At 61.9% G+C, this 447,416-nt stretch carries 449 protein-coding genes, 3 tRNA genes, 5 pseudogenes and 1 riboswitch (1 of these 458 running past the window's edge); of the genes and pseudogenes, 235 read left to right on the top strand and 222 right to left on the bottom strand.

The window, feature by feature from the left end:
- From BJ928_RS07405 to BJ928_RS07385, 5 genes are all read left to right on the top strand, one after another.
- Positions 1 to 1,281, top strand: the 3' portion of a protein-coding gene (locus tag BJ928_RS07405; protein WP_047635011.1) for an adenine deaminase C-terminal domain-containing protein. The gene continues 597 nt to the left of window position 1, outside the view; the window shows 1,281 of its 1,878 coding nt (coding positions 598–1,878); the start codon falls outside the window, past its left edge; the stop codon is at positions 1,279 to 1,281.
- A 222-nt stretch (positions 1,282 to 1,503) separates the two neighbouring features.
- Positions 1,504 to 2,346, top strand: a complete 843-nt coding sequence (locus BJ928_RS07400) for a TIM barrel protein (RefSeq protein WP_052227877.1) — start codon at positions 1,504 to 1,506, stop codon at positions 2,344 to 2,346.
- A 338-nt stretch (positions 2,347 to 2,684) separates the two neighbouring features.
- Complete coding sequence (locus BJ928_RS07395) at positions 2,685 to 3,473, top strand: EAL domain-containing protein (protein WP_047634829.1); 789 nt, start codon at positions 2,685 to 2,687, stop codon at positions 3,471 to 3,473.
- A 112-nt stretch (positions 3,474 to 3,585) separates the two neighbouring features.
- Positions 3,586 to 4,176, top strand: a complete 591-nt coding sequence (locus tag BJ928_RS07390) for a helix-turn-helix domain-containing protein (RefSeq protein WP_183079369.1) — start codon at positions 3,586 to 3,588, stop codon at positions 4,174 to 4,176.
- A gap of 170 nt (positions 4,177 to 4,346) precedes the next feature.
- On the top strand, positions 4,347 to 4,796 hold the full coding sequence (locus tag BJ928_RS07385) for a MucR family transcriptional regulator (protein ID WP_082011959.1): 450 nt from the start codon (positions 4,347 to 4,349) through the stop codon (positions 4,794 to 4,796).
- 205 nt (positions 4,797 to 5,001) lie between these two features.
- On the opposite strand, the gene BJ928_RS07380 is transcribed toward BJ928_RS07385, so the two are convergent.
- The gene (locus BJ928_RS07380; protein ID WP_047634830.1) at positions 5,002 to 6,609 is read right to left on the bottom strand and encodes an inorganic phosphate transporter; all 1,608 of its coding nucleotides are present in this window, start codon (positions 6,607 to 6,609) and stop codon (positions 5,002 to 5,004) included.
- 240 nt (positions 6,610 to 6,849) lie between these two features.
- On the opposite strand from BJ928_RS07380, the gene BJ928_RS39295 reads away from it, so the two are divergent.
- Positions 6,850 to 7,158 (top strand): hypothetical protein, encoded by a 309-nt coding sequence (locus BJ928_RS39295; RefSeq protein WP_047634831.1) that lies wholly within the window; start codon positions 6,850 to 6,852, stop codon positions 7,156 to 7,158.
- Between the two features lie 38 nt (positions 7,159 to 7,196).
- Here BJ928_RS39295 and BJ928_RS07370 read toward each other — a convergent pair whose 3' ends face one another.
- The 3 genes from BJ928_RS07370 to BJ928_RS07360 form a co-directional block, all read right to left on the bottom strand.
- The gene (locus BJ928_RS07370) at positions 7,197 to 7,757 is read right to left on the bottom strand and encodes a hypothetical protein (RefSeq protein ID WP_245432233.1); all 561 of its coding nucleotides are present in this window, start codon (positions 7,755 to 7,757) and stop codon (positions 7,197 to 7,199) included.
- Between the two features lie 100 nt (positions 7,758 to 7,857).
- The gene (locus BJ928_RS07365; protein ID WP_047634833.1) at positions 7,858 to 8,598 is read right to left on the bottom strand and encodes a CbtA family protein; all 741 of its coding nucleotides are present in this window, start codon (positions 8,596 to 8,598) and stop codon (positions 7,858 to 7,860) included.
- Between the two features lie 12 nt (positions 8,599 to 8,610).
- Positions 8,611 to 8,820, bottom strand: coding sequence for a CbtB domain-containing protein (locus tag BJ928_RS07360; protein ID WP_047634835.1), 210 nt, complete (start codon positions 8,818 to 8,820; stop codon positions 8,611 to 8,613).
- A gap of 58 nt (positions 8,821 to 8,878) precedes the next feature.
- Positions 8,879 to 8,951: riboswitch (cobalamin riboswitch) on the bottom strand.
- A gap of 111 nt (positions 8,952 to 9,062) precedes the next feature.
- Between BJ928_RS07360 and BJ928_RS07355 the strand changes: the two genes are divergently transcribed.
- Positions 9,063 to 9,629, top strand: coding sequence for a histidine phosphatase family protein (locus BJ928_RS07355; RefSeq protein WP_047634836.1), 567 nt, complete (start codon positions 9,063 to 9,065; stop codon positions 9,627 to 9,629).
- 98 nt (positions 9,630 to 9,727) lie between these two features.
- On the opposite strand, the gene BJ928_RS07350 is transcribed toward BJ928_RS07355, so the two are convergent.
- The 5 genes from BJ928_RS07350 to cyoA form a co-directional block, all read right to left on the bottom strand.
- Positions 9,728 to 10,492 (bottom strand): SURF1 family protein, encoded by a 765-nt coding sequence (locus tag BJ928_RS07350; RefSeq protein ID WP_120296440.1) that lies wholly within the window; start codon positions 10,490 to 10,492, stop codon positions 9,728 to 9,730.
- A gap of 188 nt (positions 10,493 to 10,680) precedes the next feature.
- A complete protein-coding gene (gene cyoD / locus BJ928_RS07345) occupies positions 10,681 to 11,085 on the bottom strand; it encodes a cytochrome o ubiquinol oxidase subunit IV (RefSeq protein ID WP_047634839.1) in 405 nt (134 codons plus the stop codon).
- Positions 11,082 to 11,711 (bottom strand): cytochrome o ubiquinol oxidase subunit III, encoded by a 630-nt coding sequence (gene cyoC, locus BJ928_RS07340; RefSeq protein ID WP_052227871.1) that lies wholly within the window; start codon positions 11,709 to 11,711, stop codon positions 11,082 to 11,084. Before cyoC ends, cyoD begins: the two co-directional genes overlap by 4 nt.
- A 5-nt stretch (positions 11,712 to 11,716) precedes the next feature.
- Complete coding sequence (cyoB, locus tag BJ928_RS07335) at positions 11,717 to 13,720, bottom strand: cytochrome o ubiquinol oxidase subunit I (RefSeq protein ID WP_047634842.1); 2,004 nt, start codon at positions 13,718 to 13,720, stop codon at positions 11,717 to 11,719.
- A 47-nt stretch (positions 13,721 to 13,767) separates the two neighbouring features.
- A complete protein-coding gene (gene cyoA, locus BJ928_RS07330) occupies positions 13,768 to 14,901 on the bottom strand; it encodes a ubiquinol oxidase subunit II (RefSeq protein ID WP_047634843.1) in 1,134 nt (377 codons plus the stop codon).
- 391 nt (positions 14,902 to 15,292) lie between these two features.
- Between cyoA and BJ928_RS07325 the strand changes: the two genes are divergently transcribed.
- The gene (locus BJ928_RS07325; protein WP_047634844.1) at positions 15,293 to 16,630 is read left to right on the top strand and encodes an MFS transporter; all 1,338 of its coding nucleotides are present in this window, start codon (positions 15,293 to 15,295) and stop codon (positions 16,628 to 16,630) included.
- A gap of 56 nt (positions 16,631 to 16,686) precedes the next feature.
- Here BJ928_RS07325 and BJ928_RS07320 read toward each other — a convergent pair whose 3' ends face one another.
- Positions 16,687 to 17,391 (bottom strand): LrgB family protein, encoded by a 705-nt coding sequence (locus BJ928_RS07320; protein ID WP_047634845.1) that lies wholly within the window; start codon positions 17,389 to 17,391, stop codon positions 16,687 to 16,689.
- Entirely contained in the window at positions 17,378 to 17,785 is a 408-nt protein-coding gene (locus BJ928_RS07315; RefSeq protein ID WP_047634846.1) for a CidA/LrgA family protein, read from the bottom strand. Before BJ928_RS07315 ends, BJ928_RS07320 begins: the two co-directional genes overlap by 14 nt.
- A 100-nt stretch (positions 17,786 to 17,885) precedes the next feature.
- On the opposite strand from BJ928_RS07315, the gene BJ928_RS07310 reads away from it, so the two are divergent.
- The 6 genes from BJ928_RS07310 (at position 17,886) to BJ928_RS07285 (ending at position 25,022) form a co-directional block, all read left to right on the top strand.
- Positions 17,886 to 18,770, top strand: coding sequence for a LysR family transcriptional regulator (locus BJ928_RS07310; protein WP_047634847.1), 885 nt, complete (start codon positions 17,886 to 17,888; stop codon positions 18,768 to 18,770).
- A 119-nt stretch (positions 18,771 to 18,889) separates the two neighbouring features.
- Positions 18,890 to 19,906 carry an iron ABC transporter substrate-binding protein gene (locus BJ928_RS07305; RefSeq protein WP_047635019.1) on the top strand — a complete coding sequence of 339 codons (1,017 nt, stop codon included), beginning with the start codon at positions 18,890 to 18,892 and terminating at the stop codon, positions 19,904 to 19,906.
- Positions 19,907 to 20,117: 211 nt separating this feature from the next.
- Entirely contained in the window at positions 20,118 to 21,671 is a 1,554-nt protein-coding gene (locus tag BJ928_RS07300) for an iron ABC transporter permease (protein WP_245432247.1), read from the top strand.
- Entirely contained in the window at positions 21,668 to 22,723 is a 1,056-nt protein-coding gene (locus BJ928_RS07295; protein ID WP_047634849.1) for an ABC transporter ATP-binding protein, read from the top strand. Before BJ928_RS07300 ends, BJ928_RS07295 begins: the two co-directional genes overlap by 4 nt.
- 80 nt (positions 22,724 to 22,803) lie before the next feature.
- The gene (locus tag BJ928_RS07290; protein WP_047634850.1) at positions 22,804 to 23,973 is read left to right on the top strand and encodes a M20 aminoacylase family protein; all 1,170 of its coding nucleotides are present in this window, start codon (positions 22,804 to 22,806) and stop codon (positions 23,971 to 23,973) included.
- Between the two features lie 56 nt (positions 23,974 to 24,029).
- The gene (locus tag BJ928_RS07285) at positions 24,030 to 25,022 is read left to right on the top strand and encodes an alpha/beta hydrolase (RefSeq protein ID WP_047634852.1); all 993 of its coding nucleotides are present in this window, start codon (positions 24,030 to 24,032) and stop codon (positions 25,020 to 25,022) included.
- 36 nt (positions 25,023 to 25,058) lie between these two features.
- Here BJ928_RS07285 and BJ928_RS07280 read toward each other — a convergent pair whose 3' ends face one another.
- Together BJ928_RS07280 and BJ928_RS07275 are read right to left on the bottom strand one after the other, a co-directional pair.
- Positions 25,059 to 25,991, bottom strand: coding sequence for a nucleoside hydrolase (locus BJ928_RS07280; RefSeq protein ID WP_047634853.1), 933 nt, complete (start codon positions 25,989 to 25,991; stop codon positions 25,059 to 25,061).
- Positions 25,992 to 26,125: 134 nt separating this feature from the next.
- Positions 26,126 to 27,514 (bottom strand): M20/M25/M40 family metallo-hydrolase, encoded by a 1,389-nt coding sequence (locus tag BJ928_RS07275; protein WP_047634854.1) that lies wholly within the window; start codon positions 27,512 to 27,514, stop codon positions 26,126 to 26,128.
- 199 nt (positions 27,515 to 27,713) lie between these two features.
- Between BJ928_RS07275 and BJ928_RS07270 the strand changes: the two genes are divergently transcribed.
- Positions 27,714 to 30,050, top strand: coding sequence for an EAL domain-containing protein (locus BJ928_RS07270; protein WP_047634856.1), 2,337 nt, complete (start codon positions 27,714 to 27,716; stop codon positions 30,048 to 30,050).
- A gap of 103 nt (positions 30,051 to 30,153) precedes the next feature.
- Here the strand turns inward: BJ928_RS07270 and BJ928_RS07265 are convergent, their stop codons facing one another.
- Positions 30,154 to 30,570, bottom strand: a complete 417-nt coding sequence (locus tag BJ928_RS07265; RefSeq protein ID WP_047634858.1) for a MarR family transcriptional regulator — start codon at positions 30,568 to 30,570, stop codon at positions 30,154 to 30,156.
- Positions 30,571 to 31,107: 537 nt separating this feature from the next.
- Here BJ928_RS07265 and polA point away from each other — a divergent pair.
- The gene (polA, locus tag BJ928_RS07260; RefSeq protein ID WP_047634859.1) at positions 31,108 to 34,110 is read left to right on the top strand and encodes a DNA polymerase I; all 3,003 of its coding nucleotides are present in this window, start codon (positions 31,108 to 31,110) and stop codon (positions 34,108 to 34,110) included.
- Between the two features lie 47 nt (positions 34,111 to 34,157).
- The gene (locus BJ928_RS07255; protein WP_047634861.1) at positions 34,158 to 34,412 is read left to right on the top strand and encodes a hypothetical protein; all 255 of its coding nucleotides are present in this window, start codon (positions 34,158 to 34,160) and stop codon (positions 34,410 to 34,412) included.
- Between the two features lie 22 nt (positions 34,413 to 34,434).
- Here the strand turns inward: BJ928_RS07255 and phnN are convergent, their stop codons facing one another.
- The 15 genes from phnN to phnG all read right to left on the bottom strand — a co-directional run bounded on the left by phnN (position 34,435) and on the right by phnG (position 47,426).
- On the bottom strand, positions 34,435 to 35,040 hold the full coding sequence (gene phnN / locus BJ928_RS07250; protein WP_047634863.1) for a phosphonate metabolism protein/1,5-bisphosphokinase (PRPP-forming) PhnN: 606 nt from the start codon (positions 35,038 to 35,040) through the stop codon (positions 34,435 to 34,437).
- Entirely contained in the window at positions 35,037 to 36,176 is a 1,140-nt protein-coding gene (locus BJ928_RS07245; RefSeq protein WP_047634866.1) for an alpha-D-ribose 1-methylphosphonate 5-triphosphate diphosphatase, read from the bottom strand. Before BJ928_RS07245 ends, phnN begins: the two co-directional genes overlap by 4 nt.
- A gap of 15 nt (positions 36,177 to 36,191) precedes the next feature.
- On the bottom strand, positions 36,192 to 36,878 hold the full coding sequence (locus BJ928_RS07240; RefSeq protein ID WP_047634869.1) for a DUF1045 domain-containing protein: 687 nt from the start codon (positions 36,876 to 36,878) through the stop codon (positions 36,192 to 36,194).
- A 189-nt stretch (positions 36,879 to 37,067) separates the two neighbouring features.
- Positions 37,068 to 38,414: a phosphonate ABC transporter, permease protein PhnE gene (gene phnE / locus BJ928_RS07235; protein WP_047634870.1), complete on the bottom strand. Its 1,347-nt coding sequence runs from the start codon at positions 38,412 to 38,414 to the stop codon at positions 37,068 to 37,070.
- A gap of 8 nt (positions 38,415 to 38,422) precedes the next feature.
- Positions 38,423 to 39,403, bottom strand: a complete 981-nt coding sequence (gene phnE, locus BJ928_RS07230) for a phosphonate ABC transporter, permease protein PhnE (protein WP_047634871.1) — start codon at positions 39,401 to 39,403, stop codon at positions 38,423 to 38,425.
- Between the two features lie 66 nt (positions 39,404 to 39,469).
- Positions 39,470 to 40,381, bottom strand: coding sequence for a phosphonate ABC transporter substrate-binding protein (gene phnD, locus BJ928_RS07225; protein WP_047634873.1), 912 nt, complete (start codon positions 40,379 to 40,381; stop codon positions 39,470 to 39,472).
- 92 nt (positions 40,382 to 40,473) lie between these two features.
- A complete protein-coding gene (gene phnC, locus BJ928_RS07220; protein WP_047634876.1) occupies positions 40,474 to 41,328 on the bottom strand; it encodes a phosphonate ABC transporter ATP-binding protein in 855 nt (284 codons plus the stop codon).
- Between the two features lie 222 nt (positions 41,329 to 41,550).
- Positions 41,551 to 42,105: a pyridoxamine 5'-phosphate oxidase family protein gene (locus BJ928_RS07215; RefSeq protein WP_047634877.1), complete on the bottom strand. Its 555-nt coding sequence runs from the start codon at positions 42,103 to 42,105 to the stop codon at positions 41,551 to 41,553.
- 93 nt (positions 42,106 to 42,198) lie between these two features.
- Entirely contained in the window at positions 42,199 to 42,816 is a 618-nt protein-coding gene (locus BJ928_RS07210) for a DapH/DapD/GlmU-related protein (RefSeq protein ID WP_047634878.1), read from the bottom strand.
- Complete coding sequence (gene phnL / locus BJ928_RS07205) at positions 42,813 to 43,520, bottom strand: phosphonate C-P lyase system protein PhnL (protein WP_047634879.1); 708 nt, start codon at positions 43,518 to 43,520, stop codon at positions 42,813 to 42,815. The genes BJ928_RS07210 and phnL overlap by 4 nt, the downstream gene beginning before the upstream one ends.
- Before the next feature lie 9 nt (positions 43,521 to 43,529).
- Positions 43,530 to 44,306, bottom strand: a complete 777-nt coding sequence (gene phnK / locus BJ928_RS07200; protein ID WP_047634880.1) for a phosphonate C-P lyase system protein PhnK — start codon at positions 44,304 to 44,306, stop codon at positions 43,530 to 43,532.
- Positions 44,303 to 45,214, bottom strand: a complete 912-nt coding sequence (locus BJ928_RS07195; protein WP_047634881.1) for an alpha-D-ribose 1-methylphosphonate 5-phosphate C-P-lyase PhnJ — start codon at positions 45,212 to 45,214, stop codon at positions 44,303 to 44,305. Before BJ928_RS07195 ends, phnK begins: the two co-directional genes overlap by 4 nt.
- Positions 45,211 to 46,320 (bottom strand): carbon-phosphorus lyase complex subunit PhnI, encoded by a 1,110-nt coding sequence (locus tag BJ928_RS07190; protein WP_047634882.1) that lies wholly within the window; start codon positions 46,318 to 46,320, stop codon positions 45,211 to 45,213. Before BJ928_RS07190 ends, BJ928_RS07195 begins: the two co-directional genes overlap by 4 nt.
- Before the next feature lie 3 nt (positions 46,321 to 46,323).
- On the bottom strand, positions 46,324 to 46,950 hold the full coding sequence (phnH, locus tag BJ928_RS07185) for a phosphonate C-P lyase system protein PhnH (RefSeq protein ID WP_047634885.1): 627 nt from the start codon (positions 46,948 to 46,950) through the stop codon (positions 46,324 to 46,326).
- Positions 46,950 to 47,426: a phosphonate C-P lyase system protein PhnG gene (gene phnG / locus BJ928_RS07180; RefSeq protein WP_047634888.1), complete on the bottom strand. Its 477-nt coding sequence runs from the start codon at positions 47,424 to 47,426 to the stop codon at positions 46,950 to 46,952. The genes phnH and phnG overlap by 1 nt, the downstream gene beginning before the upstream one ends.
- Positions 47,427 to 47,527: 101 nt before the next feature.
- On the opposite strand from phnG, the gene phnF reads away from it, so the two are divergent.
- Positions 47,528 to 48,262 (top strand): phosphonate metabolism transcriptional regulator PhnF, encoded by a 735-nt coding sequence (phnF, locus tag BJ928_RS07175; RefSeq protein WP_047634889.1) that lies wholly within the window; start codon positions 47,528 to 47,530, stop codon positions 48,260 to 48,262.
- An 89-nt stretch (positions 48,263 to 48,351) separates the two neighbouring features.
- Here the strand turns inward: phnF and BJ928_RS07170 are convergent, their stop codons facing one another.
- The 7 genes from BJ928_RS07170 to BJ928_RS07140 form a co-directional block, all read right to left on the bottom strand.
- Positions 48,352 to 48,987, bottom strand: coding sequence for a 2,3-bisphosphoglycerate-dependent phosphoglycerate mutase (locus BJ928_RS07170; protein ID WP_047634892.1), 636 nt, complete (start codon positions 48,985 to 48,987; stop codon positions 48,352 to 48,354).
- 25 nt (positions 48,988 to 49,012) lie between these two features.
- On the bottom strand, positions 49,013 to 49,837 hold the full coding sequence (gene dapB / locus BJ928_RS07165) for a 4-hydroxy-tetrahydrodipicolinate reductase (protein WP_047634894.1): 825 nt from the start codon (positions 49,835 to 49,837) through the stop codon (positions 49,013 to 49,015).
- A gap of 14 nt (positions 49,838 to 49,851) precedes the next feature.
- Entirely contained in the window at positions 49,852 to 51,645 is a 1,794-nt protein-coding gene (locus BJ928_RS07160; protein ID WP_047634896.1) for an ABC transporter ATP-binding protein, read from the bottom strand.
- A gap of 211 nt (positions 51,646 to 51,856) precedes the next feature.
- On the bottom strand, positions 51,857 to 52,879 hold the full coding sequence (locus BJ928_RS07155) for a glucokinase (protein ID WP_047634897.1): 1,023 nt from the start codon (positions 52,877 to 52,879) through the stop codon (positions 51,857 to 51,859).
- A 34-nt stretch (positions 52,880 to 52,913) separates the two neighbouring features.
- Positions 52,914 to 53,294 (bottom strand): methylglyoxal synthase, encoded by a 381-nt coding sequence (locus BJ928_RS07150; protein WP_047634900.1) that lies wholly within the window; start codon positions 53,292 to 53,294, stop codon positions 52,914 to 52,916.
- Between the two features lie 99 nt (positions 53,295 to 53,393).
- On the bottom strand, positions 53,394 to 54,428 hold the full coding sequence (gene mepA / locus BJ928_RS07145) for a penicillin-insensitive murein endopeptidase (protein WP_047634902.1): 1,035 nt from the start codon (positions 54,426 to 54,428) through the stop codon (positions 53,394 to 53,396).
- Between the two features lie 141 nt (positions 54,429 to 54,569).
- Positions 54,570 to 55,139 (bottom strand): isochorismatase family protein, encoded by a 570-nt coding sequence (locus BJ928_RS07140; protein ID WP_047634904.1) that lies wholly within the window; start codon positions 55,137 to 55,139, stop codon positions 54,570 to 54,572.
- Positions 55,140 to 55,176: 37 nt separating this feature from the next.
- Between BJ928_RS07140 and BJ928_RS07135 the strand changes: the two genes are divergently transcribed.
- The 7 genes from BJ928_RS07135 (at position 55,177) to pncB (ending at position 64,305) form a co-directional block, all read left to right on the top strand.
- The gene (locus BJ928_RS07135) at positions 55,177 to 55,812 is read left to right on the top strand and encodes a TetR/AcrR family transcriptional regulator (RefSeq protein ID WP_183079367.1); all 636 of its coding nucleotides are present in this window, start codon (positions 55,177 to 55,179) and stop codon (positions 55,810 to 55,812) included.
- A 107-nt stretch (positions 55,813 to 55,919) separates the two neighbouring features.
- Positions 55,920 to 57,773, top strand: a complete 1,854-nt coding sequence (locus BJ928_RS07130; RefSeq protein WP_047634909.1) for an extracellular solute-binding protein — start codon at positions 55,920 to 55,922, stop codon at positions 57,771 to 57,773.
- 173 nt (positions 57,774 to 57,946) lie between these two features.
- Complete coding sequence (locus tag BJ928_RS07125; RefSeq protein ID WP_047634911.1) at positions 57,947 to 59,038, top strand: microcin C ABC transporter permease YejB; 1,092 nt, start codon at positions 57,947 to 57,949, stop codon at positions 59,036 to 59,038.
- Positions 59,038 to 60,192, top strand: a complete 1,155-nt coding sequence (locus BJ928_RS07120) for an ABC transporter permease (RefSeq protein WP_047634912.1) — start codon at positions 59,038 to 59,040, stop codon at positions 60,190 to 60,192. The genes BJ928_RS07125 and BJ928_RS07120 overlap by 1 nt, the downstream gene beginning before the upstream one ends.
- Positions 60,189 to 61,826 carry an ABC transporter ATP-binding protein gene (locus tag BJ928_RS07115; protein ID WP_047634913.1) on the top strand — a complete coding sequence of 546 codons (1,638 nt, stop codon included), beginning with the start codon at positions 60,189 to 60,191 and terminating at the stop codon, positions 61,824 to 61,826. The genes BJ928_RS07120 and BJ928_RS07115 overlap by 4 nt, the downstream gene beginning before the upstream one ends.
- Before the next feature lie 10 nt (positions 61,827 to 61,836).
- Positions 61,837 to 62,796, top strand: coding sequence for a glyoxylate/hydroxypyruvate reductase A (locus BJ928_RS07110; RefSeq protein ID WP_047634914.1), 960 nt, complete (start codon positions 61,837 to 61,839; stop codon positions 62,794 to 62,796).
- A gap of 204 nt (positions 62,797 to 63,000) precedes the next feature.
- Positions 63,001 to 64,305 carry a nicotinate phosphoribosyltransferase gene (gene pncB / locus BJ928_RS07105; protein WP_047634915.1) on the top strand — a complete coding sequence of 435 codons (1,305 nt, stop codon included), beginning with the start codon at positions 63,001 to 63,003 and terminating at the stop codon, positions 64,303 to 64,305.
- Between the two features lie 28 nt (positions 64,306 to 64,333).
- Here the strand turns inward: pncB and BJ928_RS07100 are convergent, their stop codons facing one another.
- Positions 64,334 to 65,305, bottom strand: coding sequence for a hypothetical protein (locus tag BJ928_RS07100; protein WP_245432232.1), 972 nt, complete (start codon positions 65,303 to 65,305; stop codon positions 64,334 to 64,336).
- A gap of 158 nt (positions 65,306 to 65,463) precedes the next feature.
- On the opposite strand from BJ928_RS07100, the gene BJ928_RS07095 reads away from it, so the two are divergent.
- Complete coding sequence (locus BJ928_RS07095) at positions 65,464 to 67,629, top strand: mechanosensitive ion channel family protein (RefSeq protein WP_047634916.1); 2,166 nt, start codon at positions 65,464 to 65,466, stop codon at positions 67,627 to 67,629.
- Positions 67,630 to 67,676: 47 nt separating this feature from the next.
- On the opposite strand, the gene BJ928_RS07090 is transcribed toward BJ928_RS07095, so the two are convergent.
- The gene (locus BJ928_RS07090; RefSeq protein ID WP_047634917.1) at positions 67,677 to 68,735 is read right to left on the bottom strand and encodes a LacI family DNA-binding transcriptional regulator; all 1,059 of its coding nucleotides are present in this window, start codon (positions 68,733 to 68,735) and stop codon (positions 67,677 to 67,679) included.
- 152 nt (positions 68,736 to 68,887) lie between these two features.
- On the opposite strand from BJ928_RS07090, the gene BJ928_RS07085 reads away from it, so the two are divergent.
- Complete coding sequence (locus BJ928_RS07085; RefSeq protein WP_047634919.1) at positions 68,888 to 69,178, top strand: hypothetical protein; 291 nt, start codon at positions 68,888 to 68,890, stop codon at positions 69,176 to 69,178.
- Positions 69,179 to 69,195: 17 nt separating this feature from the next.
- Here BJ928_RS07085 and BJ928_RS07080 read toward each other — a convergent pair whose 3' ends face one another.
- The 4 genes from BJ928_RS07080 to BJ928_RS07065 form a co-directional block, all read right to left on the bottom strand.
- Positions 69,196 to 69,924, bottom strand: a complete 729-nt coding sequence (locus BJ928_RS07080; RefSeq protein WP_047634921.1) for an SDR family NAD(P)-dependent oxidoreductase — start codon at positions 69,922 to 69,924, stop codon at positions 69,196 to 69,198.
- A complete protein-coding gene (locus BJ928_RS07075) occupies positions 69,921 to 71,042 on the bottom strand; it encodes an alkene reductase (protein WP_047634923.1) in 1,122 nt (373 codons plus the stop codon). The genes BJ928_RS07080 and BJ928_RS07075 overlap by 4 nt, the downstream gene beginning before the upstream one ends.
- A 135-nt stretch (positions 71,043 to 71,177) precedes the next feature.
- Complete coding sequence (locus BJ928_RS07070) at positions 71,178 to 71,984, bottom strand: alpha/beta hydrolase (RefSeq protein WP_047634924.1); 807 nt, start codon at positions 71,982 to 71,984, stop codon at positions 71,178 to 71,180.
- An 84-nt stretch (positions 71,985 to 72,068) separates the two neighbouring features.
- Positions 72,069 to 72,950 carry a LysR family transcriptional regulator gene (locus BJ928_RS07065; RefSeq protein WP_047634925.1) on the bottom strand — a complete coding sequence of 294 codons (882 nt, stop codon included), beginning with the start codon at positions 72,948 to 72,950 and terminating at the stop codon, positions 72,069 to 72,071.
- A 98-nt stretch (positions 72,951 to 73,048) separates the two neighbouring features.
- Between BJ928_RS07065 and BJ928_RS07060 the strand changes: the two genes are divergently transcribed.
- The 4 genes from BJ928_RS07060 (at position 73,049) to BJ928_RS07045 (ending at position 75,885) form a co-directional block, all read left to right on the top strand.
- Positions 73,049 to 73,798, top strand: a complete 750-nt coding sequence (locus BJ928_RS07060) for a sulfite exporter TauE/SafE family protein (protein ID WP_047634926.1) — start codon at positions 73,049 to 73,051, stop codon at positions 73,796 to 73,798.
- Positions 73,799 to 73,869: 71 nt separating this feature from the next.
- Entirely contained in the window at positions 73,870 to 74,454 is a 585-nt protein-coding gene (locus BJ928_RS07055) for a cysteine hydrolase family protein (protein ID WP_047634927.1), read from the top strand.
- Between the two features lie 103 nt (positions 74,455 to 74,557).
- On the top strand, positions 74,558 to 75,007 hold the full coding sequence (locus BJ928_RS07050) for an Rrf2 family transcriptional regulator (RefSeq protein ID WP_047634928.1): 450 nt from the start codon (positions 74,558 to 74,560) through the stop codon (positions 75,005 to 75,007).
- On the top strand, positions 75,004 to 75,885 hold the full coding sequence (locus BJ928_RS07045; protein WP_047634929.1) for an NAD(P)/FAD-dependent oxidoreductase: 882 nt from the start codon (positions 75,004 to 75,006) through the stop codon (positions 75,883 to 75,885). Before BJ928_RS07050 ends, BJ928_RS07045 begins: the two co-directional genes overlap by 4 nt.
- Before the next feature lie 32 nt (positions 75,886 to 75,917).
- Here BJ928_RS07045 and BJ928_RS07040 read toward each other — a convergent pair whose 3' ends face one another.
- Positions 75,918 to 76,505 carry a TetR/AcrR family transcriptional regulator gene (locus BJ928_RS07040; protein ID WP_082011960.1) on the bottom strand — a complete coding sequence of 196 codons (588 nt, stop codon included), beginning with the start codon at positions 76,503 to 76,505 and terminating at the stop codon, positions 75,918 to 75,920.
- A 57-nt stretch (positions 76,506 to 76,562) separates the two neighbouring features.
- On the opposite strand from BJ928_RS07040, the gene BJ928_RS07035 reads away from it, so the two are divergent.
- Complete coding sequence (locus BJ928_RS07035; RefSeq protein ID WP_047634930.1) at positions 76,563 to 77,321, top strand: SDR family oxidoreductase; 759 nt, start codon at positions 76,563 to 76,565, stop codon at positions 77,319 to 77,321.
- Positions 77,322 to 77,382: 61 nt separating this feature from the next.
- Here BJ928_RS07035 and BJ928_RS07030 read toward each other — a convergent pair whose 3' ends face one another.
- The gene (locus BJ928_RS07030; protein ID WP_047634931.1) at positions 77,383 to 77,835 is read right to left on the bottom strand and encodes a helix-turn-helix domain-containing protein; all 453 of its coding nucleotides are present in this window, start codon (positions 77,833 to 77,835) and stop codon (positions 77,383 to 77,385) included.
- Between the two features lie 109 nt (positions 77,836 to 77,944).
- Between BJ928_RS07030 and BJ928_RS07025 the strand changes: the two genes are divergently transcribed.
- Together BJ928_RS07025 and BJ928_RS07020 are read left to right on the top strand one after the other, a co-directional pair.
- Complete coding sequence (locus BJ928_RS07025) at positions 77,945 to 79,255, top strand: MFS transporter (RefSeq protein ID WP_047634932.1); 1,311 nt, start codon at positions 77,945 to 77,947, stop codon at positions 79,253 to 79,255.
- Between the two features lie 66 nt (positions 79,256 to 79,321).
- Positions 79,322 to 80,227, top strand: coding sequence for an aminoglycoside phosphotransferase family protein (locus BJ928_RS07020; protein WP_052227874.1), 906 nt, complete (start codon positions 79,322 to 79,324; stop codon positions 80,225 to 80,227).
- Here BJ928_RS07020 and BJ928_RS07015 read toward each other — a convergent pair.
- Positions 80,224 to 81,117 (bottom strand): LysR family transcriptional regulator, encoded by an 894-nt coding sequence (locus tag BJ928_RS07015; RefSeq protein ID WP_047634934.1) that lies wholly within the window; start codon positions 81,115 to 81,117, stop codon positions 80,224 to 80,226. The two genes, BJ928_RS07020 and BJ928_RS07015, sit on opposite strands and share 4 nt — an antisense overlap.
- Positions 81,118 to 81,227: 110 nt before the next feature.
- Between BJ928_RS07015 and attM the strand changes: the two genes are divergently transcribed.
- Complete coding sequence (attM, locus tag BJ928_RS07010) at positions 81,228 to 82,019, top strand: N-acyl homoserine lactonase AttM (RefSeq protein WP_183079366.1); 792 nt, start codon at positions 81,228 to 81,230, stop codon at positions 82,017 to 82,019.
- Between the two features lie 15 nt (positions 82,020 to 82,034).
- Here the strand turns inward: attM and BJ928_RS07005 are convergent, their stop codons facing one another.
- From BJ928_RS07005 to BJ928_RS06995, 3 genes are all read right to left on the bottom strand, one after another.
- A complete protein-coding gene (locus BJ928_RS07005; RefSeq protein ID WP_052227875.1) occupies positions 82,035 to 82,976 on the bottom strand; it encodes an NmrA family NAD(P)-binding protein in 942 nt (313 codons plus the stop codon).
- A 249-nt stretch (positions 82,977 to 83,225) separates the two neighbouring features.
- Positions 83,226 to 83,864 carry a class I SAM-dependent methyltransferase gene (locus BJ928_RS07000; protein ID WP_047634936.1) on the bottom strand — a complete coding sequence of 213 codons (639 nt, stop codon included), beginning with the start codon at positions 83,862 to 83,864 and terminating at the stop codon, positions 83,226 to 83,228.
- Positions 83,861 to 84,748 (bottom strand): helix-turn-helix transcriptional regulator, encoded by an 888-nt coding sequence (locus BJ928_RS06995; RefSeq protein WP_052227876.1) that lies wholly within the window; start codon positions 84,746 to 84,748, stop codon positions 83,861 to 83,863. The genes BJ928_RS07000 and BJ928_RS06995 overlap by 4 nt, the downstream gene beginning before the upstream one ends.
- A gap of 93 nt (positions 84,749 to 84,841) precedes the next feature.
- Between BJ928_RS06995 and BJ928_RS06990 the strand changes: the two genes are divergently transcribed.
- A complete protein-coding gene (locus BJ928_RS06990; RefSeq protein WP_047634937.1) occupies positions 84,842 to 85,738 on the top strand; it encodes an SDR family oxidoreductase in 897 nt (298 codons plus the stop codon).
- A gap of 169 nt (positions 85,739 to 85,907) precedes the next feature.
- On the opposite strand, the gene BJ928_RS06985 is transcribed toward BJ928_RS06990, so the two are convergent.
- The gene (locus tag BJ928_RS06985) at positions 85,908 to 86,534 is read right to left on the bottom strand and encodes a TetR/AcrR family transcriptional regulator (RefSeq protein ID WP_047634938.1); all 627 of its coding nucleotides are present in this window, start codon (positions 86,532 to 86,534) and stop codon (positions 85,908 to 85,910) included.
- A 202-nt stretch (positions 86,535 to 86,736) separates the two neighbouring features.
- On the opposite strand from BJ928_RS06985, the gene BJ928_RS06980 reads away from it, so the two are divergent.
- Positions 86,737 to 88,296: an FAD-dependent monooxygenase gene (locus BJ928_RS06980; RefSeq protein ID WP_047635034.1), complete on the top strand. Its 1,560-nt coding sequence runs from the start codon at positions 86,737 to 86,739 to the stop codon at positions 88,294 to 88,296.
- A gap of 332 nt (positions 88,297 to 88,628) precedes the next feature.
- On the opposite strand, the gene BJ928_RS06975 is transcribed toward BJ928_RS06980, so the two are convergent.
- Positions 88,629 to 88,718 (bottom strand) — tRNA-Ser (locus tag BJ928_RS06975).
- A gap of 235 nt (positions 88,719 to 88,953) precedes the next feature.
- Between BJ928_RS06975 and BJ928_RS06970 the strand changes: the two genes are divergently transcribed.
- The 9 genes from BJ928_RS06970 (at position 88,954) to deoA (ending at position 97,604) form a co-directional block, all read left to right on the top strand.
- The gene (locus tag BJ928_RS06970; protein ID WP_047634940.1) at positions 88,954 to 89,271 is read left to right on the top strand and encodes a hypothetical protein; all 318 of its coding nucleotides are present in this window, start codon (positions 88,954 to 88,956) and stop codon (positions 89,269 to 89,271) included.
- Positions 89,272 to 89,643: 372 nt separating this feature from the next.
- Positions 89,644 to 90,639: a BMP family ABC transporter substrate-binding protein gene (locus tag BJ928_RS06965; RefSeq protein WP_047634942.1), complete on the top strand. Its 996-nt coding sequence runs from the start codon at positions 89,644 to 89,646 to the stop codon at positions 90,637 to 90,639.
- Between the two features lie 80 nt (positions 90,640 to 90,719).
- On the top strand, positions 90,720 to 92,231 hold the full coding sequence (locus BJ928_RS06960) for an ABC transporter ATP-binding protein (RefSeq protein ID WP_047634945.1): 1,512 nt from the start codon (positions 90,720 to 90,722) through the stop codon (positions 92,229 to 92,231).
- 7 nt (positions 92,232 to 92,238) lie between these two features.
- On the top strand, positions 92,239 to 93,342 hold the full coding sequence (locus tag BJ928_RS06955) for an ABC transporter permease (RefSeq protein ID WP_047634947.1): 1,104 nt from the start codon (positions 92,239 to 92,241) through the stop codon (positions 93,340 to 93,342).
- 10 nt (positions 93,343 to 93,352) lie between these two features.
- Positions 93,353 to 94,324, top strand: a complete 972-nt coding sequence (locus BJ928_RS06950; protein ID WP_047634949.1) for an ABC transporter permease — start codon at positions 93,353 to 93,355, stop codon at positions 94,322 to 94,324.
- Positions 94,325 to 94,327: 3 nt separating this feature from the next.
- A complete protein-coding gene (locus tag BJ928_RS06945; protein WP_047634951.1) occupies positions 94,328 to 94,720 on the top strand; it encodes a cytidine deaminase in 393 nt (130 codons plus the stop codon).
- Positions 94,717 to 95,523, top strand: a complete 807-nt coding sequence (locus tag BJ928_RS06940) for a purine-nucleoside phosphorylase (protein WP_047634953.1) — start codon at positions 94,717 to 94,719, stop codon at positions 95,521 to 95,523. Before BJ928_RS06945 ends, BJ928_RS06940 begins: the two co-directional genes overlap by 4 nt.
- The gene (gene deoC, locus BJ928_RS06935) at positions 95,520 to 96,293 is read left to right on the top strand and encodes a deoxyribose-phosphate aldolase (RefSeq protein WP_047634955.1); all 774 of its coding nucleotides are present in this window, start codon (positions 95,520 to 95,522) and stop codon (positions 96,291 to 96,293) included. Before BJ928_RS06940 ends, deoC begins: the two co-directional genes overlap by 4 nt.
- A 3-nt stretch (positions 96,294 to 96,296) precedes the next feature.
- Complete coding sequence (deoA, locus tag BJ928_RS06930; RefSeq protein ID WP_047634957.1) at positions 96,297 to 97,604, top strand: thymidine phosphorylase; 1,308 nt, start codon at positions 96,297 to 96,299, stop codon at positions 97,602 to 97,604.
- Positions 97,605 to 97,652: 48 nt separating this feature from the next.
- Here deoA and BJ928_RS06925 read toward each other — a convergent pair whose 3' ends face one another.
- From BJ928_RS06925 to BJ928_RS06895, 7 genes are all read right to left on the bottom strand, one after another.
- Entirely contained in the window at positions 97,653 to 98,177 is a 525-nt protein-coding gene (locus BJ928_RS06925) for a TIGR02281 family clan AA aspartic protease (protein ID WP_047634958.1), read from the bottom strand.
- Between the two features lie 126 nt (positions 98,178 to 98,303).
- A complete protein-coding gene (gene upp, locus BJ928_RS06920) occupies positions 98,304 to 98,933 on the bottom strand; it encodes a uracil phosphoribosyltransferase (RefSeq protein WP_047634960.1) in 630 nt (209 codons plus the stop codon).
- Between the two features lie 121 nt (positions 98,934 to 99,054).
- Positions 99,055 to 100,023 carry an adenosine deaminase gene (locus tag BJ928_RS06915; protein WP_047634962.1) on the bottom strand — a complete coding sequence of 323 codons (969 nt, stop codon included), beginning with the start codon at positions 100,021 to 100,023 and terminating at the stop codon, positions 99,055 to 99,057.
- Entirely contained in the window at positions 100,020 to 101,240 is a 1,221-nt protein-coding gene (locus BJ928_RS06910) for a phosphopentomutase (protein ID WP_047634965.1), read from the bottom strand. Before BJ928_RS06910 ends, BJ928_RS06915 begins: the two co-directional genes overlap by 4 nt.
- A gap of 135 nt (positions 101,241 to 101,375) precedes the next feature.
- The gene (locus BJ928_RS06905) at positions 101,376 to 101,948 is read right to left on the bottom strand and encodes a TadE/TadG family type IV pilus assembly protein (RefSeq protein ID WP_047634967.1); all 573 of its coding nucleotides are present in this window, start codon (positions 101,946 to 101,948) and stop codon (positions 101,376 to 101,378) included.
- 14 nt (positions 101,949 to 101,962) lie between these two features.
- Positions 101,963 to 102,598, bottom strand: coding sequence for a TadE/TadG family type IV pilus assembly protein (locus BJ928_RS06900; protein WP_047634969.1), 636 nt, complete (start codon positions 102,596 to 102,598; stop codon positions 101,963 to 101,965).
- 154 nt (positions 102,599 to 102,752) lie between these two features.
- Positions 102,753 to 103,181: a pilus assembly protein N-terminal domain-containing protein gene (locus BJ928_RS06895; protein ID WP_047634971.1), complete on the bottom strand. Its 429-nt coding sequence runs from the start codon at positions 103,179 to 103,181 to the stop codon at positions 102,753 to 102,755.
- A 404-nt stretch (positions 103,182 to 103,585) separates the two neighbouring features.
- Between BJ928_RS06895 and BJ928_RS06890 the strand changes: the two genes are divergently transcribed.
- Entirely contained in the window at positions 103,586 to 103,768 is a 183-nt protein-coding gene (locus BJ928_RS06890; protein WP_047634973.1) for a Flp family type IVb pilin, read from the top strand.
- Between the two features lie 70 nt (positions 103,769 to 103,838).
- Here the strand turns inward: BJ928_RS06890 and BJ928_RS39290 are convergent, their stop codons facing one another.
- Positions 103,839 to 103,979, bottom strand: coding sequence for a hypothetical protein (locus BJ928_RS39290; RefSeq protein ID WP_245432250.1), 141 nt, complete (start codon positions 103,977 to 103,979; stop codon positions 103,839 to 103,841).
- On the opposite strand from BJ928_RS39290, the gene BJ928_RS06885 reads away from it, so the two are divergent.
- The 9 genes from BJ928_RS06885 to BJ928_RS06845 all read left to right on the top strand — a co-directional run bounded on the left by BJ928_RS06885 (position 103,915) and on the right by BJ928_RS06845 (position 113,340).
- Positions 103,915 to 104,373, top strand: a complete 459-nt coding sequence (locus BJ928_RS06885) for a prepilin peptidase (protein ID WP_245432246.1) — start codon at positions 103,915 to 103,917, stop codon at positions 104,371 to 104,373. The genes BJ928_RS39290 and BJ928_RS06885 overlap by 65 nt on opposite strands.
- Positions 104,374 to 104,537: 164 nt before the next feature.
- Positions 104,538 to 105,353: a Flp pilus assembly protein CpaB gene (cpaB, locus tag BJ928_RS06880; RefSeq protein WP_047635037.1), complete on the top strand. Its 816-nt coding sequence runs from the start codon at positions 104,538 to 104,540 to the stop codon at positions 105,351 to 105,353.
- 14 nt (positions 105,354 to 105,367) lie between these two features.
- Positions 105,368 to 106,900, top strand: a complete 1,533-nt coding sequence (locus BJ928_RS06875; RefSeq protein ID WP_047634975.1) for a type II and III secretion system protein family protein — start codon at positions 105,368 to 105,370, stop codon at positions 106,898 to 106,900.
- A gap of 53 nt (positions 106,901 to 106,953) precedes the next feature.
- Complete coding sequence (locus BJ928_RS06870; protein ID WP_047634977.1) at positions 106,954 to 107,691, top strand: CpaD family pilus assembly protein; 738 nt, start codon at positions 106,954 to 106,956, stop codon at positions 107,689 to 107,691.
- A gap of 31 nt (positions 107,692 to 107,722) precedes the next feature.
- Positions 107,723 to 108,994, top strand: a complete 1,272-nt coding sequence (locus tag BJ928_RS06865) for a CpaE family protein (protein ID WP_047634979.1) — start codon at positions 107,723 to 107,725, stop codon at positions 108,992 to 108,994.
- Positions 108,995 to 109,074: 80 nt separating this feature from the next.
- Positions 109,075 to 110,559: a CpaF family protein gene (locus BJ928_RS06860; protein ID WP_047634980.1), complete on the top strand. Its 1,485-nt coding sequence runs from the start codon at positions 109,075 to 109,077 to the stop codon at positions 110,557 to 110,559.
- A gap of 8 nt (positions 110,560 to 110,567) precedes the next feature.
- Positions 110,568 to 111,575: a type II secretion system F family protein gene (locus BJ928_RS06855; protein ID WP_047634981.1), complete on the top strand. Its 1,008-nt coding sequence runs from the start codon at positions 110,568 to 110,570 to the stop codon at positions 111,573 to 111,575.
- Positions 111,576 to 111,595: 20 nt separating this feature from the next.
- The gene (locus tag BJ928_RS06850; protein WP_047634982.1) at positions 111,596 to 112,573 is read left to right on the top strand and encodes a type II secretion system F family protein; all 978 of its coding nucleotides are present in this window, start codon (positions 111,596 to 111,598) and stop codon (positions 112,571 to 112,573) included.
- 122 nt (positions 112,574 to 112,695) lie between these two features.
- A complete protein-coding gene (locus tag BJ928_RS06845) occupies positions 112,696 to 113,340 on the top strand; it encodes a LysE family transporter (RefSeq protein ID WP_047634984.1) in 645 nt (214 codons plus the stop codon).
- 94 nt (positions 113,341 to 113,434) lie between these two features.
- On the opposite strand, the gene BJ928_RS06840 is transcribed toward BJ928_RS06845, so the two are convergent.
- Positions 113,435 to 114,265: a tetratricopeptide repeat protein gene (locus tag BJ928_RS06840; RefSeq protein ID WP_047634986.1), complete on the bottom strand. Its 831-nt coding sequence runs from the start codon at positions 114,263 to 114,265 to the stop codon at positions 113,435 to 113,437.
- 164 nt (positions 114,266 to 114,429) lie between these two features.
- On the opposite strand from BJ928_RS06840, the gene BJ928_RS06835 reads away from it, so the two are divergent.
- The 4 genes from BJ928_RS06835 to BJ928_RS06820 all read left to right on the top strand — a co-directional run bounded on the left by BJ928_RS06835 (position 114,430) and on the right by BJ928_RS06820 (position 117,655).
- Entirely contained in the window at positions 114,430 to 115,821 is a 1,392-nt protein-coding gene (locus BJ928_RS06835; protein ID WP_047634988.1) for a M17 family metallopeptidase, read from the top strand.
- A gap of 306 nt (positions 115,822 to 116,127) precedes the next feature.
- Positions 116,128 to 116,472, top strand: a complete 345-nt coding sequence (locus BJ928_RS06830) for a MarR family winged helix-turn-helix transcriptional regulator (protein ID WP_047634989.1) — start codon at positions 116,128 to 116,130, stop codon at positions 116,470 to 116,472.
- Between the two features lie 15 nt (positions 116,473 to 116,487).
- Positions 116,488 to 117,342 (top strand): NlpC/P60 family protein, encoded by an 855-nt coding sequence (locus BJ928_RS06825; RefSeq protein WP_047634991.1) that lies wholly within the window; start codon positions 116,488 to 116,490, stop codon positions 117,340 to 117,342.
- A 73-nt stretch (positions 117,343 to 117,415) separates the two neighbouring features.
- The gene (locus BJ928_RS06820) at positions 117,416 to 117,655 is read left to right on the top strand and encodes a hypothetical protein (RefSeq protein ID WP_047634993.1); all 240 of its coding nucleotides are present in this window, start codon (positions 117,416 to 117,418) and stop codon (positions 117,653 to 117,655) included.
- Between the two features lie 36 nt (positions 117,656 to 117,691).
- Here BJ928_RS06820 and BJ928_RS06815 read toward each other — a convergent pair whose 3' ends face one another.
- Positions 117,692 to 118,618, bottom strand: coding sequence for a DMT family transporter (locus BJ928_RS06815; protein WP_047634994.1), 927 nt, complete (start codon positions 118,616 to 118,618; stop codon positions 117,692 to 117,694).
- A 124-nt stretch (positions 118,619 to 118,742) separates the two neighbouring features.
- On the opposite strand from BJ928_RS06815, the gene BJ928_RS06810 reads away from it, so the two are divergent.
- Positions 118,743 to 119,222, top strand: coding sequence for an Lrp/AsnC family transcriptional regulator (locus tag BJ928_RS06810; RefSeq protein ID WP_047634996.1), 480 nt, complete (start codon positions 118,743 to 118,745; stop codon positions 119,220 to 119,222).
- A gap of 12 nt (positions 119,223 to 119,234) precedes the next feature.
- Here BJ928_RS06810 and BJ928_RS06805 read toward each other — a convergent pair whose 3' ends face one another.
- The 12 genes from BJ928_RS06805 to BJ928_RS06750 form a co-directional block, all read right to left on the bottom strand.
- A complete protein-coding gene (locus tag BJ928_RS06805; RefSeq protein WP_047634998.1) occupies positions 119,235 to 120,626 on the bottom strand; it encodes an amidase in 1,392 nt (463 codons plus the stop codon).
- Positions 120,627 to 120,649: 23 nt separating this feature from the next.
- The gene (locus BJ928_RS06800) at positions 120,650 to 121,516 is read right to left on the bottom strand and encodes an ABC transporter permease (RefSeq protein ID WP_047635000.1); all 867 of its coding nucleotides are present in this window, start codon (positions 121,514 to 121,516) and stop codon (positions 120,650 to 120,652) included.
- The gene (locus BJ928_RS06795) at positions 121,513 to 122,466 is read right to left on the bottom strand and encodes an ABC transporter permease (protein ID WP_047635039.1); all 954 of its coding nucleotides are present in this window, start codon (positions 122,464 to 122,466) and stop codon (positions 121,513 to 121,515) included. The genes BJ928_RS06800 and BJ928_RS06795 overlap by 4 nt, the downstream gene beginning before the upstream one ends.
- Before the next feature lie 75 nt (positions 122,467 to 122,541).
- Positions 122,542 to 124,071: an ABC transporter substrate-binding protein gene (locus BJ928_RS06790; protein ID WP_047635002.1), complete on the bottom strand. Its 1,530-nt coding sequence runs from the start codon at positions 124,069 to 124,071 to the stop codon at positions 122,542 to 122,544.
- 156 nt (positions 124,072 to 124,227) lie between these two features.
- On the bottom strand, positions 124,228 to 125,145 hold the full coding sequence (locus BJ928_RS06785; RefSeq protein ID WP_047635004.1) for a LysR family transcriptional regulator: 918 nt from the start codon (positions 125,143 to 125,145) through the stop codon (positions 124,228 to 124,230).
- A 16-nt stretch (positions 125,146 to 125,161) separates the two neighbouring features.
- Entirely contained in the window at positions 125,162 to 126,160 is a 999-nt protein-coding gene (locus BJ928_RS06780) for a P1 family peptidase (protein ID WP_047635041.1), read from the bottom strand.
- 262 nt (positions 126,161 to 126,422) lie between these two features.
- Positions 126,423 to 126,617 carry a hypothetical protein gene (locus tag BJ928_RS06775; protein WP_034489296.1) on the bottom strand — a complete coding sequence of 65 codons (195 nt, stop codon included), beginning with the start codon at positions 126,615 to 126,617 and terminating at the stop codon, positions 126,423 to 126,425.
- A 509-nt stretch (positions 126,618 to 127,126) separates the two neighbouring features.
- Positions 127,127 to 130,054 (bottom strand): aminotransferase, encoded by a 2,928-nt coding sequence (locus tag BJ928_RS06770; protein ID WP_047635045.1) that lies wholly within the window; start codon positions 130,052 to 130,054, stop codon positions 127,127 to 127,129.
- Positions 130,055 to 130,188: 134 nt separating this feature from the next.
- Positions 130,189 to 130,740, bottom strand: a complete 552-nt coding sequence (locus tag BJ928_RS06765; protein WP_047635006.1) for a hypothetical protein — start codon at positions 130,738 to 130,740, stop codon at positions 130,189 to 130,191.
- 103 nt (positions 130,741 to 130,843) lie between these two features.
- Complete coding sequence (purU, locus tag BJ928_RS06760) at positions 130,844 to 131,728, bottom strand: formyltetrahydrofolate deformylase (protein ID WP_120296438.1); 885 nt, start codon at positions 131,726 to 131,728, stop codon at positions 130,844 to 130,846.
- 151 nt (positions 131,729 to 131,879) lie between these two features.
- Positions 131,880 to 133,115: a hypothetical protein gene (locus tag BJ928_RS06755; RefSeq protein WP_047628684.1), complete on the bottom strand. Its 1,236-nt coding sequence runs from the start codon at positions 133,113 to 133,115 to the stop codon at positions 131,880 to 131,882.
- Between the two features lie 89 nt (positions 133,116 to 133,204).
- Positions 133,205 to 134,233 carry a glycoside hydrolase family 5 protein gene (locus BJ928_RS06750; protein WP_245432245.1) on the bottom strand — a complete coding sequence of 343 codons (1,029 nt, stop codon included), beginning with the start codon at positions 134,231 to 134,233 and terminating at the stop codon, positions 133,205 to 133,207.
- Between the two features lie 246 nt (positions 134,234 to 134,479).
- Here BJ928_RS06750 and BJ928_RS06745 point away from each other — a divergent pair, with 246 nt between their 5' ends.
- Positions 134,480 to 136,156 (top strand): GumC family protein, encoded by a 1,677-nt coding sequence (locus BJ928_RS06745; RefSeq protein ID WP_047628683.1) that lies wholly within the window; start codon positions 134,480 to 134,482, stop codon positions 136,154 to 136,156.
- Positions 136,157 to 136,369: 213 nt separating this feature from the next.
- The gene (locus BJ928_RS06740; RefSeq protein ID WP_047628682.1) at positions 136,370 to 138,352 is read left to right on the top strand and encodes a nucleoside-diphosphate sugar epimerase/dehydratase; all 1,983 of its coding nucleotides are present in this window, start codon (positions 136,370 to 136,372) and stop codon (positions 138,350 to 138,352) included.
- Between the two features lie 71 nt (positions 138,353 to 138,423).
- On the opposite strand, the gene BJ928_RS06735 is transcribed toward BJ928_RS06740, so the two are convergent.
- Positions 138,424 to 139,272, bottom strand: coding sequence for a glycosyltransferase family 25 protein (locus BJ928_RS06735; protein ID WP_082011766.1), 849 nt, complete (start codon positions 139,270 to 139,272; stop codon positions 138,424 to 138,426).
- A 257-nt stretch (positions 139,273 to 139,529) separates the two neighbouring features.
- On the opposite strand from BJ928_RS06735, the gene BJ928_RS06730 reads away from it, so the two are divergent.
- The 6 genes from BJ928_RS06730 to ugpC all read left to right on the top strand — a co-directional run bounded on the left by BJ928_RS06730 (position 139,530) and on the right by ugpC (position 145,455).
- On the top strand, positions 139,530 to 139,862 hold the full coding sequence (locus BJ928_RS06730; protein ID WP_047628681.1) for a hypothetical protein: 333 nt from the start codon (positions 139,530 to 139,532) through the stop codon (positions 139,860 to 139,862).
- Between the two features lie 195 nt (positions 139,863 to 140,057).
- Complete coding sequence (locus BJ928_RS06725) at positions 140,058 to 141,215, top strand: Gfo/Idh/MocA family oxidoreductase (protein ID WP_047628680.1); 1,158 nt, start codon at positions 140,058 to 140,060, stop codon at positions 141,213 to 141,215.
- A gap of 13 nt (positions 141,216 to 141,228) precedes the next feature.
- The gene (locus BJ928_RS06720) at positions 141,229 to 142,116 is read left to right on the top strand and encodes a sugar ABC transporter permease (RefSeq protein WP_047628679.1); all 888 of its coding nucleotides are present in this window, start codon (positions 141,229 to 141,231) and stop codon (positions 142,114 to 142,116) included.
- Complete coding sequence (locus tag BJ928_RS06715; RefSeq protein ID WP_047628678.1) at positions 142,113 to 142,970, top strand: carbohydrate ABC transporter permease; 858 nt, start codon at positions 142,113 to 142,115, stop codon at positions 142,968 to 142,970. Before BJ928_RS06720 ends, BJ928_RS06715 begins: the two co-directional genes overlap by 4 nt.
- 37 nt (positions 142,971 to 143,007) lie before the next feature.
- Complete coding sequence (locus tag BJ928_RS06710; protein ID WP_047628677.1) at positions 143,008 to 144,237, top strand: extracellular solute-binding protein; 1,230 nt, start codon at positions 143,008 to 143,010, stop codon at positions 144,235 to 144,237.
- 84 nt (positions 144,238 to 144,321) lie between these two features.
- Positions 144,322 to 145,455 (top strand): sn-glycerol-3-phosphate ABC transporter ATP-binding protein UgpC, encoded by a 1,134-nt coding sequence (gene ugpC, locus BJ928_RS06705; protein WP_047628676.1) that lies wholly within the window; start codon positions 144,322 to 144,324, stop codon positions 145,453 to 145,455.
- 179 nt (positions 145,456 to 145,634) lie between these two features.
- Here the strand turns inward: ugpC and BJ928_RS06700 are convergent, their stop codons facing one another.
- From BJ928_RS06700 to BJ928_RS06690, 3 genes are read right to left on the bottom strand one after another with little or no spacing between them, the layout of a single operon-like run.
- Positions 145,635 to 146,738 (bottom strand): D-TA family PLP-dependent enzyme, encoded by a 1,104-nt coding sequence (locus tag BJ928_RS06700; protein WP_047628675.1) that lies wholly within the window; start codon positions 146,736 to 146,738, stop codon positions 145,635 to 145,637.
- A gap of 1 nt (position 146,739) precedes the next feature.
- Entirely contained in the window at positions 146,740 to 148,215 is a 1,476-nt protein-coding gene (locus BJ928_RS06695) for a M81 family metallopeptidase (RefSeq protein ID WP_047628674.1), read from the bottom strand.
- An 11-nt stretch (positions 148,216 to 148,226) separates the two neighbouring features.
- The gene (locus BJ928_RS06690) at positions 148,227 to 148,712 is read right to left on the bottom strand and encodes a hypothetical protein (RefSeq protein ID WP_047628841.1); all 486 of its coding nucleotides are present in this window, start codon (positions 148,710 to 148,712) and stop codon (positions 148,227 to 148,229) included.
- A gap of 273 nt (positions 148,713 to 148,985) precedes the next feature.
- Here BJ928_RS06690 and BJ928_RS06685 point away from each other — a divergent pair, with 273 nt between their 5' ends.
- The gene (locus BJ928_RS06685) at positions 148,986 to 149,849 is read left to right on the top strand and encodes a MurR/RpiR family transcriptional regulator (protein ID WP_047628673.1); all 864 of its coding nucleotides are present in this window, start codon (positions 148,986 to 148,988) and stop codon (positions 149,847 to 149,849) included.
- 99 nt (positions 149,850 to 149,948) lie between these two features.
- Complete coding sequence (locus BJ928_RS06680) at positions 149,949 to 150,725, top strand: SDR family oxidoreductase (RefSeq protein ID WP_047628672.1); 777 nt, start codon at positions 149,949 to 149,951, stop codon at positions 150,723 to 150,725.
- Between the two features lie 138 nt (positions 150,726 to 150,863).
- Here the strand turns inward: BJ928_RS06680 and BJ928_RS06675 are convergent, their stop codons facing one another.
- Complete coding sequence (locus tag BJ928_RS06675; RefSeq protein ID WP_047628671.1) at positions 150,864 to 151,046, bottom strand: hypothetical protein; 183 nt, start codon at positions 151,044 to 151,046, stop codon at positions 150,864 to 150,866.
- Between the two features lie 389 nt (positions 151,047 to 151,435).
- Between BJ928_RS06675 and BJ928_RS06670 the strand changes: the two genes are divergently transcribed.
- The gene (locus BJ928_RS06670; protein ID WP_047628670.1) at positions 151,436 to 151,702 is read left to right on the top strand and encodes a DUF982 domain-containing protein; all 267 of its coding nucleotides are present in this window, start codon (positions 151,436 to 151,438) and stop codon (positions 151,700 to 151,702) included.
- Between the two features lie 65 nt (positions 151,703 to 151,767).
- Here the strand turns inward: BJ928_RS06670 and BJ928_RS39715 are convergent, their stop codons facing one another.
- The 3 genes from BJ928_RS39715 to BJ928_RS06660 form a co-directional block, all read right to left on the bottom strand.
- Positions 151,768 to 151,896 (bottom strand): hypothetical protein, encoded by a 129-nt coding sequence (locus tag BJ928_RS39715; RefSeq protein ID WP_281024110.1) that lies wholly within the window; start codon positions 151,894 to 151,896, stop codon positions 151,768 to 151,770.
- Between the two features lie 284 nt (positions 151,897 to 152,180).
- A tRNA-Leu gene (locus BJ928_RS06665) sits at positions 152,181 to 152,267 on the bottom strand.
- Between the two features lie 92 nt (positions 152,268 to 152,359).
- Positions 152,360 to 153,790 carry a phosphomannomutase gene (locus BJ928_RS06660; protein WP_047628668.1) on the bottom strand — a complete coding sequence of 477 codons (1,431 nt, stop codon included), beginning with the start codon at positions 153,788 to 153,790 and terminating at the stop codon, positions 152,360 to 152,362.
- A 181-nt stretch (positions 153,791 to 153,971) separates the two neighbouring features.
- Between BJ928_RS06660 and BJ928_RS06655 the strand changes: the two genes are divergently transcribed.
- Entirely contained in the window at positions 153,972 to 154,403 is a 432-nt protein-coding gene (locus tag BJ928_RS06655) for a BA14K family protein (RefSeq protein WP_047628667.1), read from the top strand.
- Positions 154,404 to 154,423: 20 nt separating this feature from the next.
- Here the strand turns inward: BJ928_RS06655 and BJ928_RS06650 are convergent, their stop codons facing one another.
- The gene (locus tag BJ928_RS06650) at positions 154,424 to 154,717 is read right to left on the bottom strand and encodes a SelT/SelW/SelH family protein (RefSeq protein WP_004108029.1); all 294 of its coding nucleotides are present in this window, start codon (positions 154,715 to 154,717) and stop codon (positions 154,424 to 154,426) included.
- Between the two features lie 177 nt (positions 154,718 to 154,894).
- On the opposite strand from BJ928_RS06650, the gene BJ928_RS06645 reads away from it, so the two are divergent.
- Together BJ928_RS06645 and BJ928_RS06640 are read left to right on the top strand one after the other, a co-directional pair.
- The gene (locus tag BJ928_RS06645; RefSeq protein ID WP_047628666.1) at positions 154,895 to 155,629 is read left to right on the top strand and encodes a type 1 glutamine amidotransferase; all 735 of its coding nucleotides are present in this window, start codon (positions 154,895 to 154,897) and stop codon (positions 155,627 to 155,629) included.
- 88 nt (positions 155,630 to 155,717) lie between these two features.
- Positions 155,718 to 156,173, top strand: a complete 456-nt coding sequence (locus tag BJ928_RS06640) for a GFA family protein (protein ID WP_047628665.1) — start codon at positions 155,718 to 155,720, stop codon at positions 156,171 to 156,173.
- 24 nt (positions 156,174 to 156,197) lie between these two features.
- On the opposite strand, the pseudogene BJ928_RS06635 reads toward BJ928_RS06640, so the two are convergent.
- A pseudogene (locus BJ928_RS06635) lies at positions 156,198 to 156,320 on the bottom strand (type II toxin-antitoxin system CcdA family antitoxin); the annotation flags it as partial.
- A gap of 41 nt (positions 156,321 to 156,361) precedes the next feature.
- Positions 156,362 to 158,194, bottom strand: a complete 1,833-nt coding sequence (gene lepA / locus BJ928_RS06630) for a translation elongation factor 4 (protein WP_047628664.1) — start codon at positions 158,192 to 158,194, stop codon at positions 156,362 to 156,364.
- Positions 158,195 to 158,365: 171 nt separating this feature from the next.
- On the opposite strand from lepA, the gene BJ928_RS06625 reads away from it, so the two are divergent.
- Entirely contained in the window at positions 158,366 to 158,938 is a 573-nt protein-coding gene (locus tag BJ928_RS06625; RefSeq protein WP_047628663.1) for a helix-turn-helix transcriptional regulator, read from the top strand.
- A gap of 16 nt (positions 158,939 to 158,954) precedes the next feature.
- Entirely contained in the window at positions 158,955 to 159,476 is a 522-nt protein-coding gene (locus BJ928_RS06620; protein ID WP_047628662.1) for a GNAT family N-acetyltransferase, read from the top strand.
- Between the two features lie 10 nt (positions 159,477 to 159,486).
- Here the strand turns inward: BJ928_RS06620 and BJ928_RS06615 are convergent, their stop codons facing one another.
- Positions 159,487 to 160,092, bottom strand: a complete 606-nt coding sequence (locus tag BJ928_RS06615) for an HAD-IA family hydrolase (RefSeq protein ID WP_047628661.1) — start codon at positions 160,090 to 160,092, stop codon at positions 159,487 to 159,489.
- Between the two features lie 149 nt (positions 160,093 to 160,241).
- On the opposite strand from BJ928_RS06615, the gene BJ928_RS06610 reads away from it, so the two are divergent.
- Complete coding sequence (locus BJ928_RS06610) at positions 160,242 to 161,267, top strand: histone deacetylase family protein (protein WP_047628660.1); 1,026 nt, start codon at positions 160,242 to 160,244, stop codon at positions 161,265 to 161,267.
- 97 nt (positions 161,268 to 161,364) lie between these two features.
- Positions 161,365 to 162,279: an EamA family transporter gene (locus BJ928_RS06605; protein WP_047628659.1), complete on the top strand. Its 915-nt coding sequence runs from the start codon at positions 161,365 to 161,367 to the stop codon at positions 162,277 to 162,279.
- A gap of 79 nt (positions 162,280 to 162,358) precedes the next feature.
- On the opposite strand, the gene BJ928_RS06600 is transcribed toward BJ928_RS06605, so the two are convergent.
- A complete protein-coding gene (locus tag BJ928_RS06600; protein WP_047628657.1) occupies positions 162,359 to 162,943 on the bottom strand; it encodes a TetR/AcrR family transcriptional regulator in 585 nt (194 codons plus the stop codon).
- A gap of 140 nt (positions 162,944 to 163,083) precedes the next feature.
- Here BJ928_RS06600 and BJ928_RS06595 point away from each other — a divergent pair, with 140 nt between their 5' ends.
- On the top strand, positions 163,084 to 163,641 hold the full coding sequence (locus tag BJ928_RS06595) for a DUF308 domain-containing protein (RefSeq protein ID WP_047628655.1): 558 nt from the start codon (positions 163,084 to 163,086) through the stop codon (positions 163,639 to 163,641).
- A 25-nt stretch (positions 163,642 to 163,666) separates the two neighbouring features.
- Here BJ928_RS06595 and BJ928_RS06590 read toward each other — a convergent pair whose 3' ends face one another.
- Positions 163,667 to 164,134, bottom strand: a complete 468-nt coding sequence (locus BJ928_RS06590) for a truncated hemoglobin (RefSeq protein ID WP_047628653.1) — start codon at positions 164,132 to 164,134, stop codon at positions 163,667 to 163,669.
- A 263-nt stretch (positions 164,135 to 164,397) separates the two neighbouring features.
- Here BJ928_RS06590 and mbfA point away from each other — a divergent pair, with 263 nt between their 5' ends.
- Positions 164,398 to 165,381 (top strand): iron exporter MbfA, encoded by a 984-nt coding sequence (gene mbfA, locus BJ928_RS06585; RefSeq protein ID WP_047628651.1) that lies wholly within the window; start codon positions 164,398 to 164,400, stop codon positions 165,379 to 165,381.
- A gap of 78 nt (positions 165,382 to 165,459) precedes the next feature.
- Here mbfA and BJ928_RS06580 read toward each other — a convergent pair whose 3' ends face one another.
- Both BJ928_RS06580 and BJ928_RS06575 read right to left on the bottom strand, forming a co-directional pair.
- Entirely contained in the window at positions 165,460 to 166,059 is a 600-nt protein-coding gene (locus tag BJ928_RS06580) for a transglutaminase-like cysteine peptidase (protein WP_047628649.1), read from the bottom strand.
- A 235-nt stretch (positions 166,060 to 166,294) separates the two neighbouring features.
- Positions 166,295 to 167,107 carry an alpha/beta hydrolase gene (locus tag BJ928_RS06575; protein ID WP_047628648.1) on the bottom strand — a complete coding sequence of 271 codons (813 nt, stop codon included), beginning with the start codon at positions 167,105 to 167,107 and terminating at the stop codon, positions 166,295 to 166,297.
- A gap of 278 nt (positions 167,108 to 167,385) precedes the next feature.
- On the opposite strand from BJ928_RS06575, the gene infC reads away from it, so the two are divergent.
- From infC to pheT, 6 genes are all read left to right on the top strand, one after another.
- Positions 167,386 to 167,922 (top strand): translation initiation factor IF-3, encoded by a 537-nt coding sequence (gene infC, locus BJ928_RS06570; RefSeq protein ID WP_183079379.1) that lies wholly within the window; start codon positions 167,386 to 167,388, stop codon positions 167,920 to 167,922.
- A gap of 35 nt (positions 167,923 to 167,957) precedes the next feature.
- Positions 167,958 to 168,239, top strand: a complete 282-nt coding sequence (locus tag BJ928_RS38750; protein ID WP_047628647.1) for a hypothetical protein — start codon at positions 167,958 to 167,960, stop codon at positions 168,237 to 168,239.
- Between the two features lie 4 nt (positions 168,240 to 168,243).
- On the top strand, positions 168,244 to 168,447 hold the full coding sequence (gene rpmI, locus BJ928_RS06565; protein ID WP_003544621.1) for a 50S ribosomal protein L35: 204 nt from the start codon (positions 168,244 to 168,246) through the stop codon (positions 168,445 to 168,447).
- Positions 168,448 to 168,484: 37 nt separating this feature from the next.
- A complete protein-coding gene (gene rplT / locus BJ928_RS06560) occupies positions 168,485 to 168,889 on the top strand; it encodes a 50S ribosomal protein L20 (RefSeq protein ID WP_004108079.1) in 405 nt (134 codons plus the stop codon).
- Positions 168,890 to 169,217: 328 nt separating this feature from the next.
- Positions 169,218 to 170,300 carry a phenylalanine--tRNA ligase subunit alpha gene (gene pheS / locus BJ928_RS06550; RefSeq protein WP_047628646.1) on the top strand — a complete coding sequence of 361 codons (1,083 nt, stop codon included), beginning with the start codon at positions 169,218 to 169,220 and terminating at the stop codon, positions 170,298 to 170,300.
- A gap of 16 nt (positions 170,301 to 170,316) precedes the next feature.
- A complete protein-coding gene (pheT, locus tag BJ928_RS06545; RefSeq protein WP_047628644.1) occupies positions 170,317 to 172,740 on the top strand; it encodes a phenylalanine--tRNA ligase subunit beta in 2,424 nt (807 codons plus the stop codon).
- Positions 172,741 to 172,990: 250 nt separating this feature from the next.
- Here pheT and BJ928_RS06540 read toward each other — a convergent pair whose 3' ends face one another.
- From BJ928_RS06540 to BJ928_RS06525, 4 genes are all read right to left on the bottom strand, one after another.
- Positions 172,991 to 173,350, bottom strand: a complete 360-nt coding sequence (locus BJ928_RS06540; protein ID WP_047628641.1) for a nuclear transport factor 2 family protein — start codon at positions 173,348 to 173,350, stop codon at positions 172,991 to 172,993.
- A 90-nt stretch (positions 173,351 to 173,440) separates the two neighbouring features.
- Positions 173,441 to 175,528, bottom strand: a complete 2,088-nt coding sequence (gene pbpC / locus BJ928_RS06535) for a penicillin-binding protein 1C (RefSeq protein WP_047628639.1) — start codon at positions 175,526 to 175,528, stop codon at positions 173,441 to 173,443.
- 8 nt (positions 175,529 to 175,536) lie between these two features.
- A complete protein-coding gene (locus BJ928_RS06530; protein ID WP_047628638.1) occupies positions 175,537 to 181,053 on the bottom strand; it encodes an alpha-2-macroglobulin family protein in 5,517 nt (1,838 codons plus the stop codon).
- A gap of 254 nt (positions 181,054 to 181,307) precedes the next feature.
- Positions 181,308 to 182,303, bottom strand: coding sequence for an aldo/keto reductase (locus BJ928_RS06525; RefSeq protein WP_047628636.1), 996 nt, complete (start codon positions 182,301 to 182,303; stop codon positions 181,308 to 181,310).
- Positions 182,304 to 182,433: 130 nt separating this feature from the next.
- Here BJ928_RS06525 and BJ928_RS06520 point away from each other — a divergent pair, with 130 nt between their 5' ends.
- On the top strand, positions 182,434 to 183,327 hold the full coding sequence (locus BJ928_RS06520) for a LysR family transcriptional regulator (RefSeq protein WP_047628634.1): 894 nt from the start codon (positions 182,434 to 182,436) through the stop codon (positions 183,325 to 183,327).
- Between the two features lie 114 nt (positions 183,328 to 183,441).
- Positions 183,442 to 184,056 (top strand): hypothetical protein, encoded by a 615-nt coding sequence (locus BJ928_RS06515; RefSeq protein WP_047628632.1) that lies wholly within the window; start codon positions 183,442 to 183,444, stop codon positions 184,054 to 184,056.
- Here BJ928_RS06515 and BJ928_RS06510 read toward each other — a convergent pair.
- From BJ928_RS06510 to BJ928_RS06495, 4 genes are all read right to left on the bottom strand, one after another.
- The gene (locus BJ928_RS06510) at positions 184,049 to 184,492 is read right to left on the bottom strand and encodes a GNAT family N-acetyltransferase (RefSeq protein WP_047628630.1); all 444 of its coding nucleotides are present in this window, start codon (positions 184,490 to 184,492) and stop codon (positions 184,049 to 184,051) included. The genes BJ928_RS06515 and BJ928_RS06510 overlap by 8 nt on opposite strands.
- Positions 184,493 to 184,520: 28 nt before the next feature.
- Positions 184,521 to 185,471, bottom strand: coding sequence for an aldo/keto reductase (locus BJ928_RS06505; RefSeq protein WP_047628628.1), 951 nt, complete (start codon positions 185,469 to 185,471; stop codon positions 184,521 to 184,523).
- A 107-nt stretch (positions 185,472 to 185,578) separates the two neighbouring features.
- Positions 185,579 to 186,577, bottom strand: a complete 999-nt coding sequence (locus BJ928_RS06500; RefSeq protein ID WP_047628625.1) for a helix-turn-helix domain-containing protein — start codon at positions 186,575 to 186,577, stop codon at positions 185,579 to 185,581.
- Positions 186,574 to 187,143 (bottom strand): isochorismatase family protein, encoded by a 570-nt coding sequence (locus tag BJ928_RS06495; protein WP_047628624.1) that lies wholly within the window; start codon positions 187,141 to 187,143, stop codon positions 186,574 to 186,576. Before BJ928_RS06495 ends, BJ928_RS06500 begins: the two co-directional genes overlap by 4 nt.
- A gap of 314 nt (positions 187,144 to 187,457) precedes the next feature.
- Here BJ928_RS06495 and BJ928_RS06490 point away from each other — a divergent pair, with 314 nt between their 5' ends.
- Entirely contained in the window at positions 187,458 to 188,444 is a 987-nt protein-coding gene (locus tag BJ928_RS06490; protein ID WP_047628622.1) for a Gfo/Idh/MocA family oxidoreductase, read from the top strand.
- A gap of 66 nt (positions 188,445 to 188,510) precedes the next feature.
- Here BJ928_RS06490 and BJ928_RS06485 read toward each other — a convergent pair whose 3' ends face one another.
- Complete coding sequence (locus BJ928_RS06485) at positions 188,511 to 188,897, bottom strand: GtrA family protein (RefSeq protein ID WP_047628620.1); 387 nt, start codon at positions 188,895 to 188,897, stop codon at positions 188,511 to 188,513.
- A complete protein-coding gene (locus BJ928_RS06480; RefSeq protein ID WP_047628618.1) occupies positions 188,894 to 189,907 on the bottom strand; it encodes a glycosyltransferase in 1,014 nt (337 codons plus the stop codon). Before BJ928_RS06480 ends, BJ928_RS06485 begins: the two co-directional genes overlap by 4 nt.
- Positions 189,908 to 190,146: 239 nt before the next feature.
- Here BJ928_RS06480 and BJ928_RS06475 point away from each other — a divergent pair, with 239 nt between their 5' ends.
- On the top strand, positions 190,147 to 191,985 hold the full coding sequence (locus BJ928_RS06475) for a hypothetical protein (protein WP_047628616.1): 1,839 nt from the start codon (positions 190,147 to 190,149) through the stop codon (positions 191,983 to 191,985).
- Positions 191,986 to 192,088: 103 nt separating this feature from the next.
- Here BJ928_RS06475 and BJ928_RS06470 read toward each other — a convergent pair whose 3' ends face one another.
- Positions 192,089 to 192,319, bottom strand: a complete 231-nt coding sequence (locus tag BJ928_RS06470; protein WP_047628614.1) for a hypothetical protein — start codon at positions 192,317 to 192,319, stop codon at positions 192,089 to 192,091.
- Between the two features lie 238 nt (positions 192,320 to 192,557).
- Here BJ928_RS06470 and xseA point away from each other — a divergent pair, with 238 nt between their 5' ends.
- The 3 genes from xseA to BJ928_RS06455 all read left to right on the top strand — a co-directional run bounded on the left by xseA (position 192,558) and on the right by BJ928_RS06455 (position 195,407).
- On the top strand, positions 192,558 to 194,174 hold the full coding sequence (gene xseA, locus BJ928_RS06465; RefSeq protein WP_047628612.1) for an exodeoxyribonuclease VII large subunit: 1,617 nt from the start codon (positions 192,558 to 192,560) through the stop codon (positions 194,172 to 194,174).
- Positions 194,174 to 194,767: an NAD(P)H-dependent oxidoreductase gene (locus tag BJ928_RS06460; protein ID WP_047628611.1), complete on the top strand. Its 594-nt coding sequence runs from the start codon at positions 194,174 to 194,176 to the stop codon at positions 194,765 to 194,767. Before xseA ends, BJ928_RS06460 begins: the two co-directional genes overlap by 1 nt.
- Positions 194,768 to 194,984: 217 nt before the next feature.
- Positions 194,985 to 195,407: a VOC family protein gene (locus BJ928_RS06455; protein WP_047628609.1), complete on the top strand. Its 423-nt coding sequence runs from the start codon at positions 194,985 to 194,987 to the stop codon at positions 195,405 to 195,407.
- 60 nt (positions 195,408 to 195,467) lie between these two features.
- Here the strand turns inward: BJ928_RS06455 and BJ928_RS06450 are convergent, their stop codons facing one another.
- The 3 genes from BJ928_RS06450 to BJ928_RS06440 form a co-directional block, all read right to left on the bottom strand.
- Positions 195,468 to 196,721 (bottom strand): aminopeptidase, encoded by a 1,254-nt coding sequence (locus tag BJ928_RS06450; protein ID WP_047628608.1) that lies wholly within the window; start codon positions 196,719 to 196,721, stop codon positions 195,468 to 195,470.
- A 93-nt stretch (positions 196,722 to 196,814) separates the two neighbouring features.
- The gene (gene ybaK / locus BJ928_RS06445; RefSeq protein ID WP_047628606.1) at positions 196,815 to 197,288 is read right to left on the bottom strand and encodes a Cys-tRNA(Pro) deacylase; all 474 of its coding nucleotides are present in this window, start codon (positions 197,286 to 197,288) and stop codon (positions 196,815 to 196,817) included.
- Positions 197,289 to 197,298: 10 nt separating this feature from the next.
- Complete coding sequence (locus tag BJ928_RS06440) at positions 197,299 to 197,655, bottom strand: ArsC family reductase (RefSeq protein WP_047628840.1); 357 nt, start codon at positions 197,653 to 197,655, stop codon at positions 197,299 to 197,301.
- A gap of 155 nt (positions 197,656 to 197,810) precedes the next feature.
- Between BJ928_RS06440 and BJ928_RS06435 the strand changes: the two genes are divergently transcribed.
- Both BJ928_RS06435 and BJ928_RS38745 read left to right on the top strand, forming a co-directional pair.
- On the top strand, positions 197,811 to 198,329 hold the full coding sequence (locus tag BJ928_RS06435) for a MarR family transcriptional regulator (protein ID WP_047628604.1): 519 nt from the start codon (positions 197,811 to 197,813) through the stop codon (positions 198,327 to 198,329).
- A gap of 128 nt (positions 198,330 to 198,457) precedes the next feature.
- Positions 198,458 to 198,610: a hypothetical protein gene (locus tag BJ928_RS38745; protein WP_156151432.1), complete on the top strand. Its 153-nt coding sequence runs from the start codon at positions 198,458 to 198,460 to the stop codon at positions 198,608 to 198,610.
- A gap of 5 nt (positions 198,611 to 198,615) precedes the next feature.
- Here BJ928_RS38745 and BJ928_RS06425 read toward each other — a convergent pair whose 3' ends face one another.
- The 3 genes from BJ928_RS06425 to BJ928_RS06415 all read right to left on the bottom strand — a co-directional run bounded on the left by BJ928_RS06425 (position 198,616) and on the right by BJ928_RS06415 (position 202,207).
- On the bottom strand, positions 198,616 to 199,677 hold the full coding sequence (locus BJ928_RS06425; RefSeq protein WP_047628602.1) for a succinylglutamate desuccinylase/aspartoacylase family protein: 1,062 nt from the start codon (positions 199,675 to 199,677) through the stop codon (positions 198,616 to 198,618).
- 115 nt (positions 199,678 to 199,792) lie between these two features.
- A complete protein-coding gene (locus tag BJ928_RS06420) occupies positions 199,793 to 200,974 on the bottom strand; it encodes an MFS transporter (RefSeq protein WP_047628839.1) in 1,182 nt (393 codons plus the stop codon).
- A gap of 258 nt (positions 200,975 to 201,232) precedes the next feature.
- A complete protein-coding gene (locus BJ928_RS06415; RefSeq protein WP_047628601.1) occupies positions 201,233 to 202,207 on the bottom strand; it encodes a quinone oxidoreductase in 975 nt (324 codons plus the stop codon).
- Positions 202,208 to 202,298: 91 nt separating this feature from the next.
- Here BJ928_RS06415 and BJ928_RS06410 point away from each other — a divergent pair, with 91 nt between their 5' ends.
- Together BJ928_RS06410 and BJ928_RS06405 are read left to right on the top strand one after the other, a co-directional pair.
- Positions 202,299 to 203,180 carry a LysR family transcriptional regulator gene (locus BJ928_RS06410; RefSeq protein ID WP_047628599.1) on the top strand — a complete coding sequence of 294 codons (882 nt, stop codon included), beginning with the start codon at positions 202,299 to 202,301 and terminating at the stop codon, positions 203,178 to 203,180.
- Positions 203,181 to 203,268: 88 nt separating this feature from the next.
- Positions 203,269 to 204,909: a SulP family inorganic anion transporter gene (locus BJ928_RS06405; protein WP_082011762.1), complete on the top strand. Its 1,641-nt coding sequence runs from the start codon at positions 203,269 to 203,271 to the stop codon at positions 204,907 to 204,909.
- 9 nt (positions 204,910 to 204,918) lie between these two features.
- Here BJ928_RS06405 and BJ928_RS06400 read toward each other — a convergent pair whose 3' ends face one another.
- Positions 204,919 to 205,548 carry a 2'-5' RNA ligase family protein gene (locus BJ928_RS06400; protein WP_047628596.1) on the bottom strand — a complete coding sequence of 210 codons (630 nt, stop codon included), beginning with the start codon at positions 205,546 to 205,548 and terminating at the stop codon, positions 204,919 to 204,921.
- A 210-nt stretch (positions 205,549 to 205,758) separates the two neighbouring features.
- Here BJ928_RS06400 and BJ928_RS38740 point away from each other — a divergent pair, with 210 nt between their 5' ends.
- Together BJ928_RS38740 and BJ928_RS06395 are read left to right on the top strand one after the other, a co-directional pair.
- Positions 205,759 to 205,896 carry a hypothetical protein gene (locus BJ928_RS38740; protein ID WP_156151431.1) on the top strand — a complete coding sequence of 46 codons (138 nt, stop codon included), beginning with the start codon at positions 205,759 to 205,761 and terminating at the stop codon, positions 205,894 to 205,896.
- Positions 205,897 to 206,035: 139 nt separating this feature from the next.
- Positions 206,036 to 206,599 carry a methylated-DNA--[protein]-cysteine S-methyltransferase gene (locus tag BJ928_RS06395; RefSeq protein ID WP_047628837.1) on the top strand — a complete coding sequence of 188 codons (564 nt, stop codon included), beginning with the start codon at positions 206,036 to 206,038 and terminating at the stop codon, positions 206,597 to 206,599.
- 139 nt (positions 206,600 to 206,738) lie between these two features.
- Here the strand turns inward: BJ928_RS06395 and BJ928_RS06390 are convergent, their stop codons facing one another.
- From BJ928_RS06390 to BJ928_RS06380, 3 genes are all read right to left on the bottom strand, one after another.
- A complete protein-coding gene (locus tag BJ928_RS06390; protein WP_047628592.1) occupies positions 206,739 to 207,290 on the bottom strand; it encodes a GNAT family N-acetyltransferase in 552 nt (183 codons plus the stop codon).
- A 17-nt stretch (positions 207,291 to 207,307) separates the two neighbouring features.
- Positions 207,308 to 207,682 (bottom strand): DUF4180 domain-containing protein, encoded by a 375-nt coding sequence (locus tag BJ928_RS06385; protein ID WP_047628590.1) that lies wholly within the window; start codon positions 207,680 to 207,682, stop codon positions 207,308 to 207,310.
- A gap of 93 nt (positions 207,683 to 207,775) precedes the next feature.
- Positions 207,776 to 208,399, bottom strand: coding sequence for a TetR/AcrR family transcriptional regulator (locus BJ928_RS06380; RefSeq protein WP_047628586.1), 624 nt, complete (start codon positions 208,397 to 208,399; stop codon positions 207,776 to 207,778).
- 41 nt (positions 208,400 to 208,440) lie between these two features.
- Here BJ928_RS06380 and BJ928_RS06375 point away from each other — a divergent pair, with 41 nt between their 5' ends.
- The 3 genes from BJ928_RS06375 to BJ928_RS06365 all read left to right on the top strand — a co-directional run bounded on the left by BJ928_RS06375 (position 208,441) and on the right by BJ928_RS06365 (position 210,880).
- On the top strand, positions 208,441 to 208,989 hold the full coding sequence (locus BJ928_RS06375) for a DUF6622 family protein (protein ID WP_348628201.1): 549 nt from the start codon (positions 208,441 to 208,443) through the stop codon (positions 208,987 to 208,989).
- A 229-nt stretch (positions 208,990 to 209,218) separates the two neighbouring features.
- Positions 209,219 to 209,773, top strand: coding sequence for an NAD(P)H-dependent oxidoreductase (locus tag BJ928_RS06370; protein WP_047628584.1), 555 nt, complete (start codon positions 209,219 to 209,221; stop codon positions 209,771 to 209,773).
- A gap of 150 nt (positions 209,774 to 209,923) precedes the next feature.
- The gene (locus BJ928_RS06365) at positions 209,924 to 210,880 is read left to right on the top strand and encodes an alpha/beta hydrolase (protein WP_047628583.1); all 957 of its coding nucleotides are present in this window, start codon (positions 209,924 to 209,926) and stop codon (positions 210,878 to 210,880) included.
- Positions 210,881 to 210,927: 47 nt separating this feature from the next.
- On the opposite strand, the gene mug is transcribed toward BJ928_RS06365, so the two are convergent.
- A complete protein-coding gene (gene mug / locus BJ928_RS06360; protein WP_052227484.1) occupies positions 210,928 to 211,509 on the bottom strand; it encodes a G/U mismatch-specific DNA glycosylase in 582 nt (193 codons plus the stop codon).
- Positions 211,510 to 211,557: 48 nt separating this feature from the next.
- Positions 211,558 to 213,537 (bottom strand): oleate hydratase, encoded by a 1,980-nt coding sequence (locus BJ928_RS06355; protein WP_047628580.1) that lies wholly within the window; start codon positions 213,535 to 213,537, stop codon positions 211,558 to 211,560.
- 537 nt (positions 213,538 to 214,074) lie between these two features.
- On the opposite strand from BJ928_RS06355, the gene BJ928_RS06350 reads away from it, so the two are divergent.
- Positions 214,075 to 214,515 carry a hypothetical protein gene (locus BJ928_RS06350; protein WP_047628577.1) on the top strand — a complete coding sequence of 147 codons (441 nt, stop codon included), beginning with the start codon at positions 214,075 to 214,077 and terminating at the stop codon, positions 214,513 to 214,515.
- A 296-nt stretch (positions 214,516 to 214,811) separates the two neighbouring features.
- Here BJ928_RS06350 and BJ928_RS06345 read toward each other — a convergent pair whose 3' ends face one another.
- Positions 214,812 to 216,029 carry an MFS transporter gene (locus tag BJ928_RS06345; protein WP_047628576.1) on the bottom strand — a complete coding sequence of 406 codons (1,218 nt, stop codon included), beginning with the start codon at positions 216,027 to 216,029 and terminating at the stop codon, positions 214,812 to 214,814.
- Between the two features lie 104 nt (positions 216,030 to 216,133).
- On the opposite strand from BJ928_RS06345, the gene BJ928_RS06340 reads away from it, so the two are divergent.
- Entirely contained in the window at positions 216,134 to 217,627 is a 1,494-nt protein-coding gene (locus BJ928_RS06340) for a PLP-dependent aminotransferase family protein (RefSeq protein ID WP_052227483.1), read from the top strand.
- A 213-nt stretch (positions 217,628 to 217,840) separates the two neighbouring features.
- Here the strand turns inward: BJ928_RS06340 and BJ928_RS38515 are convergent, their stop codons facing one another.
- Together BJ928_RS38515 and BJ928_RS06330 are read right to left on the bottom strand one after the other, a co-directional pair.
- On the bottom strand, positions 217,841 to 218,035 hold the full coding sequence (locus BJ928_RS38515) for a hypothetical protein (RefSeq protein WP_147413891.1): 195 nt from the start codon (positions 218,033 to 218,035) through the stop codon (positions 217,841 to 217,843).
- Between the two features lie 94 nt (positions 218,036 to 218,129).
- Positions 218,130 to 219,044, bottom strand: coding sequence for a restriction endonuclease (locus BJ928_RS06330; RefSeq protein WP_245432231.1), 915 nt, complete (start codon positions 219,042 to 219,044; stop codon positions 218,130 to 218,132).
- A gap of 291 nt (positions 219,045 to 219,335) precedes the next feature.
- On the opposite strand from BJ928_RS06330, the gene qatA reads away from it, so the two are divergent.
- From qatA to BJ928_RS39285, 11 genes and pseudogenes are all read left to right on the top strand, one after another.
- Entirely contained in the window at positions 219,336 to 221,288 is a 1,953-nt protein-coding gene (qatA, locus tag BJ928_RS06325; RefSeq protein WP_019197490.1) for a Qat anti-phage system ATPase QatA, read from the top strand.
- Positions 221,288 to 222,184 (top strand): Qat anti-phage system associated protein QatB, encoded by an 897-nt coding sequence (gene qatB / locus BJ928_RS39800; protein ID WP_040425549.1) that lies wholly within the window; start codon positions 221,288 to 221,290, stop codon positions 222,182 to 222,184. The genes qatA and qatB overlap by 1 nt, the downstream gene beginning before the upstream one ends.
- A complete protein-coding gene (gene qatC / locus BJ928_RS06315) occupies positions 222,181 to 223,551 on the top strand; it encodes a Qat anti-phage system QueC-like protein QatC (RefSeq protein ID WP_019197492.1) in 1,371 nt (456 codons plus the stop codon). Before qatB ends, qatC begins: the two co-directional genes overlap by 4 nt.
- A complete protein-coding gene (qatD, locus tag BJ928_RS06310) occupies positions 223,548 to 224,303 on the top strand; it encodes a Qat anti-phage system TatD family nuclease QatD (protein WP_019197493.1) in 756 nt (251 codons plus the stop codon). The genes qatC and qatD overlap by 4 nt, the downstream gene beginning before the upstream one ends.
- A gap of 76 nt (positions 224,304 to 224,379) precedes the next feature.
- Positions 224,380 to 224,715, top strand: a complete 336-nt coding sequence (locus BJ928_RS06305; RefSeq protein WP_040425550.1) for a helix-turn-helix transcriptional regulator — start codon at positions 224,380 to 224,382, stop codon at positions 224,713 to 224,715.
- Complete coding sequence (locus BJ928_RS06300; RefSeq protein WP_019197495.1) at positions 224,708 to 225,955, top strand: HipA domain-containing protein; 1,248 nt, start codon at positions 224,708 to 224,710, stop codon at positions 225,953 to 225,955. Before BJ928_RS06305 ends, BJ928_RS06300 begins: the two co-directional genes overlap by 8 nt.
- Positions 225,952 to 227,076: a hypothetical protein gene (locus BJ928_RS06295; protein ID WP_019197496.1), complete on the top strand. Its 1,125-nt coding sequence runs from the start codon at positions 225,952 to 225,954 to the stop codon at positions 227,074 to 227,076. Before BJ928_RS06300 ends, BJ928_RS06295 begins: the two co-directional genes overlap by 4 nt.
- Before the next feature lie 70 nt (positions 227,077 to 227,146).
- Entirely contained in the window at positions 227,147 to 229,774 is a 2,628-nt protein-coding gene (locus tag BJ928_RS06290) for an AAA family ATPase (protein WP_244438104.1), read from the top strand.
- Between the two features lie 46 nt (positions 229,775 to 229,820).
- Positions 229,821 to 230,891 (top strand): hypothetical protein, encoded by a 1,071-nt coding sequence (locus tag BJ928_RS06285; RefSeq protein WP_019197498.1) that lies wholly within the window; start codon positions 229,821 to 229,823, stop codon positions 230,889 to 230,891.
- Between the two features lie 129 nt (positions 230,892 to 231,020).
- Positions 231,021 to 231,905 (top strand): hypothetical protein, encoded by an 885-nt coding sequence (locus BJ928_RS06280; protein ID WP_047628571.1) that lies wholly within the window; start codon positions 231,021 to 231,023, stop codon positions 231,903 to 231,905.
- Positions 231,872 to 232,324 (top strand): annotated as a pseudogene (locus BJ928_RS39285) (hypothetical protein); the annotation flags it as partial. The gene BJ928_RS06280 and the pseudogene BJ928_RS39285, both read left to right, overlap by 34 nt.
- A 301-nt stretch (positions 232,325 to 232,625) precedes the next feature.
- On the opposite strand, the gene BJ928_RS06270 reads toward BJ928_RS39285, so the two are convergent.
- The 6 genes from BJ928_RS06270 to merC are packed head-to-tail and all read right to left on the bottom strand — an operon-like array spanning position 232,626 to position 237,572.
- The gene (locus BJ928_RS06270) at positions 232,626 to 233,972 is read right to left on the bottom strand and encodes an NAD(P)/FAD-dependent oxidoreductase (RefSeq protein ID WP_040425551.1); all 1,347 of its coding nucleotides are present in this window, start codon (positions 233,970 to 233,972) and stop codon (positions 232,626 to 232,628) included.
- The gene (locus tag BJ928_RS06265) at positions 233,969 to 234,736 is read right to left on the bottom strand and encodes an alkylmercury lyase family protein (protein WP_244438105.1); all 768 of its coding nucleotides are present in this window, start codon (positions 234,734 to 234,736) and stop codon (positions 233,969 to 233,971) included. The genes BJ928_RS06270 and BJ928_RS06265 overlap by 4 nt, the downstream gene beginning before the upstream one ends.
- 36 nt (positions 234,737 to 234,772) lie before the next feature.
- Positions 234,773 to 236,461, bottom strand: a complete 1,689-nt coding sequence (gene merA, locus BJ928_RS06260) for a mercury(II) reductase (protein ID WP_047628570.1) — start codon at positions 236,459 to 236,461, stop codon at positions 234,773 to 234,775.
- A gap of 9 nt (positions 236,462 to 236,470) precedes the next feature.
- A complete protein-coding gene (gene merP, locus BJ928_RS06255; protein WP_019197505.1) occupies positions 236,471 to 236,749 on the bottom strand; it encodes a mercury resistance system periplasmic binding protein MerP in 279 nt (92 codons plus the stop codon).
- Between the two features lie 12 nt (positions 236,750 to 236,761).
- A complete protein-coding gene (merT, locus tag BJ928_RS06250) occupies positions 236,762 to 237,112 on the bottom strand; it encodes a mercuric ion transporter MerT (protein ID WP_040426108.1) in 351 nt (116 codons plus the stop codon).
- 34 nt (positions 237,113 to 237,146) lie between these two features.
- Complete coding sequence (gene merC / locus BJ928_RS06245) at positions 237,147 to 237,572, bottom strand: organomercurial transporter MerC (RefSeq protein WP_051488491.1); 426 nt, start codon at positions 237,570 to 237,572, stop codon at positions 237,147 to 237,149.
- Positions 237,573 to 237,713: 141 nt separating this feature from the next.
- Here merC and BJ928_RS06240 point away from each other — a divergent pair, with 141 nt between their 5' ends.
- Both BJ928_RS06240 and BJ928_RS06235 read left to right on the top strand, forming a co-directional pair.
- Complete coding sequence (locus BJ928_RS06240) at positions 237,714 to 238,115, top strand: helix-turn-helix domain-containing protein (protein ID WP_019197508.1); 402 nt, start codon at positions 237,714 to 237,716, stop codon at positions 238,113 to 238,115.
- Between the two features lie 144 nt (positions 238,116 to 238,259).
- Complete coding sequence (locus BJ928_RS06235) at positions 238,260 to 239,132, top strand: zincin-like metallopeptidase domain-containing protein (RefSeq protein ID WP_082011760.1); 873 nt, start codon at positions 238,260 to 238,262, stop codon at positions 239,130 to 239,132.
- 59 nt (positions 239,133 to 239,191) lie between these two features.
- Here the strand turns inward: BJ928_RS06235 and BJ928_RS06230 are convergent, their stop codons facing one another.
- From BJ928_RS06230 to BJ928_RS06220, 3 genes are read right to left on the bottom strand one after another with little or no spacing between them, the layout of a single operon-like run.
- Positions 239,192 to 240,196 (bottom strand): site-specific integrase, encoded by a 1,005-nt coding sequence (locus BJ928_RS06230; RefSeq protein WP_024584954.1) that lies wholly within the window; start codon positions 240,194 to 240,196, stop codon positions 239,192 to 239,194.
- Positions 240,193 to 241,557 (bottom strand): tyrosine-type recombinase/integrase, encoded by a 1,365-nt coding sequence (locus BJ928_RS06225; RefSeq protein ID WP_024584953.1) that lies wholly within the window; start codon positions 241,555 to 241,557, stop codon positions 240,193 to 240,195. The genes BJ928_RS06230 and BJ928_RS06225 overlap by 4 nt, the downstream gene beginning before the upstream one ends.
- Complete coding sequence (locus BJ928_RS06220; RefSeq protein ID WP_024584952.1) at positions 241,554 to 242,786, bottom strand: site-specific integrase; 1,233 nt, start codon at positions 242,784 to 242,786, stop codon at positions 241,554 to 241,556. The genes BJ928_RS06225 and BJ928_RS06220 overlap by 4 nt, the downstream gene beginning before the upstream one ends.
- Before the next feature lie 140 nt (positions 242,787 to 242,926).
- On the opposite strand from BJ928_RS06220, the pseudogene BJ928_RS06215 reads away from it, so the two are divergent.
- Both BJ928_RS06215 and BJ928_RS06210 read left to right on the top strand, forming a co-directional pair.
- Positions 242,927 to 243,070: pseudogene (locus BJ928_RS06215) on the top strand (antirestriction protein ArdC); the annotation flags it as partial.
- Entirely contained in the window at positions 243,067 to 243,438 is a 372-nt protein-coding gene (locus tag BJ928_RS06210; protein WP_047628563.1) for a DUF2958 domain-containing protein, read from the top strand. The pseudogene BJ928_RS06215 and the gene BJ928_RS06210, both read left to right, overlap by 4 nt.
- Before the next feature lie 42 nt (positions 243,439 to 243,480).
- Here the strand turns inward: BJ928_RS06210 and BJ928_RS06205 are convergent, their stop codons facing one another.
- Positions 243,481 to 243,780, bottom strand: coding sequence for a hypothetical protein (locus BJ928_RS06205; RefSeq protein ID WP_047628560.1), 300 nt, complete (start codon positions 243,778 to 243,780; stop codon positions 243,481 to 243,483).
- 267 nt (positions 243,781 to 244,047) lie between these two features.
- Between BJ928_RS06205 and BJ928_RS06200 the strand changes: the two genes are divergently transcribed.
- The 4 genes from BJ928_RS06200 to BJ928_RS06185 all read left to right on the top strand — a co-directional run bounded on the left by BJ928_RS06200 (position 244,048) and on the right by BJ928_RS06185 (position 247,129).
- On the top strand, positions 244,048 to 246,174 hold the full coding sequence (locus tag BJ928_RS06200; protein WP_047628558.1) for a ParB/RepB/Spo0J family partition protein: 2,127 nt from the start codon (positions 244,048 to 244,050) through the stop codon (positions 246,172 to 246,174).
- Between the two features lie 60 nt (positions 246,175 to 246,234).
- The gene (locus BJ928_RS06195) at positions 246,235 to 246,453 is read left to right on the top strand and encodes a hypothetical protein (RefSeq protein ID WP_047628555.1); all 219 of its coding nucleotides are present in this window, start codon (positions 246,235 to 246,237) and stop codon (positions 246,451 to 246,453) included.
- Positions 246,454 to 246,521: 68 nt separating this feature from the next.
- Positions 246,522 to 246,932 carry a hypothetical protein gene (locus BJ928_RS06190; protein WP_047628553.1) on the top strand — a complete coding sequence of 137 codons (411 nt, stop codon included), beginning with the start codon at positions 246,522 to 246,524 and terminating at the stop codon, positions 246,930 to 246,932.
- The gene (locus BJ928_RS06185; protein WP_047628550.1) at positions 246,929 to 247,129 is read left to right on the top strand and encodes a DUF6117 family protein; all 201 of its coding nucleotides are present in this window, start codon (positions 246,929 to 246,931) and stop codon (positions 247,127 to 247,129) included. Before BJ928_RS06190 ends, BJ928_RS06185 begins: the two co-directional genes overlap by 4 nt.
- Here BJ928_RS06185 and BJ928_RS06180 read toward each other — a convergent pair.
- Both BJ928_RS06180 and BJ928_RS06175 read right to left on the bottom strand, forming a co-directional pair.
- On the bottom strand, positions 247,126 to 247,569 hold the full coding sequence (locus BJ928_RS06180) for a hypothetical protein (RefSeq protein WP_147413890.1): 444 nt from the start codon (positions 247,567 to 247,569) through the stop codon (positions 247,126 to 247,128). The genes BJ928_RS06185 and BJ928_RS06180 overlap by 4 nt on opposite strands.
- Positions 247,548 to 247,907 carry a hypothetical protein gene (locus BJ928_RS06175; RefSeq protein ID WP_047628547.1) on the bottom strand — a complete coding sequence of 120 codons (360 nt, stop codon included), beginning with the start codon at positions 247,905 to 247,907 and terminating at the stop codon, positions 247,548 to 247,550. Before BJ928_RS06175 ends, BJ928_RS06180 begins: the two co-directional genes overlap by 22 nt.
- A 230-nt stretch (positions 247,908 to 248,137) precedes the next feature.
- Between BJ928_RS06175 and BJ928_RS06170 the strand changes: the two genes are divergently transcribed.
- The 3 genes from BJ928_RS06170 (at position 248,138) to BJ928_RS06160 (ending at position 254,710) form a co-directional block, all read left to right on the top strand.
- Positions 248,138 to 252,454 carry a strawberry notch family protein gene (locus BJ928_RS06170; protein ID WP_047628546.1) on the top strand — a complete coding sequence of 1,439 codons (4,317 nt, stop codon included), beginning with the start codon at positions 248,138 to 248,140 and terminating at the stop codon, positions 252,452 to 252,454.
- Complete coding sequence (locus BJ928_RS06165) at positions 252,454 to 253,491, top strand: toprim domain-containing protein (protein WP_047628545.1); 1,038 nt, start codon at positions 252,454 to 252,456, stop codon at positions 253,489 to 253,491. Before BJ928_RS06170 ends, BJ928_RS06165 begins: the two co-directional genes overlap by 1 nt.
- A gap of 295 nt (positions 253,492 to 253,786) precedes the next feature.
- Entirely contained in the window at positions 253,787 to 254,710 is a 924-nt protein-coding gene (locus BJ928_RS06160; protein ID WP_047628832.1) for a DUF2493 domain-containing protein, read from the top strand.
- 7 nt (positions 254,711 to 254,717) lie between these two features.
- Here BJ928_RS06160 and BJ928_RS06155 read toward each other — a convergent pair whose 3' ends face one another.
- Positions 254,718 to 255,473, bottom strand: coding sequence for a hypothetical protein (locus BJ928_RS06155; protein WP_047628543.1), 756 nt, complete (start codon positions 255,471 to 255,473; stop codon positions 254,718 to 254,720).
- Between the two features lie 294 nt (positions 255,474 to 255,767).
- Between BJ928_RS06155 and BJ928_RS38735 the strand changes: the two genes are divergently transcribed.
- The 29 genes from BJ928_RS38735 (at position 255,768) to BJ928_RS06010 (ending at position 278,214) form a co-directional block, all read left to right on the top strand.
- On the top strand, positions 255,768 to 255,932 hold the full coding sequence (locus tag BJ928_RS38735; RefSeq protein ID WP_183079365.1) for a hypothetical protein: 165 nt from the start codon (positions 255,768 to 255,770) through the stop codon (positions 255,930 to 255,932).
- Between the two features lie 138 nt (positions 255,933 to 256,070).
- Positions 256,071 to 256,511, top strand: a complete 441-nt coding sequence (locus tag BJ928_RS06150) for a hypothetical protein (RefSeq protein WP_047628831.1) — start codon at positions 256,071 to 256,073, stop codon at positions 256,509 to 256,511.
- Positions 256,512 to 257,104: 593 nt separating this feature from the next.
- On the top strand, positions 257,105 to 257,434 hold the full coding sequence (locus BJ928_RS06140; protein ID WP_047628542.1) for a DUF736 domain-containing protein: 330 nt from the start codon (positions 257,105 to 257,107) through the stop codon (positions 257,432 to 257,434).
- Between the two features lie 191 nt (positions 257,435 to 257,625).
- A complete protein-coding gene (locus tag BJ928_RS06135; protein ID WP_047628541.1) occupies positions 257,626 to 257,871 on the top strand; it encodes an XRE family transcriptional regulator in 246 nt (81 codons plus the stop codon).
- A 127-nt stretch (positions 257,872 to 257,998) separates the two neighbouring features.
- Positions 257,999 to 258,265 (top strand): DUF2285 domain-containing protein, encoded by a 267-nt coding sequence (locus BJ928_RS06130; RefSeq protein ID WP_047628538.1) that lies wholly within the window; start codon positions 257,999 to 258,001, stop codon positions 258,263 to 258,265.
- Positions 258,225 to 258,683 (top strand): DUF6499 domain-containing protein, encoded by a 459-nt coding sequence (locus tag BJ928_RS39280; RefSeq protein WP_348628200.1) that lies wholly within the window; start codon positions 258,225 to 258,227, stop codon positions 258,681 to 258,683. The genes BJ928_RS06130 and BJ928_RS39280 overlap by 41 nt, the downstream gene beginning before the upstream one ends.
- The gene (locus BJ928_RS06120; protein ID WP_245432229.1) at positions 258,613 to 259,152 is read left to right on the top strand and encodes a DUF2285 domain-containing protein; all 540 of its coding nucleotides are present in this window, start codon (positions 258,613 to 258,615) and stop codon (positions 259,150 to 259,152) included. The genes BJ928_RS39280 and BJ928_RS06120 overlap by 71 nt, the downstream gene beginning before the upstream one ends.
- Positions 259,153 to 259,291: 139 nt before the next feature.
- Positions 259,292 to 259,573, top strand: coding sequence for a helix-turn-helix domain-containing protein (locus BJ928_RS06115; protein ID WP_047628535.1), 282 nt, complete (start codon positions 259,292 to 259,294; stop codon positions 259,571 to 259,573).
- 20 nt (positions 259,574 to 259,593) lie between these two features.
- Entirely contained in the window at positions 259,594 to 260,670 is a 1,077-nt protein-coding gene (locus BJ928_RS06110; protein WP_082011759.1) for a replication initiator protein A, read from the top strand.
- On the top strand, positions 260,667 to 261,305 hold the full coding sequence (parA, locus tag BJ928_RS06105; RefSeq protein ID WP_047628533.1) for a ParA family partition ATPase: 639 nt from the start codon (positions 260,667 to 260,669) through the stop codon (positions 261,303 to 261,305). Before BJ928_RS06110 ends, parA begins: the two co-directional genes overlap by 4 nt.
- Complete coding sequence (locus BJ928_RS06100) at positions 261,302 to 261,556, top strand: hypothetical protein (protein WP_047628532.1); 255 nt, start codon at positions 261,302 to 261,304, stop codon at positions 261,554 to 261,556. The genes parA and BJ928_RS06100 overlap by 4 nt, the downstream gene beginning before the upstream one ends.
- Complete coding sequence (locus tag BJ928_RS06095) at positions 261,553 to 262,071, top strand: DUF2840 domain-containing protein (RefSeq protein ID WP_047628530.1); 519 nt, start codon at positions 261,553 to 261,555, stop codon at positions 262,069 to 262,071. The genes BJ928_RS06100 and BJ928_RS06095 overlap by 4 nt, the downstream gene beginning before the upstream one ends.
- Entirely contained in the window at positions 262,068 to 262,613 is a 546-nt protein-coding gene (locus BJ928_RS06090) for a S26 family signal peptidase (protein ID WP_047628528.1), read from the top strand. The genes BJ928_RS06095 and BJ928_RS06090 overlap by 4 nt, the downstream gene beginning before the upstream one ends.
- A 47-nt stretch (positions 262,614 to 262,660) precedes the next feature.
- Positions 262,661 to 262,996: a DUF736 domain-containing protein gene (locus BJ928_RS06085; RefSeq protein WP_047628830.1), complete on the top strand. Its 336-nt coding sequence runs from the start codon at positions 262,661 to 262,663 to the stop codon at positions 262,994 to 262,996.
- Positions 262,997 to 263,000: 4 nt separating this feature from the next.
- Positions 263,001 to 263,777: a lytic transglycosylase domain-containing protein gene (locus BJ928_RS06080; protein WP_047628526.1), complete on the top strand. Its 777-nt coding sequence runs from the start codon at positions 263,001 to 263,003 to the stop codon at positions 263,775 to 263,777.
- A gap of 247 nt (positions 263,778 to 264,024) precedes the next feature.
- Positions 264,025 to 265,782 (top strand): DUF3363 domain-containing protein, encoded by a 1,758-nt coding sequence (locus BJ928_RS06075; RefSeq protein ID WP_047628524.1) that lies wholly within the window; start codon positions 264,025 to 264,027, stop codon positions 265,780 to 265,782.
- A 32-nt stretch (positions 265,783 to 265,814) separates the two neighbouring features.
- Complete coding sequence (locus BJ928_RS06070) at positions 265,815 to 267,806, top strand: conjugal transfer protein TraG (RefSeq protein WP_047628523.1); 1,992 nt, start codon at positions 265,815 to 265,817, stop codon at positions 267,804 to 267,806.
- 9 nt (positions 267,807 to 267,815) lie between these two features.
- On the top strand, positions 267,816 to 268,262 hold the full coding sequence (locus tag BJ928_RS06065) for a ribbon-helix-helix protein, CopG family (protein WP_047628521.1): 447 nt from the start codon (positions 267,816 to 267,818) through the stop codon (positions 268,260 to 268,262).
- A 170-nt stretch (positions 268,263 to 268,432) separates the two neighbouring features.
- Positions 268,433 to 269,416 carry a P-type conjugative transfer ATPase TrbB gene (trbB, locus tag BJ928_RS06060; protein WP_047628520.1) on the top strand — a complete coding sequence of 328 codons (984 nt, stop codon included), beginning with the start codon at positions 268,433 to 268,435 and terminating at the stop codon, positions 269,414 to 269,416.
- Positions 269,413 to 269,745 carry a TrbC/VirB2 family protein gene (locus BJ928_RS06055; RefSeq protein ID WP_047628519.1) on the top strand — a complete coding sequence of 111 codons (333 nt, stop codon included), beginning with the start codon at positions 269,413 to 269,415 and terminating at the stop codon, positions 269,743 to 269,745. The genes trbB and BJ928_RS06055 overlap by 4 nt, the downstream gene beginning before the upstream one ends.
- The gene (locus BJ928_RS06050) at positions 269,745 to 270,026 is read left to right on the top strand and encodes a VirB3 family type IV secretion system protein (protein ID WP_047628517.1); all 282 of its coding nucleotides are present in this window, start codon (positions 269,745 to 269,747) and stop codon (positions 270,024 to 270,026) included. The genes BJ928_RS06055 and BJ928_RS06050 overlap by 1 nt, the downstream gene beginning before the upstream one ends.
- A gap of 12 nt (positions 270,027 to 270,038) precedes the next feature.
- Positions 270,039 to 272,507 (top strand): conjugal transfer protein TrbE, encoded by a 2,469-nt coding sequence (trbE, locus tag BJ928_RS06045; RefSeq protein ID WP_047628515.1) that lies wholly within the window; start codon positions 270,039 to 270,041, stop codon positions 272,505 to 272,507.
- Complete coding sequence (gene trbJ, locus BJ928_RS06040) at positions 272,504 to 273,271, top strand: P-type conjugative transfer protein TrbJ (RefSeq protein WP_047628513.1); 768 nt, start codon at positions 272,504 to 272,506, stop codon at positions 273,269 to 273,271. The genes trbE and trbJ overlap by 4 nt, the downstream gene beginning before the upstream one ends.
- 10 nt (positions 273,272 to 273,281) lie before the next feature.
- Positions 273,282 to 273,632, top strand: coding sequence for a putative entry exclusion protein TrbK-alt (gene trbK-alt / locus BJ928_RS06035; protein ID WP_047628512.1), 351 nt, complete (start codon positions 273,282 to 273,284; stop codon positions 273,630 to 273,632).
- A 4-nt stretch (positions 273,633 to 273,636) separates the two neighbouring features.
- Entirely contained in the window at positions 273,637 to 275,007 is a 1,371-nt protein-coding gene (gene trbL, locus BJ928_RS06030) for a P-type conjugative transfer protein TrbL (protein ID WP_047628510.1), read from the top strand.
- On the top strand, positions 275,007 to 275,696 hold the full coding sequence (trbF, locus tag BJ928_RS06025; RefSeq protein ID WP_047628508.1) for a conjugal transfer protein TrbF: 690 nt from the start codon (positions 275,007 to 275,009) through the stop codon (positions 275,694 to 275,696). Before trbL ends, trbF begins: the two co-directional genes overlap by 1 nt.
- Positions 275,693 to 276,742, top strand: coding sequence for a P-type conjugative transfer protein TrbG (gene trbG / locus BJ928_RS06020; protein ID WP_047628507.1), 1,050 nt, complete (start codon positions 275,693 to 275,695; stop codon positions 276,740 to 276,742). The genes trbF and trbG overlap by 4 nt, the downstream gene beginning before the upstream one ends.
- Positions 276,739 to 277,980, top strand: a complete 1,242-nt coding sequence (locus tag BJ928_RS06015) for a TrbI/VirB10 family protein (protein WP_047628505.1) — start codon at positions 276,739 to 276,741, stop codon at positions 277,978 to 277,980. The genes trbG and BJ928_RS06015 overlap by 4 nt, the downstream gene beginning before the upstream one ends.
- A 3-nt stretch (positions 277,981 to 277,983) precedes the next feature.
- Complete coding sequence (locus BJ928_RS06010; protein WP_082011758.1) at positions 277,984 to 278,214, top strand: DUF2274 domain-containing protein; 231 nt, start codon at positions 277,984 to 277,986, stop codon at positions 278,212 to 278,214.
- Here BJ928_RS06010 and BJ928_RS06005 read toward each other — a convergent pair.
- The 15 genes and pseudogenes from BJ928_RS06005 to BJ928_RS05925 all read right to left on the bottom strand — a co-directional run.
- Positions 278,156 to 279,160: a LysR family transcriptional regulator gene (locus tag BJ928_RS06005; RefSeq protein WP_063769429.1), complete on the bottom strand. Its 1,005-nt coding sequence runs from the start codon at positions 279,158 to 279,160 to the stop codon at positions 278,156 to 278,158. The two genes, BJ928_RS06010 and BJ928_RS06005, sit on opposite strands and share 59 nt — an antisense overlap.
- A gap of 617 nt (positions 279,161 to 279,777) precedes the next feature.
- Positions 279,778 to 280,011 carry a heavy metal-associated domain-containing protein gene (locus BJ928_RS05995; protein WP_047628501.1) on the bottom strand — a complete coding sequence of 78 codons (234 nt, stop codon included), beginning with the start codon at positions 280,009 to 280,011 and terminating at the stop codon, positions 279,778 to 279,780.
- An 11-nt stretch (positions 280,012 to 280,022) separates the two neighbouring features.
- Positions 280,023 to 280,712, bottom strand: a complete 690-nt coding sequence (locus BJ928_RS05990; protein ID WP_047628500.1) for a cytochrome c biogenesis protein CcdA — start codon at positions 280,710 to 280,712, stop codon at positions 280,023 to 280,025.
- Positions 280,709 to 281,065 carry a heavy metal-associated domain-containing protein gene (locus BJ928_RS05985; RefSeq protein WP_052227481.1) on the bottom strand — a complete coding sequence of 119 codons (357 nt, stop codon included), beginning with the start codon at positions 281,063 to 281,065 and terminating at the stop codon, positions 280,709 to 280,711. The genes BJ928_RS05990 and BJ928_RS05985 overlap by 4 nt, the downstream gene beginning before the upstream one ends.
- A 132-nt stretch (positions 281,066 to 281,197) precedes the next feature.
- Complete coding sequence (locus BJ928_RS05980; protein WP_245432228.1) at positions 281,198 to 282,430, bottom strand: MFS transporter; 1,233 nt, start codon at positions 282,428 to 282,430, stop codon at positions 281,198 to 281,200.
- A gap of 9 nt (positions 282,431 to 282,439) precedes the next feature.
- Positions 282,440 to 284,896 carry a cation-translocating P-type ATPase gene (locus BJ928_RS05975; RefSeq protein WP_047628496.1) on the bottom strand — a complete coding sequence of 819 codons (2,457 nt, stop codon included), beginning with the start codon at positions 284,894 to 284,896 and terminating at the stop codon, positions 282,440 to 282,442.
- Positions 284,897 to 285,443: 547 nt separating this feature from the next.
- Positions 285,444 to 285,662: a heavy metal-associated domain-containing protein gene (locus tag BJ928_RS38730; RefSeq protein ID WP_047628494.1), complete on the bottom strand. Its 219-nt coding sequence runs from the start codon at positions 285,660 to 285,662 to the stop codon at positions 285,444 to 285,446.
- Entirely contained in the window at positions 285,659 to 286,114 is a 456-nt protein-coding gene (locus tag BJ928_RS05960; protein WP_047628492.1) for a MerR family DNA-binding protein, read from the bottom strand. The genes BJ928_RS38730 and BJ928_RS05960 overlap by 4 nt, the downstream gene beginning before the upstream one ends.
- A gap of 57 nt (positions 286,115 to 286,171) precedes the next feature.
- Complete coding sequence (locus BJ928_RS05955; protein WP_047628491.1) at positions 286,172 to 286,888, bottom strand: ABC transporter ATP-binding protein; 717 nt, start codon at positions 286,886 to 286,888, stop codon at positions 286,172 to 286,174.
- Positions 286,881 to 288,143: an ABC transporter permease gene (locus tag BJ928_RS05950; RefSeq protein ID WP_047628490.1), complete on the bottom strand. Its 1,263-nt coding sequence runs from the start codon at positions 288,141 to 288,143 to the stop codon at positions 286,881 to 286,883. Before BJ928_RS05950 ends, BJ928_RS05955 begins: the two co-directional genes overlap by 8 nt.
- Positions 288,144 to 288,153: 10 nt before the next feature.
- Positions 288,154 to 289,377: an ABC transporter permease gene (locus BJ928_RS05945; RefSeq protein ID WP_047628489.1), complete on the bottom strand. Its 1,224-nt coding sequence runs from the start codon at positions 289,375 to 289,377 to the stop codon at positions 288,154 to 288,156.
- A gap of 316 nt (positions 289,378 to 289,693) precedes the next feature.
- Entirely contained in the window at positions 289,694 to 290,389 is a 696-nt protein-coding gene (locus BJ928_RS05940; RefSeq protein ID WP_047628488.1) for a hypothetical protein, read from the bottom strand.
- Between the two features lie 228 nt (positions 290,390 to 290,617).
- A complete protein-coding gene (locus BJ928_RS05935) occupies positions 290,618 to 291,007 on the bottom strand; it encodes a hypothetical protein (protein ID WP_047628487.1) in 390 nt (129 codons plus the stop codon).
- Positions 291,008 to 291,185: 178 nt separating this feature from the next.
- Entirely contained in the window at positions 291,186 to 292,424 is a 1,239-nt protein-coding gene (locus BJ928_RS05930) for a multidrug effflux MFS transporter (protein WP_082011756.1), read from the bottom strand.
- 387 nt (positions 292,425 to 292,811) lie between these two features.
- A pseudogene (locus tag BJ928_RS05925) lies at positions 292,812 to 292,991 on the bottom strand (ArsC/Spx/MgsR family protein); the annotation flags it as partial.
- Positions 292,992 to 293,293: 302 nt separating this feature from the next.
- Here BJ928_RS05925 and BJ928_RS05920 point away from each other — a divergent pair.
- Positions 293,294 to 293,590, top strand: a complete 297-nt coding sequence (locus BJ928_RS05920) for an AlpA family phage regulatory protein (RefSeq protein WP_082011754.1) — start codon at positions 293,294 to 293,296, stop codon at positions 293,588 to 293,590.
- On the opposite strand, the gene BJ928_RS05915 is transcribed toward BJ928_RS05920, so the two are convergent.
- The 13 genes from BJ928_RS05915 to BJ928_RS05850 form a co-directional block, all read right to left on the bottom strand.
- Complete coding sequence (locus tag BJ928_RS05915; RefSeq protein ID WP_047628485.1) at positions 293,544 to 294,800, bottom strand: site-specific integrase; 1,257 nt, start codon at positions 294,798 to 294,800, stop codon at positions 293,544 to 293,546. The genes BJ928_RS05920 and BJ928_RS05915 overlap by 47 nt on opposite strands.
- A 291-nt stretch (positions 294,801 to 295,091) precedes the next feature.
- Complete coding sequence (gene guaA, locus BJ928_RS05910; protein ID WP_047628484.1) at positions 295,092 to 296,654, bottom strand: glutamine-hydrolyzing GMP synthase; 1,563 nt, start codon at positions 296,652 to 296,654, stop codon at positions 295,092 to 295,094.
- Between the two features lie 104 nt (positions 296,655 to 296,758).
- Positions 296,759 to 297,400, bottom strand: a complete 642-nt coding sequence (locus tag BJ928_RS05905) for a 5'-methylthioadenosine/S-adenosylhomocysteine nucleosidase (protein WP_047628482.1) — start codon at positions 297,398 to 297,400, stop codon at positions 296,759 to 296,761.
- A complete protein-coding gene (locus tag BJ928_RS05900) occupies positions 297,397 to 297,858 on the bottom strand; it encodes a PaaI family thioesterase (protein WP_047628480.1) in 462 nt (153 codons plus the stop codon). Before BJ928_RS05900 ends, BJ928_RS05905 begins: the two co-directional genes overlap by 4 nt.
- Before the next feature lie 124 nt (positions 297,859 to 297,982).
- A complete protein-coding gene (locus BJ928_RS05895; RefSeq protein WP_047628479.1) occupies positions 297,983 to 299,071 on the bottom strand; it encodes a DUF1513 domain-containing protein in 1,089 nt (362 codons plus the stop codon).
- A 5-nt stretch (positions 299,072 to 299,076) separates the two neighbouring features.
- Positions 299,077 to 300,186, bottom strand: coding sequence for an imelysin family protein (locus BJ928_RS05890; protein WP_047628477.1), 1,110 nt, complete (start codon positions 300,184 to 300,186; stop codon positions 299,077 to 299,079).
- Complete coding sequence (locus BJ928_RS05885; protein ID WP_047628475.1) at positions 300,186 to 301,745, bottom strand: di-heme oxidoredictase family protein; 1,560 nt, start codon at positions 301,743 to 301,745, stop codon at positions 300,186 to 300,188. Before BJ928_RS05885 ends, BJ928_RS05890 begins: the two co-directional genes overlap by 1 nt.
- 45 nt (positions 301,746 to 301,790) lie before the next feature.
- Positions 301,791 to 303,080 carry an imelysin family protein gene (locus tag BJ928_RS05880; protein ID WP_047628474.1) on the bottom strand — a complete coding sequence of 430 codons (1,290 nt, stop codon included), beginning with the start codon at positions 303,078 to 303,080 and terminating at the stop codon, positions 301,791 to 301,793.
- A 309-nt stretch (positions 303,081 to 303,389) separates the two neighbouring features.
- Positions 303,390 to 304,679: an RsmB/NOP family class I SAM-dependent RNA methyltransferase gene (locus BJ928_RS05875; RefSeq protein ID WP_047628472.1), complete on the bottom strand. Its 1,290-nt coding sequence runs from the start codon at positions 304,677 to 304,679 to the stop codon at positions 303,390 to 303,392.
- Positions 304,680 to 304,881: 202 nt separating this feature from the next.
- The gene (locus tag BJ928_RS05870; protein WP_047628471.1) at positions 304,882 to 305,250 is read right to left on the bottom strand and encodes a septal ring lytic transglycosylase RlpA family protein; all 369 of its coding nucleotides are present in this window, start codon (positions 305,248 to 305,250) and stop codon (positions 304,882 to 304,884) included.
- Positions 305,251 to 305,647: 397 nt separating this feature from the next.
- Positions 305,648 to 306,520, bottom strand: a complete 873-nt coding sequence (locus tag BJ928_RS05865; RefSeq protein ID WP_047628470.1) for an SDR family oxidoreductase — start codon at positions 306,518 to 306,520, stop codon at positions 305,648 to 305,650.
- Entirely contained in the window at positions 306,520 to 307,677 is a 1,158-nt protein-coding gene (queG, locus tag BJ928_RS05860; protein WP_047628469.1) for a tRNA epoxyqueuosine(34) reductase QueG, read from the bottom strand. Before queG ends, BJ928_RS05865 begins: the two co-directional genes overlap by 1 nt.
- A gap of 114 nt (positions 307,678 to 307,791) precedes the next feature.
- Complete coding sequence (locus BJ928_RS05850) at positions 307,792 to 308,484, bottom strand: glutathione S-transferase family protein (RefSeq protein ID WP_047628468.1); 693 nt, start codon at positions 308,482 to 308,484, stop codon at positions 307,792 to 307,794.
- A 151-nt stretch (positions 308,485 to 308,635) separates the two neighbouring features.
- Here BJ928_RS05850 and BJ928_RS05845 point away from each other — a divergent pair, with 151 nt between their 5' ends.
- Positions 308,636 to 309,433, top strand: coding sequence for an undecaprenyl-diphosphate phosphatase (locus BJ928_RS05845; RefSeq protein WP_047628466.1), 798 nt, complete (start codon positions 308,636 to 308,638; stop codon positions 309,431 to 309,433).
- Positions 309,434 to 309,504: 71 nt separating this feature from the next.
- On the opposite strand, the gene BJ928_RS38725 is transcribed toward BJ928_RS05845, so the two are convergent.
- The 7 genes from BJ928_RS38725 to dnaN all read right to left on the bottom strand — a co-directional run bounded on the left by BJ928_RS38725 (position 309,505) and on the right by dnaN (position 314,596).
- On the bottom strand, positions 309,505 to 309,669 hold the full coding sequence (locus BJ928_RS38725; RefSeq protein ID WP_047628464.1) for a hypothetical protein: 165 nt from the start codon (positions 309,667 to 309,669) through the stop codon (positions 309,505 to 309,507).
- Between the two features lie 288 nt (positions 309,670 to 309,957).
- Complete coding sequence (locus tag BJ928_RS05840) at positions 309,958 to 310,938, bottom strand: complex I NDUFA9 subunit family protein (RefSeq protein WP_047628462.1); 981 nt, start codon at positions 310,936 to 310,938, stop codon at positions 309,958 to 309,960.
- A 111-nt stretch (positions 310,939 to 311,049) separates the two neighbouring features.
- Positions 311,050 to 311,337 (bottom strand): DUF1330 domain-containing protein, encoded by a 288-nt coding sequence (locus tag BJ928_RS05835; RefSeq protein ID WP_047628461.1) that lies wholly within the window; start codon positions 311,335 to 311,337, stop codon positions 311,050 to 311,052.
- Between the two features lie 27 nt (positions 311,338 to 311,364).
- On the bottom strand, positions 311,365 to 312,057 hold the full coding sequence (gene pyrF / locus BJ928_RS05830; protein ID WP_047628459.1) for an orotidine-5'-phosphate decarboxylase: 693 nt from the start codon (positions 312,055 to 312,057) through the stop codon (positions 311,365 to 311,367).
- A gap of 1 nt (position 312,058) precedes the next feature.
- Entirely contained in the window at positions 312,059 to 312,646 is a 588-nt protein-coding gene (locus tag BJ928_RS05825) for a histidine phosphatase family protein (protein ID WP_047628458.1), read from the bottom strand.
- A 20-nt stretch (positions 312,647 to 312,666) separates the two neighbouring features.
- Complete coding sequence (gene pmtA / locus BJ928_RS05820; protein WP_047628456.1) at positions 312,667 to 313,260, bottom strand: phospholipid N-methyltransferase PmtA; 594 nt, start codon at positions 313,258 to 313,260, stop codon at positions 312,667 to 312,669.
- 160 nt (positions 313,261 to 313,420) lie between these two features.
- A complete protein-coding gene (gene dnaN, locus BJ928_RS05815; protein ID WP_348628199.1) occupies positions 313,421 to 314,596 on the bottom strand; it encodes a DNA polymerase III subunit beta in 1,176 nt (391 codons plus the stop codon).
- A gap of 195 nt (positions 314,597 to 314,791) precedes the next feature.
- On the opposite strand from dnaN, the gene rsmI reads away from it, so the two are divergent.
- The 5 genes from rsmI to gshB all read left to right on the top strand — a co-directional run bounded on the left by rsmI (position 314,792) and on the right by gshB (position 318,833).
- On the top strand, positions 314,792 to 315,700 hold the full coding sequence (gene rsmI / locus BJ928_RS05810; RefSeq protein WP_047628454.1) for a 16S rRNA (cytidine(1402)-2'-O)-methyltransferase: 909 nt from the start codon (positions 314,792 to 314,794) through the stop codon (positions 315,698 to 315,700).
- Positions 315,693 to 316,061 (top strand): YraN family protein, encoded by a 369-nt coding sequence (locus BJ928_RS05805; protein WP_047628453.1) that lies wholly within the window; start codon positions 315,693 to 315,695, stop codon positions 316,059 to 316,061. Before rsmI ends, BJ928_RS05805 begins: the two co-directional genes overlap by 8 nt.
- Positions 316,062 to 316,164: 103 nt before the next feature.
- Entirely contained in the window at positions 316,165 to 317,160 is a 996-nt protein-coding gene (locus BJ928_RS05800; RefSeq protein ID WP_047628452.1) for an endonuclease/exonuclease/phosphatase family protein, read from the top strand.
- Between the two features lie 97 nt (positions 317,161 to 317,257).
- Complete coding sequence (locus BJ928_RS05795; RefSeq protein ID WP_047628451.1) at positions 317,258 to 317,761, top strand: cupin domain-containing protein; 504 nt, start codon at positions 317,258 to 317,260, stop codon at positions 317,759 to 317,761.
- Between the two features lie 124 nt (positions 317,762 to 317,885).
- On the top strand, positions 317,886 to 318,833 hold the full coding sequence (gene gshB / locus BJ928_RS05790; RefSeq protein WP_047628449.1) for a glutathione synthase: 948 nt from the start codon (positions 317,886 to 317,888) through the stop codon (positions 318,831 to 318,833).
- Between the two features lie 50 nt (positions 318,834 to 318,883).
- Here gshB and BJ928_RS05785 read toward each other — a convergent pair whose 3' ends face one another.
- The gene (locus BJ928_RS05785; RefSeq protein ID WP_147413889.1) at positions 318,884 to 319,255 is read right to left on the bottom strand and encodes a hypothetical protein; all 372 of its coding nucleotides are present in this window, start codon (positions 319,253 to 319,255) and stop codon (positions 318,884 to 318,886) included.
- Between the two features lie 164 nt (positions 319,256 to 319,419).
- Between BJ928_RS05785 and BJ928_RS05780 the strand changes: the two genes are divergently transcribed.
- On the top strand, positions 319,420 to 320,952 hold the full coding sequence (locus BJ928_RS05780; RefSeq protein ID WP_047628444.1) for a YifB family Mg chelatase-like AAA ATPase: 1,533 nt from the start codon (positions 319,420 to 319,422) through the stop codon (positions 320,950 to 320,952).
- Positions 320,953 to 321,051: 99 nt separating this feature from the next.
- Here the strand turns inward: BJ928_RS05780 and cysK are convergent, their stop codons facing one another.
- Together cysK and BJ928_RS05770 are read right to left on the bottom strand one after the other, a co-directional pair.
- Positions 321,052 to 322,020 (bottom strand): cysteine synthase A, encoded by a 969-nt coding sequence (gene cysK / locus BJ928_RS05775; RefSeq protein WP_047628442.1) that lies wholly within the window; start codon positions 322,018 to 322,020, stop codon positions 321,052 to 321,054.
- A 136-nt stretch (positions 322,021 to 322,156) separates the two neighbouring features.
- Positions 322,157 to 322,774 carry a LysE family translocator gene (locus tag BJ928_RS05770; RefSeq protein ID WP_047628441.1) on the bottom strand — a complete coding sequence of 206 codons (618 nt, stop codon included), beginning with the start codon at positions 322,772 to 322,774 and terminating at the stop codon, positions 322,157 to 322,159.
- Between the two features lie 129 nt (positions 322,775 to 322,903).
- Between BJ928_RS05770 and BJ928_RS05765 the strand changes: the two genes are divergently transcribed.
- Genes BJ928_RS05765 through BJ928_RS05755 form a run of 3 tightly spaced genes read left to right on the top strand, consistent with a single transcriptional unit; the run spans position 322,904 to position 324,754 of the window.
- Positions 322,904 to 323,461, top strand: a complete 558-nt coding sequence (locus BJ928_RS05765; protein WP_047628823.1) for a cysteine hydrolase family protein — start codon at positions 322,904 to 322,906, stop codon at positions 323,459 to 323,461.
- Between the two features lie 25 nt (positions 323,462 to 323,486).
- The gene (locus BJ928_RS05760) at positions 323,487 to 324,119 is read left to right on the top strand and encodes a LysE family translocator (RefSeq protein WP_047628439.1); all 633 of its coding nucleotides are present in this window, start codon (positions 323,487 to 323,489) and stop codon (positions 324,117 to 324,119) included.
- Positions 324,119 to 324,754, top strand: a complete 636-nt coding sequence (locus tag BJ928_RS05755) for a hypothetical protein (protein ID WP_047628437.1) — start codon at positions 324,119 to 324,121, stop codon at positions 324,752 to 324,754. The genes BJ928_RS05760 and BJ928_RS05755 overlap by 1 nt, the downstream gene beginning before the upstream one ends.
- 2 nt (positions 324,755 to 324,756) lie before the next feature.
- Here BJ928_RS05755 and BJ928_RS05750 read toward each other — a convergent pair whose 3' ends face one another.
- Positions 324,757 to 325,059 (bottom strand): NIPSNAP family protein, encoded by a 303-nt coding sequence (locus tag BJ928_RS05750; protein WP_047628436.1) that lies wholly within the window; start codon positions 325,057 to 325,059, stop codon positions 324,757 to 324,759.
- Positions 325,056 to 325,970 (bottom strand): DMT family transporter, encoded by a 915-nt coding sequence (locus BJ928_RS05745; RefSeq protein WP_047628435.1) that lies wholly within the window; start codon positions 325,968 to 325,970, stop codon positions 325,056 to 325,058. The genes BJ928_RS05750 and BJ928_RS05745 overlap by 4 nt, the downstream gene beginning before the upstream one ends.
- Before the next feature lie 108 nt (positions 325,971 to 326,078).
- Between BJ928_RS05745 and BJ928_RS05740 the strand changes: the two genes are divergently transcribed.
- Positions 326,079 to 326,543: an Lrp/AsnC family transcriptional regulator gene (locus BJ928_RS05740; protein WP_047628433.1), complete on the top strand. Its 465-nt coding sequence runs from the start codon at positions 326,079 to 326,081 to the stop codon at positions 326,541 to 326,543.
- Here the strand turns inward: BJ928_RS05740 and BJ928_RS05735 are convergent.
- The gene (locus BJ928_RS05735; protein ID WP_047628431.1) at positions 326,540 to 327,433 is read right to left on the bottom strand and encodes a GNAT family N-acetyltransferase; all 894 of its coding nucleotides are present in this window, start codon (positions 327,431 to 327,433) and stop codon (positions 326,540 to 326,542) included. The two genes, BJ928_RS05740 and BJ928_RS05735, sit on opposite strands and share 4 nt — an antisense overlap.
- Positions 327,433 to 327,903 carry a dUTP diphosphatase gene (gene dut / locus BJ928_RS05730; protein ID WP_047628429.1) on the bottom strand — a complete coding sequence of 157 codons (471 nt, stop codon included), beginning with the start codon at positions 327,901 to 327,903 and terminating at the stop codon, positions 327,433 to 327,435. The genes BJ928_RS05735 and dut overlap by 1 nt, the downstream gene beginning before the upstream one ends.
- Positions 327,904 to 327,994: 91 nt before the next feature.
- Here dut and BJ928_RS05725 point away from each other — a divergent pair, with 91 nt between their 5' ends.
- Complete coding sequence (locus BJ928_RS05725; RefSeq protein ID WP_047628428.1) at positions 327,995 to 329,578, top strand: peptide chain release factor 3; 1,584 nt, start codon at positions 327,995 to 327,997, stop codon at positions 329,576 to 329,578.
- Positions 329,579 to 329,618: 40 nt separating this feature from the next.
- Here BJ928_RS05725 and BJ928_RS05720 read toward each other — a convergent pair whose 3' ends face one another.
- Both BJ928_RS05720 and BJ928_RS05715 read right to left on the bottom strand, forming a co-directional pair.
- Positions 329,619 to 330,446 (bottom strand): helix-turn-helix transcriptional regulator, encoded by an 828-nt coding sequence (locus tag BJ928_RS05720; RefSeq protein WP_047628426.1) that lies wholly within the window; start codon positions 330,444 to 330,446, stop codon positions 329,619 to 329,621.
- Between the two features lie 69 nt (positions 330,447 to 330,515).
- Positions 330,516 to 330,908, bottom strand: a complete 393-nt coding sequence (locus tag BJ928_RS05715) for a nuclear transport factor 2 family protein (RefSeq protein ID WP_047628425.1) — start codon at positions 330,906 to 330,908, stop codon at positions 330,516 to 330,518.
- Positions 330,909 to 331,210: 302 nt separating this feature from the next.
- On the opposite strand from BJ928_RS05715, the gene BJ928_RS05710 reads away from it, so the two are divergent.
- Both BJ928_RS05710 and tsaA read left to right on the top strand, forming a co-directional pair.
- Positions 331,211 to 332,236 (top strand): iron ABC transporter substrate-binding protein, encoded by a 1,026-nt coding sequence (locus BJ928_RS05710; protein ID WP_047628424.1) that lies wholly within the window; start codon positions 331,211 to 331,213, stop codon positions 332,234 to 332,236.
- A gap of 23 nt (positions 332,237 to 332,259) precedes the next feature.
- Complete coding sequence (gene tsaA / locus BJ928_RS05705) at positions 332,260 to 332,790, top strand: tRNA (N6-threonylcarbamoyladenosine(37)-N6)-methyltransferase TrmO (RefSeq protein ID WP_047628421.1); 531 nt, start codon at positions 332,260 to 332,262, stop codon at positions 332,788 to 332,790.
- A gap of 53 nt (positions 332,791 to 332,843) precedes the next feature.
- Here the strand turns inward: tsaA and BJ928_RS05700 are convergent, their stop codons facing one another.
- The 3 genes from BJ928_RS05700 to BJ928_RS05690 form a co-directional block, all read right to left on the bottom strand.
- The gene (locus tag BJ928_RS05700; protein WP_047628419.1) at positions 332,844 to 333,053 is read right to left on the bottom strand and encodes a molybdopterin-binding protein; all 210 of its coding nucleotides are present in this window, start codon (positions 333,051 to 333,053) and stop codon (positions 332,844 to 332,846) included.
- A 64-nt stretch (positions 333,054 to 333,117) separates the two neighbouring features.
- Positions 333,118 to 334,632, bottom strand: coding sequence for a choline-sulfatase (gene betC, locus BJ928_RS05695; RefSeq protein ID WP_047628418.1), 1,515 nt, complete (start codon positions 334,630 to 334,632; stop codon positions 333,118 to 333,120).
- 20 nt (positions 334,633 to 334,652) lie between these two features.
- Positions 334,653 to 335,600, bottom strand: coding sequence for a choline ABC transporter substrate-binding protein (locus tag BJ928_RS05690; protein ID WP_047628417.1), 948 nt, complete (start codon positions 335,598 to 335,600; stop codon positions 334,653 to 334,655).
- A 98-nt stretch (positions 335,601 to 335,698) separates the two neighbouring features.
- Between BJ928_RS05690 and BJ928_RS05685 the strand changes: the two genes are divergently transcribed.
- Positions 335,699 to 336,607, top strand: a complete 909-nt coding sequence (locus BJ928_RS05685) for a LysR family transcriptional regulator (protein WP_047628416.1) — start codon at positions 335,699 to 335,701, stop codon at positions 336,605 to 336,607.
- A 1-nt stretch (position 336,608) separates the two neighbouring features.
- On the opposite strand, the gene otsA is transcribed toward BJ928_RS05685, so the two are convergent.
- Positions 336,609 to 337,985: an alpha,alpha-trehalose-phosphate synthase (UDP-forming) gene (gene otsA, locus BJ928_RS05680; RefSeq protein WP_047628414.1), complete on the bottom strand. Its 1,377-nt coding sequence runs from the start codon at positions 337,983 to 337,985 to the stop codon at positions 336,609 to 336,611.
- A 111-nt stretch (positions 337,986 to 338,096) separates the two neighbouring features.
- Entirely contained in the window at positions 338,097 to 338,891 is a 795-nt protein-coding gene (otsB, locus tag BJ928_RS05675) for a trehalose-phosphatase (protein ID WP_047628413.1), read from the bottom strand.
- A gap of 591 nt (positions 338,892 to 339,482) precedes the next feature.
- On the opposite strand from otsB, the gene BJ928_RS05670 reads away from it, so the two are divergent.
- A complete protein-coding gene (locus BJ928_RS05670) occupies positions 339,483 to 340,298 on the top strand; it encodes a class II glutamine amidotransferase (RefSeq protein WP_047628412.1) in 816 nt (271 codons plus the stop codon).
- Here the strand turns inward: BJ928_RS05670 and coaBC are convergent.
- A complete protein-coding gene (gene coaBC, locus BJ928_RS05665; RefSeq protein ID WP_047628410.1) occupies positions 340,285 to 341,496 on the bottom strand; it encodes a bifunctional phosphopantothenoylcysteine decarboxylase/phosphopantothenate--cysteine ligase CoaBC in 1,212 nt (403 codons plus the stop codon). The two genes, BJ928_RS05670 and coaBC, sit on opposite strands and share 14 nt — an antisense overlap.
- Before the next feature lie 214 nt (positions 341,497 to 341,710).
- Here coaBC and BJ928_RS05660 point away from each other — a divergent pair, with 214 nt between their 5' ends.
- The gene (locus tag BJ928_RS05660; RefSeq protein WP_183079377.1) at positions 341,711 to 342,157 is read left to right on the top strand and encodes an ester cyclase; all 447 of its coding nucleotides are present in this window, start codon (positions 341,711 to 341,713) and stop codon (positions 342,155 to 342,157) included.
- A 152-nt stretch (positions 342,158 to 342,309) separates the two neighbouring features.
- On the opposite strand, the gene BJ928_RS05655 is transcribed toward BJ928_RS05660, so the two are convergent.
- A complete protein-coding gene (locus BJ928_RS05655; RefSeq protein WP_047628406.1) occupies positions 342,310 to 343,074 on the bottom strand; it encodes an SDR family oxidoreductase in 765 nt (254 codons plus the stop codon).
- A gap of 119 nt (positions 343,075 to 343,193) precedes the next feature.
- Here BJ928_RS05655 and BJ928_RS05650 point away from each other — a divergent pair, with 119 nt between their 5' ends.
- Complete coding sequence (locus BJ928_RS05650; RefSeq protein ID WP_047628405.1) at positions 343,194 to 344,096, top strand: LysR family transcriptional regulator; 903 nt, start codon at positions 343,194 to 343,196, stop codon at positions 344,094 to 344,096.
- Here the strand turns inward: BJ928_RS05650 and BJ928_RS05645 are convergent, their stop codons facing one another.
- Positions 344,097 to 344,972 (bottom strand): LysR family transcriptional regulator, encoded by an 876-nt coding sequence (locus BJ928_RS05645; protein WP_047628403.1) that lies wholly within the window; start codon positions 344,970 to 344,972, stop codon positions 344,097 to 344,099.
- Positions 344,973 to 345,070: 98 nt separating this feature from the next.
- Here BJ928_RS05645 and BJ928_RS05640 point away from each other — a divergent pair, with 98 nt between their 5' ends.
- The 5 genes from BJ928_RS05640 (at position 345,071) to BJ928_RS05620 (ending at position 348,063) form a co-directional block, all read left to right on the top strand.
- Positions 345,071 to 346,354 carry an MFS transporter gene (locus BJ928_RS05640; protein WP_047628401.1) on the top strand — a complete coding sequence of 428 codons (1,284 nt, stop codon included), beginning with the start codon at positions 345,071 to 345,073 and terminating at the stop codon, positions 346,352 to 346,354.
- Positions 346,355 to 346,368: 14 nt separating this feature from the next.
- Positions 346,369 to 346,755 (top strand): VOC family protein, encoded by a 387-nt coding sequence (locus tag BJ928_RS05635; protein WP_047628400.1) that lies wholly within the window; start codon positions 346,369 to 346,371, stop codon positions 346,753 to 346,755.
- A gap of 90 nt (positions 346,756 to 346,845) precedes the next feature.
- Entirely contained in the window at positions 346,846 to 347,187 is a 342-nt protein-coding gene (locus BJ928_RS05630; protein ID WP_047628398.1) for a metalloregulator ArsR/SmtB family transcription factor, read from the top strand.
- The gene (locus BJ928_RS05625; RefSeq protein WP_052227479.1) at positions 347,171 to 347,659 is read left to right on the top strand and encodes an SRPBCC domain-containing protein; all 489 of its coding nucleotides are present in this window, start codon (positions 347,171 to 347,173) and stop codon (positions 347,657 to 347,659) included. Before BJ928_RS05630 ends, BJ928_RS05625 begins: the two co-directional genes overlap by 17 nt.
- Complete coding sequence (locus BJ928_RS05620; protein WP_047628394.1) at positions 347,659 to 348,063, top strand: GFA family protein; 405 nt, start codon at positions 347,659 to 347,661, stop codon at positions 348,061 to 348,063. The genes BJ928_RS05625 and BJ928_RS05620 overlap by 1 nt, the downstream gene beginning before the upstream one ends.
- Before the next feature lie 8 nt (positions 348,064 to 348,071).
- On the opposite strand, the gene BJ928_RS05615 is transcribed toward BJ928_RS05620, so the two are convergent.
- From BJ928_RS05615 to ubiE, 9 genes and pseudogenes are all read right to left on the bottom strand, one after another.
- Positions 348,072 to 348,740 carry a parallel beta-helix repeat-containing protein gene (locus BJ928_RS05615; protein ID WP_047628393.1) on the bottom strand — a complete coding sequence of 223 codons (669 nt, stop codon included), beginning with the start codon at positions 348,738 to 348,740 and terminating at the stop codon, positions 348,072 to 348,074.
- Between the two features lie 71 nt (positions 348,741 to 348,811).
- Entirely contained in the window at positions 348,812 to 350,473 is a 1,662-nt protein-coding gene (locus BJ928_RS05610) for a urocanate hydratase (protein ID WP_047628392.1), read from the bottom strand.
- 42 nt (positions 350,474 to 350,515) lie between these two features.
- Positions 350,516 to 350,845 (bottom strand): TfoX/Sxy family protein, encoded by a 330-nt coding sequence (locus BJ928_RS05605; protein WP_047628390.1) that lies wholly within the window; start codon positions 350,843 to 350,845, stop codon positions 350,516 to 350,518.
- Between the two features lie 18 nt (positions 350,846 to 350,863).
- The gene (locus BJ928_RS05600; protein WP_047628388.1) at positions 350,864 to 351,964 is read right to left on the bottom strand and encodes a DUF917 domain-containing protein; all 1,101 of its coding nucleotides are present in this window, start codon (positions 351,962 to 351,964) and stop codon (positions 350,864 to 350,866) included.
- Positions 351,948 to 353,242, bottom strand: a pseudogene (locus tag BJ928_RS05595) (Zn-dependent hydrolase); the annotation flags it as partial. The gene BJ928_RS05600 and the pseudogene BJ928_RS05595, both read right to left, overlap by 17 nt.
- Positions 353,239 to 354,624 carry an amidohydrolase family protein gene (locus tag BJ928_RS05590; RefSeq protein ID WP_047628384.1) on the bottom strand — a complete coding sequence of 462 codons (1,386 nt, stop codon included), beginning with the start codon at positions 354,622 to 354,624 and terminating at the stop codon, positions 353,239 to 353,241. The pseudogene BJ928_RS05595 and the gene BJ928_RS05590, both read right to left, overlap by 4 nt.
- Before the next feature lie 27 nt (positions 354,625 to 354,651).
- The gene (locus BJ928_RS05585) at positions 354,652 to 356,235 is read right to left on the bottom strand and encodes an aromatic amino acid lyase (protein WP_047628382.1); all 1,584 of its coding nucleotides are present in this window, start codon (positions 356,233 to 356,235) and stop codon (positions 354,652 to 354,654) included.
- A 213-nt stretch (positions 356,236 to 356,448) separates the two neighbouring features.
- Positions 356,449 to 358,023, bottom strand: coding sequence for a 2-polyprenylphenol 6-hydroxylase (ubiB, locus tag BJ928_RS05580; protein ID WP_047628378.1), 1,575 nt, complete (start codon positions 358,021 to 358,023; stop codon positions 356,449 to 356,451).
- 125 nt (positions 358,024 to 358,148) lie between these two features.
- Positions 358,149 to 358,925: a bifunctional demethylmenaquinone methyltransferase/2-methoxy-6-polyprenyl-1,4-benzoquinol methylase UbiE gene (ubiE, locus tag BJ928_RS05575; protein ID WP_047628376.1), complete on the bottom strand. Its 777-nt coding sequence runs from the start codon at positions 358,923 to 358,925 to the stop codon at positions 358,149 to 358,151.
- 245 nt (positions 358,926 to 359,170) lie between these two features.
- Between ubiE and mutM the strand changes: the two genes are divergently transcribed.
- The 4 genes from mutM (at position 359,171) to dnaA (ending at position 363,746) form a co-directional block, all read left to right on the top strand.
- Positions 359,171 to 360,061: a bifunctional DNA-formamidopyrimidine glycosylase/DNA-(apurinic or apyrimidinic site) lyase gene (mutM, locus tag BJ928_RS05570; RefSeq protein ID WP_047628374.1), complete on the top strand. Its 891-nt coding sequence runs from the start codon at positions 359,171 to 359,173 to the stop codon at positions 360,059 to 360,061.
- Positions 360,062 to 360,080: 19 nt separating this feature from the next.
- Complete coding sequence (locus tag BJ928_RS05565; RefSeq protein ID WP_047628372.1) at positions 360,081 to 360,854, top strand: enoyl-CoA hydratase; 774 nt, start codon at positions 360,081 to 360,083, stop codon at positions 360,852 to 360,854.
- A gap of 193 nt (positions 360,855 to 361,047) precedes the next feature.
- Complete coding sequence (gene rpsT / locus BJ928_RS05560) at positions 361,048 to 361,323, top strand: 30S ribosomal protein S20 (RefSeq protein WP_004108374.1); 276 nt, start codon at positions 361,048 to 361,050, stop codon at positions 361,321 to 361,323.
- Positions 361,324 to 362,195: 872 nt separating this feature from the next.
- On the top strand, positions 362,196 to 363,746 hold the full coding sequence (gene dnaA / locus BJ928_RS05555) for a chromosomal replication initiator protein DnaA (RefSeq protein ID WP_047628369.1): 1,551 nt from the start codon (positions 362,196 to 362,198) through the stop codon (positions 363,744 to 363,746).
- Positions 363,747 to 363,840: 94 nt separating this feature from the next.
- Here the strand turns inward: dnaA and gcvA are convergent, their stop codons facing one another.
- Positions 363,841 to 364,737, bottom strand: coding sequence for a transcriptional regulator GcvA (gene gcvA / locus BJ928_RS05550; protein WP_183079364.1), 897 nt, complete (start codon positions 364,735 to 364,737; stop codon positions 363,841 to 363,843).
- A 155-nt stretch (positions 364,738 to 364,892) separates the two neighbouring features.
- On the opposite strand from gcvA, the gene BJ928_RS05545 reads away from it, so the two are divergent.
- Entirely contained in the window at positions 364,893 to 365,816 is a 924-nt protein-coding gene (locus BJ928_RS05545; protein WP_047628367.1) for a DMT family transporter, read from the top strand.
- Positions 365,817 to 365,919: 103 nt separating this feature from the next.
- Here the strand turns inward: BJ928_RS05545 and hemW are convergent, their stop codons facing one another.
- From hemW to rph, 4 genes are read right to left on the bottom strand one after another with little or no spacing between them, the layout of a single operon-like run.
- On the bottom strand, positions 365,920 to 367,095 hold the full coding sequence (gene hemW, locus BJ928_RS05540) for a radical SAM family heme chaperone HemW (protein ID WP_047628366.1): 1,176 nt from the start codon (positions 367,093 to 367,095) through the stop codon (positions 365,920 to 365,922).
- Between the two features lie 36 nt (positions 367,096 to 367,131).
- Positions 367,132 to 367,776, bottom strand: coding sequence for an RdgB/HAM1 family non-canonical purine NTP pyrophosphatase (rdgB, locus tag BJ928_RS05535; RefSeq protein WP_047628365.1), 645 nt, complete (start codon positions 367,774 to 367,776; stop codon positions 367,132 to 367,134).
- An 11-nt stretch (positions 367,777 to 367,787) separates the two neighbouring features.
- Entirely contained in the window at positions 367,788 to 368,204 is a 417-nt protein-coding gene (locus BJ928_RS05530) for a VOC family protein (RefSeq protein ID WP_047628363.1), read from the bottom strand.
- Between the two features lie 11 nt (positions 368,205 to 368,215).
- Positions 368,216 to 368,932: a ribonuclease PH gene (gene rph, locus BJ928_RS05525; protein WP_047628361.1), complete on the bottom strand. Its 717-nt coding sequence runs from the start codon at positions 368,930 to 368,932 to the stop codon at positions 368,216 to 368,218.
- Between the two features lie 172 nt (positions 368,933 to 369,104).
- Here rph and hrcA point away from each other — a divergent pair, with 172 nt between their 5' ends.
- Positions 369,105 to 370,193, top strand: a complete 1,089-nt coding sequence (gene hrcA, locus BJ928_RS05520; protein WP_047628359.1) for a heat-inducible transcriptional repressor HrcA — start codon at positions 369,105 to 369,107, stop codon at positions 370,191 to 370,193.
- A gap of 9 nt (positions 370,194 to 370,202) precedes the next feature.
- Here the strand turns inward: hrcA and BJ928_RS05515 are convergent, their stop codons facing one another.
- The gene (locus BJ928_RS05515; protein ID WP_047628358.1) at positions 370,203 to 370,637 is read right to left on the bottom strand and encodes a GFA family protein; all 435 of its coding nucleotides are present in this window, start codon (positions 370,635 to 370,637) and stop codon (positions 370,203 to 370,205) included.
- A gap of 216 nt (positions 370,638 to 370,853) precedes the next feature.
- Between BJ928_RS05515 and grpE the strand changes: the two genes are divergently transcribed.
- Positions 370,854 to 371,495, top strand: a complete 642-nt coding sequence (gene grpE / locus BJ928_RS05510; protein ID WP_047628357.1) for a nucleotide exchange factor GrpE — start codon at positions 370,854 to 370,856, stop codon at positions 371,493 to 371,495.
- Positions 371,496 to 371,679: 184 nt separating this feature from the next.
- On the opposite strand, the gene ptsN is transcribed toward grpE, so the two are convergent.
- The 6 genes from ptsN to lptC form a co-directional block, all read right to left on the bottom strand.
- Complete coding sequence (gene ptsN, locus BJ928_RS05505) at positions 371,680 to 372,144, bottom strand: PTS IIA-like nitrogen regulatory protein PtsN (protein ID WP_047628356.1); 465 nt, start codon at positions 372,142 to 372,144, stop codon at positions 371,680 to 371,682.
- Positions 372,145 to 372,232: 88 nt separating this feature from the next.
- Positions 372,233 to 372,808 (bottom strand): ribosome-associated translation inhibitor RaiA, encoded by a 576-nt coding sequence (raiA, locus tag BJ928_RS05500; RefSeq protein ID WP_047628355.1) that lies wholly within the window; start codon positions 372,806 to 372,808, stop codon positions 372,233 to 372,235.
- 249 nt (positions 372,809 to 373,057) lie between these two features.
- On the bottom strand, positions 373,058 to 374,617 hold the full coding sequence (gene rpoN, locus BJ928_RS05495) for an RNA polymerase factor sigma-54 (RefSeq protein WP_047628353.1): 1,560 nt from the start codon (positions 374,615 to 374,617) through the stop codon (positions 373,058 to 373,060).
- A gap of 195 nt (positions 374,618 to 374,812) precedes the next feature.
- On the bottom strand, positions 374,813 to 375,592 hold the full coding sequence (gene lptB / locus BJ928_RS05485; RefSeq protein WP_120296466.1) for an LPS export ABC transporter ATP-binding protein: 780 nt from the start codon (positions 375,590 to 375,592) through the stop codon (positions 374,813 to 374,815).
- Between the two features lie 46 nt (positions 375,593 to 375,638).
- On the bottom strand, positions 375,639 to 376,295 hold the full coding sequence (locus tag BJ928_RS05480; RefSeq protein WP_047628352.1) for an LptA/OstA family protein: 657 nt from the start codon (positions 376,293 to 376,295) through the stop codon (positions 375,639 to 375,641).
- Positions 376,292 to 376,978, bottom strand: a complete 687-nt coding sequence (gene lptC, locus BJ928_RS05475; RefSeq protein ID WP_047628351.1) for an LPS export ABC transporter periplasmic protein LptC — start codon at positions 376,976 to 376,978, stop codon at positions 376,292 to 376,294. The genes BJ928_RS05480 and lptC overlap by 4 nt, the downstream gene beginning before the upstream one ends.
- 327 nt (positions 376,979 to 377,305) lie before the next feature.
- Here lptC and sppA point away from each other — a divergent pair, with 327 nt between their 5' ends.
- From sppA to BJ928_RS05460, 3 genes are all read left to right on the top strand, one after another.
- Positions 377,306 to 378,262, top strand: a complete 957-nt coding sequence (sppA, locus tag BJ928_RS05470) for a signal peptide peptidase SppA (RefSeq protein ID WP_047628349.1) — start codon at positions 377,306 to 377,308, stop codon at positions 378,260 to 378,262.
- A 26-nt stretch (positions 378,263 to 378,288) separates the two neighbouring features.
- Entirely contained in the window at positions 378,289 to 378,597 is a 309-nt protein-coding gene (locus BJ928_RS05465; RefSeq protein WP_015338608.1) for an integration host factor subunit beta, read from the top strand.
- 167 nt (positions 378,598 to 378,764) lie between these two features.
- A complete protein-coding gene (locus BJ928_RS05460) occupies positions 378,765 to 379,109 on the top strand; it encodes a LapA family protein (RefSeq protein ID WP_047628346.1) in 345 nt (114 codons plus the stop codon).
- Here the strand turns inward: BJ928_RS05460 and BJ928_RS05455 are convergent.
- Complete coding sequence (locus tag BJ928_RS05455; protein ID WP_047628344.1) at positions 379,101 to 379,559, bottom strand: GNAT family N-acetyltransferase; 459 nt, start codon at positions 379,557 to 379,559, stop codon at positions 379,101 to 379,103. The genes BJ928_RS05460 and BJ928_RS05455 overlap by 9 nt on opposite strands.
- A gap of 36 nt (positions 379,560 to 379,595) precedes the next feature.
- Positions 379,596 to 380,048, bottom strand: coding sequence for a carbon monoxide dehydrogenase subunit G (locus BJ928_RS05450; RefSeq protein ID WP_047628342.1), 453 nt, complete (start codon positions 380,046 to 380,048; stop codon positions 379,596 to 379,598).
- A gap of 115 nt (positions 380,049 to 380,163) precedes the next feature.
- Between BJ928_RS05450 and BJ928_RS05445 the strand changes: the two genes are divergently transcribed.
- The 5 genes from BJ928_RS05445 (at position 380,164) to BJ928_RS05425 (ending at position 386,117) form a co-directional block, all read left to right on the top strand.
- A complete protein-coding gene (locus tag BJ928_RS05445; RefSeq protein WP_183079376.1) occupies positions 380,164 to 381,291 on the top strand; it encodes a class I SAM-dependent methyltransferase in 1,128 nt (375 codons plus the stop codon).
- Positions 381,288 to 382,139 (top strand): RNA methyltransferase, encoded by an 852-nt coding sequence (locus BJ928_RS05440; RefSeq protein ID WP_047628340.1) that lies wholly within the window; start codon positions 381,288 to 381,290, stop codon positions 382,137 to 382,139. Before BJ928_RS05445 ends, BJ928_RS05440 begins: the two co-directional genes overlap by 4 nt.
- Before the next feature lie 9 nt (positions 382,140 to 382,148).
- A complete protein-coding gene (gene lspA / locus BJ928_RS05435) occupies positions 382,149 to 382,667 on the top strand; it encodes a signal peptidase II (protein WP_047628339.1) in 519 nt (172 codons plus the stop codon).
- 55 nt (positions 382,668 to 382,722) lie between these two features.
- A complete protein-coding gene (locus tag BJ928_RS05430; protein ID WP_047628338.1) occupies positions 382,723 to 385,008 on the top strand; it encodes a PAS domain-containing hybrid sensor histidine kinase/response regulator in 2,286 nt (761 codons plus the stop codon).
- A 230-nt stretch (positions 385,009 to 385,238) separates the two neighbouring features.
- Entirely contained in the window at positions 385,239 to 386,117 is an 879-nt protein-coding gene (locus tag BJ928_RS05425; protein ID WP_047628337.1) for a GNAT family N-acetyltransferase, read from the top strand.
- 6 nt (positions 386,118 to 386,123) lie between these two features.
- On the opposite strand, the gene BJ928_RS05420 is transcribed toward BJ928_RS05425, so the two are convergent.
- Complete coding sequence (locus BJ928_RS05420; protein ID WP_047628335.1) at positions 386,124 to 387,533, bottom strand: adenylate/guanylate cyclase domain-containing protein; 1,410 nt, start codon at positions 387,531 to 387,533, stop codon at positions 386,124 to 386,126.
- A gap of 71 nt (positions 387,534 to 387,604) precedes the next feature.
- Positions 387,605 to 389,893, bottom strand: coding sequence for an NADP-dependent malic enzyme (locus BJ928_RS05415; protein WP_047628333.1), 2,289 nt, complete (start codon positions 389,891 to 389,893; stop codon positions 387,605 to 387,607).
- A 113-nt stretch (positions 389,894 to 390,006) separates the two neighbouring features.
- On the opposite strand from BJ928_RS05415, the gene mutS reads away from it, so the two are divergent.
- From mutS to trmB, 20 genes are all read left to right on the top strand, one after another.
- On the top strand, positions 390,007 to 392,748 hold the full coding sequence (mutS, locus tag BJ928_RS05410) for a DNA mismatch repair protein MutS (RefSeq protein WP_047628331.1): 2,742 nt from the start codon (positions 390,007 to 390,009) through the stop codon (positions 392,746 to 392,748).
- A gap of 25 nt (positions 392,749 to 392,773) precedes the next feature.
- Positions 392,774 to 393,070 (top strand): hypothetical protein, encoded by a 297-nt coding sequence (locus tag BJ928_RS05405; RefSeq protein ID WP_245432227.1) that lies wholly within the window; start codon positions 392,774 to 392,776, stop codon positions 393,068 to 393,070.
- Positions 393,071 to 393,229: 159 nt separating this feature from the next.
- Positions 393,230 to 396,145, top strand: coding sequence for a [protein-PII] uridylyltransferase (locus tag BJ928_RS05400; RefSeq protein ID WP_047628329.1), 2,916 nt, complete (start codon positions 393,230 to 393,232; stop codon positions 396,143 to 396,145).
- Entirely contained in the window at positions 396,142 to 397,743 is a 1,602-nt protein-coding gene (murJ, locus tag BJ928_RS05395) for a murein biosynthesis integral membrane protein MurJ (RefSeq protein WP_047628327.1), read from the top strand. Before BJ928_RS05400 ends, murJ begins: the two co-directional genes overlap by 4 nt.
- 273 nt (positions 397,744 to 398,016) lie before the next feature.
- A complete protein-coding gene (locus BJ928_RS05390; RefSeq protein WP_047628326.1) occupies positions 398,017 to 398,409 on the top strand; it encodes a VOC family protein in 393 nt (130 codons plus the stop codon).
- 111 nt (positions 398,410 to 398,520) lie between these two features.
- Positions 398,521 to 399,585: a tryptophan--tRNA ligase gene (trpS, locus tag BJ928_RS05385; RefSeq protein ID WP_047628325.1), complete on the top strand. Its 1,065-nt coding sequence runs from the start codon at positions 398,521 to 398,523 to the stop codon at positions 399,583 to 399,585.
- A gap of 74 nt (positions 399,586 to 399,659) precedes the next feature.
- The gene (locus BJ928_RS05380; RefSeq protein ID WP_047628324.1) at positions 399,660 to 400,151 is read left to right on the top strand and encodes a universal stress protein; all 492 of its coding nucleotides are present in this window, start codon (positions 399,660 to 399,662) and stop codon (positions 400,149 to 400,151) included.
- A 117-nt stretch (positions 400,152 to 400,268) separates the two neighbouring features.
- The gene (locus tag BJ928_RS05375; RefSeq protein ID WP_047628820.1) at positions 400,269 to 400,835 is read left to right on the top strand and encodes a NifU family protein; all 567 of its coding nucleotides are present in this window, start codon (positions 400,269 to 400,271) and stop codon (positions 400,833 to 400,835) included.
- Positions 400,836 to 400,859: 24 nt separating this feature from the next.
- Complete coding sequence (gene tsaB, locus BJ928_RS05370; protein WP_047628323.1) at positions 400,860 to 401,516, top strand: tRNA (adenosine(37)-N6)-threonylcarbamoyltransferase complex dimerization subunit type 1 TsaB; 657 nt, start codon at positions 400,860 to 400,862, stop codon at positions 401,514 to 401,516.
- A 2-nt stretch (positions 401,517 to 401,518) separates the two neighbouring features.
- Positions 401,519 to 402,013: an N-acetyltransferase gene (locus BJ928_RS05365; protein WP_047628322.1), complete on the top strand. Its 495-nt coding sequence runs from the start codon at positions 401,519 to 401,521 to the stop codon at positions 402,011 to 402,013.
- A 39-nt stretch (positions 402,014 to 402,052) separates the two neighbouring features.
- Complete coding sequence (locus BJ928_RS05360) at positions 402,053 to 402,481, top strand: Fur family transcriptional regulator (RefSeq protein ID WP_047628321.1); 429 nt, start codon at positions 402,053 to 402,055, stop codon at positions 402,479 to 402,481.
- A 30-nt stretch (positions 402,482 to 402,511) separates the two neighbouring features.
- Complete coding sequence (locus tag BJ928_RS05355) at positions 402,512 to 403,309, top strand: lysophospholipid acyltransferase family protein (RefSeq protein ID WP_047628319.1); 798 nt, start codon at positions 402,512 to 402,514, stop codon at positions 403,307 to 403,309.
- A 61-nt stretch (positions 403,310 to 403,370) separates the two neighbouring features.
- Positions 403,371 to 404,795 carry a tRNA (N6-isopentenyl adenosine(37)-C2)-methylthiotransferase MiaB gene (miaB, locus tag BJ928_RS05350; protein WP_047628317.1) on the top strand — a complete coding sequence of 475 codons (1,425 nt, stop codon included), beginning with the start codon at positions 403,371 to 403,373 and terminating at the stop codon, positions 404,793 to 404,795.
- 18 nt (positions 404,796 to 404,813) lie between these two features.
- Entirely contained in the window at positions 404,814 to 405,866 is a 1,053-nt protein-coding gene (locus BJ928_RS05345; RefSeq protein WP_047628315.1) for a PhoH family protein, read from the top strand.
- 18 nt (positions 405,867 to 405,884) lie between these two features.
- Positions 405,885 to 406,391 carry an rRNA maturation RNase YbeY gene (gene ybeY, locus BJ928_RS05340; RefSeq protein WP_047628313.1) on the top strand — a complete coding sequence of 169 codons (507 nt, stop codon included), beginning with the start codon at positions 405,885 to 405,887 and terminating at the stop codon, positions 406,389 to 406,391.
- A gap of 25 nt (positions 406,392 to 406,416) precedes the next feature.
- Positions 406,417 to 407,589, top strand: coding sequence for a hemolysin family protein (locus BJ928_RS05335; protein ID WP_047628310.1), 1,173 nt, complete (start codon positions 406,417 to 406,419; stop codon positions 407,587 to 407,589).
- A gap of 79 nt (positions 407,590 to 407,668) precedes the next feature.
- Complete coding sequence (lnt, locus tag BJ928_RS05330; RefSeq protein ID WP_047628309.1) at positions 407,669 to 409,270, top strand: apolipoprotein N-acyltransferase; 1,602 nt, start codon at positions 407,669 to 407,671, stop codon at positions 409,268 to 409,270.
- Positions 409,271 to 409,421: 151 nt separating this feature from the next.
- Positions 409,422 to 409,841 (top strand): helix-turn-helix domain-containing protein, encoded by a 420-nt coding sequence (locus BJ928_RS05325; RefSeq protein WP_047628819.1) that lies wholly within the window; start codon positions 409,422 to 409,424, stop codon positions 409,839 to 409,841.
- A gap of 188 nt (positions 409,842 to 410,029) precedes the next feature.
- A complete protein-coding gene (metK, locus tag BJ928_RS05320; RefSeq protein WP_047628308.1) occupies positions 410,030 to 411,283 on the top strand; it encodes a methionine adenosyltransferase in 1,254 nt (417 codons plus the stop codon).
- Entirely contained in the window at positions 411,280 to 411,981 is a 702-nt protein-coding gene (trmB, locus tag BJ928_RS05315; RefSeq protein ID WP_047628307.1) for a tRNA (guanosine(46)-N7)-methyltransferase TrmB, read from the top strand. Before metK ends, trmB begins: the two co-directional genes overlap by 4 nt.
- A gap of 161 nt (positions 411,982 to 412,142) precedes the next feature.
- On the opposite strand, the gene BJ928_RS05310 is transcribed toward trmB, so the two are convergent.
- The gene (locus BJ928_RS05310; RefSeq protein ID WP_047628305.1) at positions 412,143 to 412,400 is read right to left on the bottom strand and encodes a DUF1150 family protein; all 258 of its coding nucleotides are present in this window, start codon (positions 412,398 to 412,400) and stop codon (positions 412,143 to 412,145) included.
- 90 nt (positions 412,401 to 412,490) lie between these two features.
- A complete protein-coding gene (locus BJ928_RS05305) occupies positions 412,491 to 412,922 on the bottom strand; it encodes an Hsp20 family protein (protein WP_047628303.1) in 432 nt (143 codons plus the stop codon).
- Between the two features lie 230 nt (positions 412,923 to 413,152).
- Here BJ928_RS05305 and BJ928_RS05300 point away from each other — a divergent pair, with 230 nt between their 5' ends.
- Positions 413,153 to 414,097 carry a nucleoside hydrolase gene (locus BJ928_RS05300; protein ID WP_047628302.1) on the top strand — a complete coding sequence of 315 codons (945 nt, stop codon included), beginning with the start codon at positions 413,153 to 413,155 and terminating at the stop codon, positions 414,095 to 414,097.
- A gap of 70 nt (positions 414,098 to 414,167) precedes the next feature.
- On the opposite strand, the gene BJ928_RS05295 is transcribed toward BJ928_RS05300, so the two are convergent.
- From BJ928_RS05295 to BJ928_RS05285, 3 genes are all read right to left on the bottom strand, one after another.
- Positions 414,168 to 416,513, bottom strand: coding sequence for a methyl-accepting chemotaxis protein (locus BJ928_RS05295; RefSeq protein ID WP_047628818.1), 2,346 nt, complete (start codon positions 416,511 to 416,513; stop codon positions 414,168 to 414,170).
- A gap of 194 nt (positions 416,514 to 416,707) precedes the next feature.
- Complete coding sequence (locus BJ928_RS05290) at positions 416,708 to 417,607, bottom strand: ribokinase (protein WP_047628301.1); 900 nt, start codon at positions 417,605 to 417,607, stop codon at positions 416,708 to 416,710.
- Between the two features lie 101 nt (positions 417,608 to 417,708).
- Complete coding sequence (locus BJ928_RS05285; protein WP_047628299.1) at positions 417,709 to 418,887, bottom strand: DNA recombination protein RmuC; 1,179 nt, start codon at positions 418,885 to 418,887, stop codon at positions 417,709 to 417,711.
- A 186-nt stretch (positions 418,888 to 419,073) separates the two neighbouring features.
- On the opposite strand from BJ928_RS05285, the gene def reads away from it, so the two are divergent.
- From def to truA, 5 genes are all read left to right on the top strand, one after another.
- Positions 419,074 to 419,589 carry a peptide deformylase gene (gene def, locus BJ928_RS05280; RefSeq protein WP_047628297.1) on the top strand — a complete coding sequence of 172 codons (516 nt, stop codon included), beginning with the start codon at positions 419,074 to 419,076 and terminating at the stop codon, positions 419,587 to 419,589.
- Positions 419,590 to 419,654: 65 nt separating this feature from the next.
- Positions 419,655 to 419,915, top strand: coding sequence for a plasmid stabilization protein (locus BJ928_RS05275; RefSeq protein WP_047628295.1), 261 nt, complete (start codon positions 419,655 to 419,657; stop codon positions 419,913 to 419,915).
- A gap of 15 nt (positions 419,916 to 419,930) precedes the next feature.
- Positions 419,931 to 420,350: a type II toxin-antitoxin system VapC family toxin gene (locus tag BJ928_RS05270; protein ID WP_047628293.1), complete on the top strand. Its 420-nt coding sequence runs from the start codon at positions 419,931 to 419,933 to the stop codon at positions 420,348 to 420,350.
- A 61-nt stretch (positions 420,351 to 420,411) separates the two neighbouring features.
- Positions 420,412 to 421,359 carry a methionyl-tRNA formyltransferase gene (fmt, locus tag BJ928_RS05265; protein ID WP_047628817.1) on the top strand — a complete coding sequence of 316 codons (948 nt, stop codon included), beginning with the start codon at positions 420,412 to 420,414 and terminating at the stop codon, positions 421,357 to 421,359.
- Positions 421,359 to 422,162, top strand: coding sequence for a tRNA pseudouridine(38-40) synthase TruA (gene truA / locus BJ928_RS05260; protein ID WP_047628292.1), 804 nt, complete (start codon positions 421,359 to 421,361; stop codon positions 422,160 to 422,162). Before fmt ends, truA begins: the two co-directional genes overlap by 1 nt.
- A gap of 15 nt (positions 422,163 to 422,177) precedes the next feature.
- Here the strand turns inward: truA and BJ928_RS05255 are convergent, their stop codons facing one another.
- The 3 genes from BJ928_RS05255 to dapD form a co-directional block, all read right to left on the bottom strand.
- The gene (locus BJ928_RS05255; RefSeq protein ID WP_047628291.1) at positions 422,178 to 422,777 is read right to left on the bottom strand and encodes a hypothetical protein; all 600 of its coding nucleotides are present in this window, start codon (positions 422,775 to 422,777) and stop codon (positions 422,178 to 422,180) included.
- Positions 422,764 to 423,957, bottom strand: a complete 1,194-nt coding sequence (dapE, locus tag BJ928_RS05250; RefSeq protein WP_047628289.1) for a succinyl-diaminopimelate desuccinylase — start codon at positions 423,955 to 423,957, stop codon at positions 422,764 to 422,766. The genes BJ928_RS05255 and dapE overlap by 14 nt, the downstream gene beginning before the upstream one ends.
- Positions 423,958 to 424,114: 157 nt before the next feature.
- Positions 424,115 to 424,972 carry a 2,3,4,5-tetrahydropyridine-2,6-dicarboxylate N-succinyltransferase gene (gene dapD / locus BJ928_RS05245; protein ID WP_047628288.1) on the bottom strand — a complete coding sequence of 286 codons (858 nt, stop codon included), beginning with the start codon at positions 424,970 to 424,972 and terminating at the stop codon, positions 424,115 to 424,117.
- Between the two features lie 215 nt (positions 424,973 to 425,187).
- Between dapD and BJ928_RS05240 the strand changes: the two genes are divergently transcribed.
- Entirely contained in the window at positions 425,188 to 426,075 is an 888-nt protein-coding gene (locus BJ928_RS05240) for an LOG family protein (protein ID WP_047628286.1), read from the top strand.
- A 71-nt stretch (positions 426,076 to 426,146) separates the two neighbouring features.
- Here BJ928_RS05240 and BJ928_RS05235 read toward each other — a convergent pair whose 3' ends face one another.
- Positions 426,147 to 426,887 carry an EF-hand domain-containing protein gene (locus BJ928_RS05235; protein ID WP_047628284.1) on the bottom strand — a complete coding sequence of 247 codons (741 nt, stop codon included), beginning with the start codon at positions 426,885 to 426,887 and terminating at the stop codon, positions 426,147 to 426,149.
- A 113-nt stretch (positions 426,888 to 427,000) separates the two neighbouring features.
- A complete protein-coding gene (locus BJ928_RS05230; protein ID WP_047628283.1) occupies positions 427,001 to 427,705 on the bottom strand; it encodes a pyrimidine 5'-nucleotidase in 705 nt (234 codons plus the stop codon).
- 216 nt (positions 427,706 to 427,921) lie between these two features.
- On the opposite strand from BJ928_RS05230, the gene BJ928_RS05225 reads away from it, so the two are divergent.
- Both BJ928_RS05225 and BJ928_RS05220 read left to right on the top strand, forming a co-directional pair.
- Positions 427,922 to 428,692 (top strand): isocitrate lyase/phosphoenolpyruvate mutase family protein, encoded by a 771-nt coding sequence (locus tag BJ928_RS05225; protein WP_047628281.1) that lies wholly within the window; start codon positions 427,922 to 427,924, stop codon positions 428,690 to 428,692.
- A 69-nt stretch (positions 428,693 to 428,761) separates the two neighbouring features.
- On the top strand, positions 428,762 to 429,187 hold the full coding sequence (locus BJ928_RS05220) for a lipocalin-like domain-containing protein (RefSeq protein ID WP_047628278.1): 426 nt from the start codon (positions 428,762 to 428,764) through the stop codon (positions 429,185 to 429,187).
- 184 nt (positions 429,188 to 429,371) lie between these two features.
- Here the strand turns inward: BJ928_RS05220 and argB are convergent, their stop codons facing one another.
- Complete coding sequence (gene argB / locus BJ928_RS05215; RefSeq protein ID WP_047628276.1) at positions 429,372 to 430,259, bottom strand: acetylglutamate kinase; 888 nt, start codon at positions 430,257 to 430,259, stop codon at positions 429,372 to 429,374.
- A gap of 284 nt (positions 430,260 to 430,543) precedes the next feature.
- Between argB and BJ928_RS05210 the strand changes: the two genes are divergently transcribed.
- From BJ928_RS05210 to BJ928_RS05200, 3 genes are all read left to right on the top strand, one after another.
- Positions 430,544 to 431,083, top strand: a complete 540-nt coding sequence (locus BJ928_RS05210; protein WP_047628816.1) for a sigma-70 family RNA polymerase sigma factor — start codon at positions 430,544 to 430,546, stop codon at positions 431,081 to 431,083.
- Positions 431,080 to 431,793 carry an anti-sigma factor gene (locus tag BJ928_RS05205; protein WP_047628275.1) on the top strand — a complete coding sequence of 238 codons (714 nt, stop codon included), beginning with the start codon at positions 431,080 to 431,082 and terminating at the stop codon, positions 431,791 to 431,793. The genes BJ928_RS05210 and BJ928_RS05205 overlap by 4 nt, the downstream gene beginning before the upstream one ends.
- A 109-nt stretch (positions 431,794 to 431,902) precedes the next feature.
- Positions 431,903 to 432,460, top strand: coding sequence for a fasciclin domain-containing protein (locus BJ928_RS05200; protein ID WP_047628274.1), 558 nt, complete (start codon positions 431,903 to 431,905; stop codon positions 432,458 to 432,460).
- A gap of 75 nt (positions 432,461 to 432,535) precedes the next feature.
- Here the strand turns inward: BJ928_RS05200 and yihA are convergent, their stop codons facing one another.
- The gene (yihA, locus tag BJ928_RS05195) at positions 432,536 to 433,195 is read right to left on the bottom strand and encodes a ribosome biogenesis GTP-binding protein YihA/YsxC (protein WP_047628273.1); all 660 of its coding nucleotides are present in this window, start codon (positions 433,193 to 433,195) and stop codon (positions 432,536 to 432,538) included.
- Positions 433,196 to 433,315: 120 nt separating this feature from the next.
- Here yihA and BJ928_RS05190 point away from each other — a divergent pair, with 120 nt between their 5' ends.
- The 3 genes from BJ928_RS05190 (at position 433,316) to BJ928_RS05180 (ending at position 435,622) form a co-directional block, all read left to right on the top strand.
- Positions 433,316 to 433,603: a hypothetical protein gene (locus tag BJ928_RS05190; protein WP_047628271.1), complete on the top strand. Its 288-nt coding sequence runs from the start codon at positions 433,316 to 433,318 to the stop codon at positions 433,601 to 433,603.
- 45 nt (positions 433,604 to 433,648) lie between these two features.
- The gene (locus BJ928_RS05185) at positions 433,649 to 434,545 is read left to right on the top strand and encodes a GyrI-like domain-containing protein (RefSeq protein ID WP_245432226.1); all 897 of its coding nucleotides are present in this window, start codon (positions 433,649 to 433,651) and stop codon (positions 434,543 to 434,545) included.
- 102 nt (positions 434,546 to 434,647) lie between these two features.
- The gene (locus BJ928_RS05180) at positions 434,648 to 435,622 is read left to right on the top strand and encodes an alpha/beta hydrolase (protein WP_047628269.1); all 975 of its coding nucleotides are present in this window, start codon (positions 434,648 to 434,650) and stop codon (positions 435,620 to 435,622) included.
- Between the two features lie 80 nt (positions 435,623 to 435,702).
- On the opposite strand, the gene yidC is transcribed toward BJ928_RS05180, so the two are convergent.
- From yidC to rpmH, 3 genes are read right to left on the bottom strand one after another with little or no spacing between them, the layout of a single operon-like run.
- Positions 435,703 to 437,505: a membrane protein insertase YidC gene (gene yidC, locus BJ928_RS05175; protein ID WP_047628267.1), complete on the bottom strand. Its 1,803-nt coding sequence runs from the start codon at positions 437,503 to 437,505 to the stop codon at positions 435,703 to 435,705.
- Positions 437,505 to 437,906 (bottom strand): ribonuclease P protein component, encoded by a 402-nt coding sequence (rnpA, locus tag BJ928_RS05170; RefSeq protein WP_047628265.1) that lies wholly within the window; start codon positions 437,904 to 437,906, stop codon positions 437,505 to 437,507. Before rnpA ends, yidC begins: the two co-directional genes overlap by 1 nt.
- Before the next feature lie 25 nt (positions 437,907 to 437,931).
- Positions 437,932 to 438,066 (bottom strand): 50S ribosomal protein L34, encoded by a 135-nt coding sequence (gene rpmH, locus BJ928_RS05165; protein WP_041677194.1) that lies wholly within the window; start codon positions 438,064 to 438,066, stop codon positions 437,932 to 437,934.
- A 371-nt stretch (positions 438,067 to 438,437) separates the two neighbouring features.
- On the opposite strand from rpmH, the gene BJ928_RS05160 reads away from it, so the two are divergent.
- The 4 genes from BJ928_RS05160 (at position 438,438) to mgrA (ending at position 443,653) form a co-directional block, all read left to right on the top strand.
- Entirely contained in the window at positions 438,438 to 440,444 is a 2,007-nt protein-coding gene (locus BJ928_RS05160; RefSeq protein ID WP_047628814.1) for a methyl-accepting chemotaxis protein, read from the top strand.
- A 161-nt stretch (positions 440,445 to 440,605) separates the two neighbouring features.
- Positions 440,606 to 442,126, top strand: a complete 1,521-nt coding sequence (locus BJ928_RS05155; RefSeq protein WP_047628261.1) for a HAMP domain-containing sensor histidine kinase — start codon at positions 440,606 to 440,608, stop codon at positions 442,124 to 442,126.
- 125 nt (positions 442,127 to 442,251) lie between these two features.
- Positions 442,252 to 442,328: transfer RNA gene (locus BJ928_RS05150), tRNA-Arg, on the top strand.
- Between the two features lie 299 nt (positions 442,329 to 442,627).
- Positions 442,628 to 443,653, top strand: coding sequence for an L-glyceraldehyde 3-phosphate reductase (gene mgrA / locus BJ928_RS05145; protein ID WP_047628260.1), 1,026 nt, complete (start codon positions 442,628 to 442,630; stop codon positions 443,651 to 443,653).
- Positions 443,654 to 443,709: 56 nt separating this feature from the next.
- On the opposite strand, the gene BJ928_RS05140 is transcribed toward mgrA, so the two are convergent.
- The 3 genes from BJ928_RS05140 to BJ928_RS05130 all read right to left on the bottom strand — a co-directional run bounded on the left by BJ928_RS05140 (position 443,710) and on the right by BJ928_RS05130 (position 446,760).
- Positions 443,710 to 444,630 (bottom strand): LysR family transcriptional regulator, encoded by a 921-nt coding sequence (locus tag BJ928_RS05140; RefSeq protein ID WP_047628258.1) that lies wholly within the window; start codon positions 444,628 to 444,630, stop codon positions 443,710 to 443,712.
- 127 nt (positions 444,631 to 444,757) lie between these two features.
- Complete coding sequence (locus BJ928_RS05135) at positions 444,758 to 446,314, bottom strand: MDR family MFS transporter (RefSeq protein WP_047628257.1); 1,557 nt, start codon at positions 446,312 to 446,314, stop codon at positions 444,758 to 444,760.
- Positions 446,311 to 446,760: a MarR family transcriptional regulator gene (locus BJ928_RS05130; RefSeq protein ID WP_047628256.1), complete on the bottom strand. Its 450-nt coding sequence runs from the start codon at positions 446,758 to 446,760 to the stop codon at positions 446,311 to 446,313. The genes BJ928_RS05135 and BJ928_RS05130 overlap by 4 nt, the downstream gene beginning before the upstream one ends.
- A gap of 147 nt (positions 446,761 to 446,907) precedes the next feature.
- On the opposite strand from BJ928_RS05130, the gene BJ928_RS05125 reads away from it, so the two are divergent.
- Positions 446,908 to 447,381 carry a BA14K family protein gene (locus BJ928_RS05125; protein ID WP_052227478.1) on the top strand — a complete coding sequence of 158 codons (474 nt, stop codon included), beginning with the start codon at positions 446,908 to 446,910 and terminating at the stop codon, positions 447,379 to 447,381.
- Positions 447,382 to 447,416 lie beyond the last annotated feature (35 nt).

Below are 447,416 nucleotides of genomic sequence, written 5' to 3'. Positions count from 1 at the left end.
TCGGTCAGCAATCCCGACAACCCGGCCTATGATCGCCTCTGGGGCATGATCCGGGCCACCTTCGAACAGCGTGGGGTCGTCGAGGGCCACGGTGCGGGCCTGCGCGATCTGCCGTCGATCAATGCCTTTGCCGGCGCTGGTCTCGCTTCCGATCACGAAGGCTGGTTTCTCGATGAAATCTGGGAAAAGCTGACGCATGGCCTGTTCATCGAACTCCGGCCCCATTCCCTGCCTGAGGTCACCAAGGGGCTGATAGAGAAAGGCTTGTCCGACTGGTCGCAGATCGCCTTCGTCACCGACGATCGCAGTGCTAGCGACACGTTGAAGATGGGCGCGACGGATTATAACGTCCGCCTTGCGATCGAGAATGGACTGGCACCGGAAATCGCCATTCAATGCGTGACGATCAATCCCGCCCGCCACATGCGGCTGACGCCTTGGGTCGGCTCGATTGCGCCCGGCCGCTTTGCCGATATCGTGCTGCTGGATGACGTGAAAACGCTGTCGATCGCCAAGGTCTGGGCCGATGGCAAACCGACATCCGAGGGCAAGGCTTTCGTCGGCGTCAGGCCTGAGATCGACTGGCCCGATTGGGCGACGCAGACGGTTCGCATCGATCGGACCGTCACGGCGGAAGATTTTCGCATTGCCGCCCCTTCGGATGTGGCGACGGCAAAGGCGGCGCTGCTGCGTCCGTTCCACTGGGCTGATGATTTCATCACCATGGATTTGCCTGTCAGCGATGGCGCAGTCCAGCGCGACCATGATCGCAACGTCACGAAGTTCGCGATCGTCGATCGCTTCTCCGGCGAGGCCAAGGTCGCGCGCATGTTCTGGCTGGGTACGGGTCCACGCACGCCGGACACCGCCCTTGGCGCCACGCTTGGCCATGACAAGCATAATATCTGGGTCGTCGGCTCCTCTGACGAAGCCATGGCCATGGTCGCCAATGCTTTGAAGGAGCAGCAGGGCGGATGGGTGTTGGTCTCTGGCGGCAAGGTCGTCGCCCGCGTTCACTATGAAGTCGGCGGCCTGATGACGGCGCGTTCGGCCGAACAGCTGGATGCGGAGATGCAGGCGCTCTACAAGGCCGGCGCCGAGATCGACTGGATGTATGAGCCGACCTTCTCGCCGCGCTGGTGGCCGGGCTTTCCCGAACGTCTCTCCTTTGCGACGCTCACCTGCGCGCCCTGGCGCTGGGTGCTGGTCGCTCCCTCCGACAGGGCGCCGGAGGGCTTCGTCAATGTCGCGACCGGGGAGACGCATCCGATCGTTTGGTGAGGGATATTTCTCTTCCTTATTTTGGATATCCATACTTCGAGACGATGAAGACTGGCGAGAGCACCTTGCGAGGCGGCTGTGCAATCGGCCCTTGACGGCCGGAGCCTGCTCCTTAATTATCCGTTTGGTTACTTGTCTCGTGTCGCGAACGTGCGAGGGATGGAGCATGCCCATCCTTACCTGAGCTGATCGACATCGAGAAATCAGGTGGAGGAGGGTTTGGTGACTGCCGTTGAAAACGATGGACAGCGAGTAAAATCGGCATTTTCGACCCTGGGGTGCGCCGAGCTTGAATTGGGCGAAGCCCTCGGATTGGCGGCACATCACGGTCTCGACGCTATCGAAATCCGCGCCCTTGGCGGTACGATCGATCTGGTTGGCTATTTCACCGAAAGGTTCGGCTCTCCCGCGGGCCTGGCCGAAGTGCTGGAAGCCTCTCCCGTAGCCGTCTGCGCTTTCAATACTTCGCTGCGCCTCGTCGGCGCGACGGCGCAGGCGAAGGAAGAATTCCTGCGCTATCTTCCCTGGGCGGAGGCAGCCGGCATTCGCTCCCTCAGGGTTTTCGATGGCGGCGAGACCGGTGATGCGGACGAGCTGGCCGAGGCGCTGTCGACATTGCAATGGTGGCGGGAGACGGCGAAGCGCGAAGGATTTCGCGCCGACATCGTCGTCGAGACACATGATTTCCTTGCGCTGCCGGATGCAATCCCCCGCTTCCTCGAGATGGCGCCCGATTGCGCGATCCTCTGGGATACGCATCATACCTGGCGCAAGGGTGGGCAGAATCCTGTCGAAACCTGGCGGCAGGTTCGTCGCAACACCCGGCATCTCCACGTCAAGGACAGCATTTCAAGCCCGGGGCCAAGGCTGCCCTACAGCTACGTGGTGCCCGGCGCCGGCGAGTTTCCCATGGCCGCGCTGCGTTCGGCGATCGACGCCGATGGCTATGCCGGCATCATGAGTCTGGAATGGGAAAGGTTGTGGCATCAGGATTTGCCACCGCTGGATTTGGCCCTGCAGGCGGCTGGACGAAGTGGCTGGTGGCGGGGAACGGCAGCTGGTTAATAATTGTTGAAGAGCATTAATATTTTGGTTTAGTTGTATGGCAGAACGCAGCATAGAGATTGACTTTTGCCGCGCTCGTTAATTAGTGTATTAGCAATTATTAAATAACTATCCCGTAGGCATAACCGTGCCGGGTTGACTATGGTCTTCGGCGCAATATTTCCAGTTCGATGAAGGGAACCTCAATGATTGAGGTTTGAGGGTGTCTGGAACATGGAAGAGCCGGATTATAGACACCGGAAATCCGATGCTTGGGAGCGCTGCATGCAGCTGATGGCGGCTGCTCCACGCCTTGAGATGTTCATTGATCGCGGTTTGGCGCCCGAAAGGGATGTCCGATGAAAGGTCATGCGAGCCTCGAGGAAGAGGGGCATGGAGCCCTGATCTTGAAGGCGATCGCCGAAGGCGGCCTGAGCTTCGCCGCGCAGTGGATTCATGACGCCGGAAATGTCGGCGAGGTGTTCTATGCCGAAAGTCTGGCGCGCGTAACGGATTCGGACGGTATCGTGCATACGGCCGGCACCTTCGTTTCGCTGCTCGAGCGGCAGGATCGCTGGTTCGATCTCGATCTGCGTATTCTCGATATGGTTCTGTCCGATCTGGCCGGTGATGAAACGCTGGTTCTCGGCTTCAATCTTTCCGCAACCAGCCTGTCGCGCTCGGATCGGTTTGCCGATGTGTTCGGCCGAATTAGCCGTCGTCCGGAGCTTGCTTTACGGCTCATCGTCGAGGTCACCGAAAGCTATCCCGTCGTCGGCGCATCGATCGAACGCATGAAGATGATCCGTGCGCTCGGCTGTCGCATCGCGATTGATGACTTCGGGTCCGGCTTCGCCACGCCGGCATCGCTGCTGCAGGTGCCTGCCGATATCGTCAAGATCGATGCGGCTTTCGTATGGGATAACAGGCGCGGCCGTGACGGACGCGATAGCCTTTCTCATCTCGTCGGCTTTGCCGCCTGCTTTGCGCCCTTCGTCGTTGTCGAGGGGATTGAAACCAGCTCCCAATTCGATGCGGCGCGTGAGGCGGGCGCAACGCATGTGCAGGGCTTTTTGCTGTCGAGGCCGGTTTCCCTGGCGCAGCTTAGGCGCCACAAGCGGAAATCCGTCTTGCGGGGGGTGGGATGAAGATTCCAGCCGCCTCCCCGTCGGGCATGATTGCAATCCTTAATCGCCATGCACGGCGCATATCCGTCGCTGGCTCGCGGAGTCCCGTCATTCCTGCCTTGCAGGTGACGACATGATGAAGCAGCCGGCTTTCACCTCAGCCTATCAGATCTCGGCGGCCCGGGCGGCGGGCGAGCTCAAGACGAAGACATTGCTGCGCGCCTTCGTGAGCCGGCTTCGCACTGTTTTCTCCGATGAGGGTGTGGAGCTGTCTGCCACATTCGTCGGCGGGGCTTACCCGCATGTTCTTGTTTGCGATCAGGCCGACGAGGCGGTTGGCCGCGTCACCATAGATGCCGAGACCGGCCTTTATGTCCTCTGCGAACTCGGCGGTCATGCCGATGACGTCGTCATCGTAACCGCGAGTGACAATCGATTGATCGAGGAGATCGCCCTCCATCTTGGTGACGGCCCTTTGCCGCAGGCCGCGGTCGATGCCGCCGTCTGCAGCCTTGTCGGCCAGACGATGGAGGATGTCGAGCGCAAGCTCATTCTCCAGACGCTGCACCATTGCGATGGCGATCCCACGCATACGGCGTTCATGCTCGGCATGCCGCTTGTCACCCTCTACAACAAGCTGGCGGTCTATTTCTCGGACTCGGCCGGTGAACGGCAGCAGGCTGCCGTGGATATGGGATACGGAGCGAAACGCTACCGGCTATGATTGCGCGCGCATCGTATGCGGGCGCATTGTGCCCCGGTTACCAAGCCGGGATCGCGCTCTTGAAACAGGGCGCAAATCGAAACGGCGCGCTACCCGGCTTTGGGTATTGCGCCTGATGCAATTCGAGCGGGGCGGCGCGCGAGGAACCAAATGAGATCCGGGAAAAGATCATGGATTCTTTTAGCGAGAGAAAAGACCACGTTCCACCGAAGACGCCTTCCTTGTTCGATGGCTGCGTGAAGATCGTTTCGGCCTATGTCAGTCACAATGCCATCCCCGTTCACAGTCTTCCCAGGCTGATTAAGGATATTCACGAGGCGCTGCAAACATTGGATGCGTCCGCTCCGATCGTCGACCGCAGCAATCTGGTGCCGGCGGTGGATCTGAAGAAATCGGTAACGAACGATTACATCGTCTGCCTTGAGGACGGCAAACGCTTCAAGACGCTGAAGCGCCATTTGCGTGTGCATTATGGCATGACGCCAGAGGAATACAGGCAGAAATGGGGGCTCGCTCCGAACTATCCGATGGTGGCGCAGAATTACGCCAATCGTCGTTCGGAACTCGCCAAGATTTCCGGCCTCGGCGCGAACGGCAACAGAAGGGAAGGCGTGCGCTGACGCAATTCGGGCAAAGGCCTGTCCCGCGTTCCTGACCGTTATGGTTTCGGCGTTACGTGGAATTCGCGCGGATAGTCGCGATCGACCCAAGCGCATTGCCGCGCTCGCCGTGGGTCCGCGCCTGCCGGGCAACGCTGCAAACAAAATGGCGCCCTGTTGCGGGCGCCATAGTCTCTCAAGGACTTGAAGCCTTTATCGGAACTGCTCAGAAGACCTGGCGCAGCACGAGGAACAGCACGAAGGCAAGCGCGATCGAGGCTGGCAGCGTCAGGATCCAGGCCATCAGCATGTTGCGCACGGTCGACCATTGCAGGCCGGAACCGTTCGCCGCCATGGTGCCGGCGACGCCGGAGGACAGAACGTGCGTTGTCGAAACCGGCAGGCCGAGATGGTCGGCAGCGCCGATCGTCAGCATGGCGACGACTTCGGCGGCAGCACCCTGGCCATAGGTCAGATGCGTCTTGCCGATCTTTTCGCCGACGGTGACGACGATGCGCTTCCAGCCGACCATCGTGCCGAGGCCGAGCGCCAGCGCGACGGCGACCTTCACCCAGAGCGGGATGAACTTGGTCGCGTGGTCGACGGCGGCGTGATAGTCGGTCACGGCCTTCAGGTCGTCGGCGCTCATCGGCAGAAGCTTCTGCTTGTCGATCAGCTTCAGCGATTCACCGATCAGGTAGATGTCGTTGCGCACGTTGCTGACGAGCCCGTTCGGCAGCTTCTCGACGCTTGGATAGGCGGCGATCTCGGCGCTGGTCGAATGGATATAGGCCTGCAGCGCCGGTGTCGTCGCGTCCGTCCAGGTCTTGGTCTTCACGGCATCGCTGACGGCAGCCTTCGGATCGGCCGGCGCGGCGACGCCCGGCTTCACATATTTGCCGAGCACGGTTTCGACCTGTGCCGAAGCGGCCTTGTAGGCTTCGAGATAATTGACGTCGGGCGTGCGGTTGAGCGCGAAAGCGGTCGGGACAAGACCGATGAGGATGAGCATGATGAGACCCATGCCCTTCTGGCCGTCGTTCGAACCGTGGGCGAAGCTGACACCGGTACAGGTGAAGATCAGCAGGCAGCGAATCCACAGTGGCGGCGGCGCATTTCCCTTCGGCGCCTCATAGAGCGCCTTGTTGCGGATCAAGACCTTGGCGACCAGAAGCAGCACCGCCGCCATGGCAAAGCCGATGATCGGCGACAACAGCAGCGACATGCCGACGCTGCTTGCCTGCGACCAGTCGACACCGCTGGTCGCGGAGCCTGCAGGGGCAAGGAACTGGTTGGCAAGACCGACGCCGATGATGGAGCCGACAAGCGTGTGCGAGCTGGAGGCCGGCAGGCCGAGATACCAGGTACCGAGGTTCCAGATGATGGCTGCGGTCAAAAGGGCGAAGACCATCGCAAGGCCGGAGCCGGAGCCGACCTGCAGGATCAGTTCCACCGGCAGCAGCGCCAGAATGCCGAAGGCGACGGCGCCGGACGAGGTGAGAACGCCGAGGAAGTTGAAGACGCCGGACCACATGACGGCGAATTCCGCCGGCAGCGAGCGCGTGTAGATGACAGTTGCGACAGCATTGGCCGTATCATGGAAGCCATTGACGAATTCGAAGCCGAGCGCGATCAGCAGCGCGAGGCCCAGCAAGATCCACGGAACCGCGGCTGCATCGGCAAGCTCGCTGCCAAGGGCATAGCCGACATAGGCAAGGCCGGCCAGCACGAGGACGCCGAAGATCGGAAGAAACCATTTTGCCGAACTGCCTGCGCCGTGAATCGGATGGTTGGCATTGCCCCCCTCCGCACTGTTTGAAACGAGGTCGACCATCCCAAACTCCTTTATGGCAATTGATATTGCTGGTGTAAGCCTCCTTGATGAAACTCTCGTGACGCGCGAGTAGGTTGCGAAAGCGCGCAAATGCCGGTAATTGGACGCATCTTCCCCACCGGATGTGAACCTCCACCCATCGTAATTTCGCCGCCAAAAGGCCTTTTTCGGTTCAGCCGGCGTTCATGCCGCGGGAGGTTAAATCCCCGCTGTAAGGGACTTGGATAGAGGGCCATCAAAATGAGATCGTCCGTGATTGCCATCGCTGCCTTGTTCGGCAGCCTGGTTGTATCTTCGGCAGAGGCAATGCCTATCCCGAGCGTTGGGACAGCGGCCTCGGCGCCGATTGTGAAAGTCGACTATGCTTGCGGTCGTGGCTGGCATCTGACGCGTTGGGGCGAATGCCGCCCGAATCGCTGGGGTCCGCCGCCGCGGCGCTGGGGCTATGACAGACCGCCACCGCCGCCGCCCTGGGGCTGGCACGGCCATCGCCATCACCGTGACGGTTGGCGCGATGACCGTTGGCGCGATCGCCCACGTTACTGGTGAGATCAAAAACACCGCCGCGTCTCGCGGCGGTGTTTTGCCTATGGGTGGATCTGCGGCCGCAATATGCGTGCGCCGAGCCATAGGCCGGCAAGGATCAGTAGGCCCGCCGATAAAATTGCGGCGAGGCTTTTGGCGTGAAGCGCGATATCGGCAAGTTTCGGCCGGATGAGATCAGCTGTATTGAAGTTTTCGCCGCTGAATTTGCATAGGACCAGAGAGAGGTTGTTGCGCACGAGCACCGCGTCGATATCGGAGACGAGGTCGTCGACCGGCGCCTTTTCTTCCTTCATCGTTCGCATTTGCAGCAGCACCGCTTTCGCCGCCGCAAGATAGGCGTGCGAGCATTCATTGAAAGGGCTTTCTTCGTCGCTAACGCTGCCGGGCATCGTGCCCCAAAGGCAATAGGCACGCTGGATCTCGGTAAAATTCAAGAGACGACGGAAGGTTTCGTCCGTATCCGATGCGCTCTCGGCGAGAGAGATGATCCGCCCGTAATAGGGGGCGATGACGGCCATTTCGCCATGGGTGAGACTGGGGATCGGGATGCCGGCCTGGCTTCCGGAAGAACCGCCGCCATGCGCGGCGACAGAAACGGGCAACCCCGAAATCATGAGACAGAACATTGCTGGCAGCGCGCCGCTTGCCCATGAACGTCTCCCGCGCATGTTGCCATGCGCGGGACGCGAGCTATTTATCATACTAAGCCCGGCGCAGGGCCGCATTGCCGTAGCGTGGCTGCGGCAGCTGGCGCTCCGCCCAGGCTCCGAAGGCGAGACCGAGCGCCGTCCAGAGGATGACATGCATGCCGAGCGAGGTGAGGCGGAAGCGCCAGAGCACGACGGCCGAGAATTGCTCGGGGACTTCGTTGATCGGAGGAAGCAGATATTGGATCAGCGCTATGAAGGCGATGTAGCCGATACCGGCGATGATCGCGCCGTTCCAGGAACCATAGCGCGCCGCCAGCCGGCGACCGAAGCCCACGGCGACGATCATGCCGACGACGGAGGCGAGGATCATGATGAAGAACAGCTCGGTTCGCGCGCCGATCGTGTCGGGGTTGCCGACGGCCGGCGGGTTTGCCGGATATTTGATGTCGGGGACGAGCGAAATCGTCACGAAAGCGGCGATTGCGAGCAGAGCTGCCGTGCCGCGCGCTCCGAGAGGGCTGACGCGACCGTAGACGTAGGAGAAGACCAGCGCGAACAATCCGCCGATCGCCGTCGAAAAGACCATGATACCGGTGAAGAGGCCGATGCCGGCCTGTGTGGCGCGACTGACGATTTCCGGTTCCGGTGTTTCGCCGGCAGCCTGCGCGGCCTTTTCTTCAAAGCCGATGGCCCAATCGACCAGCGGCTCGCCGAAGGTGTGGGCGAAGGCAAAAACGAGAATGCCGGCGAGGGCTCCGACGATCATGCCGCGGAGCAAAAGACGTCCAACCATGTGCCTGATCCCTTAGTGGCAGGGGAAACCGAGAAGATGGCGGCCGTCATGCACGAATTCATGCACATACATGCCGGAGATGAGCGAAGTCGCGCCTTCTTCTGCGCCAACGAAATAGATCGCCAGCAGCATCAGCAGGCCGGCGAAAATGGCCCAGGGGAGGATCTGGCCGAGCGGAATCGGCTGTGGAATCGCTGTCGGGGCGAAAGTCGTGTCGGACATTGTATTTCCCTCTTTAAGAAAAGCGCGTTCCATTTGCGGAAGGGTTCTTGCGGGAAGGGTCTGGCTCTCGAGGGTGAAACTTCCGCCTTCGATTACAGTGGCGCGACCGCACCGGGATTCCACCGGCTTCCACACCCGCAGCTGCAAGTTTATATCTATTTGTAAAGACAGTTGTCAATCAAGCGCCAATGCGATGCAAAATCGCGACAAGAGCGCGTCAGGGGATGGAATTGGGGAGTGTCATGAAAACGCGTTTGAGTTGGATTTGCCATGGGGCGACACAAGCCAATCGGAACGGATGCTTTCCCGATGACGAACCGCTGGAGGCGAAGGCAACACAGCAGGCTCAATCGCTGTCCTTCGGGCTCGGGGCGATCGATCGCGTATGGAGCAGCCCGGCCCTGCGTGCCCGTCAGACGGCCGTGGTGCTTGGCCTCGATGCCATCCCGGATGTCGCCTTGCGCGAATGCGACTATGGCGATTGGCGGGGCCAATCGCTTGCCGAGCTGCATGAAAGGGATGCGGATTCCCTGGCTCTATGGATGACGGATACGTCGGTGGCGCCGCATGGCGGCGAAGCCTTGTCGGCAGTCATGAAGCGTGTCGGCGAATGGATGGGAAACCACATAGAGGATAGTGGCCATATCGTCGTCATTACCCATGCGAGCGTCATTCGCGCCGCCGTTCTGCAGGCCCTTCAGGCGCCGCCTGCTGCATTCTGGTCAGTCGATGTCGAGCCGTTCGGGATTGTCGAAATGACGAGTGACGGTCGGCGCTGGCTGCTTCGCTTCCCGAAGATGACGATCTAGGGCGGTTCCCACACGGCCGCGAAGCAGTTTTGCGACGGCGTGAAGGCGATCAGATAGAGCATTTCTGCGGCTTCCTTGAAGCCGGAAATGCTCGGGGATCAGCGAGCTGTCTTTGCCCGCCGCCGTTCGGAATAGACGAGAAATCCGGCCATGCCGAGTGTCATGATCGCCAGCCCATACCAGGTGATGGCATAGACCAGATGGCTGTTGTGGAACGTGATCTGCGTCAGCCCTCCGACTGGCAATCCGCCCGGGTTCTTCGTATCGTCGGCATCGATGAAATAGGGCGCCACGCTCTGCAGTCCGCGGGTCTCGGCGATGGCGGTCACGTCGCGCGAGTACCAGCGCTCGTCCGCCGGCACGTTCGAGCGCAGTAATGTACCCTTCGGCTCGTTGATCCTGAGCAGGCCGGTAACGGTGGTCTCACCGGCGATCTCACCTTCCGGGCGCGTCGATGGATTGCGCTTTTCGGTCGGCACAAAGCCACGGTTAATGATGACGATCGTGCCGTCCGCGAGCTTCAATGGCGTCAGCACCCAATAGCCTGCACCTAGCGCGGTTGAGGCATAGACCTGCGCTTCCTTGTCATTGAGGAAAGTGCCGCTTGCCTGCACATGCTTGTATTCCGAGTTTTCCGCCGTGATATCGGCCCATTGTACCGGGCCGGGAGCGGGGACAGCGGGAGCGTGTACGCGCGCATCGACCTTGGCGATCAAGTCCAGCTTCCAGTGCCGCCGCTCCACCTGCCAGGTGCCGAGGCCGATGAGGAGGGCGGTCAAGAGCAGGAGCAGCGATACCCAGATGATGAGGGTAAGCGTCGAGCGCGGCTTGGCTTGGGAAGTGGTCGAGGAAATGTCGGTCATGGCGCCAGTCTCCGGGGACGCGCTGCTGCATGATTTCGAAAGGTTTGATCGTCTTCGCTGAAAATCATGCGTGGTCTGAAACATTCGGCTGCGTCTTCTAGCGCTTCAAGAACGCGTCGCGCAGCAGCCGGCGGAGTTTTCGCGCCGGGAAGACGGCGGGCCTTCGCCGGAAGGCCCGCCGCTCAGTGTTATGGCATGTTGCGCATCATCTCGGGCGACATGGGCATCATGTTCGCGTTGAGGTGATGCATGACCCAGAGCGAGCCGGACAGCGCGATGATGACGATGACAATGGTGAAGATCAGCGCCATCATGTTCCAGCCGCCTTCCGAGCGGGTGTTCATGTGCAGGAAGTAGATCATGTGCACAACGATCTGGATCGCGCCGAGGATCATGACGATCGCCCCGGTGACGGCCGGATCGGAGATGACCTTGCCCATGACCAGCCAGAATGGAATGGCGGTCAGGATGACGGAGAGGACAAACCCCGTCATGTAGCTCTTGAAGGTGCCGTGTGCCGCCTCGTGGCCGCCATGGTGATCGTGGCCGTGGGCGTCGCCGGAATGATGCGAATGGTCTGTGTTCGAGCTCATCCGAGAACTCCCATGAGGTAGACGAGAGAAAACACGCCGATCCAGACGACGTCGAGGAAGTGCCAGAACATCGAAAGGCACATCAGGCGACGCTTGTTTTCCGGGATCAGGCCGTGGCGGCTGACCTGCACCATCAGCGTGATCAGCCAGACGATACCGGTGGTGACGTGCAGACCGTGCGTGCCGACCAGCGTGAAGAAGGCCGACAGGAAGGCGCTGCGCTGCGGGCCGGCGCCGTCGAGGATCAGGTGATAGAACTCGTAGAGTTCGAAGAAGATGAAGAGTGCGCCGAAGATGCCCGTGATCGCCAGCCACATCATCGTGCCCGACTGATTGTTCTTCTCCATCGCCAGCATGGCGAAGCCATAGGTGATGGAGGAGAAGAGCAGCATCGCCGTGTTGAGGGCGACGAGCGGCAGCTCGAACAGGTCCGCCGGAGACGGGCCGGCCGCATAATTGTGGCCGAGCACGGCGTAGGTGGCGAAGAGGACTGCGAAGATCAGGCAGTCGCTCATGATGTAGATCCAGAAGCCCAGCATGGTGCTGCCTTCCGGATGATGCTCCTCCTTCAGATAGAAAGCGGGTGTTTCGCCGTCCATGGGAGCTTGTGCAGTGTGGGTCGTCATAGGTCTTACACCTGTCCTGCGAGCTGCTTCGTACGCTCGTTCTCGGTCTTCACGACTTCCTCGGCGGGAATGTGGTAGTCGCGCTTGTAGTTGAAGGTATGGCCGATCGTAACGACGAGCATCGCGACGAAGGTGATGGCGGCGAGCCACCAGATGTACCAGATCATCCCGAATGCGAAGCCGATCGAGAGAACGCCGAGGATGATGCCCGTGCCGGTGTTCTTCGGCATGTGGATCGGGATGAAGCCTTCCGTCGGACGCTTGTAGCCACGGTTCTTCATGTCCCACCACGCGTCATGATCGTAGACGATCGGCGTGAAGGCGAAGTTGTAGGCCGGCGGCGGCGACGAGGTGGACCATTCCAGCGTACGGCCGTTCCAGGGGTCGCCGGTGTGGTCGCGGAGCTCTTCGCGCTTCATGAAGCTGACGGCGAGCTGGATGAGGAAGCAGGCGATGCCGATGGCGATCAGGCCGGCGCCGAAGGCGGCGATGATGAACCAGATCTGCAGCGACGGATCGTCGAACTGGCTGACGCGGCGGGTGACGCCCATCAGGCCGAGGATGTAGAGCGGCATGAAGGCGAACCAGAAGCCGATCTGCCAGAACCAGAAGCTCATCTTGCCCCAGAACGGGTCGAGCTTGAAGCCGAAGGCCTTCGGGAACCAGTAGTTGACGCCCGCGAACATGCCGAAGAGCACGCCGCCGATGATCACGTTATGGAAGTGGGCGATCAGGAACAGCGAGTTGTGCAGCACGAAGTCGGCCGGCGGGATTGCCAGCATGACGCCGGTCATGCCGCCGATGGTGAAGGTCACCATGAAGCCGACGGTCCACAGCATCGGCACTTCGTAGCGGATGCGGCCGTGATACATCGTGAACAGCCAGTTGAAGAGTTTCGCACCCGTCGGGATCGAGATGATCATCGTCGTGATGCCGAAGAAGGAGTTAACGCTGGCGCCCGAGCCCATCGTGAAGAAGTGGTGCAGCCAGACGAGGTAGGAGAGGATCATGATCACGCAGGTGGCGTAAACCATCGAGGCGTAGCCGAAGAGGCGCTTGCCGCAGAAGGTGGCGACGACTTCCGAGAAGACGCCGAAGGCCGGCAGGATCAGGATGTAGACTTCCGGGTGGCCCCAGATCCAGATGAGGTTGACATACATCATCGGATTGCCGCCGAGGTCGTTCGTGAAGAAGTTCGTACCGGCGTAGCGGTCGAGCGTCAGCAGGGCGAGCGTGGCGGTCAGGATCGGGAAGGAGGCGACGATCAGGATGTTGGTGCAGAGCGACGTCCAGGTGAAGACGGGCATCTTCATGAAGGTCATGCCCGGCGCGCGCATCTTGACGATGGTGGCGATCAGGTTGATGCCTGAGAGCGTCGTTCCGATACCCGCGACCTGCAGGCCCCAGATATAGTAGTCGACGCCGACGTCGGGACTGTAAGCGATGCCGGAAAGCGGCGGATAGGCCAGCCAGCCGGTCTTGGCGAACTCGCCGATGAAGAGCGAGATCATGATCACGATCGCGCCAGCCGTCGTCATCCAGAACGAGAAGTTGTTGAGGAACGGAAAGGACACGTCACGCGCGCCGATCTGCAGCGGCACGACAAGGTTCATCAGGCCGGTGACGAAAGGCATCGCCACGAAGAAGATCATGATGACGCCGTGGGCGGTGAAGATCTGGTCGTAGTGATGCGGCGGCAGATAGCCTTCGGAACCGTTGAAGGCGATCGCCTGTTGCAGGCGCATCAGCAGCGCGTCGGAGAAGCCACGCAGCAGCATGATCAGCGCCAGCACGACATACATGATGCCGATCTTCTTGTGGTCGATGCTGGTGAACCATTCCGTCCAGAGGTAGCCCCAGAGGCGGAAGTAGGTCAGCAGGCCGAGAACGGCGATGCCGCCGATGGCGACGCCGATGAAGGTCACGACGAGGATAGGCTCGTGATACGGGATCGACTCAAGCGTCAGCCGGCCGAAGATGAATTTGTAGAGGTCCGGGTTGGAAAACATGGATTGCCTCTGTCCCTTATGAATGTCTTGTTATTGAGCGCACCGGATCAGTGACCCTGGTGCTGCGCCGAACCGGTCGACGAATCGGAAGAAGTGCCATTGCCCATATCCATGCCTTGCATGGAACCCATGCCCGGCATCGAGCTGTCGCCATGCTGCATGGTGTGGGCGCCGCCGTCAGCCTTGACCGGCGTGACGTCGGCTGAGTTGCCGTCGCGGTTGTCGTAGATCAGGCGCTCGCGGTTTTCGTGGCTCTCCTTGCCGGCGCCGCCCTTGGCGTCGATGTGCATCATTTCGCTCATGCACATCTTGCTCGGATCGGCGCACATGTTGAGGATGGCGTTGTAGAGCCCGTCGTCGACGGCATTGAAATATTGCACCGGATTACGTTCGCTCGGCTTGGCAAGCGCCATGTATTCCGGGCGGCCGAGTGCGGTGCCCTGGCTTTTCGCCTTCTGGACCCATTGATCGAAACCGGCCTGATCCAAACCGTGGAACTTGAAGCGCATGTTCGAGAAGCCGGCGCCGCTATAGTTGGCGGACAGGCCCTGGAATTCGCCGGGATGGTTGATGACGGCGTGCAGCTTCGTTTCCATGCCCGGCATGGCGTAGATCTGGCCAGCCAGCGCCGGGATGAAGAAGGAATTCATCACCGAGGAAGCGGTGATCTTGAAATTGATCGGCCGGTCGACCGGGGCGGCCATCTCGTTGACCGTGGCGATGCCGTATTCCGGATAGAAGAACAGCCATTTCCAGTCGAGCGCGACAACTTCCACCGTCAGTGGCTTCACGTCGGCGCTGAGCGGCTTGTCGGCGGCGATGCGGTCGAGCGGGCGGTAAGGATCGAGCTGGTGGGTGCTGATCCAGGTGACCGCACCGAGCGCAATGATGATGGCAAGCGGAGCGGACCAGATGACCAGCTCAAGACGCGTCGAATGATGCCATTCCGGCTCGTATGTCGCTTCTTTGTTCGACTGGCGATATTTCCAGGCGAAATACAGCGTCAGGAAGATCACCGGGATGATGATGATCAGCATCAGCACGACCGAGATGATGATGAGGTCTCGCTGCTGCATGGCGATATCGCCGGAAGGAGCCATGACCACCAAGTTGCAGCCTGATAGCAGCAAAAACAGTGGGATAGCGGATAAACGGCTGAAAATCTTCGATAGTCTTGGCACGTTTCAAGCTCTTTTTGTTTCGACCCTACCGCGACTAAAGGACGGAGGTCATGAACGATATGAGGTGTTTCGTCGCACCGCAGCAAGGGAGGGTGCAATGCGGTATGAAATGCCGTCCCACGTATCGGGAAAACCCTCATAAATCCAGAAGGTTTTCCATAAGCCATTCGCTTTTGCCGCGGTTAATATACCTGGATCGGAACAAATGGCTACGGGTCGCGGTTCCTGCTTTATCCGGAATGCGGCGTCAAAGGTCGTGCTGGCCAGATTTGATTGCTAATTTACGAATTATTTCATGCTCGATACTTGATATGTTCGCACGTTTGATCGACATTTTCATTATGCACGAATTCGTGGAGGAATTCGTGATCGGAGAGGGAGGCTCCCGCGCATGGTCAGCGTTACGCATGAAACACTAAATCCAACGTCTTCAACTCTCGAAAGTGATGCCCGCAGCATGCATGCGGGCGGCTCCGTCGCCGCCGGCAATATCGCCATCGGCGTGATCATTGGTCGCACGTCCGAATTCTTTGATTTCTTCGTCTATGCCATCGCATCGGTGCTGGTCTTCCCGAAGCTGATCTTCCCCTTCGCCGATCCGCTGCATGGCACGTTGTTGTCCTTCCTGGTTTTCTCGCTGGCATTCATCGCCCGCCCCATCGGCTCGTTCATCTTCATGGCGGTCGACCGCCGGTACGGGCGTGGGGTGAAGCTGACGATCGCGCTGTTCCTGCTTGGCGGCTCGACCGCCGCGATGAGCTTCCTGCCCGGCTATTCGGAAGTCGGCGTCTACGCGATCATCCTGCTTGCCATCTTCCGCATCGGTCAGGGCCTTGCGCTCGGCGGCGCCTGGGATGGTCTGGCATCGCTGCTCGCGCTGAACGCTCCCACCAACCATCGCGGCTGGTATGCGATGATCCCGCAGCTCGGTGCCCCTATCGGCTTCATGCTGGCAAGCGCGCTGTTTGCCTATTTCGTCACGAGCCTCACGACGGCTGACTTCCTGGACTGGGGCTGGCGCTATCCCTTCTTCTGCGCCTTTGCCGTCAACGTCGTCGCGCTCTTTGCCCGTCTGCGTCTAGTGGCGACCGAAGAATTCGGCACGCTGCTGGAACGCCACGAGCTCGAACCCGTCAAGATGACGGAACTGCTGCGCGTGCATGGTCGCGACGTCCTGATCGGCGCCTTCGTGCCGCTCGCAAGCTTTGCGACGTTCCACCTGGTTACGGTCTTCCCGCTCGGCTGGGTCACGCTCTATAGCGAGCAGACGCCCGGTTCGTTCCTGCTGGTGGAATTCATCGGCGCGATCTGCGGCATCCTTGCCATCATCTGTTCCGGCATGCTCGCCGACCGGATAGGCCGCCGCAATCAGCTCGCCATCGGCGCCGTGCTGATCGCCTGCTTCGCCTTCGTTGCGCCCTGGCTGCTCGATGGCGGCGCGACCGGCCGCCACATCTATGTGGTTGTCGGCTTCACGCTGCTCGGCCTTTCCTTCGGTCAGGCGGCCGGCGCCAGCGCCTCGCGCTTCAGCCAGAACTATCGCTACAGCGGCTCGGCTCTCGTGTCGGATCTGTCCTGGCTGATCGGTGCCGGCTTCGCGCCCTTCGTGGCGCTAGCCCTCTCCAGCCAGTTCGGCCTCGTCTATACCAGCCTCTATCTGCTGTCGGGCGTCGTCTGCACCCTGGTCGCGATCTTCTTCAGCAAGACGCTGGAAACGCGCGACAACTGAGACGCACCATCGAATTGAAAAGGGCCGCGGCACGAAAGCGCCGCGGCCCTTTTTGTTCAGGCTGCATGCATGAACCAGGCGATCAGCGGCGCCGCCAGGACATTCGTCATCCCCACCAGCACCATGACCAGACCGGCGATCGATCCCTCTTCGCGGCCGATCTCGTGGGCTTTCGCGACGCCGATGCCGTGAGCGCCCATGCCGTAGAGCGCGCCGCGCGCCATGCCGGATTGCAAGGGTAGCAGCCGCAGCAGGATCTGCCCGACAACGGCGCCGAATAGGCCGGTGATGACGACGAAAACGGCGGTGAGATTGGGTGTGCCGCCGATATCGCCCGAAACAACCATCGCGAAGGGCGTGCTGATCGAGCGTGGCATCAGGCTGAGCTGCAGGCTCTCGTCGAGGCCGAGGAGACCGGCAAGGCCCCAGGCGGACACCATCGCCGTCGTGCTGCCGACCGTCACGCCGAACAGCAGGACCGGCCAATAGCGCTTGATGAGGTCACGCTGCTCATAAATCGGCACGGCAAAGGCGACTGTCGCGGGGCCGAGCAGGGCAAGCAGCCAGCGGCTGTCATGCATGTAGTCCTGATAATTGGCGTGCAGCATGAGGGCGATGGCGATCAGGACTGCGGGCACCGCCACCAGCGGCGAGAGCCAGAGCGAAGGCCAACGGCGGTAGAGCGCCTTTGACACGTAGTAGAGGCCGATCGTCGCCATAGGCCAGAACAGGCCGGATGCGAAGGTTTCAACTGTGGGCATGACTGGATGCTCCCTGACGCATCATCAGGCGGAAGCCGATGTCTATCGCTATCGCCGTCACGCCCATGACGATGACGGTCCCGGCAAAAATGACCGCAAGTATCTTCAGCCCGACGATGCCGATGAATTCGCCATGATCGAGCAGCGCCAGCACCGCCGGCACGAAAAACAGCAGCATCTCGGCGAGAAACCATTCCGCGCCGCGCTTCATGCTCGTCAGGCTGACCCTGCCGCTCGCAAACAACGCCAGCACCAGCAGCATACCGGCAATGGCGCCCGGTATCGGCAGATGCGTCAGGCGCACGATGGCCTCGCCCGCCTGCCAGAAGCCGAGCAGCAGGAGGATCTGGGCCAATCGGCACAGTTTGGAATGGTTTTGTAGGTCGACACGCATGGAGAAACTCGAGAAAAATTGGATGGCCTGAAAATAGGCTCTTCCATCTCATGAGAAAAATGAATTGATTTCATAAAATTCAGTCCTGTATGGAATAGAGATGGAACTTCGGACGTTGCGAGCTTTTGTCGAGGTGGTGCGCCAGGGCGGCTTTTCGGAAGCCGCCAAGGTGGTCTTCACCACGCAATCCGCGGTCAGCAAGGCGGTTCGTCAGCTGGAGGACGAGCTCGGTCTGCCGCTGCTCCATCGCATTGGTCATCGCACGACGCTGACGGATGCCGGCGAGGTGGTCTATCGCCGGGCGATCACGATCCTCGCCGGACGCGACGATCTGCTGGCCGAGCTGGCGGAGCTGCGGGGTTTGGCGCGCGGTACTCTGCGTCTCGGCCTGCCGCCGATCGGCAATGACGCTTTGTTCGCACCGGTCTTCGCCGTCTTCCGCAATCGCTATCCCGGTATCGAGATCAGGCTGGTGGAGCAGGGAGCGAAGCGGCTGGAGGAAATGGTGCTCGCCGACGAGGTCGATCTCGGCGCCTCGCTTTTGCCGACGCCCGACGCCTTCGAATGGCAAAGCGTGCGCTGTGAGCCCATGCATGTTCTGTTGCCATCGTCTCATCCTCTCGCGGGGCAAGAGGCGGTGCCGCTCGCGGCGCTCAAGGGCAATTCCTTCCTTCTGTTCGAAACCGGCTTTGCGTTGAACGGCATCATTCTGGATGCCTGTCGCAGCGCCGGCTTCGCTCCTGATATCGCTGCCCGCTCCAGCCAGATCAATTTCATCGTAGAACTGGTTGCCGCAGGCCTCGGGGTTGGCTTCCTGCCACGGCTGATCGCCGAGCAGCGCCAGCGCCCGGGCGTCCGCCATGCGCTTGTCATCGAGCCGGGAATGGAGTGGCATATGGCCTGGATCTGGCGGCGCGGCGGCTATCTGTCGCATGCCGGCCGCGCCTGGCTCGACCTCGCCGCGGAGATCGCGGCGAAATCTTGACTCTATTCTCAAACTTTTGTGATAAGAGCATCAGAGCGCAAACTTGAAAAAAACGCTCAGGAAAAATATAGGCTATCGCATCGCTGCCGGTAGCGGTGGCTTTCAAGCGAGAGGACTTTATGACTTTTTCCTTTTCTCATCTCACCAGTGCGCTGGCGCTGGCCGCAGGCCTCGCCGTTGCTCCGATGATGGCGAACGCCGCCGATTCCGAGGGCATCGTCGTCTACAACGCCCAGCATGAGGCGCTGACGCAGGCATGGGCGGATGGCTTCACCAAGGAAACCGGCATCAAGGTCACCATCCGCAACGGCAGCGACATGCAGTTCGCCAACCAGATCATCCAGGAAGGTGCCGCGTCTCCGGCCGACGTCTATCTGACGGAAAATTCTCCGGGCATGACGCTGGTCGATGCCAACAAGCTCTTCTCGCCGGTCGATGCCGCGACGCTCGCCCAGGTGCCGGAAACCTTCAAGGCCGCCGATGGCAACTGGATCGGCGTTGCCGCCCGCTCCACGGTTTTCGCCTATGACAAGACCAAGCTGAAGGAAGCCGATCTGCCGAAGTCGATGCTCGATCTCGCCGATCCCAAGTGGAAAGGCCGCTGGGGCGCTTCGCCCGCCGGCGCCGACTTCCAGGCGATCGTCAGCGCCTTCCTTGAGCTGAAGGGCGAGGACGCAACCCGCGCCTGGCTGAAGGCGATGAAGGAAAATGCCAGCTTCTACAAGGGCAACAGCGTTGCCATGAAGGCAGTAAACGCCGGCGAGATCGAAGGCGCGCTGATCTATCACTACTACTGGTTCGGCGATCAGGCCAAGACCGGCGAAAACAGCAAGAATGTTTCGCTGCATTACTTCAAGAACCAGGACCCGGGCGCGTTCGTCAGCATCTCCGGCGGTGGCGTTCTGGCCTCCAGCCAGCATCAGAAGGAAGCGCAGGCTTTCCTGAAGTGGATTACCGGCAAGGGTGGCCAGGCCGTTCTGCGTGATGGCGATTCCTATGAATATGCCGTTGGCAACGGCGAAGCTTCCAATTCGAAGCTGGTGCCGATCTCCGAGCTGCAGGCACCGAAGGTCGAGCCTTCGAAGCTGAACAGCAAGAAGGTCACAGACCTGATGACGGAAGCCGGGCTCATCTAAGCCAAAAGCCCGTGCTGCGGCGCGTTTGGAGCGCTTTGGGACGGGCTTGGCACTTGCATCATTGTCCTATGCCCTGCTAGGGGCATAGGGATGGCCTTTAGGCTGATCGAACGGGCAATCGCCGCAAGCGGCGGTTGCCTTCCTATTTCAGGGCGTGAAAGGCAGCTCGGATTTGCTGCAGAAGAACACATATGCCGGCGAGCCTGCCGCCATGCGAATGCCCCCGTTGACGGCTGCTCCCCGCAGCCGCGTCCGCCATGGTTCCGTCGTCGCCCTTGCGTCCATCGTTGCGCTCCTGAGCCTTGTGCCGCTTGGTTTCATAGCCTGGGTCACGATCGATACAGGCTGGGCTGAGGTCATCGCCCTGATCTTCCGCAACCGTGTCGGCGAGCTGCTCGTCAACACGGTCCTGCTCGAAGTCTGCACCATCCCCTTGTGTATCGTGCTTGCGGTCACGATGGCGTGGTTGACGGAGCGGACCGATATCCCCGGCGCCCGCCTCTGGTCGTGGCTGGCAGCTGCGCCGCTGGCCGTGCCCGCCTTCGTGCACAGCTACGCCTGGGTCAGCCTCGTGCCGAGCATGCACGGGCTCTGGAGCGGCGTACTCGTGTCCGTGCTTGCCTATTTTCCCTTCCTCTATCTGCCCGTCGCCGCCGCCCTGCGCCGGCTCGATCCGGCAATCGAGGATGCGGCCGCCTCGCTTGGTCTTGGCCCCTGGCGCGTCTTCTTTCGCGCAATCCTGCCGCAGCTTCGCCTTGCAATCTGCGGCGGCTCGCTGCTGATCGGCCTGCATCTCCTGGCGGAATACGGTCTCTACGTGATGATCCGTTTCGATACCTTCTCGACCGCCATCGTCGACCAGTTCCAGTCGGCCTATAACAGCCCGGCGGCCAACATGCTCGGCGGTGTGCTCGTCTTCTGCTGCCTCCTGCTGCTCGGCATAGAGATTCTGGTGCGCGGCAATGAACGTTACGCCCGTATCGGCTCCGGTGCCGCGCGCCCGACTGATCGCCGCCGCCTCGGCTGGTTCGTCGGTCCCGCGATTGCGCTGCCGGTCGTCACGGCTGTGTTGACGCTCGGTATTCCCTTCGTCACCCTGGCGCGCTGGCTCTATCTCGGCGGCGCGGGCGTCTGGAGGATCGATACGGTCGGCTCCGCCCTGCTGCAGACCATTCTTCTCGCGATTGCCGGCGGCCTCCTCGCCACCATTGCCGCGACCCCCATGGCGTGGCTGTCGGTGCGTGCGCCGGGCCGGCTGCAACGCATTCTCGAGGCCTGCCATTATTATGTCGGCTCGCTGCCGGGCGTCGTTGTCGCTTTGGCCCTGGTGTCGATTACCGTGCGGCTGATCCTGCCGCTCTACCAGACCTTTGTGACGCTGCTGCTTGCCTATGTCCTCCTGTTCCTGCCGCGCGCCATGGTCGGTCTGCGCGCCAGCATCGCCCAGGCGCCGGTCGAGCTCGAACGCGCCGCCATGGCGCTCGGCCGCACGCCGGCACAGGCCGTGCGGCAGATCACCATGCGGCTTGCCGCCCCTGGCTTTGCCGCCAGTGTCGCGCTCGTCGCGCTCGGCATCACCAACGAGCTGACGGCGACGCTGATGCTTTCCCCCATTGGCACGGAAACGCTGGCGACGAAATTCTGGTCTCTGACCAGCGAGATTGACTATGTTTCGGCGGCACCCTACGCCTTCATGATGGTGGTCCTGTCGCTGCCGCTCACCCTTCTCCTTTACGTGCAATCCAAGCGGACGGCCGGACAATGACCTTTCTGGCGATCAAGAACATCAGCAAGCGCTACGGCCCCGTGCATGCGCTCGACAATATCGACCTTACGGTCGCCGCCGGTAGCCGCACGGCCATCGTCGGCCCGTCCGGCTCCGGCAAGACGACGCTGCTGCGCATCATCGCCGGCTTCGAGGTTCCCGATGCGGGCCAGGTGGTGCTGCAGGGCGAGACCCTGGCGGATGGTGAGGCCATCGTGCCGGCGCACCGCCGCGGCATCGGCATCGTCTCGCAGGACGGTGCGCTGTTTCCGCATCTGAGCGTATCGGAGAATATCGGTTTTGGCATGGAGCGCGGCGCGCGCGACCGCGACCAGCGCATCAATGCCCTCATCGACATGGTCGAATTGGACCGCGGCATGCTCGATCGCCGCCCACATCAGCTCTCCGGTGGCCAGCAGCAGCGTGTTGCGCTGGCACGGGCGCTTGGCCGCAAGCCGCGATTGATGCTTCTCGACGAGCCATTTTCCGCCCTCGATACCGGCCTTCGCGAAAACATGCGAAAGGCTGTCGCGCGCGTGCTGCAGATCGCCGGCATCACGGCGGTTCTGGTGACGCACGACCAGACGGAAGCTCTGTCTTTCGCCGATCAGGTTGCCGTTCTGCGCGAGGGCAAGCTCATACAGGCGGGGACGCCGCAAGCCCTCTATCTCAGCCCCAGGGATCGCGAAACTGCGCTCTTCCTCGGCGACGCCATTGTCCTGTCGGCTGATCTCGACAAGGGATCTGCCAAATGCAATCTCGGCCATATTCCGGTCGATGCCGAACGCCGGCAGGGTCGCACCGAGATCATGTTGCGGCCGGAGCAATTGCGCCTGGGCTCTGTCGATGATGCGGGTGCCGCCTGCATCGGCAAGGTGACCGAAATCGAGTTCGGCGGCGCCGTCTGCACGGTGACTGTGGTGCTCTCCAATGCAAACGGCTCGGAGACGTTGAACATCAAGAGCTCCGGCGTCGGCCTGCCCGAGATCGGCAGCATGGTTTCCGTGACCGTCATCGGAAAGGCACATGTCTTCAACAAGCTCGATGCCTGAGCGTCATTTGGGTTGAAGCAGGCACGGCTTTGGGGAAGATAGGGCACGCCATCATCGTGCCCCGAGCCGAAGGAATGCCCATGTCTTTTCCCGATGAGATCGAGCCGGATCTCCCCTTTCTCACGTCGCTTCGCCACAACCTCCATGCCCACCCCGAACTGGGCTTCGAGGAGGAGCGCACCAGCGGCATCGTCGCCACTCTGCTGGAAGAGGCTGGGCTGACGGTGCATCGCGGCCTCGGCAAGACCGGTGTTGTGGGAACGCTGCAGGTCGGCAACGGCACGCGCCGTATCGGCCTTCGCGCCGACATGGATGCGCTCGCCATGCCCGAAAAGGCCAATCGTCCCTATAAATCCACCATCCCCGGCAAGATGCACGCCTGCGGGCATGACGGTCATACCACGATGCTGATTGGCGCCGCCCGCCAGCTCGCCGCCAAGCGCGGCTTTTCCGGCACGGTTCACTTCATCTTCCAGCCGGCAGAGGAAGGTCGTGGCGGTGCGAAGCGCATGGTGGAGGAAGGTCTCTTCGATCTCTTCCCCTGCGATGCCGTTTACGGCCTGCACAATATGCCCGGCCTTGCGATCGACGAGATGGCTGTCGTCGAGGGGCCGCAGCTTGCCTCGTCGGACAGCTGGCGCATCACCTTCCGCGGCACCGGCACGCATGGTGCCAAGCCGCATCTCGGCAAGGACCCGATCACGGCGGCGGCGACCTTCCTGTCTTCGCTGCAGACCATCGTCGGGCGTGTCGTCGATCCGCTGCAGCCGGCCGTCGTCAGCGCCTGCTCGCTGCAGGCGGGCGATCCGAAGGCGCTGAACGTCATTCCCGATACGGTCGAGATCGGCGGCACGGCACGCGCCTATACGCCTGAAGTCCGCAACCAGCTGGAAGAAGAGATCGGGCGCCTGGCGCATGGTACGGCTGCGATGTTCAACATGGCCGTCGACTACCAGTTCGAGCGCCGCATCCCGCCCGTCGTCAACGATGCCGATGCCACGGCGCGGGCGCTGAAGGCTGCGACAGAGGTCTTTGGCAAGAACGTGCTCACCCGCTTTCCGCCGTCGACCGCCGGCGACGATTTCTCATTTTTTGGCCAGAATGCCCCTGGCTGCTATGTCTGGCTCGGCAACGGTCCGGCAGTCGATGGCGCCTTGCACCACAACACCGCCTATGATTTCAACGACGAAGCGATCGCCTCGGGCGTGGCCTTCTGGACGACATTGGTCGAACAGGAATTGGCGGTCTGATCGCATAACAATCAAGACGTCGGCGTCCATTCGCCGGCAAACTACCGAGAGATATCATGGATGATAAGTGCAACGGAGTGAAACTGCCGGAGCGGACGGTGCCGTTTCCGGCTTCGATCAGCGAGGAGGCGCGGGCGGCGCTGCGTCGGGCGGTCGGTGAAGACGGCACCCCCTTGAATGCGCAGCATGTCATGCCTGATGTGAGCGATTTCGATGGCTGGATGAAGCTGAAGGCTTTTGCCGATGTCTATTATCAGGCGGCAGCCGAAAGAATGGCGGCGCAAGCACGCGCCAGCGTGCAGACGGTGCAAATCGACGAGGCCACCGTCCATATCGCGACGCCGGACGGCACCTTCCCGGAAGACTGCGCCTACATCGATCTTCACGGCGGGGCGCTGGTCGTGGGCGGTGGAGCTGCCTGCCGCGCCGGGGCGCAAAACCAGGCCGACCAGCATGGCATCCGCTGCTACGCGATAGACTATCGGATGCCGCCGGAACATCCTTATCCCGCAGCGCTGGACGATTGCATGGCGGTCTATCGCCACGTGCTGACGAAACACAGGCCGGAGAATGTCATTATCGGCGGGCGCTCGGCGGGCGGCAATCTTGCGGCTGCCATGACATTGCGCGCGCGCGATGAAGGCTTGCCGCTGCCGGCGGCACTGGTTCTCTTGTCGCCGGAACTGGATCTCACGGAATCAGGAGACAGCTTTCAGGTCAATCGGCTTGTCGATGTCGTGCTCCCAGGGTCGCTGATGCCGAACAATCTGCTCTATGCGAAGGGAGCGGATCTCGCCCATCCCTATCTATCGCCGCTCTTCGGCGATTTCTCCAAGGGTTTTCCGCCGACATTCCTGCAAAGCGGCACGCGGGATCTGTTCCTCTCCAATGCCGTGCGCATGCATCGCCTGTTGCGCCGCGCGGAAATTCCCGTCGAGCTTCACGTCTTCGAAGCCATGCCGCATGGTGGCTTCATGGGAGCGCCCGAGGATCGCGAGCTAAGCGAGGAAATCAAGCGTTTCGTGAAGCAGAGCTTCGGTCGAGGCTAGCGCGCATGGGAAGCAGGGATCGATGATCTCTGCTTCTCACCCAGCGCCTAGCGCGGCTTCCCGAAGCAATGCGTCGAATATGATCCGGCGTGCTTTCTCCGCGTCGATTTCGGCGGCGAAATGGGCGTTGAACTGCCCATGCGAGGCGCGCGTTTCGACGACGGTGCGCCCGCGCGTATGCTGCCCGTGCAATTCGGCATCGATGCGGGCATGCCGAAGGGTTGCTATCCCCGGCTCGACGAAAATGGCGGCGGCCGTGGGGTCGTAGATTGCCATGGCCGGTCTGCCGCGGCTGATGGCGATGTTGACGTAACCCTCCAGCAGATCTGCGAGCAGCTGCGCCTTTTCGCCTTCCATCTTTCGGAGGCGGGCGACATCGTCGGGCCCGGCCAGCACCTTGCGGCAGATATCGAGATCGACCATGTGAAACGGCAGGCCATGCGCCAGCACGATGGCGAGCGCCTCCGGATCGGCAAAGGCGTTGAACTCCGCCGACGCCGTATGATTGCCCGCGGTGACGCCGCCGCCCATCCATGTCAGCTCGTCGATGCGATCGGCGAGATCCGGTCGTGCCAGCGCCAGCGCAGCGATGTTGGTGAGCGGCCCTAGGGCCAGGATGCGCTTCGGCCCCTTGCCGTCGGAAAGCCAGTCGCAGAGGGCGGCAAAGGCACTGCTTTCCGGCAGTGGGCCGGCAGGCGGCAGGCTTCGGCCTGTCGTTGGAATGCCCGTCTGGCCGAGAATGCTCTGCGCCGTTTCCAGCCTGCAAAGCACGGGCAGCTCACGGCCGGTGTGGATCGGAAATGTCCAGTCGAAGACAGCAGCTGCGCTCGCCGCATTGGCCCGGACATGGGACAGTGGCGCATTGCCGCTGACCAGCGAAACACCGTCGATGGCGAGATGCGAATGCGCGACCACCAGAATGGCGGCGATGTCATCGAAGCCCATGTCGGTATCGATCCAGATTCCCATGTCTCATCTCATCGATCGAAGTGATTTTGTGCGAAGGCGGCGTGACAGCGAGACCCCCGGAAGGAGGAGCGCTTGCCGTCGAGGTGCGATGATTGCGGGACGCGCGCAAGCAAGACGCGCATCCCGTTGCTTGCTTAGCGGGCCAGCGCATCCAAGATGCGGACCCAGGAGCGGATGCCCTTGTGATAGGAGCGCAGCTCGTATTTCTCGTTCGGCGAATGGATGCGGTCGTCGGAGAGGCCGAAGCCGATCAGCAGCGATTCCATGCCAAGCATCCGCTGGAAATCGCCGACGATCGGGATCGAGCCGCCCATGCCAATGACGATGGCAGGCTTCGGCCATTCCTCGGAGAGCGCCGTCTTCGCCTTGGTGAGCGACGGCGAATCGTAGGAAAGCTGGATGGCCGGCGAGCCGCCGTGCTCGTGGAATTCCACCGAGCAATCGGCCGGGATTTTCGATCGCACGTAGGCGCGGAAGCTTTCGCGGATCGCCGGCGGGTTCTGCTGGCCGACGAGACGGAAGGAAACCTTGGCTGAGGCCTTGGCTGCGATCACGGTCTTGAAGCCGGCTCCGGTATAGCCGCCCGTGATGCCGTTCACCTCTGCCGTCGGGCGCGCCCAGGTGAGTTCCATCACCGAACGGCCCTTTTCGCCCGAAGGGATAGACAGGCCGACGTCGCCGAGGAATTTCTCGGCCGTCATGCCGAGCGTTTCCCAGGAAGCCTTGATGTTGGCGGGCGTTTCCTCGACGCCGTCGTAGAAGCCGGCAAGGGTTATGCGTCCCGTCTCGTCATGCAAGCCGGCAAGGATATCGGTCAGAATATGGATCGGGTTGGCGGCGGCGCCGCCGTAGAGGCCTGAATGCAGGTCGCGGTCGGCGGCGGTGATGACGATTTCCTCGCCCACCAGTCCGCGCAGGCCGGCGGAGATCGCCGGCGTATCGCCGTCCCACATGCCGGTGTCGCAGACGAGAGCGAAGTCGGCCTTCAGCTCGGCGGCATTGGTTTCGAGGAAGGGCTTCAGCGACGGGGAACCGGATTCCTCTTCGCCTTCGAACAGGATGGTGATGCGGACCGGAAGCGCGCCCCTGGTTTCCTTGTAGGCGCGCACGGCTTCGACGAAGGTCATCAGCTGACCTTTGTCGTCGGACGTGCCGCGGCCGGTCAGGATCTTGCGGCCATTGCCCAGGTCCTTGATCGCAGGCGCAAAGGGATCGTTTTCCCAGAGTTCGATCGGATCGACCGGCTGTACGTCGTAGTGACCGTAGAAAAGCACATGCGGCGCATCGGCGCTGCCGGCATCGTGATGGGCGACCACCATCGGATGGCCGGGCGTGTCGCGCACGGAAGCCTTGAAGCCCAGCGAGTTCAGGTAGGTGACCAGCCACTCCGCCGCCTTGCGGCATTCCGCCTTGTAGTCCGGGTCTGTCGAGATGGACTTGATGCGCAGCAGTTCGAAGAGGTTGTCGAGGCTGGAAGGCAGGTTCTGATCGGCGCGATCGAGAACGGGCGATAGATCGGTCATATCCGACTCCTTACATGAGATTTGGAGCGACGATAGACCAAAGACTCGCCGGTTTCGAGGCGTTAAAACTGAAAATTTACCGTAGCTTGCGTCTTTCGGTCGTGGCGCGGATTTATATGATTAGTTGCGTATGTAGTTTACAAGTTTTTTAGACTATTAGAAATAACCTCAATCCAGAGGCGTATTCTGGAGACGCATAATGTTTTCAGTGATTGCATGTATTCGTGACGATCATGATTTCAGGCTCATTGTTGTAGCAGCAGTCATCTGCCTCATCGGCAGCTTTGCCACCATGCTTCTCTTTTCGCGTGCGCAGGAATGCCAGTCGCATCAGCGTCGCTACTGGATCGCCGCCGCGGCCTTCGCCAGCGGTGTCGGCATCTGGGCGACGCATTTCATCGCTATGCTCGCCTATGAGAGCAGCCTTCCCATATCCTATGGCGTTTCGCTGACCGTACTTTCCGTGGTCCTTGCCATCATCGGTTCATGGCTTGCCATTGCCGTCGCTTTCGAATGGGATAACCGCATTTCCTTTACGGCAGGTGGCCTATTGATGGCGTTTGGAATAGCCGCCATGCACTTTACCGGCATGCAGGCGATCGAGGCCTCGGCCGAGCTTTCCTTCGACGTCACGCGCGTTGTCGCTTCCGTTGTCATCGGTGCCGGCTTCGCGTCGCTGGCCTTCCTGGCATTTCGCAGCCTTCATGGGTTCAGGCGCATCACGATTGGGGCTCTGCTGCTGCTGCTGGCGATTTGCTCGCTGCATTTCACAGCGATGAGCGGCGTGACGCTGACGCCCGAAGCCGGCATGCCCGGCGGCGGCCTTGCCATCGATCGCAGCATCCTCGCCGGCATCGTCATGGCCGCCGCCATGGGTCTGATCCTCATTGCGCTCGGCGCCATTTTCGTCGACCGCCATCTGACCGACCTTCGCGGTTTTGCCAATGCCTCGCTTGAGGGGCTGCTTATCGTCCGCGACGGTAAGGTGATCGATGCGAACGAGCGGTTCTTCGCAATTTCCGGATGGTCGGCGCAGCAGGTGATCGGTGCGGCACCCGATGTCTTCCTGACGATCGACATGGATGCCCATGCCGAAGCCGTCATCCCGCTGGAGACGACGCTCGCGGGCTACGATGGCAACTCGATCCCCGTCGAAACCGTGCGGCGCTCCATCACCTATCGCGGCCATGAATGCAGCGTGTTCGTTGTGCGCGACTTGACCGAGCGGCGTCAGGCACAGCAGATGATCGAGCATCTCGCGCATCACGACATCTTGACGGACCTGCCCAATCGCTCGCTGTTCGACCAGCGCATGCGCCAGGCGCTGCAGATGGCCGACCGCAGGGGCGGTGAAGTCGCGATCTTCTGTCTGGACCTCGATCGGTTCAAGGCCATCAACGACGTCTTCGGCCATGCGGAAGGCGATCGCATCCTCTGCAAGGTGGCCGGCATCCTGCAGCGTACGATCGAAGACGGTGATACGGTCGCAAGGCTTGGCGGCGACGAATTCGCCATCATTCAGCCCAAGCGCCGGCAACCCGAGGGGGCTACGCGTCTTGCCGAGCGCATTCTTGCGGAATTCGGCATGGAGATGGATACGGCGCGAGATCCGACCGCTGTCGGCGTCAGCATCGGCATTGCCATCTACCCGCGCGACGGCACCAGCGCCGAACAACTCTACGCCAACTCGGACATGGCGCTTTATCGCGCCAAGCATGCGGGCCGGGGCCATGCCTGCTTCTTTGATGCTGAAATGGACAAGGCCGTGCGCATGCGTCGCCAGCTCGAGAATGATCTGCGCCAGGCCATCCTGCGTCGGCAGCTCTTTCTGGAATACCAGCCGATCTATGACGTCGGCAGCGACAGCGTCAGCGGCTATGAGGCCTTGCTGCGCTGGGCCCATCCCGATCGGGGTGTGATCGATCCGGAAACCTTCATTCCGATTGCCGAGGAAAGCGGCTCGATCGTGGCGATCGGCGAGTGGGTGCTGCAGCAGGCATGCCAGGAGGCGGCGCGCTGGAGCGAACCGGCGAACGTCGCCGTCAACCTCTCGCCGCTGCAATTCATGATTCCCACCCTCTACGATCAGATCGAGCGGATCTTGCGCAAGACGGGTCTTGCGCCGCAGCGCCTCGAACTGGAGATCACCGAGGCGGCCCTGATGCGCGAGCGTGCGGCCGTTATCGCGACGCTGCAGCGGCTGCACAATCTCGGCGTCCGCGTGGTCATGGATGATTTCGGAACCGGCTTTTCCTCGCTCAGCAATCTGCGTGCCTTCCCCTTCGACAAGATCAAGGTCGATCGCAGCTTTACCGGCGCCCTTGAACATGACCCGGCGGCACGTTCCATCGTCCGCGCCATCATCGGCCTTGGGCATAGCCTGAACATGCCTGTCGTGACGGAAGGCGTCGAAACCGAGATCCAGCGCCGCATCGTCATCGAGGAAGGCTGCGCCCAGCTTCAGGGGATATTCTTCGGCAAGCCGGATATCAGCCCGAGCCAGCTCCATCCGACCCTGGGCAAGGCGGTCGGTTAGCGCCAGAGTGGTTCAGCCTTTCACTGAATCTCTGAGCCACTTTATCTCTTTGTTTCAAGCAATTCCGGGCGGAAAACTGCTGCTCACTTTTCCTGGAATTGCGCTAGAGCTGCCTGGCGTTATCAAGCACGCGCCGGATATATTCCAGCAGCAACTCGCGCTCGAACTGACGGAAATCCTTGAGAAGATCCATGTCCGCGGCGACGGCGGCCTCGATCGCCTCGGCCTGCATGGCTGTGGCCCGGTCTGTCAGGAAGATCAGCTGCGCCCGCTTGTCTGAGGGATGCGGACGGCGTTCCACCAGCCCGTCCCGTTCCATGCGCGATAGCGTATTGGCCATTGTCGCCTGCTCGATATCGACCCTTTCAAGCAATTGCTTCTGCGTCAGCCCGTCCTCGGACCACAATTCCAGCAGGATCGGGAATTGACCGGGAGAAAAGCCTAATTTCGCCGCGCGTTGCTGTAACGAGCGAGCGAAGGCCTTCGCCATCTGATTGGCAAGGTACGCGGCGGAGTCCATCCGATTAAATCCCATGATTGCAAATATGCCGATAATTCAAAATCAAAACAATCAGCAATTCTTGGGTAGACCTGCTCTGAAATCAGCAACTTCGGCCGATTTTTTCACGTTCATAGGTTGCATTTTTCTGCATGAAAAAGCCGCCATGGCCTGGAGGGGACGCCATGGCGGCTCATGAAAGGGGGACAAAGGCCCGGAGAGGGGATAGGCCTTTGTCCAAGTCTGACATGGCGGGGGACAGGCCGGTTGTCAGACCCTCGGCGTATCAATCGCCGGTGAGTATGATTTGTGGTTCCGAATGTGTTTTTTCAAGGGAATGCGCAGATTAGATTGATTAAAAGTTAGTAACGTTTCGGTGAGAGATTTGGCCTTCTCGTCAAAGCAATTCCAGGAAAAGTGTATTGCGGGTTTCCGTCCGGAATTGCGCAAAACAAAGGAGAGAGCGTTTCCGCGAGTCGAAGAAAAGCGGAGGCGCTCCAGCCTGCAAAGCTGAAGTTTATATGGACGTTGGAAGTGCGCCACGCTATCCATGCTTCCATGAAAAAAGGTGATCATCTCTTCCTCGTCGACGGTTCCGGTTTCATATTCCGGGCCTTTCACGCCCTGCCGCCGCTGACGCGCAAGTCCGACGGATTGCCTGTCGGTGCCGTCTCCGGTTTCTGTAACATGCTGTGGAAGCTTTTGACCTCGGCGCGCGATACCTCGGTCGGGGTGACGCCGACCCACTTTGCCGTCATTTTCGACTACTCCTCGAAGACGTTCCGCAAGGAGATCTTTCCGGATTACAAGGCAAACCGTTCGGCGCCCCCGGAAGAGTTGATCCCGCAATTCGGTCTCATCCGCGAGGCGACCCGCGCCTTCAATCTGCCCTGCATCGAGACCGACGGTTTCGAAGCCGATGATATCATCGCCACCTATGCCCGCCAGGCCGAAGCTGCCGGTTCCGATGTGACGATCATCTCGTCCGACAAGGACCTGATGCAGCTCGTCACGCCTATGGTCCACATGTATGACAGCATGAAGGACAAGCAGATTGGCATTCCCGATGTCGTCGAGAAATGGGGCGTGCCGCCCGAGAAGATGATCGACCTGCAGGCCATGACCGGCGATTCGGTCGACAACGTCCCCGGCATTCCCGGCATCGGCCCGAAGACGGCGGCGCAGCTGTTGGAAGAATTCGGCGATCTCGATACGCTGCTGGCCCGTGCCGGCGAGATCAAGCAGCAGAAGCGCCGCGAAAACATCATCGCCAATGCCGAACTCGCCCGCATTTCCCGCCAGCTGGTGACGCTCAGGACCGATGTGCCGCTGGAACTCGAACTCGATGCCTTGGTGCTTGAACCGCAGAACGGCCCGAAGCTGATCGGCTTCCTGAAGGCGATGGAGTTTACCTCGCTCACGCGCCGCGTTGCCGATGCCTGCGATTGCGATCCGGCGGCGATCGAGCCCGCCGTCGTCAAGGTCGAGTTGGCTGAGACCGCGCATGGCCCGGATCTCGATATCGACGAAAATGCTCAACTCGCCGACGGCGGCGCCGTTTCGGCCGAGGGCGCAGCCGCTTCTGTTCCGCCGGTGAAGCCGCGCGCGGCAGTCGAGGGGCTAACCGAGCCGGATACGCTCGCCAAGGCACGCGCCGCAAGCTTTGCCACCGCGCCGATCGATCATTCGAAATACGTGACCATTCGCGATATTGCTACCCTCGACCAGTGGATCGCCGATGCGCGCGAAACCGGCATCGTCGCCTTCGACACCGAAACGACGTCGCTCGATGTCATGCAGGCGGAAATCGTCGGCTTCTCGCTGGCGATCGCCGATAACCGCAATGATCCCACAGGCGCCTCCATCCGCGCCGCCTATGTCCCGCTTGCCCACAAGACCGGTGTCGGCGACCTCCTCGGCGGCGGCCTAGCCGACAATCAGATTCCGCTGCGTGATGCGCTGTCGAGATTGAAGGATCTGCTGGAGGATGCCTCCATCCTCAAGATCGCGCAGAACCTGAAATACGACTACCTGCTGATGAAGCGCTACAGCATCGAAACCAAGGCCTTCGATGATACGATGCTCCTGTCCTACGTGCTCGACGGCGGCTCCAACGCCACGCACGGCATGGATAGCCTTTCCGAACGCTGGCTCGGCCACAAGCCGATCGCCTACAAGGACGTCGCCGGCAGCGGCAAGTCCAATGTTACCTTCGATCTCGTCGATATCGACCGCGCCACGGCCTACGCCGCCGAGGATGCCGACGTCACGCTGCGTCTCTGGCTTGTGCTGAAACCACGACTTGCAGCAGAAAAACTTTCGGCAGTATACGAGCGGTTGGAGCGGCCTCTGGTGCCGGTGCTCGCCCATATGGAAGAGCGCGGCATCACCATCGACCGGCAGATCCTCTCGCGTCTTTCCGGCGAGCTGGCGCAGGGCGCCGCCGCTCTTGAGGATGAGATTTATACGTTGGCCGGCGAGCGCTTCAACATCGGTTCTCCGAAGCAGCTCGGCGATATCCTCTTCGGCAAGATGGGATTATCAGGTGGCAGCAAAACCAAGACCGGACAGTGGTCGACCTCGGCGCAGGTGCTGGAGGATCTGGCGGCAGCCGGCTTCGAACTGCCGCGCAAGATCGTCGACTGGCGCCAGCTCACCAAGCTGAAATCGACCTATACCGACGCTCTTCCGGGTTATGTCCATCCCGAGACGAAGCGCGTTCACACCTCCTATTCGCTGGCATCGACCACGACGGGACGCTTGTCTTCCTCCGAGCCTAACCTGCAGAATATTCCGGTGCGCACGGCGGAAGGCCGCAAGATCCGCACGGCCTTCATCTCGACGCCGGGCCACAAGCTCGTCTCGGCCGACTACAGCCAGATCGAACTGCGCGTGCTGGCGCATGTCGCCAACATCCCGCAGCTCAAGCAGGCTTTCGAAGACGGCATCGACATTCATGCGATGACGGCCTCCGAAATGTTCGGCGTGCCGGTCGAGGGCATGCCGAGCGAGGTTCGCCGCCGTGCCAAGGCGATCAATTTCGGCATCATCTACGGCATCTCGGCTTTCGGCCTGGCCAATCAGCTCTCGATCGAGCGCTCGGAAGCCGGCGATTACATCAAGAAGTATTTCGAGCGCTTCCCCGGCATCCGCGACTATATGGACAGCACCAAGCAGGCTGCGCGGGACAAGGGATATGTCGAGACGATCTTCGGTCGCCGCATCCATTTCCCGGAAATCCGCTCTTCCAATCCTTCCGTCCGCGCCTTCAACGAACGCGCCTCGATCAATGCGCCGATCCAGGGCTCTGCCGCCGACGTCATCCGCCGCGCCATGATCAAGATGGAGCCGGCGCTGGCCGTGGCCGGACTCGGCGATCGCGTGCGGATGTTGCTGCAGGTGCATGACGAACTGATCTTCGAAGTCGAGGATGCCGATGTCGAACGCACGACGCCGATCATCGTCTCGGTCATGGAAAACGCCGCCATGCCGGCGGTCGATATGGCCGTGCCGCTGAAGGTCGACGCCCGCGCGGCTCACAACTGGGATGAGGCGCACTGAGCGGAAGCGAGCTCGAAACAGACACGCTGGAAACGGGGCCGGAAAACATGGTGGCCATCGCCATGTCGACGCTTGGTCGCATGCCGATCTATGGCGTGCGGCAAGCCCTGCCCGAGGGCGGTAATATCAGCTGGTTTTTCTATTGTGGCGAATATTCCGACGCCACGGATTTTTACCAGCCTGTGCACACGGCGCATTTGCGTGAACTCTTGCCGGCCGTCGTCAAATACCTGCATCTTCCGGTGGGGACACGGTTCATCATAGACGATCAGGGGTATGAGGACGTGTGGCGGGCCGAATGATCTTCGATCGCCGCCACCGGGCTTACTTGCGGACCAGCGTTTCCAGCACCGAAATAATGGCGCGTTCCGCTTCGTCGAGCGTGCCGCTATTGTCGATATCGGCGACGTCGTAGCTGCCCTCAACAGTCAGCGAGCTTCTCTCCAGCCGCTTCAGCACATCCTCGCGGCTCTCGCGTCCGCGCGCCATCAGCCGCTCGGCCAGCACTTCGCGCGTGGCTGTGACGTTGATGACCTTCAGCCGCGGAAATGCCGCTTGGAAGTGATGCAGCGCCGAACGCGAGCCGTTGGCAATCACCAGATGCCCCTGTACAAGCTCATCGAAGACGTCGGCCGGAATGCCGTATTTCAGGCCATGCGCTTCCCAGGAGACGGCAAAGGCGCCGGCCTGTTCCATCGCATCGAAGTCGGCCTCGGAAACGCTTCTGTGGTCCTCGTTGCCGGCATCGCCGTCTCGGGTGATGACGCGGCGGACGAAGTGCACGTCGGGCCGGCCGGCAAAATGCTGCGCGGCCAGGTTCATCAGCGTATCCTTGCCGGCGCCGCTCGGGCCGACGACGACGGCGAGCGTGCCCGCCGTCGCATCCGCCAGACCGAGATTAGCCGGCTCGATATTGGCGTCCGCGCTCATGCGACCCGGCGTCCTTCCCGCCAGACGGAGCGCGTAACGGGTACGCCATGATCGCGGCGAACGCGCACGAGATCGGCGCGCAGGCCTTCCGCGATGCGGCCGCGGTCATTCAGGCTGACCGTCCGTGCCGGCGTCGCCGTCACCATGGCGATCGCCTGCGGCAGCGAAATGCCTTCGACTTCATCGGCGAGGATGAAGGGCGCATGCAGCAGGCTGAGCGGCACGTAGTCGGAAGAAAGCACGTCGAGGACGCCAAGCTCGGCGAGATCGCGGGCAGCAATATTGCCCGAGTGCGACTTGCCGCGCACGATGTTCGGCGCGCCCATCAGCACGCTCATGCCGGCGCCATGCGAAGCCTTGGCGGCATCGACGCTGGTCGGGAATTCCGCCAGACGAACGCCGTAATGGATGGCTTCGTCGACATGGGCGAGCGTCGCGTCGTCATGGCTGGCAACGGTGATGCCGCGCTCGGCGCAGACCTTGGAGATCACATCGCGGTTGGGGGTCGCATACTTGGCCGATTCGTCCTGCCGCTTGGCGACGAACTTGGCAAAGGCCTCATCGCTCAGGCCGCGCTTCTTCTGGTAGTAGAAGATGTATTGATCCATAGTCTGGAACTGGCGCTGGCCCGGTGCGTGGTCCATCAGCGAGACCAGACGAACATAGGGGTCTTTCTCGAAATCCTGGAAATGGTCGAGAACGTTGTCGGAAGAGACTTCGCAGCGCAGGTGGATCAGGTGATCGGCGCGCAGCCGATCTTCGCGCTGCGCCGCCTGGATGGCGTCGGCCATGTCGCGCATCTCGCCCTTTTCAAAGCCGCCGTCTTCGTCCGAGCCCATGCGCAGGCAGTCGAATACGGTCGTGATGCCGGAAGTCACGATCTGGGCATCGTGCGCCTGGATCGCGGCCGTCTTGTTCCAGCGAACGCCCGGACGGGGCGAGTAATGCGCTTCCAGATGGTCGGTGTGCAGTTCGACCAGACCGGGGATCAGAAAGTCGCCTTCCAAATCCTCGCCGATATCGGACTTGCCTTCGGAAATGGCGGCGATACGACCGTCACGGATCAGCACGGAGCCTTCGACGATCTTGTCTTCGAGGACAATGCGGGCGTTGGAAAGGACGGTTTCTTTGGTCATGTCAGGTCTTTCATATTAGGCGCCGGCCAGCGGCAGCCAGGAACGGACGGTAAAGGGAGCGCCGCGCTCTTCTTCGACGAAGATGGCGAGGCCGGAAATATCAAGCGGCTTGCCGGTATGCTCGGCGAAGCGCTCACGCAGGATTTCTTGCAGTTCGGGCTGACGTTCGGTCGGCACGCGCCCGGTGAGCGTCATGTGGAAACGGAACTCGTCGTTGACGTAAGGGTAGCCCCAGCGCAGCAAGTTGGCGCGCTGCGGTTCGGTGAGCCCCTCCGGCTTGCGCCGTGCGATGTCATGGTCGGAAAGCGGCGCGCGAAACGGCTCGAAAGTCTTGACGACGTGCGAGGCGAAATCCTGCAGCGGCTGGTAAACGGTGCCGGGCACGAGTGCGAAGAAGTGGCCGAGCTGGCCAAGCACCAGCTGCGGAATGGTGAAAGCCTTGGTCTGCGAGACGAATTCGGCGGCGACGTCGAGGAGATCGCGTTCGGTCACGGAGGATGCGAGGTCGAAGGGCGCCTTCAGCGTGGCGTGAAAGCCGTAGCGGCGCGGATCGGCCGTCAGCTCGGCATGGCCTTCGGGCAGGGGGGCCATGGCCTTGTCGGAAAAGATCTCGTTGGAAAATGCGTCGCGGCCCAGCCAGAGGGCGGCAAGCGATGTCAAAGGATCGTCTTTGGGCGGGGTGAAATAGAGAGCATAGCGCAAGGCTGCATTCCTTGGAAAAATCGGCTGCGCGGGACACTGTTGGGTGATTTGCGACAAACCGCAAGAGCAGCAAGACAGCAACGACCTGAATCCGGCTAAAGCCGGCTTGGCCACTACGGCCTTGCCGGCCTGCGCTACCGGATTCCCGTGACAGAATGATGATGCGGAACGACTTTTTACCGTTCTTTTTTATTTCACCCGCGTACCCATCAGGCGCGAGCGCAAGGCGTTGGATGCGGCGTCGAACAGGAAGACCACGATGAGGATCAGCAGCACCATATAGGCGACGTTTTCCCAGTTGGCGTTGGTGCGCATTGCTTCCCAAAGCTTGAGGCCGATGCCGCCCGCGCCGACGGCGCCGATGATCGTCGCGCCGCGCACATTCGATTCCCACTGGTAGAGCGTCTGGCTGACGATCACGGGCACGATCTGCGGCATGATGCCATAGCGATGCACCAGAATGGTTGGTGCGCCAGTGGACTTCACGCCTTCGCGCGGCTTGTTGTCGATATTCTCAAGGCCTTCGGAATAAAGTTTGCCGAGCGTGCCGGTCTCCGTGAGGAAGATCGCGCCGCTGCCCGCGAGCGGGCCGGGGCCGAAGGCGCGGGTCAGGAACAGCGCCCAGATCAGCATGTCCACCGAGCGCAGGAAATCGAAGAAGCGCTTGAGGATCTGGTTGACGAGCCGGCTCGGCGTGATGTTGCGAGCCGCCAGGAAGGCCAGTGGGAAGGCGGCGATCGATCCGAGCAGCGTGCCGAGGAAGGCCATGACGATGGTCTGGAACAGCTTGGTCCAGACGTCGCCATGCTGCCATGCACCATTGTTCCAGACGTTGTCGAAGGCGAGCGACAGATTGGATTGCGTGGGGTCGAGCCGCGGCCCTGAGACGATCAGCCCGATCACTTCACTCGCCGGCTTGTCGAAGAAGGGCGAATGCGTGTCGAAGACGAAGTTTGCCCAGCCGAGGAAACGCTTGCGGATCTTCACGCGGTCGGTGGAAATGCTGGCATCGCCGGCAAAGCCGAGATTGACCAGGATATTGTCGTCGTAGACGGTCATCCAGGTCGGGACCGGCTGAGAACCGACGAGCTTCGGCATGTCGCCGCTGATATCGATCGGTATCGTGATGCCGTGCGCCGTGACGATGGCCTGCGTCTTCGTCACCGTTACAGTGCGGCTCGTGCCGCTGACGGAAACGGTCATGCTGCCATCCGGATTGGTCGTGACCCAATCCGGGTTCGGGTTGTCGCCGAGCGGCGAGAAGCGCGGATATTTGATGCTGATCTTGTCGCCGGAGACGCGGAACTCCGGCTGCACGTCATAGCTGATCCATTCGCTGAGATAGATGCCGACGCGCTCCCAATGCGCTTCCGAAATGACTTTCGGCAGGTCGAAGAACCAGACGGCATAGATGCCATAGAGGATGACGCCGATGAACATCATCAGCGCGCCGAAGCGCTGGCGAAAGGACCGGTGAAGGACCTCCGGGTAACGCGCTTCGATTTCCTGCATACGGCCGGCGTCGATGACGGACATGGATAACCTCAATGCTGCAAAAGGAAGGCATGTTCGCCGACGAGACGGCGGCGGAGCCATGCGGAAAACTGGTCGACGGCGATGATCGTCACGAAGAGCAGCAGCACCAGCGCCATGGTCTTGGCGCCGAAGCCGCGCGAGATCGAAAGCTTCAGCTCCTCGCCGATACCGCCGCCGCCGACGGCGCCGATGATGGTGGAGGCGCGGACGTTGATCTCGAGACGCAGCAGTGCGTAGGAGGCGAAATTCGGCATGACCTGCGGCAGGGCGGCGAAACGCACGCGCTCGGTCCAGCTCGCGCCAACGGCGCGCATGCCTTCGTCCGACTTCATGTCGATATTCTCGACGACCTCGTAGAACAGCTTGCCGAGCGCGCCGATCGTGTGCAGGCCGACCGCGATGATGGCGGCGATCGGGCCGATCGACAGGATCGCCGAAAACAGGCCGGCGATGACGATTTCCGGAAAGGCGCGCAGGAATTCCATGATGCGCTTCGTCACCAGTCGGATCGGATTGGAAGGCGACATGTTGCGCGCGGCAAAAAAGGCCATGGGCACTGCGAAGACGAAGCCGATGATGGTCGAAACCAGCGCCACGTTGATCGTGATGATCATCAGCTCGAAATATTCGGGGATGTAGAAATCGCCCCATACATAGACGCGGCCGAGCGGGAAGTTGAATTCTTCGCCGCCGGCGCCATTCGCGCCATTCGGGCTCGGCAGGTCGAAGAGCGCCCGGTAGACGTCGCTCCAGTCCTTGGGGATGAGCCAGCTCAGGAAGTCGAAGAGATGCGGCAGCCGCTCGAAGAAGTGGCCGGCATTGCTTTCGTCGGCGAAACGCACCGAGCTGACGAAGGCGACAAGCAGGATCACGAGGCCGATGCCGGTGTAGAGACGGCGCTTGGCCACCATCTTGCTCCAGGCGTCGCCGATCTCCTTGGCGCTCTGCGGCGCGCTCTGCATGTTCGGGTGCGTATCGGCGATCGTCATGAAATCCTGCCTTTGTGAACAGCAAAAGGGCGGCCGTTGCCGGCCGCCCAGTTATCGGGATGCGGATCAGCCGCCGATGGCAGCCTTACGAACGTCGATAACGGCGTTGTAGAAGTCCGGGGTAACCTTGACATAGCCCTTGAAGTCGCCGCCTTCGACAGCGTTGAAGCACTTGGCGTCAGCCGTCGGGAGCTTCATGAAGAAGTCCGAGAGCTTGGTCTGCCATTCGGTGCCGAGCGCGTTGCGAACGACGAGCGGGCCGTTCGGGATCAGCGGCGAACGCCAGACTTCGACGAGCTTGTTCGGGTCTACGGCGCCCTTGTCGACTTCCTTGCGGAAGGTACCGGAGGTGAAGCCGTCCTTGAAATCGCCAACGCCCGAGGAGTCGTCGACAGCAACGTCGACCTTGCCGTCGTAAGCGGCGAGGAGGTTGTTCTCATGGCCGCCGTTGAACTGGGTCGAGCCGAAGAACTTGTCGTTCGGCATGCCGGTGGTCTTCGGAATCTGCGTCAGCGGAACGAGGTAGCCAGACGTGGAGTCCGGATCGGCGTAGCCGAGCTTCTTGCCCTTGGCGTCCATGATCGTCTTGATGCCGGAGGACTTGAGAGCGAGGCCGATCGAGTAGTAGCCGGTCGAACCGTCGGTCTGCTGCGTGGTCAGGATCGGGGTGACGGCCTTCGGGTCCTTGATGGCGACGGCTGCGTAGCCGGAAGCGCCGAGTTCTGCGAAGTCGAGCGTGCCGCCGAGCAGGCCCTGGATAACGCCGTCATAGTCGGCGGCCGGGAAGAGCGATACCTTCTCGAAGCCGAATTCCTTCTTCAGGTGGTCGGCGAGGCAGGCATAGTTGCGCAGACGGTCGGCTTCGTTTTCGCCGCCGAGAATGCCGACGCGGAATTCCTTGAGGTCTGCAGCGTTAGCAGCAGCGCCGACTGCGAGCGCGACGAGCGCCGTAGCAGCAAAAAGTGCTTTCTTCAACATGGGTTCGTCTCCTGATTAACCGGTGTCCCCGGATGCCTTCGGTCTAGAAGAAATGCGCCCTTGACGCGGGCCTTCGATCCCGGCCGTCCCTCTCAGAGACCGGCCAGCGCCAGCGGTTGCGGGCCGGCAGATTCGGTTGCCGCAGCCTGTGCGGCCGGATCGGCAATGTTGATCGACGTCGACGTCATGCTCTCGTCGATGCCGGCACCGTCCTTGTCGGTGCCATAGATTTCCTTGACGGCGGCGGCCGTCAGATCGGCCGGCTTGCCGTCGAAGACAACCTTGCCGGCTGCCATGCCGACAATGCGTTCGCAATAGTTGCGGGCCGTGTCGAGCGTGTGCAGGTTGGTGATGACGGTGATGCCTTCGCGCTCGTTGATATCCCGCAGCGCGTCCATGACGATCTTGGCGTTCAGCGGATCGAGCGAGGCGATCGGCTCGTCGGCGAGCATCATCTTCGGCTGCTGCATCAGGGCACGGCAGATGGCAACGCGCTGCTGCTGGCCGCCGGAAAGCGTGCCGGCCATCTGCAGGGCCGTCTGCTCGATACCGAGGCGCTCGAGCGCAGCGATCGCCTGGATGCGCTCCTCGCGGGTGAAGACGGACAGTAGGCTCATGACCGTCGAGCGATGATTGAGACGACCGAGCATGACGTTGGTGAGCACGTCGAGGCGTGGAACAAGGTTGAACTGCTGGAAGATCATGGCGCAATCGCGCTGCCAGCTGCGCAACGCGCGACCGGTGAGCTTCGACACTTCGACGCCGGAAAAATGGATCGAGCCGGAGCTCGGGTCGGCCAGGCGATTGATCATGCGCAACAGGGTGGACTTGCCGGCGCCGGAACGGCCGATGACGCCGACCATCTGTCCCTGCGGTATGTCCAAAGTCACGGAATCGACAGCGAGCTTGTTGCCAAACCGGCGCGAGACATTCCTGAGTTCGAACATAGTGCTTCCCTTTCGCGGCTGCCGGGCTGCAAAAACTTCAGCTCTACCGGTGCTAAGAATGGGCGCATGCCCTTGCCTCGAAGGAGTTTCGAGGGGGCTGGCGCCAACCACAAGGCAACCGATTAGTCCCGCTTCATGAAGCTCCAATGTCAGTTTTGTGTAACTGCTGTTACAATCCGGGCCGATTTTGCAAGATTAGCCGGCTGAAGGATTTCCTTGAATTTAGCCGTCAAACATGCCTGTCGGCAGGCCGTCCATGCTGACGCTATTCTTCTCACGCCAGTATTCCTCAATCCCTTCAGGCCCCTTGGCCTTTGCCCATTGATCGAGGCTCGGTCTCTCGCCTTCATAAGAGAAGAGCGGCACGCCGAAACCGCAGGAGGTCTGTACGAGATCGAAGTCCAGCCACACGATCTGCCGCGCCCCGAGCGGCTCTTCGCCCGCATAGTGATCGTGCAGCAATTGCCGATATTTGGACGAGGAACGACGGATGATCCGGCCGCGGCCATAGAGGCGCAGGATCATCGGCGGACCCTCGACGGCGCAGAACATGATGGTCAGGCGGCCGTCAGCCTGCATATGCGCTGCCGTCTCGCTGCCGCTGCCGGTGCGATCGAGATAGATGGCTGTGTTCGGGGAGATGATGCGCAGGCACAGCGTTTCGCGCGGCGAGATATTGACACGGGAATCCGCAGTCGCCGATGCCGTGAAGAAGACGTGCTGCCGCGCGATGAAATCGCGCAGCCGGTCGTCGATGCTGAAAAACTGCTTTGCCATGGAAACTCCTCCCGATCCCGCCCTTGCAAGGATCGTCTGAAAGCTGGATCGCTCGTCAACGCCTTGCAAGCTTGAATTGGGCGGAAACGGTTCTCAGGCGTCGTAGCGATCCAGAAATTCTTCCGCCGAAAGCGCGCGAAAGTCTGCGAGCGCGGTGCGCAGGCGGTCGTGATTCCAATCCCACCATGAGAGCTTGTCCATGCGCGCGCCGACTTCGGGCGTGAAGCGCTCGCGGATGAGCTTGGCCGGCACGCCGCCGACGATCGTATAGGGCGCCACGTTCTTGGAGACGACCGCGCCGGCGCCGATAACGGCACCATTGCCGACCGTAACGCCGGGCAGCACGGTCGCGCCGTGGCCGATCCAGACATCGTGGCCGATCACGACCCGGTTGTCGCGACGCCAGGTGAAGAAATCGGTCTCCATATCGGCATCCGGCCAATAATCGGCGGCGCGATAGGTGAAGTGGTGCAGCGTGGCGCGCCATGTCGGATGGTTGGTGGCATTGATGCGCACCGCGGCGGCGATGTTGACGAACTTGCCGATCGTCGCGCACCAGACCGCACCATCCTGCATGATATAGGAGTAGTCGCCGATTTCGACTTCATCGATGCGGCAGCGGTCGGAGACTTCGGTATAGCGGCCGAGCGTCGAATTGTTGACGCTGGCCGAAGGGCTGATGAAGGGCGTTTCGCCCAGTTTGCGGTTCATGCGGCTGCCTTCCGGGGCGAGAATTGCGAGACGTCGAGAATGCGGCTGCCGACGGCCTCGCGCACCTCTTCGTCATGGAAGATGCCGAGAAGGGCGACGCCTGCCCGCTTCTTTTCTTCGATCATGTCGACGACGACGGCCCGGTTCCTGGCATCGAGCGATGCCGTGGGTTCGTCGAGCAGCAGGATGGCATGGTCGGTGATGAAGCCGCGGGCGATGTTGACGCGCTGCTGTTCGCCGCCCGAGAAGGTGGCTGGCGGCAACTGCCAGAGTTCCTGCGGCAGGTTCAACTGGGCCAGCAATTTGGCTGCGCGGTCGCGAGCATCCGCCAAGGACACGCCACGGGCAAACAGCGGCTCGGCAACGACATCGAGGGCGGCGACGCGCGGCACGGTGCGCAGGAACTGGCTGACGTAGCCCATCGTCTGGCGACGGACGTCGAGCACCGTGCGCGGGTCGGCGGTCGCGAGATCGACGATCCTGCCCTTGTGGGAAACGAGGATCTGACCGCTGTCGACGGCGTAATTGCCGTAGATCATCTTGAGCAGTGAGCTCTTGCCGATGCCCGACGGGCCGCCGAGTACGACGCATTCGCCCGAGGCGACGGAGAAGGAGACGTCGGCGACGACGGGCAGGCGAATGCCGTCGCGCAGATGCATGGTGAAGCTTTTGAAGACTTCGGAAACGACGAGTGGGGTTGCCATGTTTTTTCCTCAGACCTGCAGGATCGAAGAGACCAGCAGTTGCGTATAGGGTTCGCGCGGATCGTCGAGTACGCGATCGGTCAGGCCGTGCTCGATGACGTATCCGTCCTTCATCACCATCATGCGATGCGACAGGAGCCGGGCGACGGCGAGGTCGTGCGTGACGATAATGGCCGACAGGCCGAGATCGTTGACGAGGCCACGAACGAGGTCGAGCAGGCGCGCCTGCACGGAGACGTCGAGACCGCCGGTCGGTTCGTCCATGAAGACGAGGCGGGGGCCGGTCACCAGGTTGCGGGCGATCTGCAGGCGCTGGCGCATGCCGCCGGAGAAGGCGCGCGGCTGGTCGTCGATGCGGTCGGCATCGATCTCGACGCGCTCCAGCCAATCGATGGCCGTGTTGCGGATGTTGCCGTAGTGGCGGTTGCCGATCGCCATCAGCCGCTCGCCGACATTGGCGCCGGCCGAAACCGTCATGCGCAGGCCGTCGGCCGGGTTCTGATGCACGAAGCCCCAGTCGGTGCGCATCAGGAAGCGGCGTTCCGCCTCGTTCATGCGGAACAGGTCGCGATAGGTCTCGTCGCGCATATGGTATTCGACGCTGCCCGTCGTCGGCAGCAGCCGTGTCGAGATGCAGTTGAGGAGCGTCGTCTTGCCGGAACCGGATTCGCCGACGATGGCGAGGACCTCGCCGGGCCAGAGCTCGAAGGACACGTCGCGGCAGCCGATGCGACTACCGTAGAATTTCGAGATGTCCTTGACCTTCAGAAGGGGTGAGTCACTCATTCGGCAGCCTCCTTGCCACCACGCAGTCCATCGGATGCGAGCCCATTTGACGCCAGCATGTGGCCGGCATGGCCATGGGCACGGCGGTCTTCGCAGAAATCAGTGTCGGAGCAGACGAACATGCGGCCGCCCTTGTCGTCGAGGATCACCTCGTCGAGATAGACCTGCTCGGCGCCGCAAAGCGCGCAGGGTTTGTCGAAGCGCTGCACTTCGAAGGGATGGTCCTCGAAATCGAGGCTGACGACTTCGGTGTAAGGCGGCACGGCATAGATGCGCTTTTCACGGCCGGCGCCGAACAGCTGCAGCGCGTCCGAAAGGTGCATTTTCGGATTGTCGAACTTCGGCGTCGGCGAGGGGTCCATCACGTAACGGCCGGCGACCTTCACCGGATAGGCATAGGTCGTGGCAATGCGGCCGTTGCGGGCGATATCCTCGTAGAGCTTCACATGCATGAGGCCATATTCCTCGAGCGCATGCATCTTGCGCGTCTCCGTCTCGCGCGGTTCCAGGAAGCGTAGGGGTTCCGGGATCGGCACCTGGTAGACGAGCACTTGATTGGGGCCAAGCTTGGTTTCCGGAATGCGGTGGCGCGTCTGGATGATCGTCGCCTCTTCCGTGCGGGTGGTGACGGCGACATTGGCGACCTTCTGGAAGAAGGCGCGGATCGAGACGGCATTGGTGGTGTCGTCGGCGCCCTGGTCGATGACCTTCAGCACGTCCTGCGGGCCGATAATCGCGGCCGTCAGCTGCACGCCGCCGGTGCCCCAGCCGTAAGGCATGGGCATTTCGCGGGAGGCGAAAGGCACCTGATAGCCGGGAATGGAGATCGCCTTCAGAATGGCGCGGCGGATCATCCGCTTGGTCTGCTCGTCGAGATAGGCGAAGTTGTAGGTGGCGAGTTCGGTCATTCGGCTGCCTCCGTCATGGGGTCCATGCCGCGCTCGCGAGCGGCCTCGAAATCGCGGCGCATGCGCCGCACCAGGTCGAGTTCGGCCTGGAAGTCGACATAGTGCGGCAGCTTCAGATGTTCGACGAAGCCGGTCGCCTGCACGTTGTCGGAGTGGGAGATGACGAATTCCTCGTCCTGGGCCGGCGCGACAATGTCTTCGCCGAGTTCCTCGGCGCGCAGCGCGCGGTCGACCAGCGACATGGCCATGGCCTTGCGCTCGCTCTGGCCGAAGACCAGTCCGTAGCCGCGGGTAAACTGCGGCGGCGCCTTGGCCGAGCCCATGAACTGGTTGACCATCTGGCACTCGGTCACCTGGATGCGACCGAGCGAGACGGCGAAGCCGAGTTCCGGCACGTCGAATTCCACCTCCACTTCGCCGATACGGATTTCGCCGGTGAAGGGGTGGGTGCGGCCGTAGCCGCGCTGGGTCGAATAGCCAAGTGCGAGGAGGAAGCCTTCGTCGCCACGGGCGAGCGCCTGCAGACGCAGATCGCGGGTCATCGGAAATTCCAGCGGTTCGCGCGTCAGGTCGCCGATCTCATGATCGACGGGCAGCGTGCCGTCGCCCTCGATCAGGCCTTCCTGACCGAGGATTTCCGAAACGCGCATGATGCGGCCGTCCTCGGCGGGACGCTGCATCGGCTCGTCGACGGCCTCGTCGGTGAGCAGGCTCGGGTCGAGCAGACGATGCGTGTAGTCGAAGGTCGGGCCGAGAAGCTGGCCGCCCGGCAGATCCTTGTAGGTTGCGGAGATGCGGCGCTCGATCTTCATCGCCGATGTGTCAAGCGGCTGCGAATAGCCGAAGCGCGGCAGCGTCGTGCGGTAGGCTCTGAGGAGGAAGATCGCTTCGATCATGTCGCCGCGCGCCTGGCGAACGGCAAGGGCCGCCAGGGTGCGATCATAGAGCGAGGCTTCGGCCATGACGCGGTCGACGGCCAGCGCGAGCTGCGCCACGATCTGGTCGATGCCAACAGCCGGCAGCGCGCGGTCGCCGCGACGACGGTCGGCAAGCAGCCGGTGAGCATTGGCGATGGCGGCTTCGCCACCTTTTACAGCAACATACATATGTCACATCTCCGTCGCGATGATCTTGGTGGTGCGCGGCAGGCAGAGGAACTGCCGGCCGGCCGTCAGGATGAGATCGACGCCGCGCGGAAAGAGGGCGCGATTGTCGTTCCAGATGCGCAAGAGCGCATCCGGCAGGCCGATCGGGGCGATCATGGTCACATCCTTGATGCCGGGGCCGGAGAGCGCCAGTTCCTTGCCGCCTTCCAGACTTTCGATTTCCAGAATGATCGTCGTCGACCGGTCCGGATATTCCTGCGTGCCGACGCCGAACTGGCTGAAGGAGGAAAGCGCCATACCGGCTTCGACAAAGGCGAAATGCGCTTCCAGTCGTTCGGAAATGACGGGAGCGCCGGTATGGAAGGCCAGCCATTCCGGCAGGCTCGATCTGGCCAGGCCGTTGGAGAGCCAGACCGGCGTGTCATGGTCGCAAAGGGTGAGGCCGATGGCGCCTGCGGCGATGCCGAGCGGTTCCGGCGGCGCGATGTCGATGGAAACGGTCTGCTTGATGCCCGGCTGTGCCATGGCGTCCATCGTCATCTTGAAGACGCTCTGCGCGTCGAAAACCGGATCGGTGAAACCGCCGGTCAGGGCCTCGTTGCCGAAGGTCGGGGTGCTGGAAAGGCTCATCAGTCTTCTCCGCGAACCATGGTGAAGAAATCGACGCGGGTCGCAGCGGTCTCTTCGGCGCGCTTGCGATCATAGTCTGCGATGCGTTGGGTGACCGGCTGCAGAACAGCCTTTTCGACGAAATCCCTTGTGGCGGGTTGCTGCCAGAGGGCGTCGAAGATCGCCGAAAGACGGGCCTTTTCCCGATCGGTGCCAAGCGCGTGTGCGTGGCCGATGGTGTTCGACGCCAGCCGGATGGTAGCGCGCGTCACCGTGACTTCACCGAGGTTGAAGGGGGAGCCGCCGCCGCCGATGCGGCCACGCACCATGACGAGCCCGGTTTCCGGTCCTCGCACCGGCTGCACCACCGGTTTGCTCGGCAATGCTTCCCATGCCGCCTCTAGCTCGTCGCGTTCTGTCTGCGCCAGAAGATCGGCGACGCGCTTGCGCTCCCGACGCTCCTGTGCGGCCGCTTCCTGCCTTTGTGCTGAATTCATCGCGTCTTTCCTCAAATGTCTATTGATATAGACAACCATACAAGATAGTCTTATATCTATTAGTGAGTCGTGACAAGCGTGTGACAGGGCGGGTGGGCGTAATGGCAGGGCAGAAGATACAGAGACAGACGGGCGTGGCGCTCTGGCGGCAGATCGCCGACCGGATTCGCACCTCGATCAACCACGGGGATTTCGACGAAACCGGCATGGTGCCGCCGGAAACGGCGCTGGCGCTGCAGTTCGGGGTCAACCGGCACACGATCAGAAGCGCGCTTGCGGCGCTGGCGCAGGAAGGCATCGTTCGTGCCGTGCAGGGACGCGGCACCTTGATCGAGCGCAAGGAGCGGTTGAGCTTTCCGATTTCGAGGCGTACGCGATTTTCGCAAGGGATCGGCGATCAGGTGCGCGAGACGCGCAGCATATTGCTTGCATCAGGCGAGGAGGCGGCCAGCAGCGAATTGGCCAGGCAGCTCAAGATCAAGACCGGCGCGCCGCTGGTCAGGCTTGAAACGCTCGGCCACGCGGATCAGCGCCCGGTATCGCGCGCCACGAGCTGGTTTCCGGCCGAGCGTTTCGGCGATATCGCCGAGATCTATCGGGCAATGGGGTCGATCACGAAGGCGTTCAAGGAACTTGGCGTGCCGGATTATGTCCGCGTCGTCACCGAGATCACCGCGACGCATGCCGACGAAGGCGATCTCACCGACCTGCAGCTATCCCCGGGTGCCATCGTTCTGGTCGCCCAGGCGCTGAACGCCGATCTCGACAATGTCCCGGTGCAATATTCGATTTCGCGCTTCGCCGCCGACAGGGTGCGCTTCACCGTCGAGAATTGATGTCTCAAAGCCATCTTTAGAGAGATAGTCCCCTCTCCCCGCAAGCAGGGAGAGGGCTAGGGGCTTTGCAGCCCCCAAATGCTTGGCACTCAATGCGCGCCGGACATGTCGCCGAGGACTTCCTTCGAGGCGACCGTGGAATCAGCCTTGAGCTTGTAGACCATCGGCACGCCGGTTGCGAGGTTGAGCTCGAGGATCTGGGCCTTGCTCAGGCGATCGAGAACCATGACGAGCGAGCGCAGCGAATTGCCGTGAGCGGCGACCAGCACATTCTGGCCGGCGAGAACGCGCGGCAGGATTTCCGTCAGGTAATAGGGCCAGACGCGGGCGCCGGTGTCGCGCAGGCTTTCGCCGCCGGGCGGCGGAACGTCGTAGGAGCGGCGCCAGATATGAACCTGCTCTTCGCCCCACTTGGCGCGGGCGTCGTCCTTGTTGAGGCCGGAGAGATCGCCATAGTCGCGCTCGTTCAGCGCCTGATCCTTGATAGTTTCGAGGCCTTGCTGACCGATTTCATCAAGGATGATGTCAAGCGTGTGCTGGGCGCGCGTCAGCGCCGAGGTGAAGGCGATGTCGTACTTGATGCCATAATCGGCCAGAGCCTTACCGCCGGTCTTGGCCTCTTCGATGCCAAGCTCGGTCAGGTCGGGGTCCTTCCAGCCGGTAAAGAGATTCTTCAAATTCCAGTCGCTCTGCCCGTGGCGAACGAGAACGAGAGTACCGCTCATAAAATTTCTCCTTGATAGGATCAGGTCAACGTGTGGAGAGCCCGAGAACATCGAGCATAGAATAAAAGCCGGGTTTCTTGTCGCGCGCCCAGAGCGCTGCCTGCAGCGCGCCGCGCGCAAACAGCGAGCGGTCGCCGGCATTGTGCGATAGCGTCAGCCGCTCGCTGTCGCTGGCGAAAATGACCGAGTGATCGCCGACCACGCCGCCGCCGCGCAGGGTCGCAAAGCCGATCGTGCCCGCAGGGCGTGGGCCGGTATGGCCGTCACGCACGCGCACGGAGTTGTCGTTGAGGTCGATGCCTCTGCCCTTCGCCGCCGCCTGACCAAGCAGGAGCGCCGTGCCCGAGGGCGCATCGACCTTATGGCGGTGATGCATTTCCAGCACTTCGATGTCCCAGTCGTTCGAAGGCAGCGCGCGCGCCGCCTGTTCGACAAGTACGCTCAGGAGGTTGATGCCGAGGCCCATATTGCCCGATTTGACGATGCGGGCATGGCGAGCGGCGGCCTTGAACTTGGCTTCATCCTCATCCGAGCAGCCGGTCGTGCCGATGATGTGGACGATGCGCGCCTGCGCCGCGAGGCCGGCAAACGTGACGCTGGTTTCCGGTTTGGTGAAATCGATGACGCCTTCGGCATGGAGGAAAGCGGCAAGGGGATCGTCAGTAAAGGGAACGCCGATCGGCCCCAGTCCGGCGATCTCGCCGGCATCCTTGCCGACAAAGGCGGAGCCGGGACGCGCGACGGCTGCATGCAGGGTTACGCCGTCGGTTGCGTGGATGAGGCGGATGAGAGCCTGTCCCATGCGGCCCGCCGCGCCAACCACCACCAGCTTCATCGCATCGTCGCTCATGTCGTCTCTATCGTCTATTTGCGGGAACTGCTTGATATGGCCGGTAGCTGCAGGTTGTTGAGCCGAGCGTAGAGGCCATTGTCGGCCGTCGCAAGCGTCTCGTGGTTGCCCTCTTCGACAACCCGGCCGTTCTGCATGACCACGATCTTTTCGGCGCGGACAACCGTCGACAGGCGGTGCGCGATGACGACGACCGTGCGGCCGCTCATCGCCTCTTCCAGCGCCTTCTGCACGGCCGCTTCGGATTCCGTATCGAGCGCCGAGGTCGCTTCGTCCAGAAGCAGGATCGGCGCATTGCGCACCAGAGCGCGGGCAATCGACAGGCGCTGCCGCTGGCCGCCGGAAAGCGTCACGCCGTTTTCGCCGACGGGCGTGTCGTAGCCCATCGGCTGAGCGACAATGAAATCATGCGCATAGGCAAGCCGCGCGGCTTCCTCGATCTCCGCATCGGTCGCTTCCGGGCGGCCGTAACGGATGTTGTCGCGGATCGTGCCTTCGAAAAGATAGGGCTGCTGCGAGACGTAGGCGAGCTGAAGGCGCAGCGACTGCTTCGTCACGTGGGCGATGTCCTGCCCGTCGATGAAGATGCTGCCGGCCTTCGGATCGTAGAAGCGCGGGATGAGATTGATGACCGTGGACTTGCCGGCGCCGGAAGGGCCGACAAGCGCCGTCGTCTGACCGCCTTCAGCGGTGAAGTTGACGCCGGAGAGGACGGCTTCGTCGCCATAGGCGAAGTGAACATCGCGGAACTCGATGCGAGCCTCAGTCACCTTGAGCGGCTTGGCATCCGGCAGGTCGCGCTGGCGCGGCTCCATGTCGAGCAGCTCGTAGATCATCCGCGCATTGACGACCGCACGCTCCAGCTGCACCTGCAGCTTGGCGAGGCGCCGCGCCGGATCGTAGGCGAGGAGCAACGAGGTCGCGAAGGAGAAGAATACCCCCGGCGAGACATTGTCGTAGATCGAGCGATAGGCGGCATAGGCAAAGAGGCTGGCGATCGCGAAGCCGGCGACGGTTTCGATGAGGGGGCCGTTGCGCTCCGAAAGGCGGGCGATGCGGTTCTGGCGGTGCTCGGCCGCAGTGATCAACTTGTTGATCTTGCGCTCGAGCTCCTCCTCCATGGTGAAGGCCTTGACGATGGAAACGCCCTGAATGGTCTCCTGCATCGCGCCCAGCACATGGCTGTTCAGGACGACGGCATCGCGCGTGGCGGAACGCAGCCGCTTGGAAATGTAGCGCAGCGCAAAGAAGAGCGGCGGCGCGATGATGACGAATGCGATGCTGAGCACCGGGTCCTGGAAGACCATGACGCAGAGCAGGGCGATAAAGGTCAGAAGGTCGCGTGCTGTCGAGGTAATCGTCAGGTTCATGACATCGCGGATGCCGGAGACATTCTGGCTGATCCGGGCGGCGAGCTGCGCGGAGCGGGCCTCGTTGAAGAAGCCGACCGACAGTGTCATCAGATGCGAATAGAGCCGGCGCTGGTAGCGGGCGATGATGTTGTTGCCGATCTTCGACAGGATGACCGACTGGAAATATCCAGCAAAGCCGCGCACCACGAAAACGAGGAAGATGCTGAAGCAGATTTTCCAGGCATCGACGATATCGCGCGCGATGAAGGCGCTATCGATGACTGCTTTGACGATATAGCCGATGTAGGCAGTCGAAAGCGCAACGAGGATCAGGCAGGTAATAGCGACGGCATAGCCGCGGATGTGGTCGCGGCCGTTCTCGGCGATAATACGCTTCAGCATGCCGGTAATGGCTTCGCTGTCGACGCTTTTGCTTTTCGGGTCAGGCAATTTCAATAATCGGCTTCCTGTCTTGAACCAAGCGAGCCGCATATGGCACGTGCTTGCGCGGCTCTATTAAAGAGTTAGCACGGCTTTGGCTAGACATGGCTTGCCGCGCTGGTTAAGGCCGATCACGGAGCCGGCCTCACTATAGAGGAAGGCGCTTCCTTCAAAAAGGGATAGCGCACCGGCTATTTCGGCGCGCCATCGGTGGTTTGCGAGGCGGTCAACGCCGCCAGCGGCGGCCCTCGGTCGCAAGGCCGAAGCTGGTCGGTTTGCGGGCATAGGTCGCAAGTCCGGAAAGAGCCGCCAGTGGATTGACGACCACATGGGTCGGGATCGTCTTCATCATTTCCGTGTGCGGCGCCTTGTCCTCGAAAGCCGCGCGGAATTCCGGCTTCTGCAGCGCCGGCAGGATCTTTTGCGGGATGCCGCCCGAGAGATAGACGCCGCCGCGCGCCATGAAGATCATGGCGATGTCGCCTGCGACGCGGCCGAGATAGGTGACGAACAGCGTCAGCGTCTCCTCCGCCTGCTTGTTGGTGCCGGCCAGCGCGTGATTGGTGATATCGGCCGGTTCCTTCAGGCTCGGCTCGAGGCCATCGGCGGCGCAGATGGCGTGATAGATGTTCTGAAGGCCGCGGCCGCAGATCACCTGCTCGGCGGAGATGCGGCCCTCGATCGGCTCCAAATGCGGCCAGATCTGCAGGTCGCGTTCCGTGCGCGGTCCGATATCTATATGGCCGCCTTCGCCCGGCACGGGCACCCATTGATGCTGCGTATGGACGAGGCCTGCGACGCCAAGGCCCGTGCCCGGTCCGAGCACGGCGCGCGAGGCGGTCACGTTGCCGGATGTCGAGCCGATGGTCTCGCGATGCTCGTCGGAAACCTCGGCGATCGCCAGCGCCTGCGCCTCGAAATCGTTGATGACGAGCACGTCCTCGATGCCGAGATTGGCGATCATCGTCTTCGGGCGGATCACCCAGTCGCAGTTGGTCAGCGGGATCTCGTCGCCTTGTACAGGACCTGCCATCGCAAGGATTGCGGCGCGCGGCTGCACCTTGCTCTTCTCCAGGGTCTGCTTGATCGCGTCGTCGATGGTGGCGAAATTCGCCGTCTGGACGACCGGAAAATGCTCCTGTTCGGAGTCAGCATCGGCAAGAATGGAGAAACGCGCATTGGTGCCGCCGATATCGCCGATCAGAATGGGGAAAGGCAGGGGGGCATCGCTGTGATTGAGCTCGGGCATGGCCAGGTCCGTGGTCTGCCGCCGGCAAGGCGGATTAATGGTTCAGTGTTTTGATCAGCCGCTCGGCGGTGGATTCGTTGAGCGCCATCGGAATGTCGTAGAGAACGGCAAGCCGCGTCAATGCCTTCACGTCGACATCGTGCGGCAAGGGCGTGAGGGGATCGATGAAGAAGATCAGCATGTCGATCTCGCCGGTGGCGATGAGCGCGCCGATCTGCTGGTCGCCGCCGAGCGGGCCGCTTTTCATGCGCGTGACCTTGAGATCGGGAGCGACATCAAGCACGCGGCCGCCCGTCGTGCCTGTGGCAACGATATGCCAGCCGGTCAGAGCCGCCGCGTTGCGCCGCGCAAATTCCGCCATCGCGTCCTTTTTCTGATCGTGCGCGATCAGCGCGATGCATTTGCTGCCGGCCATGAAATCCTTGCTCCACCCGATGCTTTCAATCGATTTATCCGCCTTCTATACCAAGGGGGCGCGATTTGAAAGACTAACCCGGCAATGAAGGCTGATGCCTCACTGCTGCGGGATTTGACCGGGCGGCGTGTTGCCGGAAAGCGGAGCATTGTCCGGTTCGGCTGAACCGCTGGCGTCCTTGGTGGCTTGGGCGGCGGCACGCGCGGAAGCGGCCGGGGGAGCGGCCAAAACGGCCTGACAGGCTTTGGGCAAATCGGCAACCATGACCTCGCGCGGCTTGACCGGCGGCTTGGTGCTGGGCTTCGGCTTCGTCCAGGGTTCGGGAGTGAACCACCAGGCCAGCGTCTTGTCGCAGCCATCGCCGGCGGCGACCGGCGCCTGACCCGTGCAGCCTGCCGAACCGGGCGGGCAGCGCAGGCGAATGTGGAAATGCGAGTCGTGCCCGTATTCCGGGCGCAGCTTGCCGAGATTGCTGCGGTCGCCCGTCCATGTCTCGCACATCTTCTTCTTGATCGCCGGATTGACGAAAATGCGCTCGACCTCCGGATAGCTCGCTGCACGCATCAGCAGGCGGGCATGCGCCGGCGTCCAGACCTTGTCGTTGATCGTCAGAAACTTGTCCTTGGCGAGCATGGTGATGAAGGGCAGGGCTTCGCGCTCCTCGACCGTCATCTTGCGCCGTGGCATCGGCGTCAGCCAGATGTCGGCATCGAGGCCGATCTGATGCGAGGCATGGCCGTTGACCATCGGGCCGCCGCGCGGCTGCGAGATGTCGCCGACGAGCAGGCCCGGCCAGCCGTCATTTTTCGCCGCATCGCGCGACAGGCGCTCCAAGAGGCCGATCGTCTCCGGTCGGCCCCAGCGGCGATTGCGCGACAGGCGCATGGCCTGCCAGGTCGGGCCGTCAGCCGGAAGCGCGACCGCGCCGGCAAGGCAGCCCTTGGCATAGAAGCCGATCGATTGCGGCGGTCCCTGCGACGGCAGCGTCACGGCGCCGAAAACTGCCTTGGCGCTTCCCGGCGAAGGTGTGGTGTGCTGCGCCAGCACATCGCCGGCGAGAAGACCCGTTCCGATCATTGTCGCGAGGGAAAATTTGCCGATCGTTCGAAAGGCGCGAGCCAGAAGTGAAACCATGCATATCCTTGAAAGGCGGTCGGCATCAGCCGGGGTGATTTGCGGCGAGACTATCCCGAAAAGGGATGGAAGTTAATCCGCGGCAATCACAGGTGGCCGACGCCGCCCCTTCTCTTTGGTATGAACGGCGCTGCTCGCGGATCAGTTGGCCAGGATTTCCGCTGTCTTGCGGATGCGCGACAGCCGCGGCAGTACCTTCGTGCAGGCAAAATCCTGCATCTCCTGTGAGAAGGTTGCTGTCGCATCTTCGGCGACGATGACGGCATAATTTGCCGCGTAGCCGTCGCGCACGGTCGATTCCACGCCGAAATTGGTGGCGACGCCGGTCAGGATCAGCGTCTTGATGCCGCGGCGGCGAAGCTGCAGATCGAGTTCCGTGCCGTAGAAGGCGCTCCATTGGCGCTTGATGATGGCGACATCAGGTGTCAGCGCCGCCATCTCTGGGGGAGCTTCGAGCGCGGCCGCCGGCAAACCTCCTGGGGGAAGCGTGAAGCTTTCGTCGGTCGGCTGATTGACAGCATCGGCATAGTCTGCGGAAAATCCGACCGTCACGAAAACGGTCGTTCCGCCATCGGCTTTCAGCTTGTTTGCGATGGCGACCGTATTGGCGATGACCTGCTGGGCGGAGTAGGGCGCGAGCTGGCGACCAAGGACGAGGCCTTGCAGATCGATGGAAACGAGAGCGGTGGTCTTGGGATCGTAAAGTGGCATCTGGGGGCTCCAAAGGAAACATGAGGGCGTCCTCACAATGGAAAATATGAGGATGGACTCACAAAAATCAAGTGAAGAATTGAAGACGCGCACGCCGAAGCGGCAGCGCGGCCATGAGCGCGTCGTCATCCTGCTGGATGCTGCGGCAAAGGTCTTCGCGCGCAAGGGCTATGACGCCGCGACCATGACGGAGATTGCCGCCGAGGCAAATTCCTCCATCGGTTCGCTCTATCAGTTCTTCCCGACCAAGCCCCTGCTGGCGGAGGCATTGCATATCGAACGCTTGGAACGGCTGAAGGCGGGACTTCATCGTATGGCGGAACAAAGCGCGGGCCTTTCCGCAGCCGAAAGCGGCGAGGCGATCTTCGATGCCCTTGGCGCCTTCATAGAGGAGTATCCGGAATTTGCGGTGCTGGCCGGGCGCCGCGATATTCCCAAGGAGCGCAAGGCACGCTCGCGTGCGGAATTGAAGGAGCTGATCGCCGCCGTCTTGCGGCGCGCGCAACCTTCGATCTCGGATGATATCTCGCTGATGTCGGGCATTGTGCTCGAACTGCTGCGTATCGTCGTCGCCGTCGCCAACGAGCCCGATGCCGCCGAGGACCGGCGCGTTGCCGGCGAATTGCGGCTGATGCTGCGCAAGCGTCTTGAGGAGGCCGGTGCAATAGGCTGATCTCGAAGACGCCCTTTCGCCTCGTTGCGAAGAGATGAGTTGTGGCGTCCTGTTTTTTGCCCTCATTTGCCTTATGCTGATTCTCGAAAAATCACAGGAGAGCATGAATGGCATTGTCGCGGTTGAAAGCAGGCTTGGTCGTTTCCCTTTTTTGCCTGCTGGCAATGCCCTTATCCTCGCAAGCCCAAGAGCCGCAATTCCGCATCGGCACGGCCATTCTCGGCGATCTCAAATACCAGCCGGGCTTCAAGCATTTCGATTATGTCAATCCCAACGCGCCGAAGGGTGGCGAGGTCAAGCTGTCGAGCAACGGCACCTTCGACACGCTCAACCCTTTATTGTACAAGGGCAATCCTGTCGCGGGCATAAGCGCGCTGGGTGCGGGCTTGGTCTTCGATAGCCTGCTTAAGTCGGCTGACGACGAAATCTCCTCTTCCTATGGATTGCTGGCCGAAGGCGTTTCCTATCCGGATGATATTTCGAGCGCTACTTTCCGCTTGCGGCCCGAGGCCAAATGGGCCGACGGGCAGCCTGTCACACCCGAGGATGTCGTCTTCAGTTTCGACAAGGCGAAGGAACTCAATCCGCTCTTTACCAGCTATTATAGCCATGTGGCGCGCGCCGAGAAAACCGGCGATCGGGACGTGACTTTTTATTTCGACGAGAAGAATAATCGCGAGCTGCCGACGATTCTCGGCCAGTTCCCGATCGTGCCGAAGCATTGGTGGGAAGGCACGGGACCGGATGGCAAGCCGCGCGACATCTCGCGCACTACGCTGGAGCCTGTCATGGGCTCCGGGCCTTACAAGATCGTCTCGGTCTCGCCCGGTTCCACCATTCGCTATGAATTGCGCGACGACTATTGGGGCAAGGACCTGCCCGTCAATGTCGGCAAGAACAATTTCAAGACGATCTCCTACACCTACTTCGCCGACAATGATGTGGAGTTCGAAGCTTTTCGCGGCGGCACCATCGACTTTTGGCAGGACAATGTCGCCAGCCGCTGGGTCACGGGTTATGATTTTCCCGCCGCTAAGGATGGCCGCATCAAGCGCGAAGAAGTGCCCAATCCGCTGCGCGCGGCCGGCGTGATGCAGGCGTTGGTGCCCAACATGCGGCGCGATCAATTCAAGGATGAGCGCGTTCGCGAGGCGCTGAACTATGCCTTCGATTTCGAGGAACTCAATCGAACCATCGCATTCAACCAGTATAGCCGAATCAACAGCTTCTTCTTCGGCACCCAGCTTGCTTCTTCCGGTCTGCCCCAGGGAGATGAGCTGAACATCCTCAATGAGATCAAGGACAAGGTTCCAGCCGATGTCTTCACGACACCCTACACCAATCCTGTGGGCGGCGAGCCTCAGAAGGCGCGCGACAACCTCCGCAAGGCGCTCGATCTCTTCAAGCAGGCCGGCTATGTTCTGAAGGGCAACCAGATGGTGAATGCCCAGACGGGCAAGCCCTTTTCCATCGAGATTCTGCTCGGCAGCCCCTTCGTGGAGAAGTGGGTGCTGCCCTACGCGCAGAATCTGAAGAAGATCGGCATCAACGCCAGCGTGCGCACGGTCGATTCCTCGCAATATATCAATCGCGTCCGCAGCTTCGATTATGACATGATCTGGACCGTCTGGGCTCAATCATTGAACCCCGGTAACGAGCAGATCGACTTCTGGGGCACCGCCTCCGTCAATCGTCAGGGCTCACGCAACTATGCCGGCATTTCCGATCCCGGCATCGACGCTCTCATCAACAAGGTGATCTTCGCCAAGGATGTTGCCGAGAAGGACGCGATCGCAAGGGCGCTCGATCGCGTCCTCCTCGCGCACCACTACGTGGTTCCGCTCTTTTACACCACGAGCTTCCACATAGCCTATTGGGACAAGTTCGAGCATCTGCCAGAACTGCCCTATTATTCCATCGGCTTCCCCGATGTCTGGTGGTCGAAAAGTGCGGGAAAGTGAGCCTCTCTTGCAATGGGAGGCCGGCTGCCTCCAAATGCTTCAAGGCTGATTCGGATAGTTTCACGCTGACAGTGACTGCGCCGGCCTACCTCCGGCGGAAGGGAATATGATTTGATAGACGGACGGATTGAGGCGAGGCGGACTATACCCCTCTTCGGGGGAGCGGCGGACTGATGGGCGCCTATATTCTGCGACGCCTCCTGCTTATGATCCCGACCATTGTCGGCATCATGGCGATCTCCTTCACCATCGTGCAGTTCGCGCCGGGCGGCCCGGTCGAGCAGGTCATCGCGCAGCTGACCGGGCAGGGCGACAACGCCACCGGACGCCTGTCCGGCGGCACCGACATGCTGGCCCAGCAATCCTATGACGACAGCAGCTCGAAATATCGCGGCGCGCAGGGGCTCGATCCCGAGCTGATCGCCAAGCTCGACAAGCAGTTCGGCTTCGACAAGCCGCCGCTCGAGCGCTTCGGCCAGATGATGTGGAACTATATCCGCTTCGATTTCGGCGAGAGTTTCTTCCGCAATACCACCGTCATCGATCTGATCGCCCAGAAGCTGCCGGTATCGATCTCGCTCGGCATCTGGATTTTGATCTTTTCCTACGCCATTTCCATCCCGCTCGGCATCCGCAAGGCGGTCAAGGACGGATCGACCTTCGATGTCTGGACATCGGGCATCATCATCATTGGCTATGCCGTCCCGAGCTTCCTCTTCGGCATCATGCTGATCGTGCTCTTTGCCGGCGGCTCCTTCTTCGACTGGTTCCCGCTGCGCGGCCTCGTCTCGGATAATTTCGCCGACCTGAACTGGTGGCAGAAGATCCTCGATTACCTCTGGCATCTGGTGCTGCCGCTGATTTCGCTGTCGCTGGCAGCCTTCGCCACCACGACGCTGCTCACCAAGAATTCCTTCATCGAAGAGATCAAGAAGCAATATGTCATCACCGCCCGCGCCAAGGGTCTTTCCGAACGGCGCGTGCTCTATGGACATGTCTTCCGCAACGCCATGCTCATCGTCATCGCCGGCTTTCCCGGCGCCTTCATCTCCGCATTCTTCACCGGCTCGCTGTTGATCGAGAATATCTTCTCGCTCGATGGCCTGGGCCGCTTGAGCTATCTCTCGGTGGTCCAGCGCGACTACCCCGTGGTGTTCGCGACGCTGTTCATCTTCTCGCTGCTCGGCCTCGTGGTCAGCCTCGTCTCCGACCTGATCTACACCTGGATCGATCCGCGCATCGACTTCGAGCGGAGGGACGTGTGATGGATGCAGCCAATCAACAGACACTCCCGACGACGGTGAAGCCGCCACGCAAGGGCCTATTCTCGCCGACCAATGTGCGCCGCTGGGAGAATTTCAAGGCGAATCGCCGCGGCTACTGGTCGCTCTGGATCTTCCTGGTCCTGTTCATCCTCACGCTCGGCGCCGAATTCATCGTCAACGACCGGCCGATCCTCGTCTCCTACAAGGGCGAGATCCTGACGCCGGTCTTCGTCGATTATCCGGAAGAGAAATTCGGCGGCTTCCTGGCGCAGACCGATTATCGCGCCCAGGATATCCAAGACGAAATCAACGCCCATGGCTGGATGATCTGGCCGCCGATCCACTATTCCTATCAGACGGCCAATTCCAACCTTCCTCAAGGAAAGTCGGCGCCGACCCCGCCATTCTGGATGATGAGCAAGGAGCAGCGCTGCTCGGGCTATGCGGGTGGCGTTGCCGACCCGAACTGCAACTGGAGCAATTTCAATTGGCTCGGCACCGACGATCAGGCGCGCGATGTGCTGGCTCGCTTGATCTATGGCTTCCGCATATCGGTGCTGTTCGGCCTGGTACTCACCATCTGCTCGGCCGTTGTCGGCGTTTGCGCCGGCGCGGTGCAGGGCTATTTCGGCGGATGGACCGATCTTTTGATGCAGCGTTTCATCGAAATCTGGTCGTCCATGCCGGTGCTCTATATCCTGCTGATCATCGCTTCGGTGCTGCCGCCCGGCTTCTTCATCCTGCTCGGTATATTGCTCCTGTTTTCCTGGGTGGGTCTCGTCGGCGTCGTGCGCGCCGAGTTCCTGCGGGCGCGCAATTTCGAATATGTGCGTGCCGCCCGCGCGCTCGGCGTCAACAACCGCACCATCATGTATCGCCACCTGCTGCCGAACGCGATGGTTGCGACGCTGACCTTCGTTCCCTTCATCCTGTCGGGCTCGATCACCACCCTGACCTCGCTCGATTTCCTTGGCTTCGGCATGCCGCCTGGCTCGCCGTCGCTCGGCGAAATGATCGCCCAGGGCAAATCCAACCTGCAGGCTCCCTGGCTGGGGCTTTCGGCCTTCTTCACCATGTCGATCATGCTGTCGCTGCTGATTTTCATCGGCGAGGCCGTGCGCGACGCCTTCGATCCGAGGAAGACGTTCCGATGAGCGAAAACTCCACCCCGCTTCTGTCCGTCCGCAATCTGTCGGTCGCCTTCCATCAAGGCGGGCAGACCTCGATTGCCGTCGACGGCGTTTCCTTCGATATAAGAAAGGGTGAGGTCGTGGCACTGGTCGGCGAATCCGGCTCGGGCAAATCGGTCTCGGCCAATTCGATCCTGAAGCTCTTGCCTTATCCTGCGGCGAGCCACCCTTCCGGCGAGATCCTGTTCAAGGGCAAGGACCTCTTGAAGGCATCGGATAACGAGCTGCGCACTGTGCGCGGCAACGATATTACGATGATTTTCCAGGAGCCGATGACCTCGCTCAATCCGCTCCATTCGATCGAGAGGCAGATCACCGAGATCCTTGCCCTGCATCAGGGCATGGTGGGCGAGGCCGCCCGCAACCGAACGCTGGAACTCTTGAATCAGGTCGGCATCCGCGAGCCGGAGAAGCGCCTCAAGGCCTATCCGCATGAACTGTCTGGCGGCCAGCGCCAGCGCGTGATGATCGCCATGGCGCTTGCCAACCGTCCGGAGTTGCTGATCGCCGACGAGCCGACGACCGCGCTCGACGTCACAGTGCAGGCGCAGATCCTCGAACTGCTGCGCGATCTCAAGGGCACGCACGGCATGTCGATGCTGTTCATCACCCACGATCTTGGCATCGTCCGCAAGTTCGCCGACCGCGTCTGCGTCATGACCAAGGGCCGCATCGTCGAGACCGGCACGGTGGAGGACGTCTTCACAAGGCCGCAGCATGACTATACCCGCCATCTGCTGGCGGCGGAGCCGCGCGGCGAGCCGCCGGTGAGCGATGCGAACAAGCCCGTCGTCATGGAAGGCAGCGACATCCGCGTCTGGTTCCCGATCAAGGCCGGCTTCATGCGCAAGGTCGTCGATCACGTGAAGGCGGTCGACGGCATCGATCTGAAGCTGAGAGCCGGTCAGACGCTGGGCGTCGTCGGCGAATCCGGCTCGGGCAAGACGACGCTCGGCCTTGCGCTCGCACGCCTCATTTCCTCGCGGGGCCGCATCGCCTTCGTCGGCAAGGATATAGCCGGCTATTCGTTCCGCGAGATGCGGCCGCTGCGTAACCAGCTGCAGGTGGTCTTCCAGGACCCTTACGGGTCGCTCAGCCCGCGCATGTCGGTCGGCGAAATCATCGCCGAAGGGCTCAAGGTGCACGAGCGGTCGCTTTCGGCCGACGAGCGTGACAAGCGCGTCTGCTGGGCGCTGGAGGAGGTCGGTCTTGACCCGATCACCCGCTGGCGCTTCCCGCATGAATTCTCCGGCGGCCAGCGCCAGCGTGTGGCGATTGCCCGAGCCATGGTGCTGAAGCCGCGTTTCGTCATGCTGGACGAGCCGACCTCGGCGCTCGACATGAGCGTGCAGGCGCAGGTGGTGGATTTGCTGCGTGATCTTCAGAAGAAGCACGACCTTGCATATCTCTTCATCAGCCACGATCTGAAGGTGGTGAAGGCGCTCGCAAATGAGCTGATCGTCATGCGCTTCGGCAAGGTCGTCGAGCAAGGCGCTTCGGCTGATATCTTTCGCGCGCCGAAAGAGGATTATACCAAGGCGCTTCTCGCCGCCGCCTTCAACATCGAGGCGGTGCCGACCGCCGCCATCCAGCAATAGAGACATCGCCATGCCGGCCAAGAGCCCCGTTCTCGTCGACCTCAAGTTCAGCCCCGAGACCGTCGCCAAGGCGCTCGAAACCGCCTTTGCCGATCGCGGCAGCATCAATCTGGTCGACCCCGCCAACAAGGGCGCGGATCTGAGGCATGTCGATTATGCGCTGTTGTGGAAGCCGGATGCCGATCTTTTCGATCGGGCACCCAATCTCAAGGTGATCTTCTCGGGCGGCGCCGGCGTCGATTCCATGTTGTCGATCGCCGGCCTGCCCGATATTCCGATGGTCCGTTTCGTCGATCGCAGCTTGACGACGCGCATGAGCGAATGGGTCGTCATGCAGTGCCTGATGCATCTGCGCGACGTGCAGGGGCATTTCAGGAACCAGCGCCAGCATGTCTGGGTGCCGCAACATGGCCCGGAGGCGGCGGATGTTACCGTCGGCATCATGGGCCTCGGCGTTCTCGGCTGCGATGCCGCCGCCAAATTGAAGATCATGGGCTTCAACGTTATCGGCTGGTCCCGCAGCAGGAAGGAGATCGATGGTATCGAAACCTTTGACGCAGGTGGGTTCGATGAATTCCTGGCGCGCACCGATATTCTTGTCGGCCTGCTGCCGCTGACACAGGAGACGACGGGCATCTACAACGCCTCGCTGTTTTCAAAGCTCCGTCGTCACGGCGCTCTTGGAAAGCCGGTCTTCATCAATGCCGGCCGTGGCAAGAGCCAGGTACAGGCCGATATCGCCTCGGCTATTCGTACCGGCATTCTCGGCGGCGCTTCGCTCGATGTCTTTGCCGTCGAACCGCTTTCGGCCGACGATCCCCTTTGGACCCTAGAAAATGTCATCATCACGCCGCACGATTCCGCCGTGTCGGACGAAAAGTCGCTGATGCGCCACGTCGAGGAACAGATTGCCCGCTTCGAACGCGGCGAACCGCTGCAGCATCTGGTAGATCGCGGCCGGGGTTATTAAGTCTGTATCAGATGGCAGTGATCGAGGCCCTTCGTCTCGATTGTTGCAAGCAAAACGCAACCCATTTGCCCTGGTATCAATTTTCTTTCAGCGACTGGACTTTCGCTCAACATTTTTTGATAACAGGGCGCTATATACCCATGCCGGCACGCCCGCCGGCAAAGAGCATGACGTCCGCAGGGCAGGAGACGGGGCAGGAACGACATGACCAAGACGGATATTGCCACCCGCGTCTATAACCATACCTGGAAGCTCGATCCGATCATCCGCAGTCTGATCGACACGGATTTCTATAAGCTTCTGATGCTGCAGATGATCTGGAAGCTCTATCCGGATGTCGACGCCACTTTCTCGCTCATCAATCGCACCAAGAGCGTTCGCCTCGCCGAAGTCATCGACGAGAAGGAGTTGCGCGAGCAGCTCGATCATGCCCGCACGCTTCGCCTCTCCAAGAAGGAGATGATCTGGCTGGCGGGTAACAGTTTCTACGGCCGCGCCCAGATCTTCGAGCCGGAATTCCTCGCTTGGCTCTCCAATTTCCAGCTGCCGGAATACGAGCTTTCGAAGCGCGACGGCCAGTATATTCTCGACTTCCACGGCTCGTGGAAGGAAACGACGATGTGGGAAATCCCCGCGCTCGCCATCATCAACGAGCTTCGCTCGCGCTCGGCTCTAAGGGCGCTCGGCCCCTTCACGCTCGACGTGCTCTATGCCCGCGCCAAGGCCAAGATGTGGGAAAAGGTCGAGCGGCTGCGCGAGCTGCCGGGCCTGCGCATTTCCGATTTTGGCACCCGCCGCCGCCACAGTTTCCTCTGGCAGCGCTGGTGCGTCGAGGCGCTGAAGGAAGGTGTGCCTCATGCCTTCACCGGCACGAGCAATGTTCTGCTCGCTATGGACTCCGATCTCGAAGCCGTCGGCACCAATGCGCATGAGCTGCCGATGGTCGCCGCCGCCCTTGCCCGCAACGACGAAGAGCTTGGCAAGGCGCCCTACAAGGTCCTGCGCGACTGGAACCGTCTCTATGGCGGCAACCTGCTCGTCGTGCTGCCGGATGCCTTCGGCACGGCTTCCTTCTTGCGCAACGCGCCGGAATGGGTGGCCGACTGGACCGGCTTCCGCCCCGACAGCGCCCCGCCCATCGAAGGCGGCGAGAAGATCATCGAGTGGTGGAAGAAGATGGGCCGCGATCCCCGCCAGAAGCTGCTGATCTTCTCTGACGGCCTCGATGTCGATGCCATCATCGACACTTACAGGCATTTCGATGGTCGCGTGCGCATGAGCTTCGGCTGGGGCACTAACCTGACCAACGACTTCGCCGGCTGCGCTCCGACCGAACTCAAGGGCCTCAACCCGATTTCGATCGTCTGCAAGGTCATCGAGGCCAATGGCCGCCCAGCCGTCAAGCTCTCCGACAATCCGCAGAAGGCGACCGGCGAGCCCGCCGAAGTCGAGCGCTATCTGAAATTCTTTGGCGCGGAAGACCGCGTCGATCAGGAAGTGTTCGTCTGACGCTATTGTAGGCAGGTCGCTTTGGCAGCTAGTGGCGGATCGCCGCTTCCATCCGGGCGACACGCCGAAACAGTGTCCACCGGCCGTTTTCCCAGCGATATTGATCCGGCGAAATAACGTAGGGCACGTCGCTCAAATCGGCGCTGATCAGCTCCAGAAGCTGCAGGCCCTCAATGTCGTTCTCATGGGTGAAAAACACCTTGTCGCGTGACAGGAATGCGGCGATCGGCGCTGCGCCGCCGGATTGCTCCTGCACCTGTGCCCAGAAGTTCGGCAGGAAGGCGACGCTGGATTCGAACTGGCCGTCCACCTCGACATATTGGAACCGGCTGCGCCTGGCGATCTGAACGCCGGTCTTGGCGAAAAATTTCTGCAGATTGGCCTGCGCCATTTCCGCAAGCTCCCTGGCGTCGATGCCCCAATCGTCGAGTGCCGTGGACATGACGTAGCTGACGGTAGACTCGCCATTGACGACAAAGAGCTTGATCAGGTTTTCGGCCTCATCGAGATAGACGAATTGCGGCGGATCGGGCTCGTCCTTGACGGCTTGCACCATCTGCTGCCGGGCCACCTCGACGAAATCGCGCGCTTTCAGGACAGGCAGAACCTGCGTGAGCTCGCTGTTGTCTGCCATGGTTTCCGTCATGTTGAGATAGTTGAGCAGCGCTTGCGCACGCGCAGGCCCGCGCTTTTCACGCAGTGCCAGCAGCGCGTTGCTGAGGAACTTCGTCATCGTGTCGCCGTTGCGGCTGTGCAGCGTCAGGCTGCCGGCGGCGGGATCGTAATCGACGCGGATCAGGTCGCCGAAGAACGGCAGCCGCTCCTGCAAATAGGCGGCAAAGGCTGCTTCGTCATGTAAGGCTTCGTCGGGAATGTTGAGATCGAGTGTCTTGCTCGCTGCCGCATCTTCGGACTCTGCCACGGGGAAGGTCTGGCCGCGCTGCATCTCCGCGCGCTTGCCTTTGCCGAAGAGCCTTTTCAGGAAATTGAACACGCGCATCCCCGAGTACTGAACGGTATTGCTTGAGAACCTAGCGCGGCTGGCGTTGCGGGGCAATGCCGGCATGGTGGGGATTAAGTGCCTGCTTGCCCGTATGAAAAACGCGTATAGTCTGCAGGAACGGGCCAGATGGTCCGATTGCGAGAAGGGCAGCGCATATGAGGAATGTCGGGGGCGGCAGGCGTACGATCATGGGCCTGCTTTTATGTCTGTTTGCACTGGCTGCACCTGCCGCGGTGCTTGCGCAGAATGCCGCCGCGACGCAACCGGTGGCTCCACCGCCAGACAAGGTTCGCGAGCTGATCCAGCTGATGAACGAACCCGACGTCAGGCAATGGCTCAGCGCGCAGCTCAACACCCAGCCCACTTCCGCCGCCAATCCGGTCGCAGCCAACGGCGACCAGATGTCGGTTCTGTCAGGCATGCTTGGCCACACGCGGCATCATCTGGAACTGGTCTCCGGCGCGGCGATGACGCTGCCCTATGAGGTCATGACGGCATCCGAAAGACTTGAGGGCGAGGGTAGGTCGGTCGGTCTCGTACAGATCATCGTCCAGATCGTGATCCTCTTTTTCCTGGGGCTGGTGGCGGAGCTCGCCGTTGCGCGCTTCATCAACGCCAGGCACATGCAGCGCGCCGAAAGGGCAGCAGGCACGGAGACCGCGCTGCAGGCGGCGCGGTTCCAGTTTCTGGGCGGTGTGGTGCCTGCGATCATCCACGGCCTGGTGACGCTCGTTCCGCTTCTTGCTTTCGATTGGCCGCCCGCCATCGAAAGCTTTGCCATCGCCTGCGTCATCGCGCTGGTGGCCATCAGGCTGGCGATCTCCATCGGCAAGCTGGTGATGGAACTGATCGCAATGCGTCGCGCCAACGATGTCCTCGACGAAGATGGCGGCACTGCCCGCATTGCCGAACGGCGGCGGATGGCGAGCTACTGGTATCGGCGATGCACCTTGTTTGCCATTTATTTCGCCTGCGGTTGGGCGATCATACAGGCTGTCACATCGCTGGACTTTTCCGCAGGCGCGCGGGACCTGATCGGTTATACGCTCGGCATCGGCCTGTTTCTGATCGCCGTATCCGCGGTCTGGTCGCGTCCGCTCGCGCCGGAAAAACGCGGAGCAAAGACCGCGTCCTGGTTGCTGACGATTTTCTTCGTAGCCCTCTGGTGCCTCTGGGTCGCTGGCTTCGATGGCCTGCTCTGGCTCGGCATTTATGCGATATTGCTGCCGCGCGTTCTCTCGGTCTCGACGCAGGCAATCGAAGCACTGCATGATGCTGCGGACGGCATTTTCGGCGCCGGCAAGATCGCGGCCGTGCTTCTCGATCGCGGCTTACGAGCGTTGATCATTACCTTCGCGGCCCTGTGGCTCGGCCACATGTTGGGTGTCGAGGCGCATGCGATGATGAGCGGCAGCGAATCGGTCATCGGCCGCATCGCCCGCGGTATTTTGGGCGGCATCGTCATCCTCCTTGTCGCCGATCTCGTCTGGCAACTGGCAAAAACCTATATCGACGGCAAGGTGATGCAATCACTTCCCGCCGTCGGCGAATCGGATGAGATGCGGGCGAGCCGCGCCCGGTTGCAGACGCTGCTGCCGATCTTCCGCAATATCCTTGCCGTCGTCATCGGCATCATCGCGATCATGATGGTGCTGTCGGGCCTCGGCGTTCAGATAGGGCCGTTGATCGCGGGCGCCGGCGTCGTCGGCGTCGCGGTCGGCTTCGGTGCGCAGACCATCGTCAAGGATGTCATCAGCGGCGTCTTCTACCTTTGGGACGATGCCTTTCGCATCGGCGAGTATATCGAAAGCGGCCACTACAAGGGCGTGGTGGAATCCTTCAGCCTGCGCTCGGTGAAGCTACGCCACCAGCGCGGCCCACTGGCGACGATCCCTTTCGGTTCGCTCGGCGCGGTCAACAACATGAATCGCGACTGGGCGATCGACAAGATCATCGTCAAGGTCACTTACGATACCGATCTCGTGAAGCTGAAGCGCATCGTCAAAGATATCGGTCAGCGCCTGCTCGAAGACGAGGACCTGAAGCCGAGCATCATTCAGACGCTGAAGATGAAAGGTGTTGAACAGTTCGGCGATTTCGCGATCGAGATCAGGTTGGCGGTCACCGCCAAGCCCAACGAGCTCTCGGTCATCCGACGCAGCGCGCTGGCCTTGATCAAGCAGTCCTTCGATGAGAACGGCATCCAGTTCGCCTTTCCGACGGTGCAGGTGGCAAGCGACAAGGATGCCGCCGCTGCCGCTGCGCGCCAGCTCGTCGAAATGCGGGCGGCAAACCTGGAGGGCGGGCAGCAAGCTGTTTGACGTGAGTGAGCAGGGTGGCGGCAAAGCGCGGCTTCGCCTGTCGCGGGTTAGCTTTTCGGCGCCGCCGTACTGCCGCGCACGACCAGCGTGACGCCGATCATCTTGCGTTCGGCCGGCACGGCATCATGAAGAACGGCCTGCACCGCGCACCGCGCGATCTCGGCAAAGGGCTGCGCCATCGTCGTCAGTCCCGGCTCCACCATGCCGCCTTCCGGCACGCCATCGAAGCCGATGACGGAGATGTCTTGCGGCACCGAAAGGCCCCGCGCCCGCAGCCAGTTGATCGTCAGCAAGGCGATATTGTCCGACATGGCGAGGATCGCGGTCGGTGGTTCTAGCGCAGAAAACAGGTAGTCGAGCCCGGCTTCGACGCTCGGCTTGTCGTTGATCGTCTCATAGATCGGTACGTCTTCGCGCCGAATCCCGAAGGCCTCCAGCGCCTGCCAGTAGCCGAGCGCGCGATCGCGCGAGGTGGAATAGATCGCCCGGTCGATGTCGCTGATGCCGACCGGCCCGAGATGGTCATCGGAGAGTTCGGTCGCAAGCACGGCAAAATGTCGATGGCCCAATTCCGCCAGATGCCGGGCCGCGACCGCGGCGCCTCCGAGATTGTCGACACTGATCGAAGGGATCGACGCATCCTCGTCGTTCAACGCAAGCGCAATGAAAGGCAGTTGCCGCTCGCGCGTGAGATGAACCAGCTTTTCGCCGCCTTCGACGCAGAGCAGGATGAAGCCATCCACCAGCGCGCTCTTGATATTCCAGTCCAGTTTTTGCCGGTCCTTGGCCGAAACCAACGCCAGGCCGGTGCCGCTCGCGTCGCAGACCTGGGAAATGGCCGCCAGCAGCGCCCTTGCCCAGGGATCGTCGAAGAAATAGGCGAGCGGCTCGACTGCGGCGACGCCGATGGCATTGACCTTTCCGGCCCGCAACAGGCGCCCCGTCAGGCTCGGCCCCGCATAGCCGAGCCGCTTCGCCGTCTCCAGCACATGCGCGCGCACCTCATCGCGCACCACGTCTGGCCGGCTGAAGACGTTGGAAGCAGTTCCCTGCGATACGCCCGCCGCCTTGGCGACATCCGCGAGCCTGATCGTGCCCTTGGCCAATGAATCCTCCGTATGCTTCCGGCGGATACTAGCAATGAAGTTGTATCGGTTCAATTCTTCTTGACACTTGGCGTTCGGAGCGTACGATTGAACCGATTCAAGAAAACAATCCGAACTGAATTTGAATCGATTCAAAATGGAAAAACCAGGCAATGCTGACCAATCATTTCTTCAAGGATCTCTATGATGAACGATGGGGCGATCCCCATAATCCGAATGCCGTCGATCCGCCATTGCCCGAACATGAGGACAACGCTGGAGGACGGAGCGTGCTGGGCTGGCTGGCCGGGCTCTTCCCACGCCGAAAGCGCCCGTCGGCCTGGTCCTTCACGATACCGTGCGAGACATCGGACACCGAAAGCGAAATCCGCTTGAGGCGCCGCGACGGGTTCGAAGACCCGAAGTTCTTCGCTCTCGCCAAGGCGCTGTCGCGAAATTGCTAAAGCAACGCTGCTATGCCTCAGAAATTTTCCTTATAGGGCCGGAGATCGAGCTCCTGCGTCCAGGCCGAAGGATGCTGGCGATGAATATGCCAGTAGCTCTCGGCGATAGCGTCGATATTCAGTAACCCATCAGTATCGACATCCGGTCGGCGCGAACGCAGCCGCTCACCGTCGATGCCGCCATCGATAATGGTATGGGCGACATGCAGGCCGAGCGGACCGAACTCGCGCGCCATGCTCTGGCTGATCATCCGAAGGCCGGCCTTGGCGGCGGCGAATTGCGCAAACCCCGCCTTGCCGCGCAGGCTGGCGGACGCCCCGGTGAAGATCACGGTGCCGCGGCCGAGCGGCGCCAGATGACGTGCCGCCTCGCGGCCGACGAGGAAGCCGCCGAAGCAGCAGACGCGCCAGAATTCCTCGAACTGCGCCGCGGTGACAGCACGAAAGCCGATCTGGCGATTGATGCCGGCATTGAAGACGATGAGATCGGGCGGGGCGATATCCTCCCGATCGGTAAAGGCATGCTCGAACAGCCGGATGACCGCAGCTTCGTCGGTCGCATCGGTTTCGATAGCCTCGGCGCTGCCGCCAGACGCCTGGATGGCAGCAGCTACCTGGTCGATTTTCGCGGCCGTCCGGCCGGCAATGACGACATGATAGCCCTTGTCCGCGAGAAGTCGGCAGAGCGCCGCCCCCAGACCCTGTTCGGCACCCACTCCGACGATGATGGCGCTTGGCGTGCTCATTCGGCGGCCTCCCTGGCATCAAGCGACGGATAGTCGGTGTAGCCTTCGGCGCCGCCGCCATAGAAGGTCGGGCGATGATAGGGATTGAGAGGCGCGCGCCGGCGAATGCGCTCCGGCAGATCGGAGTTGGCGATGAACAACCGGCCGAAGGCAATGGCGTCGGCATGGCCGGCGGCAAGTGTCGCCTCGGCTGTATCGGGCCGGAAATTGCCGGCGGCGATCAGCGTGCCGGACCAGGCGGGCCGGAAGAGTTCCGCGGCTGAAGGCACGTTCTTGTGGTCGACTTCGGCCTGGCCGGCGCCGCTGGCACGCGGCTCGATCAGATGCAGATAGGCGAGGTGCAGTCGGTCCAGCTCGCGAATGACATGACCATAGAGGCGCAAGGGATCGTCCTCGCCGCTGTCATTGGCGATGCCGAAGGGCGAGAGGCGGACGCCGACGCGATCCGAACCCCAGACCTCGGAAACCGCCTCGACCACTTCCAGCAGCAACCGCGTGCGGTTGTCGATCGAGCCGCCATATTGGTCGGTGCGCTGGTTGGTGCGCGCCTGCAGGAACTGCTCAATCAGATAGCCGTTGGCGCCGTGGATTTCGACGCCGTCAAAACCGGCCTGCTTGGCGTTGGCGGCGGCCTGGGCATAGATATCGATCAAAAGCGGCATCAGGTCGATGTCGATCGCCTGCGGCGTCTCGAAGGGCACGCGTTCGAAGGAGGCGGTAAAGGCATCACCCTTGGCGGCGATGGCGGAAGGGGCAATCGGCGGCGCGCCGCCGGGCTGGTGCGAGGAGTGCGAAATGCGGCCGACATGCCAGAGCTGCAGGAAGATCCTGCCGCCCTTGCAATGAACAGCTTCGGTTACCGCTTTCCAGCCGGCGATCTGTTCGGCGGTGTGAATGCCAGGCGTTGCCGGCATGCCCTGTCCGGCGCGGGAAATCTGCGAGCCTTCGGAAATGATGAGCCCGCCCTCGCTGGCGCGCTGGGCGTAATATTCGGCATTCAGCGCGGAAGGCACGTTGCCCGGCTGGCTTGCGCGCATGCGGGTCAAAGGCGCCATGACGATGCGATGCGCAAGCTCGTAGGGGCCGACGGAAAGCGGCGAAAACAAAGTGGCTGTCATAAAATTCTCCTGCCTGGAGCCAAAGTGCTCCCCGGGGCGGAAGGGCCTGTCAGCGGCGATTCGGTCTCGGGAGTTCGAATAAGATGATGGTCATCATTTATTCCAACAATCGGACGTGCGCAACCGAATCTCGTATCAGGCCGGAATGGTTGCGAGAAAGCCAAGCAAGGCGGCGTTGAACTGCGCCGGACGCTGCAGCGGCGCGAAATGGCTGACGCCGGGCAGCAAGATCAGCTTTGCGCCGGGAATGTGCCGCGCGAGATAATCCGCATGTTCGCGCTTGATGAATTCGTCATGCTCACTTTGGACAATCGCGACCGGCACGTTGATCTCGCCGAGATCGGCAACGGTGTAGTTCGGCTCCGTCCGCTGCATCAGGCCGACAGCCTCGACGAAGGCATCGAACTGGTCCGGCGTGGCCGAAAGGGCCGCATAATCCTTCGTATGACGGGAGAAGCAGCGCTCGATGATCGGCGTCGCCACGAACTCCTTCGTGCCGCTCGGGTCCATGTTGCAGGCAAAGAAGAAGACGCCGGAAACGCGCTCCGGATGGGTTTTTCCAAGCACCATGCCGATGCAGGCGCCGTCGCTCCATCCGGCTATGGCGGCCTTGTCGATCTTCAGCCTGTCCATGACGGCGAGAACGTCCGAGGCCATAAGCTCGTAGGTATAGGGCCGCTCGTCCCGCGTGCTGCGCCCATGGCCGCGGCTGTCGATGACGATGACCTGATGGCCGGCATCGATCAGGGGGGTGATCTGATAGCCCCAATTTCCGCTGTTTCCGAGCCCGCCATGCAGGAGGATCACCGGAGCGCCGTTGCCATAGGAGGCATACCAGATGCGGGCACCATCATGATCGACATGGCCCTCCACTTCGGTATGTGGCAGGGGCGCGGCCCCTTCGGCTTCAAAGCGATGAAGTTCGTCGTCGTGAAATTCCATACCTACCTCCCATTGCGCCGCCTCCGCCCGACAGCCATCTTCCAAGACTAGTCGATCCAAATTCGCGTTTTCAACAGGCAGTGGTCATTTCGTTGCCAGATGCTCGAAAAGATCGCGCGCCGGGGTCGGCAGCTCTTCAAGGGAACGCGAGCAGACCGAAAGCCGGCGCGTGGCCCAGCTGTCTGTCAGGCGCAGGGCCGCGATTTTCGCGGACCGGCTGCAACGACGCGCCGCCGTCTCCGGCACGATGCCGAGACCTATGCCCTGGCCGGCCATATCGCAGATGCTCTCGAATGTCCGCATCCGCACCCGCATCTTCAGCCGTACGCCGAGCCGGGAGGCTTGCGCATCGATATGATCTTGCAACGCGCCGCCGGCTAGTCCGATAAAATGCTCATGCAGGATATGAGTGAAGGCGATCTGCCTTGCTGCTGCAAGCGCGTGATCGCGAGGCATCACCACCACCAGACGATCAATCGCGAAGGGCCGCAATATCAGGCCCGACGTGTCGACGGCGTCCGATAGGATGCCGATCTCGGCCAGTCCGGACGAAACCGCGCGCGCAATCTCGATGCTCTGGCGTTCCTTGAGATCGATATCGGTTCGCGGATGTTTTCCCATCCACTCGGCAAGGCGCGGCGGCAGATATTCGGCAATCGCGGCGGTATTGGCGAGAAGCCGGATCGTCGCCCTGAGGCCGCTTGCATGTTCGCCAAGTTCGCCACGCATCTGTGTCAGCTGCCGCTGGATCAGCCGGGCATGATGCGCCAGTGCCTCGCCAGCGGGCGTCGGGCTCACGCCGCGCCGGCCGCGTTCCAGAAGCTGCACGCCGCCATTCGTCTCCATGTCGCGCAACCGTTCGCTGGCGGCCGGCAGCGAAAGCCCGACATCGGCGGCTCCATGGGTGATGCTGCCGGCATCGACGACGGCAAGGAAAAGACGAAGGTCTGTCAGGTCGAAGCGCATAAGGTGGAGATTAACGCATATCCAGCCTTCGGTATAGCCGAAGGCTCTCTTCGTATGATCCGCATTGTGCCCGACCTCCGATTTGCTAGGAGAAGGGCATGATGGATCATTCTATATGGCTTGTCGCGGCGATCTCCGCGACCTTTTTCGTCGCCGGCATGGTCAAGGGCGTGACCGGCATGGGCCTGCCGACCGTGGCGATGGGCGTCCTGGGTGCCCTGATCTCTCCGCTCACGGCTGCCAGCCTGCTGATCGTCCCCTCCTTCGTGACGAATGTCTGGCAGCTGCTGGCCGGTCCCCGCTTTGGCGCGCTTGCCCGCCGCTTCCTTCTGCTGGCGCTTGCCGTGATCGTTGGAACTTTCGCCGGCTCATATTTTCTTGCCGCCGGCGACACGTTGGTGACGACGGCAGCGCTGGGTGCTGCGCTCGTCGTCTATGCGGGCCACGCTCTGCTCGCCCGCCAGCTTCGTGTGCCGGCAAGGTTGGAGCCGCTGCTGTCGCCGATCATCGGCCTGATGACCGGCGTGCTCACCGGTGCCACAGGCGTCTTCGTCGTGCCGGCGGTGCCATACCTGCAGGCGCTCGGACTGGAGAAGGAAGAGTTGATCCAGGCGCTCGGCCTCTCCTTCACCATCTCCACCGTGGCGCTTGCCGGAGCGCTCGCCTGGCAGGGTGCCTTTCGCATCGACAATCTCGCGCTGTCGGTTCTCGCGATCGTCCCGGCGCTTGCCGGCATGTGGGCAGGGCAGATCGTCCGCAATCGCGTCAGCCCGGCCACCTTCCGCCGCTGGTTCCTGATCTGCCTGTTGGTGCTCGGCGCCGAGATGATCATCAAAGCCGCATTCTGAGGTAGTTCAATGTTTCCCGGGGCATCCCCATATGCTTCAGGATTTGTTTCAAGGTGGGGCGAGATTGATCGATGGAAAAAGAGCAGCAGAAGCTATCCGATCGCCATCCGCAGGCCGATGCACTGCTCGTTGTCGACATGCAGAATGCCTTCGTGGATGGCCCGGATGCGGTTCCTGGTCATACTATGTTGACGTCGATGGTCGAGGCCCTGCTAGACAAGGCGCGATCGGCCTGGGCGCCGGTGATTTTCCTGCAGAACGACGGTCCGGCCGGCGCGCCGGATGAGCCGCTTCAGCCGGGATGGAAGCTTCATTTCCCGCCTCTGTCCGGTGAAGTGATCATCAGGAAGACGGAGGATGACGGCTTCGACGGCACCGATCTCGATGCTGTCTTGGCGGCGTTCGGCATCCATGAACTGGTCATCTGCGGCGTGCTTTCCGAGATGTGCGTTGCGGCGACGACGCGCGGAGCGCTTGAGCGTGGCTATGGCGTGCTGCTGCCGCATGATGCGCACGCCACCTATGATGTTCCGGCCGGGCCGGGCTCGCAGGGTGTGCCGGCGGCGATGGCGGCAAGAGCAGCCGAATGGTCGCTCGGCGACGAAATCAGGATTTGCGCTTCGGCCCGCGAGGTTCACTTCAGAAAGCGCCCCTAGCCGACGCCGTGCCTGTCCTGCCTCATGGCTCGATTTCCGTGTGGCGGCACATTCATCCGGTCGGCTCTTGAATGTTGTGTCGAATCGTAATAATTGAAGTTACATGAAAAGAGACAGCCGACTTTCCTCCGTCCTTCATGCGTTGCTCCATATGGCTGAGCAGGATGGGCCGCTGACTTCCGAAGTCCTGGCGCAATGCATGCGCACCAATCCCGTCGTCGTGCGCCGCACCATGGGGCTTTTGCGCGAGGTCGGGATCGTGCATTCCGCCAAGGGACATACCGGCGGCTGGACGATCGCGGCCGATCTCAAAACCGTCACGCTGCACCAGCTACACGAAGCGCTCGGCGAGCCTGCCGTCTTCGCCATCGGCAATCGCAACGAGACGCCGGAGTGCCTCGTCGAGCAATCGGTCAACTCCGTGCTCGACGAGGCCTTTGCGGAAGCCGAAGCGTTGCTGCTCAAGCGCTTCGAAAATGTCACGCTTGCCGATCTCGCCGCGGAATTCGCGCGGCGTCATGCGCATTGGCGCTCAGAAAGGACCCTGTCATGACCCATGACGTCATCGTCATCGGGGGCAGCTACGCCGGAATGGCAGCCGCCCTCCAGCTTCTCCGTGCCCGCCGCAAGGTGCTGGTCGTCGATGCCGGCAAGCGCCGCAATCGTTTCGCCGATGCCTCCCACGGTTTTCTGGGCCAGGATGGCGTCAATCCCGGCGAGATCGCCCGCAGGGCGAAAGAGCAGCTTGCGGCCTATCCGACGCTGACCTGGATCGAGGAGACTGCCGAGCAGGCCGAGGGCCGAAAGGATGCCTTTGTCGTTACTGCGGCCGACGGTGTTCGCCACGACGGCCGGCGCCTTCTCTTCGCGACCGGCGTTTCCGATACCTTGCCCGAGATCGAGGGTCTTGGCGAACGCTGGGGCAAAAACATCTTCCATTGCCCTTATTGCCATGGCTATGAGCTTGATCAGGGCCGTATCGGCTGTATCGCTACCGGGCCGATGTCGCTGCATCAGGCGCAACTGCTGCCGGAATGGGGAGAGGTGACGCTGTTCCTCAATGGCGCCTTCGCCCCGGATGCGGAACAGCGCGCGGATCTCGCCGCACGCGGCGTGACGATTGAGGAAACACTGGTCGCCAGATTGGAAGGGGAGGCCGACGTGCGCCTTGCCGACGGGCGGTTGCTGCAATTTGCCGGGCTTTTCACCGCAACACGCGTGTCGCCCTCAAGCCGGATTGCCGAGCAGCTCGGCTGCGCAATCGAAGAAACGCTGTTCGGCACGCAGATCCAGACCGATGCCATGAAGGAAACTACAGTGCCCGGCGCTTTTGCCTGTGGCGATGCTGCCCGCATTCCGCATTCGGTGTCGCTGGCCGTCGGTGACGGCGCCTGGGCCGGCGCACAGTTGCATCGGTCGCTGGTCTTTTGACGAGATGACTGCCGCGACAGACCCCGCCGCCTTCATGGCGTCAGGCAGGCTTGGATGGCGTCGCCGAGCCTTTCTATGATGACATCCTGTCCCGCGGCTTCGATGCTCGGTGAACCGAGCCCGGCGCGCAGCACCGCAAAGCCCATCACGTAGGCCGTGGCGAGCGCAGCCCGCGCCTCGGCGGCAGGTCCGTCCATCCGCTGCGACAATGGCCTGATGAAGGTCGTATGCAGCGCGACCGAGAGGATCGGTGCTGCCGTCGGGCTGCCGACGGAGCGCAGCAGGAAGGTGAATTCGTCGAAATCGTCGGGATCGCAACGCGCGATCGGCCCCATCAGATGATGCGCCACGCGTCTGCCCATGCCGTCGATCGACCCGTCAAACGGTGGCTCCAATCGGAATGCCTCGTCCGCGATCATCGTGAACAGCGCTTCCTTTGAGCCAAACAGCCGCGGCACCATTGCCGGATCGACACCCGCCAAAGCCGCAATCTCGCGAACCCCCACCGCATCGTATCCGGCTCGAGTGAAAGCCGCTCGCGCCGCTAAGAGAATGCGGGCACGGCTTTCCGCTGCCGTAAGACGCGGCGCTCGTTTTTCATTATCAACACTCGTTGACATCTGTGTGCTTTGCCTCTATCTGAATTGTCAACAAGTGTTGATAACAGAGGTCGAGCGATGACTCCAGACACATCTGCGCATCTTTCCAAGAAGATCATTCTTGTCACCGGCGGCAGCAGCGGCATAGGCCGAGCCACGGCATTGCGGCTGGCGCAAGCCGGCGCGCATGTCATCGCATCCGGCCGGGACGAAGGCCGGTTGGCGGCGTTGGCGCGTGAACTCGGCGGTCGCGGCGAGTGCCTGCATGGCGATGTCGCGGAGCCCGCCGAAATTGCCCGTCTCATGAGCGAAGTCACATCGCGCCACGGCTTGCTGGACGGGCTTGTGGTCAATGCCGGTCTCTCCAACGCGCCCGCCATCGATGATCTCGATATTGCTCGTTACGACCGGTTGATGGATGTGAATGTCAAAGGTGCCGTCTTTACCCTCGTTCACGCACTGCCGCTTCTGGCGGAGGGCGCGTCGGTGGTTTTCGTCGGTTCGGTCGCCGGACGCAAGGGCCAGCCCGGCGACGCCCTCTATGCGGGAAGCAAGGGCTTCATCCGCGCCTTTGCCCGCAATCTCGGAACGTCGCCCGACCTAATGGCGCGGCGCATCCGCGTCAATGTCGTCTCGCCCGGTCCGATCGAAACGCCGCTGACGGAGGCGGCCGTCGCCGTTCCCGAAATTCGCAGCTATGTGGAGAATATGATCCCGATGGGCCATTGGGGGCAGGCGGACGAAGTGGCTGAAGCGATCGCCTTCCTGCTGTCGTCGGCCGCGAGCTTCACGACCGGAGCCGAACTGACCGTCGATGGCGGCATGGCGCACGTGTGAGGCCGCGCATCGGGTGGTTTGATAAACAGATGCGGTAGTCGCGGACGCGGGGCGTCCTTGCTTACTTCTCCTCGGGTACTTTCAAGATCAGCGCCTCGTCCGGACCGATGAGGCGCCCGTCCTGCGCACGGACCTCAAGCTGCACCGGCTGTCCCGTGGCGCGATCCACCAGCAGCGAATGCTCTTCCGCCGGCGCAAAGAGATGGCGCTCGCCGAATTGACGCAACGCCACCATGACCGGGAAGAGATCCTTTCCCACCGCCGTCAGGCGGTATTCCATGCGCGCGCCGCCGTCGCTTGTCGGAACGAGCTCCAGAATGCCGCTGGAGACAAGCGTCCGCAGGCGCTCGGTCAAAATGTTCTTGGCAATGCCAAGGCTTTTCTGAAATTCGCCGAAGCGCGTCAGCCCGTCGAAGGCGTCGCGCACGATCAGGAGCGACCACCAGTCGCCGATGACGTCGAGCGACCGCGCGCTCGGGCAATAGTCGCCCTTCAGACTTTTCCGCGCGACCATGCGCTCAGCCTTTCCGGTCTTTTGTCTGCAAGAATGGTTGCATTATTAAACCAATAATGTTACTCGATCGATGGTTTCATTATTAAACCGAAGAATCGGGAGTTTTGCAATGACGATCGATCAGGACGCGCCGCCCGCTGGCAGCGCGAAGGATGCCGCGCGTGTTTATTCCAAGCAAGAAAGTTCGCTCACGGGTGCCGGATACGCGGGAGAAGCCGGTTCTCTGCTCACGCCCGCCACGATTTTTCTGTTTGCTGCCGCAAGCGGCCTCGCGGTGGCGAATGCCTATTTCGCCCATCCGCTTCTCGATGTCATGGCCGATGATCTGAGACTGTCGCGCACGGTTGCCGGATTGATCGTCGGCGTGACGCAGCTCGGCTACGGGCTCGGCCTCATCCTGCTGGTGCCGCTCGGCGATCTGGTCGATCGGCGCAAGCTCATCGTCGCGCAATCGCTGCTGAGCGTCGCGGCGCTCGTCTCTGTCGGCTTTTCCTCTAGCGCGGCTATGCTGCTTACCTCCATGGCTGCCGTCGGATTCCTCGCTGTGGTCACGCAGGCGCTCGTTGCCTACGCGGCGAGCCTCGCGCACCCCGCCGAGCGCGGCCATATCGTCGGCATGGTCACGAGCGGCATCGTCCTCGGCATTCTGCTGGCGCGCAGTGTCGCGGGTACGTTGACCGATCTCTCCGGCTGGCGGACTGTCTACATCGTCTCCGCCGTGCTGACGCTGGTGATCGCGCTTCTCCTCTGGCGGGCGCTGCCGCGACAGGAAAAGCCGAAGGGTGGGCTTTCCTATTTTGGTCTCATCCGCTCGCTCGGCACCCTGCTTGTCGAAGAACCGGTTCTGCGTATACGCGCGATCATCGCCATGCTGATCTTCGCCAATATCACCACGCTGCTTGCGCCGCTCGTGCTGCCGCTGACGGCGCCGCCTTATTCCATGTCCCATACCGAAGTCGGCCTCTTCGGCCTTGCTGGTGCCGCAGGGGCGCTTGGCGCCATCAGGGCGGGACGGTGGGCCGATCGCGGCCACGGCCAGCGCACCACAGGTATTGCGCTTGCACTGATGCTTGTTGCCTGGCTGCCGATCTCGATGCTGGATCAGTCGATCCTCTGGCTCATCCTCGGCGTCCTCGTCATCGATTTCGGGCTGCAGGCGACGCACGTCACCAATCAGGGGATGATCTATCGTGTGAGGCCCGACGCACAGAACAGGCTGACCGCCGCCTACATGGTCTTCTACTCGATCGGCAGCGCTGTGGGATCATCGACCTCGACGATCATCTATGCCCATGCGGGCTGGACGGGCGTCTGTATCTCCGGTACCGCCATAAGCCTGCTGACGCTTCTCTTCTGGGCGCTGACCTTGCGGGCAACGCCCGATGTGGCGACGCGACGCGTCGATCGGGTCGACAACTAGCTCTTCAGCGCTGAAACTGGCCTTCCGTAGGGAACATGCTGTATTTCGACATAGGTGAGGAAGGGAATGAAGCCGCCACAACTGTCCAAAGCCATTGTCGACGTCGTCGAGCGCGATCTGGGCGCCATTTCGCAATGGAGCGCCGTGTCGCAAGGCGAGGAATCGCAGGCTTTCGGCATCCATATCGGTGGCGAAAGCCTTATTCTCCGCATCAATCGCGTGGCTGACGGATTTCGGAAGGATGCCTTCTGCGCCAGGCGGTTTGCTTCATCCGCCCTGCCCATCCCGGAAGTCCTATCGATCGGTGTTGCGGATCAACGGGCCTATTGTGTCTCGCGCCGGGCTTCCGGATTGACCCTGCAGGATCTTTCGGTCGCGGCTTTGCCTGCCGTGGTCGCACCCGTCGCCAGGCTCTTGCGGGTCATGGCCGAATCGCCGCTTGCCGGGACGCAGGGATTTGGCTGCTTTGACGATCGAGGCACCGGCAAACATGCAAGCTGGCGCGACTTTCTGGCCATGATCGCGGACCGCAGGCAGTACGACTGGGATAGCGTGGATACTGTCATCGGTGCGGGATGGTCGGATCGCTATCTCGATCGCCTGATGAGCCTGGTGCTGCAATGCCCCGAGATCCGCGGGCTCGTGCATGGCGATTTCGGGTCGAACAATGTGCTTGTCGACGGAGCTGTCATCACCGGCGTCATCGATTGGAGCGAGGCGCTGTTCGGTGATCCGCTTTTCGATGTCGCAAACATCTTCTTCTGGCGTCCGTGGCTTGCTTGCATGGAGGCGCAGGCCCGCTATTTCGAAGAGTATGAACCGGAGGCCATGGGCGATCCGCTGGTATTATCCTGCTACCAGCTTCGCATCGGTCTTCAGCAGGTTTACGAAGCTGCCCAAGGCGGAAGCAGACAAGAGCTCCTCTGGGCGATGGCAAGATGCGAAACCCTGCTTGCCCGCCTCCCAGTCTAGGATAGAACGGCCGGCAACTGCTCTTCCAGCAGCGCGAGCACTGCCCGAATCCGGGGAGGAAGCGGCCTTATCGCCGGATAGAGCGCGTGCAGGTCGAATCCCGGCACGGTAAATTCCGGCAGCAGCCGGATCAGCCTGCCCCTGGCCAGATCTTCGGCGCACACCGGCGCCTGCAAGACGCCGATGCCGGCGCCGTCGAGCAACAGGCTGTGCAATGGCCGCCAGTGGCTGGTGCTGAGGACGATATCGGTGGCGGCAAGTTCGCTCTGCCCATCCGAGCCGATCAATGCAAGCCGTCCGCCGTTGAAGAGGCCGGAGACACGCAGGAAGGGATGGCCGGCAAGCTCATCGGGCATCGTCGGTGTCTCGTGCTCATCGAGATAGGCTGGCGAAGCTACAAGCACCCGACCGACATGGCCGAGCTTGCGGGCAATGAAGCTTCCCTCGCCAAGATCGCCGAGGCGCAGCGAGAGATCGACGCCCTCAGTTACAGGATCGACGATCCTGTCGTTGAGGATCAGCTCGATCTTCAGCAGCGGATAATGCTTGCGCATCCGGAGTATGATCGCCGGCAGGATGACCTCGCCGATGCCGTGCGGCGCTGCGATCCTGAGCGTGCCGCGCAAGGACTGGTCGCCATTGACAACGCTGAGCGCGTCGTCGGCGCTTTCCAGCACCTGTTTGCTGCGCTCATAGAAGGCGGCGCCTGCGTCGGTGACGGAAAGCCTGCGGGTGTTTCTCAGCAGCAGCCGTGTACCCAGATATTGCTCCAGCCGATCAATCCGCTCGCTGACGGCAGGCTGGCCCATGCTGAGATCGCGGGCGGCAGCCGACATGCTGCCCCTTTCCACCACCCTCACATAGACGCGCATCGCTACCAGCAGATCCATGTGCGCCAATATATCGGCTCAACCGATAAATGTAAGTGGATGATGCCGTCTGGTGGGATAGCACTCGATAACAGAAAACGGCGCTCGAACGTCAACCACAGGTCGGGCTCATGAGCGATATCAGGCTTTACATGTTTCAATCGGGCTCGCAGCGCTGCAAGGCCCACGACATCAGGATGAACCAGGGAAATGGCGCTGATTGTGAAATCCCGGTGCCGTGGTTTTTGCTCACGCATCCAAAGGGCAACGTCGTCATCGATGGCGGGCTTGCGGTGGAGGGGCTTTCCGATCCGCGTGGCTACTGGGGCGATGCCGTCGACAGCTACCAGCCTGTGATGACGGAGGGGCAGGGATGCGTCGCCCAACTGGCGAGACACGGCATATCCCGTGAGGACATCCGCTTCGTCGTGCTGTCCCATCTGCATTCCGACCACAGCGGCGCCATCGGACGGTTCCCGAATGCGACCCATATCGTCCAGCGTCGCGAATACGAATATGCCTTCGCCCCGGACTGGTTCGCCGCCGGCGCCTATGTCCGCCGTGATTTCGACCGTCCCGGCTTGAAATGGCACTTCCTCGAAGGCGATGCCACCAATGGCTACGATCTCTATGGCGACGGAGTGCTGCGGATGGTCTTCACACCGGGCCACAGTGTCGGCCATCAGTCCTTCCTCGTGCAACTGCCGAACGCGGGCACAATATTGCTTGCTATCGATGCCGCCTATACGCTTGATCACTGGAACGAAAAGGCGCTCCCCGGCTTCATGGCGTCCGCCGTCGACACGGTGCGATCCGTCGGCAAGCTGCGTGTGCTTGCCGAGCAGACCGATGCCATGGTGGTCACGGGGCATGACCCCGAGGCATGGTCTCGGTTCAGGCATGCCCCGGCCTACTATGATTGAGGCATGCGCCGCCGGTCAGCCCAGGTCGGCTGAAGGCGTCTGATCCGTGCCGAAGAACTGCGCCCGATGCTGTCGAACCCATTCTTCGATTCCGGTCGGCTGGAAATCCTCAAGGCCGGCTTGCGGTCTGAAGGGCGCTGCCAGGATCGCATCCGCCTCTTCCGGATGCGATGCGAAGAAGCGAAATTTCGAGGCAACGCGGCGTCCCGTTCCCGCTCCCATCGCGGCATCGACATCCCGCTCGAATTCATCGAGCGGCTGGGCATGATAAGCGACATGTCGCCCAAGTCCGGCGCCGATCCGGGATGCGAGTTCGTTTCCATCAACGCCCTCCGATCCGGCGATGCGATGGTCGCCTGAGGTGATTCCGCGTTCCAGGAGGGTGACGGCGGCGCGCGCGCAATCATCGACCGAGGTCCAGGCGATGCGTTGCGATTGGGCAATCGGCGGCGCGAAAGTTCCTTGTTCGACAATGTCCGCCCGTGCCGATGGCTTTAGGAGATTTTCGAGATACATGGTGGGCCGAACAACGGTGAAGGGCAGGCCAGACGCGCGGACCACAGCCTCGATCATGGCATTGGCGACGAAGCTCGGTTCCTCGCAAGGCGCCGGGCGGCTGGCGCTGGCGAGCTTCAGAACGACGGATTTGAGGCCGCAGGCGAGCGAGGCCGATATGGCATTGTCGGCCTGGATGCGCATATCGTCCCGAGACCCGATCGGGATCTGCAGCACCGCATGCGCGATGCCGGCGCTGGCGGCGCGAAGCGAGGCGAGGTCGCGCAGATCCCCCTCGGCGAGCTCGGCGCCGAGGGCGGAAAGCGCCGTCGCGCGCCTTCGGTCGCGAACGAGCGCCCTGACCTTGAGCCCCCGTTGAAGCGCGGCACGAACCACGGCGCTGCCTTGCACGCCGGCGGCGAGATAAACGAGGATGGGTTGGGATTGATCGACAGTGGACATGGCAAAACTCCTTCACACTTGGTCCGTCGAGGGAGCATCGTCGAATGGCTACCCAGCAGACCCGAAACGCGCACGAGGCGCAGGGACTGTCGGGGTATCCGCGCAAGCGCGAAACAGAGCTTCTCCATTTGGGAAGAAGGGCCTGGGCCTACCGAGACCAAGCCAGCCATTTTCGACGGATAATATTCTGGAGCGACTTGTTGACGGCGTCAATCGAAAGATGAGCTGTATGCCGGCATCGCGATGTCGTCACCTCTTGCGGGCCACGATATAGGGTCGATTGTCGTCGCCTTTGCTGGCGTGGTTTTCGGTGGCGAGGATGTCGAAGCCCGCGGCGGATATCTGCTCGGCCAGTTCCGATACCCGAAAGACACCGGCATGGGGCGCCTTGCCGATCGCGCGCATCGCCGGCAGCAGGGCCAGCCGGATGAGCGGTTTCATCTCGCCGACGCAAGGGGTCTTGGAGATGAACAGGCCGCCGGTTGGAAGCAGGTGATGGACGTGGCGAAGCGTGCCGGGGAGATCGCGGATCAGATGCAGATAGTTGAATCCGAGAACGGCGTTGAACCGCGCGGGATCGGTCGCAATCGCTTCGGCGGTCGCGACCCGGAAGGAAAGGCTCGGGATCGGTTCGGCGCCATATCGCTCCCTGGCGATTGCGATCATCTCCGCCGAGACGTCGGTCGCGAGATAATCGTGAACCTTGCCGGCAAGCCGGAGCGCCGTCGTCCCGGTTCCACAGCCCAATTCCAGCACCCTGTCGCCTGCGTTCAGGAGCGCGAGCGTGCGGCCGAGCGTGCGCTCGTATCCCGCCTGATCCGCGATCGCGCCCTTGGCGTATTTGCGTGCGGCCCGGTCCCAGAAACGGGTGTCGCTTGATATGGTCATGAAGGCTTCTCTTTGCCGATCGGCGCCTTGTCGGAAGCGACTTGATGGGGGGCGTTCGGCGGCAGCAGCGATCTGATCCGCTCGGCATCGTCGGGCGTTGCCGGGTTATAGACGATCATGCTGAGATCCGTCCGGCCATCGACCGAAAAGGCCGAATATTCGAAGGCAAGCGGGCCGAGGGTGGGATGGCGGATGTGCTTGATGGCTTCCGTATGGGCGCCGGGAACGTCGTTTTCCCGCCACATGGCCCTGAATTCCGGACTGATGCGGCAAAGCTCCGCCACGAAAGGCTCGATCTCGCTTGATGCGCCTGCGCGGGCCGCATCGACGCGGAATGCGCCCAGGGCGAAACGCGCGACGCTTTCCCAGTCATATTGCATGGCGCGAGCGCGCGGATCGAGAAAGATATAGCGCAGGATGTTGCGCTCCTCCGGCGGGAGCGATCGGTAGTCGATCAGCATCACGGGTGCGGCCCGGTTCCACGCGATGACGTCCCAGGTGGCGGTCCGAATGATGGCAGGGCTCGGCTCCAGGGCATCGAGCACGCGCTGCAAGCGCGGCGTCACGCCGTCATTCTTGCGGTAACGCGCTTCCGGTGGCCGGCCGAGGCCGAGCAGGAAGAGATGTTCGCGCTCCACTTCCGTCAGCATCAGCGCGCGGGCGATCCTGTCGAGCACATCGGCCGAAGGCGCGCCGCCGCGTCCCTGTTCCAGCCATGTGTACCATGTCGGGCTGATATTGGCGCGCTGCGCCACTTCCTCGCGCCGTAGCCCCGGCGTGCGCCGCCGCTCGCCGGCAAAGCCAAGCGCGGACGGATCGAGCTTCGCCCGGCGGTCTCGCAGATAGGCCCCGAGCACATTTTCAGTTTCGATGAGATCGGTCATCCTGTTAGTGTCTTTACTATGATAAGGTCACTACTTTACCAGAATAAACGATGAGCACAGATTTGTCTCCGACGAAATAAGGAGACAGTGCATATGCGTATATTCGTTACCGGTGCGACCGGAAATATCGGCTCGCATGTCGTCAGGGAGTTGATCGGAGCCGGCCATCAGGTGCTTGGTCTTTCCCGCTCGAAGGAAAAGGCGGTGGCGCTTGCCGCTGCTGGCGCCGAAGTCCTGCACGGCACGATCGAGGATATGGAAATCCTGAAAAGCGGCGCCTCGCAGTCCGACGGCGTCATTCACCTTGCCTTCAACCACGACTTCTCAAGATTCGTCCAGAATTGCGAGGACGATCGCCGCGTGATCGCAACGCTTGCTTCCGCTCTTGCCGGCTCGTCACGTCCGCTGGTCATCACGTCCGGCACGCCGATCGCCAATACCATCCCCGGCGAGCCTGCCCGTGAAGACAATCCGATCGTCGGCTCCGACAAGCATCCGCGGGCGGCCACCGAGGAGGCGGGAATCTTGGCGAGCGAGATCGGCGTCAACGTCTCCGTCGTACGGTTGCCGCAGGTGCACGATCCCGTCAGCCAGGGGCTCATCACGCCGTTGATCGAGATATTCAGGCAGAAGGGTGTTTGCGCCTATATCGAAGACGGGCGCAACCGCTGGCCGGCGGCGCATTTTACCGATGTCGCGCGCCTCTATCGCCTCGTCGTCGAGCGCGCCGAGCCGAACGCGAAGTATCATGCAGTTGCCGAAGAGGGCGTGACGATGCGCGATATTGCCGAAGTTCTCGGCCGCCGTCTGAAGCTGCCGGTCAAATCCGTCGGCCAGGGAGAGGTCCAGGAATATTTTGGCTGGCTCTCCATGTTCGCCACGCTGGACATGTTGGCTTCGAGCGCCAAGACGCGCCAGAAGCTTGGCTGGGAACCCACAGGCCCGAAGCTGCTCGACGATCTCGCCGAGCTACAGGTCTCCGCAGCGTGAGACGTCCTCCATCTTTCTGATCCACCCGTGGATTGGAATCCGATCGCCTATCGCCCGGCCGGCTTCATCGGCCGGGCGTTTGTCATCTGCAGGCGATCTTCCGTGCGGAATGCGTCAGGAAACAAAAGGATAGAGCGGTTTCTCGATTCGAAGAAAAGCGGAACTGCTCTTAGATGTAGCTCGTTCCGGCCAAGGCAGCATCGACGCCGCTAAAGCCGCGCTCCATGACGCTCAATAATATGGCTTCGGGCTTTCCCCTCTCGCGAAAGGCGCGCAAAGCTGCGCCATAGGCGGCCACCAGCACGGCCATCAGCATTGCGCCTGCAAGATGCGCATCGGCGTCGGAGCGCGGCCGGCCTGCCGCATCGGACAGCATTCTCGAGAGATCATCGGCAAGCGTCACCTGCAGCCCGCGCGCATGCGCCGTGAGCGTCGGGCTCTCCGTTACCATGCGCCAGAACTGGATGGGCCGCTCCGTGATCCTGAACAGGGGATGCTGCGTTTCCACCAGCCCGCGCATCAGCGTCTGGAATATGCGGACCGGCGGCTGCCCGCCGCGGTCGGCAAGCGCGTTGCGGACGAGCTCCCGTATTTCGTCTTCGCGATCGAAGACCAGATCTTCCTTGCGGCGGAAATAGTTAAAGACAGTCTTTCTGGCGACTTCAGCCTCGTCGGCGATATCGGCGACGGAGACCTTGTCGAAGCCGTGTTCGACGAACAGGCGCGTTGCGACGTCGGAGATCGCCTGACGCGTCATCTCCTTCTTGCGGTCTCTGAGTTTGATTCGATTTGACATGCATATATTTATACCATAAGTAAATTTATACTGAGTGTAAAAATCGTGATCCGATGATGAAATCGGTGAAATTTGCACAGGTCAGAAGGGCTTGGTCCTGTGATCGAACCGTTGCCGTTCGAACAGGGCGGCCATGTCCAATGATTTGCACCGGCTGAGGATGATCGAGGCCGGCGTGTCGCGCACCTTGGGTGACGCTTGCTTGAGGAATTATGTCTTGATCTATGATGTCGTGATCGCCGGCGGCGGACCCGTCGGCTTGTTTCTTGCCTGCGAATTGCGTCTTGCGGATCTCTCCGTCTTGGTGCTGGAGCAGGCGCCGGACCCGCGCTCGCCCTTGAAGCGCCTTCCGTTCGGCATGCGCGGCCTTTCGGCGCCGACTCTCGAAGCCTTCTATCGCCGCGGCCTGTTGAGCGATGTCGCCGCGCCCAAGCCCGCAAAGGATGCCTCGGATGGCGGCACGTCGCCTGCCGCCCACTGGATGCATCAGTCGCGCCGCCCGGGCGGCCATTTCGCCGGCATCCAGTTCTTTTCCGATAAGATCGACGCTGCGAAATGGCCCTATCGCCTGCCGAGCCCGGCCGGCACGAGCTTGATGGTCGAGATGGAAAATCTCGAAACTATCCTTGCCGCCCGCGCGGAGACCTTGGGCGCCGAAATCAGGCGCGGCCTCGGTGTCGAGGGCTTCGACCAGTCGGATGAAGGCGTCATTATCCGCGCCGGAGCCGAGACCTTCCGCGGGCGCTGGCTCGTCGGCTGCGATGGCGGCCGCAGCACCGTTCGCAAGGCCGGTGGCTTCGAGTTCGTCGGCACAGCCCCCGAATTCACCGGCTATTCCGCCGAAATCGAGATGGCGGAACCGGACCGGTTTGATCCCGGTCGCCATTACACCGCGACGGGCATGTACACGTTTTCGCCGCCGGGAACGATCTCGATGGTCGACTTCGATGGCGGCGCCTTCCACCGGGCTCAGCCGATCACTCTCGAGCACGTGCAGGCTGTGCTCCGCCGCATCTCCGGCACTGATGTCACCGTGACGGCGCTTAAACTTGTCACCACATGGACGGATCGTGCCTACCAGGCGACCACCTATCGCAGGGGGAGAGTGTTGCTTGCGGGCGATGCCGCGCACATCCATTCCCCCTTGGGCGGCCAAGGTCTCAACCTTGGTCTGGGCGACGCGATGAATCTCGGATGGAAGCTTGCCGCGACCATCCGGGGCGATGCGCCGGACGGCTTGCTCGACACCTATTCGAGCGAGCGGCACCCTGTCGGCGCGCAAGTGCTCGACTGGTCGCGTGCGCAGGTCGCGCTCATGCGGCCAAGCCCTAGCTCGCGTGCGCTCGAAGCCGTCATCCGCGACCTTATAGATACGCGCGACGGCGCGACCTATTTCGCCGAACGCGTCTGGGGCGTTTCGCTCCGCTACGATCTTGGCGGTACCAACCCGCTGGTGGGCCGCAGTGCCCCTGATTTCGAACTGGCCGACGGGACGAAGCTTGGCGACCACCTCGGAAGGGGCAGAGGTCTGTTGCTGGATTTCGATGGCAGCGCACCGCTTGGAGCGCTTGCGGACCGCTGGAGTGACCGGATCGCTTACGTCGCGAGCGACGCCAAGGATCGGCTGGGCGTCAGCGCCCTGCTCGTGCGGCCCGACGGGTTCGTTGCCTGGGCCGGTGAAGATGGGCTCGATATTGACGAAGCTGAACAGGCCGCGTCGCAATGGTTTGGTGAGCCTGGCAAGGAGCGCGCATCTGCCTGATAAGAGGCGTGCCGCGTTGCCTGCGCCAGGGAATGGTGTGGAGTGGTGGGTGAGCATGAAGCCTGCGTGCAAGGCATGAGGCAGTGGCAAGAGGCCGATACCCAAAGGCCTCAACCTCGCGCAGATGGTTCGAGGTGGCTCGTGGAAGAGATATCGTGACGTCGCTTCGCATAGCGTCTCGAGTACCTCTGCCTCGCAATCTCCGATCAGATCTGTTTGCTGTTGCAGGCGCGATGCAAGATGAGAAGTTCGCGCCGGTCGCAATGAACACTGCAGCGCTTGAACAAACGAAGTTCGAATAAGACGGAAAATCAGTGGTTTGATAAAAAGAATGGCGGACAAGGTGGGATTCGAACCCACGGTACGCTTTCACGCACACACGCGTTCCAGGCGTGCGCCTTAAACCACTCGGCCACCTGTCCTTCTTTGGCGTTTCGCACCCGTTAGGGACGCAAATCGTCGGAACGGCGCGATATATACCGATGAATTCTGAGCAATCAACCCGAATCTGACAGATTTTTGACTTATCGGCGGAAAACTCCGAATCTCCACCCCATTGCGCTTGTTTCGCGCACAACTTATCTAAGAAGGCAGATGGGGCGGCGTAAGACCGGTCGGCCCGTAAAGGCCGGGCGTAATGAGTATCCGGAGGAGTTCATGCGTTTCCTGTTGCGTTTTGCGAGCCTTGTCGCGCTGGTGGTGGCAGTTATCGCCGGCACGATCGATTCCATTCAGTCCGTTGCCGCCTCGGCGGTTGTCATGACCCCGATGGGCGATGCCTGGAACGATGTCAGCCCGTCGTCGCTGGCGAGCCTTCGCTCTGCGGTCGCCTATTATGTCCATCCGCGCTTTTACGACACGGCGATGCAATGGCTGCTGTTTCAGCCCGCTTTCGCCGTCTTCCTGGTGCTCTCGCTGCTTCTGTGGATGGTGGGATACAAGCGCCAGCCCGCGGCGGGTCGTTTCAGCGCCTGACGGGTCCGATGGGTGCCTCTCGGGCCTGTGCCACTCTGGGATTTCGATGTCTTTCGACGGCCTCTGGCCGGTGGCTTGTTGCAGGGCCGCGACGGGTGGTGCTAGCGGTTGTAGCGGGCTGACGGGCGGCCTTTCTGGCCAATAAAATTGCAGTTTTGGGCCGAAATTGTTTAAAAAAAGGGTCACTTGGGCGGGTTTTCACCAATTCCCACAAATCTTTACCAACTGAAAAATTTCTCGTGAATTTTTCATGCAGCCATGCAAGGATGCGCGCCAGCTTGGCCTCGGGGGAGGTCGGCAGTTCCGCAGACATGTCCGATCAACGGGCTTGCGGGAGGACCCAACAAGATAGAAACAACAGGGCTGCACCACATGAAAAAATCCCTTTTGACCCTTTTCGCCTTGGCTGCCATGTCGGCAACGGCGCTTGCGGCCGACATCAAGCCGGCAATCGTTTACGGAACCGGCGGCAAGTTCGACAAGTCCTTCAACGAAGCCGCCTATAACGGCGCCGAAAAGTTCAAGAAGGAAACCGGTATCGCCTACCGCGATTTTGAGCCGACGGGCGACACCCAGGGCGAACAGGCGCTGCGCAACTTCGCCAGCAAGGGCTTCAATCCGGTTATCGCCGTCTCTTTCGCCTGGACCTCCGCCCTTCAGAAGGTTGCTGCCGAATACCCGAAGACCGAATTCGTCCTGATCGACGACAGCCTCGATCTGCCGAACGTTCGCTCCGTCAAGTTCAAGGAAAATGAAGGTTCCTACCTCGCCGGCGTCATGGCTGCCATTGCGTCGAAGACCGGCAAGGTCGGTTTCGTCGGGGGCATGGACATTCCGCTGATCCGCAAGTTCGAATGCGGCTACGAACTCGGCGCCCGCGCCACCAACCCGAAGATCGAAGTCTTCCAGAACATGACCGGGACGACCGGTGCTGCCTGGAACGACCCGGTTCGCGGCGGCGAGCTCACCAAGAACCAGATAGACCAGGGCGCCGACGTTGTCTACGCAGCTGCGGGCGCGACCGGCCTCGGCGTGCTGCAGACGGCTGCCGACAACAAGAAGCTGTCGATCGGCGTGGACTCCAACCAGAACTACCTGCATCCGGGTTCGGTTCTGACCTCCGTCGTTAAGCGCGTCGACCTCGCGGTCTACAACGCCTTCAGCGATGCCAAGAACGGCAAGTTCACGCCCGGCATCCAGAACCTCGGCCTGAAGGAAGATGGCGTCACCGTTGCCATCGATGACAACAACAAGCCGCTCGTCACCCCGGAAATGCAGGCTGCCGTCGACAAGGCGCGGGCCGATATCATCGCTGGCACCATCAAGGTCCACGACTATCTGACCGACAACGCCTGCCCGAAGAACTGATATGAAACAAGGGCGTATGACGAAGCAAAAACGTCATACGCCCTTTTCTTATCCGGAATCCGGTTTCTGGAGCCCCTATTGTGAGCCAATCACCTGCCATCGAGCTCGTGGGCATCGACAAAAAGTTCGGTGCTGTCCACGCCAATAAAGATATCAACCTGACCGTCGCCAAAGGTTCGATCCACGGGGTCATCGGCGAAAACGGTGCCGGGAAATCGACTCTGATGTCGATCCTCTACGGCTTCTATCAGGCTGACAGCGGCGAGATCCGCATCAACGGCAATCCGATCGCCATCCGAGACAGCCAGACGGCTATCGCCGCCGGCATCGGCATGGTGCACCAGCATTTCATGCTGGTAGACAATTTTACTGTCCTCGAAAACGTCATGCTGGGCGCCGAAGGCGGCGCGCTGCTTGCCAAGGGCGTCGCCGCCACGCGCGCCGAGCTTGGCCGGCTGGAGAAGGATTACGGCCTGGAGGTCGATCCGGACGCGCTGATCGAAGAGCTGCCCGTCGGCCAGCAGCAGCGGGTCGAGATCCTGAAGGCGATGTATCGCGGCGCCGAGATCCTCATCCTCGATGAGCCCACGGGCGTTCTGACGCCCGCCGAGGCCGACAATCTCTTCCGCATCCTTCGCGTGCTGCGCGATCAGGGCAAGACGATCATCCTCATCACCCATAAGCTGCGCGAGATCATGGCGATCACCGATACGGTGTCGGTCATGCGCCGCGGCGAGATGGTCGCGACCCGCAAGACCGCCGAGACCACCGTCGAGGAACTGGCCGAACTGATGGTCGGCCGCCGGGTGTTGCTTCGCGTCGAAAAGGGCGCCCCCAATCCGGGCGATGTCCTCTTGTCGGTGCGCAACCTCACCGTCAAGGACGGCCGTGGCGTCACCATGGTCGACAATGTTTCTTTCGACGTCCGTGCCGGCGAGATCGTCGGCATTGCCGGCGTTGCAGGCAACGGCCAGTCCGAGTTGCTGGAAGCCATCGCCGGCATCCGTAAGCCGGCATCAGGCGAAATCCTGCTGTACGGCAAGCCGATCGGCAATGCGGACCCCGCAGCGCTTCGCGAGCTCGGCCTTGCCCATATCCCGGAAGATCGCCATCACATGGGCCTCGTCCTCAAGTTCGAGGAATATGAGAATTCCATGCTCGGCTATCACCGCGATCGCAAGTACGGACGTGGTGGAATGCTCGATCTCGATGCCATGCGCAAGGATGCCATCGAGAAGATCGAGAAATACGATATCCGCCCGCCGAACGCGCGGCTGAAGACGGCCAACTTCTCCGGCGGCAACCAGCAGAAGATCGTCGTTGCCCGCGAGATCGAGCGCGATCCGAAGGCACTGCTGATCGGTCAGCCGACGCGCGGCGTCGACATCGGCGCCATCGAGTTCATCCATCGCCGCATCATCGAGATGCGCGACGCCGGCAAGGCCATCCTGCTGGTCTCGGTGGAGCTGGATGAGATCCGTGCGCTTTCGGACCGTATCCTTGTCATGTTCGCCGGCCACATCGTCGGTGAAAAGTCGGCTGAGGCCGGTGAACAAACACTCGGCCTGATGATGGCCGGCATTGCCGCGTGAGGCCTCGATGAGTACCGCTTCCGTTCCGCTCCCCAATTGGATCACCTACGGCCTGATCCCGCTTCTCAACCTGATCGTCGCTTTTCTGATATCGGGCCTCGTCGTCTGGTTCATCGGCGAGAGCCCGCTCGATGCGCTCGTCCTGCTGTTGCAGGGAGCGCTTGGTAGCGGCGAAGGCATCGGCTTTACGCTCTATTATGCGACGAGCTTCATCTTCACCGGCCTGTCGGTCGCGGTCGCCATCCATGCCGGCCTGTTCAACATCGGCTCGGAAGGCCAGGCCTATGTCGGCGGCCTCGGCTGTGCCCTCGTGGCGTTGACGCTCGACCACTATGTGCCCTGGTATGTGACGATGCCGTTTGCCGTCATCGGCGCGGCGATCTTCGGGGCGCTCTGGGCCTTCATTCCCGCATGGCTACAGGCAAAGCGCGGCAGCCACGTCGTCATCACGACAATCATGTTCAACTTCATCGCATCGGCAATGATGAACTTCCTGCTGGTGCACATCTTGATTGTTCCGGGCAAGATGGCGCCGGAAACCCGCACCTTCCTCGAGGGCGGTCAGCTGCCCAAGCTCGGCTGGCTGATGGATATGTTCGGCTCGACCATCGGTGCCGCACCGCTCAACGTGTCCTTCCTGATCGCGCTGGTCATGTGCTTCCTCGTCTGGGTGCTCGTCTGGCGCACGAAGCTCGGCTATGAAATGCGCACGCTCGGCCTCAGCCCGACGGCTGCGGTCTATGCCGGTATTCCCTATGCCCGCACGGTCATCATCGCCATGCTGATTTCGGGCGGCCTTGCCGGCATGATGTCGCTCAATCCCGTCATGGGATCGTCCGCGCGCCTGCAGGTGGAGTTCGTGCTCGGCGCCGGCTTTGTCGGCATCGCCGTATCGCTGATGGGCCGCAATCATCCGGTGGGCATCATCCTGGCGGCGATCCTGTTCGGCATCCTCTATCAGGGCGGCGATGCGCTGTCCTTCGACATGCCGAACATCACGCGCGACATGATCGTGGTGATCCAGGGTCTCGTCATCCTGTTTGCCGGTGCGCTCGAATACATGTTCCGCCCTGCGCTCGTGCGCATCTACCAGCAATTCGCCAGGACGTGAGGATCGGACGATGGACTATTATGATCTTCTCATCAGCATCCTCGGCTCGACCATTCGTCTGTCGATTCCGCTGATCTTCACGGCGCTTGCCGGCCTGTTTTCCGAGCGCGCCGGCATCTTTGACATCGGTCTGGAAGGCAAGATGCTGGCGTCTGCCTTCGCTGCAGCCTGCGTCGCCGCCATCAGCGGCTCGCCCTGGGCCGGCCTTGGCGCCGGCATCACCGTCTCGGTCGTCGTCGGCCTGCTGCACGGTTTTGCCTCGATTACCAATCGCGGCAACCAGATCGTCTCCGGCGTCGCGATCAACTTCCTGATGGCCGGCTTGACCATCGTTCTCGGTCAGGCCTGGTTCGGGCAGGGTGGCCGCACGCCGACTTTGCCCAGCACGGCGCGCTTCTCCGGCATCACCCTGCCCGGCGTCGATGCTGTTCGCGATGTTCCGTTCATCGGGCCGCTCTATGCCAACGTCATATCAGGCAACAATATCCTGACCTATCTGGCTTTTCTCGCGGTGCCGATCTCCTGGTGGATTCTCTATCGCACCCGTTTCGGCTTGCGGTTGCGCGCCGTCGGTGAAAATCCCGGCGCCGTCGACACCGCCGGCATCTCGGTCGAGTGGCTGCGCTATCGGTCGCTGATCGTTGCCGGCATTCTCTGCGGCTTCTCCGGCACCTATCTCGCCATCGCCCAGTCGGCCGCCTTCATCAACAACATGTCGGCTGGCAAGGGCTATATCGCGCTTGCCGCACTGATCTTTGCCAAGTGGAAGCCGGTGCCGGTCATGTTCACCTGCCTGCTCTTCGGCTTCCTCGATGCCTTTGCCAATTTCATGCAGGGCAAGACGATTCCGGGCATGGGCGAAGTGCCGGTACAGATTTTCCAGGCGCTGCCCTATATTCTGACCTGCATTCTGCTCGCAGGATTTATCGGCGTCGCCAAGCCCCCGAAGGCCGGTGGCGTGCCCTATACCAAGGAGCGCTAAACCATGTCGCATGATCTGTTCGAGGCCGCTCGCGGAGCGATGGCTTTTGCCCATGCTCCCTATTCGAAATTCCCCGTAGGCGCCGCGATCCGCGCCGAGGATGGCAAGATCTATACCGGCGCCAACATCGAGAACCTGTCCTTCCCTCAGGGCTGGTGCGCCGAACCAACGGCGATCGGCCAGATGATCATGGGCGGCGCCAAGAAGATCGTCGAGATCGCCGTCATCGCCGAGAAGCTGCCGCTCTGCCCGCCCTGCGGCGGCTGCCGGCAGAAGATCGCCGAATTTGCAGATAAGGAAACGCGGATCTATCTTTGCGATGAAACCGGCGTGAAGAAGACCATGACCATGGACGAGATGCTGCCCTTCAGCTTCGAAACGGAGGTGCTCGGATGAGTGCGGCCGTCGATATCCTCGCCGAGAAGCTTGGCGATCTGAAGCCGCGCTATGGCGTCATCCTCGGCTCCGGTCTCGGTTCGCTCGTCGATCAGGTCAGCAATGCGCTGCGCATTCCCTACGCCGATCTGCCCGGCTTTCCGGTCAGCGCCGTGTCAGGCCATGCCGGCACCCTGGTTGCGGGCAAGCTCGGCGACGTCCCGGTCATCATGCTCTCCGGCCGGGTGCATTATTACGAAAAGGGTGACGCCAATGCCATGCGTGCGCCGATCGAGACTCTGAAGGCGCTTGGCGTCGATACGCTGATCCTGACCAATTCGGCCGGATCGCTGCGCGAGGAAATGCCGCCGGGCTCGGTGATGCAGATCACCGATCACATCAACTATTCCGGCATGAACCCGTTGATCGGCGAGGAAAGCGACAAGCGGTTCGTCGGCATGACCAGCGCTTACGACACCGATCTGATCATGCGTATGCGCAAGGCGGCCGAAAAGGCCGAGATCAAGCTGTCACACGGCGTCTATATGTGGTTTTCCGGACCGAGCTTCGAAACGCCGGCGGAGATCCGCATGGCGCGCATCCTGGGCGCCGATGCCGTCGGCATGTCGACGGTCCCGGAAGTCATCCTGGCGCGTCTTTTTGGGCTGAGGGTTGCCGCTGCGTCCGTCATCACTAACTATGGTGCTGGCATGACCGGCGGCGAGCTCTCGCATGACGAGACGAAAGACATGGCTCCGGTTGGGGGCGCACGCCTCGCCGCCATCTTGAAAGAAATGATCGCTGACGAAGGAGATCCACAATGACGGGCCATTCCCTCAGAGAAACGGCGGCCGTTGCGCTTTCCCTTCTCGATCTGACCAATCTCAAGGATGACTGCACGCCGGCACAGATCGAGGCGCTGTGCGCCCGTGCGCAATCGCCCTACGGCAATACCGCCGCCATCTGCATCTGGCCGCGCTTCGTCGCCCAGGCGCGCGGCATTCTCGGAACGGATCATGCCGTGAAGATCGCGACCGTGGTGAACTTCCCCGGTGGCGACATGGAGGTGGCAGACGTCGCCGCCGAGGCGCGGGAAGCGATTGCCGATGGTGCCGACGAGATCGATCTGGTCATTCCCTATCGTGCCTTCCTGGCCGGCAACGAGCAGGCGGTGACTGATATGGTCGCGGCCGTGCGCGCCGAATGCAAGGGGCCTGTTCTCCTGAAGACCATCCTCGAAACCGGGGAGATCAAGGATACAGCGCTGATCCGGCGGGCCTCGGAACTGGCGATCGAGGCCGGCTCCGATTTCATCAAGACGTCCACCGGCAAGGTCGCCGTCAATGCGACGCTGGAAGCTGCCGACATTATGCTGCGGGCAATTCGTGCCAGCGGCCGCAAGGTCGGCTTCAAGCCTGCCGGCGGGATCGGCTCGGTTTCCGATGCGGCGCTTTATCTAAGCCTCGCCGAAACCATCATGGCGCCTGACTGGGCCATGCCCTCGACCTTCCGCTTCGGCGCGTCGAGCCTGCTCGACGATATCCTGAACGTCCTGGCCGGCGGCGATTCCAAGACGGCGTCTTCGGGCTATTGATCCATGATCCCGCAGGAAATCATCCGGCAGAAGCGTAACGGCGGCACCCTTTCTGCCGCCGATATCGATGCGTTCATCGGTGCATTGGGGCGTGGCGAACTGGCCGAAAGCCAGATCGGCGCTTTTGCCATGGCCGTGTGGTTTCGCGGCATGACGCGCGAGGAGACGGTGGCCTTGACGCTTGCCATGGCTCGCTCGGGCGATGCGCTCTCCTGGAATGGTATCGGCAGGCCTATCGCCGACAAGCACTCGACGGGTGGCGTCGGCGACAACGTCTCGCTGATGCTGGCACCTATTGCGGCAGCCTGCGGCCTTGCCGTACCGATGATCTCGGGCCGTGGCCTCGGCCATACCGGCGGCACGCTCGACAAGCTGGAATCCATTCCCGGCTACGGGATCACGCCGGACGCCGTCCGCTTCCGCAAGGTGGTCGACGAGGTCGGCTGCGCCATCATTGGCCAGACCGGCGCGCTGGCGCCCGCCGACGGCAAGCTCTACGCCGTGCGCGATGTCACCGCGACCGTCGATTCCGCACCCCTGATTACCGCCTCCATCCTGTCGAAGAAACTGGCCGCTGGGCTTGAAACGCTGGTGCTCGACGTCAAGATCGGCAGTGGCGCCTTCATGACGTCTCAAGAGGAAGCCGAGACGCTGGCGCGCTCGCTGGTGGAGGTAGCCAACGGCGGCGGGGTCAAGACCTCGGCACTCATCACCGATATGAACCAACCGCTCGCCGATGCGGCCGGCAATGTTGTCGAACTTCAAAATTGCCTGGATTTTCTGAAAGGCAACAAGGCGGGGACCCGGCTTGAGACGGTTGTCTTGGCCTTTGCCGCCGAAATGCTGGTTCAGGCCGGAATTGCTGCGAACGCTGCCGACGCCGAGGGCAGTGCTCGTGCGGCTGTTACCTCCGGCAAGGCAGCCGAAATCTTCGGCCGCATGGTCCATGGTCTTGGCGGCCCGGCGGATCTGCTTGAACATCCCGACCGCTACCTGGCGAGCGCGCCGGTGCTGAAACCGGTTCTCGCCGCCGTCGACGGATGGCTTGGCGCCTGCGATGCGCGCGGGATCGGCATGAGCGTGATCGATCTCGGCGGCGGCCGCCGCCGTCCGCAGGACAAGATCGATCATCGCGTCGGCTTCAGCAATATCCTGCCGCTCGGTACGCGGGTCAGCAAGGGTGACCGTATCGCCACCGTTCACGCGGCGGACGAGGCAAGCGCAGAAAGAGCCGCGGCTGATTTGTCGGCTAATTATCGCCTGGTCGAGACCCCTCCAGCTTTGTCGCCCGTTATCATCAGCAGGATCTGACGGATGTAGCTGTATGGGCGCAAGCCGCCCGATATGAGTCCGACTAGCTCACTGTTTCAGGAGCAATGTGCCGTTCTGAACTCCATAGGAGTTCAGCTTCTTCATGAAGCTCATGCCGATCAGCGTCGTACTGAGGGCGCTGTCCTTTGCCACCACGGCGTCGATATCACGAACCCGGATCGTGCCGATCTCCAGGCGGTCCAGCTTGACGAGTGCGACCTTGGACGCACCATTCGCGGTCTGGACCGTGTAGCGATAGTCGAGATCGACGCTGCTGAAACCGAGGCCGCGCGCCGTGCTTTCGTTCATCGCGACATAGGTGGCGCCGGTATCGATCAATGCGTGCACGGACCGGCCGTTGATGCTGAAATCACCCTCATAGTGGCCGCCCGCATTGGCGCGCAGCTGAACGCTGCCATAGGAAACGGGAACCTCGGCCTTCGGCGGTGCAAGCGCAACCGTTTCGACCGGCACCGGCTTTTCGGCGCGGTCCTGGTAGCTGTTCACGAGCATCGGCACCTGGGTCGCCGCAGCGGCGATAATACCGGCAAAGACAAGAACGCGAACGAGCATCGGCAAGGCCCCTCCTGCGGGCCATGCCATCTATAGACCAGCTTTACTGAAGGGACGCTAAAGCAATCAATAAAAAGCCCGGCAGTTGAGTAACTGCCGGGCTCGTAAAGAATATAGCGCCTGATTTTACTTGGTGCCGTACATGCGGTCGCCGGCATCGCCGAGGCCGGGCACGATATAGCCGAGTTCGTTCAGGTGGCTGTCGATCGCCGCGGTGAAGACCGGCACGTCTGGATGCGCCTTGCGGAAATTGGCAAGGCCTTCCGGAGCCGCCAGCAGGCACAGGAAGCGGATATTGTGTGCGCCGCGTTCCTTCAGCTTGTCGATGGCGGCAATCGAGGAGTTGCCGGTCGCCAGCATCGGGTCGACGACGATGATCAGGCGCTCGGAAATATCCTCGGGCGCCTTGAAGTAATATTCCACCGGCTGCAGCGTTTCATGGTCGCGATAGACGCCGATATGCGAGACGCGGGCCGACGGCACGAGGTCCAGCATGCCTTCGAGCAGGCCGTTGCCGGCGCGCAGGATCGAGGCGAAGACCAGCTTCTTGCCCTCGAGAATCGGCGCATCCATCGGCTGCAACGGCGTCTCGATGGTCTGGATCGTCAGTTCCAGGTCGCGCGTGACTTCGTAGCAGAGCAGCGTCGAAATCTCGCGCAGCAACCGGCGGAAGCTTCCCGTCGACGTGTCCTTCTTGCGCATGATTGTGAGCTTGTGCTGCACAAGCGGGTGATCGATGACAGTGACGCCGTCCATGGTTTCAGCCTTCCAGTAATTCCGTGATATGAGATGGTTCTTCCACGGAAATCGCCTCTGGTGCAAGAAAATAGGCCGCTTTTCGAGATTTCATCCCCAATCTGCGGCCCGAACCGAGCTTTTAGAGCTTTGTGAGTAGTGCCGCCCGTGTCGCTTCGTCCACGAACGCCGCCTCGATCGCCGTGCGCGTCATCGCGTTGATCTCGTCGTCGCTAAAGCCGAAGGCTGTCGAGGCCAGTTCGTACTCGCGCTTCAGCGAGGTGTGGAAGAACGGCGGATCGTCGGAATTGATCGTCACTTTCACGCCGGCCTCGCGCAGCTTGCGCAGCGGATGCGACTGGAAATCCGGGAAAACCTTGAGCGCGATGTTGGAGCCGGGGCAGACCTCCAGTACCGTGCCGAGATCGGCAAGGCGCTTGACGAGATCCATATCCTCGATGGCGCGCACGCCGTGGCCGATACGATCAGGGCGCACCAGTTCGACGGCATCGGCGACGGAAAAGGCGCCGCAGACCTCGCCGGCATGGATGGTGATGCCAAGACCGGCCTCGCGGGCGATGTCGAAGGCGCGGGCGTAGTCGGCGACGCGGCCCATGCGCTCTTCGCCGGCCATGTTGAAGCCTGTGATCAGCGGATTGTCGCTCTTGGCGGCATATTCCGCTGCCTTCACCACGCGGTCCGGACCGAAATGGCGCTCGCCCGTCACGATGAGCCTGGCCTCAATGCCGGTCTTCGCCTTTGCGGCACGAATGCCAGCCGAAACACCGGCCACATAAGCGTCAGCGCCGAGGCCGATGCGGTCGCCATGGTCGGGAGAAACGATGAGCTCGCTATAGATCGTGCCGATGCCGGCAAGCTCTTCCAGATAGGTTTCCGTCAGCAGCGCATAGTCTTCCTCGGTGCGGTAGACCTCGGAAACCTTGTCATAGCAGACTAGGAATTCAGCGAAATCTTTCCAGAGATAGGTGCCGTCCTTCAGGAAGGCGCTGGTGTCGACGCCATATTTTGCAGCCTGTGCCAGCGTCAGCGCCGGCGGTGCCGCGCCTTCCAGATGGCAGTGCAGCTCCACTTTCTTCAAATGCGATGTCAAAGGAAACTCCTCCCGTGCGGTCCCGCCGCAATTCCCAAATGTTTGGCGACGGTCTCGCCGATATCGGCATAGGTCTGCCGGACGCTGATGGAACGGGAACGAATGCCCGGTCCGTAAGCCATGACGGGCACGCGCTCGCGCGTATGGTCGGTGCCGCGCCAGGTCGGGTCGCAACCGTGATCCGCGGTCAGAATGACGAGATCACCGGCCTTCAGTTTCTTGTGCACCTCGGGAAGCCGCGCATCGAAGGCTTCGAGCGCTGCTGCATAGCCCGGCACGTCGCGGCGATGACCATAGAGCATGTCGAAATCGACGAAATTGGTGAACACCAGATCGCCATCCTCGGCTTCGTCCATGACCTTCAGCGTCGCATCCATCAGCGCCATGTTGCCATTGGCCTTGATGACCCTGGAAACACCCTGATGCGCGAAGATATCGCCGATCTTGCCGACCGCGTGCACCGTGCGTTCGGCCTTGACGAGACGATCGAGCAATGTCGGCTCCGGCGGCAGTACGGAGAAATCACGGCGATTGCCGGTTCGCTCGAAGGTCGCCACCGTCTCGCCGAGGAAGGGGCGGGCGATGACGCGACCGATATTGTAGGGGTCGAGCAGGGTGCGCACGATCTTGCAGAGGCCGATCAACCGGTCGAGGCCGAAATGCTGTTCGTGCGCCGCGATCTGGAAGACGGAGTCGGACGAGGTGTAGCAGATCGGCTTGCCGCTGCGGATGTGTTCTTCCCCGAGCCTGGCGATGATGTCGGTGCCGGATGCGTGGCAGTTGCCGAGAATGCCGGGCAGATCGGCCGCCTCGCAGATGGCCTTCACCAGCTCCGGCGGGAAGGCGTCACCCTCGGCCGGAAAGTAACCCCAGTCGAACATAACGGGTGTCCCGGCGATCTCCCAATGACCCGACGGCGTGTCCTTGCCGCGGGAGACTTCATTGGCGCAACCGTAGAGACCATAGAGCTTTTCCGGCAAGGGCATGCCAGCGGGATAACTGCCCGTTGCCGCCTTGGCGATCTCCAGCAGGCCGAGGCCGGACATGATCGGCAATGTCAGTGGCCCCTGGCGCAAGCCCTCACGATCGGCAGCGCCGGCGGCACAGAACTCGGCGATATGGCCGAGCGTGTCGGCGCCTTCATCTCCATAGGTTGCCGCATCCGGGCCGCCGCCGACACCGAAAGAATCCAGAACGAAGAGAAAGGCGCGCGCCATAGATCACCCGATAAGAATGCCGTCACCCGGGGAGGTCTTCCGGGTCATTGGACGTCACCCATATAACGGAGGCATCGACTTGGCAATTTTCCGTTTTGGGATGGCTCTTCGGGTACTGTTTCGAAGATGGGGCTGTTAGCAGTCGCTGCAGCTGATCGAATTGCCCACGCGCTGTCTGTAGTAATATTGCCGGCTGATGGTGATCTGGTTGGTGCCGCTCGGCAGGAAATTGGCGCCGAAACTGAGGAGCTGATAGGGAAGGGCAAGCTCGCTGCGGACGAGGAATGTGCTCGCCTGATTCATGTTGGCCGGTACCGTCACCGTCGAGCCAGCCGTATATGGCCTGGTCCCGTCCTGCGCCCAGGACCAGGCGACCGTTGCCTTGCCTGTCGTGTCGATGGCAATGCCGGTAATCTTCAGCGTCAGGCCGGTCGTGCCGTAGGGCGCGAAGATCGCGCCGGCGACGGAGGGCATGGTCGCAAGCACGGACTTGGTGATCGTCGATTGCTGCGAGACGATGTCCGCAATCGAACCGGCAGAACGGCTGGCTCGCTTCGAGGCGTTGAGGCCGACGGTAAGCTCGAAAGCACCAAGATAGAGCATTACCAACACGGGAAAGAGGATGGCGAACTCGATCGCGCCGACACCGCGTTCATCGCGGGCGAAACGCCTCAGGATGCCGAAGGGCGCGTTTTCCTTTCCAGTCATTCTCGCCGGGCCGTTCACGGATAATTCTCGTTCTGGAAGGCGGCTGTGGCGACGATGAGATAGACTGACGCCGAGCCGTCGGTTGGACGCACATTGGTAAGATATGGTCGCAACAGATCCGTTATGATCTGCCAGCGATAGTAGGCGCGCACCATGTTCAGCGACTTGGCGCCACCGGGCGTAAAGGCAAAGCCTGTCGTGTTGAGATCGGAGTAGGGATCAGTTGACGACTTGCGCGGGATCGTCGTCGGCATGGACGCAAAGCTCGAATAGCTCTCCACATCGAGGTAGAGATTTGCCGGTGTCTGTACTTCCGTCGAAGAGCAGGTAATGAGCACCGCGATCTCATTGCAGAATGCCTGCCGGAATTGCTGCGGTGTCGTGTAGGAGGTCTTATTCGGATCGCTGGTGATCTGCCCGGTTCTGATCTGGCGCGCCAGGGTATCGACGGCGTTGGAGACGACCTGTTCCGCGGTGAAGGCGACGAACGTCTCGATGATGGCGAAGACGATCAGAAAATAGGGGATGGCAAGCAGGGCAAATTCGATCGCTGCCGTCCCATCCCGAGATCGCACGAATGCGCGCAGGCTGCCGCGGGCATTTCGCCGAGTGGCGCTCGTATTGGCGGGAAGGGCGTTATCTGGCGTCATGAACGGTCCGCGGCGATTTACACGCGGACGACACTAGAATTGCTTCCTTGATAATCCGTTTCTCTTCTCTATTCATATTTAGAGGAAGTACGGATTATGCATTATTACTCAAATCTTCGGAAGTACTTTAGAATATTTGCGTTATCGAATATTATTATTGTCCGATAGCCGGGGTCGGTGTCGTCGCCGTGTTGTTCTGCTGGGCATGCTGTTCGCAATTGGGCGTGCATGACAGCACCGCCCGGTCCGTCTGGCGGAAAACGCGAACTGTGTTGCCTTCATCGATCGACACGAGGATCTGCTCGTCGACAATGGCATTGCCATCGGCATCGAGCAGAATGATGTTCGTCGTACCGAAACTCCGGCCGGTCAGCACGATGGTTTTCGGATCGGCCACCGTTGCATCGGCGACCTGGGCATTACCGACGATCACCTTGCTGACGGGGCGATCAAGCTTCAATACGCGCGCGTGATCCATATAGACGCGGAGCATGCTTTCTCCGGCAGCGTTAGAAAGCTGCGGCGTCATGCAGGCCATGGCAAGAATGCCGGCAAGGAATGCTGTTCTGCCGCCGATTGGCATGGCTTGGCCTCTTGGAAAACTAGGGCGAAAAGAAATTTCTGATAGAATGAGAAAGAATGGTGAATGAACGATTAAGGGTGCGTTCCGCCGTGCAATTATGGCGCAGATGTTCCACGTATGGGCTTCGTCGCCACCTTCTCGCATAGTTCATGTATTGTTTCGAGACGAGCCGTATATCTCGCTAATATTCTTACATCTAATAATTTCTATTTGTCTGAAGGTTTTCTTTAAAAATGAAAGGAACAACATATGTATCACATTAACTATTCTATTTTCGCTATGGTATTTACTGTGCATTAACCTAGTTCTTTAAAGCGATGGAAACGGCGGGAAGCTACCGTGCAACTCATCCGATCAACGGCAACAGTTGACGGACGTGCTGTCAACAAAGTGGAGTCAAAAACATGTCCAAGCTTTTTTCGCGCTTCCTGAAGGATGAGTCGGGCGCAACGGCAATCGAATACGGTCTGATCGCCGCTCTGATCTCGGTTGCCATCATCACCGGCGCAACCACCCTGGGCACCTCGCTCAGCACTACCTTCAACAACATCTCGAACAAGATGACCAACGCACAGGCCAAGTACTAATCATACTTGGTGCGGTCGCCGTAATCTAATGCATAAGAAAGCCGCCCAAATATTGGGCGGCTTTGGATTTTCATTTAGCGTGGGCCGATGAAATGTTAGAAGCCGCAACGTTGTTGATCTTTCCGCTATGTCTTTCGATTGCGGCCATTTCCGATTTGATGACCATGACGATACCGAACAGGGTATCGCTCGCGTTGGCGGTGTCGTTCATGGCGCTGGCGCCTTTCTCAGGGCTGCCATTGTCCGCGCTTGGCATGCATCTGGCCGGAGCCACCATTGTATTTTGCGCCTGTTTCTTGTTCTTCGCGCTCAATGTCATGGGTGGCGGCGATGCGAAGCTTTTGGCGGCGGCCGCATTGTGGTTCGGCTTTGATTCCTCGCTGGTGGAATTCCTCGTCTATGTCGCATTTATCGGCGGCATCCTGACGTTCCTGATTGTTATGCTTCGCTCGCAAGCGACAAGCATCATGGCAATCGGTCTTCCATTGCCAAATTCGTTATTGGTTGCGAAAAAAATCCCTTACGGCATTGCAATCGCCATCGGCGGCGTCATGGCCTTTCCCTCCTCGCCGCTCCTGATAGCGGCGACGGGCAGCATGTCCTGAGCTGCGAGCCGGCGAGTAAAAATCGAACTCACACATATAAAATTTCTAATATACGTCAAGTAATCATGGTTAAGTAACAATAAATGTAACTTACCATTAACCATAATTACACCAATTGCCGGTCATTCTGCAGGGCGAAGAATCCTGTTCGCCAAGGAATGATCATGAAACCCGCTCGCATAATGATACTCGCAGTGGCAGCCATCGCGGCCGGGATGGCCGGTCTGCTCGCGATGCGTCTTGCGGGGTCGCGCAATATTGTTCCCCAGCAGATTGCAGCGGTGGTGGAGAAGGAGGCGACGGTCAATGTCCTCGTTGCCGGTGCGAATCTGCCCGTTGGCTCGCGTTTGGGCGCACAATCAATTCATTGGATGCCCTGGCCGGAAAGCGGCATCGTAAATGGCTTCATCACCGAGCGCCAGCGGCCCGATGCGCTGAAAGATCTGAACGGCGCGGTTGTTCGCCTGCCGATATTCGAGGGTGAGCCGATCCGTGAGGAAAAGGTCGCCGATTCCAACAGCCGTATCCTGTCTTCATTGCTGCCGGCCGGTAAGCGCGCCGTCGCCACAGAGATTTCCGTCGCCACCGGCGCCGGCGGCTTCATCCTTCCGAATGACCGTGTTGACGTCATCATGGTGCGCAAGGGATCGCAGCAGCAGCTCGTCACCGAAACCGTACTCAGCAACGTTCGTGTCCTGGCCGTCGATCAGCAGATCGAGGAAAAGCAGGATGGAAGCAAGGCTGCGGTCGGCGCAACTGCGACGCTGGAGCTGACGCCGGACCAGACCAAGGTCCTGGCCGTCGCGCACCAGATGGCCGATCGCCTGACGCTGGCCCTGCGCTCCGTTGCCGACGCGCAGCAGCCCGACACGACGGCCGCCGATTATCTGCTCGCTGGCGACAATGGCGGCGGCATGATCCAAGTCATCAAGTCGGGAGCGATCGTGACCGACGGCCCGAGCGGGCCGAAACCGCAGTGAGAAGGGGCGAGACCATGTTCAAGACAAGCAAGAAAGCCAGCCTTCCTCTCGCAGCCGTTCTTTCCTTTTCGGTTGCCTTTGCAGGTTTGCCCCTGGCCGATATTCCCGCCCTGCTGCGCACGCCATCGGCCTTCGCCGGCGGCTCCGACAGTATCGTCACCATAGCCGGCCTTGGCACGAAGCGCACCCTGAAGCTCGGGCTCAACAAGGCACTTGTCGTCGATCTCCCGGCCGACGCACACGATATCCTCGTTTCCGATCCCAAGATGGCGGATGCGGTGACGCGAACCTCGCGTCGCATCTACCTTTTCGGCAAGACGGTCGGTCAGACCAACATCTTCATTTTCGGCGCCGATGGCAAGGAGATCGTCAGCCTTGATCTGCAGATCGAGCGCGACATTGCCGGCCTGCAGGACAATATCAAGCGCTTCATTCCGGACTCCGACATCAGCGTCGAGATCATCTCCGACAACATCGTCCTCACCGGCATGGTGCGCACACCGCAGGATTCGATCCGCGCCCAGCAGCTCGCCCAGGCCTTCCTGAAAGGCGGCGAAGCGACGACGCGAAACCAGACTGCCTCCGGCAGCGGCGACAACAACGCAGTCGCCATTTTCGCCGAAGGGCGACAGACGTCGCAGATTGTCAATATGCTGCAGATCGAAGGCGAAGATCAGGTAACGCTCAAGGTGACTGTCGCCGAAATCAAGCGCAGCGTCCTGAAGCAGATCGGTTTCGATAACCTGGTCAGCAACTCCTCGGGCCTGGGCGTGGCGCAACTCGGTAACATCGGCAATAGCGGAACGACGAACTTCCTCGGAGTAAATGGAGACCCGACGAATGCCACCGGCGCCGGCGGCATCTCCACGCTCTTCAAATATGCTCTCGGCAAATACAATATCAGTACTTACCTGAACGCTCTCGAACAGGCCGGCGCCGTGCGCACCCTGGCAGAGCCGACACTGACGGCGATTTCGGGACAGGCCGCGACCTTCAATTCCGGCGGTCAGACGCTCTATTCTACGACTGACAAGGACGGCAATACGACGATCACGCCCTATACCTACGGTATAACGCTGGCTTTCACGCCTGTCGTTCTTGCCGGCGGGCGCATCAGCCTGCATGTGCAGACACAGGTTTCCGAACCCGTCGCATCATCGGCAACCCCGACTTACAATCAGCGCGCTGCCAATACTTCCGTCGAGCTGCCATCAGGCGGATCGATCGCTCTTGCCGGCCTGCTGAGCGACAGCGTGCAGCAGACGACCTCCGGAACGCCGGGCGCATCGAAGATACCCATCCTGGGTGCCCTGTTCCGTCAGAAGAGCTTCGAGCGGGATGAGAGCGAGCTTGTGATCATTGCAACGCCCTACCTCGTGCGGCCAGTCGCGCGCGAGAAGCTTGCTCGTCCTGACGATAATTTTTCGCCGCCGAACGATGCCGGCGTCTTCTTCATGAACCGTGTCAACAAGATCTACGGCCGCAAGGATGGTCCGCCGGTCGCCGACGCCGATTTCCATGGCACAGTCGGCTTCATCTACAAGTGAGGAGCGGGATCGTGACAGCAGCCTTTTCAACGAGCTTAGCGAGAGATCAAAAGATGGTCAGCCCCAAAAGCAATGCGCCTCGCAGCGTCCGGCCACGCTTCTCGAAACCGATGCTGATCGCTCCGGTCCTGGCTCTGATATCGGCTGTCAGCGGCTGCGCCGGCTCCCCGGACGGCATGGCGACGAGCGCCATCAGGGACGATTACCGTCAGCGCCATCCCATCGTGCTCACAGAAAAGGAGCACAGCGTCGACATCCCCGTCGCTGTCAGCGATCGGCACCTGACGACAGGCATGCGCGACATGGTTCGCGGTTTCGTGCAGGATTATCGTGCCCATGCAAGCGGCACGGTGGAAATCCTGTCGCCGCGGCAATCGGAAAATGCGCTGGCCGCATCGGCACTCAACTCGCAGATCCGTCGGGAACTGGTGACGAGCGGCATTCCGTCGGGGCGGATCGTCAACACCTATTATGCGGCGAACGGCCCCGGCGATGCGGCGCCGATCCGCCTGCGCTTCTCGGCAACGACGGCAGCCACCAACGCCTGCGGCCAATGGCCGGACGACCTCGCCGATAACGCCTTCGACAATCAGAACTATTACAATTTCGGCTGCGCCACCCAGCAAAATCTGGCAGCGCAGGTCGCCAATCCGACCGATCTGATCTCGCCGCGCGCGATGACGCCGATCGATGCCGATCAGCGTAGCAAGGTCATCAACGATTATCGTACGGGTGCGACCCCCACCAGCACGGCTTCGGTCGGCGGCTTCGGTGGCGGAAGCGGAAATTGAATGCAATGGGCCGGCGCAACGGGATGAAATCATGAACGCCATCGAATACGACATCGGCTCCACTGCCGCGGAAGCGGAGGAGGCCCCGCGCTCGGGCAATCTCGACAATCTGCGGCCGCTGCCGCGCATATCCATACACGCCTTCTGCGAAAGCGAGCAGTTGCAGCAGGTGATGGACCAGTGCGCCAATGATCGACGCATGTCCAAGGTCAGCCTCCGGATTACCAGCGGTAGCGTTGCAGCCGCGGCGAACATGTTCGCTTCGACGCCGACCCCGAATCTCATCATCCTGGAGACCCGCGCCAATCCCCGCAGCCTGCTGGCGGAACTCGAGCCACTCGCCGCCGTCTGCGATCCGAGCACCAAGGTCATCGTCGTCGGCTATCACAACGATATCGGCCTCTACCGGGAGCTCATCCGCAACGGCATCTCCGAATATATCGTGCAGCCGACCGACATGCTCGACCTGATGACGGCGATGGCGTCGATCTTCATCGATCCCGATGCCGAACCGCTTGGCCGCAGCATTGCTTTCATCGGCGCCAAGGGCGGTGTAGGCGCGTCCACTATTGCCCATAATTGCGCCTTTGGAATTTCCAGCCTCTTTTCGACCGAAACCATCCTTGCCGATCTCGATCTGCCCTACGGCACCGCCAATATCGATTTCGATCAGGACCCCGCCCAGGGGATTGCGGAGGCCGTCTATGCGCCGGAACGCCTGGACGAAGTCTTCCTGGACCGATTGCTGACCAAATGCTCCCAGCATCTGTCACTGCTTGCGGCACCCTCGATGCTGGATCGCGCCTATGACTTCGAAGGGCAGGCTTTCCTGCCGGTGCTTGACGTTATGCAGCGCAGCGCGCCGGTGGCGGTCCTCGACGTGCCGCATGTCTGGACGGAGTGGACGCGCTCGGTGCTCGGCGCCGTCGATGAGGTCGTCATCTGCGCGGCACCCGATCTCGCCAATCTGCGCAATGCCAAGAACCTGATCGATGCGTTGCGCAGGCTGCGGCCCAACGACAAGGCGCCGCACCTCATTCTCAATCAGGTCGGCATGCCGAAACGCCCGGAGATCAACCCTTCGGAGTTCTGTGCCCCGCTGGAGACCGACCCGATCGCCATCATTCCCTTTGACATCAACCTGTTCGGCAATGCAGCCAACAGCGGACAAATGATTTCCGAGACCGATCCGAAGTCGCCGATCGCGGAGACCTTCTCGCAGATATCGCACATCGTCACCGGGCGTGTTGCTTTGAAGAAGGCAAGAAAGGGCGGTTTGCTTGGCCTTTTGAAGCGAAAGTAAGTGTTTGATTTCGCGCGGGCTTCCGAAAGTTGGATCTTTCGCGAAGGTCGTGCGGCAGCAGTAGAATTGGAAACAAAGACATGTTTGGCAAGCGCGGAAGTGAAGGTCCTGCAAAGAGCGGCGGCGTAACGCCTCCGCCGGCACAGGTGCGTGCGCCCGCCGCTGCGAGTGGGCCAACGGCGCCGGCCGTGCTGATCGAGCCGTCGCGCGATACCGCGCAGCCGCGTCAGCAGGTAGTCCCGCCGTCGATGCAGACGCCCAGCCGGCGTCGGACCGCGCGCACCGAAGAATATTACGACACCAAGTCGCAAGTGTTCTCCGCGCTCATCGACACGATCGACCTGTCGCAACTTTCCAAGCTCGGCAACGAGGCCGCACGTGAGGAAATCCGCGATATCGTCAACGATATCATCACCATCAAGAATTTCGCGATGTCGATCTCCGAGCAGGAGGAGTTGCTCGAGGACATCTGCAACGACGTGCTTGGCTATGGTCCGCTGGAGCCGCTGCTCGCTCGCGACGATATCGCCGACATCATGGTCAACGGTTCCGGCCAGACCTTTATCGAAGTCGGCGGTAAGACGGTCGAATCCGAAATCCGCTTCCGCGACAATGCGCAGCTTCTTTCGATCTGCCAGCGCATCGTCAGCCAGGTCGGCCGCCGCGTCGATGAATCCAGTCCTATCTGCGATGCGCGCCTGCCCGACGGCTCGCGCGTCAACGTCATTGCCCCGCCGCTGGCGATCGACGGCCCCGCGCTGACCATTCGTAAATTCAAGAAGGACAAGCTGACCCTCGACCAGCTTGTGCGCTTCGGCGCCATCACGCCGCAAGGTGCGACGCTGCTGCAGATCATCGGCCGGGTACGTTGCAATGTCGTCATTTCAGGCGGTACGGGCTCGGGCAAGACGACGCTGCTGAACTGCCTCACCAACTATATCGACCGTGACGAACGCGTCATCACCTGCGAAGACACGGCCGAACTGCAGTTGCAGCAGCCGCATGTCGTCCGTCTCGAAACCCGGCCGCCGAATATCGAAGGCGAGGGCGAGATCACCATGCGCGATCTGGTCAAGAACTGCCTGCGTATGCGCCCCGAACGCATCATCGTCGGCGAAGTGCGCGGACCGGAGGTTTTCGACCTGTTGCAGGCGATGAATACCGGTCACGACGGCTCCATGGGCACGATCCACGCCAATACGCCGCGCGAATGCCTCAGCCGCATGGAATCGATGATTGCCATGGGTGGTTTCAGCCTACCGGCCAAGACCGTGCGTGAGATCATTTCGAGCTCTGTCGACGTCGTCGTTCAGGCTGCGCGCCTGCGTGACGGTTCGCGCCGGATCACCCAGATCACCGAGGTGGTCGGCATGGAAGGCGACGTAATCATCACCCAGGATCTGATGCGCTACGAGATCGAGGGCGAAGATGCAAACGGCCGGATCATCGGCCGGCACGTCTCCACTGGCATCGGCAAGCCGCATTTCTGGGATCGTGCTCGCTACTATAACGAGGAGCGTCGCCTGGCAGCCGCTCTCGATGAGATGGAACAGAAGGCGCAATAGGAACGACGATGTTCGGTATCGATCCCATAGTGCTGTTGATTGTGCTGCTGACGGCGGTCTCTGCTGCCGCAGTCTGCTATGGCATCCTTTATTCGCGGATCGAAACACAGAAGAAGACGGAAAGCCGGGTCAACCGGGTCAAGCAGGCCGAGACCGACCGCGTCAAGGTCAAGGTAGCGCGCGATCGCGTCCAGGAAATGTCGAAGCGCCGCAAATCGGTGCAAGAGACTTTGAAGGATCTGGAACGGCGCCAGTCCGAAAACGCGAAAAAGAAGCAATCGCTGAAAGCGCGCCTGGTGCAGGCTGGCCTGTCGTTGACGCCGTCGCGCTTCTACATCTTCAGCGTGCTGTTCGGCATTTTCGTCACGCTGGTCTTTTTCATCGTCGGCGTGCCGCCCCTCGTCATCTTGGGCATGTTCGTCGCTACCGCCTTCGGCCTGCCGCGCTGGGTCGTCGGCTTTCTCATCAAGCGCCGGCAGGCGAAATTTCTCGATGAGTTTCCGAATACGCTCGACCTTATCACCCGCTCCCTTCGCTCGGGCCTGCCGCTCAATGATGCCGTCCGGCTTGTGGCGGCCGAGGCACGCGAACCGGTCAAGACGGAATTCCGGCGCGTGGTCGAGGCGCAGCAGGTCGGTCTCAGCATGGCGGAGGCCTGTGCACGCATCGCGAACTATATGCCGCTGCAGGAAGTGAACTTCTTCTCGATCGTCATCGCAATCCAGGCCCAGGCAGGCGGCAACCTGTCCGAAGCCTTGGGCAACCTTTCGAAGGTGTTGCGCGAACGCAAGAAGATGAAGGCGAAGGTCAAGGCGCTGTCGATGGAAGCCAAGGCGTCAGCCGTCATCATCGGCGCTCTGCCCTTCATCGTCATGACGCTCGTCTATATCACGTCGCCGCAATACATGATGATCCTGTTCACCGACCCGCGCGGCCATCTGATCATGATCGCCGCCGCCGTCTGGATGTCGATCGGCATCTTCATCATGCGCAACATGGTCAATTTCGAGATCTGAGTGAAGGGAGCCGTCTAGTCATGTCCGATTTGGCCTCCAATTTGACCGATCCCGGTACCCTTCTCGCTATCGTGGTTGCGGTTGCCGTATTTGCGACCTTATACACGATCGCCATACCGATGCTGGAGCGCGGCGACCTCAACAAGCGCATGAAGGCGGTGTCGACGGAGCGTGAGCAGCTCCGCGCCCGCGAGCGCGCACGATTGAGCGCCGATGGCGGCAAGGCGTCGCTGCGCAGCCACAAGAATAGAAATGCCAGGCAGATCGTCGAGCGCTTCAACCTGCGCAACGCGCTCGTCGACGCCAATACCGTCAATCGACTGCGCACTGCGGGCCTGCGCTCGGAAAACGCCTTGAATATATTCTTGGTAGCCCGATTCCTGCTGCCGTTCCTGTTCCTGGCCGTTGCGATTCTCTTGGTCTTCGGTCTCGGTTATTTTGCCTCGAGGCCGCTGCCGATCCGCCTGCTCGGCGTCATCCTTTTTGCCTATTTCGGTTTCTATGCGCCGAACATCTATATTTCCAATCTGGTGACCAAGCGGCAGAAGTCGATCAAGCGCGCCTGGCCGGACGCTCTCGACCTGATGCTGATCTGCGTGGAGTCGGGCATTTCAATCGAGGCCGGCATGCATCGCGTCTCGGAGGAAATGGCGGAGCAATCCCCGGCACTGGCCGAGGAAATGGTACTGACCACGGCCGAACTTTCCTTCCTGCCGGATCGCCGCACGGCCTTCGACAATCTTGCAGCACGTACGCAGATCGAACTCGTCAAATCGGTGACGCAAGCCCTCATTCAGGCCGAACGCTACGGCACCCCGCTCTCGCAGGCGCTGCGCGTCATGGCGCAGGAAGGCCGCGACGAGCGCATGAACGAGGCGGAAAAGAAGGCAGCCGCGCTGCCGCCGAAGCTGACCGTGCCGATGATCATCTTCTTCCTGCCTGTTTTGATGGCCGTCATTCTCGGTCCGGCAATCATCCAGGCGATGGACAAGTTCTGATCTGCCGGCTTGCCGGCGGCATTCCGCATGATTAATCTCTCACGCAATGCTGCCGATAGCGCCCGCCGCACCATTTCCGTAATGCGCCGGGCGGTCGTGTCGGCCCTGTTGGGAGGTTCTGCATGTCATCCCTGGTAATATTTCTCAGCGTCATCGCGGCGGTTTTCATCGGGGCGGTCAGTCCCGGTCCGAGCTTCGTGCTGGTTTCGCGCATTGCCGTCTCCCGTTCGCGCAAGGCTGGCCTTGCTGCAGCCTTCGGCATGGGAACGGGCAGCGTCATCTTCGCGACCCTGGCTCTGTTCGGCCTCAGCGCGTTGCTCATGAAAGTCGAATGGCTGTATCTCGCGCTGAAAATCGGCGGCGGTCTCTATCTGATCTATGTCGGCATCCGCATCTGGCGCAGCGCCGCAGACGATCTTCCGATGGATGCGCCGGCGACGCCCGCAGCGAGCGGTATTAGGCGCAACTTTCTCTTTGCGCTGGGAACGCAGCTCAGCAATCCGAAGACTGCCATTTTCTACGGCAGTATTTTCGCCGCCCTTCTGCCGGCGGCCCCGGCACCCTGGCTGCTGTTTACGGTCCCGCCCGCAGTCTTCCTGGTCGAAGTCGGCTGGTATACGGTGGTGACGCTGGCCTTCTCCTCCAACCGTCCGCGTGCGCTCTATGTCGGCTCCAAGCTCTGGATCGATAGGGTGGCGGGTGCGGTCATCGGCGCACTTGGCGCGCGGCTGGTGGCTGAGGGCCTGCCGCGGCATATCTGGCGGTAAGTATCCGGGCCGATCGAACCTTCGCCGGCATTGCACGGCGTTCGATCCCTGTCCGAACAAGCCCCTGTCGGCAGCGTCCCGGGTTCTCCCGGCTTTACTGCTGGACGACCTTTCTCGTGTCGTTGCCGGCAGCAAGCTTCTGCCAGGAGTTCTGCTGCGCCAGCATGCCGCGCAGATAGGCGACATTGGCGTTCGCCTGTTGCGGCGTCAGTTCCTGGCGGGCGATCTGTTCGGCTTCGGCAAAGCGGCCCTGCAGCCCGACGACAAGCGCGAGATTCTGCCGTACGCGGCTATCGGCGCCCGGTTGGGCGACAGCGGTACGGAGATAGCTTTCGGCATTCTTGAGATCGCCCGTCAGCACGTAGGACATGCCGAGATTGGAAAGGATGGTGGGCTCGTTGGGAGCGAGTACCAGCGCGTCCCGATATTTCGCCCGTGCGTCAGTGGCGCGCCCCAGCTGATCGAGGATGGCGCCCTGGGCTGAAACCAGACGCCAATCCGGCCGATCCGGAAGCTGGGCGCGATCGATGGTCGACAGCGCCTCGTCCAGCTGGCCCGCCGCCGCCTGCGCCTTGCCGTAGGCCGCCAGCACGCCGCGATCGCTCGGATTGGCGATCGCCACCTGCTGCATGACGGCAAGGGCCTGATCGTTGCGGCCGCTCATGCGAAGCGCGTTGGCATAATTGACGCCGGCATCGCGATCCTTAGGATTGGCGTCATAGGCCTTGCCATACGCCGCGGTTGCCTGAGCCAGATCGGTGCTGTTCATCGTGTCGAGGGATTTCGACGTCGTGGGGATCGAGCCGGTCGTTATCCTGTCTTTCCCCGTCGTCGAGCAGCTCGCGAGCGCAAGCGCCAGAAGTGCGGCCGAGGCGCCCCGAAAAAGGAAGGTTCTGAGCAAAGACGTGGTTGAACGGGCGGACATGACGCTATCCCTGAATCCTTAAATCTTGCGTCCGGCCTAGAATCGGAACAGGGAAAGGTTCGACGCAATGTTCGCTCCAGCAATAATCTGTTAACCCTAACAGACGGTTAACTCTCGATTCCCTGAAGTCCCCGATTCCCTGAAGTCATCGTCAAAGGATAGTCATGGCCCCCTATCAATTCATCGAGCGCGCGACGCCTTTCAATTCGAAGGGCGGCGCGACCCTGCCGATCTTTGCCGTCACTCCGGCGCATGTCGAGACCGGCACCATCGACCCCATCGCGCTCGATTGGGCCCGCAAGGCTGGCTACAAGGCCGAAAGCGGCTCGTTGCTGCTGATTCCGACGGCTGAAGGGCATCTGGGCGGGGCCTTGTTCGGCCTCGGCTCCAATCCCTCGGAGCAACCCTTCCTGACGGGCAAGCTCGCACGCAGCCTGCCGGCCGGCGACTGGCACATCGAGACGGCGCCCCTGACGGCGAACCGGCTCTCGCTTGGCTTCGGTCTCGGCAGCTACCGCTTCGATCGCTATAAATCGGAAAAGGCGCCGGCGCCGACGCTGATGATCCCGCGCGATGCCGATGCCGCCGATATCAAACGCCAGCTCGCCGGCGTCTTCCTGGCCCGCGATCTCATCAACACGCCGACCAACGACATGGGACCGGAGCAGCTGGAAGCCGCCTTCCGGGCGCTCGCCCAACACTACAAGGCAGAAATGTCCGTCATCATTGGCGACGATCTGCTGAAGGAAAATTTCCCGCTCGTCCATACTGTCGGACGCGCCAGCGTCGACGCGCCGCGTCTTCTCGAAATGCGCTGGGGCAAGAAGGGCCATCGCCGCATCACGCTGGTCGGCAAGGGTGTCTGTTTCGACACCGGCGGCCTCGACATCAAGCCGGCATCCTCGATGCTGCTGATGAAAAAGGACATGGGCGGCGCCGCCAACGTTATGGGTCTGGCTCTGATGATCATGGACGCCAAGCTCAAGGTCGACCTGCGCGTCATCATTCCCGTCGTCGAGAACTCGATTTCGGCCAATGCCTTCCGCCCCGGCGATATCTATAGGAGCCGCAAGGGTCTCACGGTTCAGATCGACAATACCGATGCCGAGGGCAGGCTGATCCTCGCCGATGCGCTTGCCTATGCCGACGAGGACGCGCCGGATCTGATGATCGACATGGCGACGCTGACGGGCGCTGCCCGCGTCGCGCTCGGCCCCGACCTGCCGCCTTTCTTCACCGATGACAGCGAACTCGCCAACGATCTGACGGAAGCGAGCCTGGAGACGGACGATCCGCTGTGGCGCATGCCGCTCTACATGGGCTATGACAAGGATATCCGCACGAAATTTGCCGATATCACCAATGCCCCTGCCGGCGGCATGGCCGGCTCGATCACCGCCGCCCTGTTCCTGAAGCGCTTCGTGACGAAGACGCCGAGCTGGGCGCATTTCGACATTTTCGGCTGGGCACCGAGCGAACGGCCGCATTCCCCCGGCGGCGGCGAGGCGCAGGGGATTCGGGCGCTGTATCATCATATCAGGCAGAGCGTGCGGTAGATTGCCGTCGTTCCCTCTCCCCGCATTGCGGGGAGAGGGCTAGGGTGAGGGGCCAGGCGCACCGGTGCCACAGCGTTGATCCGGCCTGACCATCACCGGCAATGGGTTCGAAGAGACGGAGACTTTGATCTTTTCGTTACTTTCGAGAAAGCCCCTCATCCGAGCCCTCCACCTTTCGCTTCGCTCAACGTCTCGGTCTCACCTTCTCCCCGCAATGCGGGGAGAAGGGGTCGATGAATTCCCCTTGAATCTGCCACGATCTTGACCGAGACTGGAACGGCAGCGTAACGATTTTCGGGGTTGCCCTTGCCGCTAGATCTCTCTGCCTCGCAGGCTCTTGGCCTTTGGCATGGCGTGACGCTCGCTCAGGTGCGCCGCGAGGATCATGATTTGACGCTGCGGCAGACGGCGATCCTTCTGCAGATCTATCTCGTGCCGCCGCCGCATACGGTGCGCGGGCTTGCCGCTACGCTCGGCGTCACCAAGCCGGTCATCACCCGGGCGCTTGACACCATGGGCGAGATGGGATTGGTCGACCGCGTACGCGACGACCGCGACCGCCGCAATGTCATCATCAAGCGCACGGTCACCGGCGCGCTCTATCTGGAAAAACTCGGCGATCTCGTCATCGAGCATGGCCGCAAACTATAATCTGGGAATTCCGCCATGACGCTCGACCGCCGTCTCAATGCTTTCAGGCCAGATCTCGCCGAAGCCTCTCTCAAGGGCAGGGTCGAGGCCGAGCGCTTTGTCGAAGGCAGCAGCGCTCGCGTCGCCGTCCCGGTCATCGCCCTTCGGCCGAAGCCGGATCTTGCCGCGGGCATCGATACCGAGCTCCTGATGGGCGAAGAGGTGACAATTTTCGAGCGCCGCGACGGTTGGTGCTGGGTCAAGGCGCTGGCGGACGGTTATGTCGGCTATCTTCCCGAAACTGCGGTCAGGCAGGGCGCTGCAGCCCCGACCCATGTCGTCATTCCCCAGCGCACCTTCGTCTATCCCGAGCCGGAGCTGCGCAAGCCGCACGCGGCGATCCTGTCCATGGGCAGCCTCGTGCATGTTGTTGGCACGGCGGAGGCGCGCGGCAATCACTACGTCGTCCTGGAGGATGGCACCGCCATCTTCGCCAAGCATGTACAGCCGATCGGCGATAACAGGGGCGGCGATTTTGTCGACGTCGCCCTGCGCTTCCTGGAGACGCCCTATCTCTGGGGCGGCCGCTCGGGTCTCGGCATCGATTGCTCGGGCCTCGTGCAGCTGGCGCTGTCGATGACAGGCCGTTCTGCACCGCGCGATACCGACATGCAGGCCGTCGGCCTTGGCCAGCCGATCGATCGCGAGGAGTTGAAGCGCGGCGACTTCGTCTTCTGGAAGGGGCATGTCGCGATCATGGAAGACCCGGAAACTATCGTCCATGCCAACGGCCATACCATGACCGTCGCCCGTGAGAATTTCGCTGCCGCCGTCGAGCGCATTGGCTGGCTTTACGAACGTCCGACCGGCTATCGCCGCCTCATCGACTGATCGCCGATCGGAACCGACTTTCCGCTCGTTCGTTATCTCCTTGACCGAGATATGTTTTCGGAAGGAGACGACGATGCTCGTCACGGCCATGGAAAAGACGGTCCGGGATATCTTGCTCGACAACCATATGCGCAGAAGCGGCAAGATCGACCGGCTGCGCGAGCTGCGTAGCGAGGCTCGCGCCATCCAGCGCGCTGGCAGTGAAAGCGCGATGAGTGCGGACGATGGGCTTCAGGACGATTTGCGCGTGATTGAAAAGGCGCTGCACGATCTGGATGCCGATGTCTTGCACAAGGGCGCCGCAACCTTGTAGCCACGGCGCTTGCCATCATTTGTGACAGCGGTGGGTTTACGGTGTGCGAGGACGCGCGATCCAGATGCCGGCGACGATCACGATGCCGCCAAGCGCCTGCAGCAGGGTGACGTTCTCGCCGAACAGGAACCAGGCGAAAAGCGCCGCTGCGATCGATTCCAGGAAGATGACGAGCGAGGAAAAGACGGTCGGCAGTCTTCCGAGCGCCACCGAGAGCAGCCCCTGTCCGCCGGCATGGCTGATGAGGCCGAGCGCCAGAAGGACGCACCATCCCGAGATCGACTGCGGCAATATCCTCGGCTCGAAGAAGAAGGCGACGAGGAACAGCAGAGCCGACGTTATGATGCTGAGTTCGAAGGTGACGCGGGCGGCATTCGTCTTTGGACGGGCAGCGCCAACCGCCAGGAAATAAAGGCCGAAGAAGGCGCCGGTGATGATGGCAAGTGCATCGCCGACGGCACGATCCGGATTGAATGCCAGGCTCTGCACGACGAGCGCCGTGCCGCCCGCAAGGCAGACGAGGAGGCCGAGAAGCGTGGCGCGACTGACGCGCTGCCTCAAAAGAAGCCAGCCGAAGATGACGACCCAGAGCGGCGCCATCGTCGCAAAGAAGGTGGCGTTGGCAATCGTCGTCCGCATGATGGAGAGATGCCAGAAGAACAGGTCGCCCGTAAAAGCGATGCCGGCAAGAATGGTCGGCAGGGTGAAGCTGGCACGCGCCGCATTTGGTTCGGCAGCTTCCGCATAGCGCATCCATACCCAGAGGATCGGCAGCGCCAGAAAGACGCGCCAGAAGGCGCTGGCGAAAGGTCCGACATCGGCAAGGCGCACGAGGCTCGGCGAAATGCTCATCGCCAGCGCCGCGAGCAGCATCGCCACAACACCCAGCACGAAGCCCTTCGTATCGGCGCCTTCATTGAGGCTCGGGCTGCGCATATCGTATTCGGTGTCGGGCTGTGACATTCTTCTGCCTCTGCAAGTCAGTTGATTTGTGGCGCAAACCTAATACATGCGGAATGAGTATTTGGCTCCATTTTGACGGTTTTCATGCAATTTTGTTTCCTCTTTGCGGTAAGGATATATTGAAATGCGCAAATCCGCTGATCTCGATGAGTTCGACCTTGCAATTCTCGAGATTCTCCAGGCTGACAGCACGGTTCCGCAGCGCGAGATCGGCGAAAGGATCAACCTGTCGGCGCCGGCCGTACAGCGGCGCATCAAGCGGATGCAGGCGACCGGCGTCATTCAGGCCAATATCGCGGTGGTCGACCCGGCAGCTGTGGGCTTGCCGATCACCATCGTCGTCGAGGTTCATATCGCGAACGAACGCTATGACCTGATTAATGCGATCAAGCGCAGCTTCCAGGAAGCGCCAGAGGTGCAGCAATGCTACGGCGTCACGGGCGAGGCGGATTTCGTTCTCATTATCGTCGTTGCCAGCATGTCCGCCTATGAAGAGGTGGCGCGTCGTCTCTTCTACGACAATCCGAATGTCACGAAATTCAAGTCGCTCGTCACTATGGACCGGGTGAAGGTCGGCCTTTCCTTGCCATTGACGCGGGATTAGCCGGCTGCGGGTTCACCCCGGCCGCTTCGGCCAGTTTGTCACGCCGCCGCTCCAATTTTCATAAGCCTTGGAAAGGCGCAGCACCAGCATGTCGTCGAAGCGCGGGCCGACGATCTGCAGGCCGATCGGCATGCCGGAGCGGGAAAAGCCGCAATTGATCGACGAGGCCGGTTGCTCCGACATGTTCCACGGAACGGTGAAACCGACATGTTCGAAGGGCCGGGCGGGATCATTGGTGGGCGAGGCCCATTCGGCGGGATAGGAGACGATCGGGTTCGTCGGCGAAAGCACGGCGTCCACCTGTGTGAACAGTTTGCCGCAGCTCTTGCGCATCTCGATGGTCTGGTTGAAGCCGCGTACGGCATCGACGCCGCTGATCTCAGCACCACCCTTCGCCCAGCTATGGATATAGGGCAGGATTGCGCTGCGGCGTTCCTCGCTCAATCCCATGATGTCGCCCCAGAAGCGAGCGCGCCAAAAGACATCGAGCCCGTCAAGCATCTGTCGCGTCAGCACCGGCGCGACGTCGATGATGGTCGCGCCCGCTTCGTCGAAGCGTTTGGCGGCGGCAATGACCGCATCGCGCACCTCGTCATCGACGGGCAAACCACAGCCGGCATCCAGCATCAGGCCGATCCTCATGCCGCTGACGTCGATATCGAGATCCATCCAGTCGATCTCGTTCGGCGGCAGGCTGGTGCCGTCGCGCCAGTCGGGCCGCGAGAGTGTCGCCATGGAGAAGGCGGCATCCTCGACGGTGCGTGTCATTGGCCCGGCGCATCGACCGACATAATAGGGATCGACCGGGATGCGCCCATGGCTCGGCTTGAAGCCGAAAATGCCGGTCCAGCCCGCCGGCAGGCGCACCGAGCCACCGATATCGGTGCCGATATGCAGCGGTCCATAGCCGGCAGCCGCCGCCGCTGATGCGCCGGCGCTGGAACCGCCCGGATTCTGGCTCGGGTCCCACGGATTGCGGCTGAGCTTGTGAAAGCTGGAAAGGCCTGATGACAGCATGCCGTAATCCGGGCAGGTGGTTTTTGCGAAGATTACCGCGCCGTCCTCGCGCATGCGGGCGGCGATCGGCGCGTCCTCGGCGGCGGGAACGAGTTCGACGGCCGCCGTGCCGAGCGGCACCGGCTGGCCCTTGGTGGCAATCAATTCCTTCAGCGTCACGGGAATACCGTCCAAGGCCCCAAGCGGCGCCCCCTTCGCCCAGCGCTCCGTGGAGGCCGCCGCCTGCCTGCGGGCATCCTCGGGATCATAGGCATAGAGAGCAGCGATCGTCGGCTCCCATGCCTCGATATGCTCTTCAAGCGCCAGCCAGTATTCGCTGGGAGACAGGCTCTTGTCGGCAAATTTGCGTCTGAGGTCTTGGATGGAAAGATCGGTCGGTTCAGTCATGGCCTATTCTCTTCATGTCTCAATCAGCGCGTCGCCTCGCGGGGGTCGAGGAGATCGCGCAGCCCGTCGCCGAGCAGGTTGAAGCCGAGCACGGAGAGCGCGATGGCAAGCCCCGGCAAAAGAGCGAGCCACGGCGCGACGTGGAAATAGGTTTGTGCGTCAGCCAGCATCCGTCCCCAGGTGGGCGCCGGCGGCGGCACGCTCAGGCCCAGGAAGGCAAGGCCGGCCTCGGTCAGGATCGCAAGGCCGAGCTGGATCGTCGCCTGCACGATGATGCTGCCCATGATGTTCGGCAGGACATGGCGAAGCGTGATGGACAACTGCGTGTTGCCGATGGCCCGCGCCGCCAGCACATAGTCCCGGCTCCAGGCCTGCAGCGCCGAGCCGAGCGCGACACGGGCAAACACCGGCACCATGAAGACTGCGATGGCGATGATGGCCGTCATGCGCCCTGTCCCGAGGAACGCGCCGAGGATCATGGCCGAGAGGATCGGCGGCAGCGCAAAGATCACGTCGCAAGCGCGCATGACCAGTGCCTCGAACAGACCGCGTTGCGCAGCGGCGGTGACTCCGATGATCGTGCCCAGCGTCCCGCCGATCGCGACGGCCGAAACGGAGATCGACAGCGAGTTCCAGCAGCCCGCCATCAGCATCGACAGGACGTCGTGGCCGAGTTGATCGGTGCCGAGAAGACCGAAGCCGAAGGGCGGCTGCAGCTTGTGGGTGATCTGCATCTTCGCCGGCGGTACCGGCGTCCAGAACAGCGAGAGGATGGCGACGCCGACAAGCGCGAGGATGATGACGGCGCCGACAATCAGATTGGCCCGCCGCAATGCACGGAAGCGGCGGCGGGAAGGCTGGGCGGCAGCTGTTGCTTCGGCTGCAGTCATTGCGCGCCTCCCGCCCGCAGCCGCGGATCGATGGCGAGATAGGAGAGATCCACGAGGAAGTTCACGACGATGACGAGGCCGGCAAAGAACAGCACGACATCCTGCAGCACGATGATGTCGCGCTGGCTGAGTGCCTGATAGGCGAGGCGGCCGAGGCCGGGTAGGGTGAAGACGTTTTCGATCAGCACTGCGCCGGCGACCAGAAAGGTGAATTGCAACCCGAGGATGGTCAGCACCGGCACCAAAGCATTCGGCACCACATGCCCCCAGAGCACGCGGCTGCGGGATAAGCCCTTGGCGGTCGCCGTGCGGGCAAAATCCTCATGTAGCGTATCGAGCACCGCCGAGCGCGTCACCCGGGTCAGTACCGCCGCCTGCGGCAGCGCAAGGGCCACGGCGGGCAGCACGAGTGCTTTCAACGATGGCCACACGCCGTTGCTCCAGCCGGGAAAACCGCCGGCCGGCATCCAGCCGAGCGAGGTGGCAAACAGCAACACCAGCAGAAGACCGACCCAGAAGCCCGGCACGGCAATGCCCATCTGCGAAAACAGAGCGGCGAGGATATCGAAGAAACCGCCACGCCTGGCCGCTGCGGCGACCCCGAGCGGCACGGCAATGATGACGGACAGCAGAATGGCAAGCACCGCAAGCGGCAGGGTGACGGTGAGCCGCTCCGCAATGAGGCCGGCGACCGGCACGCCGTAGGTATAGGACGTGCCGAGATCGCCCGTCAGCGCGCCGGCAAGCCATTGCCCGTAGCGGATGATCAGCGGCTGGTCGAGGCCCATCTCATGCCGAAGCGCCGCCAGCGTTTCCGGTGTCACCGAGGTGCCGAGCGTGATCGCTGCCGGGTCGCCCGGCAGCAGCGCCATGACGGCAAAGACCAGCAGCGAGACGGCGATCAGCGTCAGCACAAGTCCGAAAATCCGGCGGGTGAGCAATACGATCATAGCAAGTCCATGGCCGATCACGCCGGCATCGATAAATTTGACGGCGGCCGACATGAATCGCCCGCGCAGAAGCGCTCAGTCTTCCCAGGAAACGTTGGTCAGCACGTTGGAGGGAATAGGCTCGTTCTCCCACAGACCCCTAAGCTTCTTGTCCCAGACGCCGAGCTTCGGCATGACGAAGAGGAAGAGCGCCGGCACATCCTCGGCGAGAATGCTCTGCGCCTCGCCATAGAGCTTGTTCTGCTCGGCGGGATCGGTCGTGAGCTGGATCTTCTTCATCAGCTCGTTGAAGGCGGGGTTCTTGTAGTTGAAGTAGTAGGGGTCGCGCGAATAGATGTCGATGTCCATCGGCTCGGCATGGGCGACGATGGTCATGTCGTAGTCGCGGCCGCTGAAGACGTCCTGCACCCATTTCGCCGGAAATTCCGTCGGCTCGATATTCATCGTCACGCCGATATCGGCGAACATCGCCTGCATCACCTGCGCGCTGCGTGGCGCATAAGCCATCTGCGGCGTCTTGATGGTGAAGGTGAAACCATTTGGATAGCCGGCTTCGGCAAGCAGCGCCTTGGCCTTGGCTGCGTCGTAGGGCAGTGTGCCGGTGAGGTCCTTGTAGCCGGGGTCGTTCGGCGTGTAGTGGCTGCCGATGGCGGTCCCGAGGCCCGACCAGGCGCCCTCGATGATCGTCTTGCGGTCGAGCGCCATCATCAGTGCCTGACGCACGCGCTTGTCGTCGAAGGGCTTGCGCGTGTTGTTCATGCCGGCCACGACCTTCAGCTCGGTATTGCCGATCTTGGTCGTCAGTCGGGCATCGCCTGCGAAGGAATTCATGAGTTCAGGCGCTGCAAATTCCGGAAAGGCATCGACATCGCCGGCCTTGAGCGCCGCCGCTTCCGCCTGCGGATCGGAAATGAAGCGGAAGGTCACCTTCTCGAGCTTCACATCGACCGATTTGTTCCAGTAGTCCGGGTTCTTGACGAGATCGACATGGTCGCCCTTGGCCCAGGCGGAGAACTTGAACGGGCCGGTGCCGACGGGCGTCGTCTTGTCGTCGGCGGAGGATTTCGGTCCGACCATGACGGAGGAGGGCCAGCCGAGCCAGTAGAGAAGGCTGCCGGTCGGCGAGGAAAGATGCAGGACAAGCGTTTCCGCATCAGGCGTATCGATCGAGGCGATCGTCGCAAAGAAGCGCTTCTGCGGATTGACGGATTGGGCGCCGCGGGCGCGATCGAGCGTGAACTTGGCGGCGACGGAATCGAAGGCCTGGCCGTCATGGAATTTCACGCCGGTCTGCAGCTTGAAGGTATAGGTCAGCCCATCGGGCGAAATTTCCCAGCTCTTGGCAAGCTGCGGCACGATCTTGCCGTTTTCATTGATGGCAACCAACCCTTCGAAGATGTTCTGCCAGGTGACCTGGCCGATCGCGACAGGGGCGGCGATCGTCGGGTCGAGGCCAGTTGGCTCGACGCTCATGCCGAGATTGAGCGTCGTTTTCGCGGCTTCGGCAGGCGTCAGGCCCATCATCAGCAGACCGGCGGAAAGTGCGGCGCCATAGGCAAGCCGGCGCGCGACGTCGCCGAGGCTCCGGCGTGAAAACTTGGTCATCTCAGTTCCCTTGCTTTTGCCCGCTGGTCCGGCTTCCCTCCGGCCTGCGGTCTTTTCAACGATAGTGTCATCTGACATGCGCACACACAATTCCGAAAATGTGTGCTCGGTGTAGCCGAAATAGCTACACTGATTTTCGTGATTTACGCACCTGTTTCAATCCTGCCTCCCCTTGGCGGAAAGTTGCTGTCGCATGAAGCGTTCGATGAAGTCGAGCAGCTTGCCGGCAGCAAATGAAAGTTGGCGATCCGGCGCAACGCAAAGATCGACCGGCGTGCGCACCCCCTTGCCGCCGGCGACCGGCCGCGCCACGAGCTGGCCCGCCGCGATCTCTCTTTGAACGGTCAGTGCCGGCAGCATGGTGATCGCCGCGCCGCGCAAGACCAGTTCCTTCTGCATTTCCAGCGAGCTCGTTTCGAACACAGGGTCAAGGGTAAGCCCCTCGCGCTCGAACAGCGCGTCGAAAGCCTGCCTTGCACCGAAGGAGCGATCGGGGACGGCAAGTGCGCGTGCCGCGATCTCCGCAAGCGTGATCTCCCCGGCGGCGGCCAGCGGATGAGAGGTTGCTGCGATCACGTCATAGGTCAGCTCGGACCGCAGCCTTACCTTGGTGCCCGAAAGCGGCGGGGCAAACAGCGTCACCGCAATATCGGCTTCGGCATTGTTGACGGCTTCGATGGCGCCGCGGGCGCTGGTGATGGTCACTTCGAAGCGTAGCCGCGGATAGCGCAGGCTGAATTCGGCAAGCGCCGGAGCAAGGATATTGGCGACCGACGCGCCATTGGCATAAATGCTGACGGTGCCGCGCTGCAGACCCTTCAGGTCTTCGATCAGTTGATGAACGTGCTCGAGTTCGCGCAGCGTCCGGCCGGCGCGTGCCGCCAACAATTCGCCGGCGGCGGTCAATCTTATGCCTCGAGCGCTGCGTTCGACCAGCTGCGTGCCGAAGTGATATTCGAGGTTTTCGATCTGGCGGCTGATCGCCGTCGGCGCCACGTTCAGGTTTTCCGCCGCCTGCCGCATGGAACTGGTGCGCACCAGCTCGTCGAAATAGATCAGCGCGCGGATCTGCATGGGCAGGATCTCCGGCTTAGGCGGCGGGCTTGGCGAAGCGATCCCGCCATGCGGTCTGCCCGCCCTTAACGGGCAATGCCGTGGCCTCGTAGACGCCGCGCGCGATGGCGCGTGCCATGACGATCGCGGCGAGGTGGCAGAGTTCCATGAAGCTCGGGATGTCGTCGCGGATGTGTTTGCCGGTGGAGGCGGCAAACACGGTATCGCCGTCAAGCGGCAGATGCGTCGGCAAAAGCGCGCGGGCAAAGCCGTCGTGCGCGCAGATGGACAGGCGATGTGCCTCCGCCTTGGTCAATTGCGCATCGGTGACGACGGCGCCGATTGTCGTGGCGGTGATGTTGGTGCCCTTCAGACGCAGGCGCGAATCGATCGTGTGCGGCATACCAAGTCCGCCGAATTCGCCATTCTCCTCGAAAGGCGCCGCCCAGAAATGCGGGCCATCGCCAATGGTGGCCGCGCCGAGCGCATTGACCGCGACGATGGCGGCGATGCTGTATCCTCTGCTGCTGAAGGCGCTTGCCGAGCCGAGCCCGCCCTTGACCGTCGCAGTCGTCGCGCCGGTGCCGGCGCCGACCGTGCCGAGCGCGAACGGCCCCTTGGTGGCCGCCTTGAAGGCGGCATGGCCCATGTCGCGATAAGGCGAGTGCAGCCCCCAATCCTTGTTGCCGCCGTTGATGAGATCGAACAGGATCGCCTGCGGCACGATCGGTACCAGCGCATCACCGACCTTGAGGCCGCGGCCGATTTCCCGCAAGCCGGCCTGCACGCCGCCTGCGGCATCGAGCCCATAGGCCGAGCCGCCTGAAAGCACGAGAGCATCCACTGCGCCGACCGTCATCGCCGGGTCCAGCAATGCGGTATCCCGCCCGCCCGGCGCGCCGCCGAGAATGCTGCAGGAGGCAACCGCCGGCGCATCGAAGACAATGGCGGTGACGCCGGAGCCGAGCGCAAGGTCTGTGGAGTGACCAACGGCGACGCCTTCGACATCGGTCAGGAGATTAAGGAGGTCAGCCAATGAAAAATCCTTCGCCGTTACGAGCGCGAGGCCGTCATGGCGATAGGACCGCAAAGGGAATCAAAACACAAGATGGGATCGCTGGAGGGATGCGCCGTTAAGGCCGGGCCCGATGGTATGAGGTTCCGCCTGCGAAGCAGCTTCATGCCGGAAATCCGACGGAGGCGTGGTGGGCTCGCGCATGAAAAAGCCCCCACCTTAAGCGTTTCAAAAGGTGAGGGCGGGTGATGGGATTGGGTAAGAGCTTAGGCGAGCCGATCCATCAAACATGGATCGGCTTGGCCTGCTGGCGGGAAAGAAGATCGCGGATCGCAAGTCTCACTTCGTCCGCGTTTCTGAAATGCTGCTCGTCCAGGTCATGGACATGATATTTTACAGCGATGAACTTGAGCCGATCCTGGTCAGGAACGACGATGCCGACGGGAACGCCGGCGTACTCTATTACTTGCTTCTTCATAAATAGACTCCCTCTGCGCACGCACGGCGCAGACATGGCGAATTGACTGTTTGATTCCGGTAGGGAGGACGAACGTCACATTCGACAGCACGGGCGGGAGAGCGCGCCCGAACGGTCATGGCCAAGCACGGACCACCCAAGGATCGAAGCAATGGCTTTAAAATTCAGCATGTCACGTCCCTGGTTGGTGTTGTACTTGTGCGGGCTCCGAAAAGGAGCGCCGCGAACGATGCGTTATTGTCTATTATATTAGTAGACAATAACAATTTCATCTCCAGAAACATATTCCCAAAGATGTCAAAATGTCGACGATCGGTAAAATAAAATTCCGTATCTGGCTAACAGCGAAGAAGGACTTGGTGCTCTTCCGCGCGATGTCCCTTGTCGGAACGGCTCGCCGATCATCGACCAACAGATAGGAATTGGCAGGAGATTCGACAATGCCCCCGCGGCATTAAAATTCACTCGCCGCTAAAACACCTCAATGGTTAACGGCGCTAAGAACGACATCAAAATCCGTCTGCAAGCACCTTTTCCAGCGCCTTCACGAAGAAATCGGCACTTTCTGGCGCAAGGCAGAGCGGCGGCTTGATCTTCAACACGTTCAAGTGATCGCCGGTCGGCTGCATGATGACCCCGAGATCGAGCAGGCGCTCGCAGATCGCAGCCGTCTCTTCGGTGGCCGGTGCCAGCGTCTCGCGGTCGCGGACAAATTCCACGCCGAGATAAAGCCCCGTGCCATGCACGGCGCCGATCAACGGGAAGTGATCCATCAGCGCGATCAACCCGGCTTTCAGCCGGTCGCCGACCACGCGGGCGTTGTCCTGCAAGTTCTCGTCCTTGAGAACATCGAGAACAGTCAGCCCGACGACGCAGCTGACCGGGCTGCCGCCGGCGGAGGAGAAGAAATAGCCTTCCCTCTCCAATGATTCGGCGATCTCGCGGCGGGTAATGACGGCGCCGAGCGGGTGGCCGTTGCCCATGCCCTTGGCGATGGTGATGATGTCGGGCACGACGCCTTGGGTTTCGAAGCCCCAGAAGTGCTCGCCGAGACGGCCATAGCCGACCTGAACTTCGTCGGCGATGCAAAGGCCGCCGCGCTGGCGCACCGCATCGTAGACGCCGGCGAGATAGCCGTGCGGCAGGGCAATGCCGCCGGCATTGCCATAGACCGGCTCGGCGATGAAGCCGGCAAGCCCGTCACCCTTTTCGTCGATCGCCTGCAATTTGGCGGTGACGTCGTTGAGATAGTCATGCCCTGAATCAGGCCCGCGGAACGGGCCGCGATAGGTATTAGGGGAGAGGACGGGATGCACCCAGTCCGGACGCGTCGTCAGCGCCTGCGGATTGTCGGCAATCGAGGTGGAGACGGCATCGCTCGCAACCGTCCAGCCGTGATAGGCCTCCAGTAGGCAGAGGATGTTCCTCTTGCCGCTATGGGCCCAGGCAAGGCGGATGGCGAGATCGTTGGCTTCCGAGCCGCTATTGACGAGGAAGACGCTGTCTAATCCGTCAGGCGCGAGCATCGCCAACCGCTCGGAAAACTCGGCGACGGCGGCGTAATGGAAGCGGGAATTGGTATTGAGCCGCGACCATTGCTGGGCGATCGCCGCCGTCAGGCGCGGATGGGCATGGCCGAGCGTCGTGACATTGTTGACCATGTCGAGAAAGCAGCGGCCCTGCATGTCGAACAGGAATTCGCGCCAGCCGCGCTCGATCTGCGGCGGCATCTCGTAATAGTGCTTCTGCGGCTTGGCGAAGCGGGCATTGCGCAGCGATAGCAAGGCCGTCGTATCCGGTCGCGGCGCTTCACATGCCGGGTTCAGCAGCGCGACAGGCGAGGGAGAGACGGCCGACCAACCGTCCGCCTGATCTGCCGTCGCAAAGAGCGGCGGCACGAGGTTGGGCACGCGGCAAAGCTGCACGCGCAATCCTCCGATCGCCGAGCCTTCGCTACCGACCGTCCCCAAGGTCGCGCCCTGCTCGATGGCCGCTCCGTCCTCGACATTGCTCTCGATGCCATCGAGATGCAGGCTGATTTCTTCGCCGACCAGCACGAAATGCTGTCCCTGCCGCTGCAGCAGGCCGGCAAAGGGAGCCGCAACCGTGGCGCCCGCTGGCAGGCAGACATCGCAATGCAGGGCGAAATTCTGCGGCGGCGCCGTGTTGAGCGGAGCGGCGAGGGAGAGCCTGAATTCGCCGTAGCGGGTCGCCGCCGCCCCCGAGGCTATCGCCGTCTGGGCGAGCAGCCGCCAATCCATATCGGGTTTCTGCCAGTTGCCGTCGCTGAAGTCGGGCCCGCTGACGGAGAGATCGATCGCGGCGATCTGCGAGGGGTCGATATCCGGTAGGAGTGGCGACCAGCCATCCGTCGCGATCGGCGCGACATCGAAGCCGATCGCCTTGAGGATCGCCGCTTCCATGACGTCCGGCTGCGCCTCTGTTGCGACATCGAAGATTTCTCGCTCGAAATCGAGGTTGCCGCGCACATAGTCATTGTCGGGATCGATGGCGAGCTGCTGCTCGGTGCTCGCGGCAAGAATGACGGCGCGTGCGACGATCAGCGGCCAGAGCGCCTTGGCCTCCACTTCCTCGAGCGGGTAGATCGCATGATAGGCCTTGATCGCCGGAAGAATATGGAAGGGATTGCCGTCGGCGTGATGCAGTATCGAGGCACAGGTGACGGCGAGATCGCCCACCAGCCAGCCCTGGATAATGTCGCCGAAATCGATGACGCCATCGGGCACGAGTTGTCCGTGCGAATCGGGATGGCTGACGACATTGTCGTCGGTGACGTCGTGATGCACCGGCTGCACGCGCAATTCGCCCGCAAGCGGCTGGATGCGCTTGACGGCAGCCACCATCGCCTTGGCGATGCGGTCGCGCGCCTCATGGTCCGTGATCGCCGACAAGAGCTGCACGGCGACGGGGCCTGCCCGCCGCAGGTCCCATTGCAGGCTCCGATGCAGGCCGGGGTGATCGAAATCGGCGAGATCGCGAGCAAGCCTTGCCGAGAGAGCGCCGAGCCCGGCGACGGCCGCCGGCGACAGATGCTTGCGCTGCGTCAGCGTCCTGCCCGGGAGAAAGCCAAGCAGCCGAACGAGATAATCCTGTTCGCGCACGGTGATGGCGAGAATGTCGCGGCCGTTCAGGGAAGGCACGACATCGGGCACACGCGGCGCATCCGGTTTGCCATGCAGATGACGGATCGCGGCATTCTGCGCCTCAAGCTCGACCAGCTCGTATTCGGCGTGGCAGATCTTCAGCACATAGGCATTGTCGCCGGCATCGATACGATAGTTGCGATCCTGCTGGCTGCCGAGCTCGGTCAGCGCCCCGCTCAGGCCGTAATGCGTCTGCAGGATCTCGGCTGCTTCCTCCGGCGTCACGTCGGGTCTCGGCAGTTGCATACGGTTTACGAGCGTGGCGTCGGCCATGGCATCCCCCGGATGGTTCATTCGCATCGACACTAAACCATTCCATCTTAAAGAAAATTACCCAAAACAGATAGGGTCGTCGAGCGGAGAGGAGGAAGATAGGCCGCAGAATGCGGCCGGCCAGCCGTTATCTCCTATTCAACCTCGATGGAATAGCTGCAACCGGCCAGCGTCTTGCCCGGAAGCGAGTCGACGGTGGAGACGTTGAGCGAGATGCGCGTTTCCAGAACGGTATCGGAATTTTCCTGCTGGTCCTTGCGCGACAGGATGACCTTTTCACCGAGAAACTTGTTGGGCTGATCGACGGAAGCCGGCACGCCAAGCTGCTTCGCCAGGGGATGCGGATCTGCCTCGTCGAGCACGGCGAGCGGCCCGGTGGAGGCAAAGACGATCCGGCTCGTCTGCCGTCCGAAGACGGTCACCGGCGCGGAAAGCTGGAATTCGCGCAGGAGGGGATTGTCCGATGGAAGCTCGCTCATGCCGAACTGTTTCATGGCCGCAGCGCTTTCCGGCCCGGTCAGCCATAGGGCGAAATTATTATAGCTCGGCACGTCGTAGGTCGTGCATTCGATCAGCTTGGCGAGATCAATCCTGGAGGGGTCCTGCTCGGCGGTTTCGGCATGGGACACCGGCGCAGAGAGCAGGAACGCCGCGAGCAGCAGCATTCCCTTACGATAGAATGACATGTCTTTTCCTAATCCTTGACCGATTCAATATCGCATCGGTGATATCAAATCGCGCCCCGGAACGAAAAGAAAAGGGAGCGGGCCGAAATCGCGCGTTCGCGCCTCACCCCATGCGCTCGGAGGCGTATGAACCGGGGCTTGCCGGGAAGACGACGGTTCGGTTGCCGTTGAGGAAGGTGCGGAAGTGGATATGGGCATGGATGGCGCGGGCGAGAACCTGGCTCTCCACGTCGCGGCCGATCGAGACATAGTCGTCGGCCGACTGCGCATGTGTGATGCGCGCCGTGTCCTGTTCGATGATCGGACCTTCGTCGAGATCGGCCGTGACGTAATGCGCCGTCGCCCCGATCAGCTTCACGCCGCGCTCATAGGCCTGCTTGTAGGGGTTCGCCCCCTTGAAGGACGGCAGGAAGGAATGGTGGATGTTGATGATGCGGCCCGACATCTTCCGGCACATCGCATCCGACAGCACCTGCATGTAGCGCGCCAGCACGACAAGCTCGGTGCCGGTCTGCTCGACCAGATCCAGAAGCTGGGCTTCGGCTTGCGGCTTGTTGTCCTTCGTCACCTTGATGTGGTGGAAGGGGATATCGTGATTGACCACCACTTTCTGATAGTCGAAATGGTTGGAGACGACGCCGACGATGTCGATCGGCAGGGCGCCGATCTTCCAGCGATAGAGCAGGTCGTTGAGGCAATGGCCGAAGCGCGACACCATCAGCAGCACCTTCATGCGCTTTCTGCTGTCGTGGAATTCGGCGACCATGGCGAACTTGTCCGAGATCGGCTTGAAGCCTTCCACCAGCGCTGCCTCGCCGGCGCCTTCCTCGGAGATGAAGGAGACGCGCATGAAGAACATGCCGGTATCAAGATCGTCGAACTGGCTGGAATCGACGATGTTGCAGCCCTGTTCGGCCAGATAGTTCGAGATCGCCGCAACAATCCCGCGCGCCGACTGGCACGCAACTGTCAATACATAGCTCGTCATGTCTCTTCTCTCTTATATCGAGGATGCCGCCTGCTTAGATGAAATCACAGGTCCGGGAAATAGCTCCCCCTGCCATGTTTCGACCGATATTTAGGCAGGATGGTGTGGAAAAAGCCGTTCCTATTGCGCCTTCGGACGGCGCATCCCCGCCTCAGCCTGTCGTGGCCAGGGCGAGCTTCTGTGGTTGCCTTGCCTGCGTGCCCTCGTTGAATTTCAGGAACCCGACCAGAAGCCAGACAAGCCCGGCCGTTTTCATGGAGAAGATGGCAGTAGAGCCGATCATCAGGTTCAGGAAGAGAAAGAGGGAAAGCGCGTGGCCGAGGCGCCGCTGATTGACGGTTTCGCCGCCCGGATAGAGCGAGGCGTAAAGCCAGAATAGGATCAGCCCGAAAATGGTAGCGCCATAGATGATGTAGACATATCCGCTGTCGAAGAAGATGCCGACCTGGTCGAGCTGCAGGCCGATAGTGCTCTGCAGGTCCATGCCGAGAAAGGCCTTCACGGTGCCGTTGATGCGCCCGACGAAATTGTCGCCGGTCACGGTCGGCTTCAGGGCGTGGATGACGAAACCAACAACGATGATCACGGGCATCGTCAGAAGGTCCAGCGCCTTCGGAAGCCAGGGATAGATGAAATAGCCCGCAACGCAGATGAGGCTGAAGATCAGCATGGTGCGCGTGTCGTTCGTCAACAGGATCAGCACGACCGTCGAGAAAAACAGCAGCCGTTCCAGCAGTCCCAGCCGATTGGAAAAGCTGATCAGATACAGCACCATGACGCCGCAGAAATTGGCTAGAGAGACCTGTTCCAGAAAGATGGACGATGACCGATGGTCTATCAGGCCGAAAGAGAACCGGCCCTCGAAGCCGAGCGCGCCGCGAAACAGGCCGAGATCGCTGTAAGTGGCCGGCGGCACGCCGCGCGTGTTCTGGAAATATTCGGCCGGATGAAACAGCGCGACATATTCCTTTACCGACACGATTTCCAGGATGAGCACGGCAAGCACGATGAAGCATGAAATCTTGAAGGCGAGCTTGACGGTGCGCTCATTGGCCAGCCGCCCCATGATCGAAAAGGCGAAGATGATCATCACGTTGCGGAGGTGGTCGATATAGGCCTGCTTGTTGATGGCGATGACGAAAACCGTCAGCACTATGGTCAGCAGCAGGTAGAGGAGCGGCGCTATGTCCTCCTCATATATGCCTTTGGTCAGCAGATAGGTGAAAGCGGCGACCTGCAGCAATACTTCGGACAGCACGACCGAGCTCGGCGTCAGCGGCGTGATGTTGTGATTGATGAAAGCCAGGATGCAGTTATAGCAGACCGCCAGCAGCGAGATCGCAAGGATGACGAAGTTGATCGGCTGCTTCTCGCCTGAGCTTTGCATTGGATATCCGAGGTCGTGGCGTCTTTTTCGGCTGCGGGCACCATATCAGCCGGATGATTCGCGACAAAGAGTCGGCGGCTTGTCGCCGGTCATTTCGCCGATTTGACGAGCGCGCAGGACGGCGGGAGCGGTGTTTTCTTGCCCAGTCCTTCTATCAAAACCTTCATCTGTGGTTTGTCGCGGCCGTTACGCGGCTGGACATTCAGCGGTTCCTCCGGCGGCCACCAATCACCGGCTGCCCAGTAGCTCCAGCCGAGCCAGACGTCGCTATCGGCGTTCATGACGCCGATGAATTGCTTCAGCCCGTCAAGGCAGGTGTCATTGGCGGCCACGCCGAACTCACCGAGGAATCCGCGCTTGCCGTTCTTCCGCAGCCAGTCCGTGACGTCGCTCAGGCCTCTCTTGGCGTTCTCGGTGCCGTCGCAGACTGGATGCGTGCCGGAGCTGTCAGCATCCAGATACTGGTGGAATTCGAAGGCGTAGAAATCGATCGGGTCCTTGACGCCAAGCATCACGGTGCCATTGGCGCCCCCGCCCAGCACGTCGGTCGACCAGCTGTGCGCGCCGGTCCAGTTGGTGCCGGGCACGAGAATGAGGTTATGTGCGCCGACCGTGCGGATGCTGCGGATGGCGGTGTTTGCTGCTTCCAGCCAGTCGGGCGCCTTGATGTCGTGCGGCTCGTTCATCAGGCCGAAGGCGACGCCCTTGCGATTAGAGAACTCGACCGCAAGCCGTGCCCAGAAATCACCAAAGGCAAGATCGGTTACGGGAGCCTGTCCGATCTGGGTCTTGTCGTAATCGGCGTAATTGTGAGGGTCGAGAATGACGGCCATGCCGTGCTTCTGGATGAGGTCGACGGCATCCTTCAGCCGCTGCAGTTCGTCGCCGTTCAAAGGCTGGCCAAGCGTGGGCTGCAGCCGTTCCCAGCGGAAGGGCAGGCGGATGATGTTCATGCCCTTTCCGGCGAAATACCGGACCGTCTCCTCCGAAGGATAGGTGTAGTTCACATTGACGGCCCCATCACGCTCGCCATATTCCGCGCCGGAGAGATTGACGCCGCGATAGCACAACTGCGGCGCTGCAAGAACGCTTCCCGCCTGCGTTGCAAGAGCGAGCATGGATGCCGCGGCCAGAAGGCGGCGCAATGCTGTTGTCCTCTGTCCTGTCATTGCATGGTTCCCATATTCCGAGCGGATGTGCTTTTTCATAGGAATGATGGTGTTGAGCAATGATGAAAAGGCAGCTGCCATCGGCGCCCTCATCCCGATTTCCTTGGGGCGTCCTTAATATTCCGTTAGCCAAACATTTCTAAACTCAGGGCATCTGCTGCGTGGAATTCGCCTACGAAGCATTGAAAGTCTGACATGAGCTCAATGGAACGAAGCAAGAGATCGGACCGACTTGCGAGTTGGCGCGATAGCGAGCCGTCTGACGCGGCGCGCGACGGCCTGCGCGCGCGCAGCCCGATCTTGCGCCCGCGGGATTTCGTGGCCGCGGGCGAACCCGTTGCACACTCCGAAGAGCCCAGCGCGCCAGTCGCCGATGCTTTCGTTTCCGAAGGCCCATCGAAGAGACCTGATTTTGAGGAAGCTGTAGCCCCAGTCCCAGCTGCGCCGCCGATTGCCGCTGCGGCAGTCCCAAGTGCGGAGCAGATTCTAGTCGCTCCTTCGCCTTCCGCTACTCCTGTGACGTCGACACCATCGGCAAAGCTGCCTTTGCTCGATCTTCGATCCGCCATCGCTTCGATCTGGGCGAGGAAGTTTGTGGTTTTTGCGCTGGCAGGCGCCGGTGCCGTGCTGGGTGCCGCCGTCATTCCGCTTATCCCGCAGAAATTTACCGCCGAGACCAGTCTCTATTTCGACCCCCGCCCGGTCGGTGCCTCCGATTCCGCTCAGCAGGCTTCGACGGCGCCCGAGTTGATCACGACGATGATCGACAGCCAGACGCAGATTCTGTCTTCGGGCAAGGTGCTTGGCCGCGTTGTCGATGCGCTGAAGCTCGATCAGGACCCGAAATTCAATGGCGGCGCCACCGGCGAGGCGGCAAAATATGTCGCGGCCGCCGCCTTGGCGAAAGCCGTGCAGATCGCCCGCCAGGCCAGCACCTATGTCGTGACCGCGAAAGTCACGACGGGCGATCCGCAAAAATCGGCTGGGATTGCCAATCAGCTTGTAACCTCCTTCATGGCGGAGGAAAGCAAAGCGGCCTCGAACAGCTACAAGAGCAGCAACACGGCGCTGGATACGCGTCTTGAGGATCTGCGCCAGCAGGTGCTTTCGGCCGAAAAAGCGGTCGAAACCTATCGCGCCGACAACGATATGGTGGCCGTCGATGGCAATCTCATCTCCGACAAGCGTCTGACCGCTCTGAACGATTTGCTGGTCACGGCCCAGCAGAAGACCATCGAGGCAAGAGCCCGTGCCGATGCCGCCGGCAAGCTCAGCTTTGAGGATGTGGTCTCCAACAATCCGTCCGCGGGCGCGACATCGACGGCTTTGAGTAGCCTGCGGCAGCAATATGCGACGATGGCCGCCAATGTCGGCAGCCTTCAAAGCCAGCTCGGCGCCCGTCATCCCCGTCTGCTCGCCGCCAAATCATCGCTGGAAAGCCTGGGGGCGGAAATCCGAGCCGAATTGCAGCGGCAGATGACCTCGGCCCGCGCCGACTACGAGCAGGCGCAGAGGGCCGAGCAGGATATCGCCAAGGAACTTGCCGTGCAGAAGGCCTCGCAGGTCAATACGTCAGGCAAGCTCGTCGGCCTGAACGAGCTGCAGCGCAAGGCGACCGCGGCCCGCGATCTCTATGAATCGCTTCTGAAGCGGTCCGGCCAAGCAAGCGACGCGCAGGACCTGTCGCAAAGCAATATCCGCGTGATCTCCGAAGCGGAGCCGCCGCTGAAGGCGGACGGGCCGAGCAGGAAGGTGATGATGATCGCCGGCCTTATCGCCGGCGCAATGTTTGGTGCCGGTCTCGGCATGGCGTTCGCCATTCTCCTCGGCTTATTTCGGCATCCCGTTATCCGCGGCTACTTCGGCAAGTGATGCCGTCTATTCTTTTCGCGCCGGCGGCTTTTTTAGCATTGAGGATGCAATTGTGCGCCGACTGTTCTAAATGTAGATCGGCGCTGGGGATGATTGGATCTTGCTAATGGAAGCACGATACGATCATTAGGCGTCGTATGGTACTGTGTGAGACAATCTATGCGAGAAAAGCGGTGCGTTGCTCCGATGACTGGCGCCAGGGAAAGCTGAACGATGGTGCCCGCGGATAAACTCGTTCTGCCGTTTCTGGCTTTGCCCCGCTCGACCAAGCGCGCGCTCGCGCTGCTGGTCGATGCCAGCCTGTGTGTGCTGACGGTCTGGTTCGCCTACTGTCTGCGCCTCGACGATTGGGTCATCCTCGCGGGCGTCGAATGGCTGCCGGCCATCGTTTCGCTCCTGCTCGCCATTCCGATCTTTATCGTCCTCGGCCTTTATCGCGCCATTTTCCGCTATGCGGGTCTTTCGGCTTTCGTGACGGTCGTCAAAGCGGTGGCGATCTATGCGCTCGCCTTCATGACGATTTTTACCGCGATCAGCGTGCCGGGCGTGCCGCGCACGGTCGGCATATTGCAGCCTCTGCTGTTGCTGATCGCGATCGGCCTGTCGCGCATGTGGACACGCTACTGGCTCGGCAATGCCTATCAGCGTCTTCTCAATCGCAATCAGCTCGCCAAGGTGCTGATCTATGGCGCCGGCGCATCCGGGCGGCAGCTCGCGGGCGCCCTTGCCAACAGCGCGGAGCTCAACGTCGTCGGCTATCTCGACGATGACAGCAATCTGCACGGCAGCATCATGGGTGGGCTGCCGATCTACGATCCGGCCGATCTGCCGGCGCTGGTGGTCTCTGGCGAGATCAAGGGCGTGCTGCTGGCTCTGCCGAACGCCACGCGGCAGCGGCGCAACGAGATCCTCGAAGATATGCGCAAGGCCCGCGTCACGGTGCGGACCATGCCCGATCTGACGGCGCTTGCCCAGGGCCGCGTCGCGGTTTCGGATCTGCGCGAGCTCGATATCGAGGATCTGCTCGGCCGCAATGTCATCGCTCCCGATCGCGGCCTGATCGAGAAGAACATTCGCGGCAAGGTCGTCATGGTCACGGGCGCCGGCGGTTCGATCGGCAGCGAGCTCTGCCGCCAGATCCTGAAGAATGGCCCATCTTCCCTACTGCTCGTCGAGCAGAGTGAATTTGCTCTCTATGCTATTCACGGCGAGCTGGAGAAATCGGCTGTGTCCGCGGGCTATGCGGACGTCCGCATTATCCCCTTTCTCGCTTCCGTGCGCGATGGTCAGCGGATCAGGCAGATCATGGAAGCCTGGCATCCGAAGACCGTCTATCACGCGGCCGCCTACAAGCACGTGCCGCTCGTCGAGTACAACCCCGTCGCGGGCATCCGCAACAATGTGCTGGGAACACTGATAGCGGCCGAAGCCGCGCGCGATCACGGTGTCGAGAGTTTCGTCCTCATCAGCACCGACAAGGCCGTGCGTCCGACCAACATCATGGGGGCGAGCAAACGACTTGCGGAAATGGTATTGCAGGCGATGGACGCCGACCGCAAGCCGGGCGCCGAAGGCACGAATTTCGCGATGGTCCGTTTCGGCAACGTGCTTGGCTCCTCCGGTTCGGTCGTGCCGCTCTTTCGTCAGCAGATCCGCGATGGCGGACCGATCACGCTGACGCATCCCGATATCACCCGTTACTTCATGACCATTCCCGAGGCGTCGCAGCTTGTCATTCAGGCGGGAGCGATGTCGGGCGGCGGCGATGTCTTCCTGCTCGATATGGGCGAGCCGGTCCGCATCGCCGATCTCGCGCGCCGCATGGTGGAATTGTCCGGTCTGACCGTGCGCGACGAAGAGGAACCGGATGGCGATATCGAGCTTGAGATCACTGGCCTGCGGCCGGGCGAAAAGCTCTATGAGGAGCTGTTGATCGGCGACAACCCACAGCCGACCAGCCATCCGCGTATCATGCAGGCCAAGGAGGATTTCCTGCCCTGGACGGAGCTGTCGAAGCGGCTTGCCGCGCTTGAGGCGGCACTGGATGAAAACGACATACCGCTGGCGAGAATCTTGCTGCAGAAGCTCGTTTCCGGCTATGCGCCGAGCAGCGAAGTGGTCGATCTGGTCTATCGCGAACGTGAGACGGATCTGACGGTCGACCAGCCGAACCTCGACAACGTTGCACAGCTGTAGCCGCACGCAACGCCGTTGCGCGGACAATTCTCCCTGCTTTCTAGCTTGGCGTTCGTAACCTTCGCTGCCGGCTACCGCTTGATCTTGATGGCATAATACCAGCGGTGCAGCTGATCGCAGGTGCGGAACCAATGTGCCGTCAGCCGCAACAGAGGATGACGCTTGACCGCGCGATAATGCATCCGTTTGCCGATCGTGGTGTCGGCGCGGTGCGGACCGAAGTCGACCAGGTTCTCGAATGTCGTGAATGTCTCGACGCCGGTCGACCAGCCGCGCTCCAGAGCGACGTCATAGGGCAGAAGCATGGGCTTCAGCGTCGTCAGCAGCTTCTTGGCCGCCTTGCGATTGACGATATAACAGGCAGCCGAACCCTGCGGGCCGTGCATGCAGCGGCCGATCATGTCGTTTTCGCTGGTTTCGCAGATCGGTTTGAAGCCGACGAGACGGTGATTGACGAGTTTGACGAGACGCGCTCCCTGAACGCTTTCCATCGCCGCGATTGCGCGCGGGATCAGCTTCTCGTTGAGCTCGACGTCGTCCTCCATGATGATCGCCATCTTGTCGCCGCTGGCGACGAATTGCTCAAGCGCGATCAGATGACTGCGGTAGCATCCATATTCTCCCGGCAGCAGCTTGCGGCCGTTATGGTAGACGAATGAATGCGGGTGGAAATCGAGGCGGTCCGCCTCCGCAATCACGCGACCGTCGACCGCAGGGATGCGCGTAATGTGCAGATCGTATTCGACGGCCTGGTTGCATAAATGCTCCCAGCGATCGCGCGAGCGATCAAGATTGATGACATAGATCGAGAGCTGCTGAGCGGCATCGTCAGCGATCTCCGGGTCGTCAACGGAAGGGATGCGATTAATCTGTTCGAGAATGACTGTTACTCCTTCAAACAGAAATCGTGTCGACAGCAACTAAGATGGCAATATTTATACCATATAACATGCATATGACTTGTCGCAAATCGCTATTGCACGCTCATGTTGCATTCGTCGATAAAAGCATTTTCTTTGGTGTAACGTTGCGTGAACGCCTGTCCGCCGGTACGAAAACCGCCGTCTGCGCGCGATTTTGATTGGAGTCCCGTTGGCGTGGAGCGACCGCCCCATTATATATGCTTGATGCGGCGCGTGGTCGTTGCGCTCGCATCTGTAAAGGAGCGTAACAATTCATGTGCATCAAGTCGAAATTCGCCATTGTTGCCCTGTCCCTTGCAGTCCTGATGCCAGCGACCGCCTTTGCCGACAATCCGCTGCTGCCCAAGCCATATGTCGCACCCGTCTATCCTTACAAGGACCTCCCCGGCGTCACCGCGCCGAAAATAATGGCCGACGAAAAATTTCAATGCCAAACGACGACCCTTTATCCGGACTATTGGGGCGGGGGGCTCTACTACCGGGGCCTGCCTCGTCTCGGCTATGTCTGCGACCAGAATGGCGTTATTTCCAGCAGCACCAGAAAGCCGAACTATCAGTATTGGCAATATAACGGTCCGGACAGATGACGTCGTAGGCGATCTGCCGAATTAAGCGGCAGCGCAATCAAGGCGAGCGAAGCTTGCGGTTTATGTCGTGTAAGTTTTGATGGCGATCTGAAAATAAATTTCATGTTTTTGGTAAAATGCGCGAACGTCGTTGACGAATGCGAAAATTTGCCCCAAGGTTACGAAAATAAATTACGTAATGGGAACTCAAAAAGCATGCGAGTTGGAATCATTGGGCTGGGATTCCGCCTGGGCTATCTGGGCTATGTCTTCAAGGCGATCGACGAAAGCTTCGAAATTGCCGGTTATGTCGACCCGGAACCCGCAGGCCTGCCCGGTCTGATCGAGCAGGGCGTATCGGCCGGCAAGGCCTATGCGACACCGCAGGAACTGATCGCCAACGAGAAGATCGACCTGCTGATGATTGGTTCGCCGAACCACATGCATCTCGACCATATCCGCATCGGGCTTGAGGCCGGTCTCAAGATCTTCTGCGAAAAGCCCGTCGTTACATCAATCAAGGACAGCATCGAGCTTGCCCGCCTGATGGCAAAGTATGGCCATGAGCGCCTGAATGTCGGCCTCGTGCTGCGTTACTCGCCGATGTATCGCGATCTCCTGGCCGCCCAGGCCGAAGGGAAGCTCGGCCATGTCGTTTCCATCGAGGCGGCCGAACATATCGAGCCCTATCACGGCGCTTTCTTCATGCGCGACTGGCGCCGCTACCAACATTATTCCGGCAGCTTCATGCTGGAGAAGTGCTGCCACGACCTCGATCTCTATAATGGCGTGGTCGGCGCACGTCCGGAGCGGGTCGCAAGCTTCGGCGGCCGCAAGAGCTTCATTCCGGAAAACGACCCGGCGCGGGAAGGCATCAACGATCTCGAGCTTTTCCATCGCAAGCCGAGTGGCTGGATGGGGTCGGACAAGGTTTTCGACAGCGACGGCGACATCATCGACTATCAGGTGGCGATCGTCGAATACGCCAACGGCGTCGGCATGAATTTCCACACCAATCTGAACGTGCCGGACCAGTTCCGCCGCTTCGCCGTCATGGGCTCGCGCGGCATGGCCGAAGGCGATTTCATTCGCGGCTACTTCAATGTCCATGAGGTGCTGACGGGCAAAAAGGTGATCGAAAATACCTACGCGGCCACCAAGCTCTCCCAGCACTACGGTGCCGACGAGCAGATGGCTGCCGATATCATCGCGAACGTCAAAACGGGGCTGCATCTGCCGGTGTCGACCCTGAACGCGTTGGAAGCCGGCATTCTCGCGCTGTCGATGGATGAGGCCCGCATGAAGAAGACCGTCGTCGATCTCCGACCGATCTGGGACGAGTTCGACGAAGCGCTTCATTCAAGAGCCGCCTAGGGAGGGGCGCAGGATGGGTGTTCAACGCAGCACGGTCATCTTCGCCTGGCTCCTGCTTTTTCCGGCTCTTCTCTACGTCACCGTCATCGTCGCCTATCCTTTGGTCGACACCGTCATCCTGTCCTTCACCGATGCGTCGTTGAAGAAGGTGACGAATTGGGTCGGTTTCGAGAACTACGCGAAGATCTTCAACGACACCTTCGCAGGCGTCATCATCCGCACCTTCATCTGGACCTTCTTCTCCGTGTCGATCAAGATGATCATCGGCACGCTGGGCGCGGCACTCCTGAATTCGGCAGTTCCGGGCCGCGCGCTATTCCGCGTGCTGACCATGCCGCCCTGGGTTGTTCCCATGGCGATCGGCATCTTCATGTGGGGCTGGATGTATAACGGCCAGTTCGGCATGATTTCCGGGCTGCTGCAGCGCTTCGGCATCGTCGACAGTCCGGTGGCGTTCCTCGCCTATGGCAGTTCGGCCTTCTGGGCGACGATCGTGACCGACGTCTGGATCGGCGTGCCGATGGTCACTCTTTACATGCTCGCCGCCATGCAGGCGATCCCGCACGATCTCTATGAGGCCGCCTGGACCGACGGCGCCGGCCGTTTCTATCGCTTCCGCCGCATCACCCTGCCGCTTTTGGTGCCCTCGCTGGTCACCATGTCGATGCTCTCCCTGATCGGCACCTTCAACTCCTTCGACATCATCTGGATCTTGACGCGCGGCGGCCCGAACGGCGAGACGACGACGATGATCATCGACACCTACCGCACCGCGATCGGCTCCTACAAATATGGTGAGGGTGCAGCCCGTGCAGTGCTGATCTGCATCTTCCTGTCGATCTTCTGCCTTGCCTATTTCCGCGTGACCAGCCGCTTTTCCACGGGAGCCAAGCAGCGATGAGCCAGCCTTCGATGATCAATCGCTACAAGTGGTACGAGCTCATCGGCATTTACGCCGGGATTCTGCTGTTCCTGACCTTCGTCCTGGCCCCCTTCGTCGAAGGGTTTCTGGTCTCGCTGAAGCCGCTCAGCCAGCTCTTTTCGTCGCCTTACCGCTTCATTCCCGAAAACGGCTCGTTTGCAGCCTATCGCACGATGTGGACCAGCGTGCCCGGCTTCGGCTGGTATATCTTCAATTCGTTCCTGATTTCCGGCGTGAGCACTATTATCGTGCTGATCCTCGTCGTGCCGGCGGCCTATGCCTTCGCGCGCTTCGAGTTCAGAGGCGCCGGCCTGCTGCTCGGTGCCTTCCTGGCGGTCAACATGTTCTCCGGCGCCGTGCTGCTGATCCCGCTGTTCCGGCTCATGCGCTCCTTCGGCGTGCTGAACACCTATTTTGCCATGATCATACCGGGTGTCGCTTTCCTCATTCCCTCCGGAATCTGGCTGCTGCGCACCTATATGATGCGCATTCCGAGGGAGCTCGACGAGGCGGCCTTTGTCGATGGTGCCAGCCATTTCTATACGCTGCGTCGCGTCATTCTGCCGATCGCCATGCCCGGCATCACCGTTGTCGCCATTACCACTTTCATCGGTTCCTACGCGCAGCAGTTCATCTACGCGCTCACTTTCAATTCAAAGACGGAATATATGCCGCTGCCGGTTGGGCTGTTTGCCTATTTCGGCCGGCAGGAGGTCGTCTGGAACGAACTCATGGCCGCAAGTTTCGTCGGCATCGCGCCGGCTCTGGTCGTGATCTTCTTCCTGCAACGGTATCTCGTCAGCGGTTTGACCGCCGGCGCGGTGAAGCAATAAAATCAAATCAACCACCAGAGAGAACGGGAGCTTAAACGTGACATTCCATTTCAAGACGGGGCTTCTTGCCCTTGCTTTGCTCGGCTCCACCGCGCTTGGCGCCGTGACCGCGCACGCGGCTGACAAGGAAATCAGCTGGATCTATTGCGGTGACAGCATCGATCCGATCCATGTGAAATACATCAAGCAGTGGGAAGACAAGAACCCGGGCTGGGCCGTCAAGCCTGAAGTCGTCGGTTGGGAGCAGTGCCAGGACAAGGCAACGACGCTCGCCGCCGCCGGTACGCCGGTCGCCATGGCCTATGTCGGCTCGCGCACGCTGAAGCAGTTCGCCGACAACGATCTGATCGTTCCGATCCCGATGACGGACGACGAGAAGAAGGCCTATTATCCAGGCATCGTCGGTACGGTAACCTTTGATGGAAAGCAGTGGGGCACGCCGATCGCGTTCTCGACGAAGGCGCTCTACTGGAACAAGGACCTCTTCAAGCAGGCCGGTCTTGACCCCGAGAAGCCGCCGACCACCTGGGCCGAGGAAATCGCCGACGCCAAGCAGATCAAGGAAAAGACCGGCATTCCGGGCTACGGCCTGTCGGCCAAGACCTTCGACAACACCATGCACCAGTTCCTGCACTGGGTTTACACCAACAACGGCAAGGTCATCGACGGCGACAAGATCACCCTCGACAGCCCGGAAGTCTTGGCCGCCCTTCAGGCTTACAAGGACATCACGCCTTACTCGGTCGAAGGACCGACGGCCTATGAGCAGAACGAAATGCGCGCCATCTTCCTCGATGGCAAGGTCGGCATGATCCAGGCCGGCTCCGGCGCTGCTGCTCGCCTGAAGGAAACGAAGATCAACTGGGGCGTCGCTCCGTTGCCGCTCGGCCCGTCGGCCAAGGGTCAGGGCACGCTGCTCATCACCGACAGCCTGGCCGTCTTCAAGGGTTCCGGCGTCGAGGACAAGGCGATCGAATTCGCCAAGTTCATCACGTCTCCCGGCCCGCAGGGCGAATACGAACTGCAGGGCGGCGCCGGCCTCACGCCGCTGCGTCCGTCTGCACAGGTAGACGAGTTCGTCAAGAAGGACGCCTCCTGGAAGCCGTTCATCGACGGTATCGCCTATGGTGGTCCTGAGCCGCTGTTCAAGGATTATAAGGGCTTCCAGAACGTCATGATCGCCATGGTCCAGTCGGTGGTGACGGGCCAGGCTCAGCCGGCGGATGCCCTGAAGAAGGCTGCTGCCGATCTCGAGCAGTATAAGTAAGTCTGCAAGTCACCGGGCCGCGCGCACCGCGCGCGGCCCTTGGAGCCCTGCCCGCCAAATGGCGGCGCCGCGCGGAGACAGAGTTTGGGAAAGCTGCACCTTAATCAGGTCAAGAAATCTTATGGTCATTTCGAGGTCATCAAGGGCGTCGAGCTCGACGTAAATGACGGTGAATTCATCGTCTTCGTCGGTCCGTCCGGCTGCGGCAAGTCGACCTTGCTGCGCATGATCGCAGGCCTCGACGAAGTGACCAGCGGCGACATCATGATCGATGGTGGTCGCGTCAATGATCTGCCGCCTGTCAAGCGCGGCATCGCCATGGTCTTCCAGTCCTATGCGCTCTATCCGCATATGTCTGTCTTCGAGAACATCGCTTTCCCCTTGCGGGTCGAGAAAATGGCGGAGGACAAGCTCAAGGCCAAGGTCGAGAATGCTGCCCGCATTCTCCATCTCGATCAGCGCCTACAGCAGAAGCCGGGCCAGCTTTCCGGCGGCCAGCGCCAGCGCGTCGCCATCGGCCGCGCCATCGTGCGCGAGCCGAAGATCTTCCTCTTCGACGAGCCGCTGTCGAACCTCGACGCCGCGCTGCGCGCCGATATGCGCATCGAGCTTGCCAAGCTGCACCGCCAGCTGCAGGCGACCATGATCTATGTGACGCACGATCAGGTCGAGGCGATGACCATGGCTGACCGGATCGTCGTGTTGAACGCCGGCGAGATATCGCAGGTCGGCGCGCCGCTGGAGCTTTATCACAAGCCGGCGAACACCTTCGTTGCCCGTTTCATCGGCAATCCGAAAATGAACTTCCTGCCCGTCACCTGCACCGGCGTCAGCGATGCCGGCGTGGAGGTGGATTACAAGGGGCAGAAGGCTCTGTTGCCCGTAGCACCGCGTCCGGGCTTCGTCGGCAAGGCGCTGACCCTCGGCATCCGGCCGGAACACGTGCAGCTCGGCGGCGGCGATCTGACCCTGACCATCGTGCCGACGGTCGTGGAGCGTCTTGGCGCCCAGACCGTCGCCTATGCCACGACTGATGGGATCGACGAGAATTTCTGCGCGACATTGCCCGGGAGTGCCGCCGTCCGCATGGATACGTCGGTCAAGGCGGGCATCCGTATCGGCGATTGCCATCTCTTCGACGAGAACGGCCAGGCTTTCGAGCGCCGGGTGGAACTTACCGAAATCGACATGGAATTGCTGAACAAGGCCGCTTCCTGAGGGGAGGCGGCCCCCCGCAAGCAACCATCCGTCCTCGTGGTTCGAGACGGCCCTTTGGGCCTCCTCACCATGAGGACTGATCATCTCGCCCAGCTTACGGCTCGCTCCGCCCTCATCCTGAGCCTGTCGAAGGACGAGGGTGGCCCGGGAAGCACCACCAGGGCGGATGGGTGCCGAAGCTACCAGACCAAACCGCGAGCCGCCACGTCCTCGACGCGCGTCACCACGCCATCGCGATGGAATACCATCTGGTCGAACAGGTTGGAGACAACGCAGGTGTGGTTCGGGATGATGCGGATCTTGTCGCCGATCTGCGGGCGAGCGCCGGCGCACTTCGACAGGTCGATGACGCCGTGTTCCTCCGAAAGTCCCTTGATGACGGCATCGGGGTAGCCCACCACCTGGCCATAATCGGCAAAGCCGAGCAGATCCGAGGTCAAAGCTTTCGAGCCGGCATCGATGACGGCGCGATCTTCGGTCGGGCGCGAGACGACCGTGGCGAGGATATGCATGGCGCAGTCCTCCTCCTTGCAATGGCCAGCGCGTACCATCGAGCGGTCATTATAGATATAGGTTCCAGCACGATGCTCGGTGGCGGCCGTTACCAGATGCGCCTCGAACAGGCTCGGCGTACCGCCATTGCTGACGATCGGGCATTCGATGCCGTCCACTTTCAGGAGCCTCACGGCTTCCGACAGAAATTCCTGCGTTGCGGCAGCGCTATCCGGTTTCGGATAGGTCATCAGGCCGCCGAAGACGAGGCCCGGCTTGCCGGCAATATGCCTGCCGAGCCTTGCTGCCTCGGCAGGCGATTGCACGCCGCAGCGCGCGCCGCCGGTATCGCATTCCACCAGCACGGTCAGCGGCTTGCGCGCCACGAAGTAGTTGGAAAGACCATCGACCGTCACTGCGCTGTCCGCCACGACCTTGAGCCCGGCGATGCGGTCGTTCAGAGCGGAAAGGCGCGTGAGCTTTTCCGGCCCGAGAATATTGAAGGTGATCAGAATATCCTCGAAGCCAGCATCGGCAAAGACTTCCGCCTCGGTGATCTTCTGGCAGTTGATGCCCTTGGCCCCGGCGGCGACCTGGGCGCGGGCCAGTGCCGGGATCTTGTGCGTCTTGATATGCGGGCGGAAATTCAGGCCGTGCGCGTCCATGTAGGACTGCACGCGGGCAATGTTTCCAGCCAGCCGGTCTTCGTCGATGACCGGGCGCGGCGTGGAGAGGCTGTCGATCTTGTCGCCGGGCTTGGGGCTGATTTCCGAGGCGATGTCATGTGCCATGTCAGGCGTCTTTCCGTTCTTCCGCAAAGGGGTCTGCCACCATCGGCCAGAGATCCTTTCGCGCGCGGCGATAGGGCGTGCTTGCCGGGTTGTTGGGATAAGGCGTTCCCGCCGAGCAGTAAAGGATCTCCGCGGCGATCTTGGAGAAGGACGCATAGAAATGATTGGTCGATTTGATGACCAGGATTTTCTTCTTCGTCGGATCGATCCCCATCACGGAAAACAGGCTTGGATCGAAGCTCTGCGCGCGCGTCGAATTCAGGATGATGTCGATACCATCGAGCTGAATATGCGCGGCATCGCCGAAGGGCGCAAAGCTTTCGCCAAACCGCATCTCGGCATTGGGGACGAGGCGGATGATCTTGACCAAGCCGTCGATAGGATTGCCCGTGCCCGGTGCCGATTTGGCGCCGAAGCGCAGCGGGATTTCCGCACCTTCGCCGGCCGCCATGCAGATCTGTACCGCCATCGGGTCCCAGATCGTGCCGATCGCCGTGTCGGTGGCGCGGTGGTCGAGCAGTTCCTGCAGGATCACGGTCGCGTCGCCGGCCGTGCCGCCGCCGGGATTGTCCCAGAGATCGGCAATGACGACCGGGCCGGACGATGCGGCCATGGCCTCGCTCACCGCCTGCTTCTCGTCGATCTGCGGCATGATGAAAGTGCCGCGCTTCGAGAAAAGTTCCAGGCCGAGATCGCGGGCAATCGCAGAACCTTTATCCGGCTTATTATCGGTGACGACAAGCAGCTTCGTACCCATTTCGGGCACGTCGCCTGCCATGAAGCCATGAATGACCGAAATCGACAGAATGTCCGCGTCGCTCTTTTCCATCGCCATGATCTTGTCGACGAAGGAGCGCATCGGATCGCGCGACGTCGGAAAGACATCGATCATGCGGCAGTCAAAGACGGACATGACCGGCTCGACCCGGCCTTCCAATGTGTCGATGGCGATGCGCCATAGGTCCTCGGCGCGATCGACGAAGTCAGTATGCGGGAATTCCTTGAAATAGACGAAGAAATTCGCGGCCGTCAGACGCTTCTTGGTCAGGTGGCTGTGCGGATCGAGCTCGGCGCAGACGAGGATGTCAGGCCCGACGATCTCGCGGACGCGCGTGAGGAAATCACCTTCCGTGTCCTCGTAACCATCCGCAACCATGGCGCCGTGCAGCCCGAGGGCGACGGCATCGACAGGCATTGCCGCCCGCAGCTGGTCGAGGATTTCGTCGCGCAGCTCCTCATAGGTCCGGCGGTTTACCAATCCAGCGGGGTCGGCCCAGGTGGCGGTGCCCTCGATCACGTCCCAGCCCTTTTCCACCGCAATGCGCCGGCCGACGGTGATCGGCGCGGAGCACAGCGTCGGCGTTTCCGGATGCATGCCCGGCGGCGCATAGAGAGAGGCTTCGAAGGCGCGTCGGTCGATGCAGATGGGGGAGAAGGTATTCGTCTCGGTCGCAAGGGCCGCGGTGAAAATGCGCAATGCAGTCGCCTCTATTCCATGGGGTTCGGCAGGTAACCGGTGAAGCCGCAGATCTTCCAGCGCCCTTCATGCAGGCGGCAGTAATAAAGTGTCTGCCACTTCATCACGTCGATGCCGCCGTCCGACTTCTTCAGGCTGCCGTCGAACTTCTTGCGCACCAGCGCCATGTCGCCTTCGATCTCGATGTCTTCGAGCGTCGTCGTGGTGAAGATCGCGGTGCGCGCATCTTCGGCAAAGGATTGTGTCGCGAAATCGCGTGCCTGGCGCAGCCATTCGTCGCGATAGGCCGACAGCGTCGGGAAGGCGAGGCGCCATTTGTCCGGACTGATCTCACGCTTTCCGTCGATGCCGATGAAGCCCTCTTCGACGAAGTCGCCTGCAACCATCGACCAGTCGGCGGCAAGAAAGGCATCGATATCGCGTGGAACGAGCATTTCCCAGATCGAGTGCCTGGCAGTATCGCTGGCAGGGAAGGGATTCTTGAAAGGATCACGCATTGTATCCGCCGTCATTTAAATTCTTTTCATAATTCGCGATTTTCACTGGTCAAATTCCGCTTTCTATGGTCACTTGTCAACGTATCAAGAAAATAATTTGCAGGAACCGCATGATGACCATCGCATGTCAGGGTCCGGCCGAATGGGAACGAATGACAAGCCGCATCTGCTCGCAAACCTGCTCATAGGCGCTGGCGGAAATGGCGAGGTTGAGATGGATCGCGTCGCTTACTACGTGTCCGACGTATGTAACGCTGCGACAAAGGGGGGCTGATGGATATCTTCACGACCATGCAGGACGAGAGGGGCCGGCTTTCGCAATCGGAGATCCGCATCGCCGATATCGTCCTCAATGATTTCGAATTCGCCGTCAACGCATCCATCATCGAGCTGGCCGGCAAGGCCGACGTATCCCCGCCGACGGTGACGCGCTTCTGCCGGCGTCTCGGCTGCGAGAGCTTTTCCGATTTCAAGGTGCAGCTGGCGCGCACCGCCTATGTCGGCATGCGTTATTTGAAGCCCGAGCCGAAGAGCATAGCGCCGGCCGACGTCGCTCAGGACATTATTACCAAGGCGCAGAATGCGCTCTTCCTGTTGCATCGCGGTCTGGACGTTGGTGCCATCGAGCGGGCGGCAAACCGGCTTGCCGGTGCGGAGATGATCTATGCCTTCGGCTCCGGCGGCAATTCCTCGATGATCGCGACCGAGCTGCAGAACCGCTTGTTCCGGCTTGGCCTTCGCATTACCGCAAGTTCCGACCACAGCATGCAGCTGATGATGGCGGCCGCCGCCAAGCCGACGGATGTGCTGATCGGTTCATCCTTCTCCGGCCGCAACGCCGAGCTGGTGCGCGCTTTCGTGCTGGCGCGCGAGGCCAAGGTGCCGACCATTGCGCTGACGCAAAGCGAAAGCCCGGTAGCGCGTGCCGCCGAGATCACGGTGCCCGTCGACCTGCCTGAAGGAGACAATATCTATCGGCCGACATCGACCCGCATCGCCTATCTCGCCGTGGTGGATATTCTCGCCAGCCTGATCGCCTACCGCATCCAGCCGCAGGCCACGGTGACGCTGCGCCGGATCAAGCAGCAGCTTGTCACTCATCGCGATGGCGACGATCGGCAATTGCTCGGGGATTAAGGAAGGTTCCAAACGGCTTTGCGTCCGGAGCCGTGCGGCAAACAACAATAGGGAGCGGCGGGCGTTCGCCGCTCGGGGACTAAAATCAGAGGGAAGCATATGACTAAATCCGTTGCCATCGTCACAGGGGCGGCCGGCGATATCGGCCGGGCCATCGCAAAACGTCTGGGAGATGACCATGATATCATCCTGCTCGTCGATATCGACGAGGCCGCCGTGCGAAAGGCGGCGGGAGAGCTCGGCCCGGCGGAGCGTTTCGTCTCGTTCAAGGCGGACATCACCAGTGAAGCAGATGTCGCTGCCATGGCCAAGGCCGCATTGGATCTCGGCGGGGTGAAGACGCTCGTCAACAATGCCGGCGCTGCCCGCGCCGTCAGCCTTCATGACACCACGCCGGCCATCTGGCGCGCCGACAATGCCCTCAATCTCGAGGCGGCCTTCCTGTGCTTCCGCGCGGTCGAGGATCAGCTGAAGGCGTCGAACGGGTCGGTCATCAATATCGCCTCCGTCAACGGCATGGCCGTCTTCGGTCATCCGGCCTACAGCGCCGCGAAGGCCGGGCTTCTGCATTTCACCCGGCTGGTCGCAGTCGAATACGGCAAGTTCGGTATCCGCTCGAATGCGGTCGCGCCGGGCACCGTGCGCACCCAGGCCTGGGAAGTCCGCGCCGCCGCCAATCCGAATGTCTTCGAGGAGGCAAAGCGCTGGTATGCGCTGCAACGCGTCGTCGATCCCGTCGATGTTGCCAATGCGGTGTCCTTCCTTGCAAGCCCGCTTGCCTCGGCCATCACTGGCGTCTGCCTGCCTGTCGATTGCGGCCTCACGGCCGGCCAGGCTGAGCTTGCCCACACCTTCTCTCAGTCCGAACACTACTGATGCCAGCCGGCAAAAGGGAATAGAAAGCAGCCGTCCTGCCTTCATCTCGAGAACACCTGATCGTACTCCAGCCGCCGAAAGCGATTTTCGGCGGCTTTTTCACGCGAGCGAATATGAAGGGGTTGCCGCCTTGCATGGCTATCCAGCCCACGGAGTTGCCATCCCCGTCGGGAAGAAGCCGGCCCAGGCCATCACGGTCACGGCTGTAATGACAAGCAGGTACCACATCGCGAGATAGTCGCCGACCAGGCGCCGGTTCAGTGCGGCAAAGAGAAGAGCGGCGCTCAAGGCAAGCCAGAGCAGATTGCAGACGTGGTCCATTTTGTTGTTCCCCTTATTCGTCCTGCCCTCCCGGGCGCAAAGGTAACCAGATCGGGGACGCGAGAGGTAGCGTGATGGCGGGATGGAGGTTTGCGCAGAACGGGAAGCGCGGATAGGCCGATCCGTCCCGGAGCTTCGGAAGACCGCCACGACCACGCGGTCACCGAGCCATGCGTCCGCATCGGAGCCTCTCCGCCGAAACCTCGACAAAATCTTAACGACACGCCTGCGGCACGGGAACATCCCGCCGTCGCTCCCCGTTATCGTACCATGATGTGAGGCGAGGAGTTGGAGCCATGGACTATTATGTGACGATGGCCGCATGCGTCGGCACCGGATCGTTTCTGATCGCAGCGTTGATAGCGCTTTACGGCTGAGGAGGCGAGGGCATGGAACACGGTGATTGGAGAAGCCCTGTGATAGTCGATCTCGGCGGCGCTGGCCGCTATGCGATCATAACCAACGCGCTGGATGCAGCGAACTGCATGAGCGACGAATGGCCGGTAAATGGCGGGCCTGCTGTGGACGAGGCGGTGCTGCTATGCCTCGATGCCGTACTTGGCAAGGCGTCTGCGGAGGAAGCGCGCCGGGCTTTCCTGGATGCGGCGCACGAAGCCGGGCTCAGCGTCAGGCCGGATAGCGAAAGCCTTCACTAGCTCGCGACGGAGTAGGGAGGGGCGGCAGACGGCGAGCAGCTCGGAGGCATCCGGAAACGAAGTGCTCAGATCATCCAGAAGATCAAAGCGAGGATCACGATGACGGCGAGGATGAAACCCATCATCCTCCCAAGCCCTTCGTTGACATTGCCATTGCCGACGATCAGCTCGTACCAGTCGCTCTTGTGGTCCATCGAAAATCCCTCAAGGTTTTCCCTATTAGGTCGATATCTCCTCCGGCAGTCAATGATCCAAGATGTTGGATATCATCCCCCCATCGGGCCTTCATCGCGTCCTGCGCTGCGTTAAGGAACCGGTCGAACAAAGGTTTTTCTGGGGATGCCGAAGGCAGGAATTTTCATCCGCCGAGCCTGTTTCAAGACAAGCCCGTGTGAACTTCCGGCGAACCGAAAGCTGCACTTTACGAACTTGTTAAGTCTTGATTTCCTTGAGAAATCGATGTTTCTCAAAAATGGAATGGTGCCCAGAAGAGGACTCGAACCTCCACACCCTTTCGGGTACCAGCACCTGAAGCTGGCGCGTCTACCAATTCCGCCATCTGGGCGACGGACACGCATGTACGGGGGTGGCCGTCCGGTGTCAACAGGGTTTTTGAAGTTTTCGTGTCAATCGTGAAAAAAGCGAGTGAAGCCCGGGTCAAACCCGGGCCGCAGCCCATGCGCTGATGAGGCCAAGTCCCTGTTCCAGCGAGGCCTTTGCCTCGTCTTCGCTCGATGCTTCCACATAGCAGCGCATTTCCGGCGCATTGCCGGAGGGCCGGAAATGGATGATTCGGTTATCCACAAGCGTTACCCTGAGCCCGTCGATGTCACTCTTGGAGGCGACGGCGGCGACGGGTTTCAGGAAATCCGCAAGATTGGCGTCGGAAGCGCGCAGATAAGCCATCAGCGCGGCGCTGGTTTCCACGGGGAAATTCTCCAAGCGGTCGGCGGCGGCAAAGGGCAGGCGGTAGCCGCCGGCAACGGCGGAGAGCGGCTTGCCTGCCTTTGCTGCGGCGTAGAGCGTCGCCAGGATCGGCAGGAAGCTGTCGCGCGTCGGCAGCGGCTCGAAGGACTTGCCCTCGACGGTGAAACGGCTGGCCGTCAGCGTGCCGCCATTGGCCTCGAAGCCCATGACGTTCGCCTTGCCGGCGGCAATGGCCTCGTCCATGCCGGCGATCACATAGGGCGAGCCGACGCGGGTGCGGGTGACGGCATAGGAGCCGGCGGCCTCGATGCCAGAATTGGAGGTGACCGGCGTGACGACCACCTGTGCGCCGAGGAAATTTGCGGCCATAAGCCCGAGCAGGTCGCCGCGCAGCGGTTCGCCGGTTTCGTCCGCCACCAGAGGCCGGTCGCCGTCGCCATCGGCTGAGACGATCGCATCCAGACCGTACTCCGGCGCCCAGCCCTTCATGAGACGGATGGTCTCGGCGGAGACTGCTTCGGTATCGACCGGAATGAAGCTTTCGGAGCGGCCGAGCGGCACCACGCGGGCGCCGTAATGGGCAAGCACCTGGCCGAAAAGATCGCGCGCCACCGTGCTGTGCTGATAGACGCCGATCGTCAGGCCGGCGAGGCTGCCTGATGGCAGCAGGCCTTTATTGCGCAGAAGGAACAGTGCCTCCGTCTCGGCCGTGCGGTTTTCCGCTTCTGCTGGCGTTTCGTCGAGCACGGAATCGCCGATCGTCAGCGCTTCTTCGCTGATCGCCACTTCGTCGCGCTTGTCGATTTCGCCATCCGGACGGTAGAACTTGATGCCGTTGCGGTCGGCGGGGATATGCGAGCCGGTGATCATCAGCGAGGCCGCTTTCAGCTGCAGCCCATAAAGTGCGAGAGCCGGTGTCGGCAATGTGCCGCAGTCGATCGGCGTCAGGCCGGCCCGTTTCAGGGCGCCGATGCAGGTGGCCGAGATCGCCGGGCTCGATTCGCGGAAATCGCGGCCGATGAGAATGAGATCGCCTGGCTTGGCATGGCCGTTCTTCAGCAGATGGCGGGCAAAGGCCGTGGCATAGAGCGCGGATGCCCGTCCCGTCAGGTCTGCGGATAGGCCGCGAAGGCCGCTGGTGCCGAATTTCAAGCTGGTCACAGACAGTCTCCCTTTCAATGATCGCGCTGTTATGGAGCAAGCGGCGGCGGTGATCAACTCATCGTGCCTTCATCCGTTCCGGTTGCGATAAGACTGGTTTTGCGATTGCAAAGACCCCAAATAGGTTTGAGGGCGCAGCGGTTGCGGCATCGGTTCGCAGCGCCCGGAACAGGAGTTCGTCATGGCTGTCTTCGGTAGGATCGCGCTCGGTTGCACGTTCGGCTTCGCCCTGCTGGCGCAGGCGGGTCTCGCCTTCGCGGCTTCGAACCCTCCAAGGGTCGTCATCCCCCAGCGTGGCACCAATTCCGTCATTTGCGATTTCCGTGGGTGCTTCGGCTTCGGTCCGCAGCAATTCTATACGCGGCCAGGCCAGCCGCTTCCCAACGGACCGCCCTATACGAACGGGCGCAACGTCTATGACAACCCGCGAATTCAGATACCCCCGCGCGAAGCCCCTACGCCGCCGCCGAGGGCGCTCTATCCTTCGCCGGCCCAAAAACTCAGGCAGCATCAGACCTGGTGTGCCGAGCGCTATCGGACATACAATCCCGGCACCAATAGCTATACCACGATCAACCAGGGCACCCGGACCTGCCGCTCGCCTTTCGGCTGACAGGCAGGGATAAAGTCGGCTCAGCTTTCCAGCGATGCGCGGTCGGTATGGCCGAGATCGCGCTCGGGATCGATAATATCGCGCACCCGCTGTTTCAGCTCCTTCGGCCCGGGGAAGCCGCCGTCGCGCTTGCGCTCCCACAGAAGCTCGCCGTCGATCCGAATCTCGAAGACGCCGCCGGTGCCCGGTATCAGCGCCACTTCGCCGAGGCTATCGGTAAAGGTCTGCAGCAGCTCCTGCGCCATCCAGCCGGAGCGCAGCAGCCAGTTGCATTGGGTGCAGTAGAGAATGGTGATGCGGGGCTTGTCGCTCATCGTCCTGATCCTTGTCGCTTGCTGAGATCTAGGATCAACTTTGGCTCGCCGCAAGGCAAAGCTATTCCGGGAAAAGTGCCAAGCGGCTTTCCGTCGAGCGCTGAAATGCTCTGGCCACTTGCCTCTCCCGCCGCCACATGCTCATCTCTGGCTGCAACATGTTCGGGAATCATCGGAATGCGCGTCGCCATTATCGAGAATATGAAGAACACCCCGCTCGGCGCTCTCGGCATCGCGCTCGAAGAGGCCGGAGCCCAGATCGAATGGTTCCGCCCCTGGAGCGGTGAAGCGCTTCCGAAGGACACGTCATCCCATGACGCGCTTGTCGTGCTCGGCGGCGAGCAGAGCGCGCGTGACGACGATACCCATCCCTATCTGCCGGAACTGGCGCGGCTGATGCGCCGCTTCGAGAGCGAGAACAAGTCCGTGCTCGGCATCTGCCTCGGCAGCCAGATCCTGGCGCGCGCCTATGAGGCGGAAAATCTGCTCGGCACCGCCCATGAATTTGGCTGGAAGACGGTTGGCCTGACCGATGCCGGCAGGAGAGACCCGCTGCTGGCCGATGTCGGCGACGAATTCACCATCTTCGAATGGCATGGCGACACCTTCACCTTGCCTACTGGTGCCACGCGCCTTGCCGCCAACGGCGTTACGCCGAACCAAGCCTTCCGTATCGGCCGTGCCACCTATGGCACGCAGTTCCATTTCGAAGCCAATGCCGCTGTGGTGGATCGCTGGCGCGTCGAGTTCAAGGAAACGATCGAGCGCAAGGAGCCCGGCTGGCTCGATCGCTATCCGGAACTTGTCGCCAGCCATGCGGCAGCGGCAGAGGCGGCCGGTCTCGCGATCGCGCGGGCCTGGGTGGGAACGGTAGAGGCGCAGGCGGAGCTTCCCGAAGCCGCGAGAGCCTGAGGATTGCCGGAGGTGCCCGGTTCTCAAGGCCGAAGAACGGCTGCGATACACCGCGCCCACATATTTTGACATGAAAGGAGATAACATCATGAGCACGCTGGAACTACCGAGCGAGGGCGGTTGCCGCTGCGGGCAGGTGCGACTGAAGATCAGCGCCAAGCCGCTGCTGACCATGGCCTGTCACTGCACAGGCTGCCAGCGCATGACGGCCGGCCCCTATTCGCTGAGCGCCGCCATCCCCTCGCAAGGTTTTGAGGTGACGGAGGGCGAACCCGTCATCGGCGGCCTGCACGGCGATGCCATCCATCACTATTTCTGCCCGCATTGCATGAGCTGGCTGTTCACGAAGATGGAAGGCGTGGATTGGTTCGTCAATGTCCGCGCCACCATGCTTGATGACGTCAGCTGGTTCACGCCCTTCGTCGAGACCTGGGCGAGCGAAAAGCTGCCCTGGGTGACGACGCCGGCCAAGCACAGCTACGCCGCGCTGCCGGCGATGGAAGATTATGAGGTCCTGACGAAGGAATATATGGCGCAGGCTTAATGCCGAAGCGGCAAAGCTGTGCCGTCAGAACTGGCGATACTGCGCAAGAGGCAGACCATGCTTTTCGACATGGGCATTCGCCTTAGCAATTGCCTCTGCATTTTCAATGAGCCAGAGACGCTCGCGCTCAACTTTACTGACGCGAGCGTTATTCTCGATGGGAGCTGAGATACCGCTCTTCGGGTCGCTCACTCGTCCCCCATCTTCAGCGCGGCGATAAACGCTTCCTGCGGGATTTCGACCTTGCCGAACTGCCGCATGCGCTTCTTGCCTTCCTTCTGCTTGTCGAGCAGCTTGCGCTTGCGGGTGGCGTCGCCGCCGTAGCACTTGGCGGTCACGTCCTTGCGCAGTGCCTTCACCGTCTCGCGGGCGATGATGCGCCCGCCGATGGCGGCCTGGATCGGGATCTGGAACATGTGCTGCGGGATCAGGTCCTTCAGCTTCTCGCACATGACACGGCCGCGCTTTTCGGCGGCAGAGCGGTGCACCAGCATGGAGAGCGCGTCCACCGGCTCGGCATTGACGAGGATCGACATCTTGACGAGATCGCTCTCGCGATAGTCGGTCAGGCTGTAGTCGAAGGAGGCGTAGCCCTTCGAGATCGACTTCAGTCGGTCATAGAAGTCGAAGACGACTTCGTTGAGCGGCAGGTCGTAGGTGATCATCGCGCGGTTGCCAACATAGGTCAGTTCGGTCTGGATGCCGCGGCGGTCCTGGCAGAGCTTGAGGATCGAGCCGAGATAGTCGTCCGGCGTCAGGATCGTCGCCTTGATCCACGGCTCGCGGAATTCGGAAATCTTGACGACATCGGGCATATCCGCCGGGTTGTGCAGCTCGATCTCGGTGCCGTCGGTCATGGTGAGCTGATAGACGACCGAAGGCGCCGTCGCGATCAGGTCGAGATTGAATTCGCGCTCCAGGCGCTCCTGGATGATTTCCAGGTGCAGCAGGCCGAGGAAGCCGCAGCGGAAGCCGAAGCCGAGAGCGGCGGACGATTCCATTTCGAAGGAGAAGCTGGCGTCGTTGAGGCGCAGCTTGCCCATGGCCGAACGCAGGTCCTCGAAATCGGCGGCATCGACCGGAAAGAGGCCGCAGAACACCACAGGCTGAGCCGGCTTGAAGCCCGGCAGCGCTTCGGCGGTCGGGCGCTTGTCCTCGGTGATGGTATCGCCGACGCGGGTATCGGCCACTTCCTTGATCGAAGCGGTGATGAAGCCGATTTCGCCGGGGCCGAGGCTGTCGACGGCGACCATCTTCGGCGTGAGAACGCCGACGCGCTCGATCTGGTACTTCGCATCCGTCCCCATCATGCGGATGGTCTGGCCCTTGGTCAGCGTGCCGTCGATGATGCGCACGAGAACCATGACGCCGAGATAGGTGTCGTACCAGCTGTCGACCAGCAGCGCCTTCAAGGGCGCCTTTTCACCGCCCGCGCTCTTCGGCGCCGGCAGCTTGTGAACGATGGCTTCCAGAACGTCGGGAATGCCGAGACCGGTCTTGGCCGAAATCAGCACGGCGTCCGATGCGTCGATGCCGATCACTTCCTCGATCTGGTCCTTGATGCGGTCGGGTTCGGCCGCCGGCAGGTCGATCTTGTTGAGGACGGTGACGAGCTCGTGATTGTTGTCGATCGCCTGATAGACGTTGGCGAGCGTCTGCGCTTCGACACCCTGGCTGGCGTCGACGACCAGCAGCGATCCCTCGCAGGCCGACAGCGAGCGCGAGACTTCGTAGGCGAAGTCGACGTGTCCGGGCGTGTCGATCAGGTTGAGAATATAGGTCTCGCCATTGTTGGCCTTGTAGTGCAGGCGCACTGTCTGGGCCTTGATGGTGATGCCGCGCTCGCGCTCGATCTCCATATTGTCCAACACCTGCTCGGACATCTCGCGTTCGGCCAGGCCGCCCGTCGTCTGGATCAGGCGGTCGGCCAGCGTCGATTTGCCGTGGTCGATATGGGCCACGATCGAGAAGTTGCGGATATGCGAAAGCGGAGTGGTGGAATTGGTGCTCATGCGCGCCATATAGCAGCGCCGCCCCGCGCCGCAAAGCGGAAAAGCGGGGCTTTGGGGGCTATCTTCACGTTATGTTAGCCTTTTCCGGCCCGCCGCTGATGGACTCCGAACCTCACTTGATTCCATCATGGGATCGTGTATTTCTCATATAGTAGAATTTAAGGGCGTGAGACATAGGCAATGGCGGATGATGATCTGGAACTGGCGATCGGCGCGCGCATCAAGGAGCTGCGCATCGCCCGCGGCCTGACGCTGGACGAACTCGCCAATGCCTCGGCCGTTAGCCGCGCCATGATCTCGCGTATCGAGCGGGCGGAGGCGAGCCCGACGGCCTCGCTGCTGTCACGGCTCTGCGCGGCCCTCGGCCTCTCACTTTCGGCCTTCTTTGCAGAGGAGGATGAAGAGGTATCGCCGCTTGCCCGCCGCGAGCAGCAGGCGATCTGGCGCGATCCGGGAACCGGCTATGTCAGACGCGCCGTCTCGCCGCCGGGCACTGGTTCGAAGGTCGACGTCGTGGAAGTCACGTTCCCCGGCGGCGCGCGTGTCATCTTCCCGCCGAATACGGCGAGCGCCGATATGACCCAGCACGTCTGGCTGTTCGAGGGCGAGATGGAAGTGACGCACCGCGATGTCATCCATCATCTCCTGCCGGGCGATTGCCTCTTCATGGGCGTCGGCGACGGCCACGCCTTCCATAATCCCGGCGAGGGTCCGGCGCGCTACAGCGTCATCCTCGATCGCGGCCGTTCATAACTCCAAGGATCTTTTCATGACCGATATTCGCCTTCTCTCCGCCGTGGATGCTCGCAATAGGCTATCCGATCTCTGCGATGTGCTTGTCGATTGCGTCAATGGCGGCGCCTCCGTTGGCTTCATGCAGCCCTATGGCGTGGCCGATGCCTTGCCCTATTGGCGAGGGGTCGCCGACAGCGTCGAGAGCGGCGCGACGCTGCTTTTCGTTGCCTTGATCGAGGGCCGGGTTGTCGGAACGGTGCAGATCGGCATCGCGCAGATGCCGAACCAGCCGCATCGCGGCGATCTGAAGAAGCTGCTGGTGCATCGATCGGCGCGGGGCAAGGGACTTGCCCGTCTTCTGATGGAGGCTGCGGAGCGCGAAGCGGCCCGTGTCGGCAAGAGCGTGCTTGTATTGGATACCGCGACCGGCAGCGATGCGGAAGCGATCTATCCGCGCCTCGGCTGGCAGCGCGTTGGCGTCGTGCCGGACTATGCGATGTGGCCTGAAGGTGGGCTTTGCGACACGACCTTCTTCTATAAGCGCCTTGCCGCCTGACGAGGGCAATTCAGGCAGAGAATGCAGCAACGGCATCCCGCAATGTCGAACCCGGTGTCCATTGCATCGCCTTCCAGCCGAATTGCCGCGCGGCCTCGATATTGGCCTCCACATCATCGATGAAGCCGATTTCGCGCGCTGGAATTCCTGCGCGCTCGGTCGCCAGCCGGAAGAATTCGGTGGCAGGCTTCTGATGGCCGAGGGCGGCGGAATAGAAAATGCCGTCGAAACGCGAGGAGAGCTTTAGAGTGTCCATCAGATAGGCGGCGCGCATGTGCTCCTGATTGGTCGCCAGGAACATCTTCGTTCCTCCGGCGCGCAGCGCAGCGAGATCGTCGAGCAGCCCGTGATCGAGGCGGGAATCGTTTTCGAACCAATAGTCGATCAGCGTCCGGGCGCGGAGGTGGGGAGCGATCTTTCCGAGAACCTCCGCAAGCCTCGGCTCGATCGCGTCGCGGCCGGTGACGATATCGGTCCAGTAGATTTTGAAGAAGGCCTGCCGCAGCAGCTCCACCTTCAGCCCGAGATCGCGTTCCAGATAGGTGAAAAGCGGCAGCCCGTCGCTTGGCCGGCCATGCACCAACACGCCGTCGACATCGACCATCAGGATTTTCATGCCGGCTGTCTCCAACTCCCCGAATAGAGGCGGAAGGTGCAGTTGTTTGCGATAGTGTTCAAGGCCGCATGCTGCTCTTTTTTCCCGGACGTAGTGCGTGTAAGCCTGTGCGTCGGGAAGATAACTCAGTCTGTCTTGGAGGAGGCGACGTGCGGGTCATCTATTCGGAGGATCACAAGCTCAGGGATGCCAAGACCGAGCTGCATGATGGCCAGCTTGTCGCGCCCTTCGAAGCGCCTTTCCGCGCCGAATGGATTCTGGCCGCCGCCAGGAAAGCCGGCTTTACCGACGTCGTTGCGCCCGAAGCCCATGGGCTGGAGACGGCGCGCAAGGTGCATGATCCGGCTTATCTCGATTTTCTCGGTGTCGTCTGGGAGCGCTGGGTTTCCGCTGGATACACGGGCGAGGCGATCGCCAATTCCTTTCCCGTCCGGCGCACCAGCCAGCGCGTGCCTGACAATATCGTCGGCATGATCGGCCATTATGCCAACGCTGCCGATACGTCGATCACCAAGGGGTCCTATGAGGCGGCGCTTGCGTCGATGCGCTGCGCGCTGACCGGCGCCGACTGGCTTCACGCCGGCAATCGCTTTGCCTTCGCGCTCTGTCGCCCGCCCGGTCATCACGCCGGTATCGATCTCTTCGGCGGCTATTGCTTTATCAACAATGCCGGCGTTGCCGCACAGCGCCTGCGCGATCATGGTGCGGCCAGGGTTGCCGTGCTTGATGTCGATTTCCATCATGGCAACGGCACGCAGGACATTTTCTACAGCCGAGGCGATGTCTTCACCGCCTCGCTGCATGGCGATCCCATGCATGCCTTTCCCTATTTCCTCGGTCATGCCGACGAGGAAGGCGAGGGCGAGGGGGCGGGCGCCAACCGCAACTACCCCATGCCGCGCGGCACGCCCTGGGAGGTGTGGTCATCGGCGCTCGACGATGCCCTTGCTCGCATCAAGGCCTTCGGGGCGGAGGTGATCGTGCTCTCGCTCGGCGTCGATACCTTCGAGCGCGACCCGATCTCCTTCTTCAAACTCAACTCGCAGGATTTCGTCCGCATGGGCGAGCGCGTTGCGGCTGCGGGTCTGCCCGTCCTCGTCTGCATGGAGGGCGGCTATGGCGTGCCCGAGATCGGCCTCAACGTCGCCAATGTTCTGAGGGGCCTCGAGGCTTAAGAGGTGCTTGCATCAAAGCGTCTGATCGCAGCATGAAAAGTTTGAATTTGCCAGCATAGGGCCGGACCTCTAAAAAACCCGCGAAGCGGGAGAGGTCATGGATCAGAAGCTTATCGAGAGTGGCACGGATGGCGGCGCGGCACTGATGCCGCATCCGGATGTTGCACCGTCGACCGGTGGCATCGCCGCCGGCGTGCTGATGTGCGTCATGTCCATGTCCTGCATCCAGTTCGGTGCGGCCCTCTCGGCTCCGATCATCAACGCCTATGGGCCGGCGGGTGCGACCTGGCTGCGGCTTGTCTTTGCCTCGATTGCCCTGGCGATCATCGTCCGCCCGAAGATCATGAGCTACAGCCGCTCGCAATGGCTCGGCGTGCTGGTACTCGGCACGGTCTCGGCGCTGATGACGATCTCGTTCTTCTCGGCGATCGCGCGCATTCCCTTGGGTCTTGCCGTCGCCATCGAGTTTCTGGGGCCTCTGCTCGTCGCGACCCTCGGCTTCGGGTTGAGCCGCCAGCTTATGTGGCCGATCTTCGCCGCGATCGGCGTTCTGTTGCTGGCCTATGATGGAGAGGAGTGGGTCGGCAATCTCCCCGGCATTCTCTTTGCTATTGGTGCAGGCGCGGGCTGGGCCTGCTATATCCTGTTGACGAAGAAGGTTGGCAATGCCTTTCGAGGTCTCGAAGGCCTTTCCATGTCGCTGCTGGTTGCGGCTGTCGTTTCGACCCCCTTCGGCTTTGCTTCTGCCGTCCCGCATCTGACAGGCTATGGCCTGCTTGAGATAGCCGGTCTGGCACTCCTCGTGCCGCTGCTGCCCTACGCGTTGGAAATGGTGGCGCTGCGGCGCATGCCTACTTCGTCCTTCGGCATCCTCATGAGCCTCGAGCCCGCCATCGGCGCCCTTGCCGGCTTCATCATCCTCTCGCAGCCAATGACGCCATCGCAGATGTTCGGCACGGCGCTGGTCGTTTCCGCCAGCATCGGCGCGACCATTTTCGCCACGAAGGGCTGAGACTGGGCCAACCTTTCCGCACATGCCGCCTTTGGCCGCTAGCGGCCATCGATTGGTTTTTTTGCTCGGTAGCCTCCTGTCAATCCGACGCCCGAAGCCTGACGATCTGGGGCGCGACGATTTGGATGAACAGTCCTGGATCGCCGAAAGCTCTCGCAGAAAGCATTGCCCCGTGAACCGAAGCCATCAGCATCTGAGCCTCTTCCTCAGGTTGCTTGTCCAGCCGGAAGGCGCCATTCTCCGTTCCAGCCTGCAGCACTGACGCAAGCCATCCGGCGAGGCTATGGAAATGGCCACGGACGCGCGACGCGACCTCTTCCGGCAGCATCTGCATCTCGCTGGCGAGCATCGCGCAGACGCAGAAGGGGAGCGAGGCGTCCCGAATGCATGAATGCCAGTAATTGACATAGGCCTGCAGCTGGTCCGCAGGGCTCGCGATCCCCTCGCGCAGGGATTTCAGACCGGCCTCCGTCTGCTGTCTGTAGCGATCTACCAGCACCGCGACCAGTTCGGCCTTCGTCGGAAAATGATGGTGGATGCTCGCCTTCCGGATGCCGATCGCAGCGGAGATGTCGGCATAGCTGAAGCCGTTGTAACCTCCCGCCACAATGAGGGGCTGCGCGATGTCGAGAATTTTTTCTGCCGTCGAACTTATTGATTTCATGTCTTTGCCTACCTTTTGGTAGGCTAGTTGTCAAGGTTGCCTCGGCGCTTCCGGTTCTCACAAAACGGTGTTCGAGCGTTGCGTTGACTTCAATAGCTTGTCTTCCTACTAGTAGGCAGGTAAACACAAGGAGCCTACCGATGGAAAGCCAAACCGCAATCCAGCCAAACTGGCTGCGATCCTATTATTTTACACGCGCCCTGTTCTCGATGGCCTGGATCGCCGCCGCGATACTCTCTAGCGGAAAGCCGCTGCCCGCCGCGTTTCTGCTGGTCATCTATCCTGTCTGGGATGCCCTTGCCAATCTGGTCGATGCCCGGGTGAACGGGGGATTGAAGGTCAATCCGTCTCAGGCGTTGAATGTCGTCGTCAGCATCGTCACGGCGCTCGCCGTGATTGTGGCCGCCTATAATAGCACCTACGCCGTTCTGGCCGTGTTTGGGGCCTGGGCGATCCTCTCTGGCCTGCTGCAACTCTATACCGCAGTCAGGCGCTGGCGTGCCTATGGCGCCCAATGGGTGATGATCTTGAGCGGTGCGCAATCGGCGCTTGCCGGCGGTTTCATGCTCAGCCGGTCCCTCGGCACGGTTGCGCCGACAATTCTGGATATTGTCCCCTATGTGGCATTCGGCGCGTTCTACTTCCTGCTTTCTGCAATCTGGCTTGCGGTCGCAGCCTATCGCAAGGCGCATGCATAGGTGCTGCCAGCTGTCGCAGTCTGCCTTAAACCGTCTTCCTCGCGGGATCGTCGAGGGCCGGATTATAGAAAAGCGAGAGCGTCAGGCTCCTGGCGATGCGTTCCGCCGTTGCCATGAACCAGTTTCTGGCTTCCATGGAAGGCGCGATATCGGCAAGCGTCGCGGAGAAAAGCGCCAGCCATTCCGGAAAGAGATCTGCCGCCATGCCCTCGACGCCGAGATGCGCCTGCACCGGCTTGCCGCCATAGGCGCCGTTCTTGAAGGCGACCGAAGACCAGAAGCGCTTCATCTTTTCCATATGGTCCGGCCAACGCCCGGCAAGCCGCCCGTCAAACACCGGTCCGAGCCGGGGATGCGCCTGCACACGCCCGTAAAATGTCTCAACCAGCCTGTCGATGAAGGCGGCATCGATGCCCATGCGCGCCATCTCCGCTTCGGCTTTTTCGCGAATGCCGGCAAGGTGGGCGGCGCGGGCCTGTATCTCGTTTTCCATTATGCTCTCCGGGTGCGGGCGCTGGGAGGTTTGCGGCGTCGGCATCTGCCGGTCTTTATCTATGCAATTTCCCGGCGCGTCCAAGACGTCATGGAGGTGTTGCGGCAATCTGTCAAAACAGACGTATGGTTCGCCGCCGCTTTTCGCGATGCGCGTTCGATTCTCCCTTCATGATTTCCCTAAGCTACCGCGCTTCAAAGCTTGACCTGTGCAACTCCTCTCTTTAGAATTAGAATAATTCTAAAGTTATGAGGTTGCCCCCGATGTTATTAGGCTTGTTCCGCCCATCGAAACGCCCTTTCACCTCTCTGTCCGAGCAGGAGATTCTGGCGATCGCCATTGCCGCGGAGGAGGACGATTCGCGCATCTATCTCGCCTATGCCGATATTCTGCGTCAGCACTATCCCGAGTCCGCCAAGGTCTTCGAGGATATGGCCGAGGTCGAGGATACCCATCGCAAGACGCTGATCGACATGCATCGCCGCCGTTTCGGTGAGCGCATCCCGCTGATCAGACGCGAACATGTCCATGGCTTTTATGAGCGCAAGCCGGACTGGCTGCGCAAAAATCTTTCCCTCGATGCTATACGCAATGAAGCCGAGGCGATGGAGCAGCAGGCCTATAATTTCTATGTCGAGGCCGCCAAGCAGGTGTCCGATGCCTCGACGCGCCAGCTTCTCGGCGATCTCGCGCTCGCCGAACAGGGGCATGAAGACGTCGCCCGTATGCTCGGCGACAAGCACACGCCCGAAGACGTCAAGCACGAGGAGGATGCGCAGGCGCGCCGCCAATTCGTGTTGACCTATGTGCAGCCGGGTCTCGCCGGTCTCATGGATGGCTCCGTCTCCACCCTGGCGCCGATCTTCGCAGCCGCCTTCGCCACGCAGAATACTTGGCAGACTTTTCTCGTCGGTCTTTCGGCTTCCGTCGGCGCCGGCATCTCCATGGGCTTCACCGAGGCGGCCCATGACGATGGCAAGATCTCCGGCCGCGGCTCGCCGATCAAGCGCGGCCTTGCCTGTGGCATCATGACAGCGGTTGGCGGCCTCGGCCACGCGCTGCCTTATCTCATTCCTTACTTCTGGACGGCGACGATCATCGCCGCCATCGTGGTCTTCTTCGAGCTCTGGGCCATCGCCTTCATCCAGAACAAATATATGGAGACACCGTTTCTGCGTGCCGCCTTCCAGGTGGTGGTTGGCGGCTCTCTTGTGCTCGCGGCGGGCATATTGATCGGAAATGCCTAGGCTGTTGTCTCGAACCACCAAATAAGGAAAGGCCGGCAAATTTGCCGGCCTTCTTCTCATGTCCGATGATTGCGGTGCTTACTTGACGGCGCCGACCAGAACGTCGCTGCCGTTTTCGATGGTGACCCAGCGGCCGGCATTGAAGCTCGCCTGACGCTTCAGGTAGGAATAGGGGGTCCTGGTCCAGACCTTGATCTCGTCCTCGAGGTTGTCGAGGATAAAGTCGCCCTGCTTGGTGCGCAGCGTCAGGACGGCATGACCTTCGCCATCGGGCTTGCGCACGACCGTCATCAAAAGGTTGGAAGCGGAGATGCCGCTCTGCATCAGTATCTTTCGCTTCAGCAGGGCGAAATCTTCGCAGTCACCGGCAGTCTTCGGATATTCCCAATATTCTTCCTGGCCGTAGACTTCCATGTCGGTCGCCGGGCGGATGGTCTTGTTGACGCGCAGGTTGATCTGGTTGACCAGAGCCCAGGCGGCGGCATTCATGTCGACCGGGCCGATATTGCGGGTAGGGCCGCATTCATCGGTATGTCTCTGGCAGAAATCGTAGTGCCCGATCGGCTGGGAAGTCACGTTGCCGACGGTCATCGAAGCGCCCTGCTGAGGCGCCGGCACGGCCGCCGACGACATTGCAACTATAGCAGCGAAGGCAATCAACAAGCCCTTAATACGCACGCCCACTATCCTTGTATCGTCCCTGCATTTGTTAACAAATTGTTAATGTAGGGGGGCGCGCCAAGTCAATCGTTACTTAAGTGTTAACGCGGGAACCGGCTCATATGGTTAATTTCGGCACAGTCGAGGGAGTGACGGCCATCATCCATTGCCTCTCGTGATGGCGCAGGCGCGCGCATACGGCGTCCGGCAAGGACGGCCGCGCAGTCAGCGTCTCGCAGATATCTGTTTGTTTTTACGGCGTATTATGCAGTGCCAATGCCTCGGCTACCCCGAGCATGCGCTCTAGATCCTGTGACCGCGACAGGCGATGGTCGCCATCGCGCACAAGTGTTAACACCACATCGTCGGCCGGCAGGTGCTCGACCAGCTTTAACGAATGCGCGAAGGGCACGTCGGCATCCTGCATGCCCTGCAATATGTGAACCGGGCAGCCGGTTTCGATGATGCCGGTCAGCACGCGGTTGGCGCGGCCGTCTTCGATAAGCGCGCGGGTGAAGATGTTCGGCTCCGGGCTATATTCCGAGGGCTCCTCGAAATAGCCGCGCTCAGCCAGCGACCGCCGCTCGACATCGGTGAGGTTGGGCTCGATGAGATCGACAGTGAAATCGGGAGCGGGGGCGATCAGCATAAGGCCTGCGATGACGGGCGCCTTCTTGCGTTTGCGCAGCTCCTGGATGACCCTGAGCGCGATCCAGCCGCCCATCGAAGAGCCGACGAGAACGATCTTCTTCGGTTTGGTATGGTCGATGACGGCAAGCGCCTCTTCCAGCCAGCGCGAAATCGTGCCGTTGGTGAACTTGCCGCCGGATTGCCCGTGGCCGGAATAGTCGAAGCGAATGCAACCGACACCCAGTCGCGCCGCCAGCCCATCCAGTTCCATCGCCTTGGAGCCGCTCATGTCGGATCGGTAGCCGGACAACCAGACGAAGCTGACATTCCTGGGGCCCTTGCCGGCGGCGCGCTGGACGATTGCGATCTGGCGTTCGCTGTCGCCCGTGCCCACGGGAAGGAAGGTCGGTTGGGTGGCTGCGGCGGTCTCGGACATGGAAAACTCCCGGATTTTCTGCCCTATAGAACAGATTCGTGCTCGCGTGACCCGAAAAATCCTCGATCTTTCTGCAAGGATATCTATATGATCGGGGAACCATACTGTGTCCTTGGTGCATCTTATGCCGCCATGACACTCTCTTGACACGCGGGAGGTGCTTTTTTCCTGCTGTCATGCTATTGACTTCAACACAGCTTTTACGACATTTCCGTCAGTTGCGCTGACGGGAGCGAGAGGCTGCAGCTAATCCGAAACAATTCGTGGAGAGTACGACCATTCGCAGACCCTTTAAAACCGATGCGCCCGTAAAGGACGGGCCACGTTCCAACAGGGAAATTCGCATTCCCAAAGTTCAGCTGATCGCAGCTGACGGCGCGAATATGGGCATCGTCCCGACCGACCAGGCATTGAAGATGGCAGAGGAGGCCGGCCTCGATCTGGTTGAGATTTCTCCCAATGCTGAGCCGCCTGTGTGCAAGATCCTCGACCTGGGCAAGCTGAAATACGCCAACCAGAAGAAGGCCGCCGAGGCGCGCAAGAAGCAGAAGATCGTTGAAGTCAAAGAAATCAAGATGCGCCCGAACATCGACACCCATGACTATGAGGTGAAGATGAAGGCCATCGGTCGTTTCTTCGAAGAAGGTGACAAGGTGAAGGTGACCTTGAAGTTCCGTGGCCGTGAAATGGCCCACCAGGAACTCGGTATGAAGCTTCTTCAGCAGGTCAAGGAAGATACGCTTGAGATCGCCAAGGTGGAGGCCGAGCCCAAGCTTGAAGGCCGCCAGATGATGATGGTGCTTGCGCCCAAGTGAGGCGCAAGTCTGAGTAGAGAGGCCGGAGCCGTCCTTTGGGCGGCTTTTTCCTTTTCTGCGGCAGGCGGCGGCATCTGTCATCGATCTGCAAAGATTCCCGCATCGGCACCGTTGCACTTGAAGGCAAGTGCGGTTATAAGCGCGCGTCCGAACTGACCGGCAGGGCATGCCGTGGCAGTTCAGAATGCTGGCAGAGCGGTTCGTCACCGTATCTGCCGTTCAACAACAAACGCTCCGGCACCTTGTTGCAGCCCGGCCAGTCCGGATCTGTGGGAAGGGCTTTTAGCAAAGCGCGCCAGGAAGCATCGAAGGAGTAGCAAAATGCCCAAGATGAAGACGAAGTCCTCTGCCAAGAAGCGGTTCAAGATCACCGCGACCGGCAAGGTCAAGGCAGCCGCTGCTGGCAAGCGCCACGGCATGATCAAGCGTAGCAACAAGTTCATTCGCGATGCTCGCGGCACCATGGTTCTCGCAGAACCGGATGGCCGTAAGGTTATCAAGAACTACTTGCCGAACGGTCTCTAAGACTATTCGTAACGCTATAGACTAAGGAGATCATGAAATGGCACGCGTAAAAAGAGGCGTTACCGCCCACGCCAAGCACAAGAAGGTTCTGAAGGCAGCCAAGGGCTTCTACGGCCGTCGCAAGAACACCATCCGTACCGCCAAGGCCGCAGTCGACCGTTCCAAGCAGTACGCTTACCGCGACCGCAAGGTCAACAAGCGCAACTTCCGCGCCCTCTGGATTCAGCGTATCAACGCTGCCGTCCGCGAACACGGCCTGACCTATGGCCGCTTCATCGACGGCCTGACCAAGGCTGGCATTGAAGTCGACCGCAAGGTTCTTTCCGACATGGCGATCCATGAGTCGGAAGCTTTCGGTGCGCTCGTTGCTGCGTCGAAGAAGGCACTTGAGTACCTCAAGGAAGCCGGCACGAAGAACGAGTTCGAAGCAGCCGTTAACTAACGCTGCCTCGCACGTCTTTCGTAAGTTCATTATGAAACCCGCGCTGGCGAAACCGGCGCGGGTTTTATGTTTCGCAGCATACGCTCTTCCATAGTGTCAGGCTGTTTCGTCGGGCGAGACTCGAAAAACGGGTCGCGCATCGGGCGACAAGTGCCAAGGACCGCATTCTTGGCGTGTTTTTGTCATTTGCCCGGTTGATCGGCTGCTTGCACATGGATAGTGATCTGCAGCGCCTCATCGTTGCCACAAGCTGTCCGATGCGGGCGTTCATCCATTATTCCGCGGAATGAGCGGCGTTCCAAGCCCGCCGCCCGCAAGGCAGGATCAGATGACGGAACTCGTAACACTCGAAACCCAACTCATGGCCGATGTCGCCGCGGCGACCGACGAGCAGTCGATCGAGGCCGTCCGTGTCGCCGCGCTCGGCAAGAAGGGCTCGGTGTCGGAACTGCTGAAGACGCTTGGCTCGATGTCGCCGGAAGAACGGCAGACACGCGGCGCGGCGATCAATGCTCTGAAGAATTCCGTCACCGACGCGATTAACGAGCGCAAGAGCGCGTTGCGCGATGCCGCGATCGACGCGAAGCTGAAGGCAGAGACGGTTGATGTCAGCCTGCCGGTGCGCTCGTCTCCGGCCGAGCGCGGCCGCATTCACCCGATCAGCCAGATCGTCGACGAGATCACCGCGATCTTCGGCGACATGGGTTTCTCGATCGCCGAAGGTCCCGATGTCGAGACCGATTACTATAACTTCACGGCGTTGAACTTCCCGGAAGGCCACCCGGCTCGCGAAATGCACGACACCTTCTTCTTCCAGCCGGATGAAAAGGGTGAGCGCAAGGTGCTGCGCACGCACACCTCGCCAGTACAGATCCGCACCATGGAAGCGCAGAAACCGCCGATCCGCATTATCATTCCCGGCAAGACCTACCGCCAGGATAGTGACGCCACGCATTCGCCGATGTTCCATCAGGTCGAAGGCCTCGTCATCGACAAGACGGCGAATGTCGCCAATATCCGCTGGGTGCTGGAAGAGTTCTGCAAGACCTTCTTCGAGGTCGATAATGTGACGATGCGGTTCCGCCCGTCGTTCTTCCCGTTCACGGAACCGTCCTTCGAGGTTGACATCCAGTGCGACCGTTCCGGCCCGATCGTCAAGTTCGGCGAAGGCACCGACTGGATGGAAATCCTCGGCTGCGGCATGGTGCATCCGAACGTGCTGCGCCACGGCGGGCTCGACCCGGACGAGTATCAGGGCTTTGCCTGGGGCATGGGCCTCGATCGCATCGCCATGCTGAAATACGGCATGCCCGACCTGCGCGACTTCTTCAACGCCGATGTCCGCTGGATGAATCACTATGGCTTCCGCCCGCTCGACATGCCGACCCTGTTCGGCGGTCTGAGCGCGTAAGGAAGGGATAAAGCACATGAAATTCACACTCTCCTGGCTGAAAGAGCACCTGGAAACCGACGCCACGCTCGACGAGATCTGCGCCCGCCTGACGATGATCGGGCTGGAAGTGGAAGAGGTCGACGACAAGGCCGCGTTCAAGCCCTTCGTCATTGCCAAGGTTCTCTCGGCCGAAAAGCATCCGCAGGCCGATCGCCTGAAGGTGCTGATGGTCGATACCGGCAACGGCGCGCCCGTTCAGGTTGTCTGCGGCGCTCCCAATGCGCGCGCCGGCCTCGTCGGCGCCTTCGCAGCACCCGGCACCTATGTTCCCGGCATCGACGTGACGCTTGCCATCGGCAATATTCGCGGTGTCGAAAGCCGCGGCATGATGTGCTCGGAAAAGGAACTGGAAATCTCCGACAGCCATGACGGCATCATCGACCTGCCGGAAGATGCGCCGGTCGGCACCAGCTTTGCCGCCTACGCCGGCCTCGACGATCCGATGATCGAGATCAACCTGACGCCGAACCGCCCGGATTGCACCGGCGTTTATGGCATCGCCCGCGATCTGGCTGCATCCGGTCTCGGCACGCTGAAGCCGCGCAGCACCCCGTCTTTCGCCATCGAAGGCGAAACGACGACCGAGCTCAAGATCGATCTCGACGATCCCAGCCTTTGCCCCGGCTTTGCGCTTCGCCTCGTGCGCGGCGTCAAGAATGGTCCGAGCCCGAAGTGGATGCAGCAGCGCCTGCTCGCCATCGGTCTGCGCCCGATCAGCGCGCTGGTCGATATCACCAATTACATGACCTTCGACCAGGGTCGGCCGATGCACGTCTTCGACGCCGCCAAGGTCAAGGGCAATCTGGTCGTGCGTCGCGCTAAGGACGGTGAAACCGTGCTGGCGTTGGACGAGCGCGAATACAAGCTCAACCCGAGCAATGTCGTCATCTCCGATGACAATGGCGTCGAGTCGATCGGCGGCATCATGGGCGGCGAGCATTCCGGCTGCGACGAGAACACGGTCGACGTGCTGATCGAGTCGGCACTTTGGGACCCGATGAACATCGCCAAAAGCGGCCGCAGCCTCGGCATCATCACCGATGCGCGCTATCGTTTCGAGCGCGGCGCCGACCCGGAATATATGGTTCCCGGCCTCGAGCGCACCACGGAGCTGGTGCTCGCCTGCTGCGGCGGCACGGCCGCCAAGGCGCGCGTCGAAGGCTACAAAGGCTATGACGCCAAGGTCGTGGATTTCCCGCTGTCGGAAGTCAAGCGCCTGACCGGCCTCGAAGTCTCGGCTGACGAAAGCAAGTCCATCCTGACGAAGCTCGGCTTCTTGGTCTCCGGTTCGGGTGAGCGCATTTCGGTCGCTGTTCCCTCCTGGCGCCCGGATGTCGATGGCAAGGCCGATCTCGTCGAAGAGGTCATGCGTATTCACGGCGTCGACAATATCAAGCCGCAGCCGCTGGCAAGCCATGCCGCCGTCAATGGCAAGATCCTGACGACGCTGCAGATCCGCACCCGCACCGCCAAGCGTGCGCTGGCATCGCGCGGCATGCTGGAAGCAGTCACCTGGTCCTTCATTTCGGAAGATCAGGCCAAGCTCTTCGGCGGCGGCTCCAACGCGCTGAAGCTTGCCAATCCGATCGCTGCCGATATGTCCGACATGCGTCCTTCGCTGCTTCCGGGCCTGCTGTCGGCTGCGCAGCGCAATGCCGACAAGGGCTATGGCGACGTCGCGATCTTCGAAGTCTCCGGCACCTATGAGAACGATACGCCCGAGGGCCAGCGTCGTGTTGCCGGCGGTATCCGCCGCGGCACGGCAACGCTTGCCGGTGCCGGCCGCATGTGGTCGAACGCCGCCAAGGGCGGCGGCAAGCCGGTCGATGTCTTCGACGCCAAGGCCGATGCTCTCGCTGTGATCGAGGCTTGCGGCTTGCCGATGGGCAACATCCAGATCGAGCAGGGCGGGCCGGCCTGGTATCATCCCGGTCGTTCCGGCACCATTAAGATGGGTCCGAAGGTCGTGCTCGGCTATTTCGGCGAATTTCATCCGAAGACGCTGGAAGCGCTCGACGTATCAGGCGCTCTCGCCGGCTTCGAAGTCTATGTTGATGCCATGCCCGAGCCGAAGAAGAAGGCGACCCGTACCAAGCCGGCGCTGGAGCTTTCGCCCTTCCAAGCCGTCAAGCGCGACTTCGCCTTCGTGGTCGACAAGTCGGTGGAAGCCGGCGCCATCGTCCGCGCCGCCGTCGGCGCGGACCGCAAGCTGGTGACCGGCGTCAACGTCTTCGACATTTTCGAAGGTGCATCGCTCGGCGAAGGCAAGAAGTCGATTGCGATCGAAGTGCAGATTCAGCCGGCCGAGCGTACGCTCACCGACGAGGATTTCGAGGCGCTGACCCAGAAGATCGTGGCCAACGTCACGAAGTCGACGGGTGGGGTGCTGAGAGGGTAATTGACTGCTGCCGAGTTCGCGGAGAGCTCGGCACCCCCTCTGTCTCTTTCGGGAGATCTCCCCCACAAGGGGGAGATCGTGGGGAGTATGCCGCACGTTCTTCCAAATCCAAGATCTTCAGCGTCCGCAGCTTCGATATTTGATTGAGGCAGGGGAGTTCCGCGAGTTGCCAATCTCCCCCCTTGTGGGGGAGATGTGCGAAAGCGACAGAGGGGATATCGGACGTGCGTCACACTCGAATGCCGATCACCTACCGATGCAGGTGATAAACCTTGTTCACCACGCTCCACCGTCCGTCGACCTTCACCAGTGACAGATAGTCTGAAAACCGCATACCGGCGAATTCGTCGACGACCTTGACGCTGGCCGCATCGCCCTCGATGTCGATCAGCTCGATATCCATCAGCGGTATAGTGCCGGGCGGCGCGCTGCCTTCCTCGACGATGGCGGAAATGAATTCATCCCGCGTCATCCACTCCACCGCGCCCTGGTAATTGCCGATGATCGCGGCGCGCGGATGAAAAGCCTTGCGCAGCGCCGGCTCGTTCGCGAATGCCATGCCATCGACATAGAGGTGAACAACCGCACGGATTGCCTGCTCTTCCGACATCTCGCCATTCCTCGTTTGAGTCATGTCTAAGATAGCATAGCCGGCGGTGGCTGACAAAAATGAGACAGGGAACGGCAGATCAAATAGCCGCTACTCGACGAAGACCCGCACGCTTGCTGCCCGCCCGGCCGCATCGATGACGGTCAGTGTCGAATAGCCGGCACCATCGGGCGTCCACTGATTGGTGCGACGGCGCGACATGTCGGGCAGCGGCTTGCCATTGGCGAGCCAGCGGAACGGGGCACGGCCGCCCTGCAGCTTCAGCGCCAGTGGCATGATCTGATCGTTGCCGCCGCTGGCGCCGAGATCGACGCGCGCGCCTTCCGGCGGATAGACGATCTGCGGTGCCGGCTCGCGGCTGGAGGCTGCCAGCAGCCCGGCTGCGGTCACGGAAAAGCGCCGCTGGCTGATCGGCAGCTCGGTCGGCGCGATGCGCACCGCGCCCATAGGAGCTGCGGGGAAGGGGGTGATGGCAACGCCGGATTTCGCGAAGGCTTCGAACAGGATAGGCGCGGCCGAAACATAGCCCGCCAGCCCGGGCACGGCGCCATTGTCCGGGCGGCCGACCCAGACGCCGAGCACATGCGCGCCGTCATAGCCGATCGACCAGGCATCGCGATTGCCATAGCTGGTGCCGGTCTTGTAGGCGATGCCGAGTTGCTTGCTGCCGCGCGGCGCGATGATGTCAGAGAGAATGTCGGTGATGTTCCAGACCGCGACCGGCTCCATCAGCGGCTCGCCGTCGATCGGCCCCGGCTCGTCCTGAACGCCATCGCCGATCCGCATCGCCTTGCCGCGATTGGCAAGCCCGGCATAGAGCTGCACGAGGTCTTTCAGAGTCACGCCGACGCCGCCAAGGCCGATGGCAAGGCCGGGGGCCTCGTTCGGCGGCAGCTTCGGTTTCACCTCGGCGCGGCGGAAGCGCACCAGCAGCCGCGTCGGCCCGACGGCATCGAGCAGGCGTACGGCCGGCACATTGAGCGATAGCTGCAGCGCCTGGCGCACGCTGACATCGCCCTGATAGCTCATGTCGAAATTGCGCGGGCGATAGCCGTAGAAATCGGCGGGGCGATCCTCGATGATCGTTTCCTGCGCCACATAGCCCTGCTCGAAGGCAAGGCCGTAGATGAAGGGCTTCAGCGTCGAGCCGGGCGAGCGCAGCACGCGGGTCATGTCGACCCAGCCGGCGCGCGAGGAATCGAAATAATTGGCCGAGCCGACTTCGCCGATGATCTCGCCGGTCTTGGCGTCGGCCATGATCATCGCGACAGACACCTTCGGCCCCAGCCGTTTTGCCGCCGCATCCGCAACCGCTTCCAGCCCCTGCTGCACCTCGCGCCGCAGCGTTGTCTTGTGCTTGATGACGCCGGGCTGCTTGCGGAGCGCCAGTTCGGCCAGATGGGCCGCATAGGCGGGCAGCTGCCGGCGTTGGGCTGGAATAGGAGAAAGCGAAGCGCGTTCCGCTTCCCCTTCGCCGATCACCGTAGCCACGGCCGCGCGCTCGAGCACGCGATGGCGGGCGGCCTGCGCGGCGGCGAGGTTGCGGTCTGGCCGGCGCTTTTCCGGCAGCTGCGGCAGCGCAACCAGCAGACCCGCCTGCGCGACCGTCAGATGCCGAGGCTCCTTGCCAAAATAGGCAAGGCTCGCGGCGCGCACGCCCTCCAGATTGCCGCCATAGGGCGCGTGGGTCAGATAGAGGTCGAGGATCTGTTCCTTGGTGAGCCGCCGTTCGATCTGGATCGCGCGCACCATCTGCAGAAGCTTCGCCGTCATCGAGCGCTCGCTGCGCGGCTCGATCAGGCGCGCCACCTGCATGGAGAGCGTCGAACCACCCGATACGATGCGGCCATGAGTGACGAGCTGCAGAAAGGCTCGGCCGATCGCCATGGGATCGACGCCGTGGTGGTCGTAGAAGCGTCTGTCTTCATAGGCGACCAGCATGCGCAGGAATTGCGGATCGACATCGGCAACGCCGGTCTTCAGCCGCCAGCGTCCCTCGGGCGTGGCGAAGGCACGCAGCAGATCGCCATTGGCGTCGAGCACCTCGGCCGAAACCACGCGCGCGCCGTCCAGCGGCGGCGGATAGGCGCGGTCCGCGGCTTCCAGGCCGAAGACCAGGGCCACCGCCGCCAGGGCAGTGGCTCCAAAGCCGATCGCAATCTTCCATCGTGCCTTCATGACTGCGCTTACTGCTGGGCGGCCAGCACCTCCATGCGGCCCATCGCCGTGCGAGCCGAGAACTGCGGACGATACATGTCCTCGACGCTTGCGGCCGGATGGTCGTAGACGCCGGGGGTAACGGCGCGCACGACATAGGCGAAGGTCAGGTCACGGTCGGCGCCGGCGTTCTGGTCGAAGGCCGCGACGAAGCGGTCGCTGCGGAATTCGACATGAGCCGGCTGGATATCGCTCAGCCAGTCGAAGTTCGAAAGCTGAGCGCTGTTGACGATACTCGGATTGTCGATCTCGAAGCCGGCCGGCAGGAGATCGGTCACGAGCAGGCGCTGCGGCCAGTCATTGTCCTCGGTCACATGCAGCACGACGACGTAGCGTTCGTTCTGCTGCGCCTGGCTGACATTCGCCTCCTCGCCATCGAGCGTGTAGTATTTGCGCTCGATCTTGAAGCCGTTGCCGCCAGCCGGCAGCGGTGCAACCGGAGCGGCGAAGGTGGTCACGGCAGCCGAAAGCGGCTGGCTGGTGGTGTTGGTGACGGTCAGCGAGTGCCCCATCAGGGCATCGCCCGACATTTGCGCCATGTAGGTGCCGGTATGGGCGGCACCATTGACGTTGAGCGTCAATCCGTCATCGCCGTTCTGCAGGGCGCGGGCAGCCAGCAGCATCCAGGTCTGTTCCTGCGTGCTGGTATATTTCTTGGTCTGCCAGTCCTTGGCAACGACGCTTGCGAGTTCGGGAATGATCGGCGGCACCGGGCGGCTTTCGGCGGCAAGCGCCAGCACGGCGGCGCCGTCACGCAGCGACGAGCCGTAATCCGAGCGGACGAAGCTGACCTTCGTCGCCGCCGCCTTCTGCGACATCTGCAGGGCGTCGATGAAGATGTTACGCGAGCGCTGTGCATCTCCATAGAGCGACAGGGCCGCCGCCAGATGCGCCTTGGAGAGCGGCGTCGGGAAGTCGTTCAGCATCGTGTCGGCATAGTAGCGCAGATCGCTGATCGAGGCCTTCTTGTTGCGTGCCAGCACGTAGAGCGCATAGGCGATCTCGTTGCCGTTATCCTTGACGTTGGTATTGGCGCTGAGCGCGTTCTGGAGGTTCTCCAACGCCTGCACCATGGCCTGATCCGGCACGTTGTATTTCTGCTCGCGGGCGCGGGTCAGGAAGTCGGTCACGTAGGAGTCGAGCCAGAGATCGCCCGAGCCGGGGCTCCAGAGACCGAAGCTGCCGGTGGACGACTGGTAGGACATTTCGCGATAGATGGCGTCCTGCACGCGCTTGTGGATCTCGGCATCGTCCGCAAGCCCGTTCTTGACCGCCATATCGCTGAAATAGAGCAGCGGCAGCGCGCCGCTCGCCGTCTGTTCGGCGCAGCCATAGGGATAGCGGCTGAGGCTCATCAACAGGCCGGGTATGTCGAACGCATTGGAACGGCTGACATTGAGACTGACCGAGGCGCCCGGCAGCACGCTGTCGGCGAGAAGGTCGGCATTGACGGTCAGGCTCTTGCCCGGCGCAAGCGCGATGATGCGCCGTTCGGTGACCGGCAGCTGGGCCGGACGAACGGGGATATCGACCGATTGATCGAGCGACATGCCGGAAGCATTCGACAGCTTGATCGAAACCGTGCCGTCGCCGGGCTGTCCGCCGGTCAGCGGCAGCGTGATATTGTATTTACCGCCGGCCTGCAGGTTGATCTTCTGCTGTGTGGCGCTTGCATCGACGGTGACCGCGCTGTTGCCGGCAACAGCGAGCGTATATTCGCCGGCAGGAGCATCGGTATTGGCGACGTCGAGGCGAAGGTTCGCCTTGTCTCCCGGCGCCAGGAATTTCGGCAGGCTCGCCGTGACGACGACAGGATCGCGGATGATCACGTCCTGTGTCGCATGGCCGACGCCGGCCTTCGACCAGGCAACCGCCATCAGCCGCGCCGTGCCGTTGAACTGCGGGATGTCGAAGCTGACATTGGCCTTGCCGCTGGCATCGAGCTTGATCGGGCCGGAGAAGAAGGCGACCAGCTTTTCCTTTGGCGGGCTCGCCTGCAGGGCGACCTGTCCGCCATCGCCGCCGGTGCGCAGCTTGCCAGTTGCGCCGAGCGAACCGTCGATGAGGCGGCCATAGATATCGCGGATTTCGAGGCCGAGCTGACGCTGGCCGTAATACCAGTCGTCCGGTGCCGGCGGCTGGTAGCGCGTCAGATTGAGAATGCCGACATCGACGGCCGCGATCGTGATGTAGGCATCTTCGTTGGCGCCTGCGCCGGCAACCTGCAAGGCGACGTTGAGCGGCTGGCGCGGCAGTGTCTTCTCAGGCGCGTCGATCTTGATCTGCAGTTTGCGGTCGCCGGGATCGACCGGCGCCCATTTGATGCCGATGGCGCGCATCGGCATGCGGTTTTCCTGGGCATCGCCCGGGCGGAAAAGGGTCGCGGTCAGATAGGTGCCGGCACCCCAATCGGCGGTGACCGGGATATCGACTTCGCCGCCCGTAGCGCCGATATCGGCATTGGTAACCGAGATCAGCGTTTCCGAACCGGCCGTCACCATCAGCTGGCCGGCATAGCGCGAGGTGACCTTCAGCTTGGCGGTATCGCCGATGCGGTAGCTTGCCTTGTCGAGCGCGATTTCAAGCGCATCCGGCGTTTCCGTCGAGGTGGAAGCGACATACCAGCCGGCATTGAACTCGACGCTGGATTGCGGGCCATTGGTATCGGCCGTCGAAACCTCGAGGCGATAGCGGCCCCAGGTGACGGGCATGGAAATCGCCGCGCCGTCCGTCGTGGCGTTGACCGTGCCGACAGCCACCTGCTTGGTGGACATGATCGGCTCGAACTTCCAGCTGCTGCCGTCGCGATACCATTGATAATTGCGCTCGACGCTGAGCAGCTTCCAGGTCAGGCCCTGCATGGCCTGTTTCTGGCCGTTGGCATCGACGGCGATGATATGGAAGTTGCCAACCGAGTTTTCACCGAGATTGCCGTCGAATTCCGGCTTGATGCCGATGCGCGGGCCGTCTGCCTTGACGGGCAGGGTCAGCGAGCGCTCGACGGCGCGGCCGCCGGCTTCCTGCATGCGCACCGTGATATTGGCGTTCAGCAGCTGCGTGGTCGAAGGCGTGTCGTTGATCGTGACGTTAAAGGTGGTCTTGCCGTTCTCGTCCAGCGCCTGCAGGTCTTCGAGCGGCACTTGCGTGCTCTCGGCCTTGCTGTCGCCGCCGCTGCTGTCGTCGCCGTCATTGTTGTCCTTGCCGGCGCCTTCGTCGGCGAGGCCGAACTGATAGCCCTTGTAGGCATCGCTCTGGCGCGTCGGCTTGAGCGTCACTTCACCTTCAAGGTTGAGGCCGGCAGCCGGTGCGCCATAAAGGTAACGTCCATCGACATTGACTGGCGTCGGCTGACCGACTTCGATCTCCTTGGCGTCGCTCTTCATGTCGAATTCGATGCGATCCGGCACGAAATCGTCGACGATGAAGGTCTGCGAACCGATGGAGGAGCCCTTCGGGTCGGTATAGATGTTCATCGTCCAGGTGCCGCGCATGGAAGTCTGCTGCAGCGGCAGGTCGACATTATAGCCGCCGAGCTTGCCGCTGTCGGTGACGATGCGGCGATCCTCCACGCCGTCGGGGCGCAGGAAGACGAAGGTGAGCGGCAGGTTCTCGACCGCCGTCGAGCTGACGTCGCGGGCAAGTGCCGAGGCGTGCACCGTCTCGCCGGCGCGGTAGATGCCGCGCTCGGTCCAGGTCAGCAAATCGATCGCGCCGGGCGCGGTTCTGCCTGATACGCCGCGGTCGGAAAGGTCGAAGCCGGCGCGGGTCATGTCGAGGAAGACATAATCCTGATCGCCGTTCTGCGCGGTGATGACGGCTGGCGTCATGCCCGCCGTGCCCCGCATCAGGCCGGCGCTGAAGACGGCGCGGCCGCTATCGTCGGTCTTCGCCGAGCCGAGGATTTCGTTGTTCTTGGCGAGCAATTGCAGCTGGATGCCGGCAAGCGGCTTGGCGCTGCCAAGCGAGCGGGCAAAAACATTCAGCCCGTCGGTGCCGGCATAGGTCGTGACGCCGATATCGGAAACGACGAACCACTGCGTCGCCTGCGGGTCCCACTCATGGCCGCCGCTGTCGGGCGCGACCGCCGTCAGCACATAGACGCCGGGCTTGCGCTTCGGCAGGACTTCGTCGACCGGAAAGCTGGTCGCGACTTCCTTGTTGAGTTCCTGCTTGATCTCGATCGAGCCCTGCCAGACCAGCTCGCCATTCGTGTCCTGAATGGTTTGAGCGCTGTAGCTGTCCACTTGCGTCAGGAACTGCGAATTGTTCAGAAGCTGCGCGATATTGCGGTCGCCGATGCGGTAGAGCTTGAGATTGGCCGTGTTGGCGTTGACCGAAACGATGGGGATGCCGCGGCGGGCGGTCGATGGCAGAACGAAATTGTCGCCCGTGAAGCGCAGCGAAGCGGCGCGATCCTTAACGTAGACGTCGACATTGACCTGCGAGGCGAGGTTTTCATCCACCGAGGAAGGCAGGCCGGCGCGCAGCGAAATGCGGTAGTGCTGGCCGAATTCCAGGCCTTCGACACAGATCTGGTTGTCTTTGGCGTCGACGCCCTTCGGCGCCGCGCCATTGAGGGTGACGAACGGGGTGTAGTCGACGCCGCTCTTCACCAGCTTCTCGGAGAACTGCACGCAGGCGCGCGGCGAGGCATTGTCGTTGTCGAGCGTATTGCCTGTCACGCGGAAGCCCTGGCGGGCCAGAAGATCGTTATAGGCCGCCTGGACGGCCGCGGAGCTGACGAGATTGAGGCTCGCCTTGTAGGCATTGAGCGCCGGGCGATAGTTCTGCGCGTTCTTCAGCGACTCGGCAAGAACGGTCAGCGCGTCGGCGCGGCTGGTCTTAGTGCGGGTCAACTGATAGCCGTTGAGCGCCGCATAGGCCGCCTTGGTCGAAACCGAGGTATCGTTCGTGACCGTATTGGCGGCACGCGCCATTTCGATCCACAAATCGCCGTCGTCCGGGTTGAGCGAAAGCGCGCCCTGGAAGGCGTTGAGGGCATCATTGACATTGCCCGAGGTGAGCTCGATGCGGCCAAGAGCGATCAGGCTCTCGACGCCTTGCCCCTTCAGTTCGTCGCCGAGCGTCAGCGTGCTCTTGGCATCGCGCGCACTCTGGACGAAATTGTCGGAGAGGAAGGAGAGGGCAGGGGCAGCGCCGATATCCGGTTCGCTGGCGGCAGCCGTCTCGACGATCTTGCCGGCGATCGCGCCGGGGAAGCTGTTGAGCTGGTTGAAGTCCGACTTCATGAAGCACCACTTCACCTTGGGATTGTAGGTGAAGGCTTTGCAGGACTTGTCGGCGATGCAGGAGGCGGAGCACTGATCCAGCGTCACGTTCTGCTCGGTGCGCAGATCGAAGCCGAAGTAGTCGCCGTCCTTGGTGGTCACCACCTGGCGCTTGACATCCGCGGCCAACGAAGGGCTCAGAGATGCGAAAGCGGCGAGAAGAAAAGCAGAGAAGCCGATAAACGCGCGCTTAGACATAAGTCCTCCCCACGCTGCCCGTTTTTGATGGCGGCAATCTTCAAATTTCGAACCCGTTTGTCAACCGAGCGTCGAGCGGCGGCATAAGCTTTGCGCCCATGACGATCTGCCTAGAAGCTTGAAAGAGGCTGTAGATCAGGCGAATCGCATGTTCGGCCACGCATCGGCGAGGCTTCACTTTTCTTTTCAGTCCCAAAATGACACCGGCCTTGACGACCGGTGTCTTCGCTTGGGCCGGAGAGGCAGCCCATTTGTCATATATTCGTCATCGCGAGGGCGGCATCCGTATACCGTTTACCGGCAACCGTTTCGGGCGAGATGATGCTGCCGAGTTCCTTCACTTCCTGTGGCGAAAGCGCGATGTCGGCAGCCGCTGCATTCTGTTCGAGATGATGCAGCTTGCGGGCGCCGGGGATCGGCACGATGTCGTCTCCCCGATGCAGTACCCATGCGAGCGCCAGTTGTGCCGCTGTGACGCCCTTTTCCTCGGCAAGTGATTGCAACCGGGCGACCAGAGCCGCGTTGGCGTCAAAATTCTCACTCTGGAAGCGCGGCAGCGACCGGCGGAAATCATCGGCGGCAAGATCATCAGTCTTTTGGATCGCGCCGGTCAGAAAGCCGCGGCCGAGCGGGCTGTAGGGCACGAAGCCGATGCCGAGTTCGCGGCAGGTGGCAAGCACATCTTCTTCCGGATCACGGCTCCAGAGCGAATATTCGCTCTGCACTGCGGCGATCGGATGCACTGCATGGGCGCGGCGGATAGTGGCGGACCCGGCTTCGGAAAGGCCGAGCGCCCGCACTTTGCCCTCTCTTACCAGTTCCGCCATGGCGCCGACCGTATCCTCGATCGGCACGTTAGGATCGACGCGGTGCTGATAGAAAAGGTCGATAACATCGGTGCCGAGCCGCTTGAGCGAGGCTTCGGCAACTTCCCTGACATGTTCGGGTCGACTGTCGACGCCGATCATCGCCGCCAGGCCTGATTTCGTGTGGTCGAGCTTGAAGCCGAATTTGGTGGCGATGACCACACGGTCGCGAACGGGCTTCAGCGCGCGACCGAGCAGCTCCTCGTTTGTGAAGGGGCCATAGGTTTCGGCGGTATCGAAAAAGGTAATGCCGAGATCGACGGCGCGATGGAGCGCCTTGATGGATTCGTTGTCGTCGGTCGCGCCATAGGCAAAGCTCATGCCCATGCAGCCGAGCCCAACGGCGGAAACGGTGAGATCCTTACCAAGCCTGCGGGTTTTCATGGTGTGTTCCTCTTGAGATGTAAGGGAGCGGCAATGGTTGATGCCTGCTGCCCACACGCTCAAGTTAGGGTTCTGGATAATGAATGAAAATCCATGCAAATCCTAATGAGCTGTTCTATAATTTAGATCAATGAACAGAACGCAGCTTTCCCAACTCGCGGTATTCGCCGCCGTCGCCGCCCATCGCAGCTTTCGCGCCGCCGGTAAGGAACTGTCGATCGCGCCGTCTGCGGTCAGCCATGCGGTGTCCAGCCTGGAGGAAAGCCTTGGCGTGAGGTTGCTCGCCCGCACCACCCGCAGCGTGCTGCCGACCGAGGAAGGGCAGGCATTGCTTCAAAGGCTGGCGCCGGCTCTGGAGGAAATCGATATCGCGCTGGAGGATACGCTCGCCACTCGTGGCCGTCCGGCAGGCACGCTGCGCATCACCGCGCCGCGCTTTGCCTCTGATCTCCTCATGGCGCCGCGGCTTGGCGATTTCCTCAACACCTATCCCGACATCACGCTGGAGATCGCCAACGAGGATGGCTTCAGCAACATCGTCAAGGACGGCTACGATGCCGGCATCCGGCTGGAGGAAAGCATCGAAGGCGACATGATCGCCGTGAAGGTCTCGCCCGACATCCGCACCGTCATCGCCGGCTCCCCGGCCTACTTCGAGAAGAATCCCAAGCCGCAGCATCCGCGCGATCTGGTTCATCATCGTTGCATCAAGCGACGATTTACCGATGGCTCGATCTATCGCTGGGAGTTCGAGAAGGATGGCCGCGAGCTGGTCGTTGCCGTCGATGGTCCTCTGATCGTCATCGAGGATCGGTTAGGCGTTCTGGCTGCGCTGAATGGCGCTGGCCTCGCCTATCTCTTCGACATCCGCGTGCAGCGGGAACTGGCCGAGGGCACGCTCATCCGTGTACTCGAGGATTGGTGCCCGCCCTATCCCGGCTTCTGCATCTATTATCCGAGCCGCCGCCAGATGCGCCCGGCGCTCAGAGCTTTCATCGATTTCTTCAAATACACGGGGCCTTAGAGCGCTCGAAATTGCTTTGGAACGAGCACTGCGCGACTGCTGACAGAATTCGGGTGGCGATGATGCGATAACTCGTCTCGACTGATCGGATGATTTCAGAAGGGGATTGCAACGATGAGAAAACCGGGATCGATGAAGGGGCTCGAGGATCTTGGCCGGGTTAGACTGTCGAAGAACTTCTTCTTTCGCGATTTCCTGCATTCGGAAATCGCTGATTTCTATCGCATCCCCAATATTCCGGAAGACCCGGATCTGGCGATCGAGGCGGGCCGCAGGCTCTGCGAGGAATTGCTGGAGCCGCTGGAGGCGACCTTTGGCCGGCTACATATCCGCTCCGGTTATCGCTCACCCGCGGTCAACGAGTTCGGCAACAGGAACGGGTTGAACTGCTCGACCAATCCTCATACCGCCGCGCATCACATCTGGGACATGCGCGATCTCGACGGCTGCATGGGGTCTGCGGTTTGCATCGTCGTGCCCTGGCTGATCGATCACCACAGCCATGAAGGCGACTGGCAGAAGCTCGCCTGGTGGATTCACGACCATCTGCCCTATGCATCGCTCTGCTTCTTCCCGAAATTATGGGCTTTCAACATCCAGTGGCACGAGCGGCCGAAGCGAACGATCCAGAGCTTTGTCAGCCCGCGCGGCATGTTGACCAAGCCGGGCATGGCCAATTGGGAGGGCGATCATTCCGTCCACTATGAGGGCTTTCCGAAGCTTAGATGATAACGCGGTAGCGGATATGCCCGTCGCTCTCGACATAGGTATCGTAGAGCTTGCGGGCGGTCGCATTGCCCTCTTCGGTATGCCAGTAAAGCCGGGACCAGCCGTTCGTCTTGCAGAGCGCGACGAGATCGTCGAGCAGCGCCCGGCCGACGCCGTGGCCCCTGGCGATTTCGTCGACGAACAGGTCTTCCAGGTAGCAATCGGGCGCGTGGGTCCATGTGCCCTCGTGCGTGATGCAGAGCGTGAAGCCCTTCACCTCGCCGTCAACCTCCGCGACACGCATGAAGATTGCCGACGCCGGATCGAAGACCCGGCGCCAGGTTGCATCGGTGATGTCGGGCGCGATGGTGACACGGTAGAAGGCCAGATATCCGTCCCAGAGCGCGCGCCAGCGCGCTTCGTCTTCGGGTCTGGCATCTCGGATCGTCACGGTCATCGGCCCATCCCTGTTTATTTGGCCTCTTTTATTCGCCGGCGGCGTCGAGCAGGCGCATGGCGTCATCGGAAAGCGAGAGCTTCGCCGAATTGATTAGCGCGTCGAGCTGACCGAGACTAGTGGCGCTGGCGATCGGCGCGGTGACGCCGCGCTTGCGCAGCAGCCAGGCAAGCGCGATCTCGGCGGGCTTCGCGCCGGTTTCGGCCGCGACCTTGTCGAGCGCCGCGAGGATGCGCAGGCCCTTGTCGTCGAGATAGGCGGCAACCCGTCCCTCGCGCGCACGCCCCTCGGTATCGGCCTTGGTGCGGTACTTGCCGGTCAGAAAGCCGGCGGCGAGGCTGAAATAGGTGATGACACCGATGTCTTCCTTGACGCAGAGCTCCGCGAGCGCTCCCTCGAAACTGTCGCGGGCGTAGAGATTATATTCGGGCTGCAGCACGTCATAGCGCGGCAGGCCGGCCTCGACGGCGGCGTCGAGCGAAGCCTGGAGCTGCGTCGCGTCGAGGTTCGAGCAGCCGACATGACGGATTTTGCCCTGTTCCTTCAGCTTGGCATAGGCGGCAAGCGATTCCTCATGCGGCGTCTCGGGGTCCGGCCAGTGCGAGAGATAGAGATCGATGTGGTCGGTCTGCAGCCGCTTCAGCGAGGCCTCGGCGGCCTCGATGATATAGTCGGCCTTCAGCCCTTTCTTGCCGGGACCCATCTCCGATCCGACCTTGGTGATGATGACGGCCTTGTCACGAGAGATGCGGCCCTGCTTCAGCCACTTGCCGATGATTTCTTCGGAATCGCCGCCCTTGTTGCCGGGAACCCAGCGGGAATAGACATCGGCGGTGTCGATTGTGTTGAAGCCGGCGTCGAAGAAGGCGTCGAGCAGCGCATAGGAGGTTTTTTCATCGGCCGTCCAGCCGAAGACGTTGCCGCCGAAAACGATGGGGGCGACAAACAGGTCGGTTCGTCCAAGCTTGCGCATGTCCATGATATCTCTCCAAGTCACGTGAGGGGGCAGGCCGGCGAGCGGGGTACCGGCGCGATGGGACAAGGCAGGCTACTGGCCTTTTCCGCGAAAGGCCACTAACGATTTCTTTATTCGGCCGTCGAACGCCGATAGTGGCTCGGCGGCAGCGTATTGTATTTCGACCAGACGCGCCGCATGTGCCGCGGCGAGGCGAAGCCGGATTTTTCCGCCACCCGCTCCATGTCCAGCCGTGAATTGGCAAGCACGTCGCGCGCCAGCGTAACGCGCATCAGGTTGACATAGGCCGTCACCGAAAGGCCAGCATGCTCCTGAAACAGCCGGGAAATATGCCGCGCGCTCATGGCTCCGATGCTGGCAAGCTCGGACAGCGACCAGTTATGGGCCGGATCGGCCATGATCGCATCCTGAACGCGGTGTATGGCGGGGTGGACATGATTGCGGCCGCTGAGCCATGGCGAAAGCTGCGGTTCGGCGCCGGTCCTCCGCATGTAGACGACCATGTGCCGGGCTATCGTCAGGGCGGTCATCGGCGAGGTCAACCTAGAGGCGAGATGCAGCATCAGGTCGGTGCCTGTCGTGATGCCGGCGCTCGAATAGCGATCGCGGTCCTCGACATAGAGCCGGTTGTCGAGAACCCTTGCCGTCGGCGCATATTCCCGGACTTCGTCGAGGCAGGCTGCATGCGTGGTGCAGGCGTAGCCGTCCATCAGGCCGGCGCGGGCGGCAAGCACGGCGCCGGAGCAGATGGTGACGAGGATAATGCCCGGACGGATCGCGCCCTTCAGCCACGTCGCAAGCGCAGCAAGCTCCGGCTCGATATCCTCGGCATCGTCGGGCGGCGTGACACTGCCCGACAGGATAACATAGGCGCCATCGGGAATGTGATCCGGTAGTGGCTTGAGATCGGCAAGCGTCAGCCCGACCGAGGTGGTCTGCGACGGTTGGGCGGCGATGAATTGATAATCGAACAGGACGTCATCCTGTTCGATATTGGCGCGGCGCAACACCTCCACAGGCCCGGCCACGTCCATCAGCAGCGTATAGGGCGGCAGAAGGACGTAAACGGGAATGATCCGCCGATGGAGGCGCCGGTCGCCTTGGGTCATGCGGCACTCCGGATCGATGCGTCGGCAAGCGCTTCTTCGACCGTTGCGATACGGGCAAAGCGGCCAGAAAGCACCAGCTCGCTGCGCTTCTTGATATCGTCGACGTTGAAGACCGTGCCCGAAGCATGCGTCATCGGGAAGGTCAGCGTCGCCTCGGTGACGTAGTCGACCTCGTAGCCGAGATCGGAAGCATGCCGCGTGGTCGTCTCGCAGCATTGCTCCGTGCGGATGCCCGAAACGATCACCTTGCGAATGCCGTTTTCCACCAGCCAGACATCGAGGCCGGAGCCGACCAGCGCCGAGTGGCGGCGCTTGTGAAACACGGCATCGGCCTGCAGCGAGATTTCATCGAGCTTGCGTACGAAGCCGCTCTGCAGGCTGAAATGCGCATCGCCATCCTCGACGTGGAAGATCTGGACGACGGGAATGCCCTTCGCCTTGGCGCCGTCTATCAGTGCCTGCAGGCGGTTGGTGAAGGCAGGCAGATCGTCGGCCCGCCAATAGGGACGCTGGCGAAAGGATTCCTGGACGTCGATGACGAGCAGCGCGGTATCCGCATGGGACATTTTCGTATCTCCTGTGCTTGAAGGATAGCCGAGACTAGGCATTAGGTGAAAGCCACGAAAGCCATCTGCCAGACAGAAAGCGGACAAATACGGACATGCTGTCATGGCCGCGGTGCCGTTGCGTTCGCCATGAGGGCCACCTCGGGCGTTGCGCCTTCGGCATGGGCCGAATAAGGTTGCGCCGGTTTCGACCGGAGCGGAATGCCCTTCGTTTCGCTTCACCCATCGTATTCACAAAAGATCCCGCCGGAAGACCATGGCGCGACCATCGCCACGCGGCCGTCTGCTTCGGGATGATGCTTCAGGAGAGAGCCATGCTGCGTTTCGGAATTCTGTCGACGGCGAAGATCGGCCGCGATGTGGTGGTGCCCGCCATCCAGGATGCGGAAAACTGCGTCGTGACGGCCATTGCCAGCCGTGATCTTGCCCGTGCCCGCCAAATGGCGGACCGTTTCTCGGTGCCGCATGCCTTCGGCTCCTACGAGGAGATGCTCGCCTCCGACACGATCGACGCCGTCTATATTCCCTTGCCGACATCGCAGCACGTCGAATGGTCGATCAAGGCGGCCGATGCCGGCAAGCATGTGCTCTGCGAAAAGCCGATTGCGCTCAAGGCGGGTGAAATCGACAGCCTGATCGCGGCCCGAGATCGCAACAAGGTCGTGGTGACGGAAGCCTATATGCTGACCTATACGCCGCTTTGGCGGAAGGTTCGCACGCTGCTGGCCGATGGCGCCATCGGCCGCCTGCGCCATGTCCAGGGCGCCTTTACCTACTTCAACCGCGATGCTGGCAACATGCGCAATATTCCGGCGCTTGGCGGCGGCGGCCTGCCCGATATCGGCGTCTATCCGACCATCGGCACCCGTTTCGTCACCGGCCGCGAACCCCTGCGCATCCAGGCGGTGACCGAGCGTGATCCGGAATTCGGCACCGACATCTATTCCAGCGTCAAGGCCGATTTCGGCGACTTCGAGCTCAGCTTCTACGTCTCGACGCAGATGGCCAACCGGCAGGTCATGGTCTTCCACGGCACCGAAGGCTTCATCGAGGTGAAGTCGCCCTTCAATGCCGACAGGTATGGCGCCGAAGAGCTGGAGCTGACCAATCGCAATCATCTGGAATCGCAGGTTTTCCGCTTCCCGGACAGCCGTCAATACAGGCGTGAGGCCGAAGCCTTTGCCTCGGCGGCATTGGGCCACAGCGCGGAGGTGGTGTCGCTGGAAAGCTCGAAGCTCAACCAGAAGGTCATCGACGCCATCTACCGCGCCAGCGAGAAGGATGGTTGGGAGCCGGTCTGATCGGCTCCCCTGTTCCTTTGCGCAGTTCCGGACTGAAAGCCGCCGCGTACTGCCCGTGGAATTGTCTCAAGGATTTTGCCGGTGGCGGAAGACGAAGCGCGAATAGCCGAAGAAGCTGAACGCCGTCGCCGCCCCCGAGGCAAGCGTCAGGGCGATGATCGGCCGTAGCCCCGGCTCGGCCACGAGCAGCGAACTGAACAGGGCGTAGTTCAGGATAGCCGATGTCAGCCCGACCGAGCCATAGCGGAAGCCTTCGGCCGCCAGCGATCGATCGGATCGGCCGAAGGTGAAGTTGCGATTGATGAACCAGGTTGTCATCAGGGCGGTCGGTATCGAGATGGCCCGGCCGATGAAGGGGCCGAGAGGAGTGAACCACAGCAACAGATGCAATACGCCCGCGTCGACCAGGAAGCCGATGGTGCCGGCGATCAGGAAGCGAAACAGCTTCTTCATGCAGCCTTTGCCCTTTTCTTCCGGCTTGCGGGTTTCTCGAGTTCCGTCATGTAGACCGTCCTGTCGTCGCCATCCTCACGCGAACGTGGCTTGGCGAGATTCATATAGTGGATGCGCAGCTGTTCCGCGCGGGCGCGGGCAACCGAATCGAGGATCAAGCCGGCGGTGAACAGCATGAAGGCAACCATCATCAGCGCCACGGACAGGACCCAGGTCGGCATACGCGTTACCAACCCGGTTTCGAAATACTCGAAAAGAACGGGAATGCCAAATCCGATGCAGAGCTCCAGCGAGATCACGCTCAAAATGCCGAAGAAAGCGAAAGGCCGCGTCTCCTTCATCAGCATCGCGAACATCCAGAGGATTTTCCAGCCGTCGCGGAAGGTGGAAAGCTTCGAATGCGAGCCTTCCGGCCGGCGACCATAATCGAGTTCCAGCTCGCTGACGGGCAGTTTCAGCCGGGAGGCGTGAACCGACATTTCCGTCTCGATCTCGAAGCCGCCGGATACTGCGGGAAAGCTCTTGACGAAGCGACGCGAGAAGCAGCGGTAGCCCGAAAAGATATCGGTGAAATCGGGGCCGAAAATCGAGCGGTAGAGCAAATTGAAGATGCGGTTGCCGAAGGCATGGCCTTGGCGGCCTGCATCGTTGCGAACGTTGCGGCGGGTGCCGACGACCATGTCGGAGCCTTCCGTCAGCAGCGTGCGGATCAGCTCTTCCCCGTCTTCGGGCGCGTAGGTGCCGTCGCCGTCGGCCATCAGGTAGATATCGGCCTCGATATCCGCAAACATGCGGCGCACCACATGTCCCTTGCCCTGCCGGCGCTCACGCACCACGGTCGCGCCTGCGAGCATGGCATGCAGAGCGGTGCCGTCGGTGGAGTTGTTGTCGTAGACATAGATGGCTGCCTGCGGCAGGGCCTTCCGGAAACCGCGCACGACCTCTCCGATCGTCGCGGCTTCGTTGTAGCAGGGCAGGAGGACGGCGATGTTCAGCTTCTCATTCCACATGGTCTTGGCCGGTTGCTACACGTTAATTTAGGTTGAAGCCTGATGGAGGATCCGGACGAAAGCTTATCCCGTTGGCTGTTAATAAGACCCTATGGCTGCGCAATAAAAATGGCGGGATCTGGTCTTCAAGGAAAACATTATCGTGATGAAATCAGCTTCGGGCATGGGCTTTACTGTTTTTTGATGGGCAGGCGATAGCGTACCGCCTCGACTATCCTTCCAAGACGAGGTTTATCGAGATGGCGCAGACGCTGGCATTGCCGCCCGAGGCAGCCGGAACGGCAGAAAAGAAGGCGCCTCTGCGCTGGTCGCATCCGGCTCTGGTCGCGCTTGCCTACGCCGTCGTCATTATCGTCGCGCAGCTCGTCATTCACCGTAATCCCGCCGATTATGTCGGCCCGGACAATGATGATGCCATGCGCCTTGTCGAAGTGCGCGATTTCCTCGCCGGCCAGGGCTGGTTCGACATGATGCAATACCGCCTCGGCCTTGAAGGCGGGACGCTGATGCATTGGTCGCGCTTCATCGATTTGCCGATCGCAAGCCTCATTCTGTTCTTCCGGATGTTTCTTTCGCCCGAAGGCGCGGAAGCGGCGGCTCTGACCGTCTGGCCGCTGATGCTCATCCTGCCGCCGATTTTCTTCATGGGCCTCGCGGGTCGCCGCATCGCCGGCGTGGAGAGCATGCATTTTTCGATGATCCTGACGGCATTCTTCGTGCTGCTTTCGCCGCGTTTCGTGCCAGGCTCCATCGATCATGACAATGTTCAGCTCGGCCTCGTCGCTCTTACCGTGGCCATGCTGGTCGATCGGGATTATCGGCCGCGTAGCTTCGCGATCGCGGCCGTCGCCCTGGCAATCCAGCTTGGCATCGGTGCGGAGACGACGCCCTTCGTCGCCGTCGCCTGCATGTCGGTCGCTTGTTTATGGGCCTGGAAAGGCGAAATTTTCGCGCCGGCCGCAAAGGCCTTCGCCTTGACGTTGACGATTGCTGTCAGCGCCGCCTTCTTTTCGCTGGTGCCGCCGCGCTTCTATTCGATGGTGACCTGCGACAATCTCTCTCTCGGCTTCTACGGCATTACCAGCGCGGGCTGTGTCGGGCTCCTATTGTCGTCCATTTTTGCCAGCCGCCTCTCCCGGCCCTGGCGCATTGCCGTTCTCGCCGCCAATGGCGCTTTCGTGTTCGCGACGACCGTCGCGCTCGCGCCGCAATGCCTGCGCAATCCGCTTGCCGATCTCGACCCCATGCTGGTGGATCTCTGGCTGAGCAGAGTGACCGAGGCGCAGTCCATCTTTTCGATTGCCCGCACCCAACCCGATACGCTCGGCGTCTTCTATGCGACCGGGCTTGTGGCGATGATCTTTTGCGGATACCGCATTTTGCGCGGCGATCGCGGCGATCTCTTCGCAGTCCTCATGGCAATGGTCGCGATCAACTGGGTGATTACGCTCGTACAGATTCGCGGCGCGGAATTCGCCAACCTGCTCGCCATTCCATCCCTGGCTCTCGTGATTGCCGGTTTACGGCGGACATACATGGCGGACACGAAAAATCTGCGTTCGGCCCTACTGTACGTCGTCACGATACTGATTTCGACCCCGCTCGTATGGGCTGTCGGCGGCGCAGTTGTCAGCAAGGGGCTCAACAACAGCTTTACCGTCGCGACGCCCGTCAAGGCGGAGGAGAGTGCCGATTGCGCCTCGAAGACGGCGCTTGCGCCGATCGCCAGCCTGGAGCCCGGGGTGGTCGCATCGGCGTCCAACATGGGCTCGCCGCTGCTGCGCTTCACGCCTCATCGTGTTCTGTCCGGACCTTACCATCGCGATCAGGCCGGAATGCTCGCAGAGCTGCATATCGCGCTTGCGGAGCCGCAGCAGGCGGAAACGCTGCTGCGCGAGGCGAAGGTGACGCTTCTTGCTTTCTGCAAGGGTGATCCGCAGGTGGAACTGCTGGCCGGGCGCTCTCCCAAGGGTCTTTATGCCCAGCTCGGTGCCGGGCACGTGCCGGCCTATCTGGAGCCGATCCCCGCTCCGGCCGGCTCTGCCGTTCGCTTCTTTCGCTTCAAGTCGCAGGATTGAGCTAGGCCAGCTCCAGGAAAAGTCCGCAACGTTTTTCCGTCGGGAATTGTGTGGAGGCAAGGAGCTGGAGCAGTTCAGAGAGTCCTTGGAAAGCTGAACCGTTCTAGGCGCGGCGGCCGTGCTCCATCAGGTCAGCGGTGATGAGATAGCCGATGAAGCCGAGGTTATAGCCGCCGAGCGCGATGAACAGCGTCGTCAGCGGCGGCGGAACGATCGACATCGCGACGGCCGCCATGAAGGCGATGCTCACCAGAGCCACGCCAAGCAACGCGCCGATGGTCGTGCGCTGCAGGCCGGCTGCAATTCCGATGATCGTGGCGGTCGCGAATATCATCGCTCCATATCCTCTTTACCAAGAATCAGTTTGCACAGGTTTACGCATGGATGGCTAAAAAAGGCTTTGCCAGCAGGGTTAACGCTTGATGAAGCAATAAGCTCCGCATTCTTTATGGGACATGCAAAGACGGCGGCGGTCCCTCAAATATGCGCTCAATCACGTCCTTCGATCGATTCAGACTTAAGGCGTATGCACTAGGCTCCGCATTTTCCCCGACATCCGCTAGAAAGAGGATATGAGCAGCTTTTTTGAGAATGATTCGCCCTCGAACCTGACGGAATATTCCGTCTCGGAATTGTCCGGATCGATCAAGCGCACCGTCGAGAATGCGTTCGATCAGGTGCGCGTGCGTGGGGAAATCTCCGGCTATCGCGGGCCGCATTCGTCGGGGCATGCCTATTTCTCGCTGAAGGATGACCGCTCCCGTATCGACGCGGTCATCTGGAAAGGCAGCTTTTCCAAGCTGAAATTCCGCCCCGAAGAGGGCATGGAGGTTATCGCGACCGGCAAGGTGACGACCTTCCCGGGCTCGTCGAAATATCAGATCGTCATCGAGAGCCTGGAGCCGGCGGGCGCCGGCGCCCTGATGGCGCTGTTGGAGGAACGCAAGCGCAAGCTTGGCGCCGAAGGTCTCTTCGATCCCGAGCGCAAGCGCCGGCTGCCCTTCATGCCGAAAGTGATCGGCGTCGTGACCTCGCCGACCGGCGCCGTCATCCGTGATATCCTGCACCGCATCTCCGATCGTTTCCCCGTCCATGTACTGGTCTGGCCGGTGAAGGTGCAGGGCGACGGCTCCGGCGACGAGGTGGCGAACGCCATTCGCGGCTTCAACGAGTTTGAGCCCGGCGGCCCGATCCCGAGGCCTGACGTGCTGATCGTCGCCCGTGGCGGCGGTAGCCTCGAAGATCTCTGGAGTTTCAACGACGAAGCCGTCGTCCGTGCTGCTGCCGCGAGCGATATCCCGCTGATCTCGGCCGTGGGCCACGAGACCGATTGGACCTTGATCGATTACGCGGCCGACGTGCGCGCTCCAACACCGACGGGTGCGGCCGAAATGGCCGTGCCTGTGAAGGCGGAGCTTGAGGCACAGCTCGCAAGCCTTGCCGCCCGGCTGCAGGGCGGAGTGGGCAGGCAGATGGATCAGCGGCGGCAGGCGGTGCGCGCGCTGCTGCGCGCCCTGCCGTCTCTCGACCAGATCCTGGCCCTGCCGCGCCGCCGCTTCGATGAGGCAGCCGCCGGCCTCGGCCGTGGCTTGGAGCTGAACACGCTGAACAAGCGCCGCTCCTTCGAGCGCGCGGCCTCGCAGCTGCGGCCGGACATCCTGTCGAACCGGATCGCCGAGCGCCGCCAGCAGTTGAGTGAGCGGATGACCCGTGCGGAGCGCACCATCGAGCGCATGCTCGACCGCTCGCGTGCCCGCATCGAACGGGCCGATGCCGTCTTCGCCACGCTGCCTTCGCGCCTCGAAGCGCAAACGGGTCGGGCCCGCGATCGCCTGGGCAATTTCGTCCGTCAGGCCGATACGGCGATCCGCCATCAGCTGACCCGTGCGCGTAGCGAGCTGGTGGCGCAGGAGCGTATCCTGCAGTCGCTTTCCTACAAGAACGTCCTGAAGCGCGGCTATGCCGTCGTGCGTGACGAGGACGACCGCCCGGTTTCGCTCGCCGCAGCACTTTCGACGGGTGCGGCCATCTCGATCGAATTCGCGGATGGCCGCATCGGTGCAGTCACGGGCGATGATGGCAACGTGCCGCCTTCGTCCACGCCGGCATCAGGCGCATCGCCTTCGAAGAAGCGCGCCGTCAAGCCGGCGGAGACTGCTGCCCCACCGAAACAGGGAAGTCTCTTCTGATGCGCATCCTGCTGGTGCTGGCCCATCCTCTGGAAGATAGCTTCGCCGCCGCCGTAGCGAAGTTGGCACGAGAAACGCTGGTTGCCGGCGGCCATGAGGTCGATCTGCTCGATCTCTATCGCGAAGGCTTCGATCCCCGACTTTCGCAGGCCGAGCGGGGCGGCTATTTCGATCAGCCCTATGATACGTCGGGCGTCGACGATATCGTCGCGCGGCTTCGAGCGGCCGAAGGGTTGATCCTGGTCTTTCCGCAATGGTGGTTCAATTTTCCGGCCATTCTCAAGGGCTTCTTCGATCGCGCCTTTGCGCCCGGCGTCGCCTTCACCCATGATCCCACGGGCGGGCGCATCGTGCCGAAGCTCACCAATATCCGTCTGTTCTGGGCGCTGACCACAACCGGCTCGCCTTGGTGGATCGTGCATCTCTACATGGGCAATCCGGTGCGGCGTCTGCTGAAACGCGGTATTGCCGCCTTCTGCGCCAAGCGGCTGAATTTCCGCATGCTGGCGCTTCACGACATGGATCGCGTCACCGATGCTGGGCGGAAGGCGCATCTTGATCGTGTCAGGAAAGCGCTCGCGAATATCCGATAGGGCTTCGGGACACATCCTTCTAATGGCCAATGGATGGGCGTCATGGCGGTCATCTTGATTCCGCACTCCAGATCTGAGAAACTTTGAGGGTCTGAAACAGGTTAGGTTGGTGCGGTTGGCCCAACCCCCGCTTTGTGCGGGTCCTTCCACTACTTCGGTAGCGGCCCAAGACCTTGAACGGCTCGCAATCTCGCGAGGCGAATGAAAGGACTTGGTTATGCAACAGCAGATTTCCGTCATCACCATCGGTGTTCTTGATCTCGATCGGTCCAAACGCTTCTATACGGAGGGGTTTGGCTGGACACCCGTCTTCGAGAATGAGGAGATCGTCTTCTATCAGATGAACGGCTTCGTTCTCGGCACCTTCAAGCTCTCGTCGCTGGAGCAGGATATGGACCGAGCAGGCCTGAAATCGCCCGGCGCCTTTTCGCTGGCGCATAATGTTGCGACCCGTGAGGATGTCGACACCGTCATGGATCAGCTGTTGCTGGCAGGCGGGAGCATGCTTCGCAAGGCCGATGCGCCGCCGCATGGCGGCTTCCGCGGCTATGTGGCCGATCCGGACGATCACGCCTGGGAAATCGCCTGGAATCCCTTCTGGCCGATCGATGAAAACGGCCTGGTGACGTTCGGCATCTGAATGCAAGAAAGCGGGCTCATGGCCCGCTTTCCCTTCTCTAAGACTGCCGCGATCTACGGCTTAAGCCCACTCGCCCTTGCGCATGACGGGCACGCGCGAGCCATCGGCATTGATACCGTCGATGTCCACCTTGTCGGAGCCGATCATCCAGTCGATGTGGATCAGGCTGGAATTGCCGCCCTGCGCCTTGATCTGCTCCTGGCTGAGCTTGGCTCCATCGATGAAGCACTTGGAATAGCACTGGCCGAGCGCGATGTGGCAGGAGGCATTTTCATCGAAGAGCGTGTTGTAGAACAGGATGCCGCTCGCCGAAATCGGTGAGGAATGCGGCACCAACGCCACTTCGCCAAGCCGGCGGGCGCCTTCGTCGGTGTCGAGCACCTTGTTCAGCACTTCCTCGCCGCGCGTCGCCTTTGCCTCGATGATCCGGCCGCCTTCGAAGCGCACCTGGATATTGTCGATCAGCGTGCCCTGATGCGACAGCGGCTTCGTCGATGAGACATGGCCTTCGACGCGTAGCGCATGCGGCGTGGTGAAGACCTCTTCCGTCGGAATGTTCGGGTTGCAGGTGATGCCGTTCTTGGCGGTAGAGGCGCCGCCATGCCATTCATGACCATCTGCAAGCCCGACAGTCAGATCGGTGCCCGGTCCCTGGAAATGCAAGGCGGCGAAGCGCTTGCCATTCATCCAGGCCGAACGCTTGTGCAGATTGGCATTGTGCTCTGCCCAGGCCGCGATCGGATCTTCGACATCGACGCGCGACGCGGAAAAGATCGCCTTGGCGAGCTTGGCAACGGCGATCGGTTCCGGATCGTTCGGGAAGACCAGCTTTGCCCAGGAGGGGTTCGGATAGGAGACGATGTTCCAGTTGGTGTCGAAGTTGGAGATTTTTTCGAGCGCCGGCTTGTAGGCGGCCGAATTGGCGCGGTTGGCGCGCGCAACCTTGTTCGGGTCCTGGTTGGACAGGAGCATCGGGTTGTCGCCGGCAATGGCGAGGCGTGCAGTGTTGTTGGAGAAGGCCTTGGCCATGCCCTCATAGAGCCAGTTGGCCGCACGGTCGAAGCTCGCATCATGGCCGTATTCATAGCGGGCGAGTGTCGCTTCCTCATCTGAATAGAAGGTGGAGACGAGACCGGCGCCGGCCTTGTAGGCCTCGCGCGTGATCAGCCGCACCAGTGGCATCGCCGCAACCGGCGCCGTCATCAGCAGGTCCTGGCCGGCTTGCAGCTGCAAACCGACCTTTACGGCCACTTCCGCAAGCTTTTCCAGCTTGGCGTGATCGACGGGATGATGGTTGGGGGAGGCTGATGTCATGGCAAAACCTGCTTGGCTGATATCGAAGATAGTCTGAAGACTTAGACCGCTTTGCGGCGAAATTGAAGGCGCTTTGTCCGATCGCGAAGATCGTCAGGCAATCAGCGGCGCCGCTTTGGCCTTGAGCGCCGTCAAGGCATCCCGTGGGCTGAGGCGCACCTGCAGCCCGCGCTGACCGCCGTTGATATAGACATAGGCCTCGGTCATCGCCTGCGCCTCGATCGCCGTCGGCACGATCTTCTTCTGTCCGAAGGGACTGATGCCGCCAACATGATATCCCGTCAAACGCTCGGCATCGACGGGCTTCATCATGGCAGCTGATTTGCCGCCGAAGGCCGCAGCGAGCTTCTTCATGCTGACTTCGTGGTCTGAGGGCACGACGACACAGACCGGCTTGCCGTCCACCTCCGCCATCAGCGTCTTCAGGACGCGATGCGGCTCCTCGCCAAGGGCTTCCGCCGCCTGCAGGCCGACACGCTCCGCATTCGGATCGTAGTCATAGGCATGCACAGTGAAGGCGACTTTCGCCTGGGTCAGCACTTGCGTCGCGCGGGTGGTTTTGGACATGGACTTATCCCTAGGCTGCCTTGCCGAATGCAGCCGCATAAATATCGGGCTTGAATCCGATGAGCAATTTGCCGTCCGCTTCCAGCACCGGGCGCTTGATCATCGAGGGCAGGGCCAGCATCAGTGCAATGGCCTTGTCCTTCGAAAGATCGGCTTTGTCCGCTTCCGGCAGGGCCTTGAAGGTGGTGCCGGCGCGGTTGAGTACCACTTCCCAGCCGGCTTCCTTCGTCCAGCGTTCGAGATGATCCCGGTCGATGCCGACGGCCTTGTAATCGTGGAAATCATAGGCGACGCCATGGCCTTCGAGCCATGTGCGAGCCTTCTTCATCGTGTCGCAGTTCTTGATGCCGTAAATGGTGATCGTCATGTCGAATCCGTCTCTTGCAATTCGATAGGGCATAACATGCGAATGAAGCGCGGCGAAAGGCGGCCTGAAAGCAAAGCGGTTCGCCTGCCGTTGCGATCGCAGCCGATTTCCCTGTAAATATGTATCATGCATACTTATGGCGTGGATGGAGCACGATGGCGGACAAGGAAATGCTGCGGTTGGAAAACCTCTTCGGCGCCATGAGCCTCGCTTTGGTGGACAAGATGGAGAAGGCCTTCGCCGATGAGACCGGCCTTGGCCCAAGCGCGATTGCCGCCATCGTTCAGATCGGCACCGAACCCGGCCTGACGATCGAGACGTTGCGCCGGATGATCGCTCTTTCCCATTCCGCCACAGTGCGCCTTGTCGACCAGCTAGTGGCATCCGGTCTCGTGTTGCGCGCTGGCGGCGTCGAGGGAGACAAGCGCGCTCGCTCGTTGCAACTGACGGAACGTGGGCGGGAACTTTTCGAGCGCAGCCTCGCCGCGCGCAGGTCCGTCATTCATCGAGCTTTCGCGGTGTTGGGTCCTGAAGAGACGGAGCAATTCGGCCAGCTCATCGAAAAACTGCTGCCGGCATTGGTCGATCTCGGCGACGATCAGGACGTCGTCTGTCGCGTTTGCGATCAGGGCGCCTGTGATCAGGAGCGCTGCCCCATTGCCTTTATGGCGTAGTGGCTCGCCGCGCTTGACATTTTCTCAATTTATATGCACACTGCATACATATATATGATGGCGCCAACGCTGACGTCATCGATGCTTTGAACATTGCCTGCATCGGCTCGATCGGAGGCATGATTGTCATGAGATATCGTCTAATTCTTGCCTGGCTAAGGGGTTTTGCGCGTGCGGTTCTTGTTGGAGCGCAGCGCCATCTTCGTGACTTCGGCACGCTCCTTCGCGAGGCGGCGGCGATCGCCTTTACCCTGCGCTGCAGGATGATCGATCGCCGTTAGAGAGATCAGTCCTCAAGCGTGCCCGGCTTGCGGGCGACGGAGCTTGGCTCGTCGGAGCCGATCTTCATCAAATCGCCGCGCCGGCGCACGAGCCGGTCCGAGACGCGGGTGACGATGAGGCCCGCTTGCGGTGCGCGAACCTCGATAGTTCCGTCGGGCATGCCCGGCCTGGTGATGATGGTCGCCAGTAGATCGCCCTCTTCGACACGCTCGCCGATATTGCGATGGAAGAGCACCGTGCCAGCCTGCGGAGCGCGGATCATCTCGACGTTGTCGAGCGGCACGGCCGGCCCAGCGAATGCGCCGAGTGTGACGCTATCGTCTTGAACAGCGCCGCGTGCCGTCAGGAAACGCCAAAACCCCGCTGCGTCTTGCTTCGCCATGTCGGGATAGACATCGCGCGCGCCCCGTAGTTCGACCGTCACCGAAAGCTTGCCCGGCAGCCTTGCCTTCTTCTCGCCCGGCACCTCGTATTTCCAGGCGAAGCTGACGGCTTCTTCGAAGGCCGAGCTTTCGCCATCGGAAAGCAGCACGGCATCCATCTCAAGTGCTGCGGCAAGATCGGCGGCCTCGGGCCAGAAGGCATCATCGATATAAGCATATTGCAGGGATTCATCGTCGCAATGGAGGTCGATCACCAGATCGGCACCAAGCGCCATATGGATCAGCTGTCGCTTCAGCCGGTCGACAGCGGGGTAGCGTTCCAGACCTTCGATGAGAAGATCGCGGTCGCGCGCCGAAATCAGCGGGAAATCGCGGTTGAAATTGGTGCGGGAGCCGAGATCGAAACGGCCCTGCATCTCGCCGAAATGCGATTGCGCCGCGCCGATCGGATTGGCGTGCGGCACCACGATGATATCGCTGAGGATCGCACCTTCCGCTTCGGCCTGCCGCAGCCGCTCGCACAGGAAATGAACGAGCGCCGTGCCCGGCAGCTCACCGGCATGCAATGCCGCCTGGATGTAGATCTTCGGGGCATCGGCCTTGCTACCGGCAAAATGCAGCACCGGCAGCCGCCAGGCGATCCCGGGAGTGTCGCCCTCGATGACGATTTCGGTGACGTTCATGGGCGAGCCTCCTGCTGATAACAATCGGAGACCCATATCAAGCCTTGGCTGCAGGCCGCAACCATTTGTCGCCTGACGACAACATGCGAATTGCGAAGAGCAGCCTAAACGGCGTCTAGCGGCTGCGATTCCTGCGCAGGCAGAAGCTCAGGATAAGGCTGAGCAATACCGCACCGACACCGAAAGAAAACGGTGCAGCATAGCCGAGGTGATCGGCAAACAGGCCGGCGATCGGGCCGGTCGAGCCAAGCGACACGTCGAGAAATATCGAATAGAGCCCGAGCGCGACGCCACGGTTTTGCGGCGGGATGCGCTCCATGGCTTCGTTGCCGAGTGCCGGGAAGACGGGCGCAAAGCCGGCGCCGGCCAGGGCCGCGCCGATGATGGCAACTGTCGGGGAGGGCGCAAAGGCTAGTGCTGCCAGACCGATAATCTCGACAACGAGCGAAATGCGCACCAGCGGCAGGCCACCGAAGCGGGCGACTGCCTGCGCAAGACCCAGGCGCACGCCCATGAAGGCAAGGCCGAAAGCACTCAGGGCGAACGAGGCGCCGTCCCAGCCGCGGCTATGGAAAAACAGAGCGACGAAGGCCATGACCACGCCGAAGCCGCTGGAGGCAAGGGCCAGCGCGATACCGAAGGGCGCGACGCGACTCAGCACCTGGCCGGTGCCGATGCCCTTTTCCTTCACGCCGGGCACGGGTGGGCGCGTTTGCGCCAGCATGAAGCCGGCAACCGCAAGGATGATGGTGACGACGCCGATGGCGAAGAAGCCGTATTGCCCCTGCAGCCAGGCGCCGAAGGGAGCGGCAAGCGCGATGCCGCCGTAGGTGGCGATGCCGTTCCAGGAGATGATGCGCACGGTCTCTCGCGATCCCATCAGGCCGATCGCCCAGGTGATTGCCGCTGTGCTCACCCAGCTCTCGCCGATACCGAGCGCCAGCCGCCCTGCAAGCAGGAGAGCAAGACTTGCTGCGGGGACCTGGATCGTAAACGTGGAGGCGATCGTCAGGGCGCCTGACAGACCATAGGCAAGGAAGCCAAGAAAGACCGAGCGGCGCGGCCCGTATTGATCGCAGAGCCGACCGACATGGGCGCGGCTGACGATCGTTGCCACATATTGCACGCTGACGGCGATACCCGCCCAGACGACGCCGAAGCCGAGGCCGCTGTCGACATAGGTCGGCAGTACCGCAAGCGGCAGGCCGATGGCGAGGTAGCCGAAGAATGTCAGCGCGACAATTGAGATGAGGGACAGGGTCGAAGTGGACCGGAGGGTCTCAGAGGCAGTGTTCACGGGATATCGCCTGCGGGCACCGGCAGCGGTGTCCATGCTGTTGGCCACGAAAGATCGGGGTTGCTCGTATCGGGTAGCGATGGCGGCGGCGGCCAAAGGCCGTGCGTCGCCTCTAAAAGAGGTATCAGGGAATAGCGGGCGAGGTCAACGAATTGCTGCCTTGCAGCAAAAGTCATTGACGGGATGAATTGAGTGTGCGTCGGCGGAAATTGCGGCTCGCGGCAGCGGAGCCCGCTGCCAGGCTCCGCTTCAGATGCCTTACATCGTTAGGATAACGCTGGCGGTCGTCCGGCCGGCCTCAAGGTCGGCATGGGCCTGGGCTGCATCCTTGAGCGCATATTCGGCGCCGATCGGGTTGACCAGCCCTGCCTGCAGCGCCGCCATCAGCGCCGTGGTGCCTTGACGGTAGAGCTCGGGGTCGTTGGCGTAGGTCAGCACGCTCGGGCGCGACAGGCCGATCGCGCGCGGCGCGGTCAGTTCCTCGATCTGGATCGGCGGAATGGGGCCTGCTGCCTGACCGAGGCTTGCGACCATGCCGAAAGGGCGCACGGCGGCAAGCGTCTGCGACAGCATGTTGCCGCCAATTCCGTCGATGGCGAGGTGGACGCCACGGCGATCGGCGATGCGGCGGGCTTCCTCCACCCAATCCTCGGATGTGTGCAGGAGAACCACGTCCGCGCCGGCCTCGTAGGCAAATCCGGCCTTGGCTTCGGAGCCGACCGTGGCGATGACATTCGCACCAATCCGCTTGGCAAGCCGTGTGACGAGCTGGCCGAGACCGCCCGCGCCGGCATGCACCAGCACCCATTCGCCTGCCTTCAAGGGGTAGACCTTTTGCAGCACCATCTGGGCCGTCAGCCCGCGCAGCATCGTGCTTCCGGCAACCCGTTCGCTGACGCCCTCGGGCAATTTCACCAGACGCGCGGCCGATAATGTACGCACCTCCGCATAGCTGCCGAGCGGATGGCCGATATAGGCAACGCGATCGCCAACCTTCAGTCCCCCGACTTCGGGGCCGATTGCTTCGATGACGCCGGCGCCTTCGAAGCCGAGCACGCTCTGGCCGGGCGGCAGCGGATAAAGCCCGGAGCGAACATAGATATCGACGAAATTCACACCGGAAATGCTCTGGCGGATGCGGGCCTGGCCGGGGCCGGGGTCGATGGCCGGCAGCTCCACGGCCTTCATGGCCTCTGGTCCGCCGGGGCCGGTAATGGCAATCGCTAGTGGCATTGAGAAGTCTCCTTTCAGGAGATCTTTGACCATAAACGCCGGCTTGAATAAATTCGGTATGAACTCACCATATCTGTGCAATAATGCACAGATGATCGATTGGCAGGACCTTCTTCACTTTGCCGCGCTCGCCCGAACCGGTTCGCTGTCCGCGGCCGCGCGGGAGCTCGGCGTCGATCACGCAACGGTCGGCAGGCGCATTGCCTCGCTGGAACGCTCGCTCGATTTGCGCCTCATCGACAGGCGGCCGCGTACCTCACCGCTGACGGCGGACGGCCGCGCGATTGCCGAACTGGTGGGGCGCATCGATGAAAATGTCGAGGCGATCAGACGCTATTCGAAAAGCGCCGTCGCCGGGCTCTCCGCCGCAGTCAAGATCAGCGCGCCGCCATCGATCGCCGTTCATCTTCTCGCTCCGAAGGCGGCTCTGTTTCGCATCGACCATCCCGATATCACCTTGACCGTCGCCGGCGTCTCGCGTCGGGCCGCGGTCGATCATGGCGAGACGGATATCGCTGTGAGAACGACGCGGCCGGAGGAGAGCGATCTGCTGGTCCGGCGCATTGGCGTGATGCGCTTCGGTCTCTACGCCGTCCCGTCCATCGCTGAGATGCCGGAGGAAGACTGGGTCTTCATCGGCTATGATGCAGCCCTTGAACATCTGACGCGCGAGACCTGGCTGCGCAGTCTGCTGGCCGGCCGGCCGATCGTATTCCGCGCCGCCGATATATTCGGGCAGCTGGAAGCCGCGCGGGCGGGTATCGGCGTCCTCGTGCTTCCGACCTTCCTCGGGGATAGAGAGCCTGCCTTGACGCGCCTTCCGGCTGCGGTGCCGCCGCCGACGCGGGATCTTTGGCTGATGACCTATCCGGATCTGCGTCGCTCGCCGGCCGTCCGCGCCGTCATGGATTTCGTCTGCGATGTCATCGCGCAAAGCTGCCCTATCCGGGACGACGTGGGCACGGTGGCGTAAGGCAATTCCCCGGTCACATTTTCTTGTTGCAGCCCGGCGGCGAATCTCTATCCATAAATGGATGGGCCACACTTACGGTCGGTGATCGATGACGAAGCTGAGCAGTTGGTTCGTGGTGGACAGGGCGGATCTGGTCGCGGGCATATCTGTTGCCGGGCTGATGCTGCCGGAAGCGGTCGCTTACGCCGGCATTGCCGGGCTGCCGCCGCACCGGGCGATCCTTGCCGGCATTGCCGGATGCCTCGTCTATGCCATCTTCGGCCGCAGCCGTTTCGCCATCGTCTCCCCTACATCTTCTTCGGCCGCCATTCTCGCCGCGACCTTGGCCGTGGTGCCGGGCGACGCCACGATCAAGGCCGGTCTTGCGACGGTTGCCGTGGCGCTCGCCGGCATTCTCTTCGTTGTTGCCGGCGCATTGCGTCTCGGCGGCATTACCGGCTTCATCTCGCGGCCGGTGCTGCGCGGTTTCGCGCTGGGGTTGGCCATCACCATCATCCTGCATCAGTTGCCGATCCTTGTCGGCGTCAATGCGCAGGGCTCGAACATCCTGACCTATGCGGCATCTCTGTTCGGTGCGGTTCTCCAATGGAATCCGATCAGCGTTGCCGTCGGCATCGTTGCGCTGGCGGCATTGTTGCTGCTGAAGCGATTGCCGGGCATCCCCGGCGCATTCCTGGTGCTTGTCGCCGGGATTTTTGCCTCCTACCTGTTCGGCCTGCAGGGCCACGGCGTCAAGCTGGTCGGCCCCATCGAGATCCTGCCGCAATGGCCGTCGCTGCCGGATGCCGACTGGACCGCCTATTCGCGGCTCGTGCAGTTCACCGTGCCGCTCGTCCTCATCCTCTTTGCCGAGTCCTGGGGCACTATGCGGGCCCTGGCGCTGCGCTATGGCGAGACGCTGGAGGTCAATCGCGAGCTTGGCGCGCTGGGTGCGGCCAATATCGCCAGCGCCGTGGTGCAGGGCATGCCGGTCGGCGCGGGCTTTTCCGCCGGCTTTGCCAGCGAAGCAGCTGGTGCGAAGACACGGGCGACCACCGTTTTCGCCGCCATCGGCCTTGCGATCCTGATCGCCTGTGCCGGGTCGCTTGTGGCGCTGCTGCCGGAGCCGGTGCTGGCCGCCGTCGTCATCGCAGCGCTGACCCATGCGCTCGATCCGAGTCCGATCCTTCGCCTGCGCCGTCTCCACCGCGATTTCTATGTGGCGCTCGGGGCTGCCATCGGCGTACTGGCTTTCGGCGTGCTCAACGGTATGTTGCTGGCGATCGCGCTCTCGCTTGCCGCCATGATGCATCGTCTGGCCTCGCCCTATGTCGCCCGCCTCGGGCGGCTTGGTGACAGCCACAATTTCGTTGATGTCAGCCGCCACGGCGATGCGTCGGAGATGCCGGGCATTGCCATCTGGCGTCCCGGCGAAACCCTGTTCTTCGGCAATGCAGATACGATCTTCGGCGAGATAATGTCGGGCAGCCGTGGCGAAGTCGGGCTGCAGGCGATCATCCTCAGCCTGGAAGAGAGCTCGGATATCGACAGCACGGCCATGGACGCCTTGATGGAGTTCGACAGCGCCATGCAGCGGGCCGGTCTCCACGTCCAGTTTGCACGCGTGCATGACCGCGTTCGCGATCTTATGACCGTCGCCGGCGTTGCCGATGTCGGCAGCCGCTGCAGCTTCAGCGTCGATGATGCCGTGACGGCGGTGATGGCGGATGACAATAAGCCGAAGGTTTGAGCGGCCTGCTCAGTCGCGCAAGATCCAATAGCCAAGGTGCTCGTGGGTTGCTTCACCCTGCAGGCTGTTGATGAGCACGAAGTCTCTCGCTGTCCAGCTCACCGGTTTCTCAAGCCTGATGTCCGGAACGCTTTGCCCCCGATAGAGCAGCGTCATATGCGGCTCAACCGGCCTTTCCTTTGGCGGCGCAATGCCCGTGAGCCGCATGGCATCGACCAGTTCCCGATAGATCGCCTTCAGTTCGGCGTTGCCGTTCCTGTTCCAAAGGACGAGCGGGCGATTGTCGCCATTGCCGAAGCTGACGACCTCATCGAAAACCACGGGACAGGATGGCTTCCTGACCCGCGACGCAGCCTCCATCGCCGCAAATGCCGTCTCCTCCGGCAAGTTGCGAAACGAACCGATCGCATAGAGCGTCACATGGAGAAGGTCGGCTCTTCGCGGCTTCGCGAAGGAACGGTACTGCCGATGGAAGTTGCCCGCGAGTTCATGGCTCCGGGCGGCACTTTCCTCGTCGGGAAGGACCGCAAAATATAGTTCGCTGAATGGCCCGTGATCGGCCGGAGGGAGTATCCGGCTGCGCGGGCCGCCGTTCAGATAGAGCGAGAGCTGCCCATTATGTTGCCTCTTATTCCTCATGGGATTGCCTCAAAGCCCAGCGCCTTGCCTCCTCCTTGTTCGACCGCGGATTCATAGGATACAGCAGTTGCTAATTCAAGAACAAAATGAGAACATATGGCGGATTGATGGAGCGTCTCATTTAAACAGCGATCGAATAAAGGGGCAGCCTGATGTGTTCATTCAAGGTCCGGGTCTTCGCGCCCATCCTCGTCAACGGGAATAGCAGCCATGTTTTCCAGATCAGCCCTTGTCGCCATTGTTCTCGCTCTCATCGGCCTTGGCATCGCTTCTTGCTCCACCTCGGGCGAGCGCAACTCCGGTGGCGGCATGACGCAGAATGCTCCTCCGGCCGGCGGCGGATATTGATATCAACTCGCTCGGCGGTACCGGCACGGTTCCGGCGGCGTCAAAACGGTTGTCAAATCCCGTTCTTCGCAAGAAACGGGTTGAATTCGCTGCTTCCGAGGACGATTTTCATGGCAAGTGGAAACACGGGAGCTTCGTCATGAATGAGACAAGGCAGAATTATCTGATCTTCGAGACCGCCGGTGGCTTCTGCGGCATCGCCTGGAGCGACGCCGGCGTTCTGCGCTTTCAATTGCCGACAAAGGACGCAGGCGCGACCGAGCGCCTGCTTCTGCGCCGCTTGCCGTCTGCGCAGCCCGGCGCGCCGACGCCGGAGGTCGCGGAAGTCGTCGCCCGGGTGAAGCGTTACTTCGCAGGCGAGGCGATCGACTTTTCCGACGTGACGCTCGACCTCGGCGAGCAGGATGCCTTCTTCAAGCAGATCTACGATGCCGCCCGACAGGTCGGCTGGGGCCACACGACAACCTACGGAACATTGGCAAAGCAGCTTGGCGCCGGGCCGGAAGCCGCCCGCGATGTCGGGCAGGCCATGGCTAGGAATCCCGTGGCGCTGATCATCCCCTGCCACCGCGTTCTGGCGGCGGGCGGCAAGATCGGTGGTTTTTCGGCGCCCGGTGGCTCGAATTCCAAGGCCCGGATGCTGGAGCTGGAAGGCGTCCAGCTGGCGCCGCCGAAGCCGGTGCAGCAGTCGCTGGCGTTTTAAAGCGTCTCCAGGAAAGCTGCGCAGCGGTTTTCCGCGCGAAATGCGTCAAGAAACAAGAGGATAGAGTGGTTTCGCGATTCGAAGAAAAGCGGAACTGCTCCAGGCAATGAAGCAGGGCGGGAGGCTTCGGCCGCTCGCCCTATTTTTCCGGTGCGTGACGGGCGCGGGAAAACAGCAGCGTCGCCTTGTCGTTCAGGCGCATCGGCTTCGGATCGCAATAGCCCGCTTTTTCGGCAACACGGATCGAGGCTGCATTATCGGGAGAGATCAGGCAGACGCTGCGGTCAAATCGCGGCTGCCTGTCGAGCCAGGTGACGGCGGCTGCCAGCGCTTCCGTGGCAAAGCCCTTGCCGTGCGCCCACGCGGCCAACGCCCAGCCGGCTTCGGGAATGCCCCGGATCGGCGGCTCCATGTTCCGATGAAAGTCCGCAAAGCCGAGATCGCCGATATAGCGGGCGGATGATTTCTCGCGGACTGCCCAGTAGCCATGGCCGAGCAGCGGCCAGAGTCCACGATAGGATAGCATCCGCATCCACGACTCTCTCGAGGTGGAGACGACATCGCCGAAAATATGCTTGACGACCAGGGGATCGCTCCACATGCCGGCGAGCGGCTCGAAGTCATCGAGCCCATGCCCCGTCAGGACAAGCCGTTCGGTTTCCAGTCGCGGCGGAGAAAGCGTCGGTTCCATGAAGATAGACCTTCGATCTAGTTTTGAGGGCTTTGCTGCAGGCGCTGCGCGAGTGCATCGATATCAGGCAGGAACCAGACCTCGCGCCCCTTATTGGATTCATAGACGAAATCGCGCAGGGCATTGCTGCCCGCGACCCATTGCGAGATATCGCCGAGAATGACGAGTTGGGCGCGGTAATTGACGAATTTCTGGATGATTGCACCGGCGATGCGGGTCGAGAGCTGAAAGAATTCCGCGTTCAGGCGTGAGATCGGAACGACGACGAACCTCGCTTCAGCATCCCATGCCGCGCTGATCCAGTCGTTCACGTCCCCTTCGCCCGCCAGAATTGGACCGCTCTCATCACCGATGACGAGCTTGTGGCCGGAGATGTCTTGGACCTTATACATGTTGTTCGACTTTGCTTGCTGTTGGGAGGTGAGATTTTGCTATCATTCCGTGCAATCGGTGCGCGACGCCATATCAAATGGGGCATTGCAATCCTAGAGCCGTCGCATATCTCCGCCGGGTTCCGCCGAGGTCGGAAGCCCCTTGCCGGAGAGCCGCAGGACTGAGGCGACAAGCTTTTCGGGGTCGGTGCCGGCATCGAACTGACCGTCGATCATCAGCAGTGCCAGACCATGGGTCAAGGACCAGAGAAACAGTGCCGCCGTATCGACCTCGTCGGCCTGCATGCGTTTCGACAGGCCCGATTTGATAACCTCATATGCGGCCAGGCGCAGGGTGCGTATTCCGTCATGGCCAGCAAAGGCGGTATGGAAGCCTTCGCCGAACATCAGCCGATAAAGCCCCGGATTTTGGCGGGCAAAGGCAACATAGGCCATGCCTGCAGGCGCCAACTGCCCCTTGGCGTTGCTGGGCGCAGCCTGCAGGCTGTCGGCCAATTCGGCGAAGCCACGTTCGGCCAGCGCCACGGCAATCTCGTCCAGCCCGGAAAAATGATGATAAGCGGCCGGTGCGGAAACGCCGACGCGACGCGCGATTTCACGAATGCTGAGCGCGGTCGGCCCGCCCTCTTCGAGCAGGCCGCGGCCCGCCTCGAGCAAGGCATTGCGCAGATCGCCATGATGGTAGCGCGCCGGCGAGTTGGCCTCATTCCCGTTCAATCGATCGTCTCCAATCTTTACGACGTTAAGATTATCGGCTAATTCTTCCCCGGCTGCAATCCTGCCGTTACGGAGTTCCGGCGATGACCCATGTTCCAGCCTATGTCTATATACTGTTTCTGCTGCTGTTATGGATGGGCATCTCGCGATGCCTGCCGCGCACGATCCGCGTCGAGCGTCTCGCGATCATGCCGCTCCTGATGGCCATATTGGGCGCACGCGGTTTCGATGGGCTGTTCTCGCAGCCGAGCCTGCTCGATGTGCTTTTCGCGGCCCTGGGACTCGGCATCGGCATGGCGGTCGGCTGGCGTCATGTCAGCGGCTGGAAAATTGCAGTCGACAAGACGAAGGGGTCGCTATCGCTGCCAGGCGATATCATGATGCTTGTCATCATTCTCGCGACCTTCGCCTTCGAATTCCTGCTGCATGCCGCAGCCGCAACCCACGCCGCTTGGTTTTCCGCCCCTTTTGTCCCGCCGCTTGCCGCCGCTATCTGGGCCGGCTTCATCGGCATGTCGCTTGGCCGCAATCTGCATCTGCTTTCCCGCTATATGACCATCCCCGAGCAACCAGCCGATCAAGTGGGATAGGATGCTTCCCGGCGGGCTGCGGTCCCTGTCAATCTCGGACAGCGGCAACTCGCTGCGCGCATCGTCAAAACGGCGGCCGAGCCTGCGACTTATTCGCGTTTATTGGTCCAATCGGCAGGCGCGTGGACGAGGCTGCCGGCCAGTTCGCTGGAGATATGTGTGTTTTGCACCTTTACAGGTCTCTGCTTTCGATTTAAGTGTATTTTGCACATAATTGAAAGAGAACGCCATGCCCATGCCTTCCAGAATTCTTGTCATCGTCGGCAGCGTCAGGCCGAACCGCATATGTCCCGTCGTAGCCGAATGGGTGACGTCGGTCGGCCGCGAAATCCTGCCGGCCGAATTCGAGATCGTCGATCTCCGCGACTGGCCCTTGCCGATGGACGGAGAGCCGAGCATACCCGCGACCGGCGATTATCGCGCCGATCTCACCAAGGCATGGAGCGCCAAGATCGCCAGCGGCGATGCCTTCGTCTTCGTCAGCCCGCAATATAACTGGGGCTATCCGGCCGTATTGAAGAACGCGCTGGATCATCTCTATCGGGAATGGGCAGGTAAGCCGGCGATGATCGTCACCTATGGCGGCCATGGCGGCAACAAATGCGCCGCTCAGCTTCATCAGGTGCTGACCGGATTGAAGATGAAGCCGGTCGAAACCATGCCGGGCTTCACCCTGTCGCGCACGCGCATCGAGGCGAATGTCGGTGAAGTCGATCCAGCGACGGAATTTGCCGAGGGACGGCCGGCGCTCGAACAGGCTTTTGCGGAAATGGGGCGCGGTTGAGGGCGCATGGCCCGTTGCATCAATCTCTGCAAGGGATCGCTGCCGCCGACGGATTGAGCCATGATAAAGCTGCAATCGATCATCATCGAAGGTGAGTTGATTTTGGTCATCGATATGAATTGACGCTCGCAGCGAGGCATCCGTCACGCCATGCAGAAATCGATCTTCGCAGCCTCTCTCTTCGCGCTTTTTTGTGCAACTTCGCAAGCCCATTCCGCCATCTGGCAACCCTCGTCAGGCCATGTCCAGGTGCCGATTTGGCCCGGAGCCGTTCCGGACGCGGTGCCTGATGCCCAGCCCGAATCTGTCGGGGCAGGTTCCGCAAGCGTCACGAATGTCACCCAGCCGACAATGACCGTCTATCCCCCCGAGGGCCACAACACGGGCGCAGCCGTGGTCGTGTTTCCGGGCGGAGGATATAAGGTTCTGGCGATGGACCTCGAGGGCACGGAGATCTGCGACTGGCTGACCTCGCGCGGCATAACCTGCGTTCTGCTCAAGTACCGGGTGCCGAATTCAGGTCCGACATGGGATAAAGGGCAGCGCCATTATCCGAAGGTGCAAACGGCTCTGCAGGACGCTCAGCGTACGCTGGGGCTCGTGCGCCAGCATGCCGAGCAATGGCATGTCGATCCCCATAAGATCGGCGTGATCGGCTTTTCCGCCGGCGGGCATCTGGTTGCTGCGCTCAGCACCAATTTCTCTCGACGGATTTATGCGCGGGTTGACGATGCCGACAGTTTGAGTTGCCGGCCGGACTTCGCCATGGCCCTTTATCCCGGCCATCTATGGGTGCACGAGGATGACGACAGCACCACTCGAAACGAGACGGATATGCGCCTGCATCCGGACATTCGTGTCAGCGCCGACACCCCGCCAACCTTTCTGCTGCAAGCCGAGGACGATCATGTCGACGGCGTGGAGCAATCGCTCGCCTATTATATCGCGCTGCAGAAGGCAGGCGTCCCCACCGAAATGCATCTGTACGCCCATGGCGGTCATGCCTTCGGCCTTCGCCCCAGTAAGTCTCCCATCAGCCGCTGGCCAGCGCTGGCGGAACAGTGGCTGCACACGATCGGCGTGCTCGACCCGCAGAAAAGTGATTGATCCGGGCGGCGGTCCGGTCCGAGAAGTCATCGACAGGGAAGCATTGGCTATCTGATCGGATTTCTGTCGCGATCCGCAGCCAGCTTCAACGCGCGATAGTGCTCCGTCAGCTTCGCCAGATCGAAGGCCCGGTTGAGACCGCTCGGATTGGGTAGCACCCAGATCGAAGCGCCGGCAAATGCCTCCGGTTGCCTGCCCCATTCGATATCGGTGCGAAGGCTGATGGCGGCATAGGCGGCCTTGCCGAGAAACGCCAGGTTATCGGGAGTGAGGCGCCTGATCTTCTCTTCGAGCACGGGAGCGGCGGCAAGATAGTCGCTCTTCTTCAGCTCGCTGGCGCTTTTCGTCGCGCGCGAGACCGCCGATGTCAGGCCGAGGCCATAGTCCAGCATCTCCCGCTCTTCCTCCGCCCGCAGTAGACGGGGAGTGAAACCGGCGAGATGCAAGACCCGCCAGAAGCGGTTGCTGCGGTTGGAGAAATTGTGGCCGTCCCGCTGCGCCGTAAGGGCCGGGTTCAATCCGCAGAAGATGACGGAAAGGTGGGGCGCAAGGATTTCGGCCAAGCCGCCCGCCGATGCCGCGCTTTCGAGCGCCGCGTCCGCCTGTTCGGGAGATGTGTCATCGTGCATGTCGAATGTCCGTGCGCAAACCGGGGCTGGGCGGCTTGAAGCCGCTCGTCAGCGCTTGCTGCGCGATATCAGATTTTCCCTGACCTTCTCAAGCCAGTCGATAACCCGCCCGACCGCTTGCCCGCCCGCGCCGAAGAGTTCCGCAAGTTCGCTTTCGGCCTTTTCGCGTATCGAGCTCTCCTGATCCGGCAGCGGCGGCAGGATATGCGCGAAATAGGTCTTGTCCAGCAGCCGATGAAGCAGCCGCTCGCCCGGAAAGGGCTCGTCATTGTTGAGCGCTCGTGCTGCCTTGAGGAGAGTGCGGATATCGTACTGGACGGGGCTGATATCCGGCACCTGCTTGCGCAGGCCCAGAAGCGTGTAAACGCCGACGCGGGCCGTGCGGATCGAGCTGTCCATGGTGAAGATGATGTCGTTCGATGTTTCGACGAATTGGCCCATCAGCGCCAGGTTGGTGCATCCGGCCGGCACGACATGCGGCCTGTCGCCCGCGGCGCGCGGCATGAACATGGCGGTGATGTATGGCATCAGCGCAAGGCGTGCCTTGGTATTGGCGACGACCGCATCGAGTTGATCCTCTATTCCCAGATGATAGCAGAGCTCGGCGATGATCTCCCGGCCCGTGCAGGCCGGCATCGGCTTCTTGATATGATTGCCGTCCTTGTCCATGAGCAGCGCATAGACCCAGACGACGAGCACATCGTCAGGCTGCTCGGGAAAATGCGGCTGGCGATTGCAGGTGAAGCTGAGCACCCAGTTGGAATCGGTAAATGTGATGATCCCGCCGGTGACGGTCTTCCCCGAATAGGGATCGTTGACCGACAGCTCCTTGAGCTTGTCCACGAAGGGCGAGGGCTTGCAGGTCAGCGTGACCGACTCCCACATCGATTTCTCGGTATCGCCGTAGAATTTCTCCGGCTTGCCGAAGATCGGCGATTTCTTCGCAAGGTTCTTCCATAGCGTCCAGTCACTGGCCTCGCCGGGTTCGTGCCGCCCGCGCTGCAGCACGGGCGCCGTTTCCATGTCGCCATAGGCGGTGCCTTCTGTCATCGATCCCGTCAGCGCGAACACCACGTCATTCGGCCCGACGGCGATGGTTTGGTCCTTGCCGCCGATATCGGCACGGATCGCCGTCACGGTGCGCGCATCGCCGTCGACGTTCATGTCGAGATCATAGGCACGGGTGTCGAACTGAACCTTGACCCCACGCTCCTGAAGATGCCGGACGAGGGGACGCACGAAGCTGTCATACTGATTGTATTTGGGAAAGATGAGCGCCGACATGTCCTTGAGCCCGTCGAGCGCGTCTAGGAAGCGGTGCATGTAAAGCTTCATTTCGAGCAGGCTCTGCCAGTTCTCGAAGGCAAACATCGAGCGCCAGAGATACCAGAAATTGGTTTCGAGGAAGCCAGCGCTGAAATATTGCTCGATGGTGATGTCGTCGAGGTCTTCCTTGCGCTTCAGCAGCAGCCGGATCAGCTCCCATTGCTGCGAACGCGAGAGGCCGAGGGTCGAGAAGTCGCGGATCTCGCCGCGCCTGTGCATTAGCCGGACTTTCGAGAAGTTGGGGTCGTTGTCGTTGACCAGCCGGTATTCGTCGAGAACGCTGTAGCCCTCGGGCAGTTCGAGCGCCTGGATATCCTGGAACATGTCCCAGAGGTTGTCGTAGTTCCAGTTCATCTCGCGGCCGCCGCGGATGATATAACCTTCCTCCGGATTGCCCGCGCCATCGAGCGAGCCGCCCTCGATATCGATCGTGTCGAGGATGGTAATGTCTTCTCCGGCCATGCGGCCGTCACGGATCAGGTAGAAGGCGGCGGCGAGACCGGCGATGCCGCTACCGATGATCCAGGCCTTGCGCCCCGCGATCTGATTCCCCGGCACCGGGCGGTTGCGCATATAGGCGCCCATCATGTCGGGCGGCGGCAGGGTGTTTTCCGGGGTATGGTGCCAATAGCCCGCGGTCGTGTCGGCCTCGACCGTGAATATCTTGCCGGCATCATGGCTGGAGCCTGAAGAACCTGTCATGGAAAACCTCCCGTCGGTGGACAATGACTGCGATCAGGGCGCATGTCGGACGTGCTCGCGTTCCAGTATATATCGCGTGCAGTATTAGCATATGACGGGAATAAGGACATAGCCGTGCGCTCACCAGCCATTTCGGCCATGGACGGATTCCATAGGGATGGCGCTCCAGTCAGATCATCAAAGAGTTTGGCCGCGCAATGCTGACACTTACCGTCGGCATTGCATGCTCGCGCGAGAAGCCTCCGTCTCGCCTGATTATTGAGATGATCTCTAACGCTTAGTTATTGCGCGAAAAAATTTCCTCGTGAAAGAAAAGCGACCAGAATGTGGTTTGGAGAAAGCCTATCCCATTGATTCTGCTCGAAATTCAACTCCATGTCAGCAGCTCGCCGGTCGCCTGCTATCGATGTTTGACGCGCCGTTCCCTACGCATGCTGTGGAACTAATGACGTGCGCGATCGTTTCATGTAAGACGTTGGTACGACGCCGACCTACTCGGCTGGCCGGGTAAGCGGCGCTCTTGAGGAGTGTCTCATCATGAATATTTCGTCTGGATTTCGTTCAGCCGCGGTTGCAGCCGTTGCTGCCGTGGGAATTGGTTTTGCCAGCGCCGCGCATGCCGATAGCGGCACGGTTCGTTTCTCCGTCTATAAGGCGGCCTTCTTCGTCGGCGGCTCGGGCGGCGAAGGCACGTTGACCTTCCGTGGCAAACGCTACCCGATCTCGATCGGCGGCATTTCCGGCGGCCTCGCCTTCGGCGCTTCCAAGACCTATTTCCAGGGCACCGTGCGCAATATTCGCCGCGCTCAGGATGTGAGTGGGGTTTATGGTGCAGCGGGCGGCGGCGGCGCGATCGGCAAGGGCGCCCAGATGATCGTCATGACCAACGACAAAGGCGCCAAACTCGAACTCACGGGCAGGCAGGTCGGCCTGCAGGTCAACGCGGATATCAGCGGCTTGAGCATCACTGTGAAGTAAGGGCGAGATTCCGCCCTGATAATTCCTTGGGGGCCTGATTTGCTGAATGAGCGATCAGGCTCTCGAGAAAGACTACGCGGTGAGCGCCTCGTGCTCTTCATTCCAACCCGATTGTTTACGACTCCCATAACGCGTTGAACTTCATTACTTTTTTCGGCTCGTTCCATACCATCAGCAGCGCTGACAAAAATTACGCCTTCTGAAATCATTGGATTTTTCCGCAGAAAAGCGAAAGGCGCGGTTTCGCCATCTATCATCCGGCCCGGCCAGTCGCCTCTGCCTCGCGCCCGAATGGTTCACTGCGACCCTCCCGTTTGGCGCGGTTCGTTGAATGACGTTTCCAGCGGCTGCCGCCGTGGCACATCACGCAGGCGCAGCAATGCAAGGGCCATCTCGGCGATCGCGAACACCAGCACGGCGCCAAGAAAGCCGGCGGTGCCGACAGCGACGATCAGCCAGCCGCCCAGCATCGGAAACCCGAAGACCCCAAGAAAATAGGTGATTGCGAACCAGGTCAGTGCCGCGTTGCGCTGCTCCGGAGGACCGTCGTTGACGGCCTGTGTCTCGATGACCGCGTAGACCAGGCCATAGCCGAGGCCGAGCAAAACAGCGCTCGCAACCTGGATCAGCACACCGTAGGGAAGAGCGAAGGCAACCACCACGCCGAGGATCATCACCGACAGAAGCGTTATGGTGGCGCGGTCACCGTTGGCCCGACTGACGAGCGGGGCAAGCACGAAACGCGATGCCACCACGGTAATGGCGTAGGCGGCGAAGAAGGTGCTCGCTTGCAGGCCCGTGCCGCGCACCAGCGACGTCTGGAACGTCAGGAGACCGCTGAACACGCAGGCGCCCAGACCCACCATCAGTATGGGGTAGATGGCTTTCGTCCGAGCGATGCTCGGCAGCTTACGCACCCAGCCGTTGCTGGACTGCTGCGACGTCGTGGCTGCTGGCCTCGACGACAGGTTTTCGAACATCCATAAGAGCAGCGCCGCGAGAACGCAGGCCGCGGCGACGACGCAGAAGGCTATCGCCGTGGAGAGACCGAGGCTTCCCGTGAGCGCCCCCGCCGCGATCGGGCTGGCACCGATGCCGGCCATAAGAAAGGCGCCGAAGCGCGTGAACCAGAAGCCGCGCTCGTGATCGGTGACGCGCTCCGAAAGTGCCATCGGCGCGGCAAGATAGAAGACCCCCCAGCCAAGGCCGATGAGGAAGCCGGCCCCGCCAATCACGGGAGAAAGGGTGTGCAGCGACGCGAGAGCAAGATAGCCGGCGCAGACCGACAGCGCCCCGAGTGCAGCCATCCGGGCCGCGCCGAAGCGGCCGGCGAACCAACCGACCAGCGGGACGCCAATCAACGTGCCAAGCATGGCGCCGCCAAGCGTGATGCCGGTCTCGATCTCGCTGCCGCCGAGGGTACGGAAATGCTCTGTCAGAAGGAAGGTCGCGCCGTAACCGGCCGCCGTCAGAAAGCTCGCGACGAACAGGCAATAGGCGTGTGATGCGCGCATGATGTTTGACTCCAGCTATAATTGGCCCAAGTATTCTGTCGGAATCGTCAAAATGACAGGTCCACTTGGATTGACGTCCGGGGGCCACTCTTGCGGAGGCGGAGGTGACAGCCGAAGATTCTCGCCGGCGCGAAGGCACCGCGCATCTGGTCGATATCGAGGTCGACCGCGCATCGAGCGTGCCACTTGTCCGCCAGCTTTATCTCGCTTTGCGCCAGGGGATTGTTGCCGGCCGCATGCCGCCGGGGGCGCGGCTTCCATCCACCCGGGCGGCGGCGCGCCTATGGGGCATGTCTCGTGGCCTTGTCACCGAGGCCTACGAAACGCTGATGAGCGAAGGCTATGCGGTCGGCCGCGCCGGCTCCGGCACCTATGTCTCAACCGATGTGCCGGAGCGCGCCCGGCGCTCGGGCGGGGTGGGATGGAACCGGCCTGAGCCTGGCCGCTTGCTCTCCCGCGCCGCTCGCGCCGCGACCAACCCCGCGCCCCAATTTTCCGAGCCTCCCTCGCAGATACCCTTTGTCACCGGCCGGACGCCGCCGGATGCAAAGACGCGCGCTGTCTTGACCCGCATCGCCCATCGCCATCTCGGCGCCCTGTCGGACCACTACCGCGATCCCCAGGGCGAGGCGGTGCTGCGCGAAGCGGTGGCCGCCTATCTCCTGGCAGCGCGTGGCGTGCGCTGCACACCCGACCGCATCTTCATCACGGCGGGGTCGCAGCAAGCGATCGATCTGGCGATCCGCACGCTGATCGACCCGGGTGATTTCGTGGCGGTCGAGGACCCATGCTATCCGCCGGCCAGGCTTGCCTTGACGGTCCATGGCGCGGGGCTGGCGCCCGTGCCGGTCGATGGCGATGGCCTCGACGTCGCCGCGCTGGCGGCGCTCGCCGTCAAGCCGCGAGCCGTCTATGTAACGCCTTCCCATCAATATCCCACCGGGGCGGTTCTCTCGATGGCGAGGCGTCTGGCGCTCCTCGATTGGGCTGACGCCACAGGGGCTTGGGTCATCGAAGACGATTACGACAGTGAGTTCCGTTATGACGACCGGCCGCTGGCGGCCTTGCAAGGCGTCGATGAGCATCATTGCGTCATCTATGCCGGCACCTTCAGCAAGGCTCTGTTGCCGGGCCTGCGCCTCGGCTATCTGGTGGTGCCGGCGGATCTGGTGCCCGCGTTTCGAGTGATGCGAACGCTACTTGATCGTTTCCCCGCGCCATTCCAGCAATTGGTGGTGGCCGACTTTCTGGCCGAGGGACATTTCTCGAGCCATCTGCGACGGCTGCGCGAGGCCTATCGCGCGTCGCGCGACGTGCTGGTGTCATTGTTGCGCGCGCGCTTGTCCGATCATCTGCAGGTGAATTCCCCACACCAGGGCGTCCATCTTCTGGCTCGGCCCCGCGCGGAACACAACGATATCGTGTTGGCGCAGGCAGCGCGCCGGCATGGCGTTGCGGTTCTGCCAATTTCGCCAATGCATGTGGCGCCCATGCCCCATCACGGCCTCTTGCTCGGCTTCTCGGGCTTGACGGATGCCGAGGCCGATCTCGGCACAAGGGGTCTGGCGGCCGTGTTCGCGCACCTCAAGCACAGATGAATACGGTGGCTCGCTTCCGGAACTCAGATCAGCCGGCCTCGATAAACGGAAGGTTGGGTCTACGAGCAGGCTGTCGTGATTGAGCGTAAGGTCGCACAATGCCTTTTCAACCCATGAAGCAGCGGCAAATCTATCGCAGAGCCGAAAGGCCGAATTCCCCGGCCTTTCCCCTCACTCCCACTCGATTGTTTTAAACCCGGTTAGGTCATTGATCTAGCTGGGTTTTTCCTCATCTGAGAAGCCGGAAGCCGACGCATGGACCGTCAAAATCATACGGTGTTGTTTTTTAAGGGAAATTTCGGCGAAATTTTTTTCGCGATCATCGGTATCTATCGAGACCAATTGCCCTTCAGGTTGGTCATTTCGGCCGACGAGCTCAAAGCCATCATCTTCAAAAAGTACCGTCATCTTCGTAGCAAAGGACGCCTTCCGAGGCGAGCCCCCTCTGCCGACTAGTCGTCGCGGCTTGGCCAACTATGCCGTCACGGTCGATAAAGCCCGCTTAACTCGCGCGAAGATTCAGGTCACGCACGGGAATGAATGCACGGTTTGTTTCGGCAGCACGCCGCTCCTTCGTTTCCAGAACCTCGATCAGCGAGACCTTGCGTGACAGCACCTCGTACAAATCAAGCCCGTCCGCGCAAATCAGGTTGGTCTGACGCCCGCGCGCGAACGCCTCAAGACCCTCGGCCGTGAAGCCGGAATTGCTCACGAACAGCCCGCGCGACCAAGATGCCTTACCCCCAACCTTGCCTGAGAAAGTCATCAAATCAGCGAACCCGATCTGCGGGCCATGCCATTTTGCCTCCACTAGGTACGTCTGGCCGTGCAGTCTGAAGCTGCCGTCGATCTGCTCGCCCACAAGGCGGAAGGCACCGCGCGGCGCGAGGCCGAATCCCCCGAACAGCTCGTTGAGAAACCCTTCGAAGCGCAGCCCACGTGTGTGCGGATCTAGCTTGGTGATCTCGATGAGCAGCGTTGCGAGTTCCTGCGCTTTCGCCGCAGTCAGCGTTGCCGTCGCCTGTGGTGCAGGCTCCTCTGCCTTCGGTGAGCCGAAGCTCTTGAGGAAGCCCGGATCGAGCAACTCCGGAATCTTAAATTGCACACCGGGAAGGAGGCTGTTCAGTCGATCAATTTCTTCGCGGCTAAGCGCATTTCGCTTGCCGCGCCGATAGGTCATCGCCTGCCGGACGATCGCCACGATGAGCTTGGTGAAACACGACCGGCGCTGTTCGAGCGTCGCGGTCAAGAGCTGCACGATCGCGGGCCGCTTGCTGCCTGCGACCCACAAATCGCCAACACCAGCATGCGCAGCGGCAAGCGGAAACGCGGTCCTGTTGTTTCCGCTTCCGGGGAGAAAATCGTAGAGAAGGTCCGCCAGGTCTTCAACCGCCTGGGCTTCACGAAACGACATCATAACCTACCAGCCCTCGGTCTCCATCATCCCCGCCTCGAGTTCATCCATGTGCGGAAGCGCGCGCCAATCCCGCCGCGGGCTGCCAACAACTCATAGCGCTGAGATCCGACGAATGATGTGCCCCCGGATCGTCATAGAATTCATATGACGACTCTCAATCTAGCAAGATTGTAAGCTTCATGCTACACAATCCCAAGATCCGTAGCACGAAGAAGGCAGGCGAACTGCTGTTGCGGAGCGCCGCCGCCAGGACGGGGCTCCTTCGGCTGCTGAACTTGTGGGGGGCAAGCAGTGATCCTGACGGACAACGAGACGAAGGTCGACCTTCTCAACAACGAGGCGATCGCGGCAACCATCATCAAACTCTTGCGCGACCGGCCCGATCAACCAGTGACTGTTGGTGTCCATGGCGATTGGGGCGCCGGCAAGTCTAGTGTGCTGGAGATGATCGAGGCCGGCTTCGAGGGGGAAGCGAAGGTCCTGTGCCTCAAGTTCAATGGTTGGCGTTTTCAGGGATTCGAAGACGCTAAAATTGCGCTTATCGAGGGCATCGTCACAGGGCTCATCGAAAAGCGACCCGCTCTCACCGCGGCGGGCGAAACGGTCAAGGATGTCTTTCGCCGGATCGACTGGCTCAAGGTGGCAAAGAAGGCTGGTGGGCTCGCCTTCACCGCTTTTACCGGAATTCCGACGCCCGATCAGATTCAGACCATCGTCGGCACCTTGGAAGGCTTCCTCGCCAATCCGGCAAAGCTCGCCACCAAGGATAATCTCGAAGCCGCAGTCGAAGGCGTGAAAGGCCTGTTGAAGCCGAAGGGCGAAGGCGACTCGACCAACGTTCCCGAGGAGATCAACGCATTCCGGAAGGCCTTCGACGATCTCCTCGACAAGGCGGGTGTCGAGCAACTCGTCGTCCTGATCGATGACCTCGATCGCTGCTTGCCCGATACCGCGATCGAGACCTTGGAGGCCGTCCGCCTCTTCGTCTTCACGTCCCGCACCGCCTTCGTCGTTGCCGCCGACGAGGCGATGATCGAATATGCGGTGCGCAAACACTTCCCCTATCTGCCAGACACCACTGGTCCGCAGACATATGCCCGGAACTACCTTGAGAAGCTCATCCAGGTGCCCTTCCGCATCCCTGCGCTGGGCGACACGGAAACGCGGATCTATGTGACGCTCCTCCTCGTCGGCGCCGAACTCGGCGACAACGACGAGGCGTTCAACGCCTTGATCAAGGTCGCTCGTGAACGGCTTAAGCGCCCGTGGACCTCGGGTGCGCTCGATGCTGTCACCGTCAGAACCGCTCTCGGGAGCAAGGCTTCGCGCGCCAACAATGCGTTGGCGCTCAGCGATCAGATCGGACCGATCCTCGCCAGCGGAACCAAGGGCAATCCGCGTCAGATCAAGCGATTCCTCAACACGCTCGTCTTGCGGCAGCGGACCGCCGAAGCGAGAGGGTTTGGAGATGACGTTAAGCTGCCGGTGCTCGCAAAACTCATGCTCGCTGAGCGGTTCCTGCCCCGCCTCTTCGATCAGATCGCCGCGGCCGCCGCGGCTGCAGCAAATGGCAAATGCCCGGACCTATCAGCACTCGAAGCGGCGGCGACCGCCAAGGATGACGCGAAAACTGCGGCCAAGCCGGAGAAGGCCGCTGCCAAAGGCGACGACGCCGTGAAATCGACCGAGAGCGCACTCTTGAGCGAATGGCTATCGTCGCCTGCGATCAAAGCCTGGGCGGCGGTGCCAACTGCGATTGGTGGCGAGGATCTTCGCCCCTACCTCTTCGTCGCAAAGGACAGGAAGGATTATTTCGGCGCCGCCTCAGTGCTCGGCCATCTCGCTACCGTGGTCGAACAGCTCTTCGGCGGGAAATTCGCGGTGCAGGGCCTCGAAGCCGATCTCAGGCGCCTGGCCACGCCTGAAGCCGCGCAGATCTTCGAAGCCGTGCGCGGCCGCATCGTCGGTGGGGACAGCTTTGACACTGAGCCGCCTGGCGCGGCGGGTTTGGCGGTTCTCGTCAAGGCTCATCCGACCCTGCAGGCCAATCTCGTCGATTTCCTCGAAGCGCTCCCGCGAGATCGTCTCGGTCCATGGGTCTGCGGCGGCTGGGAAGGTGTTCTCAAGGACGGCGATGCGACCCAACGCTTCGACCGCCTTCTTCAGACCTGGGGCAAAGAAGGTGGCGCGATGCTCAAGGCGGCGGCCATGGGTGTTCTTCGCACCCGCCAGGGAGTCCGCTGATGGGCACCTCCAGTGCATTCGGCGGCCAAGGCGGCGGGACGCCCCTCGTTCCAAGCTGGCTAGGCGATGACGGCGCACCGCCTGCCGCTCCAGACGGAGCTCCTCCCGATGGTGGACCACCAAACGATCCGCCAGCAGACGGTGCCCCACCAGCCGCTCCTCCGGCGCCGCCGGCCCGCCCGCCCATACCGCCGGTAGCCGATCCCGCGCGCTTCTCGGCCGCTCGCAATAACTTCTCGCGTTTCGCTGGTTCGGGCGGCAGCGACCGCAAGAGTCTCGGCCGAGCCGTGTCGCACTATGTGGGCTCATCGGCAGGTGGGGCGCGCACGGCGGCCGCAAGGATGGGATCGGCGCGCGGCGCAGGCAGCCGCTTGCTTGGCTTCCTGTCGGACGCCGTTGCGCGCGGCGCGACTGAAGCGCTTCGCGCGCTCAACCTCGGCGCTCTCGCAGGCCGCCCGATCGAAGAAATCTTTCTCGGTTTGGCGGACTATGTGTGTCCTGACGGCGGTTCGATCGACGAAGGCATCGCACGCGAAGCGTTCATCGAAACCATCACAGACCTCGCCGGTGCAGGCATTACCGACCTCGATGGCCTCACCGCCGATCAGATGCAGACTGTGTTCGAGCTGTATGCGACCAACGCGATCGAAGCACGGCTCTGCAACGACATTGGCGCGAAGACGATCACCCTGCCGTCGGATAGCCGCGAAGCCGCGCGCGTGCAGGCGCAATTGAACGACTTCATTCGGCGCGGGGTGGCTGATGCGCTCACGGTCGCCCGCGCCGCGGCTGCCGCGCTGACGCCCGATCGCGTACTCCAGTTCGTCGGGCGCATCTACCAGCAAGCGTTCGGGATCTTGCAGATCATGGGCGATGCGGAGGCGGAAGGCGCATGAGGAGACACGTCATCATAGGCCGATACGGCCCCGGCGACCGCAGCCGCTTTCCACTTGGCGATGGGGAGGTCGAAACCCGCCTCGACCTGGTTGTCGGCGAGCGAACACTCGATCACGGGATCGGCCGCGCAATCGGCGATCTGTCGCGGCTTGGCGTTCATCCTTCAGAGATCGGCGTGGATATCCTGGTCCTGGCCGCCCACGTCCACGCTGCTGACACGCGCATTTCGCGGGCGAGTGAATCGCAGGATGGCTGGACCCGCGAAATCCGGCTGATCGTCCCGGTTTCCGATCCTGATCGATGGACAGCCGTCGCGCCGACCTTCGTCCGGATGCTGAACTTTCTCACCGGCGACCGCTGGTCGATCGCGTTTCGCGCCCGACCGCGCCGTTTCGTCAGGGTCGCTCCCGCACGCCCTGCTCGGCTCATCGGTCCTCCCTTCGACGATCTCGCGCTCTTCTCGGGCGGCCTCGACAGTCTCATCGGCGCAATCGATGCCCTCGAGAATGGCCGTACACCGCTTCTCATCAGTCACGCCGGCGAAGGTGCGACCAGCGATGCGCAGTCCACCATCTTCGACACATTGAAGACCCACTATCGAGGCCGCGCCTTCGATCGCTTGCGCCTCTGGATGGCATACCCGGACGGTTTCGTCCGCGGTTCAGGCGGAGAGAACACAACCCGCGGCAGGTCGTTCCTGTTCTTCGCCCTCGGCGTCTTCGCTGGAAGCGGACTCGAGGGGGCGTTCACCTTGAAAGTGCCCGAGAACGGCCTCATCGCCGTCAACGTGCCGCTCGATCCATTGCGCCTCGGCGCACTGAGCACGCGCACGACCCATCCTTTTTACATCGCCCGTTGGAATGACGCCCTCCATGGGCTCGGCCTGAACGGCAGGATCGAAAATCCCTATTGGGATAGGACCAAAGGCGAGATGGTCGCGGCCTGCTCCAACGGCGCGTTGTTACGTCGGCTCGTACCCTCATCGCTATCCTGCGCGTCCCCAACCAAGGGGCGCTGGCAGGGTCTCGGCACACAGCATTGCGGCTATTGCCTGCCTTGTCTCATCAGACGGGCAGCACTCGTTGCCGGCCTACACCCCGATCCAGATCCCACCGTCTACACGGTCGATGACCTCACCGCCCGCGCGCTCGACACACGCCAATCAGAAGGCGTCCAGATTCGCTCTTTCCAGCTTGCGATCGAGCGGCTTCGCGCCCGGCCGGCGCTGGCGCCGATTCTCATCCACAAGCCGGGGCCGCTCTTCGATGAATCGCCGGCTCGGCAAACAGCCCTCGCTGGCGTGTACCAGCGCGGCCTTGAAGAGGTTGGAGCACTCCTGGCAGGTGTGAGGACGCGGCCGGGATGACCGAGAATGCTCAAGCCGTCGGTGTCGATTTCCACTGCCATCTCGACCTCTATCCCGACCATGAGGCCGCGATCGCAAGGGCAGAAGCCGCTCGGATCTACACGCTGACCGTCACGACGACACCGAAGGCTTGGGCGCGCAATCATGAACTCACGCGTCATACCCGCTTCGTGCGCGCTGCGCTCGGGCTGCATCCGCAGCTTGTCGCGGAGCGCGCCGGCGAACTGCCGCTATGGGAGCGTCACCTGCCTGAGACACGTTACGTCGGTGAAGTCGGTCTTGATGCCGGCCCGCGCTTCTACAAATCGCTAGATACCCAAAAGCATGTGTTCCGCAGCGTCCTTGAGCGATGCGCAGAAGCCGGTGGCAAGATTCTCACGGTCCACAGTGTCAGAAGCGCTCCAGCGGTGCTCGAGATGATCGAACAATATCTCCCGCAGGATCGCGGCACCGTCGTGCTTCACTGGTTCACCGGAAGCAAGAGCGAGGCTCGACGTGCGGCGACGCTCGGCTGCTATTTCTCCGTCAATGCCGAGATGACCCGCTCGGATCGCGGCCGCTCCCTCGTCTCCGACTTGCCCATCGATCGGATACTGACTGAGACAGACGGCCCCTTCACTCAGGTTGACGGTCGTCCCAGCGAGCCCGCTGACGTAAAAACTACGGTCGCCGCGATCGCCGACGTCCGGAGGATCCCGGTCGATGCCGTCACGATGGCGGTAAGATCGAACCTTCGCTCTCTACTGAGGTGATCCCCCTCAAGGGGTCTAGGAAAATTGTAATCTTCGTGCTACATATCTGGCCGATCTGTAGTGCGAAGGTGCCAAAATGCCCACTCCACACAACCCTCCAGCTGCGGTGCGACGCGCACTGCGCAAGCTTGGGGCGGACATCCATGATGCCCGTCGACGCCGACGGCTGCCGATGGCGGTCGTAGCCGAGCGCGCCTTCACGTCTCGCTCGACATTGCAAAGGGTCGAAGCTGGGGACACCAACGTCAGCATCGGCATTTATGCCGGCGTCCTGCAGGCGCTTGGCCTGCTCGACGGCCTGAGCCAGGTCGCCGACATCAGCAACGACAGCGTCGGCCAAGCTCTCGCCAGCGCCGATCTGCCTAAGCATGTCCACCTCAAGCGGCCAACCGGATCGTCCCGCGATGACTGACTTCGAGGTCCATGTCGATTTGGACGGCCGCACACGCCAGGTCGGACTGGCGAGGAGCAATCGCGTCCGGGGCACCGAGACCATCCTCTTCGAGTATGACGGCGCATGGCTTGAGGACCCGGACCGCTTCTCCCTGGAGCCAGCCCTTGCTCTGACCCGTGGCGCCTTCGCCCCTCCTGCCGGTCTTGCGACATTCGGCTCCATCGGTGACTCAGCGCCGGATACCTGGGGCCGGCGCCTCATGCAGCGCGCCGAACGCCGTCTCGCCGATCGGGAAGGCCGCGCGGTTCGCACGCTTGTAGAAAGCGACTACCTCCTTGGCGTCGCCGATGAGACCCGGCTTGGCGCACTCCGATTCCGCTGGGTCGGCGAAGAGATTTTCCAAGCGCCGATCCGTGCGGGCGTTCCTGCCCTGATCGAGCTTGGCCGATTGCTCCAGATCACCGAACGGGTTCTCCGGGACGAGGAAACGGATGAAGACCTGCAGCTCATCTTTGCCCCAGGCTCCTCCCTCGGCGGTGCCCGCCCGAAGGCGTCGGTCATCGACCAACATGGTCACCTCTCCATCGCGAAATTCCCGAAGGAGACCGACGACTACAGCATGGAGACCTGGGAAGAGATCGCGCTGCGGCTGGCCGGCCAGGCAGGTATCGCCACCCCTCAGCACGAACTGATCGACGTCGCCGGCAAGGCGGTCATGTTGTCGCGACGCTTCGATCGTGACGGGGCGATCCGCACCCCGTTCCTGTCGGCGATGGCGATGATGGGCGCCAAGGACGGCGAGCGCGGCAGCTATCCGGAGATCGTCGATGCCCTTGCTCAACATGGCGCCCAGGGGAAGACAGACGCCCACGCCCTCTATCGGCGTGTCGTCTTCAATGTCCTGATTTCCAATGTCGACGACCACCTCCGCAATCACGGTTTCCTGTGGCTGGGAAAAGCGGGCTGGTCTCTCTCGCCGGCATACGACCTCAATCCCGTTCCGACCGATCTCAAGGCGCGGGTGCTGACGACGAACATCGATCTCGACGAGGGCACCTGTTCGCTCGATCTGCTGGAGGCGGCGTCGGAGTTTTTTGCGCTCACGCTACCGCAAGCCCGCGCGATTATCAAAGAAGTCGGGACCGTGACCGCGACCTGGCGCGATACAGCCAAGGCGGTCGGCGCACGCCCGGCCGAGATCAACCGCATGGCCAGCGCCTTCGAGCATGACGATCTCAAACGGGCGCTGGCGCTATGACGAGGACATTTCTTCACAGCTTCGAGCCAGCGACAGCGAGCCCTATCACCGGCACCACCGTCGACTTAGAAGTCTCAGACATCGAGGATGCCGGCATTCGGGAAGTGCTGCAGACGCCCGGCGCGACCTACGGCGCGTGGTCGATCCTGGACGCATTGCTTGCTCCGACCGGCGCGGGAACGCCGTTCATCTTCAAGGAGCCGCTCGGACAAGCACGTGAAGTCAAAGTCGCCCTGTCAGGCCTGTTCGGACGCTTCGTCGCTCGCGCCTATCTTGAGCGCTATTTCAATCTCTCGATCTTCGCCCATCTCGGCAGCCGAACGATTGATCTCGATCGCCGCCGGCGAGTCAAGGTCACGCGCCTGTCGCGTGGCGATCTACCCGATTGGATCGCCTGCGCCGCCGATCTGTCGTCCCTGACAGTGGCCGAAGCGAAAGGCTGTCATGATGTCGGAGGCCCGGCAAAAGCGCTGGACCGCGCCTGGACGCAAGCCGGACGGATCAACATCACCGCACAAGGCCGCAAGGTCACGGTGAAACGCATTGCGATCGCAACGCGCTGGGGCATGGCTGCGGCGGGCCCAACCGAGGCCCACCTCTCGGTCCGTGATCCGATCGATGAAGGCGAGCCTATCGATCCCCAAGAGAAGGACGCACTCTTCATCGGTCTTCTGCGCCTGCACATCGCCAATTTGATCAAGCCGCTCGGCCACGCCGAGCTGGCCGGCGCGCTCTACCGCATCGCCCACCAGCCATTCGCGCGAAGGCTCCAGGACGACCTCGGCCGCGCTCGGACGCTGCTGGATGCTGCTCCGGTGAGGGAGGTGGAGAAGGCAACCGCCATGGGCGGGCTGATCGGCGGGATCGTCACGCGTGCGGGGCCGATCACTGACGCCGCCGCCGCGCCGGCCGATCAGGAGGCGCTCGCCCGCCTCAACCTCCGGCCGGTCTTCGTCGGGATCGAGCGCGACCTCATCCGCGCGGCCATCGACGCAGAGCCGCAGGCTGTGCGTACTCGCCTGACCCAGACGGTGCATCCGGATGAATTTGCTCGGCCTGACCGCGCCGGCGGCTGGATCGTGCCGCTCGGTCAGGAGCGACGCATCACAGGCGGCACCTGACAGGTGACCACCGAACATAAGGACCATGGTGAAAGAGCCGACACCAGACGCGGCACGATCAGGGGGCAGAATGATGGAAGCGCAGGAGAACGATCTTTCGAATGAGGCGGCGGCGCTCGCCGATATCCTCAAATGGTCGGCGGACCTGCCGGCCTGGCAACGCGACGCGCTGCGCCGGCTGTGTAGCCAGACCAAGTTGGAGGCAGCCGACATCACGGCCCTCCTCGCGATTTGCAAGGGTGACGCGACAGCCGTCCCGCTCGACGCGAGCCACATCAGGGACCCAGCGGCCAGCCATGCCGTCGTCAGCCTCGGTGCCCTCCACAGCCTGTCGCATGTCAACGCGCTGGCGCCGGGCGAACGCCTCTCGTTCGGCAAGACGGGCCTGACCGTCATCTACGGCGACAACGGCGCCGGCAAATCCGGCTACGCCCGCGTCCTGAAGCAACTCTGCCGGGCGCGCTCGCCGAAGGGCGACGCGATCCTTCCAAACATCTATGCGGCCGGCTCCGGCACCCCAGCCGCCAGCGTCGACTTCTTCATCGGCGGACAGAAGCGAAGCGCATCCTGGACCCAGGGGAACGCCCCCGATCCAATGCTCTCGGCCGTCAGTGTCTTCGACTCGCGCACTGCCAATGTCCATGTCGAGAACACCAACGATCTCGCCTACACGCCGCTGCCGCTCCGAATCCTCGCCGGTCTCGCGCAGGCATGCCAGGATGTGAAGGCCAAACTGGCTTCCGAGATAAAGGCGCTCCAAGAGCAAACACCCGCGATCCTGTCGAAGCCCGAATGCAAGCCGGACACGCCCGTCGGCAAGCTGATCGCCGGTCTGTCGGGCAAGACGAAGCAGGAAGCCGTCGAGAAGCTCGCGGGCGTGACAGCGGAAGAAGAAACTCGGCTTCAAACGCTCAATACCGACCTGGCCAGCGATCCTGCGCGCACGGTTCGGCAGCTCCAGAGCCAGGAAGCCCGCATCAAGTCGGCGATCGAGCAGCTCGAGCGGTTGTTCGCCGCCGCCACGGACGAAACCCGGGCAGCGCTCCGCGACGCCCATACGCACCTTGCAACGGCGCGCTCGGCCGCTGCCGCCGCCTCCGCTAACCTGTTCGCCGATGAACCGCTGCCCGACATCGGCTCGGACGTCTGGAAGGCCTTGTGGGAGGCAGCCAGGGATTATTCCCGCGCATCCGCCTATCCCGACCGGCCGTTCCCCGTGACCGAGATTGGAGCCCATTGCGTCCTCTGCCAGCAGCCGCTCAGCGAGGAAGCCTCGAAGCGGCTCAGCAGGTTCGAGGCTTTCGTACAGGACGAGAGCAAGCGCCGTGAACAGGAAGCCGCGGACGCGTATGACAAGAAGCTCGAAGAGGTCTCATCGCAAGCCATCTCGATGAAGGATCTCGCCGCGATCGTCGCGACGATCCGCGATGATATCGGCCAGGAGGAGGTCGCAGGCACCCTTCGCCGCGGGATCCTGCACCTGGCTTGGCGGCTGCGCGCCATTCTGCGAACCCATACCCTCGCGACTCTGCCCGATCTTCCGCCCCCAGCCACCATCTCGCTCGATCCACTACGCATGGCCCTCAGCGGTATCGCTACGCGTATCGAAGGCTTGCAGTCGGAGGCCAGCTCCCCGCAGCGCGCCGCGCTCATCGCCGAGCGCGACGGCCTTGCGGACCGCAAATGGGTCGGCCTGGTGAAAGCCGATGTGCTTGCCCAGATCGAGCGCCTCAAGGCCGTCGAGGCGATCGAGAAAGCCAACAAGGACACAGCCACGAACAAGATCACGACCCAGAGTGCGCGTATCGCCCAAGCGCTCGTCACCAACCGCCTGCGCGGAAGGTTCGCGATCGAGGTGGACAAGCTCGGCGTCGCGGGTCTCGCCATCGAGCTTCAGCAGGCCAAGACCACCGCCGGCGTCCCCTTCTTCCAGGTCCGGCTGATCAACAAACCGAACGAGCCGGTCGGCAAGGTCCTCAGCGAAGGCGAGCATCGTTGCGTCGCGCTGGCCGCCTTTCTCGCCGAGCTGTCGACCATCGATGCGCAGTCAGCGATCGTGTTCGACGATCCCGTCTCCTCGCTCGACCATTTGCATCGCGACAGGGTCGCCGCTCGATTGGCCGAGGCCGGCCAGACACGCCAGGTGATCGTTTTCACCCACGATATGGCGTTCTTGCTTCTTCTCGATGAAGCGTGCCGGGCGACGAAGGACCGGGAAGCGACACCGGTCGCGTACCGCCTGATCAGCCGTGGCCCGGAAAATGCCGGCTATTGCCATCAAGACCCGCCCGCCAATGTCATGCCGCTCGACAAGGTGATCGACGGGATGAAGGCCCACCTCGCCAACGTGAAAATCCATCACGAACGCGGCGATCAGGCGAGATGGCTGCGCGAAGTAACGTCCTTCCAGGACCAACTCCGCACGACCTGGGAGCGCGCCGTCGAGGAAGTGGTCGGGCCGGTGATCCGCCGCCTGTCCCGTAAGGTGGACACAGCAGGCCTCATCAAGCTCACAGTCCTCACCGATGTCGATTGCACCGCTATGCGAGAAGCGTTCGGGCGTTGCTCGGCGCTCCTTCACAGTCAGCCCGGTGAGATCAATCCGCGGTTGCCCGCGCCATCGGCAATCGAAACCGAAATTGACGCGCTAGAAAAGTGGATCGCCGATATCCGGTCGCGGCAGGAGAAGGCCGCATGATGATGAAGCTTCAGGCCACGCGGCCTCGCGTCGGAGGCGCCCCTTTATGGTGAAATGGTCCGAGCTGAAACGGGCGTCTGACATCGTCCTAGCCGTCTGGCCCCACTACCGTCCCCTGTTCGAGCGCTGGTTCATGCAGGAGCTCATCGACAAGGGCGAACTCGCGCCGATTTGGCGGGAGCGCATGGTGCCGGGGGATAACGACACGGTCTTTGCCGACCATTATCCCGATCGCGAAGCTGCCATCGCGGCCGCCAACGCGCTCAATCCAACCTTGCTGCAGGCGCTTTCCGCGCGCTCCTTGGACCCCATCGTCAAGCGATCGCTCGAACTCAAGATCGACAAGGCCCTGCAGGCAAAACAGCGTCTGCAAGACGAAGAAGCGCTGATGCTCGCGGAAGCCTTGCGCCGTCACGCCGATGACGAACGGCCGGACGCCACCGCCCTAAAGCTCGCGCCGGACTCCGAGCGCTATCGTCAGGATCTCGCCGAACAACTGGCCGAAATGCCGTATCTGAGATTGGCCAAGGTCGGTCGTTCAAACAACCGATGGACCCACGCACTCCTGTACCTGGGCCCGGATGGCGTTTGGTCGAAGCCCTATCACGCCGGCGAGAAGGCCGCGCAGACCGCAGAACGCGCAAAGATCGCCAATGGATTCGATCTGAGCGCCAGCACCCATTGGGGAAAGGCAAAGGCCAAGATCCGACAGATCCTTCTGCCCCGCGCCAATCAATTGCTCCAACTCGCGAGCGTTCAGCGGATGCTCGCCGAAGCTCTTGCGCGGGGCGAACGTGTGCTCGTCTCAAATGGCATCGTCTTCTGGTACGAGCCGGACGGCGGTATCGGCTGGCAGGTCAAGGAGACATCGTCGACGCGCGAGTCCGAAGGCGCGACAATCTGGAAGGAAGGGACGATCCTCTCCACCAATCACGGCCGCCTCGTTGTACTGCCCTACATCAAGGAAAATGGAGAGCACGTCCGGGGCCACACCAAGAACGGCCCGAACGACGGTAGCGCCTTGCCGCGCCATCGCGACCACTATGCCGAGATTCCGTTCTCGCTCTACGACGGTGATCTCATGATCGGGCTATTCGGGGAACTGCCCTACGAATGAAGAAGAGGTGGAACCGCGGTTGCGCTGGTGCTGTGCGGCAGTCGAAACCCTGTCGACCCTCGCACCGTCTCAAAATCGGTTTTCCGAAGATCTGGAAAACCTGAAATCCGCAAGGAAGGAAAATCGCACATGACCGCATGGACGTTGGAGGATCTTCGCCGGCTCGATCTGAAATACGCGGAGGAAGATATCCACGTCCATCAGCGGCCATTCCGCGCCGCAATGGAGCTTCTTGGTTCTAACTTCGTCATAGGCGTTAGCGGACCCCCCGAAATCAACCAGATCATGGACGCCTATGCCGCCATGATGCCCGAGGTCAGTACGAGCTGGCCAGGTGCTGGGATCGGTTTCGCCGCGTCCGTCGATCAGGTCCGCAAGCTCACCTTCCCGGTCGTGTTCGGCCAGGTGTCGCTCCAGCCCTGGCAGGTAGCAGGGTTCTCTAGCGCCGAGGAATGGTGGAAATGGTGCAGGCAGGATCGGACAATCGCGGGCGAAGTTGCCCTCGCGATTGCCGATCTCCACGACCTCACCAATGGCTTGAATGAAGTCGAACAGGGGAATCCGGCGGCGGTCACGCTCTGGCGCATGGCGCGGTCCAATCTCGAAGACGTGGCGAACACCCTCCCGACGACGTTCAGCCATGACTCTGTGATTCAGCCGATCTGCATGGTGGCCGAACTCTCGATGAAGGCAGCCCTTGTCCGGGATGGTGTCGACCCGGATTCCTTCAGAAAGGGCAAGGACGGTCACAATCTGCCGACGCTTTCCCGCCGTATGGCGGACGCGCGCGCGCACCGCGATGACCCGCGCGTTCAGGCCGTCGTCGGCGCCCTGCCGCCTTATGTCGAAAGCCGATACAAGCCGGCCGGATTGAAGCGGCTGCAGGTCGTCAGGCTCGCTTTGGGAGTGCAATTCATCGCCGCATCAAGCCTGCGGCGCATCGCCAGCGCTGATCTCGCGCTCCAGATGGAAACCGACGAATGGCCCGGTCCACGCCAACCCTTCCTCATCTAAAGCGCGGGACAGAAGCCGGAGAGAACCGAACAATGACGAAGCACCCGCCACGATGGCAAGCGCATACGGCGAAAGACTATGATGCCGCCATGTCCGCGCGCTGTGGACAGCTATCGGCCGAGATCGTTGCAGATCCCCATCGGCGAAAGGCTATCTTAGCCGATCCGCTCGACCTGCATCGGGAATTGTTTGCGCCTTTCGCGCCGTCCGATCACCCCGAATATGCAGGCACCTATCGCGGCACGCCCGGCACCGCGCTCTTCGACCGGAGAATTTCTGCCGGGAGCCAACTCGAGCCGGGCAAAGACTATGAATTCTGCTTGCCCGGCGAAGTGGCGCCGCGCATGACCGAGTTGCTGAAGAACTCTCGAGATTTGCTTGCAGACACCAACGCAGACGACTTCGGCAGGCTGGTCGCCTTGACCTATACCTTCTGCTGGTTCGGGAAGATTCACCCCTTCCTTGACGGCAACGGCCATATCGACGATGCGCACGAGTGCGTCCGGGGCGACATAATCGTCGAGGCAAGGCGGAAGCAGGCTGACCTGACCGCGTTCTGTTCCTTCGATGAAGCTCACGAACACCTCAGGGCAAGCCTTAATCAGGTGTAGATTCTAGTAGTGTACGCGCCTCTCGGACAGATGTAGCGATAGTCTTACGTCCTTACACTGACATTATTCCACCTCGCCGCGCACCTTCGGTCGAAAGCACCGGCGAGCGCTACAGCATGTAACCCACGTCCGATGCGCCCGTTGGATAGGCGAACATGGTGGAGCGAAGGTCGGCGGCGGTCAGGCCGTGGCGGATCGCCAACCCGAAGAGGTTGATCACCTCGTCGGCGCCCGGCCCCACCAGATGCGCGCCGAGGACCAAGTCACTGTGCTCCTCGATCAGCACCTTGTGACCGTAGACTCGCTCGGCCAGCCGGCGGGCGGTGAACCAGTCCGGCGTCGAGGCGGCGTTGATGCGGAACACCAGCCCGCGGCGACGGGCCTCCGCCTCCGAGAGGCCGACAGCGGTGATCGGCGGCACGGTGAAGACCACGCTCGGCACGCCGCGATAGTCCGGCCGGTGCGAAGCGCCATCCAGCAGATTGGCGGCCACCACCTTGGCGTCATGGCTGGAGACCGGCGTCAGGGGCGGCCCACCCCCCGCAGCGTCGCCGGCGGCAAAGACCCGTGGGTTGGAGAGACTCCGCAGGTGGTCGTCGAGCTGCAGGCGTCCGTCCTGCACCGCCACCTCGCCGGCGGCCAGGTCCAGGGTTTCTAGGTCGGGACCGCGCCCGGCGGCATGCACCACGAGATCAGCCGCGACGCTGAGGTCCGGTGCGCCCGGACGGCTGGCATGGACGAGCAGGCCGCCCTGGCCCCGCTCGACGCGGGTGACCGTGGCGCCGGTCTCGACGGCGATACCGAGTTCATAGAAGCGCGGCATGAGCCATCCGACCAGGTCGGGATCGAACTGCGGCAGAAGCCGCGGCGCGCGCTGCAGGATGGTGACCTCAGCGCCGGCGCGCGCCGCCAGGTGCGAGAACTCCGCGGCGACGTAGCCGCCACCGATCAGCACGATGCGTCGTGGGAGGCTGTCAAGCTCCAGGAAGTCGTCGCTAGTGCTGACCTGCTCCTCGCCTGGGATGCCCAGCGGGACCGGGCGTGCGCCGGTGGCGATCAGGACATGGCGGGCCTGCAAGGTCCGGCCGTCCACCTCGATTGTGTCCGGGCCCACGAAGTGGGCGAGCCCTTGGAAGGCGTCTACCCCTAGCTCGGCGTATCGGTGCTCCTGTTTGGCGGGGATCGGATCGGTGAAGGTCCGCTTGAACGCCATCAGAGCCGGCCAATCGATGGCCAGGGCGCCTTCGACGCCATGCCCAGCCATGCGCCTGGCCGCGTCGATGGCTTCTTCGCCGCTCACCAGCATCTTCTTGGGATCGCAGCCGCGCAAGGCGCAGGTGCCGCCGAACGGCCGGTGATCGATCACGGCGACGGACCAGCCCGCGGCGCGGACCTTCGCAACGGCAACCTGGGCCGCCGTACCGCTGCCGATGACGATCAGGTCGTAGGAAATCATGACGGCCACTCCATCCGCATCGGCGCGAAAATCGCGAGGCCAACCTCCAGGGCATCGGTAAGGCTCAAGCGGACCCCATCCTGGCTGGCGGCCGGGTTGTTCGCGCGCCAGGTCTCCAGGTGAGCGTCATCGCAGAAGAACGCCTGCAAGGTGCAGAGCGAAGACGCCGCACAGCCGGCAGCGTAGCGATGGCCGGACCAGACAACGATCCCCGAGGGCTCGACCTGTTCCAGTTCGCGGCCGTGGCTCCGCGTGTGGATGGCGAGCGGACGCGCGCACTGACGGCACGCCGAGCGGACGGTGATATCGCGCTCCAGCATCGCCCCGACGCCAAGCGCGTCGATGGCGCACATGGCGCCCACCGCGAAACCGCCGGCCTCCACGTGATTTTCGGTCGGACCATCGGTGAACGGATAGGCGCCGCTTATCTGGCCGGCAGCGTCGATAATGAGGAGATCGCGTCCGGTCAGGCGCTGCAGCACGCTGTCGGCCTCATCGATGGCGAGCCCGGCCGCTGCGGCGACATCCGCGATCTCTGGAGCGTGCCCGCTCAGGGCGTAGCCGCTCAGGACGATGCCGTGGATTCGGCTCTCGGTCTCATCTAGCCCATCCCACTTGGGGCTGATGAAGGCCTCGACGACGGCCCTCAGCGCGTTTTGGGCCTGTGGCGTCGTGACCGCTCCCCAGTCTGGGATGATCACGCCGCCTGGAAACTCGACGGCGGGCCGTTCGGCGGTTTCAGCGTGTGAGGTAGGAGTCATCATCAGGCGTGTGCTCCGTTCGCCGTCCAAAGTGAATCTTCAACCGGCGCAGCAGGAGAGCTGCTCCACATTCTTGGAGAAGGTCTGGGCCGCGAGCTTCAGGCCTTCCACCATTGTCAGGTAGGGAAACAGCTGGTTGCCCAGCTCGCCGACGGTCATACGCGCCCGAATGGCGAGCGCCGCCGTCTGGATGATCTCGCCCGCCTCCGGCGTCACCGCCTGGACGCCGATGAGCCGGCCGCTACCGGCTTCCGCAACCAGCTTGATGAAGCCGCGGGTGTCGAAGTTGGCGAGCGCGCGCGGGACGTTGTCCAAGGTCAGGAGCCGGCTGTCGGTCTCGATCCCGGCGCGGTGGGCCTCAGCCTCGCTGAGCCCAACCGTGGCGACCTGCGGATCGCTGAACACGACCGCCGGCATCGTGGCCAGGTCCAGAGTGGCCTCGCCGCCGGTCATGTTGATCGCCGCCCGGGTTCCGGCCGCTGCCGCGACATAGACGAACTGCGGCTGGTCGGTGCAGTCGCCGGCGGCGTAGATGTGTGGCGTGCTGCTGCGCATGGTCGCGTCGACCACGACGCCGCCCTGCGCGTCGACGGCGACGCCGGCCGCCTCCAGGGCGAGCGCTCGGGTGTTGGGCGCCCGGCCCGTCGCGACGAGCAGCTTGTCGACGCGCAGTTCGCCCTGGCCGGTGGCGAGGACGAACTCGCCGTCGGCGTAGGCGACTTTGCCCGCCTGGGTGTGCTCCAGCACCTCGATGCCCTTGGCGCGGAAGGCGGCCGTGACCGCCTCGCCGACGGCCGGGTCCTCACGGAAGAACAGGGTGCGGCGCGCCAGGATCGTCACCTTGCTGCCGAGCCGGGCGAAGGCCTGGGCCAGTTCGACGGCGACGACCGACGAGCCGATCACGGCTAGGCGCGACGGGAGGGTCTCGCTCTCAAGGGCCTCCGTGGAGGTCCAGTACGGCGTATCCGACAACCCCGGAATGGGCGGCTCGGCCGGGCTGGCGCCGGTGGCGATCAGGCAGCGGTCGAAGGTCACATGCTGCTCGACCCCGTCGGCCTGGCGCACGAGCACGCTGTGAGCATCCCCGAAGCGGGCCTCGCCGCGCAACACGGTGATGGACGGGGTGTCGGCCAGGATGGTCTCGTATTTCGCCTGCCGCAGCTCATCGACGCGCGCCTGCTGCTGGGCCAGCAGCCGCTCGCGCAGAATCGCGGGCGTGCAGGCGCCGATCCCGTCGTCGAACGGGCTTTCGCGGCGCAGATGGGCGATATGCGCCGCGCGGATCATGATCTTAGACGGCACGCAGCCGACGTTGACGCAGGTTCCGCCGATGACGCCGCGCTCGACAAGGGTGACCTTGGCGCCCTGCTCGACCGCCTTCAGCGCCGCCGCCATCGCCGCGCCGCCGCTGCCGATGACGGCGATGTGCAGCGGGACGCCGCCGGCAACGCGTTGCCCGCCGCCCGCCAGGGAGCCCAGCGCCTTGTCGGGGACACTCGGGGGCGCCGCGCCCGCGTCGGCGACCGAGGCGCGATAGCCGAGCGTCGCGACCGTGGCCGCAAGGGCTTCGCAGCTCACCCCCGCGTCGGCCGCGATCTCCGCCCGCGCCGTCGGATAGGAGACGGCGGCCGAGCGCACGCCTGCGACGCGCTCAAGCGCCTCTCTCACGTGCGTGGCGCATGAATCGCAGGTCATTCCGTCAATGTGCAGGGCGATCGCGGCGGGCATGGGGGCTCCTCAGCGCTTCACGGTGGACGGGTAGCCCGCGCCCGCCGTCGCTTTGGTCAGGGCCGCGACCGTGGTCTTGGCGTCATCATAGGTGACGACGGCCTCGCGCTTTTCGAAACTGACGTCGGTTCTCTCGACGCCGTCGACCTTGGCAAGCGCCGTCTTGACGGTGATCGGGCAGGCCGCGCAGGTCATGCCCGGCACCGCCAGGGTGACCGTCTTCGTCGCGGCCCACGCGGGCGAGCTGAGTGCGCCCATCAGGGCGATCAGGGATACGAGCTTCTTCATGGGGACTTCCTTTCAGTAGAACAGGGGCAGGACGTAGGGGAACGCCAGCGCGACAAGGACGAGCGCTGCGACCGCCCAGAAGATGACCTTGTAGGTGGTCCTGACTTTGGGCACGGCGCAGACTTCGCCGGGCTCGCAGGCGCCAGCCGGGCGGAAGATTCGGCGGTAGGCGAAGACCATGGCGACCAGCGCCGCGCCGATGAACAACGGACGGTACAGTTCCAGCACGGTCAGGTTACCGATCCAGGCGCCGCTGAATCCGAGGGCGACCAAGATGAGCGGGCCGAGGCAACAGGTCGAGGCCAGAATGGCGGCTAACCCTCCAAGCGCCAACGCGCCGCGGCCGGTTTTGGGTTCTGACAAGTCGACTCTCCTTCCGATCAACCGCGCCATAACGTTAAGGAACAGCCCCTTCGCGGGGTGGGGCGGGAGAATTGCAAGACGGCGCAGCAAGATCCCAGATCGCGACGACCACCATCAGGCTCAGTCCGGGATAGAGGATCCACGCCGTCGGCCAACCGCGGGTGGCCATGAGCAAAGCCGCCGCAAGCACCAACATCGGCCCAATGACGCTCAATGCCATTCGTGCCCACTGGCGATGGCGAAGCCCGCCGATCGTGTTGGCGATGAGGGAGATCACAGCGAACAGCGGCAGCAGGTAACGAATGAAGACGCCTTCGTACTGGCTCAGAAAACCAAGACCCATCGCAGCGCCAAGACTCGCAAGAGCCGGGAAGCACGCCGCGCACCCCATGGCAGTGACAATCGAGCCGATGATGCCCGCCTTGTCGGCCGCGCGTGTGAGGGGATTCTGGATGGGCATCGGAATGGCCTCGGCAACTTCGGTGGAACCGTCAGAGCGACGCTGCAATCATGACCGCAGCTTGCCCATGAGGTCTGAGAATCGTTATACGATCTGTAGTGACTACAGACTCAAGCCCAAAAACGAGAGGCGCAGAGCAGCATGGCGGATTCCGCGATCCAGATTGGCGAACTGTCCCGGCGCACGGGCTGCAACATCGAGACGATCCGCTACTACGAGCGGATCGGCCTCATGCCCACGCCGGCCCGGCGAGGCCGCTACCGCAGCTATGGCGCCGATGAGGTCGCCCGTCTCGGCTTCGTGCGCCGCGCGCGCGAACTCGGCTTCACCCTGGACGAGGTGCGCGCCCTGCTCGGTCTGGCGGCCGGCGGAGGCGCCACCTGCGCCGAGGTGCGCGATCTGGCCGCCGCGCACCTGAAGGATGTCCGCGCCCGGATCGCCGATCTCAAGCGGATGGAGCGGGTGCTGGCTGACTCGGTGCGAGCGTGCGACGCCGGGCAGGATCCAGGCTGTCCGCTGATCGAGGCGCTCCGCGCCGCCTGAGCTGCGACGATCCTGTCGTTGCCGCGGCGGCTTTTAGCACAGCCTGCCCCGCAACGCCCCCTAGAGTGAGAGTGCGGACCGGCTTTGCCGTGACGGGTTGAGGGCTGGGAGAGAGGCTCCCGGCGCCCGTCGCGGAGATCCGCGATGTCCAGAAAGACCGCATCCGCTCGCGCCGGCCAGGACCGGGCGAGCCTCTATGACGAAATCACCGACAAGATCATCGCCGAGCTGGAGGACGGACGCATTCCCTGGGTCCAGCCCTGGGGGACGGCCGCGGCGAAGGCGCCGCTGGCCATGCCGAGGAACGCCGCCACCGGCCGGCATTATTCCGGGATCAATGTGCTGATCCTCTGGGGCGCCGTCGTCGAGCACGGCTTCCCCGGCCAGAGCTGGCTCACCTTCCGCCAGGCGCTGGCGCTGGGCGGCAATGTCCGCAAGGGCGAACGCGGCACCACCGTCGTCTATGCCGACCGCTTCGTGCCGGACGACGAAAAGCGGCGCGCCCGCGAGACCGGCGACGAGGCCCAGGCGATTCCGTTCCTGAAGCGCTTCACGGTCTTCAATTCCGCGCAGTGCGAGAACTTGCCGGATGACATCGCGGTCGTAGCCCCGCCACCGCCGCCGGGCCTGATCGAGCCGCAAGTCGAGGTGCTGATCCGCGCGACGGGCATCGATTTCCGCATCGGCGGCAACCGGGCCTTCTATGTCCCGTCGCTCGACTATGTGCAGGTCCCGCCGCCCCAGGCTTATTTCGAGCCGATCAACTGGCACCGCACCGCGCTCCATGAACTCGGCCACGCCACAGGCCATCCATCCCGTCTCGGCCGCGACATGACCGGCAGCTTCGGCACTAAGAAGTACGCGTTCGAGGAGCTGGTCGCCGAAATGAACGCGGCCTTCTGCTGCGCCTCGCTCGGCATCGTGCCGACCGTCCGGCATGCCGACTATATCGGCTCGTGGCTCGAATTATGGCGAGGTGAGCATAAGTCGATTAATCGCGAGGTGTGGGTAATGTGAAGGAACGCGGCCGGATGTGCGGTTTTGCGCCGTTCCCGCCCACATTCCTTCGCATTATTTCAGAGCGTGTCGAGCCAGGCGAGCAGGCTCGCATCCCGCTTCCATGACGGCGGATGGCCCATTGTTGTGGGAGCGTCGACCTGTTCCAGCGCCTTCCGCTTCGTTTCCAGATTGGCCCTGGCGTAGTGGTTGGTGGTGTCGAGGCTCACATGACCGAGCCAGCTACGGATGACCGTGACGTCGACGCCTGCGGAGACGAGGTGCACGGCGGTGGCATGGCGGAAGCTGTGCGGCGTCACATGCTTGGTTCGCAGCGTTGGCGCGGTCACTGCGGCCGCCTTCACATAGGCCGCGAGCTTGAACCGAACGCCCGAGGCGCTGAGCGGCTCGCCGTAGCGGTTGACGAACATCCGCTCGTTTGGCGCTCGCGGCTGCCGCTCCAGCAGCTTTCTCAGCAGCAGTACGGTTTCCGGCCAGAGTGGGCAGATGCGCTCCTTGCGGCCCTTGCCAAGGAGCCGCACGCAGCCGGGCGCGTCGAACCGGATGGCCTCGGGACACAGGTCGAGCGCCTCCTGTATCCGTGCCCCGCTGTTGTAGAGGAACGAGAGCAACGCGTGATCGCGCATGCCTTCGAGCGTCGAACGGTCTGGCTGGGCAAGGATCGCCGTCACCTCTGCCGGATCTAGATAGCAGGGTTCCGATACCGGTGCCCGCTTGACCGGGATGTTGAGTATCTCGACGCACTGCGCGATCGATGCGGGGTCTCTGGTCGCCACGAAGTTGAAGAAGCTGCGGATCGCGGCAAGCCTGCAGTTGCGCGTCCCGATCGTGCCGCCGCGTTCGTGTTCGGCGTGCCTCAGGAACGCAGCGACCTCGCTGGCGGTCAGATCGGCCAGCGTGATCATCGCAACCTTCTTTGCTCCGCGCTGTGCGACGAACCGCAGGAACAGCCGCCAAGTATCGCGGTAGGACCGGACCGTGTGGATGGACGCGTTGCGTTGCTCGACGAGCCAGTCGTAGAAGAACGCGCGCATCAGGTTCGGGAACGGGTTGGCCTTGCTCATGGCCGCACCTCCCCACCTAGGTTGAGGCATGGTGCGCCCACCGCCCGGAACCGCTCGTTGGCATGATGCAGCAGATCCTGCGTGACGGTGATGTATACCAGGGTGGAGTTGATATCCCGATGGCCGAGATAGGTTGCGAGGAACGGCAGGCGATCCTGCGGGTTGATGCCCGTCCGATACCAGTCGAGGATCCGGTTCACGACCATCGAGTGGCGGAGGTCGTGTAAGCGCGGCCCCGTTCGTCCTTGCGGTGGCTTCAGCCCGGCCCGGCGGATGACGTCGACGAGCAGGCAAGCGATGGCCTGGCTTGTGTAACCTGCACTGCGCTGCTCTTGCCAGAACAGGCCGGAGCGCGCATCCTGCGATGCTCCGACGCGACGGCGTGCATTGATATAGGCCCGAAGCTCGGCCATCACGCTGTCGGGAAGCGGCAGGATTCTGGTCTTGAAGAACTTGGTCTGCCGAACCGTAATCGTGCCGCCCTGAAGGTTGACGTCACCCAGATCGAGACGGGCAAGCTCGCCCCGCCGCAGACCCGCGCAATAGGCCAGCAACAGCATGGTATAGATGCTCAGCGGCCGAAGCGGTGCCCGTGGCGAAGGATAGGAACGGGCGATATCGAGCATCCGACGCACGTCGGCGGGCGTGTAGATGTGAGGTTTGCGCCAGTGCTTCGCCACTTCCTTTTGCGGGCGCGGGTCCGGTCGGCGCGGCGGGATCGACGGATTCCGGTGACGGAGTATCCTCGTAAGGAGGCGCTTCAACTTTTCGCATTCGGCGGCGTGATTGCGTGTGGCTTTCGCCGCCGCCCAGTGTTCGAGCATCACCCCGATGGACCCATCCTGCAGCGCCGGGTTCAACTGCAGGAACCGGTCGAACCGCAAGAGCCACACGGGCTGCGCCGTGTATTTGTATCCCCTGTTGCGCATCAGCGCGACGTGCTCGGCCATGATTCCGCCCAGCACGCTGCCAAACGGCTTGGGCTGGTGCAGTTCGGCAAGAGCACGGACCGGACTGTCCGACGCCAAGGCCCGCCAGACCGGTTTGCACTGCTTGATATTGCACGCCTCGCGCAGGACGGCGACGGGATTGAGGTCGATCGCCCCGGTTTGCAAAAGGTCATCGAGGAACCGGTCGATAATGCGGGTGCGGTGCAACCGCGTCGACGCTGCCCAACTGTCGGACGATATCTGCAACCAGGCCACCAGCACGTCCTGGCCGAGTTCGGCGTGGCGCTCGGCGACGTCCTGGAAGCTGTGGAGCACCTGCTTGTAATAGGTGCGGCTGTTCGTGCTGCGCAGGCCAAGACCTGCCAGATAGCGCGCGATCAACAGCCGTTCGGGATCGGGCCATGTCGTCATGACAGCACCTCCGATCCCGGCACGTCGAGTGCGATGGCCCGGAGGTCCTCGGTGGCGAGCTTGAGGTAGGGTGCCGTCGACTCGGTCGAGCGGTGCCCGAGCAGATCGCCAATGACCTTCTGCGGCACCGACGCGCGCAGCATCTCGACCGCGCGGGCATGGCGGAAGATGTGCGGCCCGGACTTGCCCGGCGGCTTGACGCCTGCATTGCGAAGCCGCCGCCGTACCGCACTGGCCAGCATCCCGAGCTTGCGATAGGGCGCGCGCGTGCGGATGAAGATTTCCCGGGCGTCGGTCTCAGGCCGTCCGGAGCGCAGATAGGCGAGCACCGCTTCGCCCACCCGCTCCATCAGGGGCAGGAACGAGCAGGCCCGTGTCTTAGTGTGCCGGACGCGGATCGATTCCGCCCGCCAGTCGATGTCGTCGAGTCGCAGATTGCGTACCTCGCTCGACCTCAAGCCATAGGTCGCGAGCAGTTGCAGGATCGCATGGTCCCGCAGCCCAACCGGTGTCGTATCCTTCCTCGCACTTTCCAGCACGGCAGCGATCTGGCTGCGCTCCAGGATCGAGGGCACCCCTTCATAGGCGTAGAGCAGCGGGGCGATGACGTGCGGCGACAGGTCGATCGCGGTGCGATCGGTCCGGTGCAGATACCGCAAGAGCGAGCGCAGGCGCTCCGCCACGTCTTTCAACGATTTGCGCGTCAGTTTCGGCGCGCGCAAGTCCATGTAACGGTCGATGTCGCCGACACTCATCTCCATCAGGCTTTCGACGCCACATCGTCCGAGCTGCCAGGCCAGGAAGTGCTGAGCCTCCCACATCAGCGCCGCAATGCTAGGCTTGGCCAAGCCACGCTCCTCGTGAAGCCAAGTCTCGTATTCGTCGCAGATCGCGAACCGCGCCGCATCGGCGGCGCATGTAACTTTCGGAGTGGGTGGCCACTCGCCCTGGGCAAGCCGCAACAGCGCGTGGATTCCGGAGCGCGGGATCGAGTGCCAGTACGGCCCCGGAGGTCGACCATGGCGTTTCCGGAACAGCGCGATCGCATGGCGCAGATATTGCGCCACCTGCGCTTCGCTCACATCTGCGACTGCGATATTCCGCCGCGCAAGATGGTCGAGGAACCAGCGCGCATAGGCGCAATAGTTCCCGACCACCACCGGGCTGTTTTGTTGGCGGGTCAGCATGACCCTGAGTTCGGCGATCAGGTCGCGATCGGTATTCGACATCGATGTCTCCTCTGCTGGTCAACGACCACAGAGGTTCATCGCAAAATAATGCGGAGCAAAGCCCGCCGCCCACTGGCGGAACTATGCGGGATTCACGCGCTGAAGCTGCGTTCCTTCACATTACCCACACCTCGCGATTACTGGAGGTGCTCCGCGAGGACAATCGCTCCATCGTTCGTGCCGCGAGCCAGGCGAGCAAGGCAGCCGACTGGCTACTCGGCTTCGTCCCCGCCGACGGCGTCGAAGTGGCGGCCGAGCCGTCGATCGACAGGAGGGCAGCATGATCCTCCTCACGCCCGAGCTGCGCGCGCAGCTCATCGCCAACGGCCGCGAACGCGACGCCGACCATGTTCCCGTGGTCAAGTTCTTCAACCCTCTGGGCGAAGGCGTCTGGCTCGCCACCGAACTCGACGAGGACGGCGACACCTTGTTCGGCCTGGCCGATCTCGGTGAGCCGGAGCTGGGCTCGTTCAGCCTCGCCGAGATGGTCGCGGTGCGCTTGCCGCTCGGCCTCGGGATTGAGCGCGACATCCTGTTCGACGGCCTGTTTCCGATCTCGGTCTGGGCCGAAGCGGCGCATCGGACCGGCAGCATCCGAGACGCGGAGCGCGTGCTTCAAGCCGTCCATCGAACCCAGCGAAGAGACGCATGATACGCTTCGCCGCTTCGGACACGTATTTCCGGCTTTGCGCCTTTACGTGCTCGGATCGGCGATGGCGTCTTTCATGAAGCCCGCCCAGACGGCGAGGATCGAACTCTCAAGATCGTCGTCATCCGCTACCACGACGCTGAAGAGGCCGAGCATGTCGGCAAACTCCTTCACGTCGAGATGGCCGCGAGCCTGCAACCCTACAACCATTGTCGTCAGCGCCTTTCCATGGGCGCCGATCAGTGCGCGATCGAACGCCGTCAACCGGAATTGCCGGCGACGGCCTAGCGAGCCCAGCCAACTCCACAACGGCGTTTTCCTGTCGCCTTCAACCTCCGTGTCCATCCGCCTTCTCCGATCGCACGGCTCCGGAGATGATCCGACACGCGACAACATGGTGTGACTGTCTTCGCGTAACTCATCAGCGCAAAGGCGACTATTATAGTCGCCTTTTGATTATGCCAGAGGCTTTGAGCGGCGACCTGATCCACTTCGGACGGTCGCCGCGTGCGGAGGCGCCGGAAGAAGAGAGTGAGAGGAAGGACGGGATTTCCGTGACGGGTTAGAGGTCGAGAGAGAGGCTCTCGGCCGCCCGTCGCGGAGTAATCCCCGATGGCTACTGCAGTTCAGAAGATCACCCTGTCGTCCTCGCGCGACATTCCCTTCAACAAGCTGGTCTTGAGCCAGTCCAACGTCCGCCGCGTGAAGGCGGGCGTCTCGATCGAGGACCTGGCGGCCTCGATCGCCCGCCGCGGCCTGATCCAGAGCCTGAGCGTCCGGCCCGTGGCGGACGCCGAAGGCAACGAGACCGGCATGTTCGAGGTGCCTGCAGGCGGCCGCCGCTTCCGCGCGCTCGAATTGCTGGTCAAGCAGAAGCGTCTCGCCAAAGTCGCCCCGGTGCCGTGCGTCGTCCGCGATTATGACGACGAGATCCTCGCCGAGGAGGTGTCGCTGGTCGAGAACATCGACCGGGCGCCGCTCCATCCGCTCGATCAGTTCCGCGCCTTCCAGGACATGCGGACGAAGGGCAAGACCGAGGAGGAGGTCGCGGCGGCGCTCTTCGTCCCCGTACAGGTGGTCAAGCAGCGTCTGCGCCTCGCTGCGGCGTCGCCGATGCTGCTGGACGTTTATGCTGAAGACGGCATGACGCTGGACCAGCTCATGGCGTTCACGGTGTCGGACGACCACGCCCGCCAGGAGCAGGTCTGGGATTCGATCAAGGACGCCTGGTCCAAGGAGCCGTATCAAATCCGGCGCATGCTCACCGAGACGACGGTGCGCGCCTCCGACAAACGGGCCGTCTTCGTCGGCGTCGACGCCTATGAGGCCGCCGGCGGCATCGTCATGCGCGACCTTTTCCAGTCCGACGACGGTGGCTGGCTTCGGGACGCCGCCCTGCTCGATCGCCTGGTGGCCGAGAAGCTGAAAGCTACTGCCGAGTCCATCGCGGCCGAAGGCTGGAAGTGGATCGAGGTCGCTCTCAGCTTCCCCTATGATGCGACGCGCGGCCTGCGCGAATTGCAGGGAGACCCGCTCGACGTGACTCCCGAGGAACAGGCGACGATCGACACGCTCAACGCCGAGTATCAGAAGCTCGAGGCCGAATATGAAGGCGCCGACGAGCTGCCGGACGAAGTCGATCAGCGTCTTGGCGAGATCGAGACGGCGCTCAGCGCCTTCGAGAACCGGCCGGTGCGGTTCGAGGCGGAAGACATCGCGCGCGCGGGCGTCTTCATCAGCGTCGCCCATGACGGCAGCCTCGACATCGATCGCGGCTATGTGCGGGCCGAGGACGAGGCGCCGATCGTCCCGGAGGGTGAAACCGACGCGGAAGCTCGCAGCATCCCGACCGAGCCGGCGGTGCAGCGCGCCGTCATCACGATCGGCGGCCAGGCCGCCGAGCCGGAGGACGACGAGGACGATGCGATCAAGCCGTTGCCGGATCGCCTCGTCACCGAGCTGACGGCCCATCGCACCCTGGCGCTGCGCAATGCGCTGGCCGAGAACCCGCACGTTGCGATGACCGCGCTCCTGCACAAGCTGGTCTCCGACGCCTTCCAGCATCGCATGTACAAGGGCGCGATGGAGACTTCCGTGAGCCACGTCTTCTTCCCCGTCCAGGACGACGCGTTGAAGGACAGCCCCTCGGCGCGGGCGGTGCATGAGCGGCACGAGGCCTGGGCGGCCGACATCCCCGCCGAGGACGACGCGCTTTGGGATTGGCTGGCCGCGCTCGACGATACCAGCCGCATGGCGCTTCTGGCGCATTGCGTGAGCTACGGCGTCAACGCGCTCTACGAGAAGCCCAACCCCTATGGCGGCAACGGCGTCTCGCAGCACTCCCTCGACATGCGCCTCGGCCAGGCCGACCGGCTGGCCCGCGCCACCGGCCTCGACATGGTGGACGTCGGCTGGCGTCCGACCGTCGGCAACTATCTCGGCCGGGTCACCAAGCCCCGCATCCTTCAGGCGGTCCGCGAGGGCGCCGGCGAACAGGCTGCGCAGCTCATCGACCATCTGAAGAAGGGCGACATGGCCAAGGAGGCCGAACGTCTCCTCGCCGATACCGGCTGGCTGCCCGAGCCGCTGCGCCTGGTCATCGAGGCCGAGGCGCCGACACCGGAAGGTCAGGGCGGCGTTGATGACGGTGCGGCGCTGCCCGACTTCCTCGCGGGCGATGACGAGGAGATCGCCGACGACGCCGAAGACGAGGAACGCCACCTCGTTGCGGCCGAATAGGCGCAGACGCGGAGCGGCTTCGGCCTCTCCGCTCATTCCTCCAACACAAGGAGCTGCGCCATGTCGCAATCCAGCCCGACGCCGCGCCGCGTCGTCTTCCAATATCTCGTTCCCGTGCATGTCGAGGTCGAGGACGGGCTCGTTGCCTGCGTGACCGTCATCGACGAGACGCCGGTTCGCGAACCCACCGTCGTCGAGGGCGACCCAGCCTATCTCAACGACGCCGTGCGGGCCGCCGACGACGACCAAGCATGGCCGTCCTGGCAGTTCGGCTACTAGCCCGACCACCATCCGATCCCTCCCGAGCCCGGCCCAGCGTCGGGCTTTTTTCGTTTCAGGAGCCCGCCATGACCGATTTTCTCACCCGCTTTTCATGCCTGCTCGACGTCAGCACTGCCGCCAACGCCGCGCGCCTTCTCGATTACACCGCGCTGATCGCCGAAAATGCCCGCGAAGACCCGCCGGCCGAGCCGTTCCTGCTCTCGCTGACGCCGGATCGTGGACCGGCCCGCCTCTGGCTCCGCGATCCCGGCAGCGCCGACCAGCAGCTTGCGATCACCTTCGTGATGCGCTGCGCCGAATCCTTCGGATTGACCGGGCGCTGGGGATTCCAATGGGCCAACATCGCTTCGGACCCCGTCGTCAACGGCTTCTCCGGCGGCGCCCATCTGCTGGACCTTGCGACCGGCGAGACGATCGAATGGATCAGCACCGGGCGCTGGCTGGCCGACCGCCTTGCCGAGGGAGGTGCGCGATGAGCATTCCCGATCATGCGCGCGCCAACTTCCAGACGCTCTTGCGCGCCGCCGAAAGTGGCGACCTGGCGCTGATGGAATGCATCGACGTCGCGACGGGCGAGCCCCGCTACGTCATCTGCGCCGTCGGACGCGATGACGGCGATTTCGTCTTCACGCCGTTCGGGCATCTCGCCGACGGCAACCCCTTCGAGATCTAACGCCCGCCGGAGGCCTCGACATAGGGCCGCACGATGTCGATGAGGCCCGCGACGGCCTCCCGGGCCCTCGACGGAAACGTCGCATCCCCGCCAGGCAGCACGAAGCGATCGAAGGCGTGACGCGGATAATAGACGTTGAGCATCGCGACTACATCGGCCAGCTCGCTCACGGTGCCGCTCAGTCCCGCCTCCCGGGCGCTTGACAGTCCGCGCTCCAGATCATGCCGGACGTCCCGACAACAGCGATCGTCATTCCAGCCCTGGCTCAACAGGAACGCCTTCAGGGCAAGCTCGGCCGCGATCGCCGTCCCGTAGCAGACATCGCCCGCGTCCCGCCCGTCGACTGCAGCGGGAGACGGCAGGAACCCTTCGCCATTGGCGAGGAAGAACCTCGCCAATTCCGGTCCGTCGTCCGCCCTTACCAGACCGCCACCTCCCACTGGCCGTTGACGCGGGCGAACCAGATCGGCCGGTTCTGCGGTGCCGCGTTCGGCTTAGTGGAATCCAGCACGATCTGCGTCATGCACGTCACGCCTGGTCCGACTCCGCCCGGCGAGCAGTCGCCGAGCTTCAACGTCGCGTTCGCGAGCGACGTGCCCGTGAACAAGCGGTGGCGGCGGACAGCGGCGGTGGCTTCCTCCTCAGTCGGTTGAGCGACACCGGCCGCGACCGCAGGCGATGCGGCGACCGGGGCGATGACAGGCCGCAGGGCAAAGCCCGCGCCGAACCCGATCGCCAGACATACCGCCCCGATGATCCCGATCGCGCTGCCCTTCATCTCGCCTCCCATATTCCTCGTCCGGCACGGCGGACTCGGAGCGGTGCGAGCGGCCGCGGCTTCTTTTCCTACCGGAGTTTAGCGTCCCGACGTCGCCGCCGAAAGGCCGGGCGACGAGCCGGGTTCCCAGCACGCCAGAGTGAGAGGTCGGCCGGGACGGGTTTGAGCCCGTCCGGTCGAGAGAGAGCGCCGGGCCGGCTCGCCCGTATCCCGCTCTCCGAGGTATCCCCATGCGCCATGCTGCGATCCCCGCCGCCGAGGCGGCCTCACTCCCGCTTGCCCCGCAGACCCCGCCCGCCGCCGTCCTGGCCGCAGCGGAACATCTCCTTCCTCATCTCGAACAGGGCCGCCCGGTCGACGCGCCGACCCTGAGGGCCGCCATGGAACAGGCGTTCGGCGCGTCCGACGCCAGCGGCGCCTGGGATTGGAAAACGGCCTACGATGCCTGCGAAGCCACGGCCGTCCTGTTCCTCCGCAAATACGGAAAGGCGGTTTTACGCAAATCCGCGTCTCCGGTTTCCCGGCTTTCAGCCCTGGCCAAGGTCGCCAGCTTGCTGCCCACGCACACGCGTCGCTCCGAGGAAGCGCAGACCTTCCAGCAGTTCTCGACGCCGATGCCGCTCGGGCTGGCTGCGCTGACCGCCGCCCAGCTCACGCACGCCGACCGTGTTCTGGAGCCATCGGCCGGCACGGGTCTGCTCGCGATCTTCGCGGAGATTCTGGGCGCCGATCTCATCCTCAACGAGCTGGCCGCGACCCGCGCCGATCTTCTGTCCTCGCTCTTTCCGGCCAATTCGGTCACGCGCTTCGACGCCGCACAGATCGACGATCATCTCGACCGGGCCGCCGTCCCCAGCGTGATCATCATGAACCCGCCGTTCTCGGTTATGGCCAACGTCTCGGGCCGTGTGGCCGACGCTGCCTCTCGCCACATCGCCTCGGCGCTCGCACGCCTCGCTCCAGGCGGCCGCCTGGTCGCAATCACAGGAGCGAATTTCTCGCCCGAGCTTCCGGCCTGGCGCGACAACTTCGTCCGCCTGCAGGAGCGCGGCCGCGTCGTGTTCACGGCGGCGATCGCAGGCTCGGTCTATGCCAAGCACGGAACGACGATCGAGACGCGCCTGACCGTCATCGACAAGGCGCCGGCCGACGATCCCGCTCACTTCCCCGAGTCCGCCGGTCTCGCGCCCGACGTGGCGACGCTGCTCACCTGGATCGAGAGCCAGGTCCCGGCGCGGACGGCCGTCACGCTTCCGAAGGCCGCAGCCGAGCCCGCACCGCGTACCGTGCGCAGCTATCTCGCCCGGGCGGCAGCCGCAGCACCCGCCCGCCGCGTCGCCCAGCTCGAAGGCGTGCCGCTCGACTACCAGACCGTGGACTGGACGGCGCCGGAAGGCGGTCGGCTGTCCGAGGCGATCTACGAGACCTATGCGCTCCAGTCGATCCGCATCGCGGGCGCACAGCCGCATCCCACAAAACTGGTCCAGTCCGCCGCCATGGCAGCGGTAGCGCCACCGAAGCCGAGCTACCGGCCGACGCTTCCGGCCGCCATCGTCACGGACGGCATCCTCTCCGACGCTCAGCTTGAGACGCTGATCTATGCCGGCGACGCCCACAGCGAATATCTTGCCGGCGCCTGGACCGTGGACGAGACCGGCGATCTCGTCACCGCCGCGCCTGATGATGGCGAGGGCGCCGTCCGCTTCCGCCGCGGGTTCATGCTCGGCGACGGGACCGGCGCCGGCAAGGGCCGCCAGTCGGCCGGCATCATCCTCGACAACTGGCTGCAAGGGCGGCGCAAGGCCGTCTGGATCTCCAAGTCCGACAAGCTGCTTGAGGACGCCCAACGCGACTGGTCAGCCCTCGGCATGGAGCGCTTGCTGGTCACGCCGCTATCGCGCTTCCCGCAAGGCACCGCCATTCGGCTTGGCGAAGGCGTCCTATTTCTAACCTACGCTACGCTACGGTCCGACGACCGCGGCGAGAAGCTATCGCGGGTCAAGCAGATCGTCGAATGGTTGGGCTCCGATTTCGACGGAGTGATCATTTTCGACGAGTCCCACGCGATGCAGAACGCCGGCGGCGGCAAGGGAGAACGGGGCGACGTGGCCCCGTCGCAGCAGGGCCGTGCGGGGCTCCGGCTCCAGCACGCGCTTCCGAATGCCCGCGTCGTCTACGTCTCGGCGACAGGGGCGACCACCGTCCACAATCTCGCCTACGCCCAGCGGCTCGGTCTGTGGGGCGGCGACGATTTCCCCTTCGCCAATCGCGCTGAGTTCGTCGAGGCGGTGGAGAACGGCGGCGTTGCGGCCATGGAGGTGCTCGCCCGCGATCTGCGCTCGCTCGGCCTCTACACATCGCGGTCGCTCTCCTATGACGGCGTGGAATACGAGCTGGTCGAGCACCAGCTCACGCCCGAGCAGACGCGCATCTACGACGCCTATGCCGACGCCTTCGCCATCATCCACAATCATCTCGACGCGGCGATGCAAGCCGCCAACATCACCGGCGATACCGGCACGCTGAACCGCCAGGCGAAGTCGGCCGCGCGCTCGGCCTTCGAGAGCGCGAAGCAGCGCTTCTTCGGCCATCTTCTGACCAGCATGAAGACGCCGACGCTGATCCGCTCGATCGAGCGGGACTTGGGCGAAGGGCACACCGCCGTCATCCAGATCGTCTCGACCGGCGAGGCCCTGATGGAGCGCCGTCTGGCCGAAATCCCCACCGAGGAATGGAACGACGTGCGCGTCGACATCACGCCGCGCGAATATGTCCTCGACTATCTCGCCCATTCCTTTCCGGTGCAGCTCTACGAGCCGTTCTCCGACAGCGAGGGCAATCTGTCGTCGCGGCCGGTCTACCATGACGGCCAGCCCGTCGAGAGCCGCGAAGCCGTCGCCCGGCGCGACGAGCTGATCGAGCGTCTCGCAGCTATGACGCCCGTTCCAGGCGCGCTCGACCAGATCGTCCAGCGCTTCGGCACCGACTTGGTCGCCGAGGTAACGGGTCGCTCGCGGCGCGTGGTACGCAAGGGCGAGCGCCTTGCCGTGGAGAACCGGGCGGCTTCCGCCAATCTCGCGGAAGCGGCCGCCTTCATGGACGACCAGAAGCGCGTCCTCGTCTTCTCCGACGCTGGCGGCACCGGCCGCAGCTACCACGCGGATCTCGCCGCCAAGAACCAGCGCCTGCGCATCCACTATCTGCTCGAACCGGGCTGGAAGGCCGACGCGGCGATCCAGGGGCTCGGTCGCACCAACCGCACCAATCAGGCGCAGCCGCCGCTCTTCCGGCCGATCGCCACCGACGTGAAGGCCGAAAAGCGCTTCCTCTCGACGATCGCGCGCCGGCTTGACACGCTCGGCGCCATCACGCGCGGTCAGCGTCAGACCGGCGGTCAGGGCCTGTTCCGGCCCGAGGACAATCTCGAAAGCCCATACGCCCGCGATGCGCTTCGCCAGCTCTACTTGCTGCTCGTTCGTGGCAAGGTCGAGGGCTGCTCGCTCGGCCGCTTCGAATCCGCCACCGGCCTGAAGCTGATGGATGACAACGGCATCAAGGACGAGCTGCCGCCGATCACCACCTTCCTCAATCGCCTCTTGGCGCTCACAATCGACCTGCAGGGCGTGCTCTTCACCGCGTTCGAGCAGCTCCTGACCGCCAAGGTCGAGGGCGCGATCCGCAGCGGCGTCTATGACCTCGGGTTGGAGACGCTGCAAGCCGAGAGCTTCATCGTCACCGACAGCCAGGTGATCCATACCCATGCCGGCACCGGCGCCGAAACTCGACTGCTCACGATCACGCGGCGGGAGCGCAATCGGCCGACGAACCTTCCCGACGCGCTCGACCGTCTGTCCGATCCACGGGCGCGGCTGCTGGTCAACGGCCGTTCCGGGCGCGCCGCTGTGCAGGTTCCCGCACCGTCGATGATGCTCGACGATGGCGAGATCGAGCGGCGCGTCTGCCTGATCCGGCCGATGGAGCAGCATTATGCGCCGCTGTGCATGATGGCGGAGAGCCATTGGGAGGAAGCCGATCACGCCGCCTTCGCGAGCGCGTGGAACGCCGAACTCGCCGAGATGCCGGAATTCTCCGACAGCACGATCCATATCGTCGCCGGCCTGCTCCTTCCCATCTGGAAACGCCTGCCGGACGAGTCGACTCGCGTATATCGCCTCCAGACGGATGCCGGCGAGCGCATCATCGGCCGCCGTGTCTCGCCCGCCTGGGCCGCGAACGCGGCGACGACCGGGGGCGCGTCGCTGACGGCCGACCAGGCTTTCGCGGCCCTGATGGATGGCGTGACGATCCTCGACCTCGCCGAAGGCCTTCAGCTTCGCCGCGCACGCGTCATGAGCGCCCAGCGGCTGGAGCTGACGGGGTTCACCGAGGCCATGCGCGACCGCCTGCGGGCCTATGGTCTCTTCAGCGAGATCATCTCATGGAAGCTGCGCTTCTTCGTGCCGGTCGACGCCACGGGCCCGACCGTGCTCGGCAAACTGCTCGATACGTTCCCGGTCGCGCGCATCTCCGAGCGGGAGGCCGCGTGATGGCACGCCAGGACGCTTCCGATCTCGCACATCGTCTCGGCCGGCAGGCCGAGGCGGTGTGCCGTCACTATCTCTCCAGCGGCCGACGCGAGGGCGGCTATTGGCTGGTGGGCGACGTACGCAACACGGCCGGGCGCTCGATGTATGTCCGCCTCAAGGACTCGCCCAATGGCCCCGCCGGCAAGTGGACCGACGCCGCGACCGGCGAGCATGGCGATCTCCTCGACGTCATCAGGGAAAGCTGCGGCCTGGTCGACTTCAAGGACGTCGCCGACGAGGCCCGCACGTTCCTCAGTATGCCGCCACCCGAGTCGGAACCTCGCCAGCAGCAGCGGCAGAGCCCGGCGCCGCTCGGCTCGCCCGAGGCGGCCAGACGGCTCATTCGCATGTCGCAGCCCATCTTCGGCACGCACGTACAGGCGTATCTACGGGAACGCGGCATTACGGATTTACGCGGAACCGGAAGCCTGCATTACCACCCGCGCTGCTATTATCGCCCCGACGAGCACTCGCCGACGGAGACATGGCCGGCGATGATCGCAGCCGTCACCGACCTCGGCGGCAAGATCACCGGGGCGCATCGCACCTGGCTCGATCCGCGACGTCGCGACAAGGCGCCGGTCGACACGCCAAGGCGGGCGATGGGCGATCTTCTCGGCAACGCGGTCCACTTCGGCATCGGTGGCGAGGTGATGGCGGCAGGGGAAGGCATCGAGACCGTTCTATCGCTTCGGCAGGTCTTGCCCGACATGCCGATGCTGGCGGCGCTCTCCGCAGCCCATCTCGCTGCCATCCTGTTCCCCGACACGCTGCGACGCCTGTACATCGTCCGCGACAACGATCCGGCCGGTGACGGGGCGCGTGACAGCCTGATCGAACGGGCGGACGCGGCTGGGATCGAGGCGGTCGTCATCTCGCCGGAGCTGGGCGATTTCAACGAAGACCTCCGCACCCTCGGTATCGATGCAATTCGGACAGAAGCCCGGTTGCAGATCGCGCCCCAGGACGTGGCCCGCTTCATGGCGCTGGCGGCATAGCCGGCAAGAGAACGCGGCAGCGGTACGTCGCCATGCTCGGCGGATGCGTCAAACCATCGGAGAGGACCGCGCCTCGGCCTTCGAGAGGGCGATCGGCCCACAAGCCGGCCAACCAGGCAATGGCGGCGGCCGACTATTTTCCGGCGGCGCGTGCCGCGCCTTTCCATCGCGAGACAAAATAGCCGGCCTTAGCCATCGAGCCCTCCGCTTGCGCTCCGGGTGCCCGGCCGTCCGGCTTGTGGGCTTCGTCGCCATGAAGGCCGCGACGGTCGCGGTCCAACCGACGGAGCATCCCATGAGCGAGCACGACGACTTCGAACCGCATCACGCCTCATCACCGACCGACCATGTCCTCAACGAACTCCAGCTCCACGGCTATCGTCCCTTCGAGGATGAACCCGATCAGCGGCTCTTGCCCGACGGCAATGCGGTCGCAGGCGCCATCGCCGACATCTTCGACGCCCTGATCGGGACACTGGAGGATACTCGCCTCGAACCCGACCTCGACGATCTCCTATGGTCGACGGTCAACGTCTTCCACCGCGCCACCGACCGGATGACGCGCGAACTCGACGACAACGAGCAGGCGCAACGCCGCGGGCAGCGTGAACAGGACGGCAGCGAGGTGAAGGCGGTCGAACTCGAGCGCCACATCGCCGAGGGGCAAACCCTGATCGAACGCCGGAACGCCTTTGAGCTGATGCGCGACCAAGCGGCCGAACACTACGAACGCCACGTCGGCAAGACCTGGCTTCCGCGCAGCGGGTCAAGGATCAATCACCGCAATCTCACATCTGCGATGATCGACAGCCGCGACTTCCTTGCAGCGAAGCGGCGCGCCGAGCAGACGATCCTTCTTCCCCCTGGCCCGAAGATACTCGTCACCGGCGGTCTGGACTTCAACGATCACCGGCTGATCTGGGCCAAGCTCGATCAGGTCCACGAAAAGCACCCGGACATGGTGCTGATGCACGGCAAGTCGCCGAAAGGCGCCGAGAAGATCGCCTCGCTCTGGGCCACGAACCGGAACGTGCCGCAGATCGGTTTTGCGCCGGACTGGACGAAGCACGGCCGCGCAGCACCCTTCAAACGCAATGACGAAATGCTGGAGGTCCTGCCGAAGGGCGTGATGCACTTCCCGGGCACCGGCATCAATGACAACCTCGGCGACAAGGCCAAGAAGCTCGGCATCCCGGTCTGGAAGTTCGGCGGCGCGTGAGCGCCGCCTAGCCCAGATCGATCTTCCAGAACTTCAGCACACTCTCGACCTCGGCCTTCGGGTAGTGCAGGAAATCGGCATTAGCGAGATCGGATCGAAGCTTCGATTTTCGCTTTGCGATCTCGCGCTCGATACGCGACGTGAACGGCGCTGTTCCTGGCGGCAAGACACCGCTCCGCTCCGCACTAGGCCAACTCTTTGGGTAGTCGGGCGGGGTCCAACCGGATCGCACCTGCTCGGCCTGCGCCGCAACCGAATCGTGCTCGCATGCCCATCCGTACAGATGGAAAGAGCATACGCGCAGCATCGCCTTGATCTCTGGGAGGGTGTCGGTGAACCCCTTCAGCGGGGTCGGCAACCAAACCATGTTAGCGACGCACGAGAAGAAGCGCGGATCCTGCACGACGCTGCTTTGCTGAGCGAATGACGGATCGTCGTAACCCCAGATGTGACAGACAGTCCAATTCTTCGGCTTCGGCGACGCGACACCGAGAGCGGCTACCAGAGCGTTGAGCGCGGCGACATTTCCCTCGAACTTGTCGGCAGTGATCTTCGTTGCCTTGCGCGTGTTCGTATAACGACGCGACCATGCTGCGTCGTAGAGCGCTCGACCGCGCGCGGTATGTGGCGCCCAGATCGGCAGACGGCGGAAAGTCTCAGGGTTGACCCAACGGGCTGTGCGCTCGATCAGCTCGACCACCGCGGGGATATCATCCCGCAATGCCTCGTTACCGTCTGGTATGTGAAATCCGGCTTCCATCATTCGCCCCCGTGTCCTCGGACGCGGACGACCCGGACACGGCTCGAATCCAACGCAGCGAAGCTGTTGAGGAGCGATCCTAGCATCCGGTCAAAGCGAGACACCATCCCCCGCTTCCATTGCGCTAATCCTTGGTCCGGCCGAGAGCCTGACGCCATCAACCCGTGAAGGGGTCGGCTATGCGCGCATGCCGCCGCTGCGGCTTTGCCTCCGCGGTGATTGCGGCCCTCGGCCGGACACATCGGGCGCCTGTCGCGCGGGAGATGGTCTCCCGCCTCCAAGACAGGAGCCGGAACGATGTCACTCAACGATGCACACGCATACGCTTTCAGCCTCGCCGCCACCCTCATGGTCGCCATCGTCATCTTCAAGGCCGGCGACGGTACGCACTCGGTGACACCTATCACCGAGTTCGACGGCGACGCCGAGATCGTGGCGGAAATCGACCCCTTCGCCCCCTGATGGGGGCCTCGCTCTCGCGGGGCGGAGATTCTGGCGGATTTCCGCTCCCGACGCCGCTCTTCTTGGGCTATACTAGGACTGCGCCGTGGTGGTGGTGGAGGCGCGACCGTCAGACCTTTTCTCATGGAGACCACCATCATGATCTTCATCGGCATTCTCTTCAGCATCGCAGCCATCGGCTTCTTCTGCTGGCTGCTATTCACGCTCGCCGTCTTCGCGCTGCCCTTTTTCGCCGGCGTCACCGCCGGGATGTGGGCCTATAACACCGGCGCCGGGTGGCTCGGGGCTATCCTCGTCGGTGCGCTCGCGGCTGGGCTCACATTCGGCGTCGGCCAACTCCTACTCGCTTTCGTCCGACCACTCTGGGCACGCATCACAATCGCGCTGGCTTTCATCGCTCCGGCGGCGATCGCCGGCTATCACGCCACGCATGGCATCGTGAAACACGCCATGCCGTCCGAAGGCTGGCAGCTCGCCTTTTCCGTCATTGGGGCAATAGCTGTCGGTGTCACCGCCCTGATGCGGTTGGCCGCCATGGCGACGCCCGGTCCGGCAGGGCGAGGCCTTGCGGAGGGTTAACGCACGGAAGCGACCGGGGCAGACCAGACGCTCGAGTTGAACTTTCCGCTTGGATCGCCATGGACGTTGGCGAATGGAGCGACGGCTCGGATAAGCTGCGTCGACCAATCACGACCTGTCACCTCATTGGAGCGCTGAACAGGGCCCGATGACGCACATACCGCCCAACGTCGTCTATCGCTGTCCGTGTCTTGATCGCGGCGTTGGCAAGAGCCACAGAATCCCAGGAGTCTGCACGAGAGGAGCATAGATGCCGGCGAATCTCATCGCCGGTGCCCTGGCTGCTCCGACGGCGTCGCCAGTTCTACTCTTGAGGCGTCTCTGTCAGGTCGACCGCTCCATAACGGCCTCTTCAATGGGCTGATCTGGCCGAAGGCCGGCTGCGCCTCGATCGCCTATGCGGCAATGGCGCCGATCGACTTTCTTCCCCTGCCGGCCATGCCGTCATTCCTCGCGAACCAAGAAAGTCGCCTGGCTGCCATCCTCCGCTGCGCTGCGGTCGCAAGCGATGCCGCGTCGATCGCCTCCGGCCTACCGATCGCCATCGAGGCCGCAATGGTGCGGGCTCGGAACAGAGTTCAAGGAGAACTATCATGGCGACCATCGGCACCTTCAAGAAGACCGGCAACAACGAGTTCACCGGCGAAATCGTCACCCTCTCGCTTCAGACCAAGAATGTCCGCGTCGTTCCTGAGGCCAACCGCTCCGGCGACAACGCACCCAGCCACCGCGTCTTTGTCGGCCGGGTTGAGATCGGCGCCGCCTGGGCCAAGCGTTCCAATGAGGGCCGCGACTATCTTGGCCTGAAGCTGGACGATCCGAGCTTCACCGCTCCGATCTACGCCAACCTCTTCGATGACGAAGAAGGCGAAGGCTTCAGCCTCATCTGGTCCCGGCCCAACGGCCGCCGCAACGGGGAATAGGCCCCAAAACAAGGCCCCGCCCGGATCGAACCGGGCGGGGCCTTCCGCTATGTGCGAACCGAATCAGTTTAGCCCCAAAGGACGTCTGCGTCACTTTTGTAGGGCAGTATCGGGTGGCGTCAGGGTTGAAGAACGACTATTATAGTCGTAGTTCTCGCGTGTTAGTTCGTGTTGGTGGGAGGTGATCATGCATGATCACCGCCCGACAATCACGGGCCGCACGCGCGTTGCTCGGTTGGAACCAGGAGACGCTCGCTGACAAGGCCCAGGTATCGCTGACCGCGCTCAAGCGCCTCGAATCCTCTAGCGGGCTCGATGTGTATGAGACCACGCGCGATCAGGTCCGGCGGACGCTTGAAAGCCACGGCATCCTCCTCCTGACCACCGATCAGGGCGAAGGAGTGATGGTGGTCCGTGGGAAATCCAACAAGCGATAGCGCCTCTTTGGTGAACTGCTCGCCTCGGCGATTACTGCCGCCAACATCGCAGGTTCTGCTGCGATGCAACTAGCGCGTGGTTAACAAATTCCTCCGGAATGGATAAGAATGGCTCCAGGGGACCGATGTGACACAGACAAATTTTCTCGATGAACCCCCGGAAAGCGCGATGCTCACGCCCTACGATCGTGAGCACATGAAGCTCTACCTGCGCCTGCTCGATGCGGCGACGGACGGCGCTGATTGGCGCGAAGCCGTCCATATTCTCTTCGGCCTCGACCCTGAAGGCGACCCCGAGCGTGCTCGGCGCGTCCATGACGCCCATCTCGCCCGAGCCCGCTGGATGACGACCCATGGCTACCGCGAGCTCGTGCGCGAAGGCCATCGTCACTGATCGTGATGCCGCCACGGCAACGCCTGTTGCCAGACCGAGGACTTCCTTCCCGTCGATCAACTGGCAATCGTTTTCGGCTGATAACGCACGAATAATGCGAGCCAGGAGGATAGTGATGTCGCCCGACTCATCCCGGTGGCGATCGTCATCAGACTACGATTATGTAGATCATCTCACCGCACCAGACGTCGGCTGGGAATGGCTACGGCGCAACGAGGATTATCAACGCGACTACGCTCAACTCACCAGCGCGTCGCGAGCTTCACCGTCTATGAGTGAGGGGGCGGGTCGCCGCTGGGGGTTGCGATTTCCTTGTCGCACCCGCTCTGAAGTCGACCGAGGCAGACGTGTTTTGGCTTCCGGAGGAAGACACCGGATCGGTGATGCTGGCGCCCGCGCCGGCGTCCCTCGCGGATAGTACGCCTCTCTCGCTGCCAGCCCGGCTTCCCGACCAAGATACCGAGCACGGACTTCACTTCCTGCATGAACTCAGCAACGGGCAACGCGTGCACTTGGCGATGCCCGCTGGCGCATCGCCCGGCGAACCGCTCGTGGCGGTGATTCCGCTCGGGATGGACGGGTTTGATCGAATGGAAGCCCTCGCGCGGTTGCTGGCCTCCCTTCATGGCCGCGCCGTTCCGCCCGACACGCGCCTTACGCGTCAGCAACTGGCCCGCGCACGGCGTATGCTGCAGGCAGTGGATGGGCATCGCGTTGGCGCAAGCCAACAGGAGATCGCCAAGGTGATCTTCCGACTCAAACCCATCCGGCGCGACGACTGGCAAAATGCGCCTGAGCGCTTCGCGACGATGGATCTTATCAGAGACGGCCTCGCGATGATCGCGGGAGGCTATCGCAAACTGCTGCGTCATCGCCGCCGACCATAGTCAGACCATGCGCGGCTGGTGGTGTGGGAATTCAGCACCCCCAACTTCCCACTGCATCTACGCGGTTTCCCTTCGCCATCGTGGCCTTTGTCAGCCGCTGAACGCCAGCGGTCCCCAAGGACACCACGGAGGCCCGATCGTGACGCCCAATCTCAGCCCATTGCCGCCGCGTTTTCTACGCACCAAGGAAGCCGCACATTTCCTGGGCTTATCCGCCCGTACTCTGGAGAAACACCGCACCTACGGAACCGGCCCCTCGTATCGAAAGCTCGGCGGTCGCGTCGTCTACGCTGTCGATGACCTGCAAGCCTGGACCGAACGTGGTGCCGTCACCTCGACGTCCGATCCGCGCGGCACGCTACTTCCCGCGAAGCGTCATGCGCCATTGCCGAGCGCATACACCGGCCGCCACGCGCGCTGAACGCTTCGGGCTCCCTCCCAATGACAGCGCGACATCGCCCAATCTCGGAGCGCGGACAACTCGATCTGTTCCACGCGCTCCCCGGCGACTTCGCGCCTCGCGACGCGCAGGATCTCATGGCCTATCCGTTCTTCTCCCTTTCGAAATCGCACCGAACCGCTCCGATCGACTTCGTCGCCGGCGACGTGTCGATCCGTGTCGAGGCGGTGCCCGATCATGGCATGGCCACCATCTGGGACGCCGACATCCTGATCTGGGCGGCAAGCCAGATCGTCGAGGCACGCGACGCAGGGCTGCGTACCTCGCGCCTGATGGCGGCGACGCCCTATGAGATTTTGAACTTCATTGGCCGCGGCGTCGGCCTGCGTGACTACCAGCGACTGAAAGCTGCTCTCGACCGGCTCCAGTCGACCACGGTCGCCACCTCAATCCGCCAGCCCGCGGAAGGTCGCCGGCATCGCTTCTCGTGGATCAACGAGTGGCAGGAGCGCACCGATCGTAACGGTAGACCAGCCGGTATCGAGCTGATCGTTCCTGACTGGTTCTATCGCGCCGTCCTCGACGACGCCCTCGTACTGACGATCGACCGGGCGTATTTCGATCTCACCGGCGGTCTCGACCGCTGGCTCTACCGCCTCGTGCGCAAGCATGGCGGCAGGCAGCGCAGGGGCTGGCGCTTCGACTTTCGACATCTTCACCAGAAATCCGGAAGCCTCTCCCCCTTCAAGCGCTTCGCATTCGAGCTGCGCGACATCATCCGCCGCCAACCACTGCCCGGCTACAAGTTGTTTGTCGAAGTGGAAATCGGCGGTCGCGTTCTGCTCGCCTTCGAACCTTCGACGCCCTGTGGACAAACTGTGGATGGGCTCGTGCTATCGGGAACCCGGACTATCGTGCCATCGGGAACCGCGCGCTCGTGCTATCGGGAACCCAAACCGGGCGTAAGCGCCGAAAAGCAAAGCCGGAATCGCACCCTTAACTTAGAGTCTAACCAAGAATCTAACTTTAGAAGAAGCGCGCGCGATGTGGAAAACATCGCCGATCGCTCGGAAAACACATCCCGCTCTCTCGATTCAACATCGGGAGACGCGGAGTGATCGTCGCGCTTCTCAATCAGAAGGGCGGCGTCGGTAAGACGACACTGGCCCTGCATCTCGCCGGCGAATGGGCCGCCAACGGAAAGCGCGTCACGCTGATCGACGCGGACCCGCAAGGCTCCGCTCTCGACTGGTCGCAGCAGCGCGCTCGCGAAGCGCTTCCGAGGCTTTTCGGCGTCGTCGGCCTGGCGCGCGACACGCTGCATCGCGAAGCTCCGGAACTGGCGCGAGACGCCGATCACATCGTCATCGATGGGCCACCGCGTGTGGCGGGGCTAATGCGCTCGGCGCTTCTCGCCGCCGACCTCGTGTTGATCCCGGTGCAGCCATCGCCGTTTGACGGCTGGGCCTCGGCGGAGATGCTGTCACTGCTCGGAGAGGCGCGCATCTATCGCCCGCAACTCGCCGCGCGCTTCGTGCTGAATCGCTGTGGGGCACGCACCGTCATCGCGCGCGCTACAGCCGAAGCGCTCGCCGATCACGATCCGCCGGTGCTTGGGGCCACGATCGGCCAGCGCGTCGCCTTCGCCGACGCCGCTCAATCCGGCCGCCTGGTGTCCGAACTCGACGATGACAGTCCAGCGGCTCGGGACATCGCCGCGCTCTGCGCCGAAGTTGGAAGGATCGCGCTATGACCGAGCGATCCTCGAAGCGTAATTTCGCAATGCATCCCGCCGATGCCGAAAGCTGGATCAAGGCGCCCGACAAGCCGTCTGCGCGCGCATCGGCAGATGGCGGTTTCACCGCCCGGCTGACGATCGATGTCACGCCGGAACTGCGCGGGCGCATCAAGATTGTCGCGTTCCAGCGCGGCGTCACGGTTGCCGACATGCTGCGCGAGCTGCTCTCACGGGAATACCCCAGCACCGAAGGAGATCAGAATTGACCGGCGCGGCAACCAACCGCGTGCGCGGCGCTGTTGCGCCAGGGAGCCCGCCTCCTTTCACAACACTGGTCGAGCTAACCTGGATCGAGAAGGCAATCGAGAACTGGATCAGGTTCGGCCACGACACGTACGAACAGATCCTCGATCGCCGTCGGCGTGTCGTCGGCTTTGCGCCGAATAGCGTGTTTGCCTTCATTCGTTGGGCGGCGAACGACTTCGGAACGATCGTTTCCCGGATCGACATCGTGCGCGCCGTTGGCGCCAGCGAACCATTTCAAACACTGCCCTTCGTTCGGCCCGGCGGCGACATCCTGCTGAAGCTCGAAGGCTGGCACATGGTCGAACGCGTCCTGCAGGCGATTGACGCAATCGAGGCGATTGGCATCGATCCCGTCAACGTGTCACCCGATCATTGGCGCCACATCCATAACCGCCTGACAGTCGGCGAGCAGCCGCGCATTTACAGCGCCGAGCAGCATAGAGCCTTCCTTCTGCGCAGGAGGGCCGAGCCATGAGCCGCTTCGGTTACGTCATGGCGACGTATGTCGCGGCGATGGGCATCCTCATGGGAGCCGTCCTTCCGCTGCCGCTCAAGCTTATCTGGAATGCTTCAGCGAGCGTGCCTATCGGGCTCTACACGATCGACCCTGATCATCTCCCCGAAATAACAGATCTCGTCGCGATCGACGCGCCCGAACCGCTCGCGACCTTCCTCGCTGAGCGCGGTTACCTCCCGCGCGGTGTACCGTTGATGAAGCGCGTCGCGGGCGTCGCCGGGCAACGCGTGTGTCGCACGGGCCGCACGATTTCGGTCGATGGCGTCGACATGGCCGAGGCGCTTGATCGCGACCGATTGGGCCGCGTCCTGCCGAGCTGGCAAGGCTGCCGCCTCATCGCCGTGGGCGAGATCTTCCTCATGAACTGGCAGGTCCGCGACAGCCTCGACGGCCGCTACTTCGGACCCGTCTCGACCGACACGATGATCGGTCGGGCGACGCCTCTCTACACCGATGAAGACGGCAACGGCCGCTTCGAATGGCGCGCGCCAACGCGGTGACGCGCGCGTCCATTTCGTCCTCCACCGCACAGCAAAGGAGCCTTCCCATGCCCCAGATTGGAGAATTCACCCGCACGAAATCGGGCTACTCCGGCCGTATCCGCACCCTCTCGCTCGACATCGAGCTGGCGGTCGTTCCGGCCGAGCCGTCGGACGCGGAGAACGCCCCGGACTATCGCATCCACCTCCGCGACGAGGACGGGCCGGAGGTTGGCGCAGGTTGGAAACGCACCGGCGAACGTGCCGGCGACTACGTCTCGTTGCAGCTCGACGATCCCGTCTTCACGCAGCCGATCCGCGCCAACCTGTTCCAGTCGGGCGACGACAAGACCGCCTGGGGCCTGCACTGGAACCGCCCGCCCAAACGCGGCGAGCGGGATTGAGCCGATGCGTTTGCCTTCCCCATCAGACCCTCAAGTCACCGCTGCCGGGCGTCATCGCGCCGCCCGGCATGCTGGCCTCCTTCTCCTTTCCGGCCTGTTTCTCGTGGGCGTCCCGTCGGCCGTCACGCTGGCGCAAAGCGCGCCGGTCGAACGTCCGGGTCCGGCCGATCCCTATGCCGCCTACATCGCGGAAGCCGCACAGCGCTTCGGCATTCCGGCGGCCTGGATCAGGGCGGTCATGCGGGTCGAGAGTGCGAATGACGTGCGCGCCGTATCGCCGAAGGGCGCGATGGGCCTGATGCAGATCATGCCCGACACTTGGGCGGGCCTGCGCGCTCGATATTCGCTCGGAAATGATCCCTTCAATCCGCGCGACAACATCCTGGCGGGCGCGGCGTATCTCCGCGAAATGCACGATCGGTACGGTTCGCCCGGCTTTCTCGCCGCCTACAATGCGGGACCAGGCCGATATGAGGAGTATCTCGCCGGCCGTCCCTTGCCGGCGGAGACGCGCGCCTATGTAGCCGCCCTCCTTCCTATCTTCGGCGGCGGTGAACTGACCGCTCCTGCGACCGTCGTTGCCGCTGCCGATCCGCAAGCCTGGACTCGCGCGCCGCTGTTCGTCGCGCAATCCGAGCGCACATCGGCGGCCGATCCTGTGCAGCGCGACGCCAATCAGGACGATGCGCCGACAGCGCCGACCGCGCGCGATGTCTCCGCCATCGTCCCGCAGTCGGGCGGCCTGTTCGTTGCCCGCAATCGTGCGGGAGACCCGCAATGAGGGTTTTCGCAGTCTGGCGCGGTCTAGCGAGCTTCCGGTCAGGTTGGGCGGAAGGATTGGGATGGCAGGGAGACACGACCAACAGACGGCGAGATAAAAGCGCATGCCCGAAACGCTGTAAGCCTCTGAAGAGGCTCGCGTTTTGGCGTGCATGGCGGTCGGTCGCGGGCATGATGCCCGGTTTTTGCGAAGGATTTCAAGGCTTCCGTATGCACGGGTCTGAAATGCCGCTGTCCGGAGCTCTATCATGAGCGAGGGCGACAACGATTTTCGTGTCCGGCCTGGCCGCATCAAAACCACGCGCGCCCCCAAGGCGAAGAGCTTCCTCAACCAGGTGCTGCGGGCCGCGAAGAAGGCGGGCCATACCGGCGCGCCGGCGTCAGGCAGACGCGCTTCCGGCTATGGCCGCTCGACCTTCGGCCGGGGGCGCGGCAGTTTCAGCCGCAGCCGCCTGTTCTCATCGTCCCGCCGCGTCGTCGTGAAGGCGCGCGTCGTGCGCCACCAGGGCCGGTCCTTCCGCTCCGCGCCGCTGTCGGCGCATCTCTCCTACCTCAAGCGCGAGGGCGTCAGCCGGGACGGAGAAAAGGGCGTCATGTTCGACGCCGGCTCCGATCGCGCCGGCGATCTCGCCTTTGCCGACCGCTGCAAGGACGACCGGCATCATTTCCGGTTCATCGTCTCGCCGGAGGACGCCGGCGAGATGACCGACCTCAAGGCCTTCACGCGCGACCTCGCACGGCAGATGGAAGCCGATATGGGGACGCGGCTCGACTGGGTCGCCGTCGATCACTGGAACACCGACAATCCGCACGTCCACCTGCTCGTGCGCGGCGTGGATGAGGCCGGCGCCGACCTCGTCATCTCGCGCGATTATATCAGCCGAGGCCTGCGCTCGCGCGCCGAGGATCTGGTGTCGATCGAGCTTGGCCCGAAGCCCGAGCATGAAATCCGCAATGCGTTGGAGAAGGAAGTCACAGCGGAACGCTGGACGCGCCTCGATGTCGAGATCCGCGGCCATGCCGACGACGTCGGCGCCATCGATCTGCGTCCTGAATCCAGCGGCTCTGCCGACCCAGAGACCCGCCGCCTGATGATCGGCCGTCTCCAGCATCTGGAGAGGATGGGGCTCGCCACGTCGGCCGGTCCCGGCGAATGGATGGTCGGGCTGGAAGCCGAACGCCATCTTCGCGATCTCGGCATGCGCGGCGACATCATCAAGACCATGCACAGCGCCTTCACCGAGCGCGGCCAGGATCGCGGCGTCGCCGACTATGTCATCGACGCCGGCGCCAGTTCGCCGATCATCGGCCGGCTGGTCGACAAGGGTCTCCATGACGAGCTGACCGGTGAAGCCTATGCAGTGATCGACGGCGCCGACGGCCGCGCCCACCATGTTCGCTTTCGCGGCATCGAAGCCTTCGAGCACGCGCCGCCTGCCGGTGGCATCGTCGAGGTTCGGCGCTTCGGCGGGTCGGAGGACCAGCGACCGACGCTGGTGCTCGCCACCCGTTCCGATCTCGATCTTCGCGCCCAGATCACGGCGCCGGGCGCGACCTGGCTCGACCATCGTCTGGTCGAGCGCGAACAGATGCTGCTCTCCATGGGTGGGTTCGGCCGCGAGGCGCGCGACGCCATGCAGGCCCGCGCCGAACATCTCGCTGACGAAGGGCTCGGCCGCCGCCAGGGTCAGCGCATCATCCTCCAGCGCGATCTCCTCAGCACCCTGCGCCGCCGCGAACTGGATGCCGTTGGCGAGAAGCTGTCGGCCGAGACAGGGATGCCGCATGTGAAGGCCGCGGTCGGCGAGCATGTCTCGGGGATCTATCGCCAGCGCCTGACGCTTTCCTCAGGCCGCTTCGCCATGATCGACAACGGGCTCGGCTTCCAGCTCGTGCCCTGGTCGCGCGAGATCGAACGCAAACTCGGCCAGCACATCGCCGGCGTCGCCCGCGATGGCGGCGGCATCGAGTGGAGCCTCGGGCGCAAGCGCGACCTCGGCCTTTAGCCACGAACAAGAAGAAGAAAGGAGCAACGCCGATGTCCGCGACCAAAATCCTCTGGGGCCAGATCACCATCGTCTTCCTGATCGTGCTCATCACGACCTGGTCGGCGACGCAGTATGTCGCCTGGCAGCTTGGCTTTCAGGCGCAGCTTGGAGCGCCTTGGTTCAGGCTCGCGGGAATGCCGGTCTATTTCCCGCCGGCCTTCTTCGCCTGGTGGTTCTCCTACGACGCTTATGCGCCGGAGATCTTCACAGAGGGCGCCTTCATCGCCGCGTCGGGTGGCTTCATCTCGATCGCGGTCGCCATCGGCATGTCGGTCTGGCGGGCGCGAGAAGCCAAGAACGCCGAGACCTACGGCTCGGCGCGCTGGGCCGAGAAGAGAGAGGTGAAGGCGGCCGGGCTGCTCGGCCCGGATGGCGTGGTGCTCGGCAAGCTGGAGCGCGACTACCTGCGCCACGACGGACCCGAGCATGTGCTGTGCTTCGCGCCGACACGCTCCGGCAAAGGCGTCGGCCTGGTCGTGCCGTCGCTGCTGACCTGGCCGGGTTCGGCCATCGTCCATGACATCAAGGGGGAGAATTGGCAACTCACCGCCGGCTTCCGGGCGAAGTATGGGCGAGTGCTGCTATTCGATCCGACTAACCCGAAATCCGCCGCGTACAATCCGCTGCTCGAGGTGCGCCGTGGCGATTGGGAAGTCCGTGACGTGCAGAACGTCGCCGACGTTTTGGTCGATCCGGAAGGCTCGCTCGACAAGCGCAATCACTGGGAGAAGACCAGCCACTCGCTGCTGGTCGGCGCGATCCTCCATGTGCTTTACGCCGAGGCGGACAAGACGCTCGCCGGAGTCGCGGGCTTTCTCTCCGATCCGAAGCGGCCGATCGAGACGACGCTGAAGGCGATGATGACAACGCCGCATCTCGGCGAAGCCGGGCCGCATCCGGTGGTCGCGTCCACGGCGCGCGAGCTGCTGAACAAATCCGACAACGAGCGCTCCGGCGTGCTCTCCACCGCCATGTCGTTTCTCGGCCTCTATCGCGATCCGGTCGTCGCCCAAGTGACGCGGCGCTGCGACTGGCGCATCGCCGATCTGATCGCCGATCCGCGTCCGGCGACGCTCTACCTCGTGGTGCCGCCATCCGACATCTCCCGGACCAAGCCGCTCATCCGTCTGGTGCTCAATCAGATCGGCCGGCGCCTGACCGAGGACCTGCACGCGAAGGAGCGCAAGCATCGCGTGCTGATGATGCTTGACGAATTTCCAGCGCTTGGCCGACTCGACTTCTTTGAGTCCGCGCTCGCCTTCATGGCGGGCTACGGCATCAAGAGTTTCTTGATCGCGCAGTCGCTGAACCAGATTGAGAAAGCCTACGGCGCAAACAATTCGATCCTCGACAATTGTCACGTGCGGGTCAGCTTCGCCACCAACGACGAGCGGACCGCCAAGCGCGTCTCCGATGCACTCGGCACCGCGACCGAGATGAAGGCGATGAAGAACTATGCCGGGCATCGCCTTTCGCCGTGGCTCGGCCATCTCATGGTGTCGCGCTCCGAGACCGCCCGCCCGCTGCTCACGCCCGGCGAAGTGATGCAACTCCCGCCAACCGAGGAGATCGTCATGGTCGCGGGTACTGCGCCGATCCGGGCGAAGAAGGCACGGTATTACGAGGACGCCCGGTTTAAGGAACGCGTGCTGCCGCCGCCCGATCCGCAAAAGTCCGGGCGCACGTCCCGCGCCGATGGGTGGTCGACGCTCTCCCCACAGAGACCCGACGCGGCGCTACTGGCAGAGATGGAGAAGGCAGAGGGCGACCAGGCCAATAGCGGGCTGCGCCGGGAACCCGAGCTTCCCGATCATGTCGCTATCGTCAAGGAGACGACCGACCAGACGCCAGCGGAGGAGTTCGCGGTTCTGCTCGACGAGGAACCCGAGGACGTCGCCCGCCAGCGTCAAGCGCTGCGCCGCCAGATGACGGGCGTCGCGCGTCAGGTCTCGCTCGATCCCAATGACGGCATGGACCTCTAGGAGGCGGCGATGAAAGACCGTCTGAACCTCACCTTGCCCGTCGAGATGATCACACGGATCAACGAGCTGTCGGAACGCAAGAAGATCCCGCGATCGGCCATCGTCGAGGCAGCCGTGGCGTCGTTCCTCTCGCCAGATGCCGCCGATCGGCGCGAGGCCGCCTTCACCCGCCGGATGGACCGGCTCTCCCGCCAGGCCCAACGGATCGAGCGCGATCTCGGGGTCACGGCCGAGACGCTGGCGCTCTTCGTCCGCTTCTGGCTGACGATCACGCCACCATTGCCGGGCGACGCGCAGGCCGCCGCGCAGATCAAGGGTCGCGAGCGCTTCGAAGGCTTTGTCGAAACGCTCGGCAAAAGGCTCCAGAAGGGTCAGAGCTTTCTGAGGGAAATCCCCGACGATGTCCCCGGCAGGCTCAGCGGCGATGACGACGACTCGCCAACACAGGACCGATAGTGTCCGCTTGTCGTCTCTCAAGTCACAACCGATTCCGCCGTTCGCCTGTATTTGCACGCTAGGCTACTACGACGATCTAATCTTGTTGAACCAGCCTGACTTCTGGCTCTTTTAATCATCCCCGATCCAGGGCCGCGCGTCGTGCGCGCCCGCGAAAGACCGGGGACGACGTGGCGACAACACACCAGAAATCCGAAGCGATCATCCGGGGAGCGCGCATGTTGCGCACCGCCCTTGGTCCCGCCATCGCTCGATTCCTGGAAGATCCTGCGATCGTTGAGGTGATGCTCAACCCCGACGGGCGGCTCTGGATCGACCGACTTTCCGAGGGTCTTTCCGATACGGGTGAGCGGCTTTCTTCCGCCGATGGCGAGCGCATCATCCGCCTCGTCGCGCACCATGTCGGTGCCGAGGTGCATCCCGGTAGCCCCCGCGTCTCCGCCGAGCTGCCCGAGACGGGAGAACGGTTCGAAGGCCTGCTGCCGCCCGTCGTCGCGGCGCCGGCCTTCGCCATCCGCAAGCCCGCTGTCGCAGTGTTCACTCTGGACGACTATGTCGCCGCCGGCATCATGACGGGCGCGCAAGCCGAGGCGCTGCGCGATGCCGTGGCGTCCCGGCAAAACATCCTCGTCGCCGGCGGCACCTCGACCGGCAAGACGACGCTCACCAACGCGCTGCTGGCCGAAGTCGCCAAGACAGACGATCGCGTCGTCCTGATCGAGGATACGCGCGAGCTGCAGTGCGCCGCCCCCAATCTCGTAGCGCTGCGCACCAAGGACGGCGTGGTCTCGCTCTCCGATCTGGTGCGCTCCAGCCTGCGGCTCCGCCCAGACCGGATTCCCATCGGCGAAGTTCGCGGCGCTGAAGCCCTCGACCTGCTGAAAGCCTGGGGCACGGGGCATCCGGGCGGCATCGGCACCATCCACGCGGGCACCGCGATCGGCGCAGTGCGCCGCCTCGAACAGCTCATCCAGGAAGCCGTTGTCACCGTCCCGCGCGCTCTGATCGCCGAGACCATCGACCTCGTCGCTGTGCTTTCCGGCCGCGGTGCTCAACGCCGTCTCGCCGAACTCGCCCGTGTCGATGGGCTGGGCCCGACCGGCGACTACGCCATGACCCACGCAGCATCCAAACCATCGGGAGATCCAGCATGATCCGTCACTCGCTTCGCATTAGTCGTCACATCGCGACGGCAGCGTCCGTCAGCTTCCTGTCGATCGCTGTGGCGCCTGCCGCCCACGCGTCGGGCTCGTCGATGCCATGGGAACAACCGCTCCAGCAGATCCTTCAGTCGATCGAGGGTCCTGTCGCCAAGATCGTCGCGGTGATCATCATCATCGTCACCGGCCTGACGCTCGCCTTTGGTGATACGTCGGGCGGCTTCCGCCGGCTGATCCAGATCGTCTTCGGTCTGTCGATCGCGTTCGCGGCCAGCTCGTTCTTCCTGTCGTTCTTCTCGTTCGGCGGCGGAGCGCTCGTCTGATGGCCGGCATGGTCGACCCCTCGGCCGAAGTGCCCGGCTTCTCCGTGCCCGTCCACCGGGCGCTGACCGAGCACATCCTGCTCGGCGGCGCCCCGCGCTCGATCGCGATCCTCAACGGCACGCTGGCGGCGGCGCTCGGTCTCGGCCTTCGCCTCTGGCTGGTCGGCCTCGGACTTTGGGCCCTCGGTCACTTCGCGGCGGTCTGGGCAGCCAAACGCGATCCGCAATTCGTCGACGTGGTGCGCCGCCATCTGCGCATCCCCGGCCACCTGGCGGTCTGAGGAGGCGCATCGATGCTCAACCTTGCCGAATATCGCAATCGCAACACCCGGCTCGCCGACTTCCTCCCCTGGGTCGCCCTGCTTGGCGAAGGCGTCGTCCTCAACAAGGATGGCTCGTTGCAGCGCACCGCCCGCTTCCGCGGCCCCGATATGGATTCCGCCGTGCCGGCCGAGCTCGTCGCCGTCGCCGGCCGGCTCAACAACGCCTTCCGGCGCCTCGGCTCCGGCTGGTCGATCTTCGTCGAGGCGCAGCGCCATGCCGCCGCGACCTATCCCTCGAGCATGTTTCCGGATTCAGCGTCCGGCCTGCTGGATGCCGAGAGGAAGGCCGATTTCGAGGAAGCGGGCACGCACTTCGAGTCGAGCTACTTCCTGACTTTCCTCTATCTGCCGCCGGCCGAGGACGCCGCGCGCACCGAAGCCTGGCTCTATGAGGGACGAGAGCAATCGGGCGTCGATGCCCATGAGATCCTGCGCGGCTTCATCGACCGCACCGATCGCGTGCTGCAGCTCGTCGAAGGCTTCATGCCGGAATGCGTCTGGCTCGGTGACGGCGAGACGCTGACCTACCTGCATTCCTGCGTCTCGACCAAACGCCACCGCGTCCGCGTACCCGAGACGCCAATGTACCTGGACGCGCTTGTCGCCGACCAGCCACTCACCGGCGGTCTGGAGCCGAGACTGGGAACGGCGCATCTGCGCGTGCTCACCATCGTCGGCTTTCCCACAGTAACTACGCCTGGATTGCTCGACGATCTGAACCGGCTCGCCTTTCCCTATCGCTGGTCGACGCGCGCCATCCTGCTCGACAAGACCGATGCGACCAAGCTGCTGACGAAAATCCGGCGGCAATGGTTTGCCAAGCGCAAGTCGATCGCCGCCATCCTGAAGGAGGTGATGACCAACGAGGCGTCCGTCCTTGTGGACACCGACGCGGCCAACAAGGCGGCGGATGCCGACCTCGCCCTTCAGGAACTCGGCGCCGACTATGCCGGCCAGGCCTATGTGACGGCGACCGTCACGGTCTGGGACGAGGATCCCCGCATCGCCGCCGAGAAGCTGCGGCTGGTCGAAAAGATCGTACAGGGCCGCGATTTCACGGCGATGCCGGAGACGATCAACGCGGTGGACGCCTGGCTCGGCTCACTGCCCGGCCACGTCTACGCCAATGTTCGGCAACCGCCGATCTCCACGCTCAATCTCGCCCACATGATCCCGCTGTCGGCGGTGTGGGCGGGGCCGGAACGGGATGAGCACTTCGGGTCGCCCCCCTTGCTCTATGGCAAGACCGAGGGAAGCACCCCGTTCCGGTTTTCCCTTCATGTCGGCGATGTCGGTCACACGCTTGTCGTCGGCCCGACGGGCGCCGGCAAGTCGGTGCTGCTGGCGCTCATGGCGCTGCAGTTCCGCCGCTATGCCGGCAGCCAGGTTTTCGCTTTCGATTTCGGCGGAAGCATTCGCGCCGCGGCCCTTGCGATGCGCGGCGACTGGCACGATCTCGGCGGCGGCCTGACGGAAGGATCGGAGTCCTCCGTGGCGCTTCAGCCGCTGGCGGGAATCCACGAGGTGCAGGAGCGCGCCTGGGCGGCGGACTGGGTCGCCGCGATCCTCCTCCGCGAAGGCTTGGCCGTAACGCCCGACGTCAAGGAGCATCTCTGGTCGGCGTTGAGCTCGTTGTCCTCCGCTCCGGTCAACGAACGCACCATCACGGGCCTCGCCGTCCTCCTGCAATCGAACGACCTGAAGCAGGCGCTGCGGCCCTATTGCGTCGGCGGCCCCTATGGCCGGCTACTCGACGCGGAAGCCGAGCATCTGGGTGAAGCGACTGTGCAAGCCTTCGAGACCGAGGGCCTGATCGGCACCGGCGCTGCGCCCGCAGTCCTCGCCTATCTGTTCCATCGCATCGAGGACCGGCTCGACGGCCGGCCGACGTTGCTCATTGTCGATGAAGGCTGGCTCGCGCTCGACGACGAAGGCTTCGCCGGCCAGCTCCGCGAGTGGCTGAAGACGCTGCGCAAGAAGAACGCCAGCGTCATCTTCGCCACGCAGTCGCTGTCCGACATCGACAACTCCGCCATCGCGCCCGCGATCATCGAGAGCTGCCAGACCCGTCTGCTGCTGCCGAATGAACGCGCGATCGAGCCGCAGATCACCACGATCTATCGCCGCTTCGGTCTCAACGACCGCCAGATCGAGATCCTCGCGCGGGCCACGCCGAAGCGCGACTACTACTGCCAGTCACGACGCGGCAACCGGCTGTTCGAGCTGGGCCTGTCCGACGTTGCGCTGGCGCTCTGCGCCGCGTCGTCGAAGCAGCACCAGGCGCTTATCGCCGAGGTGTTCGCCCGGTCGGGCCGTGACGGCTTCCTGCACGAATGGCTCGCCGAATGCTCGCTCGGTTGGGCGGCGGACCTCATCGCCGACCTTACCAACGTCAGCCCCCAGACCGTCATTCCCACCAGCCAGGAGGTATTGTCATGACCCGTTTTCGCTCCCGCTCGCGCGCCGCCCGGCTCGCTCTGTCCATCCTGGCGGCGCCGCTGACGCTTACGCCGATAGTCGCACCTCCGGCCGCGGCGCAATGGATCGTCTACGATCCCACCAACTATGCCCAGAACCTGCTGACGGCGGCCCGCGCTCTGCAGCAGATCAACAACCAGATCACCTCGCTTCAGAACGAGGCGACGATGCTGATCAACCAGGGCCGCAATCTCGCGAGCCTGCCATTCTCGTCGCTCCAGCAGCTTCAGCAGTCCGTCCAGCGGACGCAGCAGCTCCTCCAGCAAGCCCAGCGGATCGCCTACGACGTCCAGAACATCGATCAGGCGTTCCGCACTACCTACGGCAACGCCTCGATGACGGCTTCCGAACAGCAGCTCGTCGCCCAGGCGAAGGAGCGCTGGCAGAACACCGTGAGCGGCCTGCAGGACTCCATGCGCGTCCAGGCCGGCGTCGTCGGCAACATCGATACCAACCGGACGCAAATGTCGACGCTGGTCGGCCAGAGCCAGGGCGCGACTGGCGCGCTACAGGCGACGCAAGCTGGCAACCAGCTCCTCGCGCTGCAGGCCCAGCAGCTCGCCGACCTTACAGCGGTCGTCGCGGCCAATGGCCGGGCGCAGGCGCTCCAGTCAGCCGAGCAGGCCGCCGCGACCGAACAGGGCCGCGAGCAGCGCCGTCGTTTCCTCACTCCCGGCTCCGGCTATCAGCCCGGCAATGCCCGGATGTTCCCGAGCGGAAACTGAGGGCGCGATCATGGACGGAAAGATGCTCGCCCGCGTCAGTGCCATCGTCTTCATCGCCGTGGCCGTCACCGCCACGGCGATCGAGATGGCCAGACACGAGGACGCGCCGATCGACCAGATCGTCGATCCGGCCGGCGCCGAGACCATTGATCCGCTGCGGGCCGAACTCATCCGCTGCGGAGGAATCGGTGAGGCCGGTCCGCGCGACCCTTCCTGCCTGCGCGCCTGGGCCGAGAACCGCCGCCGCTTCCTTGCCCCCGGGGCTCGCCCCGCCGAGCGGCTACCTGACGCGCAATTGCCGCGCCCGGCGACGACCAGCCCGGCGCCAGCGGTTCCGCTCCAACCCGAAGAGGCCAGATAGCATTATGGGCGGCACCGGCGTCATCGACCACTTCCTGGAGGTCTTCACCCGCTACATCGACTCCGGATTTGGGTTGCTGAGCGGCGAAGTCGCGTTCATCGCCACCACGCTGATCGTCATCGACGTGACGCTCGCCGCCCTGTTCTGGAGCTGGGGCGCCGACGACGACATCATGGCGCGGCTGGTCAAGAAGACGCTCTTCGTGGGTGTCTTCGCCTACCTCATCGGCAACTGGAACAACCTCGCCAGGATCATCTTCGAGAGCTTCGCCGGCCTCGGCCTGAAGGCGTCTGGCACGGGCTTTACGACGGCCGATCTACTCCGCCCGGGCAAGGTTGCGCAAACCGGCCTAGATGCCGGCCGGCCGCTGCTGGAGTCGATCTCCGGCCTGATGGGTTACTGGTCATTCTTCGAGAACTTTATCCAGATCGCCTGCATGTTCCTCGCCTGGGCGCTGGTGCTGCTCGCCTTCTTCATCCTCGCGATCCAGCTCTTCGTTACCCTGATCGAGTTCAAGCTGACGACGCTCGCGGGCTTTGTCCTCATTCCCTTCGGTCTCTTCGGCAAAAGCGCCTTCATGGCCGAGCGCGTGCTCGGCAATGTCATCTCGTCCGGCATCAAGGTCTTGGTGCTCGCTGTCATCATCGGCATCGGCTCGACTCTCTTCTCCGAATTCACCGCCGGCTTTGGCGGCGCAACGCCGACCATCGACCAGGCCATGGCGATCGTGCTGGCCGCACTCACGCTGCTTGGCCTCGGCATCTTCGGTCCCGGCATCGCCAATGGCCTTGTCTCGGGAGGACCGCAGCTTGGCGCGGGTGCGGCCGTCGGCACCGGCCTCGCCGCAGGCGGCATGGTCGCCGCCGGCGCCGCTACGGTGGGAGCCCTTGCTTCCGGAGGCGCGGCGGCGATCGGCGGCGCGGCCGCCGCTGCGCGCGGTGGGGCTGCCCTCGCGGGCGTAGCGTACACGGCCTACAGCCTCGGCTCGGCGGGCCAGTCGGGCGCGGCGAGCGTCGCTTCCGGTCTCGGTGGCGTTGCACGCGCAGGCGCTTCCGCCGCTGCCTCTCCGTTCAAGCGCGCCGCGTCGCGTGCGGCGGACAGCATGAAGTCGAGCTTCTCTGCCGGCGCCAAATCCGCGGTCGAGGCGACGGGCGGCTCCTCGACCGCGGGCACGATTGGCGGCGAGACGGAGGCCGCCAACGATGCGTCCGCCAGTCAGAACGCCTCTTCCCGTCTGGGACCGCCCGACTGGGCCAAGCGCATGAAGCGCTCTCAGAACATCACGCATGGCGTCCAGGCCGCCGCGCATGCGGTCCGCTCTGGTGACAGCCACGGCGGCGGCTCTTCCATCAACCTTTCCGAAAGCGACCGCTGATGAGCCTCTTCAAACGACCAGCAACCCATTACGGCAAATCCCCCGAACCCGAGACGCCCTATCAGCGCGCCGGCCAGGTCTGGGACGACCGCATCGGCTCGGCCCGTGTGCAGGCCAGGAACTGGCGGTTGATGGCTTTTGGCTCGTTGATCCTGTCGGCCGGCTTCGCCACCGCGCTTGTCTGGCAGTCGGCGCGCGGAACGATCGTGCCCTGGGTCGTGCAGGTCGATCGCCTGGGGCAAGCCCAGGCCGTCGCACCCGCCACCGCCGACTATCAGCCGACCGATCCACAGATGGCCTGGCATCTCGCGCGCTTCATCGAGCAGGTCCGCTCGATCCCGGCAGACGCCATCATCGTGCGGCAGAATTGGCTCAGAGCTTACGAGTTCACCACCTCGGCCGGCGCGATGGCGCTCAACGATTATGCCCGCGCCAATGATCCCTTCACCAAGGTCGGCAAGCAGCAGATCTCGGTCGACGTCTCGTCGGTCATCCGTGCGTCGCCCACGAGCTTCCGCGTCGCCTGGATCGAGCGGCGCTATCAGGACGGCGCTCTCGCCGAAACATCGCGCTGGACCGCCATCCTCACCATCGTCGTGCAGCCGCCGCGCACCGCCGAAAAACTCCGGGCCAATCCGCTCGGAATCTACGTCAACGCCATCAACTGGTCACGGGAGCTGGGGCAATGAAGTCGTCTTTCCGTAAAGCCGGAAATCCGGCTTCACACACATACGTCTCGCCGGTTTTACGCAAAGCCGCGCTGCCGCTCCTTCTCCTTGCGACAACCGCGCTCGCCGGCTGCGCCACCACGCAGAAACCGCCCGAGATCAGCTATGACGACGCAGCGCCCGCCGTTCAGGCGGGCGATCCGCCAGCGCCGGTCACCGTGGTCGAGGTTCCCCGGCCGCTGCCGCTCCCCGGCCAGTTGAAGCCGGTCGAAACGACACGAAGCGCACCGGAGCCGACCGATCCGGCCGCTCGCATCAATCAGGCCAATGCCGCCGCGCGCGTGCAGCCCGTCCGCAACGGCTTCATCAACTCGATGCAGGTCTATCCCTTCACGCAGGGCGCGCTCTATCAGGTCTACACCGCCGTCGGGCAGATCACGGACATCGCACTCCAGCCCGGCGAGCAGCTCGTTGGCTCCGGGCCCGTCGCCGCCGGCGACACCGTGCGTTGGATCATCGGCGACACCGAAAGCGGATCGGGCGCGACGCGACAGATCCATATCTTGGTGAAGCCGACCCGCTCCGAGCTCATGACGAACCTGGTCATCAATACCAACCTGCGCACCTATCATATGGAGCTGCGCTCGACCGAGCGCACCTATATGGCTTCGGTCTCCTGGCAATATCCGCAGGATCAGCTCATTGCGCTCCGCCGCCAGAACATTGAGGCCCAGGCCGCTCTACCCGTCGCCACCGCCATCGACCTGTCCCGTGTCAATTTCCGCTACGAGATCGACGGCGACCGTGCGCCGTGGCGGCCGCTGCGCGCCTTCGACGACGGCCGCCAGGTCTTTATCGAGTTTCCGCGCGGCATCGGCCAGGGCGAGATGCCACCGCTCTTCGTCGTCGGCCCTGAAGGCAATACCTCCGAGCTGGTGAACTACCGGGTTCGCGGCAACCACATGATCGTCGATCGGCTCTTTGCCGCCGCCGAGCTGCGCTTTGGCGCGGGTGATCGCCAAAAGCGCGTGCGCATCACCCGCACCGACGGGAGGCCGGCATCGTGAGCGACATCGATCCCCGGAAAGAGGAAGGGCCTGAAGCGAACAACGCCGAGCAGCCCCTGACCGGCGAGCCGGCGCCGCCAATGCGGCTGCGCGCCGAGGAGCCGCGTGTCACGCGTTTGTCGAGGAAGGTATTCGCCGGCCTCGGTCTCGTCGCCAGCGTCGGAATCGGCGGAGCATTGATCTACGCGCTCCAGACCCGCGACGGCGGGCGCCCAAACGAAGAGCTATATTCGACGGATAATCGCGCCACCGCCGATGGTCTTGCCGGCCTGCCGCGTGACTATACGGGGCCGGTGCTGGGGCCACCGTTGCCCGGCGATCTCGGCCGGCCCATCCTCGATGCGCAGAACAGAGGCCAGCCGGTCCCGGTTCCTGGCATGGCGACACCCACCCCCGGGCTCAGCGCGGAGGAGCAGCGCCGGCTTCAGGAGCTGGAAGCGGCACGGACGGCACGGCTGTTCGCCTCGACCGAGACAAGAGCGACGTCCACGCCGACAGCGACATCACCAAGCGGAACACCGCCCGCAAATGCCCAATTGCCTCTGCCCGATCTAACAAGCCTCGGCCTTGCGCCGCAGCCGGCCACGCCCACCGCGCAGGATCGTCAACTCGCTTTCCTCAACGCTGCCGCCGATCGGCGGACTGTCTCCCCGGACCGCGTCATGGCGCCGGCATCGCCCAACATTCTTCAGGGCGGAGCGGTGATCTCGGCCGCGCTGATTACCGGCATCCGCTCCGATCTACCCGGCCAGATCACCGCGCAGGTGACCGAGAACGTCTATGACAGCCCAACCGGCCGCATACTGCTTGTGCCGCAGGGCACCCGATTGATCGGCCAGTATGATAACGGCGTCGGGTTTGGGCAGCGTCGCGTGCTGCTAGTCTGGAACCGACTCATCATGCCGAACGGCCGCTCGATCGTGCTCGAGCGTCAGCCGGGCGCCGATTCTGAGGGCTATGCAGGCCTTGAGGATGGTGTCGATTATCACTGGGGCGAACTGTTCAAGGCCGCCGCGCTCTCCACCATCCTCAGCGTTGGCGCCGAGGCAGGATCGTCTGGCCAGGACAGCGACATCGTGCGGGCGCTGCGTCAGGGCGCATCAGACAGCGTCAGTCAGACCGGTCAGCAGATCGTCCGCCGTCAACTCAACATCGCGCCGACGCTCACGATCCGGCCGGGCTTCCCGGTCCGCGTGATCGTCACCCGCGATCTCGTCCTCGAACCCTATGGAGGGTGATCCATGGCGAAGCTGAAACTTGGGGCATTTGCGGACGACAAGCCGGTCAAGATCTCGATCGAACTGCCGGCGGCCGTCCACCGCGAGCTTGTCGCCTATGCTGAGGTGCTTGCTCGGGAGATAGGGCGGCCGGTCGGCGATCCCGTCAAATTGGTCTCGCCCATGATCGAGCGCTTCATGGCGACGGATCGAGGTTTTGCGAAAGCGCGGCGCGATCATCAAAGTAGTCGCTAGCCGATACCGGGGCCTGGACAGGCGAAGGATTAGTTGCCGGTCGCGCCATCGGCGATGACTTGCCACGCTTGGACATAATTCTTGCGAGACTCAGCAGCCGCCGAAGGGCCGGATTATCGTTGTGCGGCGACCAGATCGCGCAGAAGGGCAGGATTTCATCGGCCAACGGCCGATAGACTACACCGGGAAAATGGGCGGCCGTTGTCGCTTCGCTGGTGAGCGTAATTCCGCGGCCAAGAGCGACAACCTGCATGAGATTGTCCCGTCCGACACCATGCCGCTCCACGCTTAAATGGTGGCCCAGTTCCGTAAGATGCTTCACCAGATAGTCCTGGATTTCCGGCCCTGGCTCAGTCTCGCTGACAATGAAGTGCCGGTCGCGCAGGTCTTTCCACGCGATCTGATCCTGATCCGCAAGCTCATGATGGCGGGGACAGGCCACAAAGACCCGCTCGTTCCAGAGATGCGCAACGTCGCATCCCGGTGCGGCAGGGTCGCCAGTCAAGAATGCTACATCGATCCGCCGCCTCTGCACGGAGGCGATGTGCTCGTTGGGACCTCCTTCGACGAAATCGAGGTGCACACCAGAATGCCTGGCGTCGTAGGCGGAGAGCAGTTCGGCAAGGAAGCCGGACGCCAGGGATGAGAAGATGCCAATTCGCACCAAGCCCTCCTCGCCGCGTCCGATTGAGCCCACGTCCTTCGCCGCGTACGCGATCTGGCTGATTGCTTTCCGAGCCCGGACGAGAAATCTCTGGCCTGCATAGGTCAGGTCAACCCCACCATGATGGCGGATAAACAGCGTGGCGCCGATGTCATCCTCCAGATCGCGGATGCGCCGGCTAATCGCCGACTCCTGGACGGCAAGCGCCTTCGCCGCTTGCCGGAAGCTGCCGTGCTCGGCCGCAGCAATCACATAGCGGAGGTGGCGCAGTTCGATCTTCAATCTCTTCGGCCTCCGAGACTTCGGAAGCCAGCATCAAGGCGTTTCCAATGCCAGCCATACATCAACATTGCTGCGCACCGCTGGGTGCAGCCATCGGCGCTTCGACGGATCGGATCTCCGGACCAGACAGCCTAAGCAACAGCGCCGCCTGGTCCTCGGAAAAATTATGCAATTTCGACAGCCCGAAGATCGCCGATGTCAAACTCAGCTTACCCACCACCCAGGCCGAAGCCACCCGTGCTGGTGACACCCCTCGGTCCTTTAATATTGCTCCGACCACTGCCCCCGTCGCCATCACTTCCGCCCTCACTCTATCGTAGTTCGGGCAAGGAATTGCACCAAGCTCGCTGATCTCCCGCGATCCGTCGTTGGATCTTGCGTGTGCGCTCTGACGAGCGGTTTCATAGCTTGTCAGACCAAATCATCGCCAACGCTCAGTCCGGTGCGCGATCACTCTATAGGCTTGGTTTAATCGAGCTTGAGATGGGACTCGCCTCTGCCCTTCTCTGCCGATGTCAGCTAACGTCTCGAGTGCACACAGCAGATGCTCGGCAACATCTAGTCGATCCTCATCGGAGGCGCGCCGGAATGCGGTAAGTACCAGGTCGTCAAGATTGCTAGCTCGCGACAGCATCGAACCCCTGCTCGCCGAGCGCCTGCACAACCGTCTGTTCACGAACGGTCTCCTTCTTAAAGGTAACTTGGATCTGCTTCTGCCATAGCTTTGTCTTGACCTTGTGTATGCCGGGTATCGCCGTTAAAGCATCACGGATTTTCTCAGCGCAGCCTTCGCAGACCATCCCTGGGATTGCCAGGGTCACTGTTGCAAGCGAACTATCCTGACGAACCATGTCGTTCTCCCTCACAGCAATGCAGCGTAAACTTGAGCGTAGTACCAACCGACAAATAGTAGAGCGATGCCGCTTGCGAACTGAATCGGGCGACCGAGCAATCCAAGCCGAGTGAAGCGCGTCGCGGTGCTTGCGGCGGCTCCCGCGAGAAGAAACGGTAACCCCCGGCCGACGCCGAAGAAAAAGGATAGCAATACGCCGAGTTTCGGGGTGCCTGTAGCTGCAACGACCGTAAACAGAAGCAGGAGCGGAGCGACCGAGGTGCCAAGACTGAACACAAGGCCATAGCCGAACGCGCCCGCCACGCCGGGCCGTCTCCAAGCCGTGAGCCGGTCGAATGGCAGCCGGGGTCTCCAGAAGGCGAGCCCTGCGGCCACGAACGAAAGGAAAGCCATAACGAGCGCCCAGTTGCGACCGAATGACTCCGTCGCCAACGCGCCGAGTTGACCCGCAAAGAGACCAAGTGCGGTGAGGCTTCCGACGATTCCGACGAAGAAAGCGCTTGCGATTGCGAGCCCGTCGTGACGACCTCCGGTGTCAGATGCTCCGGCCATACCCGCGACGCTGAGCCCAACAGGCAATGTGCACGGACAAACCGCGCTCGCCAAAATACCCGCGAGGAACGTGGTGCCTATTGCGGGCACCAGCCCCCCTCCAGCGAGGCCAGGTTGGATCGACTGCAATGCAGACTCTAACGTCATTTCGCCTCCACCGGGGTCCCAGCTTGATATCCGAGTGCGTTCACAGCGGCGACGATGCGGTCAGGCGAAACACGTGCGGGGGTGTAGGTCACGCGCATCGTCCTGGCCGCCAAGCTCACCTCGACATTAGATACGCCATCGATGTTCTTGACGGTTTGCTTGATCGTCGCGGCACAGCTCACACACGACATACCGGTCACCGGCACGACGACCGTCGTTCCTGCAGCCTTATCGGAAGCCGAGCTTGTAGAGATCGCGAGCGAGAACAGAAAAGAGAGGAGCAACGCGCCAGCTGAAAACAGGATTCTCCAACGGCCGTGAAACAGCCCGGACGGTCGGCTCGTGTTCGTCATGTGATGTTCGCCTTTCGTCGTAATGCACCAAGTGCAGCTGCTCCGCATTTTTCGAGATTCTGCCATCCGTACCGTAGTCCGGAGTCAATAGACGTCAAATGTCGCATGCCAGGAGGCACGGTGCCTCGCCCTTCAGCTGCTCCGGACTTGAACTACCTCAGACCGAAACAGACGGATGGACATCACGGCCAACCCCAGTTCGACCATGGCGAAAACGCCCAGTGATACTTCGAAGCCAAAGCGGAGCATCTCACCAAAGATCAAGCTACCCAGCCCCATGCCGACGAAGAGCATGAAGACGTTCAGCCCCATGGCTTGCCCAGGCCGCTTATCACCGAGCGAGGTGACAATCCCGCCGAAGAGCGGCTGCGTCATGTCATAGCCAAGAGAGAGAAGCATCGCCACCACCGGCGCAAGGATCAAGGGAAAGCCGAGGATCAGCAGCGCGGCTGCGACGGCGCTGAGCGCGAGACCAAGGGGCAGCAACCTGGCGCGGCCCCAGCGGTCCGCCGCCCGGCCGATCATCGGCCCGAGCAAGAAGCCCGGCACGCCGTATCCGAGCAAGGCCAATCCGACGCCGACCGGTCCGACGCCGTGTCGCTGTTCGAAATACACACCAAGCCACGTGAAGACGCCGGAGTGGAACATCGAGTTGACAAGGACATAGCCGTATGTGCGCTGCCCCCTTGGCGTGCCGAGGAGGCTCTTGTAGCCGCGGAAAAGATCGCCGAACGTGCCCGTGACCGGCTGCACTGCCGCAGCAATGATGCGGCGATAGGGCAGGAACAGGAGCAGGATACCCGCTCCAGCCGCTCCCACTACGAGAAACAGCCCTTGCCATCCGACGAAGGGAACGAGCATCGCGCCGGCGGGTGAGCCAAAGGCCATCCCGCCGGCCATGGCGCCAAAGAGCCAGCCTAGCGGGCGCCCACGCTGCTCATAAGGATAGAGGCGGCCGACGAGCGCGAGGCCGAGCGGCACGACGCCACTGGCGCCGAGCCCGGTCAGGACCCGCCAAAGGGCGATCTGTTCGATGGAGGTGGCCATCGCCGTCAAAGCTGTGAGTACGGCAAACGCCGCCAGCGACGCGAACATGACGCGGTGGATGCCCAGCCGATCCGCGAGAAGCCCAAAAACCAGCGTCGCGATTCCGTAAGGGATCAGATAGGCTGGCACAATGAGCCCGACTCTCTCGACCGACGTCCCGAAAGTATTGGCGAGCGTCGGTATGATGGGCGCGACCATGAAAGCTTGAAAGAAGATGACGAAGGTCGCCGCCGCGAGCATCCGAAGCAGGCGCTCGCGTTCATTGTTTACCTGTGAAACATCCATACCACTCATGTCCTTGTAACTTGCAGTTGCCATGTCCGTGCCTCACGCCGTCTGGATCGCGTCCGCCACAACGGGGCGGCCGACACTCAGTACCGCGTCGAAAAAGAGCTGCGGTCGACCCCACAGCGAATTGAAGAAGATTGCGGTGACACTGACGGCCATCGCGACCATGGCCCATACCGGATAGACGAGACCCGTCGCGGCGATAGGAATTCCGACGCCATTGAACAGGAAGGCGAGAGTCACATTCTGGAGCATCTTACGGTAGCTTCTCCGGCTGATCTGGCGCGCGACCGGAACAGCATCGAGACGATTGGAGAGGATAATGATGTCGGCTGACTCGATAGCGATATCCGTGCCACCACCCATGGCGATGCCAACATCCGCTTGCATGAGAGCGGGGGCGTCATTGATACCATCGCCAACCATGGCAACCCTTGTGCCGCCGACCTGAAGCTGCCGCACGATCTCGGCTTTACCGTCGGGCAGCACGCCAGCATGAACAACGTCGATGCCGACCTCCCTCGCGACCTTGTGCGCGGCACGCTCGTTGTCACCTGTAAGCAGGACAAGCTGGAGTCCATCGGCCCGCAGTTGTGCGACGGCCTTCACTGCTTCCGCCTTCAGCTTATCGCCAAGGCCAAGCAGTCCGAGTGCCCGTCCTCCCCTGCCGACGGCGATCACCGTTCGGCCAGCCTCCTCCAGCGCCACGATCCGGGCCTGTAGCTGCGCCAGGTTCACCCCCCGTTCAGCCAGGAAATGGGGGCTTCCGACAAGAACCTCCTCACCGCCGATGTCAGCGACGATGCCTTTACCTGGCATAGCCTCAAAGGACTCGACGTCCGGCGGGACGGCGCCTCGCTCGAAAGCCGCGGTGACCACTGCTTGAGCGAGCGGGTGTTCAGAGGAAGCTTCTGCCGCTGCCGCCAAGGCGAGCAGCTCGTCCTCTTCGCCATTTACGGCCTCAATCTCACGAACCGCAGGCTTGCCCTGAGTAAGCGTGCCGGTCTTATCGAGGACAATGGTCTTCACCAGCCGGAAGCCTTGGAAGGCTTCGCCGGTGCGCATGAGAATGCCCCGTTCGGCTGCCTCGCCGGCACCGCGCACTATGGAAAGCGGCGCGGAGATACCCACCGCGCAAGGATAGCCCATTACAAGCACGCTCAACCCGGCGAAGATTGCCCGTTCCAAGTCGACTTCGCCGGATACGAACCATGAGCCGACTAGCCAACCGATAAGAGCGAGCGTCGCAATAACGAGAACCGTCGGCGTATAAATCTGAAGAACTCTGTCTACGAGATGCAAGAGGCCGGGCTTGAGTGCCCGAGCGTCCTCGACTTCGCGAATGACCTTATGCAAGAAGCTTCCCTCGCCCACGGCTCGCACCTGAACAAGCAAGGTACCGTTGCCATTGATCGAGCCGCCGATCACTGCGTCACCTTTCTTCCGTTCGACCGGGATCGGCTCGCCGGTGACAAAGGATTGATCGACCGCCGAATGGCCGCTAACCACCTCACCATCGACTGGCACGCGCTCGCCAGGACGAATGCGGACGAGATCGCCGATTGCCACCTCCGCGATCGGCAGCTCCAACTCGAGGCCGTTGCGCTCGACCCGCGCTGCTTCCGGCTGAAGATCGAGGAGTTGCTTCACCGCCTGCGAACTGCGGGTCTTGACGATCAGCGAGAGCCATTCCGAGAAGATGTGGTAGGTCGTGACCATCACTGAGACGGCAAAAAAGGCAGCAGTCGGGTAAGCTGCGGGGGAGAAGACGAACCCGATCAGACCTCCGATGAGGCCGGCGAAGGCGCCCGTCTCGAGCAAGACATGTTGATTGAGAATGCCCCGGCGCAGTGCCTGTGCCGCCATCACCAGAATATGGCATCCGATGCCAAAGACCAGAATAACGGCCATGGCGGCGACAAGCCACGGAATGGCCGCAGCGAACCAGGCCTGCTCCTTGACAAGCATCAGCGCGAGCGCAGCGATGCCCAACCCACCGGCACCAAGAATCGCCGGAGCAAGACCTCGTGCTCGCAGCACGAGGAACATCAACCCGATGAGACTGAAAAACACCACCCCATGGATGGCGAGGGCCGCGATCCCCATCGGGTTCGTAATTAGGGCGATGGCGAGGAGACTGAACGCGGTGGCAACGAGAAAACGGCGGCCCTCGCGGACGAGCTCGCGCTCCTCCTCTTCGAAGGGCCGAACCTTGCGCGGGTCGGAAATTGTATAACCGATGTCGCGCAGGATTTTCAGCAGCGCCTCGGGCCGGGCGACGTTCGGGTCGTATTCAACCAGCGCCTGCTCATGCGTGAGGCTTACTGCGACCTTGTCGACGCCTGCTTGACTGCCAAGCGCCTTCTCGATCGTTCCAGTGCAAAGCGAGCAATGCAGACCGCCAATCCGGGCGCGTATCCTGGCCCGATCGGGTCGGCTCGCCGGCTCCTCGCTCCAGGGCTGGATGCGTGGTGCAATCGCTGTAGCCGTGTTCATGCCCTGACCTCCGGTCCTACGTTCGCCAGCGAACTGCCGGCATTATCCGATTGAGCCGAGTCTACGCTCCGTACCAACCTACGGAGTCAAGCGGGCATTGGTGCGTATTCTGCCCGGCTACGAGCTGCGCCTTGATCTCGGTGAATAAGCCGAAGCCGATCGACCAGAGGCCAAGGGCGACGAGCAGTAAACCGGTCCAGAGCGGTAGTAGTCGCGATAATGCAGAGCCAATCCAGCGCGCGCCGCGCAGACGGGATGAGGACCGCTGCCCTCGGCAACGACAAGGCGAACCCGAAAAGACCCAACGAAACAAAGCCAGCCGAAAGGCTTGCACCGCTCACGCCGCCTGCTGCAGCCATACCCAACAAGGCAAATATCAGCAGCGCAGCGCACGCTGGAATGTTGAGACCAAAGAACAGACCCAAGGCGACCGAACCACGCGACCCGGACAGGCCGCCGCGGCCGGGCCCAAGTGAAATCTTCAGCGATCCAGCGCGGCGGAAAATGTATAAGAGTCCGATTGCGAGTTCAAAAGCCCCCAGCTCGGTCACTGATCCTGAGCCGGAACTTGGTAGCCTGCCTTCTTGATCACTTCGACAAGGAGATCTTCCCTGACGGTTTGCGGATCGAAGAGAATACGCGCCTGGCCGTCTTTGAAGGAAACATCGGCGCCGCGTACGCCCGCCTCAGAACTCACGAGGGCCTTGATGTTCTGTGCGCAGCCGTTGCAGTGCATACCTTCGATCTTTAGCGTGACCGATTTCATTTGATCTTCCTTCGTGTTCGGGTAGAGGATATTTGGTTTTCAAGCCGCTCCCCGTCCTGAAGCGCCTCCAGAATGGTGCACCCCTTCAGCGCCCCCCGGCCAGGGCAGTCCGCAATCACTTTCTCTAGCGCCTTGCGGATCTTCTTGAGCTCCATGATTTTCTCGTCGACCTCGTCGATCTTCAACGCCGCCTTCTGGCGCACGTCGCTGCAATCGGCCGCAGGATCGGCCCGAAGCCAAAGCAGATCTTGGATCTCGCGGAGCGAGAAGCCGATCTGCTGTGCCTTTCGGATGAATCTGATCCGCCGCACTGTCTCGGCAGAATAGTGCCGATATCCGGCGTATCCCGGTTTCTCCGGCTGCTCGATCAATCCGCGCCGCTCGTAGAAGCGGATCGTTTCGACACCGACACCCGCCTCTTGGGCGGCCTTGCTGATCGTCAATGCTTGCATATTTTATCTGTCCATTGGCTGTGAGCGCCGTACAGAGTACAGCCCTCTGGGGAGGGATCATTGGGCAAGAGGCGTCAACTGTGTTGGCGACCCCTCAGCATCCACGAGCCTTCCGTCTCGGATATGGATGACATGATCGGCTAGCTTGGCCAGATCCTCTGCATGGGTAACGACGATCACGGTGCGCTCACGCGATATCTCTCGCAGGACTTCGTAGATGATCTGCCCCGAGCGCGAGTCGAGATTGCCGGTCGGCTCATCGGCCAAGACCAGGCGAGGCTCATTGGCGACGGCGCGGGCGATCGCGACACGCTGCATCTCGCCGCCACTGAGCTCGCGCGGACGATGCTTTAGCCGAGGCCCGAGTTGAAACCGCTCAAGTAGGGATTTCGCCCGCGCAAGCCGCGTGGCTTTCGGCACACCGTTGAACTCCATCGGTAGGGCGACATTCTCCAGCGCCGTTAGGTTAGGAATCAGATTGAAGGTCTGGAAGACGAACCCAACCGTCTGCCGACGAAAGCGCGTAAGGTCGCGTTGAGAGAGCTGGTTAACTGACTGCCCCGCGACGACAATCTCGCCGCTTGTGGGCCGGTCCATTGCGCCGAGTATGTGCAGGAGCGTGGACTTGCCACTCCCGCTCGGGCCGACGATTGCGACCATACCCGTTTCCTGGACCGTGAGGTCTAAACCGGCGGCGGCGTAGATCGTCTCTCCCCCCTTGCGATAGGATTTCGAGACGCCGCGAAGCTCTATCAATGCTTTTTTGCTATTCATCTTTCATCGCCTCCAGCGGAGAGAGTTTGATGGCCTGCCACACGCCGTAGGCACTGCCGATGAGGGCGGCAAGCACGGCAACCACCACGACCAGAAGAAGAACCGAACCGGACACATTACTACTGACGGTAAGGCTCTCGAACAGTGGCTTGTATTGGCTCGGCAGGAATGGGCCGATGCCGAGTGCAAAAAACTGCCCTGTGACCGCTTTACCGAAGAGCCGGAAAATCAGGAGGCCGAGTACGCCACCAAGCAGCGTGAATGCGAGAGCCTCGGTAAGAAACTGGATCGTGACGCCCCCGTTGCTCGCGCCGATGGCCTTCAGAGTGCCAATCTCTCGTGCCCGCTCTCGCACCTGCATTAGCAAGACGAAGAACACCACGACGATCATGAGGATGAATGCGACAACGCTACCGGCACTAGCGAGCTGAATGACGGACCGGCTTGTCGTCGCTGTAAAAACGGCTGCGCTTTTCGGCGCAAGGATGTCGGCCACGTCACCGACGGTCTCCTGGAGACGCTGGGCGATAGCTGCAACGTTCTCGACCGAGTCGGCTTGAGCGAAGACCCAAGAAAAGCCGTGGTCGACGCCGTAGATCGAACGAAACGTGTCAATCGGCATGAACAGTTGGAGATCGCCGAAGACATAACCGCTGGCGTACATCCCGATGACCCGAAGTTCGCGTTTAGGCCGTCGGATGCCGTAGATCACCGGGTGCGTGAGCGTGGGATCGACCGTGAACGTCGCCTTGCCCATGTCCTCGGGCTTGATCCCGGCCCATTCGGCATAGCCCTGGCCAATGATCGCCACATCCTGCCCGGCGTCCTCCGAAGTGAAATCCCGTCCGGCGATGACCCGCGGATTACCGGACTCGCCGTGCGATTCAAGACGCTTTACAGCCATCGGCGCGAGCCCGACATGCATCGCGAAATTCGGCAGCGTGGTGGGCGACATGGCCAAAAGGTAAGGCTCAACCTGGGTGACATGCTCGATCCCGCGGACCTTCTCCACCACGCCGTCGGGCAGGAGACGATCCTGGTTGCTCATGTTGACGTGGCCCATGGAGCCTCGGGCCCGAAGTTGCAGGACCGTGTTCACGTTCCTGTTCATTTCGGCGGTTTGCTGGTCGACGGCCTGTCCGATCGATTGCATCGCCAAGAGCAGGAAAAAGGGCGCACCAATTAGGAGGGCGATCAGAACCAGCCTGGATTTGCTGCGTAGAAGATTGCGAAGACCGAGAACGATCATACCCATCGAGCGCTCCTCACGTGTTTCTCATGGCTTGGATTGGACTCAGGCGGATGCCCTTAAGAATTGGATAGCAACTGCCGATGGCCGCGAAGGTAAGCCCACCAAGCACGATAAGTAGGAAGGTCTCGCCATCGATTTGAACGTCGACGCTCAGTGTCGTCTGCAGGATTTTAGCAAAGAGGACCGCTATCACGACGGCGCCAACCGCAGCCAGCCCAGTTAAAGCGACGATTTCGGCGAGGAACTGCTTCACGACTTCATAGTTTGGCGCGCCGATCGCCTTCAACGTGCCGATTTCCTTGATACGCTCCCTGGTCGTGAGGACCATGATAAAGACCACGAGCACACCACCGAGGGCAAACAGGAGAAGTGATCCGTAGAGGGTAGCCGCGGCGATGCTACCCAAGGTCGCTCTTGCCGACGCTACCTGCTCGGCCGCGGTGACCGCGTCGACACCAGGAATCTGCTGCAGTTCGTTCCTGATGGCTTCAACGTTAGCTATCGAATCCGCGGTGACCCAGATCTTCGACAGCTTGTCTCCTGGATGGAGAACCCGGCGAAAGGTCTCGATTGGAATGAAGACGTGGTTGTCACCGAAATCATTATCGGTGCTGTAGATGCCGACCACCTGGAGCGGCCTGCCACCAATGTTGATCGTCTTACCGGACAATACGGCATCGGTGGCCGGCGCGACGATGCCCAAGCGCTCGCGCGCGTAATGCCTGCCGACAACGGCGACGTCCTGGTCTCGATCCTGTGCACCAAGGTTGCGACCCGCGACGATACGGGCATTCTCGTAATCGACCTCGCCGATCGCCCGCAGCGGAGTGCCAAGCCTCAAACCAATGAGCATAGCATAAGCGTTCGGCACCGAAGGATCTATCTGAGGCTCCATAACGTATTCCTCGATCTTTGCGATGTGATCTGCGTGAGGGATCCCTCCAATTCGTTCTAGGGTTCGGAGCGAGAAATACTCCGTACCCTGCTCACGACCCATTTCGGCCGAACCTGCGGGCGCGTCCGCACCAAAGCCACCGGTGCCGAAGGCGCCAGCTTCGCGAAGCTCGATGACGGTTCGAACGTTGGCCTGCAGGCTCTCCAGCCGCTGCTGCGTGGCCAGCGCGCCCTGAACCATCACGGCAAACAGGCCGATGATGATGGCGAGCAGCAGCACCACGACCGCGGTGCGGACGCGCGTGCGAAACGGATTGCGTAAGCCCCTTGAGACTGCACTCATCGTTAGCTCCGGGTCGGGTGCGCGCTCCGCAGTAAGCGCGGACAATCAACTCATTGAGCACTCTACGGCCCGTACCATACTACGGAGTCAAGCCGTTTTGAAGATTTGCACCTCGCTCTTGCGACAGGGCCTGGCCAGTTCGCTATCCGCGATTTCATCGCATCGAAGGTAAATTCAAGGCGTTCGGTATCTTCCGGTATTCCTTGGAGCAGCGGCGGCATGCCCTGCGCCGAGGAATGCCTAGTGGCGATCGGCCAACGCTGAGCCCGGCGTGAACCACTCAACGCTCCTTGAACGCGAGTTGATTTGGGCCAACTCAAAACATGTAGTGAAGTGAGACGAGCAGAGTCTCATTGCGTCGTGGGCGGACAGCCACTTCGTGGTCAACCATCAGGCGGATACTGGGTGTGCCAACGGGATAATAGTTGACGCCGTAGCTATATATTTTGCGGTCCGATTGGCATGAAAGCACCGCATCCTCATAACGAAGCATTTCGAATTGAAGCTTTGGCTCGACCCAACTACTCCGGATGGCGCGAGGGGCCGATTCGCTGACGGTCAGATACCGACCAATCGGGAAGGCGTAGCCCGACGTGATCGAGAAAGACTGCGAGTCGAAATTCTGTTCGCTCTCTGCGAAAGCCCTGCTGTATTGCCAATAGGCGTAAAAGCCCTTTCCTACGACCGCTTGGCCCACGTTCCAGGTGATTTCCCTTACCTGCGACGTCGACGCTTCGCTCAGACCTTTCTCGAACTTGCTCGAAGCCCAACCGACTTTGAAAAATGTGCTCCAAGGCGAATTCTGCAAATCTGTCTGCGCGGGAAGCGGCAGGGGCCATTCGCCAGTTGCAAACCACACGAACCGACCCTCGAGAAGAAAGCCATCATTGTCGTTGCCAAGCTCGCCGGTCTGGATTCCACTGCCGTTCACAAGCGCCTGTTCGTAGAGCACGCGGCCGTTGAACGGCGACAGGACGACGTTGATGCCGCGATCCCTTGCCTTGCGCTGCACGGGTCCGGCTGCACGAGGTTCAGTGACGAAAAGTGAAGTCCGCGCGCTCACGGCCGGTCGGTTAAGCGGAACGCGCAGCTGACCCTTCTGCGCTTTCAGTAGCAACCTGAGCTTCTACCGTCGCCACAGTTTGATCCTGGGCGGCTGCCTCCGAGGCATAAACGAGCACAGCGCCCCCCAGAAGTATGGAAATCGCTCTGCAGGGCTTTTCGCGTGGGCTCGGAAAAATCACGAGCTGGCGACCACGGACGTGGCAACACTCGGCCCCTCTTTGCTCGCTCGGTACTTGATGATCGCCTGGGCACCCTTGAGCTGCGGAAGAAAGACCGACTGACCATCCTTCATCAGCTTCACGTTTCGGGTCACCTCAACGGCGATCCGGCCCGTGTCGCCGGCGGCTGGTTGCACAGTTAATGTGCCTTCGCAGGTCCCCGGCTTGTCAGGCGTCGGCGCACATAGGGTAAGCTTCGCATCGGTCACACTACCTCGGACTTCCCGCTCTTCGCCCACCATCGTGAACCTCTGTCCCGACTCGGATTCGCTACAGCCCATGAGCGGAATTGCTGCCAGCGCGGCGAACACGACCGGCCGCATCCTGCGGATCACTACGTTTCGCATTTTTATGCTCCTCCTCGTTCGAAAACGTAGCTTACGCTCTGGACTATAGTACGGGGTCAAGGACCTATGTCGGCGGCGGATGGCCCGGTTCATCAAGCCTTCCCCGGCTCAGAAAGAGCCTTCAGCCGGTGCATCTTGCAGAGACGTTGAACTGGCTCGCTCACCGTCGCGGCCGTGCTTAGAGAACGCCGGCTCCTGAGAATGATGAGCACCTTCGATAGGCAGCCCAAGCGAGATATCCTCCTACCAGGGATAGGAGCATCCCAAGCGCCATCTTCATGCCAGAGCCGCCCAGCAGAGGTGCGGCGAAGCCGGAGACCAGAGTCATGACGACAGTTTGGATGAAACCTTGCATAGACGCGGCCATGCCTCTGTTGTTGGGGAATAGGTCCAAGGTCAACAAGGTGATGCTTGGCGTGGCCAAAGACATCCCAATCGTGAAAATCATGATGGGCAGCACGACCCAGGGAAGTACCGGCGCGAAGAAAGCGTTGTACGATAAGTTTAGAGCAGCTCCTCCCATCATCACGAGAAACCCAAAGGCAACGGTTCTGTTAGGAGAGAACCGCCCAGCGAATTTGCCGGAGAGATATGCACCGAATATTACCCCAGACACCGCCGGAATGAACAGCCATCCAAACTGATTTTGCTTAAGGCCTAAATACTCAATGACGAAGCGCGGCGCGGCCGAAACATAGAGAAAGAAACCAATGAAGTTGCTACTCAATGCAAGCGAAAGCAGCCAAAAGGAGCGAGACCGGAGGACGGAGCCATAGCTTCGCGCTAGCTGCGTCGGCCGCATAGAAGCTCGCTTCGCCGGCTGCAGGGTTTCCGGTAAGTAAAAGTAACTAGCAATGAGCTGAACGAAGCTAAACGCAGCCATGAAAAGGAACACCGACTGCCAGGGAAACCAATTGTGCAGCCATCCTCCGACGACGGGGGCGGCAGCTGGTGCCAGCCCGAAGATCATGGTGATGTGCGAAAGCAATCGCTGCGCCTCTGGCCCTTCCAATCGATCACGAACGACGGCTCTTCCGACCACGCTCCCAGCGCCGACTGAAAGCCCCTGCAGCATCCGAAACAAGATCAGGAGCGCCAACGAGGTCGAGAGAGCGCCCCCGATCGAAGCGACCAGATAGACCGCCAGACCGGCGAGGACGATCGGCCGGCGGCCGAAGGCGTCCGACAGCGGTCCGTGTAGCAGCATCATAAAGCCGAAGCCGGCCAAATAGACGCTAAGGGTTTGTTGCAGCTCGAGCTGTGTGACTCCCAGGCTCACCATCAGCATTGGGAAAAACGGCATGTAAGTGGAAATCGAAAATGGGCCCAGCATCGTGTAACTGCCAAGCAACCAAGTTAGCCACGCAACTTCCGCTTTGTTCCTAGGTGGAGAATCGTCCTTATCGATTTCAGGCATTTGGGGCCCGGTCTGCCGTGCGAACTGATCGCAAGTTAAACTCTGTGCTCAACCGGAACTCCTTTTCTCGAATGCAACAGACCTTCTATGCGTGCGGGCAAGAATGATTCGTCGCGCGCCGATCCTGCTAGACGAAGGATTCAGCGACTTCTGCCTCACCTCACGGCCGCCTCAAACCGAGTCACAGTGGATAGAATTCCACTTGTAACGTCCGGACCATGGTCCAGTGTCAAGCTCGCGCTCGCTGGCCGCTCAGAACGCGCCAGCGGAGACTGACTGACGCGCCTTTCTTGAGCATAACGATGTAAGTAACAGCCAACCTAAACGCTGAAGTAGCCGCCGATCTCAGGCGGGCGCAGTGCCGATGTAGAGGAGCCGTTTTCTCCGTCATCCATGCGCATCAGCGAGGACTAATTGGACGACCTCGCCATCCTCCTTCGTGAAGCTCTCCGGCCTCCGATCAAGGAGGTCGAGAACGGCCTCGGAAGGGCGGGACAGCTTCACTCCCTTCCGCATCACGACGATGGGGCGGCTGATTAGGACCGGGTGCTCAATCATGGCGCGGAGGCCCGGCGCCGGTGTCGGCGAACAGCTGGAAGCGGCCCATGCCGTTTTTCTCGCGCCTTCACACACCCCATTTTGAGGGTGTCGTGTTTACAATAACCCGCGCCGCTGCTGAATTCCGGGCCTTGAGCAAATCCCGCTTTCTGCGATCCACGCACCTGTGCGGCACTTGGTTTATTGAGAACGTCACCGTCCGATATGCACGCCACAGCCCGCTAATTCCCGATTGATCGATGTGAAGGCTTCCACCTTTCCCGATCTATTGTTTTCTATCTCCTCAACTGCCCATCAAGAGGAGATGCAACATGAACGCTACGGCGAATACACCCATCAGAAGAACGATCCGGCGGCAACAGCTTCGCGAAATGGTGCCGCTTGCCGACAGCACTATCTATGAAATGGAGCAGCGGGGGGAATTTCCCAGACGCTTCGCCTTGACCCCGAGATGCGTGGTTTGGGATCTGGACGAGGTTCAGGCGTGGCTCGCGGCCCGTCGCTCAAAACCAATTCTTCGTGCGCCCGGCCCCGACGTGAAACAACGTCGAGCCCGCCCGGTCAAAGAGCAGGATCGGGCGCCAAGATCGGCATCGACGGCGGGATGAGCGTTGGCACGTACTTCTTGCCATCGACCCAGGCGTCCAAGATGTCCGACCACTCCTGCATCATGTGCCGACGCTGCACCTCATACTCGGCCTTGTTATAGACGCCGCGCGACGAGCGCCCGTCCTCATGCGCCAGGCACTTTTCGATCCAGTCGCTGTTGAAGCCGAGTTCGTTCAGCAGAGTCGAACCGGTCCGCCGCAGATCGTGTACCGTAAACGGCTCCAAGGGCAAACCTTCCGCTTTCGCCCGTTCGACAACCGCATAGGTGACCCGGTTGAAGGTGGCGCGCGACATTGGAGCATCTGCGTCGTACCGCGACGGCAGAAGGTATCTTGAATTTCCCGCACAGGTCTTCAGGGCGATCATGATGTCGAGCACTTGGCGCGACAGATAGACGTTATGCGCCTTCGAGCGCTTCATCCGCTCCTTCGGAATCGTCCAGACCGCATTCTCGAAATCGACCTCGTCCCAAACTGCATCCTGCAACTCGCTCTTGCGTACCATCGTAAGGAGGTAGAGCCGCATTCCCAACCGGATCGTGGGAAGCGTGGCGATGTGCTCGAGTTGCTTCAGCATCACCCTAATTTCAGAGGGCGAAAGCGAGCGGTCCTTCGGCACAAAGGTGGCGATTGATGCCGGGCCCACTTCGTCAGCCGGATTGGCGATCTTCTCCCCATGCAAGATGGCGAAGCCGTAAATCTGCTTCAGGATGTCTCGCACGTGGATAGCCGTTGCCGGAGCACCGCGTTCAACGATGCCGCCGCAATGGGCTCTCAGATCGTCTGGCGTAATCTCAGTGAGGAGCCGATTGCGCCAGACAGGTAGAAGCTCCCGCTCGAAGATGGAACGCCGCATGGCACGCGTGCTGTCGGCCATCGGCGCTGCGGTGAGCCACTTCTCCCCGAACTCTCCAAAACTCTTCGCCTCTTTCAGGCGGCGCTTATCGCGCTGCTTCTCGATCGCGGGCGATCGTCCTTCGGCTACGGCGCGCTTCGCGTCGATGCACTTCTCTCGAGCCCGGGCAAGCGAGATGCCGTCGCGCCCGTACCTACCCAGATAGACGGTCTCCCGGCGACCGTTGAGCCTGTAGTCTAGGCGAAATGAGATCGCGCCACTGGGCATCACGCGGACATACATGCCGTCGCGGTCGGCGACTTTGTAAATTTTCTCTTTTGGTTTCAATGCCTTGATGGCGGCGTCAGTTAACATCCTATTGCCTCCTGAAAAGTACCGTCAGCACAAATCCGGGACTCCTCGACAGATATTTGGCATTAAGTTCAATGGCTTAATACAAAAAAAGTACCGTCACGAGCCTCATTGCCCATGACGGTACTTTCAAAAATGCGGCTAAGCAATATGCCCAAGGTCCGTCAGACGGGCCGCCTGGCTCAAACTATATCCACCGATAGCCGCCGATCGTTATCGAAAGGATTTATTTTTGTTTTCAGTATCTTACGTCGTACTATGGCGTAAATTCGGATACGGTCGGATGGGCCAAAATCATTCCCACTCGATCGTGCCGGGCGGCTTCGAGGTGACGTCGTAGACGACGCGGTTGATGCCGCGGACTTCGTTGATGATGCGGGTCGCGGCGCGGCCGAGGAATTCCATGTCGTAGTGATAGAAATCCGCGGTCATGCCGTCGACGGATGTGACGGCCCGCAGCGCGCAGACGAACTCGTAAGTACGGCCGTCGCCCATGACGCCGACGGTTTGGACCGGCAGGAGCACGGCGAAAGCCTGCCAGATCGCGTCGTAGAGGCCGGCCTTGCGGATCTCGTCCAGATAGATGGCATCGGCTTCGCGCAGGATCTCCAGCTTCTCGCGGGTGATACCGCCCGGGCAGCGGATGGCGAGGCCCGGACCCGGGAAGGGGTGGCGGCCGATGAAGCTGTCGGGCAGGCCGAGCTCCTTGCCGAGCGCGCGCACTTCGTCCTTGAAGAGTTCGCGCAACGGCTCGACGAGCTGCATCTTCATGCGCTCCGGCAGGCCGCCGACATTGTGGTGCGACTTGATGGTGACCGAGGGACCGCCGGTGAAGGAAACGCTCTCGATGACATCGGGATAGAGCGTGCCCTGGCCGAGGAAGTCGGCGCCGCCGAGCTTCTTGGCTTCTTCCTCGAAGGTCTCGATGAAGAGGCGGCCGATGATCTTGCGCTTGGTCTCGGGGTCGGAAACGCCCTCCAGCTCGCCGATGAAGCGGTCGGAGGCGTCGACATGCAGCAAATGCAGATTATAGTGCTCGCGGAACATGGCGACGACATTGGCCGCCTCGTCCTTGCGCATCAGGCCGTGGTCGACGAGGATGCAGGTCAGCTGGTCGCCGACGGCCTCATGGATCAAAAGCGCGGCAACAGAGGAGTCGACGCCGCCTGACAGAGCGCAGATGACGCGCTTGTCGCCGACCTGATCGCGGATCGCCTGCACCGCCTTGGCGCGGTAGGCCGACATCGACCAGTCGCCCTTGATGCCGGCGATGTTATGGATGAAGTTGCCGATCAGCTTGGCACCATCGGGCGTATGAACGACTTCCGGATGGAACTGTACGCCATAGTACTTGCGCGTCTCATCGGCGATAAAGGCATAAGGCGCGTTCGAGGAGGTGGCAACGACTTCGAAGCCCTCGGGCAGCGCCGTGACGCGGTCGCCGTGGCTCATCCAGACCTGGTGGCGAGAGCCATTCGACCATAGACCTTCGAAGAGGGCGCAATCCTTGTCGACTTCGAGGAAGGCGCGGCCGAATTCGCGATGGTGGCCACTCTCGACCTTGCCGCCGAGCTGCATGCACATGGTCTGCTGGCCGTAGCAGATGCCGAAGACCGGGATGCCGCTGTCGAAGATGATCTGCGGTGCTCGCGGTGAACCTTCGTCCACGGTCGAGGCCGGGCTGCCGGACAGGATCACGGCCTTCGGCTGCAGCCGCTTGAAGCCGGCTTCGGCGGATTGGAAGGGAACGATTTCGCAGTAGACGCCGGCTTCGCGCACGCGCCGTGCGATGAGCTGAGTCACCTGGCTGCCAAAATCGACGATGAGAACGGTGTCTGGATGTGCTGTCTGGGTCATGGCGAGCCTTTAAAGAAAAGCGCTTTCCCTGGCAATCGGGCAAATCGAGCCGAAGCCGATTTTATTGTCCCGATTGTCCGTGCTTCTGCTTGGTTTCCGGTCCCTCAGAACCAGAATACGCCGTCTTCCAGTGCCGTAAACAGCCCGTCGACGGCGTAGGACAGTTTGCGGTCGATCACATGCAGATATTCCGTCCAGTCGGAAATGCGCTGCAGCTCGACCTGTCCGTCCGAAATCCCGCGCAGGCCGATCAGCGGCAGGCCGTAGATCTGGCAAGCGCGCAGCACAGCGAAGGTTTCCATGTCGACCATGTCGGTGCCGATACGCTTATAGGCATCCGCCCCGGAGACGATGTTGGCGCCCGTCGAAAGGCTGCCCTCTGCAATGGTGGGAATGCGCAGCGGCAGCTCGATCGTTGCCGGCAAATCGAGGAAGGGCGTGCGGCCTCTTTCGAAGCCGAGCGGCGAGGCATCCATGTCGCGGTAGGAGACCGAGGTGACCTGATAGACTTCAGTCTGCTCCAGCCTGGCGGAGCCGGCCGAGCCGAGCGACACCACGAGGTCAGGAAGATCGCCCTGCGCTTCAAGCTGCGCGAGGGCGCGGGTAAGACCGATCGACGCCTCGACAGGACCGACGCCCGTCATCAGCGGATCGATGCGGGAGCGTAGGAAGGGTCCATACTCGGCGTCGGCCGCCATGACGAACAGGATCGATTTGCCCGATACCCGCTTCAATTCGAATTTCATCCGCTAATTCCCTCTCTGCCCCGGATGACCATCATCGTTCCCGTCATCGAGGCAATCAGCTTGGCTGGCCCATCACCGATCGCATAGCCGCGCCCATCGGCGACGATGATCGTCGTCCCGGGCTTGGTGACATCGCCGCGAAACAGGAAGCGCTCGCCGCGCCCCGGCGACATCAGATTGATCTTGAATTCGATCGTGAGGATCGATGCGGAGGGATCGATGACGCTGTAGGCGGCAAAACCGCAGGCCGAATCCAACGCTGCGGCGATGATGCCGGCGTGCAATATGCCATGCTGCTGCGTCAGCTTGATATCGAAGGGCAGCTCGATCTCGACCGTACCGTGTTCGACGCGCGTCAATTCCGCACCGATCGTCGCCATCGCCGCCTGCCGCGCGAAGCTCGTTCTGATGCGGGTCCGAAAATCGCCGCTGCTTCCCGTCTCGTCTGCCCCTGTCATGCCGTCCCCTTTCGCGGGTGCGAAATTGGCACGGAGAGGCCGTTTGAACAAGGGCTATCTATCGCGAAAGGAAAGCCATTTGAGGGTTGCCGCCACGCCTTATCGGCATCGACGGCAAAGATGCCTACGCTGGCCGCTTGATCCGCACAATATGCTGATCCCAGGCCACATCGCTGCGCTCCCCCAGGAAATCTCCATCATAGGAAGAGACGGCGAACCCGTGAGGAGCCGGGGCAATGCCGGCCGCGTCGGCGATGCTCTCCACCTTCAGCACCCTGCCGGTCTTCGCATCGAGCGTCACCGACGTCCCCTCGACCGGTGATGTCACGCCGACGAGATTTTCGGCTCGGTTGACGGCAATGGCGCCGACATAGTTGCCGAGCGCCCGGGTCGCATCGTCGGGCAGGGTGACGAAGCTCAGGTCCTCGCCCCGCGCGAAGTGACCGACGAGCGGCGGAAGGTCGTTGCGATGGCCCTCGTACTGGCAGGCAAACCAGACGCGGCCGCTGGCATCGATATCGACATGCCGGGTCGAGACCTGGGCATATTGCGGCGGCAAAACATGCTTCTCGATCAGCCGCCCGCTGGCGGCATCGATCAGCGTCAGCGACGGTTCCATATGGTCGAGGTTGAGCTTGGTGCGGCCGAAATCCGGATGGGTCTCGATGCCGCCATTGGCAACGATCAGATACCTGCCATCGTCCGAAACCGTCATGTCATGCGGGCCTACACCGTAAGTCTCGTATTCGCCGATGCGGGCGAAGCGGTTGCTGCTGTCGTAAAGCCCGATGATGCCACGATTCCGATCGAAATCGTTCTCGCTGGCATAGAGCAGCCTGCCGTCGGGCGAAAACGTGCCGTGCCCGTAGAAGTGCCGGCCTTCTCTGGCGGTGATGACGATCGGCTCGGCCTTGCTCCAGGGGTCGAAGATCATCGCATAGGTGCCGGGCCGGCGTGCGAAGGCGACGGTCTTTCCGGTCGCCTTCGAGAAGGCCATGCCATGGGCGCGGGCCGGAAGAGCGACTTGATCGACGATTCGGCCTTGTTCCGTCACCGTCGCCACCGCGAAGGAGCCGTCGGCGGCGCGAAGGCCGGACGCGTAGACCGCATCGGCCCGCTCCAGCGCCACCAAGGCGCCGGGCTTCAGCGCCGCGAGGAAGGTCAGCCCCGCCGCCTTGACGAAAGCCCTCCGGTCGATCAGGCCGCTGCGCATAGCGTTCAATCTCCGTCTGCGAAGGAGAAGCCGGCCGAAAGTCCGATGGCGCCGCCGTACTGGTCGCTGAAGCCGGTGGCGAGATCGCGGCTGACGGCAAGCAGCTTGTCGATCTTGGCGCGTTCCGCATCGTTGCCGATGGCCGCCTCGATATCCGGATTGATAGTCGGCGCGGTCGTTGCGAGCTCGTTCAGAAGGCTGTCGATCTTGGCGGCGACATCACGCTTGTCCGGTGGCAGCAGGCTTGCCATGTCGGCCTTTTCCCAGAGCGTCTTGATCCCCTCGACATTGCCGGCAAACGAGGTCCAGGTGTTGGCCGAGCGCCAGTAGATCGCCATCTTCGGCCGTGCTGCCGCCTGGTCGCCCTTGTAGAAGGTCTCCAGCCGCTGGTCGCGCATATTGGCTGCGCTATGCACGAGAATGCCGAGCAGCGCCGTCACGGCCTCCTTGTTGTCCATGAAATCGTTGCTGTCTTTGCCCGGAAACTTCCAGGATTTCTGCACGCCGTCGGGCGCATCCCATTCGTCGGCGATTTCCTTGGCGGTGTTCTCGATATTGCCGGCCACAGCGGTGCCATAGCGGCAGCGGAAGCTCTGCTTGTTCTTGCCGAGAACGTCGGAACCGTTGCCGAAGAGCACATATTCCAGCGCCGTCATGCTCATCAGCGCCACGCTCTTGCCGGCGACGGCCTCGACGGTCGTGTCCTTTTCGTCAGCCTTGGCGATCAGCGCCTGTACCTGCTTGAGGCCGACGCCCTTGCGGTCGGGATAGAAAAGGATGTGCTCGAAGCGGTTCTTTTCGATGATCGGGCCGGTGTCGACGATTTCGATGCGCGCCCAGCTCTTCACCGTATCGCCGAAGGCCGCCTTTGCGCCCGAAAGCGTTGCAGCGGTGGGGTCGGCACAAAGCGCCTTCATCGCCACGGTCAGTTTCGTTGCAGAGTCATGCATGGCGCGGTAGCCTGGACGAATGACGTCGTCGACGGCCTTCTGCAGGGTTGCCGGCACGGCCGCCTCGTTCAGGCCCGCGCCGGTGGTCGTCGCATCTTCGGCATGAGCAGGGAGAGCCGCAACGGTCAGCAGCAGGCTGGCGGCGAGACGTTTCCAGTGGCGCATCAGAGAGACTCCAGAAAGTTGATGAGGGCTTGCCGATCGTCCTTCGAAAGACCGGCGAATGCGTTGCGGGCTTTTTCAGCCTCTCCTCCGTGCCAGAGGATGGCTTCGGTCAATGTACGGGCGCGGCCGTCATGCAGATAGGCTTGCTGGCCGCTCACCGTCTGTGTGAGGCCTATACCCCAGAGCGGCGGCGTGCGCCAATCGCGGCCGGATGCCATGCCCACCTGCTGCCCGTCGGACAAGCCTTCGCCCATATCGTGCAGCAGGAAATCGGAATAGGGCCAGATCAGCTGAAAGGTCTGCGGCGAATCCTTGCCGTCGCTGCCTTTGAGGTTGTCGCGGGTCACGAATTTCGGCGTGTGGCAGGCGGCACAGCCGGAGCGGTAGAACATCTCCTTGCCGTGCAGCACAGCGGGAGAGCCTGTTCCCCGGCGGGCCGGCACGGCGAGGTTTTCCGAATAGAAGGTGACGAGAGGGAGCACCGGGTCCGGCGCTTCCGTATCGCCGAGGCGCTTTTGCACGCCGTTCGGCATGGCAAGGCACTGCGGCTCCTTGGCGGTGCAATCGCCGTAGGGGTTCGGACGGTCCGGAGTCGAAATACCGATGTCGATCGAGAAGGCATCGGCCACCTGGTCGCGCACGGTGGCGTTCTGCGCTTTCCAGCCGAAGCGGCCGAGCGCGAGCTGGCCGGTGCGGTGATCGCGAACGATGGCGGCGCGGCCGCGTATGCCGGTGCCCTTCTTGCCGTCCGGGTCGGCATTGGCCAGGATGTCGGCATCCGGAATGGCTTCGATCAGGCCGAGGCCGATCATCGGCGGCGCAATGCGTGCCGAAAGCGTGGTGTTGGCATCCATCGGCCCGTAGGCGAGATCGCTGATGCCGTATGTCGGCTTGCGCAAAGTGACTGTCTCGCCGCCGGCAAGCGTCACCACCTCTTCGCTATAACGGACTGTCACCTTGCCCTCGGCGGCAAGGCCGGGCACGGCGAGATCCTGCAGCTGCGCGCCATAGGTCGAATCCGGAAAATTCAGCGCGTGAGAATCCCTGACCGCCTGTTCCTCATCCGGGGTGATGGCCGTGCGGGCCAGACGCAGCACCATCGAGGTCGCGGCAGCTCCGGCGGTTTCCAGCGGATGGCCGCGCCCGTCGCGGATATGGCAGCTTTGGCAGGAGCGCGCGTTGAACAGCGGGCCGAGCCCGTCAGAGGCCTGCGTGGAAGAGGGGGCCGAGACCCAGAGTTTGCGGAAGAGCGCGTTGCCGAGATGAAAATCCTGGCCCTGCTCCTGGTTCAGATTGGCTGATGGCTGCGAGAAGATATCGCGATTGACCTTGTCGATGGAGGTCAGGGCTCCGCCCTGCATCGTTTCGTAAGGTTCGGCCTTGAGGAAATTGGCGGTTGGCCGTGTGACGTCATGAACGCGCTTCAGTTCGTCGGCGGAGAGGTCGGTGCGATCGCCCGGAAAATCGAGGATATCGGCAGCGGCGAGCGTGATGGAAAAAACCAGAAAACCCGCGGCGAAGGCGGGCAAAAGGGCGCGATTGGCCGGCAAACCTGTCATGGGTATCGGGGCGGCAGCGCCTTGTCGCGCTGCCGCCCTCCCTCATTACTTCTTCTTGAAGACGGAGTTCGGATCGTCCAGACTTGCCGAACCTTCAAGCTTGATGGTCCCGAGATCGAGCGCGGCGATGACGCGCTGGATGCTCTTCGTCTGATCGAGCAGGCCGTCGATGGCCTTCTGCACGGTGGCGTTGCCCTCCTTGTTGCCTTCGCCGATCATCTGGTCGTATTTCTCGACCGTCTCGCCGCGATGCACCAGTGCCTTCATGGCTTCGAGGGTGACGTTGAGCTTGCCTTCCATCTCCTTGTCGAGCGCTGCGTCCTTGGCCTTGACCAGATCATGCAGCGACGGACCGGTCATCTTGGTGCCGTCGACGCGGGTATAATTGCCGTTATAGGCGGACGCGATGCCGATAGCGTCGCCATTGTGCTCGTTGTAGGTGTTGTCGGAGAAGCAATCCTGCTCCTCTTCCGGGTCGTGCAGCAGCAGGCCGAGCTTCATGCGTTCGCCGGCAAGCTCACCATAGGAGAGCGAGCCCATGCCGGTCAGGATGGTGGTGAGGCCAGCCTGCGGGTCTGCTTCGACATGCTTGGTGGCTTCGCCGTCCGGCGCCCACTTGTCCGTCATGTCCTTCAGATCGGCGACGAGCAAGGTCGAGGCGGAGCGCAGATATTCGGCGCGGCGGTCGCAATTGCCGTGCGTGCAATTCTTCAGGTCGTAGTCGGTGGCAGGACGCTCGCCGGCGCCCGGTCCGGTGCCGTGCAGATCCTGGCCCCAGAGCAGGAATTCGATGGCATGATAACCGGTCGCGACGTTTGCTTCGACGCCGCCTGCCTGATGCAGCGTGCCCGACAGGAATTCCGGCGTCAGATGCGAAGCGTCGACATCCTTGCCGTTGATCTTGATCGACTTGTTGGCGATGACGTTTGCGACATAGAGCGCGTTCTCGTCGCTTTCCGTGCCGTAGGAGGCGTCGACATAGTCGATCAGGCCCTCGTCGAGCGGCCAGGAGTTCACCTTGCCTTCCCAATCGTCGACGATCGGATTGCCGAAGCGATAGACTTCCGTCTGCGCATAGGGAACGCGAGCCTTGATCCAGGCTGCACGCGCTGCCTTCAGCGTCTTGTCGCTGGGGTTGGCGAGAAGGGCGTCGATCGCCTTGTCGAGCGCTTTCGCCGTCGTCAGGGAGTCCTGATATTTGGCGTGGGCCAGTTCGGCATAATGCTTGATAACTGCGGCCGGCTCCGGAGCGGCTGCGAGAGCCGGCAGGCTAAATGCGGCGGTCGTGACGACGGCCACCGCGAGCGCGGCGCCAACATTGATTTTTAGTTTCATGTTCCTCTCCTGTGACAGCGGGGGCACCGTCAAAACTTGGCATTTTGTGTCATGTATGAAAAACAAACTTGTGTCAAACGCTCTAGTTTAGAATGATTTTAAGGCGCGAGACGAGTGGCTTCACGACAGCGACGCAAACGGATTCGCCTGCAAATGCGGGGATGTAAGCCGCAGGGTGAGCCGGCAGTGCGATAATCGAAGGTGGGTGGTGATGGCTGACGGGCTGGACGCAACTCGTCGCGCCACAACCGTTCACTGCATCGGTCGTTTCCAGGGAAATGGTGCTGCCGCACGAGAGCTGGATTGAGCTTACACCTTCCGCTGCAGGCGGCAGAAGAAAAAGCCGTCCGTATCGGTGGAGGCGGGCGTCAGCGTAATGGTCTTGCCGTCCGAGGAGCGGGGCTGCGGGGCGTCCTTGCCGAACAGCTTCTCCCAGGAACTCAAGGTTTCCGCCACTTCGAAGTCCGGATTCTGGGCGGCGAAACGGTTGACCTGCGCCTCGTTCTCTTCCGGCAAAACGGAACAGGTGACATAGAGCAGTGCTCCGCCGGGCCGGACAAATTCGCCGGCTTGCGCTAGCGCTTCCTGCTGCTGACTGGTGCGCTCGTCGAGGTTCTTCTGTGTCAGCCGCCATTTCGTGTCGGGACGGCGGCGCCAGGTGCCTGTGCCGGTGCAGGGGGCATCGACCAACACCTTGTCGAACTTGCCGCGCAGTTGCAGCAGGCCGTTGCGCTCGTCATGGACCTGGACATTGCGGGTTCCGGCCCGCTTCAGCCGTTCGATGATCGGCGCCAGTCGCCGCCGGTCGCTGTCATAGGCGTGGACCTGGCCCTTGTTGTGCATCGCCGCCGACATGGCGAGCGTCTTGCCGCCGCCGCCGGCGCAATAATCGAGCACCTGATCGCCCTCTTCGGGCAGGACCAGATCGGCGACGATCTGCGAACCCTCGTCCTGCACCTCGAACCAGCCTTTCTGAAAGGAAAGCTCGGCGGTGACATTCGGCAGGCGGGACGCACCTTCGCCGGCAGGGATACGGATGCCGAAGCGGGCGATCTTCGATGCCTGGCCGCCGGCGCGCTCCAGCGCTTTTACGACTTTGGCGCGGTCCGCCTTCAGCGCATTGGCGCGAAGATCGAGCGTCGGGCGCTCGGAAAGCGCCTGCGCTTCCGAGAGCCAGCTATCGCCGAAGGCTTGGCGGAAGGATGGCTCGACCCATTCGGGAATATCGCCCTGGATATGGAGCGGGGCGTCTTCGAGCTTGCGGGCGGCAAACGCCGCCAGTGTCTCGGCGCTTGGCGCCTCCGGCGCAAATTTATCGCCGTCGAGTTCGGCAGCCAGCGCCTCGGGCGTCAGGCCCCATTGACGAAAGAGCACGGCATGGGCGAGCGCCGACGGACTATCGTCTCCCATCAGCCAGGCGTGAGAAAGCCGCATGCGCAGGGCGTCATAGACGATGTTGCCGATCGCGGCCCTGTCGCCGGACCCGGCGAAGCGATGAGCAAGACCCCAATCCTTCAGGGCGTCAGCCACCGGTCGCTTGCGCGCTTCGATATCGGCAAGAACTTCGATGGCCCCCTGCAATCGGCCGCCCAGACGCATTCACACTCTCCTGCTTGCGCATGATCCGGAACTCACTGGAGCTCATCTCGGGAACCTGCGCCCTACCAAAATCGCTGACGACTAACCATTCCGCGCGATGATACCATGCTGCGGATTTCGAGACGTCTCAACCGCGTGGTAGCCGCGATTGACCGAGAGAGCAAGCGTCATGCCGATTTGCCGGTTATCCCGGCACCGGCGATTACTTCGAAGCGACGACCTCGTAACAGACCTTGGCGGTGCCCGAAGCGACCATGCCGATGTTCTGTGCGGCAGCGCGGGAGAGATCGAGGACGCGTCCGCGAATGAAAGGCCCACGGTCGTTGATGCGAACGACGACGCTGCGGCCATTGTGCTTGTTGGTGACCCGAAGGCGCGTGCCGAAGGCAAGCGAGCGATGGGCTGCAGTAAGATTTTTGGAACTCATACGTTCCCCGGAAGCAGTTCGGGAGCTTCCCCCGTACCATGAAGCGCCTCCGCAGCCAGCGGCTGCAAATGCCGGTGTCGAAACGACAGCAAAGGAGGCGGATATAGTTGCGGCGATCGCCAATGAACGTACGATTTTCTTCAAACCGATTTTTCCCTCAAGCTATTGAACTTGCGCCTTGGGTAGGCGGCGGGGCTTAAATCCGGCCAAAAATGGCGAAAAAGTGCCATCGATGATCACGGAATGTTACGGACTGTAACATTTGTGATGATCGGCAAATACTATGACTATTCAGTGAGTTTGCTTGATTGTGGAAAAAACCCAATAAAATCAGTTAAAAATAGAACGAATTTTCTCGCACCTATCCCGCAATGCCAAGGATCACGAAAATTGGAAAAATAATTTTCCGACTTTGCCATAATCGCTGCCGCATTTGTGCAATTTTAGAGGTCGTTAACCATAAATGCGGAGTAAATTGAACTAAACCAGCCGGCTAAGTAGGAATTTTCGTGCGATTCCGCTTGGCGTGGGGAGCAGTTTCTCAGCCCCGCCACTCTCCGGAGGACCACAATTCGGCAAGCGACATGCGATACTCAGGGTAGCGAAAGGGAAAGCCGAGCGCCCGCAGTTTTGCGTTCGAAACGCGCTTGTTCTCGCCGTAGAAGGAGCGGGCCATTGGTGTCAGCTCGGCGGTTTCGAAGGGCTGCTCCGGCGGCGGCTCGATGCCCATCAGACGGGCAGCCTCTGCGACCACATCCTGCGGCGGCGCGGGCTCGTCGTCGGTGACATTATATATGCCACCGAGTTTGCGCTCGGAGAGAAAATGGGCACAGGCGCCGATATCCTCGACGCGGATACGGTTGAAGACCTGGTTCGCCTTGATGAGTCGCCGGGCAGTTCCCCTTTCCAGATTGCAGAAGGCGTTGCGGCCGGGGCCGTAAATGCCGGAAAGCCGGAGAACGGCGACGGGGAGGTTCAGCCTGATGCCGACCCGCAGCCAGCCGTCTTCCGCCTCGACCCGCTCGACGGAACGGTCGGCAATCGGATGCAGCGAGGTCAGCTCGGTGACCCAGGCGCCCTTGTGGTCGCCGTAGACGCCAACAGTCGAGAGGTAGCAGATCCATTCCAGCTTCGGCATCAGTGCCTTGAGATTGAGCTGTGCCAGCCGCAGTAGCGGGTCGCCCGATTTGCCCGGCGAAATAGACTGGACGAGATGTGTCGCGGACTTCATCGCTTCAGCCAAAGCCGGATCGAGCGTCTCGCCATCGAAGACGAAGGCCTCGATGCTCTGCTTCTTCAATAATGCCGCATTGTCGGCGGAGCGGGTCGTGCCGGAGATACGAATGCCGGAGCCGGCAAAGGCCTTGGCGATGGCCGTTCCGGAATAGCCGCAGCCGAAAATCATTACGTGCATTATAATACCCCCGCCAATTTCCATTCCGCGCGAACCTCTTCGTCCGCTTCGGCACCTCTTTGTGCCGCAAAAGCGCTGAACTCGCCAGCCGTCATCAGCCGCGACAATGCCCATATGGCCATGCCGCGCACGACGGGCGAGGGATCTCCGACCAACTCACGACATCTTTCCATAAGGGAACGTTCGCCCGAATTGCCGGCCGCGATGAGGACGTTGCGGACGAACCGGTCCCGGCCGATGCGTTTGACCGGCGAGCCGCTGAAGAACGTCCGGAAGGTCGCGTCGTCGAGATCAAGCAGAAAAGCGATCGACGGCTCCTTGAGATCCTCCCGCGCGGCCAGCTTCATTTCCGAGGCGGCGCTTGCGAACTTGTTCCAGGGGCAGGCGGCAAGGCAGTCGTCGCAGCCATAGATGCGGTTGCCTATCATCGGCCGCAACTCTGGATCGATCGGCTCCTTATGCTCGATGGTCAGGTAGGAAATGCAGCGGCGCGCATCGAGCTGATAGGGGGCCGGGAAGGCCGATGTCGGGCAGGCGTCGAGACAGGCCCGACAGGAGCCGCAATGATCGACTTCGGGCTCGTCCGGCTCCAGATCGGCCGTGGTGAACATCGAGCCGAGGAAGAGCCAGGAGCCGAAGGCGCGGCTGACGAGATTGGTGTGCTTGCCCTGCCAGCCGAGACCGGCCGCGCCGGCAAGCGGCTTCTCCATCACGGGCGCCGTGTCGACGAAAACCTTGACATCCTCTTTCGAGCGCGCAGCGAACCGCGTGGCAATTTCCTTCAGCCGCCCCTTGATGACGTCATGATAATCGCGGTTTCGGGCATAGACGGAGATTGCCGCCTTGTCCTTCTTCTCCAGAATGCCGCGTGGATCTTCGTCAGGACCATAATTGAGGCCGAAGACGGCGATGGAGCGGGTTTCGCTCCAGAGCACGCGCGGATCGCCTCTACGGTCGCGCGTTTCCTCCATCCAGCCCATGGTGCCGTGATGGCCCTTGTCGAGGAATTGCCCGAGACGGACGGCAGCTTCGGGGATGGCGTCCGGCCTTGTGATGCGACAGAGATCGAAACCCTGGGCACGCGCTTCCTCGCGCAGGAACGCGGTCAGAGCGCTTCGTCGCTTGTCAGCTTTTTCCGCTTCGCGGTCATCGGGCATATCGAGCCCTCGTCAGAACAATTCCAGGAAAAGTGCGTTAGCAGCTTTCCGTCCGGAATTGCGTGAAAAAGAGAGATGAAGCGCTTTCGCTGTTCGAGGAAATGCGAAATCGCTCTAGAAATCCAGATCGGCGTAGTGCGAAACGGGAGTGACGCCGCGCACGCGCTCCGCCAGGATCGGCCGGAAGGACGGGCGGGATTTCAGCCGCTGATACCATTCCTTGGCGATCGGCGATTCCGTCCAGTCGATCTCGCCGAGATAATCCAGCACGGAAACCGAAGCGGCCGCGGCAAGGTCGGCATAGCTCAGCCGTTCGCCGGCGAGCCACTGCCGGGAGCCGGCGAGCCAGGAGAGATACTTCATGTGCTGGCGGATATTGCCGCGCGCCATGCGCATGACCTTGGAATCGGGCGCGCCGCCGCCCTGTTCGGCGGTCATCTGCAGCTTGAACACGCGCTCGCGCGTCAGCGGCCGCGTCACGTCCTGCTCCATCTTTTGCATGAACCATTCCGTCAGCCGGCGGATCTCAGCGCGCTGGAACGGATCTTCGGCAAGAAGCCGGCGGTCGCGCTTCAGGACGCCATGGGTTTCGTCGAGATATTCGGAAATGACCGAGGCGCCACAGAGCGCACGCATGCTGTCATCGACATAGACAGGCAAGGTGCCGGCGGGGTTGAGAGCCAGGAAATCGCGTCGCTTTTCCCAGGTCTGTTCCTCGATCAGCTCCGTCTGGTAGCCATATTCCGTCAGGATCAGACGAACGAACCGGGAGGAAGATGACATTGGGTGATGATACAGCGTCGGCATTGGTACTCGGGTGTTTCTGATTGATGATATGGAGTCTTTTTGGGTCGCGATCCTGCGCCCCTAGTCTTTTGTCATCGGTTGAAGCTATAGGATCTCGGCCTAGTTTGCACAAGCGAATCGAGCCGCCCTGCCGTTAGACAAAGGACACGATATGGCTGAACAAATTATTATCGCGCTGATTTTGGGCCTTGTGGAGGGGCTTACGGAGTTCATTCCGGTCTCCTCGACAGGCCATTTGATACTGCTCGGACATTTTCTCGGCTTCCAGTCGACCGGCACTTTTGAAGTCTTGATCCAGCTCGGCGCGATTCTCGCCATTCTGCTTGTCTATTTCAATCGCCTCGTTCAGATCGCCAAGGCGCTCCCCGTCAGCGTCAAGGCGCGCCACTTCGTTCTGGCCGTTCTGTTCGGCTTTCTGCCGGCCGCCGTCATCGGCGCGCTGGCGCATGATTTCATCAAGACCGTGCTGTTCAACTCGCCAAAGGTGATCTGTATCTCACTGATCCTCGGCGGTATCGTCCTGCTCGTCGTCGACAAGATCCAGTTCAAGCCCAAATACACCAGCGCCTACGAGTTTTCCTGGCCGATGGCGGTCAAGATCGGCTTCTTCCAGTGCCTGGCGATGATTCCCGGAACGTCGCGCTCCGGCTCCACCATCGTCGGCGCCTTGCTGCTCGGTGCCGACAAGCGTTCGGCCGCCGAATTTTCCTTCTTCCTCGCCATGCCGACGATGGTCGGGGCTTTCACCCTGGATTTGTGGAAGAGCCGCAACGATCTCAGCTTTGCCGATGGTCAGCTGATCGTCATCGGCTTTGTCATGGCGTTCTTCTCGGCGCTGCTCGTGGTGCGCGCCCTGCTCGATTTCGTATCTCGCCGTGGCTACGCCCCCTTTGCATGGTGGCGCATCGGCGTCGGTACGGTCGGCCTAATCGGGATCTACTTCGGCTGAGGCCGATCATCATCCGATCTGCAGATCTGAAAAAACGAAGGCCGGTGAAAACCGGCCTTTTTCATACCCGATCAGTTCGGGGAGGAAGCGTCGATGGAACCCGTGGTGCAGGGGTCGACGCCGTAGGTCGGCGCACATTCGCCCTTGATCGAGGCGATGCTGCCGCGGGCCACGAAAGAGCCGGCCAGAATCACCAGTGCCGCGCACGCAAACAGAAGCGCGATAGACTTGCCCATCGAAGAATGCCTTTCCGCAGAAGTGTGAAGCGCGCCACGGACCGGTTCGTTGTCCAAGCCTGAGACGCGCGGCTGTGTTAGTCAGTGAAATGATGAATAGCAATAAATGTTCATATTAAATTTGACGTTAATGCTACTATTTCCAGACTGCGTCTTTTGAGCAACGCTAAGCTGTGAATGAAGAGGTTTTGCCAGCGTCTTGAAGTGCGTCTTTGTCGTCTTCAGGCAACAAAAACGCCGCGCGGCAAAGTCGGGCGGCGTATGGATTTCGCGGAACTGCCGAATCGCTTAGGCGGCTTTGCCGGAACCGGTAAACTGGCCCTGCGGGCGATAGCGCACGAGATAGGACGGCAGCACGGAGACGAGCAGCGTCGGCAAGAGGCCGATGCCCTTCAACGTACGTCCTTCCGCTTCCGCCTGCTTGGAAACGACATTGTCGCTCTTCAAGAGGGTTACCTGGTCAGGGGTGATCGGCGGCTTGATGAGCGGCACCAGAGAAGCGATCGAGCCGATCAGCGAGGCCAAGCCGAAGGGGATGGAGACAAGCGCCTTCTTGCGGTTGATGACGGAAAGCGTGGTCTCGAGACAGTCGCGGAAGGAGAGCACTTCCGGGCCGCCGAGTTCGTAGGTCGTGCCGGCCTTCAGCTTGCCGTCGACGCTGCGGGCGACTGCTTCGGCGATATCCTGAACGTAAACCGGCTGGAATTTCGTCTTACCGCCGCCGATCAGCGGCAGGAAGGGTGCCGTGCGCGACATGTCGGCGAACTTGTTGAAGAACTCGTCTTCCGGACCGAAAACGATCGAAGGACGCAGGATGACCGCGTCCGGCTTGATCGACAGGATGGCGGTTTCGGCGCGGGCCTTGCTGCGGGCATAGGCCGAAGGCGATTTGGCATCGGCGCTGAGGGCGGAAATATGCGTCAGCGATGCGCCGACGTTGCGTGCGGCTTCGGCAATCGCCTTGGCGCCGAATTCCTGCACGGCGTCGAAGGTGTTGCGGCCGCTCTCGGCGAGAATGCCGACGCAGTTGACGACATGCTGCGCGCCTTCGACGGCGCGATCGATGGAGTTGCGATAGCGCACATTAGCCTGAACGATGGAGATCTGACCGAGATTGCCGAGCGGTATCAGGAAGCCGGCAAGATCGGGACGGCGCACGGCGACACGGATGCGATAGCCGCGCTTGGCAAGCGCACGCACGGTGTGTCGCCCGATGAAGCCTGATCCTCCAAACACGGTCACGAGCGGCGGGAGGTTGGACAGGGTCATGGCAGGCTCCTCGAAAGGCTTTGATGGGCTGATCTGGTTTCGTCTTAGCCCATCCGAGCGCCGAGGTGAAGTGCTATCGCGCTGCATCGCAGCGTCGGCTTTTCAAAGGGTTTAAACCCCTTCGACGACGACCATTTCAGCGTCTGCCACCTGCTGGCGGATCTTGGCGGCGATCTGGTATTCCGGCGAGTTGTAGCAATCGACGGCATGCTGCAGCGATGGAAACTCGATGACGACGTTGCGGCCGCGCGCTGTGCCTTCGAGCGGTGTGAAGGCACCACCGCGGGCAAGGAAATTCGCGCCGTATTTCTCGAAAGCTGGTTTTGCGGCGGCAACGTAATCCTTGTAGCGCTCGGCGTCGCGGACATCCACGCGCGCGATCCAGTATCCCTTTGCCATATCTGCCTCCCTGTTTGCTGTAGTCGTTTAAAGCGCGGCGTCGATCTCGGCGAGGATGGCGCGGGCCGCCTCCTTCGGATCGGCGGCCTTGACGATAGGTCTTGCGACGACGAGATGGCTCGATCCGGCCTTGATGGCAGCGGCTGGCGTCATCACCCGCTTCTGGTCGCCCTTGTCACTGCCGGCGGGGCGGATGCCGGGGGTCACCAGCGCCATGTCGGGGCCGATGATCTTGCGGACTGCGGCGGATTCTTCGGCCGAGCAGACGATCCCGCCCATGCCGGCGAGATGCGCCTGTTCGGCCCGGCGCAGCACCAGCGTATGCGGATCATATTCATAGCCGGCGGCGATGAGATCCTGTTCATCCATCGAGGTCAGCACCGTGACGCCGAGCAGGCAGAGCTCCGATCCCTTGGCCGCTTCGACGGCCGCCTTCATCGCCTTCGGATAGGCGTGCAGCGTCAGCATCGACATGCCCATCTTCACGATGTTCTCCACGCCGGACGCGACCGTGTTGTCGATGTCGAGCAGCTTCATGTCGAGAAAGATCTTCTTGCCGCTGGCGGCGAGATCGCGCGCGAATTCCAGGCCGCCGGCAAAGGCGAGCTGATAACCGATCTTGTAATAGAGGATATCGTCGCCGAGGGCGCCGACCACTTTCTCGGCCTCCTGAAGGTTTGGAACATCCAGTCCAACGATCAAGCGGTCGCGTGCGGTCATATCAAGCCCATCCCATCCAGTCTTCCATGGGTGTCCAGTCGCATGAGATGGCGCGGTTCGCAAGATCGAAACAGAAAAGATTGCCGCCGCCGGGTGGCTGATCGCCCTGCCGCGCGATCGGCTTTCCCTCCAGATGGCATTTCAGCAGCGTGCCGACGCCGCCGTGACCGACGAAGGCGATCGGCACGCTCGGGTCGTGTCGCGCAAGAACGGCCTCCACATTGGAGACGATCCTTGCCTGCGCGTCGATGGCGCGCTCCCAGCCCTTGAAGCTCTCATGCGGATTGGCGAAGAACCAGTCGGCCGCCTTTTCGAATTCCGGCGGGGCCAGAAAACCCGTGGCGCTGCGGTCGTTTTCGTGCGTGGCCTCGATGATCTCGATAGCCGCGCCGCTTGCTGCCGCCAAAGCCTCGGCCGTTTCGATCGCCTTGCGCTCGCCGCTGGAAACGATGAGCCCGAGCTGGCTGGCCCACGGGCGGCTTGCCGCCAGCCGTGCTCGCTCGGCGCCTATTTCGGACAGTCCCCATTGCGGAACAGGCACGTTCGGATCGATGCGCACCTGTGGGTGCGTGATATAGAGAGCGTACATGGATTGTCTCAGTGATAGGTTCAGCCGCGGGTGTAGACCCAGAGCTGGGCCGGCGGAATGTTGCGGACAATGAAGTCGTAGTGGCGAATGTGGTAGCGATCCGGTTTGGCGATGATCGGCGAGACCGGTCCGTAGGAGATCTGCACCATCGGCCGACCGGGCGGCATGCGGTCAAGCAGGCTTTCCAGCAAGGCAACGCGCGCCTTCATCGGGAAATTGAGAAGCGGAATGCCCGAGACGACGGAATCGAAGGTCTGTCCGCGCAGCACGCCAAGCGTCGTATCGAGATCGAAGGCGTCGCCATTGATGAAGTTGACGCCCGGGTAGCGGCGCACGAGATGATTGTAGAAATCGGTCGAATATTCGATGGCGACCAGATTCTGCGGCTCGACGCCGCGCCCGAGAATAGCCTTGGTGATCGCCCCTGTTCCCGGCCCGAGCTCCAGCACGGGCAGGCCGGATTGCGGGTTGATGACGCCAGCCATCTTGCGGGCCGTGATCGATGAGGTGGGAGCGATCGACCCGACGGTCTTCGGCCCCTGCATCATGCCCTTGAAGAAACGAATCTCCTCGTCGAACTTCTTGCCCAGCCGTTCCTTGAGACGCAGCGCCATGCTCTTCCCCACCAGATGTTACCGTCGCGACTTACATATTGCTTCTCTACGGTCTTGCAACGGAATGACGCAATAACAAGAGAAAATGTCGCAATCCGCAAAGGACCAAATAAAAGCGCCCTAGCGTTGAAGAAACGCATGAAAGGGCGCTTTGGTTTCGTTAGACGCGCATCGGCATCAATACATAAAGTGCGTCGTCGCCGGCCGTGTCGCGGATGAGTGTCGGCGAGCCGGCATCGGCCAGCAGGAACACGGCAGAATCGCCCGAAAGCTGTGCGGTGATGTCGAGCAGGTACTTGGCGTTGAAGCCGATTTCCATCGGGTCCATCTCGTAACCGACAGCGACTTCTTCCGTCGCGCTGCCTGAATCCGGGTTGTTGACGGTCAGCAGCAGCTGGCCATCCGACAGCGCCAACTTGACGGCGCGGCCGCGCTCCGACGAGATCGTCGAAACACGATCCACTGCCTGGGCGAAGCTCTGGCAATCGACCCGCATTTCCTTGTCGTTATTGGCCGGGATGACGCGCTGATAGTCCGGGAAGGTGCCGTCGATCAGCTTCGACGTCATGACGATGGAGCCGATCGTCAGGCGGATCTTCGCATCGGAGACTTCGACGGTGACGACCGTATCCGGCGAATCCACCAGCTTCTGCAGTTCGCCTACCGTCTTGCGCGGGATGATGATGCCGGGCATGCCCTCGGAGCCCGAAGGGGCGCTGACATCGGCGCGCGCCAGACGATGGCCGTCCGTGGCGACGGCTCTCAGCTTCAGGTCGCCGCCGCTTTCGATCGTGTGGAAGAAAATGCCGTTCAGGTAGTAGCGCGTCTCTTCGGTGGAAATCGCAAACTGCGTGCGGTCGATCAACATCTTCAGATCGGCTGCCTTCAGCTTGAAGGAGTGGCTGAAGCTGCCGGCGGTGAGATCCGGGAAATCGGATTCCGGCAGGCATTGCAGCGAGAATTTTGAGCGGCCCGAGGCAACCGTCATCGAGCTGCCGTCGGCATTGGTGGCCAGCAGCACTTCCGAGCCATCGGACAGTTTGCGCACGATGTCGTAAAGCAGATGCGCGGGAACCGTGGTGGCGCCGGCCTGCTCGACATTGGCGGGCGTCGCCTCGGTGATTTCGAGGTCGAGGTCGGTCGCCTTCATGTCGAGGCTCGTACCGTCGGCCTTCAGCAGCACGTTGGACAGGATCGGGATCGTGTTGCGACGCTCGACCACGCGATGTACGTGGTTCAGCGACTTCAGGAGGTTCGACCGCTCAATTGTAATACGCATGGATGCTACCGCTTTCGACCGTGACTTGCCGGGCGGCCCGAGGCGCCCGAGCGACATGTTTTCGGACGAGGCCCGAAAGATTGGACAGGCAACTTGGCAGACTTCTCCACCCGAATGCAAGGGGCATGGATCAATTGCGAAGCGCCAATTCGACATTTCGTCGACAATGCTCCACAGGAATTGCACCGCTCTTGCCGTCGGCGCACGCCTCGCCCATAAAGGCTGCCTATTCCAAACGAATTCAGGGCAGGCATGAGCGAAGAGCAATCCAGCGGCGGGACGCGCAGTTTCCGCCTGCATAACAACCAGATTCCGGCCCGTCCTCTCGAGCCGGCGCTCTATCTCGTCGCCACGCCGATCGGCAATCTCGGTGACATCACGCTGAGGGCGCTGGAGACGCTGGCCGGCGCGGACGTTCTGGCTTGCGAGGACACGCGCGTCACCCGCGTTCTGCTCGATCGCTACGGTATCCAGAACAAGCCCTATGCCTATCACGAGCACAATGCCGACGAGGCCGGCCCCCGGCTGCTGCAGGCCTTGGAAGCAGGACGGTCTGTGGCGCTGGTGTCGGATGCCGGCACGCCGCTCGTCTCCGACCCCGGCTACCGTCTTGCGGTGCAGGCGATCGAGGCGGGCTATAAGGTCGTTCCCATTCCCGGCGCCTCGGCGCCGCTTGCAGCCCTCGTCGGCTCCGGCCTTCCCAACGATGCTTTCTTCTTTGCCGGCTTCCTGCCCGCCAAGGACAAGGGCAGGCGCGACAGGCTGGCCGAGCTCGCAGCAGTGCCTGCCACCCTCATCTTTTTTGAATCGCCGCATCGCATCGCCGCGACCCTTGCCGCCGCTGCCGATGTGCTCGGCGGTGAGCGCGCGGGCGCCGTCTGCCGCGAGCTGACGAAGACCTTCGAGGAGTTCCGGCGCGGCACGTTGTCCGAACTCGCCGCATTCTATGACGCCGTCGACAATGTGAAGGGCGAGATCGTCTGGCTCGTCGGCCCGCCTGCCGAAAGCGTCGCGGCGGAGGCCGATGTCGATGCCATTCTCGCCGATCTCTCAGGGACGATGCCGACGGCCAAGGCGGCAACGGAAGCAGCGCGTCTCACCGGCCTACCGCGAAAGGAGCTTTACCAGCGCCTGCTCGACATGAAGGAGCGCCATGCCTGATACGGGCGAAAGGCTGAAGCGGCAAAAGGCCTGGCGGCGCGGCCATGTCGCCGAATATCTCGCCGCCGCCTTCCTGATGCTCAAGGGCTACCGCATCATGGCCATCCGCCATCGTACCAAGCTCGGCGAAATCGATATCGTCGCCCGCAAGGGCGATCTCGCCGTCTTCGTCGAGGTCAAATCGAGGAGCGGCGCGCAGGAGGCGATAGACGCCGTTTCCTTCTCCTCGCAGAGGCGCATCCGTGCAGCCAGCGATCTCTGGCTTGCCCGCCAGCCTGATTTCGCTCGCCTCTCGCAACGCTATGACATCGTCGCCATGCTGCCCGGCCGCTGGCCGCAGCATTTTCCCGATGCGTTTTGACGGCGCCGTTACAGGACCGTCACAAAATCAGCCTATTGCCGGGCAACCGGCGCCTGCGATTATGTCGCCGGCGTTCACAATCCCATTGCGACAGGCCCCCATTATGATCCGTAACACCGCTTCCGCTTTCACCGTTCCCTCGCAGGAGGAGCGTAAGAGCTTCGTTTCTCTGGAAAAAACTCCGGCCGTTCATGCCGAGAAGCTCGCATCGCTCGCCTGCCTAAATACGGTGCGCATCGGCGGGGGGGCCGCCAAGGTCGAGGCTTTGGCCTTCCCCTTTACGGTCGCCGCCTGGAACCTCGAGCGCTGCCTGTTTCCAGAGGAAAGCGCTGCCAAGCTGCGGGAAACCGGTGCACCGTTGATCCTGCTGTCGGAGATGGATCTGGGTATGGCCCGCACCGAACAGCGCGACCCCACGGCCGTGATTGCCGATGAACTCGGTATGAACCATGCCTATGGCGTCGAATTCCTGGAGCTCAGTCTCGGCTCGGAAATCGAGCGCTCCTTCTGCCATGACGATTTCAACGAAAAGGGCTTTCATGGCAATGCGCTGATGGCCTCCGTCGCCCTGAAGGATGCATTCATGATCCGTCTGCCGGGCGAAGCCGTCTGGTTCAACGACAGCAACGAGCAGCCGCGCATCGGCGATCGCTGCGCGGTCGGCGCCATCGTCGAGACGGAGGCCGGCCCAATGGTCGCTGTTTCCGTTCATCTCGAAAGTGTGGCGACTGCTGCCTATCGCGAGCGGCAAATGGCGGCGCTGATTGATGCGGTCGAGGCCTTCGCGCCCGGCCTGCCGATCCTGATCGGCGGCGATCTCAACACCGGCAATCACACTGGCGGCGATTATTCGACCGATACGCTGTTTGCCATGGCCGAGGGTCGCGGTTTCGAATGCCACGGCGGCCCGCTCGATCAGACGAGCACGCGCCCGAGCCTGATCACCCGCTTTCCAGATCGTACCATGAAGCTCGACTGGTTCATCACCCGCGGCCTGAAGATTGGCGAAAGCCATCTTGTTTCTTCCCTCAACGGAGAGGACAAGCCGCTTTCAGATCACGACATGATCGTTTGCACAATCGAAGGTTTTTCCGTCTGATCGTTGCAATCGTTAAAATGCACCGGATTTCATGAACCGCACCGTTACCCCTTCCATGCGATGAGATTGTAGACGCGCATGGAATTTGGGGGATTGCATGGTCTTGAAACTGATGTTGGCGAGCATGGCGGCCTTTGCCGCGCGTGCCGTTCCGGTCGTGGTCGCGATGCCGCAGTCGAAGAGCTTTGTGGCCGGCGCCAGCGGCGAGATGGAAATGAAGCCGTCGCCGATCGAGCGCTCCTGGATCCTGGCGGGCAATCCCGTTGCCCGCATCGCCGAGCATTCGCGCGGGCAGGACGATGCCGCGATGACGGCGCTGTGGGATTGTACAGCGGGCGAGTTCCGCTGGTATTTCGGCTGGGACGAAACGGTGATGATCCTCGAAGGCGAGGTACACATCACCACGGAAGACGGTGTCGAGCGCACGCTGCATGCCGGCGACGTCGCCTATTTTGCCGGCGGCACCTGGGCGACATGGCGCATCGATCGCTACCTGCGCAAGGTCGCCTTTCTGCGCAAGCCGTTCCCCAAGCCTTTGACGATGGCCTATCGCCTGCGCAATCTCGTCCGGCAGGGCAACGCGCAGGGCCTCGCCGCCTGAGCGCGGCCAGCCACGGCGGAAGAAATTCCGCGCGAAGACATCCTTGACGGAAGTCCTTGAATAGCCGTTGCGTTTGCGGGCGGGCCGACCTACATCTGTCCGCAAATCCGAGCGAGGGCTGACTATGGCTGGTATCAAGAATGTTGCGGTCCAGATGGACCATGTCCGGAGCATCAATATCGCGGGCGACTCGACCTTCGCCATGAGCCTCGAGGCGCAGAACCGCGGCTACAAGCTCTTCCATTACACGCCCGAGCGGCTGAGCATGCGCGACGGCAAGGTCTATGCCTCCGTCGAGCCGATGATCCTGCGCGATGTCAAGGGCGATCACTTCGAGCTCGGCGAGCCCGAGCGCGTCGACCTCTCGACCATGGACGTGGTGCTGCTGCGTCAGGACCCGCCATTCGACATGGCCTATATCACCTCGACGCATCTGCTGGAGCGCATCCACCCGAAGACGCTCGTCGTCAATGATCCGGCCTGGGTGCGCAACTCGCCGGAAAAGATCTTCGTCACCGAATTTGCCGATCTGATGCCGAAGACGCTGATCACCCGCGATGCCGGCGAAATCCGCCGCTTCCGCGAGGAGATGGGCGACATCATCCTGAAGCCGCTTTATGGCAATGGCGGTGCCGGCGTTTTCCACTCGACGCGCGACGACCGCAATCTCTCGTCGCTGCTCGAAATGTTCGGCCAGCTCTTCCGCGAGCCCTTCATCGCCCAGCAATACCTTCCTGACGTTCGCAAGGGCGATAAGCGCATCATCCTGGTCGATGGCGAAGCCGTCGGCGCGATCAACCGCGTGCCGGCCGAGCATGACGCCCGCTCCAACATGCATGTCGGCGGCCGCGCCGAAGCGACCGAACTGACAGCGCGCGAGAAGGAAATCTGCGCCCGCATCGGACCGGCCTTGAGGGAACGCGGCTTCCTGCTCGTCGGCATCGACGTCATCGGCGACTACATGACCGAGATCAACGTGACCTCGCCGACCGGAATCCGCGAGGTCAAGCGCTTCGGCGGCGCCGATATCGCCAGCCTGCTCTGGGATGCGATCGAAGCCAAGCGGGCCTGAAAACTACCTTTCCCTTCGGCCGGCGAGGTCGTTTCCGGTCTCGCCGCGCGCTATATCGTGATGCCCATCCGCCTGCAGGTCAGGATGACCGCTGACTGTCCGGTGGTGCTTTCGTCCGCAATGACGATCGGCACGAAGCCGAAAAGCGGCTTCACGTTGACCATCATTCCGACATAGGGCCGTTTGCTCACGATGCCGCTGTAGCCGCCCATGGCGGTGAGCGTGCCGCAGACGCTGACATGGCCTTTGCTGTTTTTGGAAGCGGCCATCGGCCCGAAGAGCAGGAGTCCTTCATAAGGCAGCTGCTCGCGCAGACCCTTTTCCACCGCTCTGGTTTCCCTGGCGCTCAATTCATAGGGTGCACCCCTTTCCAGATTATCCCCGCTATCGATGGATTGGCAGCCGGCCAAAATAGCGCTCATCAGAAGGGATATCGATATCGCAAGTTTCATAATTTGCCTCGATTGCTGAAGCGTCCCTTCGTTCTTTTATTGTTCTTGTTTCATTCCATCTTTTCTGCCAGATTGCAACCCATGGTCTGCTGTGAAAGATTGATAGCGGTAAACGGGTTGGATGAGGGCAGGGGATGGTAGCGCGCGTCAGTACGGTGGCGTTTCAGGGGATTGAAGGCGTACCCGTCGAAGTGCAGGTAATGATCGCGCCCGGCAAGGTGCTGATGCACATCGTCGGCCTGCCGGACAAGGCTGTTGCCGAGAGCCGGGAGAGGGTTCAGGCAGCGCTGCACGCTTCCGGCCTCGCACTGCCGCCGAAGAAAGTGACAGTCAATCTTGCGCCGGCAGATTTGCCGAAAGAAGGTAGCCATTTCGATCTTGCCATCGCGCTCGGTCTGATGGCATCGCTCGGCGCGATCCCGGCTGACGCTTTGTCGTCCTATACCGTCATCGGCGAACTCAATCTCGATGGCACGATCGCGCCCGTTGCCGGCGCGCTTCCCGCGGCAATCGCTGCCAACGCCATGGGCAAGGGGCTGATCTGCCCGGCCGAAAGCGGGCCGGAAGCCGCCTGGGCCGGCAAGGAGATCGATATTCTGGCGCCGCGCAGCCTGATCGCGCTTGCCAATCATTTCCGCGGCACGCAGGTGCTGTCAAGGCCGGAACCCTCTATTCGCGCCAGCGCGGCCAACCTGCCCGATCTCGCCGACATCAAGGGGCAGGAAAGCGCCAAGCGCGCGTTGGAAGTGGCGGCCGCCGGCGGCCATAATCTGCTTTTCGTCGGGCCGCCCGGCTCCGGCAAGTCGATGCTCGCCTCGCGCCTGCCGTCGATCCTGCCGCCACTGTCGACGAACGAATTGCTTGAAGTGTCGATGATCCATTCGATCGCCGGCCAGCTTTCCGGCGGCAAGCTCTCCGATCGGCGGCCCTATCGCGCGCCGCATCATTCGGCGACCATGGCGGCGCTCGTCGGCGGCGGCCTGCGTGCCCGGCCGGGCGAGGTCTCGCTTGCTCATCACGGCGTTCTGTTCCTGGACGAACTGCCGGAGTTTTCGCCACAGGCGCTCGATGCGCTGCGCCAGCCGTTGGAAACAGGCGAATGTGTTATTGCGAGAGCAAATCACCGCGTTGCCTATCCCGCCGGCATTCAGCTCGTGGCGGCGATGAACCCGTGCCGCTGCGGCATGGCCGGCGAACCGGGACATACATGTGCCCGCGGGCCGCGTTGCGCGAGCGATTATCAGGGCCGTATCTCGGGCCCCTTGCTGGATCGCATCGATATCCGCATAGACGTGCCGGCGGTCTCCGCCGCCGACCTCATCCGGCCGACAGCCTCGGAGAGCAGTGCGGATGTCGCACTCCGCGTCGCCCGTGCCCGCGAGCGGCAGCGCGAGCGTTTCGAAAGGGCCGGCATGAAGGATGTCAGCACCAATGCCCGCTGCTCAACCGCGATGATCGAAACCATCGCCGAGCCTGATGCCGCCGGCCTGCAATTGCTGCGCGATGCCGCCGAGAAGATGAAGTTCTCCGCGCGCGGCTATCATCGAATCCTCAAGGTCGCGCGCACGCTCGCCGATCTCGACGACAAGCCGACGGTCGGGCGCATCCATCTCGCCGAGGCCATCTCCTATCGTATCGCAGGCGAGCGGCTGACTGCACATGTCTGACAATCCGGAGCTGAGGCGACAGAGTGTTGTCTTCGGCCTGTCCGAATAAAAAAGGGGCGCCACAGCACCCCTTTCTCAATCAGTTTATCGTAGCTCGTTTCAGCCGCCCAGCCCTTCGAACAGCGCCGTCGACAGATAGCGCTCGGCGAAGGAGGGGATGATGACGACGATGGTCTTGCCTTCGTTTTCAGGGCGCTGGCCGACCTTGATCGCTGCCGTCAGCGCTGCGCCGGAGGAAATACCAACAGGCACGCCTTCCAGCTTTGCCACGAGCCGCGCCTGCTGGAACGCCTCGTCATTGCTGACGGTGACCACTTCGTCATAGACATGCGTGTCGAGAACCTTCGGCGCGAAGCCGGCACCGATGCCCTGGATCTTGTGCGGGCCGGGGTTGCCGCCCGACAGAACCGGCGAATCCGTCGGTTCGACGGCGATGACCTTGATGTCGGGCTTGCGGGCCTTCAGCACCTGGCCGACGCCGGTGATCGTGCCGCCGGTGCCGATACCCGACACGAAGATATCGACCTTGCCCTCGGTATCGTTCCAGATTTCCTCGGCCGTCGTCTTGCGATGGATTTCCGGGTTGGCGGGATTTTCGAACTGCTGCGGAATGATGGCGTCCGGCAGCGACGAGGCCAGTTCTTCAGCCTTGGCGATCGCGCCCTTCATGCCCTTCGGGCCCTCGGTCAGCACCAGTTCGGCGCCGAGCAGCGCCAGCATCTTGCGGCGCTCGATCGACATGGTTTCCGGCATGGTCAGGATCAGCCGGTAGCCCTTGGCGGCAGCAGCGAAAGCGAGCGCGATGCCTGTGTTGCCGGAGGTCGGCTCGATCAGCACGGTCCGGCCGGGGGCGATCTTGCCCTGCGCTTCCAGGCTTTCGATCATGGCGACGCCAATGCGGTCCTTGACCGAAGCGATGGGATTGAAGAATTCGAGCTTTGCCAGGAGGTTGGCCTTGACGCCCTTTTCCTTTGCCAGCTTGTCGAGACGGACGATCGGCGTGTCGCCGATGGTCTCGGTGATCGAGGCATAGACGCGGCCGCGGCCGGGTTTGCGGGTGTCGGACATGGATAGCTCTCCCTACATTGGAATTATGCGGTGACAATAGGATCAAACGCCTGCGGAAACCAGAGTGCGGAGACGTCCCCCGCACAAGGCTCGTGAGAAAAGAATCTCTGAGAGGGCATGTTTTTGGATGTTTTTTTCAGGCGGCGCGTGCGGCGATGAAAGCAGCGGTGGCGGCGAGGATGCTCGCGGCGAGCCGGTTCAGGATCTGCAGCGCCCGCGGCCTCTTGAGAAAGGTGCGTGCCCGTGACGCAAGAAGCATGTAGGGCACGAGAACGATCAGGAGGATGACGAACGTCGCCGCAACCAGGATCGCATATTCGCGCAAGCCGATGTTGCCGATGTCGATCAGTGTCGGCACCAGCGCGATATAGAAAAGCATGGTCTTGGGATTGCCGAGCGTGACGAGCAGGCCGGAGAGGAAGGACATGCCGGCGCTGTTGGATTTCCTTGCGGCGATATCTGCGGCCAGCAGGCCTGCCGTCCAGAGTTTCCAGGCGATGTAGCCGAGATAAAGCGCGCCGGCGATCTTGATGACGATGAAGACCTCGGTGAAGGCTTCAGCCACGAAGGCAAGGCCGAGGATCACGGCAGTCAGGTAGATGGTGTCGCCGAGCACGAGCCCTAGGCCCATGAAGAAAGTCTCGCGAAAGCCGGAGCCAAGCGCCCGCGCCACGATCGCGGTAATACCCGGACCGGGAATGGCGGCGGCGATGAAGAGAGCGCCGCAATAGGCAAGCAGGGCCGCGAGCGTCATGAAATTTTCCTCCTGGGATGGTATTCGCCCTATCGTACCACCTTTGCGTTTTCAAGCGATTGCGCCGGTGCTGCGAACATATTACCAAGGCATTAACGGCGCGTCGAAACTGCTTTGCCCAAGGATCTCATGTCTTCCGCATTGCTCCTGATCGATCTTCAGAATTCCATCCTGACAGGCCTTGGTACGCCGGAGCGTCAGCCGGATATCGACGCCGCGCTTGAGGTTGTTATGGCCAAACTGGCCGCGCTGAAACACAGCGCCCGTGCCGCCGGCGTCCCGGCCTTCATCGTCCAGCATGACGGTGCGCCGGGCCACCGCCTGGTCAAGCGCAGCGAAGGTTGGCAGCTGCGCCGGGAAATCGCGCCCGAAGCCGGTGATGCCGTCGTGCACAAGACGAGCTGCGATTCCTTCTTCGAGACGGATCTGGAGGCGCGGCTGCGAGCGCGGGGCGTCACCCATCTCATCGTCGGCGGCTGCATGACGCAGTTCTGCGTCGACACGACGGTGCGGCGCGCCGTTTCGCTGGGTTTCGACGTGACGCTGATCGCCGATGGCCATACGACGGCGGATATGGGCCGGCTGAGCTTCGAAGAGATTGTCATCCATCACAATATGCTGCTTGACGGCTTCGATGCCGGGCCGCATGAAATCAGGCTGGTTGCGTCCACCGAAATTTCCTTCTGAAGCCCTTTTTCCCGCCGGAGGCTCTATGCCGCATCTGACCAGCATGATCGCCTTTGCCCTGATCGCTCTCGGCATGGTGCTGACACCCGGGCCGAACATGATCTATCTGGTGTCGCGTTCGATTTCGCAGGGGCCGGCGGCGGGCCTGATCTCGCTCGGCGGCGTCGCCTGCGGTTTCCTCTTCTACATGTTCTCGGCTGCGCTCGGCATCACCGCCTTCGTCTTCGCCGTTCCCTTCGCTTATGACGCGTTGCGGCTTGCGGGTGCGGCCTATCTCGCCTGGCTCGCATGGAACGCGCTGAAGCCCGGCGGTCGTTCCGCCTTTCAGGTGCGTGAGCTGCCGAAGGATAGCACGCGCCGGCTGTTCACCATGGGACTGGTAACCAGCCTGCTGAACCCGAAGGTCGCGATCCTCTATCTGTCGCTGCTGCCACAGTTCATCGATCCTGCCGCCGGCAGCGTCTTCACCCAATCGCTCGTGCTCGGCTTCTCGCAGATCGTCATCAGCGTCACATTCAATGCCATCTTCGCGCTGAGCGCCGGCTGGATCGCGATGTTTCTCACCCGCCGCCCGTCTTTCGCGCTGGTGCAGCGCTGGCTGATGGGCACGGTGCTGGCCGGGCTCGCCCTGCGCATGGCGTTCGAGGCGCAACGCTGATGAACAATACTTCAAAACAGCTCGTCGCTGGCCTTCTGGCGCTGGCATCACTCGGGAGCCTGCCATCGATCGCTTTGGCAGCGGAGCCGGGCACGCAGACGATCGTCTTCATGCGCCATGGCGAAAAGCCCGAGGCGGGTCTCGGTCAGCTGAGCTGCCAGGGTCTCAATCGGGCCTTGGCACTGCCGCCGGTGCTGACGAAGCTCTTCGGCAAACCCGCCGCGATCTTCGCGCCCGATCCATCCAAACGGAAAGAAGATTCCGGCACGTCCTACGATTATATCCGGCCGCTTGCGACCGTCGAGCCGACGGCAATCGCCCTCGGTATGCCCGTCGATACCAGCTTCGGCTACGAGGATATCGATGATCTCAAGGCCGAGCTGGAAAAGCCTGCCTATGCCGGCAAGCTGATCTTCGTCGCCTGGGAGCATAAGCAGATCTTCGAGCTCGCCCGCCAGCTGATGAGCGACAATGGCGGCGACAAGAAAGCCGTGCCGAAATGGCATGGCAAGGATTTCGACAGCCTCTATGTCCTGCGCATAGGCGCGGGCAAGGCTGGACCGTCAGCGACGTTCGAGAAGATGGCGGAGGGCCTCGACGGCCGCTCCGAAACTTGTCCGAATCCGGCTAATTAAGGTCAGAAGACCGGACGCATGAAGCTGCGCTCGTAGCTGACGATGCAGCGCGTTTCCTCGCCATAGGCAAGGGCAGCCTGGCATTCAGCATCGCCGGGTATTTTCAGCCGATACTCCTCATAGGCGGCAAGGCTCGGGAAGCTGAAGAGCGCCAATGCGATGTTGTTGGCACCCTCATGCGGCATGAAATAGCCGTGATGCGTGCCGCCCAACCGGTTGACCAGCGGAATCCAGAGCTTGGCGTAATATTCGAATTCGGCAAGCTTGTAGGGATCGATGACATAGTGCAGGTAGCAGGTGATCATTCGGCGGCCTCCTTGGAAAGATGATTGTTTTTATGTCGGGGGAGGGAAATCCGCCAGCCGAGATTCATGCCCGCAGCAGCGCCGAGAATGATAACTGCACCGGCGATTTGCGCGACGCCGAGCACATGGCCGAAGGCGAAGCGGTCGACCGCGATGGCGGCGATCGGATAGATGAAGGACAGCGCGCCGGTCAGATGCGTCGGCAGCTTCTGGATGGCGCCGTAAAGCAGCACATACATCAGGCCGGTATGGACGACGCCCATGGTGACAAGGATCGACCACCCGCCGGCATCCTGCGGCGCGGCGGAAAAATTGGTGAAGGGAGCAAGCATCAGGATGCCGGTCGAGACCTGGATGAGCGCGATCAGATGCGGCGGCGTGCCCTTCAGCCACTTCGCGGCGATGGCTGCCAGCGCGTAAAAGAAGGCAGCGCTCAGCGAGAGCAGAATGCCCATCGCATAGCTTCCCACACCCGCCGTTTCGGCAGGCTTGCCTTCGACGATAATGACCATGCCGGCAAAAGCGAGGCCGAGCCAGAACAGCTTGGTGAAGGTAATCCGCTCGCCGAGAAACAGCGCGCCGAGCCCCAAAAGCATGAAGGGCTGCGTATTGTAGACCGTCGTGGCGATGGAAATGGAGGCATGGGAATAGGCGGCGAACAGCAGCAGCCAATTAAGGACGATGGCGATCCCGCCGCCGACCGCGATCGAATAGGTCCTCAAATTCAGAATGCCGGGGCGAAGCAGGCCCATGGTGGCGCAGATCGCAAGCAGCGTCAGCGCGCCGAAGGAGCAACGCCAGAAGACGACGTCGGTGACGGCCTGCCCGGACATCAGCACGAACCAGCCGATCGTGCCTGAAATCAGCATTGCCGCTGTCATTTCTATCGTGCCGTGTCTTATCTCGCTCATGGCCTTCGCTCCCGTCTGACGAAGCCAATCATATTGCGGCTTGGAAGCCGGTGATATAGACTTAATAAGGTCGTGAGATTTAACTGCCTAATTAAATGAGGCTAAGGCATGGGTATACCTAACGCTCCCTTGGATCTCGATGATATCGATCAGCGGATGCTTGAGGCGCTCGCACGCAATGCCCGGATATCGCTGAAGGAGCTGGCGGAAGTTGCTGGCCTCTCGTCCCCAAGTGCGGCGGAGCGGCTGCGCCGGCTGGAGGAGCGCGGCGTCATCTCTGCTTTCACCGTCGATATCGCGCCGGAAGCGATCGACTATCCCCTGCAGGCGATCGTCCGCATCAGGCCGTTGCCCGGTCAGCTTCACGTCGTCGAGCGGATTATTCAGCAGACGCCGGAATTCATCGAATGCGACAAGGTCACCGGCGACGATTGCTTTATCGGGCGGTTGGTGGTGCGCTCCATGGGCGAACTCGACGGCATTCTCGACAAGATCACCGAGCGGGCCGAGACGAACACGTCGATGATCAAGGCGACGCCGGTCAAGCGTCGACTGCCGCCGTTATCACGCTAGAATTCCGCCATCGGCGAGAGCATGAGCGGCCCGGCAATCTCGTCCGCTGCTTTGCCGCGCGCCATCAGCATCGTGTAACCCTCATAGGGCTCCAGCGACGTCTCGCAATTGAGGCGATCCGGCGAAAAGCAGACCTCGATACGATCGGGTTCGATATCAAGCGCAGACACAATGGTCGCAAGGGATGGAATGACTGTTCCCGCGACATCGAGAAGCCAGAGAGTCGCCCCGTCGAAGGTCCATGCGACGACCGTCTCATCCCCGAGCGTCGTCAGGCGGATCGCGGAATTGAAGCAGGCATTCAGCAGAAACATCTCCATCTGCCTGATAACGGCAAAGCGGTTGGAGACCGGCTGCCGGTTTTGCAGCAGAGACTTGATCAAGCTGAGATCATCAGGCGATTCCAGGGAAAGCTGCCGGGCACTCCTGTCTGACTTCTCGAGCTTTGGCAGCTTCGCAACGAAGACATGCTGCGGCACGGTGCGAAAGCCATAGCGCTCGTAAAGCGCGGGCTTATCGGTGAGCAGGAGATCGAGCTCGTATCCCTCGGCTGCGGTTCGCTCAAAGGCGCGCTGCATGAGATCGCGATAGAGGCCGCGTTCGCGCCACTCCGGCCGCACCGCGCCGGATTGATAGCCCGCCGCCTTGACGGCACGGCCATTGATCATCATCGGCATGGAGAAGGCGGTGAAGTTGGCGACGCAGCAGCCTTCGCTATCGAAATAGCCTGATGGCATGCTGCTTGAGTCGGGACCGCCAAAGCGATCCTGAAGGCTGACATCGATGGAAAACGTGTCCTGCAGCAACTCGACGAGGCCGTTCCAGGCGGCAGGATCGTCGAAGTAATCCTCGCGAAGTGTCAGGCCATGCGCTTGGGCAAGCTCGGTCATCACACGCCGGTCGAGCCGAAGCCGCCGGCGCCGCGCTTGGTTTCGCTCGCTTCATTGGTCTCGACAATGCGGGCCTGGATTGCCGGGGCAATGATCATCTGCGCGATGCGCATGCCGCGGGTAATCTCGAAGGGCTCTTCGCCGAGATTGATCAGAATCACCTTTACTTCGCCGCGGTAATCGCTGTCGATGGTGCCGGGCGAGTTCAGGCAGGTGATGCCGTTCTTGAAGGCAAGGCCGGAGCGCGGGCGGATCTGCGCCTCGAAACCTTCGGGAATTTCAAAGATCAAGCCGGTGGGCACAAGCGCCCGCTTGCCGGGTGCAAGCGTCAATGTTGCGCCGTCCTCGACGGCTGCGCGCAGGTCCATGCCGGCGGCACCTCTGGTCTCATAGGCGGGCAGATCGAGGCCTTCGCCATGCGGCAGGCGGATGAGGTTCAGCGTCGGGCTGATATCGGTGTGTATGGTCATGCGGCATTAGTTTGCGCTGCGGCGGCCGAGGTCAATTGCATTTGGGGCTTTGAGTCGTTAGATACGGCCGCAATTCACAGGATTTACACGTATGGCCGAAAGTCTCGCCGAGGCGGTCTCCCGCCGCCGCACATTTGCTATTATCGCTCACCCGGACGCGGGCAAGACCACGCTCACCGAAAAGCTGCTGCTGTTCGGCGGCGCCATTCAGCTTGCCGGCGAAGTCAAGGCGAAGAAGGATCGCATGCAGACGCGCTCCGACTGGATGAAGATCGAGCGCGAGCGCGGCATCTCGGTCGTTACCTCCGTCATGACCTTCGAATATGAAGGCAATGTCTTCAACATTCTCGATACGCCCGGCCACGAAGACTTCGCCGACGACACCTACCGCACGCTGACGGCCGTCGACGCCGCGGTTATGGTCATCGACGCCGCCAAGGGTATCGAGCCGCGGACGCTGAAGCTGTTCGAAGTCTGCCGCATGCGCGACATCCCGATCATCACCTTCATCAACAAGATGGACCGTGAGAGCCGCGATCCCTTCGAAATCCTCGATGAGGTCGAAGAGAAGCTGGCGCTGGATACGGCGCCGATCACCTGGCCCATCGGCCGCTCCAAGACCTTCTGCGGCTCCTATCATATTGCCGCCAACACCGTGCGCGGTTCCGACACCGAGGTCGAGGCGACGAAGGTAAACGGCCCGCAGGCGGTTGCCGACAGGCTGCCGGAAAACGAGCGTCAGGCCTTCGTCGACGAGACGGAACTGGCGATCGAGGCTTGCCGTCCGTTCGACCGGGAGTCCTTCCTCGAAGGGCATATGACGCCGGTCTTCTTCGGCTCGGCGCTTCGCAATTTCGGCGTGCGCGATCTTATCAACGCGCTCGGCGAATTCGCGCCGCCGCCGCGCGACCAGGTCGCCGATATCAGGACCGTTCACGCAACCGACGACAAGATGACGGCCTTCGTCTTCAAGATCCAGGCTAACATGGACCCGAACCATCGCGACCGCATCGCTTTCGCCCGTATCTGCTCCGGCAAGCTGGAGCGCGGCATGAAGGCGCGGCTGTCGCGCACCGGCAAGCAGCTCGGGCTCACCGCGCCGCAGTTCTTCTTCGCCTCGCAGCGCCAGCTCGCCGACACCGCCTATGCCGGCGACGTCGTCGGCATTCCGAACCACGGAACGCTGCGCATCGGCGACACGCTGACGGAAGGCGAATCCCTCGTCTTCCAGGGCGTGCCGAACTTCTCGCCGGAAATCCTGCGCCGCGTTCGTCTCGAAGACGCAATGAAGGCAAAGAAGCTCAAGGAAGCCCTGCAGCAGATGGCCGAAGAAGGCGTCGTGCAGCTCTTCTCGCCGGAAGACGGCTCGCCCGCCATTGTCGGCGTCGTCGGCGCCTTGCAGCTCGACGTGCTGAAGGAGCGCCTGATGGCCGAATACGGTCTACCGGTTTCCTTTGAAATGTCGCGCTTCTCCGTCTGCCGCTGGATCTCGGCTGACCAGTCCGCCGATCTCGAAAAATTCGTCACCCAGCGCCGCGGCGATATCGCCCGCGACCTCGACGGCGATCCGGTCTTCCTCGCGCAGGACGGCTTCTCGCTGCGCTACGAGGCGGAACGTTACCCGGCTATCAAGATGGTCGCGATCAAGGAATATCACGCCGTCAAGGCGGCTTGATATCGCAGACTGCAGCCACAGGCGATCGGCCTGTGGCTCATCACCCTGCGGCTGCGTTCATCAGCGCCGCGTAACGCGCCTCCGTGGCATCATCCAGCGGAAACATGCATTCGACCCGCAACTCCTGGGTCGTGATCATCTGCGGCGTTCCAACTGTCGTCACCAGAGAGAAGAATTTCAGCACATGCCCGTCCTTCACGAACGACAAGGGGATCACTGGTGCATTCTCGGTTGCTGATGATGTCTTCCATTCGGCATTCACATCGGGGTAGGCGAGGAGACTGTCGATCAGCTCCTTCGTCCGTCCGTCGATGACGCGGCCGACGGACTCGCGGAAAACGCGCCCCATCAGGCTTTCGGCCGTCTTGTCCCAATCCGGAATGAAGGGTCGCATGCCCGCGGGGTCGAACATCAGATGAAGAAGATTGCGCGGCTTCGGGCGTGCATCCATATCGGTAAAGTGACCGAAGAAGCGCAGCGTCGCGTCGTTGGTCATCAGGACATTCCAGTAGCGGTCCATCACGACGGCGGGGAAGGGCTCGTGCTGGCGCAGCATGCGCTTCAGCGCGTTGGTCACGCCTTGCATTTCCTGATTGTCAAAACTTCCTTCGGAATAGATCGGCGCATAACCGGCGGCGAGCAGCAGCGTGTTGCGCTCGCGGAACGGCACGTCCAGGGCATCGGCGAGCCGCAACACATTATGGCGGCCCGGCGTGCTCCTGCCGCTTTCGATAAAGCTGATCTGCCGCTGCGAAATACCGGTGTCGAGGGAAAGCTCGAGCTGGCTCTTGCCGCGCGTGTCGCGCCATGCGCGCAGCTGCGGCCCCAGTTCGTTTGGCAATCTCAATTCAGCGCGAAGAGAACTCATTCTGTAAAGCCTCGCTTCGTTCGTTTGGTGTGGCGGGGCCGTATTGGGCAGCCCCGCCAGCTTCAGTTCTTATGAGAAAGCAACCGGCCCGACCGAGCCGTACCAATGGTGCACTTTCGTCGGGTCTGCCTCGTCCATGTAGAAGAAATGCGTCATGACCGGTTTGACCACCGCCTGCGTGCGATCGTCGGGGGTCATGGTCACCGTCCCGCGGAACACTTTCAACGATCCGCCGTCCCAATATTCGGTGACATCATGCAATGCCGTGAAGCCGGTGTCGATGAAGGCGCGCAGGTTCTGGCGAATGGCTTCGCGCCCCTTCCAGTCGGCAATGCCGAGATTGCATGTGGCGTCTTCCGCCAGGCAATCAAAGCCTTCGCCGAAGGTCTTGTCGTCGATTTCCCGCCAGAAGGCGAGCAGCCATTGCGGGGCGTCTTTCTTAGTGAATGACATGGTCGTCATGGAATTCTCCTGAGCCCGCCGGTGAAGCGATGTTATGGCCATCGACATCGCTGTGAGCCGGGCACTCTTTGGTTGAAGGGCTGAAAGCTCTTCCTGCAAGAAGATGGTCCTTAGATACGCCAAGGCGAGCGCTGCCCTCAATTACATCGGATGTAATCAAAGCCTGCCGATTGCGTTTCAAGCTGACGTGATCGGTTCGGATGCGTTTCATTTTGGAATAGTGGTTTCGCGATGTTCCATCCGATATAGCGCTATGCCATAGTGCCGCCCCGGGGTCCCCTCGATCAGAACGAGCAGCTTTCATGATGAAATTTCTTGCGGTTCTTGCTCTGGCCTTCGTCGGCCTGGTGCCGGTCGCAGCCGAGGCGCGAATCATTACCGATGCGGCCGGACGCACGGTCTCCGTGCCGGACAAGATCAACCGTATTCTCGTCGCCGGGCCACCGGCCACCGTGCTGGTCTATGTGCTGGCGCCCGAGAAGCTCGTGGGCTGGGTTCACGCGCCGAATGATGCCGCCAAGGCCTATCTGATGCCGTCGGTGCGGGCGCTCCCCACCATCGGGCGTCTGACTGGCAAGGATGGCACGATCGGCTCTCAGGCCGTTCTGGATGCCAAGCCGGATATCATCCTCGACGCCGGCACGGTCGACCCGAGCTACAAGGCGCTGGCCGACAAGATTCAAGCCGAAACGCACATCCCCTATGTGCTTGTCGATGGCAGCTTTGCCCGCACCGCCGATACGCTTCGCGACGTTGGTGCCCTGATCGGCGTCGAGGACCGCGCCAACAAGCTCGCTGATTATGCCGATTCGGCGATCAAGGATCTGAACGAGAAGCTCGCGACGCTGCCGAACGATCCGCGCCCGCGCGTCTATTACGGTCGAGGCGCCGATGGTCTGGAAACCGGGCTTTCCGGTTCCATCAATCTCGAAATCCTCGATGCCGTCGGCACGATGAACGTCGCCGCCGCTGCAGGAAAGGGTGGGCTCACCAAGGTGACGCCGCAGCAGGTCGTCGGCTGGAATCCGGATATCATCATCGCCGATGATGCAAAATTTGCAGCTCTGGCGAAGAGCGATCCGCAATGGGCAGGCATCAAGGCGGTCAAGGACGGTAAAATCTTCGTGCCGCCGTCGCTGCCTTTCGGCTGGTTCGATTCCCCGCCAGGAGTCAACCGGCTGCTCGGCGTGCGCTGGATGGAGAAGCTGCTCTATCCCAAGCTCTTCCGCAGCGATTTTGCCGACGACGTCAAGGAATTCTACAAGCTGTTCTATCAGGTCGATCTGACCGACGATCAGTTGGCGAGCCTGCTGAAGGGTGTGAAGTAACCGCCGGGGGCAGGGAGCCGTTCATGGTCCGGGAAAACGAAATTCGCGAAAACGAGGTGGTCGTCGAGGCGCCGGCGGCCTCGGATGCCGGTCTGACCTTCATCGGCCGCATTTCAACGCCATGGACATCGCGCATGGAAACGCCGCGCCAGGGCCGGCATGATGGGCCGATCTGCCGGATCGAGATTTTCGAGCCCTGGGTGCTGGCGCTGACAGGGGTCGAGGCTTTCGAGCGGCTGGAGGTCCTCTATTGGCTGGATCGATCCCGGCGGGATCTCGTGCTGCAGAGCCCGGCCAGAAACGGCAAGGTACACGGCACCTTCTCGTTGCGATCGCCGGTGCGGCCCAATCCCATCGGCACATCCATCGTCAAGCTCGAAGCGGTCGAAGGCCACGTGCTGCTGGTGCGCGGCCTCGATTGCCTTGATGGCACGCCCTTGCTCGACCTGAAGCCGGATCGCACGCTGTTCAAACCGATCGCGCCGCCGCAGCCCGGGGATTTCCAGACCGGCGACGGCGAGACGGCGCATTACTGCCAGAAGCGCGATGCCTAGATTGCTTCACGCAATTCCAGGCGAAAACCGCTCCGCACTTTTCTGGAATTGCTTTAGTCGACGGCGACCATGACGTCGGATGCCTTGATGACGGCATAGGCCGAGGAGCCCACCGTCAGGCCCAGCTCGTCGACAGCCTCGTTGGTGATCGAAGAGGTGACGATCGAGCCGTTGCCGATGTCGATGCGGACATGCGCCGTCGTTGCACCCTTGGTGATTTCGACGACCTTGCCCTTGAGGCGGTTTCTTGCGCTGATTTTCATGGATGTTTCTCCCTTGTAACCGGCGCGACCATATCGTCTCGACCAGCGCCGGGCTACCGAAATTCTATTCGCCCCGCGGAAACCTCTGGTTCTCCTCAAGCACGTTGAGATCCATGTGGTTGCGCATGTAGCGCTCGGATGCCTTCTGCAGCGGCTGATAATCCCAGGGATAATAGGCGCCATTGCGCAGCGCGGTGTAGACCACCCATCGCCTTGCCTGGCTTTCGCGCACGGCGGCGTCGAAGTTTGCGAGGTTCCAGCGCATCATGGCCTGCGCTGTCAGCCTGTTCAGCGTTTCCGCGTAGGCTGGATTGCCCGCCAGATTGGTCAACTCCCTGGGGTCCTCCCTTAGGTCGAAGAGCATGGGCGGGTCCAACTCGCAAAGGGTCAGCTTGTAGTGGCCGTCACGCAGGCCTACGAGCGGCGCTTCGGAGCCTTCCGCGGCATATTCCATCGGCACGGGGCTGCGGCTTCCGGTTCCAAGGGCCAGCGGCGTCAGGTCCTCGCCGTCGGTCCAGCGGCGCAGCGAAGCGATGTCGATCCCAGCAAGGGCCGCCAGCGTCGGCGTCACGTCGAGCGTCGATACCGGCTGGTCGACAAGCTTCGGCTGCCAGCCGGGGGCTGCGATCATCAGCGGCACGCGGGCCGAACCTTCGAAGAAGTTCATCTTGAACCAGAGGCCGCGCTCGCCAAGCATGTCGCCATGGTCCGAAACGAAGAGGATGATGGTGTTGTCGGCCATGCGGCCGCGCTCGAGCGTGTCGAGAATCTCGCCGATCTTCTCGTCGACATAGGAGATATTGGCGAAATAGCCGCGCCGCGCCCGGCGGATCTGCTCCGGCGTGATCTCAAAGGCGGTATGATCGCAGGCTTTCATCAGCCGCTGCGAATGCGGGTCCTGCTCTTCGAAGGGGATTTCGCCGACTTCGGGGTCGAGCGCCGGGCAATCCTCATAGAGATCCCAGAAGCGGCGGCGCGCGACGTAAGGGTCGTGCGGATGCGTAAAGCTGACGGTCAGGCACCAGGGCCGCTCGTCATGTTGGCGCGAGAGATCGTAAAGCTTGCGGTTGGCGTGATAGGCAACCTCGTCGTCATACTCCATCTGGTTGGTGATCTCGGCCGTGCCAGCCCCGGTCACCGAGCCGAGATTGTGATACCACCAGTCGATGCGCTCGCCGGGCTTGGTGTAGTCGGGTGTCCAGCCGAAATCGGCGGGATAGATGTCCGTCGTCAGCCGCTCCTCGAAGCCGTGCATCTGGTCCGGGCCGACGAAGTGCATCTTGCCCGAAAGCGCCGTCTGGTAGCCGGCGGCACGCAGATGATGCGCGAAGGTCGGAATATCAGAGCAGAACTCGGCGGCATTGTCGTAGACGCGGGTGCGGCTCGGCAACTGCCCGGACATGAAGGAAGCGCGCGCCGGCGCGCAAAGCGGGCTTGCCGTATAGCTGTTGGCAAAGCGCACGGACCGCTTTGCCAAAGCTTTCAGGACCGGAGCATGCAGAAACTCGGCCGGGCCGTCGGGAAAGAATGTCCCGTTGAATTGATCGACCATGAGGATGAGGATATTCGGGCGGGACATTGGAGCATTTTCCTTGAAGATCAGAGGCCGGTGGCGGCTTTGACGGCGTCGAGGCCTGGCTTGCCGTCGATAGTGGTGACGCCGGCAAGCCAGGGCGTCAAGGCGTCAGGATGCGCCTTCAGCCAGGCGGTTGCCGCATCCTTGGCGCTCTGGCCGCCGAGGATCGAGCCCATCAGCGAATTTTCCATGCCGATATCGAAGGTCAGGTTATGGAAGAGCTTGGCCGCATTCGGGCATTGGGCGGCCCAACCGGTGCGCGCCAGCGTATAGACCTCGGCGCCACCGTAGTTTGCACCGAAATAGGCATCGCCGCCGGAGAGATAGGCGATCTTGAAGCGTTCGTTCATCGGATGCGGCGCCCAGGCGAGGAAGACGATCGCCTGCTTGTCCTTCGAGGCGCGCTCGACCTGCGACAGCATCGCCTGCTCGCTCGATTCCACCAGCTCCCAGCCCTTCAGGCCGAAATCATTGGCATCGATCATCTTCTGGATGTTGGCGTTGGCGGGTGCGCCGGGCTCGATGCCGTAGATCTTGTGGTCGAAATCCCCGGCGTGCTTCTGCAGGTCTGAAAAATCCTTGATGCCCTTGTCGGCAACATAGGTCGGAACGGCGAGCGTGAACTTCGCGCCCTGAAGGTTGCGGTTCAGCACCTCGGCTGCCTTTGCCTTGTTGAGGTCGTCCACGAAGGCCTTCTGTGCCGGCATCCAGTTGCCGAGGAAGACATCGATCTCTTTCGTCTTCATCGCCTGATAGCCGATCGGCACGGAGAGCGTCTTGATATCGGGCTCATAGCCGAGCGCGGTCAGCAGCACGCCGGTCACGCCGTTGGTCGAGGTGATGTCGGTCCAGCCGGGGTCCGACATATGGATCGTCTTGCAGCTATCGCCGTCGGCGCGGGCGATACCCGCAAAGGAAAGTACGGAAAGGAAAGCGCCGGCGGCGAGCCGACCCGTTGCAGATATGCGCATGACGATGTTCCCTCTTGTTATTGGATTATTTTATTGAACAACACTAGAGTTCACGCTGTGAAGCAGGCATTTTTCGATGGAAGCCAAAAGGAAATTTTATGGCAGAACGTTTGGTCGATCTTGGCTGGCTGCGGATATTTGTGGAGGTGGGCCGCTCCGGCAGTCTCTCCGCCGCCGCCTCTGCGCTCGGCCTGACGCAACCGGCCGTCAGCTACCAGATCCGCCGTATCGAGGAACAGATGGGCGTCGCCCTCTTTCACCGCCAGCATCGCGGCGTCAAACTCTCGCCGGAGGGGCAGCGCCTGTTCGAGATCGTCGAGAAATCCGTCGGTAGCGTCGACAATCTGGTGCGTAGTTTCCGTCTGGAAGCGGAGCGTCCGTCCGTTCGCCTGCGCACGGACTATGCTTTCTCCGCGCTGTGGCTGATCCCGCGCATGCATGCATTCCGCCTGCTTCACCCAGAGGTGGATATCCAGATCGTCGCCACGCAGCGGCTGGATCGCGGGGCGCCCGAGAGCGGCGATATCGCCGTGTTCTTCGGCACGCGCAGCGAGTTTGGTCCGGCGGCGACGCTGCTTCTGCCGGAGAGGGTCGTGCCGATCTGCACCAGAGGGTTCGCGGAGCGCCATGGCCCGTTCACCGATCCCTCGCAGCTCGCGGGCACCACGCTCGTCCATCTCGATTCGGAGATGCCGTCGCCCTGGTTCGATTGGGAGAGTTATCTTTCCGCCTTCGGCATCGCCCGCGATGCCTATGCCGGCCATGGTGATCTGCGCTTCAATACCTATTCGCTGGTGGTGCAGGCAGCCCTCAGCGAGCAGGGTGTGGCGATCGGCTGGATGGGCCTCGTCGATTCCCTGCTGGCCGCCCGGACGCTGGTGACGGCCGGCCCGATGCTGGAAGCGCCGGAGCGCGGTTATTGGCTGCTGCCGCCATCCGCGCCAAATCCGCATGCCGAACAGCTGGCGCAATGGCTGCTTTCGGAAGCAGCCATTGAGCAAACGTGAGCTATTCCGACGTAAGATCGTTAAGAAACGTCTCGCACCAGCGCGATACGTCGTTCTCAAGCAGGTAATCCATCATGCCGCGCCAGCGTTCCTGCCGCTCCTGCAGCGGCATATTGACCGCTCGCGCCAGCGCATTGGCGGTGCCGTCGACGTCGTAGGGGTTGACCAGCAGCGCGCCCTTCAGCTTGCGCGCCGCGCCGGCAAAGCGCGAGAGCACGAGCACGCCGGGGTCTTCCGGGTCCTGCGCGGCGACATATTCCTTGGCGACGAGGTTCATACCGTCACGCAGCGGCGTCACCAGTCCGACCTTCGCGAGCCGGTAGAGACCGGCCAGGATCGGGCGGCTGATCGAGCGGTTGATGTAGCGGATCGGCACCCAGTCGACCGTGCCGATGGTACCGTTGACCCGGCCAGCCTGTTCGGCGACAGCATGCTGCATCGCCTCGTACTCAGGCACTTCCGAGCGCGACTTCGGCGTGATCTGCAGGTAGGTGACGCTGCGCTGGTGCGCCGGGTTGTTGGTGATGAAGCGCTCGAAAGCGTCGATGCGCTGCGTGATGCCCTTGGAATAGTCGAGCCGGTCGACACCGAGGATCAGGTCGCGGCCCTCGATGCTCTGCCGGACCTTCTGCACCATGCTGTGCGAGGTGGCCTTGCGTGCGAAGGCGGCAAAGCCCTCCGTCTCGATGCCGATCGAATAGGCGCCGCCACGAAAATTATGGCCGTGAGCGCTGAAATGGCCGGGGCTCTTCTCGATGCCCATGCCCTCGCGTTTCAGGCAGCCCGCGAAGTTCTCGAGATCATGGTCTGTCTGGAACCCGAGCAGGTCGTAGGAGGAGAGGCCGCGCATAATCTCTTCATGCACCGGCATGGCCAGCACGACATCGGCCGGCGGCCAGGGAATGTGCAGGAAGAAACCGATGCGGTTCTTCAGCCCCATCTGCCTAAGCTCGGCGGCCAGTGGAATCAGATGATAATCGTGCACCCAGATGATGTCGTCAGGCTCGATCAAGGGTGCCAGCCGATGAGCGAAGAAGCGGTTGACGCGGAAATAGCCCGTCATTTCCTTGCGGGCATATTCCGCAAGATCGAGCCGATAATGGCAGATCGGCCAGAGCACCCGGTTGGCAAAGCCCTGATAGTATTCCTCGACGTCCGTCTGCGTCAGATCGGTCAGCGCGTAGGTAATATTGCCGTCCTTGGTCATCTGCAGCGGCTCGGGCTCGACGTCGCCGCTCGATTTGCCGGACCAGCCCATCCAGATACCGCCACGCTCGGCAAGGGCGGCCTGCAGCGCCACGGCCAAGCCGCCTGCGGCAGCCGCGCCCTTATGATCGGGAACGGAAACGCGATTGGAAACGATGATGAGACGGCTCAACGGCAATTCCTTTCGAGAAGGCTAAAGCAATTCCAGGAAAAGTACGCAGCCGTTTTCCGTTCGGAATTGCGGGAAACGAAGAAGCTGGAAGGCTTCGAAGTGATCGACGGGTTACTTGACGAGCGTTCCCAGCACATCCCTTAAACGCGCGGGCGAGCCAATGGATGCACGCGCCAGCGTTTTTCCGTTGCCGTCCCCGACACGCACGGACTGGCCGCCCAGGCGGTTGGCGGCAGCAAACATCGTCTCGTCGGTGACGTCGTCACCGATCGTAATGGGGCGGCGGCCTTCGAAAGGCTCCTCAGCAAGAAACGCCTCGACGGCATGTCCCTTGCTGGCGTGCGCAGGACAGATTTCGATCACCATCTTGCCCCGCTGCAGGTTCCAGTCGGGACCGGCTTCCTCCAGATGGCGCTGCATGGTGTCGTCGATCGCGGCCTCGTATGCGGGTGCGTGGCGAAAGTGAACCGCGACTGCAGCCCCCTTGTCCTCGACGATGGCGCCGGGCCAGGCCTGGGCCTCGCGTCGAATGACCTGCTTCATTGCCTGGAAGGCGGGCGGGATATGCGCGCGGCGCAGCCTTCCGGCCGCATCGCGACGTTCCGCGCCATGTAGGCCGGCAACGGGGAAGCGAAAGGGAGCAAAAAGGGGATCGACGAATTCGATGGCGCGTCCCGTCACCAGGGCGAGCGCGCCGCCAAGCTGGCGCGAAAGCGCGTGGAGGAGGCCTGGCAGATAGTCGGGAACGACGATCGCCTCCGGTCTTTCGGCAAGATCGAGCAAGGTTCCGTCGATATCGAGGAACAAGGCCCAGTCCTGCGGATACAGTGAGAGTGCGGTAAGAGCCGGCTCTTTCAGCGGCCTCGGTTCGGCTTCGCCCTGTTGGGGCTGTTCCTGAGAAGACATGGAGGGTTAGCTAAGGCGCTCTTCCCGTTCGGCAAGGAAAAAAACGAAATTGCTTGCGAGGAACCATCGGCAATTGCGTCGATGGTAGCGCCCATGAATGCAAAAGGGGCCGCCTTAAGCGACCCCCCATGAGCTTTGGCCCGTAACTGGCCTGAAGCGACGAACGCTTCGGGAAGGTGTTGGTCAGAGCGAGGGCTGCCTCGCAACGTTCACAACCATTTCCATGCCGTATACAAAGACCGAAATCTCACTAGACATTGGATCACCTTCCTTTCGTTACGTTTCAGACAAGACAAACGTAGCTCAAATTCGAGCCGATGCAAGAGGCACGGTTTCTAAGGGCTTCACACTTGTTGTCGCATTGAAATGCCCACGCTCGGCTCATCCTCGCGAAAAACCCTATGGCGTCGGGCTTCACGAAGAAAATGTTGCGATGCGAAACGTGATCGGACGAAGCGTCAAATATCTGTCATGTTGCAGATAGTGGCATGGAAAATTAAGAGTTTATTACCCATTCCGCATAAACAATCGTCCAAGATTTGCCATTCTCCCGCGGGACAGGAAGACAGCGGGAATCGGAGAACAAGACGCATGTGTCGCTGGGCAGCCTATCGTGGAGACCCCCTCTATCTGGAGGAGCTGGTGTCTTCGCCTGCCCACTCCCTGATCGAACAATCCCATTGCGCCACGCGCGCCAAGACCGCGACAAATGGTGACGGTTTCGGCATTGCCTGGTATGGTGATCGGTCGGAACCGGGTCGCTATCGCGATATCCTGCCGGCCTGGTCCGATTGCAATCTGAAGAGCCTGGCGCGGCAGATCCGCTCGCCGCTCTTCCTCGCGCATGTCCGCGCCGCCACCGGCGGCGGCACGCGGCGCGACAATTGCCATCCCTTCGTCTTCGAGAACTGGTCATTCCAGCACAACGGCCAGATTTCCAATTTCGACCGCCTGCGCCGGCCGATGGAAGCCATGCTCGATGACCGGCTGTTTAACGCCCGCAGCGGCACCACCGATTCAGAGCTTCTCTTCCTGCTTGCGATGCAATTCGGCATGGCCGCCAATCCGCTTGCGGCGATGGCCGAGGCCATTGGCTTTGTCGAAGGCCTCTCGCTGCATCTCACAGGCTCGGTGCTGGTGCGCTTCACGGCAGCCTTTTCCGATGGCAAGTCGCTCTACGCCATACGCTATGCGACGGATCGCAAGGCGCCGACGCTCTACGCCTCGCCGGTCGGGTCAGGCAACTGCCTCGTGTCGGAACCGTTGAACGACGATGTCGACGCCTGGCGCGAGATCCCCGACGGCAGCGCCGTTGTGATCGACGATACCGGTGTCCATGTTACGTCCTTCCAGCCGGAGGAGCGCGTCGCAGCCGAGCGTCAGCCGATGACTGCTATCCCTGCGTGAACTGAGCCGATATCAGGGCCGCGAGCCGAGCCGCCACTTCATCCTTGTCGAGATCGGGCCATTGCTCAACGCCCGCGTGGCTGATGATCTTCACGCGGTTGTGCGTGCCGCCCATGATGCCGGTTGCGGGCGAGACGTCGTTGGCGACGATGAAGTCGGCGCCTTTGCGCTCCAGCTTCGCGCGGGCATTGCTCTCGACATCCTGTGTTTCGGCGGCAAAGCCGATGACGAGTTTCGGCCGCTGCGTGTGATGGCCAACCGTTTTCAGAATGTCGGGATTTTCCGTGAGCGCCAGTGTCGGGAGCGACTCGCCTGGGTGCTTCTTGATCTTCTGGTCCGATGCGGAAGCGACCTTCCAGTCTGCGACGGCCGCCACCATGACGGCGATGTCGGCGGGAAGGGCTGCCAGAACGGCATCGCGCATTTCGTCCGCCCGCTCGACATGGATGACATGCATGCCTGCGGGATCGGGAATGGAAACGGGGCCTGAGACCAGCGTCACGTCGGCGCCGAGGGCGGCAAGCGCAGCAGCGATGGCATGGCCCTGCCTTCCTGAGGAGCGGTTGGCGATATAGCGCACGGGGTCGATCGGCTCATGTGTTGGCCCCGAGGTGATAACGACTTTCTTGCCGGCAAGTGGCTTGTGGCCATTGTCGAGCCTCATCTCCGCGGCGGCAACGATATCGAGCGGTTCGGCCATCCGGCCCGCGCCGCTCTCGCCGCTTTCGGCCATCTCGCCCGTCATCGGACCGACGAAGGCAATACCGTCACTACGTAGTGTCTCGACGTTGCGCCTGGTCGCGGGATGCGCCCACATCTTCGGGTTCATGGCCGGGGCGGCCAGCACAGGGCGGTCCGTGGCAAGCAGTATGGTGGAGGCCAGATCATCTGCCAGCCCGTTTGCCATCTTTGCGAGCAGATCGGCCGTCGCCGGCGCGATCAGCACGAGGTCGCAGTCGCGCGCCAGCCTGATATGGCCGACATCCTGCTCATCCTGGCGCGAAAACAGATCGGTGAAGACATGGTCGGCGGCCAGCGCGCCGACGGCAAGCGGCGTAATGAACTCCTGCGCGCCCGATGTCATGACGGGCCGCACGCTCGCGCCGCGCTCGCGCAGCCGGCGGATGAGGTCGAGGCTCTTATAGGCCGCGATGCCGCCGGAGATGATAAGAAGGATGCGCTTTCCTGCGAGAACCATGCCTGAACCCGTCGTCTGTTCTTTTGCCGACAAGCCTAAGCCTTTGGTGTGTCATAGGCAATCGTGGCATTCTCTCATTACGGTTGTGAGCCGCCGTTTCCCGCCATTTCCGGCAGATGATCACGTCGGCCTCACGCCCTTGTCATTTGCGCGTGCCTTTGGTCTCGACAAAGGTGAACACGTTAACGACCAAAGGAGCAACGCCTTGAAACTGATGAAAATCGCGATGATCGCCCTGCCAATCATGGCCGCGGCCATGCCGGCTTTTGCCGAGCGTGCCTATTCGCCGCAAGAGCTGAAGAACAAGGAGATCGTTCTGGATTTCTACCAGAAGGCGCTGAACGAAAAGGACTTCGACGCGGCCTCCAAATATCTCGGCAAGTACATCCAGCACAATCCGATGGCGGCCGATGGTCCTGAAGGCCTGCGCGGCTTCCTTGAGTACCTGAAGAAGAACTATCCGCAGTCGAAGAGCGAGATCAAGCGCGTGATGGTCGACGGCGATTACGTGATCCTGCGAGTCCATGCCATTCGCCAGCCGGGCGACCGCGGCAGCGCCATCGTCGATATCTTCCGCGTCGAAGACAACAAGATCCAGGAACATTGGGATTCGGTCCAGCCGATCCCCGAGACGTCGAAGAACAACAATACAATGTTCTGAGTGGAAGGGCCGAAAGGGAAGTAAGATCCGCGGCCCGTCCTCATCCATTCAAAGCATTCCGACGACATGATCCCGCACCCATTTCCTGCTTGCGGGATCATGTCCGTATTCCGACGTTGCCGGCGCAATAATCGCGTCGGCAAAACGCCCACTCAGGTCCGCGTGATCGACAGACCACCGTCGATGAGCGAAGCAGTGCCGCTGACGAAGCTTGCGTCATCGGAGGCGAGGTAGAGGACCGAGTGTGCAATCTCTTCGGGGCCGGCGACACGCTTCAGCGCATGCAGATTGGTTATGAAGGCTTGCTTGTCAGCCGTGTCGTTCATTTCACGGTACATATCTGTATCGACTGCACCTGGCAGGATGGCATTGACGCGCACATTCTGCGGGCCGAATTCTGCGGCGAGTGCTTGCGTCAGGCCGATCAGGCCGGACTTGCTGGCGGCATAGGCGGCGACGCCAGGGAAGCCGACGGTATAGCCGACAAAGGTCGACGTGAAGATCACGGAACCACCGCCATGCTTCACCATTTCACCGATCTGGTGCTTGGCGGCCAGGAACGATGCGGTGAGGTTGATTGCCAGCGCATCGGCAAAGCCAGCCTCTGAAACCTCGGTGCTGGGACCGGCTTCGCCGAGCGTACCGGCATTGTTGAAAGCGATATCGAGCCTGCCATAGCGCTCGACCGCAAGGGCGACCAGCGCCTTGTGATAGTCTTCCGAGCGTACGTCGCCGGCCAGTACGGCGGCTTCGCCGCCGGCAGCCTTGATCTCGGCGGCAAGGCTTTCCAGCTCTGCGGCGCGGCGCGCGCCGACAACGACCTTCGCGCCCTCTGCGGCGAAGAGCTTTGCGGTGACGCGGCCGATGCCGGAGCTGGCGCCGGTGACGATTGCGACTTTTCCATTCAAGCGGTTCATTGTTCCATCTCCTTTGTGGGAACGTATCTTTCGGTTTGTCCGATACGTGGAAGATGGCCTTTTCCAATCGTTCGGATTAGTCTGCAAATAGTGGAATTCGAATTCGGAGTTTCCGAACGATGTTGAAGATCGACGGGATCGTGACGTTCGTGACCGTAGCCGAGGTCGGCTCGATCAGCGAGGCGGCACGACGCCTGCGCCTGTCGAAATCCGTCGTCAGCGAACGCCTCTCGGAAATGGAGAAAGCACTGGGGGCAACCCTGCTTCACCGCACGACCCGCAAGCTGAGCCTGACGGAGGATGGCACCGCCTTTCTGCAGCGCGCGAGGCGCATCGCGCAGGAGGTGCGCGAGGCCGCCGCCGATCTCGCCGAACGGCGCGGCACATTGATGGGACCGCTGCGCATCGCCGCGCCCGTCACCTTCGGCCGGCTGCATCTGGGGCCGGCCCTCTATCCGTTTCTCGCCGAGCATCCGGAGATCGAACTGACGCTCGATCTCGACGATCGCCGGGTCGATGCCGCCTCGGATGGCTATGATGCAATTATCCGTCACGGCCTGATTGCCGACTCGCGCCTTGTCGCATGGAAGCTCGCCCGCAGCCGCCGTCTCGTTGTGGCGTCGCCGGATTATCTGACACGTCACGGTAAGCCCTCCTCCCTGGCCGACCTCGAGAATCATCGCGGTATTTTCTACACGAATCGCGGCGTTGCGGATTGGCGTTTTCAGGGTCCCGAGGGCGCCATCGTCATCAGGGGAACGCTGGCATTGGGCGTGAATAACGGCGATGTTCTTCATGATGCTGCGATTGCCGGGCTCGGCATTGCCTTGCTGCCCACTTTCATTGCCGGGCCTTCTGTCAGAGACGGGCGGCTTGTCGAGATCGACGTCGGCTATCGACCGGAGCCGGAGTTCATCTTCATGGCCCATCCTGAGGGTCGCAATCCCTCGGCCAAACTCCGGGCTATGGCCGATCACCTCAAGAAGGCGTTCGGCGACCCGCCCTATTGGGAGCGGAGCTAGTTAGGCTATCAGGCTCATCAGATTGGCGATGACGGGCGAGCGTTGCGCCTTGAGGCTGGCGAGCCCGAGGCGAGCGACGACAGGCGGCCCATCGATCGGCCGATAGGCAACACCGTCGAGCTTGATCTGCGAGATCGAGGCCGGAACGATGGAAACGCCGAGATTGGCGGCGACGAGATTGACGACAGAGGGGATTTGCGGCGCTTCCTGCGTCACCACGAGGTCGAAGCCCGCTTCGCGGCAAGCAGCGACAATGTCATCATAGAGGCTGAGACCCACCATGCGCGGGAAAAGGATGAAGGGCTCGCCGGCAAGCGCAGCGATCGGCACGTGGTCCTGACTTGCCAGCGGATGATGGGCCGGCAGTGCAATCAGCATCGGCTCGTCGGCAAAGCGCTTCAGCCGTACATCTCTGGGATCTTCCAGCCCCGGGCGAATGAAAGCTGCGTCGATCTCGCCGCGCATCAGCCGCTCCATCAGCGCGTTGGTGTTCATCTCGGTCAGCGACAGCCGTACCTCCGGCCAGTGCCCACGAAACTCGCGGATCGTCGCCGTGACGATGGTGTTGAAGGCGGAGGACGCGGTGAAGCCAAGCGAGAGACGGCCGATCTCGCCGCGATTGGCGCGCTGGGCGGCAAGCTTTGCCTTTTCCGCCGCCTCGACCGCCATTCTTGCCTCTGTCAGAAAGGCTTCGCCGGCCGCCGTCAGCTCCGCGCCATGCGGTACGCGATGGAACAGTTGCGCGCCCACCTCGTTTTCCAGGTCCCGAATCTGCTGGCTGAGCGGCGGCTGGCCGATGCCGAGATTGGCGGCCGCACGGGTGAAATTCCCGGCTTCCGCGAGCGCCAGAAAATAGCGGATATGACGCAGCTCCATCGCTATCTCCAAAAGCTATCAAGATCGCCTGTTCCATATATTGGACTAATGGAGTTGATCTGGCTAGATTTGAGGATGAGAAAGGTTAGGTGCCCACCATGTTCCGCGTCGCCAGCAAGCAGGAGATTACTGTTTCCGAAGTCCCGTCCAGTCCCGGATTGACGCTCGTCAAGAACGAGCCGCAAGCGGAGCCTCGCCAGTTCCTGACACGCGGTACGCCTGCCTTCCGCCGCGCCACCATCGCGCTGTTTCTCTCGGGCTTTGCCACCTTCTCGCTGCTTTATTGCGTGCAGCCGCTGATGCCGATCTTCTCTCAGGATTTCGGTGTCACGCCCGCAGCAAGCTCGCTGTCTCTATCGCTGTCTACCGGCTTTCTCGCTTTTGCGATCTTCGGGGCCGCCGCCGTTTCGGAAAGCCTCGGCCGCCGCAGCCTGATGTTCGTCTCGCTGCTCGGCGCGGCCATCTGTACGATCATCTGCGCGGTGTCTCCGAGCTGGCATATGCTGCTGGTCGTCCGCGCGCTCGAGGGCTTCCTTCTGGGTGGCGTCCCCGCTGTTGCCATGACCTATCTGGCCGAAGAAATCGAGCCACGCGGCCTTGGCGGCGCCATGGGTCTCTACATCGCCGGCAATGCTTTCGGCGGCATGGCTGGGCGCGTCGTGACGGGTACGATCGCCGAATATCTGAGCTGGCGCCCGGCGCTGGCAACCATTGGCATTCTCGGCCTGATCGCCGCCGTCGGTTTCCTCTATCTTCTGCCGCCGTCGCGCAACTTCACCCCGCGCAAGGGCTTCGATGCCGCCTTTCACGTAAAGGCCTGGGGCGGTCATTTCGGCAATGCGGCGCTGCCATTTCTCTTTGCCATCGCCTTTCTCGTCATGGGCTCCTTCGTCACGGTCTATAATTATGCCGGCTTCCGCCTCGTCGCCGCGCCTTATAATCTCAGCCAGACCGAGCTTGGCCTGATCTTCACAGCCTATCTCTTCGGTATCGTCGCCTCCTGGGCCGCGGGCCTGCTCGGCGATCGCATCGGCCATTTCATCGTGCTGCCGATCGGTGTGCTGATTGCGGCGCTCGGTGCGGCAGTCACGCTTTCCAGTTCGCTGCCGCTGATCATTCTCGGCATCGTCCTTGTGACGATCGGCTTCTTCATGGCCCACTCCGTCGCCAGTGCGCTGGTGGGTCGGCTTGCCCGCAGCTTCAAGGGACACGCCTCCTCGCTCTACCTGCTGGCCTATTATCTCGGCTCCAGCATCGCCGGTTCGCTCGGCGGTTACTTCTGGCTTGCCGATGGCTGGAATGCCGTGGTTGCCTTCATCCTCGTCATGCTCGCACTATGCCTCGTCAGCGCTCTGGCCGTTGCCAGGCTGGCGCGTCGCTGAGGCCGGAGGCCGCCATGATCCGCATCGACCATCTCGATCATCTGGTGCTCACGGTCGCGAGCATTGATGAGAGCTGCGATTTCTATGCCCGCGTTCTCGGCATGGGTGTCGAAACCTTCGGGGAGGGCCGCAAGGCTCTGACCTTCGGCAACCAGAAGATCAATCTGCACCGCGCCGGACATGAGTTCGAGCCGAAGGCCGAGCGTCCGACACCGGGCTCGGCCGATCTCTGCTTCATCAGCACCACGCCGCTCGATGACATCATCGCTCACTTGCAGGCCGAGAGCGTCGCGATCGAGGATGGCCCGGTTCGCCGAACCGGTGCGACCGGTCCCATTCTCTCGGTCTATTTCCGCGATCCCGACCGGAACCTGATCGAAGTTTCCAACATCGTTTCCTGAGATCGTACGCCGTAGGCGCTTCTTGACAGAACTTACTTGCGACCTATATTAAACCTATAAGTTAATTAACTATCTGGTTTATGAAGTCGCATGGACGCATTGAGCATGACCCTCTCGGCCCTTGCCGACCCGACCCGCCGGGCAATCCTGGCGCGGCTGGCGAATGGCGAGGCATCCGTTTCCGAACTGGCCGAACCTTTCGACATGTCGCTGGTCGCCGTCTCCAAGCATCTGAAGGTGCTGGAAAAGGCTGGTCTGATTTCGAAGGGGAGGGAAGCGCAATGGCGGCCCTGCCGGCTGGAGCCAAAGCCGCTGCGGCAGGTGGATGATTGGTTGGAGAACTACCGGCAGTTCTGGAACGACAATCTCGATCGCCTGGAAGCCTATGCAGCACTATTGCAAAAGGGAGGGAAGAATGACCCCAGCAACTGAGGGCGGCAGCATGCGCCCGCCGCGCGAGATCGTGCTGACCCGCGATATTGCCGCGCCGCGTGCCCTCTTGTTTCGCCTCTGGACGGAGCCGGAACATCTGATGCGCTGGTGGGGGCCGCAGACCACGAAGGCTTCATCGGTCTCCGTCGATCTGCGGGAGGGCGGCGCCTGGCGGCATTGCATCATGACGAAGGAGGGCAAGGAATATTGGAGCCACGGTCGCTATCTGGAGATCGTCCCGCCCGAGCGCCTCGTCTTCACCTTTGCCTGGGAGAACCAGGATGGAAAACCCGGCCACCCGATGCAGGTGACCGTGGTATTTCAGGAGCTTGGCGAGAAGACACGCCTTGTCTTCCGCAAGGTCGAACTGCCCGATGATACCGAACTGAGATTGCAGACCGGCGGCTGGGAGCAGGCCCTCGACAAATATGTCGCTTACGCAGAAGCCACCTCAAGGGAAGGATTGGAGTGATGAAGAAGACCTATCATGGAAGCTGCCATTGCGGCGCGGTGAGCTACGAAGCCGATCTCGACCTGCAGGCGGGCACCTTCAAATGCAATTGCTCGATCTGCAAGAAGAAGCGCAACTGGTTGGCCGTCGCCACACCAGCCGATTTCCGGCTGACCTCGGGCGAGGGCAACATCAGCGAATATCAATTCGGCCCGCGCATCTTGCATCACCTCTTCTGCAAGACCTGCGGCATCAGCTCCTTCAACCAGGGTGAAAATCCGGCACTCGGCGGCAAGTTCTATGCGATCAGCGTCAGCTGTTTGGACGATACCACCGACGAGGAACTCGCCTCGCTCCCCGTGGGCTATTTTGACGGCCGCGATGACCGCTACGATCGCGCGCCGGAGGAAACGCGCTATCTCTAGCGCGAGGCTTAGCCCTTAGTGGCCAGCCAGATGACATGACGCGCGCCCGTCTTGCCGTTGGCGCGGGTGTTGACCACCTCGGCTGCAAAACCGCTATCGCGCAGGCGCTTCGTGAAGCGCTCATCGGGTCCTGAAGACCAGACGGCAAGGATGCCGCCGGGGCGAAGCGCATCGCGTGCCGCCTTCAGGCCCTGATAATCGTATAGGCCGTCATTGGCCTCCGACGTAATGCCATCGGGACCATTATCGACGTCGAGCAGGATGGCATCGTAGGCCGCCTTGCGGGCACGGATAAGCGGGCGTACGTCGCCCTCATGAATGGCGACGCGCGGATCATCGAGGCAGCCATCAAAGACCGTCGCCATCGGCCCGCGTGCCCAGGTCACGACGGCCGGAACCAGCTCCGCGACCGTAACCTTGGCGTCCGTGTCGAGTTCGCCGAGAGCCGCGCGCAAGGTAAAGCCCATGCCGAGGCCGCCGATCAGTATGTGCGGTGTCTTTCGGCCCTTGATCTTCTCGCAGGAAAGCGTCGCAAGCGCGCGCTCGGAGCCGCTCAGGCGGCTGTTCATCAGCTCGTTGGTGCCGAGCATGATGGAAAATTCCTGGCCGCGCTGCTTCAGGCGCAGCTCGCCGCCACCGGGGATTTTCGCGGTATCAAGCAAGGTCCAGGGGATCACGGACAACTCTCACAACTTGTCAATAATTGCCCGGGACCATAATCTGTCGATGTCGCCAAGAACAGACGTGCTTACCCCAGTCGGATATAGGGCACATCCTTTTTCGCAACTTCGTCGAGCGCTTCCTCATAACCGGCGTCGGCATAGCGCATGACGCCGAGTGCGGTGTCGTTGGTCAGCGCATGGTCGAGCCGTTCGTCGGCCGCCGCCGTGCCGTCTGCGACGATGGTGACGCCGCAGCTCGTCATGTAGCCGGCATAGCCGCCGCCGCCGGAATGGACGACGACGAGATCGGCCATCGACGAGCAGAGCATCATGGCGTCGATCAGCGGCCAGTCGGCAATCGCGTCGGAGCCGTCCTTCATGCCCTCGGTCATGATGTTCGGATGTGCCATGGCGCCGGCATCGAGGTGGTCGCGCGAAAACGCGATCGGGCCTTTCAGCTCGCCGCTGGCGACAAGCTCGTTGACGCGGCGGGCAAGCGCCGTGCGCTCACCATGGCCGAGCCAGGCAATGCGCGCCGGCAGACCCTCGAAGGGCACATGCTCGCGAGCAAGTTTGATCCAGTTGGTAATGATCTTGTTGTCGGGGAACATTTCGAGGAGCAGATCGTCGATGCGGGCGATGTCGCTTTCCTCGCCCGAAAGCGCCATCCAGCGGAATGGGCCGATCGCACGGCAGAAGAGCGGCCGCAAATAGGCCTCGGTGAAGATCGGGATATCGAAGGCGTTGGCGACGCCGCCTTCCTTTGCCTGGGTGCGGATCAGGTTGCCGTTGTCGAAGACTTCGGAGCCCTTCTTCTGGAAGTCCAGCATAGCCTTCACATGCTCGACGATCGAGGCGCGGCTTGCCGCCATCAGCTGGCCCTGGCCGTCGTCGCGGAGATCTTTGACTTGGCTGAGGCTCATGCCCTTCGGCACATAACCATAGACGAGATCATGGGCCGAGGTCTGGTCGGTGACGATATCGGGCACGATGCCGCGGCGTGCAATCTCGGGATAAATCTCGGCCGCATTGCCGACGAGGCCGACGGAAAGCGCCCGTTTTTCCTTGACCGCCGCATCGATCATCGCCAGCGCGGAATCGAGGTCCGGGGCGATTTCCTGCAGATAGCCGATTTCCTGGCGCTTTCTGGCGCGCTCCGCATCGATATCGACGCAGAGGATGGCGGCACCCGCCATGCGGCCGGCGAGCGGCTGTGCGCCGCCCATGCCGCCGAGACCGGCGGTCAGCACGAAACGGCCGAAGAGATCGCCGCCGAAGCGACGCTCGGCGATGCGCATGAAGATTTCATAGGTGCCCTGAATCACGCCCTGGCTGCCGATATATTGCCAGGCGCCGGCCGTAAGCCCGCCCCAGCAGATCAGGCCCTTGCGCTGCAGCTCGTAGAACACCTCGGCCTTCGCCCATTGCCCGACGATATTGCAGTTCGCCATGATGACGAGCGGCGCCTTGTCATGCGTGCGGATGAGGCCGATCGGCTTACCGGACTGGATGAGCAGGGTCTGGTTCTCATCCATCTCCGTCAGCGCCTTGACGATGCCCTTGTGTGCCGCCCAGTTGCGGGCAGCCTTGCCGAGGGCGGCATAGACGACGAGATTGTCGGGATCTTCGCCGACCGAGAGCACGTTTTCGAGCAGGCGCAGCAACGCCTCCTGCCGCCAGCCCTTGGCACGCAGCTCCGGGCCGCCCGGAATGGGGAATTTCGGGTGACGCGGATTGGCTTTCGGCATGGGTTTCCCTTCCCTGTTTTCGTTGTTGTTTCGGCGGCCCGGCTATTTCGGCGGCAGGCCTTCGACGAAGTCCAGCGCGGCCAGAAGCAGCCGCTTGCGCAGCATGTCGTTGCCATAGGCCTCCGGCCCGGCGCGCACCCACCCCTGCATTTCCCGGCCGCGGGACAGCATGGGCTTGACGTCATGTTGCTCCAGCGCCCAGGCGTCGTTACCTTTGCCGAGGCGGATCAGCATCCCGTCGTCACGGGCGCCGCACAGCAGGTGGCCATTGAGCAGAAAGGCCCAGCCGCCGAACATCGCCTTTTCGCTAAGCCCGGGGCGTTCCCCGAGCTCTTCTCTCAGCAATTCTTCGAGACCGGCGTCGCGGGCCATTCAAGCCTCCTGCGCTTCTCAGCCTTTCTTGCCGGCCAGCGCGTATTTCGCGATCTCGATCCCCATCGCCTTTTCGACGGAGGGATAGACCGTGGGGTCGAGCACGCTGGCAGACAGCGGAATGATATCCATCGGCACATGCAGGATGAAGACGTTCATGCCCTCGTGCAGCTGGCCGACGCTCAAGGGCTCGCCTTCCGGCGACAGCGTGGTGATGACGGAGGGGAAGGTTGCGAGCCGCTTGCCGCCGGTATCCTCGACGGCCATGTACTCGTTCATCACATGCATGACGACGGCCTTGTCGCCTGAGCCGACCGTGACGGTGCCGATATCGAAGGCTTCCTTCGTGTAGACGACGTCCTTCTTCGTGATCGTGCCTTCGGCCAGAATATGGCCGCCGGTTGTCTTGCAGATGGCGTCGATGACGGCGCTGCCACCCTTCTTTTCCGCCTCGATGATCGCTTCGCCGAGCGAAAGCGCCATGGAGATGCCGCCGAGTGCTGCATGCGTGCGGACGTAAGAAGCGCGCAGCGGGTTGCGGCAGGAGGCGATGAAGCCGCCGGACTGGTCGGACGCCGCGCGCAGGATCGGCGAAATCTTCGCCGTTGCGCCCTTGACGACCAGCTCGATATAGCGGTTTTCGGCGCGGTTGCCGCCGACGGCGGTCTGGATCATCTGCTCCGGCGAGCCCGCCATGCCGATCGAGCCCATGTCGCCGGTGGGATGGGCGCGGATGTCACCCACCGCGTCCACCACCTTGGTTCCGAGAATGGCCGATGGCAGCCAGCCGTTCAGCGTCGAGGACTTGCCGTTCTGGCCGATGATCAGGCCGGAAAGCTTCTCGCCAAGCTCGTCCTGCAGCAGCTGGGCGGCCTTCACGTAGTCGATGCCCTGCATTTCCCAGGGGGTCGTGGAGGCCGGTGCGCCGATGGCGGCTGCCGTGGCGATCCAGTCGTTGTCATCAAGTTCGTCGATCGACACCAGCTCCGGCTTGCCGACATTGACGGCCGCATAGCCGAGCATGCGGCCGTGATCGGCCCAGCCGCCACCGCCCGCGGCGTAAACCGAGCCGCCCTTGACGGCCGCTTCCACATCCTTGGCAACGAGTACGCGTCCCATTGACTACTCCCGGTTCTGTTTGAGGTTCTTGTCCATGTCGCGCACCGCTTCAAAAAGAACGGCGGCGCCCATGGCGATGTCGTCATTCTCGGCCCATTCTTCGGCGCAATGGCTGCGGCCTTCCTTGCAGGGCACGAAGATCATCGCGGCAGGGGCGACCTTGGCGATCCAGGCCGTGTCGTGGCCGGCGCCGGAGGCCATGCGACGATGCTTGGCGCCGACCGTGTCGCAGGCGCGCTCAAGGGTTTCGAGCAGCACCGGCGCGCCGGGGGTCGGCATATTGTCGGAGACGCGCACCGGCGTATTGATCGTCACGCCATAGTCGGCGGCGATGATCTTCACCTCGCCGTCGATCCAGGCGAGGAAATCTTCCATATCGCTGCGGATTTCGGCGCGGCCGTCGATCAAGAGCACGACCTTCGAGGGCACGACATTGGCGGCATTCGGCTCGATGCGGAATTCGCCGACGGTGGCGGCGAAATGCCCCGGCGTCTTTGCCTGTTCAGCAGCGCGTTGGCGAATGTCGAGGACCAGTTGCGAGGCGGCTACCAGCGCATCCGCACGGCGATCCATCGGCGTCGTGCCGGCATGGTCAGCACGGCCTTCCACGGTGATTTCGATGCGGGTGATGCCGGCGATCGCGGTGACGATGCCGATATCCTTGTTCTCGGCTTCTAGCACAGGGCCCTGCTCGATATGCAGCTCCAGGAAGCCGGCAATATCCGGCCGCTTCTGGGAGAGTAGCACGGAGGGATCACCGCCGACCTCGGCAATGCCCTGCGAAAGCGTGCGATCACCGCTCGTGCGGGAGAGCCATGCCTCCGGGATCTGGCCGGTCATGCCGCGGCTGCCGACGCAGGAGACGCCGAAGATGCTGACTTCTTCGGCCAGGAAATCGACGATCTCCAGATCATGGTCGAGTTCGATGCCACGATCCTTCAAGGAGCGTGCGACTTCCAGCGCGGCGATCGTACCGGCGATGCCGTCGAAGCGGCCGCCATCGGGAACGGTGTCGGAATGCGAGCCCACAAGGATCGTGCCGAGGCCGGGCTTGGCGCCCTCGCGCCGGCCGATCAGGTTGCCGGCGGCATCCATTCGCGTCTCAAGTCCTGCGGCTTTCATCCGTGCGTCGATATAGGCGCGTCCTTCCAGAAAGAGCGGCGAGAAGGCACGGCGCGTCCAGGGATGGCCCGGCTCGGTAATGCCGGCCAGCGCATCGATGTCTTCAGCGATACGGTCGGCGTTGACGGGCAGGTTGTGGCGCTTGGTGTCGGTCATCGGGCTGCATCTCCGGCAAGAACTTGACGAGGCAAGGGACGAACGAAGCTGCCGGAGCCGGGTTCGGCCAGCACCTTCTGTCCCTCGGTGATCTGCTTGCCTCTAAGATAGGCCGCCGACACAGTCCAGGGCAGGCGGATGCCGTTATAGGGGCTCCAGCCGACGACGTTGTTGCCGCTTGCCGCCGCGTCGTAAACCATTTCGCGCGGCTCCAGCACGACGATATCGGCATCCTTGCCGGGCGTCAGCGCGCCCTTGATATGATCGAGGCGAAAATGCTTAGCCGGATTCTCCGCCATCAGCTTCGCGGCCCAGGTCAGCGGCACGCCGCGTTCCAGAGCACCCTTGACGAAGAGCGGCACCATGACCTCCAGTCCCGGCACGCCGGAAGCGTTCGCCAGCATGTCCGGATTGGTTTTGCGATTTTCCGACCAGCTGACATGGTCGGTCGAGACGAGCCAGACATTGCCTTCCGCCACCTTGCGCCACAAGGTTTCCACTTCGGCGCGCGGGCGGATCGGCGGATTAATTTTCGCCTTGCCGCCAAGACGCCGCACATCGTTTTCTTCGTCGAGCGTCAGATAGTGAATGCAGCATTCGACCGTCGCTTCGAAGCCGTCGCGGCGATAGGCGCGGGCAATGTCATAGCCGCGGCCGAGTGAGCAATGCACGACATGGGCCGGGCAGCCGGTATCCGCACCCGTCTCGAAGATCGTGTGCATGGCCAGCAGTTCGGTAATCGGCGGGCGGGAAAGGCCGTGGGCGCGGTAGTCGGTGACGCCGCTTGCCTTCACCTGTTCCATATAGGTGCGAACCGCTTCGTCGTCTTCGTTGTGCACGCCGGCGGTGAGACCCGTGGGCGCGATCGCCGCAAAGCAGGCGTCGAGCAGGGCGGGCGGAATGCGCGGAAAGCGTTTCGGATCGGTGCCGAAGGTGGAGAATTTGAAGGCGGCGACACCGGCCTCGACCATCTCCGCGATGCGTGCCGGCCCTTCTTCAGGATCGATGGTTCCATAGAGGGCAAAGTCGACGCGCGATTGCGGCGCGGCGTGGTCGACCTTCTTTTTCACCGATGCTGCCGAGCAGACGAGATTGCCTTCGTCATAGGGCATATCGACGATGGTGGTGACGCCGCCGGCGGCTGCCGAACGCGTCGACCAGATGAAATCCTCCTGATCCTTCTGGGACAGCGAGTGGGTTTGCGCGTCGATCGCGCCGGGCAGGATCAGCGCCTTGCCGAGCAGGTGCCGCTCGCGCGCAGCCGGCGGCACGCCGATGCCCACTTCGGCGATCTTGCCGTCGCGCACGGCGACGTAACCGGCTTCCACGATGCGTTCGGGCAAAACGACGGTGCCTTGCAGAACAAGATCGAAATCGGCCATGTACAGTCTCTCCGCTTGTCGGTTGGTTCAGATGGCGACGGTGTCGCGATAAAGCCGCTCTTCGACCCGCTCCAGCGAGCCGAGTGCGAAGAAATCATCATAGGCGATGATGGGCTTATGGGCGATCATCTCCGAAATGAAGGCTTCGGAGGCAAGTTCCTCCTCGATCGCCTCGACTTCGGCCGAAAGGGGACGGTCCACCACGTAGAAATCGGCATGTTTGCGCACGACGTCATAGAGCATGCGTGCCACGCCTTCCGGCTTGTCGCCAAGAATATCCATCGCCTGCGCCGACAACAGCGCCTCCAGCGCCGCCAGGCGCTTCAGCGCCCGCATCTGCCGCTCGAAGCGCTCGATGACCAGCGGCAGGAAGGCTGCCTCGTCTTCCATGCCCGCCGCGACGACCAGCGACTGTGCCGAGACCGGGTTGGACATGGAGAGCACGCGCGAAAAGATTTCGCCGGCAAGCTTGATGATAGGTCCGAAGCCGGTTGCGATCTTCCCTTCCGGGACGAGATTGACCGGCAGGCCGCGCCGCTGGCCGTTGCCGAGCAGGACGCAGCGATTGAAGGCGTTGCGCGCGGCGTGGGCCATGCAGATGACGGCGGCTTCCAGAAGCACCGTGACATCAAGCGGAAGGGAGCCGCCCGAGGTCATCACTCGCCCGTCGACGATGACGGGATTGTCGTCCGAGCGGCCGGTGGCGGCGAGGATCTTGTGGCCGGCCGTGAGCAGGTTTTCGATGACGGCGCCGAAGACCTGGGCGATCATGCGCAGGCTCAGCGGGTCCTGCACATGGGTAGCGACCGGCCAGGGCCATTCATCCGAGGCGTTGCATAGCCATGCGCCGATCAGGGCTTCGCGGGCTGTGCCGACATGGCGCACCGAAATCCAGGGGTCGCGCGAAGTACCGAGCGCGCCGGCCGCCATCATGCCGGTCGCAAGCAGCACGCGGATCGAGGCGGCGGCATTGCGGGTTGTCTCGGCGGCGGCCGCAAAGCTGACGGCATTGACGCTGAGCGAGGCCAAGCTGTCGCGCGGCATCATCCGGACGGGAGCGATGCCGGCGGCATCGAAGGCATCGGCCGCCTGCATTCGGCGGCCGCGATAGACCGCCTCGCCGACGCCGGTCAGAACTGCGCCGATCTGGCCCATCAGGCCGATATCGGCGCAGCCGATCGAGCCAGTGCGCCGAACGACCGGAATGACGTCGGCGCTGAGAAGCTGCAGATAGGCCTGGATCAATTCCTGCGAACATCCGACCTGACCGGTCAGAGCCGTATTGACCCGGATGGCCATGGCGTTGCGCACGACCGACATGGAGAAAGGGGCGCCCGTGCCGAAATGATGGGCGCGCACGAGGCCGAGATTGAAGGCATCAAGATCTTCGGGAGACCATTCGACATCCTTCATGGCGCCGACGCCGGTCGTGGAGCCGTAGACCGGCATGCCGGATTGGATTGCGCTTTCGAGAATACCCCGCGCTATGCGCACGCGCGCCATGCCGGTTTCCGATGCCGAGGGCAGGGCGACGCCCGCCCCGATCCGCACCAGGTCGCTGAACCCGAGGGGTTGCCCGGTGAGTTCGATGCCGGCTCTCTGACGCTCCATGTATTTTGTTCTCCTTTTTTCGCGAGGCTATGCGAGCCTTATCGCAAATGGGATATCCCAAATGGCGAACACCTCCATAGGCGGGATACGGCTGAATTTTGAGGCGAATCCGAGCGCCGCGCAACTCTGTGTTTGCTCGGATATAAGGGCTCGGGAAGATGACCGCGGGGAGGAGCCTTGCGGGCTAGCCCAGATGCCAGGCGATCTTGCGGGCTAGCCCAGATGCCAGGCGATATAGATAAGCGTCAGGGCGATCACCCACAAAGCGAAGCGGCCGGAGCGGCTGTGCTTGGCTTCCGACTTGCCGATCGCCTCTGCGGTCTGCGGATCGAAACGCAGGCCGTTTTCGCTCATGTGCAGCAATTCGTGATGGAATTTCTCGGTCTTGGCGGCAATTTCCGGCGCTGCTTCGGCAAGCTTCACGGCCGCCTTCAAGCCGTCCTTCAGGTCGGCCATGATCCGCTTCGGGCCGAGATTGGTACGAATCCAGTCGCCGACGACCGGTTCCGAAGCCTTCCACATGTTGAAGCGCGGATTGAGCATGCGCGACACGCCCTCGACCACGACCATGGTCTTCTGCAGCATGACGAGTTCGGGCCGCGTCTCCATGTCGAAGAGCTCGGTCACTTCGAAGAGCAGCGTCAGAAGCTTGCCCATCGAGATCGTCTCGGCCGGTTGGCCATGGATAGGCTCGCCGATGGCACGGATCGCCTGGGCGAAACTCTCCATATTATGATGGGAAGGGACGTAGCCCGCTTCGAAATGCACTTCCGCGACGCGAAGATAATCGCGCGTGATGAAGCCATAGAGGATTTCGGCGAGGAAGCGGCGCTCCTTCTTTCCGAGGCGCCCGACGATGCCCATGTCGACGGCGACGATCATGCCGGCGGGATCGATGAAAAGATTGCCGGGATGCATGTCGGCATGGAAGAAGCCGTCGCGCAGCGTGTGACGCAGGAAGGACTGGATCAGCGTGTCGGCAAGCGCGTTGAGGTCGTGCCCGGCTGCCTTCAGCCCCTCGACATCGGACATCTTGACGCCGTCGATCCACTCCATGGTGATGACGTCGCGGCCGGTGCGTTCCCAGTCGACCTTCGGAACGCGGAAACCCGGGTCCTTTTCGGTATTTTCGGCGATCTCGGAGAGCGCAGCCGCCTCCAGCCTGAGATCCATCTCGACTTTCGTAGTCTGCTCGAGCGTCTTCGTTACTTCCACCGGCCGAAGGCGCCGGCTGGAAGGCATGAAGCGTTCCTGCATCCCCGCGACGAGGTACATCGCCTTGATATCGTTGGAAAACCGCTGACGTACACCGGGCCGTACGACCTTGACCGCAACGCGCTTGCGGCCCTCGGCCGTCTCGATTTCGGCCGGATGCACCTGCGCTATCGAGGCGGCGGCAATCGGCTCGCCGAAGCTGGCATAGAGATCGTCTATCCGTCGCCCGAGGGAGGCTTCGATGGCTGCCGTCGCCGTCTCGTGCGGAAAGAAGGCCATCCTGTCCTGCAACTGCGACAGGTCATTGGCCATGTCCACGCCGACGACGTCGGGCCGCGTCGCCAGGAACTGGCCGATCTTCACATAAGACGGGCCGAGCCGCTCGACCGCCTTGGCCAACCGGTCGCTGCGAGCCTGGCTCTTTGCCTTCCTACGAGCGAAGATGCTGACGAAGGACTTCGCGAAACCGACGGAAGGCGGCAGTCCCTCTGAAGGGAGTGCGATCACCACGCCTTCGCGCACAAGCACCCAGCCGACCCGGACAAGGCCGAAATATGCGCTGAGAGCACTCATAGAGCAATTCCAGGAAAACTGCGCAGCGGCTTTTCGTCAGGAGTTGCGTCAAAACAAAAGGATAGAGTCTGAAGGTTTCTGAAAGCGGAGGCCGTCAGCCGCATCACATGGCTCGACATCATGCTTCAGAGCTTCCAGCCGGAGTGCAGCGCAGCGATGCCGCCGGTGTAGTTGGTGAAGCTCACGCGCGAGAAGCCGGCCTCGCGGATCATCGCGGCGAAATCCTGCTGGTTCGGGAACTTGCGGATGGATTCCACCAGATACTGATAGGGCTCGGCATCGCCCGTGATCGCCTTGCCGAACTTCGGAATGGCGTTGAAGGACCATGATTCATAGACACGGTCGAGCAGCGGCAAGTCGACTTCGGAAAATTCCAGCACGAGCAGCCGGCCGCCGCGCTTCAGCACGCGATAGGCTTCCTTCAGCGCGACATCGATATGCGGCACGTTGCGGATGCCGAAGGCGATCGTATAGGCGTCGAAGGAGTTCGGCTCGAATGGCAGTTCTTCCGCATTCGCCTCGACGAAGGTGAGATTGTCCGAGAGCTTCTTCTTCTCGGCACGCTCAGCCCCAACGCCGAGCATCGAGCCGTTGATGTCGAGCACGGTTGCGTGCGCCAGCCGGTTGGATGCCTCGACGATGCGGAAGGCGATGTCGCCCGTGCCGCCTGCAACATCGAGCACTTTGTAGGCGGGGTCCTTGCGCGGGTTGAGCGCTGCGACCATTCCATCCTTCCAGGCGCGATGCATGCCCATGGACATGACATCGTTCATCACGTCGTAGCGTTTGGCGACCTTGTGGAACACCTCGTTGACGAGGCCCTGCTTTTCGCCATCGGCCACTTCGCGGAAGCCATAGGATGTTTCCATGCCGCCATCGGCGGAAGTGCGGCTGTCTGCCATCGGCTCAACTCCGTTACACTACAGCGTCGCGTGTCATATGTGATGCGCAAAGTCGCTGTAACACATTAAATATCCTACATAATTTCAATCTTCGATCGATTCCGATCCAAGGAATTATGCCGTATTCCGCAGCGGACCATAGCGAAATCGCGTTTGCCACGCTATCTCATCAGCCAGATCACCAGCCGCAACGCCCTGCGCTATAGCTCAGATCATAAGCGGTTGAAACATAAAGATGGATAGCCATGCCGGAATTACCAGAGGTCGAAACCGTCAGACGCGGGCTTGCGCCCTCTATGGAAGGCGCCGTTCTGAGAGAGCTGGAGCTGCGCCGCAACGATCTGCGCTTTCCTTTCCCCACCGATTTCGCTCGGCATGTTTCGGGCCGCGGCATCACGTCGCTGTCGCGCCGCGCCAAATACCTGCTCATCGATCTCGAGAATGGCAAGACGATCATCTCGCATCTCGGCATGTCCGGTTCGTTCCGGGTGGAGGCGGGTGCGGCGGCCGATACGCCGGGAGCCTTCCATCATCCCCGCTCCAAGGACGAGAAGCACGATCATGTCGTCTTTCATCTGACGCGCAGCGGTAGCGATGCGCGCGTCATCTATAATGACCCGCGCCGCTTCGGCTTCATGGATATCGTCGGGCGGGCCGACATGGCGATCCATCCCTTCTTCCGCGATCTCGGTCCGGAGCCGACGGGCAACGAACTCAGTGCTGATTACCTGGCTAAGCGTTTTGCCGGCAAGGCGCAGCCGCTGAAGAGCGCGCTGCTGGATCAGAAGAACATCGCCGGTCTCGGCAATATCTATGTGTGCGAAGCGCTGTGGCGCTCCCATTTGTCGCCGCTGCGTGCCGCCGGCACGCTGGTGACGGATGGCGGAAAGCCGGGCGAAGGTCTGCGGACATTGGTCGATGCCATCCGCGAGGTCATTGCCGATGCGATCGCGGCTGGCGGCTCGTCGCTGCGCGATCACATCCAGACGGATGGCTCGCTCGGCTATTTCCAGCATTCCTTTTCCGTCTACGATCGAGAAGCGCAGCCTTGCGGTACGCCCGGTTGCGGCGGTACGGTCAGTCGCATCGTCCAGGCAGGGCGCTCTTCTTTCTATTGCGCAGACTGCCAAAGCTGATTGAAAGGGAGAGAGACAAGTGGCTTACGAGACCCTCATCGTCGAAACACACGGGGCCGTCGGCCTCGTCCGCATCAATCGACCGCAGGCGCTGAACGCGCTGAATTCCACTGTCCTTACCGAGATGAAGCAGGCTTTTGCCGCTCTTCATCTCGACGATGCCATCGGCGCTATCGTGCTGACCGGTTCGGAAAGGGCTTTCGCCGCTGGCGCCGATATCAAGGAAATGCAGTCACTTGATTTCGTCGACGCCTACAAGAGCGATTTCTTTAGCGGCTGGGCTGACATTGCCAATGCCCGCAAGCCTGTCATCGCTGCGGTCAGCGGCTTTGCGCTTGGCGGCGGCTGCGAAGTGGCGATGATGTGTGATTTCATCATTGCATCGGAGACGGCAAAGTTCGGCCAGCCGGAAATCACGCTCGGCGTCATTCCCGGCATGGGCGGCTCGCAGCGCCTGACGCGCGCGGTCGGCAGGGCGAAGGCGATGGATCTGATATTGACCGGCCGGATGATGGATGCGGCGGAAGCCGAGCGCTCGGGCCTTGTGGCGCGCGTCGTGCCCGCAGACAAGCTTCTGGACGAGGCGCTGGCGGCAGCCGCGAAGATTGCTTCTTACTCGCGTCCTTCCGTGCTGATGGCCAAGGAGGCGGTCAACCGCGCTTTGGAAACCACACTCGAGGAGGGATTGCGCTTCGAGCGCCGCCTGTTCCACAGCCTCTTCGCCACGGAGGATCAGAAGGAGGGCATGGCCGCCTTCGTCGAGAAGCGCAAGCCGGCCTTCAAGAACCGGTGAGGGCCAAGATTCCGGAATTACGCGGGTTCGGCGAGAATCCGCGTTGACGGCGCGGCTCATTCCGGTTATATGCCCGCCACAGTTTGGAAAGCCGCTCTGGTTTTCCGCAATTGCTCCCGCATTGCTGGATGAAGTGGCCGCAGGGCCCGCGCTGCAACGATGGAGTTTTGTTCGAATTCTAAGAGAGGCATACATGGCCAATACTACCTCGGCGAAAAAAGCGACCCGCAAGATCGCCCGCCGCACCGATGTCAACAAGGCTCGTCGCTCGCGCGTTCGCACGTTCGTTCGCCAGGTCGAAGAAGCCATTGCATCGGGTGATGCAGACCGCGCAAAGGCAGCCTTCGTCGCTGCTCAGCCGGAACTGGCTCGCGCAGCCACCAAGGGCGTGCTTCACGCCAACACGGCTTCCCGCAAGGTTTCGCGCCTTGCCAAGCGTGTGAAGGCCCTTTCGGCCCCGACCGCGTAATTTTTCCTTAACGATTTAGTCGTTAGTCTGAAGCCCGGCCCTTGCGCCGGGCTTTTTGGATTCAGCCAAAAAAATGCCGCATTGGCAAAATTGACTGGTCTATCATGTCATTGACGTGACAGAAATATACCTTTGAAAACAAAGGGTTACAGCAGGATATCCCAGCGCTGGGTGATCTGCATGACGCGTTGCCGGCTCACAACTGAGTCAAGGGATTTTTTATTTTTTTTCTTTTGAAAGCTGTGGGAATCGCGCTCGGCAGGAATCTCTTTGATTCAACAGCGATTCTTTTTTGAAGGGCTTGTGACAGTCAAAAATGGCCTCCTGAGTCAATGGCTGCCTCTTAATTTTGTGTAAAATTCATCGTTGATATCTGCACTCGATCCTGCCTAAATGGATTTCAACAAGGGGCGCGGATCTCACCTTAAACAGCTTCGGCAAAACACCGTCATTGATGGCGGCGTGGGTGGTTTTGTCCCTTGTGACGGAGCAGTTCAGTTCCGTTTTTTCAAACAGTTGACGAGTAAAAACCGGAAGCGGCGACGCTTGCGGAACGAGGAAGCTTGTCTGTCCTTTGCAGCCCATATTATTGGCGCGGCTGCGGGGAGGGGAGAAAAATTGACAGCCGTTGGGGCAGCCAGTCGGAATACGAGGGCCGATTGACGCTCCGGTTACGGACGCCGAGACGAAGACTGCGTTAAAGAGCGGTTTTCGCCACAGTGTTTCTGTAAAGCCCGCTGGTCGGGCGAGGCTGATGAACCGGTATGCGGCGCAGCTTGGGACAACGAGCGCGATCGCTATGCCATGGCGAAGAACCGAGGGCGGCAGCGAAATGCTCTCGCCCTATAAGAGACTGTGGAAGGCGGCACTACATGCAGATACATACGAGGACGACGGGTGCGTTGGAGAATGGGGACAATGCGCAGGCGTTCGGTGCGGTTTGCCTAGAAGCGGCGGGGGAAAAGGGCGACGTGGCGCAAAGTAATTTGTTCGAGCGCGTCAGCGCGCGCTTGAAGGCTCAGGTCGGACCTGATGTCTATGCCAGCTGGTTTGCCCGGCTGAAGCTCCATTCGGTATCGAAGAGCGTCGTTCGCCTCACGGTCCCGACGACTTTTCTGAAGTCCTGGATCAATAATCGCTATCTCGATCTGATCACCAGCCTGTTTCAGGCTGAGGATGCTGAGATCCTCAAAGTCGAAATTCTGGTGCGCACCGCGACCCGGCAGGGCGTGAAGCAAGGCGCCGACGAGCATCCAGTGGTTCCGGATCAGGCAGCTGTTGCGCCGATCCGCCGCCCGGTCGCTCAACCGGCGGGCCAGGTCGTTGCCCAGGCCGTGAGTGCCGCTGCAGCTGCGCGACCCGCAACCTCGGGTTCTCCGCTCTTCGGTTCTCCGCTCGATTCCCGCTTCACCTTCGATACCTTCGTCGAAGGCGGCTCGAACCGTGTCAGCCTTGCGGCCGCAAAGACCATTGCGGAGGCCGGTTCCGGCGCCGTGCGCTTCAACCCGCTCTTCGTCCATGCGACGGTCGGCCTCGGCAAGACGCATCTGCTGCAGGCGATCGCCAATGCAGCCGTGCAGAACCCGCGCGGCCTGCGCGTCGTCTATCTGACGGCGGAATATTTCATGTGGCGCTTCGCAACCGCGATCCGCGACAATGACGCGCTGACGCTGAAGGACTCGCTGCGTAACATCGATCTGCTCATCATCGACGACATGCAGTTCCTGCAGGGCAAGATGATCCAGCATGAATTCTGCCACCTGCTGAACATGCTGCTCGACAGCGCCAAGCAGGTCGTCGTTGCTGCCGACCGCGCTCCCTGGGAACTGGAATCGCTCGACCCGCGCGTGCGTTCGCGCCTGCAGGGCGGTGTGGCGATCGAGGTCGAGGCGCCGGACTATGAAATGCGCCTCGAAATCCTCAAGCGCCGTCTCGATGCTGCTCGTCAGGACGATCCGTCGCTGGAAATCCCGGCCGAGATCCTCTCGCACGTCGCCCGCAACGTGACCGCCAGCGGTCGTGAGCTGGAAGGAGCCTTCAACCAGCTCATCTTCCGCCGCTCCTTCGAGCCGAACCTGACGGTGGAGCGCGTCGACGAATTGCTGGCTCATCTCGTCGGTTCCGGCGAGCCGCGCCGCGTCCGCATCGAGGACATCCAGCGCATCGTCGCTCGCCACTACAATGTCTCGCGCCAGGAACTGGTCTCGAACCGCCGCACGCGCGTCATCGTCAAGCCGCGCCAGATCGCCATGTATCTGTCGAAGACGCTGACACCGCGCTCCTTCCCGGAGATCGGCCGTCGCTTCGGCGGTCGCGACCACACAACGGTTCTGCACGCCGTGCGCAAGATCGAGGAACTGATCTCCGGTGATAGCAAGCTGTCGCACGAAATCGAGCTGCTGAAGCGCCTCATCAACGAGTAAATCTTGCGACTAGCATATGCTTGATGTTTTGCGGCCGGCGTTATCGCCGGCCGTTTCTGTTATGACCCTGGAAGGCGCCGATGTGTCTGGTGGGTTACGCCGGCGGCGTTGTGCGTGACACCTCGGAAAACAGCCACGCACGCAAGGCCGCAATCGCCGGCCTTTCCAGCGCACCCTGCGGATAAACGAGATGATAGGCAAACGCGCTTGCAAGCCCGATCGGGAAGGGCGCGACGAGCGTGCCGCCGGCCAGCTCCTGCTCCACGAAGGATCGGCGCATCAGTGCGATTCCTAGCCCCGCCTTCATGGCGTGATATGCGCCCATGCCGTCGGTGAAGACCGGGCCATGGGTGGCGTCGACTAGCGTCGCGCCGGCGGCCTGCAGCCAGAGCTCCCAGTCGCGTCGATAGACGTCATGGATCAGTGTCAGGTCCGCCAGCGCGTCGACCGCCGGAGAGGGGCCGAGTGCCGCGGCCATCTCCGGCGTGCAGATCGGCACATACTCGTCGTCAAGCAGCCTTTCGCTCGCCAACCCCTGATAGCCGCCGAGGCCGTGGCGGATGGCGATATCTATGCCATCGCGCTGAAAATCCATCATCCGGTGCGACGCACTGATCCGCAGATCAATATCCGGATGCGTCTGCTCGAAACGCCGCAGGCGCGGCACCAGCCAATGCGTGGCAAAGCCGGCCGTGCAGGTGAGGGTCAGCACCGTGTCCTTCGAGCGCATCGCCAGGGCTGCCGTCGCCTCGCGAATGAGGCGGAATGCCGTACGCATCGTCGCGAAATATTCGGCGCCGTCATTCGTCAATGCGAGGCTGCGGGCTCGCCGCTCGAAAAGCCGCACACCGAGCGCGCTTTCGAGATCGCGGATCTGCAGACTGATGGCGCCCGGCGTCACATGCAACTCGTTGGCAGCCAGCGTCATGCTGAGATGCCGGGCAGAGGCTTCGAAGGCGCGCAGCGCCGAAAGAGATGGCAGTTGATCCATGATGATTGAGCTCAGCTAAATCATAATCCGAGAAAGACTCGTTTGTCAGAGCCGCGATATGGCGTGATTATTCCAGTAATTCTGATGATTGGCAATCACGTAGAGATCGTCAATCGATAAGTAAAACTCAATCAATCGATGCTGGAGATAATCAGATGTCGCAGAAATCCATGGGTGCGGTCGAATGGAGCATGCTGGTGGGACTATCCATCTTGTGGGGCGGCTCTTTCCTGTTCAACGGCATTCTGGTGCGCGAACTCCCGCCCTTTACCATCGTCACGGCGCGTGTCGCGCTTGCCGCCATTGCGCTGCATGTCATCGTGCGTGCCACCGGGCATTCCATGCCGAGAGATCGTCAGACCTGGCTAGCCTTCTTTGGCATGGGTTTCCTCAACAACGTCATTCCGTTTCTGCTGATCGTCTGGGGGCAGACGCATATTGCGAGCGGCCTCGCTTCGATCCTCAATGCCACCACGCCGCTCTTTGCCGTCGTCGTCGCCCATTTCCTCACCGAGGACGAGAAGATGACCGGCAACCGCCTGATCGGCGTCATCGTCGGCTTTGCCGGCGTGGCCCTTATGATCGGCCCGTCGGTGCTGGCAAGCCTCGGTTCCAACGTGCTGGCGCAATTGGCTGTGCTGGGCGCGGCCTTCAGCTATTCTCTAGCCGGCATATTCGGCCGCCGTTTCCGCCGCATGGGGCTGGCGCCGATCATTCCCGCCGCCGGTCAGGTCACGGGCTCGGCTATACTGTTGCTGCCGATTGCGCTCTTCGTTGATCGCCCTTGGACGCTGGCGATGCCATCGACCGAGACCTGGCTGGCGCTGGCCGGCCTGGCGCTCCTGTCGACCGCGGTTGCTTACATATTGTTCTTCCGCATCCTTGCGACGGCCGGGGCCACCAATCTGATGCTGGTGACCTTCCTGATCCCCGTCAGCGCTATTCTGCTCGGCGCGCTCGTTCTGGGTGAGAGCCTGCAGGCGAAGCATTTCATTGGAATGGCGCTCATCGCGGTCGGTCTGGCTGCGATCGACGGACGCTTGTTCACCCTCCCTTCAAGGAGGAGGGTCGGCACGTAGTGCCGGGGCGGGGTGCTTTCGGCAGAAACCGAGACATCATCTTACCCAAGGGGATCACCCCCACGCGCCGCCTCGCGGCGACCTCCCCTTCGAGGGGAGGTGGTCAGCAAGCGAGATCGGCGACGACGGAATCGAGAACCAGCATTCCCGCCGGCGTGCAGCGCAGGCGGGAATTGCCGATCCGCTCTATGAAACCGTGTTCCAGTAAAAACGCCTCGCGCTGCGGATCGGGATCGCGGCCGGAAAGCTGCTGCCAGCGGGCGAGATCGACGCCTTCGCGCAGCCGCAATCCCATCAGCAGCAATTCGTCGGCCTGCTCATCGAACCCGAGCATTTCCTGGTCGACCATGCCGTGGCCATCGCGCTCGACGATCTCGAGCCAGCTTTCCGGCTTGCGCTCGGTCGCCGTCGCAAGCTTCTGTGGTCCGTGGGTCAACCGGCCATGCGCGCCGGGGCCGATGCCGGCATAATCGCCATAGCGCCAATAGGTAAGGTTGTGCCGGCTTTCGGCACCGGGCCGGGCATGGTTGGAAACCTCGTAGGCGGGCATGCCCTCGCGCTCAGTAATCTCCTGCGTCGCTTCATAGAGCAGCGCGGACTGGTCGCCATCGGGCACGATCAGCTTTCCAGCCTTGTGGAGGCCGTAGAAGGGCGTGCCTTCCTCGATCGTCAATTGATAGAGAGAGAGATGGTCGACCGCATAGGAGATGGCTTCCTTCAGCTCGCGTTCCCATTCCTCGACCGTCTGGTTCGGGCGGGCGTAGATGAGATCAAAGGACATGCGTGGGAAGATCTCGCGCGCAAGCCTGATCGCCTTCAGCGCATCCTCGACATTGTGCAGGCGTCCGAGGAATCTCAGGTCGCGGTCGTTCAGCGCCTGCACGCCCATCGAGACGCGGTTGACGCCGGCGGCGCGATAGCCGCGAAAGCGCTCCGCCTCGACGCTCGAGGGGTTGGCTTCCATGGTGATCTCGATGCCGTCAGGCATGTGCCAGGTCTTGGCAATGCCGTCGAGGATTGCGCCGACCGTTTCCGGCTGCATCAGCGAAGGCGTGCCGCCGCCGAGGAAGACGCTGGTGACTGTCTTCGGCCCGCTGAGCATCCGCATCGTCGCCATTTCCTTCAGGAAGGCGGCAGCAAAGCGCTCCTGATCGACCGGTTGATGGCGGACATGGCTGTTGAAATCGCAGTAGGGACACTTCGCCGCGCAGAAGGGCCAATGCACATAGACGCCGAAACCGGGTTCGCCGGTATCGGGCAGCAATTGCGCACCGCGCATCAGGTCCTCGGTATCTACGACTTCCACGGGGTTAGCTTACGCCTCCAGGCAGGTTTCGACAAAAATCTTGAAGGCGCGGGCGCGATGCGAGAGCGCCTGCTCATCACCCGGTTTCCAGCCATGCTTCTGTTCGGCGCTCATTTCGCCGAATGTGGTCTCGTATCCCCGCGGCTGGAAGACCGGATCATAGCCGAAGCCCTGGCTGCCGCGCGGCGGCCAGACGACGGTACCTTCGACTTCGCCGCGGAAAAGCTCGGTATGCCCGTCTGGCCAGGCAAGGCAGAGCACACTGACGAAGCGCGCCGTGCGGCTTTCCGGCATCGTGGCGCCTGCCTTCTCTAGCGCGGTCTCGACCTTCTGCATCGCCATGACGAAGTCACGAGTGCCGTCGGCCGTTTCGGCCCAATTGGCGGTATAGACACCGGGATCACCGCCGAGCGCATCGATCACCAGGCCGGAATCGTCCGAAAGAGCCGGCAGACCGGAAGCATTGGCGGAGGCAAGCGCCTTGATCGTGGCATTTTCCTCGAAGGTCGTGCCCGTCTCGTCCGGTTCGATGAAGTTGAGATCTGCGGCGGACTTGGCGGTGAAACCGAGCGGGCCGATCAGATCGCGGATTTCCTGGATCTTGCCGGCGTTGTGGCTGGCGACGACGATGGTCTTGGTATCGAGCTTGCGCATGTCTTGTCCCGTCAAAGGCCCCAGATACGGGGCTCGGCGCATTCCAGGCTGTTGCCGGCCGGATCGCGGAAATAGATCGATCGGCCGCCATTCGGCCAGTGAAAATCGGCTTCGATGTCGACCCCGGCAGCCTTCAGCCTCTCGGCCATCGCTTCGATATCGTCGTTGTCGAGGCGGAAGCAGACATGACCCTGTCCCTTCGTGCCATGTGGCGGCACGGGCAGGGCACCGGGCTCATGCGGCTTGATCGTCTCCTCGTCGTTGAAGATCAAGAGCACGCCCGGCCCGCAGCGATAAAAGACATGGCGGTTGCCGCCGCGCGAGATCTTCTGCAGGCCGAGAACGCTTCCGTAAAAGGCCTCGGCCGCATCGAGATCGTCCGCATAGAGTGCGGTTTCAAGGACGCCTGCGAGGGCCGGGTCAGCCATTCAAGATATCCTCAGGCGATGGCCTGCTTCTGCAGATCCACCAGTTCGGCGATGCCGTTCTTGGCAAGATGCATCAGCGTGGCGAATTCCTCTTCGCTGAAGGGCGCGCCTTCAGCCGTTCCCTGGATCTCGACGATGCCGCCCTTGCCCGTCATGACGAAATTGGCGTCGGTTTCGGCCGAGGAATCCTCAAGATAGTCGAGATCGATGACGGGCTGGTCGGCGAAGATGCCGCAGGAGATCGCGGCGATATGGTCTTTCAGCACGCGCTCGACCTTCACCATGTTGCGGCTTTCCATCCACTTCAGGCAGTCGTAAAGCGCGATCCAGCCGCCGGTGATCGAGGCCGTGCGCGTGCCGCCATCGGCCTGGATGACGTCGCAGTCGACGGTGATCTGGCGCTCGCCCAATTCCTTGAGGTCGACGACGGCGCGCAGCGACCGGCCGATCAGCCGCTGGATCTCCTGCGTGCGACCGCCCTGCTTGCCGGCAGCGGCTTCGCGCTTCATGCGCTCGCCGGTCGCGCGCGGCAGCATGCCGTATTCGGCCGTGACCCAGCCCTTGCCGCTGTTGCGCAGCCATGGCGGCGTCTTGTCTTCCAGGCTTGCCGTGCAGAGCACATGCGTATCGCCGAATTTCACCAGGCAGGAGCCTTCCGCATGCTTGGAAAAATTGCGCTCGAACGACACCTTGCGCATCTGGTCGGTTTTTCTGCCTGAAGGCCGCATTCCACTCTCCTGAATGTTCGTTGACCGCTTCTACGACCCACACGCCGCTTTTGCAAAGGAAAAGCAGGCTGCAGAGCCTGTCTGCGGCGCTGGCGGCATTTTTCCCTTTTGCCATTGCTAACCGAATGATTATATTTTGCCCAAGGCTCAACGGAATGGATCTGACAGCGAAATGGTATTCACGACATCGTCGGTCTCGGATGTCATTGCTGCACTGGACGAACGCTCCAAGGAAGTCTTCCGTCGCATTGTCGAAGGCTATCTGGAAAATGGCGAGCCGCTGGGTTCGCGCAATCTTTCGCGTCTGTTGCCCATGTCGCTGTCGCCGGCTTCCGTGCGCAATGTCATGAGCGATCTGGAAGAACTCGGCCTCATTTATTCACCGCACGTCAGCGCCGGAAGGTTGCCGACCCAGGTGGGCCTGCGTTTCTTCGTCGATGCCTTCATGCAGGTCGGCGACCTCTCAGCGGAGGATCGCGCCAATATCGACCGGCAGGTGCGCGGCAGCAATCGCGACCAGCCGATGGAATCGATGATGTCGGAGGCAAGCCGGGTGCTGTCGGGCGTTTCGCGCGGCGCAGGCCTGGTCATCACCTCGAAGAGCGATCCGGTGCTCAAGCATGTGGAGTTCATCCGACTGGAGCCGACCAAGGCGCTTGCGGTGCTTGTCGGCGATCACGATCAGGTCGAAAACCGCATCATCGAACTGCCGGCCGGCACCACGTCGTCGCAGCTGATGGAGGCTGCCAATTTTCTCAATGCCCATATGACCGGCCAGACGATGCCGGAATTGCGGCGGCAGTTGCAAAGCCTGAAGGAGAGCGTACGCCAGGAGCTGGATAGCCTCTCCCATCAACTGGTCGAGCGCGGCATTGCCGTCTGGTCAGGCGGCGAGGACGATGGCAAGCCGACGCAGCTCATCGTGCGCGGGCATTCCAATCTCCTGGCCGAGATCGGCGGCGCCGAGGATCTGGACCGCCTGCGCCTGCTCTTCGACGATCTGGAAAAGAAGGACAGCCTGATCGAGATCCTCAATCTCGCCGAAAGCGGGCCGGGCGTGCGCATCTTCATCGGCTCGGAAAACAAGCTTTTCTCGCTCTCCGGTTCCTCGCTGATCGTGGCACCTTATCGCGACGAGGATGATCGTATCGTCGGCGCGGTCGGCGTCATCGGCCCGACGCGACTGAACTATGCCCGTATCGTGCCCATGGTCGATTATACGGCCCAGCTGATTTCGCGGCTGACCCGGCCGGGGATGTGACGGCTGCGGTCAATCGGGGAGCAGCATCCCCGATCCGCCCATCTCGGCCGGAAAATCCTTCTGCTTCGGCAACCCGTCTCTCAGGTGCAGCACGGTGGTCTCGTAATTGACGTGCACTGCCGGCTGAAATTCGAGGTCGGGAAGGACGGCGGCGTAGACGTCGGTGACGCCCCACGGCGGATGCTCGGTCAGCAGATGCCCGCCGCAGACCGTACACCACTTGCGTACGCTCTTTTCGGTCTTCTGGTAGCTGCCGATCTTATCCGCGCCCCTGGTGACGTGAACCGCTTCCGGTGGCCAGAGCGAGAAGGCATTGACCGGCCCCGCCGACCATTCGCGGCAGGAGTCGCAATGACAGTAACCCATCGCCATTGGCTCGCCGTCGACTGCAATTTCCACTGCGCCACAGAAACACTTGCCTGAAAGGGATTTGCCATTAGACATTGATGTCACCTCACGCTGTGCTGAGATGCACTGGACCATATCACCGGGGAGGGGAGCTGACCAGCGGGGTACCCAGATCCGCATCTTCGATGCCAGCGGCGTCCCGGCGCCGCCGCAATGCCGGGAATTGGCCGTTCTTCTCGACAAAGCCTTGATTTTTTCCGGCCAAACCTCGATATCGGGCACATCCAAAGACCAAGCAATTCGGAGACCGTCATGACCGACGAAACAACAAAGACCGGACCTGACGCCACGGCGGCCGACACATCAGCGGATTTCGCGCAGGACGCAGCGGAAACCGTTGCTGCGGCAGAACCGTCTCAGCCAGATCCGGTTGAGCTGCTGAAGGCCGAAAACGGCGAACTGCGTGATCGCTACCTGCGCCTCGCTGCCGAGATGGACAACCTCCGTCGCCGCACCGAGCGCGACGTGAAGGATGCAAAGTCCTATTCCGTGGCAAGCTTTGCCCGCGACATGCTCTCTGTGGCAGATAACCTGCGCCGCACGCTGGACGCCATTCCGGCCGAGGCTCGCGCCGGCGCCGATGCCGGCCTGAACACGCTGATCGAAGGCGTCGAGATGACAGAGCGATCCATGCTCTCCGCTCTCGAGCGTCATGGTGTGCGCCAGCTCGACCCCGTCGGACAGAAGTTCGATCCCAATTTCCACCAGGCCATGTTCGAAGTGCCCAATTCCGAGGTGCCGAACAACACGGTCGTCCAGGTCGTGCAGGCTGGTTTCGCTATCGGCGACCGCGTTCTGCGTCCGGCCATGGTCGGCGTTGCCAAAGGTGGTCCGAAGATCGTCGAAACTGCCGAGCAGGGCGCCAACAGCCCGCTGGACGAAAAGGACGCATGATCCTTTTTGGCTTGGGCAATGCCAGGAAAAGCGCGCAGCGATTTTCCGTTAGCAATTGCATAAGGACGAAGAAATAGAGCGGTTCGCAGATTTCGCGAACCGCTATGGCAACAAAAGAAAAGAGCCGGATGATCTGAGATCTTCCGGCTCTTATTTTTGCCTTGGTCCGATGCGATCCAGTCCGTCAGGCGGCGTTCGATGCCTGCTCCTCGTTGAGGAATGCGTAAATCGCGGAAGCTGAATCCGTCGCGCGCAGCTTCGCGACCAGATCCTGGTCTCGCAAAACGCGGGCGATGCGGGAGAGTGCCTTCAAATGGTCCGCGCCGGCGCCTTCGGGCGCGAGCAGCAGGAATACGAGATCGACGGGCTGGTCGTCCAGGGCTTCGAAATCGACAGGCGTCTCGAGGCGCGCGAAAATGCCGGCGATGGACTTGATGCTGGCAAGCTTGCCGTGCGGAATGGCAATGCCGTTGCCGACGCCGGTCGAGCCCAGACGCTCTCGCTGCAGCACGACGTCGAAGATTTCGCGCTCCGGCAGGCCGGTCAGCTTGGAGGCTTTGGCGGCCAGCTCCTGAAGCAGTTGTTTTTTGGAATTTGCCTTCAAGGCGGGGATGATCGCATCTTGCTGTAGCAAATCTGCCAATGCCATTCTCTTTATCCTTCGTGTCGCCGAGAGCCGATGACGGGCAAGCGGCGGCCAGCTGCCATGATGCGCAGCCGCCGCTTATCTTCTATTCTCAGCCTTTGATATTGGCCGCGTCGATCCAGCCAATGTTACCGTCCTGGCGGCGGTAAACGATGTTCAAGTGTTTGTTGCCGGGGCTGCGGAAGAGCAGCAGCGGTTCGTCGGTCATATCGAGCGCCATCACGGCGGTCGCCACCGACATAGTCTTTAACTGCTTCGTGCTCTCTGCGACGATTGCCGGCGCGAAATCGGCAGGAACTTCCTCGTCGTCATCCGGAACGCCGTCCATGACGGTATAGGCGACTTCCGCCTGCCCGTTCACGTGATTGCCGGCCTGATGATCCTTGAGTTTGCGTTTGTAGCGGCGCAGGCGTTTCTCGATGCGCTCGGAAGCTGCATCGAAAGCAAGCTGCGGGTCCATCGCTTCGCCGGCCGCATGCAGCACCACACCGCTGTCGAGATGAAGCTTGCAATCGGCCGCAAAACGCGAACTGGACTTGTGCACAGTTACCTGACCCGAATACCCCCCGTCGAAGTATTTGGTCACGGCCATACCGATCTGGTCTTCTATCCGCTGGCGGAAGGAGTCACCAATTTCCATATGTTTACCGGAGACACGCACACTCATGGAGTTTCCCTTCTTGTAGTGGTTATTGCGCGTACCAGTTTACGCCAAGCCTCAAGCTCATCCAAGCACTTCACGCAGTTAAAGGCAAATTGCGTATATGGACCGCCTTTTGGAGGGTGGGGATAAGTGTCATGCCGTGCTGTCCTGCAGCGATTGCGGCGGGCTTCTAGCCCTGCCACATGGGAAAGTCAACTGCGTCTTAACGGACTGTTAGGAGTTGAACAGCCTGCGGTTGAGGGTGCGTGGCCGTCAGAAACCGGAGACTTTGGCCAGGGCCCGCTTCTCCCGGCGCCGCTGCACGGAGGAGGGAATGTTCATGGCCTCGCGGTATTTTGCAACCGTGCGGCGAGCGAGTTCTATTCCGCCCTTCTTCAGCGTATCGACGATGTCGTCGTCGGAGAGGACAGCATCGGGGCTCTCGTTCGAGATCAGCAGGCGGATCTTGTGACGGACGGCTTCGGCGGAATGGCCGTCGCCACCCTCGACCGCGCTGATCGAAACCGTGAAGAAATATTTGAGTTCGAACAGGCCGCGCGGTGTCAGCATGTACTTGTTCGAGGTCACGCGGCTGACCGTCGACTCGTGCATCTTGATGGCGTCCGCCACGGTTTTCAGGTTGAGTGGCCGCAGATGGTCGACGCCATGCAGCAGAAACGCGTCCTGCTGCCGCACGATCTCGCTTGCCACCTTCATGATCGTCTTGGCGCGCTGGTCCAGGCTGCGGGTCAACCAATTGGCGTTCTGCAGGCATTCCGACAGGAAGCTATGGTCCTGGCTCGTCTTGGAGACGGAGGCGAAATAGGACTGGTTCACCAGCACGCGCGGTAGCGCATCGGGATTGAGCTCCACCAGCCAGCTTCCATCAGCCGAGGGGCGCACGACGATGTCGGGCATGATCGCCTCGGATATGTCGGTCTCGAAACCGCTGCCGGGCTTGGGATTGAGCTGGCGGATCTCCGCCATCATGTCCAGCAGGTCTTCTTCATCAACGCCGCAAAGCCGCTTCAGCGTGGCAAAATCGCGCCGGGCAAGCAGCTCGAGATTTTCGATCAGCCGCTCCATGGCGGGATCGAAGCGATCCTTCTGCCGGAGCTGGAGCGCCAGGCATTCGCTGAGCGAGCGGGCAAAGACACCGGGCGGATCGAGCTGCTGCAGGCTGTCCAGCACACGCTCCACGTCGGCAAGCGTCGCGCCCAGTCGTTCTGTGGTTTCGTTGAGTTCCGCGCGCAGATAGCCGGCGTCGTCGAGCTGGTCGACAAGGTGCTGGGCAATCAGCCGGTCACCCATGGCAGGAAGCGAGAAGGGGATCTGTTCATTGAGATGATCGCGCAACGACACCTGGCCGGCGACGAAATCGTCCAGATCGTAGCTTTCGCCGGCCTCGCCGCCGGGCATGGATTTCCACTGGCTGAGCAGTTCCGGCGCATCGGCGCGCTGCGGGTTGCCGTCATCGGGGAAGACGTCGCTGAAATTGGTGTCGAGCTCGTCGCTCAGCCGGTTGGCATTGCCGGTGTTGTCGCTCTCGTACCAGTCGCTCGCAAGCTCGCCGGCATCGCGGTCCGGGCCATCCTCGCCATGGGTTTCCTCCATGGTTTCGAAGCGGCCGTCCTTCACCTCGCGGTCGCTGCCGCTGCCTAGATCCTCGTCATTTGACGCAAATTCCAGCAGCGGATTCTTCTCGACTTCCTGGGCGATGAATTGTGTGAGTTCGAAATGGGTCATCTGCAGCAACTGGATGGATTGCATCAGTTGCGGTGTCATCACCAGGCTCTGGCTTTGGCGCAGGAAAAGATTGGCCGATAGTGCCATGGCGGACGCGGGACTCCCCTTGAACTCCTCGGGAATCCGCGCCGTGTGTCACTTGAATTCTCGCGAAATTCCAACTGGCCCAAAAATTGCTTTTTTATCGGATTTGGTCAAGCGGAACTGTGGCGCGGAAGTAAATTTCCGGCGCGCGGTAGCATCAGCTAATATTGATGGGCGAAGGGGGGAAATTTCAGCCTATCAGAGGCTGAAATTGTCGCCCAGATACAGCTTGCGTACTTCAGGGTTGCTGACGATATCGTTCGCCCTGCCATGGGTCAGCACTTCGCCTGCATGGATGATATAGGCGCGATCGATCAGGCCGAGCGTTTCACGGACATTGTGGTCGGTGATCAAAACGCCGATGCCGCGTGCCGTCAGGTGATGCACGAGGTTCTGGATGTCGGCGACCGAAATAGGGTCAACGCCGGCGAAGGGCTCGTCAAGCAGCATGAAGGTCGGGTCGGTCGCCAGCGCGCGGGCGATTTCGAGGCGGCGTCGCTCGCCGCCCGAAAGTGCGATCGCCGGCACGGTGCGCAGATTGCGAATGTGGAACTCTTCCAGCAACTCGTCGATCTTGCGCTCCCGCTTCGTCTTGTCCTTTTCATGGACTTCGAGCACCGCGCGGATATTCTCTTCCACGGTCAGGCCGCGGAAGATCGAGGCTTCCTGCGGCAGATAGCCGACGCCGAGCCTTGCGCGGCGATACATCGGCATCGAGGTAACGTTGTTGCCGTCGATCTCGATTGTGCCTTCATCGACCGGCACCAGGCCGGTGATCATGTAGAAGCAGGTCGTCTTGCCCGCGCCGTTCGGCCCGAGCAATCCCACGGCTTCGCCGCGGCGCACCACCAGCGAAACACCATTGACGACGCGACGCCTGCCGTAGGTCTTGGTGAGGCCACGGGCGATCAGCGTGCCTTTATAGCGTGCCTTGTCCGCGGCCGGCGCACCGGATATCGCAGAAGACGGCCCGGGCACGCCGGGCAAGGTGGAGGTTGTCGATGTCGTCACGAGGGGGCCGGTATCAGTTTTTCTTTTGTTGTTGTTGCTGCACTTGCTGCGACTTCGGATCGAGCTGAATCTGGACGCGGCCGCCACAGGAATCCAGCTGTGCTTCACCCGTTGCCATGTGCACGGTGAGCTGGCAGCCTGTGAAAACGTTCGGCCCGTCGGTCAGAACTACCTTCTTGCCCTTGAGGATTGCAAGCTGGCTGGCCATGTCGAAGGAACCATCCTCCGCCGTTGCCGTCTGCGTGCCGGAAACGAGGTAGACCTTGTCGGTGACCAGAATGTGGTCGATGTTGGCATTGCCCGAGGCCAACGACTGGTTCTGTTCCTTGGCGGCCTTTGCCACCGGATTGGCGTCGGTCTGCTTGGCGTCAGCGGGCTGCTTTTTCTTGTAGAAGACCGTCATCTTGCCAGCCTGCATGGTCGTGGTGCCCTGGACCACCTTGACGTTGCCGGTGAACACGGCCTGGCTCTCCTGGTCGTGGACCTCCAGCTTGTCGCTTTCGATCTGGATCGGCTGGTCGCTGGAGAGGGCAAGACCCGGCATCGAGCTTGTCGTCGATTGGGCACCGGCTTCGGCGGCCGCGAAAAAAGCGACCGCGCTGAAGGCACAGAGAAGGCCAGCTTTGTGCAGGCCGGAGTTGAAAATTGAATTAGGCCAATACTTTATCATGAACCGCCCGGCTTCTGTTCGCTACCTGAATTATGGAGAGCGGCAGGTTCGATGTTCATCCGAACCTGCCCGTCGAATTCGATTACGCTTCCCTTATCCGTCATCTTGAGCGAACGCGCAACAACCGACATACCACCTCGGGTGATGGCAACCTCATCCTGGCTGGAAAGGTCGCCCTTCTTCACATCGAGGAACGCCGTCTTGAACTCGGCGCGCAACCCGTTGTCCATCACGATGGTGAAGGGCTCGGTCAGTTTCAGCGTATCGGCCTGACGGTCGAAATCCGCGCTATTGGCCGTAACATGGGCGATCACATCGGTATTCACCGGCATCGATGCCTTGATGGTCTTCAGCGTGATCATGTTCGGGTTCTTGATGTCCTGCAGCGCCTTTTCGGCGAGCAGCGAGTAGTTGATGCCGTCCTTGTTGCGGCCCGAAATGGCGGGACGCTCCATGACCACCTTGCCATCCTCGATCTTGGCGCCCTCGATCTGGATGTTTGCCGGCAGATAGGCGCGGATGACCGAGACGGCGATAAAGAGAAGCGAGACGATGATGGCGGCGAGCGGCAGCAACACCCTGAGCCGCTTCACGCGGTTAGAGTGGAAAATCGCGTCCTTATACGCGTTCCGTTCCGGCACCGAGCGGATTGCCTCGCCGGGGGGCTCGATCGTATTGAGCATGCAACAGGTCCGTCTTTAATGATCCGGAGAACCGTATTCTCACGCTATGCGAGGCTGTGCCAAAAAGCCTATCGGATCGTTTCGCATTATTGCACTGGCTTGCCAATATGGATTTTTTCCTGCTGCAGGCGATTTTTAGCAGAAAAATATGCCATAAGCCGGTTTCATCAGGCTGGACGATGTCCTATCTCATGAACCAGCAGAGCGACGTCCCGCCGACGACATCGAAAACGGGAGACGCTTTTCTCTGAGGATTGTGCCCGTTTCAAGGTGTCATACATCCGGTTTGTAGCGCTTTCAATTTGTTGCAGGGAGAAATAAGGCGTGATGGACAGTTCTGCAATCGCCGATCGGCGACAATTACGTCGCAAGCTTGGTTTCTGGCGCATTGTTGCCGTTTTGCTCCTTGTGGCGCTTGGTTTTGCGCTCTACCGCTTTGTTTCCGGCGATCTGCCGGATACGCGGGGCCCGCAGATTGCCCGCGTCACCATCTCCGGGCTCATTCAGGACGATCCGGAACTGCTGGAGCGGCTGAAGAAGATCCGCGACAATGACCAGGTCAAGGCGCTGATCGTCTCGATCTCTTCGACCGGCGGCACGACCTATGGTGGCGAGCGCATCTTCAAGGCGATCCGCGCCGTCGCCGCCAAGAAGCCGGTCGTATCAGACATCCGCACCGTCGCCGCTTCGGCCGGCTACATGATCGCGACCGCTGGCGATGACATTGTCGCCGGCGACACGTCGATCACCGGGTCGATCGGCGTCATCTTCCAGTATCCGCAGGTCAAGGATCTGCTCGACAAGGTCGGCGTTTCCCTCGACGAAATCAAGTCGGCGCCGTTGAAGGCGGAGCCGTCGCCTTTCCATCCGGCGAGCGAAGACGCCAAGAACATGATCCGCAACATGGTCATGGACAGCTACGCCTGGTTCGTGGATCTGGTGGCGGATCGCCGCAAGTTGCCGCGCGAGGAGGTGCTGAAACTTGCCGACGGCAGCATCTTCACCGGCCGTCAGGCGCTTCAGAACAAGTTGATCGACACGCTCGGCGGCGAGGACGAAATCCTTGCCTATCTCGAGACACGCAAGGTCAAGAAGGACCTGCCGATCGTCGATTGGAAGCGGGAAGACAAAACTTCGTCCTTCTTCTGGCCGGGTGCCGCTTCCTGGTTGCTAAATCGCCTTGGTTATGATGATTTGATCAAAGGAGAGAGTCTCCAGAAAATCATGACCGATAAGTTGTTTCTTGACGGCCTGCTTTCTGTTTGGCAGGGTGCAGCCAATTGATAAATCAATGATTTAAGGGGATAGCCGTGATCAAGTCGGAACTGGTGCAGATCGTTGCCGCCCGCAACCCGCATCTCTATCACCGCGACGTCGAAAATATCGTCAATGCTGTCTTGGATGAGATCACCGATGCGCTCGCCGCGGGAAACCGGGTTGAACTTCGCGGCTTTGGCGCTTTTTCCGTCAAGAACCGGCCCTCGCGCTCCGGCCGCAATCCGCGCACGGGCGATACGGTCTTCGTCGAAGAAAAATGGGTTCCCTTCTTCAAGACCGGCAAGGAATTGCGCGAACGCCTGAATCCCGGCGCTGGCGACGACGAGGAAGACGACAACTGATCGGCCGCTTCGGTCCGAATTTCCCCAAATGTTCCGACGGAAATAGCCGCCGGACATGATTGTGCCGCGACGCGGTGGCACTTGAATTCGGCCGCCTCTTTTCTATTCTGCGGCTGAAGGCGGACCGGGTGCGAGACATCCTGGACTGCAAATGAAGGAGCTGCGCAATGGCCAAGAAGATCATCAATCTGCTGATATTGCTGCCGCTCGGCATTATCCTCATCATATTCTGCGTCGCCAACAGGCAATTCGTGACATTGGCGCTCAATCCCTTCCGACCGGAAGATCAGGTGCTGTCGCTGAATGCGCCGCTGTTCGTGCTGCTGTTCGTCGCGCTGATCCTCGGCATGGTCGTGGGTGCCGCGGTCACCTGGTTCAGCCAGGGAAAGCATCGCAAGCGCGCCCGCAATCAGTCGCGGGAAGCCGTGCGCTGGCAGGCCGAGGCCGACAAGCATCGCACCCGCGCCGAAGAGATCGCCGGGCAGCTTCCCTCCCAGCTCCCTTCAAAGTGAATTGAGGTCGCCGAGCCGCATTTCTTTGTAGTCGCCCTCCGGCGAGGCACCATCGCCGATGACTTCGAAGCCGTGGTTTCGATAGAATGCGAAGGCGCGCGTGTTTTTGACCAGACATTTCAGCCGGTAGCGGCGCTCGGGCCATTCCGGCAGCGCTGCGAGCAGAGCCTTGCCGGCGCCACGGCCCTGGAAGACCGGCAATATATAAAGCATATGAATGAAGTCGTCCGGCTCCCAGATCGCTATAAAGCCCGCAATGACGCCATCTCCGTCCTCGCAGACGAACAGGCGTTCGCCACTCGAATGAGCGGCGAGGTCTTCAAGGCCGAAATGGTCGGGGTCGACCCATAGGAATGTCTCGCGGCGGACGCGGAGATAGATCTCCGCAAGGGTCTGCATGTCCTGCTCGCGCGCCGGCCGGACGGACCAGATCTCGGATGTTGATGTCATGACCGACTATATAGGAGTCGAGCGTGCATGTGGCAATCAGGCGTTGGCTTGGCCGTTGATCGCCGCGGTGAAATCGGCAAAAAACTGCTGCGCCAGCTTCTTGGCGCTGGAATCGACCAGCCGAGAGCCGAGCTGCGCGATCTTGCCGCCGACCTGCGCCTTCGCCTCATATTGCAGGATGGTTTCGTCGCCGTCTTCCTTGAGCACCACGTCGGCCCCGCCCTTGGCAAAGCCGGCGATGCCGCCTTTGCCTTCGCCCGATATCGTGTAGCTCTCGGGCGCATTGATATTGGAAAGAGTGACCTCGCCGTTGAAGGAGGCGGACACCGGGCCGATCTTCAGCTTCACGGTCGCCGTCAGCTCCGTCGGGGAGACCCAGTCGAGGCTCTGGCAGCCGGGAATACATTGCTTGAGGATGTCGGCATTGTTCAGCGCTGCCCACACCGCGTCCCGGGGTGCCGCGATCCGCTCCTCGCCGGTCATGTCCATGCGCAATCCTCCCGATGTGACATTTTGTGCATGGATCATCGCAGATCGGAAAGCGCTTTGCCAAGTGGCGGCCAGATGCTATTTGCACGCACATATCAATTTTGAGACAAGCATGGTGAAACATAGGGAAAGCCGGCCCGGCCAGAAAGCCGCGGGCGGTCTCGGGGCAAAATCCCGGCGTGACATGCCCGGCAAGCCGTCGGCAAAGCCTGCGCACGCCTCAAGGCCAGCCAAGCCTTCGCGTGATCATGGCGAACGGGTGGCCGAGCCGCGCGAAGCGGCTGTTGCCTCCGCGGCGCCCGAACGCCCGCTGACGACGCGAAGCGGCGAGCGGCCGGTGGAACGCGTGCCTGTGATCCTGGAATCATTGGGCGCCGGCGATTTTCACCTGATCGACAGCGGCAACGGGCTGAAGCTCGAACAATACGGACCCTATCGCATCGTCCGCCCGGAGGCGCAGGCGCTGTGGCCACCGTCGCTTGCCTCGCATGTCTGGGACAATGCCGATGCGATCTTCACCGGCGATACCGATGAGGACGGCATGGGCCGCTGGCGCTTCCCGCGCGAGGCGCTCGGCGAGACATGGCCGCTGCAGCTGCTCGGCGTCGATTTTCTCGGCCGCTTCACCGCCTTCCGCCATGTCGGCGTCTTCCCGGAGCAGATCGTCCATTGGGCCTGGATGAAGGAGCAGGTCGAGGCGGCGAAACGGCCGCTGAAGGTCCTGAACCTCTTCGGCTATACCGGCGTCGCCTCGCTGGTGGCCGCCGCCGCCGGCGCGGAAGTGACCCATGTCGATGCCTCCAAGAAGGCGATCGGCTGGGCGCGCGAGAACCAGGCCCTCGGCCGCATGGAAAAGCTGCCGATCCGCTGGATCTGCGAGGATGCCATGAAGTTCATCCTGCGCGAGGAACGGCGCGGCAGCAAATACGACATCATCCTCACCGACCCGCCGAAGTTCGGCCGCGGCCCGAATGGCGAGGTCTGGCATCTGTTCGAGCACCTGCCGCTGATGCTGGATATCTGCCGGGAGATCCTGTCGCCGAAGGCGCTTGGCCTCGTGCTGACGGCCTATTCGATCCGTGCCAGCTTCTATTCTATCCATGAGTTGATGCGCGAGACCATGCGCGGTGCCGGCGGCGCGGTCGAATCCGGCGAACTGGTCATCCGCGAGGCCGGCCTCGATGGCCGCACGCCGGGCAGGGCGCTTTCCACCTCTCTCTTCAGCCGCTGGGTGCCGAAATGAACCAGGATTTTCGCAATGACGGCCCGCGCAAGGTCGGACAGGTCAAGGAGGTCACCTCGCTTGCCAATCCGATCGTCAAGGACATCAAGGCGCTCACGGTCAAGAAGTCCCGCGAGGAAAGCGGCGCTTTCCTGGCCGAAGGCTTGAAGCTCGTCATCGACGCGCTCGAGCTTGGCTGGACGATCCGCACGCTGGTTTACGCCAAGGCCGCCAAGGGCAAGCCGTTGGTCGAACAGGTCGCCGCAAAGACGGTGGCCGCCGGCGGGCTGGTGCTGGAGGTCAGCGAAAAGGTCATCGGCTCGATCACCCGCCGCGACAATCCGCAGATGGTGGTGGGCGTCTTCGAACAGCGCTGGCGGCCGCTCAAGGACGTCAAGCCGAAGATGGGCGAGACCTGGGTGGCGCTCGATCGCGTCCGCGATCCCGGCAATCTCGGCACCATCATCCGCACCGCCGATGCGGCCGGCGCTTCCGGCGTCATCCTCGTCGGCGAGACCACAGATCCTTTCTCGCTGGAAACCGTGCGCGCCACCATGGGCTCGGTCTTTGCCGTTCCCGTCGTCAAGGCGACGGCCGAGGAGTTTCTGGCCTGGAAAAAGAAGGCTGATGTCTCTGTCGTTGCTACACATCTGGCCGGCGCAGTCGACTATCGCACCATCGATTACAAGAAGAAGCCTGTCGTCATCCTGATGGGCAATGAACAGTCCGGCCTGCCGGATGCTCTGGCGAAGGAGGCCGATGCGCTCGCCCGCATCCCGCAGGCCGGCCGCGCCGATAGCCTCAATCTGGCGGTTGCGACAGCAGTGATGCTGTTCGAAGCGCGCCGCCATATCCTGACACTTAACTAGCGAGATTTGATGACTGAAAGCGAGACCCACGAACAGCCGACTGCAAAGCCAGCCCTGTTTTCACGGCCCCTGCCGATCCTGATTTTCATCGTCATCGCGGTCATTCTCGACCAGGCCATCAAGATCATGGTGGATCACTGGCTGCCGCTGCAGGAGATGGTGCCGGTCATTCCGATGCTGGCGCTCTACCGCACCTATAATCTCGGCGTGGCCTTCTCCATGCTGTCGGGCATGGACGGCTGGTTCATCGTCGGCATGCGGCTCGTCATCGTTGTTTTTGTACTTTGGCTCTGGCGGCGCACGCCGGATCATCGCTGGCTCGCGCATATGGGTTTTGCCTTGATCATCGCAGGCGCTCTCGGCAATCTGCTCGACCGCTTTCTCTACGGCCATGTGATCGACTACATTCTCTTCCACACGCAGACGTGGTCTTTTGCCGTGTTCAACCTCGCCGATAGTTTCATCACGGTCGGGGCGGGATGCGTCATACTCGACGAGCTTCTGATGCCGAAAAAGGCAAAAGCTTAAAATTCTAGCGAATCCCTGAAGGCATCGGGAAGAGTGCCTATGATAGCCAGACGGCATGAGCACTCTGGCAAATCTGCAGGAAAAGCTTGCCGCGGCGACAGTTCACGGCCAAACGGGACCGGTCGAAGGGCCGGCGGTAAGCGAGCCGTCCCTCTCGATACCGCTCGCGGCAGATGAGGAAAGCCGGCAACCGGCGCCGCCTGCGCAGGCCTGGTGGCTGCAAGGCCATTGGCTGAATGGCGGCGGTCTCGTTGCAGGGGCTGCTCTTCTCGCGATCGGCTTTGCCGGAGGTCCGCTCGCGCTCGCGGGCTTCCTTGGCCTCGTCGCGCTTGCGCTCGCCGCTAACGGCTTCATCAAGATGCGAAACGCGTCGCGCAAGCCCGAGATTGTCGCCGCCGATTTCAGCGAGAGCGAACAAGATCGTCTCTGGGAGCATAAGGAAAGCGCGAATCTTCTCACGACCGTCCACGATGCGCTCGGGGATATCGCGGTCACGCGCAGTATCGATCGCCGGATTCTGTATGCCAACGCTACTTTCCGCAAATTGACGGGCAGGTCGAATCCGGAAGGCCTGACGCTGGAGGAGGCCGGCCTCGTGTTCCGCGCCGTGACCGATGCGAAACATCAGGATGCGGAAATCGCGACACCCGAGGGACGGCGCGTCTTCGCCTGGCACGATGTCATGTTCCGCGACGCGACGACGGGGCAATTGTGCATCCAAAGCATCGCGCGCGATGTAACCGATGAACGGCAGACCGCCCGTCTGCGCGAAGATGCAAGGCTGAAGGCCGAATACAACAGCGCGGCCAAATCGCGGCTGCTTGCCACCGTCAGCCATGAGATCCGCACGCCGCTGTCGGGCATTCTCGGCATGAATCACCTGCTTGCCCAGACGCCGTTGACCCTGGAGCAGGCAAACTACCTGACGGGCATTCGTCAGTCGGGTCATGCGCTGGTGCAATTGGTCGAAGATCTCCTCGATTTCTCCACGATCGAAGTCGGTCGCTTCCAGTTGCATCCCCGCACGGAGGCTTTGCGGCCGCTGCTGGAAGGCGTGATAGAGATGCTTGCCCATCGTGCCCACGAAAAGGGCATTGAAATCGCCGCGAGTGTCGCAGCCAATGTTCCCGAGAGCCTGGAGTTCGATCCCGCCCGCCTGCGCCAGATCCTGTTCAATGTCATCGGCAACGCGGTGAAATTCACTCAGACCGGCGGCGTTCTCGTCCGTGTCGATCTTCGCGTCCGGGATTTGACGATATCGGTGCAGGACAGCGGCCCAGGCATGACCGAGGAGGAACAGGCCCGTGTCTTCGGCGAGTTCGAGCAGGCCGGCACCACGGTGGAAAGAAGCGCCGGCACCGGCCTTGGCCTTGCGATTTCGGCCCGTATTCTGCGCGAATTCGGCGGCAGGCTCAGCGTTGCGAGCGAGCGCGGCAAGGGCAGCGAGTTCGTGATTTCCTTTCCGGTCGGCCTGGTGGCCGTGGAGGAAGGTCATGACCGGCGCGATATCATGCTCAAGGGATCGCGCGTGCTGCTGCTCGCGCCAGAGGGAGCGGCAAGCACGGCAATCATGCGAACGATCCAGACCCTTGGCGGCCATTGCCGGGTGATCGGCCCCGGCGACATGGATGGTCTCCTGCCCACGTTCCCGATGGGAGAGGGTGGGGTCTGGACCGATCTGATTGTCGACCATCGCATGGCGCCCTGGTATTTCAGCGAGGGAAATGCGCTTGCCGTGCCAAGGCTGCGCAAGATCTTCCTCGTCAATCCCGAGGAGCGCAACACCCATCCGCTCGACCTCTTCGACGCCTGGCTCATCCGGCCGCTGCGCGAGCAATCGCTCATCGATGTTCTCCGGGGCCGCATGCGCGGCATGGAAAAGCGCGAAGCCTTGATCGAGGCCGTCTCGGAGATGGGCATCACGACGCCGGAAGGAGAAGACCGGGCGCTCGATATCCTGCTGGGCGAGGACGATCCGGTCAACGCGATGCTGGTTCGGGCGATGCTCTCCAAGGCTGGTCACAGGGTTCGTCTCGTCGAGGATTTCGACGGCCTCCGCGCACGCACCGAAAATGTCGAGGCGAGGCCGGAGGTGCTGGTAACGGACTTCAACATGCCTGGCGGCACCGGCGCGGCTGTGCTTGCGCAATTGCGGGCCCATGAGCGCAGGCATGGTCTGCCGACGCTTCCGATCATCGTCCTGACCGCGGACAGCCGTGATTCGATCCGCCGTCAGGCGCTGCTTGCCGGAGCCGACGCCGTCATCGTCAAGCCGGTCGATCCCGAGAAACTGACGCTGGCGCTGCGGGGCCTGTCGAGATCGGTTTTCGAGCGCGCCTGAATATCCTCCCCGATCATCAAGTAAGATTACGGAAGCCGGCTCATCAATGCTCGATAGAAGACGGAGTTTCGGCTCAACCTGTGGCAATTGCCGCGCTAAGTTGGGGACGGTGCGTCCATTCGAAAAATTGCAACGGGCACGGTTCTTGCTTTTAGCCAGGCTGCGTGTCACTTTCCTGTCGCACGAATTTGGTTTATGGCGCTATATCGGCCCGTAGGGGGAGAATCGCCATGTCCATCGAAATTTTGAATCGCGAAGCTCAGGGCGAAATGGTTCAGTCTTCAAAGGCAACGGTTGAGCCGGTTGCCAGCGATGTGTTTGGCCGCATCGGAAATCTAGAAACGCGCCTTGCCCGCACGGCGCGCGAAATCGATGCCGCTCAGGCTGTACGCTATCGCGTTTTCGTCGAGGAGATGAACGCGCAGCTGCCGGCTGACGCCATGCGTCGCCAGCGCGACGTCGACGGTTGGGATGCAATCTGCGACCATCTTCTGGTTTTGGACCGTTCGCTCGAAGGCGATCCGGAAGACCAGATCGTCGGCACCTATCGCCTGCTGCGCCAGGAAGTGGCCATGGCGAACGGCGGCTTCTATTCCTCGTCGGAATTCGATATCGACGCGCTGCTTGCCCGCCACCCCGACAAGCGCTTCATGGAGCTTGGCCGTTCCTGCGTGCTGCCGGCATACCGCAACAAGCGAACGGTCGAATTGCTGTGGCAAGGCAATTGGGCCTATGCGCTCAAGCACGGCATGGGCGCGATGATCGGTTGCGCCTCCTTCCCGGGCGTCCTGCCGGAACAGCATGCGCTGGCCTTGTCCTTCCTCTATCACAACGTCGTTGCCAAGGATGAGTGGACTGTCGGCGCGCTGCCGTCGTTGGCCCGCAACATGGATCTGATGCCGGTCGAAGCCGTCAATCCGAAGAAGGCGCTGATGGCGCTGCCACCGCTGATCAAGGGTTACTTGCGTCTAGGCGCCATGGTCGGCTCGACCGCTGTGGTCGACCATGCCTTCAATACGACGGACGTTCTGATCGTCCTGCCGATCGCCAGCATTTCGGACCGCTATGTGAACTATTACGGCGCGGATGCGGGTCGCTTCGCTAGCTAACGGATTTCAAGGGATCGCAAATATATCGATCGCATCCGTAATGCCGCGAAGCGCGACCTGATGCGATTGCGGCTTCAAGCCCCGCGTCGTCAATAATTCGGCGGCGGGGGCATTATTCAGCACCGAACTTGTGGCGAATATCTCGCTCGATGTGGCGAGATGCTGCACGCGCGAGGCGATGTTGACCGTTTGCCCGAAATAGTCCTGCCGCTCGTTGAGGCTGACTGCGATGCAGGGACCTTCGTGAATGCCGATCTTCAACAGAAGATCGTCGTTCCCGCGCTCCTTGTTGAAGCTGGACATGGCCTCGCGCATTCGCATCGCCGCGACCAATGCCCGGTCCGGGGTCGGAAAGGTGGCCATGACGGCATCGCCGATGGTCTTGACGACCGCTCCCGCCTCAGCTCCCACGATCTCGTGCAGGATGCTGAAATGCGCTCGGACCAGATCGAACGCGGCAAGGTCGCCCACCCTCTCATACAGCGCCGTCGAGCCGCGCAAATCGGTGAAGAGAAAGGTCAGGCTGGTGATTTTCAGCCGCTGATTGATGTCGATCGTATCGGTGCGATAGATGTCGCGGAAGGTCTGGTTGGAAAGCAGCTGTTTCGCGGTCAGAAATGGCCGTCGCTGACCGATCAACGTGTGAAACACCTCATTTGCAACGACAATCGACGGCAGCGTGCGGGCGACGGAATGGTTTTCCAAGGAGATGCGCACAGAGCCTGGTTTCAGCTCCATGGTGTCTGTGTGCTGATACATCCGGTCGAACACAAACGACAGGGCCTGCCGTTCTCTCGATGCTTCGCCCTGCACCTCGATAAACTGCGCGGCATGCGTGACCGGTTCGAAAATGATGACGAATCCCGCAGGTAATTGCAGAGAGACGACGGCCTTTTCCCCCGAGGGCAACTCCAGGGCTTCCAGAACGAACTGATCGAATTTTTCCTCGTAGCCGTCCTCTGGAAGATTGACGCCCGATCCCCAATAAATCTGACGAAAATACTCACGCGGCGACAAATCGTGCGGATTGTGAGCCTCGATGCGGCGTACGCGCGGACTGATGGTGAAAGTGACCTCAACCATATCATCGAGCGTCGGTTCGTATCCGGCAGCGCACATCACGCATCTATAGGTTTCGCTCTGGACGGTTTTCAGGGAGGTATTGGCGTCCAATACTCCGCCGCAACTCGGGCAGACGATATTCCACGACATCTCGAACAGGCCAAGGCGCGAGCCGTGCAGGAAAGCATTGATGGTCTGCTCTTCGTCGAAGCCTCCCTCGGTCGCGAAGGCAAGCGCATTCATGCGGTTAAGCTTGCGGTCGGGTGCCTCAAGGACCAGCCGCTCGATAGTGTCTACGATATCCGGCTGCGCCGAGTGGCGCAGCACGCCGAACAGGGTTTGGGTTTCGGTCATGCTTGCACCCTACACTGAATTCAGACGGCAGCCATCACCTTTGTTCGGTGGCTGCCGACCTCGCGAACGGGTTACGATCCAGCGCCATAGGCGGCAATCGCCGCCATGTTGACGATGTCGGAATCCTTGGCGCCCATCGACGTAATCTGCACCGGCTTGTCGAGACCGACGAGCAGCGGCCCGATCACCGTGGAGCCGCCGAGCTCCTGCAGCATTTTGGTGGAGATCGCGGCGGAATGGAACGCCGGCATGACGAGCACGTTGGCCGGCCCGGAAAGCCGCGAGAAGGGATAGAGGCTCTCCATGATCTTGCGGTTCAACGCCACGTCAGCCGCCATCTCGCCATCGAATTCGAAATTCACATGGCGCTTGTCGAGGATGTTGACGGCTTCGCGCACGCGCTCCGAACGTTCGCCCGAGGGATGGCCGAAGGTGGAGTAGGCGAGCATGGCGACACGTGGCTCGTAACCCATGCGGCGGGCGAAACCGGCTGCTTCCTCGGCGATCTCGGCCAGCTCTTCGGCCGTCGGCATGTCGTGAACGGCGGTGTCGGCCACGAAGACAGTGCGGCCACGGGCAAGCACGATCGATATGCCGATCACCCGATGCCCCGGCTTGGCGTCGATGCAGCGGCGCACGTCGCCGAGCGCGGTCGAGTAGTTGCGGGTCACGCCCGTCACCATGCCGTCGGCGTCTCCCAATGCCACCATGCAGGCGGCAAAGTGGTTGCGGTCATTGTGGATCAGGCGCGTCACGTCGCGGTGCAGATAGCCCTGGCGTTGCAGCCGGGCGTAGAGAAAGTCGATATAGGTGTCGACCCGCTTGGAAATACGGGCATTGACGATTTCGAGGCCGGGGCGGTTGAGATCGATGCCGGCGCGCTCCGCAGTCGCGTGGATCAGATCCTCGCGGCCGAGCAGGATGGCGGTGCCGAGCCCCTGGTTGGCATAGGATAGAGCGGCGCGCATGACCTGCTCTTCTTCCGCTTCGGCGAAGACGATGCGCTTCTGGTGGCGACGGACGCGCTCGTAGAGCTGCGACAGCGTCGAGGCGATTGGATCGCGTCGGGCCGACAGTTCGCGGGCATAGGCGTCCATATCGGGCATTTCGCGCCGGGCAACGCCGCTTTCGATCGCCGCCTTGGCGACTGCCACCGGAATGGCGGAGATCAGCCGAGGGTCGAATGGTACGGGGATGATGTATTGCGGACCGAAGCGCGGCCTTGCGCCCTGATAAGCGGCGACGACGTCGTCGGGAACGTCCTCGCGGGCGAGACTCGCCAGCGCGCGGACGGCTGCGATCTTCATCTCGTCATTGATGGTGGTGGCGCGCACGTCGAGCGCGCCGCGGAAGATATAGGGGAAGCCGAGGACGTTGTTGACCTGGTTCGGATAGTCCGAGCGCCCTGTCGCCATGATGGCGTCGTCGCGGATGCGGGCGACTTCTTCCGGCGTGATTTCCGGATCTGGATTGGCCATGGCGAAGATGATCGGCCTGTCGGCCATGGAGCGGATCATCTCCTCGGAGAAGGCATCCTTCTGCGAGAGGCCGAACACGACGTCGGCGCCCTTCATCGCTTCGGCGAGCGTGCGCTTGTCGGTCTTGACCGCATGCGCCGACTTCCACTGGTTCATGCCTTCGCTGCGGCCCTGATAGATCACGCCCTTGGTATCGCAGAGGATGATGTTTTCCGGGTTGAAGCCCATGGCCTTGATCAGCTCGACGCAGGCGATGGCGGCCGCACCGGCGCCGTTGCAGACCAGCTTGGTGTTCTTCAGGTCGCGGCCGGTCAGCTCCAGCGCGTTGATGAGACCGGCGGCGGCGATGATGGCGGTGCCGTGCTGGTCGTCGTGGAAGACCGGAATGTCCATGAGTTCGCGCAGCCGCTGCTCGATGATGAAGCAGTCCGGCGCCTTGATGTCTTCCAGGTTGATGCCGCCGAAGGACGGGCCGAGATAGCGCACGCAATTGATGAATTCGTCGACATTCTCCGTATCGATCTCAAGGTCGATCGAATCGACATCGGCGAAGCGCTTGAAGAGGACCGACTTGCCTTCCATGACCGGCTTGGACGCGAGAGCGCCGAGATTGCCGAGGCCGAGAATGGCCGTGCCGTTGGAGATGACGGCGACCATGTTGCCGCGTGAGGTATAATCGTAGGCCGTGGCCGGATCGGCGGCGATCGCCTTCACGGGAACGGCGACGCCGGGCGAATAGGCAAGCGACAGATCGCGTTGAGTCGCCATCGGCTTGGTCGGGTTGATCTCAAGCTTGCCGGGGCGGCCGTTCTTGTGGAAGTCCAGCGCTTCCTGATCCGTGATCCCCGCTCCCGGACGCGACTTGCTCTTGCTGTCTGCCATTGTTCCTCCAAACCTCCTGTGGGCTACCGGTCCCTCTTGCCCGATAGCTGTTGTCTTCTATACCGGCGCGCGGATAGGGTGGCACCTCATTTTTTTGGAAAAACTGCACCTCCGTGAACGAACGTATTAACGCCAGCATCGATGCCTTCTCGGCCGCCGAGCTTGCCTCGGAGGAAAGCCGCGCCTCGGCCACTCCGATGATGGAGCAATATATCGAGATCAAGGCGAACAATCCCGGTTCGCTGCTGTTCTACCGCATGGGTGACTTCTACGAGTTGTTCTTCGAGGACGCCATCGACGCCTCTCGCGCACTCGGGATCACGCTGACGAAGCGCGGCCAGCATATGGGACAGGATATCCCGATGTGCGGCGTGCCTGTGCATGCTGCCGACGACTATCTGCAGAAGCTGATCGCGCTCGGCTTCCGCGTCGCCGTCTGCGAGCAGGTGGAAGATCCGGCTGAGGCGAAGAAGCGCGGCGGCAAGTCGGTAGTGCGCCGCGATGTCGTGCGACTGGTGACGCCGGGCACGATCACCGAAGAAAAGCTGCTTTCGCCGTCCGAATCCAACTATCTTATGACGCTGACCCGCATTCGCGGCGGTGCCGAGCCGCAGCTGGCGCTCGCCTGGATTGATATTTCCACGGGTGTCTTTCGTCTCGCCGAGACGGAAGCCTCGCGATTGCTCGCCGATATCCTGCGCATCGATCCGAGAGAGCTGATCCTGCCGGACACGATGTTCCACGATCCGGAATTGAAGCCGGTTTTCGATATTCTCGGCCGCACCGCCGTTCCGCAGCCGGCCGTATTGTTCGACAGCGCCAGCGCCGAGGGGCGGATCACCCGCTATTTCGGCGTGTCGACGCTCGACGGCTTCGGCACCTTCAGCCGCGCCGAATTGGCCGCGGCCGCTGCCGCCATCGCCTATGTCGAAAAGACCCAGCTTGCCGAACGGCCGCCGCTCGGCCTGCCGGAGCGCGAGAGCGGGGCCTCGACGCTCTTCATCGACCCTGCAACCCGCGCCAATCTCGAACTGGTGCGCACGCTCTCCGGCGACCGCAACGGCTCGCTGTTGAAGGCGATCGATCGCACCGTCACCGGCGGTGGCGCCCGGCTTCTCGCCGAACGGCTGATGTCGCCGTTGACCGATCCCCAGCGGATCAACGAGCGTCTGGATTCGATCGGCTTCCTGGCTGAGGAACCGTCGCTATCAAGCGATCTGCGCTCGGCGCTGAAGCATGTGCCTGACATGCCGCGCGCCTTGTCGCGCCTTGCGCTCGATCGCGGCGGCCCTCGTGATCTCTGGGCAATCCGCCAGGGGCTGGCGGCCGCGACCGATGTCGCCCTTATGCTGGGCACGGCGCTTCTGCCTGAGGAGTTGAAGGCAGCGCTGGCCGGGCTCAGCGCCTTGCCCGCCGATCTCGAGGCGATGTTAGCAGCGACCCTTGCCGATGAGCTGCCTTTGCTGAAGCGCGATGGCGGCTTCCTGAGGGAAGGCGCGAACTCCGAGCTCGATGAAGTGCGGGCACTCCGCGATCAGTCGCGCCGCGTCATCGCCGGCCTGCAGCTGCAATATGCCGATGAAACCGGCATCAAGTCGCTGAAGATCAAGCACAACAATGTGCTCGGCTATTTCATCGAGGTCACCGCCGGCAATGCCGGCCCGATGACCGATACCAGCGAAGCCAAGGCGCGCTTCATCCATCGCCAGACCATGGCCAATGCCATGCGCTTCACCACGACGGAACTTGCCGATCTCGAAAGCCGCATCGCCAATGCCGCCGACAAGGCGCTGGCGATCGAACTGGAAGCCTTCGACCGTATGGTCGCGGCCGTTGTCGCTGCTGCCGAGGCGATCAAGGCCGGCGCCCGCGCTCTCTCGGTGATCGATGTCGCCGCCGGCCTGGCGCTGCTGGCCGAAGAGCAGGCCTATTGCCGGCCCGCCGTCGATGGCAGCCGCATGTTCGCAATCGAAGGCGGCCGCCATCCGGTCGTCGAGCAGGCGCTTCGTCGTCAGGCCGGCGGCCCGTTCGTCGCCAACAATTGCGATCTCTCGCCGAAATCCGACGGCAAGGACGGCGCCATCTGGCTGCTGACCGGCCCGAACATGGGCGGTAAGTCGACCTTTCTCCGCCAGAATGCGCTGATCGCCATTCTCGCGCAGATGGGCTCTTTCGTGCCCGCCGCTTCGGCGCATATCGGCATCGTCGACCGGCTGTTCTCGCGCGTCGGCGCGTCCGACGATCTGGCGCGCGGGCGTTCGACCTTCATGGTCGAGATGGTCGAGACGGCGGCGATCCTCAATCAGGCGACGGAGCGCTCTCTCGTCATCCTCGACGAGATCGGCCGTGGTACCGCGACCTTCGACGGCCTCTCCATCGCCTGGGCAGCCGTCGAGCATCTGCATGAAGCCAATCGCTGCCGCGGCCTCTTCGCCACGCATTTCCATGAGCTGACAGTTCTGTCGGAGAAGCTTGGCCGGCTCTCCAATGCCACCATGCGCGTCAAGGAATGGGACGGCGACGTCATCTTCCTGCACGAGGTCGGGCCGGGTGCTGCCGATCGCTCCTATGGTATTCAGGTGGCGCGTCTCGCCGGCCTGCCGGCCTCCGTCGTGGCGCGCGCCCGCGACGTTCTGACGCGGCTCGAAGATGCAGACCGCAAGAATCCGGCAAGCCAGCTCATCGATGATCTGCCGCTCTTCCAGGTGGCTGTCCGCCGGGAGGAGGCCAGCGGCCGGCGTGAGCCGTCCAAGGTCGAGGAAAGGCTGAAGACGCTGGATCTCGACGACCTGACGCCGCGAGCCGCTCTTGACGTACTCTATGAATTGAAGAAAACGCTGACCAAGACCGGCTGACCACAGGCGATATTCCAAGGACAATATGATGCATCTCGAAGTTCTGCTCGCCGAAGTCCGCATTCTGGGCGAGCGCTTCTCTCCGATCGCCGCGCGCGGCAAGATCTGCGGCGAGGGCGAAGCCCCGGATTGCGAATCCGATCGTGGCCTCCTCGACATCGCTTTGTCCTGTAGCCGTATTTCCGACATCTGTTCGAAGATCGCCAAGGCCGGTTATTGGGAATGCGAACGCGAAATGGTGACGCAGATCGGCGCCCAGTCGCGGAATATATTATATAGTTTGAATGAGCTCAGGCGGTCGCTTGACCTGGCAAGGCCCTAAAACTGCCGGCTTCTGCGCGGATTGCCGTCACGCTTCGTCAACTTTGGCCCGGTAGAAATCTTGAGGGATCGTCGATTCGATACAGTCTGCTCGAGCCGGCTTCAAGGCACCTGGGCGTAGAATGCCTGTGTCAATCGCCGGGCAAAGAGGCTATAGCGCATGCAGACGAGAAGACAGGCGCGCCGGCAACGGGCCGCGGTCAGCGAAGAGAAAGCCGATCGGCAGAGCATGGAAACGCATCACATCGATTATTCGGCCATTCTTGATGTCTCCGCGCTGAGAGCGGAGTGCGAGGCGCTCGCCAAGCGCGGTCTGGACAAGAACGAGGAGCGTTCCCTTCTGCTGGCGCTTTTGAAGAAGGCGAGCCTGGAGGGACGTGAAGAGGCACGGCGGGCGCTGGCGGCTGACGGTAGCGGGCTCGATTGCGCGCACCGGATTTCCTGGCTGCAGGACCAGATCATCACCGTCCTCTACGATTTTACCGTCCGTCACGTCTATCCGAAACAGGCGGGCGCTTTCTCCGTCACCGCCGTCGGTGGTTACGGTCGCGATACGCTGGCGCCGGGCTCGGATATCGACTTGCTCTTTCTCTTCCAGCCGAAGCCCGAAAGCGAGACGCACAAGGCCGTCGAGTTCATTCTCTATATGCTGTGGGACATGGGCTTCAAGGTCGGCCATGCGACACGCACGGTCGAGGAGTGCATCCGTCAGGCTAAATCAGACATGACGGTGCGCACCGCCGTACTCGAAACCCGCTATATCTGTGGCAACGCTCCGCTTGAGCGCGAGCTGCAGGCACGTTTCGACAAGGAAATCGTCACCAATACCGGCCCGGAATTCATCGCCGCCAAGCTCGCCGAGCGCGACGAACGCCACCGCAAGGCGGGCGATACCCGCTATCTGGTCGAGCCGAACGTCAAGGAAGGCAAGGGCGGCCTGCGCGACCTGCACACGCTGTTCTGGATTTCGAAATATTACTACCACGTCCGCGATCCAGCCGAACTGGTGAAGCTCGGTGTCCTCTCGAAACAGGAATACCGCCTCTTCGAGAAGGCGGAGGATTTCCTCTGGGCCGTGCGCTGCCACATGCACTTCCTGACGGGCAAGGCGGAGGAGCGGCTTTCCTTCGACATCCAGCGGGATATCGCCGCAGCCCTCGGCTATAACGCCCGCCCCGGCCTTTCGGCCGTCGAGCGCTTCATGAAGCACTACTTTCTCGTCGCCAAGGATGTCGGCGATTTGACCCGCATCCTCTGTGCTGCGCTCGAGGATCAGCAGGCCAAGGCAACCCCGGGGCTTAGCGGCGTCATCAGCCGTTTCGCCAACCGCTCGCGCAAGATCGCCGGCACGGTCGAATTCGTTGAGGATCGCGGCCGCATCGCGCTGGCCAATCCCGATGTCTTCAAGCGCGATCCGGTCAGCCTCATCAGGCTGTTCTTCGTCGCCGACATCAACGGCCTGGAATTCCATCCGGATGCGCTGAAGCGCGTCACCCGCTCGCTGAACCTGATCGACAACGATCTGCGCGAGAATGAAGAGGCAAACCGTCTCTTCTTGGCAATCCTCACCTCGAAGCGCGACCCCGCGCTGATCCTGCGCCGCATGAACGAGGCCGGCGTGCTCGGCCGCTTCATCCCGGAATTCGGCAAGATCGTCTCGATGATGCAGTTCAACATGTATCACCACTATACGGTGGATGAGCATCTGATCCGCGCCGTCGAGGTGCTGTCGGAGATCGACAAGGGCAAGGCCGAGGATATCCATCCGCTTACCAACAAGCTGATGCCCGGGATCGAGGATCGCGACGCGCTCTATGTCGCCGTGCTGCTGCACGACATCGCCAAGGGCCGCGAGGAGGATCATTCGGAAGCCGGCGCCGCGGTCGCGCGCAAGCTCTGCCCGCGCTTCGGCCTTTCGCCGAAGCAGACGGAGCTTGTGGTCTGGCTGATCGCGGAACACCTGACCATGTCGATGGTCGCCCAGACGCGCGACCTGACCGACCGCAAGACCATCATCGATTTTGCCGACCGGGTGCAGTCGCTCGACCGGCTGAAGATGCTGCTGATTCTGACTGTCTGCGATATCCGCGCCGTCGGTCCGGGCGTCTGGAACGGCTGGAAGGGTCAGCTGCTGCGCACCCTCTATTACGAAACCGAGCTGCTATTGGCGGGCGGTTTCTCCGAAGTGTCCCGCAAGGAGCGCGCCGAAGCGGCTGCCGAAGCGCTGGAACAGGCGCTTTCGGATTGGAGCGCCAAGGACCGCAAGGCCTACGTCAAGCTGCATTACCAGCCCTATCTGCTGTCCGTGCCGCTGGAAGATCAGATCCGCCACACGCAGTTCATGCGGCAATCGGACAAGGCGGGCAAGGTGCTTGCGACCATGGTGCGCACCGACAGCTTCCATGCCATTACGGAGATCACCGTTCTCTCGCCCGACCATCCGCGCCTGCTGACGGTGATTGCCGGCGCCTGCGCAGCTGCGGGCGCCAATATTGCCGACGCGCAGATCTTCACGACGTCAGACGGACGCGCGCTCGACACCATCCATGTCAGCCGCGAATTCGCCGACGATGCCGATGAACTGCGCCGCGCCGGCACCATCGGCAAGATGATCGAGGATGTGCTGGCGGGCCGCAAGCGCCTGCCGGAGGTTATCGCGACCCGCACGAAAAACCGCCGCAAGAACAAGGCCTTCGTCATTCCGCCGTCTGTCATCATCACCAACAGCCTGTCGAACAAGTTCACGGTCATCGAGGTCGAATGCCTCGACCGTCCCGGCCTGCTGTCGGAAATCACGGCCGTTCTTTCGGACCTGTCGCTCGATATCCAGTCGGCGCGCATCACCACCTTCGGCGAAAAGGTTATCGACACCTTCTACGTCGCCGATCTTGTCGGGCAGAAGATTTCCAACGAAAACAGGCGCGCCTATATCACCGCGCGCCTGAAAGCGGTTATGGCGGGTGAGGAGGACGAAATGCGCGAGCGCATGCCGTCGGGCATCATCGCGCCCGCCGCCACGCGCGGCGTTGCCGTCGAAAAGTCAGACACTGAGAAGAAGGCCGGTTCCGCCGCATGAGCCTAGTCAAGAAATTCATCACCGTCGGTGGAGCGACGCTTGGCAGCCGCATCTTCGGTTTTGCCCGCGAAACGCTGATGGCAGCCGCCCTCGGCACCGGGCCGATGGCCGACGTCTTTTACGCCGCCTTCCGCTTTCCGAACCTCTTCCGCCGCCTGTTCGCCGAAGGCGCCTTCAACGCCGCCTTCGTGCCGCTCTTTGCCAAGGAGATCGAGGCACACGGCATCGAAGGCGCCAAGCGCTTCTCGGAGGAAGTGTTCGGCGTTCTCTTCTCGGTCCTGCTGCTGATCACCATCGTCATGGAACTGTCCATGCCGCTCCTGGTGCGTTGGGTCATCGCGCCTGGTTTTGCCGACGATGCCGAGAAATTCGACCTGACGGTCCGGTTAGCGGCCGTAATGTTCCCCTATCTCATGTCGATGTCGCTGACGGCGATGATGAGCGGCATGCTGAATTCGCTGCATCATTTCTTCGCCGCGGCCGTGGCTCCGATCTTCCTGAACCTGGTGATGATCAGCGCGCTGTTCTACGCGATCTATTTCGGCGCCGATCCGCTGACCACCGCCTGGTACCTGTCCTGGTCGGTACTGGTGGCGGGCGTGCTGCAACTGGCCGTCGTCTATATCGGCGTGCGCCATGCCGGCATCAATATCGGTCTGCGCTTTCCGCGCTTCACGCCCAATGTCAAGCGGCTCCTGCTTCTTGCGATCCCCGCGGCCATCACCGGCGGCGTCACCCAGATCAATCTGGTGATCGGCCAGGCGATCGCTTCTGGCAAGGAGGGCGCGATCGCCGCCCTGCAATATGCAGACCGCATCTACCAGCTACCGCTCGGCGTCGTTGGCGTCGCCGTCGGAATCGTGCTTCTGCCCGAACTGGCCCGTTCGCTGAAGTCGGGCCATATCAAGGAGGCCGCCAATATCCAGAACCGCTCGATCGAATTCGTGCTGTTCCTGACCTTGCCGGCCGCTGTTGCCCTCTGGCTTCTCTCCGACGATATCATCCGCGTGCTTTACGAGCGCGGCGCCTTTAACTCGGAAAATACAAAGCTGGTCGGCTCCATTCTCGCCATCTTCGGCCTTGGCCTGCCGGCTTTCGTGCTGATCAAGGCACTGCAGCCCGGCTTTTATGCCCGCGAAGACACTAAATCGCCGATGCGCTACACGGCGGTCGCCGTCGCCGTCAATTCGGCGCTGTCCATTCTGCTTTTCCCGGTGCTGGCCGAACGCGGCATCGCGGTCGCCGAGGCGGTTGCCGGATGGCTGAACGCCGTACAGCTCTTCGTTACGCTCTATCGCCGCGGGCATCTCGTCTGGGAATGGTCGCTGGCGCGCCGCACCGCCATGCTGCTCGTCTCCTGCGCCGTCATGGGCGGCGTTATCGTATATTTGTCTGATCGGTGGGAGCCGCTTCTGGGGTCCGGCTCGACGCTGCTCACCAAGACCGGCGTCCTGGGCCTGCTCATATTGATTGCGATGGCGGTTTATTTCATTGTCGCCTTCCTGATCGGCGGCGTGGATTTGGGCATGGTACGCCGCAATTTGAAGCGCAAGCGGGCTGCGACTGCGTCGGATGCGAAGGCGGTGAACGGGGAGTAAGGAGGGCAAGTCCACCTTGGCGTATGCCGAGCCTCTGATACCCCCCTCTGTCCCTTTCGGGACATCTCCCCCACACGGGGGGAGATTATTGGGAGTTTGCCGCGCTCTCCGCTAAAGCGACGAATTCAGGCATAGGCAGATGCGATGTTTGTTTGGTGCGAGAAGTTGCCGCGCGTTACCGATCTCCCCCCGTGTGGGGGAGATGTCCCGAAAGGGACAGAGGGGGGTGTGCACTCCCCACAGACTTGTAGCTAATTTGATCCCGGAGCCCGCATGTCCCAATCCCTCTTCCTCGTAGCCCTCGTCGTCGACGACTACGATCGTGCCAAAGCCTTCTACTGCGATGCCCTCGGCTTCGAGTGCCTGCAGGACGAAGTGCAGCCGGAGGGCAAGCGCTGGGTCGTTGTCACGCCGAAAGGCGCGGAAGGGGCAGCGCTATTGCTCGCCCAAGCCGCCAGCGACAGCCAGCGTGCAGCGATCGGCAACCAGACCGGCGGCCGCGTCGGCTTCTTCCTCAAGACCGATGATTTCGCTCGGGATCATGCTGCGATGCTTGCCAAGGGCGTGCAGTTTCGCGAGGAGCCACGCCACGAAGCCTATGGCATGGTGGCGGTCTTTGCCGATCCCTATGGCAACACCTGGGACCTCATCCAGCATTCTTCCTGAGACTCCAGCACATATACTCTTGATCCCTGCCGATCCCACGTGCATAAGCCGCCCGAAACCAAGGGTCGAGCGCCGCTCGCCCAGGCCCTCCACAAGCCTTTTGAGGACGACATGACCGAATTCAAGCCGCTCGTATTCTCCGGCGTTCAGCCAACCGGCAATCTCCACCTCGGTAACTATCTCGGCGCGATCCGCAAGTTCGTGGCCCTGCAGGCCAACAACGACTGCATCTACTGCGTCGTCGACATGCATGCGCTGACGGCGCAGCTCGTGCATGAGGACATGCCGAACCAGACGCGCTCGATCACCGCGGCCTTCCTTGCCGCCGGCATCGATCCGGAAAAGCATATCGTCTTCAATCAGTCGGCCGTGCCGGGACACGCCGAGCTTGCCTGGATCTTCAACTGCGTCGCCCGCATCGGCTGGATGAACCGCATGACGCAGTTCAAGGATAAGGCCGGCAAGGACCGTGAGCAGGCCTCGCTCGGCCTCTACGCCTATCCGAGCCTGATGGCCGCTGACATTCTGCTCTACCGCGCCACCCATGTTCCTGTCGGCGACGACCAGAAGCAGCATCTGGAGCTGACCCGCGATATCGCCATGAAGTTCAATCTGGACTACATGGAGCATATCCGCCGCACCGGCTACGGCATCGACATCACCGTCGGCGACGAGCCGGTCCATGCCTATTTCCCGATGGTCGAGCCGCTGATCGATGGTCCTGCGCCGCGCGTCATGTCGCTGCGTGATGGCACGAAGAAGATGTCGAAGTCAGACGCTTCCGACCTGTCGCGCATCAACCTGCTCGACGATGAGGAAAACATTTCGAAGAAAATCCGCAAGGCGAAGACCGATCCTGATGGCTTGCCGAGCGAAATCGCCGGTCTCGCTGGCCGCCCGGAAGCCGACAATCTGGTCGGCATCTATGCGGCCCTTGCCGACAAGTCGAAGGCCGACGTTCTCTCCGAATTCGGCGGCCAGCAGTTCTCGGTGTTCAAGCCGGCACTGGTCGATCTCGCCGTGCATGTGCTCTCGCCGATCACGACGGAAATGCGCCGCCTGATGGCCGATCCCGGCCATATTGACGCGGTCTTGCGCGATGGCAGCGCCCGCGCCCGCGCTCGTGCCGATGTTACCATGAAGCAGGTCCGCGACATTATCGGCTTTCTCTATTGATGATGTCGTAATGCAGGCTCCCGCCTGAAAACGGGGGCTTGCAAAACGCCGTTTTCGGGTGTCAGAGTCGCCGCATGGTTTCAACACGACTCTCACGGCTCGAAGGCCATCGCCGCAAGTTCATGGCGATCATCGACGGCACACCTGAATGCCAGCGCGCCGTCCACTATGCCGGCCGGCGCGCCAAGAATTCCAATGGCGGCCTCGTGCTGCTCTACGTGATCCCCGAGGGCGATTTCCAGCAATGGCTTGGCGTCGAGGAGATCATGCGGGCGGAAGCGCGTGAGGAGGCCGAGGCGGTGACGGCGAAAGCGGCTCAAAGCATCCGCGAAAACGTCGGCATCGATGCGGAGATCGTCATTCGTGAGGGATCGGCCGCCGAGCAGATCAATGCTGTGATCGAAGAGGACCGCGATATCGCGCTGCTCGTTCTGGCCGCGGGTTCCGCCAAGGAAGGGCCGGGCCCGCTGGTCTCGTCGATCGCCGGCCGCGCCGCAGCTTTTCCGATCCCGGTGACGGTGCTTCCGGATACGCTGAGCAACGAGGAAATCGACGCGTTGAGCTGACCGGCATATGCCATTTCTTGAGAAAGACTCTCTTGAATAGAATGGCCAAAAGGCCTATCTTCTTTTGAAATATTCTAAAGTCGGGACCGGGCGTCTGCCCGCCGCATGGAGATCAAGATGTTCATTCAGACCGAAGCGACGCCGAATCCCGCGACCCTCAAGTTCCTGCCGGGCAAGGTGGTGATGGAAAACGGCACGGCCGAATTCCGCAGCGCCGATGAGGCCGAGGCTTCGCCGCTGGCCGCCCGTCTTTTCGAGATCCCCGGCGTGACCGGCGTCTATTTCGGCTACGATTTCATTTCCGTCTCCAAGGAAAATCAGGAATGGCAGCATCTGAAGCCCGCCATTCTCGGCTCGATCATGGAGCACTTCATGTCCGGCAAGCCGGTCATGGGTTCGACGTCTGTGCTGTCCGAAGTGCAGGATGCCGGCGGCGAGTTCTTCGATGAGGGCGACGAGGCGATCGTGCTGACCATCAAGGAACTGCTTGATACACGCGTGCGCCCGGCCGTTGCCCAGGATGGCGGCGACATCACCTTCCGCGGCTTCCGTGACGGCAAGGTCTACCTGAACATGAAGGGCTCGTGTGCCGGTTGCCCGTCTTCGACGGCAACGCTGAAGCATGGCGTGCAGAACCTGCTGCGCCATTTCGTCCCCGAAGTTCAGGAAGTCGAAGCCGTCTAATCCCGGCTTTTCGGAAAAGTTGACATGATCGTACTGGCGCTCGACACGGCAGGTGTGGATTGCGCTGCTGCTGTGTATGATAGCGGCAGTGATTCTGTGATGGGGGAGGTCACGGAAACGATCGGACGGGGGCATGCGGAGCATCTGATGCACGTTGTCGACGAGGCGCTGGCGAAAGCCGGTACGACGCTTTCGGCAATCGAGCGCGTCGTGGTGACCGTCGGCCCCGGTTCCTTCACCGGCATCCGCATCGGCGTCGCAGCCGCGCGCGGTTTTGCACTTTCCCTCAATGTTCCTGCAGTCGGCGTCACGACCCTCGAGGTCATGGCTGCGACTGCCAGAGCGCAGAATCCGGGCAAGTCGGTTCTGGCTGCCATCGATGCCAAGCGCGAGGAGATCTATCTCCAGAGCTTCGACGCCGATGGCAACCCGCTGGACGAGGCTCGGGCCGTGACGATCGACGAAGCGCGGGCAATTGCTAGCGCCTTCGACGGCATCGTCACCGGAACGGCTGTCGCCCGGTTGAGCGACGCGCCGCCGGCGGAGCGGCCAGACGCATTTCCGATTGCCATCGTCGCCCGGCTGGGCGTCGGCAAACCTGCCGGCGAAAAGCCGAAGCCGCTTTATCTTCGCGGACCCGATGCCAGACCGCAGGCCGGATACGCAGTTGCCAGGCAATAGACATGCTCGAATCCTATCTGACTCTGAAAGCCGAATACGAAATCGTCCCGATGGAACTCAAGGATTGCGCCGAGGTGGCGCTCCTGCATGGCGAGCGGTTCCCGCGGGTCTGGGACGAGAGTGAATTTCAAGGCCTCCTCGGCCAGGACACGACTTTCGGCTTCGTCGCGCGCCAGACCAACGCCATCCTGAAAAAAGCGCTTCCGGGCTTCGTGCTGGCGCGGCATGTGGCAGGCGAGGGCGAAATCCTGACGATCGCCGTCAATGCCAAGCTCGGACGTTCCGGCCTCGGCTGGCGGCTGATGCACGCGGCCCTTCGCGAGGCCCGCAATCGCGGCGGCGAAACCATGTTTCTGGAGGTCGATGGCGGCAATCAGCCGGCGCTCGGCCTTTACCGCAAGCTCGGTTTCGAGACGGTCGGCGAGCGCAAGGCCTATTATGTCGGCGAAAACGGCCAGAAGTCGACGGCGCTTGTCATGCGCCGCGTTCTTCGCTAGTCCGTTGTCACAGTCCAAACAGACCGAAGACAACGATTGATGGAAGATGCCGTAAAATCCCTGGAGGAGCTTTGCGCCGAGCGCGGTATGCGCATGACGGACCAGCGCCGGGTCATTGCGCGCATCATCGAGAGCTCCGGGGATCATCCTGATGTCGAGGAGCTCTATCGCCGTTCCGTAGAAGTGGATGCGAAGATCTCGATTTCCACGGTCTATCGCACGGTAAAACTGTTCGAGGATGCCGGCCTTCTAGCCCGCCACGATTTTCGCGATGGACGCTCCCGCTACGAGACCGTGCCGGAAGAGCACCACGATCACCTGATCGATCTCAAGAGTGGCCAGGTGATCGAATTTCATTCGCCGGAAATCGAGGCGCTGCAGGAGCGCATCGCCCGCGAACACGGATTCAAACTCGTCGACCACCGGCTGGAGCTTTACGGCATCCCGCTGAAGAAGGACGAAGCTTGACGTGAAGGCTTTCATGCAGGAGCGAATGATTTGATGACGAGGCTGCGCATCGGCTGTGCCCTCGTGGTCATTTGCGTCGTCAGCGCCGTGATGCTGCCAATGCAGATCGTTTGCCTGCGCTTCGACTGGAAGCTCAGACGCTATCTGCCACGCTATTGGCATCGCATCGTCTGTTATTGGCTTGGCGTGCGCATCCACGTCGTCGGCAAGATGGAGACGAGCCGGCCGTTGATGCTGGCGTCCAACCATTCGTCCTGGCTCGACATTCTCGTCCTGTCAGCGGTAGCTGATGTCTCTTTCATCGCCAAGTCGGAAGTGCGGGACTGGCCGATCTTCGGTCAGTTCGCACAATGGCAGAAGAGTGTCTTCGTCGAGCGCGAGCAGAAGCGCAAGACCGGCGAGCAGGTGAACGAGATCGCCGACCGCATGGCCGATGGCGAAATCATGGTGCTGTTTCCCGAGGGGACGACTTCGGACGGTAATCGGCTGCTCGAAGTCAAATCCTCGCTGTTCGGGGCCGCCGCAGCCGCCCTGCCCAAGGCGCCGGATGGCGTCGTGCATGTGCAGCCGGTCGCGGTCGCCTATACCCGCGTCCATGGAACGCCGATGGGCCGCTATTACCGCCCGCTGACGGCATGGCCCGGCGATATCGAGCTCGTGCCGCACCTGAAGGGCATCTTCCAGTGCGGAGCCATAGATGTCGACGTCTGCTTCGGCGAAGCGGTCGATTATCGGGCCGGCAGCAACCGCAAGGAAGTGAGCGCCACCATCGCGCGGCGTATCCGCAATATGCTTGCCAGCCGCCTGCTGGGACGCGAGATCGCCTGATTTCCAGGTGATTCCAACTTTTCCATTTTCTCCGAAGGCAAAAGCCACTACATAGCGGCCCATGACCAAGGACAGCCTAACCCTCGACGCCCCGGCGACCGACGCTTCGCAGCTCGGCCCCCGCGATGGCTCCAACAGCCGCAAGGTCTTCATCAAGACCTACGGCTGTCAGATGAACGTCTACGATTCCACGCGGATGAGCGATGCGCTTTCCCGTGACGGCTATGAGCCGACCGAGGACATGGAAGAGGCCGATCTCGTCCTGCTGAATACCTGTCATATCCGCGAGAAGGCTGCCGAAAAGGTCTATTCCGCACTCGGCCGTCTGCGCGAGATGAAGAAGCGCAAGGCAGCCGACGGTCGCGAGATGATGATCGGCGTCACCGGCTGCGTCGCGCAGGCCGAGGGCGAGGAAATCTTGCGCCGCGCGCCCGCCGTCGATGTGGTCATCGGCCCGCAGACCTATCATCGCCTGCCGGATGCGCTTCGCCGCGCCAAGGAAGGCCAGCGCGTCGTCGACACCGAATATGCGATCGAGGACAAGTTCGAGCATCTGCCGATCGCCGAAAAGACGAAGATCCGCGCCCGCGGCGTCACCGCCTTTCTGACGGTGCAGGAAGGCTGCGACAAGTTCTGTACCTTCTGCGTGGTGCCCTATACGCGCGGCTCCGAAGTTTCCCGTCCGGTCTCCCAGATCGTCGAGGAAGCCGAGAAGCTTGTGGATGGCGGCGTGCGCGAAATCACGCTGCTCGGCCAGAACGTCAACGCCTGGCATGGCCTCGGCCCGACGGGCGAGGCATGGAGCTTCGGCGACCTCCTCTATCGCCTGGCGGAGATTCCCGGCCTGGCGCGCTTGCGCTACACCACCAGCCACCCGCGCGATATGGACGACCGGCTGATCGGTGCACATCGCGACCTGCGCACGCTGATGCCCTATCTGCACCTACCCGTGCAGGCCGGTTCGGACAGAATTCTGAAGGCGATGAACCGCCGGCATACGGCTGCGGAATACCTCACGCTGATCGAGAAGATCCGCACGGCTCGCCCCGATATCGCCCTTTCGGGCGATTTCATCGTCGGCTTCCCGGGGGAGACAGACCAGGATTTTGAGGATACACTCAAGCTGATCGAGGAGGTGAATTATGCACAGGCCTTCTCGTTCAAATACTCGACGCGGCCGGGCACGCCCGGAGCGGAGCTGAAGGATCAGGTGCCCGAAGAGGTCAAGACCGAGCGGCTGGAGCGATTGCAGGCATTGCTGCTGAGGCAGCAGCATGCGTTTGCCGAGGCTTGTGTGGGCAAAACAGTGGATATCCTTCTGGAAAAGCCGGGCCGGATGCCGGGCCAGTTGATTGGACGCTCTCCCTGGCTGCAATCTGTGAATGTTGATGCAAAAGCATCGCAAATCGGTGACATTATTAACGTACGAATCACCGGAACGAGCACCAACAGCCTTTTTGCTGAGTTGCTCCAGGTTCCGGCCTAGCCAAAGGAGCCGCACCGCTTGAACGGACAGGAATTGGTTTCTTCTTCATCGCGCCAGCCCCGCACCGCGAGCGACGCCAATCACTTCACCCTGACGTTCGAGAATAATCGGTTCGCCAGCGAGCTTTTCGGGCAGTTCGACCAGAATTTGAAGCTGCTCGAGGAACGTCTCGGCATCGATGCTCGCGCCCGAGGCAATTCCGTCGTCATTACTGGCGATGTGCTGGCCACCAACCAGGCGCGCCGCACGCTCGATTACCTCTATGACAAGCTGCAAAAGGGCGGCAATGTGGAGCGTTCCGACGTGGAAGGGGCAATCCGCATGGCGGTTGCCGCCGACGACCAATTGACGCTGCCGACCATGGAGAGAAAAGCCAAGTTGACGATGGCGCAGATTTCGACGCGCAAGAAAACGATCATTGCGCGCACGCCGACGCAGGATGCCTATATGCGGGCGCTGGAGCGCTCCGAGCTTGTTCTCGGCGTCGGCCCTGCCGGTACCGGCAAGACCTATCTCGCCGTCGCGCACGCTGCCCAGCTCCTGGAGCGCGGTGCGGTGGAAAAGATCATCCTGTCGCGCCCGGCCGTAGAAGCCGGCGAACGCCTCGGCTTCCTGCCCGGCGATATGAAGGAAAAGGTCGATCCCTATCTGCGCCCGCTCTATGACGCGCTTTACGACATGATGCCCGGCGACAAGGTCGAACGCGCCATCACCGCAGGTGTCATCGAAATCGCGCCGCTTGCCTTCATGCGTGGCCGCACGCTTTCCAATGCCGCTGTCATCCTCGACGAGGCGCAGAACACGACATCGATGCAGATGAAGATGTTCCTGACCCGTCTCGGCGAAAACTCGCGGATGATCGTAACGGGCGATCCGAGCCAGATCGACCTGCCGCGCGGCGTCAAGTCGGGCCTGGTGGAGGCGCTCGATCTGCTGCACGGCGTCGAAGGCATCACCATTGTCCGCTTCAAGGATACGGACGTCGTCCGCCATCCGCTGGTGGCGCGCATCGTCCGGGCCTACGATTCCACCTATGCCGCAAAGGCAGAGGAAAGCGATCCGCAGATCTGATCTGCGGCGCGAACACTCATGGCAGAACTCGATATACAAGTCAGCGTGGAGGAGGGCGATTGGCCCTCCGAAGAGGAATTGCAGGCGCTTGCCGAGCGGGTGCTTGGCGAGGCCGCGGCCTATCTCAAGAAACACGAGAAGCAGCCATTTCCGAAAATGGCGCCCGAATTGTCACTGGTCTTCACCGACGATGCCTCGATCCGCGAAATCAACGCGGAATGGCGCTCGCAGGACAAGGCGACGAACGTGTTGTCCTTCCCGGCCTTTCCGCTGGAACCCGGCGGCAAGCCCGGCCCGATGCTTGGCGATATCATCATCGCCAGGGAAACGGTGGAGCGCGAAGCCGTCGATCTCGAAAAGAGTTTTGACGAGCATTTGACCCATTTGATGGTGCATGGTTTCTTGCATCTCTTCGGCTACGACCATATGAATAATAGCGAAGCCGAAAGAATGGAGGGGCTGGAGACTCGCATTTTGGCTAGTCTTGGCCTATCTGATCCCTATGCGGGACAAGACCCCATTTGATTTGAACCCTGTCTGACCAGGAACAATGAGCGACTTTACGACACGAACGGCCCCCGAGGCCAAAGACAGCGCCGATGCGGCCTCCTCCGACGAGGTAGGCAGTAGTAGCAACGGCAAGCGATCCCAATCTTCATTCTGGGCACGCGCTGCGCGCATATTGCGCCCGGCACAGGACTCCGCCCGGCTGCGCGAGGATCTTGCCGACGCGTTGATGACCAACGCGGCCGGTGACGATGCCTTCTCCGCCGACGAGCGGGCGATGCTGCACAATATCCTGCGCTTCCGCGAGGTGCGCGTCGAGGATGTCATGGTGCCGCGCGCCGATATCGAGGCTGTGGACCAGAACATCACCATCGGCGAACTGATGATCCTGTTCGAGGAAAGCGGCCGCTCGCGCATGCCGGTCTATGCCGATACGCTGGATGATCCGCGCGGCATGGTGCATATTCGCGACCTGCTCTCCTATGTGGCCAAGCAGGCGCGCAACAAGCGCCGTGGCAGCAGCACGAAGACGGCCGCCGCCACAACGGCAGCGTCTGTCACGGAAAAGCCGACACGCTCGGCGAAGCCGAATTTTGATCTTTCGCGCGTCGATCTGCAGAAGACGCTGGTCGAGGCCGGCATCATCCGCAAGATCCTGTTCGTCCCGCCGTCGATGCTGGCCTCCGATCTCCTGCGTCGTATGCAGGTCAACCGCACGCAGATGGCGCTTGTGATCGACGAGTACGGCGGCACGGATGGTCTCGCTTCGCACGAGGACATCGTCGAAATGGTCGTCGGCGACATCGACGACGAGCACGATGACGAAGAAGTGATGTTCAAGCGCGTCTCCGAAGACGTCTTTGTTGCCGATGCCCGTGTCGAGCTGGAGGAGATCGCCGCCGCGATCGGCCCGGATTTCGACATCGCCGAGCAGGTGGACGAAGTGGATACGCTTGGCGGCCTCATCTTCTCCGCGCTAGGCCGCATTCCGGTACGTGGCGAGGTGGTGCAGGCGCTGCCAGGTTTCGAGTTCCATATTCTCGATGCCGATCCGCGTCGCATCAAGCGGGTGCGCATCACGCGCAAGCGCCATGCCGTTCGTCGCCGGCCGACCGTCAAGCTGGAAGGCGAGGCGGGGGCGTCGGAGCGCGACCTGCCTGCGCCGGAAGCGATCGCTGAGGAAACATCGGCAGAACGCAACGCGACCAGCCATTAATCGGGCGCTACGGCGGGACAAACCGCTGCTTTTTTGAAAGACTGCCGCCAGTTGATTCGCGATTGGACGGAGCTGGCGCATGGAATGGCTTTCGGGCAGGGTGATCCTCGTCTGGGGTTTCAAACGTGCGTTGCTTGCGATCCTTGCCGGGGCTATCGGCGTGCTGGCACTGCCGCCCTTCGGCTTCTTCGCGGCGATGTTCGTCTCGTTTACGCTGCTCGTCTGGCTGCTGGATGGCGTCGCCGCCGGTCCGGATAGCGGCTTTCTCGGGCGCTTGTGGCCAGCCTTCTTCACCGGCTGGCTCTTCGGCTTCGGCTATTTTGTCGCCGGCCTCTGGTGGCTCGGTCATGCGCTGCTGATCGATGCCGATGAATTCGCCTGGGCATTGCCGCTCGCAATCCTCGGTCTGCCGGCCTTTCTGGCCATCTTCTATGGCGTGGCGACCATGCTTGCCCGCATCCTGTGGTCCGACGGCATGGGGCGTGTTGCAGCACTTGCCTTCAGTTTTGGCCTGCTGGAATGGCTGCGCAGCTTCCTTTTCACCGGCTTTCCCTGGAATGCCATCGGCTATGGCGCCATGCCGACACCGCTGATGATGCAGTCGGCGCATGTGGTCGGCATGCTCGGTGTCACGGCGCTGGCGGTCTTCGTCTTCGCATCGCCCGCGCTGCTTGGCACCCGCCAGGGCCGGGTGCCGGGGATCGGCCTTGCCGTCCTCATTGCCGCCGCCCATTTCGGCTATGGCTATTATGCGCTGAGCCAGCCGGACGCGCCACTCACAGACGCTAAGACCGCGCCTGTGGTGCGCATCGTCCAGCCCTCCATCGACCAGGAAACCAAGATGGATACCGCCGCCGATCGCGCCGCCATCTTCGACAAGCATCTGGCGCTTTCGGTCCAGCCGCCGGCAAATGGCGGCAAGCGGCCCGATATCATCGTCTGGCCGGAGACGGCCGTGCCCTTTATTCTGACCGATAATCGCGATGCGCTCGCCCGCATCGCCGATCAGCTCGATGACGATCAGATCCTGATTACCGGCGCCGTCCGCGTCGAGGACATGGGACCGGGCGTCGAGCCGCGCTATTATAATTCGATCTATGTCATCGACGGCCGCGGTCAGATCGTCGGTGCATCCGACAAGACCCATCTCGTCCCCTTCGGCGAGTATGTGCCCTTCGAGCATATTTTGAGCTATCTCGGCATCGAGAATGTCGTGGAACTGCCCGGCGGCTTTTCCGCGGCCACAAAACGGCAATTGCTGACCATGCCCGATGGCGTCAAATTCTATCCGCTGATCTGCTACGAGATCATCTTCCCGAACGAGATGGCATCGGAAATCCGCCAGGCCAACGCCATCCTCAATGTCACGAATGACGGTTGGTTCGGCGACACGCCCGGCCCATATCAGCATTTCCTGCAGGCAAGAGTGAGGGCGGTGGAGCAGGGGTTGCCACTGATTCGAAGCGCCAACACGGGCATTTCAGCATTTGTTGATCCGCATGGACGGGTACTTTCCGGTATCGACTATAACCAACAGGGCTTTATTGACACTACCCTGGGTGGCGCAACCGTGTCGCGCATCGACGATAAAGCCAGGAAAACATACTTTTGGTTGATCATCGGAGTGGTCGGCATGATTGCTCTGATTTCGCGCATGGGTTTTATTTTCAGGGTGAATTGACCAAAAAACCCTAAAATTGCATAGTGCTAGATGTCCGCCTTTCGAACGTAGACTGGAGGCCTTGGGGGCGTCGGCTGCAACGTGGCGTTATAGGGGTGGTGAAGGGTACCGGGTGGCAGGTCCTGAATTCAACCTATGTTAGGGTAATATGATGATTGAGAATAAAAAGAAGCCGAACCCCATCGACATTCATGTCGGTAGCCGCATACGCCTCCGCCGCACAATGCTTGGCATGAGCCAGGAAAAGCTCGGCGAAAGCCTTGGAATCACATTTCAGCAGATTCAGAAATACGAAAAAGGCACCAATCGCGTCGGCGCCAGCCGTCTGCAGAATATCTCCAGCATCCTCAATGTCCCGGTTTCCTTCTTCTTCGAGGATGCCCCGGGCGAACACTCGGCTGCCGCAGGCGGCATGGCCGAGGCATCCAGCTCCAACTACGTGGTCGACTTTCTGTCTTCTTCGGAAGGCTTGCAGCTCAACCGCGCCTTCGTGAAAATTTCCGATGGCAAGGTCCGCCGCAAGGTTGTCGAGCTGGTCAAGGCGCTAGCAGCCGAGGCTGATGCCGAATAGCTCTTCGAAGTGGGGGACGAAGCGATAAAGTCGGGAGGCGGTCATTTTGGCCGCCTTTTCCGTATTTACGGCAAAATTTTATCACTTGGGCGGGGATATAAAGATATATTTATGTCCTTGTGCGGCTTGTCTTTCGAGGCGGAGGCGAATATCAAAAGCAGAGATTTGTTCTTTGAGGGGAATCCCGCATGCGCGCGAATTATCTGTTTACGAGTGAGTCTGTTGCCGAAGGTCACCCGGATAAAGTTTGTGACCGCATTTCTGATGAAATTGTCGATCTGGTCTACCGCGAAGCTGCAAAGACCGGAGTAAACCCCTGGACCGTGCGCATTGCATGCGAGACCCTTGCCACCACCAACCGCGTCGTGATCGCCGGTGAAGTGCGTCTGCCGCCGAGCCTGATGAAGAAGGACAAGGACGGCAACGACGTCATCAATCCTTCGAAGTTCAAGGCCGCCGCGCGCCGCGCTATCAAGGATATCGGCTACGAGCAGGACGGCTTCCACTGGAAGAAGGCCCGCATCGACGTTCTCCTGCACTCGCAGTCCGCCGATATCGCCCAGGGCGTCGACAACGCCGCCGACCAGCAGGGCGACGAAGGTGCCGGCGACCAGGGCATCATGTTCGGCTACGCCTGCAAGGAAACGCCTGACCTCATGCCGGCGCCGATCTACTATTCGCACAAGATCCTGCAGCTGCTCGCTGCCGCCCGCAAGAAGGGCGATGGCGAAGTCGCCAAGCTCGGCCCGGACGCCAAGAGCCAGGTGACGGTTCGCTACGTCGACGGCAAGCCGTCCGAAGCGACCTCGATCGTTCTCTCCACCCAGCATCTCGACGACAGCTGGGATTCGAACAAGGTTCGCGCCGTTGTCGAGCCTTATATCGTCGAAGCCCTTGGTGATCTGAAGATCGCTGCCGATTGCAAGTGGTACATCAATCCCACGGGCAAGTTCGTCATCGGCGGCCCGGACGGCGACGCCGGCCTCACCGGCCGCAAGATCATCGTCGACACCTACGGCGGCGCAGCTCCGCACGGCGGCGGTGCCTTCTCGGGCAAGGACACGACCAAGGTCGACCGTTCCGCAGCCTATGCGGCTCGCTACCTCGCAAAGAACGTCGTCGCCGCAGGTCTTTCCGATCGCTGCACGATCCAGCTTTCCTACGCTATCGGCGTTGCGCAGCCGCTGTCGATCTATGTCGACCTGCACGGCACAGGCAAGGGCGTCACCGAGGATCAGGTCGAAGCGGCCATCCGCAAGAACATGGACCTTTCGCCGACCGGCATCCGCCGTCACCTCGACCTCAACAAGCCGATCTACGCCAAGACCTCGGCTTACGGTCACTTCGGCCGCAAGGCTGGCCGTGACGGCTCGTTCTCCTGGGAGCGTACGGACCTGGTGAAGGCTCTCAAGGAAGCCGTGAAGCTCCGGGAAGCCGCATGATCGATACCGAGCGCCGGTCGCGGGCGACGGAAGCATTCTTCGGCCGGCGCAAGGGTAAGGCCTTGCGCGGCCAGCAGGCTGAGAAGCTGGAAGCATTGCTGCCGCAGTTCATCGTCGATCTCGCAAGCCCGGCGCCGCAGCCGCTGAACGATCTCTTCCCGGTGCCATCAGAGCGCCTGCGCCTGGAGATCGGTTTTGGCGGTGGAGAGCATCTGATCCACAGGGCGCTGGAGCAACCGAAGACCGGCTTCATCGGCGTGGAACCCTTCGTCAATTCGATGCAGAAGCTGCTGGCGCGGGTCGACGAGGCCGGCGCTCACAATATCCGCGTCTACAATGATGATGCGACGCAGGTGCTGGATTGGTTGCCGGACGGCTGTCTCGACCAGATCGACCTGCTCTATCCCGATCCCTGGCCAAAGAAGAAGCACTGGAAGCGTCGCTTCGTCTCCCAGGTGAATCTTGCCCGCTTCCACCGCGTTTTGAAGCCCGGCGCGCTCTTCTGCTTTGCCTCCGATATCGACACCTACGTCAATTGGACGCTGCAGCACTGCCAGGCGCATGGCGGCTTCGAATGGACTGCGCAGAATGCCGCCGACTGGTTGACACCCTATGAGGGCTGGCCAAGCACGCGCTACGAGGCCAAGGCGAGGCGCGAAGGGCGCTCGTCGGCCTATCTGACCTTCAAGAAGGTTTGAGTGCTCCAATTGCGGGCGGAAATTTCAGTTTGAATTATTCGCATCGTGTCGTGCGGACCGCCGCTCAAGGCGGTCTGGATCATGCGCATTCACCGCTGGGCGGGGCCGGTTCGATGCGGTCCTTGCGAGCGGTGAAGTTCACCGCCGGGCGATGCTCATGGTCAGTGCAGGCTGACCGTCTTCAGTTCGTCCTCGGCAGCACGATAGAAGGTGCTGGAGCGATTATCGGTCAAAAGGATCGGGGTGCCGTCCGCGCCGAAAAGCGCCCATAGGTCGACATCCGGATCAATATCGGGCGCTTCCGGAAAGCAGCGGGATACTTCGGACCAATCCATTTTTCTGATGTAGCCGACCTCACCGGTGCCGATATTGGCAAGTTCGGATTGGGTCAGGCGGGCGGTGGCTTCTTTCAACAACATGCTCGTACCTCCAGTATGAGGGACCAACAGCTCCAGAGCATGACGCCGAAAAGGGTAAGGGCTTCCGGTGTTTGGCTCCAGGCCGTTGTCCTACTGTGAGACCGAAATGTTAATTTTCTTTACTATGCGGTCCGGTTCCGGCCGAATGAGGTCGACGGAGAGCAGGCCGTTCTTCAGCGTGGCGCCAAGCACCTGCATGCCGTCGGCAAGGACGAAAACACGCTGGAACTGTCGGGCGGCAATGCCGCGATAGAGATAGTCGCGCTCACCCTGTTCGAGCTGTCGGCCACGGATCAGCAGCTGGTTTTCTTCCGTCGTGACATCGAGTTCGTCTTCGGAAAAGCCGGCAACTGCCAGCGTGATGCGCAGGCGTTCCGGCTCGCCGGAGAGGCGGTCGGCACGCATCCGTTCTATATTGTAGGGAGGGTAACCGTCGCTGGCCTTGGAAATTCGCTCTAGCGTCTTTTCCATAGTGTCAAAGCCCAGAAGCAGCGGGCTGGCAAAGGGAGTCGTCCGGCTCATCGTCTCAAGTCCTTGGGTGTCAAGCGACCGTTCCGGACCTGATCTTCAGCACCCGGTTGTCCCTAATATGGGAGTACGCGCCTGTGAGTGCAAGCCATGGCGCCTTCGCATTTGCGAGATCAAAATCGATGGTGAAAAATCGTTTTGTGACATCAAGAGCAGGTGCTTGACAAAGCCTGACAGGACTCGCGACAAAGCCTCTCAATCTGCACCGGAGGAAAGTTACAGATATGAGCGAACCCAGAAAAATCATCATCGATACCGACCCTGGTCAGGACGACGCCGCCGCGATCTTTCTCGCCTTCGGCAGCCGCGAGGAGATCGACGTACTCGGCATCACGACGGTCGCCGGCAACGTGCCGCTGCGGCTGACGAGCCGCAATGCCCGCATCGTCTGCGAACTCTGCAATCGTCGCGACGTCAAGGTTTTCGCGGGCGCCGACGCACCGCTGAAGCGCAAGCTGGTGACGGCGGAGCACGTGCATGGCAAGACGGGACTGGATGGTCCTGAGTTGTCCGAGCCGACGATGGAGCTGCAGCCGGGCCATGCGGTCGATTTCATCATCGATACGCTGCGCAAGGAACCGGAGGGCGCCGTCACGCTCTGCACGCTCGGCCCGTTGACCAATATCGCAATGGCCTTTCAAAAGGCCCCTGATATCGTCGGACGCGTGCGTGAGCTCGTCATGATGGGCGGCGGCTTTTTCGAAGGCGGTAACATCACGCCGGCCGCCGAGTTCAACATCTATGTCGACCCGGAGGCGGCAGATGTCGTGTTCCGCTCCGGCGTGCCGATCGTCATGATGCCGCTCGACGTCACCCACAAGCTGCTCACCCGCAAGGATCGCGTCGCCCGCATGGCTGCCGTCGGCACCCCGCCGGCCAAGGCCATGGTTGAGATGCTCGAGTTCTTCGAGCGCTTCGATATTGAAAAATACGGTTCGGACGGCGGCCCGCTGCACGATCCCACGGTTGTCGCCTACCTTCTGAAGCCGGAGCTCTTCAAGGGCCGCGAGTGCAATGTCGAGATCGAGGTGACGTCTGAACTGACCGTCGGCATGACCGTAGTCGACTGGTGGCACGTCACCGACCGCAAGCGCAATGCCAAGGTCATGCGCGACGTCGATGCCGATGGCTTCTTCGCGCTGCTGACGGAACGCTTCGCCCGCATCTGATTGAGACCCAAGTGAAAAGGCCGCCGGATCTCTCCGGCGGCCTTTTGTATTTCATCTAGCCAAAGTCGGCTCAGAACTCTTCCCAGTCGTCATGGGCGAGCGCATTGGCGCCCTGCGTCTGTGGAACCGCCTTGCGTGCCGGTGCGGCAACGGGCGGTACTGCTCGGCGTGGGGCTGCCGGAGCCCGCATCTGCTGGGCGGTTGCGCGCAATGCGCTGGCATTGTCCTGGACGGCCCGCGCGGTGCGGAAGCGCGCAACGAGCGTTTTCAGCGATTGTGCTTCCTCTGCAAGAGCCACGCTGGAAGCTGTGGTCTCCTCGACCATCGCGGCGTTCTGCTGGGTTACCTGATCCATCTGGTTCATGGCCGAGTTGATTTCCTTGAGGCCGATAGCCTGCTCGCTCGCAGAAGCGGAGATCTGGCGGATGAGGCCGTTGATCTCCATCACCTGCTGGGCGATCTTGTGCAGGGCATCGCCCGTGCGGCCGACCAGATCGACACCTTCCTTAACCTGTCCGGCCGAGGCATTGATCAGGGTCTTGATCTCCTTGGCGGCGTTGGCCGAGCGCTGGGCCAGCTCGCGCACTTCCTGGGCGACCACGGCAAAGCCCTTGCCTGCTTCACCGGCGCGGGCCGCTTCGACACCGGCATTGAGCGCCAGGAGATTGGTCTGGAAGGCGATCTCGTCGATGACGCCGATGATGCGCGAGACCTCCTGCGAGGATTGCTCGATGCCGTGCATGGAGGCAATGGCCTTCTGTACGATCTCGCCGGAATGCTCTGCATCCTGCGATGCGGCATTGACGCTGCTTGCCGCCGTGCGGGCGTTCTCGGCGCTCGAATTGACCTGCGCGGTCAGCTCGTTGAGGGCCGCTGCCGTTTCTTCGAGGCTGGCTGCCTGCTGTTCCGTACGGCGGGCGAGATCCGAGGCGCTGTTGCTGATTTCGCCAGTGCCGCTGCCGATATTGCCGACGCTCACATTGACCGTGTGAACGGTCTCTTCCAGGCTCGCCAGTGCAGCATTGAAATCCTGCTTGAGCTGGGCGTATTCGCCAGGGAAGTCGTCCGTGATCCGCTGGTTGAGATTGCCCTTCGAAAGCTCTGCGAGGTTCTGGCCGAGAATGCTGACGATATGGCGCTGCAGCGTAACGCTCTCGTTGCGTTCGCTCTCCGAGCGACGGCGTTCACCCTCGGCAGCTAGGCGCTGATCGTTGGCTTCGCCTTCCAGCCGCTTGGTGTCGGCAAGGGCAAAGCGGAAGCCTTCCAGAGCCTTGGCAACGGAGCCCACTTCGTCGGCACGAGCCTGGCCGGCGACCGGTTCGGCATAATTGCCGGCGCTGAGGCGATTGACGCTGGCGACGAGGCCGGCAAGCGGCGTCTGCACGAAGCCGCGCACCGCGGCGTAGAGAGCGAGCATCACGGCGGCAAGCACGAGAATGCCGGCGACGATCATCATATAGGTTTGGTCGCGTACCGGCGCCGCGATCGCGCTATGCGGTACGTCGATGAGAACGACCCAGGTGGCATTCAGGCCAGGGACGGCGAAGGGATAGACGACGCGGTCGAATTCCTCGCCGCCTGCCTCGGAGAGGTTCTTGAGGATGCTTGTCGACGAGGAGGTCAATGCCGCCTTGATGGCATCGGCGCCCGAGCCATTATAGTCCTTCATCAGCAGGTCCGCGCTCGGCGCGACCAGCCACTTGTTATCCTGGGAAACCAGCAGCACGCGGCCGGTGCCGAACGGCTGCATCTTCTGGAGCTTCGTGGAAAGCGAGTTGAGGGAAATGTCGACGCCCGCGACGCCGATCAGCTTGCCGCCCGACATGACGGGATAGGCGATCGAGCTCATGGTCGTCGGAACATCGGTGCCCTGCGCCAGATAGGGCGGCGTGATCGCGCCCTTGCCGCTGTCGGCGGCAAGCTTCCACCAGGCGGCAGTGTAATCATTGTCGAAGGTCGAGAACTGGATGCCGCCGTCCTTCGTCTTGGACCAGTAGGGCGAAAAGGCGCCCTTGTCGTTGACGCCCTGATCCTTGTTGCCGGCAAGCTCGGTCGTCTTGCCATCCAGCGCGCCGAGCTGCTCGCAGAACCAGCTGCCGAAGGCAAAGGCATTCTGTTCGACATTCGCCTTGAGGATGTTGATCATGCCCTTGCGGTCGAAAGTATGGCCCTCGTGACCGCGACCGATGATGGCGGCCATCGAACGGGCGGCGCTCGCCAATTCGCCGACATTGGCGGCGATTTCGTTGGAGATGGACTTGGCCTCGGTATTGGCCTGATCCATCGTCAGCGTCTCGACGCGATCCCGGGTTTGGGAAATCAGCAGAAAGTTGGAAACCAGCAAGACAACTGCGATCGCCAGCCCGGTGACCAAGATCAGCTTGGCCGCAAGCGACTTCATACGAAAGACGAACATCATTTCCTCGAAAATGCGATGCGTCGGATACACATTATCCGGATGCAAGGTCGGCGCAGGATGGCCCTGTCATGGGGCCGCCGTGAAAAATCCTGCCGGTGCCGGAGGGCCATACACGCCAGGCCAGAGGAGAATGATATGGAAGCGCAAAAATTTAATTAATTGCGCTTCGTAACACTTATGAAATTTTAGCCTTAAAGCTTCTCGGCGACTTCGCTGGCAACCGGAATGGATGGCTGCGCGCCCGGCTTCAAACAAGCGAGCGAACCGGCAACGGCGGCACGGCGCAGGCTGGCATCAAAATCCAGGCCCTGATCGAGGCTCGCGGCGAAATAGCCGCAGAAGGTATCGCCAGCGCCCACGGTGTCGACCGGCTCGATGACGAGGCCCTTGGCGCGTGAAACCTCGCCGTCACGAATGGCGATGACGCCGTCGCCGCCGAGCGTCACGATCAGCGTTTGGCCGGTTTCGCCGTGCAGGCGGACAAGAGCCGTCTCACGCTCGGCTGCCGACATGTTGTCCTGGCCGGCCAGTCGCTCGAATTCCGTTTCGTTGGCGATGACGATATCGGCAAGGCGGCCGAGGCGCGCAGCGTCGGGGATCAGCGGCGCGAGATTGAGGACGGTGCGCACGCCCTTTGCCTTTGCGGCGTTCAGCGCCGTTTCGACGGCATCCACCGGGATCTCGAACTGAAGCATCAGCGTATCGCCGGGGTTCAGCGCGGCCACAGCTGCGGCGGCATGTTCGGCCGTATTCGTGCCGTTGGCGCCGGGAACGACGGCGATCATGTTCTCCCCGTCACCGCCAACGAGGATGAGGGCCGTGCCCGTGGGCTCCGATACGCGCCGGGTGGTGGAAAGATCGGTGCCCGCCGCCTGAAGCAGATCCAGCGCAGGCTCCGCAAAGCCGTCATTGCCGACGGCGCCATTCATGCGCACATCTGCACCGGCGCGACGCGCGGCGAGTGCCTGATTGGCGCCCTTGCCGCCGGCCGCCGTCGAAAAGCCGTTGCCGGCAACGGTTTCGCCCGGCTTCGGCAAACGGTCGGTGGTGGCGATGAGGTCCATGTTGATGGAGCCGAAAATGGTAATCATGCGATGTCCTGCCCTGGGTGTTGCGCCTGCATGATCCTGCCCGAAGGCTGCCTTTGTCTTTTCGGATCATGCATCGATTGGGCGCGACACTGCCGAAGCGATCAGTCTTCGTCAACTACCCTGAGCTTGAGTTGGCTCGTTCGGTTGTCGACAGGCTTGGGCCGTTCTTCTGGCCGTACCTTGGCAGGCTCCTTCGCGGCCTCGAATTCCAGCGCCTCGATCCGCTCGCCGCGCCTTGCCAGCTTGTCGGCCGAGGTGACGATCATGTCGACATCCTTCTGCGCCACGGCGAAATGCCCTTGCAGCTTGCGCACCCTTTCATCCAGGCGCGAGAGATCGTCCATCAGATGTGCGACTTCGCTCTGAATGACGTGGGCCTGCTCGCGCATGCGCTGGTCTTTCAGCACTGCTTGAATGACCTGGATCGACAGCATCAGCAGCGACGGCGAGACGATGACGATGCGGGCACGCTGGGCTTTCTGGACGATCGCCTCGAAATTCTCGTGGATCTCGGCAAAGATCGACTCGGACGGCACGAAGAGAAAGGCCGTGTCCTGCGTTTCGCTCGGGATCAGATATTTCTCCGAGATGTCGCGGATATGAAGTTCCAGATCCCTTCGAAACTGCTGCGCGGCGATCTTGCCGTGTTCGGGAGTGGCGGCACTGCGAATGGCGTTCCAAGCCTCCAGCGGAAACTTCGCATCGATCACGAGTGGCGGCGAGCCGTTCGGCATGCGAACGGTGCAATCGGGTCGGGAGCCGTTGGATAGCGTCGCCTGAAACGCATAGGCGCCCATCGGCAGCCCGTCGGCGATGATGGTTTCCATGCGCGCCTGACCGAAGGCGCCGCGCGTCTGCTTGTTGGACAGAATAGCCTGCAGGCCGACGACATCCTTCGCCAGCGTCTGGATATTGGTCTGCGCGGCGTCGATGACGGCAAGCCTTTCCTGCAGGCGGCGCAGGTTTTCATGCGTCGAGCGTGTCTGCTCGCCGATCGTCGCCGTCACCCGCTGAGACATGCCGTCCAGGCGCTGGCCGATGGCCTGATTAAGCTCCGCTTGCCGCGAGCCGAAGACTTCGGCCATCGTGGCGAGCCGCCCCTGCATCTCTGCCTGCGATCGCAGCAGCGCCGCCATCGTATGCTCTGTACCGAGCGCATCATCCTCCGCTTGTGCCCTTCCGCGAACGAAAAGGACGATCACGGCGATCGCAAGCATTATGACGAGGCCGGTCAGAACATGGACCGTGGAAATGGCTTGGCCGAAGAGGATGAAGGACATGAAACCTGGCGCGCTGATGAAGTTCTCGTCGGAAGCATAGCAAAATTGTCGTGAATATCCAGATCAAACCGTGAACAAAATTTCGCGGCTATTTACGTCGGTTCGGCAGGCTTTCGTTGAAAAAACACAGCGTCACCGCCATCTTGGCGATTCCATCGCACAACAAGATGCGTTATGGGAAACGTCATGACGATCAAGCCACTCATCATTTTGCCCGACCCGCTGCTCCGCCAGGCTTCCAAGCCCATCGAGCAGATCGATACCGAAATTCAGCGCCTCGCCGACGACATGCTGGAAACCATGTATGACGCGCCGGGCATCGGCCTTGCCGCGATCCAGATCGGCGTTCCTCGTCGGATGCTTGTGATCGATGTCGCGCGGGAAGGCGAAGAGAAGACGCCGCTGGTTTTCATCAATCCGGAAATCGTCGCTTCGTCCGATGAGCGTTCGGTCTATGAGGAAGGCTGCCTTTCGATTCCGGATTACTATGCGGAAGTGGAGCGCCCGGCGCGCGTGACCGTCAAGCATCTGGACCGCAACGGCAAGGAACAGCTCACCGAGGCTGACGGCCTGCTGGCGACCTGCGTGCAGCACGAGATCGACCACCTGAACGGCGTGTTGTTCATCGACTATATCTCCCGCCTGAAGCGCGACATGGTGATCAAGAAGTTCACCAAGGCCGCCAAGGCCAAGGCTCTCTGATAGCAAGCCATTGAAGGATCTGTCGTGAGCGCCTATGATATCATTGATATCAAATGGAGGCGCGAATGAGTGATCTTTTGTTGCGCGGCATTGACGACAGCCTGAAGAAGCAATTGCAAGTAAATGCCAATCGGCATGGCCGCAGCCTCTCCGATGAGGCGATTGCCTTGCTGCGCCAATCGCTCGGACGTGAGCAGGATGGAAGCAAGTCGGCCGGGCAGCGATTGAGAGCCGTTCTCGGCGCGGAGAAGCTCAGCGAAGAGGAAGTCGAAGCAATCAATGCCTTTCGAAATGGGCCGGATCGCGATCCGCCCCGTTTCGAATAGGTTTGTGGCGAACGCATGATCGTTCTGGACACCAATGTCGTATCGGAGCTGCAAGGGCGACTGTATAGCGAGCGCATATTATCCTGGCTTGACGGCTTCGCTGCCGAGGCCGTTTTCTTGACCGCCATCACCGTCGGAGAAGTCCGGTTCGGGCTGGAACTCCTGGTCGAGGGAAAACGCAAGACGGCCTTGCTCGCGGAACTGGAAGCGGTAGAGGCGGAGTTTTCCGGCCGCGTTCTGGGGTTTTCCACCAACGCAGCCCATCAATACGGAATAATCTCCGCTCGACGTCACAAGCTTGGGCGAAGGATGGAAACGAAGGACGCCATGATCGCCGCCATCTGTCTTGCGAATGGCGCGACCCTGGCGACGCGCAACACAAAAGACTTCGAGGGGCTTGATCTCAAGCTCATAAACCCGTTTGAAGGCGGCTAACATTTGACCCAGATGGCGCTCGGGTCACGCGAAACTTGATAATCTCAGCCGGATGGACCGCATGTCGCTCAACATCATTTTCATGGGAACACCCGAATTTTCCGTACCGACGTTGCGGGCTTTGATCGATGCCGGGCACAAGGTGCGGGCCGTCTATACACAGCCGCCGCGCCCAGGTGGCCGGCGCGGGCTGGACCTGCAGAAGTCGCCGGTGCATCAGGCGGCCGAATTACTGGGCCTGCCGGTCTTCACGCCGGTCAACTTCAAGGACCCGGACGAGCGCCAGCGCTTTCGCGACCTCGATGCCGATGTCGCCGTTGTCGTCGCCTATGGCCTGCTGCTGCCGGAAGCGATCCTCGGGGGCACGCGCCTTGGCTGCTACAACGGCCATGCCTCGCTGCTGCCGCGCTGGCGTGGGGCTGCTCCCATCCAGCGTGCCATCATGGCCGGCGACGCCAAGACCGGCATGATGGTGATGAAGATGGACAAGGGGCTCGATACCGGCCCGGTCGCGCTCACACGCGAGGTTGACATCGGTGATACCATGACTGCTGGCGAGTTGCATGACAGGCTGATGCTCGTCGGCGCGAAGGCGATGGCCGAGGCGATGAACAAGCTGGAGCATGACGAACTGCCGCTGACCGCTCAGCCGTCCGAAGGCGTTCTCTATGCCGCGAAGATCGACAAGGGCGAGACCCGTATTGATTTCGGCAAGCCGGCGGCCGATGTCCACAATCATATTCGCGGCTTGTCGCCGTTTCCCGGTGCCTGGTTCGAAGCCGAAATCGCCGGCCGACCAGAGCGCGTCAAGGTGTTGGGTTCCGAATTGGCCGAAGGCAATGCCGTGGCCGGACAGGTTCTGACGGATGATCTCGTCATTGCCTGCGCCAACGGCGCCGTCCGGCTCACGAAGCTGCAGAAGGCTGGCGGCAAGCCGCTGGCGGCAGCCGATTTCCTGCGCGGCACGCCGATTGCGCTTGGCACCGTGCTTGCATCGGAGCAAGCCTGATGCCGCGTTACAAGATGACCGTCGAATATGACGGCATTCCCTATGTCGGCTGGCAGCGTCAGGAAAACGGCCCTTCCGTGCAGGGCGCAATCGAAGGCGCCATCCTGTCGCTGACGGGCGAAACGGTTTCGATCCGCGGCGCGGGGCGCACCGATTCCGGCGTGCACGCCATGGGTCAGGTCATGCATGCCGATCTCTCCAAGGACTGGAAGATCTATACGCTGCGCAATGCGCTCAATGCCCATCTAAGGATGGCTGGCGACCGTGTCGCCATTCTCGATATCGTCGAGGTCGACCAGAGCTTCGATGCGCGCTTTTCGGCCATCCGCCGCCATTATCTCTACCGCATCATTGCCCGCCGCGCGCCATTGGCGCTGGAAGCCGGCCGCGCCTGGTGGGTGCCGAAGGACATGGATTACGAGGTGATGCATGCCGCGGCGCAGACCCTCGTCGGCCTGCATGATTTCACCACCTTCCGCTCGGCCCATTGTCAGGCAAACAGCCCGGTGCGCACCCTCGATCGGCTGGATGTGACGCGCAGCGGCGAGCTGATCGAGATCCGTGCCACGGCGCAGAGCTTCCTGCACAATCAGATCCGCTCCTTTGCCGGCACGCTGAAGCTGGCGGGCGAGGGCAAGTGGACGCCCGATGATGTGCGCGCGGCACTCGAGGCTCGGGATCGCAAGGCCTGCGGCCCTGTCGCTCCGCCGGATGGACTTTATTTCATGCAGGTGGATTATCGCGATGGCGCCGGTTTTCCTGACGATGTCGAAAATGCCGACGACGGCGAGGACCAGTCGTAATCTCCATCGGCTATTTTAGCCTGGCGGATAGACGCCGAGGAAGCGCTGCAGGAAATCCGTCAAAAGCATGGTCGGTATCAGCAGCACCAGCGTCAACGTGCCGATGAACAGCGGATGCGTGCCGCAGATCATTCTGAGCATGCGCGCCAGCGAAAAGATGATTGCCATCATCAGAACAAGCCACAGCAGCGCCACCAGCCCGCTGGAGCCGGGAATGAAGGCAATCAACGCGATCAGCAGCGCGTTCAGATAGGATGTTGGCACGCCGAGCCAGTTTACCACGACGACGATCGGCGTAAACTTATCGCCGAAACGGAAAATCAGCAGCAATACGCCGGCCAGAACGAGCGGGATCAGCCAGTTCGCGACCTCGACCAGCGCCAGACGCAGAAAGAAGGCGAGGCCCGTCGATGTCTCCGGCGGCATCGCCGTCAGATAGGCCTTCTGCCACCAGAGCCAGGAAATACCGATCGACGGCAGGCTCCAGAAAATCGCCCAGAAAGAGCGCAGCATGCCGCGGTCCGATATGTCGAGATACTGGAAGCCGCGCGCATCCATGCGGATCAGCAGCCAGAGGCCAGACAGGTAATATTGGACTTCCCTAAAGCTCGGCATTCTCGAACCAGCGCTGGATGAAGGTCTGGTAGATCCCGGTCAGCGTTTCGAGATCAGCGACGGCCACGCGTTCGTCGACCATATGCATGGTCTGGCCGACGAGGCCGAATTCGACGACGGGGCAGTAATCCTTGATGTAGCGGGCATCCGAGGTGCCGCCGGTGGTCGAAAGCACCGGCCTTTGACCGGTGATGTTCTCGACGGCGGAGGAGAGCGAGGCGATCAGCGCGTTGTTGCGCGTCAGGAAGACTTGGCTGGGCCGTTCGGACCAGACGATGCCGTATTTCGCCGGTGGCCGTCCGGGGCGCAACGTCTGATCGGCTGCCGCAGCATCCAGACGAGCCAGGATTGCGGCCTTCAACGTCTCGACGGTCCAGCTGTCGTTGAAGCGGATGTTGAAGGTCGCGGTCGCCTTGGCGGGAATGACGTTGGTAGCGGCATTGCCGACGTCGATCGTCGTCACTTCGAGGTTGGACGGCTGGAAATTGTCTGTGCCGGCGTCAAAAGGCGGGTCGAGCAGCGCTTCCGTCAGCTTGACGATGCTGCGCACCGGGTTGTCGGCAAGGTGCGGATAGGCGGCATGACCCTGAACGCCGTGGACGGTGATGGTGCCGGAGATCGAGCCGCGGCGGCCGATCTTGATCATGTCGCCCAGCCGGTTCGGATTGGTCGGCTCGCCGACGAGCGATGCATCCCATGTTTCGCCACGCTCGGCTGCCCATTGCAGCAGCTTGACGGTGCCGTTGATCGCCGGTCCCTCTTCGTCGCCGGTGATCAGGAAGGAGATCGAGCCGGCGGGCTTGCCATGCTTCTCGATATGGCGCGCCACGGCGGCGACGAAACAGGCGATGCCGCCCTTCATGTCCACTGCGCCGCGGCCGAAAAGCTCGCCATTGGCGATTTCGGCGGCGAAAGGCGGATGGGTCCAGGAAGCCGCATCGCCGATCGGAACGACATCCGTATGGCCGGCAAACATCAGGTGCGGCCCATCCGCGCCGAGGCGCGCATAAAGGTTTTCGATATCGGGCGTTCCCGGCTCGCTTGCGGTCATGCGTTCGACCTTGAAGCCGAGCGGCAGCAGCATGTCGGCAAGTGCGGTCAACGCACCGCCTTCGGCAGGGGTGACGGAGGCACAGCGAATGAGGGTCTGCAGATTGGCGACGGGATCGGTAACAGTCATCGGGGGCAACTTATCCGGCGGGAAATGGCAAAGCGATGGCAAAGGGTCGGTGGCGACTCGAAATTCTTTGCCGCGATTCCAGCAATCGCACAGGCATGCTCACCCGGCAAGCATAAGGGAAGCGCGATATGGCGACCGCGCTTCCAAAATTTGCGGATCAATCGCGCAGCAGCTCGTTGATGCCGGTCTTCGAACGGGTCTTTTCATCGACGCGCTTGACGATGACGGCGCAATAAAGGCTCGGAGCCGGCTGGCCGTTTGCCATGGTGTTGCCGCTCGGCAGGGCGCCGGCGACGACGACGGAATAGGGCGGAACTTCACCATAGGTGATTTCGCCGGTGGCGCGATCGACGATCTTGGTGGACTTGCCGATGAAGACACCCATGCCGAGCACCGAACCTTCACGCACGATGCAGCCCTCGACGACCTCGGAACGAGCGCCGATGAAGCAATTGTCTTCGATGATGGTCGGGCCGGCCTGCATCGGCTCCAGCACGCCGCCGATGCCGACGCCGCCCGAGAGATGCACATGCTTGCCGATCTGCGCGCAGGAGCCGACGGTCGCCCAGGTATCGACCATGGTGCCTTCGCCGACATAGGCGCCGAGATTGACGAAGGACGGCATCAGGATGGCGTTGGGCGCGATATAGGCGGAATGACGTACGACAGCGTTCGGCACGGCGCGGAAGCCGGCCTCGCGGAAGCGGTTCTCGCCCCAGCCTTCGAACTTCGAGGGAACCTTGTCCCACCAGGTGGCGCCGCCGGAGCCGCCTTCGACGATCTTCATGTCGTTGAGACGGAAGGAGAGCAGAACCGCTTTCTTGAGCCACTGGTTGACGGTCCAGTTGCCGTCCGCGCCACGCTCTGCCACGCGAACCTTGCCGCTGTCGAGAAGATTGAGCGCCGTCTCGACGGCATCGCGGATTTCGCCGCGCGTCGACGTGTTCACATTGTCGCGATTGTCGAAGGCAGCCTCGATGGACTTTTCGAGGGAGGCGAGATCGTTAGCGCTCATGGGAATTCCTTAAAACGTCAGGGCCTATCGTGATTTCCGGATAATGGTCCGGAAGCGGTCGATTGGTCCTATAGCATGGAGTTCGAAAATGGAATGTCTTTTCCGCGCCGATTGAGCTTGGATTCAAGGCGTTGTAGGGGCATATGCAAGAGCTTGGGCATTCCTGTCTGCGGGCGGGAAAGGTCCGTCATGATCGATTTGAAAGGCATGAAGAAATGAGCAAGGCGAAGAACGGCAGGCTGCGGCGCAAGGATGGGGTTTGGGACCCATTGAAGACGAGTTCGGCGGACAAGCAGCGAGCCGAGTCCGTGCCGCGCACGCCGCAGTCGATGTCGCCTTCCTACCGGCTCGCCTATGCCGACGAGGATTTCCTGTGCCGCGAGGAATTGCGGCCGATCCGCCTGCAGCTGGAATTGCTGAAGACCGAAATGTCGCTGACCGAGCGCGGCATCAAGTCGACCGTCGTCATGTTTGGCGGCGCGCGCATTCCAGCCCCCGGCACCAATGCCTGGGCTGCCCGCAACGACGTGCAGCGCGCCAATCTCGAGGCGGCATCGGTCTATTACGAGGAAGCCCGCAAGTTCGCCCGGCTTTGCTCCCGCTATTCCGCCGGCTTCGATTACCACGAATATGTCGTCGTCACCGGCGGTGGGCCGGGCGTCATGGAAGCCGGCAATCGCGGGGCGGCTGAAGAAGGAGCGCCATCGATCGGCCTCAACATCGTGCTGCCGCACGAGCAGGCGCCGAATGCCTATGTCACCCCGGAACTCAGCTTCAATTTCCATTACTTCGCGATCCGCAAGATGCACTTCATGGTGCGCGCCAAGGCGATCGCGGTGTTTCCGGGCGGCTTCGGCACGCTCGACGAACTGTTCGAATGCCTGACGCTGATCCAGACGGGCCGCATGGAGCGGCTGCCGCTCATCCTGTTTGGCGAGAAGTTCTGGCGCAGCATCATCAATTTCGACGCGCTTGCCGAATTCGGCACGATCGCTCCCGATGATGTCAACCTCATCAGCTTCGTCGATACCGCCGACGAGGCGTGGAAGATCGTTACCGACTTCTACGAGCACGATAACGGCCACCACGACAACGGCCACTGATACCAAAAAGCCCGCCGTCGCGGAGGCGAGGGCGGGCTTTCGTTTGTGAGACTATTGCCGGAGCGACGCGCTTACAGCAGCGGCCGGACCTGGATGTCGTCCAGGTTGACCACACCGTCGTGGTTCCGGTCCAGCCGGTCGAAGATCTTGTTCATGGCGTCTTCGGCTTCCTTCTTGCTGATCTGGCCGCTCTGGTCGGTATCGGCAAAGCGGAAGATCATCGCACCGCGCATGAAGCCGCCTTCATGCATGAAGCGGCCATGCGGTCCGTGATGGCGATGACCGTCGCCGCCCTTGTCGTTGTCATTGTCGTTTTGAGCCTGGTCGCTCTTGGACTGGTCAGCCGGAGCCTGATTGGGTTGAGCCTGATTAGCCGAGGCCTGATTATTCTGGGCCTGATTGGCTTGAGCCTGGTCGCCGCCCTGTGCCTGGCCATTCTGAGTCTGATCGCCATTGGCCTTGGCGTGCTCGGCCCGCCACTGCTTCATCTGTTCCTGACGATAGGCACGATATTCGCCGGGGGTGATTTCACCGTCATGATTGACGTCGATCTGGTCGAAGATCTTGTCGACGCCCGCCTTGACTTCATCCCGGGTAAGCTTCGTATCGCCCGGATTGCCGAATTCCTTCAGCATGCGCACGTAAAGGACTGCGGGCGAAAAATGCGGTCTGTGCCAGCGGCCTTGATGATAGTGATGATGGTGCCTGCCCCAGCCCTCGCCATCATGTTGAGCGGCGAGGGCCATCTGCGCGGCACCGCCCAGAAGCAGGGTTGCGGAAAGTCCAGCCAGAAGAAGTTTTTTCCCGTTCATCGCTTTTCCTTTCGTGTCGAGGAATGGTCAAACGATACGGCTGGCCGCGGAAAACGACCAATTAAACCTCTGTAAGGCGGATGAAACTTTGGTAACCCCATTCTAATGAATGGTTAAACCAACGTCTTGAGGAAGGCGGTGAGGTCGTCGGTCACATAGTCGATGTGGTCGTCTTCCCCGGTCGTTCGCTCCCACCATTCGACGACGGCTGTCTCGAGATTTTGCGGCACGAGAAGCACCGTCTTCATGCCGAGCGCCTTGGGTACGGTGAGGTTGCGCGGCAGGTCCTCGAACATGACGGCCTTTTTGGTGTCGACGCGATTGAGGCTCATGAACTTGTCGTAAGTCGTCCCGGCCGGCTTCGGCACGTAGTCGGCTGCAACGATGTCGAAGATGTCGTCGAAATTGTCGAGGATACCGAGAGCGCCGGCGGTCGCTTCCGCGTGCTTGACGCTGCCGTTGGTGAAGATGAACTTGCGTCCCGGCAGCGCCTTGATAGCGGCGGCGAGCTCCGGCTGCGGCGTCAGCGCGGAATAGTCGATCGCATGCGCCTTCTCCAGGAAATCGTTGGGATCGATGCCGTGATGGATCATCAGCCCCTGCAAGGTCGTGCCGTGCTCGAGGTAATATTGCTTCTGCAGTTTGCGGGCGTCTTCTCGCTCCATCTGCAGAAGAGCAGAGACATAAGCCGTCATATTCTTGTCGATCTGCGCGAAGAGATCAACATGATGCGGATAAAGCGTGTTGTCGAGATCGAACACCCAATCGCGGATGTTCGAGAAATCTGATGGCTGGGAGAGTGTTTTTGTCTGGCTCATGGGCTCTTATCGCATGTGCGCTCCCGGCAGGGGAAGGAAAATATTCGTCCTGCGACAAGTAGGTCGGATCGGGGAGATTGCCGGATGATCCAATGCCGGCTATGATTTTACTATTGATTTCCGGGGTTTTACTCTATTTGCCATGTGAGGGGGAGCTTACGCTCTTTCTGGTCGCGGAGGAGAAATCACCCGGCCGGGCTTTTCGGAGGGGATGCGATGAGTCAGGTGGAGAAGGCACAGGAATTCGCGCGGCTGCACAAGAAGGGCGAGCCGCTGATCCTTTTCAATATTTGGGATGCAGGCTCTGCCAAGGCCGTTACCGAGGCCGGTGCAAAGGCGCTGGCGACGGGAAGCTGGTCGGTTGCCGCCGCCAACGGCTTCGGCGATGGTCAGGCAATCCCGCTATCGCTGCTGGCGGTTACGGCCAGGCTGATTTCGGTGACGAGCCCCTTGCCTCTGTCGGTCGATTTCGAGGGCGGTTATGCCGTTGAACCCGAGGAAGTCGCCGCCAATGTCGAAAAGATCATGGATCACGGTGCCATCGGCATCAATTTCGAGGATCAGGTGATCGGCGGCCAGGGCGTTCATCCAATCGAGGCGCAGACGGCACGCATTCGCGCCATCCGGGAAATGGCCGATCGCCGCGAGCTGCCGTTGTTCATCAATGCCCGCACGGATCTTTTCCTGCAGGAAAGCGACACGGCGCATCATCAGCTCCTGCTGGACGAGGCCTATCGCCGCGCCGACGCTTTCGCTCAGGCAGGCGCAAGCGGCTTCTTTGCGCCGGGGCTTGTCGAGCCGGACTTGATCGGGGCCCTTTGCGAGCGCTCGCCTTTGCCTGTTAACATCATGGTGCGCCCGACGACGCCCGACAACGAGACCATGGCAAGGCTGGGCGTCAGCCGTATCAGCTATGGGCCGGCGCCCTATCGATCGATCATGGGAATGCTGAAAAGCGAGGCCGAGGCCATCTACCGGCCGGCTTGAGCACAATAGCAGCCAGCAATACTACCTTCGACAGATGGGCACTTTAGGTAAACCACGACAGGAGCGAATATGTCTGAGCGCGACACCAGGCTCCACGGTAGCTGGCGGCTGATTTCCTTTGAGACTGAGCTTCAGGATTCAGGAGAGCGCAGCCAACCATGGGGCGACCACCCCAATGGGCGCCTTATTTTCGGCTCTGATGGGCGGATGATGGTGCTGGTTACCGCAGGTGCGCGGGAGCCAGGGACGACGGATGAGAAACTGCTGGGACTTTTCCGTACCATGATGACCTATACCGGACGGTATAGGATAGAGGAGGATAGGTTCATCACCAGGATCGACTCATCCTGGAATGAAGCCTGGAACGGCAGTGAGCAGGAACGCTTCTACAGGCTTGATGGAGACACGCTCGAGGTTTCCACGGGCTGGATGCCCAATCCGTTGGTATCGGGAAATCCAATAGGAAGGGCAGTTCTCGGGTTTAGACGCGAGTAGCGTCCCCTGCGCTGGGTTCGCAACCAGTCGCCGGCTTGCAAACCAACACCTCGCGCTGATCATGCGGCCGGTGGTGTTAATCCAAGCCATCATTGTGTCCATTGGGCTTCGCAGCCCAACGGAAACACAGCAGATTGAAATCACCCGATTTCTCTTTCAGTCAGCCTCTGAGACGCTGCGGCCTTTAAGGGACGATCAGCGTGCCGGCGCCGCGCTCGGTGAAGATTTCGAGCAGCACCGAATGGGCCGTCTTGCCGTTGAGGATGACAACGCCCTGCACGCCGGCCTTGATGGCGTCGATGCAGGTTTCGACCTTCGGGATCATGCCGCCGGAAATCGTGCCGTCGGCGATCAGCGCGTGCGCCTGTGACACGGAAAGCTCCTTGATCAGCTGACCCTGCTTGTCGAGCACGCCGGGAACATCCGTCAGGAACAGCAGGCGCGTGGCGCTGAGCGCGCCGGCGATCGCGCCGGCGAAAGTGTCTGCGTTGATGTTGTAGGTGGCGCCGTCGCGGCCGGGAGCGACCGGGGCGATGACGGGGATCATCTCCGACTTGGCGAGCAGGTCGAGCAGCGTGCGGTCGACTTCGACCACCTCGCCGACGAAGCCGAGATCGAGGACGCGCTCGATGTTGGAATCCGGGTCCTTGATGGTCTTGTGCGCCTTTTCGGCGAAGACCATGTTGCCGTCCTTGCCGCAAAGGCCGATCGCCCATTCGCCGGTCTGGTTGATCAGCGCGACGATTTCCTTGTTGATCGAGCCGGCGAGCACCATTTCGACGATCTCGACCGTCTTCTGGTCGGTGACGCGCAATCCGCCTTCGAATTTCGATTCGATGCCCATCTTCGTCAGCATGGCGCCGATCTGCGGACCGCCGCCATGAACGACGATCGGGTTGACGCCCGACTGCTTCAACAGGGCGATGTCGGCGGCAAAGGCCTTGCCGAGTTCAACATTGCCCATGGCATGGCCACCGTATTTCACGACGATGGTCTTGTTTTCGTAGCGCTGCATATAGGGCAGCGCTTGGGCGAGCAGGTTGGCTTGGAGTTCGCTGTGGGCTTCGGACATGGTGCACCCTTCGGAATTGATCGCGGCCTTTTATCTCAAGTTTTTGACAGAGGGAATAATGATGTCGGCATTAAAGCATGTCACGCAAGAGTGTGCAGCGGTTTTGCGATAACGGCATGCGTGGAATCAAAGACCTAAAGCGCGAAAAGCGAATCTGAAACATCGCACCGGGCTTTAGTTGACGCTATGTCACATTAGCGTCGCTGAAATTGATAGCGCCGGCACGTTTGCCGATGCGCAGTTTTCTTCTAAAGATGATGCAGACGTCGCAACCGGGGATTTGGATGGCGAGCCAGGAGACGGAAGCGCTGATCGGCCGCATCGCCATGCGTGACCAGAAAGCCTTTGCTACGCTCTACAAGCGCACGAGCCCGAAACTCCTCGGCGTTTGCCTGCGTATTGTCGGTAACAAGGCGGATGCGGAAGAGGTCTTGCAGGAGGTCTATATCAAGGTCTGGCAGCGGGCCGAGCAATTTACCGCGGCGGAAGGGCCTGCCATGCCCTGGCTGACGGCGATCGCGCGCAATCGAGCCATTGATTTCATCCGCGCTCGCAAGCCTGTAGCCGACGAAATAGACAGCGCTTACGATCTCGCCGATCTCGAACCCGGTCCCGAAGAGCAAGCAATCGTGAAGGGAGAGGGAAGGCGGATTGACAGGTGCATGGAAGAGTTGGAAGCTGATCGCGCGCGGGCAGTTCGCAGCGCCTATGTCGAGGGCTTGAGCTACCAGGAGCTCGCCGATCAACACGCTGTGCCACTGAATACGATGCGCACCTGGCTGCGCCGAAGCCTGATCAGACTGAGAGAGTGCATGGACCGATGAGTACGCCCGATCAAAGCAAGGGAGGCCGCTCCCGCGACGAAGTCCTGGCCGGAGAATATGTGCTTGGCGTGCTTTCCCTGGAGGACAGGCAGAAGGTCGAGCGTCGCATGCGCAGCGATCGCCAGTTTGCCGCCATCGTCAGCCGCTGGGAGCAAAATCTCTCGGAATTCAACGAGGAATACGAAACGGTGACGCCAGCGCCCGCCGTATTTCCGAGGATCGAAAAGCGGATTTTCGGTGAAGCTGCATTTGGCGCCCATATGTGGAATTCACTGATGCTTTGGCGCACCGTCGCCTTCGGCTCGTTGTTTCTGGCCGCTGGCGTCCTCGTCTTTGCGATCACCAACGAGGGTGGCTTGCGCACGAGCTCAGGCAAGCAGCTCACCGCATCCCTTTCCGGCCAGAGCAGCCCTTTCAATCTCTTTGCCAATTATGACGTCGCCAATGGGCGCTTGAAGGTGACGCCGATCGCGGCCGGCAAGCCCGAGGAGAAATCGCTGGAGCTCTGGCTGATTCGCGGCAGCGATCCTGCCGAGGCTCTCGGCATCCTTCCACCGTCCGGCGATGGCGAAATCGTCCTGCCGCCGGAACTTCACGGTAAATTGACCGAAGGCGCGATCATTGCCGTCAGCGTCGAACCCTTCGGCGGCTCGCCGACCGGCAAACCCACGGGCGATGTGATCGCCTCCGGCACGATCCATCTGCCCTGAGGAATTTCGTCTCGCGAAAATCGATCGAGGCCGAAACTCTTTGTGGGGGCGCTCCGTATCTTCTTCCGACCCCGCCTGATCGGGGCAATAGAGAGGAAGAGGAGACGTCATGATCAAGACCGTGTTTCGCATTGCTGCCGCGGCCGCGATGCTGTCAGCCGCCGCCAGCCTTGCCTACGCCAAGGACCCGATGGTGGGTGGCGCTGCGATGTATGCCAACAAGAACATCATCCAGAATGCAGTGAACTCCAAAGATCACACAACGCTGGTCGCTGCCGTCAAGGCGGCCGGTCTCGTCGATACCCTTGAAGGCAAGGGGCCATTCACCGTCTTCGCGCCGACCAATGAAGCCTTCAAGCAGCTGCCGGCAGGCACTGTGGAAACGCTGCTGAAGCCTGAGAACAAGGCGAAGCTGGTCAAGATCCTGACATGCCATGTCGTGGCCGGCGACGATATGGCAGCCGCCATTAAGAAATGGGCGATGAGCAAGGGCGGCGAATACGAGCTGAAGACGGTCGGCGGCTGCACGATTAAGGCCATGGACAAGGGCGGCAAGCTGACGCTGACCGATGAAGCCGGCGGCACCGCTCACATCACCATCGCCGACGTCAAGCAGTCGAACGGCGTCATCCATGTGGTCGACAAGGTGTTGTTGCCGAAAATGTAATCCTCCGCGCGGCAACACGGCCGCCGCCCCTTACGCGGGGTCGGGAGCGGCGGCCTCATTCGACTGAAAGTGTAACTAAACCGGAATGCCGACCGTCAGGCCGATGGCCTCGCGCAATTCCTGCAGACCCACTCCCTTTTCCGAGGAGGTGGCGAGGATGCCGGGATAGGCGGCGGGGCGCTTGCGGATTTTTTCTGCGGTTTCAGCCAGCAGCTTCGGCAGGCCGGCTTCCTTGATCTTGTCCGTCTTGGTGAGCACGATCTGGTAGGAAACGGCGGCCTTGTCGAGCAAATCCAGCACGTCAGCGTCGTTCTTCTTGATCCCGTGGCGGCTGTCGATCAGCACATAGACGCGCTTCAGCGTCGTGCGCCCGCGCAGATAATCGAAGACCAGCTTCGTCCAGGCGTCGACCTGATCCTTCGGTGCTTCCGCGTAACCGTAGCCGGGCATATCGACCAACGCCATTGGCGGCAGGTCACCGCTTTCGCCGGAAAAGCCATCGGGAACGAAATAGTTGAGTTCCTGTGTGCGCCCCGGCGTATTCGAGGTACGCGCCAGCCCCTTGTGTCCGACCAGGGCATTGATCAGCGACGACTTGCCGACATTGGAGCGACCGGCGAACGCGATTTCCGGCGGCCCTTCCGGCGGCAGAAATTTCATGGACGGCACCCCGCGGATGAAAATCCACGGACGCCCGAAGAGCGGCTTGTCGTCTTTTGTCGTCTGGTCGGCCATTTGCTCAGTCTTTTACCTAGTTTGATGGTCTGGCTTCGGGGTTTTGTCCGGGAAAGTCAAGTTTTGATCGATATGTGGAGGCAGGTTGCGGACCCACACGCATGCTGCCATGCTGCGTGCATGGAACAAAATGCCTCGGAACACGATGATGCGATAGAGATCCGCCTCGATCCGAGAGAAGCGCTTGTTTTGTTCGAACTTCTGTCCCGTTGGTCCGATCCACAGACAACGCATACTCCCGACGAGCTGTGTTTCGAAAGCTCTGCGGAGTGCGCCGTGTTGAACGGCCTGCTCGCGGATATTGAGAAGCAGCTCACAGCTCCTTTCAAGCCTGAATACGAGCAGATTCTCGCCGATGCCCGCAGCTTCCTGGCAGCGCGCTGGAATTATCCGACTCTTCGTGGATGAGCTTTTCCAAGCTGACGGTCCGAGCCGGAATGCGCATGCACAGTCGTGGCGGTCCTGCAAAATCCGCAATTGCTGCACCGCGGCACTACCGAAGTCGTGCTAAGGCTCGATGCCATGAAAATCACCACGGAACAAAGCTATCGCAGGCGTATCGCCCGGGTCATCGAAGCGATCATGCTCGATCCCGCGGCACCGCACTCCGTCGAAAGCCTGGCTGATGTCGCCCATTTCTCGCCTTTTCATTTTCACAGGCTCTACCGGGCGATGACGGGCGAGAGCGTCGCGGCGACGATCCGCCGCGTGCGGCTTGCGCAGGCGGCCTATCAATTGGCGACAGGTCCTTCCTCCGTTACCGATGCCGCGCTGGAGGCGGGGTATGACAGCTCCCAGAGCTTCGCGCGTGCCTTTCGCAGCATGACGGGTCTTACTCCAACCGATTTCCAGCTGCAGCAGCAGGCGATCACAACAAATCTGCCCTCCGTTACTGTCCTCGACCAGCCTCCCGCAAAAGCCTTCGGGTTGCATCACCAGGGGCCGGCCCAGACGATACCGCATACCTTTCGCCGGCTCGCGCAAAGGCTGGCGGAACGCGGAAGCGCATGGCACGACATGACCCGCATAGGCATCGGTTCCGGCGATCCCGAGCAGGGCGAGGGGTTCTGGTATTTCGCGGGCGTCGTGCTGCCGCCGGATGACCCTGCCGCAGACGGCCTGGAGCAATGCGACATGCCTGGCGGCCTCTACGCCCGCTATCGGCTCATGGGGCCATATACCCTCATTTCACCGACCTTTCAGACACTCTTCGGCGGCTGGCTGCCACAGAGCGGCTACGAGCCTGACGACCGTCCCGTAATTGAGGCCTATCTCAACCATCCGGCCAAGGTGGCGGAGCGCGAAATAGCCACCGATCTGCTGATTCCGTTGCGTCGCACCGCAGACTGAACCGCTTGAGATCTGATTTCCGAATTGAACATGCCGCCATCAGGGCCAGCGTGCCGATGTCATTCGCCCCTGTCCCCCTCGATCAAGTTCCCGGAGAAGAAAATGCGTCTTTCGAAGATAGGAATTCTACTAGCACTCGGCCTGGCCGCCTCATCGGCTCAGGCGGCGGGTCTGGCATCCATTAAGGTGCCGGCTAGCGTTGATGGTCAGGCGCTGAGCGCCTTCGTCTGGTCGCCCTGCGCGACGCCGCCGGAGGAGGTGAAGCTCGGACCGATCACCTTGCCGGCAGCGCGCAATTGCCCGATCGCCGGCACCAAGCTGCCGCTCATCATCATCTCGCATGGGCACGGCGGCGGCTCTCTCAATCATCATGACACGGCGGAGACGCTGGCCGATGCCGGCTTTCTTGTGGTCGCGCTCAACCATCCAGGCGACAATTTTTCCGACCTCAGCCGGGCGGGCGACATCTCGATCATGTTTCAGCGGCCGCGGGACATAAAGCGCCTGCTCGATTTCCTGCTCGCCGATTGGCCGCAATCAACGAAGATCGATCCGGACCGAATCGGCTTCTTCGGCTTCTCGCGCGGTGGATACACTGGTCTCGTGCTTGCGGGCGCAGTCCCCGATTTCCATGATTCCACCGTTCCGTGCCCGGAGCCGGCCCCGATCTGCGGCGAGATTCGCCGCAACGAAATACCGGCCGATCCGCTTGTAGGCGATCCGCGCATCAAGGCCCTTGTCCTTGCCGATCCGCTGAGCTTCTTTTCGACGAAGGAAAGCCTGAAGGCGGTCGGCGCGCCAATCCAGCTCTGGAGTTCGGAGCATGGCGGCGATGGCGTGCTGCCTGACAATGTCGCGGCGCTGACGGCCAACTTGCCTGACAAGCCGGATTTCCACGTCGTGCCCGGTTCGGCCCATTTCGCCTTTCTGGCGCCATGCCCGCCCGCCCTGGCCGGATCTCAGCCGGAGATCTGCATGGACCAGTCGGGATTTGACAGAGCCGCATTTCATAAGACGTTTGATGGCGCCGTTCTCGAATTCTTCCGCAGGAACCTCGCGTCTGAGCGCAAGAGCTGACAGGGGCGGAGATAACCGTCCGGTTCGTGTCGAAGCAGAAGCTGAAAAAGAAAAGCCCCGCCGGAGCGGGGCTTTTGGCGTCATTTCGATGGCGCCGGTTTTCGTTTGAACAGGTTCTTCAGATTGTCGAAGAGCTCCAGCTTTACACCGTGGCGCTTCATGATGATCGACTGCTGAACGACCGAGAGCGTGTTGTTCCAGGCCCAGTAGATCACGAGACCCGCCGGGAAGCTTGCCAGCATGAACATGAACACCAGCGGCATCCAGTTGAAGATCATCGCCTGGGTCGGGTCCGGTGGCGTCGGGTTCATGCGCATCTGCAGGAACATGGTGACACCCATGATCAACGGCCAGACGCCGAGATGCAGGAAGGTCGGAGCAGCAAACGGCAGCAGGCCGAAGAGATTGACGATCGAGGTCGGATCGGGAGCGGAAAGGTCCTGAATCCAGCCGAAGAACGGTGCGTGGCGCATCTCGATGGTGATGTAGATCACCTTGTAGAGCGAGAAGAAGATCGGGATTTGCAGCAGCACCGGCCAGCAGCCCGCGATCGGATTGATCTTCTCTTCCTTGTAAAGCTGCATCGTCGCCTGCTGCAGCCCCATTCGGTCGTCGCCGAACTTGGCTTTGAGCTCTTCCATCTTCGGCTGCATGCGCTTCATGTTCGCCATCGAGGCATATTGCCGGCTGGCGAGCGGGAAGAAGAGCGCCTTGACGACGATGGTGGTGCAGAGGATCGCGACACCGAAATTGCCGAAGTAGCGGAAGAAGAAATCCATCAGCTTGAACATCGGCTTGGTGATGAAATAGAACCAGCCCCAGTCGATCAGGCGGTCGAAGCGCGGGATCGAATAGCTCGTCTCATAGCGATCGATGACCGGAACTTCCTTGGCGCCGGCGAAGACCAGGTTCTTCAGATCCTGCGACTGGCCGGGAGCGATGGTGACGGCATCCTGCTTGTAATCAGCCTGATAGCGTGGCGTGCCATCGGTAAAGTGCGAGAAACGGGCGTCGTAAGCCGTCGACTGCGGCGGCACGATGGTCGCGGCCCAGTACTTGTCGGTCATGCCGAGCCAGCCGCCGGTCGCCTTGGCAGGCGTCGTGGCTTCTTTCTCGGTCGACGCATATTTGGTTTCGATCAGGCCGTCGTCGCCGATGACGCCGATGAAGCCTTCATGCAGAACGTAGGCGGACGGCGTTTCCGGCTTGTTGTAGCGGGTGACGCGGCCGTAGCTCGACAGCGAAACCGGAGCCTGGCCGCTATTGGTGATCTTGTCGGTGATCGTGAACATGTAGCGATCGTCGACCGAGATCGTGCGCGCGAAGGTGACGCCCTTGTCATTGGTGTAGCTGAGCGTCACCGGCGTCTTGTCGGTCAGCTTGTCGCCGCTTGTCAGTTTCCAAACGGTCGAAGGGCCGGGAACGGCGCCGGTCGCGTCGCTGCCGACATAGCCAAGTTCGGTGAAGTAGCCGTTCTTGGTGTCGGCCGGGCTGAACAGCGTGATGATCGGGCTGCTCTTATCGACGGTCTCGTGATAGGCCTTGAGCTGGAGGTCGTCGAAACGCGCGCCTTCCAGGTTGATGGAGCCAGCGAGGGCCGGCGTGTCGATGACGACGCGCGACGAAGCGGTGTTGGCGACCGACTGCTCAAGGGTGAGGACCGTCGGCGTCGTCTGGCCGCCTGCTGGCAGCGAACCGTTTACCGCGGCGCCCGCTGCAGCCGGCTGCGTTGTCTGAGCCTGCTGCGCCTGCTGGTGCGCCTTGGCGGCCTGTTCGGCCTGGCGCTGCGCTTCGAGGCGCGGATTCATGTAGAAAAACTGCCAGCCGAGAACAATCAGCACAGACAGTGCAATTGCTATGAAGTAATTGCGGTTGTTTTCCATCATACTTTCCTGGAGCGGTCGTTTTCCGACCGCCGATGTTTCGGCCTGTTTTCGACGCGGCTTACGAGTTCGCTTGCCAGTTTTTCGAAAGGCGCGGTCAGTACATCGCGCCGCGCGACAACCACATAGTCGTGTCCGGGCTGCATTGCAAACCCTGCATGAAGCCGCACGGCTTCTTTCAGCCTGCGCCGCATGCGGTTGCGCTCCACCGCGTTGCCATGTTTTTTGGTGACGGTAAAACCAACGCGGGGCTCGGCGTCGGCAAGCTTGCGGTCCAGCACCTCAATGAGGAAGAAGCCGCCTCTGCGCTTCTCGCCTTCGCGGACTGCAAGAAACTGCGGCCGGCTTTTCAGCCGCCCGACAGTCTTTTTTGGTCGTTCATTCGTCAATTTGCCCGCCATCCTGGATCATCGGGCACTTCGGCCCTTAGGCCGAAAGACGCTTGCGGCCGCGGTTACGGCGAGCAGAAAGAACTGCGCGGCCGCCCTTGGTGGCCATACGCGCACGGAAGCCGTGGCGACGCTTGCGGACAAGCTTGGATGGTTGGTAGGTACGCTTCATTTATTTAAACACCGCGGAGTGCGGCCCTTCTTGAGCTTTGCTTCAATAGCAAGGAGCGTTGTTGATTATGGCGAACGGACTTGGCCCGCAAATGCAGGCTCCGTGACCGGACGTGCGCGGGCTTATACGGATCAAGGCCCCGGAAGTCAATTATACCGGCGCAGATTCCTTGGAAACGGCCTGTTTCAGCCGAATGATCGGCGTCGGCAATTTGCAAAGTAAATTTAAGCAATGCATGAAATATGCTCAGAAATAGGCCGTGTATTGGCAAAAGATACTTCAAGGTAACGTTAATGAATTTCGTCGATATCTGGAATATCGCCGGAAAATCCATCGATTTGTGGGGGATGGGTCGGCGTCGGAGGTCTATTGTGAAAATTCGCGGCAAAATAAATCTGCTCGTCTCGGTCATGGCCGGCACGGCATTGTTGATCGGCGGCATGGCCCTCTATGCGCTGCAGCAATACGACATCAAATTGCAGAGCTACGAGCAGACTGCCAACCGTGCTTACATGGGAGAGCGCCTGAACCGTTATGTCACGGCGGTGGTCATGGAAGCGCGCGGCATCTATGCCGCAGCCTCGGCAAAGGATTCCAAGGGGTTTGCCGACGGATTGATGGCCGATCTGGATGAGATCGACAAGGTGCTCGCGACCTGGTCGCCGCTGGTCCCGAGCGCGCAGAAGACAGAATTCGGCAAGCTGCAGGCCCGTGCCCAGGAATTTCGGGTCTTCCGCACGGAGACGGCGAGGCTTGGCGTGACGGATGGTCCCGATGCGGCCAGCAAGCAGGGCAACAACGAGGCGAACCGCGCCAACCGCAAGGCTTTCCAGGCTGAAATCGATGCGGTCGTGAATACGGACAAGGCCGAGCTTGCAAAGGCGGAGGCCGAGATCGAAGCCTTCAACAACAATGTCCTCTGGGTGGTCCTTGTCATCATGGTCGCCGGCATCGGCGCCGGCGTCGGTCTGGGCGCCTATATCGGTACGGTTCATCTGAGCCGCCCGATCCGCAAGGTGACGGACGCCATCAAGAATGTTGCAGACGGCCAGTTCGACATGGATGTGCCGTTTGCCGGCCGCCGCGACGAGATCGGCGAGATGGCGAGGGCTGTCGACATCTTCAAGGAAAATGGCAAGGCCGTGCAGCGGATGAATGCCGAGGAAACCGCCATGCGGGCAAGAAGCGACGAGCTTCAGTCGAGCATGTCCCTGGCGGTCTCGGCCGCTGCTGCCGGCGATTTCAGTCAGCGTATCGGCAAGGACTACGGCGACGTCAATCTCAATCGCTTCGCGGGCAACGTCAATGAATTGCTTGTGAGCGTCGATACCGGCATCGGTGAAGTCCGTCGCGTCATCGCGAGCCTGGCTGAGGGCGATTTGACGCAGGCCATGAAGGGTGAATTCCAGGGCGCCTTCGCCGAGTTGCAGCAGAACGTCAACGCGACATTCGTGACGCTGAAGAGCACCATGCGCGAAGTGCGCGAGACAACGGGTTCCATCAACTCCAATACCAACGAACTGCGCCACGCCAGCGACGATCTTTCCAAGCGCACGGAACAGCAGGCTGCGGCTCTGGAGGAGACCTCGGCGGCGCTCGATGAAATTACCTCCGTCGTGCAGAACTCCACTGAGCGGGCACGCGAGGCGAGCGTCATGGTCAGCGAGGCCAAGGATGACGCCGCACGCTCCGGCACCGTCGTCCGCAACGCCATCGACGCCATGGGGCGTATCGAGCAGGCCTCCGGCGAGATCAGCCAGATCATCGGCGTCATCGACGATATCGCTTTCCAGACCAATCTTCTCGCGCTGAACGCCGGTGTTGAAGCAGCCCGCGCCGGCGAGGCGGGCAAGGGCTTTGCGGTCGTTGCCCAGGAAGTGCGCGAGCTGGCCCAGCGCTCGGCGACAGCCGCCAAGGATATCAAGGCCCTGATCGGCAAGTCGGGCGACGAAGTACAGATCGGCGTGAAGCTGGTGCAGGCGACCGGCGAAGCGTTGTCGTCCATCGAGGCACGCGTGCTCAAGATCAACGATCACATCCACTCGATCGCAACGGCGGCGCGCGAGCAGGCGACAGGGCTTTCCGAGGTGAACAACGCCGTCAATCAGATGGACGAGGTCACGCAGCGCAACGCCGCCATGGTCGAGGAGACATCGGCCGCGACCCATCGTCTGGCCGCCGAAGCCGATGGCCTTGTCCATCTCGTTTCCCGCTTCAAGGTCGATGCGGTCAATGTGTCCGCACCGGTGGCGGCCCGTGCCGAAGCGCATCGCCCAGCGGCCTCGCCGGCTCGCCGGATGATCGACAGGGTCGCGTCTGCCTTCGGTGGCGGGACGCTCGCGCCAGCCGCCGCTGCGCAAGGCTGGGAGGAATTCTGATCCTTGATCAAGAAGGGTTGGCCGATGCGCCCGAGTGTCGCGGCCGGCCCCTTCCGCTTGCCAGATCGCGGGGGCGATTGGAAAAAAGCCCACAATCGCCTATTATCTAGTTTCGATCAGGTCGGCAGCATTTCGCTTTGCGGCGAAGCAGGACAGTTGAAATGGACAGTGGGCAGGACAAGGGTGCCGTAAAGGGCGGCAAGGTCGACAAGGGCCGCCTGGCGCAATTTTGTCGTCCTACCGGCATCTTCGGCGGCCTCTCCGGCAAGCTTCTCCTTCTCACCATCGTCTTCATTTCGCTGGCGGAAGTGCTGATCTTCGTGCCCTCCGTCGCCAATATGCGGCTGCGCTGGCTGGAGGATCGGCTGAATACGGCCGCCGCCGCCGCCATCGTCATCGATGGCCTGCAGCCGGCCGAACTGCCGCGCGCGCTGCAGAAGGAAACGCTGATGGCCACGGGCACGCGGGCCATCGTTCTGCGCAAGGACGGCACGTCGCGCCTGCTGGCAACGGCCGAGATGCCGGCCTCCGTCGATGAGAAATACGATCTCAGCGACGTGTCCCAGCTGACCGCGATCAAGGATGCGCTCGATACGCTGCTGTTTGGCGGCAACCGCATCATCCGTGTGTTCGGACCCGTCGGCGGCGATGCCAATACGGGCATCGAGGTGGTGCTGAAGGATACGCGCCTACGCAATGCGATGCTTGCCTATTCGACCAGCGTGTTCTTCGTCTCGATCCTGATCTCGCTGTTCACCGCGACGCTGATCTTCTTTGCGATCAACCGCATGATGATCCGCCCGATTCGCCGGCTGACGGACAGCATGCAGGCCTATTCGGACGATCCGGAAGATCCCGGCCGTATTCTTGCGCCGGAAAAGGGGCGTGACGAGCTTGCCGTGGCGGGCCGGCATCTCGCCGCGATGCAATCGCAATTGCAGAAGACGCTGAAGCAGCAGAAGAATCTGGCCGCCCTTGGCCTCGCCGTGTCGAAGATCAATCATGACATGCGCAATATCCTCTCGGCCGCGCAGCTGATGTCGGACCGACTGGTCGATGTCGACGATCCGATGGTCAAGCGCTTCGCCCCGAAGCTGTTGCGCACCATCGATCGCGCCGTCGGCTATACGACCGAAGTGCTTTCTTATGGGCAAACGTCCGAATCGGCGCCGCGCCGGCGCAAGATCCACCTGCTCGAGCTGATCGAGGAGGTGCGCGATATCCTGGCGATCGATCCGGAGAGCGGTATAGAGTTTGCCGAACAGTTCAGCCCGGATCTGGAGGTCGATGCCGACAGCGAGCAGTTGTTCCGCGTGATCCACAATCTCTGCCGCAATGCCCATCAGGCGCTGATCGCTTTCGGCGATTCGGAGCCCGACAGTGTCAGGCGCATCACCGTTTTAGCGCATCGGATCGGCAGCGTCGTCAGCATCACCGTCGACGACACCGGCCCAGGCATGCCGCAAAAGGCGCGGGAGAATCTTTTCACGGCTTTCCGCGGCTCGGCGCGTTCCGGCGGTACGGGCCTCGGCCTCGCGATCGCCCGCGAGCTCGTCCTTGCCCATGGCGGCACCATCGCACTTGTCGAAAAACCGTCCGCCGGTACGCAGTTCCGTATCGAAATCCCCGACCGTCCTGTGTCCCTTGATGATTACCGCAGCAGAAGCTTACAAGAAAACTGATTGTTTTCAGTCTCTTGGCATCAACATGCACGAAAATCGCGATCTTTTTCAGAAATCCACTTGCATTCCCTCAAGGGAGGCTTTAGAGAACCGCCCACGCCAACGGTTTCTTCCGTTTCGGCCACGCACCCGTAGCTCAGCTGGATAGAGCACCAGACTACGAATCTGGGGGTCAGGAGTTCGAATCTCTTCGGGTGCGCCATTTCTTTCTTGATATCTCGGTTTGATTTCTGCGCTGCGGTTCGCCGCGCGCTCTGGCATTGAGCGCTCGCTCTCCCCCGGCAGATCGTATCTCCGCGCGGTCGCCCGTCTTCGGCTCCGGCTTCGCATCATTCGTCTCACTATCCGGCCCAAACGGCGCGGCATGGCTTCGCGCACGCGATATCGCGATCTATACCCTCGCTTGAACGATGAGCTAGATTCATGGACGGAATGAATTTGGCTCATTTGAGCCGATGGGCTTCGAGCCGTATGCTTCCTTCAGCACAGGAAGGAAAAGCGATGTATATCCCAAATAAAGAGCGCTACGAGAACGTGGCATATGCGCGATGCGGCATTTCGGGGCTTAAGCTGCCGCCGATCTCGCTGGGCCTTTGGCAGAATTTCGGCGGAGCGGACGTCTTCGAAACCGGCCGGTCGATTATCCGGCGGGCATTCGACCGCGGTGTCACGCATTTCGACCTCGCGAACAATTATGGCCCGCCCTACGGGTCCGCCGAGGAGAACTTCGGCAAGATTCTGGAAGCCGACTTCTCCGCCTATCGCGACGAGCTGATCATCTCGTCGAAGGCGGGATGGGACATGTGGCCGGGACCCTATGGCATCGGCGGCTCTCGCAAACACGTCCTGGCCTCGCTTGACCAGAGCCTGAAGCGCATGAAGCTCGATTATGTCGATATCTTCTATTCGCATCGCCCGACTGAGGATGTTCCTCTCGAGGAGACGATGGCGGCGTTGACGCAAATCGTTCGCCAGGGGAAAGCCCTCTATGTCGGTATCTCTTCCTACGGCCCCGAGCGCACGCGCGCAGCCTATGAGCTCCTGAAGAAGGAAGGCGTTCCACTTCTCATTCATCAGCCGTCCTATTCGATGGTCAACCGCTGGATCGAGGACAAGCTGCTGGATACGCTGCAGGAGCTTGGCGTCGGCTGCATCGCTTTCTCTCCGCTTGCGCAGGGTCTCCTGACCTCGAAGTATCTGAACGGTGTTCCGAAGGATGCCCGCGTGGCGCGCTCCGGCTCGTTCAGCGAGCAGCTGCTGAGCGATGATGTTATCGAGAAGGTGCGCGGATTGAACTCCATTGCCCAGTCGCGCGGTCAATCCCTTGCACAGATGGCGATTGCCTGGACGCTGCGTCATCCCGCCGTGACCTCGGCCCTGATCGGTGCCAGAAACGTCGAGCAGCTCGATGATTCCCTGGATGCTCTGAACAACACCAGGTTCACGGAAGAGGAACTGAAGAACATCGATCGCTTCGCGACCGAAAGCGGCATCGATCTCTGGCGGCGCCAGTCGCAGATCGCCTAGCCATCACGCTTTCTCCTCGCCCGTTTCCTCAGGAACGGGCGGGGCATTGTTTGCGGTCAGCCTGCCAGGCGTGGCAGACCGTTTTGGGCGCGGATGATGTTGATAAGAATTCGAAGCGCCGGATGATTGTGGCGCCTGCTACTGTAGTACATATGAAACGGAGCGCCCTCCGAAGAATACGGCTCAAGCGCAATCTCCAAGGTGCCCTGTGATAGCTCCGAAGCGATTCTCGCCTGTAGCAGATAGGCCAGGCCCAGGCCGGCCTTGGCTGCCTCGATCGTCGTCGTCGTATCGTTGATGGTGATCAGCCCGGGAACGCGAAGCCTCTGCTCGTCGTCTCCCCTGCCCAGCTCCCAGCGATAGGCGGCGTTGTCGCCAAGCAGAAGCTGGAGGCACTTGTGGCTGGCGAGGTCGTCCGGCGTCTCCGGTCGACCATTCGCCTCGAAATATCCGGGAGAGCCGGCAACCACCCATTGCTGCGGGCCGGTCAGGGGAACGGCAATCATGTCTTCCGGGACATGGTGACCGTAACGCATTCCGGCGTCGTAACCCTCGGCAACGATATCGATCGGGCGGTCGTCGACGACGATCGTCAGACGCACGTCGGGACATTGCCTGGCGAACTCCGGCAGGGCCGGCGTAACCAGCAGGTGCGCCGCGTCGCGAAAGACGTTCAAGCGAAGCTGGCCGAACCGGGCCGTTCCGGGCGCCTGCAAATCCTCCAGCGCCGATGCGATGAGGTCGAAGCCTTCTTCGAGCCGTTCGGCAAGCTTCGCGCCGAGATCGGTCGTCGAGACCGCGCGGCTCGTCCTGTTCAGCAGTTTCGCGCCAAGCCTGGTCTCCAGCCGGCGGATGGCGTGGCTCGCCGCGGAAGGGGTGAGGCCAAGCTCGATCGCGGCCCCGCTGAAGCTTCGCCGGCGGACGACCGCCAGGAACAATCGAAAATCGGCAAGGTCCGTTCTTTCGGGCGTCGACATGAGTGATTACCGTTCATATGAAGAATGATCCTCATTCATCATAAATAGCCGGATTCCCCGCCGCGCAACCTCTATCGGCAGGGCGCGACGATCACAGGTGGGATCGAAGATGCGCAATGCGCACCGCTCAGCCTGGGCGCTTCGTTTCCTGCCCATGATCGGTCGCCAGCGGCAGTTCCGGCAGGAAGAGCAGTGCGATCAGTGCCAGCGCCACGATGGCCGTTCCCGTCGCGAAGGTCATGGCGATGGCGTGGCGATAGAGCGCGATCGCTGCTGCGTGAGCCTCGGGGGAGGTGGTTGCGAGTTGCTTCATGCCGGCTTCGGTCAGGGATGACACGTGAACCCCATCCAGCACACCGCCGGCGTTCTGCACGCGATAGGCGAGGATGGCGCCCGAGCCGGTGACGCCGATAAGGCCGCCAAGCGAGCGAAAGAAGGCGAGCGTCGCCGTACCGACGCCACGATGGGCAAGGGGTAGCGCATTCTGCACCGCGATCGTCATGGTCGGCATGACCAGCCCCAGCCCGAGGCCAAGCGCGAAGACGGACGGCTCGATGATCCAGAAGCCCTGGCTCGTCGCTGCCGCCCAGGCAAGCACGGCGAAGGCGACCGTGGCCAGGCTGAGGCCGCAGAGCTGCGCCGGCTTGTAGCGTCCGAAGCGGTGCAGCAGCACCCGTCCGTTGACCATGGAGGAGATGACGACGCCGATCATCAAAGGGCCGGTGAGCAGGCCAGAGTGCGAGGCGCTCACCCCCATGACCATCTGGAAGAACAGCGGAAAGAACAGGCTGGCTCCCAGCATGCCCATGAAGGTCAAGGCCAGAACGATACAGGCGACGACGAACAGCCGGTTGCGGAACAGATCGGGCGGCAGTACCGGCTCGGAGTCGCGGCGGATATGCAGGATGAAGAGAACGAAGAGCACGAGCGCAAGCGCGGAGAGACAGATAATCTCCGGCGAATCCCAGGCCCATTCATTACCGCCGAGCGCGAGCACCAGCAGGAAGCTGGTCGTACAGCTCGTCAGCAGTGCCGCGCCGAGATAGTCGATGCGGCGGCTATGCGAGTGGTGCGGTCGTTTCAGCGCGCGGCCGATCATGACGAGCGCGACGGCGCCGATTGGCAGGTTGATATAGAAGATCCAGTGCCACGACAGGAGATCGGTGATGACGCCGCCGGCGATCGGGCCGATGACGCTGCAGATGGCGAAGACGGCGGCGATCGAACCCTGATTTCGCCCGCGCTTGGCCGGCGGCACGATGTCGCCGATGATGATCTGCGCCAGCGGCATCAATCCGCCGGCGCCGATACCCTGAATCGCCCGGAAGATGATGAGCTGCAGCAGCGTCTGCGCCATGCCGCTCAGGACCGAACCGAGAAGAAAGATGAGGATCGCCGCATAGATCATCGGCTTGCGGCCGTACTGGTCGCTGAGCTTGCCGTAGAGGGGCATGGTGCTGGTCGAGGCGAGCACATAGGCGCTGACCACCCAGGAGAGATGCGTCAGGCCGCCGAGGTCGCTGACGATGCGCGGCAGCGCGGTTGCGACGATGCTCTGGTCGATCGCGCCAAGGCCGAGAACGATCATCAGCCCGAGGATGACGGCGCGGATCTCGCGGCGGTCGGGCGGATCGCCCGCGGTCGGGGCCGATGGTGGGACGGTATTCGGACGAGCCGTATTCATTGCCCGATCTCCATGAGCGGTTCGATTGCGGCGCGAATGGTGTCACGCTGCTGAGGCGACAGCTTGACGAGTTCTGAGGCGAGCCAGTCGGTTCTGCGCTGTTTCAGGCCGAGGATGATGTCCTCGCCCTTCTCGGTCGCTACGAGGCCATTGCGGCGCCGGTCGGTCGGATCGGGCTCAGAACGGGCGATGAGGCCATCCCGCTCCATGGCCTTGACATGGCCCGAGATCGTCGGTCCGCGGAGTTTCTCCATTCGAGCCAGTTCGGCAACGCCGATACCGGGCTGGCGCATGATGGCGACAAGCAGCAGGGCATGCAGCGGCGAAAGCCCGGCATCGTCGCTCTCCCGGCGCAATTGCCGGTACAGGCGGTGAAGGGCAGGGCGCAGCGCTTCGGCCAGCGCATAGGCGTCTTCGATCCCATGATGGCGTTCGACTTTACTCATCGAGTCTCGCTCGCTTGTAGATAGATAGGCTTCCTACCTATATACCTACCGGGCGTCATGTACTTGCGCAAGCGATAATATTGTGAAAGATTTTTTGCTGTCGCGCATTGCACGTCAGTGTTGTAACTCGACAGGAGGAGAAGAGCTGTGAAACGATTTCTGACAACCGTAACAGTGACCGCCTTGAGTGCCTTGCTTGCCGTTACGTCTTTCGACCCGGCCGTCGCCGCGCCGATCCAGCCGCTGATCCAGCCGGCCATCCAGCAGACGGGCGATCAGCCCGCCGGCCTGACCGAAGTTCAATATCGGCATCACAACCGGCACTATCGCGGCCGTCACCGCCCTCATCATCGTCCGCATTACCGGCCACATAATCGTCCGGGCTACTGGCATGGCCATCGCGGCTATCGCCATCACCGTCCCGGCTATCGGCGCCATGATGGCTGGTGGTATCCGATGGCGGCCTTCACCGCTGGCGCGATGATCGGCGGAGCAGTCGCCCATCCGCCGCGCGGCAGCGCACACGTTCGCTGGTGCGCAAGCCGGTACAAGACCTACCGCGCCTCGGACAATACCTATCAGCCGACCAAGGGACCGCGCCGCCAGTGCGTCAGCCCGTGAGGTGAAATGCTTTGAAACCCCTCTCCGCACGGCGG

Source organism: Rhizobium sp. WW_1, from assembly GCF_003610155.1.
Taxonomy (GTDB): domain Bacteria; phylum Pseudomonadota; class Alphaproteobacteria; order Rhizobiales; family Rhizobiaceae; genus Rhizobium; species Rhizobium tropici_A.
The sequence above is the reverse complement of the archived record's forward strand: the minus strand, read 5'-3'. Positions and strand labels throughout refer to the sequence as shown.

Bases quoted from the DNA above. Each gene is read 5' to 3' on its own strand.
- phnE (WP_047634870.1), bottom strand. From the start codon at position 38,414: ATGTCCGTCATCGACGCCGGCCGTATGCAGGAAATCGAAGCGCGTTAC.
- yidC (WP_047628267.1), bottom strand. From the start codon at position 437,505: ATGGAAAACAACCGCAATTACTTCATAGCAATTGCACTGTCTGTGCTG.
- yihA (WP_047628273.1), bottom strand. From the start codon at position 433,195: ATGGCCGACCAGACGACAAAAGACGACAAGCCGCTCTTCGGGCGTCCG.
- BJ928_RS06955 (WP_047634947.1), top strand. From the start codon at position 92,239: ATGAGTACCGCTTCCGTTCCGCTCCCCAATTGGATCACCTACGGCCTG.
- cyoC (WP_052227871.1), bottom strand. From the start codon at position 11,711: ATGACGACCCACACTGCACAAGCTCCCATGGACGGCGAAACACCCGCT.
- BJ928_RS05710 (WP_047628424.1), top strand. From the start codon at position 331,211: ATGATGAAATTTCTTGCGGTTCTTGCTCTGGCCTTCGTCGGCCTGGTG.
- BJ928_RS07040 (WP_082011960.1), bottom strand. From the start codon at position 76,505: ATGTCAACGAGTGTTGATAATGAAAAACGAGCGCCGCGTCTTACGGCA.
- queG (WP_047628469.1), bottom strand. From the start codon at position 307,677: ATGCCCGATGACCGCGAAGCGGAAAAAGCTGACAAGCGACGAAGCGCT.
- BJ928_RS05780 (WP_047628444.1), top strand. From the start codon at position 319,420: ATGGTAGCGCGCGTCAGTACGGTGGCGTTTCAGGGGATTGAAGGCGTA.
- BJ928_RS06450 (WP_047628608.1), bottom strand. From the start codon at position 196,721: ATGACATCAGCCTCCCCCAACCATCATCCCGTCGATCACGCCAAGCTG.
- ybaK (WP_047628606.1), bottom strand. From the start codon at position 197,288: ATGTCCAAAACCACCCGCGCGACGCAAGTGCTGACCCAGGCGAAAGTC.
- BJ928_RS06300 (WP_019197495.1), top strand. From the start codon at position 224,708: ATGACTGACTTCGAGGTCCATGTCGATTTGGACGGCCGCACACGCCAG.
- BJ928_RS07195 (WP_047634881.1), bottom strand. From the start codon at position 45,214: ATGACCGAACTCGCCACCTACAACTTCGCCTATCTCGACGAGCAGACC.
- BJ928_RS06615 (WP_047628661.1), bottom strand. From the start codon at position 160,092: ATGAAAATCCTGATGGTCGATGTCGACGGCGTGTTGGTGCATGGCCGG.
- BJ928_RS05380 (WP_047628324.1), top strand. From the start codon at position 399,660: ATGGTTTCAACACGACTCTCACGGCTCGAAGGCCATCGCCGCAAGTTC.
- guaA (WP_047628484.1), bottom strand. From the start codon at position 296,654: ATGACCCAGACAGCACATCCAGACACCGTTCTCATCGTCGATTTTGGC.
- BJ928_RS05635 (WP_047628400.1), top strand. From the start codon at position 346,369: ATGATCCGCATCGACCATCTCGATCATCTGGTGCTCACGGTCGCGAGC.
- rsmI (WP_047628454.1), top strand. From the start codon at position 314,792: ATGAGCGAAGAGCAATCCAGCGGCGGGACGCGCAGTTTCCGCCTGCAT.
- BJ928_RS07060 (WP_047634926.1), top strand. From the start codon at position 73,049: ATGATGGATCATTCTATATGGCTTGTCGCGGCGATCTCCGCGACCTTT.
- BJ928_RS06795 (WP_047635039.1), bottom strand. From the start codon at position 122,466: ATGATCGTATTGCTCACCCGCCGGATTTTCGGACTTGTGCTGACGCTG.
- BJ928_RS05670 (WP_047628412.1), top strand. From the start codon at position 339,483: ATGTGTCGCTGGGCAGCCTATCGTGGAGACCCCCTCTATCTGGAGGAG.
- BJ928_RS06415 (WP_047628601.1), bottom strand. From the start codon at position 202,207: ATGCCACTAGCGATTGCCATTACCGGCCCCGGCGGACCAGAGGCCATG.
- BJ928_RS05980 (WP_245432228.1), bottom strand. From the start codon at position 282,430: ATGGCAACTGCAAGTTACAAGGACATGAGTGGTATGGATGTTTCACAG.
- BJ928_RS06165 (WP_047628545.1), top strand. From the start codon at position 252,454: ATGGCACGCCAGGACGCTTCCGATCTCGCACATCGTCTCGGCCGGCAG.
- BJ928_RS06605 (WP_047628659.1), top strand. From the start codon at position 161,365: ATGGATCAGAAGCTTATCGAGAGTGGCACGGATGGCGGCGCGGCACTG.
- lnt (WP_047628309.1), top strand. From the start codon at position 407,669: ATGGAATGGCTTTCGGGCAGGGTGATCCTCGTCTGGGGTTTCAAACGT.
- BJ928_RS06405 (WP_082011762.1), top strand. From the start codon at position 203,269: ATGACGAAGCTGAGCAGTTGGTTCGTGGTGGACAGGGCGGATCTGGTC.
- BJ928_RS06200 (WP_047628558.1), top strand. From the start codon at position 244,048: ATGGCTACTGCAGTTCAGAAGATCACCCTGTCGTCCTCGCGCGACATT.
- BJ928_RS38730 (WP_047628494.1), bottom strand. From the start codon at position 285,662: ATGAAATCGGTCACGCTAAAGATCGAAGGTATGCACTGCAACGGCTGC.
- BJ928_RS06385 (WP_047628590.1), bottom strand. From the start codon at position 207,682: ATGTATAAGGTCCAAGACATCTCCGGCCACAAGCTCGTCATCGGTGAT.
- BJ928_RS07070 (WP_047634924.1), bottom strand. From the start codon at position 71,984: ATGGAATTTCACGACGACGAACTTCATCGCTTTGAAGCCGAAGGGGCC.
- trpS (WP_047628325.1), top strand. From the start codon at position 398,521: ATGACCGAATTCAAGCCGCTCGTATTCTCCGGCGTTCAGCCAACCGGC.
- BJ928_RS07150 (WP_047634900.1), bottom strand. From the start codon at position 53,294: ATGGCCGGCAGCAAATGCATCGCGCTGATCGCGCACGATCAGAAAAAG.
- hemW (WP_047628366.1), bottom strand. From the start codon at position 367,095: ATGCGCGGTGCGCAATTGCTGCCCGATACCGGCGAACCCGGTTTCGGC.
- BJ928_RS05390 (WP_047628326.1), top strand. From the start codon at position 398,017: ATGTCCCAATCCCTCTTCCTCGTAGCCCTCGTCGTCGACGACTACGAT.
- BJ928_RS06170 (WP_047628546.1), top strand. From the start codon at position 248,138: ATGCGCCATGCTGCGATCCCCGCCGCCGAGGCGGCCTCACTCCCGCTT.
- BJ928_RS07120 (WP_047634912.1), top strand. From the start codon at position 59,038: ATGGATGCAGCCAATCAACAGACACTCCCGACGACGGTGAAGCCGCCA.
- BJ928_RS06690 (WP_047628841.1), bottom strand. From the start codon at position 148,712: ATGCGTGATCCTTTCAAGAATCCCTTCCCTGCCAGCGATACTGCCAGG.
- BJ928_RS05220 (WP_047628278.1), top strand. From the start codon at position 428,762: ATGTCTGAGCGCGACACCAGGCTCCACGGTAGCTGGCGGCTGATTTCC.
- BJ928_RS06395 (WP_047628837.1), top strand. From the start codon at position 206,036: ATGAATGAGACAAGGCAGAATTATCTGATCTTCGAGACCGCCGGTGGC.
- BJ928_RS07110 (WP_047634914.1), top strand. From the start codon at position 61,837: ATGCCGGCCAAGAGCCCCGTTCTCGTCGACCTCAAGTTCAGCCCCGAG.
- def (WP_047628297.1), top strand. From the start codon at position 419,074: ATGACGATCAAGCCACTCATCATTTTGCCCGACCCGCTGCTCCGCCAG.
- BJ928_RS05270 (WP_047628293.1), top strand. From the start codon at position 419,931: ATGATCGTTCTGGACACCAATGTCGTATCGGAGCTGCAAGGGCGACTG.
- BJ928_RS06500 (WP_047628625.1), bottom strand. From the start codon at position 186,577: ATGACCCAAGGCGACCGGCGCCTCCATCGGCGGATCATTCCCGTTTAC.
- BJ928_RS05530 (WP_047628363.1), bottom strand. From the start codon at position 368,204: ATGGCTGACCCGGCCCTCGCAGGCGTCCTTGAAACCGCACTCTATGCG.
- BJ928_RS05840 (WP_047628462.1), bottom strand. From the start codon at position 310,938: ATGACCCTGTCCAACCTCCCGCCGCTCGTGACCGTGTTTGGAGGATCA.
- BJ928_RS06985 (WP_047634938.1), bottom strand. From the start codon at position 86,534: ATGTCAAATCGAATCAAACTCAGAGACCGCAAGAAGGAGATGACGCGT.
- BJ928_RS06100 (WP_047628532.1), top strand. From the start codon at position 261,302: ATGACCGAGCGATCCTCGAAGCGTAATTTCGCAATGCATCCCGCCGAT.
- BJ928_RS07210 (WP_047634878.1), bottom strand. From the start codon at position 42,816: ATGAACCGCAAACTGGGCGAAACGCCCTTCATCAGCCCTTCGGCCAGC.
- BJ928_RS06750 (WP_245432245.1), bottom strand. From the start codon at position 134,233: ATGCTCGCTCTTGCAACGCAGGCGGGAAGCGTTCTTGCAGCGCCGCAG.
- BJ928_RS06650 (WP_004108029.1), bottom strand. From the start codon at position 154,717: ATGAGCGACAAGCCCCGCATCACCATTCTCTACTGCACCCAATGCAAC.
- BJ928_RS05745 (WP_047628435.1), bottom strand. From the start codon at position 325,970: ATGAGCGAGATAAGACACGGCACGATAGAAATGACAGCGGCAATGCTG.
- BJ928_RS05200 (WP_047628274.1), top strand. From the start codon at position 431,903: ATGATCAAGACCGTGTTTCGCATTGCTGCCGCGGCCGCGATGCTGTCA.
- BJ928_RS06390 (WP_047628592.1), bottom strand. From the start codon at position 207,290: ATGGAACCGACGCTTTCTCCGCCGCGACTGGAAACCGAACGGCTTGTC.
- BJ928_RS05835 (WP_047628461.1), bottom strand. From the start codon at position 311,337: ATGGCAAAGGGATACTGGATCGCGCGCGTGGATGTCCGCGACGCCGAG.
- BJ928_RS05760 (WP_047628439.1), top strand. From the start codon at position 323,487: ATGCCGCATCTGACCAGCATGATCGCCTTTGCCCTGATCGCTCTCGGC.
- cyoD (WP_047634839.1), bottom strand. From the start codon at position 11,085: ATGAGCTCGAACACAGACCATTCGCATCATTCCGGCGACGCCCACGGC.
- BJ928_RS06670 (WP_047628670.1), top strand. From the start codon at position 151,436: ATGGAACACGGTGATTGGAGAAGCCCTGTGATAGTCGATCTCGGCGGC.
- BJ928_RS07325 (WP_047634844.1), top strand. From the start codon at position 15,293: ATGGTCAGCGTTACGCATGAAACACTAAATCCAACGTCTTCAACTCTC.
- BJ928_RS05300 (WP_047628302.1), top strand. From the start codon at position 413,153: ATGAGCGAACCCAGAAAAATCATCATCGATACCGACCCTGGTCAGGAC.
- BJ928_RS05515 (WP_047628358.1), bottom strand. From the start codon at position 370,637: ATGTCTAATGGCAAATCCCTTTCAGGCAAGTGTTTCTGTGGCGCAGTG.
- BJ928_RS06140 (WP_047628542.1), top strand. From the start codon at position 257,105: ATGGCGACCATCGGCACCTTCAAGAAGACCGGCAACAACGAGTTCACC.
- BJ928_RS06470 (WP_047628614.1), bottom strand. From the start codon at position 192,319: ATGATATTCGCGACCGCCACGATCATCGGAATTGCAGCCGGCCTGCAG.
- phnD (WP_047634873.1), bottom strand. From the start codon at position 40,381: ATGTTGAAGAAAGCACTTTTTGCTGCTACGGCGCTCGTCGCGCTCGCA.
- trbF (WP_047628508.1), top strand. From the start codon at position 275,007: ATGAGCCTCTTCAAACGACCAGCAACCCATTACGGCAAATCCCCCGAA.
- ubiE (WP_047628376.1), bottom strand. From the start codon at position 358,925: ATGGCAGACAGCCGCACTTCCGCCGATGGCGGCATGGAAACATCCTAT.
- BJ928_RS06425 (WP_047628602.1), bottom strand. From the start codon at position 199,677: ATGAACGTCACCGAAATCGTCATCGAGGGCGACACTCCCGGGATCGCC.
- BJ928_RS06715 (WP_047628678.1), top strand. From the start codon at position 142,113: ATGAGCCAGCCTTCGATGATCAATCGCTACAAGTGGTACGAGCTCATC.
- BJ928_RS07310 (WP_047634847.1), top strand. From the start codon at position 17,886: ATGGAACTTCGGACGTTGCGAGCTTTTGTCGAGGTGGTGCGCCAGGGC.
- cysK (WP_047628442.1), bottom strand. From the start codon at position 322,020: ATGTCCGACACCCGCAAACCCGGCCGCGGCCGCGTCTATGCCTCGATC.
- BJ928_RS05305 (WP_047628303.1), bottom strand. From the start codon at position 412,922: ATGAGCCGGACGACTCCCTTTGCCAGCCCGCTGCTTCTGGGCTTTGAC.
- BJ928_RS06475 (WP_047628616.1), top strand. From the start codon at position 190,147: ATGGCGCAGACGCTGGCATTGCCGCCCGAGGCAGCCGGAACGGCAGAA.
- BJ928_RS07130 (WP_047634909.1), top strand. From the start codon at position 55,920: ATGGCATTGTCGCGGTTGAAAGCAGGCTTGGTCGTTTCCCTTTTTTGC.
- BJ928_RS07050 (WP_047634928.1), top strand. From the start codon at position 74,558: ATGAAAAGAGACAGCCGACTTTCCTCCGTCCTTCATGCGTTGCTCCAT.
- BJ928_RS05210 (WP_047628816.1), top strand. From the start codon at position 430,544: ATGGCGAGCCAGGAGACGGAAGCGCTGATCGGCCGCATCGCCATGCGT.
- BJ928_RS06530 (WP_047628638.1), bottom strand. From the start codon at position 181,053: ATGTCTAAGCGCGCGTTTATCGGCTTCTCTGCTTTTCTTCTCGCCGCT.
- BJ928_RS05935 (WP_047628487.1), bottom strand. From the start codon at position 291,007: ATGCGAAACGTAGTGATCCGCAGGATGCGGCCGGTCGTGTTCGCCGCG.
- BJ928_RS05405 (WP_245432227.1), top strand. From the start codon at position 392,774: ATGATGCATCTCGAAGTTCTGCTCGCCGAAGTCCGCATTCTGGGCGAG.
- BJ928_RS05650 (WP_047628405.1), top strand. From the start codon at position 343,194: ATGTTGAAGATCGACGGGATCGTGACGTTCGTGACCGTAGCCGAGGTC.
- coaBC (WP_047628410.1), bottom strand. From the start codon at position 341,496: ATGGTTCTCGCAGGAAAGCGCATCCTTCTTATCATCTCCGGCGGCATC.
- BJ928_RS05285 (WP_047628299.1), bottom strand. From the start codon at position 418,887: ATGTCCTTCATCCTCTTCGGCCAAGCCATTTCCACGGTCCATGTTCTG.
- BJ928_RS05225 (WP_047628281.1), top strand. From the start codon at position 427,922: ATGAGTCAGGTGGAGAAGGCACAGGAATTCGCGCGGCTGCACAAGAAG.
- BJ928_RS06815 (WP_047634994.1), bottom strand. From the start codon at position 118,618: ATGTCACAGCCCGACACCGAATACGATATGCGCAGCCCGAGCCTCAAT.
- merP (WP_019197505.1), bottom strand. From the start codon at position 236,749: ATGAAGAAGCTCGTATCCCTGATCGCCCTGATGGGCGCACTCAGCTCG.
- merC (WP_051488491.1), bottom strand. From the start codon at position 237,572: ATGCCCATCCAGAATCCCCTCACACGCGCGGCCGACAAGGCGGGCATC.
- xseA (WP_047628612.1), top strand. From the start codon at position 192,558: ATGAGCAGCTTTTTTGAGAATGATTCGCCCTCGAACCTGACGGAATAT.
- BJ928_RS06175 (WP_047628547.1), bottom strand. From the start codon at position 247,907: ATGAAGGGCAGCGCGATCGGGATCATCGGGGCGGTATGTCTGGCGATC.
- BJ928_RS07295 (WP_047634849.1), top strand. From the start codon at position 21,668: ATGACCTTTCTGGCGATCAAGAACATCAGCAAGCGCTACGGCCCCGTG.
- BJ928_RS05655 (WP_047628406.1), bottom strand. From the start codon at position 343,074: ATGAACCGCTTGAATGGAAAAGTCGCAATCGTCACCGGCGCCAGCTCC.
- BJ928_RS07275 (WP_047634854.1), bottom strand. From the start codon at position 27,514: ATGACCGATCTATCGCCCGTTCTCGATCGCGCCGATCAGAACCTGCCT.
- BJ928_RS06070 (WP_047628523.1), top strand. From the start codon at position 265,815: ATGTCCGCGACCAAAATCCTCTGGGGCCAGATCACCATCGTCTTCCTG.
- BJ928_RS06160 (WP_047628832.1), top strand. From the start codon at position 253,787: ATGAGCGAGCACGACGACTTCGAACCGCATCACGCCTCATCACCGACC.
- BJ928_RS06755 (WP_047628684.1), bottom strand. From the start codon at position 133,115: ATGCAAAGCTCAGGCGAGAAGCAGCCGATCAACTTCGTCATCCTTGCG.
- BJ928_RS05140 (WP_047628258.1), bottom strand. From the start codon at position 444,630: ATGTCGACGCCCGAAAGAACGGACCTTGCCGATTTTCGATTGTTCCTG.
- BJ928_RS07365 (WP_047634833.1), bottom strand. From the start codon at position 8,598: ATGGTTGGACGTCTTTTGCTCCGCGGCATGATCGTCGGAGCCCTCGCC.
- BJ928_RS06680 (WP_047628672.1), top strand. From the start codon at position 149,949: ATGACTAAATCCGTTGCCATCGTCACAGGGGCGGCCGGCGATATCGGC.
- BJ928_RS38515 (WP_147413891.1), bottom strand. From the start codon at position 218,035: ATGACGGTACTTTTTGAAGATGATGGCTTTGAGCTCGTCGGCCGAAAT.
- BJ928_RS07055 (WP_047634927.1), top strand. From the start codon at position 73,870: ATGGAAAAAGAGCAGCAGAAGCTATCCGATCGCCATCCGCAGGCCGAT.
- BJ928_RS05865 (WP_047628470.1), bottom strand. From the start codon at position 306,520: ATGCACGTAATGATTTTCGGCTGCGGCTATTCCGGAACGGCCATCGCC.
- qatD (WP_019197493.1), top strand. From the start codon at position 223,548: ATGACCGAGAATGCTCAAGCCGTCGGTGTCGATTTCCACTGCCATCTC.
- BJ928_RS06295 (WP_019197496.1), top strand. From the start codon at position 225,952: ATGACGAGGACATTTCTTCACAGCTTCGAGCCAGCGACAGCGAGCCCT.
- fmt (WP_047628817.1), top strand. From the start codon at position 420,412: ATGTCGCTCAACATCATTTTCATGGGAACACCCGAATTTTCCGTACCG.
- BJ928_RS06870 (WP_047634977.1), top strand. From the start codon at position 106,954: ATGGTCAGCCCCAAAAGCAATGCGCCTCGCAGCGTCCGGCCACGCTTC.
- BJ928_RS05205 (WP_047628275.1), top strand. From the start codon at position 431,080: ATGAGTACGCCCGATCAAAGCAAGGGAGGCCGCTCCCGCGACGAAGTC.
- BJ928_RS06925 (WP_047634958.1), bottom strand. From the start codon at position 98,177: ATGCTCGTTCGCGTTCTTGTCTTTGCCGGTATTATCGCCGCTGCGGCG.
- BJ928_RS06195 (WP_047628555.1), top strand. From the start codon at position 246,235: ATGTCGCAATCCAGCCCGACGCCGCGCCGCGTCGTCTTCCAATATCTC.
- BJ928_RS05930 (WP_082011756.1), bottom strand. From the start codon at position 292,424: ATGCCTGAAATCGATAAGGACGATTCTCCACCTAGGAACAAAGCGGAA.
- BJ928_RS06365 (WP_047628583.1), top strand. From the start codon at position 209,924: ATGCAGAAATCGATCTTCGCAGCCTCTCTCTTCGCGCTTTTTTGTGCA.
- BJ928_RS05985 (WP_052227481.1), bottom strand. From the start codon at position 281,065: ATGACGAACACGAGCCGACCGTCCGGGCTGTTTCACGGCCGTTGGAGA.
- BJ928_RS06510 (WP_047628630.1), bottom strand. From the start codon at position 184,492: ATGACCGTGACGATCCGAGATGCCAGACCCGAAGACGAAGCGCGCTGG.
- BJ928_RS07320 (WP_047634845.1), bottom strand. From the start codon at position 17,391: ATGCCCACAGTTGAAACCTTCGCATCCGGCCTGTTCTGGCCTATGGCG.
- BJ928_RS06525 (WP_047628636.1), bottom strand. From the start codon at position 182,303: ATGAAAACCCGCAGGCTTGGTAAGGATCTCACCGTTTCCGCCGTTGGG.
- BJ928_RS05660 (WP_183079377.1), top strand. From the start codon at position 341,711: ATGAAAATCGCGATGATCGCCCTGCCAATCATGGCCGCGGCCATGCCG.
- dut (WP_047628429.1), bottom strand. From the start codon at position 327,903: ATGACCATACACACCGATATCAGCCCGACGCTGAACCTCATCCGCCTG.
- BJ928_RS06440 (WP_047628840.1), bottom strand. From the start codon at position 197,655: ATGACGATCACCATTTACGGCATCAAGAACTGCGACACGATGAAGAAG.
- BJ928_RS05960 (WP_047628492.1), bottom strand. From the start codon at position 286,114: ATGCAAGCATTGACGATCAGCAAGGCCGCCCAAGAGGCGGGTGTCGGT.
- BJ928_RS05545 (WP_047628367.1), top strand. From the start codon at position 364,893: ATGTCGCAGAAATCCATGGGTGCGGTCGAATGGAGCATGCTGGTGGGA.
- tsaA (WP_047628421.1), top strand. From the start codon at position 332,260: ATGGTCCGGGAAAACGAAATTCGCGAAAACGAGGTGGTCGTCGAGGCG.
- BJ928_RS06190 (WP_047628553.1), top strand. From the start codon at position 246,522: ATGACCGATTTTCTCACCCGCTTTTCATGCCTGCTCGACGTCAGCACT.
- BJ928_RS06410 (WP_047628599.1), top strand. From the start codon at position 202,299: ATGATCGATTGGCAGGACCTTCTTCACTTTGCCGCGCTCGCCCGAACC.
- BJ928_RS05850 (WP_047628468.1), bottom strand. From the start codon at position 308,484: ATGCCGACGCTGTATCATCACCCAATGTCATCTTCCTCCCGGTTCGTT.
- phnG (WP_047634888.1), bottom strand. From the start codon at position 47,426: ATGAATTCAGCACAAAGGCAGGAAGCGGCCGCACAGGAGCGTCGGGAG.
- BJ928_RS05640 (WP_047628401.1), top strand. From the start codon at position 345,071: ATGTTCCGCGTCGCCAGCAAGCAGGAGATTACTGTTTCCGAAGTCCCG.
- BJ928_RS05600 (WP_047628388.1), bottom strand. From the start codon at position 351,964: ATGGGACGCGTACTCGTTGCCAAGGATGTGGAAGCGGCCGTCAAGGGC.
- BJ928_RS05975 (WP_047628496.1), bottom strand. From the start codon at position 284,896: ATGAACACGGCTACAGCGATTGCACCACGCATCCAGCCCTGGAGCGAG.
- BJ928_RS05590 (WP_047628384.1), bottom strand. From the start codon at position 354,624: ATGGCCGATTTCGATCTTGTTCTGCAAGGCACCGTCGTTTTGCCCGAA.
- BJ928_RS07085 (WP_047634919.1), top strand. From the start codon at position 68,888: ATGCTGACCAATCATTTCTTCAAGGATCTCTATGATGAACGATGGGGC.
- BJ928_RS05720 (WP_047628426.1), bottom strand. From the start codon at position 330,446: ATGAGTTCTCTTCGCGCTGAATTGAGATTGCCAAACGAACTGGGGCCG.
- BJ928_RS05735 (WP_047628431.1), bottom strand. From the start codon at position 327,433: ATGACCGAGCTTGCCCAAGCGCATGGCCTGACACTTCGCGAGGATTAC.
- BJ928_RS06640 (WP_047628665.1), top strand. From the start codon at position 155,718: ATGAGCACGCTGGAACTACCGAGCGAGGGCGGTTGCCGCTGCGGGCAG.
- BJ928_RS07190 (WP_047634882.1), bottom strand. From the start codon at position 46,320: ATGTATGTTGCTGTAAAAGGTGGCGAAGCCGCCATCGCCAATGCTCAC.
- BJ928_RS06490 (WP_047628622.1), top strand. From the start codon at position 187,458: ATGCTGCGTTTCGGAATTCTGTCGACGGCGAAGATCGGCCGCGATGTG.
- rnpA (WP_047628265.1), bottom strand. From the start codon at position 437,906: ATGGCGGGCAAATTGACGAATGAACGACCAAAAAAGACTGTCGGGCGG.
- BJ928_RS06775 (WP_034489296.1), bottom strand. From the start codon at position 126,617: ATGAAGAAGCAAGTAATAGAGTACGCCGGCGTTCCCGTCGGCATCGTC.
- BJ928_RS05425 (WP_047628337.1), top strand. From the start codon at position 385,239: ATGTCCATCGAAATTTTGAATCGCGAAGCTCAGGGCGAAATGGTTCAG.
- BJ928_RS06010 (WP_082011758.1), top strand. From the start codon at position 277,984: ATGGCGAAGCTGAAACTTGGGGCATTTGCGGACGACAAGCCGGTCAAG.
- pheS (WP_047628646.1), top strand. From the start codon at position 169,218: ATGACGGAACTCGTAACACTCGAAACCCAACTCATGGCCGATGTCGCC.
- BJ928_RS05325 (WP_047628819.1), top strand. From the start codon at position 409,422: ATGATTGAGAATAAAAAGAAGCCGAACCCCATCGACATTCATGTCGGT.
- rpsT (WP_004108374.1), top strand. From the start codon at position 361,048: ATGGCCAATACTACCTCGGCGAAAAAAGCGACCCGCAAGATCGCCCGC.
- BJ928_RS06730 (WP_047628681.1), top strand. From the start codon at position 139,530: ATGTGCATCAAGTCGAAATTCGCCATTGTTGCCCTGTCCCTTGCAGTC.
- BJ928_RS06910 (WP_047634965.1), bottom strand. From the start codon at position 101,240: ATGGCGCGCGCCTTTCTCTTCGTTCTGGATTCTTTCGGTGTCGGCGGC.
- BJ928_RS07290 (WP_047634850.1), top strand. From the start codon at position 22,804: ATGTCTTTTCCCGATGAGATCGAGCCGGATCTCCCCTTTCTCACGTCG.
- mbfA (WP_047628651.1), top strand. From the start codon at position 164,398: ATGTTATTAGGCTTGTTCCGCCCATCGAAACGCCCTTTCACCTCTCTG.
- BJ928_RS05610 (WP_047628392.1), bottom strand. From the start codon at position 350,473: ATGCCGAAAGCCAATCCGCGTCACCCGAAATTCCCCATTCCGGGCGGC.
- rph (WP_047628361.1), bottom strand. From the start codon at position 368,932: ATGCGGCCTTCAGGCAGAAAAACCGACCAGATGCGCAAGGTGTCGTTC.
- BJ928_RS06825 (WP_047634991.1), top strand. From the start codon at position 116,488: ATGACGCTCGACCGCCGTCTCAATGCTTTCAGGCCAGATCTCGCCGAA.
- BJ928_RS05690 (WP_047628417.1), bottom strand. From the start codon at position 335,600: ATGCGCATATCTGCAACGGGTCGGCTCGCCGCCGGCGCTTTCCTTTCC.
- BJ928_RS05450 (WP_047628342.1), bottom strand. From the start codon at position 380,048: ATGGACATGACCGGCGAGGAGCGGATCGCGGCACCCCGGGACGCGGTG.
- BJ928_RS05950 (WP_047628490.1), bottom strand. From the start codon at position 288,143: ATGGGTATGATCGTTCTCGGTCTTCGCAATCTTCTACGCAGCAAATCC.
- rpoN (WP_047628353.1), bottom strand. From the start codon at position 374,617: ATGGCACTATCGGCCAATCTTTTCCTGCGCCAAAGCCAGAGCCTGGTG.
- ptsN (WP_047628356.1), bottom strand. From the start codon at position 372,144: ATGGCATTGGCAGATTTGCTACAGCAAGATGCGATCATCCCCGCCTTG.
- BJ928_RS06110 (WP_082011759.1), top strand. From the start codon at position 259,594: ATGACAGCGCGACATCGCCCAATCTCGGAGCGCGGACAACTCGATCTG.
- attM (WP_183079366.1), top strand. From the start codon at position 81,228: ATGAGCGATATCAGGCTTTACATGTTTCAATCGGGCTCGCAGCGCTGC.
- BJ928_RS06240 (WP_019197508.1), top strand. From the start codon at position 237,714: ATGGCGGATTCCGCGATCCAGATTGGCGAACTGTCCCGGCGCACGGGC.
- BJ928_RS06235 (WP_082011760.1), top strand. From the start codon at position 238,260: ATGTCCAGAAAGACCGCATCCGCTCGCGCCGGCCAGGACCGGGCGAGC.
- BJ928_RS06280 (WP_047628571.1), top strand. From the start codon at position 231,021: ATGACCGCATGGACGTTGGAGGATCTTCGCCGGCTCGATCTGAAATAC.
- BJ928_RS06675 (WP_047628671.1), bottom strand. From the start codon at position 151,046: ATGGACCACGTCTGCAATCTGCTCTGGCTTGCCTTGAGCGCCGCTCTT.
- BJ928_RS06270 (WP_040425551.1), bottom strand. From the start codon at position 233,972: ATGATTTCCTACGACCTGATCGTCATCGGCAGCGGTACGGCGGCCCAG.
- pyrF (WP_047628459.1), bottom strand. From the start codon at position 312,057: ATGACCGCACGCGACCGCTTGATCGTTGGACTGGATGTTCCAAACCTT.
- otsB (WP_047628413.1), bottom strand. From the start codon at position 338,891: ATGTCTTCTCAGGAACAGCCCCAACAGGGCGAAGCCGAACCGAGGCCG.
- BJ928_RS05255 (WP_047628291.1), bottom strand. From the start codon at position 422,777: ATGCCGAGCTTTAGGGAAGTCCAATATTACCTGTCTGGCCTCTGGCTG.
- BJ928_RS05240 (WP_047628286.1), top strand. From the start codon at position 425,188: ATGAGCAAGGCGAAGAACGGCAGGCTGCGGCGCAAGGATGGGGTTTGG.
- BJ928_RS07380 (WP_047634830.1), bottom strand. From the start codon at position 6,609: ATGGTCGACCTCGTTTCAAACAGTGCGGAGGGGGGCAATGCCAACCAT.
- BJ928_RS05770 (WP_047628441.1), bottom strand. From the start codon at position 322,774: ATGACGCTCGCGGCCCTGCTTGCCTATTGCGGCGCTCTCTTCATCGCC.
- upp (WP_047634960.1), bottom strand. From the start codon at position 98,933: ATGGACGGCGTCACTGTCATCGATCACCCGCTTGTGCAGCACAAGCTC.
- BJ928_RS06435 (WP_047628604.1), top strand. From the start codon at position 197,811: ATGGCGGACAAGGAAATGCTGCGGTTGGAAAACCTCTTCGGCGCCATG.
- BJ928_RS06995 (WP_052227876.1), bottom strand. From the start codon at position 84,748: ATGACCGATCTCATCGAAACTGAAAATGTGCTCGGGGCCTATCTGCGA.
- BJ928_RS05645 (WP_047628403.1), bottom strand. From the start codon at position 344,972: ATGGAGCTGCGTCATATCCGCTATTTTCTGGCGCTCGCGGAAGCCGGG.
- deoC (WP_047634955.1), top strand. From the start codon at position 95,520: ATGACGGGCCATTCCCTCAGAGAAACGGCGGCCGTTGCGCTTTCCCTT.
- BJ928_RS06075 (WP_047628524.1), top strand. From the start codon at position 264,025: ATGAGCGAGGGCGACAACGATTTTCGTGTCCGGCCTGGCCGCATCAAA.
- BJ928_RS06770 (WP_047635045.1), bottom strand. From the start codon at position 130,054: ATGGCCGACGCCACGCTCGTAAACCGTATGCAACTGCCGAGACCCGAC.
- BJ928_RS06990 (WP_047634937.1), top strand. From the start codon at position 84,842: ATGCGTATATTCGTTACCGGTGCGACCGGAAATATCGGCTCGCATGTC.
- BJ928_RS06785 (WP_047635004.1), bottom strand. From the start codon at position 125,145: ATGCAGATCCGCGCGCTGATCTATTTCGACGAGCTGGTGCGCACCAGT.
- BJ928_RS39290 (WP_245432250.1), bottom strand. From the start codon at position 103,979: ATGAACGACACCGCCAACGCGAGCGATACCCTGTTCGGTATCGTCATG.
- BJ928_RS06135 (WP_047628541.1), top strand. From the start codon at position 257,626: ATGATCACCGCCCGACAATCACGGGCCGCACGCGCGTTGCTCGGTTGG.
- BJ928_RS05875 (WP_047628472.1), bottom strand. From the start codon at position 304,679: ATGCGTCTGGGCGGCCGATTGCAGGGGGCCATCGAAGTTCTTGCCGAT.
- BJ928_RS05235 (WP_047628284.1), bottom strand. From the start codon at position 426,887: ATGAACGGGAAAAAACTTCTTCTGGCTGGACTTTCCGCAACCCTGCTT.
- BJ928_RS06210 (WP_047628563.1), top strand. From the start codon at position 243,067: ATGATCCTCCTCACGCCCGAGCTGCGCGCGCAGCTCATCGCCAACGGC.
- BJ928_RS05900 (WP_047628480.1), bottom strand. From the start codon at position 297,858: ATGACAGGGGCAGACGAGACGGGAAGCAGCGGCGATTTTCGGACCCGC.
- BJ928_RS05180 (WP_047628269.1), top strand. From the start codon at position 434,648: ATGCGTCTTTCGAAGATAGGAATTCTACTAGCACTCGGCCTGGCCGCC.
- BJ928_RS06220 (WP_024584952.1), bottom strand. From the start codon at position 242,786: ATGTCGAATACCGATCGCGACCTGATCGCCGAACTCAGGGTCATGCTG.
- BJ928_RS05310 (WP_047628305.1), bottom strand. From the start codon at position 412,400: ATGTTGTTGAAAGAAGCCACCGCCCGCCTGACCCAATCCGAACTTGCC.
- BJ928_RS05630 (WP_047628398.1), top strand. From the start codon at position 346,846: ATGGACGCATTGAGCATGACCCTCTCGGCCCTTGCCGACCCGACCCGC.
- BJ928_RS07360 (WP_047634835.1), bottom strand. From the start codon at position 8,820: ATGTCCGACACGACTTTCGCCCCGACAGCGATTCCACAGCCGATTCCG.
- cyoB (WP_047634842.1), bottom strand. From the start codon at position 13,720: ATGTTTTCCAACCCGGACCTCTACAAATTCATCTTCGGCCGGCTGACG.
- BJ928_RS06720 (WP_047628679.1), top strand. From the start codon at position 141,229: ATGGGTGTTCAACGCAGCACGGTCATCTTCGCCTGGCTCCTGCTTTTT.
- BJ928_RS38740 (WP_156151431.1), top strand. From the start codon at position 205,759: ATGTTTTCCAGATCAGCCCTTGTCGCCATTGTTCTCGCTCTCATCGGC.
- BJ928_RS05480 (WP_047628352.1), bottom strand. From the start codon at position 376,295: ATGATAAAGTATTGGCCTAATTCAATTTTCAACTCCGGCCTGCACAAA.
- BJ928_RS06400 (WP_047628596.1), bottom strand. From the start codon at position 205,548: ATGAGGAATAAGAGGCAACATAATGGGCAGCTCTCGCTCTATCTGAAC.
- BJ928_RS07035 (WP_047634930.1), top strand. From the start codon at position 76,563: ATGACTCCAGACACATCTGCGCATCTTTCCAAGAAGATCATTCTTGTC.
- BJ928_RS06055 (WP_047628519.1), top strand. From the start codon at position 269,413: ATGATCCGTCACTCGCTTCGCATTAGTCGTCACATCGCGACGGCAGCG.
- BJ928_RS07115 (WP_047634913.1), top strand. From the start codon at position 60,189: ATGAGCGAAAACTCCACCCCGCTTCTGTCCGTCCGCAATCTGTCGGTC.
- phnH (WP_047634885.1), bottom strand. From the start codon at position 46,950: ATGAGCCTTTCCAGCACCCCGACCTTCGGCAACGAGGCCCTGACCGGC.
- BJ928_RS06590 (WP_047628653.1), bottom strand. From the start codon at position 164,134: ATGGAAAACGAGATACAGGCCCGCGCCGCCCACCTTGCCGGCATTCGC.
- BJ928_RS06965 (WP_047634942.1), top strand. From the start codon at position 89,644: ATGAAAAAATCCCTTTTGACCCTTTTCGCCTTGGCTGCCATGTCGGCA.
- BJ928_RS05885 (WP_047628475.1), bottom strand. From the start codon at position 301,745: ATGACAGGTTTGCCGGCCAATCGCGCCCTTTTGCCCGCCTTCGCCGCG.
- BJ928_RS05750 (WP_047628436.1), bottom strand. From the start codon at position 325,059: ATGATCACCTGCTACCTGCACTATGTCATCGATCCCTACAAGCTTGCC.
- BJ928_RS06800 (WP_047635000.1), bottom strand. From the start codon at position 121,516: ATGACTGCAGCCGAAGCAACAGCTGCCGCCCAGCCTTCCCGCCGCCGC.
- BJ928_RS05700 (WP_047628419.1), bottom strand. From the start codon at position 333,053: ATGAAAATCAGCGCAAGAAACCGCCTCAAGGGCAAGGTCGTCGAAATC.
- BJ928_RS06600 (WP_047628657.1), bottom strand. From the start codon at position 162,943: ATGAAATCAATAAGTTCGACGGCAGAAAAAATTCTCGACATCGCGCAG.
- BJ928_RS06225 (WP_024584953.1), bottom strand. From the start codon at position 241,557: ATGACGACATGGCCCGATCCCGAACGGCTGTTGATCGCGCGCTATCTG.
- BJ928_RS06155 (WP_047628543.1), bottom strand. From the start codon at position 255,473: ATGATGGAAGCCGGATTTCACATACCAGACGGTAACGAGGCATTGCGG.
- phnN (WP_047634863.1), bottom strand. From the start codon at position 35,040: ATGAGCGCGGACGCCAATATCGAGCCGGCTAATCTCGGTCTGGCGGAT.
- BJ928_RS07005 (WP_052227875.1), bottom strand. From the start codon at position 82,976: ATGTCCACTGTCGATCAATCCCAACCCATCCTCGTTTATCTCGCCGCC.
- phnE (WP_047634871.1), bottom strand. From the start codon at position 39,403: ATGACGATCGCCGATACGCACCCGAACATGCAGAGCGCGCCGCAGAGC.
- BJ928_RS06950 (WP_047634949.1), top strand. From the start codon at position 93,353: ATGGACTATTATGATCTTCTCATCAGCATCCTCGGCTCGACCATTCGT.
- mutM (WP_047628374.1), top strand. From the start codon at position 359,171: ATGCCGGAATTACCAGAGGTCGAAACCGTCAGACGCGGGCTTGCGCCC.
- polA (WP_047634859.1), top strand. From the start codon at position 31,108: ATGAAAAAAGGTGATCATCTCTTCCTCGTCGACGGTTCCGGTTTCATA.
- BJ928_RS05740 (WP_047628433.1), top strand. From the start codon at position 326,079: ATGGGTATACCTAACGCTCCCTTGGATCTCGATGATATCGATCAGCGG.
- merA (WP_047628570.1), bottom strand. From the start codon at position 236,461: ATGCCCGCCGCGATCGCCCTGCACATTGACGGAATGACCTGCGATTCA.
- BJ928_RS06845 (WP_047634984.1), top strand. From the start codon at position 112,696: ATGTCATCCCTGGTAATATTTCTCAGCGTCATCGCGGCGGTTTTCATC.
- trbL (WP_047628510.1), top strand. From the start codon at position 273,637: ATGGGCGGCACCGGCGTCATCGACCACTTCCTGGAGGTCTTCACCCGC.
- BJ928_RS05375 (WP_047628820.1), top strand. From the start codon at position 400,269: ATGTTCATTCAGACCGAAGCGACGCCGAATCCCGCGACCCTCAAGTTC.
- BJ928_RS06625 (WP_047628663.1), top strand. From the start codon at position 158,366: ATGGCGGATGATGATCTGGAACTGGCGATCGGCGCGCGCATCAAGGAG.
- BJ928_RS07020 (WP_052227874.1), top strand. From the start codon at position 79,322: ATGAAGCCGCCACAACTGTCCAAAGCCATTGTCGACGTCGTCGAGCGC.
- BJ928_RS07350 (WP_120296440.1), bottom strand. From the start codon at position 10,492: ATGACCGACATTTCCTCGACCACTTCCCAAGCCAAGCCGCGCTCGACG.
- ubiB (WP_047628378.1), bottom strand. From the start codon at position 358,023: ATGAGTGCTCTCAGCGCATATTTCGGCCTTGTCCGGGTCGGCTGGGTG.
- BJ928_RS05785 (WP_147413889.1), bottom strand. From the start codon at position 319,255: ATGAGCGCTATTTTGGCCGGCTGCCAATCCATCGATAGCGGGGATAAT.
- BJ928_RS38745 (WP_156151432.1), top strand. From the start codon at position 198,458: ATGAGATATCGTCTAATTCTTGCCTGGCTAAGGGGTTTTGCGCGTGCG.
- BJ928_RS07080 (WP_047634921.1), bottom strand. From the start codon at position 69,924: ATGAGCACGCCAAGCGCCATCATCGTCGGAGTGGGTGCCGAACAGGGT.
- BJ928_RS07140 (WP_047634904.1), bottom strand. From the start codon at position 55,139: ATGCCACTTTACGATCCCAAGACCACCGCTCTCGTTTCCATCGATCTG.
- BJ928_RS06495 (WP_047628624.1), bottom strand. From the start codon at position 187,143: ATGTCCCATGCGGATACCGCGCTGCTCGTCATCGACGTCCAGGAATCC.
- BJ928_RS07170 (WP_047634892.1), bottom strand. From the start codon at position 48,987: ATGAGCGGTACTCTCGTTCTCGTTCGCCACGGGCAGAGCGACTGGAAT.
- BJ928_RS06285 (WP_019197498.1), top strand. From the start codon at position 229,821: ATGGTGAAATGGTCCGAGCTGAAACGGGCGTCTGACATCGTCCTAGCC.
- mepA (WP_047634902.1), bottom strand. From the start codon at position 54,428: ATGGTTTCACTTCTGGCTCGCGCCTTTCGAACGATCGGCAAATTTTCC.
- BJ928_RS05400 (WP_047628329.1), top strand. From the start codon at position 393,230: ATGCAGACGAGAAGACAGGCGCGCCGGCAACGGGCCGCGGTCAGCGAA.
- BJ928_RS06355 (WP_047628580.1), bottom strand. From the start codon at position 213,537: ATGACAGGTTCTTCAGGCTCCAGCCATGATGCCGGCAAGATATTCACG.
- BJ928_RS05275 (WP_047628295.1), top strand. From the start codon at position 419,655: ATGAGTGATCTTTTGTTGCGCGGCATTGACGACAGCCTGAAGAAGCAA.
- BJ928_RS05440 (WP_047628340.1), top strand. From the start codon at position 381,288: ATGAACCAGGATTTTCGCAATGACGGCCCGCGCAAGGTCGGACAGGTC.
- BJ928_RS39715 (WP_281024110.1), bottom strand. From the start codon at position 151,896: ATGGACCACAAGAGCGACTGGTACGAGCTGATCGTCGGCAATGGCAAT.
- BJ928_RS06085 (WP_047628830.1), top strand. From the start codon at position 262,661: ATGCCCCAGATTGGAGAATTCACCCGCACGAAATCGGGCTACTCCGGC.
- BJ928_RS05715 (WP_047628425.1), bottom strand. From the start codon at position 330,908: ATGACGACCATGTCATTCACTAAGAAAGACGCCCCGCAATGGCTGCTC.
- BJ928_RS06875 (WP_047634975.1), top strand. From the start codon at position 105,368: ATGTTCAAGACAAGCAAGAAAGCCAGCCTTCCTCTCGCAGCCGTTCTT.
- BJ928_RS06900 (WP_047634969.1), bottom strand. From the start codon at position 102,598: ATGACGCCAGATAACGCCCTTCCCGCCAATACGAGCGCCACTCGGCGA.
- BJ928_RS39295 (WP_047634831.1), top strand. From the start codon at position 6,850: ATGAGATCGTCCGTGATTGCCATCGCTGCCTTGTTCGGCAGCCTGGTT.
- trmB (WP_047628307.1), top strand. From the start codon at position 411,280: ATGATCGATACCGAGCGCCGGTCGCGGGCGACGGAAGCATTCTTCGGC.
- BJ928_RS39280 (WP_348628200.1), top strand. From the start codon at position 258,225: ATGGCTACCGCGAGCTCGTGCGCGAAGGCCATCGTCACTGATCGTGAT.
- BJ928_RS06350 (WP_047628577.1), top strand. From the start codon at position 214,075: ATGAATATTTCGTCTGGATTTCGTTCAGCCGCGGTTGCAGCCGTTGCT.
- BJ928_RS05825 (WP_047628458.1), bottom strand. From the start codon at position 312,646: ATGTACGCTCTCTATATCACGCACCCACAGGTGCGCATCGATCCGAAC.
- BJ928_RS05880 (WP_047628474.1), bottom strand. From the start codon at position 303,080: ATGAAACTAAAAATCAATGTTGGCGCCGCGCTCGCGGTGGCCGTCGTC.
- BJ928_RS07155 (WP_047634897.1), bottom strand. From the start codon at position 52,879: ATGCCCGAGCTCAATCACAGCGATGCCCCCCTGCCTTTCCCCATTCTG.
- BJ928_RS05295 (WP_047628818.1), bottom strand. From the start codon at position 416,513: ATGTTCGTCTTTCGTATGAAGTCGCTTGCGGCCAAGCTGATCTTGGTC.
- BJ928_RS06090 (WP_047628528.1), top strand. From the start codon at position 262,068: ATGAGCCGCTTCGGTTACGTCATGGCGACGTATGTCGCGGCGATGGGC.
- cpaB (WP_047635037.1), top strand. From the start codon at position 104,538: ATGAAACCCGCTCGCATAATGATACTCGCAGTGGCAGCCATCGCGGCC.
- tsaB (WP_047628323.1), top strand. From the start codon at position 400,860: ATGATCGTACTGGCGCTCGACACGGCAGGTGTGGATTGCGCTGCTGCT.
- miaB (WP_047628317.1), top strand. From the start codon at position 403,371: ATGACCAAGGACAGCCTAACCCTCGACGCCCCGGCGACCGACGCTTCG.
- BJ928_RS07030 (WP_047634931.1), bottom strand. From the start codon at position 77,835: ATGGTCGCGCGGAAAAGTCTGAAGGGCGACTATTGCCCGAGCGCGCGG.
- BJ928_RS06230 (WP_024584954.1), bottom strand. From the start codon at position 240,196: ATGAGCAAGGCCAACCCGTTCCCGAACCTGATGCGCGCGTTCTTCTAC.
- BJ928_RS06890 (WP_047634973.1), top strand. From the start codon at position 103,586: ATGTCCAAGCTTTTTTCGCGCTTCCTGAAGGATGAGTCGGGCGCAACG.
- BJ928_RS06700 (WP_047628675.1), bottom strand. From the start codon at position 146,738: ATGGCACATGACATCGCCTCGGAAATCAGCCCCAAGCCCGGCGACAAG.
- BJ928_RS05685 (WP_047628416.1), top strand. From the start codon at position 335,699: ATGGCAGAACGTTTGGTCGATCTTGGCTGGCTGCGGATATTTGTGGAG.
- BJ928_RS06865 (WP_047634979.1), top strand. From the start codon at position 107,723: ATGAACGCCATCGAATACGACATCGGCTCCACTGCCGCGGAAGCGGAG.
- BJ928_RS06765 (WP_047635006.1), bottom strand. From the start codon at position 130,740: ATGTCATTCTATCGTAAGGGAATGCTGCTGCTCGCGGCGTTCCTGCTC.
- murJ (WP_047628327.1), top strand. From the start codon at position 396,142: ATGAGCCTAGTCAAGAAATTCATCACCGTCGGTGGAGCGACGCTTGGC.
- BJ928_RS07095 (WP_047634916.1), top strand. From the start codon at position 65,464: ATGAGGAATGTCGGGGGCGGCAGGCGTACGATCATGGGCCTGCTTTTA.
- BJ928_RS06740 (WP_047628682.1), top strand. From the start codon at position 136,370: ATGGTGCCCGCGGATAAACTCGTTCTGCCGTTTCTGGCTTTGCCCCGC.
- BJ928_RS05845 (WP_047628466.1), top strand. From the start codon at position 308,636: ATGGCTGAACAAATTATTATCGCGCTGATTTTGGGCCTTGTGGAGGGG.
- BJ928_RS06305 (WP_040425550.1), top strand. From the start codon at position 224,380: ATGCCCACTCCACACAACCCTCCAGCTGCGGTGCGACGCGCACTGCGC.
- BJ928_RS05135 (WP_047628257.1), bottom strand. From the start codon at position 446,314: ATGAATACGGCTCGTCCGAATACCGTCCCACCATCGGCCCCGACCGCG.
- BJ928_RS05155 (WP_047628261.1), top strand. From the start codon at position 440,606: ATGGACAGTGGGCAGGACAAGGGTGCCGTAAAGGGCGGCAAGGTCGAC.
- BJ928_RS06515 (WP_047628632.1), top strand. From the start codon at position 183,442: ATGAGAAAACCGGGATCGATGAAGGGGCTCGAGGATCTTGGCCGGGTT.
- BJ928_RS07355 (WP_047634836.1), top strand. From the start codon at position 9,063: ATGAAAACGCGTTTGAGTTGGATTTGCCATGGGGCGACACAAGCCAAT.
- BJ928_RS06265 (WP_244438105.1), bottom strand. From the start codon at position 234,736: ATGATGACTCCTACCTCACACGCTGAAACCGCCGAACGGCCCGCCGTC.
- deoA (WP_047634957.1), top strand. From the start codon at position 96,297: ATGATCCCGCAGGAAATCATCCGGCAGAAGCGTAACGGCGGCACCCTT.
- purU (WP_120296438.1), bottom strand. From the start codon at position 131,728: ATGACGAGCTATGTATTGACAGTTGCGTGCCAGTCGGCGCGCGGGATT.
- trbE (WP_047628515.1), top strand. From the start codon at position 270,039: ATGCTCAACCTTGCCGAATATCGCAATCGCAACACCCGGCTCGCCGAC.
- BJ928_RS05955 (WP_047628491.1), bottom strand. From the start codon at position 286,888: ATGAATAGCAAAAAAGCATTGATAGAGCTTCGCGGCGTCTCGAAATCC.
- phnL (WP_047634879.1), bottom strand. From the start codon at position 43,520: ATGGCAACCCCACTCGTCGTTTCCGAAGTCTTCAAAAGCTTCACCATG.
- BJ928_RS05460 (WP_047628346.1), top strand. From the start codon at position 378,765: ATGGCCAAGAAGATCATCAATCTGCTGATATTGCTGCCGCTCGGCATT.
- BJ928_RS07395 (WP_047634829.1), top strand. From the start codon at position 2,685: ATGAAAGGTCATGCGAGCCTCGAGGAAGAGGGGCATGGAGCCCTGATC.
- hrcA (WP_047628359.1), top strand. From the start codon at position 369,105: ATGGTATTCACGACATCGTCGGTCTCGGATGTCATTGCTGCACTGGAC.
- BJ928_RS06860 (WP_047634980.1), top strand. From the start codon at position 109,075: ATGTTTGGCAAGCGCGGAAGTGAAGGTCCTGCAAAGAGCGGCGGCGTA.
- BJ928_RS06685 (WP_047628673.1), top strand. From the start codon at position 148,986: ATGGATATCTTCACGACCATGCAGGACGAGAGGGGCCGGCTTTCGCAA.
- BJ928_RS06810 (WP_047634996.1), top strand. From the start codon at position 118,743: ATGCGCAAATCCGCTGATCTCGATGAGTTCGACCTTGCAATTCTCGAG.
- BJ928_RS06745 (WP_047628683.1), top strand. From the start codon at position 134,480: ATGAGCTCAATGGAACGAAGCAAGAGATCGGACCGACTTGCGAGTTGG.
- BJ928_RS06520 (WP_047628634.1), top strand. From the start codon at position 182,434: ATGAACAGAACGCAGCTTTCCCAACTCGCGGTATTCGCCGCCGTCGCC.
- rplT (WP_004108079.1), top strand. From the start codon at position 168,485: ATGGCACGCGTAAAAAGAGGCGTTACCGCCCACGCCAAGCACAAGAAG.
- BJ928_RS05905 (WP_047628482.1), bottom strand. From the start codon at position 297,400: ATGAAATTCGAATTGAAGCGGGTATCGGGCAAATCGATCCTGTTCGTC.
- BJ928_RS05585 (WP_047628382.1), bottom strand. From the start codon at position 356,235: ATGGAGCGTCAGAGAGCCGGCATCGAACTCACCGGGCAACCCCTCGGG.
- BJ928_RS06820 (WP_047634993.1), top strand. From the start codon at position 117,416: ATGCTCGTCACGGCCATGGAAAAGACGGTCCGGGATATCTTGCTCGAC.
- pmtA (WP_047628456.1), bottom strand. From the start codon at position 313,260: ATGGCGCTGCGTCTCAAGGAACGGCTGGGCAAGAAGTTCGACGAGGAG.
- BJ928_RS07135 (WP_183079367.1), top strand. From the start codon at position 55,177: ATGGAAAATATGAGGATGGACTCACAAAAATCAAGTGAAGAATTGAAG.
- BJ928_RS06080 (WP_047628526.1), top strand. From the start codon at position 263,001: ATGCGTTTGCCTTCCCCATCAGACCCTCAAGTCACCGCTGCCGGGCGT.
- BJ928_RS06840 (WP_047634986.1), bottom strand. From the start codon at position 114,265: ATGTCCGCCCGTTCAACCACGTCTTTGCTCAGAACCTTCCTTTTTCGG.
- BJ928_RS06575 (WP_047628648.1), bottom strand. From the start codon at position 167,107: ATGTCCGAGACCGCCGCAGCCACCCAACCGACCTTCCTTCCCGTGGGC.
- pbpC (WP_047628639.1), bottom strand. From the start codon at position 175,528: ATGAAGGCACGATGGAAGATTGCGATCGGCTTTGGAGCCACTGCCCTG.
- BJ928_RS05430 (WP_047628338.1), top strand. From the start codon at position 382,723: ATGAGCACTCTGGCAAATCTGCAGGAAAAGCTTGCCGCGGCGACAGTT.
- BJ928_RS07285 (WP_047634852.1), top strand. From the start codon at position 24,030: ATGGATGATAAGTGCAACGGAGTGAAACTGCCGGAGCGGACGGTGCCG.
- BJ928_RS05365 (WP_047628322.1), top strand. From the start codon at position 401,519: ATGCTCGAATCCTATCTGACTCTGAAAGCCGAATACGAAATCGTCCCG.
- rpmI (WP_003544621.1), top strand. From the start codon at position 168,244: ATGCCCAAGATGAAGACGAAGTCCTCTGCCAAGAAGCGGTTCAAGATC.
- BJ928_RS07100 (WP_245432232.1), bottom strand. From the start codon at position 65,305: ATGCGCGTGTTCAATTTCCTGAAAAGGCTCTTCGGCAAAGGCAAGCGC.
- BJ928_RS06945 (WP_047634951.1), top strand. From the start codon at position 94,328: ATGTCGCATGATCTGTTCGAGGCCGCTCGCGGAGCGATGGCTTTTGCC.
- BJ928_RS06330 (WP_245432231.1), bottom strand. From the start codon at position 219,044: ATGATGTCGTTTCGTGAAGCCCAGGCGGTTGAAGACCTGGCGGACCTT.
- dapB (WP_047634894.1), bottom strand. From the start codon at position 49,837: ATGAGCGACGATGCGATGAAGCTGGTGGTGGTTGGCGCGGCGGGCCGC.
- BJ928_RS07280 (WP_047634853.1), bottom strand. From the start codon at position 25,991: ATGGGAATCTGGATCGATACCGACATGGGCTTCGATGACATCGCCGCC.
- BJ928_RS07270 (WP_047634856.1), top strand. From the start codon at position 27,714: ATGTTTTCAGTGATTGCATGTATTCGTGACGATCATGATTTCAGGCTC.
- BJ928_RS05755 (WP_047628437.1), top strand. From the start codon at position 324,119: ATGAACAATACTTCAAAACAGCTCGTCGCTGGCCTTCTGGCGCTGGCA.
- BJ928_RS07125 (WP_047634911.1), top strand. From the start codon at position 57,947: ATGGGCGCCTATATTCTGCGACGCCTCCTGCTTATGATCCCGACCATT.
- BJ928_RS06185 (WP_047628550.1), top strand. From the start codon at position 246,929: ATGAGCATTCCCGATCATGCGCGCGCCAACTTCCAGACGCTCTTGCGC.
- BJ928_RS05290 (WP_047628301.1), bottom strand. From the start codon at position 417,607: ATGATTACCATTTTCGGCTCCATCAACATGGACCTCATCGCCACCACC.
- BJ928_RS06805 (WP_047634998.1), bottom strand. From the start codon at position 120,626: ATGACTGAACCGACCGATCTTTCCATCCAAGACCTCAGACGCAAATTT.
- BJ928_RS05130 (WP_047628256.1), bottom strand. From the start codon at position 446,760: ATGAGTAAAGTCGAACGCCATCATGGGATCGAAGACGCCTATGCGCTG.
- BJ928_RS05890 (WP_047628477.1), bottom strand. From the start codon at position 300,186: ATGCGCCACTGGAAACGTCTCGCCGCCAGCCTGCTGCTGACCGTTGCG.
- pheT (WP_047628644.1), top strand. From the start codon at position 170,317: ATGAAATTCACACTCTCCTGGCTGAAAGAGCACCTGGAAACCGACGCC.
- BJ928_RS07045 (WP_047634929.1), top strand. From the start codon at position 75,004: ATGACCCATGACGTCATCGTCATCGGGGGCAGCTACGCCGGAATGGCA.
- mgrA (WP_047628260.1), top strand. From the start codon at position 442,628: ATGTATATCCCAAATAAAGAGCGCTACGAGAACGTGGCATATGCGCGA.
- BJ928_RS06050 (WP_047628517.1), top strand. From the start codon at position 269,745: ATGGCCGGCATGGTCGACCCCTCGGCCGAAGTGCCCGGCTTCTCCGTG.
- BJ928_RS06655 (WP_047628667.1), top strand. From the start codon at position 153,972: ATGGCTGTCTTCGGTAGGATCGCGCTCGGTTGCACGTTCGGCTTCGCC.
- BJ928_RS05915 (WP_047628485.1), bottom strand. From the start codon at position 294,800: ATGTTAACTGACGCCGCCATCAAGGCATTGAAACCAAAAGAGAAAATT.
- BJ928_RS06790 (WP_047635002.1), bottom strand. From the start codon at position 124,071: ATGACCAAGTTTTCACGCCGGAGCCTCGGCGACGTCGCGCGCCGGCTT.
- qatB (WP_040425549.1), top strand. From the start codon at position 221,288: ATGGGCACCTCCAGTGCATTCGGCGGCCAAGGCGGCGGGACGCCCCTC.
- qatC (WP_019197492.1), top strand. From the start codon at position 222,181: ATGAGGAGACACGTCATCATAGGCCGATACGGCCCCGGCGACCGCAGC.
- BJ928_RS05920 (WP_082011754.1), top strand. From the start codon at position 293,294: ATGAACGCTACGGCGAATACACCCATCAGAAGAACGATCCGGCGGCAA.
- BJ928_RS06970 (WP_047634940.1), top strand. From the start codon at position 88,954: ATGCGTTTCCTGTTGCGTTTTGCGAGCCTTGTCGCGCTGGTGGTGGCA.
- BJ928_RS07390 (WP_183079369.1), top strand. From the start codon at position 3,586: ATGATGAAGCAGCCGGCTTTCACCTCAGCCTATCAGATCTCGGCGGCC.
- BJ928_RS07385 (WP_082011959.1), top strand. From the start codon at position 4,347: ATGGATTCTTTTAGCGAGAGAAAAGACCACGTTCCACCGAAGACGCCT.
- dnaN (WP_348628199.1), bottom strand. From the start codon at position 314,596: ATGTCGCTCGGGCGCCTCGGGCCGCCCGGCAAGTCACGGTCGAAAGCG.
- BJ928_RS07300 (WP_245432247.1), top strand. From the start codon at position 20,118: ATGCGAATGCCCCCGTTGACGGCTGCTCCCCGCAGCCGCGTCCGCCAT.
- BJ928_RS07025 (WP_047634932.1), top strand. From the start codon at position 77,945: ATGACGATCGATCAGGACGCGCCGCCCGCTGGCAGCGCGAAGGATGCC.
- BJ928_RS07245 (WP_047634866.1), bottom strand. From the start codon at position 36,176: ATGACCAAAGAAACCGTCCTTTCCAACGCCCGCATTGTCCTCGAAGAC.
- BJ928_RS06345 (WP_047628576.1), bottom strand. From the start codon at position 216,029: ATGCGCGCATCACACGCCTATTGCCTGTTCGTCGCGAGCTTTCTGACG.
- BJ928_RS05990 (WP_047628500.1), bottom strand. From the start codon at position 280,712: ATGACGTTAGAGTCTGCATTGCAGTCGATCCAACCTGGCCTCGCTGGA.
- phnF (WP_047634889.1), top strand. From the start codon at position 47,528: ATGGCAGGGCAGAAGATACAGAGACAGACGGGCGTGGCGCTCTGGCGG.
- truA (WP_047628292.1), top strand. From the start codon at position 421,359: ATGCCGCGTTACAAGATGACCGTCGAATATGACGGCATTCCCTATGTC.
- BJ928_RS05360 (WP_047628321.1), top strand. From the start codon at position 402,053: ATGGAAGATGCCGTAAAATCCCTGGAGGAGCTTTGCGCCGAGCGCGGT.
- BJ928_RS05795 (WP_047628451.1), top strand. From the start codon at position 317,258: ATGGTCTTGAAACTGATGTTGGCGAGCATGGCGGCCTTTGCCGCGCGT.
- BJ928_RS07305 (WP_047635019.1), top strand. From the start codon at position 18,890: ATGACTTTTTCCTTTTCTCATCTCACCAGTGCGCTGGCGCTGGCCGCA.
- grpE (WP_047628357.1), top strand. From the start codon at position 370,854: ATGACCGACGAAACAACAAAGACCGGACCTGACGCCACGGCGGCCGAC.
- BJ928_RS06855 (WP_047634981.1), top strand. From the start codon at position 110,568: ATGTTCGGTATCGATCCCATAGTGCTGTTGATTGTGCTGCTGACGGCG.
- BJ928_RS06835 (WP_047634988.1), top strand. From the start codon at position 114,430: ATGGCCCCCTATCAATTCATCGAGCGCGCGACGCCTTTCAATTCGAAG.
- BJ928_RS05765 (WP_047628823.1), top strand. From the start codon at position 322,904: ATGTCTTCCGCATTGCTCCTGATCGATCTTCAGAATTCCATCCTGACA.
- rdgB (WP_047628365.1), bottom strand. From the start codon at position 367,776: ATGCGCAAGCTCGATACCAAGACCATCGTCGTCGCCAGCCACAACGCC.
- BJ928_RS06480 (WP_047628618.1), bottom strand. From the start codon at position 189,907: ATGTGGAATGAGAAGCTGAACATCGCCGTCCTCCTGCCCTGCTACAAC.
- BJ928_RS06940 (WP_047634953.1), top strand. From the start codon at position 94,717: ATGAGTGCGGCCGTCGATATCCTCGCCGAGAAGCTTGGCGATCTGAAG.
- BJ928_RS06905 (WP_047634967.1), bottom strand. From the start codon at position 101,948: ATGACTGGAAAGGAAAACGCGCCCTTCGGCATCCTGAGGCGTTTCGCC.
- BJ928_RS05725 (WP_047628428.1), top strand. From the start codon at position 327,995: ATGGCCGAAAGTCTCGCCGAGGCGGTCTCCCGCCGCCGCACATTTGCT.
- BJ928_RS06485 (WP_047628620.1), bottom strand. From the start codon at position 188,897: ATGAAGAAGCTGTTTCGCTTCCTGATCGCCGGCACCATCGGCTTCCTG.
- BJ928_RS05995 (WP_047628501.1), bottom strand. From the start codon at position 280,011: ATGGTTCGTCAGGATAGTTCGCTTGCAACAGTGACCCTGGCAATCCCA.
- BJ928_RS06850 (WP_047634982.1), top strand. From the start codon at position 111,596: ATGTCCGATTTGGCCTCCAATTTGACCGATCCCGGTACCCTTCTCGCT.
- BJ928_RS07000 (WP_047634936.1), bottom strand. From the start codon at position 83,864: ATGACCATATCAAGCGACACCCGTTTCTGGGACCGGGCCGCACGCAAA.
- lepA (WP_047628664.1), bottom strand. From the start codon at position 158,194: ATGGCGCGCATGAGCACCAATTCCACCACTCCGCTTTCGCATATCCGC.
- BJ928_RS07255 (WP_047634861.1), top strand. From the start codon at position 34,158: ATGGTGGCCATCGCCATGTCGACGCTTGGTCGCATGCCGATCTATGGC.
- dnaA (WP_047628369.1), top strand. From the start codon at position 362,196: ATGCAGATACATACGAGGACGACGGGTGCGTTGGAGAATGGGGACAAT.
- gshB (WP_047628449.1), top strand. From the start codon at position 317,886: ATGGCTGGTATCAAGAATGTTGCGGTCCAGATGGACCATGTCCGGAGC.
- BJ928_RS06725 (WP_047628680.1), top strand. From the start codon at position 140,058: ATGCGAGTTGGAATCATTGGGCTGGGATTCCGCCTGGGCTATCTGGGC.
- BJ928_RS07065 (WP_047634925.1), bottom strand. From the start codon at position 72,950: ATGCGCTTCGACCTGACAGACCTTCGTCTTTTCCTTGCCGTCGTCGAT.
- BJ928_RS06460 (WP_047628611.1), top strand. From the start codon at position 194,174: ATGCGCATCCTGCTGGTGCTGGCCCATCCTCTGGAAGATAGCTTCGCC.
- BJ928_RS05420 (WP_047628335.1), bottom strand. From the start codon at position 387,533: ATGACCGAAACCCAAACCCTGTTCGGCGTGCTGCGCCACTCGGCGCAG.
- BJ928_RS06065 (WP_047628521.1), top strand. From the start codon at position 267,816: ATGAAAGACCGTCTGAACCTCACCTTGCCCGTCGAGATGATCACACGG.
- betC (WP_047628418.1), bottom strand. From the start codon at position 334,632: ATGTCCCGCCCGAATATCCTCATCCTCATGGTCGATCAATTCAACGGG.
- BJ928_RS06455 (WP_047628609.1), top strand. From the start codon at position 194,985: ATGCAACAGCAGATTTCCGTCATCACCATCGGTGTTCTTGATCTCGAT.
- BJ928_RS38725 (WP_047628464.1), bottom strand. From the start codon at position 309,669: ATGGGCAAGTCTATCGCGCTTCTGTTTGCGTGCGCGGCACTGGTGATT.
- BJ928_RS07015 (WP_047634934.1), bottom strand. From the start codon at position 81,117: ATGGATCTGCTGGTAGCGATGCGCGTCTATGTGAGGGTGGTGGAAAGG.
- BJ928_RS06595 (WP_047628655.1), top strand. From the start codon at position 163,084: ATGGAAAGCCAAACCGCAATCCAGCCAAACTGGCTGCGATCCTATTAT.
- phnC (WP_047634876.1), bottom strand. From the start codon at position 41,328: ATGTTCGAACTCAGGAATGTCTCGCGCCGGTTTGGCAACAAGCTCGCT.
- argB (WP_047628276.1), bottom strand. From the start codon at position 430,259: ATGTCCGAAGCCCACAGCGAACTCCAAGCCAACCTGCTCGCCCAAGCG.
- rpmH (WP_041677194.1), bottom strand. From the start codon at position 438,066: ATGAAGCGTACCTACCAACCATCCAAGCTTGTCCGCAAGCGTCGCCAC.
- BJ928_RS06620 (WP_047628662.1), top strand. From the start codon at position 158,955: ATGACCGATATTCGCCTTCTCTCCGCCGTGGATGCTCGCAATAGGCTA.
- BJ928_RS06895 (WP_047634971.1), bottom strand. From the start codon at position 103,181: ATGCCAATCGGCGGCAGAACAGCATTCCTTGCCGGCATTCTTGCCATG.
- raiA (WP_047628355.1), bottom strand. From the start codon at position 372,808: ATGAGTGTGCGTGTCTCCGGTAAACATATGGAAATTGGTGACTCCTTC.
- metK (WP_047628308.1), top strand. From the start codon at position 410,030: ATGCGCGCGAATTATCTGTTTACGAGTGAGTCTGTTGCCGAAGGTCAC.
- lspA (WP_047628339.1), top strand. From the start codon at position 382,149: ATGACTGAAAGCGAGACCCACGAACAGCCGACTGCAAAGCCAGCCCTG.
- BJ928_RS05415 (WP_047628333.1), bottom strand. From the start codon at position 389,893: ATGGCAGACAGCAAGAGCAAGTCGCGTCCGGGAGCGGGGATCACGGAT.
- BJ928_RS06370 (WP_047628584.1), top strand. From the start codon at position 209,219: ATGCCCATGCCTTCCAGAATTCTTGTCATCGTCGGCAGCGTCAGGCCG.
- trbK-alt (WP_047628512.1), top strand. From the start codon at position 273,282: ATGGACGGAAAGATGCTCGCCCGCGTCAGTGCCATCGTCTTCATCGCC.
- BJ928_RS05455 (WP_047628344.1), bottom strand. From the start codon at position 379,559: ATGACATCAACATCCGAGATCTGGTCCGTCCGGCCGGCGCGCGAGCAG.
- gcvA (WP_183079364.1), bottom strand. From the start codon at position 364,737: ATGGATCAACTGCCATCTCTTTCGGCGCTGCGCGCCTTCGAAGCCTCT.
- pncB (WP_047634915.1), top strand. From the start codon at position 63,001: ATGACCAAGACGGATATTGCCACCCGCGTCTATAACCATACCTGGAAG.
- dapE (WP_047628289.1), bottom strand. From the start codon at position 423,957: ATGACTGTTACCGATCCCGTCGCCAATCTGCAGACCCTCATTCGCTGT.
- phnK (WP_047634880.1), bottom strand. From the start codon at position 44,306: ATGAGTGACTCACCCCTTCTGAAGGTCAAGGACATCTCGAAATTCTAC.
- BJ928_RS06290 (WP_244438104.1), top strand. From the start codon at position 227,147: ATGATGGAAGCGCAGGAGAACGATCTTTCGAATGAGGCGGCGGCGCTC.
- BJ928_RS38735 (WP_183079365.1), top strand. From the start codon at position 255,768: ATGTCACTCAACGATGCACACGCATACGCTTTCAGCCTCGCCGCCACC.
- BJ928_RS05800 (WP_047628452.1), top strand. From the start codon at position 316,165: ATGATCCGTAACACCGCTTCCGCTTTCACCGTTCCCTCGCAGGAGGAG.
- BJ928_RS05620 (WP_047628394.1), top strand. From the start codon at position 347,659: ATGAAGAAGACCTATCATGGAAGCTGCCATTGCGGCGCGGTGAGCTAC.
- BJ928_RS07265 (WP_047634858.1), bottom strand. From the start codon at position 30,570: ATGGACTCCGCCGCGTACCTTGCCAATCAGATGGCGAAGGCCTTCGCT.
- BJ928_RS05625 (WP_052227479.1), top strand. From the start codon at position 347,171: ATGACCCCAGCAACTGAGGGCGGCAGCATGCGCCCGCCGCGCGAGATC.
- BJ928_RS07315 (WP_047634846.1), bottom strand. From the start codon at position 17,785: ATGCGTGTCGACCTACAAAACCATTCCAAACTGTGCCGATTGGCCCAG.
- BJ928_RS05605 (WP_047628390.1), bottom strand. From the start codon at position 350,845: ATGGCCCGCGACGCCGGTCTCGAAGAATTGCTGAGAGAAGAGCTCGGG.
- BJ928_RS06540 (WP_047628641.1), bottom strand. From the start codon at position 173,350: ATGTCGGAAGAGCAGGCAATCCGTGCGGTTGTTCACCTCTATGTCGAT.
- BJ928_RS06645 (WP_047628666.1), top strand. From the start codon at position 154,895: ATGCGCGTCGCCATTATCGAGAATATGAAGAACACCCCGCTCGGCGCT.
- dapD (WP_047628288.1), bottom strand. From the start codon at position 424,972: ATGAGCGCTAACGATCTCGCCTCCCTCGAAAAGTCCATCGAGGCTGCC.
- trbG (WP_047628507.1), top strand. From the start codon at position 275,693: ATGAAGTCGTCTTTCCGTAAAGCCGGAAATCCGGCTTCACACACATAC.
- BJ928_RS07215 (WP_047634877.1), bottom strand. From the start codon at position 42,105: ATGGCAAAGCAGTTTTTCAGCATCGACGACCGGCTGCGCGATTTCATC.
- BJ928_RS05190 (WP_047628271.1), top strand. From the start codon at position 433,316: ATGGAACAAAATGCCTCGGAACACGATGATGCGATAGAGATCCGCCTC.
- BJ928_RS05805 (WP_047628453.1), top strand. From the start codon at position 315,693: ATGCCTGATACGGGCGAAAGGCTGAAGCGGCAAAAGGCCTGGCGGCGC.
- BJ928_RS05945 (WP_047628489.1), bottom strand. From the start codon at position 289,377: ATGAGTGCAGTCTCAAGGGGCTTACGCAATCCGTTTCGCACGCGCGTC.
- BJ928_RS06150 (WP_047628831.1), top strand. From the start codon at position 256,071: ATGATCTTCATCGGCATTCTCTTCAGCATCGCAGCCATCGGCTTCTTC.
- BJ928_RS05230 (WP_047628283.1), bottom strand. From the start codon at position 427,705: ATGAGCCAGACAAAAACACTCTCCCAGCCATCAGATTTCTCGAACATC.
- BJ928_RS07075 (WP_047634923.1), bottom strand. From the start codon at position 71,042: ATGACAGCCACTTTGTTTTCGCCGCTTTCCGTCGGCCCCTACGAGCTT.
- BJ928_RS05335 (WP_047628310.1), top strand. From the start codon at position 406,417: ATGAGCGACTTTACGACACGAACGGCCCCCGAGGCCAAAGACAGCGCC.
- lptC (WP_047628351.1), bottom strand. From the start codon at position 376,978: ATGCTCAATACGATCGAGCCCCCCGGCGAGGCAATCCGCTCGGTGCCG.
- sppA (WP_047628349.1), top strand. From the start codon at position 377,306: ATGGACAGTTCTGCAATCGCCGATCGGCGACAATTACGTCGCAAGCTT.
- BJ928_RS05895 (WP_047628479.1), bottom strand. From the start codon at position 299,071: ATGCGCAGCGGCCTGATCGACCGGAGGGCTTTCGTCAAGGCGGCGGGG.
- trbJ (WP_047628513.1), top strand. From the start codon at position 272,504: ATGACCCGTTTTCGCTCCCGCTCGCGCGCCGCCCGGCTCGCTCTGTCC.
- ybeY (WP_047628313.1), top strand. From the start codon at position 405,885: ATGGCAGAACTCGATATACAAGTCAGCGTGGAGGAGGGCGATTGGCCC.
- mug (WP_052227484.1), bottom strand. From the start codon at position 211,509: ATGCACGATGACACATCTCCCGAACAGGCGGACGCGGCGCTCGAAAGC.
- BJ928_RS06205 (WP_047628560.1), bottom strand. From the start codon at position 243,780: ATGGACACGGAGGTTGAAGGCGACAGGAAAACGCCGTTGTGGAGTTGG.
- BJ928_RS06505 (WP_047628628.1), bottom strand. From the start codon at position 185,471: ATGGACATGCGCAAGCTTGGACGAACCGACCTGTTTGTCGCCCCCATC.